The following is a 461,373-nucleotide window of genomic DNA, read 5'->3' as shown; positions in this document are numbered from 1 at the left end:
CTGACCCGGGTCCGGGTTGGCCAGGGTGGCGCTGAAGGTCAGCGCGGGAATCTGCAACGGCCCGCTGCGCTGGGGATAGAGCGCGTAGCGCATCTCGATCACCCCGTGGCGCACGCCATTGATGAGCTTTTCGTAGGTGCGCGGCTCGCCCAGCTGTTCCACCCGGGTGTCGCTCAGCAGCAGCGGGCTCAGGCTGCTGTCGTCGAACAGCGGCACCGAGTGGTAGATGTGCAGGGTCAGCAGGGCCTGGGCCTGGACATAGACGCTGGGCTGGTCGAGCTCGGCTTCGATGAACACCGGTTCCAGGCGGGCGTTCTGGTCCTGGGCCGGGCTGGTGTTGACCTGCAGGCTCAGGGGCTGGCTCTGCAGGCTGCCCAGTTGCAGCGGGGCGATTTCCAGGGTGCCGGTATGGCGCGGCAGCAGGGTGACGATCCAGCGGGTACTGGCGTGGTTGTCCCCCAGGCCGTTGAGCTGGTTGACCTGGCGTGTGCCGCGCACCTCGAACTGGGCCTCCAGGGGCGCCAGGTCCGGCTTGCCGAACTGGGTGACATCGGTGGACTCCAGGGTCAGCTCGACGGTTTCCCCGGAATTGACCTGGCTGCGGTCCAGGCTGGCGAGCAGGCCGGCAGCCTGGGACTGGCCAGTGCAGAACGCGAGGGCAAGCAGTAGGGCGGTGCAGCGGGTCATCGAGTTTTTCCCTGATCCTGATGTTGTTGCTGTTCGTACCAGAATTTGCGCCTGAGCAATTCACCCGGGTCGTCGGGGATCTTGCGCAGCCATTGTTCCAGCGCCTGCTGGTGTTCAGCGTCCAGGCTGTCCTCCACCGGGCGCAGCGGGGTGGTGGTGTGCTGGTCGTCCAGCTCGCTGCCGGGCACTTCACTGTGGCCGGCGGTTTGTGGATCCGGCGGCGGCGTGTCGCCTTCGTTGGCCGGCGCCTGTGCCGGGTCCTGCGGGCCATCGCTGCCCGGTGGTGGCTGGGTGGCCGCGCCGCTGGGGCCCGGGCGGGTGTCGTCGCCTTCGGGGGTGTCCGGCTTCTTCGCCGGTGGCGGTGTTTGCGCCTGGGCCTGTTGCTGTTGCAGCAGGCTTTCCACCAGGGCCTTGTTCTGCAACGCCGGTTGCAGGTCCGGCTGGCGTTCCAGGGCCTGCTCGTAGGCGTCGATGGCGGCTTCCAGCTCGCCGCTGCGGGCCAGGGCGTTACCGCGATTGTAGTGGGCGCGGGCGTCGTTGCCCTCGGCGAAACGCTCGGCGGCGGCAGTGTAGTTGCCGGCTTCGTACAAGGCCACGCCTTGCCATTGCGGGTCCTGGAAATGCCGCGCGGCCTCCGCCGGGCGCTGCTGTTGCAGAAGCCGCTGGCCCTGCTGGTCGGGGCGCAGCCACAGGTCATTGAAGTCGAAGGCGTAGCTCGGTTGCGGCACGGCGAACAGCAGCAGGGGCAGGCAGAACAGCCAGCCCCGGCGCCCGGCGCAGGCGGCCAGCAGCAACAGCGGCAGCAGCAGCCAGTAGCCCTGGTCGGCCCAGGTATCCAGGCGCAGGGTCTGGCCGTCGCTGCGCAGGCCTTGCGGGCCGCCGAGCAGGCCCAGGCCGCGCAGGTCGCTGTCGTCCAGGCGCGCCTGGCGGTAGCGCCCGCCCACGTCGCCGATGAAGTGCTTGAGGTCCGGGCTGTCCAGGCGCGATACCAGGATCGCGCCCTGGTCGTCCTTGAGGTAGCTGCCGTCTTCCAGGGCCACCGGGGCGCCGTCGCGGCTGCCGAAGCCGAGCATCAGCAACTGTGGGGCGTCGCCCTTGAGCGCCTGGCGGATGCCCTGGCGTTCCTCTTCGTTGAGGGAGGAGGCCATCAGTAGCACCCGGCCCTGGCCCAGGGCCCCCTGGTCCAGCAGCTTCAGGGCCTTGAGCAGGGCCAGGTCGGCGCGCTGGCCGGCCTGGGGCATGATCGACGGCTTGAGGGCGTCCAGCAGGTTGCGGCTGGTGGCCAGGTCATCGGACAGCGGCACCAGGGTGTGGGCGCTGCCGGCGTAGACCACGATGGCGGTCTGCGCGTCGCTGCGCAGTTGCAACAGGTCCAGCAGCTTGTGCCGGGCCTGCTCCAGGCGATCGGGCGGCACGTCGTTGGCGAGCATCTGCGGGGTCAGCTCCAGCAGCACCACCAGCGGGTCGGCGGGTTTCTGGCTGGTCTGTTCCACCCGCTGCCAGCTGGGGCCCAGCAGGGCCAGCACCGCCAGCAGCCAGGCCAGGCCCAGGGCCACCCAGGGCAGCTTGCTTTCGCGGCCATTGCCGCCGCTGAGCAGGGCGGCGTGAAAGGCCGGGGGCAGGATCATCTGCCAGCGCCCGGCGCGTTTCTGCCGGTGCCAGAGCTTCCACAGCAGCAGCGCCAGCAGGGGCAGCACCAGCAACCAGCCGGGGCGGAACCAATGGGGCCAGAGGCTGATCATCGACGCCTCCGCAAGCGCAGGCGCTTGAGCCGCTGGCGCCAGTCATGGGCAGGCAGCAGGAAGTTCGACTGGGTGAAGAAGCGTTGCAGCGGGTTCTGCGGCCAGCGCTCGCGCAGCACCAGCAGCACGCTGAGCAGCAACGCCGTGGCCAGGGGCCAGTGGTACAGGGCCTGGGCCGGGCGTGCCTGGGTCGGTTGCTGGGCCACCGGTTCCAGTTGATCGAGGGTTTGCTTGATCGCTTGCAGCTCCTGGCCGTCCCGGGCGCGGAAGTAGCGCCCGCCAGTGACTTGCGCCAGCTCCTTGAGGGCCGGTTCGTCCAGGTCCAGGCTCGGGTTGATGCCCAGCACGCCGAGGGTGGCGCTCTGTTCCGGGTCGGCGCCGATGCCGATGGGGTAGATCTTCACCCCTTCCTCGGCGGCCAGCCGGGCGGCGGTGATGGGGGCGATCTCGCCGCCGTTGTTGGCGCCGTCGGTGACCAGGATCAGCACCCGGCTCTGGGCCGGGCGCTGGCGCAGGCGCTTGAGGGCCAGGCCGATGGCATCGCCGATGGCGGTGTTCTTGCCGGCGATGCCGATCTTCGCTTCATCCAGCCAGACCCGCACCGTGTGCCGGTCGAAGGTCAGGGGCGCCTGCAGGTAGGCCTTGCTGCCGAACAGGATCAGGCCCACCCGGTCGCCTTCGCGGTGTTCGAGAAAGTCCCCCAGCAGGTGCTTGACCAGGTTCAGGCGGCTGACGTCCTCGTCCTGCCATTGCATGTCGGGGAAATCCATGGAGCCGGAAACGTCCACCGCCACCAGCAGGTCGCGGCCGCTGGCGGCCACCGGCAAGGGGTCGCCCAGCCATTGCGGGCGCGCGGCGGCCAACAGCAGCAGGAGCCAGAGCAGGATGAAACGTACCTGCTGGCGCCAGGCCGGGAGGTGGGCGCGGGCCCGGCGCTTGGACAGGCCTTCCAGGTCACTGAGAAAACTGACTTTCAGCGCCGGCTCGCCACTGTCGGCCACCGGCAGCACCAGGCGCAGCAGCCAGGGCAGCGGCAGCAGGACGAAGACCCACGGCCAGGCGAACTCAAACATGCTTGCGAATCCAGGTGTCCACCGCCTGGGTCAGGCCGGCGATGGCTTTGTCGTCGAGCTTGCACTCGGGCTTGTAGGCGCCTTCCACCAGCACCATCCAGCGGGTCAGGCCGGCGGCCGGGCAACGGTTGTCGAGGAACGCCAGCCATTTGCGCCCGTTCAGGGTGTGGCTCTGGCTGTAGGGGTAATGGTTGCGGCACAGGCGCTTGAGCAGGGCATTCAAGGCCTGCAGCCAGGCGCCGGCGGGGGCACCGTCATAGGGCTTGGGCAGCAGCGCCAGTTCTGCCAGGGCGGCCAGGCGCACCGGGTCCAGGGGCTGCTCGCTGCGGGCGCGCACGGCCTTGCGCGGCCACAGGTGGCGCCAGTGCCAGAGGGCCAGGCCCAGCAGCGGCAGCAGGATCGCCAGCAGCCACCAGCCCGGGGCTGGTGGCCACAGGCTGACCGCGGGCGGCGGCAGCAGCGGTTGCAGTTGTTCCAGGCTGCTCATCGGCCGGCTCCGGGGCGCTGCGGGTTGAGGTACTCGCGCAGCTGCTCGACCATCTCGCTCTGGGTGCTCAGGGGCATCAGCAGCACCCGCAGCTTTTGCGCCAGGCGTTCCCAGCGGGCGATGCGCGCTTCGCTCATGGCGCGGTAGGCCTGGCGCAGGTCGTAGTTCAGGGTGTCCAGTTCCAGCTGGGCGCCGCGTTCGGCAAAGCGCAGCAGGCCGGCGGCGGGCAGGGCGTGGTCCAGCGGGTCGGAAAGGGGCATCAACAGCAGGTCGCAATGGCGCGACAGCAGGCTCAGTTGCTGCTCGGCGGCGTCGCTCAGGGCGCGTTCGTCGCAGATCACGATCACCAGGCTGCCGGGACGCAGGACTTCGCGCCCGCGCAGCAGCGCGGTGCCCAGGGCGTCGCGCTGGGGCCGGGCTTCGCTGTGCAGCGACTGGTTGACCCGCACCAGGCGGTTGAGCAACTGCAACAGGCTCTGCTTGCTGCGCCGCGGCTTGATCTCGTAATGCTCGTCGTCGCCGTAGACCAGCCCGCCGACCCGGTCGTTATGGCCCAGGGCGGCCCAGCCGATCAGGCTCGCGGCCTGGGCGGCGAGCACCGACTTGAACATCAGCCCGGAGCCGAAGAACAGCTGGCGGCTCTGTTCCACCATGATGAAGATCGGCCGCTCGCGCTCTTCGTGGAACAGCTTGGTGTGCGGTTCCTGGGTGCGCGCGGTAACCCGCCAGTCGATGGTGCGCACGTCGTCGCCGGCCTGGTAGACCCGCACCTGGTCGAAGTCCACGCCGCGCCCGCGCAGCTTGGAGTGGTGCAGGCCGATCAGCGGGCTGCGCTGGCTGGGGGTGGAGAACAGCTGCACCTCGCGCACGCGATGGCGCATCTCGATCAGCTCGCCGAGGGTGATGCGAATGCCGGGTTCGGCAACGGGCTGGGTCATGGGCTTCAGGCGACGGCAACGACGTCGAGGATGCGCTGTACCACACGGTCCTGGTCGATACCGGCCGCTTCAGCCTCGAAGGACAGGATGATGCGGTGGCGCAGTACGTCGAACAGCACGGCCTGGATGTCTTCGGGGCTGACGAAGTCGCGGCCGGCCAGCCAGGCGTGGGCCCGGGCGCAGCGGTCCAGGGCGATGGAACCGCGGGGGCTGGCGCCGTAGGCGATCCACTCGGCCATCTCCGGGTCGAACTTGGCCGGGGTGCGGGTGGCCATCACCAGTTGCACCAGGTATTCCTCCACCGCATCGGCCATGTACAGGCCGAGGATTTCCTTGCGTGCGGCAAAGATCGCCTGCTGACTGACCCGGCGCTCGGGCTTGGTCTCGCCGTTCAGGGCTTCGCCGCGGGCCTGCTGGAGGATCCGCCGCTCCACCGCGGCGTCCGGGAAGCCGATCTTGACGTGCATCAGGAAGCGGTCGAGCTGGGCTTCGGGCAGCGGGTAGGTGCCTTCCTGCTCGATGGGGTTCTGGGTCGCCATCACCAGGAACAGCGGCGACAGTTCATAGGTGCTGCGCCCGACGCTGACCTGGCGCTCGGCCATGGCTTCGAGCAGGGCCGACTGGACCTTGGCCGGAGCGCGGTTGATTTCGTCCGCCAGCACCAGGTTGTGGAAGATCGGGCCTTGCTGGAACACGAAGCTGCCGGTTTCCGGGCGATAGATCTCGGTGCCGGTGATGTCGGCGGGCAGCAGGTCGGGGGTGAACTGGATCCGATGGAATTGCGCTTCAATGCCTTCGGCCAACTCCTTGATGGCCTTGGTCTTGGCCAGCCCCGGAGCGCCCTCGACCAGCATGTGGCCGTCGGCGAGCAGGGCGATGAGCAAGCGCTCGATGAGTTTTTCCTGGCCGAGAATCTGCGTTGAAAGAAAGGTTCGCAGCGCCAAAAGCGCTTCACGATGTTCCATCGGTGACTGTTCCTGGAGAGGGTGCGCCCCGGGCGTTGAGGGAACGTCGGGGCTGGGGGCGATACTTTAATCCATAGCGGGGGTCGGCGACTAACGGGGAAAACCTGATTTGGCGAATTAGTCGAAAAAAATCCGTGTTTTATTCAGCACCACGCGCACCCCCGGTAGAAGCCGGCTTGCCGGCGAAGAGGCCGGCAGGGTTTGCGGTGCAGCCGAAGACGCCTTCGCTGGCAAGCCAGCTCCTACGCTCGGGCGCGGTGCTGGGGTTCTGGTAGGAGCCGGCTTGCCGGCGAAGAGGCCGGCAAGGTTTGCGGCGGGGCCGAAGACGCCTTCGCTGGCAAGCCAGCTCCTACGCTCGGGCGCGGTGCTGGGGTTCTGGTAGGAGCCGGCTTGCCGGCGAAGAGGCCGGCAGGGTTTGCGGCGGAGCCGAAGACGCCTTCGCTGGCAAGCCAGCTCCTGCGCTCGGGCGCGGTGTTGGGGCTCTGGTAGGAACCGGCTTGCCGGCGAAGAGGCCGGCAAGGTTTGCGGCGGGGCCGAAGACGCCTTCGCTGGCAAGCCAGCTCCTACGCTCGGGCGCGGTGTTGGGGCTCTGGCAGGAGCCGGCTTGCCGGCGAAGAGGCCGGCAAGGTTTGCGGTGGCGCCGAAGACGCCTTCGCTGGCAAGCCAGCTCCTACGGTCGGGCGCGGTGCTGGGGTTCTGGTAGGAGCCGGCTTGCCGGCGAAGAGGCCGGCAGGGTTTGCGGCGGGGCTGAAGACGCCTTCGCTGGCAAGCCAGCTCCTACGCTCGGGCGCGGTGTTGGGGCTCTGGTAGGAGCCGGCTTGCCGGCGAAGAGGCCGGCAAGGTTTGCGGCGGGGCCGAAGACGCCTTCGCTGGCAAGCCAGCTCCTGCAAGGGAGGGCGGCGGGTCAGGACAGCTGGCTGATGTAGGTGCCGGTGCCCTTGAGGATGTTCTGCAGGGTTTCCTCCACTTCGGCCAGGTCCGACGCAGCAGTGCTGTGGCGGATCTCCAGGTGGTCGGCGCCGTTCAGGGCGTCGGCGTCGGCCGCGGCGATTTCGATCAGCAGGGTGGTGGGGCTCAGGGTCACCTTGACGCCATCGAGGGTCGAGGGCTCGCCGTCGAGGGTTATCTCCAGTTCGTCTTCGTCCGGGTAGCGGCTCATCAGGAACATCTCGCCCTGGGTGCTGTGGCAGCAGAGCATGGCCATGTTGTCTTCTTCGTCGTCGCAGGGGTTGGCGATCAGGTGGGCGGTGGTCATGTGCATGGGGGCATTCCTGAGAGAGTGGCCGGGCGGGCAGAAAGGAAACAATTCTGCCAGCCCGATGGAATTTCTGCTGGCTTGTCTGTCAGAGAACAGGTCGTGAACACAATCGCTGCGGCAGTCACTTTTGGTACGCAAGTACCGTGAATCCGGGGAAAAAAACCGGTTTTTCCACCGCGGCTGCTAGTGTTGCTCAAAGCGTGAGCGTTCTGCTGCGTGCCGTTGACCGAATATGTCGCAGCATCGCAAGCAGCTGTCACATCGCACTCGTTAAGCTGCGCAGCGGACAATTTGTTCTTAGTGCAATAGGTTGCGTCTGATTTGTGATGGTCACCTGTAAAGGCATTGCGCTCGGTTTCCCGGCAAGCGTCAGTCGTTTTTGCAGATGCCCATCCCCGGAAGGTGAATGTGACCTGTGCGTCTCGTCCAGCTTCACCCACCTGTCATCCTGCTACCTCTGCCCGAGACCAGGAGCAGGATGCAGCACCGCCCCGCGAGGGGTTTGCACGCGACGCTTCCATCAATAACAAGCCCAAGCGGAGTACCACAGATGGCGTTCTTCACCGCAGCCAGCAAAGCCGACTTCCAGCACCAACTGCAAGCGGCACTGGCGCAGCACATCAGTGAACAGGCACTGCCACAAGTGGCGCTGTTCGCTGAACAATTCTTCGGCATCATTTCCCTGGACGAACTCACCCAGCGTCGCATGTCCGACCTGGCGGGCTGCACCCTTTCTGCCTGGCGCCTGCTTGAGCGCTTCGACCACGGGCAACCGCAGGTCCGCGTCTACAACCCCGATTACGAACGCCATGGCTGGCAGTCGACCCACACTGCTGTGGAAGTCCTGCACCACGACCTGCCGTTTTTGGTGGACTCGGTACGCACCGAGCTCAACCGTCGCGGCTACAGCATCCACACCCTGCAGACCACCGTGCTCAGCGTACGTCGTGGCAGCAAGGGCGAGCTGCTGGAAATCCTGCCCAAGGGCACCCAGGGCGAAGGCATCCAGCAAGAGTCGCTGATGTACCTGGAGATCGACCGTTGCGCCAATGCCGCCGAACTCAGCGTGCTGGGCAAGGAGCTGGAGCAGGTACTGGGCGAAGTGCGGGTCGCCGTGGCCGACTTCGAGCCGATGAAGGCCAAGGTCCAGGAACTGATCCAGAGCATCGACAACAGCCAGTTCCCGATCGCCGCCGAAGAAAAGACCGAGATCAAGAGCTTCCTCGAATGGCTGGTGGGCAACCACTTCACCTTCCTCGGTTATGAAGAATTCGTGGTCGGCGCCGACCAGGACGGCGGGCATATCGAATATGACCCGAACTCCTTCCTCGGCCTGGCCAAGCTGCTGCGCGCCGGCCTGACCAGCGATGACCTGCGCATCGAAGACTACGCCGTCAACTACCTGCGCGAACCGACGCCGCTGTCCTTCGCCAAGGCCGCGCACCCGAGCCGCGTGCACCGTCCGGCCTACCCGGATTTCGTCTCGATCCGCCAGATCGATGCCGACGGCAAGGTCATCAAGGAATGCCGCTTCATGGGCCTGTACACCTCTTCGGTGTACGGCGAAAGCGTGCGGGTGATTCCTTACATCCGCCGCAAGGTCGAAGCCATCGAGCAGCGCTCGGGCTTCCAGGCCAAGGCGCACCTGGGCAAGGAACTGGCCCAGGTCCTGGAAGTGCTGCCCCGCGATGATCTGTTCCAGACCCCGGTGGACGAGCTGTTCAGCACCGTGATGTCCATCGTGCAGATCCAGGAACGCAACAAGATCCGCGTGTTCCTGCGCAAAGACCCCTACGGTCGTTTCTGCTACTGCCTGGCCTACGTGCCGCGCGACATCTATTCCACCGAAGTGCGGCAGAAGATCCAGCAAGTGCTGATGGATCGCCTGCAAGCCACTGACTGCGAGTTCTGGACCTTCTTCTCCGAGTCGGTGCTGGCCCGTGTGCAGTTGATCCTGCGGGTGGACCCCAAACAGCGCATCGACATCGATCCGCTGCTGCTGGAAAAAGAAGTGGTGCAGGCCTGCCGCAGCTGGCAGGACGACTACGCCAGCCTGGTGGTGGAAAGCTTCGGCGAAGCCCACGGCACCAATGTGCTGGCGGACTTCCCCAAAGGCTTCCCGGCCGGCTACCGCGAGCGCTTCGCTGCCCATTCGGCGGTGGTGGACATGCAGCACCTGCTGAGCCTCACCGAAGCCAACCCGCTGGTGATGAGCTTCTACCAGCCCCTGGGCCAGGTCTCCGGCCAGCGCGAGCTGCACTGCAAGCTGTACCACGCCGACACCCCGCTGGCGCTGTCCGACGTGCTGCCGATCCTGGAAAACCTCGGCCTGCGGGTACTGGGTGAGTTCCCGTACCGCCTGCGTCACAACAACGGCCGCGAGTACTGGATCCACGACTTCGCCTTCACCGCCGCCGAAGGCCTGGACCTGGACATCCAGCAGCTCAACGACACGCTGCAGGACGCCTTCGTCCATATCGTGCGCGGCGATGCCGAGAACGATGCCTTCAACCGCCTGGTGCTGACCGCCGGCCTGCCATGGCGCGACGTGGCGCTGCTGCGTGCCTACGCCCGCTACCTGAAGCAGATCCGCCTGGGCTTCGACCTGGGTTACATCGCCAGCACCCTGAACAACCACACCGACATCGCCCGCGAGTTGACCCGGTTGTTCAAGACCCGTTTCTACCTGGCGCGCAAGCTCACCAGCGACGACCTGGAAGACAAGCAGCAGCGTCTGGAGCAGGCGATCCTCACCGCCCTGGACGACGTTCAGGTGCTCAACGAAGACCGCATCCTGCGTCGCTACCTGGACCTGATCAAGGCCACCCTGCGGACCAACTTCTACCAGACCGACGCCAACGGCCAGAACAAGTCGTACTTCAGCTTCAAGTTCAACCCGCACCTGATCCCCGAGCTGCCCAAGCCGGTGCCCAAGTTCGAAATCTTCGTCTACTCGCCGCGTGTCGAAGGCGTGCACCTGCGCTTCGGCAACGTTGCCCGTGGCGGCCTGCGCTGGTCCGACCGTGAAGAAGACTTCCGCACCGAAGTCCTGGGCCTGGTCAAAGCTCAGCAAGTGAAGAACTCGGTAATCGTGCCAGTCGGTGCGAAGGGTGGCTTCCTGCCGCGTCGCCTGCCACTGGGCGGCAGCCGGGACGAGATCGCGGCCGAGGGCATCGCCTGCTACCGCATCTTCATCTCCGGCCTGCTGGACATCACCGACAACCTGAAGGACGGCGCCCTGGTGCCGCCGGCCAACGTCGTGCGCCATGACGACGATGACCCCTACCTGGTGGTCGCGGCGGACAAGGGCACTGCGACCTTCTCCGACATCGCCAACGGCATTGCCATCGACTACGGCTTCTGGCTGGGTGATGCATTCGCCTCCGGTGGTTCGGCCGGTTACGACCACAAGAAGATGGGCATCACCGCCAAGGGCGCGTGGGTTGGCGTACAGCGCCACTTCCGCGAGCGCGGCATCAATGTCCAGGAAGACAGCATCACCGTGGTCGGTGTCGGCGACATGGCCGGCGACGTGTTCGGCAACGGCTTGCTGATGTCCGACAAGCTGCAACTGGTGGCCGCGTTCAACCACCTGCACATCTTCATCGATCCGAACCCGAACCCGGCCACCAGCTTCGTCGAGCGCCAGCGCATGTTCGAGCTGCCGCGTTCGGCCTGGACCGACTACGACACCAGCATCATGTCCGAAGGCGGCGGCATCTTCTCGCGTAGCGCGAAGAGCATCGCCATCTCACCGCAGATGAAAGAGCGCTTCGACATCCAGGCGGACAAGCTGACCCCGACCGAGCTGCTCAACGCCTTGCTCAAGGCGCCGGTGGACCTGCTGTGGAACGGTGGTATCGGCACCTACGTCAAGGCCAGCACCGAGAGCCACGCCGATGTTGGCGACAAGGCCAACGACGCCCTGCGCGTCAACGGCAACGAGCTGCGCTGCAAGGTGGTGGGCGAGGGCGGCAACCTGGGCATGACCCAGCTGGGTCGTGTGGAGTTCGGCCTCAATGGCGGCGGTTCCAACACCGACTTCATCGACAACGCCGGTGGCGTGGACTGCTCCGACCACGAAGTGAACATCAAGATCCTGCTCAACGAAGTGGTGCAGGCCGGTGACATGACCGACAAGCAGCGCAACCAGCTGCTGGCGAGCATGACCGACGAAGTCGGCGGCCTGGTGCTGGGCAACAACTACAAGCAGACCCAGGCCCTGTCCCTGGCTGCGCGCCGTGCCTACGAGCGTGCCGCCGAGTACAAGCGCCTGATGAGCGACCTGGAAGGCCGTGGCAAGCTGGACCGCGCCATCGAGTACCTGCCGACCGAGGAGCAGCTCACCGAGCGCGCCGCCACCGGCAAGGGCCTGACCCGTCCGGAACTGTCGGTGCTGATTTCCTACAGCAAGATCGACCTCAAGGAAGCCCTGCTCAAGTCCCTGGTACCGGATGACGACTACCTGACCCGTGACATGGAGACCGCGTTCCCGCCAAGCCTGGTGGCCAAGTTCTCCGAGGCCATGCGTCGCCATCGTCTCAAGCGCGAGATCGTCAGCACCCAGATCGCCAACGACCTGGTCAACCACATGGGCATCACCTTCGTGCAGCGCCTGAAGGAGTCCACCGGCATGAGCCCGGCGAACGTCGCCGGTGCCTATGTGATCGTGCGGGACATCTTCCACCTCCCGCACTGGTTCCGTCAGATCGAAGCCCTGGACCACCAGGTTTCGGCTGAAGTGCAACTGGCGTTGATGGACGAGCTGATGCGCCTGGGCCGTCGTGCCACCCGCTGGTTCCTGCGCAGCCGGCGCAACGAGCAGGATGCGGCGCGCGACGTTGCGCACTTCGGTCCGCACCTGGCGGCGCTGGGCCTGAAGCTCGACGAGCTGCTCGAAGGCCCGACCCGCGAGGGCTGGCAAGCCCGTTACACCGCCTATGTCGAAGCCGGTGTGCCGGAGTTGCTGGCGCGCATGGTTGCAGGCACTACCCACCTGTACACCCTGCTGCCGATCATCGAGGCCGCTGATGTGACCGGCCACGATGCGGCGGAAGTGGCCAAGGCCTACTTCGCCGTCGGCAGTGCCCTCGACCTGCCGTGGTACCTGCAGCAGATCAGCGATCTGCCGGTGGCCAACAACTGGCAGGCGGCGGCGCGCGAAGCCTTCCGCGATGACGTGGACTGGCAGCAGCGGGCGATCACCATCAAGGTCCTGCAGATGGCCGATGCGCCGGATGACATGGAGGCCCGCGTGGCTCTATGGCTGGAGCAGAACGCGAGCATGGCCGATCGCTGGCGCGCCATGATGGTGGAAATCCGTGCCGCCAGCGGCACCGACTACGCCATGTATGCGGTGGCCAACCGCGAGTTGCTGGACCTGGCCATGAGCGGTCAGTCGGTGCTGTAACGGCCTGACCCCGCCCAGAACCAAAAAAGCCCCGTATCTTGCGATACGGGGCTTTTTTATTGCCTGCCGGTTTGTGTCGGCTGGCGGGTGGCTCGGCTCAGTGGGCCGCCGAGGCGTCCTGCTCGACCACCATGTCCAGCACATAGACGCTGGACGGGGCATCGGCGGGTGCATTCTTCCACTCGTACTGCTTGACCCGCAGCACATTGCGCACGCCGTCCTGGTGCTCGTAGCCCTCGATGGACTGGTACAGCGGGTGCCAGGTGTCCTGGGTCGGCAGTTGCAGGCCGGCGTCGTCGTAGCGGCGCTCACGTACTTGCAGGCACTGGAAGTCGGGGATCAGCGGGTGGCTGCACTTGACGGTCTTGGCCGCCACTTCCAGGAAGCGGGTCTGGCCCTGGCTGCCGTAGCGGGTTTGCGGGGTGGGCTGGCCTTCGAACGTGAGCAGGGTGCCGTCCTGGGTGGCCAGTTGCAGGGTCGGGGTCGACTGGTCGCCGCCGAAGGTGGTGCGCAGGTCGCCCTTGAGCAGGTTGGCGATTTGTGCGTCAAGGGCCATCAGTTTCGGCTCGCAGGCCATCAGGGTGGCGGCCAGTGGCTGTACCTTGAGCACGCCATTTTCATGCTGGAAGCCGCCGAACTGGCGGTTGCAGCCGCCGCTGATGCTCAGGTTCTGCCCGGCGAAGGTCAGGCGCAGCTGGCGCTCGATGCCCTTGTCCAGGGCGGCGACGGGCTTGCCCGCCGCATCGCGGGCCGCAACCAGCTGCCAGTAGTAGGCGGACAGCGCAGGCTGGGCGCTGACGGAGGCAGTACTGGCGGGCATGGGAGAAGATCCTTCAGGGGTGGTGGAAGCCGGGGTGCAGGCCTGGAGCAGGGCGGCACAGACGGATACGAGGAGGATGTTTTGCTTCATGGTTCGCTCTTTCAGCCTTGATGGAGTATGGCCTGCCGCATGGGGGGCAGGCCCAGGCCGGTAACCTGTGGCGGTGAGGTCGTCGGGCCAGTGCTGCGTGGGCCGCAAGCCGCCGCAGGGCGACCTCCGCCGTTACCGATTGCGATGTGACAGCACTGTGCCAGTTCGGTTTCATCGTCGGGGGTGCCCGGGAGTGTTACCAAATCTTGCACGCTGCCGGTGAGCGCCGTTGCCTGCTTCCGGCCGGGCGCTGCGGGCCAGGTGTGGACGCCCGCCTTACCAGAACCAGTAAGGCAGGAATTTGGGAGTGGGTTCTTTGGCCAGTTCCAGATGATAGGTGATGGCGTTGAAGAAGAACCCATCCAGCAAGAGAAAGGCCGCCACGCCGAATGCCAGGACGATGACCTCGTAATGCCGGTGCCCGGTGTACTGCCGGCCGATCCAGTAGCGCACGCCGCTGAGCAGGGCAAAGCTTGAAAACACCCCGGCGAAGTCGGGCTGCAGGGGCCGGGCGGCAAAGCTGTTGTAGCCCAGCACCAGCAGCGCCAGGAACGCGCCGATGGCCGGCAGGTTCAGGCACAGGCGCAGCAGGCGTCTGCGGGTGGCGCTGAACAGGCCGTTGGGGTCGATGAAGATGTAGGCCGCCAGCAGGGAAATGGCCGGGGTGATGGACAGCACGTAACGCGCCTTCTTCGAGTTGGGGATGGTGAAGAACACAATCAGCACCACGAACCAGGCGCCCAGGTGCAGCAGCAGGCGCGGCGCCGACAGCGACGGGGCGCCGAGCCACTGGCGGCCGCTCCTGGCCATCACGCAAAGGGCGTAGAACGCCGTGAAGCTGTAGGTGATCAGCCCGGCGCTGAAGTAGAAGTAGTAGCGCGGCGAGTGATCGCTGGCGATCCGGCCCAGGCCCTGCATCTCCAGCACTTGCTGCATGAAGGCATCGCCGCCCTGCACGTGGGCGGCCCAGGCCAGTAGCGCGACCCCGGCGGCGAACAGCAGGCCGCTCACCAGCGAGAACCCGACCAGGGTTCGCCACTGCCGGCTCAGCAGGTAATAGCTGCCGACCACCAGTGCCGGGCCGATCATGCCGATCGGGCCGCGCAGGGCAAAGCCCAGGATCAGGCCGAGGAACACCAGCGCCAGGCGTCCGCGTTGCTGCTTGAGGTCGGCGGAGTAGGCCAGGTAGAAGCAGCCCGCGGTGATCAGGGCGGGGTAGATGTCCAGGGCCAGGGAGTTGACGCTATCCACGAAGGCCCAGGTGAACAGCGCAAAGAGCACGCCGCACAGGCCCCATTTGCGCTCATGCAGGGCCCCCAGCTTGTAGATGAACACCAGCATCAGCGACGCAGCGATGCAGAAGGGCAGGCCCATCGACAGCACGGACAGCTGGCCGAAGGGCAGCGACGCCAGATAGACCAGCACCGTGTTGGCGATGGTGTAGTCGGGGTAGGGCTGCAGATCGTCGGCAATGGGGAACAGCGTCATGCCGTGCTGCAGCATGTAGTCGGCAAAGTCGACGAAGCGCGTGGTGTAGTTGAGGACTGCCGGTTTGTACTGCAGCGCCATGAACAGCGCGAGGGCAATCAGGAAAATGCTTTGGCAGGGGCGCTGCAGGATCAGCTTTTTATAGTCTTCCATGCGTCCAACACGCAAAAAAACACCAATGATAGGGTGGCGGGCAGGCGAACGCCATCCACGCGCCGTGTTCGGGGCCGTTGCCGGCACCGGGGTTCAAGGCTCGGCAATCTAGCGCGCCCGGGGTTAACGCCCGGTATACGGGCAGGGGCTGATCAAGGGGGCGCGGCGCAGTGCGCGATTGGCCACGGGGCGACCGTCGTCCGCTGCCTTCGCCGCTGTCCAGGCGGGCCCTGGGACGGGCCGGGTGGCGGGTAGCGGCCCGGCAATCGGCCGCCCACGGCGCCGTTCAGGGCCGTTGCGGCTTGACCGAGGTGCCGAAGGTGTTGCCCATGCGCACGCCGGTGGCCGCCGGCGTCGAGAGCCCGACCTGGTTCGGTGGGCGCTTGTTCACCGGGTCCTCCAGGGCCTGCTGGTTGGCCTGGGCCGCCTTCACTGCGTCCGGGTTGTTGCCCATCTGTTTGCTCAGGCAGTTGTAGTCGGGGGCCTTGTAGCCGCCGACGCTGACTTCCACGCAGCCCTCGCTGGCTTCTTCGGCATGCAGCGTCCAGGGCAGGGCGCTGAGCAGCCACAGGGCTGCGCTGTATCGGCTTAATCGTTTCATCCTGGCCTCCTGGCTGGCCCGGGGAATCGGGCTTCGATGCCGGCCGAGTGTAGTGCAAAGCCCGGCCTGAAAAAGTGATGGTTTTTTTGCCGTGGCCGTAACACCAGATTCATAAACTGGCCTCAGGATGACGCTTTTCAGGGATTGGACCGCAGTGCAGCGACGCAGAGCGCAGGTCGGGCGATGGACTTCATTGCACGGGGGCTTGGCGACCTGTGTGGTGGCGCTCGGGCTGCTGCTGTGGATGCCGGCGGGCTGGGCCCAGGGCCCTCCCGGCGGGCCGCCGCGGGTTGATTCACAGGCCCTGCTGGCACTGGAGATACCGGCGCAGAACCTGGCGGATGCCCTGGAGCTGTTCAGCCGCGCCACCGGGATGGCGGTGCTGGTGGACCGGGAGCTGACCCGGGGCCGGCGCTCGGTGGGGATCAACGGTCACTACAGCGCCCGGGAAGGCCTGAGCCGGTTGTTGGCCGGCAGTGGCCTGATGGCCCGCTACGCCCGCAGCGATGCTTTTACCCTGCAGGTGCCGCAGGCCACACAGCCGGCCGTGCAGCCCGGCGCGGCGGGCAGTCGTGCGGCGCGGCTCAACAGCAGCTACGCCAGCGCCCTGCAACGGGCGGTGGAACGCAGCCTGTGCGGCTCGGCGCTGACTCGGCCGGGGAGCTTTCGCGCCTTGCTGCAACTGTGGATCGGGGGCGACGGAGCGGTGCAACACAGCCGCCTGGTGAGTTCCACCGGCGACCTGCAACGGGATGAGGCGCTGGTGCAGCGCCTGGCCCAGACCCGGGTCGAGCGCCAGGCACCGAGCTCGTTGCGCCAGCCGCTGACCTTACTCTTGATACCGGACACGACAGGGAAACGCATGGACTGCAAGGAATGGGAAGGAGCTTCCGGGGTATGAAAAATACCGGACACAGTGCGATGGTCAGGCTGTTTCTGACGTCCTACGAGGATTTTCGGGTGCGCTTGCGCAGGCGCCTGGGGTCCGAGGACCTGGCCAACGACGTCCTGCACGAAACCTACCTGCGGGTCGACCGCATGGAAGAGCCGCCGAACCTGGCGCAACCCAATGCCTACCTGTACCGCATGGCGCTGAACATTGCCGCCGACCGGCGCCAGTCCGATGCCCGCCTGCTCACCGGCGATGAGGTCGAGGAGCTGTTGCAGATCGCCGACGAAGCCCAGGACCCCTCGCGGGTGGTGGGTGGCCAGAAGGAAATCCAGACCTTGCTCAAGGCCCTCTACGAACTCCCGGCGCGGCGCCGCAAGATCTTCATTGCCGCGCGCCTGGAAGAGGCGCCGCACCTGGAAATTTCCCAGCGCTTCGGCATTTCCACACGGATGGTGGAGAAGGAACTCAAGGCGGCCCTCGGCCATTGCGCCCTGCGCCTGGAAAGAAAAGTCATTCAGCGGTTCGGTCCCGGGGCCGGAAAACCGTCCTAGACAAAGAGCCCTGATCAATCCGTGAGTACCTGCGCGCTTGAACATTTTTAGCATCTCCACACCCCAGGCCTCGGCGGACCAGCAGTTGCTGAACGAAGCCCGGGACTGGCTGGTCCTTCTGACGTCGGGGCGGGCCACCGCCGCCGATGCCCGGGCGCTGCGCCAATGGTGCGGGCAAAGCCCGCAGCACGCGGCCGCCTTCGAGCAGACCAAGGCCCTGTGGCATTGCCTGCAACCGGCAGCGGCGCTGCTGGAGCAGCAAGCGCGGCCGCGGCACTTTGGCCGCCGGGCCTTTCTTGGCGGCGCCCTGGCGGCCTCGGCGGCGCTGTTCATGGTGCGGCTCACGGTGCCGGGCGGCTTTGCCGGATTGACCGCCGACTTTGCCACCGAAGTCGGCGAACAGCGCCGGGTGGATCTGGCCGAGGGCGTGAGCCTGGAGCTCAACACCCAGACCCGCATCAGCCGGCGTGACCTGGGCGCGGGCGAGCAGGGCATCGAACTGCTGGAAGGCGAAGTGGAAGTCTTCAGCCAGCGCCTGCAGCCGCTCAAGGTCCAGGCCGGCGAGGGCTGGCTCAGCGCGCGCCAGGCGCGCTTCAACCTGCGCAACACCGACCACCAGGTGTGCGTCACCTGCATCGAAGGCAGCCTGCAAGTGGACGTGGCCGGGCGCAGCATTGGCCTGGACAGCGGCCGCCAGCTGACCTACGACCCGCGCAGCATCGGCGAGCCCCAAGTGGTGGACATCCACAGCGTGATTGCCTGGCGCGAGCAGGTCCTGGTGTTCGACAACGCCAGCCTCAACACGGTGATCAGCGAGATCAATCGCTACCGCCCGGGAATGCTGGTGCTGCTCAATGCCGAACTGGGCAAGCGCAAGGTCCAGGCGCGTTTCAACCTCAACCAGCTGGCTGGCGTGGCCTTGCTGATCCGCGACGCCTACGGTGCCAAGTGCACCGAATTGCCCGGCGGCGTGGTGCTCCTGAGCTGATCCGCGAAACACCAACAGCCCCCTGTAGGAGCTGGCTTGCCAGCGAAGGGGCCGGCGCTATTTGCCGAATTCTCAGGGCCTGGCCGCTACGCGGTTCGCCGGCAAGCCGGCTCCTACGGGAGAGGGTTATTGCAACGGCCCCAGCACTTGCCGGTAGCGCTCTTCGCCCTGGGGCGTCTGGCGCACCAGGCGGATCTCCAGGCCCAGGGGGCTGTCCTGGCGGTTGCCGCTGAGCTGGCGCCAGCCTTTGTCGGCATCCCAGACCCGTACTTGCAGGTCGCTGACCCGGTTCAGCACCGCCACGCCGTCGCGCGGCGCGGGCAAAGGGTAGCGGTCGCGGGGCTCGGCCACGGCGCGGTACAGGGTGTCGCCCTTGAGCCACCAGCGCACCCGTTGCAGGCCATCCCCCGGGGTGGCGGCGCTGCGTATCACCTCCAGGCGAAAGCCCTTGCTGTCGGAGCTGCGCACGCTCAGCGGGGCCGGGCTGTCGGGCTCGGCTTCTTCGCTGTCGCCCAGGGCCGGCTCGCGCAGCTGGGTGCCGGCACGCAGGGCCACGTCACGTTCCAGCTGGTTGAGGGTGCGCAGCAGTTCTTCGGTCTGTTCGGTGCTGGCCTTGAGATGGCTGTCGGCCCGGGTGACGCTGTCCAGGCCGCGCCAGGCAATCAGGCTGACCACCGCCATCAGCATGATCGCCACCATCACTTCGATCAGGGTGAACCCCTGCTGCCGACGCTTCATGGCTGGGTCACCACCCGCAGTTGGCCGGCGGCGCTGCGTTCCAGGCTCAGGCTGTGCTGGCCGTCGGACAACACCAGGCGCAGCGGCGGGTTGATCCATTCGGCGTTCAATACCAGGCGCTGCCTGGGTTCGATGCGCACTTGCAGCGCCGGGGTTTCCCAGGCCCGGGGGCGCAGTTGGGGGTCGCCACGCAAGTCATCGATGCCGCCTCCGGATTCGCTGTGGCGGCTGAAGGCAAAGCCCTTGGCCGTGGCTCGCCAGGTGATCGGCCGACCATCGGCGCGGGCTTCGGCCTGGGCCACTTGCAGCAGTTGCGCCAGGCGCTCGGCGTCCTTGCGCAGCAGTTGCAGCGGGTCGGGCTTGATGCTCAGGCCCACGGCCGCGCTGGCAATGCCGATGATCACCAGCACCACCATCAGCTCGATCAGGGTGAAGCCTTGTTGCTTGCCTGCCTGCATCGGATTGCACTCCTTGGCCCTCGGACCAGCCTGCCAGACGCAGATGATCGTCCGGTGAAATAAAACCGTGAGAATTGAGCGGTAGGCTGGGGGCACGGACAAACAGGAGGTCCCCCCGATGCTACGTGCCATGTCATTCGCCCCGCGCCTTGATGCCCCTCGACTGCTGCAGTACGCGGCCTTGCTGGCGGCCCTGGGTGGGGTCGCCACCTGGTCGTCGCTGCTGCTGACCCCGGCCGAATCCCAGACCCCGGCGGTGGCGCCCCAGGTGCTGGCCGCGCGTTCCGACAACCCGGCCCTGCAGTGGTTTGCCAACCAGCCGGCCCAGGTGCAGATCAAGGTGTCCGGGGTCATGGCCGGGGCCCGTGGCGCAGTGGCGATCCTGCATCTGAACGATGGCCCGCCGCGCAGCTTCCTGGCCGGGGAAACCCTGACCCAGGGTGTGCGCCTGGCTGCGATTGAGGCCGACGGCGTGCTGATCGAGCGCGGCGCCGAGCAGTCGCGGATCAAGGTCAGCAAGCTGCCGGACTCGCCGGAGCTGCCGCGGTTGACCCGCTAGGCCTCACTGGCGTTGTACCTGCGGCCGGCTGACCAGGGTTTCCAGGCGCGCAAGTGGCGGCGCCTCGCGGCTGCGGTCGCTGACTTGCACCTGCACGCGCACCAGCCCCGGCGCACTGCCCGGGGCGATGCGGGTTTCGCAGCGCAGCTTGAGCCGTCCCTGGTCGCAGTCGAGGTTCTTCACGCCGCTGTTCAGGCGGCCTTCCAGGCGCACTTCGGCGACCCGGCTCTGGGCCGCCAGCAAGGCCAGGGATTTGTCCCGCAGCAGGCCATTGCTCTGGGTCATCAGGCCCGCCACGCGTACCGCCGCAGCCATCGCCACGGCAATGATGGCCAGGGCCACCAGCACTTCGATCAGGGTGAAACCAGCTTGTTTGCGCAGGGCTTGCATGGGCCGCTCGAGACCGGGAAACAGCCTCGCAGACTAGCCTGCGGGCTTGACCGAATGGCGACCGAAACTCCCGAGGTTTTTCAATACCACTGACATATCTTCTTGCAACACTGCGCGACGAATCGAACTTACGCCAAGGAATGTCGAGATGGATATCGCGCCTGTAACATCCCCGCCCCGAGGCCTGCGCGGCCAGCGTGGCTTCACCCTGATCGAGATCATGGTCGTGGTGGTGATCCTCGGGATCCTGGCAGCCATGGTGGTGCCCAAGGTCCTGGATCGCCCGGACCAGGCACGGGCCACGGCGGCCAGGCAGGACATCGCCGGGCTCATGCAGGCCCTCAAGCTCTATCGCCTGGACCACGGCAGCTACCCGAACATGAACCAGGGCCTGAAGGTGCTGGTGGAGCGCCCGGCCAATGCCAAGGACAGCAACTGGCGCTCCTACCTGGAACGTCTGCCCAATGACCCCTGGGGCCGCCCGTATCACTACCTCAACCCCGGTGCCAACGGCGAAGTGGATGTGTTTTCCCTCGGCGCCGATGGCCAGCCCGACGGCGACGGCGTGAATGCCGATATCGGCTCCTGGCAACTATAGGGCCGGTCGTGAAAGCCCATTCGCCCAGTGCGGCGAAGCAGCGTGGCATGGCCATCATCAGCGCCTTGCTGATCGCCGCGGTGGTGGCGGTGATCGCCGGGGGCATGCTTACCCGGCAAACCTCTTTCACCCGTGCGGTGGAAGCCGAACAGGCGCGGATCGTCGCTGCCGGGGTGCTTCAGGGCGGCCTGGAATACAGCCGGCAACTGCTCTGGGATGCGCGCCAGCGTGATGTGTTGACACGCCTCGACCAGGCCTGGGCGCGGCCCATCGGCGACCAGGCCCTGGGTGGATTCAACGCCGGGTTCCAGGGCCACCTGCAAGACCTGCAGGGCAAGTTCAACCTGCGCAACCTGGTGTTCAACCAGCAGGTGGATGCGGGGCAACTGCAGAGCTTCCAGCAGTTGTGCCAACTGATCGGCATCGACGGCGCCCTGGGCCGGCGCATCAGCCAGCGGGTGATCGCTTCCTACCCCCAGCGCCTGCAGGCGCCAGCCGCCACCAGCAGCCATGGCAGTTTCAACAGCGGTCGCCAGACCTCGGCAGGCGCTGCGGCGCAGACCCTGGCGCCCAGGCAGCCGATGCTGCGCAGCCTGGACGACTTGCTGGGCCTTGAGGGCGTGACCCCGGAACTGCTGGCGCGCCTGGAGCCGTACGTGAGCATCCTGCCGGGCAATACCTGGATCAACGGCAACACCGCCAGCGCCGAGGTGCTGGTGGCGGCGGTGCCAGGCCTGGATCTGTCCCGGGCCCGGGCCCTGGTGGCCGAGCGTGACGCCGGGCACTGGTTCATCAACCGTGGCGATTTCGTCAATCGCCTGCGCCTGCCGCAGTTGCAGGTGGACCAGATCAAGGTCGGCATCACCAGCGAGTGGTTCCTGCTTCAGGGCCAGGCCCGCCGTGATCAGCGCCGGGTCAGCCTGCAAGCGCTGCTGCACCGTCCCGAGGACCGCATGCCCCAGGTGATCTGGTCGCGGGTGGGCGCATGAGCCGCCTGCGCATCGGCCTGCCGCCCCTGGATTTGTTGCTCGGCACCGAGCAGCCGCAGCAGTGCCGGGTGGATTTTGCAAGGCTCGATCGCGGCGGGCGGGTCACGGATACCGGTTGCTGTGCCCTGGGCCAGCTGGGGTTGCCGGGCAAGGGGGACAAGCCGCCCGCAGTGGAGTGTTTCCTGCACCCACTGGACAGCCTGCTGACCCAGATCCCATTGCCGCAATTGCCCGCTGCGCGGATCAAGGCCGCGGTGGCCTGCGCTGCCCAGGCGCTGATCCTCGGCCCCAGTGAACAGATGCATGTGGCCCACGGCCCCCGCGATGCAGAGGGCCAGGTGGCGCTGAGCTGGCTGCCCCGGGAACGCCTGCAGGCCCTGGGGCGGCTGCTGGAGCAGGCCGGGTTGAAGCTCGCCGGCCTGTACCCGGCGCCCTACGCCTTGCCGGTGCCGCCCCCGGGGCAGGTCAACCTGTGCCTGCTGGACGAGCAGTTGCTGGTGCGCCAGAGCGCCACCCAGGGCAGCGTGCAGCCCCTGGTGGCCGAGACCCTGGAGCAGTTGCGCGCCAGCGCCAGCGAGCTGTGCTGGATCGGCGAAGTGCCAGCGCTGCCGGGGCAACCATTGCCAGCGCCACAACCCCTGCCGGCGCAATTGCGCTGGAGCGGCACGCCGCCTTCCTGGGGCCTGCACAGCGGCGCGCTGGCCGGCACCCGCGCCCCCCAAGGCTGGGGCCGGGCCCTGGGCTGCTGCGCCCTGGCGGTGGCGGTCTGGGTGCTGGGCCTGAACCTGTACGCCGCCCGCGAGGCAGAGCAGGGGCAGCGGCTCAAGGCGCAGATGAGCCAGCGGGTGAAGCAGGTATTCCCCGAATTGCCGGTGGTGCTCAATCCGTTGCAACAGGCTCGCCAGCAACTGGCGGCGCGCCAGAGCGGCGCTGCGGCGGACCCGAGCCAGGGCTTCGCCCACCTGCTGGCCCAGGCGGGGCTGGCCATGCCGTTCATGGTGGGCAGCGTGCAAAGCCTGGAGTTTTCCGGGCAGCGCTTGCAGCTCCAATTGTTGCCAGACACCCCGAAAACCGCCGACAGCGCCTGGCAGGGGGCCCTGATCCAGGCCGGCTACAGCGTCCAGGCCCAGGGCAATGGCTGGAGCCTGGCCCCGGGGCAGGCTCCAGCCGAAGAGAGCACAGCCGAGGCAACGGGAGAAGACAATGAATAAGGCCATGCTGGCGCCGTATCGGGCGCGCTGGTCGCGCCTGCGGGCCCAGGCCCTGGGCCACTGGAACGGCCTGGCCCTGCGGGAAAAGCGCTTGCTGGGGGCCACTGCCCTGGGGTTGCTGGGGCTGTTGCTGTGGTTGCTGCTGATCCAGCCGCCGCTGAAGAAGATCGACTACTGGCAAGCCGAGACACCCAAGCTGCGCTCCCAGGCCGAGGCCCTGGAAGTGCTGCTGCACGAGGTCGCGGCGGGCCCTCGCAATGCCCCGGGCGAAAGCCTGGAACAGGCCCTGCGCCAGGCCCTGGATGCGGCCGGGCTCCAGGGCCGCTACCAGTTGCAACACGCGGATCAAGCCGGCCCCGAGAGCTGGCGGTTGACCTTTGAGCAGGCCCCGGCGGATGCCGTGGTCGGCTGGCTGCTGGGGGCTCCCCGGCAGTTTTCACTGCAGGTGGTGGAGGCTCGTCTGCAACGCGCAGACGCGGCCGCCGCCCAAGACTCGGCAGGCACACTGTCCGGGACCGTTCGCATGGATCAGGCGCAGGGCGCTAAGGAAGCTTCATGAAGTGGTCAGGTTCCAACTACGTGCGCCAGTGTCGCAAGGCCGCACCTTTTCTGCTGCTGGCGCTGGGGGCTTGCAGCAACACCACCTCCACCACGCCGCCGCCCTTGCTGGTGGACAGCGAGCTGGGCCAGCCCTTGGCCGACACCCGGCGCAGCGGCGATCTGCTGGCGGACCGCGAGCGCTTGCAGGCGCAGCAGGCGCAACGGCCGAAAGTCCTGCACCCGGTGACCAGCAGCAGCCGCGCCCAGGGCACGTCGCGCAGCACCAGCGTGCCGCGCAATCCTCTGGGGGATCAGCCGGTGCAACTGAACTTCGTCGACGCCGATATCCAGGCGGTGGTGCGCGCGCTGTCCCGTTCCACCGGCCAGCAGTTCCTGGTGGACCCACGGGTCAAGGGCAACCTGACCCTGGTCAGCGAAGGCCAGGTGCCGGCGCACCAGGCCTACGACATGCTGCTGGCGGCCCTGCGCATGCAGGGTTTCTCCGTGGTGGACGTGGGCGGGGTGGCCCAGGTGGTGCCCGAAGCCGACGCCAAGCTGCTGGGCGGGCCGATCTACAGCGCCGACAAGCCGGCGGGCAACGGCATGCTGACCCGCACCTTCCGCCTGCAATATGAAAATGCGGTGAACCTGATTCCGGTGCTGCGGCCCATCGTCTCGCCGAACAACCCGATCAATGCCTACCCGGGCAACAACACCATCGTGGTCACCGACTACGCGGAGAACCTGCAGCGGGTGGCGCAGATCATCAACGGCATCGACACCCCGAGCGCCATCGACACCGATGTGGTGGCGGTGCAGAACGGCATCGCCGTGGACATCGCCACCATGGTCGCCGAACTGCTGGAAACCCAGGGCGCCGACCAGACCCAGAAGATCAGCGTGATCGGCGACCCGCGTTCCAACTCCATCATCATCCGCGCCGGCAGTCCGGAGCGCACCGAACTGGCGCGCAACCTGATCTACAAACTGGACAACGCCCAGAGCAACCCCAGCAACCTGCACGTGGTGTACCTGCGCAACGCCCAAGCCGGCAAGCTGGCCCAGGCCCTGCGCGGGCTGCTCACCGGGGAAAGCGACAGCGCCGGCAGCGACGGCGCCCGGGCCATGCTCAGCGGCATGGGCGGCAACAGCCAGGGCGCCCAGGGTGCGAGCCAGAACAGCAGCGGCACGCCCACCGCCAGTGGCAACCTCAACAACAGCAGCAGCGGCAGTGGTGCCTACGGCCAGGGCAGCAGCGCCGGCCAGGGCGGCACGGGCCAGCAGAATGACCAGAACACCGCCTTCAGTGCCGGTGGCGTGACCATCCAGGCCGATGCCACCACCAACACCTTGCTGATCTCGGCGCCGGACCCGCTGTACCGCAACCTGCGGGAGGTCATCGACCAGCTCGACCAGCGTCGCGCCCAGGTGGTGATCGAGAGCCTGATCGTCGAAGTCAGCGAAGACGATGCCAGCGAGTTCGGCGTGCAGTGGCAGGCCGGCAATCTCGGCGGGCATGGCGGCTTTGGCGGGGTCAACCTCGGTGGCAGTGGGCTGGTGGGCACGCCGGCGAGCAAGACCAGCATCGACGTGTTGCCCAAGGGCCTGAACGTCGGCGTGGTCGACGGCACGGTGGACATCCCGGGGATCGGCAAGGTGCTGGACCTCAAGGTCCTGGCCCGGGCCCTGAAGAGCAAGGGCGGCACCAACGTGTTGTCGACGCCCAACCTGTTGACCCTGGACAACGAGGCGGCGAGCATCTTCGTCGGCCAGACCATTCCCTTTGTCACCGGCAGCTATGTGACCGGCGGTGGCGGCACCAGCAACAACCCGTTCCAGACCGTGCAGCGTGAAGAGGTGGGCCTGAAGCTCAATGTGCGGCCGCAGATCTCCGAAGGCGGCACGGTGAAGCTGGACATCTACCAGGAGGTCAGCAGCGTCGACCAGCGGGCTTCGGTGGACGCCGGCACCGTGACCAACAAGCGGGCAATCGACACCAGCATCCTGCTGGATGACGGGCAGATCATGGTGCTCGGCGGCCTGCTGCAGGACGGCTACAGCCAGAGCAACGACGCAGTGCCCTGGCTGTCGAACATCCCCGGGCTCGGGGTGCTGTTTCGCAACGACAAGCGCAGCGTGACCAAGACCAACCTGATGGTGTTCCTGCGGCCCTACATCATTCGCGACAGTGGCGCGGGGCGCAGCATTACCCTCAATCGCTATGACTTCATGCGCCGGGTACAGGGCCAGTTGCAGCCGGAGCGCAGTTGGGTGATGCCGGATATCCAGGCGCCGCAACTGCCTGCGGCGAGCAAGGCGATCCCCGGGGCAGTGCCGGTGTCCCTGCAGGGCGTACCGCAGACGCCGCGGGCGCCGATTCGCGCGGTGCCGGTGCAATGAACGGGGCAAAGGGGCCCCAAATCCGGGCTGCCAAGCCCTTCGTAGGCACCGGCTTGCCGGCGAAGAGGCCCGTGGATCGGGCGCTGATCTTGCTGGCGCCTGCGCTGGCAAGCCGGCGCCTTATGGGGGATGCCCCCATTCATTTCCAGGCCGGCGGGCATCGCGGGTTTCACCGTGGCAGCCCACGCAATGGCGCCGCACCCCACAAGGAGCCACAGCCATGACCACCCAGTTGCCCTACGCCTGGGCCAAGTCCCAGCGCATCCTCCTGCGCCACACCGAGCACGGCGCGGTACTGCTGGTGTGCCCCTCGACGCCTGGCTGGTCCATCAGCGAAGCCCGCCGCCAGTTCGGCCCGGCGCGCCTGGAGCGGATTCGCGACGAGGAACTCGACGGCCTGCTGGCCACCGCCTACGCCGACACCGGCAGCGCAGCAGCGGTGGTCGGGGCGGCGGAGAACGAGGTGGACCTGGACCGCCTGATGCAGGACATGCCGGAAATCACCGACCTGCTGGACACCCAGGACGGCGCCCCGGTAATCCGCATGATCAACGCCTTGCTCACCCAGGCCGCGCGGGACGAGGCCAGCGATATCCATATCGAACCCTTCGAGACCCATTCGGTGGTGCGCTACCGGGTCGACGGCACCCTGCGCGACGTGGTGTCGCCACGCAAGGCGCTGCACGGCGCGCTGGTGTCGCGGATCAAGATCATGGCCCAGCTGGACATCGCCGAAAAACGCCTGCCCCAGGACGGGCGCATCGCCCTGCGGGTGGCCGGGCGGCCCATCGATATCCGTGTGTCCACGGTGCCCACCGGGCATGGCGAGCGGGTGGTGATGCGCCTGCTGGACAAGCAGGCCGGGCGCCTGCAACTGGAAACCCTGGGCATGGACCCGGACCTGCTGGCGCGCCTGGATACCCTGATCCGCCAGCCCCACGGCATCGTCCTGGTCACCGGGCCCACTGGCAGCGGCAAGACCACCAGCCTCTACGCGGCCCTGGCCCGGCTGGATGCCAGCACCAGCAATATCCTCACCGTCGAGGACCCGGTGGAATACGACCTGCCGGGCATCAGCCAGATCCAGGTCAACGCCAAGATCGACATGACCTTCGCCCTGGCCCTGCGGGCGATCCTGCGCCAGGACCCGGACATCATCATGATCGGCGAGATCCGCGACCTGGAGACCGCGCAGATCGCGGTCCAGGCCTCGCTCACCGGGCACCTGGTGCTGGCGACCCTGCACACCAACGACGCGGTGTCGGCGGTCAACCGCCTGATCGACATGGGGGTGGAGCCGTTTCTCCTGGCCTCGTCGATGCTCGGGGTGCTGGCCCAGCGCCTGGTGCGGCGCCTGTGCAGCCAGTGCAAGGAGCAGGACCCGGCCAACCCCGGCACCTGGCGCCCGGTGGGCTGCCCGGCCTGCAACCACATCGGCTACAGCGGGCGAACCGGGATCCATGAGCTGTTCTGCATTGATGACGATGTGCGCAGCCTGATCCACCAGGGCGCCGAGGAGCAGGCCCTGCGTGCCGCCGCGCGCCGGGCCGGGATGTTCAGCATGCGCGAGGACGGTGAACGCTGGGTGCGCAGTGGCGCCACCGCGCCGGAAGAAATCCTGCGTGTGACACGGGACGCCTGATGAATCGCTATCGCTATGAAGCCGCCGACGCCCTCGGCAAGATCGAATCCGGGCACCTGGAAGCCGACAGCCAGGGCGCGGCCTTCGCCAGCCTGCGCAGCCGCGGCCTGACCGCCTTGCTGGTGCAGCTCGATGGCAACGGCGGCGACGGCGGAGCAGGGGGGCTGCTGCGCCCCAGGCTCTCGGACAACGACCTGGCCTGGGCCACCCGCCAGCTGGCCAGCCTGCTGGGGGCCAGCCTGCCGCTGGAGGCCGCGCTGAGCGCCACGGTGGAGCAGGCCGAGCGCAAGCACATCGCCCAGACCCTGAGCGCGGTGCGCGCGGATGTGCGCAGCGGCATGCGCCTGGCCGAGGCCCTGGCGGCGCGGCCCAGGGATTTTCCGGAGATCTACCGGGCGCTGATTGCCGCCGGCGAAGAGTCCGGCGACCTGGCCCAGGTCATGGAGCGGCTGGCGGACTACATCGAAGAGCGCAACGGCCTGCGGGGCAAGATCCTCACCGCCTTTATCTACCCGGGGGTGGTAGGGCTGGTGTCCATCGGCATCGTGATCTTCCTGCTCAGCTATGTGGTGCCTCAGGTGGTCAGTGCCTTCTCCCAGGCGCGCCAGGACCTGCCGGGGCTGACCCTGGCCATGCTCAATGCCAGTGATTTCATCCGTGCCTGGGGCGGCCTGTGCTTTGCCGCCATGGTCGCCGGGTTCTGGGGCTGGCGGGTGTACCTGCGCAACCCCCGGGTGCGCTTGAACTGGCACAGCCGGATCCTGCGCCTGCCGCTGATCGGGCGCTTTGTCCTGGGGCTGAACACCGCGCGTTTTGCCTCGACCCTGGCGATCCTCGGCAGCGCCGGGGTGCCTTTGTTGCGGGCCCTGGAAGCGGCGCGCCAGACCCTGTCCAACGACCGCCTGAGCCAGAGCGTGAGCGAGGCCACGGCCAAGGTGCGCGAAGGCGCCAACCTGGCGGCGGCGCTGCGGGTGGAGAAAGTCTTTCCGCCGGTGCTGATCCACCTGATCGCCAGCGGCGAGAAGACCGGCGCCTTGCCGCCGATGCTGGAACGGGCGGCGCAGACCCTGTCGCGGGATATCGAGCGTCGGGCCATGGGCATGACCGCCTTGCTCGAACCCTTGATGATCGTGGTGATGGGCGGTGTGGTGCTGGTGATCGTGATGGCGGTACTGCTGCCGATCATCGAGATCAACCAACTGGTCACCTGAACCGCACAACCCGACCTGACCCGGTCCGGCCCGGTCTGGCCCGGTCCGTAGGCGCTGGCTTGCCAGCGAAGGCGTCGGCAGCGGCGATGCAAGGCTGGCGGGCCTCTTCGCTGGCAAGCCGGCTCCTACGAGAGCGAAGCGGTGGTGCGAAGCACAGGGCAGGGCAGCCATAAAATTTCGCGCCGCGTGCCTCACTCCCGACCGGGCAACGGGCCAACCTCGGGTTCCTCGTTCTGTCATGTTCAGACCCGGTGGCCAGCCCCCTCGGCGCTTGCAGGGCAATGCCGCTTCCAGCCCCGGCAACCTGGCGGTCATTTTCCCGGGAAAGGCGCGAAAACCTCCGACAAACACCCGAGAATCTTTTGCAAAAACAGCCGCTTTCTCCCGAGGTTTTTTCCTTTATCTGTCACCGGAAACTGCGAACTTCTCTCCCCATGGCCTCACCCATCAAGCCGTCTGGATCAAGGCTTCTGGCCCGAGTGCCATGGCGTCATGCAAGAGCTATTCACCCAACGTACGAACACGACGAAAGGAGATTCTTCATGTTTAAGCGCAACGTTCTCGCGGCATCCCTGACCCTGGCTGCCCTGTGCTCGGCACAGGCTGCAATGGCTGATATCAACGGCGGTGGCGCAACCCTGCCACAACCGCTGTACCAGACCGCTGGCGTACTGACCGCCGGCTTCGCTCCCTACATCGGCGTAGGCAGCGGCAACGGCAAGGCTGCCTTCCTGAACAACGACTACACCAAGTTCGTGGCCGGCACCACCGGCAAGAACGTGCACTGGGCCGGTAGCGATTCCAAGCTCAGCGCAGCAGAGCTCAAAGGTTATCAAGACAATCACCAAGCGGCCTGGGGCAAGCTGATCCAGGTGCCTTCGGTAGCCACTTCGGTTGCCGTTCCATTCAACAAGGCCGGCACTGCTGCCGTTAACCTGAGCGTCAACGACCTGTGCGGCGTGTTCTCGGGCCGTGTTTCCGACTGGAGCCAGATTGCAGGTTCGGGCCGTACCGGCGCCATCACCGTGGTTTACCGCAATGAAAGCAGCGGCACCACCGAGCTGTTCACCCGCTTCCTGAACGCCAAGTGCGCCGAGACCGGCACCTTCGCCGTGACCACCAACTTCGCTTCCAGCTACTCCGGCGGCCTGCCTGCCGGTGCGGTTGCCGCTGTTACCAGCCAAGGCGTCATGGACGCGCTGAACGCTGGCGACGGTCGCATCACCTACATGAGCCCGGACTACGCCGCGCCGACCCTGGCCGGCCTGGACGACGCTACCAAGGTGGCCAAGGTGGCTGGCGTTTCCCCGGCGCCTGCCAACGTTTCCTCGGCTATCGCCGCGGTTGCCGTGCCTGATACCACTGTTCGTGGCGACCAGAACCTGTGGGTTCCTGTCTTCACTTCCCAGGCCAACATCGACGCCAACCCAAGCGACAAGAGCCTGCGCCTGTACCCAACCAGCGGTTACCCAATCCTGGGCTTCACCAACCTGATCTTCAGCCAGTGCTACGCCGACGCTAACCAGACTTCGCAAGTACGGGCTTTCTTCAGCCGTCACTACGGTGCCCTGGTGAACAACGACACCGCCATCAACAACAACCGCTTCGTGCCTCTGCCAGCTGCCTGGAAAACCGCAGTACGTGACTCGTTCGTCACTGCCTCCAGCGGCCTGAGCATCGGTAACGCCAGCGTCTGCAATGCCATCGGCCGTCCGCTGTAACTCTCGCGTCCGATACCTGCAGCACCCGGATCAGCAACGGTTTCGACCGTTGCTGATTTTTTTCATGCTCGGCACAACGGTCCGGCACGAGTGCTCGCCCGTCCTGATACGACAGGAGTCATGTCATGTTCAAAATGCATTGGTTAGCCACGTCACTGGTGGGCAGCGCCCTATGTGCCCAGTTGGCCCTGGCGGATATCAACGGTGGCGGGTCGACGCTGCCGCAGTCGTACTACCTGGCGCCCGGCGTACTGACGGCGGGTTTTGCGCCCTACATCGGCTCTGATCTCGGGGACAAGGAAGCCTTTCTGAACAACGACTACAACCGCCTGATTCCGGGCGCCCCTACCCGGAACGTGCACTGGGTGGCCACTGAATCGAAGTTGAGAGGCAGCGAGCTCGACGGCTACTCCATGGCCCATGGCGCGAGCTGGGGGCCGTTGATCCAGGTGCCCGTCGCCGCCACGGCGGTGGCGATCCGCTTCAACAAAGCCGGCATTGGCAACCTGGACCTGAGCGTCAATGACGTGTGCGGGATCTTCTCGGGCCGGCTGGACCGTTGGGAGTACCTGTCGAGCGGTGCAGGCACTTACGGACCGCTGACGGTGGTCTACCCGCAAGGGCCCAGTGGCACCACCGAGCTGTTTACCCGTTTTCTCAATGCCAAGTGCTCTGAACCGGCCGGGCCTTTCGCGGTGACCCGGTTCTTCGCCAACGCTTATCCAGTCTCGGTGCCACAGACCGCCAAGAGCGCGCAGGGCAGCCCCCAGATCATGGAAGTGCTCAATGCAACCCCGGGGAGTGTGACCTTCATCGGTTCCAGCCACGCATCCAGCACCCTTGCCGGGCTGGAAGATGGCAGCAAGGTAGCGCGGGTAGGGGGGATAGCCCCGACACCGGCGAACATCGTCAACGCCATCAGCCTGATCAGCCCGCCGACGGCGAACCTATCGACCGGCCCGTTCAGCGACCCCATCAGGTGGGTACCGGTGTTCGCCGCTTCGTTCGATGGCAATGACCCCTCGGTGGTGCCATTTCCCAGCGTCGGTTATCCGATCCTGGGCTTTAGCACCGCGATTTTCAGCCAGTGCTACGCCGATGCGACGCAAACCGCCCAGGTGCGGGCGTTCTTTGCCCGCCAGTACGGTTCGCTGGTCACTAACGATGCGGCACTGCTCAACAACAACCTGCAACCCTTGCCGGCGATCTGGAAGGCCGCGATACGGAACGCCTTCGTGACGCCCGCCAGCCTGCGCAGTATCGGCAACCCCAATATCTGCAACGCCATTGGCCGACCTTTCTAGCCGGCCAGCGCCGCTTGCCCCTGCCTGCCGCCGTGGCACGCAGGGGCAGGGGCAACACCCTGCACCCCAAAGATGAATTTTCCGTGACATCCGTTCGGTCGCGCCTCGCGCCAACGGCCTATCCCCTAAAGCAGTGACGCGCGCCCTGGGCCCTACAAGCGTCGCGCTCCCGTGGGCGTCATAACAAAGGATGAGTAGTAATGGTTCGCTGCAAACCACCGGTCAAATCCCCCGCGCTGCGCCCTGATGGCGAGTTGCCGATCCTGCGGCTCAAGCCCCTGGCCCAGGCCATCGCCCTGCTGATGGTGGCGGGCAGTGCCCATGGCGCCACGGCCTTCAGTTCCGGCTGGTTCGCCGACAAGGGCGCGTCCCAGGCCGCCACCGCCGCGCGCACCAACGGCCAGGTTCCGGGGATCCCGCCGCTGTCCCAGCAGACCCGCGCCAACCAGCAGTTGCAGCGCTCCCTGAGCAACCTCAATTCCAGCGTTGCCGCCATCGCCGCCCAGCAAGCGGCCCAGGCTGCCGCACGCCAGGCCGCATTCGGCACGGTGAGCACCATTCCCGATGGCCTCGGCGAAGGCGGGCTGAAGGTCGACAACAGCCTGACCCAGGGTTGGCTCAATGCCAAAGGGCCGGTGCAGAGCCAGTCCGGCGGCAAGACCACGGTGACCGTCGAGCAGACCGCCGACAAGGCCATTCTCAACTGGGAGACCTTCAACGTCGGGCGCAACACCACCGTCGACTTCCAGCAGCAGTCCAACTGGGCGCTGTTGAACAAGGTCAACGACCCCAATGGACGGCCCAGCGAAATCCAGGGCCAGATCAAGGGCGCCGGTACGGTGATGATCATGAACCGCAACGGGGTGATCTTCAGCGGCACCAGCCAGGTCAATGTGCGCAACCTGGTGGCGGCCGCAGCCACCATCAGCGACGAGCAGTTCACCCAGCGCGGGCTCTATGTGGACGCCAACGGCACCCAGCCGACCTTCAGCGATGCCCTGGGCAAGGTCCAGGTGCAGCGTGGCGCGCTGATCCAGACCCACCCGGCGGCCACCTCCACCGAATCCGGCGGCTTTGCCTTGCTGCTGGGCTCGGAAGTGGAGAATGCCGGCACCATCGTCACTGCCAAGGGCCAGACCACCCTGGCGGCCGGCGACAGCTTCTACATCCGCCGCGGGGTCGGCACCAGCGGCAACCAGCACTCCACCACCCGGGGCAATGAAGTTGCCACTTCGCTGAAGGCCGGCAGCAGCGCCGGCAAGGTCAGCAACAGCGGCCTGATCATGGCCTCCACGGGCGACATCACCCTCACCGGGCACCAGGTGGCGCAGAACGGCGTGGCCCTGGCCAGCACTTCGGTGGACACCCGCGGCACCATCCATTTGCTCAACTCCGCCAGCGACAGCACCGGCAGCGTGACCCTGGGGCAGGGCAGCACCACCGCAATCCTTCTGGACAGCAGTGGCAGCAGCGCTCTGGACAGCCAGCGCAACAACGGCCTGATCAACCTCGACGGCACCCCGACCAACCTGATCACCGGCCAGTTCAACAACCTCAGCAGCGTGGCCGACCGCAGCGACCAGTCCCGGGTGGAGATCGTCAGCGGCGGCACCGTGGATTTCCAGGACGGCTCCATCACCCTGGCCACCGGTGGCCAGGTGGCGGTCAGTGCCGGGCAGCGCAGCCTGGTGCGCGATGGCGCGGTGATCGATGTGGCCGGCGCCGTCGGGGTCAAGGTGGCGATGGAGTCCAACAACATCAAGATCAACGTCCAGGGCAACGAGCAGCGCGATTCGGCGGGCAACCGCGACAGCGGCCAGTTGATCAACAACGACGTCTGGGTCGACCTGCGCGAGCTGGTGTTCGTCCCGGCGGGCACCAACGGCTACGCCACCGATCGCAGGTACACCGCCGGCGGCCTGCTGGAAGTGGGCGGCTACCTGGGCACCCAGGGCCACAACATCGGCGAGTGGATGGCCCAGGGCGGTACCCTGACCTTCACCGGCAAGGACGTGGTGACCCAGTCCGGCGCCCAGTTGAACCTCTCCGGCGGCACCGTCGATGTGCAGGGCGGCTACATCCAGCAGACCTGGCTCAAAGGCGCCGACGGGCGCTTGTACGAGCTCTCCAGGGCGCCGGGGGACCTGCTCTACACCGGCATCTACAAGGGCTATGTGGACAGCAGCCCGCGCTGGGGCCGCACCGATTACTACTACAACCCGCTGATCGCCCAGCAGCGCCGCTACGAGGCCGGCTACAGCGTGGGCCGCGACGCCGGCAAGCTGGTGATCGGCACCAGCAACGCCGTGCTCGAAGGCCAGCTGGTGAGCGAAGTGTTCAAGGGCGACCGCCAGACCCAGGCGCCGAACATCAACCTGGACGGCTACCAGCAATCGCACAAGGCCGCGGCCCAGCGCGCGCAACTGATCATTGGCAACTACACGCCGATCTACAACAAGGCCAGCGGCACCCTGCGCTACGCCCTGAGCCCCAGCGTGGACAAGGTGCTGATCGAGGCCAACCAGCAGAAGATCGCCGACGGCCTGGACCTCTCCACAGCCCTGCCGGCCAACCGCCAGGGCCAGCTGGTGCTGGACAGCGACCAGCTCAACGGCTTCCAGCTGGGGGCGATCAAGGTCGGCGCCAGGCAGCAGGTCCAGGTCAACGGCGCGCTGAAGGTAGCCGATGGCGGCGACATCACCCTGTTCGGGCCAGAGGTCAAGATCAACGCCAACCTCACCGCCCACGGTGGCAGCATCAACGCCGGCAACGTGCTGAACCAGGTGGATGTGAACCGCAATTTCGTGGTCGGCGATGTGATCCTCGCGCCCACCGGCGGCGCCCAGGCCCGGGTCGATGTGGCCAGCGGGGTCAAGCTGGATGCCAGCGGGCGCTGGAACAACCTGGCCCTGGACCCCTCGGACAGCAGCGGCCTGGCCTTTATCAACGGGGGCAAGGTGTCGCTGCGCAGCAGCGGCGACCTCAACCTGGCCAACGGCACCCTGGTGGATGCCAGCTCCGGCGCCAGCATTGCCTATGACGGCAAGACCAGCGGTGGCAAGGGCGGCGACGTGACCCTGGCGGCCGACGGCAAGCTCGACCTCGATGGCGAGCTGCGCGGGTATGGGGTCAACGGTGGCGGCACCCTGGCCCTGCAGGCCCACAAGGTGCTGATCGGCGCCAAGGACGTCGCCCCGCAAGCCGGAACCCTGCAATTGGCGGGGGACTTCTTCAACAAGGGCTTCGGCGCCTACGACATCACCGGCAACGAAGGGCTGACCGTGGTCGAGGGCGCCCAGGTCGAGGTCAACATGCCGGTCTACCGCTTCGGGGCCCAGGCCAGCAGCAGTGCCACTGGCAGCGACCCGGCCACGGTGCTGGAGCGCTGGTTGCCGCAGCTGTACCAGCAGGATGCAACCAGGGGCGTGCTGACCCAGCGCCGTGGCGCCGGCCTGACCCTGAGCGCCGGCAACCAGTACTCCACGGCCGCCCAGTTGGCCACCACGGCGCTGAGCGTGGGGCAGGGCGCGGTGATCAGTGTCGACCCGGGGCAGGCCATCAACCTGCGCAGCGTCGGCCAGTTGACCCTGAACGGCACGCTCAATGCCTGGGGCGGCAGCGTCAGTCTGGGCGGCCTGACGGTGGCCAGTTCCGAGGCCGCCAATGCCGCCGGTCACGGGCGCTCGATCTGGGTCGGCGAGCAGGCGGTGATTGATGTGGCGGCGCGGGCGGTGAGCGCCGTGGACAACCGTGGCCGCCGTTACGGCCAGGTGCGCAATGGCGGCAAGATCGCCATCGGCGGCGAGATCGACCTGGCCACCGGTATCGCCAAGGCCAGCGACCTGTTTGTGGTGGTGCGCGAGGGTGCGCGTCTCGACGCTTCCGGCGCCCAGGCGGCCCTGGACATTCCCGGCCAGGGCCGGGTGCAGGTGGCCAGCAACGGTGGCAGCATCAGCTTCGCGTCCAACAACGGCCTGTACCTGGACGGCAGCTTCGTCGCCCGGGCCGGAGGCGCTGGCGCTGCAGGGGGCACCTTGTCGCTGGCCCTGGAAAGCCCGTACTACATCAAGAACGCGGTCAGTGACCGGGTGCTCAAGGCCCGGGAACTGGTGCTCAGCCAGACCCACCAGGGCAGTGCGCTGCCCGCGAGCGCCGACGCCGCAGCCGCCAGCCTGGAGTATGGCCACGGCCGCCTCGGGGTGGATCAAGTCACCGCCGGCGGCTTCGACAACCTGGCACTGCTGAGCAACGGCCTGTTGAGCTTCGATGGCGATGTGTCGCTGAACATGGGCCAGAGCCTGCGCCTGTACAGCGGTGCCCTGAACCTCAGCGAAAGCGCCGCGGCCAATAGCCGGGTCGACCTGTCGGCACCCTACCTGCTGCTGGCGGGCATCCTCGCGCCGCTGGAAGCCAAGGACCAGTACGTGCGTCCGGTCTCCACCGGCACGCCGTCGCAACAGGCCACCCAGGCGCAGTTCAATGCCAGCGGCAACCTGATCGATGTGCGTGGCAACGTGGTGTTCGGCAGCAAGGGCACGTTGCGCCAGGCCGACAACAGCCTGCTGAGCGTCGAGCGCCGCGGGTTCGACCATGTGCAACTGACCAGCCAGGGCGACCTGCGCTTTCTCGCCGGGGCCGGGGCCGATGTGATCGCCAAGGGCATCAGCACCCAGTTGCTGACCCAGGGCGACATGACCCTGCGGGCCGCGCAGTTGTACCCGGGTACCGAGGTCGGGGCCCGGGTGATTGCCGGCTACCTCAACGATATTTCCGGCACCAGCATCAACTTCGACCCCACGCGCACCCTGACCATCGGCCGCACCGGCCAGGGCGAGGCGCCTGTGCCGTACTCGGCCTTCGGCCGCTTGCAGCTGGGCGCGGCCAACATCCAGCAGGGCGGGGTAGTCCGTGCGCCCCTGGGGCTGATCGAGATCGGCAACCTGGGCGCGAGCAAGGTCGAGCTGCTGCCCGGCAGCCTGACTTCGGTCAGCGGCAAGGGCCTGGTACTGCCTTACGGCGGCACCGTCGATGGCCAGGTCTACAAGTACAACGGCAAGACCGTGACCTTCCTCGGCCAGGGCGCCCTGGTGAATGAGAACAGCGACCTGAGCGTCGGGGTGATCCTGGGCGGCAAGTCGGTGCAGGTACAGCCCGATGCCACCGTGGACCTGTCCGGTGGTGGCGAACTGCTGGGCGCCGGGTTCATTTCCGGGCGCGGCGGCTCCACCGATGCGCGCTACAGCCCGCTGGTGCAGATCGGCGCCAACGGCAGCTTCATCCTCCCGGGCCTGGGCAGCAACCCGATCTACGCCATAGTGCCCGGGGTGCAGCCGGGCTATGCGCCGGTGGCACCGGAGGGCGGCGCGGTGGACCCGCTGATCGGCCAGCAGATCACCATTGGCGCCGGGGTTCCGGGGCTGGCGGCGGGTACCTACACCCTGATGCCGTCCACCTATGCGCTGATGCCGGGGGCCTTTCGCGTCGAGATCAACGGCCTGGCCGGGCTCGGCACCGAAGGCGCGACCCAGCCGTTGCGCAATGGCTCCTGGTCCACCGCCGGGCGCCTGTCGATTGCCCATACCGGGATCAGCAACAGCGTCGCCAGCCAGTTGATCCTGACCTCGGCCGACACCCTGCGCCGCTATTCCCAGTACAACGAAACCGGCTATGCCCAGTTCGCCCTGGCCGATGCCGCCAAGCTCGGGGTGCCACGGCCGATGCTGCCGGTGGACGCCAAGACCCTGAAGCTGGCCCTGGAGCCGGGGGCCGGTGAGGATGCCTTCTCGTTCAAGGGCATTGGCCGTTTCGATGCCGCTGCGGGGGGCTATGGCGGCACCGTCGCGGTGTTGAACATGGGCAGTGGCAACATCGAAGTGGTGGCGGCCGGCAAGTCGGCCACCCAGGGTTTCAACGGCGTTACCCTGGATGCCGACAGCCTCAACGCCATGGGCGCAGCGCGCCTGATGCTGGGCGGCCTGACGCTGGTCAAGTACGGCCAGGGCGGCAACTACATCACCGTGGCCGAAGGCGTGAACACGCCCAAGGGCTCGATCACCTTGCGCGAGGGCGCCACCCTGGCCGCGCCGGAAGTGTTCCTGGTGAGCAACATCGGCGAGATCGTCCTGGAGCAGGGCGCGTCGATCAATACCCTGGGCCGAGGCAAGGCCAGCTATGACGCCCGTGACGGTTTCACCTACCAGGTGGCCAATATGCTGGCGGTGTCCAACGGCTTGCTCAACGTGATCAGCAAGGCCCAGGCCGGCGGACAGACCAGCGGCGGCATCCGGCTCGGGGTGTGCGCCAGCGCGCCGTGCAGCGGGCAGACCGCACTGTATTCCGATGGCAGCCTCGTTGCCTTGACCGACAACGCCTTCGAGCTGGGCGACCAGGTGCGCTACGGCACCCGCCACCTGAACCTGGGCCTGAACAACATCAACGTCGGCAGCCCGGAGGCGCTGGCGGCAGCGGCGGCGGGCAATCGCCTGCCCAGCGGCATGACCCTGACCCAGCAACTGCTCGACCGCCTGCTGCGCGGCGATACCCAGTTCGGCGCCCCGGCCCTGGAGACCTTGCAGCTCTCGGCCCGGGACGGCTTCAACTTCTACGGCAGCGCCAGCCTGGACACCTACGACCCGGCGACCGGCAAGTCGCTGCTGAGCAACCTGATGCTCTCCACCCCGGCGATCTACGGTGCCGGGGGCGCCAATGATGTGGCCAGCATCCACACCGCCAACCTGATCTGGCAGGGCTCCGAGACCCCGGCAGGCGCGGTGGTGGCCGGCGGTGCCGGAACCGGCAGCGGCCGCCTGCAAATCAATGCCGAACGCATCGAGTTCGGCTACGGGGCCTTTGCCCAGCCCAGCACCACCAAGAGTTTCGACCGCCTGGCCCTGGGTTTTGCCAACGTCGACCTCAATGCCAGCCAGCGCATTACCGCCAACCACAAGGGCAGCCTGTCGGTCTACCAGAGCCAGGGCGCCTTCGATCCGCTCAAGGGGTTTGCCTACAGCGGCGGCAACCTGAATATCCTCACCCCACTGATGACCGGCGAGGCCGGCTCGGTGAACCGCATCACCGCTGGCGGCGCCATGGATATCGGCGCCTCGGCCGGCCCTCGTGGCCAGGCCAATGGCCAGGGCGCGGAACTGTCTCTGCAGGGCGACAGCATCCGCCTGGCCAGTGCCGTGGTGCTGCCCAGCGGCAAGGTGACCCTGGGGGCCCGGGGTGATGTCAGCCTGACCGATGCGGCGCTGATCGATGTGGCTGGCCGCACCATCGCCTTCAATGACCTGAGCAAATACGGCGCCGGCGGCGAAGTGCTGCTGCAGAGCGCTACCGGCAATGTGCTGCAGGCCACGGGCTCGACCATCGACATTTCGGCCACCCACAACCAGGCCGGCAAGCTGCGGGCGGTGGCGCTGGACAGTGCGGCCGGGCGGGTAGACCTGGCGGGCAAGGTCCTTGGCGGCAGCAGCGGCTACTACGATGCCGGCGGCACCTTGGTGCCGTTCCTCGGCGCCACGGTGGAAATCCAGGCCCAGCACCTGGGCAGCAGCGGCACCCTGGACGAGCAGTTCGCCGCCCTCAACCAGCGCCTGAACCAGGGCCAGGTCTTTGGCGCACGCAGCTTCCAGCTCAAGCAGGGCGACCTGACCATCGGCGACGGGGTCAGGGCCAGCACCGTCAACGTCTCGGTGGACAACGGCAGCCTGCGGGTTACCGGGCGAGTGGACGCCAGCGGCGAACGGGTCGGCAGTATCAACCTGGCGGCCGGCAAGGGCCTGACCCTGGACGGCAGCGCGGTGCTCGACGCCCACGGCAGCAAGCTGCGGGTGGACAGCTACGGCAAGATCATCGACTCACCGAACCGCGCCAGCGTGGTGCTCAGCTCGGGCCAGGGCCGCCTGACCTTGGCCGACGGTGCGCGCATCGACCTGCGCCACGGCACCGACGTGGCTGTGGGCAGCGCGGCGGGGCAGAACGACGGTCGCAGCCGCGGCACCCTGGAGCTGAACGCGCCGCGCCTCGTCCAGGCGGACCAGAGCAGCAACGACATCGACATCGATGCCCGCGGCCCGCTGGATATCCAGGGCGCGCGCTCGATTGCGGTCAACGGCATGCTCCGCTACGACGATGCTCCGGAAAAAACCGACGCCACCGCCAGCGGCCGCCCTTACCAGGAAATCACCCAGGCCTACCTGGATGCCAAGCATGCCCAGAGCACGGCCTTTATCAACGCGGCCCTGCAAAACAGCGACCTGCTGCAGAAAAAGCTGGCCGGCCTGAACAACGCCGGCTATGCCGACGCCTTCCATCTGCGGCCCGGGGTCGAGATCGTCAGCAAGAGCGCAGACGGCGACCTGGTGGTGCAGGGCGACCTGGACCTGTCGGGCTATCGCTATGCCAGCCTCAACCCCCACAGCCAGAAGACCTCGGTCTACGGTTCCGGCGAGGTCGGCAGCCTGACCCTGCGCGCCGGGGGCGACCTGAATGTCTATGGCAGCATCAACGACGGCTTCGCGCCGCCGCCTGCCACCGTGGACGACAAGGGCTGGGTGCTGCTGCCGGGCGTGGACTTCACCGGCGGCACTATCATCGTGCCGGGCAACGGCGTGACCATCGCCGACGGCACCGCCTTCCCGGCGGGCAGCACCCTCAACTACGACCTGCCGATCAAGGGGCTGACCGTGGCCGCGGGCACGCGCCTGCCGGTCACGGCGACCCTGGACCAGACCCTGGTACTGCCGGCGGGTACGGTACTGGCGGCGGCGATTCGCGATGCCTCGGGCAACCTGCTGTTCGCCGCCGGCACCCTGCTCGGCGAGCCCCGGACCCTGGTCGCCGGCACCCGTCTGGAGGCCGGGACGCTGTTGACCCAGGGCACCCAGCTGCGGTCCATGACCTGGCCCAAGGGCGTGCCGCTGCCGCAAGTACACCTGGCCAATGTGAACAACAACATCGTCATGCTCGACGGCAGTAAGGCCCTGCCCAAGGGCGGCCTGATCCCGGCCGGCACCAACGTCAAGCTGCCGAGCGGCGTCGACTCGGTGCAGTTGCGGCCCGAAGACGTCGGGCGCCAGGGCAAGCTCTGGGCCATTGCGCCGATGCTTGCCGAAGGCTCGCAATCCTGGTCCCTGCGCCTGGTGGCCGGGGCCGATACCAGCGCAGCCGACAGCCGCATCGTGCAGGCCAACCCACGCAGCGGTGACTTGCATCTGGCGGACAGCCATTACGGGATGTTCGCCAAGGAACTGCCCAGCCAGGTGGTGCGGACCTGGACCCAGGTGGCGGTGGATGACCTGGCCGGCGTAGGGATAGTGGTCAAGGCCGGTGATCCGATCGACGAACAACTGCTGGTGGATCTGGGGCAGACCTCGATCGAGCAGTTCTGTGCCGACAGCCCGGCCTATTGCGCGATCAAGGCCAGCTACGCCTGGACCCAGCTGGCGGTGGACGAGCTGGCGGGCGCCGGGGTGGTGGTCAAGGCCGGCGATCCGATCGATGAGCAACTCCTGCTGGACCTGGGGCAGTCGTCCGTCGCGGCCTTCTGTGAAGAGTCGCCCGCCTTCTGCATGGCTCTGGACAGCAAGACCTATGGCGCAACGCCGTCCAGCAGCCGCTTCAGCGTGATCCGCACCGGCACCGGCGACCTTGAACTGCTCAGCGCCGGCAACCTGAGCATGGACTCGCTGTACGGGGTCTACACCGCCGGTACTTCCTCCACGGCGACGACGGCCGGCGATCCCTACAACCAGCCACGGGCCCTGGGAACGGGAGCCACGGTGCTCAATGACCCGGGCAGTTACTTCGAGCAGTTCGTCAATGGCAGCGGCACCAGCCTGTACCGCGCCTGGTACCCGGAGGCGGGGGGCAACCTGCGGGTCAGTGCCGGTGGCGACCTGACCGGCAATATCAGCAGTACCGCCAACGACAGCCGTGCCTGGCCCAACCCCAAGGACAACGGCCAGGACTCCGCCGAAGTGGGCAACTGGCTGTGGCGCCAGGGCAGCGGCGATGTCGCCACCGGCGGTTCGGCGCAACCCGGTGCCTGGTGGATCAACTTCGGCACCTATGCGGCCAACGGCAGCGCCGACCGGATGCTGGGCTTTACCGGGTTCGGCACCCTGGGCGGCGGCAACCTGGAGCTGAATGTCGGCGGTGACGCGGGCATCCTCCAGCGCCTGACGGACAGCGCCGGCGCCTCCACCGTGGCGCCCCGCAGCCAGGGGCTGGTGCTGGCCGTGGGCAGTACCGGCCGGGTCGCCAGCGATGGCAGCCTGCAACTGACCGGTGGTGGCGACCTGCGGGTGAACATTGCGGGCGCCTTGAACCCGGCCAGCAACCTGGTTATCGAGCATCGCAACGGGGTCGTGGTCAACCTGCGTGGCAGCAGCCATTTGCAGAGTGCCTCCCTGGGCAGCATCGACCTGCACTATGGCGGCACCGCCGTTGACCACAACCCCAGCGAAGCCCGGGCCTTCGACCCGTTGCGCGCCACCCGTGGCCTGGCCCAGGGCGGCCTGACCCTGGTGCCCGGCGATGCCACCTTCAACCTGCAGAGCCGCGGCGACCTGGTGGTGCAGAACGTCGAGGACCCGGGCCGGGTCCGCCAGTTCAACACCGCGCTCTTCAGCCGTGGCAGCCAGCAAGGCAGCGGCCGGAGCTGGTTCACCCTGTGGACCGAGCGTACCGCCATCGACCTGATGTCCCTGGGCGGCAACCTGACCCCGCTCACCAGCCCTGGCAGCACCGATCTGGCGGTGGTCTATCCGTCGATCCTCAGGGCCGTGGCAGCCAGCGGCAGCCTTTACTATGGCAAGGCCGCCAGCGCGCAAGTCGGCGACCTCAACTACCGGGTGCCGCTGTTCCTGGCGCCGGGCGCCGCAGGGCAGTTGCAATTCCTGGCCCAAGACTCGATCTACGCGGGCGGTTTCACCGTCAGCCAGTCGGGCGCCGCGGCCGCTTCGGTGGCCACGCCCTGGCGTCCGGCATTTGTCGGCAGCATCGAGGGTGAGGTGGTGGCCAGCAACCTGTCGGTCAACGGCAACCCGGTCATCGGCTCGATCCTGCCGTTGTTCGCCTTCGGTTCCGGCAGCGTCTCCGGGCTGGTTGCCGGCCCGGCCGATCCGGCGCGTTTCTATGCGGTGAACGGCGACCTGATGGGGGTCAACAGCGGCCGGATCATCACCTTCGGCCAGGCGGCCTCCCAGTTGCACTCGGGGCAGACCTGGTACGAGGGCAGCCGCCCGGTGTGGATGATGGCCGGGCGCGATATCGTCAGCAGTGGCCGGACCTTCGGCGTCGAGGACCCGGTCAATGGCTCGACCTCCCAGGGCAACCTGTTCGTGCACAACAACCCCAGCGACATCTCCGTCGTCAGTGCCGGGCGCGACATCCTCTACAGCAGCTTCAACGTCGCCGGCCCCGGCACCCTGGAACTGACCGCGGGGCGCAACATCCTCATGGAGGACAAGGTCAGCGTCACCAGCATCGGCGCCGTGGCGCCGGGGGACCGCCGGCCTGGGGCGAGCATCGTGATGCAGGCCGGGTTCGGCCCCAACGGCCCGGACTACCGGCGCTTCGTCGAGGCTTACCTGGACCCGGCCAACCTCGCCCAGCCGGGCGAAAGCCTGTCGGGCGCCCGGGTGGCCAAGACCTACGAGGGCGAACTGCTGGACTGGCTGGCCGAGCGCTTCGGCTTTGTCGGCGACAGCGCCCAGGCCCGGGCCTATTACGCGGCCCTGCCCGCGGAACAACAGCGGGTGTTTGCCCGGAATGTGTATTTTGCCGAGCTCAAGGCCGCCGGCCGCGAGTACACCGAGGAAGGCGGCATGCGCCAGGGCAGCTATGCCCGTGGCCGTGCGGCGATTGCCGGGCTGTTCCCGAGCACCGACGTGGCGGGCAACCCGATCACCTACCAGGGCGATATCACCCTGTTCGGCGGTGCCGGGGTGCACACCGACTTTGGCGGCAACATCCAGATGCTGACCCCCGGCGGCAACCAGACCTTCGGCATCGAAGGCACGGCGCCACCGGCCTCGGCGGGGATCATCACCCAGGGCGCGGGGGACATCCAACTGTACTCCCTGGGCAGCATCCTGCTGGGCCAGAGCCGGATCATGACCACCTTCGGCGGCTCGATCATGGGCTGGTCGGCGGCGGGCGACATCAACGCCGGCCGCGGTTCCAAGACCACCGTGGTCTATACACCGCCCAAGCGGGTCTACGACAACTGGGGCAACGTCAGCCTGTCGCCGTCGGTGCCCAGCACCGGGGCGGGGATCGCCACTCTCAACCCGATACCGGAAGTGGCGGCCGGCGACATCGACCTGATCGCGCCCCTGGGCACCATCGATGCCGGCGAGGCGGGGATCCGGGTCTCGGGCAACGTCAACATCGCCGCTTTGCGGGTGGTCAACGCGGCGAACATCCAGACCCAGGGCAAGTCCAGCGGGGTGCCGGTCACGGCGGCGGTCAACACCGGCGCCATGACCTCGGCCAGCGCCGCCGGCTCCGCCGCGTCCCAGGCCGCGGAAGATGCCGCCCGCAACCAGCAGGCGGCGGCCAAGCAGGGCCGGGCGTCCATCGTCACCGTGGAAGTGCTGGGCTTTGGTAGCGAACCGGTGCAACGCCCCCGTGAAGACGCCAGCCGCGCCCCGGGCTACAACCCCGACAGCCCGGTGCAGGTGCTGGGCGCCGGGCCCTTGAGCGACCAGGCCCGGGCGCGCCTGACCGATGAGGAGCGCGGGCAACTGACGCTGTAGGTTCTCTCGTGGTAGCAAGGCTTGGGGGGCGATCGTCGATCGCCCCCTTTTTTTTGGGGAGCAGGGGAGGTGCTATTCCAGGAAGGAATGCAATGAATAAAAACAATGAATTTTAATTATCAAACCGCATGGCCTAGCCTGTCCCGATCCTTTGAATGGAGCCCTGCCATGACCTCATCTTCGGTAAACCCGGCTGAAAAATTCGACCGCTCGCGGGCCGACGAATACGCCCGCCAGAGCCGTATCGCCCTGGCGGGCTACGACGCCTGCCATGACCTTGCCGCCTGCATGTTGGCGGCCAGCCTGGGCGAGGGGCGTGCGGCCCACATCCTGGCCGTGGGGGCCGGTGGCACGGCCCAGGAGATTATCGCCATGGCTTCCCTGGAACCGGGCTGGCGCTTTACCGCTGTAGACCCCTCGGCACCGATGCTGGAGACAGCGCGCCAGCAGTTGCAGGCGCAGGGTTTGCTGGAGAGGACCGAAGTGCGTCTGGCCACGGTGGACGAACTGGCGGCGGACGAACCCTTCGACGGGGCCACGCTGATCGGCGTGCTGCACCATCTGCCCGGTGATGAAGCCAAGCGGCAATTGCTGCGGGCCATCGCCCGGCGCCTCAAACCCGGCGCGCCGCTGATCGTCGCCGGCAATCATTACGCCTACGCCAGCCAGCCCCTGCTGCTGGCGGCCTGGGGGCAACGCTGGCGCCAGCAGGGCGCGACGGCGGATGAGGTACACGCCAAGCTGGGGAAAATCCTTCAGGGCGCCGACCCGCCCCATTCCGAGGCGGCGGTGCAACGGTTGCTCGAAGAGGGCGGTTTCAGCGCGGGAACACGTTTCTTCAGCAGCCTGTTCTGGGGCGCCTGGCTGAGCCGCAAGAGTCGCTGAGGGGCCGCTCGAACAGCGTAGCTCGGAGCCTGGCACGCCTTCAGGCCGGCAAGTTCCACAAGGTCATCACTCATGGAGTGTCGCCGCATGCCGGGCCAGCCCGCGAGGCCGGTATCGCCTTTGAGCATCTGCTGTGCATGAGCAATGTGCCGCCACTGGCGGCCTCGCCCCCCTGTCGGGCAGCCCAGGCGCAGATTGCCGCGCGCCTGGGCATCAATGATCACGCGCCGGTCCTGCTCCTGGCCTGTTCCAGGTTGGCCGCGCCCAGCCAGTAGAACAGCCCGCCGGCGACTATGAACGCTCCCAGCATGTAGAAGATCCAGTGCGCCGGGTGGCTGGCCAGGAGCATGCCGCAGAGTATCGGGCCCAGGGCGCCGCCGAGGTTGGAGAGGTTCTGCGCGCCGTAATACAGGCCTCGCAGGTGTTCGGGGGCGATCAGGTCGATGAACATGTACTCGGCGGGAAACACGATGATTTCCCCCAGGGTGAACACCACCATCGACAGCACCCACAGCGCCAGGCTGGTGGCCAGGCCGAAGCCGCTGACCCCCAGCAGGAACAGGCCCAGCCCCAGTGCCAGCCAGCGGCTCAGGTGGCGCTGGGTAATCCTGCGGCCGATGGCGTATTGCAGGGCGATCACCAGCAGCGCATTGGTCGCCACCAAGGTGCTGATGATGCGGTAGGTGGCCTCGGCCGAGGTGGTGACCACCAGGTACTGCGACAGGTACGCCGAGAACTGGCCAAAGACCACGGCGCTGAGCAGGCCGCCCAGGGTGAAGCACACCAGGCGGTAATCCCGTAGCAGCTGTTTGCCCAGGGCCGCGAAGGATAGCGGCGCTGGTGTCGGGCCGGCGGCGCTCAGCTGTCTGTCGCCCCAGCGCATATGGATCGCCAGGAACCCGGCGCCCAGGGCGGCGGAGATCAGGAACGGCAGGCTGATGTCCAGGCGCGCCAGCCCGGCGCCGAGGAACGGGCCCACGGCGTAGCCGATATTGGTCAGGGTGTATTTGATCGAGAAGGCTTCGCTGCGCTGTTCCACCGACAGGCGCTGGGCAAAGCCGGCCTTGATCGCGATGTCGATCACCGCATAGGCCAGGTTGACCAGCACCAGGCACAGGTAGAACAGCCACAGCTGGCGGGCACTGAAGGCGCCGATGAAGCCCAGGGTGAACAGCGCGCAGCAGGCCAGGATCAGCCGGTAGCTGGGCGTGCGGTCCACCAGGAAACCACCGTAGAGGCTCAGCAGCGAGCCGAGGATCATGCTGCTGCCGATCACCAGCCCGATGTCGCTCACTTGCAGGCCGAAAGCACTGCTCAAGTAGATCACCAGGTAGGGCAGGGTGATTGCCCGGGCCAGGGTCAGCACCAGGGTGCCGGCCAGCAGCAGGTTGATTGCTTTCGGGTAGCTTTTCAGGGTGCGCAGCATCCGTGCCTCATCGGTCTGTAACGGCGTTTTTGAGAATGGCAGCCAGCTTACTGGGGAATCTGGTTCTGTTTTATGATGTTTTTTACCCAGTGAATGGAATCAGATTCATGAATAAGAGGCGCCGATGTTTTCTTCCGAACGCTTGAAGGGGATCGATGTATTTGTCTGCGTGGCCGACTGCGGCAGCTTCAAGGCCGCCGCCGAACGGCTCAACCTTACGGCTTCCGCCGTCAGCAAGGCCATCGCCCGGCTGGAAGGGCGCCTGCAGGCGCGGCTGTTCCAGCGCACCACCCGCAGCCTGGCGCTGACCGACGCGGGCACGGCCTTCTACCGCACCTGCAGCGGGGTGCTGGCAGACCTGGAAGAGGCCGAGCTGGCGCTGAACGCGGAAAATTCCGAGCTGCGGGGGCGGGTGCGCATCGACCTGCCCGGGACCTTCGGCCGCTCCCAGGTGCTGGGCGCCGTCCTGCGCTTTGCCCGGGAGCATCCGGGCTTGCAGCCGCACATCACCTTTTCCGATCCCGGTGTCGAGCCGCTTGAAGCCGGTGCGGACATCGCCGTGCGCCTTGGCGGCTCGGGGCAGTGGCCGGCGGCGCTGGGGCACCGCTGCCTGGGCCGCGAATGGCACCTGTTCTGCGCCTCGCCCGACTACCTGCGCAGCCATGGCGTGCCGCTGACCGACCAGGACCTTGAGCGCCATCAGTGCATTGCCTATGGCTGGGTGGATGGCCGGGTCAGCCCCTGGAGCTTCGCCAGCGGCCGCCCGGGCGAGAGTGAGCGCCGGGTGATGTCCGCCAGTTGCGTGGTGGGCGATGGCGAGGGGCTGTTGATGGCGGTGCAGCAAGGCTACGGCATTGCGCAATTGCCTTCCTGGCTGGTCAAGCGCCAGTTGGAGGACGGAAGTCTGGTGGAGGTGCTGCCGCAATGGGCCAGCGAAGGGCAGGCGATCCATCTGCTGTGGCTGAAAAGCCGGCAGGGGTTGCCCAAGGTCAGTGCATTGCTGGAGATGCTGGAACGGAATCTGCGGGGATAACGATGAGAAAAAATGGCAGGGGCGGCTGGATTCGAACCAACGCATGGCAGGATCAAAACCTGCTGCCTTACCGCTTGGCGACGCCCCTGTAGCTGTTGCGACGTTACTTGCCTGAACTGCCGGCCCGGGGAGGGCCGCTGCAAGAACGGGCGCAAATTTATCAACTTATCGGCGGGCTGGGAAGCCCCCTGGTGAAAAAAATGAGTTTGAAAACAGCTGCTTAGTCTTTTTCAGGGCGATTTTATCCGTCCCGGGGTTCAAGGGACCAGGTAGCCGGGCTGTGAATCCTTCAGCGGCCGGGCCATGTCCAGTGCGCGGCGGATGGCCCGCAACTCCGCCCCTTCAAGGGCGCGCCGGCCAAATTGATAGTCGTCGCCCCCCGGGCCCAGGTGCACCGAAAGCAGCCCGAACAGCTGCTCGCCCACTGCTTCGATGAACATTTCCATATAGCTTTCGTAACGGCCGTAGGCGCACAGGTAGATCAGCCCCTGGACCTCGGCGCGCTCGCACTCGTGAATGTCATCCCAGGTCAGGCAACTGCCCTGTTCGCCACTGATCAGCGGCAGGTGCCAGGCGTTCGGTGCGAGCGGTTGGGCGCGCAGGGCCTCCGGTAGCGGCTGGCAGGACAGCACCTGGAAGCGGTACCTGAGCCTGCCGTGGTGGTTGGCATGCCGTGGCGCGGGCGGCTCGGCGGCCGGGCCGGTGATCCGCACGTGCAGCAGGTGGCTCAGGGCGATTTCCGAGGGTTGCTCGTTCCAGCCATTGAGGTCCGCCAGCGGCGGGCACCAGATCAGTTGCAGGGTTTCACCGAGCACGATGCCGTCCTGGCGTTGGAAGAAGGCCGAGCTTTGCTCGCCCACCACTGGCAGCAGGTCGCGCAGCTGCAAGGTCGGCGCGCCGTAGTCGATGCCAAGGTCGGTGGACCAGAACAGGGGGGTGCAGGTTCTCAGGGGTGCCGGCATGGACGCGAGCCTGTGATGGGGAAGGGGAGGATTCTTCGGTAACTGGCGCCGGATGTCACCTCTGTCTGACTCAATCGGCTACATCCGCTGGCTCAATGTGACCGTGACAGCCCGCTGCCGCGCACTAGTATAGGGAGCCTTGGGCAAGACCTATAAGAACAGCAGAAGGACACACACGCATGCGACGCTGGAACGGCTGGGGGGATGCATCCACGGTGGTCGAATTGCCGGCCCAGGGCGCGGGGTTTCTCGCCGAGCGCCTGGGGCCGGGACACAGGTTGCCGGAGGCGACCCTGGAGCAGGCCCTGGCCCGGGTGCCGGCATCGCGCCTGCAAGCCCATGACTTGTACAGCATCAGTGCCGAGGACCGGCTGCTGCACGCCCGCGGCCAGAGCCTGGCGGACTGGCTGGCGCTGCGCGAGGGCGAGCTGGGGGCCTACCCGGACGCCGTGGCGTTCCCGGAAACCGCCGAACAGATCCGCCAGCTGCTGGCCCTGGCCGAGGACCGCGACCTGTGCCTGATTCCCTACGGCGGGGGCACTTCGGTGGCCGGGCACATCAACCCCGGCGGGTCCCAGCGGCCGGTGCTGACGGTGTCCCTGGCGCGCATGAGCCGCCTGCTGGACCTGGACGAAGACAGCCTGCTGGCGACCTTCGGTCCCGGGGCCAGCGGCCCTCAGGTGGAAAGCCAGCTGCGGGCCCGGGGCTACACCCTGGGGCACTTTCCCCAGTCCTGGGAGCTGTCGACCCTGGGCGGCTGGGTCGCCAGCCGTTCCAGCGGCCAGCAGTCGTTGCGCTACGGGCGCATCGAGCAGCTGTTCGCCGGCGGCACCCTGGAAACCTTTGCCGGGCCAATGCCCATCGCCACCTTTCCGGCGTCCGCCGCCGGGCCGGACCTGCGCGAGGTGGTGCTGGGCAGCGAAGGGCGCTTCGGGATCATTTCCGAGGTCAAGGTGCGGGTCAGCCGCCTGCCCGATGACGAACGTTTCTACGGGGTGTTCCTACCCGACTGGCAGCAGGCCCTGCAAGCGGTGCGCGCCCTGGCCCAGGCCCGGGTGCCGCTGTCGATGCTGCGCCTGTCCAATGCCCTGGAGACCGAAACCCAGCTGGCCCTGGCCGGCCACCCGACGCAGATCGCCTGGCTGGAAAAGTACCTGGCCTTGCGCGGCGCCGGGGCGGGCAAGTGCCTGTTGACCTTCGGCGTGACCGGCAACCGCCGGCAGAATGCCCTGTCCCTGCGCCAGGCGCGCCAGCACCTGAAGGCTTTCGGCGGGGTGTTCACCGGCACCCTGCTGGGCAAGAAATGGGCGCAGAACCGCTTTCGCTTTCCCTACCTGCGCGAAAGCCTGTGGAACGCCGGCTACCTGGTGGACACCCTGGAGACCGCCACTGACTGGAGCAATGTCGACCGCCTGCTGCAACGCATCGAGCAGAGCCTGCGTGACGGCCTGGCCGCTGAGGGCGAGCAGGTGCATGTGTTCACCCACCTGTCCCATGTCTATGGCGAAGGGTCGAGCATCTACACCACCTACGTGTTCCGCCCGGATGCCCAGTACCCGGCGACCCTGGCCCGCTGGCAGGCGCTCAAGCACGCTGCCAGCCAGACCATCGTCAACCACCGCGGCACCATCAGCCACCAGCACGGCGTGGGCAAGGACCATGCGCCGTACTTGCTGCGGGAGAAGGGCCCGCTGGCCATCGATGCGCTGCAGGCCCTGAGCCGCCACTTCGACCCGGCCGGGCGCCTCAACCCCGGCACCCTTTTGGAGCCCCGTGAACCATGAGCCAGGACTGGAATGCCCAGTGGCGCCAACAGGCGCTGCCCGGGCTGGCGGCGCAAGCCTGGGACCTGATCGTGATCGGCGGCGGCATCAGCGGCGCCGGCATCCTGCGCGAAGCGGCGCGGCGCGGCTGGCGCTGCCTGCTGCTGGAACAGCGAGACTTTGCCTGGGGCACCTCCAGCCGCTCCTCGAAGATGGTCCATGGCGGCTTGCGCTATATCGCCAAGGGCCAGTGGCGCCTGACCCGGGATTCGGTGCGCGAGCGCCAGCGCCTGTTGCAGGAGGCCCCGGGGCTGGTGGAGCCCATGAGCTTCCTGATGCCCCATTACCGCGGCAAGTTTCCCGGGCCCAGGGTGTTCGGCGGCCTGCTGGGTGTGTATGACGCCCTGGCCGGGCGGCGCAACCATCGCTTTCACGATGCCCGGCAGCTGGCTTTCCTGGCCCCCGGGGTCAAGGAGCCGGGGCTGTTGGGGGGGACCAGTTTTCTCGACGCCCTGACCGACGATGCGCGGCTGGTGATGCGGGTGCTGGCCGAGGCCCGGGCCGATGGCGCCCAAGTGTTCAACGGCGTTCGGGTCACCCGCCTTTTGCGCGAGAACGGGCGGGTCTGCGGGGTGCAGATCGAGGACAGCGAAGGCGGGCAGCCGCAGCAGGTGCGCTGCGCGGCCCTGGCGGTCGCTACCGGCGCCTGGGCCGAGCGCCTGCGCCCGGCGGACCGCGTGCGCCAGCTGCGGCCCTTGCGCGGCAGCCATCTGCTGCTGCCGGGCTGGCGCTTGCCGGTGGCCCAGGCCTTCAGCTTCATGCATGCCGAGGATGGCCGGCCGGTGTTCGTCTTCCCCTGGGAGGGCGCCACCGTGGTCGGCACCACCGACCTGGATCACCGCGATGACCTGGACCAGAGCGCCAGCATCAGCCAGGAAGAGCTTGAGTACCTGCTGGCCGCCTGTGCCCAGCAGTTTCCCCAGGCTCTGATCACTGCCGGCGACGTGCTGTCGACCTGGGCCGGGGTGCGCCCGGTGGTGGCCAGCAGCGACGGCCAGCAGGGCAAGCCTTCCAATGAAACCCGCGAGCATGTGCTGTGGCAGGAACCCGGCTGCGTGACCCTGGCCGGCGGCAAGCTCACCACCTTCCGGCCCCAGGCCATCGAAGTGCTGCAGGCCTGCGGGGCGATGCTCGGGCGTGAAGTGGTGGACGACGGCGCCCCGGTCTTCACGCCTGTGGCGCCCCTGGAGATCCCCGGCCTGAGCGGCGCCCAGGTGCGGCGCCTGGCTGGCCGCCACGGCCGCCATCTGCCGCGGCTGGCGCAGTGGGTGGCGACCCTGGGCGGCGATTGCGTCGGCGCCAGCGACACCCTGTGGGCCGAGCTGGCGTTTGCCGCCGAGGCGGAAATGGTCCTGCACCTGGACGACCTGCTGCTGCGCCGCACCCGCATCGGCTTGCTGCTGGCCGAGGGCGCCGCCCAGTACCTGCCGGCCATCCGCCGCCTGTGCCAGCCGCAGCAGGGCTGGGACGACGAGCGCTGGCAGGCCGAGGAACAGCGCTACCGGGCCCTGTGGCAACGCCATCACAGCCTGCCGCCACTCGCCTAACGATGCTCAACCAAGAGAGCCCCATGGATAACCACAACAACAATAAGCAGGACTACCTGCTGGCCATCGACAACGGCACCCAGAGCGTTCGTGCGCTGCTGTTCGACCTCAAAGGCAACCTGCTGGGCAAGGGCAAGGTGGAGCTTGAAGCCTATTTTTCCAGCCGGCCCGGCTGGGCCGAACAGCACCCGGACTACTACTGGGCCAAGCTCGGCGAAGCCTGCCAACTGCTCTGGCAGCAGACCGGCATCGACCGTTCGCAGATCCGCGGCGTGTCCCTGACCACCCAGCGCGGCACCCTGATCAACGTCGATGCCCAGGGCCGCGCGCTGCGCCCGGCGATCCTCTGGCTCGACCAGCGCCAGGCCGAGGTCGAAGGCAAGATCAAGGGGCCCTGGGGCTGGTTGTTCAAGTTGATCGGCGCCGAGGCCACGGTGGATTATTTTCGCGCCCAGGCCGAGGCCAACTGGGTGGCTCAGGAGCAGCCCGAAGTGTGGGCCGCCACCGACAAGTTCCTGTTGCTCTCGGGCTTTCTCACCCATCGCCTGACCGGCAATTTCGTCGACTCGGTGGGCTGCTGCGTGGCCTACCTGCCGTTCGACTACAAACGCCTGCGCTGGGCCGCCCCCAGTGACTGGAAGTGGCAGGCCCTGGCGGTGCGCCAGGAGCAGTTGCCGACCCTGCTCAAGCCCGGGGAAACCCTGGGCCGGATCACCGCCGAGGCCAGCCGCCATACCGGCATACCCGAAGGCTTGCCGCTGATTGCCGCGGGTGCCGACAAGGCCTGCGAGGTGCTGGGCTCGGGCGTCCAGGACTCCACCACCGCCTGCCTGTCCTACGGCACCACGGCCACCATCACCACCACCCGTTCGCGCTACCTGGAGGTGGTGCCTTTGATACCGCCGTACCCGGCGGCGGTGCCGGACCACTACAACTGCGAGGTGATGATCTTTCGCGGCTACTGGATGGTCAGCTGGTTCAAGCAGCAGTTCGGCCTGCGCGAAGTGCAGCAGGCGGCGGAGCAGGGGCTGGAGCCGGAGCAGCTGTTCGACGCCCTGGTCCAGGCGGTGCCGCCCGGGTCCATGGGCCTGACCCTGCAACCCTACTGGTCGCCGGGCATCCGCGAGCCGGGCATGGAAGCCAAGGGGGCGATGATCGGCTTTGGCGACGTGCACACCCGGGCGCACATCTACCGGGCCATTCTCGAAGGCCTGGCCTATGCCCTGCGCCAGGGCATGGAGCGCATCGAAAAGCGCTCCAGGCTGAAGATCAGCCGCCTGCGGGTGGCCGGCGGCGGCTCCCAGAGCGACGCGGCCATGCAACTGACGGCGGACATCTTCGGCCTGCCGGTAGAGCGGCCCCATGTCTATGAAGCCTCGGGGCTGGGTGCGGTGATCGCCTGCGCGGTGGGCCTGGGGCTGTACCCGGACTTCGCCACGGCCATCAGTGCCATGACCCGGGTTGGCGCAGTGTTCGAGCCCCAGCCCCAGGCGCAGCAGATGTACCAGCGGCTGTACAGCGAGGTCTACCTGCGCATGTACCGCCAGCTCAAGCCGCTGTACCAGAGCATTCGCGAGATCACCGGCTACCCGGCTTAGCGAAAGCGCCGGCCAGCGGCCGGCAGGGGGGGCGAACCTCTGCGGGGTAAAAAGTTCTTCCAGGCGCCAGGGCTGATCTATCGTGATCAAGGGGCAGGGCCCCTTCGACCCCCACGCCTGCGAGACGAGCATGAACCGCCAGGAAGCGCTGAACATCCTGTGGAAGCGACTGTTCCTCATCTTTGTGTTGCTATTGGCGGCATCCCTGGTATCGGTGGCCATGGCCGATGGCTACACCATTCCCTCGGTGGTGTTCATTGCCGGCAACATCGGCGGCTATGTTGGTTTTCACCGCCAGCTTTCCAGCCTCAGCGAGGAGGAAATCATCGGCCTGTGCAGTTCCTGGTTCAGCCTGGTGCTGCCGTCGTTCATCGGCGGCATCCTCGCGGGGCTGCTGTATATCCTGTTCATTTCCGGGGTGGTGCAAGGGGAGCTGTTTCCAAAGATCGTCGCCGATGAAACCTGTCGCTACAGCGAGAACAGCTTCTATGTGATCTTCTGCCAGCACGCCGGTGGCTATGCCGCCTACGCCAAGCTATTGTTCTGGTCCTTTGTCGCGGGGTTCAACCAGAACTACGTGGTGGACCTGATCGACAACATCAAGGGCAGCCAGAAGACGGAGAATCAGCCATGAGTGAACAGAGCAAAGGGCCGGCGTCGTACTTCCCCTCCATTGAAAGGCACTACGGCCAGCCCATCGGGCACTGGCTGGAGCTGCTGGCAACGGTCGACGGCAAAAAGCATATGGAGCTGGTGGCCTGGCTCAAGACCGAACACGGCATGGGCCATGGCCACGCCAATGCCCTGGTGGCGCACTTCCTGGCGGCCAGCAAGGGCCGCTAGTCCCCGGGGCGCCATTCTTCGCCAGTGAAAGCCTGACTGCCGACATCCGCTTTCCTGGCGAAAAAAGCCAAATTCCCCTGTGTTCTCTTCGTTCTTTCCTACGTCGCACCTTGCATTGCCCTCTTTCTGCCTGTCGGAGTTTTCTCGATGTCTTCGCCAAAATCCTTGCCCACGGCCCTGTTGGGCCTGGCCCTGGCCTGCCCGGCATTTGCCGAAACCCGTGCCGTGGAGCTGGCTCCGGCGCAGGTCCTAGGCCAGGAACAGGGCGGTGAGGGGCAGCCGGCGCAGGAGGCCGCGGCGCGGCTGGCCCAGGTGCCCGGCGGCACCAATGTGGTGGACATGCGCCGCCCGCTGCAGGGCCGGGTGGCCAGCAACCAGGATGTGCTGGCCTACCAGCCCGGGGTCTATGCCCAGTCGGCGGGCAACGAAGGGGTGAAGATCTCGATCCGCGGCTCGGGCATCAACCGCGCGCCGGGTGCCCATGCCTCGGGGCTGTATACGATGCTCGACGGCCTGCCCCTGACCGGCCCTGGCGGCACCCCCTATGAGTTGCTGGAGCCCCTGTGGGTCGACCACGTGGAAGTGCTGCGCGGCGCCAACGGGTTCGACCGTGGCGCCCTGGCCCTGGGCGGGGCCATCGACTACGTCAGCCATACCGGCTATGACGCACCGCTGTTGCAGGTGCGCTACGCCACTGGCAGCCACGGTTATCAGCAGCGTCAGGTCAGTTCCGGGCAAGTGTTGGGGGATTTCGATTATTACGTGTCATTGACCGACTCCAATGCCGACGGCTACCAGGATCACACCCGCAGCCAGAGCAAGGGGCTGATCGGCAACTTCGGCTACCGCTTCAACCCGAACCTGGAAACCCGCTTCTACCTGCGCTACCGCGAGACCGACAACGATCTGGCCGGGCGCGTGACCAAGCGCTCCATCGAACACGACCCGCGGGCGGCCAACCCGGCCTACGTCAGCCGCGACGACCGGCGCAAGCAGCCGGGCAGTACCTTTGTCGGCAACAAGACCACCTATTACCTGGACGACGATTCGAGTATCCAGGCCGGGCTGGTGTACCACGACTACCCCATGGACCTGCGCGAAGGCCCCAACCGTCTGAAGGTGGCCTACAGCGACGTCAGCGGCACCCTGGACTACAAGCGCCGCGACAGCCTCTGGGGCCTGGAAAGCCGCAGCACCCTGGGCCTGCGGGTGACCAAGCACCTGCCCAATGACGGTGCCAGCGAGTTCGTGCGCATTCCCACCGGCAATACCGCGAACTACGCGCCGGGCACGCGGATCCGCAACTTCACTTACCAGGGCTCGGACACCGTCCTGCACGTTGGCAATGACCTGGAGATCGCCGACGACCTGTGGCTGACCACCGGGCTGGCGGCCATCTACACCCGCCGCGAAAGCGCGGTGACCTACCCCGAGGGCGGCGGCAAGACCAGCCTTGGCGACTGGGACTACGCGCCGCGCCTGGGCCTGCGCTACCAACTGAACCCGGATCTGCAACTGTTCGCCAACCTCAGCCGCTCGGTGGAAGCGCCACACCCCTGGTCGCTGATCTACAGCGCCAATCAGCGTTTTCCGGCCGGCAGCGGCGTCGCCACCGGCGCCCAACGCGACCCGGTCAAGCTGCGCAATCAGACCGCTACCACCCTGGAACTGGGCGGGCGCGGCGACAGCAGCCTGGGCCAGTGGAGCCTGGCCTGGTACTACGCCCAGGTGCGCCACGAACTGCTTTCGGTGCTGCCGGATGCCAACGCCACCACGCCTTACGAACTCAACGCCAGCCCCACCGTGCACCAGGGCGTGGAAGCCAGCCTGCAGAGCGAGCTGTGGTCGCGCCCGGGCGTCGGCCGCCTGAGCTTGCGCCAGGCCTATACCTTCAGTGATTTCCACTACCGCGACGATCAGCGTTTCGCCGACAACCGCCTGCCGGGCCTGCCCATGCACTACTACCAGGGCGAGCTGCGCTACGACTGGCCCCTGGGCTTCTTCGCCGCGGTCAATACCCAGCTGGTGTCCAAGGTGGCGGTGGATTACGCCAACAGCTACTACGCCGATCCCTATGCGCTGTTCGGCGCCACCCTGGGCTACAACGCGCCGAAGAACGACTGGCAGACCTGGGTCGATGTGCGCAACCTGACCGACAAGCGCTACGCCGCTACCGTGACCCCGGGCTATGACGACAAGGGGCTGGACGCGGCGCGTTCAACGCCGGGGGAGGGGCTGGGGGTGTACCTGGGGGTGTCCTGGAGCCTGCGCTGAAAGCAGGGCCGCGAGCGAGCCGACACCCGCCAATGAAAGTGCCCGCAGCAGCGGGCACCTGGTTCATGCCGGGCGGTGTCAGCCCGGGCGGCAGTGATTTACCACTGGCCCGAGAACACGCAGGTCAGCGCTTCGATGGCGCTGAACTTCCACAGCGAGTCGCCGCAGTCGCTGGCAAAGGCGTGGGCGTTGGAGGCGGTGAGGGCCAGGGCGATGGCCGAGGCATAGACGATTTTCTTGAGCGACATGGGAAAACTCCTTGTTATGAATCCGCACGTTCTTGTAGGCGCCGTCCTGAAGGGGGGGCTGCTGCGGACTATAGGCCCGTGCTGCCCCCGGCACTATTAGCCCGAATGTGCTAATGGCCCATGCGCATCACCGTGCCGCCCGGCCCAGGCTCAGTTGCGAAAATACAGCTCGTCCAGCTGCCGCCGGCGTATCACCAGGTACTCCTCCCAGACCTTGGGGAAATCCTCGTCCCGGGTCAGGGGGAAGGTCAGGTAGTAAGTCCGACCGCTGACACTGATGTACTCCCGCACCCGCTTGTACGCCGGCTGTTCCAGCAGCGAGATGTATTCGTCATAGGCGTAGTGGTAGTGGGAAATCGTCACCCGATGGGGCGCGATCATGCAGCGGGAGAAGTCGATCACCCAGCCATGGCTCATGTCGCTGCCCAGGTAGCCGTAGACCCCATCCTCGGAGAGGCTGATGGCTTTTCGTGCCTGTACCCCATCCTCATCGTTGACCAGCACGATCTGGCTTTCGAAATAGCGGATGGCCTGTTGCTCGGGGCCGCGCAACTGCAGGTTCCAGCCGACGGCGCCCATGCGGAACTCGCCCTGCTCGGTATATTCGGCAGTCCAGCCGTTGGCAAGGCTAATGCGGTGTGTGGTCATTGTCGTCCTGGTGATGGCTGTCCCTGAAGGCTGGGGATTGTACGTCAGCCGCTGTGCGAAACGGCAGGGCCCGTGGCGCCCGGTCAGTCATGCCAGCATGCGAGCTGTCCTGTGACTGTGACTGTGGCCGTGCCCTGTGGCTAGTTCGCCAGTGCGTGGCGCAGATGCGCCAGGGCCCGGGTTTCGACCTGGCCCTGGTCGCTCCCCGGATTGAAGACCGCGCAGCAGGCGCTGGTGCCGGCGACGTTGGCGCGATAGACCGCCAGCGTGCTGCCGGGGCCGCTGCCGGTGTGGCCGTAGAGCGTCAGCCCAGACTCGACACTGCCCACCATCAGGCCCATGGCATAGCCGGGAGCGACCCAGGGCCGGCCGGCCATCGGCCCGCCCAGAACCTGGGCCTGCTGCATGCCTGCCAGCAGTGCCGGGGGCAATAGCGCGCCGCTCAACAGCCGATCCAGCAGCAGCACCGCCTCCGCCAGGGGCCCCACCAGCAGGCCGTGGTAGACCCAGCCGGGGTGGTAGTCGCCCAACTGGCCCAGGTCCACATCCCGCAGGTCTTCGCGGGTCACGGCGAGGCGCGTGCGGGACAGGCCCAGGGGCGCCAGTACCCGTTGTTGCAGGGCAAGGTGCAGGGGCAGGTCCGTCGCCTGCTGGATCAGCTGCGCCACGAACAGGTAGCCCACATTGGAGTAGCGCCACTGGCTGCCGGGGGCGTAGCGCAGGCGGCTGGCGTCCAGGCGCTGTAGCATCTGTGCACCGGGCCATGCATCCTCGTTGCGCAAAACCGCGTCGTGGTAGTCGCTCAGCTCGCTGTAGTCCGCCAGCCCGGCCTGATGCCGCAGCAACTGGCGCAGGGTGAAGGGGCCCTCGGGCAGCGGCTCATCCAGCCCCAGCAGGCCGTCGCGCACCAGGGTCAGGGCCGCTGCGCAAAGCACGGTCTTGGTGAAGCTCCACCAGGGCACCAGTGGCTGGGGTTGCTGTGGGGCCAGTGGTTGGCCGTTGTGGATCAGGGCATGAAGCACGGAGGGGATGTCCTTGATGGGCTGTGTTGCCGCGCGCTGTTGGGTCAATCAGGCCGTGAGCGGCCCTGCAGGGTACGGCATAATGCGCGGCCGTTTTGGCTAAACCTAGGAATTGATCAGGAGGATCAGGCTGGCTATGTACAGACTTGGGCACATGATAGACAACCAGTGGGTCGAGCACAGTTATCCGCCGGTATTCGTGTTGGCCTCCATTGGCGAGGGGCAGCGCGTGGTGGCGGGCGTTCCAGGCTCGGACCCGCAGGTCCTGCTAAGCCTGCTGGGCTGCCTGGCCGAACCGCTGGTGCTGCTGTTCGTGCTGCACACGCCCCGGGACGAATCGCAAGCCGGACGCTACTGGAGCCCGCAGCTGTCGCGTGAAGACGTTCAGGATTTCATCTACGACTTCAAGCCACTGCTCTGTGGCGACAGCCGTTTCGACCTGTGGGTCCACTCGCCCGAGCAACAGGCCACCGTGGTCTGGGACCGGCACAACCTGATCTATGGCTACGGGCCGCTGGAAGACTACGCCACGGCCCTGCGCGCACTGGGCTTCGGCCATGGCGAGCCGCAGTTGCCCGTGCCCCATACCCACCACTACCACCCGCAGCTGGACGACCTGTGCCGGCAGTTGCTCACCCACTTCGATTGGCAGCACTCGCCATTGCGGCCAGAGGATGAGCAGTGAGGGAGTGAGGTTAAGTCCAGGGTTTGCAGACCCTGGGCCGGAGCCTGCATGAGGGGCGTTTGAAACGCCCGGATCAGGCTTGAATCGGCTGGCCGATGCAGCGCTGGAAGAGCTGTTCCATAGGCTCCAGGTGGCCGTTGAGAGTCAGGTGGTTGTCTGAGCCTGGTGCAGGCAAGTCAAATGGCAAGTGGATTACCCGCGGCGTGAATCGGGGCCGTTGCGGCCCCGGTCCCGGTTTGTCACTGGCCGCTATGCAAGGCCGGCGTGCGCGGTGGAATCAGGCGCTTGCTGCCGGTGGCCTCGAAGGCCGAAGCCAGGCGCAGCAGGCTCGAGTCGTCATAGGCGCGCCCGGCGAAGGTCAGCCCCACCGGCATGCCGATGTCCGCCATCACCCCCATGGGCACGGTAACGGTGGGCACCCCCAGGTGGCGGATGGCGAGGTTGCCGTTGGCCACCCACACGCCGTTGCTCCAGGCGATGTCTGCCGACTCGGGATTGATATCGGCATCGGCCGGGCCAACGTCGGCCACGGTGGGGAACAGCACGGCGTCCAGCCCCAGGCGGTCCATCCAGTCTTCCAGGTCGATGCGCCGGGTCTGTTCCAGGCCGCGCAGGCCGTCGGCCAGGGTGGCGATCTGGTCCCAGGTCTTGAGCCCGCGCTTGGCCATGTTCACGTATTCGTCCATGCCGGCGGCCAGGTCGTCTTCGCGGTTGGGCAGGGTGCCGGGGTCGTGGGGGAAGATCTGCGGCCCGTCGACATTCGCCAGGCGGTTGAGCTTGGGGTCGTCGTTGGCCCGCAGGAAGTCGTCGAAGGCCCAGCCCGAGAGCTCCCACAGCTCGTCGTGGAGGAACTCCTTGCTGACCAGGCCGCGGTTGTACACGGTCGGCGCGCCGGGGCGGTCGCCCTCGCAGTTGGACACCAGGGGGAAGTCCACTTCCAGCACTTGCGCGCCGGCGGCCTCCAGGGCCTGGCGCGCCTGTTCCCAGAGGCTGATCACCGAGGGCCGGGTATGGATGCGCTGGCCGGTGGGGCCGCCGATGCCCGGTTTCTCGCTGGTGCCGGCCTCAGGGTCGGCATTGATGTACATGCGCGGCACGCCAAGGCGCTTGCCCTTGAGCGCCGCGGCGCCGGCCGCCAGTTGCGGGTAGGAGGCCGGGCGCACCGAAGCGACGCTGGGGATCGGCACCCAGGGCTGCAGGCGCCACAGGTCGCCGCGGGTGTCCGGGTCTTCGGCCACCACCACGTCCAGCACTTCCAGGAGGTCGGCCATGGTCCGGGCAAAAGGCACCACCACGTCCATGGTCGGGGTCAGCGGCCAGTTGCCGCGCACCGAGATCACCCCGCGCGACGGGGTGTAGGCGCACAGCCCGTTGTTGGAGGCCGGGCCACGGCCGCTGGACCAGGTTTCCTCGGCCAGGCCGAAGGCGGCGAAGCTGGCGGCGGTGGCGGTGCCGGCGCCATTGGACGAGCCCGAGGCGAAGGGCGCGGTCAGGTAAGCGGCGTTATAGGGGCTTTCGGCGCGGCCATACACGCCACGCTGCATACCGCCGTTGGCCATGGGCGGCATGTTGGTCTTGCCCAGGCAGATGGCCCCGGCAGCCCGCAGGCGCTCAATGGTGAAGGCGTCGCGGTAGGCCACCAGCTCGGCGAAGGCCGGGCTGCCGGAAGCAGCCGTCAGGCCCTTGACCAGGTAGCTGTCCTTGGCGGTGTAGGGAATGCCGTCCAGCGGGCCCAGGGTCTGGCCCTTGGCGCGGCGTTCATCGGCGGCCCGCGCCTCGTTCAGCGCCTCGGGGTTGCGCACCACCACGGCGTTGAGGGCGGTGGCGGTGTTCGGGCCGTCATAGGCCTCGATCCGCGCCAGATAGGCCTGGACCAGTTCCACCGAGGTGGTCTGCCCGGATTCCAGAGCGGCGCGCAGGTGGGCAATGGAGACTTCGGTGACTTCGATCATGCTGCTACCGCCGTTGGCTGGTGGGTGATGAGGTGCAGAGGGCGCAACGGGGCGCGTGTGTTGGGGTATTGGCTGTGCATGGTGATTCTCGTGGTACGGCTGGCACGACAAGGGTGGCATGGGAACGCTGGGGGCCTTTTTAGCATCTAGTGCGGGGCAGAGGAATCGGCTTGATGGATTATTGCTTCAGGCCAGCTGCGCCAGGGCCTACGGGCTAGAGGTAGATCTTTCCCTCGGCGTCCCTTGCGTGAAACTGCTGCAGGAAAGCGTGGTAGTCACGATAGTCATGGAAGTCCATGCCGGCCTTGTCAGCCCGATCGTGGAGATCCCGTGGATTGGGACGAAAGATTTTCTTGATCTGGCGCATTCGCTGCACATCGATGCCGTTGAATTTTTGATCTCGCTCATAGTGGCTGTAGAGATTCTTTCCACCGACCGAGAACCCGCGGCGAGCCAGAATCCAGTCGACTTGAGCCTCTGCCTCCTCGGGATGTATGGGGAACCATTCAGAGTCACGGCCGGTGTCCAAGTGCTTGATCGGCTCTCCAAAGACCGATCTTGAATGGATGTAACGCTCGATGTCGGACAGCTCCCGGCGCGAAGTCCCGTTGGAGCACTTGGACAGTTCATAGACCGTGAACAGGGTAAGGAAAGGATTGTAGGTCTTGCCTTCGGCAATCCGTTGCTGCGGAGTTCGCTTGGTGGTCAGCCCGATCTTTGTCAGGCCCATGTCGCGGATGTCGATGGCGATATAGAGCCAGGCATACAGGGCAGGGGTGCAGTCAGCGTAGTACTCGTTGAACTGCGCTTCTTCATCGTCAAAATCGAGGTCCATCTAGCCACCTTCCTTACGGGCTGCTGAATGCAATCGCTGATTGCAAGGGCCCGCTCATGCGGGCTCCACGTTGAACTCGCCAAGGTAGTCCAGGGTTGCCGTGCTTGCGGGCTGGCGTTGATTGGCGCCGCCGGAGATCGATTTGTGGTCACCGTAAATCGACTCGCAGCCAACGATGATGAAATGGCTGTAGCCGGAGTCGACGCGCGTGCGCAGCTGCTGTTTTCCGGCGTCGCTGCGGATCAGCGATTCCAGGTATTGCGGGCCGTCTTCACTGCCGATCAGCTCGACGAAATCGGAGTCCATGTAGTACCCCAGCTCCTGTTTGAGGCCCCAGCTGGGGTTGCGTGCTTCCCAAGCGCTGAACTCGGCATCGCTGGCGTCGGCCGCGGGTTCGGGCTCCCACTGTTCGAAGGCAAACCGTTCGGCCTCTGCCTGGTTCGGGAAGCGGGCAGCGAACAGGTAGAAAGGGAAGTAGTTCTCGGCTTCTGACATGGACGGCTAGGCTCCTTGGTTCAGATCAGGCTGGCGCGCTGCAAATGGCTGACATGACCATGGCCGGCGGCGCTCAAGCGTGCGGCCAGGTCTTCCCGGGCCTGGGCCCCGCCGCTGCGCACGTACTCCAGCTCCGCGGCGGTGATCAGCACCACCGGCACCAGGGTCACTGGGGACAGCGGCATGTCTTCCAGGCGCGTCGGGAAGTCCGGGGCCGGGCCGCCCACCAGTACCCCGGCGCAGTCGTCGGCGCTGATGAAATGCGCTGGCAGTTGCTCGCTCATGGCGCGGGACTGGCTGACGCCGGGCAGTTCCAGGGACAGCACCCCGTAGCGCTGCAGGCGTGCAGTGAGGCCACCGGCATCGGCCGTGGTGTTGGCCACGCAGCGCAGCAGTTCGAAAGCCCAGCTATCGGCGAACGGGTAGACATCACCCACCGCGCCCTGGGCATGGGGTGGGATGTCCGGGGTTTCGACGAACAGTTCCATCTCGAAACCATTGCCCAGATCATCACCTGTGACCCCATCGAACGGGTCGGACAGGCCCTCGGTGGCGAGAATGATGCCGTTGTTGCGACGCACGATGCGATAGGCCTGGCGCGTGGAGGGCCAGTGCGAGCCGCCCATGAAACTGGGGCTGATGGCGAAGCCCAGGACGTCTTGCTCACAGTGGCCGACCGCTTGCCAGTGGCGATCGAGGCAGGCGGCACCTGCCTCCATCAGGGCAATGCCGGCCAGCTCTGCTTCGGTTGGCTGGTACTGGGCGTAGGGCTCCTCTGCGGCGGCCGGCTCGCCGGCGGGCAGGGTGGGCTCGGCCTTTTGTGGCGCCGGCTTTTTGAACACGCTGAGCAGTTTTTCCAGGAAATTCATCGGGCGATCCTTGCGGGGCAAGTGCGTTGCACAAGGCGCACAGCACAGGGGTAGAAAGAGGGGGGCACATTGTGACGGGTTTGCCGTGCCCATGGAAACCGACGGATGCAAGTTGCACGAAGCCTTGCCTTACCGGTGTGGCTGCCCGAGAATCCGCCCCGGTCCGCTATCAAGGAAAGTGATCTGCATGTCTTACCCGAAGAAGCTAAGTCCGGAGTTTTCCGGGGCACTGAGAACCTTCAGTTTCTGGGTCGCCAACGGCACCTTGGGCTATCCGTTGCTGGAAGGCGTCGACTACCGCAGTGGCCTCGGGGACGAGCCGAGCATGCTGGAGATGGCCTATGCCATTTTTGCCAATGTGCTGGAGCTGGACGAGCAGGGCGTACCGGTGAATGCCAAGTACGCCGAGCACCGGGCGGCGCAGTACATCCGCCAGTATTGCGATCCGGGCTACCAGGCACGGCCGGCGTTCGAGGACTGGGAGCAGGAGCTGTACGGCCCGCCCGACCGGGACGACAGCAAGCCCTGGCCAGCCGGCGTGGCCTAGGTTTTTCGACGGCTGGATACAAGCCTCGGGCACTGTGGTTTCGAAACGACGAACCCGCTCATCAAGGATTATGAATGTCGCTGATTTCGCAACGTGTAGAACTGGCCCGCCAGGGTGCCAACGACAAGGTGATTTGCCGCATGGCTTCGGGCTGGGCGGTGATGGGCGATGTGCAGTTTCTTGAGGGCTATTGCCTGTTGTTGCCGGACCCGGTGGTGGCCAGCTTGAACGACCTGGATGCCCAGGCCCGGGCCACCTACCTGCTGGACATGGCCCGCATCGGCGATGCGCTGCTCGAGGCCACCGGAGCGCTGCGCATCAACTATGAAATCCTCGGCAACTCGGAGCCTGAGTTGCATTGCCATATCTTTCCCCGCTACGCCTCGGAGCCGGAAGGCAAGCGCCGGATGCCGGTGTGGTTCTACGACTGGAAGACCGCGCCGCCCTATGTCGAGGCCGAGCACGGCCCATTGCGCCAGCAGCTTGCCCGGATACTGGCTGGCCAATTGTAGGAGCGAGCTTGCTCGCGATGGTCGTTAACGAAAACGCCGCGTTCACTGGGGGAGCGCGGCGTGCTTGAGTGCTTCGCGAGCAAGCTCGCTCCTACAAGGGGCTGTTGATCAGCGGTTTGCTGCGCTCCACTTGGCTCGCGCTGCGTGCAGCTTCTTGTAGCTGTCGATCAGCCGCAGGTGGCGGTCCAGGCCTTCGAGCTGCAGGTTGGTCGGGGTCAGGCCGTAGAGGCGCACGCTGCCTTGCACCGAGCCGATCACCGCGTCCATCCGTTCGTTGCCGAACATGCGCCGCAAGTTGGCCTCGTAGTCGCCCAGTTCCAGCTCGTCGTCCAGCTCCACCTCCAGCACCGCGTTCAGGGCCTGGTAGAACAGCCCGCGCTCGACGGTGTTGTCGTTGTATTGCAGGAACATCTCCACCAGTTCCTTGGCCGGGTCGAACTGCCCCAGGGCCACGTGGATCAGCAGCTTCAGCTCCAGGATGGTCAACTGGCCCCAGGCGGTGTTGTCGTCGAACTCGATGCCGATCAGGGTGGTGATGTCGGTGTAGTCGTCCAGTTCGCTTTCTTCCAGGCGCTCCACCAGCGAGCGCAGGCCGTCTTCGTCCAGGCTGTGCAGGTTGAGGATGTCTTCACGGAAGAACAGCGCCTTGTTGGTGTTGTCCCAGATCAGGTCGTCCACCGGGTAGATTTCCGAGTAGTCCGGCACCAGGATGCGGCAGGCCGTGGCCCCCAGGTGTTCGTAAACCGCCATGTAGACTTCCTTGCCCAGGCCCTCGAGGATGCCGAACAGGGTCGCGGCCTCCTCGGCGTTGGCCGCCGCTCTTTCACCGCTGCTGCCCTGGCTGGTGAAGTCCCACTCGACGAATTCGAAGTCCGCCTTGGCACTGAAGAAACGCCACGACACCACGCCGCTGGAGTCGATGAAGTGCTCGACGAAGTTGTTCGGCTCCATCAGCGCCTGGCTTTCGAAGGTCGGCTGCGGCAGGTCGTTCAAGCCTTCGAAACTGCGGCCCTGGAGCAGTTCGGTGAGGCTGCGCTCCAGCGCCACCTCGAAGCTCGGGTGGGCGCCGAACGAGGCGAACACGCCGCCGGTGCGCGGGTTCATCAGGGTCACGCACATCACCGGGAACTCACCGCCCAGGGACGCATCCTTGACCAGCACCGGAAAGCCTTGTTCTTCCAGGCCCTGGATGCCGGCCAGAATGCTCGGGTACTTGGCCAGCACTTCCTGAGGTACATCCGGCAGGGCCATCTCGCCTTCGAGAATCTGGCGCTTGACCGCCCGCTCGAAGATCTCCGACAGGCACTGCACCTGGGCTTCGGCCAGGGTGTTGCCGGCGCTCATGCCGTTGCTCAGGTACAGGTTCTCGATCAGGTTGGAGGGGAAATACACCACCTCGCCGTCGGACTGGCGCACATAGGGCAGGCAGCAGATACCGCGCTCGATATTGCCCGAGTTGGTGTCGTACAGATGCGAGCCGCGCAGCTCGCCATCGGGGTTGTAGATGGCCAGGCAGTGCTCGTCGAGGATCTCCTTGGGCAGCTCGTCCTTGCGCCCCGGCTGGAACCAGCGCTCGTCCGGGTAATGCACGAACTCGGCGTTGGCGATCTCTTCGCCCCAGAACTGATCGTTGTAGAAGAAGTTGCAGTTCAGGCGCTCGATGAACTCGCCCAGGGCCGAGGCCAGGGCGCTTTCCTTGGTGGCGCCCTTGCCGTTGGTGAAGCACATCGGCGACTGCGCATCACGGATATGCAGCGACCAGACGTTGGGCACGATATTGCGCCACGAAGCGATTTCGATCTTCATCCCCAGGCCCGCGAGGATCCCGGACATGTTGGCGATGGTCTGCTCCAGGGGCAGGTCCTTGCCGGCAATGTAGGTGCCTTCGCTGGAGCCCGATTGCGGCATCAACAGCGCCTGGGCATCGGCGTCGAGGTTTTCCACTTCCTCGATGATGAATTCGGGGCCGGTCTGCACCACCTTCTTCACCGTGCAACGGTCGATGGAACGCAGGATGCCCTGGCGGTCCTTGTCGCTGATGTCCGCCGGCAGCTCGACCTGGATCTTGAAGATCTGGTTGTAGCGGTTTTCCGGATCGACAATGTTGTTCTGCGACAGGCGGATATTGTCGGTGGGGATATTGCGGGTCTGGCAATACAGCTTGACGAAGTACGCCGCGCACAGCGCCGAAGAAGCCAGGAAATAATCGAACGGACCCGGCGCCGAACCATCGCCCTTGTAGCGGATAGGTTGGTCGGCCACCACCGTGAAGTCGTCGAACTTGGCTTCAAGTCGAAGGTTGTCGAGAAAGTTGACCTTGATTTCCATGGGGGGCACCGGCATCACAAAGCAAAAAATGGCGGGCATTATCCGGGTTTTTGCGCGGGAAGTGTTGTGGTTTTCGGCGGACGGGTGGATCGCCAGGGCTGGCTGCCGGTCACAGACACCGGCACCCGGCCCCGGGCATCACTCAGGCATTCAGACTTTGAGGATGAAACGATTGGATATCCGTGAATAGCCCAGGGGCAACAACTGGGCTTCGTGCTCCTTGATCAGCTCATGCAGCGCGTTGGCGGTTTCGGCCACCGGCCTGGCTTGCTCCCTGGCCTGTTGCATGACCTGGCACGACTGCCTGAACAGGCTTTCGTAGGCGGGCGAGTCCAGGGACAGGCAGCCAGGGAAGCGCACCGCCTCAAGCGCTGCATCGAACTGGCGGGCGTCGCCACTGTGTTCCAGGTCGTGCAGCAGCTTTTGCAGAAAGGCACTGCCCAGGTTGGAGCCGCTGAGCCAGACCCGATGCCACACGTTCCACAGGTGAAAGTCGCTGAAGGCTTCATAGGAGCAGGAGACCAACTGGTCATTGGTCGCCACCGCGTTCAGGCAATGGCGCTCGACTTCGATGAACTGTTCCCGTTGCCAGCGGTTGCTGCGGGCGGCGTCCAGCACCTTGGGGGCCAGCCTGAGGATGGACTCGAAGGTGGTGATCAACCCCCTGGAGAACAGCGGGTCGATAAACCCTGTGGCTTGCGGCAGGAGGCAGAAGCGATCCCCGACATTTTGCACGCTGCGGTAGTTGATCCGCGGCGCGTAGATCCACTCCCGGGCATTGACCGCATCCTTGAAGTGTTCGCCGATGGCCGGGTACTTTTTCAGCAGTTTGCGAAACTCGATCTCCGGCGCCTCGGTGGGACGGTACTTGGCGTTGTTGAACTGGAAGCCGATGCTGCACAACTGATTGGTGCCCTGCGGGTGGTTGTTGAAGGGGATGACCCACAACCAGCCCTCTTCGAAGATGTGGTGCAAGGTGCTCTTGAACAGTTCGATGGGGGAACGAGTGCGGGACAACGGAGCCAGGGCATCTTCGTAGCTCTTCACATTGAGCATGTGGGTGAAGAATGAGCAGGTGTCGGTCGCCAGCCCTTCGGTGGTGCGCAAGCCCAGTTGGCGGGAAAGCGGAGAGCCCTGGGCAGCAGCGTCAATGATGAACGCGGCCTTGACGGGGGCGGCGTTGGACAATGCCACCTCGACCCCGTCGTCGTTGAGGCTGATCGACTCGATCTTGATGTTCTGTCTGGATTCGGCGCCGTGTTTCAGGGCAATCATCAGGGCGAAATAGTCGATGTCCTGCCGGAAAAGATGGGCTTCCGGCACCTTCAGCGGCGGGGCCACAAGGTGGTCGGGGGACGACGGCGCGTTCTCTTGATGCCAGGCAAAACTGAAGCCCAACTTGATCCCGCAGGCGCTCGAACCGACGTGCTGGATGATCTTGTCGGGGTGCGAGAGGTAGGCGATTTCAGGGATGTCGAAGCGCTTTGAGAGCAAACGCAGCAGAAAACCGCTTTCCGGTGTCGCCGCTTCGCCGACGGAGAATCGTGGGTGCTGGGCCGAGTCGAGGATCAGAACGTTCAGCCCGGACTTCGCGAGGACGGCGCCGGTCAGCGCGCCGGCGATACCACTACCGATGATAATGACGTCGTACTGATTCATGATGTCTGGCTCTTGTCTTGCAAGGTGGTCGCTCTGGAAAGCGCTGAATGCATTGCGGTATCGAAATGCAGGGTGGCCAGGGTCTGCGGTATTTCCTTTTCAAACGGCAAGTCCCAGTAAGGCGTGCTGCCGATCGAGCGTTTCAACTCATTGATGAACAGGCGGGTCTTGGCCGGGACAACGCTGCTGCGTGCCCTCAGTGCGTAGATCGCTCCCTGTTGCGGATCGGCCTCGCAATATTCGTCGAGCAGCGACACCAGTTGACCGCTGGCGATCTGTTCATGCACCAGCCAGGTGGGCGCGTGGATGATTCCTATACCCTGAAGGGCGCCGTCCACCAGCAACTCGGAACTGTTGACCGATAGCCGGCTGCTGGGCATGAGCTTCTTGAGCAGGCCATCGACCTTGAATTGCCAGGTCAGTGAGAAGTTGCTGCAGGTGCTGTGGATCAGGCAGGCATGTTGGTACAGGTCTTCAAGAGTTTGCGGACAGCCATGTTGCCGGATGTATTCCGGGCTTGCGCAGAGCACGCGCCGCATATCCGCAAGTTTCGTTGGAATCAGATTACTGTCCGGCAATATGCCCAGCTTGATACAGATATCGACGTTATCGATGCTGGGGTCGAGAGCTTTGTCGTTAAGCGAGAATTCAATTTTCAAACCGGGATGATGGTTCAGTATTCTGCTCAATAAAGGCGCTACATGGCGCCGTCCAAAGGCCACGGGTGCTGAAACCTTGAGAACGCCTAGGGTCGATGCAGTGTGTTCTTTTACTTCTGATCTAGCATGCCCAATGCATCTCGAGATGTTCTTTGCATGTTCGAGAAAGAGCAGGCCTGTTTCGGTAAGTATCAAGCATTTTGTCGATCGATTGAATAGACAGGTTTCAAGTTCTTTTTCGAGGCTATTGATTCTGCGCATCACCGAAGAAGGTGGGATGCCAAGTAGTCTTCCTGTTTCGGAGAAACTACCCGTTTTGGTTACGGATATATAAAGGTCTATGTCATTGACAACGCCTAGCGCCTTCATTCCTAAATCCTTTTAGAATTTTTAGTGTCTTATTTTTGTAAAGGCAAATTACAAATAGATCATGACAGCCTCCTTAGTACGGCTAGGCTTTTTGTTTGTCAAGCAGTGCTGGGGCCATGATTAGTTGGCTTTGGGAAAATTGATTCATAACATTTCAGGCGCCACAGCTCTACCCGGCGCAGAGCGGAACACCGTCCAAGTGCAAGGCTTGGTTTGCACTATCTGGATACAAAAATAGTTCTAGTGGCTAATTGCGCAGAGCGCCAAAACTATGCTTGGGCGCTCGAAGATGACTTTCTGAAGGCTGTCATATAGGCCTGTGGAACATCGTTAAGTTGTGTTGGCTTCGATGTTGTCGGGGCTGTTTTGCCTTTGCGGATATGCAAAGGCCTTTTGCAAAAACGGCTATTCACAAGTGCATTCTTATTGAGGATTGTAGACGGGTTTTCCCAACCCACGATTGTCGAATGCAGGAGCGTACGTCTATGGACGGAGAGGAAGTTAAAGAAAAGATTCGTCGCTACATCATGGAAGATTTGATCGGGCCAAGTGCAAAGGAAGATGAGCTTGATGACCAGACTCCACTACTGGAGTGGGGCATTCTCAACTCGATGAATATCGTCAAGCTCATGGTCTACATCAGGGATGAAATGGGTGTCTCGATTCCAAGTACCCATATCACCGGCAAATATTTTAAAGACCTGAATGCAATATCCAGGACTGTCGAGCAACTAAAGGCCGAGTGCGCCTAACAGGGAGTGGGCAATGAGCGATCATGATTATGATGTAGTGATTATCGGTGGCGGGCCGGCGGGTTCGACCATGGCCTCCTACCTGGCAAAAGCCGGTGTCAAATGCGCGGTGTTCGAAAAAGAACTGTTCGAGCGCGAGCATGTTGGCGAGTCGCTGGTACCGGCCACCACTCCGGTGCTGCTGGAAATCGGGGTGATGGAAAAGATCGAGAAAGCCAACTTCCCGAAGAAGTTCGGCGCTGCCTGGACCTCGGCAGATTCCGGCCCCGAAGACAAGATGGGCTTCCAGGGGCTGGACCACGATTTCCGTTCGGCGGAAATCCTCTTCAACGAGCGCAAGCAGGAAGGGGTCGATCGCGACTTCACGTTCCACGTCGACCGCGGCAAGTTCGACCGCATTCTTCTGGAGCACGCAGGTTCGCTGGGGGCCAAGGTCTTCCAGGGCGTGGAGATCGCTGACGTCGAGTTTCTCAGCCCGGGCAATGTCATTGTCAATGCCAAGCTGGGCAAGCGCAGCGTGGAGATCAAGGCGAAGATGGTGGTGGATGCCAGCGGTCGCAACGTGCTGCTGGGCCGCCGGCTGGGCTTGAGAGAAAAGGACCCGGTCTTCAACCAGTTCGCGATTCACTCCTGGTTCGACAACTTCGACCGCAAGTCGGCGACGCAAAGCCCGGACAAGGTCGACTACATCTTCATTCACTTCCTGCCGATGACCAATACCTGGGTCTGGCAGATCCCGATCACCGAAACCATTACCAGCGTGGGCGTGGTTACGCAGAAGCAGAACTACACCAACTCCGACCTCACCTATGAAGAGTTCTTCTGGGAAGCGGTGAAGACCCGGGAGAACCTGCATGACGCGCTGAAGGCATCGGAGCAGGTCCGCCCGTTCAAGAAAGAGGCGGACTACAGCTACGGCATGAAAGAAGTCTGTGGCGACAGCTTCGTGCTGATCGGCGATGCCGCACGGTTCGTCGACCCGATCTTCTCCAGCGGCGTCAGCGTTGCACTCAACAGTGCGCGCATCGCCAGCGGCGACATCATCGAGGCGGTGAAGAACAACGACTTTAGCAAGTCCAGTTTCACTCACTACGAAGGCATGATCAGGAATGGCATCAAGAACTGGTATGAGTTCATCACGCTCTATTACCGCCTGAACATCCTCTTCACCGCGTTCGTTCAAGACCCACGCTACCGCCTGGACATCCTGCAATTGCTGCAAGGGGACGTCTACAGCGGCAAGCGCCTGGAAGTGCTGGACAAGATGCGCGAAATCATCGCTGCGGTTGAAAGCGACCCGGAACACCTCTGGCACAAGTACCTGGGCGACATGCAGGTTCCTACCGCCAAACCCGCGTTCTAAACACTAAACACCCAGTCGAAGGAGATGACTGAATGGATGCTCGTGCGCCCATGGATTTTGAACCCATTGCAATCATCGGGAGTGGATGCCGCTTTGCCAAAGGTGCATCGACCCCCGAGGCATTCTGGGAGCTCCTTCGTGCTGGGACCGATTTTGTCGGACCGGTTCCCGCAGAGCGCTGGGACACAGCGGCGATCTACGATGAGAGCGCTGCTGAAACCGGTACGACCTACAGCAAGGTGGGGGCGTTCCTCGAGCACATCGACCGCTTCGATGCGCATTACTTTGGCATCTCGGCCTCTGAAGCCAAGGAAATGGACCCCCAGCAGCGCCTGCTGCTGGAGGTCGCCTGTGAAAGCGTGGCCCGTGCCGGCCTGACCCGCGAGCAGCTCAAAGGCAGCAGGACCGCGGTCTATGTCGGCATGCTGGGCATGGATTACCTGGCACTGCACTCCCGCGAGGCCGGCATCGAACAGATCAACCCCTACTATGCCGCCGGCAAGGAATTCAGCTTCGCCGCCGGGCGTATTGCCTACCACCTGGGTGTTCATGGGCCGGCAATGACCGTGACCACTGCATGCTCTTCTTCCCTGGTGGCCATGCACCTGGCCTGTCGCGCCTTGCAGGCAGGGGAGGCGGACATGGCCCTGGCCGGAGGGGTGAACCTGATGCTGGCGCCGGACCTGACGATCTACATGAGCCAGATCAGGGCGATCTCGCCCAGTGGCCGCTGCCGGGTATTCGATGCGGCGGCCGACGGGATCGTCCGGGGCGAGGGCTGCGGGGTCACGGTGCTCAAGCGCCTGGCAGATGCCCTGCTCGATGGCGACCCGATCCAGGCGGTGATCAGGGGCTCGGCGATCAACCAGGATGGCGCCAGTGCCGGCCAGACCGTGCCCAACGCCAATGCCCAGGCTGCGGTGATCAGCCAGGCCCTGAAAGTGGCCGGCTTGAGCGTGGACGACATCGACTATGTCGAGGCCCACGGCACCGGTACGCCCCTGGGCGATCCGATCGAACTCTCTTCGCTGGACAGTGCCTTCCAGGGGCGTGAGCGGCCGCTGTGGGTGGGCTCGGTCAAGGCCAACATGGGCCATCTGGATGCGGCCGCCGGAATGGCCAGCGTGATCAAGACCATGATGGTTCTCAAGCACGCCGAGGTGCCTGCGCAACTGCATCTTGCACAGTTGAACCCACTGGTGGACTGGAAGCGTTCCCGGCTGGCGGTGCCCACGGCGATCGAGTCGTTGCCCGACCGGCCGCGCCTGGCTGGAATCAGTGGTTTCGGGCTCAGTGGCACCAACGTCCACATGATTCTCGAAGATGCCAGCGCCTATCGGCAGGCACAGCCGCAGCAGGAACGATCGGCACAGGGCCGGCCCTGGGTCCTGCCGGTATCGGCCAGGTCCGCGCAGGCCGTGGTGGAGCAGGCCAGGGCCTATGCCGTTCATCTGCCGCAGCAGGACGATGGGCAATTGCAAGCCTTTGTCGCCAGCGCCATTCATCGTCGTGATCACTTTCCCTACCGGTCGGCCGTGGTGGGTGCGAACGCCGCGCAATTGAAGAGCCAGCTGGAGCAGTTGCCGGCCCCGACCTTGGCCTGCACGACGGACGAAGAGGATCGGCGCGGGCCCGTGCTGGTGTTTACCGGGCAGGGCGCCCAGTGGGTGGGAATGGGCCGCGACCTGCTTGAACGGGAGCCGGCCTTCCTGGCGATGATCCGGCGTTGCGACCAGGCGCTGGCCCAGTGGGCAAGCTGGTCGGTGGAGGCCGAGCTGCGCAGCGACGCCAGTGGGTCCCGCCTGCACCTGACCGAATTTGCCCAGCCCTGCATCTTTGCCATCCAGGTGGCGATCAGTGAATGCCTGCGCCAGTGGGGTGTGATCCCGGCGGCGGTGGTCGGCCACTCCATGGGGGAAGTGGCCGCGGCCTATTGCGCCGGAGCACTGGACCTGGAGTCGGCGGTGCGGGTCATCCACCATCGGGCCCAGGCCATGAAGGACACCCTGGGGCAGGGGCGGATGCTGGTGGTGGGCTTGCCCGCGCCGACGCTCCAGTCGCGTCTGGCGAACAACCCGCAACTGGAACTGTCGGTGGTCAACAGTCGAAACAGCTGTGTGGTGTCCGGCAGCCCGCAGGCTGTACAGGCTCTGGATCAGCAACTGCATGACGAAGGCATCTTCACTTACCTGATGCCGGCGGAATATGCCTTCCACTCCTGCCAGATGGATGAGTGCCTGACGCAGATCCGCGCGGGGCTGGAGGATTTGCCGGTGGTTGCCGCGCACACGCCCTGGATTTCCACCAGTGCGATGCCCGAGGAGCCGATCCTGGCAGATGCCGACTACTGGGCGAGGAATGCCCGTGGCATCGTGCGCTTCGATCGCGCCATCGAACAGTTGATCGAGCAGGGGCACCGGCTGTTCGTCGAGATCGGCCCGCACACCGTGCTGGCGGCGTCGATCAACCAGGCCCTGGCCGATAAGGGAACCCAGGGGCTGGTGTGCGGCGCCTTGCATAAGCAGGGCGACGCCGCCCTGGAGCTGGCCAGTATTGTTGCCCGCCTGTACGAGTGGGGCGCAGGTCCCGACTGGCAAGCCTTCCAACCCAGGGAGGCGGCGCTGGAGCTGCCGGCCTATCCCTGGCAGCAGGAGCGTTTCTGGTTTGCCCCGGCGCCGCGGCCGCAGCCGGCAGGGCTCGTGTCCCAGCTGCGGGCGCAGGTACTGGTGTATGACGCCCAGGGCAATCTCTGCGCCCAGGCCAACGATGTGGCGCTGAGCGTGCCGCAGCTGGCACAGGCCGCTGTGCCGGCACCGGCCAAGGTGCCCGCAGCGGCGCAGCCGGTGGGGGATGTGCGGGCGCAGATTGGTGCACTGCTGACGCAGATCATCGGCGTGGCCTGTGCCGACCCGGACCCGGATCGAGGCTTCTTCGAACTGGGCCTGAGCTCGATTTCCCTGGTTGAATTCAAGCGCATGCTGGAGCGCCAGTTCGCCCTCAAGCTGTCGGCGACCGTGGGCTTCGACTATCCCACCATCAACCGGCTGGGCCAGTACCTGGAAGGGCTGCTGTCCCGGGAGCCGGCCAGCACCCCGATAACGGTCGATGCCGGGGCGACCGACGCCGCGGGGAGCGTCGCCGTGGTGGCCATGGCGTGCCGGTTTCCCCAGGCCGACAGCCCCGAGGCACTCTGGAAGCTGATGCTGGAACAGACGGACACCGTGGGGCCGGTACCGCCGTCCCGGCTCGCCGGCGCCAAGCCGGAGGAAACCTTCCCGCGGTTTGCCAGCCTTATCCAGCGCCCCGAAGGGTTCGACGAAGCGTTCTTCCGCATTTCCCCCAAGGAAGCCCGGAGCATGGACCCCCAGCAACGGCTGTTGCTGATGGTGGCCTGGGAGGCTCTGGAACGGGCCGGTATCCCTCAGGAGAAGCTGCTGGAACAGAGGGTCGGGGTATTTGTCGGGGCCAACTCCCACGACTACGAAACCCGGGTCCTGGGTAGCGCGCAAGGCGTGGATGCCCACTACGGCACTGGCAGTTCGTTTTCGGCGATCTGCGGGCGCCTCTCGCATTTTCTCGGCGTGCGTGGGCCGAGCCTGACGGTGGACACCGCATGCTCGTCATCGCTCACGGCCATCCATCTGGCGTGCAACAGCTTGCGTGCCGCGGAGTGCGACATCGCGATTGTGGGTGGGGTGAATGTCATCGCCTCGGCGTCGATCTTTCAATCCATGGGGCAGGCCGGCGCATTGGCCCCGGACGGCATCAGCAAGGCCTTCGACGACAGTGCCGACGGTTACGGTCGAGGGGAGGGCTGCGGCGTGGTCATTCTCAAGCGCCAGGCCCAGGCCGAGCGGGAGCGTGACCCGATTGTCGCGACGATTCTCGGTTCGGCGGTCAATCACGACGGTGCCTGTGCCGGGCTGACAGTGCCCAATGGTCCGGCGCAAGAGGCGCTGATCAGCGAAGCACTGGCCAACGCCGGCGTGCATCCGGGGCAAGTCAGCTACGTCGAGGCCCATGGCACCGGCACGGTGCTGGGTGACCCCATCGAGCTCAACGCCCTGCACAACGCCTATCGCCAGGCCAGCCCCGACAGTCCGCCGCTGACGGTGGCCTCGGTCAAGGCCAATATCGGGCACCTCGAGGCGGCAGCGGGCATCGCTTCGCTGATCAAGGCCTGCCTGGTGGTGGAGCATGGCCGGATTGCCCCGCAAGCCCATCTGCAGCGGGCCAACACCCGTGTCGACTGGGCGGCCATGAACCTCAAGCTGGCGCATCAGGCCATGGACTGGCCGGGCCGGCCGGAGTCGCGGGTGGCCGGGGTGAGTGCCTTTGGTTTCACCGGGACCAACGTGCATGTGCTGCTCAAGGGCTATACGGCGCCCGCGACAGCGCCTTTGCCACCCGCCACAGCGCCAGTGGCCTTGTGCCTGTCCGCGGCCACCCCGGCGGCATTGGCGGAGCTGGCCCAGCGCTATGTGTCCTTCCTGGGCGCTACCGAGCACTGCCCACAGACCATCTGCTACAACGCGCTGATGCGGCGCACGGCGTTCAAGGAACGCCTGGTCGTCCACGGCCAGGATTGCCGCGAGCTGGCTCAGGCACTACAGGCCTGGCTGGCCGGCAGCCCCATCGCCAATGACCGCAAACCCGCGGCCGGCGAACCCTGGGCAACCCTGGCCGAGGCCTTTGGCCGCGGCGCCCAGCCGCCGGGCCCCGAGCGCTTGCCGGACGGCTGTCAGGCCATCGGGTTGCCCACCTATCCCTGGCAGCTCAACGACTACTGGATCGATGCTGGCCAGCCGGCTACGGCGGTGCAGCCCGCCCGGGCAGCCTCGGGCCATCCTTGCCTGCAGAGGCTGGTACGGCCGGCCGGGCAGCTCTGGTACTGGTCGGGGGCTCTCGCTCCCCAGGCCGGGCATTACGACCCGCTGGGCGAGCAGGGGTACAGGGTCAAGACTCACCTGTTGCTGGATGCCGTGCTCCAGGCGGTGCGGGAAACACCACGGGGCGTGCAGCAGATCCGCGACTTGCAGATTGCCCAGCTGCGTCTGCGCGGCGAACAGCACCTCACTTCGCACCTGAGCATCCACCTCACCCAGGCCCCTGACGCCTGCTTCGAACTGGCCTTGCAAGGGGCCGGCGACGAGCGCCGCCAGGTCTGCATGAGCGGAACCCTGGTTGACTGTGCAGCGCAGTTGCAGGAGGAAACCCTGCGCGGGGTGTCGATGCTCGATGAGCCTTCACCGCCGGCGCCGGACGTTGGCCTGTGCCCATGGTCCGGGTGTGCGGCCACGGGCGGGCAGCGGGCCTTGTACCGCTTTGCCCAGTCCCTGACGGCGGCCGAGCGCCAGACCCAGTTGCTGGCCAGTGTGGTCGAGCTGTTTGAAGGCGCCCACGCCGCCGCGCTGGTCGGGTTCTCCGGGCTCCAGGTATGGGCAGACCTGCCGGCGCAGGTATGGATTGTGCTGGCCGGTCATGACGCCGACAAACCCGACAGCCTGCAGGTAGTGGATGCCCGGGGTTGCCAGCTGGCGCTGTTCGAAGGTCCGCAGTTTGGCCATCCTGGTTCGTGGTACTTGCCCGACCTCCAGACCGCACCCCTCGACCTGCCGATGATCGCTCGCCAATGGCAGGACTATCCGATGCCGGGCGAGGGCGCTCGGCAACGCGAGGGCTACTGGATGGTGCTGGCCTGGAGCACTGCCGAGGTCCAGCCACTGGCTGCGGCGTTTGCGGCTGAACAGCGTCCGGTCGAAGTCATCGAGCTGCACGCCGGGCAACAACCTCTGGCCCGCAAACTGTCCTCGGCGTTGCGCGGGGCAGTGGCCGATCCGTCCTGCCTGGGGGTGATCGTTGCCGGCGTTGAGGCTCAGGAGGCCGACGGCCTCGGTATATCCCTGGTGGCCTCTGCGGCGCTGGTACAGGCCTTCGCCGGTGCGATCGGCAGCGTCGGAACACCGGCAAAGCCGGTCTGGTTCGCCCTTCATGCCAGTGATGCTGCATCGCCGGCCATGGCCGCTGTCCAGGCCACCTGGCAGGGCGCCGCGCATATCTTCGCCCTGGAGCATCCTGCCTGGTGGGGCGGTCTGGTGACTTTGCAGGGCAGCGACAGAAGAAGCTACGCCAGCCTCTGCCGGCTGTTGCACGGCCAACCTGGCCATGATCACTTTGCGATCAGCGGCGCCCGGGTCGAGGTGCAATACCTGGTGGAGGATCAAGCCGACCCGCTACAGCGCCTGGAGTCGCCGGCGCTGAACGGAACCGTTGTGCTGCATGCCGTCCCGGGATCTGACCTGGAGCCTGTGCTGACGGCGCTCGGGCAGCGGGGTGTGCAGCGTGTGCTGCTGCTCTGCGAGGCCCCCGGGCAACTGCACATGCCTGAGCGGATGCCCGAAGCGATGGCGATCAGCAGCCTCTCGGACCTGAGCCGGGAAAACCTGGCTGACACCTTCGCGACGCTGCGAGCGCAAGACCGCATCGCCGGCTTTATCCACCTCGATCTTGACTGGCGCACGGTTGCGCTCAAGGAGCCGGAATTTGTCGTGCGAATGCAGGAAGGCGTTCGGCCGCTTGAGATCTTGCAGCAGGTTCACCAGCTGATCGATGACCCTGAAGCGTTCTTCCTGATCCTGGGCAGCGTGTCTTCCCTGCTTGGCGGGGCCGGCTTCGCCCGCTCGGCGATTGCCGATGCATATGCCTTGTGGGTGCATGCACAGCGCCGGCGCCAGGGGTTGAACTGCCAGCTGCTGCAGCTGACGCAGAGCGAACAGGAGCTTGAGCAGGACGCCGCAGCCCGCACGGCCATGCAAGGCAGCGGCCTGCAGCCTTTGCAGCGCTCGCAGATAGTGCAGGCCATAGCCCGCGTGCTGGGTGGCCAGGGCCAGTGCGGGCTGCTCAATGTCGACTGGCAACAACTCAAAGGGCTGTACCTGAGCGTGCTGCCCTGGCCCTTGCTCGAACACCTGGGTGCAGCGGATAGCGCAGCGGATCAGCGTCTGGCCGAGCTGATTGGCCTGCCACCGCTGCAGCAGCGCCGGGCCATGCAGGCGCTGGTCTGCGAGGTAGTGGGGCAGGTGTTCGGCGTTGCCGATGGCCTGGAGCTCGATGTCAGGAAGGGCTTCTTCGACATGGGCATGTCCTCGGTCATGTCGCTGGACCTGCGCTCACGGCTGGGCCGGGCGTTGAGCATCGACCTGCCTTCGACCTTCGGCTTCGAATACACCTCCATCGAACAGGTCACGGACTACCTCATGGGCCAGCTCCTGGCGCCTGAAACCCGGGAGCCGGTGGCGGCGCCCGAACCTGTGTCGCCAGCGTCGCGGCATCAGGACCTGCATGAACTGTCACGGGCCGAGCTGATTGGTGCTCTCGAAGACGAGCTGCGCGATATCGCCAATTACTAGCCCTGGGGCTGGATGACAACTGCCAGAGAATCACTGATCGAGGCCTTTATGGATAACGATGTCCGCGATGTAAGCAAGGAACAGCTGCAAGAGAGTCTTGCTCAGGCAATCACCACCATCCGTGCGCTCAAGGAAAAGGTGGCCGGCAAGAGCTCGGCGCCTGTCGAACCGATCGCCGTAGTGGGCCTGGGGTGCCGGCTGCCGGGCAGTGCCGACACACCGAAGCGGCTGTGGAGCCTGCTGAAAAACGCCACCGATGCGGTGGGCGACATGCCCAGCGACCGTCTGTACGGCACCGACTATTACCATCCTGATCCCCAGGCACCCGGCAAGGCCTACGTCATGCGCGGTGGCTTCATCGAGGGGGTGGATCAGTTCGACCCGGGCTTCTTCGGCATTTCGCCCAAGGAAGCCGAAGGCATGGACCCCCAGCAGCGCCTGGCCCTGGAGGTCGCCTGGGAGGCCCTGGAGAACGCCGCGATCGCCCCCGACAGCCTGCATGGCAAGAAGCTCGGCGTGTTCATGGGGGTCAGTACCAATGATTACGTGCGCCTGCGCCAGCAGTTGGGCGCGGTCGAGGACGTCAACGCCTACCAGTTCTATGGCGAAACCAGTTTCGTGGCCGGGCGCATTGCCTACACCCTGGGCTCCAGGGGCCCGGCGGTGGTGCTCGACACCTCCTGCTCCTCATCCCTGGTGGCCCTGCACCAGGCCTGCAACAGCCTGCGCAGCCGCGAGAGCGAGCTGGCGCTGGCCGGTGGGGTCAACCTGATCCTGTCGCCCTACGGTTTCATCCTGGTCAGCAAGCTGCGGGCCGTGGCCCCCGATGGCCGCTGCAAGACCTTCGACGCGGCGGCCGATGGCTACGGGCGCGCCGAAGGCTGCGTGATCCTTGCGCTCAAGCGGCTGAGCGATGCGGTACGCGACCAGGACCCGGTGCTGGCCGTGATCGAGGGTAGTGCGGTCAACAACGACGGCGCCAGCAGCGGCATCACCGTGCCCAACATCCACGCCCAGGAAGAGGTGATCAGGCTGGCGCTCGGCCAGGCCGGGCTCCAGGGCAGCGAGGTCGACTATGTCGAGGCCCATGGCACCGGCACCGCGCTGGGCGACCCGATCGAACTGCACGCCCTGCATGCGGTACTGGGCAAGCAGCGGCCCGTGGATGCACCGCTGCTGGTGGGCTCGATCAAGGCCAACATGGGGCATCTCGAACCGGTCGCCGGGGTGACCGGGCTGGCCAAGGTCCTGCTGTGCCTGCAACAAGAGGCCCTGGTGCCCCAGGTGCACTTCAACACGCCCAACCCGCGGATCGAATGGGATCGCCTGGCCCTGAAGGTGGTCACCGAATCCACGCCCTGGCCACGCCAGGGCAAGGCGCGGCACGCCGGTGTCAGTTCGTTTGGTGTCACCGGCACCAACGCCCATGTGCTAGTGGGCGACGCGCCGCTGCGCGAACGTGCCCAGGGGCGCGACAACCCCTGGCAGCTGATCACTCTGTCGGCCAAGGGCGAGACGCCCCGGCGCCAGATTGCCGGACGCTATGAACGTTTTATCGCCGACAACAGCCAGCTCGAACTCAAGGACCTGTGCTACACGGCGAACGTCGGGCGGGCACACTTTGGCCATCGTTTCGCGGCCGTGGCCGATAGCCGTGAGGGGCTGCGCGAGCAACTGGCAGCCTATGCGTCACGCAAGGTGGTGGGGCATGTATTCGAAGGGCGCTGCCAGGGAGCGGCGGCGCCGCTGGTGATGCTCTTTCCGGGGCAGGGCTGCCAGTACCGGGCAATGGCCCAGGCACTGTATGACAGCGAACCATTCTTCAAGACGCAGATCGATGAATGCCGCGCCCTGTTGCAGCCGCTGATGGACGTGGACCTGCTGACCCTGGTGCTGGACGCGGGTGCGGCCAGTGACAGCTACCTGCAACAGACCCGCTATGCCCAGCCGGCGATATTCGCGGTCGAATATGCCCTGGCGCGGTTGTGGATGCATTGGGGGGTCGCTGCCGATGCGCTGTTCGGACACAGTTTCGGCGAGATCGGTGCAATCTGTGTGGCCGGGGCGGTATCCCTGGCTGACGCGCTGCGTATGGTGGAGGCGCGTGGGCGCCTGGCCCAGCAACTGATGACGGCCGGCGGTGCGATGTACGCACTGGGCATGAGCGAGGCGCAACTGCAGGAGCTGCTCAAGGACCGGCCCGGCAGCGCGATCGAACTGGCGGCGGTCAACAGCCCGCAGGACGTGGTGGTGGCCGGGCCGCAAGCCGAGGTCCAGGCGCTGGCCGAAGCGGCGCTCGCCAGCGGTTGCAAGGTCAAGAAGCTTGCGGTTTCCCATGCCTTCCATACCGCAGCCACCGAGCCGATGCTTGAAGCGTTCCGCCAGACGGTGGCGCAGATCACCTTCAGCGAGCCGCGCTTGCCGGTCATTAGCAGTGTCACTGGCCGGGTGCATACGCTCTCCAGCCTGAGCTCGCCCGATTACTGGTGTACGCACACCCGCCAGGCCGTGAGGTTCAGCGAAGGGGTCAACACCCTGATCGCAGAGCTGGGGGTGAAAACCTTCCTTGAAGTGGCCTCCGATGCTGTGTTGACGCCGCTGATCGGCCGTCACCCCCTGGCGGACGACAGCCTGGTCCTGGCCAGCCTGCGCCGGGCCGGCGATCCGTCCAGGGACCTGCGCCTGGCCGCCGCGCAGCTCTACGTGGGCGGCCATAACCTCGACTGGGCCCGGCTGCACGAGCATGACGGGGCCTTGCGCCAGGCCTTGCCCGGGTATGCGTTTCAGCGCCAGCGCTACTGGTTCGACAACGCCAGCGGCTCGCCCCTGCAACAGGTCGCTGCGGGAGCGGTCGGCCGGCTGCTGGGGCATTCGGTCAATGCACCCACTCCGGCATTCGAGTCGACGCTCGATAGCGCGCTCCTGCAGGCCGTGGGCGGCGAGATCCGCGATGACCTGGCGCTGCTGCGTCCTGACCGGTTGCTGGCAGCCCTGAGCGATGAGCTGGCCGGCCACTTGCAGCTGGACACCTATGGGGTGAGCCTCGCCAGCATCACCCCGGCCCTGGCGTTCCATGTCGATGACCAGTTGCATCTGTTCACCGAACTCAAGCCGCTGTCCGGGGCGGCCTGGGAGGTCAACTGCTCGGCCCTGAGCGCAGCGGCCAAGGTTGCCGGTGCCGATTGGCAGCCGGTCCTGTCGCTGACCCTGGAAGGCCTGCCGGCGGCTGTCCGGGGCGGCCTGCCGGACCCGGGCCATGCCGCCGCCCAGGACGCAGGCTTTGTCTACCACATGCAGTTGCCGGCAGAACCCGATCCGCACGGCAATCGTCTTGGGCAGGTCCTCGAGTACCTGGGGCAGGCGGTGCCGGGCGATGCGCCGGGCTCGATAAGCGGCATCCGCCGCTGGGTCGCCAGCCGGTCCGCTTCGCCCCGGGCACAAAGCCTGGTGATTGCCACGAGCCAGGCACATCCGCAGCAGTTCGACTGCGCCTTGTACGATGCGCACGGCCAGTGTGTAGGCAGCCTGGAAGGGCTGACCCTGGCTGCCGCCCCGAGTGAGGAGGCGCTGCGTGGCATGCTTTACCAGCCCGACGTGCTCTACAGCCTGGATTGGCTCGAACGCCCTCGCCAGCGCGCCGAAGTGCCGCAGCAGGGCCGCTTGTTCACCCTGGTCAGCCGCTCGCCGGAGACCGCCGCTCCCCTGGTCGAACACCTGCAGCGTGGCGGGCATCGTGCCCGGGTCCTGTGCCCGCAGCAGTTGCTCGATAGCGCGCGGAGGGTGCTGGCCCAGGACCCGAGCCAGGCATTGACCGATGAAGGCGAGGCCTTGGCCGCCGATATCATCGTGCTCGATGGCAAAGACATCGAGGATGCCGGCTCGACCACGCTGCAGAGCCTGTCGAGCCTGCAGGCGACGCTGTTCCACCCGTTGCTGGAGATGGTCCAGGCGCTCATCGAACTGGGCCCGCGCGGTGGCCGGTTGTGGCTGGTGACCCAAGGGGCAAACGCCGTTGGCCTGGATCGCGACCAGCCCTTGCAAGTGGCGACCGGGCCGTTGTGGGGGCTGGGCAAGACGCTCGCCCTGGAGCACCCCGAACACTGGCGCGGGCTGATCGACCTGGCCCCCGACGATCCTCACTGGGCAAGGGCGCTGGCCGAAGAAGTCAGTGACCCCGATGGCGAGGACAAGATCTGCCTGCGCCCGGGCAAGCGTTATGTCCAGCGCCTGAACCATTTCAGCACTGCGCAGTTGCCAGCACAGGCCTATGCACCTTGCCCGCAGGGCAGTTACCTGATTACCGGCGGCATGGGTGGAATTGGCCTGGCCATGGCCCAGTGGCTTCTGGATAAAGGCGCGGGCGCTGTGCTGATCACCGGCCGGCGGCCACTGGAGGATGTCGCCACGGGCCTGGAGCGCTTCGGCGCTGCGGTATCGCGGGTGAGTTACGTCCAGGCCGACATCACCTCGTCCCAGGACATGCAGCGGCTGTTCTGCGGTCTGGAGGCGTCGGGCGCGAGCCTGAAGGGCATCTTTCATGCCGCCGGGATTTCAATTCCGCAGGATCTCAAGGACGTCGACCGTGACAGTTTCGACCAGGTGATGCGGCCCAAGGTCGAGGGCACCTGGTTGTTGCACGAACTGTCCCTGGGGCTGGACCTGGACTTCTTTGTCCTGTGTTCGAGCATCGCCAGTGTCTGGGGTTCGCAGCATGTCGCCAGCTACGCAGCCGCCAATCAGTTCCTCGACAGCCTGGCGTGGCAGCGTCGGGCCATGGGCCTGAGTGCCCTGGTGATCGACTGGGGGCTGTGGGCCGGCGGCAGTCACCTGTTCGACGAGCAGGTGCTGAATTTCCTCACCAGCGTTGGCTTGAAACAGATCGCCCCGGTACAGAACGTCGGCCTGTTGTCGCGGATTCTGGCCAGCGAGCTGCCCCAGATGGTGGTGTCAGGGGTGGACTGGAATCGCTTCAAGCCACTGCTCGAATCCCGCGGCCCGCAACCGCTGCTGCAGTACATCCGCAGCCAGGCTCCGACCGCCAGGGCCGGCGACAGCAGCAACGTGGAGATCCTGCAGCAACTGGCGGGCGCCGACGAAGCTGCTGCCCTGGCATTGCTGGATGACTACGTGTGGGAGCAGTACGCGCAGTTGCTCGGGGTCAAGACCGAACAGGTGCGGGCCAAGCTCGAGGATGGCGGCAGCCTGATGGACTACGGCCTGGACTCGCTGCTGGTGATGGACATGGTCGCCCGCTGCCGGCGCGATCTGAAGCTGGAGATCAAGGCCCGCGAGTTTCTTGAGTGTCCGGGCCTGATGTGGCCGGACTTCCTGGCCCGTTCGATAAAGGAACAGGGCTGCGTGGCCGAGGCCTGACGGGCCGCGGGCAGTGCAACCCAGACCCATGATCTGTGATTGAGGTGGTTATGAACGATGTGCAGTCTGGCAAGGCGCCAGAGCATTACGACATTCTCTTGGCGGGCAACAGCATCAGCGTGATCATGCTCGCCGCCTGCCTGGCCCGGAACAAGGTCCGGGTCGGTTTGTTGCGCAACCGGCAGATGCCCCCCGACCTTACCGGTGAGGCGACGATTCCCTATACCTCGATGATTTTCGAGCTGATTGCCGACCGCTATGGCGTGCCGGAAATAAAGAATATCGCCCGCACCCGGGATATCCAGCAGAAGGTGATGCCGTCTTCCGGGGTCAAGAAGAACCTCGGGTTCATCTATCACCAGCGCAGCCGGGCGGTGGACCTGGGCCAGGCGCTGCAATTCAACGTGCCCTCCGAGCATGGCGAGAACCATCTGTTCAGGCCCGATATCGATGCCTATCTGCTGGCGGCGGCCATCGGTTATGGCGCGCAACTGGTGGAAATCGACAACAGCCCCGAGGTGCTGGTCGAGGACAGCGGGGTCAAGGTAGCTACGGCACTGGGGCGCTGGGTCACTGCCGATTTCATGGTTGATGGCAGCCAGGGCGGCCAGGTGCTGGCGCGGCAGGCGGGCCTGGTCAGCCAGGCTTCGACGCAGAAGACCCGGACCCTGGAATTCTCCACTCATATGCTCGGGGTGGTGCCGTTCGATGAGTGCGTGCAGGGCGATTTTCCCGGCCAGTGGCATGGCGGCACTCTGCATCACGTGTTCGACGGGGGCTGGGTGGGGGTCATCCCGTTCAACAACCATCAGCACTCGCGCAACCCTTTGGTCAGCGTGCTGGTTTCACTGCGTGAGGACCTCTGCCCGAGCATGGACGGCGACCAGGTCCTGGCCGGCCTGATCGAGCTGTACCCCGGCCTGGGGCGGCACCTGTCCGGCGCCCGGCGGGTGCGCGAGTGGGCGCTGCGCCAGCCGCCCCGGCAGGTCTATCGCACGGCACTCGAACGCCGCTGCCTGATGTTCGACGAGGGCGCCGCGAGCAACGATCTGTTGTTCTCGCGCAAGCTGTCCAATGCTGCGGAACTGGTTCTGGCCCTGGCGCACCGGCTGATCAAGGCGGCGCACAGCGGTGACTACCGCAGCCCGGCCCTGAATGATTTTGTCCTGACCCAGGACAGCATCATCAGCTTGAGTGACCGGATCGCCTCAGCGGCCTATGTGTCGTTTCGCGACCCCGAGTTGTGGAATGCCTTCGCCCGTGTCTGGCTGCTGCAGTCGATTGCCGCCACCATCACCGCGCGCAAGATCAACGATGCCTTTGCCAAGGACCTGGACCCGCGGGTGTTCGATGAAATCGACCAGCTCGCAGAGGACGGTTTCTGGATGCCTCTGTATCAGGGGTACAAGGATATTCTCAACACTACGCTGGGCCTTTGTGATGACGTCAAAAGCGCCAAGGTCTCTGCTGCGCACGCGGCGAGCAGCATCTTTGCGGAGCTTGCCAACGCCAGTTTTGTTCCGCCTATTTTTGATTTTGCTAATCCTCACGCTCGTGTCTATCAACTGACCACCTTGAGAAAGCTCAAGGCGCTCTGGTGGGGCCTGATGCAAGTGCCCTCAGAGGTCGGACGGCTGATTTTCTATCGATCCTTCAGAAAACCTTCCCTGCGCAAGGAGAGTTGAAATGGACTTCAACTACGACGATACCCAGAAAAAACATGCGGCCATGATCGCCCAGGTGTGTGCCGAGCAACTGGCGGCCTGTGGCAATGAACACTCGCGGTATTTCACTGCCCGGCAATGGGCGATCTGCGGCGAGGCCGGATTGCTGGGGCTGTCGATTCCCCGGGAATACGGTGGCCAGGGCCTGGGTGCACTGTCGACGGCCATTGCCATGCACGCCTTTGGCCTGGGTTGCACAGACATGGGCCTGGTGTTCGCGGCGGCGGCCCACCAGTTTGCCTGTGCGATGCCGATCGTCGAGTTCGCAACAGCGGAAACCAAACGCGATGTGTTGCCCAAACTCGCCAGCGGTGAATTCATCGGCTCCAACGCGATCACCGAACCCGAGGCCGGCTCCGACTCCAGCAATTTGAAGAGCCGTGCCTGGCCCCAGGCCGATGGCAGTTATCGCCTTGACGGCCACAAGAGCTTTGCCGGCAATGCGCCGATTGCCGACATCTTCGTGACTTATGCCACCACCCAGCCCGAGTACGGTGCCCTGGGGGTCAGCGGTTTTATCGTCCACCGCAGCAGTGCGGGGCTCAGGGTCAGTGAGCCCCTGGACAAGGTATGCCTGAGAAGCTGCCCCGCGGGTGAAGTGTTCTTTGACGATTGCAGGGTTCCTGAGGTCAACCGCCTGGGTGAGGAGGGGCAGGGCCGGCAGGTGTTCCAGAGCTCCATGGGCTGGGAGCGTGCCTGCCTGTTCGCAGCGTTCCTGGGGATGATGGAGCGGCAACTGGAACAGACCATCGAGCATGCGCGCACCCGGCGCCAGTTTGGCAAGCCGATTGGCGACAACCAGGCGGTTTCGCACCGTATCGCGCAAATGAAGCTGCGCCTGGAGTCGGCGCGGTTGCTGCTGTTCCGGGCGTGCTGGGGCATGGACCAGGGCGATCCGGGGCAGCTCAACATTGCCCTGTCGAAACTGGCCATCAGTGAAGGGGCGCTGGCATCTAGCATCGATGCGGTGAGGATTTTCGGCGGCCGGGGCTGCCTGGAGTCTTTCGGGATCGAGGCGATGCTGCGCGATTCCATCGGCACTACGATCTTTTCCGGCACCAGCGACATGCAGCACGAGATCATTGCCCGGGAGCTGAAGCTATGAAGCTGCTCCATGAACGGATGATGCACAGCCTTGCCCGCTACCCGCGGCAGACGGCGGTGGTGGATGAGCAGGATGCCTTGAGCTACGAGGCGCTGGAGCTCAGGACCCGGGAATTCGTGGCAATGCTCTGTGCCCTGGGGGTCGGCCAGGGGCAGCGGATCCTGCTCTGGGCGCACAAGTCGGTGGACCTGGTGGCGGTCATGCAGGCGGCCCTGCGGCTGGGGGTGGTGTATGTGCCGGTGGACCCACTGAGCCCGGTGTCGCGCCTGGAAAAGATCGCCGGGGATTCCCAGGCCGTGCTGGTCCTCTGCACCGCGGCACGCCTGGAAGAACTCGCCGGCTCCGCGCTTGCCCAGGTGCGCAGCGTGGTCCTGGACGACCCGGCCAGCGCCGGCTACTGGCGCAACATCGATACCGGCTCCAGCGTAGTGCCTACGCTGCGCATCCAGCCGGACGATCTGGCCTACATCCTCTACACCTCCGGGTCCACCGGCGTGCCCAAAGGGGTTGCGCTCAGCCACGGCAATGCCCTGGCCTTCGTCGACTGGGCGTGCGAGCGCTATTGCTTCCAGCCTGGCGAGTGTTTCGCCAACCATGCCCCCCTGCATTTCGACCTGTCGGTCCTGGACATCTACTGCGCGCTCAATGTGGGCGCGACGGTGTGCCTGGTTCCCGAGTCGATCGCGTTCTCGCCGCGGCTGCTGACCGACTTCATCCGCCAGCACGAAATCAGCATCTGGTACTCGGTGCCCTCGGTACTCATGATGATGATGCAAGACGGCGACTTGCTCAGCGATATCCAGGACACCCTGCGGGTACTGTTGTTCGCCGGCGAGCCTTTTCCGATCAAGCACCTGCGTGACCTGCGCGCGGCCTATGCCGATGTGCGTCTGGCCAATCTCTTCGGCCCCACGGAAACCAATGTGTGCACCGCATTCGAGGTCGGCGCCATCGATCCCGAGCGCGTGCTCCCGGTGCCCATCGGCACGGCCGCCTCCGGCAACCAGGTGTGGGCGCAAAAGCCTGATGGCAGCCGCTGCGCAGTGGGTGAAGAAGGTGAGCTGGTGGTGCAGGGGCCTACGGTCATGCTGGGCTATTTCGCCAAGCCGGCTCAGGAGGGGCCCTACAAGACCGGCGATATGGTCAGGCAGCGGCCTGACGGCAACTACGAATACCTGGGGCGTCGTGACGACATGCTCAAGGTGCGTGGCAACCGGATCGAGCGCGGGGAAGTCGAAGCCGCGCTGCTGGCCCATCCCCAGGTCAGCGAGGCCGCCGTGCTGGTGGTCGGGGAGGGGATGAACGCGCAGTTGTGGGGCGTGCTTGTCGCTCACACCCGGGACGCTCTTTCGCTGATCGACCTCAAGCGCCACTGCGCCCAGCGCCTGCCTCGCTACATGATCATCGACAAGGTGCTGTGCCTGGACGCACTGCCACGCAACGCCAATGGCAAGGTCGATCGCTTCGCCCTGGCCGGGCAGGTGGAGGGCTGACCCATGGGAACTCCATCACGCGTGGCCAAGGACGCCTGGTTTCCCTATGCCAGCCGGCCTCGGGGCAAGATGCGCCTGTTCACCTTTCCCTATGCCGGGAGCGGGGCCTCGGTCTTTCATCGCTGGTTCCTGCCCCTGTACGACCAGGTCGACCTGTATGCCTTGCAGTTGCCGGGCCGCGAGGGTCGCAGCCAGGAGGCCTGCTACAGCGACATGCAGGCGGCGGCCAATGACGTGGCCGACTGCCTGGAGCAGCTTGGCGATGACATCCCCTGCTGTTTCTTCGGCCACAGCATGGGCGCCTTGCTGGCCTTTGCGGTCGCCGGTGTGCTGCAGGAGCGGCGGTTGCCGATGCCGCAGCAACTGATGCTCTCGGGCATGGTTGCGCCCCATGTGCGGCAACGGGTAGCACCGCTGCACCAGCTGCCGGCAGAGCAGGCCATCGCCGCGCTGCAGGCCATGGGGGGCGTGCCGGCGGTGGTACTGGCCGAGGAGGACCTGATGCAGATGTACCTGCCCATCATTCAGGCCGACATACAGATGGTCTACTCCTACGCCGGTGCCCAGCCGCAGCCGCTGGACACCCGCATGATCTGCCTGAGCGGCGCCCAGGACCTGATTGCGCCGCCTGCGCAGATGCAGCAGTGGCGGCGCTACACCCTGGGCGGCTTCGAGCAGTTCGTGTTTGCCGGCGGCCATTTCTTTCTCGACGCCCAGGTCATGTCGCGGGTCAAAACAGTGCTGGGCAGCGCCCTGCACAATCAGCCTGGCAGTCTGGCGGTGTGAGCCGACTATTGGGCAATGGCCGCGAGGCCGGACCTGGCGAACAGCTTGAAGTGGGCTTTCAGGGCGTTGGCGTCGTGTTGCAGGACGGCTTGCAGCGGGCTGGGCTGCTGGCGATCTATCACCGCCAGCATCAGGCAGGGCGCGATGATGCTGATGGTGCAACGCGCCAGCGCCGGGTCACCGATCGGAAAGCCGGTGATCTCGCTGATGAGCGCTTCCAGCAGACGGAATTTGGGCATCACTTCTTCTTGCACAAGGCTGGTGAAATGGACAGTGGGCGCCAGTATTTCCCGTGCACAGACTTTGCTTTGCCAGCTCTGCTCATCGAGCACCCGGGTGACGATGGCATCGATGAAGCTATCGAGCTTGATCAGCGCCGGCTCTTCGCTTTGCGCCAACTGCGACAGGGCTTCGAAGCTCACCAGCTGCTTGTGTCCCTCGATCAGCACCGCCTTGTACAGGGCTTCCCGGCTACCGAAGTGGTAGTTGATGGCGGCGAGGTCGGCGCCGGCTTCTTCACAGATGAGCTTGCTCGCGGTGTTGGCATAGCCATGCTGGGCAAACAGGCGGGCAGCCACTTCGAGAATGCGGATTTTAGTGTGTTCGCCGTCGCTTCTGCTGGTTCTGCGTCGCGTGTTCATGATGTTCCTCGTGGTCTGAGCGGGGGGTTGCTTCATGGCCAGTATCTGTTATTTTCTAATTTAAATTCAAATTGAATTTTAATTAGGCCTTGGCAAACAAAGGACTCATGGATGAAGAAGCAGTTGATTGTAGGGGTTGCCGTACTGCTGGTGGCCACAGCGGGTGTTTCCTGGTTTCTCCTTCGCCCCGAGAAGCAGAACGACCACCTCAAGCTCCATGGCAACGTCGACATTCGCCAGGTGTCCCTGGCGTTCGACGGCAGTGAGCGAATCGCCGCGCTGTATGCCGAAGAGGGCGACCTGGTGCAGCCAGGCCAGGTCCTGGCGGAACTCGACACACGCACACTGCGCCTGGAAATAAATCGCTCCAAGGCCAGGATCGGCGCCCAGGAACAGGCGCTGCTGCGCTTGAAAAATGGCACACGGCCTCAAGAGGTCGAGCAGTCCAAGGCACGTTTTGATGCCGCCCAGGCGCAAATGCAGCTGGCTCAACTGCACATGCAGCGCCTGCGCAGGATCGCCGACGACACCCAGGGCAAGGGCGTCAGCCAGCAACGCCTGGACCAGGCAGCCGCCCGCTTGCAAGTGGCCAAGGCCCAGTCGCAGGAGCAGCGCGAATCCTGGACCCTGGCCAAGATCGGCCCACGCAATGAAGACATCGCCCAGGCCACGGCCGACCTGCAAGCCTCCAGGGCCGACCTGGACCTGCTGGAACATTACCTGGCGCGCGCTCAGCTCAAGGCGCCGACCCAGGCCCGGATCCGCACGCGCCTGCTGGAGCCGGGGGATATGGCCTCGCCCCAGCGCCCGGTGTTTGCCCTGGCCCTGACCGACCCCAAGTGGGTACGGGCCTATGTCAACGAACGCCAGTTGGGCCACATACGTGCGGACCAGATGGCGCGGGTCTACACCGACAGCTTTCCTGACCAGGCCATCGACGGCAAAGTCGGCTACATCTCCTCGGTTGCCGAATTCACCCCCAAGTCGGTGGAAACGGAAGACCTGCGCACCAGCCTGGTCTACGAGATCCGGGTGCTGGTCAAGGACCCTGACGATCGCCTGCGGCTCGGTATGCCGGCGACCGTCTACCTTGACCAGGCACCGGTGGCCGGGGCCACGCCATGAGTGCGCCAGCGGTAACGGTTCAGGCTGTTGAACTGGTCAAGCGCTTTCGCAGTGGAACGCGAGAACAGTTGGCTCTGGAGCAGGTTTCTCTGGAGGTGCCCAGTGGCAAGTTGAGTGCCCTGGTGGGTCCGGACGGGGCCGGAAAAACCACCCTGTTGCGGATGATTGCCGGCTTGCTCAAGGCCGACGAAGGGCTGTTGAAGGTGCTGGGGCTGGACGTCGCCGCAGATCCGCAGCAGGTGCAGGACCTCATCAGCTACATGCCGCAGAAGTTCGGCCTGTACGAAGACCTGACGATCCAGGAAAACCTCGAACTCTACGCCGACCTGCATGGCGTGCGCGCCCAGCAGCGCGAGGAGCGCTTTTCCCGGTTGCTGCAGATGATGGACCTGACGCGTTTTCGCGACCGGCTGGCCGGACAGCTTTCCGGCGGCATGAAACAGAAACTGGGGCTGGCCTGTACCCTGGTCCGCTCACCGCAGCTGTTGCTGCTGGACGAGCCCACCGTGGGGGTGGATCCGCTGTCGCGGCGGGAACTGTGGAGCATCATCGAACAACTGATCGAGCAGGAAAACCTCACGGTGCTGATCAGCACTGCCTACATGGACGAGGCCCAGCGTTGCGCCCAGGTCTTTGTGCTGTACCAGGGGCGGCTGATCGCCCAGGGGCCACCGGCGCAGTTGTGCCATCTGGCGCAGGGCCTGTGCTATGGCGTCGGCCCCGAGGCCGGCACCCCGGCCAGGCTGTTGCAGGCGCGCTTGCTTGACGACAATGAACACATCATCGATGCCGTGCCCGAAGGCGGCATGGTTCGCTTTATCCGCAGCGCCCAGGTGCCTCTGCAGGCCATTCCATCCCTGGCTGGCCAGGCCTCTCCCCAGGCGCTGGAGGCCCGCCTCGAAGATGGCTTCATGGTGTTGCTCCGGCAACAGGTTGGCAGCGTTGCAAGCCTGGACGAGCCGGCGCAGGCGCCCGCCAGCGACGGCCAGGGCGACGCTGCCTCTGGGCGTGCGGTGGTCATCGAGGTCCGCGACCTGGTGCGCAAGTTCGGGGACTTCACCGCGGTTGCCAGCACCTCGTTCGAGGTGTTGAAGGGCGAGATATTCGGCTTGCTGGGCCCCAACGGAGCCGGCAAGACCACCACGTTTCGCATGCTTTGCGGTTTGCTTCCCGCCTCCAGCGGGCACCTTGAGGTGGCTGGCGTCAACCTGCGCACCGCACGGGCGGCGGCGCGGCGCAAGATCGGCTACGTCTCGCAGAAGTTCGCCCTGTACGCGAACCTGTCGGCCCTGGAGAACCTGCGCTTCTTCGGCGGCGCCTATGGCCTGCACGGCGCGAAGCTGAAAGCGCGGGTGGCGTTGATGCTCGAACAGTTCGACCTCGACGAACACAAGCACCTGCGCAGCGGCGAGCTGCCCGGTGGCTACAAGCAGCGCCTGGCCATGGCGGTCGCGCTGCTGCACGAGCCGCAGATCCTGTTTCTCGACGAACCCACCAGCGGTATCGACCCCTTGGCCCGTCGGGCGTTCTGGCGCCGTATCACCGCCCTGGCGCAAAGCGGCACGACGATCGTGATCACCACCCACTTCATGGAAGAGGCCGAGTACTGCGACCGTATCGTCATCCAGGATGCCGGACGGCTGCTGGCCCTGGGCACTCCGGAACAGGTACGCCACCAGGGCAGCGAGTCGCTTGCCGACATGAACAGCGCCTTCATTGCCGTGGTCGAGCGTGCTCGGGCCCAGGCCAGCGCCCCGGTGCAGTGAGGAATGACCATGACTGACTCCAATCGATCCGCCTCAGGGTTCAGGCGCAGGCTCATTGCGCTCACCCGAAAGGAGTTGCGCCAATTGATGCGTGACAAGAGCAACCTGGCGATAGGCATTGTCCTGCCCATCGTACTGATCCTGATATTTGGCTACGGCCTGTCCCTGGACATTCGCAACACGCCGCTGGCCGTGGTCCTGGAAGACAGCTCCCCCAGCGCCCGCAGCGTGGTGGCGAAGCTTGCGAGTTCGGACTACTTCTCGGTGGTCCAGGTGACCAGCATGGCCGAGGCCCAAGCGCTGATGGACAAGCGTCGGGTCGACGGCATCGTGCGCGTGCCGGCGGATTTTTCCAGGCGCCTCGAACAGCAGGATGCGCGCTTGCAATTGCTCCTGCATGGCGCCGATGCCAACAGCGCGGCGACCCTTGGACGCTATGTCAGGGGCGCGCTGAATGTCTGGCAACAGCAGCAGTTCGACCGCTCCCGGCAGCCCCAGTCGGCCGGTCGGGTGCTGGTCGTTGAACGCATGTGGTTCAACGCCGCCAACAGCAGTACCTGGTACCTGGTGCCGGGGCTCATCGCCCTGATCATGACCCTGGTGGGTGCCTTCCTGACCTCTCTGGTACTGGCCCGGGAGTGGGAGCGGGGCACGCTCGAATCACTGTTCGTCACCCCGGTCAGGTCGATCGAAATACTCCTGGCCAAGATCATTCCCTATTTCCTGGTGGGCCTGCTGGGCCTGGTGATGTGCCTGGTTTCGGCGCGGTTGCTGTTCGAGGTACCGATCCAGGGTTCGCTGGTGCTCCTGCTGCTGAGCTCCATGCTCTACCTGCTGGTCACCCTGGGCATTGGCCTGCTGATTTCGGCGAAGACACGCAACCAGTTCCTGGCCAGCCAGATCGCGATCATCTTCAGCTTCCTGCCGGCGCTGATGCTCTCGGGGTTCCTCTTCGATCTGCGCAATGTGCCGACGTTCATCCGCGTGGTGGGCTCGATCCTGCCGGCGACTTACTTCATGGAACTGGTCAAGACCCTGTTCCTGGCTGGCAACAACTGGCCATTGATCGCCAAGAACCTCGCAATCCTCGCGGCCTACGCCGTGTTCCTGTTGAACGCTGCACGCCTGTGCACCCGCAAGAAGCTGGATTGAAGCCATGGACAAGCTGATGAATTTCCTACGCGAGTTGCTGTTCCTGTTTCAGAAGGAGTTCCTGGCCATCGTCAAGGACCCGGCCAACCGGGTGATCCTGATTGCCCCTGCGATCGTCCAGTCATTGCTGTTCGGCTACGGCGCCACCTACGACCTGAACTACGTGCCTTATGCCGTGCTGGATCAGAGCCAGGGGCGCGCTTCGACAGAGCTTTTGGCACGCTTCGATGCCTCCGGGGTATTTGCCCGAGTGTCGACCCTGACCAGCGTCGATGAGATCGCCCCGGTGATCGACCGGGGCAGTGCCTTGCTGGTGCTGCATATCGCCGCAGACTTCGACGAGCGCCTGAGCCGGCATGAAAACGCCGGCTTGCAGTTGATCCTGGATGGGCGCAACTCGACGACCGCGGGAATGGCGGCCGGGCATATCGCCAACCTGGTGGCTGACTTCAACCAGCAGTTCCTGGCGGTGGACAACGCGCCGGTACGCCTGGAGACCCGTGCCTGGTTCAACCCCAACCTGCAAACCCGCTGGAACATAGTCCCGGGCCTGATCGCCGCGCTGAGCATGATCCAGACCCTGATGCTGGCGGCGTTGTCGGTAGCCAGGGAGCGCGAGCAGGGCACCTTCGACCAACTGCTGGTGACTCCGCTGACGCCTTTCGTGATCCTGCTGGGCAAGGCCCTGCCGTCGGTACTGATCGGTCTTTTGCAGTCCAGCCTGATCCTCCTCATCGGCCTGTTCTGGTTCAAGATCCCCATGATCGGCTCCGTGCTGGACCTGTACCTGGGGCTGTTCGTCTTCACCAGCGCCTGCGTGGGCATCGGGCTGTCGATCTCGGCGCTGTCGGCCAACATGCAGCAGGCCATGGTGTACACCTTCGTGCTGATGATGCCGCTGATCCTGCTCTCCGGCCTGATCACCCCGGTGCACAGCATGCCCGAGGCCCTGCAACTGCTGACCTATCTCGATCCGCTGCGCTTTGCCATCGACCTGGTCAGGAGGATCTACCTGGAGGGGGCAACGCTGGCGGATGTGTCCTGGAACCTGGTGCCCATGTTTGCCGTTGCGCTGGTGACCCTGCCGCTGGCTGCGTGGCTGTTTCGCAATCGATTGGTGTGATAAGGAACGTCATGAAAACTACTCACTCTGGATACCTGCGTAATGGGCTGACGCTGGCCATGCTGCTGGCCATCACCGCCTGCACCGTCGGGCCCGATTTCAAGGCCCCGGCAGTTCCCAGCCCGGAACGCTGGACGGATTGGCACAGTGGTCCGCCAGCGTCTTCGGTGCCGGGCAAAGCCCCGGCGACCACCTCGCAAACCGCAGACGGCAACTGGTGGCAGGTGTTTGGCGACCCGGTGCTGGACCAGCTGCAGGCCCAGGTGCGCGAAGGCAGCCCGGACCTGCACACGGCCTTGCTGCGGTTTGCCCAGGTGCGGTTGCAACGCCAGATAGTCGCTTCCCTGGAAACGCCCGAAGTGTCCTTTTCCGCGGCGGCTTCGCGAAACCGGCAAAGCCGGTATGCGCCGAACAATCGAATGCTTGAAGCCTTGGGCAGCGACAGTGATGCCCTGGAAAAGGTGCTTACCGACCCTTATAGCCTGTACCAGGCCGGGTTCGACGTTTCATGGGAGCTGGATCTCTGGGGGCGGGTGTCACGCCTGGGTGAAGCCGCCCAGGCCGAGGTCGATGGTGCGGCCGCGACCCTGGACGACGTGTTGCTCAGTGTCTCCAGCGAGCTGGCGCGAAACTACTTCGAAGTGCGTACCGCACAGCGCCAGACCCGTCTTCTGGAGCAGGAGGCACAGATCCTGGCCGCGCACCTGCAAGTGGTTGCCGTCCAGGCCCGGGAGGGCGAGGAAGATGGGTTCGCGGTGGAACGCCAAGAGGCACGGCTGGCCTCGCTGCATGCACAGATACCGGGTTGGAAGGCGCTGCACACCCAGGCGGGCAACCGTATTGCGCTGTTGCTGGGGGAGCATCCCGGAGCCCTGGAAACCTTGCTCGCGGAGCGGCCTGATAATGCCTTGAGCCGCCCGCTGCCCAACCTGCAGTTGGGCCTGCCTGGCGACCTGGCCCGGGAGCGTCCGGACATCCGCGCGGCCCAGGCCCGCTTGCACCGGGCGACGGCGGGCATCGGAGTGGCCGAGGCCGAACTGTACCCGAGCGTGATGCTGGGGGCCGACTTCGGCTTCGAATCCTACAAGAGCGGCCAGTTTGCCGACTGGAGCAGCCGCACCTGGTCGGTAGGGCCGCGCCTGGACCTGCCGCTGTTCGACCGTGGGCGGCGCAGCAAGACCGTGGTCCTGCGCACACTCGAACAGCAAGAGGCGGCCGTGGCATTTCACCAGACCGTACTGGCAGCCTGGCAGGAAGTGGACGATGCGATGAGCCGCTACCACAACGAATACCAGCGTGCCGCGCACCTCAAGGACAGCTATGACAGCAAGGCCCGCACCTATGAGTGGACCCGCGTCCGGTACGCGGCCGGGGAGGCCAGCTACCTGGAGGAACTGGAAGCGCAGCGCACCGTGCTGGAGGCGCAGCGCGACCTGGTCAATAGCGACAGTCAACTGCGTACTCACCTGATCAGCATTTACAAATCCATGGGTGGGCATTCCACCTGAGCCCCTGAAACGCTGCCTCTGGCAGCACTCCCCCCAGACCCACTTTCCTAACGGAATAGGAAGCCATGCAAATGGATGACCTCTACAAGATCGCGCTTTTTTCGTCCCTGATACTGGTAGTGCCGGGGCCCTCAAACACCTTGCTGCTGGCCTCGGGCTTCAAGTTCGGCGTGTTGCGCTCGCTGCCACTGGTGTTGATCGAAATGCTCGGCTACACCGTTTCGATCTGCACCTGGGGCTGGGGGCTTGTGCTGCTGTCCCACGACTACCCGTGGCTGATCCACCTGATCAAGCTGCTGTGCGCCTTGTACATAGCGGCGCTGGCCTTGAAGACTTGGAAGACCTCTACCACCGGAGCCCAGCACACCGAGCGCTTTGAGAGCTGGCCACGGCACCTGTTGATTGCGACCTTGCTCAACCCCAAGGGGCTGATCTTCGCCAGTGTGATCTTCCCGGCCAGCTCATTCGCCAGCCTGGGGGATTTCCTGCCGTCATTGAGCGCTTTCTTCCTGGCACTGGCGCCAATAGCCTTGCTCTGGGTCTCGCTGGGGGCGGGCATTCGAGCCCAATACCTGGGGCGGGTTTCTGGACCGCTGTTTTCCCGGGGCACCGCCGTCGTTCTGGCGCTGTTTTCCGCCACCCTCACTTACACCGTGGTTCGTGCGGTGTAGGTGTTTTTGCCGCGGCTTTCAGCGCCCAAGTGAGGCTAGGGCAATGGCGCTGTTGAGAGAGGCCCTTGTACCCCCCGTGTTCCAGCACCGCTCTGTTGTCGCCAACACCCGGGGGGCTCATTCCATGTAGCGCAGGAAAAAATGGGTGCGACCGCGAACAGCCTCGACAACCGTTGAAACCACGGCTTGCCGGTCCTCCTCGGTGGCCTTGATCCGATGAACAGGGCGTTTGGCGGATGTTAATCTGCGCCTCCCGGACAAACGGTGGGCCAGTGGATGCAGAGGATGTTGAGTGAAGCCGAGCTTCACAAGGTGCTGGAAGCGATTCAAAGCGACTCCTGCCATGACCTGAATCGTCTGTATGACGGGATGCAGATAGACCGGTGTGCTCTTTTCAATCAAGTCGCCAAGGCGGTGGCCCGGCTCTTTATCGAGGGGCAGCGCGACTTTCATTACGGTGATGCGGTCATGAATACCTTGTTCAGTGACATTGTTGATGTGTCCTTGAACGCTGACATGCCCGAGCCGGCCTATTCCATCTACCTCGCGTTTGATGCGGGAGAGTATCGTCACCCGGGGGATGGGCAGGATGAGTTGCCTTGGGAAAAGTGGACGCGGCTGGCGCTTGAACGGATTCTGCGCGAAGCCGATGAGGGGGCGTCGGCCGAGGTTTAGCCGGCCTGGGTTGTCGCCAGAAAAGCCGACGGACCTACGGCTCCAGCATCAAGCGGTGCCAAAGGATCTGTGGCGGCGCAACAGCATCCGCCGGCACTTGCGGTGCAGGTTTGTCCGGCGCCTGCGCTGGCGTTGCCTCGTCGGGTTCAGGGGTTGTCGTCGATTCAGTCGGGTCATCGGTAGGCGATGGGGTCATTTGATCCTGACCACCACCTTGCCCTTGGTTCGTCCCTGCTCGACGTACTGCAAGGCCTCTGCCGTCGATTCGAAACTGAAGCTGCGGTCAACCACAGGCTTGATGATTCCGGCCTCGATCAGCGCGGTGATCTGTTGCAGCTGGGCGCCATCGGCCCGCATGAACACAAAGGCGTAGCGGACGTCCCGCTGGCGCGCCTTGCGCCGGATACCGAAGCTCAAGAGGCGCATGACCTGCTGCAACGGCCAGGCCAGCCCTTGCTCCTGGGCGAATTGCACCGTGGGTGGCCCGGAGATGGAAATCAGCTGTCCGCCGGGCTTGAGGACCTTGAGGGACTTTTCCAGTACGTCGCTGCCCAGGCTGTTCAACACCAGGTCGTAGTCATGCAGGACGCTTTCGAAGTTCTGCTGCTTGTAGTCGATCACCTGATCGGCGCCCAGGGCTTTGACCCATTCGACATTCGCCGTGCTGGTGGTGGTCGCGACGAAAGCGCCGAGGTGTTTGGCCAGCTGGATGGCAAGGGTGCCGACACCGCCTGCGCCTGCGTGGATCAGCACTTTCTGGCCCTTTTTCAGTTGGGCGGTTTCCACCAGCACTTGCCAGGCGGTGAGTGCGACCAAGGGGATCGACGCGGCCTCGGTCATGGTGGTGTTGGCAGGTTTCAGGGCGATTGCGTTTTCGTTCACGGCGATCCACTGGGCGAACGTCCCGATCCGTGTTTCAGGCGGGCGCGCGTAGACTTCGTCTCCCGGCTTGAAGCGTTGCACTTGGGGGCCAACCTCAACCACGACGCCCGCCAGGTCGTTGCCCAGTACCAGCGGCAATGCATAGGGCAGGATCAGCTTGAATTCGCCGTTGCGGATCTTCGAGTCCAGCACGTTGACGCTGCTGGCGTGGACCTCGATCAACACGTCGTGGGCACCCAGCGTGGGCGTGGGCGCTTCGCCCATGCGCCCACTGTTCTTGCCATAGCGATCAATTAGAAAGGCTTTCATCGTGGTGCGGCTCTTGTCGGTTGGAATAGGTGTGGGCGGTACTTGGGTGGGGTTGCTGTCATGGGGGCTCAGTCGTCAAGGAACGCCCGGGTCTTGGCCACGAAGTCCGCGTGGTACTGGAAGATGCCGCCGTGCCCGGCGTCCTCATACATCACTAGCTTTGCGTTGGGGACACGCTTGGCCAGGGCATGGGAGTTGGCGCTGGGAACCATGATGTCGTTGTCGCCATTGACGATCAGCGTCGGCGCCCGCAAGCGCCCGAGATCCTGCGGCGCCTGTCTGCCCCACGCGGTGATGGCTTGCAGCTGGCGCAGGAAAGCGCCGGGCGTTGGGCCCTTGTCGCGATGCTTGCTGCGGGCTTTCAGGCGTTGCAGATATTCCGAGGCGGCTCGACGACCATGGGGCGTCGAGGTAAAGAACAGGTAGTACTTGGGATCGCGCAAGGTCAGCAAGCCTTTGAGCATCAAGGGCCAGGTCACCGAGCCGACCTTGTCGATACCGATGCCGCCGGCCGGTCCGGTGCCGGTGAGAATCAAGCGGTGCACCAATTGGGGGGCTTGCAGGGCGATGTCCTGAGCGACGAAGCCGCCGAGTGAGAAGCCCAGGATATCGACGCTCTTGAACCCCAGGGCCTGTATCAGCTCAATGGCGTCTTGCGCCATGTCGCCGACCGTCAGGGGGGCGGTTCCACCCGAGCCGCCGATGCCGCGATAGTCGGTGGTGATGACTCGCCGGGTCTGTGCCAGCCCATCGATTATTGCCGGGTCGAAGTGGTCCAGCACCGCGCCCCAGTGGTTAAACAGCACCAGGGGCACGCCGCCCGCGGGACCGGTATCGCGATAGGCGAAGGGAATGCCCCTGACCATGATCGACTGGTTCGCCGCGTTGATGAACGACGTCTGCAAAGCCGGGGGGAAGGTTGTCTGCGTTGGATTCATTGCTACTCCGAACAGCGGACCGGATTCGTCGCAGTGCCTGCCGCGAATCCGCCGCGAATGCTCGCTACCTGAAGATCACTCTTGGGTCTGGTAACGCTGGGCAACCTCGGATTGACGGATGTGCCCCAGCAGGCCCTGACGTGCACTCTGCAGGTCATCCCAGGGTTCAGCCTGTTGCAGTGGCGGGATGGTCACCGGTTCGCGCCGATCGAAACCGACCAGTGCGGCATCCACCAGATCGCCCACTTCCATGATTTCGTCCAGGGTATTGATGTCGACGCCGGAGCGGTCCCAGATTTCCGTGCGGGTGGCGGCCGGCAGCACGGCCTGCACGTACACGCCCCGGGGCGACAGTTCCAGGCTCAGGCCCTGGGACAGGAACAGCACGAAAGCCTTGGTTGCACCATAGACCGTCATGCCGAACTCCGGCGCCAGGCCCACCACCGAACCGATGTTGATGATCGCGCCGTCACCGGCTTTGGCCAGGCGCGGGGCAATGGCACTGGCCAGCCGCACCAGTGCCGTGGTGTTGAGGGCAACCAGTTGCGCAACGCTGTCGGTGCTTTGCTCGATGAAGTTGCCGGACAGCGCGGCGCCGGCGTTATTGATGAGGATGCCGATACGGGCGTCGTCGCGCAGGCGGCTTTCAACGGTTGTCAGATCGCTGAGTTGGGTCAAATCCGCTTTCATCACCTCGACGGCGACCCCGTGTTCGCCGCGCAGTCGGGCTGCAAGTGCGTCCAGGCGTGCCCGGTCGCGGGCAACCAGGACCAGATCATGGCCACGTTGCGCGAAGCGCTCGGCGTAGATGGCTCCGATGCCAGTGGAGGCGCCAGTGATGAGAACGGTAGGGCGAGTGTTCATGGGGTCATCTCTCTTTCAAAATGGGTGAAAACGGACAGCTCGGTTTCTGCTTGCTCAGCTTGCGCTGGCGCTCGAATCAACCAGCGTCGGGTAGTCGATGTAGCCTGCCGCGCCGCCGCCGTAGAGGGTGGCGGGATTGAATGCGGACAAGGCGGCGCCGGTCTTGAGACGCTCCACCAGATCCGGGTTGCCGATGAACGGGCGACCGAACGCGATCAGATCGGCCTGGTCTTCGGCGAGCCGTGAGGTTGCCAGCTCCAGGTCATAGCCGTTGTTGGCGATGTAGGTGTTTTTGAAGCGCTGGCGCAGGGCGGTGAAATCCAATGGCGCCACGTCACGTGGGCCACCGGTCGCGCCTTCGACCATGTGCAGGTAAACGACGCCGAGGGCGTCGAGTTGATCGACGACGTAATTGAATTGCGCCTGCGGATTGCTGCTGGAGACGCCGTTGGCCGGCGACACCGGCGACAAGCGCACCCCGGTGCGATCCGCGCCGATTTCATTGACCACGGCAGCGGTGACTTCGAGCAACAGACGCGCACGATTTTCAATCGAGCCGCCGTAAGCATCGGTGCGCACGTTGGCGCTGTCCTTGAGGAACTGATCCAGCAAATAGCCGTTCGCGCCGTGAATTTCCACACCGTCGAACCCGGCAGCGATAGCGTTTGCCGCGGCCTGGCGGAAATCGGCGACGATCCCCGGCAGCTCGCTGATGTCCAGTGCGCGGGGCTCGCTGGCGTCTTCAAAGCGGTTGTTGACGAACACCTTGGTGGCCGCACGCAGCGCGGAAGGGGCCACGGGGGCGGCGCCGTTTTCTTGCAGATCAACGTGGGACACGCGGCCGACATGCCACAGTTGCACAAAGATCTTTGCGCCCTTGGCGTGGACGGCGTCGGTCACCGTGCGCCAGCCATCAATCTGCGCCTGGGTGTAGATCCCGGGGGTGTCCTGATAGCCCTGGCCCTGTTGGGAAATCTGCGTGGCTTCGCTGATCAGCAAGCCCGCGCTAGCGCGTTGGCTGTAATAGGTGGCGGCGAATTCACTGGGAACAAAGCCTGCGCCCGCGCGGTTGCGGGTCAGTGGCGCGAGGACGATGCGGTTCGACAGCGTGAGGGCGCCAAGGGTGTAAGGGGTGAACAGATTCTGATCGGTCATCTGGTGTCTCTTCCGTGCCCGTGGGTGGAGGTCGGTGGTGCGTGCAATTAGGATGATGATCGAAATCTAAACTGTCAACGGTTTTGATTATGAACGACATCTATGTATGATTGGGCCCATGATTTCCCAATGAACATGAGGTATTGCACGTGAGAGTGAGCAAGGCCCAGGCGCAGGCCAATCGAGAGCACATCGTTGAAACGGCCTCAGAGTTGTTCCGTGAGCGCGGCTTCGACGGTGTGGGTGTGTCGGATCTGATGGCGGCGGCCGGTTTCACCCACGGCGGCTTCTACAAGCATTTCGGCTCGAAGGCCGACCTCATGGCCGAGGCCTCGGCCTGCAGCCTTGCCAAGTCGCTGGCAGGCGTGCAGGCGCTGGATGTGCCTGGCTTCATCGACGTCTATGTGACCAGAGAACATCGCGACGGACGTGGCAGCGGTTGCACCATGGCCGCGTTGTGTGGCGATGCGGCGCGCCAATCGGAGGATGTGAAAGCGACGTTTGCCGAAGGGGTCGAGCACACCCTGCAAACCCTGGGGGACAAATACCCGACCCGGCCGGATGCCGCTGCGGAGGAGGGCAGACGGAAAATGATCGACCTGCTGTCCCGTGCGGTGGGTGCGATTATGTTGTCGCGTGCCTGTCCGGATGATTCAGCGCTGGCGGATGAGATTCTTGAGGTGTGCCGCGCTGAGATGTTGGCGTCGTTGCCGGTTGATAAAGGCAAGCCGGCATAAAGGGGGCATGCCATGGGTGTGCGCTTGCGGTCGTTGAGCGCGCGTCGGCGTCAATTATGATTTGAAACGTGTCTCGGATCTGCCTGGGCGCACACCCGTGGCAAATTCTTCCTTCACCTTGACTGACGATTCGGCATTTTCAAGATCAGCCTCAATGGGGCCAATGCACCCCCAACAGTCACCGCCACAATCGAGCGAAAGCGGATCGTCTTTGAGGCCCAGTTTTCGACCACATATACCGCACACGTCTTTTCTCCGAGCGTCATTCCACGTAGCGCAGCCACAAATGGGTGCGACCGTGAACAGCCTCGACAACCGTTGAAACCACGGCTTGTCGGTCCTCCTCGGGGGTGTTGTAGAGCGCACAAAAATCGCTCGCCACCGCGCTGGCGACGCAAAGGTCGGCAGGCTCTGCACGCAGGAAGCCGAGGTAGGACGCGCCCACCCCGATCAACTCATAGCCATGGGCCTGGGCGAAATGGCGGGCCACCGCAAAGTTCTGCGCGGGGCCCAGGTCGCAACTGAAGTAGCCGTTGGGAAAAGCGGCGAGCGCCTGATAGGACTGCTCGACGGGCACCAGGAGTGCCGAGAGGGGCTGGTCGAGCAGTGATACAGGGTTTTGCTGATAGTCCACCCATTCGCGCAGGGCTGGCGCATCAAGGGTCAGGCCGTGGGCGCAAGCGTCTTCGAACGAGCTGCCTGCCACCAGGTCAGTGAAGTTGCGCAAGCAGATCGCGAACTCGGCCTTGGTGGTGGGGTAGCCCAGGTATTCACCCTGTTCGAAGCACTCTGCAGGTAGCAGGGCGATCTCCTGCTCCGAGGCATCGTCCAGCCCCAGGTTGTTGCGGGCATGCCCGGAGGTGTAGCGGGCCTGGGGCAGATCATCCAGCGAGAGAAGGGGCTGGAAACCCGGGTGGTCGCCCGCGATCTTGCGGTAGGCGTCGATCAGCTCATCCAGGCTGGAAATGGCGCTCAGGCTGTATTCATCGCAGGTGCCAGCGGCGGGGTTGCCAGGCATTGCGTTACCGCGAAATTGGATATCCATCGAATGGCTACCGGCTCCATGTGGGTGTTCAGGCGAATGAGCAACGCTTGGTCGAACGTACGTGAGCCTGCTGGTGCTCTCGCTGTTCGTGCCAGGCCTGTGAGTTCATTCCAGGCCCGGGGCCTAGCTTAAAGAGAGCACATCCTGCCTGGGCATGAAGAAGCGTGCAAAGAGTTCGGACTGTGACTTGATGTTCAACTTGGCGTAGATGTTGCGGCGGTGCACTTTGATCGTCTCTGTGGAGAGGGAGAGCTTTCCTGCGATTTCCTTGTTGGAAAAGCCACTGAGCAGCAGCCTGAGCACATCACTTTCCCGCGTGGTTATCTGGGTACCAAACTGGGTGATCGTCTCCGGCCATTGCGGCGGTTCGCTGAGGCTTTTTTCCACATCGACTTCGAAGCACATGCGTTGATGCATGAGTGCCGTGACCCACGGCTTGATGATGTCCAGCATGGTGATGTGTTCCTGGCTGAAATGGGCGTTGCTGCCAATGGAAATGCACAGTGTTCTGTCAGCATCGAGCTGGATGTTGTATTGCACTTCATCTACGCAAATATATTGTGCAAAGTACTTGTGGTAGTACTCGGTTTCAACAAAGTACTCCGGCGCTATATCCAGTAGATGAAAGAAGCCGCTCTGCGGGTTTTCTCGATTGGCGATATAGAAGGGGTCCAGCAAATACAGGCCTTTTACATAGAGGTGAATGAACGCATCCACTTCTTCTGCATCTGCCACCTCGGGCAGGCTGACAACTTGCACTTGTTGATTGCTGAAGATCAAAACCACCCAGTTATCAATCTGCACATATTCATTGAGTGTGCGGATAAGTGAGCTCCAGAACTCTGGGCGATTCAACTGCAGAATCAGTTTTCCAATCGAACGGTGCCAGGCCAGGCTATGAAGATCGAGTGGCATTTTCTACCCCTTTAGGGTTAGGGAATGGTCGGCCGGAGCTAAGTAATCGTAGGTATTTACTATTGGCTGATGCCCGGTATATTCGCTGGCACAGGTTTACGACCGCCATGAGGGCACGTCGTCTGGACAAGGATGTTGCATGAGAAAGTCACGTTTGCGAACCATTTTTTCGGCTGCGTTTCTCTATGCCGGAATAAGCACAACGGCGGGTGCCGCAGAGCCTGCCATGTACCTCTACAACTGGTTCGGGCTGCTCGCACCAGAGACTCCAAAGGAGTTCGAACAGGCCACCGGCACCCGTATCCACATGGATGCCTTCGACAGCGCCGATATCATGCAGAGCAAGGTCATGGCCGGGCGCACGGGGTATGACGTGGTGGTGGCGACCTCCAATGTACTGCCCAGCCTGATCCAGGCCGGAGTCCTGCAGCCACTTGATTCAGGTCAACTCAGTAACCTGTCCCATGTCGATCCCGCCATCCTGGCGCAACTGGCGGTCAATGACCCGGGCAATCGCTACGCCGTGCCCTACTTGTGGGGCACCACCGGCATTGGTTATGACGTGGATAAAGTCAAGGCAGCCCTGGGCGACAATGCCCCGGTCAATAGTTGGGACCTGATCTTCAAGGAAGAGAACATCAGCAAGCTGCAGTCTTGTGGTGTGGCCATGCTCGACTCTCCCAGCGAGATCATCTCGATTGCCTTGAATTACCTCGGGCTGCCCAGCAATAGCAAGAACCCGGATGATTACCAGAAAGCTCAAGCGCTGCTGTTGAAGATTCGCCCCTATATCCTTTATTTCGACTCCTCCAGAATCGACACCGACTTGGCGGGCGGCAACATCTGTGTCGTTGTGGGCTGGGCCAATGGCGCCCTGGCTGCGCAGGCCGCCAATGAAAGTGCCAATACCGGGCGCAGGATCAACTACAGCCTTCCTCGTGAAGGTGCGCTGGTCTGGTCGGAAAACCTGGTGCTGTTGAAAGATGCCCCTCACCCCAAGGAAGGGCTGGCCTTCATCAACTATATGTTGCGCCCGGAGGTGATTGCCAAGACCTCGAATCACACGCTTTATCCTAATGGCAATAAAGATGCCACCGAGTTTGTCGAGCAGAAGTTGCGCGATAACCCCTGGATTTATCCAGACAAGCAAACCATCGCCACATTGGTTCCGCTTGAGCCGCTGCCTTTGAAACTGGAAAGAATCCGTACTCGGGTCTGGACCAAGGTGAAGAGCAGTATCTGATCTGAGTTGACTCTTCGCTTGCTGCTTCATGCACATCTTCATTGTGTGTGAGCGCATTGTTCAAACACTCGGAGACATGTACGCGTCTTGTGCAAGATGAACTTTTGCGCAAGGCGCTGCACGACCGTGCCCATTCAACAGGTTATGCAATAAGAGAACAGTGGATGTTCAGCCCAGCCAATGCACCCCGGTTCAGCCTGACAATCGACGGTTTTGCGCACGACTTCAAGGTGCGCGCGTTCACCGGAGAAGAGGCGATCAGCAAGCCCTATTTCTTCAATGTGGAGTGTGTGAGCGAGCGACCGGATCTGGATCTGCAATGCCTCTTCGATGTGTCGGCTTTTCTGGCATTCGACACTTGGGGCAATGGCATTCATGGGCGCATCTATCACATTGCGCGAGGCCCGGACGCTCAAGGCTTGACGCACTACAACCTGGCCCTGGTGCCGCACCTGTCCTACTTGCGTCACCGTATCAACAAGAGGATCTATCAGCAGTTCTCGGTGCCCGCTATCGTCGCCCTGGTCCTGGAGGAGCATGGGATTCTGGGGGATGCCTACCGCTTTGAGCTCGGGGCGAGTTACCCCGAGCGTGACTGCTGCACCCAGTACGATGAAACCGATCTGCATTTTATTCAGCGTCTGTGCGAGGAAGAGGGAATTCACTTCCACTTCCAGCACAGCGCTCAAGGCCACGTGCTGGTCTTTGGCGATCAGCAGGCAGTATTCCCCGCGATCGGGCCGACCACGGCTTTTGCCCCCGGGCACGATGGGCTCACCACCCTGTTACCGATCGGTCACGGCACGCCGACAAGCCTGCGTGCCAGGGAGTCGCGCCAGGTTGAAGGGCAAGGTACGCAGAGCGGGCTGCTCAGTGGTCATGTCCTGGAAACCTCGGGCCAGGGCAGCGACCTCTGGCTACTGACTCAGGTCATTCATGAGGGCAAGCAACCACAGGTTGCGGGTGAGAGCGTCGCCAATGTCAACACTGACAACCAGGTTCAACTGCGCCAGGGTTATCGCAACCGTTTCACCGCGCTTGCGTTGGACCTTTGCTATCGCCCGCCTTTGGCTCATGAGAAGCCTCTGGCGCCAGGCAACCAGACGGCGCTGGTCATCGCCCTGGAAGACCAGGCGAACTCGCGTGGTCAGCGCTTCGAAAGGGTCAAGGTCAAGTTTCCCTGGGACCGCGAAGGTCGGTTCGACGACAAGAGCAGTTGTTGGCTGGCCGGTACTGCCAATTGGCGCTGTGAAGTGACGCCGCTGCGACCCGGTGTGGAGGTCAAAGTCGCATTTCTTGAAAACGACCCCGATCAACCGCTGATCAGCGGTTGCCTGTGTTGCGGCTGATACGCCATTGCCCTGAACGCGCATCAAGCCGCCAGGGAGAAGGCCCGGACCACACTCGATAGTGAATCGTCGGTTGCCATCAGTGGCCTGATCCCAGGCCTCGGTCCTGACGCCAGGGCTTTCTCATGAGTGTCTGGCCGCGTAGGTCTGGCCCGTCAGCAGGATGACGCCTTCTTTTGAGCAGACGCGGGTGATGCTGTTGATCACGACTTCAAGGCCGCTTGAATGCGGGAACAGCGAAAACAGCAACTCGAAATACAGGTAGTCCTGGACCAGGCGCGCCGCCTGATCGGGATGGTCCTTCAACAGCGTCCTGAAGCTTGGGTAGCCCAGCTCTGCAAGTTCCGGGATGTCGACAAAACCCTGGTCGATATCGTCGGTTTTGCATTCGGCGGCAAAGGTGTCCGCGCAGTCAAGAAAGCGTTGCGGCAGATCGCCGTGGTGGATGCGCAGTTCATAGGGCGTTACCGGGATCGTCAGTGCCTCGCCGAAGCCCAGGCTGCGATAGCCGACGGTTCGTGGGTCGATGATTTGGCCGGCTGAGGTGAACTTCATGATGGGCTTCCGGGGTGCTCGGGGGGTGAAGGACTGTCGCTATCTTCGAGCGTGCGCGCTTGGGATCTAACGGTTGCGACGTAATAAAGGATATAGCCCGAATACACCAGCGAGCCTGCTGCCACTTCTTGGTCGAAGCACTGCTTTAGTTCATCCTCATCCGTAAAGCCGTATTCCACGAGTCTATTCTCGGCAAAGCCGGCCAGCCTCGATAGGGTTATTCCGTCGATTTCGCCCTGCTCGCCAAAGTCAAAGCTCACCGTTGCCGTTGGCAGGTGAACGGCGCAGCCATAGCCGTGCTTGAAGTAGCGAATACCGCCAGCCAGTTCTCCTTGATCCGGGATATCGGTTCCCACCGAATCGACGTTGCTGGCAGGGAGGGGAATGGCGGATTGTTGCATCAGTTCGACAGCCATGCGGATGCTGGCTTGGTAGTCGGAAACAAGATGGGCGAGGTGCGGGTTCATGGGCATTGGCATCGTGGGCAAGGGGGCAGAAGATTTCAGAGATTGCGGCGCGATACAAGCGGCGAGTGTGCTGGATGCGCGCCAGTACGTTGATATCGGTATATTCGCCCGGACAAATTTCGGAGCCGAAAACATGGGGTTTTCCACCACTGTCTGGGAATGGTACGGGCAGGATGAGTACAAGCGGGTGCTGGCGGTGGGCGAGGCGCAGTTGCGCCCCTTTCTGGAGGAACTGATGGTGGATTGTGGACGTGCGGTGCGTGGCGTGAAGTCTTGACCCAAGTATTGGCCAGAGGCTGTTAACGAATGCGGCAACCTGTGATGGAGTGGAGAGAAACGGATGTTTGACGAGCTGATATTTACCGGTGAAACGCCTGCAAAAGAGGATGCCTATGTCGGTGGTGGGGCCTGCCTGCCCACAGAGCTGGCTTGGCCCTGTTCGCCTGATGGAGTTCCGCTGACACACCTGATGGCCTTTCCTGGACATTGGTTTTCAGAGGCCCTGATCGACAGGAGTTATTGGGTTTCGGTATTTGTGCCTTACCAGCCGGGTGAAGTGGCTCACTATCGAAAGCTGCGCGCCATTGACGGTCGTTCACAAGCGGTTGTCATGGGCTATGTTCGAGTCGGTTCCGAGCGGAATGAGGCTGTTCAGCCGATTTCAGATCGCGGGGCGGTACGGCTGGGGGTGAACCGCGACGTGGACGATGACGAGAACCTGGCCTCGAAGCTGGATGGCGTGGACGCTTGGCTGCAGGCGCCTGTTTCAGCGGAGGCAGGGCGCAGAAGGGTATCCATTTATGGGGGCGATCTGGATAGAGCGCTGCCTGAGCACAAAGGCGTGCTTTCGGATGGCATGGGGTATCTGTTTCTGGATGAGGATTTTTCAGAGAGGGCAGGCGCGGGGATTGGTCGGTTCTTTTTGCAGTTGGGGTAGGGGAGATGGCGCTATCGAAAGCAACGGCCAGGCCAGCGATTTTCGCTGAAAGGGCGTTTGACTGCGTGAACGGGCGCTGCTCGAACAATGCCAGTTGAGATGCTTCTAGATCGACGGAGAGGGCCAATGCTCTATCCTTTGGTCGGAGCCTGACCTAAGTATCTGTGGCCCTTGGCGGCTAACCGTTTGGACTCACCTGTGTCGATGCTTTGTCGTTTGGGCTGACCGCTTTCGGTCAGAAGTTGCCTGTCGTGCTGACCGCCTGTTGTTGACCGAGGTAAGCATTGACGTAAAATCGCCGCCCCAAAAAATCAGCTTGCATAGCGAGAAGGAGCTTCGATGCAACGGGTGATGATTGTTGGTCAACCTGGATCAGGCAAAAGCACTTTGGCGCGTGAGCTTGGTCAGCGCACGGGCTTGCCGGTCGTTCATATCGACACTATCCACTGGCAGCCAGGGTGGATCGAACGAAGCCCGGACGAGAAGACGCGGCTTTGTCTCGATGTAGAGGCTCGAGATCGCTGGATATTCGAAGGTGGCCATTCAGCCACTTGGGACAACCGGGTGGCCCGTGCCGATCTTTTGATATGGATTGATCGTTCGGCGACGCTTCGATTCTTGCGCGTACTGCGCAGAACGCTGCTCCAACGCGGTCAGTCTCGGCCCGACTTGCCGGAGAACTGCCCCGAACTGCTGGCGAACCTGCCGGAGTTTTTTAGATTCATGTGGCGGACGAAAAAATCAGCGCGAGAAAAAATGCAGCAACTTGTGGCAACAGCGCCATCAGCTTGCCGCGTGGTTTGTCTGCGGTCTAATCGGGATATCGGCATTTTTCTCGCGAGTATGGGAAGTGCGACTGTAGCCCTGCAGGATTGATCGACGGTTGACTGACTGCGGAAACTGCCGCTTACGAGCGGCAGCTCCTGGCCGATTGTTGCCTGTCACGATCGGCCGCAATCGATCCATAGCAGACGTTGTCGCGCGTCGAATGCAGAGGGCTCAGCTTCTATATTTCAACGCCTCCACCAATGCAGAAAAGGCGGGAGACGCTTGTCGCCTGTTCGGGTAATACAAATGGTAACCCTGAAACTCAGGGCACCAGTCGGCCAAGACTTCTTTGAGCCGGCCGTCAGCCAGATAGGGTGCTACCAATTCCTCTGGTACGTAGGCCAAGCCAACGCCATCAACGGCGGCATTGAGTACGTGCATGATGCTGTTGAAAACAAGTTGTCCATCTGCCTTGACGGTAAAAGCCTGGCCATTACTTTCAAATTCCCATGCGTAGATCGCCCCTGATGGTCTGTGTCGGATATTCACGCAGTCATGCCCGGTCAGCTCATGGGGGGTTGTTGGTGCCGGGTTGCGTTCGAAATATTCTGGAGAGCCCACTACAGCCAACCGCCAATCTGGGCCTATGCGAACGGCGATCATGTCTTTGCTGATCGATTCGCCCATGCGAATGCCAGCATCGAATCGTTCCTCGACCACGTTGGTGAATCCATAGTCGACGTAGAACTCCAGTGTGATATCCGGGTAGCTCTTCAGGAAGCTTGCAAGCATCGGCCGAATGCACAACTCAATCTGATCATCAGTACAGGAAATACGAATCGTGCCACTGGGCTTGTCCCGCAGCTCGCCCAGCGCTTCAAGCTCGGCGGTAATCTGGTCAAAAAGCGGAGCGATCGAGCGCATCAATCTTTCTCCCGCCTCTGTGGGCGACACATTGCGTGTCGTGCGGGCCAGCAGTCGTATCCCCAGTCTTTGTTCAAGTGCCCGGATCGTATGACTCAGCGCAGAGGGAGTAATGCCCAGTTTAGCGGCGGCTTTCGTAAAGCTTTGATCTCGCGCCACCGCAAGAAAAGCTTGGAGATCGTTGACTTTAGTACTGGCCATTGCTGAGTTTTTCTCAAAACCACATGAAGATTACGCCTACTAATCAAGATATTTCTAATCCGTCAAGCTCTGTCACATATCTGGAACGGAGTACTGATGATGAGCGAGACACCTGTAACCCTCCTCGAAGCTGCAGAAGCCTTGAACTCTCCAGGGCTTGATCGGCGCGCATTCGTAAAGGCCAGCGGCGTCAGGATTGCGGCCCTGGGCGTCCTTTCAGTCGCAGGCAGTGCTGCCTTAGCAACTGACTCGAAAAGCGCTGTGAGCGTGCCGGAAGGCGCCAACAATTTTTACAAAAGTGACAAGGTCACTGTGCAAAAGGTGACCTTCAAGAGCTCATACAGTCTTCAAATTGTGGGCAATCTTGTAACGCCCAAAAATCTGGATAGAAACGCTAAAACGCCTGCAATTGTTTGATGAGAGGTTTTTGAATGACGGCTCAAGTATTCGACACCCCGGCAGGTGAGGCCCTCGGCACGCCGGGGACTGGTGAACTGCCGGCTTACTGGAGTGGCATCTTTGCGATGACACTGTGCGTATTCGCGTTGATTGCCTCGGAGTTCATGCCTGTCAGTTTGCTCACGCCGATTGCATCGGATCTGCAAATTAGTGAAGGACTGGCCGGGTATGGGATCGCCATCTCCGGCGCCTTCGCGGTGCTGACAAGCCTTGCGATTTCCAGGCTAGTGGGTTCAATGGACCGCAAGACGCTGTTGCTTGTACTGACCGGGATTATGTGTGTGTCGGGACTGGTGGTCGGTCTGGCGCCGAACTATACGGTGTACATGATTGGTCGTGCGCTGATCGGCGTGGTGATCGGTGGATTCTGGTCGATGTCGGCGGCAATGGCCATGCGCCTGGTACCTGCCCATAGCGTGACCAAGGCTCTGGCAATCTTCAACGGCGGCAATGCTTTGGCAACCGTAGTGGCCGCTCCGCTGGGAAGCTATCTGGGGAGTGTCATCGGTTGGCGGGGTGCTTTTTTCTGCCTTATTCCGGTAGCGATTATCGCGTTGATCTGGCAGTGGATCAGCCTGCCAGCCATGGCGCCGGCGCCGCGCAAACCGGGCGCTGGCAATGTCTTCCGATTGTTTAAGAGCCCATTGGTCAGTTTCGGCATGTTGAGTGTGGGCATTTTCTTCATGGGGCAGTTTGTATTGTTCACCTATCTGCGCCCGTTCCTGGAAACCGTCACAGGTGTAGATGTATCCCTGTTGTCGATGGTCCTGCTGGTCATCGGCGTGGCGGGTTTTGTCGGGACCGTTCTGATCGGCACTTTCCTGAAAACCGGAATGTACCGCGTCCTGGTCTGCATTCCACTCTTGATGGCCGCGATTGCACTTTCTTTGATTGTCCTTGGCGGCAAAGTCGTGGCAGCTTTTGTACTGCTTGGGCTGTGGGGCCTGATCGCGACGGCGGCACCTGTGGGGTGGTGGTCGTGGTTGGCCAAGGCGTTGCCCAAGGATGCTGAAGCCGGTGGCGGCTTGATGGTGGCGGTCATTCAGCTATCCATTGCGCTGGGCTCTACCCTCGGTGGGCTGCTGTTCGACGGCAGCGGTTATCGCATGACATTTCTCGCAAGCTCTGTCTTGCTGGTACTTGCGGCAGTGATGGCCTTTTTCACATCGCGAAACCAGGTTTAATAGAAGGCAGACTGAGTAAGGCAGGCAACTGTCCACAATTTGTAAGATCGGATTTGATCCAACGTCCGCTATTGGCCGTTTTCAACCACTTTTAAAAGACTTCTTTCCCCCTAAAAAACAAATCACCGCCCCCATTTGAAGCGCTCCGCGCCGCCCAGCAGTACGGAGCGCAACGCATCAGGCTTGCAGCCGCCGGCCCATCACACCCAACAGGGCGCAACTGTCACGCAGCACGATTGCCGCTACGTTGGAGATCTGTTGCAGATTGGCGTCGTCAGCATTCCCCGGCTCTGCGCGGGAGAGGCTTTCCAGCAGTTGAGTCATGGCCAGTAAAGGTGCCGCACCCTTGGCATGTAGCACGTCCAATGGTGCGGTCATTGCTAATGAAACAGAGCCCCCGTCCGGGCGGCGCATTTTCAAGCCTTCCCCAGCACAACAATTCCCTCTCGTAGGAGTCGGCTTGCCGGCGAAGAGGGCGGTCTGGTCGTGCGCGGAATAACGACAGCCCAGTGCTGCCCTGGCGGCTGTCTTCGCCGGCAAGCCGGCTCCTACAACGTTCGCGCGTTCCTCTTGTGAATGAAGCTTTTATGACAAAAGTTCGGTAGCACATGGCCACGCACGTCTTGGGTATGTAACGCGCTTGAGGGGGCCGCCAGGCCACTTTTTTAAGCCGAGGCGGGACGCCGGGAGTGAGGCTATGGGGACTATGGAACGCTACTCGAAAGTGGGCATGCAGGAGCTGGATCAACGGCTATCGAAGATTGTCGAGGCCGCGCGCAAGAAGCCGGTGTCGGTCTATCGCTACGGCGCGCCGTGGGTCTGGATCGTCTCCCAGGATGACTGGCAGGGCGCCTTGAAGGAGGTGGCCAGCTATATCCCGCCGGGGCATTCGCTGGTGCTGCTGCGCCCGCAGATCGATGAGTTGCTGGATCAGCACCGCGACCTGCTCCAGGGCCTCAACGCCGAGCCGGGGATGCTGATTGCGCCGCGCACGGTGATGCACATTCTGTTGTTGCAGTTGCTGTATTCGGTGCCCAGCGAGCAGCAGCTCTATGAACAGCTCAGTTACAACCTGTTGTTCCGTTGGTTCGTCGGTCTCGATCTGAACCAGAAGGTCTGGAGCTTCAGTGTCCTCAGTCGCGATATCGCCACGCTGTTGAACAACCCGCGGGCGGTGCAGTTGATCCAGAAAATCATCGGTGAAGTGTTCTGCGGTGCCTTGCTGCAAATGCCCGAGTTCTCGTTGAACTTCGCGCTGTTGCATACCTGGCTGGCTCGCCACGAAAACACCTCGATCACCAGCAATTGAATCGGCCAAACGCTGTGCAGACGGCGACGGCAATGCGCGCGTGCGCGCCAATTTTCAGACTTCTAGGGGGCGGTGTGGAGCATCTGGGCAAATCAGGGCGACCGGGCAGTGGCGGGCGCTGGTGGCCGTTGTGCGGTTGGTTGGCACTGGCGGCGCTGGTGCCGGCGGTGCAGGCCGAGGAGGGCCAGCCGGCCCCGGTCGAAGCCTCGGCGGCGGCGCGGTTGGTGGACGTCAATGAGTACTTCGTGCGTGGCAATACGGTGCTCGATGCCCGGGCCATCGAGGAGGCGGTGTATCCCTTCCTTGGCCCGCAGAAGGCCCTGGCCGATATCGAAGGCGCCCGGGATGCGCTGCAGAAGGTCTATCAGGAGCGCGGCTACCAGTCGGTGTTCGTCGAGCTGCCGGAGCAGAAGGTCGAGGACGGTATCGTTTATCTGCAGGTCAGTGAAACCAAGGTCGGTCGGGTGCGGGTGGTGGGGGCCAAGCATTATTCGCCGGTGGAGATCCGCGACCAGGTGCCGGCGCTGAAAGAAGGCGAGGTACCGGACTTTGCCACGGTGCAAAGCCAGCTGGCCGGGCTCAATCGCGGCGCCGGGCGCCAGGTCATGCCGCTGGTGCGTGAAGGCCAGCGCCCGGGGACCATGGACGTGGACCTGCAAGTGGAAGACCAGAATCCCTGGCACGCCAGCGTCGGCCTGAACAACGACTACAGCGCCGACACCGAGAAGCTGCGCACGGTGGTCAATGTCGGCTACGACAACCTCTGGCAGTTGGGCCACAGCATTTCCCTGACCTATTTCACCGCGCCCCAGGACACCGACAACGCCAAGGTCTGGTCCGGTTCCTACACCGCGCCGCTGAGCGATCGCTGGGCCCTGCAGTTCTCCGGTTACCAGTCCGACAGCAACATCGCCACCATCGGCGGCAGCAATGTGCTGGGCAAGGGCCATTCCTACGGGGTGTCGGCGATCTACACCTTGCCCGCCGCGGGCAACTGGGCCAACTCGCTGTCGGTGGGCGTGGACTTCAAGGACTTCGAGGAAGAGATGCGCTTTGGCCGCAGCAGCGACCAGATTCCGCTGAAGTACGCCCCCATGACCTTTGGCTACAACGGCTATCGCTACAGCGAGAAAGCCCAGCTGGGCCTGGGCCTGAACCTGATCGTCGGCACCCGGCGCTTCTTCGGCTACGGCAGTGACGCCGAGGAGTTTCACTACAAGCGCGACGAGGCCAGCGCCAGTTTCTCGGTGCTCAAGGGCGACCTGAATTTCACCTACACCTTCGCCAACGACTGGCAGTCGGCGTCCAAGACCGCCTTCCAGCTCGCCTCGGGGCCGCTGGTGTCCAACGAGCAGTATTCCGCCGGCGGCGCCACCTCGGTGCGCGGCTACCTGGCCGCCGAGCGCACGGGGGACGAGGGCTACCTGTTTTCCCAGGAGCTGCGCACGCCGTCCCTGGCCAAGTTCCTCGGCAGCTACGTGCAGGAGTGGCGCTTCTACGCCTTTGCCGAAGGCGCGCACCTGTCGCTGCACGACCCGCTGCCCGAGCAGGAGGACGAATACAGCCTGGCCAGTGTCGGCCTGGGCACCCGCGCCAGTTTGAGCAAGTGGCTGTCCGGCAGCCTGGACTGGGGCTACCCGCTCAAGGACGGCCCCAACACCCAGAAATACGACCCGCGCCTGCACTTCAGCGTGCAAGCGACGTTCTGACTTTTTACGGAGACCCTTCACATGCAACGCTTATTCCTGAGCCTGTTGATCTGCCTGGGCTTCGTGCTCCCGGCCACGGCCCATGCCTGGTGGCAGGACGACTGGCATTACCGCAAGCAGATCAGCGTGGACACCACCCCGCAAGGCGCGGCCATCAACGAGGCCCTGGGCCGCACCGCGCTGCTGGTGCGCCTGCACACCGGCAACTTCACCTTCGACGGGGTCAAGGAAGACGGCGCCGACCTGCGCTTTGTCGCCGCCGATGACAAGACCGTGCTCAACCATCAGATCGAAAGCTTCGACCCGCTGATGGGCATGGCGCTGATCTGGGTCGATGTGCCCAAGGTCGAGGGCGGCCAGCGCCAGGACATCTGGATGTACTACGGCAACCAGAAGGCCCCGAGCACGGCCAATGGCCAACTGACCTTCGACCCCAGCTACACCGCGATCTACCACTTCGACGGCAGCAACGGCACGCCGGCCAAAGACACCACCGCCTACGGCAACACCGCGCAGAACGCCACCGGCGCGGCGATCGACGGGGTGATCGGCCGGGCCCTGCAGTTCAGCGGCCAGCCGCTGCTGCTGCCGGCCAGCCCGTCGCTGCAGCACAACGCCGGCGGCGCCTTCACCTTCAGTGCCTGGGTGCGCCTGGACCAGGCCAGCGGCGAACAATTGCTGCTGGCTCGCCGCGAAGGTGCCGGCAGCCTGCTGATCGGCATCAACCAGGGCATGCCCTTCGTTGAGGTGGACGGCCAGCGCGCCGCCTCCACCCAGCCGCTGAACCCGGGGCAGTGGCAGCACCTGGCCCTGAGCGGCGAGGGCAGCCGACTGGCGCTGTATGTCAATGGCCGCGAAACCGCGAGCCTGGCCCAAGCCATTCCAACCTTCAATTCACCGTTGGCCATCGGCGCCGACTTGCCGGCGGCCGCCGGGGCCGAGGCCAGTCACTTCCAGCCCTTCACCGGGGCCCTGGACGAGCTGCGCCTGTCCAAGGTGGCGCGTCCGGCGGCGCTGATCCTGGCCGATGCCAGCGCCCAGGGCGCGGAGTCGAAGCTGGTGGCCTATGGCGTCGATGAAGAACAGTCGGGTTTTGGTTTCGGCAGCCTGGGTTTCCTGCTCAAGGCGGTGCCGGTGGATGCCTGGGTGATCATCCTGGTGCTGGTGGGGATGATGATCCAGTCCTGGGTGATCATGCTGCGCAAGAACCGCATGGTCAGTCGGGTCAGCGCTGCCAATGCGCTGTTTCGCGAGCAGTTCGCCAAGGTCGGCACCCGCCTGGAGATGTTTGCCGACGACCAGGTGCTGGCCAGCCGCCTGGAGCATTCCTCGCTGTGGCGCCTGTACCTGGTGGCAGTGAAAGAAATTCGCACCCGGCGCGAGCAGGGCGCCGATACCTCGTCGGTGTCGGCGGCCACCATCGAGGCCATCCGCTGCTCCATGGATGGCGTGCGCACCCGGGAAAACCAGCAGCTGAGTTCCAAGCTCTCGACCCTGTCCAACGCCATTGCCGGCGGCCCCTACATCGGCCTGTTGGGCACGGTGCTGGGGATCATGGTGGTGTTCCTCGGCACCGCCATGGCCGGTGACGTCAACATCAACGCCATCGCCCCGGGCATGGCCGCGGCCCTGCTGGCCACGGCCATGGGCCTGTTCGTCGCGATCCCGGCGCTGTTTGGCTACAACCGCCTGATCACCCGCAACAAGGAAGTCGGCGCCGACATGCGGGTATTCGTCGACGAGTTCATCACCCGGCTGGCGGAGCTGCATGGCGAGAGCCAGCACAGCGAAAACGCCCACTGGCGGGTCAGCCACAGCAACGCGTCGGTTCCGGCCTGAGGAGAACTGCCATGGCTTCCGTGAATGCCTCCCATGACGACGAAGACGATGCCGCCGTCGACAGCATCAACATCACGCCCCTGGTGGACGTGCTGATGGTGGTGCTGGTGATGTTCATCCTCACCGCCACCGCCCAGGTCTCGGGCATCCAGATCCACTTGCCCAAGGCCAGCGCCTCGGTGTCGCTCTCCGAGGCCAAGACCAAGGCCATTTCGGTGAACGATGGCGGCCAGGTGTTCCTCGACGCCTACCCGGTGACCCTGGGCGAGCTGGAAGAGCGCCTGCGCATCGAGAAAGCGCAGAACCCGGACTTCCCCATCATCGTCCGCGGCGATGCCACGGTGCAGTACCAGAAGGTCATCGAAGTCCTCGACCTGCTGCGCCGCCTGGAGTTGTCCCAGGTCGGCCTGGTCACCGGCAAACCGAGCCAGGGCTGAGCCATGAGCGCACATCAACCGTTCGAGCTGCCGCCGGTACAGAACAAGCCGCGCGCCCTGCGCCTGCTCAAGTGGGGCGCGGGGCTGCTGCTGGGTGCCGTGGCGGCCTGGCTGCTGTGGCAGTGGGCCAATGACATGGCCGGGGTGCGCCGGGAAGCGCCGAAGGTGCCGACCATCATCCCGCTGCCGCCTCCGCCGCCTCCACCCCCACCGCCGCCGGAGAAACCCAAGGAGCCGGAGCCGGTGGAAGAAAAGATCCCGGAGCCCGAACCCACGCCCACCCCCGAGGAGGTCAAGCCGGAGGAGGAAGCACCACCATCGCCGGCGGACGATCTGGCCAACCCGATGCAGATCGATGGCGACGCCCAGTCCGGCAACGACGGCTTCAACGTCGGTGCCGGCAAGGGCGGCGGCATGGCCGGCGCCGGTGGTGGCGGGCTGGGCACCGGCACATACAAGCAGTACCTGGCGGCGACCTTCCAGCGCGCGCTGCGCGAAGACCCGGAGTTGCGCAAGAAAGCCTATGCCTTGCAGGTGGACCTGTGGCTGGGCGCCGACGGGCAGGTGACCCGCGCCGAGCTGGCCGGCTCCAGTGGCAACCCCGAGACCGACCAGCAAGTGCTGGCGGCGCTGCGGGCCACGCCGCGCCTGAAAGAGCGCATGCCGGCCTCCCTGACTTTGCCGGTACGCCTGTCCCTCAAGGGCCGGCGACCGGAATGAGCAAACCCCTATTTGCAGTTTCTACAGGAGTTGTGTGCAGATGATTTCCACCGTGAATCGATTGACCCTGGCGCTCGGCATGGTCGCCCTGACCCTGGCCGGACAGGCCACGGCCGCCGCGGCCGCGCCCTCGGAGAACGCCACGATCAACCTGATCCGTCTGTTGGTGCAGCAGGGGGTATTGAAGCAGGAGCAGGCCGACGGGCTGATCGCCCAGGCCGAGAAAGAAGCCCAGCAGGCCCGCGCGGCCACCGCCGTGGCGGCAACCGGCCCGGCTGCGGCGCCCGGTGATGTGCGGGTGCAATACGTGCCGGCCATCGTCCGCGACCAGATCCGCGATCAGGTCAAGGCCGAGGTCATGGCCACCGCCAAGCAGGAAAACTGGGCCCAGCCCAACACCTTCCCGGACTGGATCTCGCGCATCAGCTTCGACGGCGACATCCGCCTGCGCGACGAGTCGCGGTTCTTCGCCGACAACAACAGCAACGAGATCGTCGACTACGCCAAGCTCAACGACAGTGGGCCCTACGACGTCAACAAGGACACCAACAGCAAGCTGCCGCCGCTGCTCAACACCCGCGAGGACCGCGACAACCTGTTCCGCCTGCGCGCGCGCCTGGGGATGAAGGCGGTGATCTCGCCGGAATGGACCGCCGGCATCCGCATCGGCACCGGCTCGGACAACAATCCGGTGTCCACCACCCAGACCCTGGGCGGCGGCTTCGGCAAGAAGGACATCTGGCTCGACCAGGGCTACCTGACCTGGAAGGCCACCCAGGACCTGACCCTGACCGGCGGGCGGATCGCCAACCCGTTCTATGCAACCGACATGCTGTACTCCAACGACCTCAATTTCGACGGCGTGGCGGCGATCTTCAACCACAAGCTGAGCAGCAACTGGGGCCTGTTCGGCACCCTCGGCGCCTTCCCGGTGGAGTACACCAACGACACCGCCACCAGCAACGGTTTCGACAAGAACGAGAGCGACACCAAGTGGCTGTTCGGCGGGCAGGTCGGCGCCAACTGGAAGATCAACCGCAGCAACAGCCTCAAGGGCGCCCTGGCCTACTACCGCTTCGATGACATCGAAGGCCAGCGCTCCAGCCCTTGCGCGCCCTGGGCCGGGGCCCCGGGCTGCGACACCGATGGCTCGCGGGTCGCCTTCATGCAGAAGGGCAACAGCGTGTTCCTGCTGCGCGACATCACCCCCAACCCGGCCACGCCGGGCCTGACCCCGCAGCCGCAGTTCGTGGGCCTGGCCTCGAAGTTCGACGTGCTCGACCTGAACCTGGCCTGGGACACCGAATTGCCGGACGACCTGCGCCTGCGCAGCCAGACCAACTTCATTCGCAACCTGGCCTACGACAAGGGCGAGATGCTCAAGCGCAGCGAAGGCGAGATCGTCAACAACATCAACAGCCAGGGCCAGTTCGAAAGCGGCGGCAACGCGCTGATGGTGCAGTTCACCCTAGGCAATGCCCTGGAGATGAAGAAGTCCGGCGACTGGAACCTGCTGGCCGGCTACAAGTACATCCAGCCCGATGCCTTGCCCGACGGCTTCAACGATTCCTCGTTCCACCTGGGGGGCACCAACGCCAAGGGCTATTTCCTGGGCGGCAACTACGGCATCGACAAGAACATCTACGCCACGGCCCGCTACATGAGCGCCTCGGAAGTCTACGGGCCGCGCTACGAGGTGGACGTGATGCAGCTTGAACTCAACACGCGCTTCTAAGCGTCAGGAGGAAGGTTATGAACAGCCGAGCGAGGGCAGGGGCGGCGAGCCTGTTGCTGGTCTGGGGCGTGCTGGCCAGTGTCGGCGCCAGTGCCGAAGGCATGGAGGAGCGCCTGCGCACCCAGTTGCGCAGCACCACCCAGCAGCTGCAGGCCCTGCAAAGCGAACAGGCCCAGGCCGCGGCGGCGCGGGTCGCCGCCGAGAACGCGGCCAGGGACGCCCAGGCCCAGGTCAAACAACTGACGGCCGAGCTGGCCAAGACCCGCGGTGTGGCAGAGCAGTTGGCCGGCCAGCAGCAGAACCTGCACAACCAGGCCCAGGCCCAGGCGGCCGCCAGCAGCGAGCAACTGGGCAAGTTCAAGAAGGCCTATGAGGACCTGCTGGTGCTGGCCCGGGGCAAGGAAGCCGAACGGGCCAGGTTGCAGGCGCAATTGAGCGAGCGTGACACACAAGTGCAGCAATGTGCGGTCAAGAATCAGCAGATGTACGGCATCGCCAAGCAGATCCTGGCGGCCTACGAAAACATCGACGTGGCCGAGGTGGTGAAAATTCGCCAGCCCTTCGCTGGCAGCGCCCGGGTCAAGTTCGAGGAGCTGGCCCAGGGCTTTGGCGACGAGCTTTACCAGACCCAGTTCGACGCCCCCCGGGCGGCGAGCACCCACTGATCACCAGGGAAGAGATGACCATGACTTTGATTACCAGCGTCACCACCGAAAGCCTCACCGACCTGCTGCAAGGCGCCGGCTACCGGGTCAACCAGACCGAACAGAACGGCATCGTGCAACTGCTCAGCGCCAGCCAGGGCATCGGCTACGCCGTGCGCTTCGGTAACCCGGGCAGCGAAGCCGGGCACTACGTGGACTTCACCTACAGCTGCGCGCTGCGGGTGCAGGGCGAATTGCCGGCCGGGCTGGCGGAACTGTGGAACGCCTCGCGGCGCTTTGCCCGGCTGTCGCTGCAGGGCGAATTCCTGGTGATGGAGATGGACGTGGTGGTGGCCGGCGTCGGTGAGACCCACCTGCGCAGCCAGCTGGAGCTGTGGGATCGGTTGCTGCAGGAGTTCATCGTCTACCTGCGCGAATACAGCCAGCAGGCGGCCCAGTTGCAGGCCCAGGCCGAAGCGCCCCAGGCGGCGCAAAGCCAACCCCGGGAAGAGGCGGCCACCCTGTGAAAAAGCCCACCCTGGTGGTCGGTGCCGGGGCACTGACCTTGCTCGGCCTGGCGTTGGGCCTGGCCCTGCGCCCGGGCAACGACCCGGTGGCGGCGCAGCAGCCGGCCCCGACCCTGCTGCAACAACAAGTGGCGTCTACGCCCGCTGTGGCGCGCCTGGGCAATCAGCAGGTGGCGGCCGAGGAGCTCAAGAGCCTGTTCGCCAGCCTGCCCGAGGAATCCCGGGGGCAATTGCGCGGCAATCGCCCGGCGCTGGAAGCCTGGATTCGTTCACGGCTGGCGGAAAAGGCCGTGCTGGAGCAGGCCGATGCCCAGGGCTGGCGCCAGCGCCCGGAGGTGGAGCAGCAGACCCGCGCCGCCACCGAACAGATCGTGTTTCGCGACTATCTGCAGTCGGTCAGCCAGGTGCCGGCGGACTACCCCAGCCCGGCGGAGTTGCAGCAGGCCTATGACAGCGGCAAGTCGGCGTGGATGACACCGCCGTTGTACCGGGTCAGCCAGATCTTCCTCGGGGTCGCCGAGCCCCAGGCGGCCGAGCAGGTACGCCGCCAGGCGCAGGAGCTGAGCCGCAAGGCCCAGGCCGCGCCGGGGGAGTTTGCCGCCTTGGCGGCGCAGTACTCCCAGGACCGGGACAGCGCCCAGCGCGGTGGCGACTCCGGCCTGCAGCCCTTGCAGCAACTGCTGCCGGAGGTGCGCAGCGCGGTGGCCCGGCTCAAGGTGGGCGGGGTGTCCGAGGTGGTGCAGAGCGCGGCGGGTTTCCACGTGCTCAAGCTCACCGAACAGCAGCCGGCACGGACCGCCAGCCTGGACGAACTGCGTGATCGCCTGACCCAGGCCCTGCGCGCCCAGCGCCAGGAGCAGATCGCCAAGGCCTACCTGGAAGGCATGCTCAACACTGCGACCCTGAGCATCGATGGCGCGGTGTTGAACCAGGTACTGGAGGACAAGCTGTAGGAGCTGGCTTGCCAGCGAAGGCGATCTCACAGGCCCCTTCGCCGGCAAGCTGGCTCCTACGAGGCAATACATAGCACCGGCAACTGTAGGAGCTGGCTTGCCCGCGAAGGCGATCCCACGGCCCCGCCGTCCGCCCGCCAAGGAAGCAACATTCAACAAGACAGGGAGTCACCGATGTCATTTCTCGAACCCGCTCCACTCCAGGGCTTTGCGCCATACACCGCGCCCCAGGAACCCCGGGAAGCCTGGCTGGCCCTGGCCGCCGGCATCGAACCTGCGGTGGCCCAGTATTTTCTGGTCAGCGCCCGTTGCGGCTGCTTCATGCAGGCGGCCCGCAGCCTGAATATCAAGGCCACGCTGCTGCGCAAGCAACTGGCGCAGTTGGAGGAGCACCTGCGTCGTTCGCTGTTCTGCTACCAGGGCAATGCCTTGAGCCTGAGCCGCGAAGGCCTGCAACTGCAGGCCCAGCTGATTGCCCTGGCCCACCAGCGGCGGCTGCCGGTGATCGAGCAACCCCTGATCCGCGTGGCCGTGGCGGAAACCATCCTCCACGACATCCTTGGCCGTGACCTGATCGCCTTGCTGCGGCGCAACGCCAGCGCCCGGCTGGAAATCATCTCCATCGACAGCGACCTGTCCCTGCAGGCCCTGAGCGCCGACCTGGTGCTGTGGCTGGCGGCCGAGGATTCACCCCTGCCGGGCCCCAGCTTCGCCACCCGCGAACCCATGCCCCTGGCGCGCATCGACTACCTGCCGCACATCGCCAAGCGCTACTCCCGGGTCGCGGCCCGCCCCGACAGCCTGGACGACCTGGCGGACTACATGCTGGTGCAGTGGCAGCACGACCGTCATATCGAGCCGTTCCGGCCCTGGAACAACCTAGTGGAACAGCGCCTGGCCGGGGTGGTGCAGGTGCATTCCTATGAACTGATGCTGGAGATGATCCGCTGCAGCGCCTGCATTGGCCTGCTGCCGCAGTACATGAGCCGCTTCGACCGCGGCCTCACCGCCTTGCCGGGCCTGTTCGAGGAAAGCATGCAACGCCGCGCCTGGCTGGCGGTCAATGCCCAGGTGGAGCATGAAGAGCAGGTACAGCAACTGGTGGAACTGATCCTCAACACCTTCAGCGAACGCCAGGACTGGTTCGTCTGAACGGACCCGCCCGCTCTTGCAGAGATTCACCCCCACGCCCACGAGCGGGCACCCAGCGCTATTCCATGCAGGAGCCGGCTTGCCGGCGAAGGGGCCCGCAAGCCCTGCGTCGGCTCCAGAAGCGCCTTCGCTGGCAAGCCAGCTCCTACCAGGGGCACCCACCGCTATTCCATGCAGGAGCCGGCTTGCCGGCGAAGGGGCCCGCAAGCCCTGCGCCGGTTCCGGAAACGCCTTCGCTGGCAAGCCAGTTCCTACCAGGGGCACCCACCGCTATTCCATGTAGGAGCCGGCTTGCCGGCGAAAGGGCCCGCCAGCCCTGCGCCGGTTCCGGAAACGTCTTCGCTGGCAAGCCAGCTCCTACCAGGGGCACCCACCGCTATTCCATGCAGGAGCCGGCTTGCCGGCGAAGGAGCCCGCAAACCCTGCGCCGGCTCCAGAAACGCCTTCGCTGGCAAGCCAGCTCCTACGGGTGTGCCTGCGCGACGGTTCCTTGCCGGCGAACGAGCACCATTGCCCTCGTCATCCAGAGGCGCATGCCCGTACACTCGATGGCCACTTCGACTTCAAGGATGACCTCGCCATGCCCAACGCCCATCCCACCATCGTCATCGAGCGATGCAACGAAGCTCATATCGACGGCCTGACGGCGCTGTACAGCGAACCCAGTGTGGCGGCCCAGACCCTGCAACTGCCTTATCAGTCCCGCGAGTTGTGGCGCAAGCGCGTCGGGCTGGGGCAGGAAAACGAGGGGCTGGTGGCCCTGGTTGCCCTGCACCAGGGTGCGGTGATCGGCAGTTGCAGCCTGCTGCAGGTGGCGCGGGTGCGCCGGGCCCATTGCGCCGATATCGGCATGGGCGTATCCCCGGCCTGGCAACGCCAGGGCATCGGCAGCCGCCTGCTGGCGGCCGTGCTGGAGGTGGCCGACAACTGGATGAACCTGCGCCGTGTGGAGTTGACGGTGTATGCCGACAACCAGGCCGCCATCGGCCTGTACCGCAAGTTCGGCTTCGAAACCGAAGGCCAGCTGCGCGACTACGCCGTACGCGACGGCGGTTATGTCGATGTGCTGAGCATGGCGCGCTTGCGTCGTTGAGGCCGGGTTCGTGTAGCCGCTGCCGCAGGCTCGGGCCGCGTTCGGACGACCGGCTCCGCAGCAGAGGCAGGGATCCAGGCGATCGCCATGCAAGGCCCTGCGGGCCTTGACGTTCACTCCAGCAAAGCGAAATCCACCGCCGCCCGGGCATGCAATTCGGTGGTGTCCAACAGGGGCAGGGCGCTGTGCTCGGGCTTGAGCAGCAGGCCGATTTCCGTGCAGCCGAGGATGATCGCCTCGGCACCACGGGCCTGGAGCCCGTCGATCACGTGTTGGTACAGCCGCCGCGAGCTCTCGCTGACAACGCCCACGCACAGCTCCTCATAGATGATGCGGTGCACCGCCTGGCGCTGCGCTGCATCGGGCACCAGCACCTTCAGGCCCTGGTCTTCCAGGCGGCCTTTGAGGAACGCCTGCTCCATGGTGAAGGCTGTGCCCAGCAGCCCCACGCTCAGGGTGCCGGCTGCCTGGGCGGCCTGCACCACGGGGTCGGCAATATGCACAAAGGGCACTCCAATGGCGGCCTCTATCTGCCCGGCGACCTTGTGCATGGTGTTGGTGCAGAGCACCACGCATTCGGCGCCGCCGGCTTCCAGGCGCCGGGCTGCCTCCACCAGGATCGCCGCCGCGTCGTCCCAGCGCCCGGCATGCTGGGCCTGTTCGACAGGCCCGAAGTCGACGCTGTACATTAACAGCCGCGCTGAACGCAGCGGCCCCAGTCGATCGCGAACCTGCTGATTGATCAGGCGATAGTATTCGGCGCTGGACTCCCAGCTCATGCCGCCGATCAGGCCGATGGTGCGCATGGGCAACTCCTCTGTGGTGCGGTTGGGTAAGCCTCAGTTTCACGCCGCCACGGGTGGCGATCTATCAGGAAATTTCACATGCCCCAGGTGCTCGAACATCGCCTGCTGGACGGCCGCCTGCTGCTGCAACTGCTGCCGGCCGCGGCCTACAGCGCCCGCGATCCGGCCCAGTGGCAGACCTTTGGGGTGACCCTGGAACGCCAGCGCGGGGTGCATGCCATCGACTCCGACCGCCGCGAGGATTTCGATACCTGGCCCGGCACCCTGGCCCTGACGCCCGCAGGCATTGAGGTGTTTTCCGAATCCGCCATGGGCGGCGAATACCTGCTGCTGCGCTGGCAGGGCGCGACGCCGCTGGTTCCTGGCCAGCGCCGGATGCAGAGCCCGGGGCATGCCTGCGCCCTGGCCCTGGGGCGCGAAGCCAGGCGCCTGTTGCTGGCGCCCGAGGCCGATGAGCTGGCCCTGGAGCAATGCGCGCTGGCGTTTCTGGGGCTGGCCCAGCCCGGTCGGGCGGCGCCAGCCCCGGCCCCGGAGCTGGGGCAGGTGCTGCAACAGATGGCTGATGAATACGCCCGGCCCCTGTCACTGGCGCAACTGGCCCTGACCTACGGCCACAACGAACTGCGCCTGCTGCGCGACTTTCGTCGTGCTGTAGGCATCACGCCCCATGCCTGGATCACCGAGGTGCGGCTGCAAGCGGCCCGGCGGCTGCTGGAGCACACGGACCTGCCCCTGGCGGCGGTTGCCCAGGACTGTGGTTTTGCCCATCAGTCCCACCTGGGCAGCGCCTTGCGCCAAGCCACCGGCCTGACGCCGCGTCAGTACCGGCTGCAGTTTCAGCGCCGAGCGACGGATACTGCGCTGTAGATTTTGCCTGGTAATGCCTTGCCAGTGATCGTCGCCAGCGGCCCGCAGGATCATCATCGGTGGGCGCAGCTACAGGGCTCGGCGAGCCGGCGGGCAAACAACTCAACGCCCGACACCGGCATCTGCCATGCTCAGGGCCGGCGACCTGCTGTTCTCAAAGGTCGAAGCCAGGGACACAGCACAATGGACGATATCCAGCAACTGGGCGAGATGCTGCGCCACTACGCGGCCAGTGAAGCCCACAAGAAGCAGCTGTTCGACAGCCAGTCGGTGGTCTGGGCGCGTCGCATTCATCAATTGTTCGGGCAGATCGAAGACTGGCTGGCGCCGGTATTGCTGCCGGACCTGCTGGCGTTGCAGCGCGAGCCCTATGTGGCCTTCAGCCCGGCGGTGCCGCTGGAGGTCTCGACCTTCAAGAGCGAGAAGCTGACCATCCATATCGCCGGCAAACCGGTGGAGTTCGTGCCGGATGTGATGGGCCCCCAAGGGCAGATTTCCCTGGCGGTGATCGGCCTGACTGCGGCGCGGCTGGGCAGCGTGTCCCTGGTCGGCGAGGCTTCGGGCGGCTGGCAATGGCGCAAGACCAACGGCTTGAAGGACCCTGACGTCTTTGCCTTTGACGGCAATTTCCTCGCCGCTCAGTTGCAGAGCCTGATCCCCCGCGAGCGCGCCTGACCCGGCCAATACCCCCACTGTAGGAGCTGGCTTGCCAGCCAAAGCGCTCTACATATCCAGGTTTATCCAACCCGGCTTGGCTTCCTCCGGCGCCACGGCGTTGATTTTCTTGCCCGTGGCCAGCTCCACCCGGCGGGCTACTTCGGGGTCGTCGGCGAAGGGGATCAGGCTGGCGTCGTCCAGGCTCTTGGCACTCTGGTGACGCAGGCAGTACTCGATGCAGAGGTAGAGAAACGCCACCCCCAGCAGGTTGAGCAGTATATCCATGGGTTTTCAGGCTCCCTGAAACGCAACACGCCGGCCACGGGGGCCGGCGTGGGGCAGGTGGGTCAGGCGATCCGGGCGTCGCTCAGCGCCAGGCGCTCATCGGCAACGCGCACGGTGCGCCAGGTGTTGTAGGCCATCAGCAGCATGCCGCTGAGGAAGAACACGCCGCCGGCGAAACGCACCACGAACCCCGGATGGCTGGCCACCAGGGCCTCGACGAAGGAGTAGGTGAGGGTGCCGTCTTCGTTCACCGCGCGCCACATCAGGCCCTGGGTGATGCCATTGACCCACATCGAGGCGATGTACAGCACGGTGCCGATGGTGGCGAGCCAGAAGTGCAGGTTGATCAGCGGCACGCTGTACATCTGCTCGCGGCCGAAGACCTTGGGCACCATGTGGTAGATGGCCCCGAAGGTGATCATCGCCACCCAGCCCAGGGCACCGGCGTGTACGTGGCCGATGGTCCAGTCGGTGTAGTGGGACAGGGCGTTGACGGTCTTGATCGCCATCATCGGGCCCTCGAAGGTGGACATGCCGTAGAACGCCAGGGACAGCACCAGGAAGCGCAGGATCGGGTCGGTGCGCAGCTTATGCCAGGCCCCGGAGAGGGTCATCATGCCGTTGATCATGCCGCCCCAGCTCGGGGCCAGGAGGATCAGCGACATGGCCATGCCCAGGGACTGGGCCCAGTCCGGCAGTGCGGTGTAGTGCAGGTGGTGCGGGCCGGCCCAGATGTACAGGGTGATCAGCGCCCAGAAGTGCACGATGGACAGGCGATAGGAGTACACCGGGCGCCCGACTTGCTTGGGCACGAAGTAGTACATCATCCCGAGAAAGCCCGTGGTCAGGAAAAAGCCTACGGCGTTGTGCCCGTACCACCACTGGACCATGGCGTCGGTGGCCCCGGAATACACCGGGTAGGACTTGAACCAGTCCACCGGGATCGACAGGTGGTTGACCACGTGGAGCATGGCGATCACCAGGATGAAGGCGCCGAAGAACCAGTTGCCGACGTAGATGTGCTGGCTCTTGCGCCGCACCACGGTGGTGAAGAACACAATCGCGTAGGCGACCCAGACCACCGCCATCCACACCGCGCCGGCGAATTCGATCTCGGCGTATTCCTTGGTGGTGGTGTAGCCCAGGGGCAGGGTGATCAGCATGATCACGATCACCGACTGCCAGCCCCAGAAGGTGAAGGCGGCCAGGGTGTCGGAGTACAGCCGCACCTGGCAGGTGCGCTGGACCGCGTAGTAGCTGGCGGCGAACTGCGCGCTGCCGGCGAAACCGAAGATCACCAGGCTGGTGTGCAGCGGCCGCAGCCGGCCGAAGGTGCTCCAGGGCAGGTCGAGGTTCATCTCCGGCCACACCAGCTGCGAGGCAATCCACACCCCCATGGCCATGCCGATCACGCCCCATACCACTGTTGCGACGACGAATTGGCGAACCACCTTGTAGTTGTAGGCCTGTCCGATTGTTGCTGAGTTCATGGTCAATGCTTCCACGGTTGCAAAGTCTTGCCAGGCCACCCGGTCTGGCACGGGGTGCACTGTAGGAATCAGCGGGGAAACAAAACAGGCTCAGAAAAACCACATTAATACGGATCAGATATTCCTCATGCCTACGGTGGTGCAGCCTTGGCTGATATGGTTTTTTAGTTTTTACCTGAATCTGTAACGCTCTGCGCCGTACGCGCATAGTCGCCCCCTCACAACACGCGCCGTTTAGAGCACGATCAGCTTCGATGAGGTAGGGACATGTATCAGTACGACGACTATGACCGGGCCCTGGTGCTTGAGCGGGTGGCGCAGTTTCGCGACCAGATCGAGCGCTTCATGGGCGGCCAACTGAGCGAGGAGGAGTTCCTGCCCCTGCGCCTGCAGAACGGCCTGTATATGCAGAAGCACGCCTACATGCTGCGGGTGGCGATTCCCTACGGCACCCTCAGCGCCCGGCAGATGCGTACCCTGGCCAGCATCGCCCGGGACTTCGACCGCGGCTACGGCCACTTCACCACCCGGCAGAACCTGCAGTTCAACTGGATCGAGCTGGCCCAGGTGCCGGACATCCTGCAGCGCCTGGCCGAAGTGGAGATGCACGCCATCCAGACTTCCGGCAACTGTGTGCGCAACATCACCACCGAAGCCTTTGCCGGGGTGGCCGGCGACGAATACCTGGACCCGCGCCCCCTGGCGGAGATCCTGCGCCAGTGGTCCACCATCAACCCGGAATTCCTGTTCCTGCCGCGCAAGTTCAAGATCGCCATCTGCTCGGCCAAGCAGGACCGCGCGGCGATCATGATGCATGACATCGGCCTCTATCTTTACCGTGCCCGCAACGGCGAGATGCTCCTGCGGGTGATAGTCGGCGGCGGCCTGGGGCGCACGCCGATCCTCGGCCTGCAGATCCGCGACGGGCTGCCCTGGCAGCACTTGCTGTCCTATGTCGAAGCGGTGCTGCGGGTCTACAACCGCTACGGCCGGCGGGACAACAAGTACAAGGCGCGGATCAAGATCCTGGTCAAGGCCCTGGGCATCGAGGCCTTCGCCAGGGAAGTGGAGGAGGAGTGGCAGCACCTCAGGGACGGCCCGGCGCAGCTCACCGAGGACGAATTCCAGCGGGTGGCCAGCGCCTTTGTGCCGCCGCTCTACGAGCGCCTGGCGGACACCGACCTGGAGTACGGCAGCCACCTGGCCGAATCCCCGGCCTTCGCCCGCTGGGTGGCGCGCAACGTGCACCCGCACAAGGTGCCGGGCTACACCTGCGTGGTGCTGTCGACCAAGCCGGGCCCGGCCTCGCCACCCGGTGACGTCACCGGCCAGCAGATGGAAGCGGTGGCCGACTGGTCCGAGGACTACGGCTTTGGCGAGATCCGCATTGCCCACGAACAGAACATCGTCCTGCCGGATGTGCCCAAGTCGCGCCTGTTCGAGCTTTGGCAGCGGGCCTGCGAGCATGGCCTGGGGACCGCCAACGCCGGGTTGCTGACCGATATCATCGCCTGCCCGGGCGGTGACTTCTGCGCCTTGGCCAACGCCCGTTCGATCCCCATTACCCTGGCCATCCAGCAGCGCTTCGACGACCTGGACTACCTCCACGACCTGGGGGACATCAGCCTGAACATTTCCGGCTGCATGAACGCCTGCGGCCATCACCACATCGGCAATATCGGCATCCTCGGCGTCGACAAGAACGGCAGCGAGTGGTTCCAGGTCACCCTGGGCGGGGCCAAGGGCCGTGACAGCGCCCTGGGCAAGGTGATAGGCCCGTCCTTCAGCGCCGAGGAAATCCCCGAGGTGATCGAACGCATCATCGCCACCTTCGTACGCTACCGGGAAAGCGACGAACCCTTCGTCGAGACCCTGCAGCGCATCGGCCTGGAGCCGTTCAAGGAGCGGGTCTATCCCAAGGCCGTGGAGGCGCTGGCATGAACAACCTGCTGCGTTTGCACGAAGGCGAAGCCCAACGGGTGGAAGACGATGCCTGGAGCCTGGTGCGCGGGGTCGACGACGCATTGCCGGACGGGCCGCTGATTCTGCCCCTGGCCCTGTGGCTGATGCGCCGCATCGAGCATCACCCGGCCCGGGACGGCGTATGGATAGGCCCGGATGACGAAGTGGAAAGCCTCAAGCCCTGGCTCAAGCTGATCCCGCTGATCGCCGTGGACTTCCCCAGCTTTCGTGATGGCCGGGGTTACAGCCAGGCCTACCTGCTGCGCACTCGCCTGGGCTGGATGGGCGAATTGCGAGCGATTGGCGATGTGCTGCGCGACCAGTTGAGCCATATGCGCCAATGCGGTTTCGACAGCTTTGCCGTGCGTGAAGACAAGTGCGCGCTGGACGCACTCAAAGGGTTGGCGGGAATGAGCGTGCTGTATGGCCGCTCGGTGATCGAGCCGCGGCCGCTGTTTCGTCGGCGCTGAAGGTGGCGCGCGGTTGCGCTGGTTAATGTAATTTCTAGAATAAATAATCGTTTAAAATCAATAGATTAAGATTGATAATTAATCCTGTTTGATTGGTTTTAGGGGGGCTCGGGTAACCGAGCCCTCCTTGCCACCCTGCCTATTGCAGCGCCGGGTCCCCGGGGTTGAGCTGCTTCCATTGCTGCATCAGTGCCTGGGCCTTGGGTTCCTGGCCGCTCTCCAGGTAGTACTGGATCAGGCTCAGGCGCGCATTGCGCTGGGTCGGCTGGCGCTGCAGCAGGGCTTGCAACTGACGGTTGGCAGCGTCCTGCTGGCCACTGTCGTGCAGGGCCACTGCCAGCACATAGGCGTACTGAGCATTCTGCGGTTCCAGCTCGGCGGCCTTTTTCAAGGCGGCCATGGCCCGGGCAGTGTCGCCCCCACGAATCAGGCTCAGGCCCCGGGTGTGCTGTAGCAGCGCCGACTCCGGGTGCTGTTGCAGGGCCTGGGCCAGCAGTTGCTGCCCCTCCTGGCTGCGGCCATTGGCTTCCAGCCACTGCCCCAGGGTCACCAGGGCCGGGAAGAAGTCGCTGTCGCGGCGCAAGGCTGCGCGCAAGTAGGGTTCGACCTCGGTGCTGCGCCCGCTGGCCTGGTAGAGCATGGCCAGGTTGAGGTTGGCTTCGGCCCGCTCCACCAGGCTCAACTGCACCGCTTCATATTCGCCAAGGGCTTTGTCCCAGGCCCCTTGAGCCGGGCCCAGGCCACTGCGCGCGGCGCCCAGCAGATCGCGAGCTGCGGTGATCCGCACGGCCTTGACCGGGTCTTGCAGCAAGGGCACCAGCAGCGGGCCACGTTCGGCCGGCGGCACCAGGGCGCTGGTGGCTCGCACCGCGCTTTCGCGCACCTGGGGGTCCGCATGCCCGAGGGCCTGGGTAGCCAGTTGCAGTGCCTGGGCACTGGGATAGTTGGCCAGCTCGGCCAGCAGGGTGGCACGCCGGATCGGTGGCAGATCGCTGCGCTGCAGTTGTTCCTGCAACGCCTGGGCTGCTCCTGGGTGGCCGCCGCGGATCAACCACAGGCTGTCGTCGTAGCGCGGTGGCTGGGGTGGGCTGTTGGCGGTCCATAACTGGAACTGCCGGCTGATGCGTTCGCCGGCCTGTTGCCCCTGGTGGCAGCCCAGGCAGGCATCGGCCGTGCCAAGCTTCTGCGCCCGCAGCGGGTTGGGCAGGCTGAAGCTGTGGTCATGGCGATAGTCATTGCCCATGTAGACCTTGCCCGGCATATGGCAGTCCACGCATTGCGCACCGGGCTGGCCGGGGGTGTGCCGGTGATGCTCGGGGGAATCGTAATCCTTGGCTTGCAACCCGCGTCCGTCGATGCCGGCTGCCGCGCTCTTGCCGGCGGGGTTGTGGCATTGCAGGCATACGGCGTTGCCCGGGGCCTTGAGCTGGGTACTGTGGGGGTTGTGGCAATTGCTGCAGCGCACCCCCTTGTCGAACATCTTGCTCTGGGCGAAGGAGCCGTATTCGAACACCTCGTCCTTGATCTTGCCGTCCAGGGCGTACAGCTCCCGGGTCAGGGCGCTGGGTAGGTAGTCATCCATCAGGCGCTGGCCGACGTGGTAGCCGTCGCCCAGGGGCGCGCGCCGCGCGTGGCAGCGGGCGCAGGTCTCAATCTCCTGGGTGGCGCTTGCGGCCTTGAGGTCCACGGCGAAGCCGGCGTTGGCCAGGGTGGCCTTGCTGGCTGTGGCCTGCAGGTGGTTTGAGGCCGGGCCGTGACAGGCCTGGCAGCCAACGCCGAGGCTGTTCCAGCGGCTGTCGAAACGCTCCTGGCTGGCGCTGAAATTGCGCTGGTAGCCGGTGGTGTGGCATTCCACACACATGAAGTTGGCGTTCTGGCTGGGCTTGCTCCAGTGCAGCGGGTTCTTGAAGTTAACGCCCTGGCCCGGATACAGGTGGAACCACTGCTGCTTGCGCGTATCCCAGGCCACGCCCAGGGCTTGCAGGCGCCCCTGGCCGACCTCGATCAGGTATTGCTGCAAGGGCTCGATGCCGAAGGTGTAGGCCACCTTGAAGTCCGCGGGCCTGCCGTCGGCGCCGGGGGTGTTGACCCAGAACTCGGCCCCGCGGCGAAACAACCGGGTGCTTTCGCCTTCGGCCTTGAAACGCTGTTCATTGAAATTGCCCAGCACCGTCTGCGGGTTGGCCTCTTGCATCGCCAGTTGATGGTGCGAGCCTTGCCAGTCCCTGGCCTGGGCCTGGTGGCAGCCCTGGCAGGCCTGTTCATCGACGTACTGGGCGGCCGGTAGCGCCGGCACGGCCTTGGGCTGGTCGGGGGGCGGGGCCGCAGCCACCTGCGGCGCCGCCAGCCGGGGCGGTTCGGCCAGCAGGAACCAGGCGAGCCCGCCGAGCACCAGCAGCAACAGCAGGGCGCCGAAGGGGAACAGGTAGCGGTGGGGCGAAGGTGCAGTTGAAGCAGGGGGTGTCGGGCGTGGGTTATTCTTCTTCGGCTTGGGCATTGCGACGTCCGTATCCAGAATGCGGTGCCTTGATCGGCACTCTCAGGCTCGATGGAGCTTTGACGGCAGCTGCCGGTCTGTCAAATCCGGGCTGTGAATCAGCCCGCAAGCCGTGACAAACAACCCGCGCCGGCGGGGCAAAGCGCCGGCTTTTGGCTATACCTTAATTTCCCCTAGCCAGTCCCTGGCTGCTGCACCTACAGGAGTTACACATGAAGCTTGCTCTGACCCTCAGCACGCTGTGCCTTGCCACCCTCGGGATGGTGGGCTGTTCCAGCAAAGTGCCCCAGCCTGACGAGTACTCCGGGTTTCTCAGCGACTACAGCCAGCTCAAGGAAGCCAAGTCGCCCTCCGGTGTGGAGGTGATGCGCTGGATCGATCCCAAGCTCAAGCTGAGCAACTACAGCAGCGTGTACATCGAACCGACCCAGTTCTACCCGCAGCCGCAGCCGACGGCGAAGATCCCCCAGAGCACCCTGACCGCCATCACCCGTTACTACGACCAGGCACTGCAGCGCGAGGTGAGCAAATCCCTGCCACTGGCCACCGGCCCGGGCCCGGGGGTGATCGTGGTGCGCGCGGCGATTACCGCAGTCACCAGCAAGACCGAGGGCCTGAAGCCCTATGAAATCATTCCCGTGGCCCTGGTGGCGGCGGCGGTGAGCACCGCCAGTGGCATCCGCGACCAGGAAACCACCCTGGCCACCGAGGCGGCGTTCCTGGATGGCAGCACCCACGCGGTGATTGCCGAAGTGGTCCGCAAAGGCACCGGCAAGCCCCTGGAAAACGACACCCAGGTGATGCAGGCCAGCGACGTGAAGAACGTCATCGACGGCTGGGCCTATGACATGCACCAGTCCTACCTGCAACTGAAGAAAAAGTGACCGACCGTTGATGGCCGCGGCATCTTGAAAGGTGCCGCGGCCATCGTTCGGTTTCAGTACTGGCTGCGCGCCAGTTTGTTGTAGTGGTAGAGCATCTGGTCGTAACCCTGGGTCACTGCGTGGTAGTCGTCGCTCAGGCGTTGCGGCTCGGCATGTTGCTGCCAGTCGCGGTGCAGGGTGTCCAGCGCCTTGAGGTACTGTTCGCCGGGCTGGGCGATCAGTTGCCAGAGGTACAGCACCTGCTCGGTGTTCTTGTCCGGCTGGCCTGTTTTCAGGTACTGCTGCCGAGCGTCCCAGGTCTGGCGCAACTGCCGGGTGACCTGCGCCAGTTGGTCCGGGGTCAGGCTTTGCTGGCGTACGCCTGCCTCGACAAATTCCACGGTGCTGCGGGCCTGGATCATGTAATCGAGCAATGCCCAGTGGGCATTGCGCCCCAGGCGTTGCTCCAGGCGCAGCAGTTGCTGGCTGCGCGGTTCGATATCCAGGGCCGGGAGCAACTGGCGCACGGCATTGGAAGCTTCCAGGTAAGCCTCGCGCTGTTGCGCCAGTTGGCGGGCAAACTCATCCAGTTGCGCCTCGGTCAGGGGCCGCCCGATGCCCATTTTGCGCATGAAGGAATCCTTGGTCAGGGCCGCGAAGGGCCCGAGCACTTGCAGATAGCGCACGGTGGCGGGGAGCAAAGGGCTGTCCGGGGCCAGGACCTGCAACTTGTCGGTGATTCTGCCGGGGCAGTTGAGGCGGTACAGCGCGTCGATGTCCTGGTGGCTGTAGGCATACAGGTCGTAGGCTTCGGGCGCCTTGGCCCGGGGCGCACCCTCGGCCATGAAGGCCTGGTGGGCCAGGCGCCAGGGCACATCCACCTGGTTCATGCAATTGACGATCGGTGCCAGGGCATTGGCCTGGGCGGTGCTCGGGCTGTCCTGGTGGTCCAGCCACAGGTCGAGGCGCCCCAGGGGCTTGCTGGCCCCGGCCAGGCCGACCAGCGTCAACCCCAGAACCAGGCCGATGGGCAGCAACCAATTGGGGTTCATGGCTGCCCCTCCTGGCCGTACCACTGGCGGGCGGTGGCCGGGGCCGTGCAGCCCTCGGCATTGGCGGGCATGCGCGCGCACAGGCGTTCGCTCCATTGCTGCAGGCCCTGGTTGGGGTTGAGCGTGCGCTGGCTGGTGAACAGCTGGAGGCTGCCCAGGCCTGCCACCAGCACCATGCAGCCCAGGCCGATCAACAGCCGCCGGCGCCAGGGAGCGGGTTTTTCCCAGGAAGCCTGGGCCTTGAGTTCGCGGCGCCGCAGGCTCGCCACCCCCAGCAGCACGGCCAGGTAAGTGGCGGCGCTGACCGGGCCGCAGAAATATCCCAGGGCACTGCTGATCAGCAGGGCCGGCAGCAGGTCGCGCAGGACCAGCACCTCACGATCCGGGTCGAGCCAGTGCGGCAGGCGTGCGCCGAGTGCCTGGTCGCGTACCCAGAGGCGGTGAGCCAGAGGCTGCCAGAGCCACCCCAGCAGGGCCCCGGCGCCGGCAAAACAGGTGCTCCAGAACAGCGTCACGCCAATGATTTCCCCCAGGCTGCCGGCTTGCGGCGCATAGCGGGCCACGGCCCCCGCCAGGCAGGCGAGGACAATGCCCAGGTACATGGGCCAGGCGTTGAAAGCGAACTCCCAGTCGCGCCAGAAGAACGGCGTGCCGCCGGGCATGCCGGCCGATACCTCGGGGTGATTGGCGTGCAGCCGCGAGCTCAGTTGGCGGCAGCAGGCCCAGTCATCGGGGCGCAGGCGCCGGGCGAAGTTGCGCCGGCGGGTGAAACTGATGGGCGCCAGCAGCAGGTAGGCAGCGCGCTGTTGCGGGCTGGCCGGTGCCTGGGTGGCCAGGGCCTGCTGGCGGGCAATGAATACCGGTGCTTCGTCACGGGCTTTGAGGCGCTCCCATTCCAGCGCCGGACAGGCGTTGTCCGCACCGTTGTGCCAGCCCTGGCCGGCACACACCGCGGCGAACCCCGGGCTGGACCAGTAGGGGCTGTTGAGCAGCAGCTCCACCAGTTGCAGGTTGAACCACTGGCCCTGGTCCAGGCTGTTCAGCCAGGGCTGCTGCTGGCGTTGCGCGTAGGCCTGGAGCAGAGCCTGGTCGTCGCGCTGGACCAGGGCGTCCTGCAGGGGCTGCAAGAGCTTTTCCTGGCACTGTTCCAGCAATGCATCGATCAGGTACTCCGGCAGTTCCAGGCGCTGCCAGGCGCTGAGCCAGTGGAACGTGGCAAAGGCCCAGGCCAGCAGCTGTTGCGATTGGTCCGGGCGTTCCACGCAGTGGCGCAACAGGCCCAGCTCGAACTCCAGCAGGCAGTCGCTCTGGATCGCCTGCTGATAGCGCAGGTCCAGTTGCTCGATGCGGATGCCCTCCAGCAAGGGGGCGACTCGCTGCGCCGGCGACAGCGGCTTTGGGCCCTGCGGCGCCTGCCCGGCCAGCGGCATCGGGTCTTCGTCCGAATGTGGATCCTGCTCCTGCATGCCCAGCCACCGGGCTTGCTCCAGCGCCGATTCATAGGCTTCGCGCAGGCGCTGGAACGCCACCGGGTCTTCATCCGGGCGGGTCTGCTTGAGCAGCCTGGCGTAGTGGCGTTTGATGGTGCGGGTATCGGCGGTGGCCGGCAGGCCGAGCAGGGTCCAGCAACTCATTGGGCGGTACGACTCCATGAAAGACCGCCGCGCCCGGGCAGTGGCGCGCTGAAACTGCGCACCCTACCGGTTTCCTGAAAAAAAGTCCCAGGCCGCATGCAACGGCCCGGGATGGTCGCTTCAGCTCACTGGCCGACGAACCAGCGGTAGTAGGGGTTGCCGCCATCGACCTGGAGCAGTTCGCGGATCTCCCGGGCCCAGGCTTCGCGGTCGCCATCATAGGCGTGCAGGCTGGCGCGGTAGAACTGCATCAGGTTGCGGCTTTCCTGGTTCATGCGCTGGCGAAACTCGGGGCTGACATTCACCAGCACCGGTGGATGGCGCAGGTTCAGCAGCTCCGGCAGAACCTGGTTGATCTCCCGTGGCCGCACCCAGGGTGCGTACTCGATGCGCGGCCGGTCATCGGTGACCGCCGGGGAATCGCCGGCAAAGCGCTGCAGGCCGTCGCGGTCGCTGACCCAGGTGGCCAGCAGCGCCTGGGCGGAATTGACCCCGACTTCCCCCAGGGCGCTGCGCACGCTGTCCTGGGCAAAGCGCCGCTCGATCCTGGCCGCATCCAGCTCGATGGGGTCCGGGGAACCCACCAGCAGCATCTCGTGGAACTCGCTGGTCCACAGGGTGGCGTAGGGGAAGACCTCGAGGAAGCTCTGCACCAGGGCGCGGGAGTCTTCGGTGTTCTGGGTCGGCAGGGGCAGCCACTGGGCCACCAGGCCCTGGGTGTTGAGGCGCCGCGCGGCCAGTTGGTAGAAGTCCCGGGAGTACAGGTTGACCACCCCGGCAGCGGAGGGCGGCGGCGGTTCCAGGGTGATCAGGTCATAGTTCTGCGGGCTGCGCAGCAGTTCCTGGCGCCCGTCCTGCAGGCGGATCTGAATGCCCGGGTCGCTGGCGGCATTGAAGTTGCCCTGGAACAGCGGCGCGGCGTCCAGTACCGCCGGTAGCAATTCCGCCACCACCCGCTGTTCCAGCCCCGGGTAGCGCAGCAGGGCCCCGGCGGTGATCCCGGTGCCGAAGCCGATCACCAGCGCCGAGCGCGGCTCGCCGTTGTGGATCAGCAGCGGCAGCAGGGCCTGGATGCGCATGTAGCGCAGTGACGGCATGGCATCGCCGGTGTTCGACACGCCCTGGATATACAGGCGATGGAAGCGCCGCTCGGGCTGGCCCTGGGTCACCACCGCCACCGTGGCGCCGCGGCCTTCCTGGTAGAAACTCAGTTCGGCGTGGCGGGCCCCGGGCAGGAGTTGCGCCAGGCGCTGGGGCGGGGTCAGCAGGGCCACGGCCAGGGACAGCAGCCCCAGGGCAACCACCCCCTGGCGCCGGCCCTTGTTCACCCCGGGGCCCTGGCGCACGGCAAGCAGGCCCACCAGCGCTGCGATCAGCGCCAGCAGCCCCAGGGTGCGCACCAGCCCCAGCCAGGGGATCAGCACGAAGCCGCACAGGGCCACGCCAATGATCCCGCCCAGGGTGTTGCAGGCCAGCACGGCGCCAACGTCGCGGCCCACTGCGCGGCCGTCACAGCACAGGCGCAGGGCCAGGGGGAAGGCCGCCCCCAGCAGCAGGGTGGGCACGAACACGATGCACAGCGCGGCCACGGCAAAGCGCCCGCTCATGCCCAGCAGCGGGCTGCCCCCCAGGCTGAGGATGAGGGCTTCGACCTGGGTCTGGGCGAGGATCAGCCAGCGCCCCAGCAGCGCCATTTCCAGCAGGGCCAGCAGCCCGGCACCGGCAATCAGCAGGCCGAACAGGCCCCAGGGGTCCCGCACCCGGTCGGCCCGCGGGGCCATCAGGCTACTGCCCAGGAACAGCCCGCCCAGGTAGGTGGCCAGGACTACCGCAAAGGCGTAGGTGCGGGTGCTCATGAACGGCACGATGGACTGCGACCAGACCACCTCGTAGCCCAGGGCCACGCCGCCGGCGAGGCTGTACAGCAGCAGGGCCAGGCGTGCCGGCCGCGGGTTGCGGGCCAGCTTTACCGGCGCGCTGGCGGGCAGGGCCTGCTGTTGTTGCAGGGCCAGGGCACCGAGGGCCGCCAGCAGGTTCAGCAGCGCGGCGGCCAGGGCGCTGCCGCGCACGCCGAGGGTGGCAATCAGCACAAAGGCGCTTAGCAGGGTGCCGGCAATTGCCCCGGCGGTGTTGGCTGCGTACAGCCTGCCACCGGCGCGGCCCAGTTGCCCCGGGTCGGCCGCCAGGGCTCGCACCAGCACCGGCAGGGTGCCGCCCATCAGCACCGCCGGGGCGCCCACCAGCAGCAGTGGCAGGCCCCAGGCCAGCAGGCCCAGGTGCAGGGCCAGTTCAGCGAAGGGCGCGGCGGCGCCGGCCAGGGCCAGGGTCGCGCCCACGGCCGTCAGCGCCACCAGCAATTCCAGCAGCGCGTACAGGCGCCAGGGATTGGCCACCCGGTCGGCCAGGCGGCCGAACAGCCAGCCGCCCAGGGCCAGCCCGGCGAAGAAGGCGCTGATACCAGTGGTGATGGCATAGACCTCGACCCCCACCACCAGGGACAGTTGCTTGATCCACAGCACCTGGAAGATCAGCGCCGCAGCGCCGGAGACAAATAACAGCAGTGCCGGAAACCACTGCATGCGGGTATCGAGGCTGTGGCTGGCAAGGTGTGGCCGCGAGAGGGGAGAACTCATGTTCCATGGCCTTATGCAGAAATCGAAATGCCCTACGGATGGGCAGGTGCCGGAGTCCCGGCGAATGCGGACTCAAGCGTAGTACAAGACTGGCGGACGTCTTCGTCGGCAAGCCGACGCCTGCTGTGTGGGGGGGAGAGGCCGCCCGGTGGGCCGGGCGGCGTCGGGTCATTGGGCCGGTTGAGCCTTCATTTTCTCGGCGATCTTGGCATCCACCGCGGCGCGGATCTGGTCGATGCTGAAGCTCGCCGGTTTCTGGCTCGGTGGGTATTCGATGAAGGTCTCGAGGAACTTCGCCGACTTGGTCACCGCCACCCCGGCCAGGTAGACGTTCTTGGTGTTCCAGTCATAGAACTGGTCGGACACCACGTCCGCCCGCTCGTAGGGGTCCATCCGCAAGTTGAGGATCTTCGGTACCCGCAGGCATACGAACGGCTCGCTCCAGACCCTGAACCCGCCGGGCTGGCGCTGCTCGCAGAACACCACTTTCCAGTTGTCGAAGCGCATCGACACCAGCACCCCGTCATCGTTGAAGTAGTAGAACTCGTGGCGTTCCCCCTTGGGCTGCTGGCCGGTCAGGTAGGGCAGCTGGTTGAAGCCGTCCAGGTGCACCTTGAAGCTGGCGCCACCGGTGGTGGGGGCCCAGCCCTTGAGCAGCTTGTCCTTGACCCCGCTGTCGCCGGCCGCCGCCAGCAGGGTGGGGAACCAGTCGAGCCCCGAGAACATCTCGTTGGAGACTTCCCCGGCCTTGACCTTGCCCGGCCAGCGAACCATCGCCGGCACCCGGTAGGCGCCTTCCCAGTTGGAGTTCTTCTCGTTGCGAAATGGCGTGGTCGCTGCATCCGGCCAGGAGAACTGGTTGGGCCCGTTGTCGGTGGTGTAGACGACGATGGTGTTGTCGGCGATCTTCAGGTCGTCGAGGGTCTTGAGCAGTTTGCCCACATCGTTGTCGTGCTCGACCATGCCGTCGGCGTATTCGTTGCCGGGCATGCCGCTCTGGCCCGCCATGGACTCGCGCACATGGGTGAACACGTGCATGCGCGTGGTGTTCATCCAGACGAAGAACGGCTTGTCGGCCTTGGCCTGCTTCTCGATGAAGGCCTGGGCGGCGGCGGTGGTTTCGTCGTCGATGGTCTCCATGCGTTTCTTGGTCAGGGCGCCGGTGTCCTCGATCTTGCCGTCGGCAAAACTGTGGATCACCCCGCGTGGCGAGTTGGCCTTGACGAAGTCCGGGTCGTCCTTGGGCCAGTAGGGGCGCTCGGGCTCCTCTTCGGCGTTGAGGTGGTAGAGGTTGCCGAAGAACTCGTCGAAACCGTGGGCGGTGGGCAGGTACTCATCCCGGTCGCCCAGGTGGTTCTTGCCGAACTGGCCGGTGGCGTAGCCCTGGGATTTCAGCGCCTGGGCGATGGTGATGTCGCGTTTTTGCAGGCCCACCGGGGCCCCGGGGATGCCCACCTTGGACAGCCCGGTGCGCAGCGGCGTCTGCCCGGTAATAAAGGAAGAGCGCCCGGCGGTGCAGCTGTTCTCCGCGTAGTAGTCGGTGAACAGCATGCCTTCCTTGGCGATGCGGTCGATGTTCGGTGTCTTGTAGCCGACCACGCCCATGGAATAGGCGCTGATATTGGTCTGGCCGATATCGTCGCCGAAGATCACCAGGATATTGGGTTTCTCTGCCGCCCCGGCAGTTGCCGAGAACGCCATCACCGCGGTCGCCACCAGGGCGGCCTTGGGTAGCCACTTGCGTATGCGAGTCATCTGACTTGCTCCTTTTTCGGGTTCGCTCGCCTGGGGCGAGCCACGTTGAGTGCTGTCCTGCCTTGCGTCTGTTGTTGCTTCTCCTGTGGTCATTGCGCTTGCTCGGGTGCCAGGGGCTCGAAGGGGTAGATCCGCCGCCATTCGGCGGCCATGTCCACCAGCGTCCAGCCGTGCTGCTGTGCTTGATCCAGGGCCTGGTCCAGGCGCCCGACCTGGGACTTGCGGTCGTAGGCCCACTCGCGCGCTGCGTCGGTGTGGTGCACCAGGGCCATGAACCGCTTGCCACTGCCGGCGGCGGTCCACTGCAGCATCTGCAGGTCGCCGTCGGAGTTGCCGAAAGCCAGCAGCGGGCGCCGGCCGATGATCCCGTCGATGCTTTCCGGCTTGCCCGGGCCGTCGTCGTTGTGGGCCAGCTTGGCGGTGCGCAGGATCGACGGCTGGCCGTCCTGGAACTGCCACTGGGTGACGAAGTTGCTGCCGATCACCTGTTCCGGCGGGATGCCGTAGGCGCTTTCGGCGAAGGCGCGCATGAAGGCGGTGTCGCCGCCGGAGACGATGTAGGTCTTGAAATCCTGGCTGCGCAGGTAGTCGAGCATTTCCAGCATGGGCTGGTAGATCATCTGGTTGAACGGCCGCCCGGTCTTCGGGTGGCGGGCCTCGGCCAGCCAGCGCCGGGCATTGTCGATAAAGGCCTCGCTGCTGATGCCGGTATGGGTGGCGCCGATGATCTGCAGCAGGCCGTGCATGCCGCTGGCGGCCAGGGCCTGGTGATCACCTTCGAGCACGGCCTGGAACGGCTGGCGGGTCTTCCACTCGGGGTGCTGGGGCGCCAGGCGCTTGATTTCGTCGAAGGCGAACAGCACCTCGAAATAGGCCGGCTGCTCGCTCCACAGGGTGCCGTCGTTGTCGAACACGGCAATGCGCTCGGCGGGTTTCACGTAGTCCGGGCCGCCCTGGGTGGTCACGGCCTGGACGAAGGCGAGAATGCCCTGCTTGCTCGGGCCGTCCTTCCACGAGGGCAAGGGGTCGCTGTTGGCCAGGGCCAGCAGCGGGGCGGCCAGCAACAGCAGAAGGAGGGGCAGGTGGCGCACGCGCCAGGGGGCTGGAAGTGTCATGGGAAATCCTTCTCGTGACGGGGGTTGAGGGGGCGCAGGCCGTGGCCTTGAGGAGGGGCTTGCGGCGTACCTTCGGCGTGCAGCGCCGGCAGCGCCTGGCGCAGTTGCTCCAGCGCCGCACCGGCGTGGGGCGCCGGGCCATAGCAGGCCTGCAGCAGGGCGCGCAGGCGCGGGCCCAGGCTGGCCAGATCGAGGCGGCCGCTGCTGCGCCGACACCACAGGTACAGGGCACCCAGTTGCGGCGGCTGCTGCTTGAGCTGGCCCGGCACCTGTTCCCAGGCCCAGGCGGCGGAGCGCTCCCAGGCGGCCTTGCGGGCGGCCCGCCAGTGTTGCCAGGCCTGCTGCCCGCGTTGCCACCAGGGGCGGCCCAGGTACAGCGCCACAACGCCCAGCGCCAGCAGCAGGGCCAGGCCGACCAGGTACTGGGAAATGCGCCAGGGGTTTTGCCGGCCCAGGGCCTGGAGATCGTCGCGGATGGAAAACACCGGTTGATAGCGGCTGGCGGCCGTGGCCTCGAAACTCAAGGCCGGCAACTCGCTGACCTGGGCCCGATGCGCCTGGCTGTTCCACCATTTGATCCGCAGCGCCGGCAGTTGGTAGTGCCCGGGGCGCTGGATCCTGTAACTCAGGCGATCGATGCGCTGGCCACCGCTGATATGCCCGCGACCGTCATCCAGGTTGCTGATGCGCGGGGCCACCGGGTAGGCCTCCAGGCCGGCCACGGCGGCCGTGTGCGGCGGCGGCAGGGACAACCCCGGCGGGCCGTCGGCCTGCAGAGTCAGTTCGCGGACCAGGGTGTCGCCCACCGCCGCTGGTGTCGCGGACAAGCGCAGGGTCTGGGTCAGGCGCAGATCATCGGCCACCAGCACCGTTTCCCCCGGGGCGAAGCCCGGCGGCTGGCTGGCGCTGAAGGCCAGGGGCGGGGTCTGCGCCGACTGTTCGGCGCTGGCCTGGGCCGGGGTGGCGCGCACCACCAGGGGCGGGATCTGGAACGAGCGGGCCTGTTGCGGGGTGATCCGGTAGCGGTAGCGCATGCCGAAGAACGGCTGCCCGTCGAGGGTCTGGTTCAAGTGCTCGGCTTCGCCGTCGGGTGCCAGCACCAGGGCCCCGGGCAGTTGCAGCTCCGGCAGGGTCACGGCCTGGGTGAACCAGGTATTGGTCAGCACATCGACCTGCAACTGCAGGGTTTGCCCGACCATCACCGAGGTATCGGGCTGCAACTGGGCCTGCACCCGCAACTGCGGCTCTGCCGCCAGCGCCTGCCAGCCCCAGAGCATCAACCCAAGCGCCACTGCCCACAGACCTCTCAACGCTACAGGGTTCATGGCGTCACCTGCGGCGTGGTGTTGTCGAGGTCCTGCAGGCTGAACTTCTGCCGCAGGAACGCCGCCGGGGAGGTGCTGAGGTTCTGCAGCCAAAGCTCGTCGCTGGCGGCCTGCTGGGTCTCGACCTTCTTGCTCTGGCCCTTGCCCGCAGGCTTGTCGAACTTGATGGCATCGGGCTTGACCTCGGGGGCGTTCTGCTGCGCGCTCTCGGTGTCTTTTTTCAGCGCCTGGGCCAGGGCCAGGTTGGCGCGGGCCTCGGCAAACCGGGGCTGCAACTTCAGGGCTTGCTGATAGGCGGCGATGGCCTCGTCGAACTTGAAGCGCCGCACATGGATATTGCCCAGGTAGAAATACGCCGCGGCGCTGTCCAGGCGGGCGAAGCTGGCCAGGGCCAGGTCGAAGTCCGCCGCTTTATAAGCCGCGATGCCTTTCCAGTAGGGGTCGGTGAACAGCGCGGCGGCGGCCGGGTAGTGGCCGTGTTCGAAGGCCCAGCGGCCTTGCTGGTCGGCGCTGAAGAAGGCGTCGGCCAAGGTATTGGCCCGGGCCGTCGGCGCTTGCAGGCTCAAGCCCAGGCCCAGCAGCAGGGCACCCAGCCAGTTCAGGCTCCAGCCGCGGCGCACGCAGCAGAACGCCAACAGCAGCAGTGGCCAGCACAGCCAGTAGCCGGCGTCTTTCCATTGCAGTTGCCGGTCGGGGGCGCTGGCCGCGGTGAAATGCTGCTGGGCATGCAACTGCACCCAGTCCAGGTCGTCGTCATTCAGGGTCAGGCTGCCCAGGGGCGCGTCGCTGGCGGCGGCCAGTTGCTTGAGCGCGGCGCTGTCGAAACGCCCCAGTTGCGGGCGGCCGTCACTGTCGGTGAGCGGCTGGCCGTTGGCGTCGCGGATGATCCCGCCGTCGCTGCTGCCGGCCGCGAGGATCAGTACCTGCAAGGGGCTGTCGGCCAGTTGCTGTTTGATCGCCGCCAATTGCGAGGTGTCGGCGCCGTCGCTGATCAGCAGCAGGCTGCCGGGGCTGTGCTCGGCCTGGAGCAGGCGCTGGGCTTGCCGGATCACCCCCAGCACATCCTTGCCCGGGCGCTGGATCAGATCGCTGCCCAGGGCCTGGATGAAGCTGTCGAGCAAGGCCGGGTCGTCGCTGGCCGGCAGTACCAGGTGGGCGCTGCCGGCGTAGGCGATCAGCCCGGTGCGGGCGCCACGGCGTTGCTGCACCAGTTGCTGCAGCTTGTGCTTGGCGGCCTCCAGGCGGCTGGGCGGCAGGTCGCTGGCGTTCATCGAGGGGGACAGGTCGAGGGCGATGATCAGCGGTGCGCGGTTGTGCAGGAAATCCGGGCGGTCCTGTTCCCAGGTGGGGCCGGCAGCGGCCAGGGCGCCCAGCACCAGCAGCGCGCTGAGCAGATGCACCGGCCGCAGGCGCTGGGAGTCCTGCGGGGTGACCAGCAGGTGCGTCAGCAGGTGTGGGGCAATGGTGCCCCGCAGGCGGGCCTGCAGGTCATGCCGGCGCTGCCAGAGCCAGGGCAGCAAGGCCCCGGGAATGATCAGCAGCAGCCACAGTGGGCGCAGGAGGTGCAGGTCGCTGAGGTTGATCTGCATTTCAGGCCTCCTGCGGCGGGCGAACCCGGTTCGGGCGCAGGCGCGGCGCCAGCCAGGCCAGCAGGTGATACAGCACCAGCAGGCCCAGGGCCGCGCCCAGGGGCCAATGGAACAAATCGCGCTTGGGCTGGTGGCGCAGGGTCTGCACTTGATGGGGGGTGAGGCGGTCGAGGGTGGCGTAGACATGGTCCAGGGCGCTGCGGTCCTCGGCGCGGAAGTAACGGCCACCGGTGGTCCGGGCGATCTGCTCCAGGGCCGACAGGTCGACCTTGGCTTCACCTTCGGCGCTGGGGTCCCCGATGCCGATGGTATGGATCACTACGCCTCTGGCTGCGGCCATGGCGGCGGCGTGTTGTGGGGTGATGGCGCTGCTGGTGTCGTTGCCGTCGGTGAGCAGGATCAGCACTTTTTCTGGTTCATTGGCCTGTTCCAGCAGCTTGAGCGCCAGGCCAATGGCGTCGCCAATCGCGGTGTTGGGCCCGGCCATGCCGATCCCGCTGTCTTCGAGCAGCAGGCTCAGGCTGGCGTGGTCCAGGGTCAGGGGCGCCTGGGCAAAGGCGCCGCTGCCGAACACGATCAGCCCCAGGCGATCGTCCTTGCGCCGCTGGATAAAGCCCTGGACCACTTCTTTCACTGCGCTCAGACGGTCGATCCGCTGGCCGTTGGCGTCGTTGAAATCCTGGGTCTGCATCGATTGCGAGAGGTCGATGGCGAGCATCAGGTCGCGTACCGGCCGCTGCTGTTCGAGGGGAGGCTCGACCCACACCGGCCGTGCCACCGCCAGCACCAGCAGGGCCCAGACCAGCAGGTTGAGCAGCAACTGCCCGCGGTTGCGGCGGCTGCCGGACGGTTGCGGCGCCTGGCCGACCGCGCGGCTCATGGCGGCGAAGAACGGCACCCGGACCGCGCTGCGGGCCTCGCGGTAGGCGGGCAGCCAGCGGTAGCCGAACCAGGGCAGCGGCAGCAGGAGCAACAGCCAGGGAGAGTCAAGCTGCCACATGATGCTGCTCCACCCAGGTGCGGCACTGCTCGAACAGCTGTTGTTGCTGTGCGGGCGACAGGGCCTGCAATTGCGCCTGGGGAGCGTAGGCCAGCAGGGCCAGTTGCTGGCTGAAATCCTCGGGCAGCGGTAGCGGGCAATGCTGTTGCAGAAAGGCCTGCCAATCCGCCCCTCGCAGCCCCGCCACCCCCCGCGGGCCTGCAGGCGCTGGCTTGCCCGTGAAAGCGCGGGTGGCTGTGGCAAGGGCTTCCCCGGCAAGCCGGCGCCCACGGGATGCGTGGGGGGCGGGGGGCATGGACAGGGCCACGCGCTTGAGCAGTTCGGGCAAGGCGCGCAGGGCATGGATGCGCTCGTCGCTGGCTTGCAGCCGGGCCAGTTGTGCCAGCGCTTCGCGCCGATAGGCATCCCGGCGCCAGCGCCAGTAGCGCCGGGCGCCCCAGGCCAGGGCGCCGAGCAGCAGCAGGGCCAGCAGCACGGCCCAGCCCCAGGTCTGCGGCAGGTAGGCGGGCGGTGGTGGCAGGGGCATTTCCTGCAACTGGTCGATGCTGGGGAGGGTCGGGTTCATCGCCGCGGCGTTCCCAGCCTGCCCAGCTCGCTGCGCAGTTGTCCCAGGGCCTCCTGGGCCGTGCTGAACATCATCAGCGGCACCTGGCTGCGGCGCAGCAGGCTGGCCACGTCCTTGAGCCGGCCACTGAGGAAGTCCCCCAGGGGCCGGTGCACCTGGCGCTGCTCCACCGCCAGTTCCACTTGCAGTTGGCCCTGGGTCACCAGCAGCCGGCCGTTGTGCGGCAGTTCCAGGGCCAGGGGGTCATAGACCTGCAGGGCGATCACGTCGTTGTGCCGGGCCAGTTGGCGCAGGTACTGCAGGGTGCGCGGGCTGGTGCCGGCGAAGTCGCTGACGATACAGACCAGATGGTCGTGGGCGGCGAGGTTCAGGCATTGCTGCAGCACCCGGTCCAACTGCGCGTCGCCCTCATGGTCGGGGTTGCCGGCGTGCAGTTGCTGGTTGTGCTGGACGATCCGGCTGCACAGGGCTTCCACCCGCTTGCGGCTACGCAGCGGGGCGAGGCTGTCGATGTCCTGGTCGTTGAACACCAGGCCGCCGACCCGGTCACCGGCCTGGAACACCATCCACGCCGCCAGCGCCGCCAGTTCTGCGGCCAGGGCCGACTTGAAGGCCCGCCGCGAGCCGAAGAACATCGACATGCGCTGGTCCACCAGGATCAGCGCCGGGCGGTCGCGCTCTTCGGTGAAGGTACGCACCACCGCCTTGCCGGTGCGCAAGGTGGCGCGCCAGTCCAGGTGACGCAGATCGTCGCCGGGCTGGTAGCGGCGCAGTTCGTCGAAGTTCAGGCCGCGCCCGCGCAGGCGCGAGGCGTGGTTGCCGGCGAGGATGCTGGCTTGTGGCTGGCGGGCGACAAAACTCAGGGAACGGGCCTGGAACTCCAGGGCCATCAGCTGGCTCAGGGCGACATAGACCTGCCCGTCGGCTTCGTGCAGTGGCGTTGCCATGGCGGTTCTCCTCAGGCCGGGATGGCCACGCTGTCGAGCAGCAGGTCCAGCACCTGGTCGGCGCCGACGCCGTCGGCCACCGCGTCGTAGCTCAGTTGCAGGCGGTGGCGCAGCACCGGGTGCAGCACCCTGCGCACGTTGTCCGGGCTGACGAAATCCTCGCCCTGCAGCCAGGCATCGGCGCGGGCGCAGCGATCCAGGCCGATGCCGCCCCGGGGGCTGGCGCCGATGGCGATCCAGCGCCCCAGGTCCGGGTGATAGTCGGCGGGGTGGCGGGTGGCGTTGACCAGGTCGATCAGGTAGCGGTCGATGGCCGGGGCCACGGCCACCGCGCCGACTTCGCGGCGGGCATCGAAGATCACCTGCTGGGACAAGGCAAAGCCCGGCACCCCGGGCGTGGCGCTGCCCAGGGCCTGTTCCTCGGCGCGCAGCAGGCGCAGCACCTGGCTTTCGTCCTCGGGCTGGGGGTAGTCCAGCAGCACCTTCATCAGGAAGCGGTCCATCTGCGCTTCCGGCAGGGGGTAGGTGCCTTCCTGCTCGATGGGGTTCTGGGTCGCCAGGACGATGAACAACTCGGGCAGGGCATGGCTGGTGCCGGCCACGGTGATCTGCCGTTCCTCCATGGCTTCCAGCAGCGCTGCCTGGACCTTGGCCGGAGCGCGGTTGATCTCGTCCGCCAGGATCAGATTGCCGAACAGCGGCCCGGGCTGGAAGCGGATCTGGTTCTGCCCCTGTTCCTGGTGCAGCACTTCGGCGCCGGTGATGTCCGAGGGCAGCAGGTCGGGGGTGAACTGGATGCGCCGCATGCTGGCCTCCAGGTGCCGGGCCAGGGCCTTGACCGTGCGGGTCTTGGCCAGCCCGGGCAGGCTTTCCAGCAGTAGGTGGCCGTTGCCCAGCAGGCCGATGACGATCTGCCGCATCACCGCTTCCTGGCCCAGCACCGCTTCGCTGATGCTGGCTTGCAGGGCCTGTATATCGTTACGTGCGCTCATGCTCGGTTCCTTGTGCATAGCCATTACCAGGGGGCCGCCACGACCACGTAGCGCAGGCTGCCGCCGATGTATTGCGGCTGGTACCAGGTGTTGCCGCAGTGTTGGTAGGCCACGCCGCTGGCCACCACCGAAACGCAGTCCGGCGGCACGCTGTCGACCTGGGTGCCGATGGCGAATGCCGCGGCGGTGGTGGCGCCGACCACCGCCGCTGCGGCCCAGGGGTGGTACCAGTCGTCGCCGTGATCGGGTGGTGGTGGCGGTGGCCCGGGCGGCCCCGGATAAGGCTGGGGCCCTGGCCCTGGATAGGGGTGTGGCTCAGGGCCCGGGCCGGGATAAGGATGCGGGCCGGGCCCTGGTCCTGGCCCGGGATGGGGCTCGGGATGCGGCCCCGGTTGCGGTGGCTGGGGCATGGGATGCGGCTGGGGCATGGGCCTCGGCGCCGGGCCGCCCCCACCGTGGGGCACGACGAAGGTGCGGGCACCGCCGCCACCGCCGCGCAATTGCCAGGCCTGGGCCGCCGACACTTGCAGCAGGCCAAGGGTCAGGACGCTGCACAGCAACCAGTGATTGCGCTTCATGGCTGTACCTCCCCCTGTGCTGCGCTGCGCTCCAGGCGCCGCAATGGCACCTGCGTGGCGCCGGCCGGGGGCTTGAAGGCGAAGCTTGCGGCACCTGGCGCCGGCTTGAGTTGCCAGCGGTAGTCGACACTGTGGCGCGGCTGCTCGGGGCTGTCGCGGCGGCTGATGACCAGGCGGCAGGGCAAGGGCCGGGGCCCTTCGCGCAGCCACAGCTGCCAGTCGATGTCGCTCTGGCGGAAGGCGTAGTGGGCGCAACGCTGGTCGCCCAGGGTCTCGCTGGCGATGTACAGCGCCGACGTCAGGCCGACCTTCTGCGCGGTGTCGGCGTCCCAGCGGAACAGGTCCGCCAGGGGCAGTTCGATGCCGTAGCTGTCGCTCAGGCGCTGTACCAGAGCGTCGATGCTGGCGGGCGCCGGGGCTCGGGCATAGTAGGGGCCGCGGCTGTCGTAGAGGGTGAAGGCTTCGCCGTCGTAGTACAGGCTGCGCCGCGCGCCCTGGCTTTCGACACTGACCCGCAGCCTGTCGGGCCGCTGAGCCAGCAGTTCGGTGTGGTGGCGAAATTCCACGGCCTGGCCGCTTTCCAGCAACTGGTCGGTGACGCTGTCGGCCTGGATCGCGAACTCGCGCAGGCTGCGCAGGTAGCTGCCCATCTGCTGCAGGGCGCCGAGGGCACGAGGTTCCAGCTCATCGGCGGCGTGCAGCGGGGTACCGGCCCAGAGCAGGCCGAGCAGGGCGACAAGGACCCTTGGATAAGGCGGCATGGCGCACTCCTGTCAGAAAAAGGCCAGGGTCAGGTTGACGCTGACGCCGTTGCCCTCGGGGCGGTTCTTGGTGTCGAACTCGGGGATCCAGCGCGCGCTGATGTTGGCCTGGGCGTCGGCGAACTTGCCGCTCCAGCCCAGGGTCGGCCCGGCGCCCACGGAGCGCCCGCGATAGCCGTTGAGTCTGTCTGCGGTGGGGCCCTGGTCGTCGCTGATCTGCTGGATGTAACCGACCACCAGCCCGGCGTTCCAGCCGCTGCCGAAGCCGTGGGTCCACAAGCCATCGAGGCGCAGGATGTCGCCGTTGCGGTAGTCGGCGGCGTCGTTGCGGGTGTAGAACTCCAGGGCGCCCATCAGGCTGAATTCGCCGCCCTTGCCGTCCAGATGGGTGAAGGCGATGGTCGGCATGAAGGTGTAGTTGTTCTGCCCGGGGTTGGCCAGGCGGTTGTCGTTGTAGGCCCCAGTGGGCACGTAGATCGGCAGCGACAGGGCGATATGGTCGCGCTCGTTGATGTGGTAGCCGGCGGCGATCGGCGTGACCAGCAGGTCGGCGAACTGGGTGCCGCTGTCCTGGGTACCCACCGTGCGCCCGCGGGGGCCGGTGAGGCTGGCCTGGATGTCGGTGTACTGCACCGGCACGCCGATGGCCGAGGCGTAGTTCCAGCGGCCCTTGCCGGTGTCCCAGACCCGGGTGAAGTTGCCCATGGTGTAGGACACCTTCATTTTCAGCCCCGAGCTGAGATCGCCGATGATCGGCACCTGGCCGCTGCCCTTGAGCTCGCCGTCGTAGTAGATGCTGGTCAGGGACATCACCCAGCCCGGTTCCGGGGGGATGATCCCGGCATTGGAGTAGATCTGCTGGCCGGTGATGGGCCGGCCGACCCCGCCTTCGGCGGCATGCAGCAAGGGGCTGGCCGCCAGCAGGCAAAGGGCCAGGGATGAACGCAGGGGCGAAGGGCTGGGCATGACGGGCTCCGCTTATTGTTGTTCAGGGGCGACCGGCGTCAGCGGCGGCATCTTCCACTGGCCGTTGCTGACGTCGGGTTTGGGCAGGTAGATCCGCAGCACCCCGTAGAAGGGGCCGTCGGGGGCCGGCAACCAGTTGCTTTGCAGCTCCTTGGCCGGCGGCTGGTGCTGCACATGGAGGGTCAGGCCGCCGTCGGCGTCGGTTTTCAGCGAGGGCAGCATGCGTGAGTTGATCAGGTAGCGTTGCAGCGGGTTGGCCACCAGCAGCTTGCTCTTGCCGTCGTACATCGTCAGCGACCAGAAGGCATTGGCCGGGGGCAACTGGCCCTTGGCGAAGTGCAGGCGGTAGCGGTGCTGGCCGGCGTTGAGCGGCTGGCCCTGGTCATCGACGAAGTAGCCGATATAGCTGGCCTCTTCGGCGGAGTTGCCGAAGATCCCCATGTTGGCCCCGGCGTAGCGGTACAGGTAATTGTCCTGCAGGTGCTGGCGGCTGCCGAACAGGTCGCCACTGGTGATCTTGTGGGTATCGACCTGTTCTTTCTTGAAGGCGGCGAATTCGGCCTTGCCGTCGCTGATCCCGTCTTCCAGGGCCTGCTTTTGCGCGCTGCCCAGCTCTTTGAGGGGGAAGGGCTGGCCGGGAATGATGCCGATGCTGGCCAGGCGTGCCAGCAGGTCCTTTTCCTCGGGCTGGGGCTGGGCGAAGGCCAGCATGAAGTTCAGGTAGCCGAACAGTTCCGGGCTGTCGCTCATGGTGGCGGTGGGCGGGGGCCAGTGGATCGCTGCCGGCGCCGGGGGCGGCGGCCGGCCGAGGAACTGGCTCAGCGCCTGGACCTGGTAGCTCTGCTGGATCTTCTGCACCTGCTCCAGGTCTTTTTCATGGAACAATTGGGTGCGGTACAGGGCGTAGACGATGTTGCTTTCACTGTGCAGCACCTTGTCGATACCGGCTGGCGTGGGGCCTTGCCAGTCAGGCCCAGCGATCAGGTAGTGGCCGCCCTGGTTGCCGGTGCTGCGGGTGCCCAGGTAGTCGAAGTTCTGGGTGTAGAGGTCGATCAACTGCACCGAGTAGTAACGCTGGGCATCGATGGCCGGCAGGCTCAGTACCTGGGGTTCGGCCCGCAGGTCGAGCCAGGCGAAGGAGTAGGGGGTGTCCGAGTTGGGGGTGACGAAGGCCGTGTCCTTGGGACTGAAGACCTGGGCGGTACCGCCGATGCGGTTGAACGGTGCCTTGAAGTTGGGCCCCCCCTGATCCACGGCCTGGGTGTAGAGGGTCTTGTACATCTCCACCACCGGAAAGCCGTAGAGGTACGCCTGCTTGGCGATACCCCGGGCCTGCTCCGCGGTCGCGCTGAAGGCGCCCAGGGACGGGCCGCTGAGGGCCAGCGTCAAGACCCCGAGCAAGCTGGGCATCACAGCCTTGATGATCATCGTACGAATCCTTGCGCCAAAGTCAGGGGGCAGGCGTTACTGCACCAGGGTGATGTCATCGAGTTTCCAGCGCTTGTCGAAGTAGGCCTCGGTGGGGGCGTAGAGCCGGAAGTAACTGAACCAGTGCTGGCCCGGCAGGGTCTGCACCCAGTTGCTTTCCAGGCCCTTGGGGGCGCTGGGGCCGAAATACAGGTCCAGGGAGCCGTCGGGGTTTTTCTTCAGGTCCTGGCGCGATGACAGATCGGCCTTGCGCTGCGGGTTGTCGATCAGGCAGCGGCTGGCACTGTCGTAGACGGTCAGCGACCAGAACTGCCTGGCCGGCGGGTTGCTGCCCAGGTGCAGGCGATAGTGCTTGCCGCCGTCCAGCCACTGGCCGTTGTGGTCGGTGTAGGCGCCGAGGTAGGTCTGGCCCAGGCCCGGGGTCTTGGACACCATGCCCTTGGTGTTGGTGACCGCTTCGTAGAACCAGGCGCTGCGTTCCCACAACTGGTCGTAATAGGCTACGCGCTGGGACGGGTCGGCGATGTTCAGCACCTTGTCCCATTGCCGGTCTGGCCAGTACTGGGCATCGGCGAAGCGCTTGGCGAAGGTATTGGCCTGGGCGATCAGCTCACCCATGCGCGCGCCCTGTTCCAGGGCCTGGCGCTGGTGCTCGTTGGGGTTGAAGGGCTTGTCCTTCTCGATGCCGAGGCTGGCGAGCATGGCCATGTAGAAGCGGTCGCGCTCGTTGACCGGCTCCTGCTGGATGATCTGGTGCAGGCGCTCCCAGTAGGCCATGCCCCGCGGCTGGGTGCCGGACCAGGGCTTGCCGCCAGGGGACATCAGGCGGGTCGCCGGCGGCGTCGCGCGCTGGGCGTAGGGGTACATCTTGAATTGCTGCACCAGCGCCTTGCCCTTGGCCGGGTCCGGGTCGAGCACGCGAAAGCCCACCAGCACGTTCATGGTTTGCGACTTGGCCAGGTAGTACTGGTCGGCGTCGGAAGGTTCCGGATGGCCCGGCGGCAGCACCAGGTACTTGCCGCCCTTGCCCTGGTCCGGGCCGGTCTGCCCCATGTCGGTGATTGCCCGTTGCCAGAAGTCGCCGACTCCACCGGCGGTGGGGCCGGGGGGCAGCTCGACGACCATCGGCCCGGTCTGGTTGAGGTCGACAAAACCCAGGATGTAGGGCGTGGTGGCGTTGGCGGTGATCACCCCGAGCTTGTCTTCGTAGCTTTCCAGGACCATCAGGTCGCCATTGCCGGCGTGCAGCTTGTCGCGAAATTCCCCCTGCCACTGGGCGTAGGACACCAGCGGCAAGGCCCACAGGTAGCTTTGCGTGGCCTGCTGGAAGTCCAGCTCGGCAAACAGCCCGGCAATGGCGGCCCGGGCCGGCAGTTCGCCATCCATCTTGATCGCCGTCAGGCGGCTGTTTTGCGGCTCGGGCTGGGCGCCGACCCCGCAACTGGCGGCCAGGAGCAACAGGCTGAAACCGGCAGTGCGCAGTAGTGGCTGCATGGCGCGTCCTTATTTTCCGAAAGTGACATTGATCCCGGCGAACAGGGTGAACTGGGGCATGCCGTCGCCTTTGCGCTCCACGGTCCACTGCGGCTCGACGAAGGCGTTGAGAATGTTGTCACCGGCTTTCCAGGCCTTGCCCACCCCCAGGCCGATGGGGATGTAGTGGGTGTTGTTCTTCAGGTCGAAGGTCCAGGTGCCGGTGGAGCGCAGGTACCAGCCCCGGGGCAGGTTGTGGATGATGAAGGGCTGCAGGGTGGCGCTTTCGACATGGGCGCGGTCATGGTCGCCGGCGAATGAACTCTGGTACTGCACCAGGGCCCCCAGCAGGCCCCGGGGCGAGGCATCGATGGCCACTGCGGCCAGCCCGGCCTGCCATTTGCCGGTGCCCAGTTCGTCCTGTTCGGCGGTGGGTGCGGTGATCTGCGGGCCGATGCCCAGCTGCACGCCGTCGGTCTTGAGCAGGAAGATATCGAACAGGTTGAGGTCGCCGATGCCGGTGCTGTAGCCGTGGTGCGGATCGGGGCGGGTACTGACCGGCAGGGTGGCACGCAGCAGCTGGGGGACGCCGATGAAATCCGAGGGAGCGATGGGCAGGGTGCCCCGCAGCAGGGTGTCGTTGGTGTGGGCATTGCTGTCGTACAGGCGCGGGGTGTAGTAATCCTGCAGGTTGAGGCCGGGAGCAAGGTTCAGCGGGTTGTTGCTTTTGTTGGCGGTTTCCGCGTTGTCGGCCAGGGCCGGCAGCGATGAGCTCAGGGCGACTACGGCCCAGACGGCGGGCGCAAAAAATGCTCTGGACATGCAGGTTCAATCCTTTTACGAACGGTCACCGAGCGGCACTTCTTGAGCCGTGGGTCAACTGATAGTGTTTCTCTCTAATACCCGTAGGAATTGTCTGATGACGCTAGCAGCTAACCTTCGCTTAGCCAGTCGAAAGGATTAATTCGTTGGTTTTTGTGCACAGGATCACTGCCGGGCTGTGGACAGGCAGTGCGTGGCGGGCGGCCCTTTGAAGGTGAGCGTCGGCGAATCTCTCTTAAAGTGTTTTGTGATTATTTCAATGTAGTTTGTAGGGTTATAGTGATTAATTTTTTATGTGCATAAAAATCATTAAAAACAATTAGTTATATGTTTTTAATGAAGTGGTTTGTAGGTTTGTGTGGGTGCCTCCTCAACAAAATCAGCAAGGATGAACCAGAATGCCCGTGGTCGAACGCACGACTTTCCTGGCCCGATACAGCCCGCAGCAGGAGCTGGATTTCTGCCTCGAAGGCGCCAACTTTCCGAAGATTTTCCCCGAGCGTGTCACGCCCTTGGGGGGCCTCGATATCAATGACCTGCGCATCAGTGTCGGGCGCCAGTTCAGCTTCCTGCACTGGATGTTCGGTGTCATACCGGCGAAATGGACGGTGGTTATACGTGAGGTCGGCGATCGGCATTTTGTCGACGAGATGCTCAAGGGGCCGCTGCGGGCCTTTCGCCATGAGCACCGGGTCGAGGCCGCCGAAGGGGGCACCCTGTACACCGACAGGGTGACCTACAGGGCCATCGGTGGTGCACCTTTGGAGTGGTTGATGGTCAACGCCTACATGGCGCGGATTTTCGATGCCCGGCACCGCAACATGCTGCGGTTGCTCAGTTGATTGCCGTGCCTTGCCCTGTTTTCCAATGCCAAGGAGCATGCCCATGAGCAAGAAGATACTGGTGGTCCTGACCAGCGTGGCCAAATACCCCAACCTGGCCCGCGCCACTGGCCTGTGGCTGGGTGAGGCGGTGCATTTCGTGAAGAAGGTCGAGGCGGCGGGCTTCGAGGTGGACTACGTCAGCCCCAAGGGGGGCTACGTACCCATCGACCCCCATAGCCTGGCCATGGCAGACGACACCGACTGGCAGTGGTACCAGGACAGCGCCTTCATGAGCCGCCTGGGCTCGACCCTCAAGCCTTCCCAGGTCAGGGCCGGGGACTATGTGGCGATCTATTACGCCGGTGGCCACGGCGTGGTCTGGGATTTTCCCGATAACCAGGAACTGCAGGCCCTGAGCCGGGAGATCTATGAGCAGGGGGGCTATGTCAGCTCGGTGTGCCATGGCGCGGTGGGCTTGCTCAACATCAAGCTGGGCGACGGTAGGCTGCTGATCGCCGGCAAGCAGGTCACCGGTTTCTCCAATGAAGAGGAGAAACTCGCCGAACTGGATCAGTACGTGCCCTACCTGACGGAAACCGAACTGGTCAAGCGCGGTGCCCTTTACCAGAAGGCCGCTGCACCCTGGGCGCCGTTCGCGGTGGAGGATCAGCGGGTGATCACCGGGCAGAACCCGGCGTCCGGCGGACCGGTGGCCGATCTGCTCCTGGCGCACCTCAACAAATAACCGTAGGAGCCGGCTTGCCGGCGAAGAGGCCGTTAAGGCTTGTGCACGGCTAGAAATCGCTTTCGCTGGCAAGCCAGCTCCTACACCGAAACACCCAGATTCACCCCTGTAGGAGCCGGCTTGCCGGCGAAGGCGGCCTTGAGGCTTGCGCAAGTCTCGAAATCGCTTTCGCTGGCAAGCCAGCTCCTACACCGAAACACCCAAATTCGCCCCTGTAGGAGCCGGCTTGCCGGCGAAGGGGCCCTTGAGGCTTGCGCAAGGTTTGAAAGCGCCTTCGCTGGCAAGCCAGCTCCTACAACCGGTAATGCCGGTGTCGGGGTGGGTTGTTGGACAATTTGCCCGTGGGGCATAGGTGCCCGGGCCTTTTCATGCTTAACTTCGGCCTCTCAGGAATTTCTCATTGCTGTTCCATCATCACTGTTCAATAAGGACTCCGTTCATGGCTCAAGTCACTCTCAAAGGCAACCCGGTGCAGGTTAATGGCCAACTGCCGCAAGTCGGTTCCAAAGCCCCAGCGTTCACCCTGGTGGGCGCAGGCCTGGCCGATGTTTCCCTGAGCAGCCTCGCCGGCAAGCGCAAGGTGCTGAACATCTTCCCAAGCGTCGACACCCCGACCTGCGCCACCTCGGTGCGCAAGTTCAACGCCCAGGCCAACGAGCTGGCCAACACCGTGGTGCTGTGCATCTCTGCCGACCTGCCATTCGCCCAGGCACGCTTCTGCGGCGCAGAAGGCCTGGAAAACGTGCAGAACCTGTCGACCCTGCGTGGCCGCGAGTTCATCGAGAACTACGGCGTGGCCATCGCCGACGGCCCGCTGGCCGGCCTGACTGCCCGCGCCGTGGTGGTGCTGGATGAAAACGACAAGGTGCTGCACAGCGAGCTGGTCAAGGAAATCGCCGAAGAGCCGAACTACGACGCGGCCCTGGCCGTGCTCAAGTAACAGGTTTTACAATTATTCACGGCCTGGCTCTGTCCAGGCCGTTTTTATTTGTGCTTCAGTGGCTTAGCACCGCTCCTTGAAACGTCAGTCAAAGGTAAATTGCCGGTAAAGGCGCTTTGCTAAAACGGTTCCAGTGCTTATCTTTCAGCCTTCTCAAAGAAGCCTCCCACGCGCCCAATGGTTGATCACTCCATGCAATCCTCTGTCTCCCGCAACTCCCGTCGCTGGCTGTTCGGCCTGTTCGTCCTGCTGCTGGTCGTTGGCCTGTGCTGGAAATTCTGGCCGGCCAGTACCCACCAGGAGGCCGCCGGGCAGAAAGCCGCGGCCGGGCATACCGGGCGCAGCGGTAGCATGCGCCCCGGTTTCGGCGGCGCCAGCGGGCCGATCCCGGTGCGGGTGTCACCGGTGACCCAGGGGGATTTCGCGGTGTACTACAAGGCCCTGGGCACGGTGACGGCACTGAACACCATCAACGTGCGCAGCCGGGTGGCGGGGGAACTGGTCAAGGTCAATTTCGAGGAAGGGCAGATGGTCAAGGCCGGCGACCTGCTGGCACAGATCGATCCGCGTCCGTACCAGAACGCCTTGCTCCAGGCCGAAGGCACCTTGCTGCAGAACCAGGCCCAGTTGAAGAACGCCCAGGTCGACCTTGAGCGTTACCGCGGCCTGTACGCCCAGGACAGCATCGCCAAACAGACCCTGGATACCGCCGCGGCGCTGGTGGGGCAGTACCAGGGTACGGTCAAGACCAACCAGGCGGCGGTCAACGACGCCAAGCTCAACCTGGAATTCACCAACATCCGCGCGCCGATCGCCGGCCGCCTGGGCCTGCGCCAGCTGGACGTGGGCAACCTGGTGGCGGCCAACGACACCACCGCGCTGGTGATCATCACCCAGACCCAGCCCATCAGCGTGGCCTTCACCCTGCCGGAAAACAGCCTGGAAACCGTGCTCGCCCGCTACCACAGCGGCGCCAGGCTGGCGGTGGAAGCCTGGGACCGCGGTGACGTGAAGCTGCAGGCCACAGGCGTGCTGCAGAGCCTGGACAACCAGATCGACACCACCACCGGCACCCTGAAGTTCAAGGCGCGCTTCGATAACCGCGACCAGGGCCTGTTCCCCAACCAGTTCGTCAATGTGCGGCTGCTGGCCGATACCCTGAAGAACGTGGTGCTGGCGCCCTCGGCGGCGATCCAGTTCGGCACCAACGGCACCTTCGTCTACGCCCTGGATGGCGACAACAAGGTGAAGATCCGCCAGCTCAAGGTGGGCGCCAGCAACGGCGACTCGACGGTGATCCAGGACGGCCTCAAGGCCGGTGACCGGGTGGTGATGGAAGGCACCGACCGCCTCAAGGACGGCAGCGAAGTGGAAGTGGTCAACGACAGCATCGAGGTGCCCACCACCCCCACCGAACACCTGCAAGGGCAGCCCGCCGGGGCACCGGCCGCAGACGGCAAGCCGGTTGATGGCAAGGCGAAAAAGGTCGGCGCATGAATTTCTCGCGGCTGTTCATCCTCCGTCCGGTAGCCACCACCCTGAGCATGCTGGCCATTGTCCTGGCCGGCCTGATCGCCTATCGCCTGCTGCCGGTGTCGGCCTTGCCCCAGGTGGACTACCCGACCATCCGGGTCATGACCCTGTACCCCGGGGCCAGCCCGGAAGTGATGACCAGCGCGGTCACCGCGCCCCTGGAACGCCAGTTCGGGCAGATGCCCGGCCTGACCCAGATGGCCTCCACCAGTTCCGGCGGGGCCTCGGTGCTGACCCTGCGCTTCAGCCTCGATATCAATATGGACGTGGCCGAGCAGCAGGTGCAGGCGGCGATCAACGCTGCCACCAACCTGTTGCCCAAGGACCTGCCGGCGCCGCCGGTGTACAACAAGGTCAACCCGGCGGACACCCCGGTGCTGACCCTGGCCATTACCTCCAAGACCATGCTGCTGCCCAAGCTCAATGACCTGGTGGATACGCGCATGGCGCAGAAGATCGCCCAGATCAGCGGCGTGGGCATGGTCAGCATTGCCGGCGGCCAGCGCCAGGCGGTGCGGATCAAGGTCAACCCCGAGGCCCTGGCGGCCAACGGCCTGAACCTGGCGGACGTGCGCGCCCTGATCGGCGCCTCCAACGTCAACCAGCCCAAGGGCAACTTCGACGGCCCGACCCGGGTCTCGATGCTCGACGCCAACGACCAGTTGACCTCGCCCAAGGACTACGCCGAGCTGATCCTGGCCTACAACAATGGCGCGCCGCTGCGCCTGAAGGATGTGGCCGAGATCGTCGATGGCGCCGAGAACGAGCGCCTGGCGGCCTGGGCCAATGAAAACCAGGCGGTGCTGCTCAATATCCAGCGCCAGCCCGGGGCCAACGTGATCGAGGTGGTGGACCGGATCAAGGCGCTGCTGCCGAGCATCACCGACAACCTGCCGGCGGGCCTGGACGTCACCGTGCTCACCGACCGTACCCAGACCATCCGCGCTTCGGTCAAGGATGTGCAGCACGAGCTGTTGATCGCCATCGCGCTGGTGGTGATGGTGACCTTCCTGTTCCTGCGCCGGGCCAGTGCCACCATCATTCCTTCGATTGCCGTGCCGCTGTCGCTGATCGGCACCTTCGGCGTGATGTACCTGGCCGGCTTCTCGGTGAACAACCTGACCCTGATGGCCTTGACCATCGCCACCGGCTTCGTGGTGGACGATGCCATCGTCATGCTGGAGAACATCTCGCGCTTCATCGAGGAGGGCGACAGCCCGATGCAGGCAGCGCTCAAGGGCGCCAGGCAGATCGGCTTCACCCTGATCTCCCTGACCCTGTCGCTGATCGCGGTGCTGATCCCGCTGCTGTTCATGGCGGATGTGGTGGGGCGGCTGTTCCGCGAGTTCGCCATCACCCTGGCGGTGGCGATCCTGATTTCCCTGGTGGTGTCCCTGACCCTGACCCCGATGATGTGCGCGCGGCTGCTCAAGCGTGAGCCCAAGCCTGAAGAGCAGGGGCGCTTCTACCGCGCCAGCGGGGCCTGGATCGACTGGCTGATCGAAAGCTACGGGCGCAAGTTGCAGTGGGTACTCAAGCACCAGTTCCTGACCCTGATGGTGGCCATCGGCACCCTGGGCCTGACCGTGTTCCTTTATATGGTGGTGCCCAAGGGCTTCTTCCCGGTGCAGGACACCGGGGTCATCCAGGGCATTTCCGAGGCGCCGCAGTCGGTGTCCTTCGCCGCCATGAGCCAGCGCCAGCAGGACCTGGCCAAGATCATCCTGCAGGATCCGGCCGTAGAAAGCCTGTCGTCCTACATCGGGGTGGACGGCGACAACGCCACCCTCAACAGCGGCCGCCTGCTGATCAACCTCAAGCCCCACAGCGAGCGCGACCTGAGCGCAGCCCAGGTGATCGCGCGGATCCAGCCCGAGGTGGACAAGCTGCTGGGCATCCGCCTGTTCATGCAGCCGGTACAGGACCTGACCATCGAGGACCGGGTCAGCCGCACCCAGTACCAGTTCAGCCTGTCGTCGCCGGATGCCGAGCTGCTGAGCCTGTGGAGCAATCGCCTGGTGCAGGCCCTGGCCCAGCGTCCGGAGCTCACCGACGTGGCCAGCGACCTGCAGGACAAGGGCCTGCAGGTGTTCATGGTGATCGACCGTGACGCCGCGTCCCGGGTCGGGGTTTCGGTGTCGAACATCACCGACGCCCTGTACGACGCCTTCGGCCAGCGCCAGATCTCCACCATCTACACCCAGGCCAGCCAGTACCGGGTGGTGCTCCAGGCCCAGGCCGGCGAGCGCATCGGGCCCCAGGCCCTGGAGCAGATCCACGTCAAGACCACCGACGGCGGGCAAGTGCGGCTGTCGAGCCTGGCCCATGTCGAGGAGCGCCAGGCGCAACTGGCCATTGCCCATATCGGCCAGTTCCCGGCGGTGATGATGTCCTTCAATCTGGCGCCCGGTGTGGCCCTGGGGGAGGCGGTGAACGTCATCGAGCAGGTGCAGCAGGAGATCGGCATGCCGGTGGGCGTGCAGACCCGCTTCCAGGGCGCGGCGGAAGCCTTCCAGGCCTCGCTGTCGAGCACCTTGCTGCTGATCCTGGCGGCGGTGGTGACCATGTACATCGTGCTCGGCGTGCTCTATGAGAGCTATATCCACCCGATCACCATCCTCTCCACCTTGCCCTCGGCGGCGGTGGGGGCCTTGCTGGCGCTGATCCTCAGCGGCAACGACCTGGGCATGATCGCCATCATCGGTATCATCCTGCTGATCGGCATCGTCAAGAAGAACGCGATCATGATGATCGACTTCGCCCTCGACGCCGAGCGCCACCAGGGCATGGCCCCGGAACAGGCTATCTACCAGGCGGCGCTGCTGCGTTTCCGGCCGATACTGATGACCACCCTGGCGGCGCTGTTCGGCGCCGTGCCACTGATGCTGGCCACCGGTTCCGGCGCCGAGCTGCGCCAGCCCCTGGGCCTGGTGATGGTGGGCGGCCTGCTGGTGAGCCAGGTGCTGACCCTGTTCACCACGCCGGTGATCTACCTGTACTTCGACCGCCTGGGCCGGCGCTTCGGCAAGCGTGAAGACGCCCAAGAGGTGGAGGCATGAAGGGCCGCAGCCTGCCTCAAGCCTGGAGCGTGTCGGCATGAACCTCTCCGGCCCCTTCATCAAGCGCCCGGTGGCGACCATGCTGTTGTCGCTGGCGATCATGCTGCTGGGCGGCGTCAGCTTCGGCCTGCTGCCGGTGGCGCCGCTGCCGCAGATGGACTTCCCGGTGATCGTGGTCCAGGCCAGCCTGCCCGGGGCCAGTCCCGAGGTCATGGCCTCCACCGTGGCCACGCCCCTGGAGCGTTCCTTCGGCGCCATCGCCGGGGTCAACACCATGAGCAGCCGTTCCAGCCAGGGCTCGACCCGGGTGATCCTGCAGTTCGACCTGGACCGCGACATCAACGGCGCGGCACGGGAGGTGCAGGCAGCCATCAACGCCTCGCGCAACTTGCTGCCCAGCGGCATGCGCAGCATGCCTACCTACAAGAAGGTCAACCCGTCCCAGGCGCCGATCATGGTGCTGTCGCTGACTTCCGATGTGCTGGAGAAAGGCCAGCTCTACGACCTAGCCTCGACCATCCTGTCCCAGAGCCTGTCCCAGGTGCAGGGCGTGGGCGAAGTGCAGGTCGGTGGCAGCTCCTTGCCGGCGGTGCGCATCGAACTGGAGCCGCAACTGCTCAACCAGTACGGCGTGGCCCTGGACGACGTGCGCAATGCCATCGCCAATGCCAACCAGCGCCGGCCCAAGGGCTCGGTGGAGGATGACCAGCGGCTGTGGCAGATCCAGGCCAACGACCAGTTGGAAAAGGCCCGTGACTACGAGCCGCTGATCATCCACTACAACAACGGCGCGGCCCTGCGCCTGAAGGACGTGGCCAAGGTCAGCGACGGCGTCGAGGACCGCTACAACAGCGGCTTCTTCAATGACGACGCGGCGGTGCTGCTGGTGATCAACCGCCAGGCCGGGGCCAACATCATCGAGACGGTGAACGAGATCAAGGCTCAGTTGCCGGCGTTGCAGGCGGTGCTGCCGGCCAGCGTCAAGCTCAACCTGGCCATGGACCGCTCACCGGTGATCAAGGCCACCCTGCACGAGGCCGAGATGACCCTGCTGATCGCCGTGGCCCTGGTGATCCTGGTGGTGTACCTGTTCCTCGGCAACTTCCGCGCCTCGCTGATCCCGACCCTGGCGGTACCGGTATCCCTGGTGGGCACTTTTGCCATCATGTACCTCTACGGTTTTTCCCTGAACAACCTGTCGCTGATGGCGCTGATCCTTGCCACCGGGCTGGTGGTGGACGATGCCATCGTGGTGCTGGAGAACATCTCCCGGCACATCGACGAAGGCATCGCGCCGATGAAAGCGGCGTACCTGGGGGCCAAGGAGGTGGGCTTCACCTTGCTGTCGATGAACGTGTCGCTGGTGGCGGTGTTTCTCTCGATCCTGTTCATGGGCGGGATCATCGAGAGCCTGTTCCGCGAGTTCTCCATCACCCTGGCCGCGGCCATCGTGGTATCGCTGGTGGTGTCCCTGACCCTGACCCCGATGCTCTGCGCGCGCTGGCTCAAGCCCCACACCCCGGGCCAGGAGAACCGCCTGCAACGCTGGAGCCGGCGCAGCAACGACTGGATGATGGGCAAGTACGCCACCAGCCTGGACTGGGTGCTGCGGCACAGGCGCCTGACCCTGCTCAGCCTGCTGCTGACCATTGGCGTCAACGTGGCCCTGTACGTGGTGGTGCCCAAGACCTTCATGCCCCAGCAGGACACCGGCCAGTTGATCGGTTTTGTCCGCGGCGACGACGGCCTGTCCTTCAGCGTGATGCAGCCGAAGATGGAAATATTCCGCCGCGCCGTGCTCAAGGATGCGGCAGTGGAGAGCGTGGCCGGCTTTATCGGTGGCAACAACGGCACCAACAACGCCTTCATGCTGGTACGCCTGAAGCCGATCAAGGAACGCAATATCTCGGCGCAGAAGGTCATCGAGCGCCTGCGCAAGGAAATGCCCAAGGTGCCCGGCGCGCAACTGATGCTGATGGCCGACCAGGACCTGCAGTTCGGCGGCGGCCGCGAGCAGACCACCTCGCAGTATTCCTACATTCTGCAAAGCGGCGACCTGGGCGAGTTGCGCCAGTGGTACCCGAAAGTGGTGACGGCGCTGCGCGCCTTGCCTGAGCTCACCGCCATCGACGCCCGGGAAGGCCACGGTGCCCAGCAAGTGACCCTGATGGTGGACCGCGACCAGGCCAAGCGCCTGGGGGTGGACATGGACATGGTCACCGCGGTGCTCAACAACGCCTACAGCCAGCGGCAGATCTCCACCATCTACGACAGCCTCAACCAGTACCAGGTGGTGATGGAGGTCAACCCGAAATACGCCCAGGACCCGATTACCCTGAATCAAGTGCAGGTGATCACCGCCGACGGCGCGCGGATTCCGCTGTCGGCCATCGCCCACTATGAGAACAGCCTGGAAGACGACCGGGTCAGCCATGAAGGGCAGTTCGCCTCGGAAAGCATTTCCTTCGACATGGCCGAGGGCGTAACGGTGGAGCAGGGCACCGCCGCCATCGAACGGGCGATCGCCAAGCTGGGCATGCCCGAAGACGTGATCGTCAAGATGGCCGGCACCGCCGATGCCTTCGCCGCCACCCAGAAGAGCCAGCCGTTCATGATCCTCGGCGCGCTGCTGGCGGTGTACCTGGTGCTGGGGGTGCTCTATGAAAGCTACATCCACCCGCTGACCATCCTCTCCACCTTGCCCTCGGCCGGGGTTGGCGCCTTGCTCTCGATCTATGTGCTGGGTGGTGAGTTCAGCCTGATCTCGCTGCTGGGGCTGTTCCTGTTGATCGGGGTGGTGAAGAAGAACGCGATCCTGATGATCGACCTGGCGCTGCAACTGGAGCGGCACCAGGGCCTGGACCCGTTGCAGTCGATCCGCAGCGCCTGCCTGCAACGCCTGCGGCCGATCCTGATGACCACCCTGGCGGCGATCCTCGGCGCCTTGCCGTTGCTGCTGGGCGGGGCCGAAGGCTCGGAAATGCGCCAGCCCCTGGGCCTGACCATCATTGGCGGCCTGGTCTTCAGCCAGGTCCTGACCCTCTACACCACCCCGGTGGTCTACCTCTATCTCGATCGCCTGCGCCACAAGTTCAACCACTGGCGTGGGGTCCGTACCGATGCTGCTCTGGAAACGCCGCTATGACCGACCAATCGTCCCGTCCCGTTACTCTGCTGTCCGCCCAGCGCCTGGCCATGGCCCGGGGCTCGCGGGCCTTGAGCCTGGGCCTGTGCGTGCTGCTGCTCAGCGCCTGCGCCATCGGTCCCGACTACCAGCGCCCGCAGGTGGCCGAGCCGGTGCACTACAAGGAAGCCGAAGGCTGGCGCCAGGCCAACCCCAGCGACGCCCTGGCCCGTGGCGCCTGGTGGGAGCTGTACGGCGATGCCCAGCTCAATGGCCTGATCGACAAGCTCAACAGTTCCAACCAGAGCGTGGCCCAGGCCGAGGCGCAGTTCCGTCAGGCCCGGGCCCTGGTGCGCAGCTCCCGGGGTTCGTTCTTTCCCAGTGTCGACCTGAGCGCCGGCAAGACCCGCGCCAGCCAGGGCACCGGCAGCAGCAGTTCGGCCCTGAGCAGTTCCAGCAGCGGCATTCGCGACACCTACAACACCCAGTTGGGGGTGAGCTGGGAAGCGGACGTGTGGGGCAAGTTGCGCCGTGACCTGGAAGCCAACGAGGCCAGCGCCGAGGCCAGCTTCGCCGACCTGGCGGCCATGCGCCTGAGCCAGCAGTCCGAGCTGGCTCAGAACTACCTGCAACTGCGGGTGATCGATGAGCAGAAGCGCCTGCTGGAGGCCACGGTGGCGGCCTATCAGCGCTCCCTGACCATGACCCAGAACCAGTACCAGGCCGGGGTCTCCGGCAAGGATGCGGTGGCCCAGGCCCAGACCCAGCTCAAAAGCACCCAGGCCGACCTGATCGACCTGATCTGGCAGCGGGCGCAGTTCGAGAACGCCATCGCCGTGCTGATCGGCGTGCCGCCGGCAGAGTTCAACCTGGCCGAGAGCAAGACCATCCCCGTGCTGCCCCAGGTGCCATTGGGCGTGCCGTCGCAACTGCTGGAGCGGCGCCCGGACATCGCCTCGGCGGAGCGTTCGGTGATTGCCGCCAACGCCAAGATCGGCGTGGCCAAGGCCGCCTATTACCCGGACCTGACCCTGAGCCTGGCCGGCGGCTACAGCAGCAGCACCTACGCCGACTGGATCAGCCTGCCGAACCGCTTCTGGTCGGTAGGGCCGAAACTGGCCATGACCCTGTTCGACGGCGGCCAGCGTTCGGCGGAAGTGGACCGCACCGAGGCGGTGTACGACCAGACCGTGGCCAAGTACCGGCAGACCGTGCTCGACGGTTTCCGCGAGGTGGAGAACTACATGGTCCAGCTCAAGGTCATGGAGGACGAGGCGGGGGTGCGCCAGCAGGCCCTGGATTCGGCCCGCGAGGCCCTGCGCCTGACCGAGAACCAGTACAAGGCCGGGCTGATCGCCTACCTGGATGTGGTCACCAGCCAGACCACTGCCCTGAGCAACGAGCGTAGCGTGCTCAGCCTGTTGCAGAGCCGGCTGATCGCCAGCGTGCAGCTGATCGCCGCCATGGGCGGTGGCTGGGATGGCCAGCTGCAGGCCAGCGAGCAGAAATAGGCCCTTGAAGGCCTTGCAGCAAGGTGGCTGCAAGGCCTGCTCGACAGCCGCAGGCAGGGCGCATCCGAAGCCGTTTGCAACTGCTCGCGACTTCCCGCAAAGCCCATGCCCACAGGGCTTGTAGGGGTATGAGACAGCCGAAAACGGCGTTCTGTCCGACTAATGGCTTTTTGCTAACTTTGTAGATGCGTTCTTCCACGCAATCAGTACAATCTGCGGTTTTGCCCGCCGCGCAGGGATGTCGGCACAACGGCCAAGAGACGCCTCATGCTCATCGGTAGCTACTCCTCCGCACTGGTCCTGATCTCCATTTTCGTGGCGATCCTCGCTTCCTATACTGCCCTCGACCTGACCGGGCGCATTGCCACCACCACCGGCCGTGCCGCTTATCTATGGATGATGGGCGGAGCCCTGGCCATGGGCGTCGGTGTGTGGTCCATGCACTTTATCGGCATGCTGGCCTTCAGCCTGCCCATCGACCTGGGCTACGACATCCAGCTCACCGCCTTGTCGCTGCTGATCTCGATCCTGTCCTGCGGCTTTGCCCTGTGGCTGGTGAGCCAGCCGCGGCTGCCGCTGTGGCAGTTGCTGTTCGGCGCGCTGATCATGGGCTCGGGCATCAGTGGCATGCACTACACCGGCATGGCGGCCATGCGCATGCAGCCGGGCATCGACTACGACCCGAGCCTGTTCGGCGCCTCGCTGCTGATTGCCTTCGGCGCGTCGCTGGCGGCGCTGTGGATTGCCTTTCGCCTGCGCCAGAACACCCCCTACGTACGTCTGGCCCGGACCGGCGCGGCGATTGTCATGGGCTTTGCCATCGTCGGCATGCATTACACCGGCATGGCCGCGGCGCGTTTCGCCGATGGCAGTTTCTGCGGCGCCCTGGGCAACGGCCTGAGCGGCAAGGGCCTGGACAACCTGGTGCTGATCACCACCCTGGCGGTGCTGATCATTGCCTTGCTGACCTCGGTGCTGGATGCGCGGCTGGAAGCCCGCACCGCGGTGCTGGCGCAATCGTTGACCGAAGCCAACAAGGAACTGACCCAACTGGCGTTGCACGACACCCTGACCGGGCTGCCGAACCGCATTCTGCTGGCCGATCGCATTGACCAGGCGATGCACCGGGTCACTGCCCATGGGGGCTGTTTTGCGCTGATGTTCATCGATCTGGACGGTTTCAAGCCGGTCAACGACGCCTTTGGCCACCACATGGGCGACCAGTTGCTGCGCGAAGTGGCCCAGCGCCTGCGCGAGGATTTGCGCAGCGAAGACACCCTGGCGCGGATCGGCGGCGATGAGTTCGTGCTGCTGGTGCAACTGGCCGAGCCGGACGATGCCCTGCGCCTGGCGGCACGCCAGGTGGGGCTGGTATCGCGCTCGTTCCGGGTGGCCGAGCACGACCTGCAGATTTCCGCCAGCATCGGCATTGCGGTGTACCCGGGCAATGGCCTGAGTGCCCAGGAACTGCTGATGAACGCCGATGCGGCGATGTACCACGCCAAGGGCACCGGCAAGAATGGCTACAGCTTTTTCGATGCCTCGATGAACAGCAATGCCCGGCGCCAGCTGCAATTGCTGCAGGATCTGCGCAATGCCCTGGAGCATCATCAGTTCCGCCTGCACTACCAACCCAAGTTCGACGCTGCCAATGGCCTGCCGGTGGGGGCAGAGGCGCTGCTGCGCTGGGAGCATCCCCAGCATGGCCTGTTGCTGCCGGACAAGTTCATCGAACTGGCGGAGAAGACCGGGCTGATCATTGCCATCGGCGAGTGGGTGCTCAACGAGGCCTGCCGGCAGATGCGCGAGTGGTACGTCCAGGGCTACACCGACTGGCGCATCGCGGTAAACCTCTCGGCCTTGCAGTTCTGCCATACCGGGCTGGTCAGGAGCGTGGCCAATGCCCTGGAACGCTACCACTTGCCGGCCAACAACCTGACCCTGGAAATCACCGAAACCACGGCGATGAACGACGCCGATGTCAGCATGCTTGTCCTGCAACAGCTGGCGGACATGGGGGTGGACCTGTCCATCGACGATTTCGGCACCGGCTATTCCAGCCTGATGTACCTCAAGCGCCTGCCAGCCAACGAGCTGAAGATCGACCGCGGCTTCGTCCGCGACCTGGAGCACGACAGCGACGATGCCGCCATCGTCTCGGCCATTGTCGCCCTGGGCCAGGCACTGGGCCTGCGGATCGTCGCCGAGGGCGTGGAAACCGGGGTGCAGCAGACCTTCCTCACCCAACTGGGCTGTGATTCCCTGCAAGGCTATTTCCTTGGCCATCCGCTGCCGCCCGAAGGTTTCATGCAGGGCATCCACCGGGGCGAAGAAAAAGCCTGAGCCTCTCGCCTTGCCGGTTGCGGTCGCGATCTGGCGGCAGTTCGCAGGGATATGGCCGCCGCCGAGGCTCCAGCCGGTTTGCGCCGTCGGTGCGCGGGGCTACCGTGCACTTCTACTGGCTTGATGTGGCACATTTGCGCAGTTTTCATCGCCGCCCGCGCGGTGTTTAATGGCTCGCGTTGAAATGTTCAGTGAGGGAGTCGGCAGCATGGATAAAGTCATCGTCATCACTGGTGGCGGACGGGGTATAGGCGCCGCCACGGCAGTGTTGGCCGCGCAGCAGGGATTCAAGGTGTGCATCAACTACCAGGCCGATGAGCAGTCCGCCCTGCAGGTGCTCGAACAGGTTCGCGCCCTGGGCGTGCAGGCCATCGCGGTGCGCGCCGACGTCAGTATCGAGGATGAAGTGATCGGTCTGTTCCAGCGGGTCGACAGCGAACTGGGGCGGGTCACGGCCCTGGTCAACAATGCCGGGACCGTGGGCCACAAGTCGCGGCTGGATGAAATGTCCGAATTTCGCATCCAGAAGATCATGAAGACCAATGTCATGGGGCCGATCCTCTGCGCCAAGCATGCGGTGCTGCGCATGTCGCCGCGCCATGGCGGGCAGGGCGGCAGCATCGTCAACGTCTCCTCTGTGGCGGCGCGCCTGGGTTCGCCGGGGGAATACGTCGACTACGCCGCCTCCAAGGGCGCCCTGGACACCTTCACCATCGGCCTGTCCAAGGAAGTGGCGGGCGAGGGCATCCGCGTCAACGCGGTGCGCCCGGGCTATATCTACACCGACTTTCATGCCCTGAGCGGCGATGCCGACCGGGTCAGCAAGCTGGAATCGGCAATCCCCATGGGTCGTGGCGGGCGTCCTGATGAAGTGGCCGAGGCGATTGTCTGGCTGCTGTCGGACAAGGCCTCCTACGCCACCGGCACCTTCGTCGACCTGGGCGGCGGCCGCTGAGCCCCCGCAAGTCCGCGGCCTATCCCGTTGGAGCCGGCTTGCCGGCGAAGAGGCCCTTGAGTCTTGTGCCGCGCTTGCGGACGCCTTCGCTGGCAAGCCAGCTCCTACGGTTTCCTCAACGGGCGCGGCGGCGGCCGGGGCCGATCAGCAGGGCCAGCAACAGCCCCAGTACGCTGATGCCAAAGCTCATCAACTGTGGCATCAGGAACCCCAGGGTTTCCCCCGGGCGGTTGCAGCTGTAGCCATATCCTTCGCCTTGTTCATGGGCCCAGACGCCCGGAGTGGCGCTCACGTCCACAGGCGCCGATGGTGCGGGTTCCTCATTGGAGAACCCCAGGTTCGAATGGCTCGCGCTGCGCCTTTCCAGCTGCTCGATGGCCTGCAACTGGGCGTCGTTGCAGCGGTTCTGCGCCCAATTGCCGACCACCACCAGGACGGACAGCAGAAGCAGCAGCGGCACCGGGTAATAACGCCGGGTCCGCAGCAGGGGCGCCACCACCAGCCCGGCCAGGAAACCCGCCAGCAGCAGATTGACCCAGAACCACGGGCCGCCTTCCCAGCTCGGCGGTATCAACTGCACCAGCAGCGGGGGCAGCACAACGCGGGCGAACAGCAGGCACAGGGCGGCTGCGAGCAGGGTGATCAGCAGGGTCTTGATCCAGGATTTCATGGGCAATGCATAACCTTTAAGAAGGAGCGGTAAACGGGGGCTATCAGTGCTGCGCCAGCTATTGGGGCATCGGCGGCGGGGTAAAGCGCCGGGCGTATTCGAGCATCTCCCGGGGGAAGACCATGTGCTTGACCGCGCTGTCGTCCAGGCCGTAGAGGTAGGCCACTGCCGCGGCTTCAAAGGCCCAGTAGCCGAAGTAGGATTCACCGTCCAGGTGGGAGTCGTGCCATGGGGCCTGCTCGAACGCTTCATACCACTGGTTGCAGTACTCCACCAGCAGCTCCCGAGCCTCGTCCGCTTGATCGGCGTAGATGGCCCTGATCAGCGGCGTATAGACCGGGTGGTACCACTCATCGATGTCTGCGCGGCCCGGCAGGCAGGGCTTGAGCAGGTCCTCGATCAGGGTGTCCTCGGCGTGGTAGCCGGCGCGGTCCTGCAGCGCCACCATGCGCGGCAGCAGGTCGCGGCGTTGCAGCAGGATGCACAGGCTGATGACCTGCACGTACTCCTCGTACTGGTCGAGGTAGTCCTCGATGTTCAGCGGCGCGATATCGGGCACCTCGTTGCACAGGGCCAAGGTGCGCTGATGCTCCTCGTAGCTGGCGATCAGTGCGTCCAGCTCCTGGGCCAGCTCCGGCATGGCCTTGCCGCCGGTGTAGCCCAGGATCAGATGGTCCAGGCGTGCTCGCTTGACCTCCCAGGCCTTGAGCGAGGCTTCCTGCCCGGGGTAGTCCTCTTCCATAGAGTGTGTCTGCCAATGGGCTTCGGTACCCGCCAGGAACTCCAGGAGGATGGGGTACTGCTTCGGGTCGAGAAACACCTGCCTGCGTTGCATGTCAGTACCCGGCCTCAGTGGAAGGGCATCGGCGGCGGGGTAAAGCGCCGGGCGTATTCGAGCATCTCCCGGGGGAAGACCATGTGCGTTACCGCGCTGTCGTCCAGGCCGAACAGGTAGGCCACTGCCGCAGCTTCAAAGGCCCAGTAGCCGAAGTAGGAACCCTCGTCGCCGTCCAGGTGGCTGTCGTGCCATGGGGCCTGTTCGAACGCCTCGTACCACTGGTTGCAGTACTCCACCAGCAGTTCCCGGGGTTCATCCGGATCTTCGGTGTAGATGGCCCGGATCAGGGGCGTGGAGACGTCGTGGAACCACTGATCAACGTCTTCACGATCCGCCAGGTAGGCCTTGAGCAGATCCTCGATCAGGGTGTCCTGGCCGTTAAAGCCGGCGCGGTCCTGCAGCAGTGCCATGCGCGGCAGCAGGTCGCTGCGCTGCAGCAGGATGCACAGGCTGATGACCTGGACATATTCCTCGTACTCGTCGGGGTAGTCTTCGATGTTCAGCGGCGCGATATCCGGTCGTTCTTCATAAACCCCCATCTTGCGCTGGTAATCTTCGTAGCCTTCGATCACCCCATCCAGCTCCCGGGCCAGTTGCTCCATGGGCGCACCGCCGGTGTAGCCCAGGATCAGGTGGTGCAGGCGCGCGCTGCGCACACTGGAAGCCTTGAGGGAGGCTTCCTGCTCGGGGCTGTCGGCCATCATCGAGTGGGTCTGCCAGTGGGCCTCTTCGCCGGCCAGGCTTTCGAGGAAGTCGTGGTACTGCTTGTGGCTGAGAAACACTTGTCTGCGGTTCATGTCGGTGCCTTGTCTCAGTACACGGGAATCAGGGTGAAGGGCGCCTTGCGCTGCGAGGCTTCCAGCAGCAGGGTCGCCAGGTCGACTTCGGCGGGCTCCAGGTCAAGCTGCTCCAGCTCTTCTTCCAGTTGCTGCGCATCGGCGGGCAGGGCAACGATCGGCAGGCGCAGGTAGGGCCGCGGGTCTTCGCCGTAGTAGATCTTCACCGGGCCCTCGGGGATGCCTTCCAGGCGGGCAAAACCCTCTTCGTCGAGGTTGCCCTCGGCTTGCGAGCCATCACTGAACACTGCTCGGTAGGCGGCGCCGGACACTGGCTCCAGGTTGGGGTAGTGCAGGTTCAGCTCCAGCCAGTGGCCCTCACCGGTGAGGTGTTCCAGGCCCTGGTTGATGTCCTGGGCGATGCTCGCGGCGTCGTGGGCGCCGGGTTGTGGCGCGGCGGTGAGGGTCGTTGGGCGCGGTTCCAGGGAGGACTGCGGCTTGGGTGCCAGGGCCGGGCCGCGGCTGTGGGCGGCGGCCGAGTTGTTGCGTTGCTCGGCGATCCAGGGGGCTATGCGTTCTTGCACCGACACCATGAGGAACTCGGTGTGTTCGCAGGCTTCGTTGAGGTTGTGCAGCACCAGGCGCTGCTGCTGGGGCGTCAGGCCGTTGAAGGTGCTGGAGGCGCTCACGCCGCGGATGATCTCGGGCAGTTCTTCGGCCAGGCGCACGGGGTCCAGGCACTTTTCCAGCAGCTGTTCGGGGCTGGTTTTCAGGCGGCAGGCCAGCAGGGTGTAGCGGATCATGTCGAAGAGCTTTTCGGCGTGGCGCTGGGGGGCGCGGTTGATCAGGCGCAGAAGGGTCTTCAGGCCTTGTCCCGGGCCGGGGATCCAGCCGATCAGGGCCAGGGCCAGGTCGAAGAAGGCGTCTTCCTCGTCCTTGGGGTTGTTGATGGCGTCCAGCTCGAAGATCGCCTGGATGCAGTCGTAGGCGTTGAGTTCCTGGGTCAGCAGTGGCAGACGGCCGCGTTCGATCGCCTTGAGCAGTTCGGCCTTGGCCTCTGGGTAGTCGTCGTAATACAGGTCTTCGACCATGACGTGTTCCTTTCCCTGGAAAATTGGAGCGCGGATGCTGAATGAGTTGAGGGGAGGTGGCAAGGGGATTTGGTTCTTTCATGGGGCGCGTGGGATGGGGTACCTATCCATTCCGGCGGGTGCGGCTACTTGCGGTTCCGCTCTTGCATCGACTCACTCGGCCTGGAGATTGGGTGGTGTGCAGCGCTCCGTAGGAGCTGGCTTGCCCGCGAAGGCGTCCGCTCAGGCGCTGCATGGCTCACGGGCCTCTTCGCCGGCAAGCCGGCTCCTACAGGTGTGGATGGGGCGGTTGTGCTTAAAAGGACCGAATGATCCGCCCCAGGGTTTCCATGGCCTTTTCCGCGGCTTCGTTCCACGGGCTGCCGTAGTTCAGGCGGATGCAGTTGCGAAAGCGCTGGGTCGGGGAAAAGATCGGCCCTGGGGCAATGCTGATGCCTTGGGCCAGGGCCATCTGGAACAGTTTCAGCGAGTCCATCTGCGGCGGCAGCTCCAGCCACAGGAAGTAGCCGCCTGCCGGCTGGCTGACCCGGGTCTGGGCCGGGAAGTAGCGGGCGATCGCCGCCAGCATGGCGCTCTGCTGTTCTTCCAGGGCATAGCGCAGCTTGCGCAGGTGGCGGTCGTAGCCACCGTGTTGCAGGTAGTCGGCAATCGCCGCCTGGGCCGGCATCGAGGCACACAACGAGGTCATCAGTTTCAGCCGTTCGATCTTCTGCGCATAGCGCCCGGCCGCGACCCAGCCGATGCGGTAGCCCGGGGCCAGGCTCTTGGCGAAGGAGCCGCAGTGCATCACCAGGCCCTCGGTGTCGAAGGCCTTGGCCGGTTTCGGCGCCTGCTGGCCGTAGTACAGCTCGGCGTAGACGTCGTCTTCGATCAGCGGCACCTGGTGCTGGCGCAACAGTTCCACCAGCTCCTGTTTCTTCGCCTCGGGCATGCTCGCGCCCATGGGGTTCTGGAAGTTGGTCATGCACCAGCAGGCCTTGATCGGGTGCCGCTCCAGGGTCTGGGCCAGCACCCCGAGGTCGATGCCGTCGCGCGGGTGCACGGGGATTTCCACCGCCTTGAGCTTGAGCCGCTCCAGCACTTGCAGGCTGGCGTAGAAGGCCGGAGCCTCGATGGCCACCAGGTCGCCGGGCTCGGTCACCGCTTGCAGGCACAGGTTCAGCGCCTCCAGGGCGCCGTTGGTGATCAGCAACTCCTCCATGGGCAGCATCAGCCCGGCCACCATGTAGCGCAGGGCGATCTGCCGACGCAGCTGCGGATTGCCCGGCGACATGTCGGTGACCACCACCCGCGGGTCCATCTCGCGGCTGGCGCTGGCCAGGGAGCGCGACAGGCGCTGCAGGGGGAACAGGGTCGGGCTGGGGAACGCCGAGCCGAAAGGCACGGTGCTCGGGTCCTTGATCGAATCGAGCACCGAGAACACCAGTTCGCTGACATCGACTTCGGTGGATTCATTGACTTCGCTGCTGATCACCGGCTCCGAGAACGGGCTCGGCGCGTGGGCATTGACGAAGTAGCCGGAGCGCGGGCGGGCGCGGATCAGGCCGCGACGCTCCAGCAGGTAATAGGCCTGGAACACCGTCGACGGGCTGACCCCGTAGGTCTGGCTGGCGTAGCGCACCGAAGGCACACGCTGGCCCGGCCCCAGGACCCCGGAGCGGATCAGTTCGGCGATGTCATCGGCGAATTTTTCGTAGCGTTTCATCTGCGGTTGAGGATCCAGTCTGGTCATCGGGTCGACATATCTGCGGTGGCGAGGGAGTGACGAACGCCGCCAGCGGGCTGGCGGCGGGTGTCCGGTTCATTGGCTCCGGGGCCGGCCCCGGGGGGGAGCCGGCTCCCTCGCCAGGGCATTCTAGAGGCTCAGCGGTTCATCGGCGCGACAAAACGACTCTTGGCCACGGCGTAGACGCCCGGGTCATCGCTGTCGCTGACCTTGAAACTGATGGCCTGGGAGCTGCTCTGCGCCTTGTCCTGGGTCATCGCCACGGACACCGGCAGGTCGGTGATTTCACCGGGGGCCAGGCTCAGCTCGGTCTTGCCCTGCAGCTCGAAGCCTTCGCCATCCACCAGGGCCAGGTGGTACTGCTGGCGTTCCTGGGTCTTGTTGATGATCTTCAGGCTGTAGATGTTCTCGATCTGGCCCAGGGCGTTCTCGCGGAACAGGCCGCGGTCCTTGCTCACGTCCAGGGAGACCATCGGCCGCTGCACCAGGGCCAGGGCCAGGGCGCCGATCATCACCAGCAGCACCAGGCTGTAGCCCACCAGGCGCGGACGCAGCAGGTGGGTCTTGCCGCCTTGCAACTCGTGTTCCGAGGTGTAGGCGATCAGGCCGCGAGCGTAGCCCATCTTGTCCATGATCGAGTCGCAGGCGTCGATGCAGGCAGCGCAGCCGATGCACTCCATCTGCAGGCCGTCGCGGATGTCGATGCCGGTAGGGCAGACCTGTACGCACAGCTGGCAGTCGATGCAGTCGCCCAGGCCGACATCGGCAGGCTTCACATCACGCTTGCGCGGGCCACGGCTTTCGCCGCGCACCGGGTTGTAGGAAATGGTCAGGGTGTCCTTGTCGAACATCACGCTCTGGAAGCGCGCATAAGGGCACATGTGCATGCACACCGCCTCGCGCAGCCAGCCGGCGTTGATGTAGGTGGCCGCGGCGAAGAACAGCACCCAGAACAGGCTCAGGCCGCCGATCTGCAGGGTCAGCAGTTCCTGGGCCAGGGGGCGGATGGGGGTGAAGTAGCCAACGAAGGTCAGGCCGGTGAGCAGGCTGATGCCCAGCCACAGGGTGTGCTTCATGGCTCGGCGGGCCAGCTTGTTCAGGCCCCAGGGCGCGGCCTGCAGCTTGATCCGCTGGTTGCGCTCGCCCTCGGTGACCTTTTCGCACCACATGAACAGCCAGGTCCACGAGCTTTGCGGGCAGGTGTAGCCGCACCAGACGCGGCCGGCGAACACGGTGATGGCGAACAGGCCGAAGGCGCAGATGATCAGCAGTGCCGAGAGGAGGATGAAGTCCTGGGGCCAGAAGGTTGCGCCGAAAATGTGGAACTTGCTTTCGGCCAGGTCCCAGAGCACGGCCTGGCGGCCACCCCAGTTGAGCCACACGGTGCCGAAGAACAGCAGGAACAGGAAACCTGCTCCGCTCATGCGCAGGGTGCGGAACAGGCCGCTGAAACTGCGGGTGTAGACGTGTTTGTCAGTGGTCTTCGTCTTCATCTGTGTAGGGCGTGAAGGTTCGAAGGTTTCTACTAATCGGACGGGGATTCTTTCGCTCATGGTCGTTCGCTCATCAGCCTCCATCAGGCCGGGCAACTATGACCACGGATCTGTTTGCATAACAGACTCAGGTATTTGATAAAAAACCGGATCAGATGGCCCTTTGCAGCGCCCCTGCGACAACTTGCCGTACCCCCTCAGGTGCCACCAGGGAGGGCTGCAGGCCGTGCTGGCACAGGGCCGCGGGGCGGGCCCTGATCCAGGTCAGTCAAATCACCGAATCACCTTCACTGGCTTTCAGATGGCGCCGGCCGTCGGTGGCGCCTGCTACGGTCAATGCGTCGGCTTCTGCTTCGGTGATGTAGACCCGCTCGCCACCGAGGTCCACCGCCGACATCGACTTGGCGCTGTCGGTGATGATGGTCACGGCGCTGGCCGGGAGGTGCTGGTGCAGGGTTTCGGTGTCGAAATAGCAGGTCTGGTTTTCGATGCGCAGGCTCATGGCGGTTACCTCAAGGCAATGGCTGTACAGGTTAGGGCGCAGGGGCCGGCCAGGGTTCGACCACGGCGATCAACGGTGGCTGGGCAGGCGCTGGCGGGTGGGGGCGCAGGCTTGTGCAGGAACTGGCTGGCCAGCGAAGGCGTCCGTGGGGTTGGCAGCCGGCTTGGGGCCTCTTCTCCGGCAAGCCGGTTCCTGCGGTGGTGGTGATGGCGGCACCTTTTGCTGGCGGGCGCGGTCCATCGCTCAGGAACCCGCGAAGGGACGAGGAGCGATCGCATGAACACCTGGTGGCAAGAAGTCTGGCTGACCCTGCAAGACGAATTCGCCGATATCGGCGATGCCCGGCAACTGACCCAGATCACCCTGCGGCTGCTGGTGGCGGCCCTGCTGGGGGGCATTCTGGGCTTCGAACGCGAGCATCAGGGCAAGGCCGCCGGGGTTCGCACCCATATGCTGGTGGCCATGGGCGCGGCCCTGTTCGTGCTGGTGCCGAGCCTGTCCGGGGCCCAGGCCGATGCCATGAGCCGGGTGCTCCAGGGGGTCATCGCCGGGATCGGTTTTCTCGGCGCCGGGACCATCCTCAAGGGCCGTGAAGAAGACCAGGGCCAGCACGTCAAGGGCCTGACCACCGCCGCCGGGCTGTGGATGACCGCCGCCATCGGCGTGGCCGCCGGCATGGGCCGCGAGGCCACGGCGGTGCTCAGTACCTTGCTGGCGCTGATGGTCTTCAGCCTGATGCCGCTGATTGTCCGACGCCTGGAAAAGCGCCAGGACGGCTGATGCTCCGGGCCTCCCCACGTGGCTGTCTATGCTTGCTGGCTGGGCAGGCGCCCGGGCTCAGGCGCTGACCACCACCGGCGGCATGGTAGTGGGCGGGTCGCCCTTGGGTGGCGGGGTGCTTTCCGGCGGTTCCTGCTCCGGGATCGGCTCAGGCTCGCTGGGGGGCAGGGTCGGTTGGTCGATGTTGGGATCGGGGGTTTCTGCCGGGATCGGGATATTCATCGCGCTGGCCTCCTTTGTGCTTGCAGATGCACGGGCTCTTCTGGTGGACCGCAGCGGCGCGGATTTGATTCCCGCCGCTTGGCCGACCAATCGCGGTGAACTTTCGCCGCAGGCTTTGGCTCGGAACCTAAGTGCATTGATTCACCGGGGCCGCGGCCCCGCCACCAGAGCGTCGAAGACGTGAAAAAGGGGTGATGCTCGATGACTGTAGAAAAACCGACCGAACAGCAATACCAGGCGCACCTGCCGTTGTCCCAGGCTCTGCTGCTGCCGCGCATTGCCATCGAGAGCATCCGCCCGGTGCTCGACGGCGGCCAGTTCGCGGTCAAGGCGGTGGCCGGCCAGGAGGTAGAGGTGGCGTGCAAGGTATTCGCCGACGGCCACGACAAACTGGCGGTGTGGGTGCGCTGGCACAACGAGCAGCAGGACAGCTGGGCCAGCCAGGCCCTGGAAGACCAGGGCAACGACGGTTGGCTGGGGCGTTTCACGTTGCCCGAAGTGGGGCGCTACCGCTTCTGCATCGAAGCCTGGATCGATCAGTTCGCCAGCTTCTGCTACGAGCTGGAGAAAAAGCACCTGGCCGGGGTTGCGGTCAGCCTGGAGCTGCAGGAGGGCCGCAGCCATGTGCAACAGGCCGCCGAGCGCAGCGAAGGGCCGCTGCGCGAGCAGTTGCTGGCGTTGCAGCGCGATCTGTCCGGGTTGCTGGAGGCCGAGCAGGTGGCGCTGTTTCTCAGCGAGTCCAGCGCGCGCCTGATGGCCGAGGCCGATCACCGGCCCTACCTGAGCCTGAGCCCCGAGTACCCGCTGGATGTGGAGCGGCTACAGGCCCAGTTCGCCAGTTGGTACGAGCTGTTTCCCCGCTCGATCACCGACAATCCGGCCCGCCACGGCACGTTCAACGACGTTCATTCGCGGCTGCCGATGATTCACGACATGGGCTTTGACGTGCTGTATTTCCCGCCGATCCACCCCATCGGCCGCAGCCACCGCAAGGGGCCCAACAACTCGCTGAGCGCAGGCCCGGACGATCCCGGCAGCCCCTATGCAATCGGCAGCGAGGAGGGCGGCCACGAGGCCATCCACCCGCAACTGGGCAGCCGGGAGGACTTCCGCCGGCTGCTGGCGGCGGCCGCCGACCACGGCCTGGAGATCGCCCTGGACTTCGCCATCCAGTGCTCCCAGGACCACCCCTGGCTCAAGCAGCACCCGGGCTGGTTCAACTGGCGCCCGGACGGCACCATCAAATACGCCGAGAACCCGCCGAAGAAGTACCAGGACATCGTCAATGTCGACTTCTATGCCGCCGAGGCCATTCCCAGCCTGTGGCTGGAACTGCGGGACATCGTCATCGGCTGGGTCGAGGAGGGGGTCAAGACCTTTCGCGTGGACAACCCCCACACCAAGCCGCTGCCGTTCTGGCAGTGGCTGATCGGCGAAGTGCGCCGCCAGTATCCGGAGGTGATCTTCCTCGCCGAAGCCTTCACCACCCCGGCGATGATGGCGCGCCTGGGCAAGGTCGGTTACACCCAGAGCTACACCTACTTCACCTGGCGCAACACCAAGAGCGAGTTGTCCAGCTACCTGGCCGAACTCAACCAGCCGCCGTGGCGCGACTGCTTCCGCCCCAACTTCTTCGTCAACACCCCGGACATCAACCCGCAGTTCCTGCATGACTCGGGGCGCCCTGGGTTTCTGATCCGCGCGGTGCTGGCCACCATGGGATCCGGGCTGTGGGGCATGTATTCCGGGTTCGAGCTGTGCGAATCGGCGCCGGTGCCGGGCAAGGAGGAGTACCTGGATTCGGAGAAATACCAGATCCGCCCCCGGGACTTCTCGGCGCCGGGCAACATCATTGCCGAGATCGCCCAGCTCAACCGCATCCGCCGGCAGAACCCGGCGCTGCACAGCCACCTGGGGCTCAAGCTGTACAACGCCTGGAATGACCACATCCTGTATTTCGGCAAGCGCAGCGGCGACAACTTCGTGCTGGTGGCGGTCAGCCTCGACCCGTTCAACCCCCAGGAGGCGCATTTCGAATTGCCGCTGTGGGAAATGGGCCTGGCCGATGACGCCCAGACCCAGGGCGAGGACCTGATGAACGGCCACCGCTGGACCTGGTACGGCAAGACCCAGTTCATGCGCATCGAACCGGCGCAGCCTTTCGGCATCTGGCGCATCACCGCCACGTAGGAGCCGGCTTGGGCCCATGGGCCTTGTGCAGGCCCGGCCGACGCCTTCGCTGGCAAGCCAGCTCCCACGGTGGGGCGTGGTTTGTGGCAGCTGCGAATTCAATTTTTTCAGGAGCCCGACATGGCCAAGAAACCTCGCCCCACGACCTTTATCAAGGACCCGCTCTGGTACAAGGACGCGGTGATCTACCAGGTGCATGTGAAGTCCTACTTCGATTCCAACAACGACGGAATCGGCGATTTTCCCGGGCTGATCGCCAAACTCGACTACATCAAGGACCTGGGGGTCAACACCATCTGGCTGTTGCCGTTCTACCCCTCGCCGCGGCGTGACGACGGCTACGACATCGCCGAGTACCGCGGGGTCAGCCCCGACTACGGCACCCTGGCTGACGCCCGGCGCTTTATCGCCGAGGCCCACAAGCGCGAGCTGCGGGTGATCACCGAGCTGGTGATCAACCACACCTCCGACCAGCACCCCTGGTTCCAGCGGGCACGCAAGGCCAAGCCGGGTTCGGCGGCGCGCAATTTCTACGTGTGGTCCGACGACGACCAGAAATACGACGGCACGCGGATCATCTTTCTCGACACCGAGAAGTCCAACTGGACCTGGGACCCGGTGGCCGGCCAGTACTTCTGGCACCGCTTCTACTCCCACCAGCCGGACCTCAACTTCGACAACCCCCAGGTGATGAAGGCCGTGCTCTCGGTGATGCGCTACTGGCTCGACATGGGCATCGACGGCCTGCGCCTGGACGCCATTCCCTACCTGATCGAGCGCGATGGCACCAACAACGAGAACCTGCCGGAGACCCACCAGGTGCTCAAGCAGATCCGCGCCGAAATCGACGCCAACTATCCGGACCGCATGCTCCTGGCCGAGGCCAACCAATGGCCGGAAGACACCCAGCTGTACTTTGGCGATGTCACAGGCAGCGACGGCGACGAGTGCCACATGGCCTTCCACTTTCCGCTGATGCCGCGCATGTACATGGCCCTGGCCCAGGAGGATCGCTTCCCCATCACCGACATCCTGCGCCAGACCCCGGAGATCCCGGCCAACTGCCAGTGGGCGATCTTCCTGCGCAACCACGATGAACTGACCCTGGAAATGGTCACCGACCGCGAGCGCGACTACCTGTGGAACTACTACGCCGCCGACCGCCGGGCGCGGATCAACCTGGGGATCCGCCGGCGCCTGGCGCCGCTGATGGAGCGTGACCGGCGGCGCATCGAGCTGCTCAACAGCCTGCTGCTGTCGATGCCCGGTACCCCGACCCTGTACTACGGCGACGAGATCGGCATGGGCGACAACATCTACCTGGGGGACCGGGATGGCGTGCGTACGCCGATGCAATGGTCCATCGATCGCAACGGCGGTTTCTCCCGGGCCGACCCGGCCAGCCTGGTGCTGCCGCCGATCATGGATTCGCTGTACGGCTACCCGTCAGTCAACGTCGAGACCCAGTCCGGCGATCCCCATTCGCTGCTCAACTGGACCCGGCGCATGCTGGCGGTGCGCAAGCAGTCCAAGGCCTTTGGCCGCGGCACGCTGAAGATGCTGTCGCCGAGCAACCGACGGATCCTGGCCTATACCCGGGAATACACCGGGCCTGACGGCAAGCAGGAGATCATCCTGTGCGTGGCCAACGTCTCGCGCAGCGCCCAGGCCGCGGAGCTGGACCTCTCGGCGTTCGCGGGCATGGTGCCGGTGGAGATGCTCGGCGGGAACGCTTTTCCGCCCATTGGCCAGCTGAATTTCCTCCTGACCCTGGCGCCCTACGGTTTCTACTGGTTCGTCCTGGCGGCGGAAAACCAGATGCCCAGCTGGCACGTGGAACCGGCCCAGAGCCTGCCGGATTTCACCACCCTGGTGCTGAAGAAACGCCTCGAAGAATTGCTCGAAGCGCCATCGCGCACCACCCTGGAGCAGGAAGTACTGCCCAACTGGCTGCCCAAGCGGCGCTGGTTCGCCGGCAAGGACAGCGCCATCGACCAGGCGCGGATTGCCTACGGCGTGCGCTTTGGCGACCCGCAGCACCCGGTGCTGCTCAGCGAGATCGAAGTCACCAGCGCCGGGCGCAGCGAGCGCTACCAGTTGCCGTTCGGCCTGTTGGCCGAAGAGCAGATCAACAGCGCTTTGCCCCAGCAACTGGCCATGGCCCGGGTGCGTCGCGGGCGCCAGGTGGGGCTGATCACCGACGCCTTCGCCCTCGACAGTTTCGTGCGCAACGTGCTGCTGGCGCTGCAGGGCGCCACCTGCCTGGACAGCGAACAGGGCCAGATCCGTTTCGAGGCCACCGCGCAGCTGGCGGCGCTGGGCCTGGGGGCCGACGCCGAGGTGCGCTACCTGTCGGCGGAGCAGTCCAACAGCTCGGTGGTGGTGGGCGGCAGCCTGGTGCTCAAGCTGATCCGCAAGGTGGCGGGGGGCATTCACCCGGAACTGGAAATGGGCGCCTTCCTCACCGCTGCCGGCTTTGCCCACATCTCGCCGCTGCTGGGCTCGGTGCTGCGCCGCGATGCCCAGGGCGAAGACCATCTGCTGATGATCGCCCAGGGCTACCTGAACAATCAGGGCGATGCCTGGGAGTGGACCCAGAACAACCTCGAGCGGGCGATCCGCGACGAGCTGGCCGAGGCCATGTCCGAGCAGGAGCAGCACTACAACGCCCTGGGCGAGCTCCAGGATTTCGCCGGCCTGCTGGGCCAGCGCCTGGGGGAAATGCACCTGCTGCTGGCGGCCCCCAGCGACAATCCGGATTTCGCTCCCGAGCACGCCACCGCCAAGGATGCCCAGGCCTGGAACCAGCAGGTTGCCGAGCAACTGGAGCGCGGGTTGCAACTGCTTCAACAGCACCAGGCCGAACTCGCGGCAGGGGAGCAGAAATTGCTCGGCAAATTGTTGCAGCATAAGGCGCTGATCCTGGGTCACATCCAGCAACTGGCCAAACAGTTGGTGGGGGGCGTGCGGATTCGTGTCCACGGCGACCTGCACCTGGGGCAGGTACTGGTGATCAAGGGCGATGCCTACCTGATCGACTTCGAGGGCGAGCCGGCCCGGCCCCTGGCCGAGCGCCGCGGCAAGCACAGCCCGTACAAGGATGTCAGTGGGGTCCTGCGTTCCTTCGACTACGCGGCGGCCATGGCCCTGGAGGCACCGGCGGTGGACGGCGCGCAAGGCGCGGCGGCGGGGCGGCGCAAAGTGGTCACGCGCTACCTGGCCGAGGCGCGCCACGCCTTTGTCCAGGCGTATCGGCTGGCGACGGCTAATCTTGCCCATGGCTGGCAGGACCCGGCGGCCGCGGATGCCGCACTGGCACTGTTCAGCCTGGAGAAGGCCGCCTACGAGCTGGCCTATGAAGCGGAGAACCGTCCCGCCTGGTTGCCTGTGCCATTGCACGGCCTGGTGGGGCTGTTACGTGAACTGAAACCCTTTTCCGATATTGAGAGTGGTGGAGAGCAGTCATGAGTTTCTCGAACAAGGAACAGGGAAAGCAGCAACCGGCATTGCTTCCTTCGGCCAAGGCCATCGACGCCCTGGTACGGGCCGAACACCGCGATCCATTCGCCATTCTCGGGCCCCACGGCGATGGCGCCGGCGGGCAATTCATCCGCGCTTTCCTGCCCGGGGCGCTGAGTGTGCAGGTGCTCGACCGCGACCAGCAGCAGGTGCTCGGCAGCCTGCAAGCCGGTGAGGTGCCGGGGCTGTTTGTCGGGCACTTTCCCGAGGCCCGGCCCTATCTCTTGCGCATTCAATGGGCCGGGGGCGAACAGGTCAGTGAAGACCCCTACAGCTTCGGCCCCCTGCTGGGGGAGATGGACCTGTACCTGTTTGCCGAAGGCAATCACCGCGACCTCAGTTCCTGCCTGGGGGCGCAACTAACCACCGTGGACGGCATCGACGGCGTGCGTTTTGCGGTCTGGGCACCGAATGCCCGGCGGGTCTCGGTGGTGGGCGACTTCAATATCTGGGACGGGCGCCGGCACCCGATGCGCCTGCGCCATCCCTCCGGGGTCTGGGAGCTGTTCATCCCGCGCCTGCAGGCGGGCGAGGCCTATAAATACGAGATCCTCGGGCCCCAGGGCATCCTGCCGCTCAAGGCCGACCCCATGGCCCTGGCCACGCAGTTGCCGCCGGACACCGCCTCCAGAGTCGCGCCGCCCCTGACCATCGAGTGGCAGGACCAGGAGTGGATGCTGGCCCGTGGCGAGCGCCAGCGGGTGGACGCGCCGCTGTCGATCTATGAGCTGCATGCCGGTTCCTGGCAGTGCGAAGTGGACGACCTTGGAGAAGTGGCCCGCCAGTACAGCTGGGCCGAACTGGCCGAACGGCTGATTCCCTACGTCAAGGACCTGGGGTTTACCCATATCGAGCTGATGCCGATCATGGAGCACCCGTTTGGCGGCTCCTGGGGCTACCAGCCGCTGTCGCAGTTCGCCCCCAGCGCCCGCTACGGCAGCCCGCAGGATTTTGCAGCCTTCATCGACGCCTGCCACCAGGCAGGCATCGGGGTGATTCTCGATTGGGTGCCGGCGCACTTTCCCACCGATACCCACGGCCTGGCGCAGTTCGACGGCACTGCACTGTATGAGTACGGCAACCCCCTGGAAGGCTTCCACCAGGACTGGGACACCCTGATCTACAACCTGGGGCGTACCGAAGTGCACGGTTTCATGCTGGCTTCGGCACTGCACTGGCTCAAGCATTTCCACGTCGACGGCCTGCGGGTGGATGCCGTGGCCTCGATGCTCTACCGCGACTATTCGCGCAAGGCCGGGGAATGGGTGCCGAACCGCCACGGCGGCCGGGAAAACCTCGAAGCCATCGATTTTCTGCGCCACCTCAACGACGTCGTGGCCCTGGAGGCCCCGGGCGCCCTGGTGATCGCCGAAGAGTCCACCGCCTGGCCCGGGGTCAGCCAGCGCACCGACCAGGGCGGCCTGGGCTTTGCCTATAAATGGAACATGGGCTGGATGCATGATTCCCTGCATTACATCCAGCAGGACCCGGTGTACCGCGCCCACCATCACAACGAACTGAGCTTTGGCCTGGTGTACGCCTGGTCCGAGCGTTTCATCCTGCCGATCTCCCACGACGAAGTGGTGCACGGCAAGCACTCGCTGATCGACAAGATGCCCGGCGATCGCTGGCAGAAGTTCGCCAACCTGCGGGCCTACCTGAGCTTCATGTGGGCCCATCCGGGCAAGAAGCTGCTGTTCATGGGCTGCGAGTTCGGCCAATGGCGCGAGTGGAACCACGACCAGCAACTGGACTGGTACCTGCTGCAATACCCCGAGCACCGCGGGGTGCAGCAACTGGTGGGGGACCTCAACCGCCTGTATCGCCAGTACCCGGCGCTGCACGACCAGGACGACGTGCCCCAGGGTTTCCAATGGCTGATCGGCGACGATGCGATCAACAGCGTCTATGCCTGGTTGCGCTGGAGCAAGAGCGGCGAACCGCTGCTGGTGGTGGCCAACTTCACCCCGGTGCCACGCCAGGGCTATCGCGTCGGCGTACCGGTGGCGGGGCGCTGGAGCGAGTTGCTCAACAGCGATTCGCAACTGTATGCCGGCTCCAACTACGGCAACGGTGGCGAGGCCTTCAGCGAAGAGCAGAGCAGCCATGGCCAGGCCCTGTCCCTGGTGCTCAACCTGCCGCCGCTGGCCGTACTGATCCTGCGCCCTGACAGTTGACCCAGGCGTCCTGTAGCCGCTGCCGAAGGTTGCGAACGGTCTGGGCGGCGCTCCGTCGCTGGGGCGTGGGGTTTGCGAGGACGCCAACGGCTCGTCTGAAGATCGCCCAGTCAACCGGTTACAGGGAGTCGGCGGCCTCGGCGATCAGCGCGGCTACGGGCCCGGGCTGGGAAGCGAGGGAGGCGTGGCTGGCGTCCAGGTGAATGACCTTGCGGGCGTTGAGCCGGGCGGCCATGCGCTCCTGGTTCGCCGGGGCGATCATGCGGTCGGCACGGGACACCTGGTACCAGGAAGGTTTATCGCGCCATGCCGGGGCCCCGAGGGCGTCGCCGAAGGTGTTGGCCAGCGGCGCCTTCTGGGTCAGGCCCATGACCAGCCCTTCCTGGGGGCTGAGATCCTGGCAGAAGCTCTGCTGGAAACGCTCCGGACGCACCCAGAGGTAGCCGTCGCTGTCGGGCGCCAGATTGGCGGCGGCTTCGGGCGGGAACTCCTGGGTCAGGCCACCGGGGCTTTCACCCTGGTCCGGGGCGAAGGCGGCGATGTACACCAGGCCCGCGACGTTTGGCGCATGCCCGGCCTGGGTGATCACCGCGCCGCCGTAGGAGTGCCCCACCAGCAGCACCGGCCCCGCTTGCTGGGCCACCAGTTTGCGGGTCCGTTCGACGTCCTCGGCGAGGGAGGTCAGGGGCAGTTCCACGGCGCGGATCTTCTCGTAACCGCGGTTCAGCAGTTCGACGATGACCCGGTTCCAGTGGGCGGCACCGCCCCAGAAACCGTGGACCAGGACAATCGTGGGTTGCTCGCTCATCGCTTGATTCCTTCTCTGGGCTCAAGGTTGGCCCGGAGGCGGGCGCCCCCAGGCTCGGGTTCGGGGAAAAGCATGGTCGACTCTGGCGGGAATACGGCTATTTATTCATGAATTCTGATGTGCGGCCCCAGGCGGCAGGTGCACTTCCACCGCCAGCGGCAGGTGATCGGAGAGGTGGGTCCAGGGCTTGTTGCCGAGGATCTGCGGGCGGTGGCTGTGGGCGTTGCGCAGGTAGACCCGATCCAGGCGCAGCAGTGGCCAGCGGGCCGGGTAGGTCTTGGCCGGGCGGCCATGATGGCGTTCGAAGGCTTCGTGCAGGTCGTTGCGCCGGCCCAGGGTGGCGTTGCCGTGCATCTGCCAGTCATTGAAGTCGCCGGCGATGATCACCGGTGCCTCCTCGGGCAGTGATTCGAGCAACTGGCCCAGCAGCGCCAGCTGCAACTGGCGATGGCTTTCCAGCAGGCTCAGGTGCACGCAGATGGCGTGGACCTCGGCGTGGCCGGGCACATCCAGCACGCAGTGCAGCAGGCCCCGGCGCTCGGGGCCGGTGATCGAAACATCGAGGTTGCGGTACTGGCGGATCGGAAACTTCGACAACAGGGCGTTGCCGTGATGGCCGTCGGGGTACACCGCGTTGCGCCCGTAGGCGTAGTCGCTCCACATGCTGTCGGCGAGAAACTCGTACTGTGACTGCTGAGGCCAGTTATCCAGGCGCGAGGCATGGCGCTCGTGCTCGCCCAGCACTTCCTGGAGAAACACCAGGTCGGCCTGGGTACTGCGCACGGCCTCGCGCAGTTCCGGAAGAATGAAGCGGCGGTTCAGGGCGGTGAAGCCCTTGTGGGTATTGACGGTCAGAACGCGTAACCGCTGGACCGCCTCGGGGTTGGGCTGGCGGGTGGAATCGCTGCTCACGCGGGCTCCTTGGAATCAGTGGCGGTTACAGATGGGACTGGCGACCGGTGCGTGCGTTCAGCTTATTTTCCACCCGCGCAGGCCTACATCAGGATGATCTCGTAGGGCAGGCGCAGGCGCTCCAGCAGCACCGGCGACAGCGACGGCTCCAGGCCGATCTCCGGCTCGCCCTGCAACTGGCTGGCATAGGCGTGGGCGGCGTGGCGCTTGCGGGCCACGGTCCAGGTGTCCAGGCGCAGCTTGCGCGCACGCTGCCAGGGGATCTGGTGCTCCTCGCGGGCCGCCCAGTGCCAGGCCCAGATCGGAATCTCATGAAAACGCGCACCCACCAGGCTCGCGGCCTTGGCCGTGGCCCGGCCCACGGCTTCGTGGTCGAGGTTGCCATCGGCGCGCCAGGTGCTGAACACCACGTCGGTGTCGCGCAGGTAGCGGCAGATGAAGGGCACCAGTTGCTGTTCCCGTTCGCTCAAGGCGCTGTCGGCAAAGCCGCCGCGGATCCACTTCAGGCTGTGCAGGGGCAGGCCCAGGCGACGCAGAGCTTCGGCGCTTTCCTGGGGCCGGAACACGCTCAGGCGGCGCTTGGGCCACAGCTCCGACCCGGGATGGCTGGCGCTGCCGTCGCTGATGGAAATCAGTTGCAGAGGGTGGCCGTGGTGGGCCAGCACTTGCAGCAGGCCGCCGCTGGCGACCACTTCGTCACCGGGGTGAGGGGCGACTATCACTGCCCGGGAGCCGGCCGGAACCAGGTTGGCCAGATTGATGGCCGGCACCTCGGCCAGGCTGCGGGCACTGTTCCAGACTTGGCTGGGCCAGTTGCTGTCGATTGCGGGTATGGCTTTCATGGGGTGTCACATCCCTGTTTTCCGGGCCACGGCAAGAGCGGTTGAACCTCCGTTCAGTCGCGACCCTGGGTTTGCACGCACGCTGATTCCTTGGCACCTGCCTCAGCGTGAAGTACCGGTGCCCCATACCTTTGGAGCACCGCGATTCGGGGGTAATCATACACAGCCTGGAGCTTTCCACGCAGTGCCAGCCCAGGCTTATTTGCTGATTACCAAGCCCGTCACAGGGTAGACGGCAATTCTCCCCCCGGGGAGGCGCACCGACCAATGCCATGCCGTACTTCACAGCCCTGCGCAAGGTTCGCTCAGGCGCTTGAGGTAATCGCCGAACCCACCTTTGGCCCGCGAATCCAGGCGCCCGCTGGTAATCACTTGCGGATGCCGGCTCCAGGCGATGCTGGCGCCGCAGCGCTGCAACTGTCGCACCAGCTGCACATCCTCGTGGCAGGCCAGGGCCTCGAAGCCGCCGGCGCGGACATAGGCTGCAGCGCTGATGCCGAGGTTGGCGCCATGGATGTGCCGGTGGCCATCGCTGTCCTGGTAGGCGTCGTGATAGCGGATCCGGGCCTGGGGTTCGAAGCCTTCGCTCCAGCGGTCGACGGTGACGGTGCCGCAGACGGCGTCGGCGCCCAGGGCCAGTTGGGCCACCAGCCAGTCTTCGGGTACGCGGCTGTCGGCATCGGTACAGGACAGCCAGCGGGCGCCGGCCTGCAGCAGCAACTGCGCGCCCGCGGCCCGTGCCCGTCCGACATTGCGCACCTGCAATTGCAGGTGTTGCACGGCGAACTGGCGGGCAATGTCCAAAGAACCGTCGGAGCAGCTGTCGAGCACCACCAGGATCGCCACGTCCTCATTGAGTTCGGGGTGGCTGGCGGCTTTCAGGGCGCAGCGCAGGCACTCGGCCAGCAGTTGCTCCTCGTTATGGGCGGGTATCACCACTCCGATCATCGCAGGCCCTCCAGGGTCGCGACCGAATCCGCTTCGCGGCCCCAGAGGTCGAGGAGAAAGTCCGCTTCCTGGTGCTCCAGCAAGCGTGGCAGTTGCAAATGGCGATGGAGCAGTTCGTGCACTTGTCCGGCATCCAGGGGGCACTCGGCAATGGGCGGGCGCCAGTGGCAGGCCAGTAGCTGGCCATCCGCGGCCAGGGAGCCCAGGGCCCGTGCCACCAGTTGCGCCAGGTCGGCGGCGTCCAGGTAATAGCCGATCTCGCTGATGACGATCAGATCGAAGGGCCCCTTGGGCCAGTCCTGGGGCAGGCGGCCGTGTTCCACCCGGGCGTGGGGGAAGGAGCGCAAGCGCTGCCGGGCCAGGTCCACCGCGTTGCGCGCGGTGTCGTAGGCCAGCAGGCTGTCGCAGCGGCTGGCCAGTTCGGCGCTGAGTTCGCCGTTGGCACAGCCGGGTTCGAAAATGCTCCGGTAGTGGCGGCGCGGCAGGCTGGCCAGGGTGATTGCACGTTTGCGCTGTTCATACCAGCGCTGGCGAAAGGCCCAGGGGTCCTGGTCCCGGGCGAACAGCCCTTCGAAATAGCGACTGTCGACGCTCATAGGAACACCACCTCAAAAGGTTGCAGCAGACGCTCGATGATGTGCGGTGCCAACACGGGCGCCAGGCCGATCTGCGGGTCGCCCTCCAGTTGGCTGGCAAAGGCGTGGATGGCATGGCGCTTGCGGGCCACCTGGGCAGGACTGAGCAGCACCTTGCGGGCCCGCTCCCAGGGCAGCTGCCGGCCCTCGGGATCGGCCCAGTGCCAGGTCCAGATCGGCAGTTCCTTGAGGCTCGCACCCGCGGCCCGGGCGGCCAGGGCGCTGGCCCGGCCCACGGCTTCGTGGTCGCAGTGGCCGTCCTCGCACCAGGTGCTGAACAGCACGTCACCGGCGCGCAGGCAACCCTGGATGAACTGCGTCAGGGCGGCTTCGTCCCGGGCGACGCGGCTGTCCTCGAAGCCCGCGCGCAGCCATGTGAAGCGCTGCAGCGGCAGGCCCAGGCGGCGCAAGCCTTCGGCGGACTCCTGGGGCCGTACCTGGCTCAGGCGCTGTACCGGCCAGCGCAGGGAGCCGGGATGGCTGGCGCAACCATCGGTGACCGAAATCAGCAGCAGCTCGCGCCCTTCGGTCGCCAGCAGTTGCAGGAGGCCGCCACAGCCGAGGATTTCATCGTCCGGGTGCGGGGCCACAATCACCGCCCGCGCTCCTTGCGGGACCAGGGTTCGAATATCCACCGCGGCCATGGCCTGCAGTTGCGAGGAAGCCTGCCAGGCCCGCAGCGAGGTGCCGCGACCGACAATCGGATTGGCTTTCACAGTTGCCATCCTCCCGGGTCCGCTGCAGCGTGGGCGGCGTTGGCCAGCTGTTGCCCGAGAATGGCCAGGTCACGCTCGGCATGGCTCTGGCGGATGAACACCGGCAGGTCCGCCAGCAGCCGGGCGAAGTGCCGGTCCAGGCAATAGGGGCCGGCGCCCAGCGCCCGGCCGACGTGGTGCAGCACGCTGTCGACGCTGGCCTCGGTCACCGCCCGGGCGCGCCGGGCCAGCAACTGGCAGTTGGCCTGGGGCGCCTGATCCAACTGCCGGGCACTGTGGCGCAGCACGCAGGCGGCCTGATGCAGGGCGCTGTCCACTGCCCCCAGGTGGGCCAGGGCATGGGGCTCGTCGCGTTTGGCGCAGTGTTCGCGCAGGGGGTGTGCGATGGCCTGGGCGGCTCCCAGCCAGCAGGCGGCGATGCCGATGGCGCCTTGCCAGAAGCCCGGGCGCTGCAGGTAGTCATCCGGCCCGCCGACCCATTGGCCACGAGCCTCGTGGAAGTCAACCCGCTGGCTGCCGGTACTGGCCATGCCCACCGCTTGCCAACTGCCGCTCTCGACCTGCACCCCGGGCTGGTCCAGGGCCACCGCCACCAGGCGTTGGTGGCCGTCGGCGTCCCAGGCGGTGAGCAGGGCATGGCTGAGCACCTCGGCCCCCGAGCACCAGGCCTTGGTGCCGCTGAGCCGGCAGTGCGGGCCATCGGCAACGGCGTGCACCCGGGCCTGGGGCGGCTCCGCGGCCCAGGTGCCCCAGGTGGTGCCGGGGGGCACGGGGCAGCCCAGTTCCGCCATGATCGCCAGGGCGTCGGTGTGCCCCTCGTAGAGCTTGCACAGGCCCAGGTCATGGCCGGCGACCCTGGCCAGGGCCTGCCAGCGTTGCAGGGTGGCGCCCCCGGCGGGCAGTGGCAGGCGGTCGAGCCCGGCGCCCACCAGGGCGTCCAGGCACAGGCCCAGGGCGCGGGTGTCGGCATGCCCCAGGTCGGGGGAGTGATGCAGGAAGCCTTGCAGGTCCATGTTCAGTCTTCTTCCTCATGTTGCAGTTCGAACAGCAGCAAGGAGCGCCCGGTCACCGAATACTCGTGGCCGAAGGCAAAGCGTTCCTGGCCGCGCACCGCCGGCTGGTTGGTGTCGAGCATGCAGGTCCAGAACTCTCCGGCGGGCACCTCAGGCAGGCGGAAGTTGACGATGTCGTGGTGGGCGTTGACCACCAGCAGCAGCGTGGCATCGGCCCCGGGGCGGCGGATCCCGGTTTCCTGGGCGCGGCCGTCCAGCAGCATGCCCAGGCAGCGACCATGGGGGTCCTGCCAGTGCTCGGTGGTCATCTCGCTGCCGTCGGGAGCCAGCCAGGTGACGTCCTTGACCCCGATGTCCTCGTTGTAGCTGCCCACCAGGAAGCGCCCGCGCCGCAGGATCGGGTAGCTCAGGCGCAGCTTGATCAGGCGCTTGACGAACTTGAGCAGGGACTTGCCGTCGTTATCCAGCTCCCAGTTGACCCAGCCGATCTCGCTGTCCTGGCAGTAGGCGTTGTTGTTGCCGTGCTGGGTGCGGGCGAATTCGTCGCCGGCCACCACCATCGGCGTGCCCTGGGCCAGTAGCAGGGTGGCGAAGAAGTTGCGCATCTGGCGCAGGCGCAGGGCGTTGATCTCGGGGGCGTCGCTGGGGCCTTCGACGCCGTGGTTCCAGGACAGGTTGTTGTTGCTGCCGTCCTGGTTGTTCTCGTCGTTGGCTTCGTTGTGCTTGTCGTTGTAGGACACCAGGTCGTGCAGGGTGAAACCGTCGTGGGCAGTGACGAAGTTGACCGAGGCGTAGGGCCGGCGGCCGCGCTGGTTGAACATCTCGCCGGAGGCGGTCATGCGCCCGGCAAAATCCGCCAGTTGACCGTCGTCGCCTTTCCAGAAGGCCCGTACGGTGTCGCGGAAACGATCGTTCCATTCCACCCAGCCCGGCGGGAAGTTGCCCACCTGATAGCCGCCGGGGCCGCAGTCCCAGGGTTCGGCGATCATCTTCACCTGGCGCAGCACCGGGTCCTGGCGGCAGGCCACGAGGAAGCTGTGGCGCTCGTCGAAACCGTCGTGGTAACGCCCGAGAATGGTCGCCAGGTCGAAGCGGAAGCCGTCCACGTGCATTTCCGTGGCCCAGTAGCGCAGCGAGTCGGTGACCATCTGCAGCACGCAGGGGTGGCTCAGGTCCAGGGTGTTGCCGGTGCCCGAATCGTTGATGTAGAAGCGCTTGTCGTCGGGCATCAGGCGGTAGTAGGAGGCGTTGTCGATGCCGCGCATGGACAGGGTCGGGCCTTGCTCGTTGCCTTCGGCGGTGTGGTTGTAGACCACGTCCAGGATCACCTCCAGCCCGGCTTCGTGCAGGTGGGCGACCATTTCCTTGAATTCGGCGATCTTGCCGCTGGCCAGGTAGCGCGGGTCGGGGGCGAAGAAGGCGATGCTGTTGTAGCCCCAGTAGTTGGTCATGCCCTTGTGCAGCAGGTGCTGGTCGTTGACGAAGGCGTGGATCGGCAGCAGCTCCACCGACGACACCCCGAGCTTGCGGATGTGCTCCAGCACGTCGTCCACCATCAGCCCGGCGAAGCTGCCCCGCAGGTTCTCGGGCACCGAAGGGTGGCGCATGGTGAAGCCGCGCACATGGGTCTCGTAGATGATGGTCTTGTCCCAGGGCACGCTGACCCGCTGGTCGTTGCCCCAGGTGTGGGCCGGGTCGATGACCTTGCACTTGGGCACGAAGGGCGCGCTGTCGCGCTCGTCGAAACTGAGGTCGGCATCCGGGTGGCCGATGGTGTAGCCGAACAGCGCCTCGGACCATTTCAGCTCGCCCACCAGTTGCTTGGCATAGGGGTCGATCAGCAGTTTGTTGGGGTTGAAACGGTGACCGTTGGCCGGGTCGTAGGGGCCGTGCACGCGGTAGCCGTAGATCAGCCCCGGGTGAGCGTCGGGCAGGTAGCCGTGGAAGATTTCGTCGGTGTATTCCGGAAGTTCGATGCGTTCGAGTTCCACTTCGCCGGCATCATCGAACACACAGAGCTCGACCTTGGTGGCATTGGCCGAGAACAGCGCGAAGTTGACCCCCAGGCCGTCCCAGGTGGCGCCGAGGGGGAAGGGCAGGCCTTCACGGATGCGCGAGGGTTCGCTCTCGGGAGTGGCGGCGGGCTGCTTGGATCTGCTCATGGTTGCTCCTGCAGTGAGAGGGTGACGGGTCGGGCTCTTTCTTCAGGGCGAACGCGACCCTTATGGCGCGCGGGCGCGCCACGGGTTGACGAGGACGAGATGGCTGGCGGGTGTCAGTTGGCCGGCGGTTTACGCGGCGCCCGGGGCTTCTTCGCCGCCGCGGGTTTTTCTCCCGGGGGCACTACCACGGCGACGGCCGACTTGGCCTTGGGCTTGGCCGCGCTCTTGGCGGCGGGCTTTCCGGTCGCAGGCTTGGCCTTGCCGGCCTTGGGTGGCGTGCTTGGAGCCAGGGCTTCGGCCTCGGCGAGCTTGCGGGCCATGTCCCAGTGCCGGGCTTCCTGGCCCTCTGGCTTACCTTCCGACTCCCAGATCTGATAAGCGAATTCACGAATGCGTTTGTCGTCGGTACTCATCGCAATGCTCCTGGACTGAATTCAAGGTTGAATCAAAAGGTTGAGCGCAAAGTCTTGCAGTGCGGCGCTAAGCATCAGCTCCCTGTGGGGTGTGACTGCCACCGTGGAAAAAAGTCCATTCAGCTTTTGCCCCGAGGCGTCGAACGGTAGCTGCACCCGGGTATCGCCCCACAGCGGCGCCTCGATCAAGGGCATTGCGCGATCCCCCAGCAGGCCGGCGACCTGCACCGGCACTATCACCACTGCCCGTTGTGCACCGTGCTCGCGCATGAACGCCAGGACCCGCCCGGCATGTTGGCCAAGCACCGGCAGCGGCTGGTAGCGGCCCCGGCGAAACAGCTCCGGGTACTGGCCACGCAGGTTCAGGGTGCGGGCGATCAAGGCTTGCTTGATGCGTCCGTCGTGCCACTGGGCCAGCCACTGGCGTGGTTCGCCGCCGCGCTCCAGGGCCGCCTGCCGGGCCGGGTAATCCACCGGCCGGCGGTTATCCGGGTCCACCAGGCTGAAATCCCAGAACTCGTTGCCCTGGTACAGGTCGGGGACCCCAGGCACGGTCATGCGCAGCAAGGTTTGCGCCAAGCTGTTGAGGGCGCCCGCCGGGGCAATGGCCCGGGCCGCCGCGGCAATCGACTGGCGCAATGCCAGGCCCTGGGGCGCCAGCAGCAGGGCCTGGACAAAGGCCTGCACGGCCTCTTCGTATTCTGCGTTGGGCGCCGCCCAGCTGCTTTGCAGCTTGGCCTCGCGCAGGGCCTTGAGCTGCCATTGCCAGATCCTTTGTCCATAGCCTTGCAGGGCCGCCTGATCCTCGGCAGCCAGTTCCAGGGGCCAACTGCCCAGCAGGGTCTGGTAAAGGATCAGTTCGTCCCCCGCCGAAGGCGCATCCGCCTGCTGGCGCAGGGGCGCGGCCAGGGTGCGCCAGTGCTCCACCTGGGCGGCATACCAGGGGGCCCGTTCGCTGAGCACTGCCAGGCGCGCGCGGCTGTCCTCGCCCCGTTTGTGGTCGTGGGTGGCGCTGGTCAGCAGGTTGTCGGGGAAGCTGGCCAGGCGTTGCTGGCAGGCCGTGTGGAAGGCGGCGATCGGCGCACTGAACTGTTCGCTGTTGAAGCCCACGTCGTTGCGCGACAGCAGTACCGCCGAGCGGTAGAAGGCGGTGTCTTCCACGGCCTTGGCCGCGGCGGGCGAAGTCAGTTGCTGGAAACGCACGCAGGCGTGGCGCAGCAGCTTGCGCCCACGGCCCGGTGGCTGCTGGCGCCAGCCCTGGCCGCCGAGCCAGCGCTCCAGGCAGTCGAGCACCGGCCTGTCGGCCTCGCCCAGGCTCTGTCGCGCGCCGTCCAGGGCCTGCTGGAACAACTGCTGGTCCTGCTGCCCGCGGCCACAGGCGCTGATATAGGTGCGGTACACCGGGAAGTGCACGATCAGTTCCTGCAAGGCGCGGCGGATGGCCCCCAGGGTCAGGTCGCGGCTCATCAGGTCCAGGCGAGCCACCTGCAACAGGGCCTGGGCCACGCTTTCAAAATCGCTGGCCAGGGAGCCGTTGAGAATCTGCTGACGGGCCAGCAGTGCCTCTTCGGCGAACGCCGCGGGGCGCTGGCTGTGCCGGCTCCACAGTTCGGCCAGCACCGGCTGGCCTGCAGGGGCCTGCTGCAGCAGCGACAGTTGGTTCATGAACTCATAGCCGGTGCTGCCATCCACGCCCCAGTCGCGGTGCAGGGTTTCCCCGGCGCCGAGGATCTTCTCGACGTAGATCGGCAGGTGCTGGCCCGGGCGCAGGCGGTCGATCCGGCGCCGCAGCTTGCGGCAATAGCTGCGCGGGTCGGCCAGGCCGTCGATATGGTCGATGCGCAGGCCGTCCACCAGCCCACGCTGGATCAGCTCGAAGATCTTGCCGTGGGTGGCTTCGAACACCGCCGGGCGCTCGACCCGCAGCCCGCCCAGCTCGTTGACGTCGAAGAAGCGTCGCCAGTTGATGTCGTCGGCGGCGGTGCGCCAGCTGGCCAGGCGATAGCTCTGTTGCTCCAGCAGATGGTGCAGGCGCTGGAAACCTTCGTCGTGGCGTGAGTCGTAGCCTTGCAGGTGGGCGGTGACGGCCTGGTGCAGCGCCGGTTGCTGCAACAGTTGGCCCAGGGCCTGCTGCAGCGGTTGTGCCTGGGCGTGGGCGTCGCCGCTGAAACGCAGGGCGGCAAAGCTGTCGGCCAGGGGCTTGAGGGCCTGGGCGGCATCCGGCGGGCCGGCGAGGCGCAGCAGTTCCCCGAAGTCGGCGGGGCAGATGGGGAAACAGTGTTCATAGTGGCGAACATGGAAACCGCAGCGATCGTCGTCCAGCTGCAGTTGCAGGCTGCCTTCCTGCAAGGCCTGCCCATAGTCGCTGCCGAGGAAGGGCAGCAACAACTGGCCTTCCATCAGCGGGTCCGGGGAATGCCACTGGATATCGAAGAACTCACCGTACGGGCTCAGGCGCCCCCATTGCAGCAGGTCCAGCCACCAGGGGTTGTCATTGCCGCCCACCGCCATGTGGTTGGAGACGATATCCAGGATCAGGCCCATGCCGTGCTGGCGCAGGGCATCCACCAGCCGTACTAGGGCCGCCTCGCCCCCCAGCTCGGGGTTGACCCGGGTGGGGTCCACCACGTCGTAGCCGTGCATGGAACCGGCCCGCGCGCAGAGCAGTGGCGAGGCGTAGAGGTGGCTGAGGCCCAGGCCGGCGAAGTAGGGCACCAGGGGCAGCGCATGATCCAGGGTGAAGCCCTGGTGAAATTGCAGGCGCAGGGTGGCCCGTGGCATTGGCGTGGCTGGCGGGCTCATCGGTCACGCTCCAGGGCCTGCTGCCGGGCACAGGCCAGCAGCTCCAGGCGCCGCGCCGCGTCGCTGTCGTCCAGCAGGCGCCGGCTGGCAGTGGCCAGGCGCCGGCGCCAGTTGGGGTGGCTGTCGAGGGTGCCGGGCAGGTTGGCCTGTTCGTCGATGCCCAGGGCGTCCTCCAGGGGCAGCAGCACTAGGGGCGCCCGGGTGTGGCCGAGGAAACGCACGCTGGCGTCTACCACCTGGTCGGCCTCGTGGCTTTCCTCGCGAAAGTTCTGCGGGTCCTGGGCCAGGGCGTGGCGCAGGCCGTTGCGTTCGTGCTGGCGGTGTTCGCGCCAGTGCCGCGCCGCCGCTTCGTCCACCAGGCCCAGGCGCTGGTTCCAGTCGATATCGCGGCCATGCCACCAGCCGTTGAGGGTCGGCAGGTCATGGGTGCTGGTGGTGGCCAGGGAATTGTCCGGCCAGTCGAGGATGGGCTTGAAGTGGCAGCCGTGGTCCTGTTCGAACAAAAGCACACGCATGCCGAGCATGGCCCGGGCGGCAAGTTTTTCCCGCAGCCCGTCGGGCACTGTGCCCAGGTCTTCGCCCAGCACTATGGCCTGGTGGCGATGGGATTCCAGGGTCAGCAGGCGCAGCAGGTCGTCCACCGGGTAATAGAGGTAGGCGCCATCGCTGGGAGGCGCGCCCAGGGGAATCACCCACAGCCGTTGCAGGCCCATCACATGGTCGATGCGCAGGCCCCCGGCATGGGCGAAGTTGGCCCTGAGCATTTCGATGAAGGCGCGGAAACCGTGGCGTTGCAGGCCTTCCGGGGAAAAGGCCGATATCCCCCAGCTCTGGCCCTGGCGGTTGAGGATGTCCGGTGGCGCGCCCACCGTCAGGTTGGCCAGTAACTGCTCCTGGCGGCTCCAGGCCTGGCTGCCGCCGCCGTCGGCGCCAACCGCCAGGTCGGCGATCAGGCCGATGCCCATGCCGCCGCTGCGGGCCGCGCTTTGCGCTCGCTCCAGGCTGCGGGCGATCAGCCACTGGCAAAAGGCATGGAAGCCGATTTCGTGGGCCTGTTCCTCGGCGAAATGAGCCAGGGCCGGGCTGGCCGGATCACGCCACTGCGGCGGCCAGTGACGCCAGTCCAGGTCCTCGCCACGGGCGGCGCGCTGGGCCTGGATGGCTTCGAAGCGGCAGTGGTTTTCCAGGGCCTCGCCGGCTGCCTGGCGGTAGCTGGCGAAGTCCTCGTGCAGCGGGTGCTCGCCCTGGCAGAAGCCTTCATACAGCGCCCGCAGTGCCCGCAACTTGGCCTGGGCCGCCAGGGGCCAGTCGATCAGCGGCAACTGTTCCAGGTCCTGCAGTTGTTCGCCCAGGCCACAGGCTTCGATCGCGGTGTGCCAGGCGCGGTCGCCGAGGATCGCGCCAGGGGCGGCATACAGGCTGTTGAGGAACAGCCGGCTGGAAGGCGAATAGGGGCTGTAGCGCAGCGGGTCGCTGCTGAACATGGCGTGCAGCGGGCTGATGGCCAGGGCATCGGCGCCGCGTTCGGCGGCCTGGCGCGCCAGTTCTTCAAGGGCCTGGGTATCGCCGAAGCCATCATCGCCGGGGCGGCGCAGGGCGTACAGCTGCACGCTGAGGCCCCAGGCCCGCGGGGTGGGCTGGTGCACGGCGTCGGCCACGCTGAAGCAGCGTTCGGGGGCCACTGCCAGGACAAAGTGTTCGTCGTCGATACTCACGGCGTGGTAACCCACCGGAATCGAGCCCGGCAGCCGGCTCTCGGCATCCAGGTCCAGGTGCAGCGGGCTGCCATCCTCCAGCCGCAGGACACAGGCTGTGTGCGGGGGGAAGTAGCGCGCCAGGTCCAGGCTCTGGCCGTGGTCGGCGGTCAGCAGCGGGGGCAGGTGCCGGCTCTGTTGCACCCCTTGCAATTGCAGCAGGCTCTGTTCGACCTGCTGCGGGTCTTCGGCCGGATGCCCCAGGCCGGCCAGGACAGCCCGCAGGACCCGGTCCTCGACCTTCTGGGCACGGCCGTTGGCATCGATCCAGTCCACTGCCAGGCCGGCGCGGCTGGCAAGCAGTTCCAGTTGCGCATCGCTCATAGGCATTCTCCATCTGGGTCGGTCGGGGAAGAGGTGGGGGCCAGCAGCACCAGCACGCTGTAGGCAGGCAGTTGGCCCTGGCACCAGTGCTTGAGGGTGTGCGGCGGGTATTCGAAGCACAACTGCGGTGCGGCCTCGGCGGCCAGTTCGACCTGATGCGGGCCGAGGTTGAGGTCGATGCGCAACAGGCTGCCGTCCCCCAGGCGCCAGCGCGCACTCAGGGCGCCCTCGGCCAGTACCTGGCAGCCCAGGGCCCGGGCGCCGGGCAGGCGCGGAACCAGCTCGCGGCGGCGGATCTGCAACAGGCTGCGGTACAGCTCGCGGGTGGCCTCGGCCTGCCGGGACTGGGCCTGTGGGCGCGAGGCCTGGAAGGTCGAGGCGGCGTTGGGGTCGGGAATGCGCTGGCGCTGCCCGGCGTCGGCGAAGGCACTGAAGGCGGCGAATTCGTTGCGCCGGCCCTCGCGCACCGCTTCGGCCAACTGGCCGTGGTGGCTGGTGAAGAACAGGAATGGTTCCTGGGCGGCCACTTCGTCGCCCATGAACAGCAGCGGAATCATCGGTGACAGCAGCAACAGCACCGTGGCCGCGTGCAGGGCCTGGGTCGGCGCCAGTTGGTTGAGGCGTTCGCCAAAGGCCCGGTTGCCGATCTGGTCATGGTTCTGCAGAAACAGCACAAAGGCGCTGGGCGGCAGGTGCCCGCTGGGTTCGCCGCGGGCCTCGCCATGGCGGTTGGCATGGCCCTGGAAGGCGAAACCCTGGCTCAGGCAGCGGGCCAGTTGCTCAGTGGGCTGCTCGGCGAAGTCGGCGTAGTAGGCGTCGGTTTCGCCGGTCAGCAGCACATGCAGGGCGTTGTGGCCGTCGTCGTTCCACTGTGCGTCGAAGCCTTGTTGCAGCAGGCTGGCCTGATTGAACTCGTTCTCCAGGTTGAGCCACACATGGCGATCGGGTGGCACTGCCTGGCGGACCCGCTGCGCCAGTTGCCGCAGGAAATCTGGATCGTCGATGGCGTGCACCGCGTCCAGGCGCAGGCCGTCGAAACGGTACTCCAGCAGCCACATCAGGGCGTTGTCGATAAAGTACTCGCTGACCTGCGGGCGGCGAAAGTCGATGGCAGCGCCCCAGGGGGTGTGCAGGTCCTGGCGAAAGAAGCCCTGGGCGTACTCCTGCAGGTAGTTGCCGTCGGGGCCGAAGTGGTTGTAGACCACATCGAGGATCACTGCCAGGCCCAGGCCATGGGCGGCATCGATCAGCGCGCGCAGCTCGTCGGGCGAACCATAGGAGGCTTCCGGGGCGTAGGGCAGCACGCCGTCGTAGCCCCAGTTGCGTTCGCCGGGAAACTCCGCCAGGGGCATCAGCTCGATGGCGGTCACCCCCAGTTCCACCAGGGCCGGCAGGGCTTGCTGCACCGCCTGATAGCCGCCCATGACCCCCACGTGGAGTTCGTAGATCACCGCCTCGTGCCAGGGCCGGCCGCGCCACTGCGGGTGCTGCCATTGATAGCGCTCGGGGTCCACCACCAGGCTTGGCCCGTGGACATCACCGAGCTGGGCCCGGGACGCCGGGTCGGGGACCTGGATCCGCTCGTCGATATTGAAACGGTAAGCGCTGCCCGCGGGGCAGCGCGCCTGAGTCATGAACCAGCCTTCGGGCTGGGGCTGCATGGGCAGCGACTGGCCGTCCGCCAGTTCGACGCTGACGCAGCGCGCATCCGGCGCCCACAGGGCGAACCGGGTGTGCTCGGCATCCAGCAGCCGCGCGCCATGAGTCCAGGTGTGCAGCGTGCTTGAGGGCATCGGTCCTTGCCTCTTACTGTCGGGCGGCCTGTCCCAGGGCCTTGGCCACCAGTTGCTCGTAGAGTTCGGCGTAGGGTTCCACCGCCTTGCACCAGTTGAAGGGCGCGGCCATGGCCCGGCAGCGCATGGCATTGAGCAGCGCCGGGTAGGCGAACACCTTGAAGGCCCGGGTCAGGGCTTCCTGGTAGCTGGCCACGGTGGATTCGTCGAAGAGGAAACCGGTGACGCCATTCTCGATGGTGTCTGCCAGGCCGCCGGTGTTGCGCGCCACCGGCAGCGAGCCGAAGCGCTGGGCATACATCTGGCTCAGGCCGCAGGGCTCGTAGCGCGAGGGCATGAGCAGGAAATCGCTGCCGGCGAACATGCGCCGGGCGTCGGTCTCGTTGAAGCCGATGTGCACCCCGATGCGGCCGGGGAAGCGCCGGGCCAGGGCGCGCATGGACTGTTCTTCCTCCGGCTCGCCGCGGCCGATGATGGCGATCTGGCCGCCGGACTGCACGATGAACTCGGCCACCGCTTCGGTCAGGTCCAGGCCTTTCTGGTAGACCAGTCGCGAGACCACGGCAAACAGCGGGCCGCTGGAGGCGTCGAGGCCGAACATCTGCCGCACATGGGCGGCGTTGGCTGCCTTGCCGTCCCAGTCGCCGATGCTGAAAGGCGTGAGCAGGTGCGCGTCGGTGGCGGCGTCCCAGCTTTCATCGATGCCGTTGGGGATGCCACTGAGCAGGCCCTGCTGGGTCTTGCTGGCGAGGAAGCCGTCGAGCCCGCAACCGAAGGCCGGGGTGGTGATTTCCTGGGCATAGGTGGCGCTCACCGTGGTGATGTGGCTGGCGTAGGCCATGCCGGCCTTGAGGAACGACAGCTTGCCGTAGAACTCCATGCCTTCCTGTTGCAGGGCATGCTCGGGGATGCCCAGTTCCGGGCACGAGGCCAGGCTGACCACGCCCTGATAGGCCAGGTTATGAATGGTGAACAGGGTCGGCGTGCGTTGCCCGCGCCAGTGCATGTAGGCCGGCGCCAGCCCGGCGGGCCAGTCATGGGCGTGCACCAGGTCGGGGCACCAGTGGATCTGCGCCAGGTTGGCCGCGATGTCGGCGGCGGCCAGCCCCAGGCGGGCGAAGCGGATATGGTTGTCCGGCCAGTCGCGGCCGTTGTTGGCGCCGTAGGGCGTGCCTTCGCGCTCGTAGAGTTCCGGGCAGATCAGCACGTAGATCACCAGGCCGTCGGGCATGTCCATACGCCCGATCTTGCAGGCCGGCAGTGCCGCGTGGCCACCCAGCTCCCCGATGATGTGGATCGGGTTTTCGCTATGCAGCACCTGGGGGTAGCCGGGGATCAGTACCCGCACATCGTGCAGGTGGGCCATGGCCCTGGGCAGGGCGGCAGAGACGTCGCCCAGGCCGCCGGTCTTCACCAGGTCGGCGATTTCCGAAGTGACGAACAGCACTCGCTTGCGGTTGGGATTGGGCCGCGCCAGCGGCAGCACCGTCTTGTTCCCAGGGACCGGAACCGAGGGGGCGGCGCGGTCGCCGGCCTGCTGTTGAGGGTGATCTCCCTGAGTGTCCAATACGGCGCTGATCATGTGTCTCTCCCGTTTTATTGATCTGTTCTGGTGTCTCGAGCGCCGCGCGTGGCCAATTCCTGTGGCCGGGCGCAAACGCGCCACACGTCGATCAGCCTGCGCTGCTCGAGCGTGGAAGCAGAAAGGGTGGAGGAGCCGTTGCAAGGAATGCACCAGTGGCAGCGACCCTACCTTTAACCTGACCTTGGGCCGAAGCGAAAAGTTTCGACTTTTTCTCGGTGAATGTGACTGCCCGGTCACAGTGCGAAATTCAGTCTAGGACAGAACCTAGAGCGGTGCCGGGGGAGGTGGGTGTTTCCCGGGGTTGGCAGGGCGGGCGGCGAACGCGTCCCGACGAAAGGTCGGCCATGCACTGCCCGGGAGCGGGGCCGTTGCGGCCCGGGGGCGAAAATGGGGAGGGGCTGCCGGGGGCCGGTGCCGTTGTGGTGCGGCGCCGCCCAAAGAACGGGCACAGGCGGGCTCCTGCGCCCAGCGTCCCTGCGAGCCTGGTCGCCGCCGAGCCTGCGAAAAGCTGCGCAGGACCTTGCCTGGCGATCGCCACGGGGGGGCTTTCAGTTGAGCAGGCGGATCGGCTGGCCGGCGTGCCAGGCTTGCAGGTCTTCGATCATCTGGCCGAAGAACTGCTGGTAGTTCTGCCGGCTGACATAGCCGACATGGGGCGTGGCCAGAACATTGGGCAAGCGCCGCAAGGGGTGGTCGGCAGGCAAGGGTTCCTGCTCGAATACATCCAGTGCGGCCCCCGCCAGCCGGCCCTGTTCCAGGGCGGCAATCAGCGCGGCTTCATCGACAATCGGCCCGCGGGCGGTATTGACCAGCAGCGCCCCGGGCTTCATCCACGCCAGGGCCTGGGCGTCCACCAGGCCACGGCTGCGCTCGCTGAGCACCAGGTGCACCGAGAGCACATCGGCCTGTTCGAACAGTTGCTGCTTGTCGACATGGGTCACGCCGGCGGCGGTCGCGCGTTCAGCGGTGAGGTTCTCGCTCCAGGCAATCACCCGCATGCCGAACACCAGGCCGAATTGCGCCACCCGTTGGCCGATGCTGCCCAGGCCGAGAATGCCCAGGGTCTTGCCGTGCAGATCACCCCCCAGGCCCTGTTGCCAATCGCCTGCGCGCAGGGCGCAGGCTTCGCTCAGCAGGTTGCGGCTCAGGGCCATGAGCAGGGCCCAGGTCAGCTCCGGCGCGGCGTGCTTGTAGCTGTCGGTGCCGCACACCTGGATCCCCAGGGCGCTGGCCGCCTTGAGGTCGATGGCGGCGTTGCGCATGCCGCCGGTGAGCAGCAGCTTGAGCTGCGGCAGGCTGCGTAGCAGGGTTTCATCGAACCGGGTGCGCTCGCGCATCACGCAGATCACCTGGAACGGTTGCAGGCGCCGGGCCAGGGTGGCGGGGTCTGCCGGGTAGTCGTGAAGGAAGCTGACCCGGCCGATGCTATCGAGCACCGACCAGTCCACTACCTCGCGCGCTACGTCCTGCCAATCATCGATTACCGCAATCTCTAGTGCCATGTTCGGGCTCCTGGCTCAGGGTTGCTTCAACCAGTCCAGCAGGGCCTGGTGGAAAGGCTCGGGTTGTTCCATTTGCGGTGCGTGGCCCAGCCCCGGGAACTGCACCAGGGTCGAATGGGGGATGCGCTGCGCCACCTGCTTGCCCAGGTCCTGGTAGTGGCCGATGCGCGCCTTGACCTCGGGCGGCGCGATATCGCTGCCGATGGCGGTGGTGTCGGCGGTGCCGATCAGCAGCAGGGTCGGCATCTTCAGGTCCTGGAATTCGTAGTACACCGGCTGGCTGAAGATCATGTCGTAGATCAGCGCCGAGTTCCACGCCACCAGGCGCTTGCCGGGGCCCTGGTTGAGGCCGGCGAGCATGTCCACCCAGCGCTGGTACTCGGCCTTCCAGCGGCCGGCGTAATAGGTCTGCTGCTCGTAGCGGCGGATACCCTCGGCGGTCTGCTTCAGCTCGCGCTGGTACCACTGGTCGACGCTGCGCCAGGGCACGCCCAGGGCTTTCCAGTCTTCCAGGCCGATGGGGTTGACCAGGGCCAGTTGCCGTACCTGATCGGGGTATTGCAGGGCGTAGCGGGTGGCCAGCATGCCACCGGTGGAATGGCCCAGCAGGCTGGCCTGGCTGACGCCAAGTTTGGCCAGCAGTTGATGGGTGTTCTGCGCCAGTTGCTGGAAGCTGTACTGGTAGTGTTCGGGCTTGCTGGAGGTACAGAAGCCGATCTGGTCCGGGACTATCACCCGGTAGCCTGCGGCGCTCAGGGCCTTGATCGAGCCCTCCCAGGTGGCGCCGCAGAAGTTCTTGCCATGCATCAGTACCAGGCTGCGCCCGTTGGCCGGGCTCTGGGGCGGTACATCCATATAGCCCATCTGCAGTGCCTGGCCCTGGGACACAAAGCTGAAATGCTGCAAGGGATAGGGGTAGTCGAAGCCCTGCAGTTCGGGACCGTAGACCGGCCCCTGGGCGGCGAGGGCAGGCAGGGCCAGGGGCAGCAGCAAGGCACTGAGCCAGCGAGGGGTAGCAAGGGGCATAAGGACACTCCGCAAGGTTGCGGGCGATGCTGTAGCCGCCGGATTAGGGCGACGTTAAGCCACAGGCAAACCCTGGGCGTCGGCTTGCCGACAAGGAAGGCCTTGAGGCAGGTGGTTGCGGGGGCGGGCACTTTCGCTGGCAAGCCAGCTCCTGCGCGGTGATGGGGAGCTGCGGGCGCTCAGCCGATCCAGCCCAGGGTCAGCCACGCCAGCACGGCGTAGCGCGCGCCCTTGGCCAGGGTGACCAGCAGCAGGAAGCGCTTGAGGGGTTCGCCCATGACGCCGGCCACCAGGGTCAGCGGATCGCCGATCAGCGGCATCCAGCTCAGCAGGAGCGTCCAGTGGCCATAGCGTTGGTAAGGCCCCCGGGCCCGCTCCAGGTGACGCGAGCTGACCGGAAACCAGCGGCGCTCCTTGTAGTGTTCCAGGCGCTGGCCCAGCCACCAGTTGACCAGCGAGCCCAGGACATTGCCCAGGGTCGCCACCAGCCACAGCCCGAGCACTGCCAGTTGGCTGTTGTGCAGCAACCCCACCAGCAGCGCTTCCGATTGCAGGGGCAGCAGGGTGGCGGCGCCGAACGCCGCCAGGAACAGGCCGAAGTAGGCGCCGAAGATCAACGGGCCGGGTAGTCCGCGACGACCACGTCCTTGCCCTCGCGGGTCAGGCCGATGACCTGGAAGGCATCGGCGCCCATGCCGTCCATTTCCATCCCGGGGGAGCCCATGGGCATGCCCGGGGCGGCGATGCCCAGCAGGTCATCGCGCTTGCGCAGGGCCAGCACCTGTTCGGCCGGCACGTGGCCCTCGACGAACTTGCCGTCGATCACCGCGGTATGGCAGGAGCCCAGGCGCGGGGCGACGCCGAGCCGCTGCTTGACCGCGCTCATGTTGCTTTCCACGTGGTCGGTCACGGCAAAGCCGTTGTCCTGCAGGTGCTCGATCCACTTTTTGCAGCAGCCGCAGTTGGCGTCGCGGTGCACGTCGATGGGAATCAGTTCTCCAGCCTGGGCCAGGGAGCTGATCAGCAGGGCGGACAGGGCCGCCAGACGCAGTGAGGTGTTCATCGAAAGTCTCTTTGTCGCTGATCAATAAGGAAGGGTGGCATGGCCGGCCACCCGCGGTTGCACGCTCGGGGTGGTGCATTTTGCGGTTTTTTTCGCTGGCCGCCGCTGGCTTTTGTTTCAAGGTGATACCAAGGCCGGCCAGCGGTTGTGGCCTTCAGAACCACAGGCGCAGGCCCAGGACCAGGCGCGGGTCGTTGTCCAGCTCGGCCTCGTCCCGGGCGTAGTCGGCGCTGCGGCCGTAGCTGCGGTTCCAGGTCACCCCTATATAGGGAGCGAACTCGCGGCGGATCTCGTAGCGCAGGCGCAGGCCGATCTCGCTGTCCGCCAGGCCTGCGCCCAGGCCCCGTTGCCGGTCATTGCGGCTATAGAGGTTGACCTCGGCGGAGGGCTGGAGGATCAGGCGCTGGGTCAGCAGCAGGTCGTAGTCACCCTTGAGGCGCAAGGCGGCCTGGCCGTCCTCGCCGAGGTAGGCGGTGACCTGGCTTTCAAAGTTGTACAGGGCCATGCCTTGCAGCCCCAGGGCGGCCCAGGTCTGCGGCGTGCCGGGCTTGAAGTCCTGGCGCAGGCCGCCCACCAGGTCCCACCAGGGGCCAATGGCATGGCCCCACAGGGCTTGCAGCTCGGCGTGCTCGGTGACGCCCCGGGTGCGTTCGCCTTCACTGCGCAGCCAGAGCCGGTCGCGGTCGCCACCGACCCAGCCCTCGACCTCCCAGGCGACGCTGCCGCCCGGGTCGGCGTCCTGCCATTCCAACTGGTCCACCAGCAGGAAAGTGTTCAGCGACGGGCCGTGGATGTGGCCGCTGGGGCCCTGGTAGACCGCCGCCCGATCGGCATCGGTCAGCACCGGGATCGGTGTGCGGCTTCGTGTGGGGGCTGGCGCCTGCATGCCGGGCATCTGCGAGTGGTCCATGGCACCCATGGCGTGGCCGGGCATGGTGGAGGGGGCCACGCCGGGCGTCGATTGGCCCTGTGTCGGCGCCTGCATGCCGGGCATCTGCGAGTGGTCCATGGCGCCCACGGCGGTCCCGGGCACGCTGGAATGGTCCATGCCCGGCATCGATTCGCCCTGTGCCGGTGCCCAGGGCCAGGCCAACAGGAGCAGGGCCAGGCCAACGCCGGGCTGCCGGGTGAAGCGGAGGTAATCAAGCTTCATGGTGGCGTTCCTCCTCGACCCGGACTTCGCGGAACATGCCGCTTTCCATGTGGTACAGCAGGTGGCAGTGATAGGCCCAGCGCCCCAGGGCATCGGCGGTGACCCGGTAGCTGCGGCGGGTGCCCGGCGGCATGTCGATGGTGTGCTTGCGCACCTGGAAGCGGCCGTGTTCGTCCTCCAGGTCGCTCCACAGCCCGTGCAGGTGGATGGGGTGGGCCATCATGCTGTCGTTCACCAGTTCGATGCGCAGCCGCTCGCCATACCGCAGGCGCAGGGGTTCGGCTTCGGCAAAGGGAATGCCGTCGAAGGACCAGGCGAACTTTTCCATGTGCCCGGTCAGGTGCAGGGTCAGGGTCCGGCTCGGTTCGCGGCCGTCGGGGTCGGCGAAGGTGCTTTTCAGGTCGGCGTAGCGCAGCACCCGGCGGCCGTTGTCGCGCAGGCCGATGCCCGGATCGTCCAGGCGCGGCATGGGGTTCACCGCCTGCATGTCCACCAGGGGGTTGGCGCTTTCCGAGGTCGGGTGGCTGATCGCGGTATTCATCGCGCCGTGATCCATGGCGCCATGGTCCATGCCCGGCATTGCCCCGTGATCCATGGCACCCATGGCCATGTCCGTCATGCCCAGCAGCGGTCGCGGGTCCATGGCCGGTGCCTCGGCCACGAGCCCGGGGGCACTGGCCAGGGTGCCCAGGGCATAGCCGCTGCGGTCCATGGCCTGGGCGAACAAGGCGTGGGCTCCGGCACCGGGTTGCACCAGCACGTCGAAGGTTTCGGCCACGGCAATGCGCAGTTCATCCACGGTCACGGGCACCACGTGCTGGCCGTCGGCGGCGACCACGGTCATCTGCACCCCGGGAATGCGCAGGTCGAAATAGCTCATGGCCGAGGCATTGATCACTCGCAGGCGCAGGCGTTCGCCGGGGCGGAACAGCCCGCACCATGGCTGGCCCGGGGCCTGGCCGTTGAGCAGGAAGGTATAGGTGGCGCCGCTGACATCGGCGAGGTCGGTGGGGGTCATGTTCATCTGCGCCCACATGCTGCGTTCGGCCAGCGTGGCCGCCCAGCCGTCGCGGCCGACGTCCTCGATGAAGTCGCCCAGGGTGCGCTTGTGCTGGTTGTAGTAGTCGGACTGTTTCTTCAGGGTGCGCAGGATCTGCCCCGGCTCCTCGTCGCTCCAGTCCGAGAGCAGCACCACGTAGTCGCGTTCGTAGCTGAAGGGCTCCGGTTCCCGGGCGTCGATCACCAGCGGGCCATACACCCCCAGTTGCTCCTGCAGCCCGGAATGGCTGTGGTACCAGTAGGTGCCGTGCTGCTTGACCGGGAAGCTGTAGCGGTAGAGCCCGCCGGGCTCGATGCCCTCGAAGCTCAGGCCGGGCACGCCGTCCATGTCGGCCGGCAGGATGATCCCGTGCCAGTGGATGGAACTGGGCTGGTCCAGGCGGTTGTGCACCCGCACAGTCACCCGGTCGCCTTCGCGCCAGCGCAGCAGGGGCCCGGGCAGGTTGCCGTTGATGGCCATGGCCTTGCGTGGCCGGCCGCTGAAGTTCACCGGCAACTGCTGGATGCACAGGTCGAAGTCGCTGCCGGCCAGGACCTCGGGCTGGCCCGGGCTACTGACGGCCCAAACCGGGTTGCGCCACAGGCCGAAGCCGGCTAGTACACCACCGGCAGCCAGGGCCTTGACGAAGGTGCGGCGGGAGGGGCTGTGGAACGAGGAGGGGCGCGGCATCGGAGGCTTCCAGTCAGTCAGCGAATTGGAGCGGACTCTAATCGGCGCTGGCTGTCAGGAAACTGAGGTGGGCATTACAGATTTGTCAGTCGTCGGGCTGTTCCAGACGCTGCTTGAGGTTGCCCAGGGCCTGGCTCGAAAGCTGCTCCATGCGTGCTCGCAGGCCACTGAGCTGCAGGTCGGTGGCGTATTCCAGGGTGCGCCGGAACAGTGTGCCGTCGCCCTGCTTGCTCAACTGGTAGTGGATCGAACCGTCCAGCGCGGCGGAACTGAACAGGGTCTTGAACTCCTTGGGAAACACCGCCACCAGCACCCGGTAGCTGATGGGCAGCTGCACCCCCAGCAAGTCCATGGTTTCACTGAAGCGGTGGCCGGCGGGCAATGAACCGCACAGGCCGGTGTCGGCACGCAGGCTGGAAGGGTGCCACTCCGGCCAGCGGTCCGGCTGCGTCACGTAGTAGTAGACGGTGTCGATACTGGCCTGGATAAACAGTTCGTGGCTGATCTGTTCATGCAACAGATGTGTCTGGCGCTGTCCCATGAGGCACCTCACGTCCTTGTGACCGGAGCCTGAAATATAGCCCCGCCCCGGCGGGCTGCCAGGGGCGGGGGCAGACCGTTCAGCGGACTTTGAAGCGGCTCATCAGGTGGCTGACCTGGGCATTGGCCTGCAACAGGCTCTGGGTGTTGCTTTCCCCGGCCCGGGCGCTGTCCACCAGCTCCTCGACCATGTGTCGGATGCTCACCATGCTGCGGTTGATCTCCTCGGTCACGGCGCTCTGCTGTTCGGCGGCGGTGGCGATCTGGGTGCTCAGGCTGTTGATCTGGCTCACCGAGTCGGCCATTTCGTCGAGCCCGCTGTTGACCCGCGCCGTGGCATCCGCCGCTGACTGGCAACTGGCCTGGGTGTTTTCCATGGCGCTGACCGAGGAACTCACGCCCTGGGTCAGGCGCGCGAGCATTTCGTTGATCTGCGAGGTGCTGTCCTGGGTCCGCGCGGCCAGGGCCCGCACTTCATCGGCGACCACGGCGAAGCCGCGGCCCTGTTCTCCGGCCCGGGCGGCCTCGATCGCGGCGTTCAGGGCCAGCAGGTTGGTCTGCCCGGCGATGGCGCCGATCACCCCGAGGACCTCGGTGATGCGCTGGGCGTCGGCTTGCATGGCCTCGACCTTGTGGGTGGCATCGGCGACTTCGTCGATCAAGGCGATGACGCTGCCGGAAGCTTCGCCCACCACCACCCGGGAACGTTCTGCGTGTTCGTTGGCGCGGCGGGTGAAGTCTGCGGTCTGGGCGGCGTTGGCGGCAACGCTGTCGGCGGTGCTGCTCATTTCGGTAATGGCGGTCACCGTCTGATCGGTTTCCGAGGCATGGCGCAACAGGATCTGCTGGCTGTGGGCCGAGCTCTGCTGCAACTGCCCCAGGCTCCCGGCCATGGCCTCGGTGGCCTGGGTGACCTCGCCGATCATCTGCTGCAGGTACTGGATAAAGCGGTTCACCGAGTGGCCGATGGCCCCCAGTTCGTCCTCGGCGCGGATCACGATGCGCCGGGTCAGGTCGGCGTCGCCAGTGGCCAGGGCGTCGATATTGCCCTTGAGGATCTTCATACGCTGCACCAGCTGGCGGATCGCATAGACCTGCAGCAACACCAGCAGGATCACCATGGGGATCTGCAACAGGCTCAGGGTGCTCAGCACGTCGTCGCGCTGGGCGGTGATCAGCTGGGTCGGCAGGGCACTGGCGAGAAACCAGGGCGTGCCTTCGATGGCGCGCATGAAGAAGGTGCTGGGCACCCCGGCATTGTCGAACTCGACGCGCCGTGCCCCCTGGTCACGCTGCTGCAGGGCGGCCTGGACCTGGGCGGCGAAAGGGGAGCCGGGGCTCAGGTCGCGGATGTTCTTGAGCACGATCGGGCCGTTGATCCGCGAGCTGTTGCTGATGATCTTGCCGTCGGCTTCGACGATCAGCATCTCGGCCTTGAGTGCCTGTTCCTGGCGCGCCACCAGGTCGTTGAAGAAACCCAGGGTCACGTCGATGGTGGCCACGCCCCAGGGCTGGCCGTCGCGGCGGATGGCCATGGCGCAGTTGGTGCGCGGCTCGGCGCTGGCATCGTCCTTGTAGGCCGCAGCCCAGGCGCACTGGCCGGGGGCGGTCTGCATGCCGCCCAGGTACCAGGGCTGCTCGTAGTAGTTGGGCGCCGGGTCGCTGTTCCAGAAGGTGTTGACCACCAGCTTGCCGGAGGCGTCACGGTGCCAGAAGGTGCTGTGTTTGTTGCGCCCCGGGGTGCGCTGGCCGGGCAGGGGCCAGATGCCGCCGCCGAAGACTTTCTGTTCACCGTACTGATCCACCAGGCCCGGCAGGACCTTGTCGATGCTGTCGCTGTCGAGCAGGGGAATGGTCTGGGTGATGCTGCGTTGCTGGGCCTGGACCTTGTTCAGTTCGCCCTGGATGCGCTGCGCCACTTCGGCGATGCGGTTGAGGGCTACCTGTTCTTCGGTATGACGCAGCTTGGGCGCTACCAGTTGGCTGATGCCCACTACCGTGAGTATCAGCATCAAGACAATGAACAGGACCAGAAACAGCGTGTAGCGGGCTTGAATCGTGCGCAAAGCGGGCATGGGACCTGTCCTTACCGAGCGATTTTTATTATTCGGGAATGCGATGCCTTGTCAGGGCATCCACAGGATGTCGGCGCGGTTTTTCCGCTCTTTAGTACGATCGTCCAAAAAAAGGCATGCCCTGGAAAAAAACTGCGCCCAGGGATGGTGGGGTAGGGCAAAGGCGCCCGGTCAAGGGCAAGGCCAGGCATGAAAAGATGACGCCTTGATGTGCGGGAAAACTTCCCGGGCCTTTTAAACAGGGCCTTTGCGGTAATTGTGTCGAGTTTGTACAAAAATTGTAAATTCAGGAAATAAAGCGTTGTTGGTGCTTGCCACGGCGTTGATACTTGCGCCCATTCAGATGTTTCAACACGGCTTACATCCTTGTTCAGGCACCTTGTCAGAAGTTTCATGGTGCTGAAAAAGGTGATTGGAAGGCCGGACTACAGGAGTTACAGCATGGCAATCGGATACGTCGGCGGATGGACCAGCAAGGCTGGGCTGCTGGTGCAGGAAAGCCCGGGCAGCTCGTCCAAACCGGTTTCCCAAAGCGCCAAGGTACGGCAGATGCTCAGCCTGGTAGGCCAGAACCCTACCGTGCTCGACATCCGCAAGATGGATCAGTTGAAGCTGCACAAGCAGATCAAGGGTTTCGATCCGACCAACGTCACCGCCAAGTCCCTGGGCGGCATGAGTACCTTTCTCAAGAACAATGGCCTGATTTCCGATGTCACGGCGCTGAACCTGATCAACGCGGGCGATCAGTTCGACCGTTTCGGGATTCCGAAGAACCCCGATCAGCCGTTCAATGCCCTCGAGTATTTCGCCATGAAGCTCGATGACATCCAGAACAACAACCTCAAGGGCAACAAGTACGCCAACTACCTGATCCCCGAGTACAAGAAAGCCATCTATGTACTTCAGGGGCTGCAGAACTATGGCAAGGGCAACGGCACCACGGTGACCGACAAGAACGTCTCCACCAAGGCCTGATTCCCATGGCGCGCACTGCCTGCCGGTGCGCGCCACAGCTCTGCTTTCAACGCCCCAGCAAGCCCATTACCTCTTCGGCGTACCGGGTTCCGGCGGTGGTCTGCGGGCTGAAGATCTGCTCCAGTGACGCCAGTTCCTCGGCGCTCAGCCTCACCTCCAGCGCCGCCACGTTCTCCTCCAGATACCGCCGTTGCTTGGTTCCGGGAATCGGAATCAGGTAATCGCCCTGGGCCAGCACCCAGGCCAGGGCCAGTTGCCCGCTGCTCACCCCCTTGTCCGCCGCCAACTGCTGCACCTGTTGCACCAGGCGCAGGTTGTGCTGGAAGTTTTCGCCCTGGAAACGTGGGTTGAAACGCCGGTAGTCGTCGGCGGCGAAGTCTTCCGGGCTTTTCAGGGCCCCGGTGAGAAAACCCCGGCCCAGTGGGCTGTAGGGCACGAAGGCGATGCCCAGGCGCTGGCAGGCGGCGAGGCAGCCGTTGTCTTCCTGATCCCGGCTCCATAGCGAATATTCACTTTGCAGGGCGCTGATCGGATGCACCTTGTGCGCCCGCTCCAGGGTTGCCGCCGAGGCTTCGCTCAGGCCCAGGTAGCGCACCTTGCCGGCCTGGACCAGCTCGGCCATGGCGCCGACGGTTTCCTCGATAGCAACGTCCGGGTCGACCCGGTGCTGGTAGTACAGGTCCAGGGTGTCCACCCCCAGGCGCCGCAGGCTGCCGTCGATGGCGGCGCGGATGTATTGCGGCCGGCCGTCGACCCCGCGGGCCGCCGGGTTGGCCGGGTCGCGGACAATGCCGAACTTGCTGGCCAGGAACACCTGTTCGCGCTTGCCGCGAATGGCCCGGCCGATCAGCTCTTCGTTGCTGTGGGGGCCGTAGATGTCGGCGGTATCGAGCAGGTTGATGCCCAGTTCCAGGGCCCGATGCAAGGTGGCGACGGCCTCCCGGGGATCGTTGCCGGTGGTGTAGAAATCGCTCATGCCCATGCAGCCCAGGCCAATGGCGGAAACCTGCGGGCCGTCCTGGCCCAGTTGTCGAGTGCGCATCGATGAATGCTCCGGTAAGGGGAAAGAGCCTGCAGTGTGCTACTCGACAAAAAACCGATAAACAGGCTAAAAGCGCTATCACTATTATTGAATTCTAAATAATCGGCAGGTTTGCTCCATGGATCGTTTCAACGCCATGCGCGTCTTTACCCGTATCGTCGAGCTGGGCGGCTTTGCCAAGGCTGCCGACAGTCTGCAGATGCCGCCGGCTTCGGTGACCATTCTGATCAAGCAACTGGAGGCCCATCTGGGGGTGCAGTTGTTGCACCGCACCACCCGCCAGGTCAGCCCGACCCTGGACGGAGCCGCCTATTACCAGCGTTGCGTACGCTTGCTGGCGGACCTGGAGGAGAGTGAGGCGGCGTTCTCCCTGGCCCGGCACAACCCCCGTGGCCTGTTGCGTGTCGATATGCCGGTGGGCATCGGCCGGTTGCTGGTGATACCGGCGCTGCCGGAGTTTTCCGCGCGCTATCCGCAGATCGAACTGGAGATCGGCCTCAATGACCGCCCGGTGGACCTGATCCGCGAGGGCGTGGACTGTGCGCTGCGCGGCGGCCCCGCCCTGGACGAGAGCCTGGTGGCGCGGCCGCTGGCGCAGTTGCAGCAAGTCACCTGTGCCAGCCCCGGGTACCTGCGCCAGCGGGGGGTTCCCCGTACTCCGCAAGAGCTGCAAGGGCATCAGATGGTGGAGTATTTCTCCAATGTCAGCGGCAAGCGTTATGGCCTGGAATTCTTCTTCGCCGGCCAGTTGCAGCCGGTGCAGTTGCCCAAGCGGGTGGCGGTGAACAGCGCCGATGGCTACCTGGCGGCCTGCGAAGCCGGCTACGGGCTGATCCAGACCCCGTACTACCACGTTGCCCGGCAGTTACAGGACGCGACCCTGCAGCGGGTGCTGGAGGACTACCCGCTGCCTGCATTGCCGCTGACCGCGCTGTACCCGCCCCAGCGGCACCTGTCGACCCGCCTGCGGGTATTCATCGATTGGCTGGTGGAGCTGTTCGCCCGCCCGGGCAATCACATTTCTTGCCCCTGAATGGCCGGGCGCCAGGCAGCAAAACGCCCGCGACAAGGCGGGCGCTGGTGGCGAGATCGGGCGGCTCATGGGGCCGATGGGCTGGCCGGATGACTCAGCGGTGATAGTAGCCCGGGCCGCCGTCGTAGTAGCGGTGGTGCCCGCCATCGTGGGGCATGATGATGCAGCCCGACAGGGTCAGCATGGCCAGCAGGGGAATCAGCAGTGTGATTCGACGAAACATGGATCAATCCTCAAAGGGCTCGGGGAACACGGCAGGACGACAAGGAAGAAAAAACTCCTTCGCGCCTGTACCATGTGACCCCGATTTGCCCGGCTCATCCCCGAATCCGGGTATGTGCTTGGCATCGATCTTGATACACGGCAGATACAATTTCAGCTTCAGGACCCGGCAATGACTCAGAAACAACGCTTGATCTACTCGATTCTGATTTCCCTGGTGGTACTGGGAATCATGCTTGGCCTTTCCTACCTGCAGAACAACGGCATCATCAGCGAGAAGCTGTTCCAGTACATCGCCATTGGCGTGGCGGTGGTCGTGGTGGTGATCAACGGCGTGATGCGCCGCAAGGTCAAGCCCTGAACCCGGGCTCGACGGCCTCAGGAGAGACCGTCGAGCACCGCTGCGGCCTGCTGGTGCAGGCTGTAGCTCTTGTCTGCATTGAGGGTCAGTACACCCTCGCTGCACAGCCGCTTGAGCACCTCCCGCACACTGAGAAAGGACAGGGGAATGTCCAGTTCCAGCAGTTGGCTGTGGATGCCGCGCACCCCCAGGGAGCGGTCGCTCTGGGCCGCGGTGAGCAGGGCGTCGATGACTTTCAGGCGAATCAGGCTGGTACGCAGGCCGAAGCTTTTGAGCAGGTGCTTGATTCGTTCATTACTGTTGCGCTCGGCGTTCTTGCCGAAGACACCGGCGCCGGCATTCAGGGAAGGCGTGCTGTTCACGGTGTTGCCGTCCATTGGCAGTTGCGGGTTGTACATGCAAAAACTCCTTATCAGAGCCTGATCAGGAAAAGAATGATGGATGCTCTAGTAACTAGACGAACGAGCACGGCAAATCATGAAGTCCTGAATGTAGAAAATTTGTCGGTATCAGGTCGCTGACATGTGATGGCGGGGCTTTTGGCCTTTGCGGATTAAATTTTTTTCAAGCATTTCGTCTTTATGGGCAGGCAGGCGTCGGGTGATCCGTGCGCGGCTGGATTCCCAGACTGGCGGCGTTGCCAACCGCTCCTGCACACCAGTCCTGGTTCTGTATTTTTGCATCAGGAGTCGGCGTGATCATTTCCAGGCAGTTACCGAGTTTTTGCCTTGCAGCCCTGTTTCTAAGCTTCAGCGGTGGCGCCCATGCCTTGGCGCAGCCCGAGCAGACCCGCGCCGAGATTCGCCGCACCAGTTTTGGTGTGCCGCACATCCGTGCCGACGACGAGCGCGGCCTGGGCTACGGCATCGGCTACGCCTACGCCCAGGACAACCTGTGCCTGATGGCCAATGAGGTGCTGACGGTCAACGCCCAGCGCTCGCAATACTTCGGCGCCGAGGGCCAGACCCTGGAACAGCGCGACAACCTCAGCAGCGACCTGTTCTTCAGCTGGCTCAACACTCCCCAGGCCGTGGCGGCCTTCTGGCAGGCCCAGACCCCGGCGATGCGCGAGCGCATGCAGGGTTACGTGGAGGGCTACAACCGCCAGCTGGCGGAGCGCCAGGCCCAGGGCCTGCCCGAGCAATGCCGGGGTGACTGGGTGCGGCCGCTGGCCACCTCGGACCTGGTGAAACTGACCCGACGCCTGTTGGTGGAAGGCGGTGCCGGGCAGTTCGCCGAGGCCCTGGCCGGGGCCACGCCACCTGGAGCCACGGCCCAGGCCGGGCTGCCAGCCGAGCACTGGCAACTGGCGGCGGCACGCCAGCAGCGTTTCGCCCTGGACCGTGGCAGCAACGCGGTGGCCATCGGTAGCGAGCGTTCGTTCAACGGCCGTGGGCTGCTGCTGGCCAACCCGCATTTCCCCTGGGTCGGCGGCATGCGCTTCTACCAGATGCACCTGACCATTCCCGGGCAACTGGATGTGATGGGCGCGGCCTTGCCCGGCCTGCCGCTGATCAATATCGGCTTCAACCAGCACCTGGCCTGGACCCACACCGTGGACGCCTCCAAGCACTTCACCCTGTACCGCTTGCAACTGGACCCCAAGGACCCGACCCGCTACCTGCTGGACGGCCGTTCGCTGCCCCTGGAGCGCCAGACCCTGACCGTGCAGAGCAAGGGCCCGGACGGCCAGTTGCAGCCGCGCACGCGCACGCTCTACAGCTCGGTCTTCGGCCCGATCGTGCAGTGGCCGGGGGAACTGGACTGGGATCATCAATATGCCTACAGCCTGCGCGACGCCAACCTGGACAACAGCCGGGTGCTGGCCCAGTGGTACGCGATGAACCAGGCCAGCAGCGTGGCCGGCCTGCAGGACAGCGTGCACCAGTTGCAGGGCATTCCCTGGGTCAACACCCTGACGGTGGACGACCAGGGCCGGGCGCTGTACATGAACCAGTCGGTGGTGCCCAACGTCACCCAGGCCAAGCTGGCGCAGTGCAGTGATCCGCGGGCCGGCACCCGGGTCATCGTTCTGGATGGCTCGCGCAGTGCCTGCGCCTGGGATATCGACCCGGCAGCGGCGCAACCGGGGATCTTCGCCGCCAGCCAGTTGCCGCAACTGGCGCGCAACGACTACCTGCAGCATTCCAACGATTCGGCCTGGATGGTCAACCCGGCGGCGCCGCTGCAAGGCTTTTCGCCGGTGATCAGCGAGCAGGACGTGCCGCTGAAGATGCGCGCGCGCTTTGCTCTGGATCGCCTGAGCCGGATGCACAAGGCCCAGGTCAGCGACCTGCAGCACCTGGTCACGGACGATCAGGTGTACCTGGCCGGCCAGGTGATGCCCGATCTGCTGCAGTTCTGTGAGCAGGACCTGGGGGCGGATGCCCAGCGCCTGGGGCCGGTGTGCGCCAGCCTGAAAGCCTGGGACCGCAGCGCGGGGTTGCAGGCCGGCCTGGGCTTCGTGCACTTCCAGGGCATCATGCAGCCGCTGTTGCAGGACCCCAGCGTGTGGCGCGTGGCCTTTGACCCGAAAGATCCCCAGCACACCCCACGGGGCCTGGCCATTGGCCGGCCAGCGGTGGCCCGGGCACTGCGCGAGTCGATGCTGGCTTCGGCGCAGCAGGTCGCCGAGGCCGGGCTGGGGAGTGACGTTCGTTGGGGCGATATCCAGCAGGTCAGCCAGGGCGGCCAGCCGACCCCGGTGCCCGGCGGCCCTGAAAGCCTGGGGGTGTACAACGCCATCCAGAGCGTGCCGGCGGCCGATGGCAAGCGTGAAGTGGTCAGCGGTACCAGCTACCTGAACGTGGTCAGCTTCGACGAGCAAGGGCCGCGCGCCCTGGGGCTGCTGGCGTTCTCCCTGTCCAGCGACCCGGCCTCAGCGCATTTTCGCGACCAGACCGCTGCATTCGCCCGCAACCAGTGGAGCGTGCTGCCCTTTACCGAAGCGCAGATCCGTGCCGATGGCCAGTATCAGTTGCAGGTGATCGAAGAGCCGCGCAAGGGGGCGGTACTGGCGCGCCAGTAACGGTTGAGCGTGAGCATCAAGAGGAGGCCGCCCCGGCAACGGGGCGGCCTTCAGCTTTTTGGCGGGGACTGGGGCAGTGAGTTGATTACCGGGTTGCCATCGCGATTGCGCGTCAGGTAGACCGGCAGCACCTTGGGCAGCGAGGTCAGCAGGCTCTTGATTTCCCGGGTGTTGTAGATGCCGCCGACGCGGATCTTGCCGGTGTTGGCGTCGGCGACCTGCACCGGAGTGTCCAGGTAGCGGTTGATCAGCGGCAGGGCGTCGGTGAGGGCCAGGTTGTCCAGCACCAGCTTGCCTTCGCGCCAGGCCAGGGAGCTGTCGTTGCTGTAGGTCTGGCTGATCTGCGGCTGGTAGTCGCCGGCCTTGTAGCTGGCCTGCATGCCAGGCTCCAGGCGGAAACCTTCGCCGGGCAGGGCGGTGTTGCTGCTCACCAGGACCGAGCCCTGGAGCAGGGTGACCCGCACCTGGTCCTCGTACATCCACACATTGAACTGGGTGCCGGTGACCTTGACCTGGCCATTGGCGGCCTTGACCACGAACGGGTGGCTGGCGTCGTGGCTGACCTTAAAGAAGGCTTCGCCTTTTTTCAGGGTGACCCGGCGCTGGTCCTTGTAGTTGCTGTAGGTCAGGGTGCTGCCCAAGTTCAGTTGCACCTGGCTGCCATCGGCCAGGGTCACGCTGCGCAGGCTGTCGCCGGCTTCGAATCGCTGGTAGGAGGACGGCACCCAGCCCAGTTCCCAGCCGCTGTAGGCGGCCAGGGGCAGGGCGCACAGGGCGATGGCCGCCGCCACGCCATACTGCTGCCAGGTGCGCCGGGGAACGAGCTTGACCGGTGCGGGGGCTGGTGCGGCAGTGAGGGTGGAGGGGGGCAGTTGATCGGCCACTTCCCATATTTCCCGCATCGCCTCGTATTCGAAGGCGTGCAGGGGGTCGGCATCATGCCATTGCTGAAAGGCCAGACGCTCCGCGTCGCTGCAGTCGGGTTCATGCAGGCGCATGCACCATTGGGCTGCCGCTTGGGTGATGGCGTCGTATTCGGCTTCTGAGAGGATCTGTTCGCTCATTGACTCTTCCTGATTTCCCGCATTCTACCCTCCGCGGCAAGTCTTGGAGAACAACCGTCATGGCTAATGAGCATCAAAGTGAACTTATTTTCATCTGGCACGCCCTAAAACCAGGCTCTGTATCGAAAGTGAATACACAAGGAGATGGACCATGTTGAAGAAGACGCTTGCCGCATTACTTGCCACCGCCAGCCTGCTGGGCGCTGGAGCGGCCCTGGCCGACCGTCCGGGGGCCGGTTGGATCACCATTGAAAAAGCCATTGAAACCGCAAAGACCAAAGCCGGCTACGTGGAGATCTACAAGATCGAAGCGGACAACGATGGCTATTGGGAAGGCGAAGGGCGCAAGTCCGATGGCAGTGTCTATGAGTTTCGCATCGACGGCGCCTCGGGCAATGTGCTGCGCGACCAGAAGGACTGAGCCAGGCGGATACAGCCCCCTGTGCCTTGCCACGGCAGCGCACAGGGGGCTTTTTCTTGCTCCAGGGGGATGGTTGTTCCGGCCATCCTGGCACCTTCCCTGCAAGGCGCCGGCAGTGGTTGACAGGGTTGGAGTGCGGCGTTGTTTAATCGCCAGGTTCACACGCTGTCGCCCCCTCCAATAATTACTCTGGAGCTTCAGATGTCTGCATCGTCCGTGGTTGTTGAAACACCGCCCCAATACCTTTCTTTACCGGCCCTGGTGCAGTTGCTGGAAACGATTTTCCAACGCCACGGCTGCCGCGCCGAAGTGGCCCGCTGCCTGGCCGAGAACTGTGCCGGCGCCGAGCGCGACGGAGCCCACAGCCATGGCGTGTTCCGCATTCCCGGTTATGTCTCGACCCTGGCCAGTGGCTGGGTCGACGGCCAGGCCGTGCCGGTGGTGGAGGATGTGGCGGCGGCCTTTGTCCGGGTCGACGCCGGCAACGGCTTTGCCCAGCCGGCCCTGGCTGCCGCCCGCGAGCTGCTGGTGAGCAAGGCCCGCAGCGCCGGTATCGCCGTGCTGGCTATCCGCAATTCGCACCACTTCGCCGCACTCTGGCCGGATGTCGAACCCTTCGCCGAGGAAGGATTGGTGGCCCTGAGCGTGGTCAACAGCATGACCTGCGTCGTGCCCCACGGCGCCGACAGGCCATTGTTCGGCACCAACCCGATCGCCTTCGCCGCACCCCAGGCCCAGGGCCAGCCGATCGTCTTCGATCTGGCCACCAGCGCCATTGCCCATGGCGACGTGCAGATCGCCGCGCGCAAGGGTGAGCGCCTGCCGCCGGGCATCGGTGTCGACAGCCTGGGCCAGCCGACCCAGGACCCCAGGGCGATTCTTGAAGGTGGCGCCTTGCTGCCGTTTGGCGGGCACAAGGGCTCGGCTCTGTCGATGATGGTGGAGCTGCTGGCGGCAGCCCTGACCGGGGGCAACTTTTCCTTCGAATTCGACTGGTCCGGCCACCCGGGGGCCAAGACGCCCTGGACTGGCCAGTTGCTGATCGTCATCGACCCGAGCAAGGCTGCCGGGCAGAGTTTTGCCGAGCGCAGCCAGGAGCTGGTGCGGCAGATGCATGCGGTGGGGCTCAAGCGCCTGCCGGGGGATCGCCGGCATCAGCAGCGCGAGCGTTCGCAGCACGCGGGCATCGCCATTCCCGCCGAGCAGTTGCAGCAATTGCGGGCGCTGGCCCAGGACTGAAGGCATGAAAAAGGCCAGGCCGCCATTGGCGTACCTGGCCTCAACGTTGCGCGGGGGCTTAGGAACGACGGCCCAGCAACAGGCCTACCACCAGGCCGAAACCGGCGGAGATGGCCACGGTCTGCCACGGGTGGCCACCGATGTACTGCTCGGTGGCATCCACCACCGGCTTGCTGCGCTCGCGCACATTGCTGACCGAATCCAGCGCCTGCTTGAGCTTGAGGCTGACTTGCTGGCGCAGGCTCTCACCTTCTTCGCCGACCAGGCTGGCGCTGCCCTTGAGCAGCTTTTCCGATTCTTCGATCAGCGCCTGCAGTTCGCTGAAGGCCTGGTCCTTGATTTGATCGTTTTCCGCTTGCGCGGCAGATTTACGAGCCATGAAGTTTTTTCCTTGGAAATATCGCCGCTGGTGCACAACACATCCGCCAGCGGCTACAGGTGAATGGGTAGCAAGCAATGGAGTCTGGCGCGGGGGCAAAAGTTGCAGTTGTTTTACGCCCCGTTGGCGACCCCGGGGTAAAACCCGTAGCCCCTACAGTGTAAGATGGCGCCTATTTTACGCAGCAGGAATTTCCCATGAGTTTCAATCTGGCTAACAAGACCCTGGCCGAGCGCGCCGCCATCGAGGACGAGAAGTCCCGTCTGTTCGACCTGTGGCAGAGCAACCTGGGCAAGGCCAAGGGCGAGGCCGCGCGGCTGTTCGGCGAGCGTGGCAAGCGCAAGGGCAAGTGGGCCGAGTGGGTCCGCGCCGAGCTCGACGGCATGTCGCCGCCGGAGTACTCGAACATGGTGCGCAGTGAAGTCAATCGCCTGATGGCGGCGAACAAGTAAGGGCAAAACTCTCGACAATCGCCTCGCGTACCTTCACCAGCAGCGGGTCGGTCTGCGGGCTGGTGCGCCAGCCCAGCTCGATCGGGTAGCGCGGCAGGGCCAGGGGGCAGGGCAGCAACTGCAGCCCGGTGAGTTCGGCGATGCGCCGGGCGGCATGGGCCGGAATGGTCGCCACCGCCTGGCTGCCCTTGAGCAGAAAGGGCAAGGCGGCAAAGTGCGTGGTCGAGGCGCACACCTGGCGGCTTAGCCCCAGGTTGGCCAAGCCTTCATCGGTAATCCCGATAAACCCCTGGGACGACACCAGCAGGTGTTCCCGTGCGACAAACTCCTCAAGACTGATCTGCTGTTGCCCGGGGGCCAGGCTGGCCGGGTCTGCCAGGCACAGGTAATGGCCTTCCCCCAGCACCTGGCGGCTGAGCAGGCGTTCGGCAAAGCCGCCGGCACTGATGGCCAGGTCAACGCTGCGCTGCAACAGCGCCTCGGCGACGATCTGGCTGTGGCTCTGGCGAAAGATCAGCCGCAGCTTCGGCGCCCGCCGGGCCACGGCCTCGATCATCTGCCGGCCATAGGCAATCTCGAAATCATCCGACAGCCCCAGCGTTACCGAGCGGCCCTGATAGTCGGCGGTGTCGGGGGCGACCATGGCCAGGCTCTGGCGGCATTTGTTCAAGGCTTCGCTGACCACGGGCTTCAACTGATTGGCCTTGAGGGTCGGCGCCAGCCCACGCCCGGTACGCACGAACAGCGGGTCGCCATACAGCTCGCGCAGACGGCGCAGGGCAGCGCTCATGGCTGACTGGGTCACCCCCAGGCGCAAGGCGGCGCGGCTGGCGCTGGACTCGTCATGCAGCGCCTCGAAAGCCTTGAGCAGGTTGAGGTCGACACTGGCGATATTCATCTGGTTCATATCATTAAGCACTGGAGTGGGGTTTATCGATGATCAGGGGCGGCAGCAGAATGGGCAACACCTGATTGCTCAAGGAGTCATCCCATGCCCAAGTCCGTTGTCGCTGCCCTGCAGATCGGGGCCTTGCCTGAAGGCAAGGCCGCCACCCTGGAACAGATCCTCTCGTACGAGGCCGCCATCATCGAAGCCGGCGCGCAGTTGGTGGTGATGCCCGAAGCGCTGCTGGGGGGCTACCCCAAGGGCGAAGGCTTCGGCACCCAGCTGGGCTATCGCCTGCCGGAGGGTCGCGAGGCCTTTGCCCGCTACTTCGCCAATGCCATCGAGGTCCCCGGGGTGGAAACCGATGCCCTGGCCGCGCTGTCCGCCCGTACCGGAGCCAACCTGGTGCTGGGTGTCATCGAGCGCAGTGGCAGCACCCTGTACTGCACGGCGCTGTATTTCGACCCGCAGCAGGGGCTTTCGGGCAAGCATCGCAAACTGATGCCCACCGGGACCGAACGCTTGATCTGGGGCAAGGGCGACGGCTCGACCCTGCCGGTGCTGGACACCCAGGTCGGCCGGGTGGGCGCGGTGATCTGCTGGGAAAACATGATGCCGCTGCTGCGTACCGCGATGTACGCCCAGGGCATCGAAGTCTGGTGTGCGCCCACGGTGGACGAGCGGGAAATGTGGCAGGTGAGCATGCGCCATATCGCTCACGAGGGGCGCTGCTTCGTGGTCAGCGCCTGTCAGGTGCAGGCCTCGCCCGAAGAGCTGGGGCTGGAGATTGCCAACTGGCCGGCCCAACGGCCTTTGATTGCCGGCGGCAGCGTGATCGTCGGGCCCATGGGGGACGTACTGGCCGGCCCCCTGGTGGGCCGGGCCGGGCTGATCAGCGCGCAGATCGATACCGCCGACCTGGTGCGGGCGCGCTATGACTACGACGTGGTCGGCCACTACGCTCGCCCGGATGTGTTCGAACTGACGGTGGACCAGCGCCCCCGTCCCGGGGTGCGCTTTACCTGAGCCGGCGCCATTGCTCGCGGGTGATTTCCCAGATGTCCACGGGGAATCGGCCACTGACGAACTCACCGTCCTCGGAGCGGATCAGGCGCATGCCCGCGCGTTCGGAAATCCGCCGCGAGCCCTGGTTCGGCGCGGCCTTGGGCACCCGCATCAAGGGCCGTTGCAGTACCTCGAACCAATAGTGGTCCACCACCTTGCAGGCCTCGCTCATGTAGCCCTGGCCCTGCCACGGCGGGGCCAGCCAGAAGCCGCGGTTGTTGTCGGCTTCGTCCATCAGGCTGATGCTGCCGATCATCTGCCCGGGATTGCTGCGCAGGCGCAGCGTCCAGTGCCATTCCGTGCCCCGGGCCATCGCCGGCAGCGCCATGTCCCGCAGGAAGCTCAGGGCGCCGTCGGCCGGGTAGGGCCAGGGCACCAGGGCGTTGAGGTAGCGCACCACCTCCCACTGGGGGAATAGCTGCTGGATGGCGTCGGCGTCCGCCAGTTCCAGGGGGCGCAGCAGCAAGCGTTCGGTGCACAGCGCGGGCGTGGGGTGTGAGTCCATTGGCAAGCGATCCAAGGTGGCAAGGAGGCGTTGCATAGTCCCTGCAATGTCATCGATCACGCAAGCCGTGATGGATTTGACGCGGCCCGGGCGCTGCCGTTGAATAGCCCCCTGGTTCAGCCCCGCGACTCCTGGAAACCCTCTGTGCTTAGAAACGTCACCGACATGGACCTGCGCCTGCTGCGGATTTTCTCCGTAGTGGTCAAGTGCGGCGGTTTCACCGCGGCCCAGGCCGAACTGAACATGAGCCAGTCCAATATCAGCATGCACATCTCCAGCCTGGAAAAACGCCTCGGCTATCGGCTGTGCGAGCGCGGCAAGGGCGGCTTTCGCCTGACCGAGAAGGGCCAGCGGATCCTGGCGGCGGCCCAGGCGCTGTTCGGCGCGGTGGAGGCGTTCAAGAGCGAGGCCCAGGAATTGTCCGGGCGTTTGGTGGGGGATCTGTACCTGGGGCTGGCGGACAACATCGCCACCTTGCCCGCGGCACGCATCGACGCGGCCATCGCGCGCTTCTATCGCCGCGAGCACGACCTGCACCTGCATGTGTTCATCAATTCGCCCACCGAGCTTGAGCGGGCGGTGATCGACGGCCAGTTGGACCTGGCCATTTCCTATTTCAGCCGCAGCCTGCCGACCCTCGACTATCAGCCACTGTACGCCGAGGAAATCGCCCTGTTCTGCGGCGCCTCGCACCCGCTGTTTCCTGTCCTGGAGCCAGAGCTTGCGCACATCAAGGCCTGTGACTGGATCAAGCACGGTTTCCTGCCCGCCAGCCAGGTGCTGCCGGTAACGCCCCAGCGCGCCTCGGCCACCGCCTACCACATGGAGGCGGTGGTCCACGGGGTACTGGCGGGCACCCACCTGGGCTACCTGCCCAGCCACTATGCCCAGCCCTGGGTCGCGGCCGGGCAGATGCGCGTGCTGCACCCCGAGACGCTGCGCTACGAGGTGCAGCACAGCATGATCACCCACGCCGGGCATGCCCGTGGCGAAGCGCTGAAGGCCTTCATCGCCGACCTGCTGGCAGAGCATGGCGGCTGATCCTGCGCTTCAGCCCAGGCAGCGGGTCAGGTGCTTGATCGACTGATAGGCAGCCAGCCCCCAGGGGCCCAGTTCCCGCCCGATGCCGCTGCCCTTGGTGCCGCCCCAGGAGGTTTCGACGAACACCGCCTGCAGTGAATTGATCCACACGTGGCCCACGTCCAGGGCGGCGGCGACCCGTTCGGCGCGCTGCATATCGGCGCTGATCACAGTGGCCACCAGGCCGAATGCGCTGTCGTTGGCCAGGGCCAGGGCCTGTGCTTCGTCACTGAAACGGCGCATGCACAGCACCGGGCCGAAGATCTCCTCTTGCCACAACCTGCTGCTGGTGGGCACATCGGTGTACACCGTGGGCGCCACGAACCAGCCCGGCCCGGGCAGGGCATGGCCGCCCACCAGGCATTCCAGGCCCTCGTTCCTGGCCTGTTCCAGGTAGGTGCACACCGTGCGCCACTGGGCCTGGCAACTCAGGGGGCCCATGTCCACTTCCTGCTCCAGGGGGTTGCCGACCCGCAGGGCCAGCAGGGCACTGCGCAACCGCTGCAGCAAAGCATCGGCAATCGACTCGTGGACCAGCAGGCGCGAGGTGGCCGAGCACATCTGCCCGGCGTTCCAGCAAAAGCCGCCGATGATCCAGTGCACTGCCTGGTCCAGGTCGGCGTCGGCGAATACCAGGATCGGCGACTTGCCCCCCAGCTCCAGCGTCAGTGGCCGGCAGAAGGCGGCGGAGCTGGCCATCACTCGCTGGCCGGTGGCAGTGCTGCCGGTGAACGACAGCTTGTCCAGCCCCGGATGCTGGCTCAGGGCTGCGCCGGTTTCGCCGGCGCCGGCCACCAGGTTCAACACGCCCGCCGGCAAGCCCAGGGCGTCGGCGATTTCGCCGTAGACCTGCTCGATCAGGGGCGTCACTTCCGAAGGCTTGAGCACCAACGTGCAGCCCGCGGCCAGGGCCGGGGCCAGCTTCCAGGCACTGGTGACCAGGGGGAAGTTCCAGGGCACGATCAGCCCCACAACGCCCAGGGCCTCGAACCTGCAGTGGGCACTGAAGCCCGGAGCCTGCAAGGGCACCGGTTGATCCTGGCGGGCGTCCAGCTGGGCAGCGAGGCCGGCGTAGTAGTCGAAGGTGGCGATGGCGTCGTCCAGGTCCAGTTCGGCTTCGTGCCGCGGCTTGCCGTTATTGCGCATCTGCAGGGCGATCAGCCCTTCGCGGCGTTGCTGCAGGTGCCGGGCGAAGCCTTGCAGGTACTCGGCACGCCGGGCGCCGCTGAGGCTGCGCCACCCGGGCAGGGCCCGGCGCGCGGCCTGCACCGCCAGGTTCACCTGATGGGCGCTGGCCGCCGGTACCTGGGCCATGATTTGGCCCAGGGACGGGTCATGCACCGGCATCGGCGCGCCGTCGCCATCGACCCAGTGGCCGTCGATAAACAGGGCCGGTTTCATGGGCGGGCTCCTGGCAGGACGCCGTGCACGGCGTTGCGGAAGATCTGGCTGTAGTCGGCGGCGCTCAGCGGTCGGGCATTGGTGTCGGAGGACGAAATATCCGCCAGGGCCTGGGCCCCGACCCACTCGGCTTCATGGCTGTCCAGGCCGATATCCGCCAGGCAGTGGGGGATGCCCAGCTCGGCGCGCAGGGCCAGGATCCAGTCCAGGAACCCCTGGAAATCCCCCCGGGGCAAGTCCAGGTAACGGGCCAGGCGCCCGATCTCCTCGGCAATCACCGGCTGGTTGGCCACCAGCACATAGGGCAGGAGGACGGCATTGAGCAGGCCGTGGTGACGGTGATAGCGGGCGCCCAGCGGGTGGGCCAGGGCGTGGACGCCACCCAGGCCCTTCTGGAAGGCCACCGCAGCCATCGCCGAGGCCACCAGCATGCCTTCCCGGGCGTCCAGGTCCTGGCCGTGGCTCACTGCCCGGCGCAGGTGCTGCTGCACCAGGCGCATGCCTTCCACGGCAATCGCGCTGGACATCGGATGGTACAGCGGCGAGCAGAACGCCTCGATATGGTGGGTCAGGGCATCCATGCCGGTGGCGGCGGTCAGCGCGGGCGGCAGGCCGCGGGTCAGCAGCGGGTCGAGGATCACGCAGGCGGGCAGCAGTTCGGGGTGGCTGATGACCCGCTTGACCTGCTGCTGGCTGTCGGTCAGTACCGCTTCGCGGCCCAGTTCGGAGCCGGTGCCGGCAGTGGTGGGCAGGGCGATCAGGGGCGGCAGGCCCAGGCGCGGAAAGTCACTGAGGCTCGGGTAATGCTCGATCACCCGGGACCACTCGAAACGCTGCAGCCCTTGCGGGTCCACGGCGGCCAGGGCGATGCCCTTGGCGGCGTCCATGGCGCTGCCGCCGCCCAGGGCGATCAGCGAGTCGTGGCCGCCGGCCCTGAAGGCTTGGACGCCGCGCTGCACATCGTCCAGGCTCGGGTTGCTGGCCAGTTCGGTAAATACTGCAAAGCCCTGGCGGCTCTGCTCCAGGTGCGCGGTCAACAGGCCAAAGGGTTCCAGTTCGAGCATGCCCGGGTCGGTGACCAGCAAGGGCCTGGCCATGCCCAGCAGGGCGCAGCGCTGGGCCAGGCCGTGCAGGGCCTCGGCGCCGCAGAAGATCTCGGTGGGGTAATTCCAGTAATGGATGGACGGGGGCATCGATGGTCTCCAGAAACATCAGGCGTGAAGCGGCCGGCGCAGCAGGCGCCGGGCCAGTAGCGGGGAGGGAATGCGCTGTCGCTGACAGCGCATGAGGATTCAGCCGCGGTCGGATGCGCTGCTGTCGCGGCGCAGGTAGGGCTTGGCCAGGACCATGTAGATCAGGCCCAGCACGGCCAGGGTCGAGAACACCAGCACCACTGCCCAGACCTGGAACCAGGGCGCTCCGGGCGGCGCCAGGGATTCCCGCGGCCAGGCCACGTTGACGCTCTCGAACAGCAGCCAGACAAAGGCCGCGAGGTTCACCGGCAGGCCCCAGCGGCCGAGGTTGAAGACCCCGGCGTCGGGCCGCCAGCGGCCACGCAGGCGATGGACCAGGGCGCAACCGATCACGATCAGGAACACCATGAAGAAGCCCCCGCTGCCGAAGGCGATCAGGGTGCCCACGGCCGTGGCGTTCAGGCCCAGGGCCAGGCCGAAACTGGCGAACAGGGTGCAAACGAGCATGGCGGCGAAGGGTACCTTGCGCCCATCCACCCGGCGCAGGAACGCCGAGGCGGGCAGGATCGAGTCCCGGGCCATGCCGAATACCGCGCGGCCGATATAGGTCTGTACCGAGACCACGCAGGCAATGAACGCCACCAGCACCACGCCGACGAAGGGCCGCTCGGCCCAGGCGCCAAAGGCATCCACCACCGCCGGGGTGACCGGGTCCACCACCTGGCCGGCCACCAGGCCCGCGGTGTCGGTGAACGACAGGGTCACGGCAAAGGCGGTGAGCATCACCGTCAGCCCCACCAGCAGCATCGAGCGCAGGATGGCCCGCGGCGTGGAGGTGCGGGCATCGGCGGTTTCCTCGGACACCTGGGAGCAGGCATCGAAGCCGAGAAAGGCCCAGCCGCCCACTGCCATGGCGGTGACGAAGCCGCTCAGGTAAGTGCCATCGCCGCTGACGCTGTTGCCCAGGCCTTCCAGCAGCAGCGACCAGGAGTGGTTGCGAAAGAACAGCAGCAACAGCACGCCGATGCCGATGGAGGCGATGGCTTCGGCGATGATCCCGGCGTTGACGAAGTACTTCAGCGGGTTGATCCCCAACAGGTTGACCCCCAGCCCCAACGCCAGCAGCACGGCGCCGCTGGCCACCTGGGCATTGGCCGAAGGCGGCGTGCCGGTGACGAACAGCCACAGCCAGAACCCGCCCAGGTAGGCCACGGTGGTCAGGGAAGCCAGGGCCGAGGCCAGGTACATGAAGCCGGTGAACCAGGCCCAGCGGTCTCCAGCCAGGCGCTTGACCCATTGATAGCAACCGCCGGCCAGGGGGTACTGCGAGGCGAGTTCGGCATAGACCAGCGCCACCAGCATCTGCAGGGCCAGGCACAGGGGCACGATCCAGACCCAGGACGGGCCGGTGCTCATGGCGCCCAGGGCCATCACCGAATAGATCCCCACCACTGGCGAGACCGTGGCAAAGCCCACGGAGAACGACGACCACAGGGACAGGCCGCGGTGCAGCTCCTGGCGATAGCCCTGGTGGTGCAGCAAGTGTTCATCGGTGCCCGGAGCGGGCTGGAAGTCAGTCATGGCGCACCTCGTTCAAGGGGCGGGCGCCACGATGCAGGCCGACGCAAGGGCGGCGTGATGGGGTAGTTGACATAGCGGTTCCTGGAGTCGGCAGATCAGATTGTTATTGGGATGGCCTTTAGCTGTTGTTTTTGGCGTACCGACATTGCCTGGCCTGCAGCAGCAGGCCAGGACGAGCTTACGGCGGGCAAACATCAAGATGAATACATGGATTGGTAAGCTGGCATCTGCATTTGCTGATGTTTTGCAGGGGCCGGCGACTGCCCGGCCAGCGCCAGGCATCGAGGGGATATCAGCGGGAAGCGTGGTGCTTGCCGAGCTCCAGCCGTTCACCGAGAAAGTCGACGAACACCCGCAGCTTGGGCAGCAGGTGACGGCTGCTGGGCCAGAGGATGGAGAACTTGCCGCGCTCTTGCTGGTAGTCGTCCAGCACCGCGACCAGGCTGCCATCGGCCAGGGCCCCGCAGACCACGAACTCGGGCACGTAGGCGATGCCCAGGCCCTGGGTGGCGGCGTGGATCAGCGATTCCAGGTTGTTGCTGGTCAGGGCACTGCCCAGCACCAGCGGCGGGGCTCCGTCGGGCAGGCGCAGGCTCCATTGCTGCAGCAAGCTGCCGCCGGGGAACTTGTAGCGCAGGCAGGCGTGCTGCTCCAGGTCCCGGGGCGTGCGCGGGGTGCCGCGCCGGGCGAAGTAGCCGGGGGCGCCGACCAGCACGAAGCCGAAGGGCCCCAGGTTCCTGGACTTGAGTTGCGAGTCCGGCAGCTCGCCACTGCGGATCACCGCGTCCACGCCTTCGGCGATCACGTCGATCAGCCGGTCGTTGAAGTCCAGGTCCAGCTCGATGTCCGGGTAGCGCGCGGAAAACTCCGGGAGGATCGGCAGCAGCATCCGATAGCCGATGGCCGGCAGGCTGACCCGCAGCCGGCCCCGGGGCTTGTCGCTGATCCGCGCCAGTTCGGCCTCGGCCTCTTGGACTTCGGCGACGATGCGCTGGCCGCGCTCATAGAACAGCGCGCCTTCATCGGTCAGGCTGATGCGCCGGGTGCTGCGGTTCAGCAGGCGCACGCCAAGGCGCTGCTCCAGGCGCGCTAGGGCCTTGCCCACCGCCGAGGCAGACAGCCCCAGGCGCCCGCCGGCGCCCACCAGGCTGCCGCTCTGGACCACGCTGACAAACACCTGCAAGCCGTTTAGGTTGTCCATCGTTCACCTCGATTACAGCGTTTTTGTCCGTAAAGAGCGGAAGAATGCCCTGTTTTTCAGTGATTGCGGCATACCTACCATGGATTTTTCTTAGCCCACCCCTGGTTGCCAGGGCTTGAGAGGTCCGTGTGAATCCCGAACTCGAATTACCCCTGGGGCAGGCCGCCCAAAGTCGCCGGCAGTCCGCCCATGGCGTGCTGGCCGCGGTGTGCCTGGCGGCCCTGATGCTGCCCCTGACCTTTGTCGGGGTAGCGGTGGCGACCCCGGCCATCGGCCATGAACTGGGGGGCAGCCCGCTGGCCCTGAGCTGGACCACCAATGCCTTCATGCTGACTTTTGGCAGCGTGCTGATGGCCGCCGGCACCCTGGCCGACGAATTTGGCCGCAAGCGCCTGTTCAGTCTCGGCGTGGCGCTGTTCGGCCTGAGCTCCCTGGCCCTGGTGTTCGTACCGTCGCTGCTGTGGCTGAACCTCTTGCGCGGGGTCCAGGGGCTGGCCGGTGCCGCCGCCCTGGCCGGTGGTTCGGCGGCCCTGGCCCAGGCCTTCGACGGCCCGGCGCGAACCCGTGCCTTCAGCCTGCTGGGCACCACCTTTGGTGTCGGCCTGGCGTTTGGCCCGATCCTCGCCGGGGTCCTGGTGGAACAGGCCGGCTGGCGCGGGATCTTTGTCTCCGGGGCGCTGATCGGCGGCCTGTCCCTGGCCTTTGGCGTGCCGCGCATGCAAGAGTCCCGCGACCCCGACGCCCAGGGCGTGGACTGGCCCGGCACCCTGAGTTTCACCCTGGCGCTGGTGCTGCTGACCTGGGGCATCCTGCAGGCCCCGCAAAACGGCTGGAGCAGCCCTTGGGTTCTGCTGTTGCTGGCGGGGGCGCTGCTGGCACTGTGGCTGTTCATCGTCGTCGAGCGGCGTGCAGCGCGGCCGATGCTGGATCTGTCGCTGTTTCGCTATCCGCGTTTTGTCGGGGTGCAGGTGCTGCCCATCGCCACCTGCTATTGCTACGTGGTGCTGCTGATCCTGTTGCCGATCCGCTTTATCGGCGTCGAAGGCTACAGCGCCATCGATGCCGGGCTGCTGATGCTTGCCCTGTCGGCGCCGATGCTGGTGGTGCCGTTCGCCGCGGGCTGGCTCAGCCGCTGGTGCAGCGCCGGCAACCTGTCGAGCCTGGGCCTGTTGCTGGCTGCCGCCGGGCTGTGGTGGCTGAGCCGGATCGCTGCGGGCCAGGCGCCGGCCGATCGGATCTGGCCGCTGCTGCTGATCGGCCTCGGTAGTGGGCTGCCCTGGGGGCTGATGGACGGCTTGTCGGTGAGCGTGGTGCCCAAGGAGCGCGCGGGCATGGCCAGCGGCATCTTCAGCACCACCCGGGTGGCCGGCGAGGGCATTGCCCTGGCCCTGGTGGTGGCGCTGCTGGCGGGGCTGCTGCAGCACGCCCTGGCGGATCAGGCGCTGCCCGCCGAGACGTTGATGGGGGCTGCCCGGCAACTGGCCGGGGGGGACCTGCCCGGTACTCTGGCGGCCTTGCCGGTGCTGGGCCGGGAGGGGGTGCTGGCCCTGTACGGGCAGGCTTTCAGCCAGTTGTTGCAGGTGCTGACCCTGATGACCCTGCTGGCGGCGCTGGTGGTCTGGGTGACGCTGCGCGAGCCGCGCCAGCCAGGGCCGCCAGCGGCTTGATCAGCGGAACTCGAAGAATTCGTAGTGCAGGTTGCCTTGGGGAATCCGGCACTCGCTCATCAGTTCCCGGACCTGGCCCAGCAAGCCCTTGGGCCCGCAGAAGCTGACCTGGATCTGCTGCGGATCGGTTTCGGCCGCGGTGCGCTTGAGGGTCTGGGCCAGGGGCTCGGTGCCGCCGCAGTTGGCCACGAAGTTCACTCCCCGGGCCTGGGCCATGCCCTGCAGGGTGTCGACACTGGGGAAGGCCCGGGACGGGTTGTAGCAGTACACCAGGGTGGCCTTGTCGAACTGCCCGGCAGCTTCATCCTGCAGCCAGGAAATAAATGGCGAGATGCCCACGCCACCGCCGATCCAGATTTCCCGGGCAGCCGCCTGCGGCCGCTTGAAACGCCCATAGGGCGCGTAGATGTCCGCACGCATGCCGACCTTGACCTGGCGGCGCAGGCGTTGGGTGTAGTCCCCCAGGGCGCGGATCACGAATTCGATGCGCCCGTCATGGGCCTGGGCGCTGGCGATGGTGAACGGATGGGGTTCGCGCAGGCCTTTTTCCTGCATCGAGAGGAAGGCGAACTGCCCGGCCTTGAAAGGAAAGCCCCGGCCCTGGGGAATCAACTCCAGGTGCAGGGAGTTCTTCTCCACCCGGACCGCCGTCACCTGGTATTCGCCGGCCTTGGCCACCAGGGGGTAGAGCAGCAGCTTGTACAGGGCCCCAAGCACGCCGAGGACGCAGAGCAGAGCCAGCCAGATACCCGAGGGCGAATCCAGGGTGATGGGCGATTTGAAGCTCAGCCAGTGCAGGATGACGATCAGGAACAGCGGGCCGGAGAGCTTGTGCCACCAGCGCCACTGGCTGTAGGGAATGTTGCGGTTCAGTGCCAGCAGCACGATCAGGCCCAGGGCCACGTAGCTCAGCTGGCGGACCAGGCGCGTCCAGTATTTGGACAGTTCGAGGATCGGCACGCTGTTCCATTCATCCAGGTTGGCCTTGAACACCAGGTGGTAGCTGGCGAATGCCAGGGCCCAGATGCCCAGCCACTTGTGCGCCTCGTAGACCCGGTCAAGGCCGCCGAACAGCCGTTCGACCCAGCCCCAGCGGCTGGCCAGCAGGCAGGACATCGCCATGTAGGCCAGGGCTGCGGTGCCCAGGATCATGCTCAGGGTGGCCGAGGTCAGCCAGGTGGCGGAAGGGATCTCCAGCAGCAGGGTGACCGTGGTGATCAGCAGGATGCCGACAAGTGTGTGCCAGGTTTTCAAAGTGCATGACTCCGGTGAGGAAATGCCGTCATGGCGCAGCAAAGGGCGCGATGCATAAAGTGGATATGACAGGTTCAAAGCCAAAGGCTGGGTGGAATGTTAACGCTTTGGCGAGTATTCGTGGTGATCTGGGTCATCGGCCTGGCGTCGATAAAGTGTTGAAAATGATCGACTATCACTCGCATTCCGATTTCCCAGCCGCCGCCTCTGCAGGCGCGGGCAGGCGGCCAAGGGCCCCTGAACCGGGCAGTGTTCTTGCGGGCGCCTTCGCTGGCAAGCCAGCTCCTACAGGGTTGTGGGAAAGGTCAACGCGCTTGTAGGAGCCGGCTTGCCGGCGAAAGGGCCTCCAAGCCGGATGCCAGCCTCGTAAACGCCTTCTACAGGTGTTGCTTGCGGCGGGCGGCGGCTTCGCGGACGGCGGGGATGATCCAGCGCCCATAGTCGATGGTGTCGTAATAAGGGTCGTAGCCACGGTTGAGGAAGGTGGTCACGCCCAGGTCGACGTAGTCCAGCAGGGCCTGGGCCACGGTCTCCGGCGTGCCCACCAGGGCCGTGGTGTCGCCGTAGGCGCCAACGGCGCTGGCGGTGGGCATCCACAGGGCGCGGTCATGGCGGTCGCCGCGGGCTGCGGCCGCCAGCAGGCGTTCGGAGCCGGTGCCCTTGAGGCGCTTCTGCCAGGGGCTGCCGGCGGCGAACTGCGGGTTGGCGCGGATCTGCGCCAGGATCTGTTCGGCCCGTTGCCAGGCCAATTCCTCGGTGGCCCCCAGGATCAGCCGCACCGAGAGGCTGACCCGGGGCGCGGCCACCCCCGCGGCGCTGGCCGCGGCCTTGAGTTTGCCGATCTGTTCGGCTACCCCCTCCAGGGGCTCGCCCCACAGGGCGTAGAGGTCGGCGTGCTTGACCGCGATCTGGTAGGCGATGTCCGAGGAGCCGCCAAAAGAGATGGGGATGTGCGGCTGCTGCAGCGGCTTGACCGGGGAAAACGCGCCCTTGAGGTTGAAGTAGCGGCCTTCGAAGTCGAAGGGTTCTTCGGCGGTCCAGGTGCGGCGCACGATCTCCAGGTACTCGTCGGTGCGTCGATAGCGCTCGGTCTTGTCCAGCAGGGTGTCGCCTTCCTGGGGCTCGGCAGTGATGCCGGTAATGGCATGCAGGCGGATGCGCCCTCCGCCGGTGGTGTGGTCCAGGGTGGCGAAGGCCCGGGCCGCCACGGTGGGGGCGCTGAGGGCCGGGCGGTGGGCAATCATGAAGCCCAGGCGCTCGGTGTGGGCCGCGGCGTAGGCGGCAATCTGCAGGCTGTCGGCGCTGCCCGGGCCGCTGGCGATCAGCACTCGGTCAAAGCCCGCGTGTTCGTGGGCGCGCGCGTGCTCGCGGATGAATGCCAGGTCGAAGTCCGGGCTGCGCACGCCGCGGGTTTCGGACCATTGGCGGGGAAAGATCATGCCGACGAATTCAATGCTCATGGGGAGTGTCCTGAGGTCGCAGAAGAAGGAAAGTGCCTAGAAGCGGTAGTCCACCTGGGCCAGCACGGTGCGTCCGGGCATGGGCTGCAGGAAGGTGTTGGTGGAGCCGGCCAGGCCGCTGACGAAGTTCAGTTCGTTGGTCAGGTTGAGCACCCGCAGGGTGGTGCTCCACTGGGGCTGGCGGTAGTACAGGGCCAGGTCGAGGTTGTATTCGTCGGGGACCTTCACCGTCTTGCTCAGGTTCAGGTACCAGCTGCTGGTCCACCAGCCGGAGAGCTCGGCGCCAAAGCCCGAGTCGAAGCGGTAGTCGAGGTAGCCGCTGGCGGTGTACTCGGGGATCTGCAACGCGTCGAAGCGCCCGGAGGGCCGCTGGTTGAGGCTGTTGTTGTCGCCGAACACGGTGCCGTTGTCGGGGATGAACCCGGCGGAGGCGAAGCCGGCCTGGGAGGTGAATTCGTTGTAGGCGCTGAGCCGGGACAGGTTGAGGCCGCTGCGCAGGTGCGGGTCTGGCTGGTAGCGCAGGGTCGCCTCGGTGCCCTTGATGATCAGCCGGGCGATGTTGTTGCTGTCCGGGGACTGGTCCCGGGCCTGCTTGAAGGTGGCCAGGGTCATGAACAGCTGGTCGGGGATGGCTTCGACCTTCAGCCCCAGTTCATGCAGCACGCTCAGGCTCTGGAACGCCAGGGGGTTGAGCTGGTTGGCGCCACTGCCGCTGCCCCAGCCCAGGCCGTTGGAGAAGAACCCGGTGTTGACCGCCAGGGAGCGGTCGAAGGTGTAGTACAGGGTGCTGTTCTCGGTGGGTTTGACGTAGGGGCTGACCTGGAACGCGAACAGCCGGTAGTTGTGGCTGTCGCGCCGGTCGCTGCCACCTGCAAGGACGAAGGGGTTGTCGATCCGGGCGTCGATCCAGCAGCGGCTGGCACCGATGTTCAGGCCCACCCGCTCGCCCAGGCGCAGGTTGTGCTGGCTGAACAGGGTCTTGGTGGTCCAGGTGCTTTCGGCGGTGTAGGGCGCCACCGACTCGGCATACAGGCCGTGGCCGGCGGGGTACATGGCCGCCAGGTTGAGCCAGCCGTAATAGTTGGAGTATTGGGGCACCCCGGGCTGGCCGATCCAGGCGCCGTTGCCGCCGGCCGGGTTGCTGCCGGTCAACCCCAGCAGGTCGCCGGGGTTTTTGCCCGACGGGTCCAGAGTCAGGTCGTAGGCATTGATGGTGGAGCCGAAGTGGTTGTTGGCGGCGATCGACTGGTTGAACTCGCGGCGGTAGATCAACCCACTGTTGCTGTCGTCCCGCAGGGTCAGGTCGCCGAGCCGGTTTTCATTGCGTGAGCGGAACTCGAAACGGTTGTCCAGCAGGTTGTCCTTGGACTGCACCTGGAAGGCGCCCACGGCGTCGGTCAAGTCCCTGGAGCGCTGGTAGAAGGTGCTGTTGGCCAGGGTGATCGTCGGAGACAGATCGGCCTCGACCCGCAACTGGGTGGTGAAACGCCGCGAGCTGCTCTGGTCTTCGCCGCGCTGACCGGCCTGGGGCGACAGGGAGGTCAGGCCGTTGCCTGCCAGGCTCGGGTCATAGACCCAGCCACGCAGGGTGCCGGGGCTGGCCTGGGTGTTGGGCGAGGCGCCCTGGAAGCTGCCGTCGACCACGCTGTACTGGCCCTGGGCGTTGCGCTGGCGCTGCACCCAGCCCAGGTTCGGGGCATTGGCGGCGCCGGAGGCCAGCACCGGCGACCACAGGGTTTTGCCATTCTGGATGATCGGCGTGGCGCGCCCGGCGTAGTACTGGCCGCTATCCACCAGTTGCTGGGTGGCGCGGTTCCAGCCGTGGGTGATGTTGTAGTCGTAGTAGTTGTCGTAGCTGGCGTTCCAATCCACCCGCAGGTTGTCGTTGCGCCAGGCCAGGGCACCGTAGAAGGCGTCGAAGTTGTTGTCGACATTGTCGTAATAGTCCTGCTGGCGCTGCTGGGTGATGCTGACCCGGTAGGCCAACTGGTCGCTCAGGGGGCCGGTGTTGTCGATGCTGAACTTGCGCGAGTCCCGGGACTGGCCGTCCGGCACCCAGGCACCGAGCTCGCCGCTCAGACGGGTCTTGAATTCGCTGAAGTTGGGTTTCTTGCTCAGGTAGTTGACGTAGCCGCCGCTGCCGGACACCGAGCCATAGGTCACCGAGGAAGGGCCGGCGACGATGTCCGCGCCCTCATAGGCGTTGAAGTTGGCTGGGTGACGCACGCCGTAAGCGCGTTGGCCGTCCTGGAATACCTCCGAGCCCTGGGCGCGGAACTGCGGGGCGATGCCGGCGTTCTGCCCGCCACCGCGGGTGATGCCCGGGGCGTATTTGACCAAATCGTCGGCGCTGCGGATCGGGTCGTTGGCCAGTTGTTCGGCGTTGACCTGGGTGATCGAGCGCGGGGTGTCCAGGACCTTGGTTTCGGTGCCGCCATACACCGAGGTCGGTGGCCGGGTGGGCAGGGCATCGTCATCGGCCTGGCTGCTGGCCTGGACGGTGACGGTTTGCAACTGGGTATCGGCGGCGAAGAGCGGCGGCGCCAGGGAAGAAAACACCGTTACGGCCAGGGCCGGGCCGAATGCGGGGCGAGCGAAGGCGTTGGAGGGCATGGCACATGAGCCTCATATTGAATCGCATGAATGTTCTGTAGGAGCCGGCTTGCCGGCGAAGAGGGCCTGGAGGCTCGCGGTGCTCTTGCGGGCGCCTTCGCTGGCAAGCCAGCTCCTACGGGGTGTGTCGCGGTTGCGGTGGTTCCTTGTAGGAGCCGGCTTGCCGGCGAAGGGGGCCTGGAGGCTCGCGGTGCTCTTGCGGGCGCTTTCGCTGGCAAGCCAGCTCCTACGGTCGGGCGGTGGGTCAGGCGCTGTTGTTGAGCCACAACCTTTCGAAACGCCAGGTGCTGAACAGCGACTGTTCTTCCCGGGCGCCGCCCACGCGGGTGGAGACGCTGTCCAGCAGGTCGGCGTAGCCCCAGATCAGCATGCCGCCCCGTTCGTACTGGATCTGCTGGGCCTGGTGCACCAGGGCCGTGCGTCGTTGCAGGTCGGGTTGGGCCATGGCCGCGAGAAACACCTCGCTGAACTGCGGGTCGTTGAAGTGGGTCTTGTTGGACACGGCAAAGGGCGCGTCGGTGTGGATGGCGCTGGCCAGGAACGGCGCGCCGATGCTGCCGCCGGTGCTCAGGGTCCAGTCGTTGCGTTGCGGGCCCTGGAAGGTCGCCAGGTCCACCTGGCGGACCTTGAGGGTCACGCCGATGCGCTTGGCCTGTTCGGCCAGCACCAGGGCCGAGGTCAGGGCCGGCCCCGGGGTGGTCACCAGTTCCAGCTCGAGGTTTTCCTGGCCGGCCTCCTTGAGCAGTTGCGCCGCACGCTGCGGGTCGTGGGGGCGGGGCCCCAGGCTGTGGTTGAAGGTCGGATCGCTGGGGGCATAGAGGTCGTTGGCCACCCGGCCCTGGCCGTTCAGGGCGCGGCGCACCAGCTCCTCGCGATCCGCCAGCAGGCGGAAGGCCTGGCGCACCCTTGGGTCGTTGAACGGCGGCTTGTCCAGGTTCATGTCGAAGGACAGCCAGTTGCCGGTCACCGATTTCAGCAGCCGCACCCGCGGGTCGCGCTGCAGGACTTGCAACTGTTCGGTGGGCATCACGTTGGCCATGTCGATCTGCCCGGAACGCAGGGCCGCCAGGCGCGCCACCTGATCCTTGAAGTCGATGATCTCCAGTTCGTCGGCGTAGGGCTGGCCGTCCTTGTAGTAGTTGTCGAAGCGGGTGAACAGCGAGCGCTGGCCGGGGGTGAAGCTTTTCAGCTTGTAGGGGCCGGCACCCACCGGGTTGGTCACCGGGTGATAGTCCACCGGGACGATGCCACCGAAGTTGACCCAGGTTTCCGCCAGGGGCATGTAGCTACGGCCCTCGCGAAAGCTCAGGCGCACAGTGCGCTCATCGAGCTTTTGCAGGTTGTCGCGATCGACCCAGTGCAGCAGCGCCGCGTAGGGCGAGGCCAGTTGCGGGTCGGTCAGGCGGCGGATGGAGAAGATCAGGTCATCGGCGTCGATGCTCTTGCCGTGGTGGAATTCCAGGCCCTGGCGCAGGCGCAGGGTCCAGCTGCTGGCATCGGCATTGGGTTCGGCGAACTCCGCCAGGGCCAGGCGCGGTTGCATCTGCTCGTCCCATTCCCAGAGTTTGCTGTACAGCGCGAAGCCTCGGACGATGCCGCTGCCGATGGGCTTGTGGGCGTCCAGGTTGCCGCTCTGGTTGCCGTCGAGAATCCCCAGGCGCAGGCGCCCGCCGTAGCGCGGCTGGTCGCTGGCGACCGTGCCCGGGGTGCTGGAATTGTCCGCGTCGCAGCCGGCCAGCAGGCTGCTGCCCAGCAGCAGGCCGCCGCCGAACAGCGCGCTGTGGCCGAGAAAACGACGGCGGCTCAAGCCCGAGTAGTCCTGGCTCATGGCGTCAGGCTCCTGCCGGGCCGTTGGCGCTGCGCAGCTCCAGCGGCGCTTGCGGCTGACGGCTCAGGGCCGTGCGCTCGCCGCGAAAGTGCGGCAGGATGTGCTCGCCCAGGCGGTAGGCTTCCTCCAGGTGCGGGTAGCCGGCGAGGAAGAACAGGTCGATACCGATGGCGTGGTACTCGCGGATCCGCGCCACCACGTTTTCGTAGCTGCCCACCAGGGCGCAGCCCGGCGGTATGCCGATGTAGCCGAAGCCGGTCCAGACATTGGGGTGGATGAAGAAGTCCTCGAAGCCCTGGGTCTCGTTCTTCTGTGCGAAGCCGTTCTCGTAGCTGAGCTTGCGCGCGGTGCGCAGCCCGGCATGGGCGGCCACGGCCTTGACCGCGCCCTTGGCGATGCCCTCGTCGAAGAAGCGCTTGGCCTCGGTGCGCGCCAGTTCCTCGGTTTCCCGGGTGATGACGTCGATCGACAGGCCGAAGCGGATATCGCTGCGGCCGTACTGCAAGGCGCGCTCACGAATATCGGCGATCAACGCGGCGATCTCGTCCGGGTGCTCGGCGCGCATCAGGTAGAAGTCGGCATGCTTGGCGGCGAATTCCCGAGCGGCGATGGACGATCCCGCGGTGCAGATCAGCGGCAGATCGGCCTTCTTCAAGGGGCCGCGCAGGCCGCCGCCTTCGGCGCGGTAGAACTGGCCCTGGTAGTGGAAGTTCTCGTTGTGCCAGTAGCCCTTGACCACGTCCATGAACTCGGTGGCACGGGCATAGCGCTCATCGTGGTCGCTGAAGTCGCCGACCTGGCGCTGAATGGCGTCCGAGCCGCCGTTGATGATGTTCCACACCAGGCGATTGCCGGTGGCGCGCTGGTAGGTGGCGGCCTGCTGCACCGCAACCCAGGGCGTGTAGTGATAGGGCTGGAAGGCGGTGACGAACTTCAGGGTGCGGGTTTCCCGGGCCAGCAGCGAGCACACGGTCCAGGGCTCTTCGCCGGAGGGCGCGTTGACCATCAGCGCGCCGCCGAAGCCGTTGATTTCCGCGGCCCGGGCGATCTGCCCCAGGTAGTCTATGTAGGTGAAGTGGTCGCCGACGCTGAAGCCTGAGACGGCACCGGTGCTGGGCCCGCCCCGGTGCCAGTCGCCGCGGTTGCGCGGGTCGCCGGGGAGGAACTGGGTTTCGCCGTGCAGGGGCAGGCGAGTGAAGAATTCGATGCTCATGGCTGGGCCTCCTGGCTATTGCACGCTGGGGTTGCAGACGGGGGTAATGGCTTGGCCGTTGATCACCTTGTGGGCGAACGGCACCGAGTCCTTGAGGGAGGCATTGACCGTTTCACTGTGGCCCAGGCCCTTGTACAAGTGGCCCTCGACCACCGAGCCGGCCTTGCAGGCGTCCTGCATCAGGGCCACCTGGGTGGCGGCGGCCGGGGTCTTGTCCTCGGCGCCGGTGCCGATGAACACCGGCTGGGCGGTTTTCAGGGTCGGGTAGGACACTTGTTTCTGCCAGGCCGCCAGTTGGCTGCCCTGATAGTCCTTCTTGGCGTTGGCCGGGGTCAGGCCGACCCCCACCACGTCGCTGACCAGGGACGCCAGGCAACTGGTACGGGCCTGCTCGAACAGCGGCAGGGCCTTGTCGGTGTAGAAGTCCCGGGGGTTGATGCTGGGGTCGTACTGCTGGGCGGCCAGCAAGGTGTAGAAACCGTAGGCCAGGGAGGCATCGACCTTGTTCGGGTCCTGTTCGCCGACATTTTTCGCGCCGATGGTGTAGATCACCCCGGTGCCGATGCTGCCCTTGACCCCCAGGTCCGGTGCGTAGGTGGAGGCGTAGGCGGCCGAGGCGAAGGCGCCGGCGCCGCCCTGGGACTGGCCGACGATCAGTACCTTGTTGGCCAGCCCGGGCACCCCGGCGACCACGGCTTTGGCGGCGTCGAGAATGCCGTAGGCGGCCATGCGGTTGTTCAGCAGCGGATGGCCGCCGGGCACGCCCAGGCCCTGGTAGTCGGTGGCGACAATGGCAAAGCCTTCGTCCAGCCAGCGGCTCAGGTACTGCACATCACGGTAGGAGCGGCCCTGCCAGGACGGCGCGCAGACATCCGCCACGCCCACCGTGCCATGGCCCCAGGAGGCCACCGGCCAGCCGCCGGCCGGGGCCTTGCCCTTGGGCAGGAACAAGGTGCCGGAGACCACCACCGGGGTCTTGCCGTCGATGCCGTCGGTGGAGCTATAGAGAATCCGTTGCGCGCTGGCAGCGTTGGGCAGGCTCAGGGTGGCTTCCAGGGGTTCGCTGCGCAGCAGCTTGCCCGGGGTCGGGGGGATCGCGTCCTGCCAGGTATAGAAGGCCGAGACCCGGCCGTCGCCCTGCAACGGGTCGGGCTTGGGCGCGTAGGTCGGGCCGGCCAGGGCCGACAGGGAGAGCGCCAGGAGGCTCAGGCCAAAGGTGAATTTTGCGGACAGTTTCATCAAGAAGACTCGTGCTCAGGGTTCAGGGATGGGTGGCGACCTGGCCGCGCAGGGCGGGCCAGTAATCACTCAGGTGCAGATCGATCAGCGCCTGGTTGGTGAAACCGGTGGCCAGGGCCGGGGTGATGTCGTAGGGCGTGCGGATCAGCTGGTTGGCCAGGGCGTAGTCGCTCAGCGCCTGATAGTGGGCCTTGAGCTGCTGGTCGCTCTTGGGCGCCCAGCGCTCCTTCCAGGCCACCGGGTCGCCCTGGTCGTCGCGGCGCAGCACGCTCTCGGCGGTGCCGGCGCGGGAGGACAGTTGGTAGTAGGCGTCCTGGTTCTGTTCCTGGGAAATCCACCAGGCGGCCTTGACCCAGGCGGTGGCCAGCAGTTGGGTAACCTCCGGGTGCTGCTCGATGAAACTGTCGGTGCCCCAGAGGTCGGAGACCAGGCGCCAGTCATTGGCCCCTTGCTTGGTGGACCAGATGATCCGGCCCACGCCCTTGTCTTCCAGGGCATAGGCCTCGCTGAGCAGCACCGCGGCGTCGACCTTGCCGGCGGACACCGCCGCCGCACCGACCTGGGGGTTGAGGTTGGCGATCTTGAAGTCGTCGAGCTTCAGGCCCTTGCTGGCCAGGAAGTTGCTGAAGGCGAACTCCCAGGGCCGGCCGCGATGCAGGGCCAGGCGCAGGCCCTTGAGGTCCTCGATGCTCTTGGCCGTGGACTGGGTGGGCACCACCAGGTAGATATTGTTGCCGCTGCCGCCGGGCACGATCAGCTTGCCGGGCACGCCGCCGGCGCCGGCGATCACCGACGGCAGGTCGCCACGCACGGCGAAGTCGATGCTGTTGTTGCTGAAGCCCTCGTTGATCTGCGGCCCGGCGCCGGCGTGGGGCAGGGCGATCCACTGCAGCTTGATGCCGCGCTGGCTCAGTTGCTGTTCCAGCCAGCCATCCTCGATCACCCGCCCGGCGATGCCGCCGAACACCGGCTTGCCGCCCTGGGTGAAGGCGACGATGGCAATCTTCACCGACTCGGGGGCCGGGTTGGCCAGGGCCGTGACACTGATCAGCAGCCCGGCCATAACGGCCAGGGTATTGCGCCATAAACCTTGCATTGCACTCTCCCTCAAAAAATAAGCCCTCAGCCCCGCCAGCCCTGCGCCGGATATCGCGGTGTTCTCCTGTAGGAGCCGGCTTGCCGGCGAAGAGGGCCCTTGAGCCTTGCCTCGCCCTTGCGAGCGCCTTCGCTGGCAAGCCAGCTCCTACGAGGGGCGGTGGTGGGTACTGGTGTCGGAAGGGATAGAGCAGATTGCATGCCAGGGCCGCTACAAAGCGCTGCAGGCCTTGCCCGGCAAGGGCTTCAGGCAGATCGACAGGCCCTGGCCCAAGCCGCCGCTGCTGATCTGCGAACAGGCAGGTGCTGGCCGATTGCTGCTCCAGCAGCAGGTGGGGAGCACCCTCCAGACATATTCACAAAAGGAATATCTAAAGATTAATTAATAATTATTTAGTCTAAATATCTTCGTGCACTATTGAGCCCGCGCTTTTACTGCCAGGAATGCACCATGTCGCTGATCACTCATCCAAACGCCCGTGAATTGACCAAGTCGGTACGGGCCACCGTTCTGGTGTTCAAGGACCCGCGCTCCCAGGAATTGCTCAGTCGCATCGAGCGCCTGGCCCCCAGTGAGGCCAATACCCTGATCATTGGCGAGACCGGCACCGGCAAGGAACTGGTGGCGCGCCACATCCATCACCTGAGCCGCCGCGGGCGCGAGCCCTTTGTCGCGGTGAACTGCGGGGCCTTTGCCGAAACCCTGGTGGAAAGCGAACTCTTCGGCCATGAGAAAGGCGCCTTTACCGGTGCCACCACCCATAAGGCCGGCTGGTTCGAAGCGGCCAACGGCGGCACGCTGTTTCTCGACGAGATCGGCGACTTGCCGCTGAACATGCAGGTCAAGCTGCTGCGGGTGCTGCAGGAGCGAGAGGTGGTGCGCCTGGGCTCGCGCACGCCGATCCCGATCAATGTGCGGCTGGTGGCGGCCACCAACGTCAACCTCGCCGATGCGGTGGTGGCCGGGCATTTTCGTGAAGACCTGTTCTACCGCCTGCACGTGGCCACCATCCGCCTGCCGCCGCTGCGCGAGCGCCCGGGGGACATCCTGCCCCTGGCCGAATTCTTCCTTGAGGAACACTGCCAGCGCCTGGGCTACAACCGTGCCTCGCTGACCGAAGAGGCTGAACGCAAGCTGCTGGAGCACAGCTGGCCGGGCAACATTCGCGAACTGGAAAATGCCATCCACCACGCCTTGCTGGTGTGCCGCCAGCAACGGGTGGCACCGGGGGATCTGCACCTGGTGGACATGCGCTCCTCCGGCATCCGCCAGGAACAGGCGCCCCTGGCCGTCCCGGGGCCTCAGGCGCCGGCAGACCTGGGCCGGGCCTTGCAGGCGCTGTTCGAGCAGAACATTCCCGACCTGTACGAGCACATCGAGGAAACGATCTTTCGCGAGGCCTATCGCTACTGCCATGGCAACCAGTTGCAGACCGGGCGCCTGCTCAACATCAGCCGCAACATCGTGCGCGCCCGGCTGGAAAAGATCGGCGAGTTGAACAAGCCCCTGGCGACTTCCGCTTCCTAGATCCGCTTCCTGGACCCGAGAACCGGCCCGGGGCTTTTTTTGCCCGGGGCGGTTGACGCCTGCCGGCTTGATCTTTAGTCTTCGGAACGATCATTCCAGAAAGGTAATAGCCGTGCGTCCCAAGGAGTTCGACCCCGAGCAGATTGCCGATGCGGCCATGCAGGTATTCTGGCAGCGCGGTTACGCCGCCACGTCCATTCAGGACCTGGTGGAAGGCACCGGCCTGAGCCGCAGCAGCCTGTACAACGCCTTCGACAGCAAGCACGGCCTGTACACCTGTGCCCTCAAGCGCTACCAGCAGATGACCAGCGCCAATATCGAGCTGCTGGGCGCCGACGCACCCGCCAGGGAACTGGTCCGGCGATTGCTGATGCGCATCGTCGACAACGAGCTGGAAGACACCCGGCGCCTGGGCTGCCTGGCGGCCAATGCTTCCCTGGAAATGGCCGGGCAGGACGCGGCGGTGGCTCAGCTCGTGGCGCAGAATTTCCAGCGTATCGAGGCGGCCCTGGAGCAGGTGCTGCGTCGCGGCCAGGAGCAGGGGGAGATCGACCCGCAGAAGAATCCCCGGGCCCTGGCCAGCTTTGTGGTGTGCACCGTGCAGGGCTTGCGGGTGCTGGCCAAGGGCAGCCTGGCGGAGCAACGACGCCAGCGCCTGCTGGATGTGGTCGAGGTGGTCCTGGCCAGCCTGTAGCAGCCGGCGTGCCGGCGAAGGGCCCCTCACAATCTGCATCAGGTTCCAGGGCGTCTTCGCTGGCAAGCCAGCTCCTACAGGGCTGGGCTTTTTTTGCCTTTTATTGGAATGATCATTCCATAATTAATTCAACATGGGAGAGACACAGATGGCCAAGCAACCAGGATCCATTGCGGTATTAGGCATCGGCATCATGGGCGCCGCAGTGGCGCGCAATCTGCGGCGCAAGGGCTTTGCGGTACGGGCCTGGAACCGCACGCTGCAACGGGCCCAGGCGCTGATCGCGGACGATATCCAGGTATTTGCCGAGCCCGCCGAGGCGGTACGCGGGGCGCAAGTGATCATCACCCTGGGCAAGGACGGTGCCGCCGTGCTGCAAGCCATGCAGCAGGCACGGGACGGTTTCGAGCCTGGGGCGCTCTGGCTGCAGATGGCCACCGTGGGGATCGAGGCCAACGACGAACTGCAAGGCTTTGCCCGGGATGGCGGGCTGGTCTTCTACGATGCCCCGGTGCTGGGCACGCGCCAGCCTGCGGAGCAGGGCCAGTTGGTGGTATTGGGCGCGGGCCCCGAGGCTCATCGGCCGGCGTTGCAGTCGCTGCTGGAGGCCATCGCCAAGCGTGTGCTCTGGGTTGCCGAACAGCCGGGAGCCGGCAGCCGCCTGAAGCTGGCCCTCAACAGCTGGGTGCTGGCCCTGACCCACGGCGCCGCGGAAAGCCTGGCCCTGGCCAAGGGGCTGGGGCTGGACCCGGCGCTGGTGGTGGAACTGGTCAGCGGCGGGCCCCTGGACAGCGGCTATTTCCAGGCCAAGACCCGGGCCATGCTCAGTGGCGACTACAGCCCCAGCTTTACCCTGGCCAACGCCCTGAAAGACGCCGAATTGATGGTGGCGGCGGCCGCCAGAGCCGGGGTCCGGCTGGATCTGGCCGAGGCCGGAATCCAGCGTTTCCAGCGCGCCCTGGAGCAGGGCCATGGCGACAAGGACATGGCGGCCTCCTACCTCGGCTGAGCGGTTTCTTCTAGCGCTGATGCAGGCGCTGGCTTGCCAGCGAAGGCGCCCGTGAGTCGGGCGCAGGGGCTGAGGGCCTCTTCGCCGGCAAGCCGGCTCCTGCGGGAGCCTGCGCGGTGTATCTGCCTGTTGTAGGAGCTGGCTTGCCAGCGAAGGCGCCCGTGAGTCGGGCACAGGGGCTGAGGGCCTTTTCGCCGGCAAGCCGGCTCCTACGGGAGCCTGCGCGGTGTATCTGCCTGTTGTAGGAGCTGGCTTGCCAGCGAAGGCGCCCGTGAGTCGGGCGCAGGGTCTGAGGCCCATTCGCCGGCAAGCCGGTTCCTGCGGTGATTTCTGGTCTTCTTGTGTGAGTATTCTTTCATGAACATTTGCGTACCTTTGCCGACCGCCTCCAGCAGGCTGCCGGTCTGGCGCCTGCTGGCCTTTACCCTGGCCGGTTTCATCGCCATCGTCACTGAGACGCTGCCTGCCGGGCTGTTGCCGCAGATCAGCCAGGGCCTGGGCATCAGCGAGGCCATGGCCGGGCAGTTGATCAGCCTGTATGCCCTGGGCTCGGTGGCGGCGGCGATTCCGCTGATCGCCGCCACTCGCAGTTGGCGCCGTAGGCCCTTGCTGTTGCTGGCCATCGGCGGCCTGTTGCTGTTCAACAGCCTGACCGCGTTGTCGACCCACTACCTGCTGACCCTGGCCGCGCGCTTTGCCGCGGGCATGGCGGCGGGGCTGGTCTGGGGCCTGCTGGCCGGCTATGCCCGGCGTCTGGTGGTGCCCGAGTTGCAGGGCCGGGCCCTGGCGGTGGTGGGCGTGGGCCAGCCGATCGCGCTGTGCCTGGGGGTGCCCCTGGGGGCCTGGCTGGGCACCCGAATGGATTGGCCGCAGATCTTCTGGGGGCTGTCGCTACTGGCTCTGCTGCTGTGGTTCTGGGTGCGCCTGGCAGTGCCGGACTACCCCGGCCAGCCGGCCCACCAGCGCCAGCCGATCGCGCGGATCTTTCTCACCCGGGGCCTGCCCCAGGCGCTGCTGGTGATCTTCGTGTGGATCCTGGCCCACAACATTCTCTACACCTATATCGCGCCGTTCCTCGCGTCCCTGGGCTTGGCGGCCTCTCTCGACCGGGCGCTGCTGGTGTTCGGCCTGGCCTCCCTGGTGGGGATCTGGCTCACCGGGCTCGGGGTCGACCGCTGGCTGCGCGGGCTGACCCTGTGCAGCCTCGCCGGTTTCGCCCTGGCGTGCCTGCTGCTGGGGATCGCTGCCAGCCAGCCCTGGCTGGCCTGGCTCGGCATTGGCGCCTGGGGCCTGACCTTCGGTGGCGCCCCGACCTTGCTCCAGACCGCCGTGGCGGATGTGGCCGGGGAGGGGGCGGATGTCGCGCAATCGATGCTGGTGACCATCTTCAACCTGGGCATTGCCTGCGGGGGTATGGTCGGCGGCCTGCTCTTGCAACGCTATGGTGCGGCGTCTTTTCCCTGGGCCATGGCCGCCCTGGCGCTGGTGGGCCTGATGCTGGTCTGGGGCGCGCGCAGCCATGCCTTCAAGCCGGGTCAGCGCTCTGCCTGCTGCGCCTGAGGTTGGGCGTCGCGAGCCTGTTGCAGCAGGCTCGCCCATTCATTGGCGAAGCGGTGGCAGTCCCCGGGCCAGCGTGCGGTCAATAGATTGCGGTCGCGGACCACAAAACCGCGCTCGGGGTGCTCTGCCGAATCCCGGCGGGGCAGCCAGGGCCCGGGCAGAAAATCCGCCGGGCTGGCCAGGGCCGCCTTGATCTCTTCTTCGACGCTGTGGTCGTAGGTGCGGTAGTAGCGCCCCAGCCACGGCGCGGTGACCAGCCAGGCCGCCAGCTCCATGGGGCCGGCCAGCAGGGCGGTGACCTTGCGCCCATGGAGCACCGAGCGCCCGCTGGCCGGATCGATGCAGCGCGCCAGGGCCAGGGGGCCGTGGCACACCGCGGCCACGGGTTTGTCGGCCTGGAAGAAGGCCAGGATGATCCGCCGCACCTCCTCGGATTCCAACAGGCTGCGCATGCCCCGGGCGTGGCCGCCGGGAATCAGCAAGCCCTCGTAGGCCGCCGGGTCGACCCCGGCATAGGGCAGAGGGCTGCAAAAGGCCGGGTCGCGGGTCATGGCGTGGTAGCGGGCCAGGTCGGCCGCCGGGGTCATCAACAACGGGTTGAGCGGGCCGAACCCCAGGCTCACCAGGCGCGAATCGGCGTAGGCCGGCATCCCCAGGGGGGTGGCGAACTGCGCGGCAAAACCGGCGTCCCGGGCAGCCTGCCAGGGCAGGCTGCTTTCGCTGGGGTCGTAGTCGGCGTGGGGCAGCAGAATCAGGATCATCGCGCGGGCTCGCAGCACCTAAGGGTGCGTTGCAGGTTAGCAGCCCGCCAGGGGATGCCGGCACGCCGCTGTTGCGCCGTGCCGGCATTTGTCACTTGGCCGCGGCGGCGCGGGTGCGTTCGATGTCCTGCACCAGGCCGTCGATGCGTTGCAGTTGCTCGCGGTTGTCGTGGTCCCAGGGGTGAAAGCCCGGCTTGAAGAACTGCAGCCAGGGCAGGGCGATCCGCGGGAACACCCCCTTGGGGCCGTAGAGGTACTTGACCACCTGCCACAACCCGCGCCAGTGGCCGCCGCGACGGCGGTCGGCGATCAGCATGCGCACATGGAAGTCGAACACCACCAGCCAGAAGCCCAGGGTGGTGAACAGCATGCTCCCGGTGCGGATCAGGTAACGCTTGGGCCCGGGCTTGATCACGCTGTTCCAGACGTCGTAGGACACGGCCTTGTGCTCGGTTTCCTCGAGGGCGTGCCACAGCCACATCTGCCGGTAGCCCGCCACCGAATTGCCGAAACGGCTGGGGTCGCGCAGCAGCAGGTCGGCGAGGATTGCCGTGTAGTGTTCCAGGGCTACGGTGATCGCGAGGTTGAAGGCCGGCGGGAAGTGCTTCTTCTGGAAATCGAGGAAGAAGCGCAACCGCCGGTCCAGCAGATGGGCCGGCAGCCCGGCGTCCTGCAGCAGGTCGTTGTAGCGCAGGTGCTCGCGGCTGTGCATGGCTTCCTGGCCGATGAAACCCTGGATCTGGCGCTTGAGCTCGGGGTCGTGAATCTGTTCGCGGTAGTGGCGCACGCTGTCCATGAAGAACAGCTCGCCGGAAGGAAACAGCAGGGACAACGCATTGAAGAAGTGGGTCACGTGGCTGCCTTGCTCGTGCCAGTCGCAGGCGCGTTCGGCAGGCAGTTCGACCTTGATGTCGCGGCGGATGGGCAGCATGGCTGTCGCTCCTCTAGACATGAAAAAGGGTGGGCGGCGCTACAGGCCGCGTTCGTCCTGGGGCTCGTAGACCGCCGGCCGCGTCTTGCCCGGCTTGGGCGCCATGCGCCGGCTGGCCCACACCACCAGGGCCTGGTAGGCGCTGGGCAGCAAGCGGATGAACAGGTCGAGCAAGTGCGCGTCGCGGCCGATCAGCACCCGGCGCTTGTTCTTGCGCACCCCCAGCAGGATCACCTTGGCGGCGGTTTCGGCGGAGGTGATGAAGAGTTTTTCGAAGTCGTCCCGTGCCTGCTGCTCGTTGTCGATCAGGAAACCCTTGACGTTGTCGCTGATGCGGCTGGTGCGGGCGATATCCGTGCGGATGCCCCCCGGGTGCACGCAGGTGGCGGAGACCCCGTGGCCTTGCAGGTCCAGCTCCTGGCGCAGGGATTCGGTAAAGCCGCGCACGGCGAACTTGGTGGCGTTGTAGCCGCTCATGCCAGGCTGGGAGAACAGCCCGAAGACGCTGGAGGTGTTGATGATATGGCCGTCGCCGGATTGCCTGAGGTAGGGCAGGAAGGCCTGGGTGCCGTGGACCACGCCCCAGAAGTTGACGTCCACTATCCACTCCAGGTCCGCCAGGCTCGAACCTTCCACGGTGCTCGACAGCGCCACTCCGGCGTTGTTGAAGATCAGGTTGATCTGGCCGTGTTCGGCGGCGCTGGCGGCGGCCCAGGCGAACATCGCTTCGCGGTCGCCGACGTCCAGTTCCTGGCTGCTGATGCGCAGCGGCAACAGGGTCGCGGCCCGGGCCTGGGCCACGGTCTGTGCCAGGCCCTGGGGGTTCTTGTCGGCCAGGGCCAGGTGACAGCCCTCACGGGCCAGGGCGACGGCCAGGGCGCGGCCCATGCCGGAGGCGGCGCCGGTGATGGCGGCGACTTTACCGTTAAAGTTTTTCATTGAGAGCGGCCTCTTCAAGGTGCAGGGGGCGCGCGGCGGCCGGTGCGGCGGCGGGCTGGGTGTGGGGCAGGTGGCTGGCCTGGTAGTCCTGCAGCTCGAAGTGCTGCAAGGTCTTCTTGAAGCTCCAGGTGGAGCCCGGCCAGAGGGTGGTGTTCTGCCCGCTGCGCGGGTCCAGGTACCAGCTGCGGCAGCCCCCGGTGGACCAGATGGCCCCGGCCAGGCGCTGCTGCAGGCGCTGGTTGTACTGGCTTTCGACCTGGGGCCGGACTTCGATGCTGGCGATACGTTCGCGCTGCATCTGGCCCAGGGCCTTGAGGATGTAGTCCACCTGGGCCTCGATCATCAGGATCATCGAGTTGTGCCCCAGGCCGGTGTTGGGGCCGACGATCATGAAGAAATTCGGAAAGCCCGGCAGGCAGGTGCCCAGGTAGGCGTGGGCGCCCCGGGCCCAGCTGTCCATCAGGTCCTGGCCGTGGCGGCCGAACAGCAGGCCCCGGGGGATCGGGTCGGTGGCCTGGAAACCGGTGCCGAAGATGATGCAGTCCACGGGGTGGCGGCTGCCGTCTGCAGTGATCACCGCGTCGCCGTCGATGCGCTGGATGTCATCAGTGATCAGCCGCACGTTGCCCCGGGTCAGGGCCGGGTAGTAGTCGTTGGAGATCAGGATGCGCTTGCAGCCGATGGTGTAGTCCGGGGTCAGGCGCTGGCGCAGCATCGGGTCGGGCACCTGTTTGCGCAGATGGCGCAGGGCCACGCGCTGCACCACTTTCATCAGTCTGGGCCGGCGGGCGAAGGCGATCACCCGGCTTTCCAGGGCCCAGTACAGCGCCGAGCGCACCAGCCGCTGGGTGAAGGGCAGGTGCTTGAAGGCCCAGCGTTCCACCGCGCTGAGCTCGCGGTCGGGCTTGGGCATGATCCACGGCGGGGTGCGCTGGAACAGCTTGAGCTGAGCCACCCGCGGGGCGATTTTCGGCACGAACTGGATGGCGCTGGCGCCGGTGCCGATCACCGCCACCCGCTTGCCTTGCAGGGCGTAGCGGTGATCCCACTGCTGGGAGTGAAACCGCTTGCCGGTGAAGGTGTCGAGCCCGGGGATGTCCGGGATCGCCGGGCGCGACAGGCCACCCATGCCGGAGATCAGTACCCGCGCACTGACTTCCCGACCATTGCTGAAGCGCAGGTGCCAGCGCTCCCGGGCTTCATCGAAGACCGCCTGTTGCAGGCCCATGTTGAAGTGCAGGTAGGGCGCCAGGGCGAAATCCCGGGCGCAGTTTTCCAGGTATTCGCGGATTTCCGGCTGGGGCGCGAACTGCCGGGTCCAGTTCGGGTTGGGCGCAAAAGAGAAGGAATAAACGTGGGATTGCACGTCGCAGGCGCAGCCGGGGTAGTGATTGTCGCGCCAGGTGCCCCCCAGGGACGCGGCGTGTTCGGCGACGAAGAAATCCTCTATCCCCGCTTGCTTGAGCTTGATCGCCATGCACAGCCCGGCGAAGCCGGCGCCGATGATGGCGATGTCAACGACCTCGGGGTCGTTGGGTGGCGAGTACGCATTCATGGTGTGTACCTCGATTGTAATGATGCTGCTGGGTGACTTTCGTCAGTGGGTGAAAACTCAGGATTGCACAATTTAAAATAATGTTTTAAAAATTAATTTAAATAAATTACCTGAAAATGTCACCTGCGCTGGTCGCCTGTGGATTTTGCGGGGCTCATCCAGGCCATGGGTGAGGCGTCACAGGCGGCACCAGGCCAGGGCGACACGCCACACCGCCAGGTCATTCCGATCACGGGCGAACGGCGCAGGGAAGCTGAGGGGGCGGGTTATGGAGTGGCTGGTAGCGGCAGCGGTATTCCTGGCGGTCAGTGCGGTGCTCTGGGTGGTGAGTTTTCGTATCAACCGCCGGATTGAAAGCCAGGTTCCGATCAACGGACGCTTTCTCGAGGTCGGTGGCGAGCGCATTCACTACACCGATGAGGGCAGGGGCCCGGCGCTATTGATGATCCATGGCCTGACCGGCTGCGGGCGCAACCTGACCCACTCCCTGGCCCCGCAACTGCGCGAACGCTTCCGGGTGATCACCATCGATCGTCCCGGTTCGGGCTATTCCACCCGGGCCCGGGGCGCCGCGGCAGACCTGCCGGCCCAGGCCAGCCTGGTGGCCAGGTTCATTCGTACCCTGGACCTGGGCCAGCCGCTGGTGCTGGGGCATTCCCTGGGCGGTGCGGTGGCGCTGTCCCTGGCCCTGGACCATCGGCAATCGGTGTCCGGACTGATCCTGGTGGCCCCCTTGACCCATCCGCAGCGCATGTTGCCGCTGGTGTTCCTGTCCCTGGCAGTGCGCCCGGCTTTCCTGCGGCGCTGGATGTCCCTGACCCTGGCGGCGCCCATGGCCATGCTCGGGCGCCGTGGCCTGGTCAAGTCGGTGTTCGCCCCGGACCCGGTGCCCGAGGATTTCGCCGAGCGTGGCGGCGGGTTGCTGGGGATGCGTTCGGACAGCTTCTACAACGCCTCCAGCGAAATCGCCGTGGTCAACCGTTCGCTGCCGGGCATGGTCAAGCATTACCCCAGCCTGAAGCTGCCGGTAGGGCTGATCTATGGCTCGGCGGACCCGGTGCTCAGTTACCGCCGGCACGGTGAGTCAATGGTCGGCAAGGTGCCGGGGCTGTCCCTGGAGATCGTCCAGGGCCGGGGCCACATGTTGCCCATCAGCGCAGTCGAGCGGGTGGTGGCCATGGTCCAGCACGTCGCTTCCCAGGCTGCGCCACAACGCAGCGCAACCATCCTGCACCCGCCGTTCGCGGCTTCAAGAGCAAGTTGAGGGCGTGGTGGGGGGCGGTTTCGAGCGCCCCTGCCGCGGCGTCGACAGCAGCTGTAAATGCTTCACGGGCGACATTCGAAACAAGCCGAAAAAATAGTTGACGAGCTAACGAACCCGAGCTATTTTTTTAAAAAAATGTTTTGAATGTTTTTTTTGAAAGTGCAATTGAGCGATTAAAAATAATGAAAATAACGCCATTTCACGCTTTTGTTTTTTCATCCCTTCACGCTCGGCACAGCGCAGCCGCGCTGTCCTTTATAGCACCTGTTTCGACTGCCATCCTGCGGAGGCTGCCATGACTGTTTCCGTGGCGGCACCCGGCGTCTGGACCGATAGCAAGCGTCACCTGTGGTGGCTGGGCACCTTGCCCATGATCACCCCTCTGCTGTCGGGGATCTTTGCCCTCACCACCGGGGTGCAAGTGTTCTGGTGGAGCGGGGTCCTGGTGATCTTCGGCCTGATCCCGCTGATTGACGGCCTGATGGGGGAAGATGCCAGCAACCCGCCTGAATCCGCCGTTCCCGATCTGGAAAAACAACCCTACTACCGCTTTATCGTCTACAGCTGTGCCGTGCTATCGGTACTGTCTTTGGTGGTGACCGCCTGGATGGCCATCAGCGGGGTGGACTGGATCATCGCCGGCGGCCTGCTGCAACTGAGTGAACAACTGCACCTGCAAGGCAGCCTGGCGAGCTTCGCCGCCTTCCTCACCGAGCGTGCGCAACTGCACGGCAGTATCGGCTGGTTCACCTACCTGGGCATGGCGATGTCCACTGGCGCGGCCACCGGCATTGCCATCAACATCGCTCATGAGCTGGGGCACAAGAACCGCGGGATGGCCAAGTTCCTGGCCAAGCTGGCCCTGGCTTCGACGTTCTACGGGCACTTCTTCGTCGAGCACAACCGCGGCCACCATGTGCGGGTGGCCACCCCGGAGGACCCGGCCAGTTCGCGCCTGGGCGAATCCTTCTGGAGTTTCCTACCGCGTACCGTGTGGTTCAGCCTGAGTTCGGCCTGGCATCTGGAAAGCCAGCGCCTGGAAAAACTCGGCCTGCCGACCCTGCACTGGAAGAACGGCGTGCTCAGCGCCTGGCTGTACAGCGTGGTGCTGTGGGGCGTGCTGATCGCCTGGCTGGGGGCGGCGGTGATTCCCTTCCTGGTGATCCAGGGGATCTACGGCTTCTCTCTGCTGGAGGTGGTCAACTACGTCGAGCACTACGGTCTGCTGCGCCAGAAACAGCCCAACGGCCGCTATGAACGCTGCTCGCCGCGCCACTCCTGGAACAGCAACCGGATCGTCACCAACATCTTCCTGTTCCAGTTGCAGCGCCACTCCGACCACCACGCCAACCCGACCCGTGCGTATCAGGCCTTGCGTCACTTCGACGAGTCGCCACAGCTGCCCTATGGCTACGCCACCATGATCGTCTGGGCCTATGTGCCGGCCCTCTGGCGGCGCCTGATGGACCACCGGGTGCTGGCGCACTACTCGGGTGATGTACGCCTGGCCAACATGCACCCGGCCAAGCGTGACGAGCTGCTCAAGCGCTACGGCTTCAGCAACACCGATTCAGACACCGCTCTTTAGTTGTACCGCTCACCCCTTCAAGTGCTGGTGAACCGGTCGTGTTCGCCTGTGATGTGCCCGCTTGAAGGGTGAGCAACGCAGTAGGCAGTCCTTAAGCAAGTTGACCGACAACAACAATAAGCAACTGTAAGGAAGTCACGGATGTCTATTTCACCGCTATTCACTGCCCAGTTGTTCGTGGTCCTGGTGGGGATCTCCCTGATGGGCGCCGCCGAAGCCGCGCGCATTGAACCGGCCAATACCGAGTTCACCGCCAAGGGCCCCATCAGCTTTGCCAAGAGCATCATCAATGCCGACTGCACCATCCAGGTCAGCGGCAAGGTCAGCCCCGACGGCAGCTTCGCCAGCGTCGAGAAAGTCGACTTCAGCGGCGGCCTCAAGTGCGGCCAGGTGGAAGCCACGCACCTGCCCTGGAAGCTGATCGCCAAGGACGAAACCAGCGGCGCCATGTCGGGTATCCAGGTCACCGTGCACGCGCCCCTGGTGGGCGGCGACTGCGGGCCGTCCACCGCCGAAGGCAGTTGGAACAACAGCACCGGAAAACTCGAAGCGGCCCAGGTCAGCCTCGACGGTGGCTGCACCATCAAGACCGTATCGATCCAGATGCCACCCACGTTCCGGGTTGCACCCTGACGCGCACGTCACACCTTTATCGAATTGAAGATTTGGCTGGAAAGGGAAGCTCGGTCGCTGTTCTCCGTGTCGTCTCGCTCAAGGCCATTACCCCGGCGAAATGAATCGCCATACATGTGAGGAAAAACAACAATGAAAGGCATCAAAACTCTCGTGTCCGCCACCGCCATCGTTGCCTGCTTGGGAGCTGCTTCCATGGCCAGCGCTGCATCCATCGCCATTGATGGTGCGAACCCGGATGGTCCGTTCACTACCCCTGGCGGCACCATCACCGTGCGCTCGCCGTCCTCGTTCAACCAGCCCGTGACCTGCAACATCAACTTCAGCGGCAACATCGCCGGCGGCGTGGCCAGCATCACCGGCGCCACCGTCAGCGGCAGCAACGCGCTGTGCAACCTGCCGAAGATCACTGGCTTGCCATGGACCCTGAGTGCCTCCAGCACCACCGCAGGTACCGTGACCAACGTGGGTTACACCATTTCCTTCTTCCCTGCCACCAACTGCGGTCCGACCACCATCAACGTGGCCTGGAGCAACGTGACTCACTCGCTGAGCCTGAGCACGCCTCAGACCCTGAGCGGTGGCTGCTCCGTGGATGTGCTGAACGCCAAGCCGTCGCCACAGGTCAGCGTGATTTAAGCGTTATCTGGAACCAAGGGCTGATCACCCGCTGAAGGACACCGCCTCGCAAGAGGCGGTGATCTGCAGATCAGGAGGGCCCTGTAGTGTCGGTTGCTATCGATAATAATAAGGAGTGGGGCATGAATAATAAGAAACAACAGTTGCAGATCGCGGTGGCACTCGCCCTGTTGGGGGGCTTTGGTGCGATCGGCACTGTTCAGGCAGGCGGCTTCACCACGCCTACCTACGGCGCTCCCGGATGGGGCCGGGCCTTCGGTGGTGGTTCGTTGTTCAAGAACGACCCCAGCGCGGCTTACAACAACCCGGCGGCCATGGCGTTTATCGATCAGAACGTGGCACAGATGACGGTCGACTACGCCCGCATCAAGATGAAATACAAAGGCGATGCCTACGATTATCAAGGGAATCCGGCCACCACCTTGCCGGTGGATGCGTCCGGCGTCCCCACCGGTGGCCCGGTGCCCCTGGAGGGCAATGGTGGCCAGGGCGGCTTCACCGCCTGGTTGCCGACCGGCTTCATGGTAATGCCGATCAACGATCAGTTTGCCTTCGGCCTGAGCCAGGTCGTGCCCATGGGCATGCGCAGCACCTGGGACAACGACAATTCCAAGATCCGCGACTTTTCGGTGGATACCAAGATCGAGACCGTGGGCCTGACCGGCTCGCTGTCGTTCAAGGTCAATGACGACTTCTCCCTGGGTGCCGGGGTCATCGTCCAGCACAGCAAGGGCTTCGTCAGCCAGAACCTCAACCTGACCGGTGCCGCGGCGGTATCTCCCGGCCTGGGCGGGATCCCGCTGCCATCCGGCGTCGGGGCGAACCTGATGCGGGTCAAGGTGGACAATACCTCGGTAGGCTGGTTCACCGGCGTGGTCTGGAAACCCACCGACCGCGACACCCTGGGCCTGAACTACCACGCCAAGATCAAGAACAAGATGGACGGCAAGTACAACGTGCGTGCCGACGCGGTAGGCCGCCAGTACATGACCCAACCGGCCGGGCCCAATGGTGAAAGCCTGGTGGAACTGGCCTATCCCGGCCTGAAGCTGAACCCGGATGGCGCCAACGCCAGTGCCCAGCTGGACATTCCAGCCTCCGCCGGGCTGGACTGGGTGCACGTGTTCGATGACCGCTTCACCCTGGGTGCCAGCATGCTGTGGACCCAATGGTCGTCGTTCAAGGACCTGACCCTGAAGTCCGATGGCAATACCCTGGTCTCCATCCCGTACAAGTACAAAGACACCATGATGTATTCCCTGGGTGGCGACTACCGCTTCACCGACCAGCTGACCCTGCGGGCCGGTGTGGCGTACGACCAGACACCAACCCGTAACAGCACACGTGACCCGCGGATTCCCGACAACGATCGCTGGTTCACTTCCTTGGGCTTCGGCTATGACATCAGGGCGATCCCCGGCCTGACCATCGACGGCGCCTATTCCCGGCAATTCGTCAAGGAAGCCAAGATCAAGACCCAGAACGTGGACCGTCTCGGTGCCTCGCGCCTGGATGGCAAGGTCGACGCCAAGGGCGAGGTGGTGAGTCTCTCCGCGACCTATCACTTCTGAGGGTAAAGGCCTTACCCACGCCTCGAGATAACGGCAGTACAAAGGGATTGTGCTACTGCCGTCGGCGGGACGGGTCACCCCAGGACCCGTCTTGACCTGCCATTTCCCCAAGCCCTGGCTGACATCGTTCGGCCGTTGTGCGTTGCTGAAATCACTCAAAACAATATTTAAAAATAAAATTTGAAACGCGGCAGTTTCCTTTGTAGGGTGATCTTCGAGGGGCCGGCACAACGCCCAGGCTCCAAGTGGTCGTCTGCATAGAACAAGAGAGGTATTCCATGATTGTCTGGTTATTGGTGGGACTCGCCGCTGCGTTCGCACTGGCCTATCGGCAGGCCCCGGCATCCTGGTGGCTGGGCTCGGCCCTGGTCTGGCTGGGGGCAGGGCACTGGTTGGGCCTGGTGGGCTCGCTGGGCATCAGCCTCGCGGCGCTGCTGGTGGTGCTGCCGGCTGCGCTGCTGAGCGTCAAGCCGCTGCGTCGGGCCTTGCTCACCCGTCGTGCCCTGGTCATGTTCCGCAAGATCATGCCGGCCATGTCCGACACCGAGCGCGCGGCCATCGAATCCGGCACGGTCTGGTGGGATGCCGAGCTGTTCAGCGGCAAGCCCGACTGGTCGCGCCTGATAGGCGCCGCGCCGGCCAGCCTGAGCGCCGAAGAGCAGGCGTTCATGGACAACGAAGTGGAAACCCTGTGCGACATGGCCAACGACTGGGAAACCACCCAGGTCTGGCAGGACCTGTCGCCCAAGGCCTGGCAATACACCAAGGACGCCGGCTTCCTGGGGATGATCATTCCCAAGCAGTACGGCGGCAAAGGCTTCTCCCATTACGCTCACTCCCAAGTGGTGATGAAACTTTCCACCCGCTGCTCGGCGGCGGCAATCTCGGTGATGGTGCCCAACTCCCTGGGCCCGGCCGAACTGCTGCTGCACTACGGTACCGAGGCCCAGCGCCAGCATTACCTGCCGCGCCTGGCCCGGGGCGAAGACATTCCCTGCTTCGCCCTGACCAGCCCCTATGCCGGCTCCGACGCCGGGGCCATTCCCGATACCGGCGTGGTCTGCAAGGGCCAGTTCGAGGGCCAGGAAGTGCTGGGCTTCCGGGTTACCTGGGACAAGCGCTACATCACCCTGGGCCCGATCGCCACGGTGCTGGGCCTGGCGTTTCGCGCCGAGGACCCGGACGGCCTGCTGGGCACCCAGGGCAGCCTGGGGATCACCTGCGCGCTGATTCCCACCACTCATCCCGGGGTCAATACCGGGCGGCGCCACTGGCCGCTGAACGCGGTGTTCCAGAATGGCCCGACCACCGGCAAGGATGTGTTCATCCCCCTGGAATGGGTGATCGGCGGTGGCGACCAGGTGGGCAACGGCTGGCGCATGCTGATGGAATGCCTGGCCGCCGGGCGCGCCATTTCCCTGCCCTCGGCCAACGTCGGCCTGGGCAAGGTGGCGGTGCGCGGCACCACGGCCTACGCGGCGATGCGCAAGCAGTTCGGCCTGCCCATCGGCAAGTTCGAAGGGGTGCAGGCGCCCCTGGCCCGCATGGCCGGGCACCTGTATGCCTGCGACGCGGTGCGCAAGGTCTCGGTGGCGTCCCTGGATGCCGGCGAGAAGCCCTCGGTGATCTCGGCCATCGCCAAGTACCACGTCACCGAGCGCGCCCGGGCCATGGTCAATGACGGCATGGACATCGTTGCCGGCAAGGGCATCTGCATGGGGCCCAACAACTTCCTGGCCCGGGCCTACCAGCAAAGCCCGATCGCCATCACCGTGGAAGGCGCGAACATCATGACCCGCTGCCTGATCATCTACGGCCAGGGGCTGATCCGTTGCCATCCCTATGTCTTTCGCGAGATGGAAGCGGCCCGGGATACCGGGCGCAAGGGCCTGGAAGCGTTCGACAGCGCGATGTTCGGCCATATCAGCTTCGTCTTCGCCAACACCGTGCGCGCCGCGGTGCATGCGGTCACTGGCGGGCGCCTGATCAAGGCCCCGGGCAACACTGACAAGGCCCTGGCCGCCTATTACCGGCAGATCCAGCGTCTGTCGGTGGTGCTGGCCCTGGCCTCGGACATTTCCATGGGCGTGCTGGGCGGTGCCCTCAAGCGCAAGGAAAGCATCACCGGGCGCCTGGGGGACATTCTGTCCCAGCTGTACATCCTGTCCTGCGTGTTGAAGCGCTTCGAGGACGATGGCCGGCCGCAGGCCGACCTGCCGCTGGTGCACTGGGCCGCCCAGGACTGCCTGCTGCGGGCCCATGAAGCCCTGGCCGAAGTGCTGGACAACTATCCGTCCAAGGCTGCCGCGCGGATCATCCGTGGCCTGAGCTTTCCCCTGGGAATTCCCCAGCGCAAGCCGTCGGACCGCCTGCTGGCGCAAGTCGCCGAACTGGTGCAGACCCCGGGCCCGACCCGCGACCGCCTGCTGGCCGACTCCTACATCCCGCAGCCGGACATCGACAAGCTGGCCTATGGCGAACTGGCGTTCCGCTTGCAGCCACAGGTGGACCTGATCGAGGCGCGGCTCAAGCCGGCGATCAAGCAGGGCAGCCTGGCACCGTTGCCGATCTCCCGCGAGGCCTTCGTGATCTGGCGGGTCAAGGCCCTGGAGCTGCAACTGATCAGCCCGGACGAGGACGAGCTGCTGGGGCGCTATGTGGAATACGGCGACCACGCGATCCAGGTCGACGATTTCCCCCAGGACTTCGGTCTGCTCGAAGCCCTGCAACAGCGTCAGGCTCACTTCGAACAAAGCGCCAAGCCGGCCTCGCGCAAACGCGCGGCCAGCAGCGAAGACGCGGTGGCCGCCAGCGATTCGGCCTATTGACCCTCTACAGGATTGGATCGGGATCTTTTTATGTCTGACGGTTATCTTTCGTTCGTCAATTCCGGCTGGGGCCGCTGGCTGGCCCAGCGCTCCGGCCTGCCGCAACCGGTGCCGCTGCAACGGCACCGCGAGGGGCAGGGCGGCAACCTGCTCAACCCGGTGGTCCTCGCCGCAGCGCCCGAGGGGCGCCTGCTGGGCGAGCTGCAACGGATCTTCGCCGCCACCGACACCGTGGCGGCCCAGGCCGCAAGCATCACCGCGCCTTCCACGGTGAAGGTCCAGGGCCTGGTGTTCGATGCCAGTGGGGTGGCCGACATCGCCCAGCTGGACGAGCTGTACCGCTTCTTCCACGCCAATGTGCGGCGCCTGACTGCCCACGGCCGGGTGCTGGTGCTGGGTACGCCGCCGGAGCACTGCAAGGAACTGGCCCAGGCGGTGGCGCAACGGGCCCTGGAAGGCTTCGTGCGTTCCCTGGGCAAGGAGCTGCGTCGGGCCATCACGGTGCAGTTGCTGTACGTCGAGCCCGGCGCCGAAGCCGAGCTGGACAGCAGCCTGCGGTTCTTCCTGTCGCGCCGCTCGGCCTATGTATCGGGGCAGGTGGTGCGCATCGGCGAACCGGTGGAAGTGCCCCGGCACATCGATTGGCAACAGCCCCTGGGCGGGCGCCGGGCACTGGTCACCGGGGCCTGCCGCGGCATCGGCCTGGCCATTGCCAAGGTCCTGGCCCGGGAGGGCGCCCAGGTGGTGTGCCTGGACATTCCCCAGAGCGAGGCCGAGCTGCAGCAGGCGGCTGCCGGGATCAAGGGCAGCGCCCTGGCCCTGGACATCACCGCGGCCAACGCCGGGCAACGCCTGCTGGAGTTCGTCGGCGAGCACGGCGCCTTCGATATCGTGGTGCACAACGCCGGCATCACCCAGGACAAGACCCTGGCGAAGATGACCGAGGCAGCGTGGCGCAAGGTCATGGCGGTCAACCTGGAAGCGCCGCTGCTGCTCAGCCAGGCGCTGCTGGAAGGCCAGGGCCTGAATCCCGGCGGGCGCATCGTCTGCGTCTCGTCGATTTCCGGGATCGCCGGCAACCTCGGGCAGAGCAACTACGCCACCTCCAAGGCCGGGGTCATCGGCCTGGTGCAGAACCTCGCCCCTTTGGCGGCGCGCCAGCAGATCACCGTCAATGGCGTGGCCCCGGGTTTTATCGAAACCCAGATGACCGCGAAGATCCCGCTGATGATCCGCGAGGCCGGGCGGCGCATGAACTCCATGAACCAGGGCGGGCAGGCCGAGGACGTGGCGCAAACCATCGCCTGGCTGGCCCATCCGGCCTCCGGCGGGATCAATGGACAGGTGGTCCGCGTCTGCGGGCAAAGCCTGCTGGGGGCCTGAGCCATGAATGCTGATACCGCAATTCGCATCATCGAGCCGCCGCCCTCCCGGGGGCAGCTGCTTTACGACGGCATCCGCAGCCTGCGCAAGCCCAAGCCGGACGCCGCGCCCCAACTGCCGACGGAGCGCCTGGTGCGCCCGGCGGTAGAGCTCAAGGCCGACGAAATAGCCCGCTACGCCCAGGCCTGCGGTTTTCGCCGGGAACACGGGGTGCCGCTGGCGTTTCCCCACACCCTGGCGTTCCCGCTGCACCTGTTGCTGCTGACCCGCCCGACGTTTCCCTACCCGGCCAGCGGCATGGTCCACCTGGCCAACCGCATCCGCCAGTACCAACGGCTGGAGGAGGGCCAGGCCCTGCGCCTGGAAGTGTTCGCCGAGCGCTGGCTGGCCCATCCCAAGGGCCAGGCCCTGTCGATTGCCACCCGTGCCCACAGCGGTGGCAGCCTGGTCTGGGAAAGCGACAGCCTGTACCTGCGCCGCGGTGTAGCCGGGCCCATCGGCGAACCCTGGGAGGGCTTGTTGCAATGGGATGAACACGCCCTGGTGCGCACTCAGCGCTGGAGCCTGGGGGGTGACCTGGGCCGCCGCTTTGCCCAGGTCAGCGGCGACTTCAACCCGATCCATACCTCATGGCTGGGCGCCCGGCTGTTCGGCTTCCGCCGGCCCATTGCCCACGGCATGTGGACCCTGGGCCGGGCCCTGGCGGCCCAGCAACCGCCCCATCCTCTGGCGGCAGCCCAGCTGGACTGCGAGTTCAAGCTGCCGATCTTCCTGCCGGCGGCGGTGACCCTGTGGAATCGCCTGCCGGACGGCCCGCGCCATGAGTTCGAAGTGCGCAACAACGCGGGGGACAAGCCCCACATGCGCGGTCTATTTATCTGGGGAGCTCGTTGATGGCTGAGTACAGTTTCAATCCGGCGCCGGTCCGCCGGGTGGCGATCCTGGGCGGTAACCGGATTCCGTTCGCCCGTTCCAACACGGTATATGCCAATGACAGCAACCAGGACCTGCTGGTGGCGGCGTTGCAGGGCCTGGTGGATCGCTACGGCCTGTCGGGCCAGCGCCTGGGGGAGTTCGCCGCGGGGGCGGTGATCAAGCATTCGCGGGATTTCAACCTGGCCCGGGAAAGTCTCTTGTCCACCACCCTGTCGCCGCAGACCCCGGCCTATGACCTGCAGCAGGCCTGCGGCACCGGGCTTGAGGCGGCGCTGCTGGTGGCCAACAAGATCGCCCTGGGGCAGATCGAAGTGGGCATCGCCGGGGGCGCCGACACCACCTCCGACGCGCCCATCGGCATTAACGAAGGCCTGCGCCGCACCTTGCTCCAGGCCAATCGCGCCAAGGGCACCGGCAACAAGCTGCGCAGCCTGCTCAAGGTGCGCCCGGGGATGTTCTTCAAGCCGTTGCTGCCACGCAACGGCGAGCCGCGCACCGGGCTGTCCATGGGCGAGCACTGCGAAGAAATGGCCAAGCGCTGGCAGATCAAGCGCCTGGCCCAGGATGAACTGGCCCTCACCAGCCACCACCAGTTGAATGCGGCCTACCAGCGCGGCTTCTTCGATGACCTGATCACCCCGTACCGCGGCCTGAAACGCGATAACAACCTGCGGGCCGACGCCAGCCTGGAGAAGCTCGCCGGCCTGGGCCCGGCCTACGACCGCCACAACGGCACCCTGACTGCCGGCAACTCGACCCCGCTCACCGATGGCGCCTCGGTGGTGCTGCTGGCCAGCGAAGACTGGGCGGCGGCCAACAACCTGCCGGTACTGGCCTACCTGCGTACCGGGGAAACCGCCGCGGTGAACTTTGTCGACGGCAGTGAAGGGCTGCTCATGGCTCCGGCCTATGCCGTGCCGCGCATGCTCGCCCGGGAGGGCCTGAGCCTGGAGGATTTCGACTTCTACGAGATCCACGAAGCCTTTGCCGCCCAGGTGCTGTGCACCCTCAAGGCCTGGGAGGACGCTGATTACTGCCGGGACAAGCTCGGCCTAGACGGACCGCTGGGCAGCATCGAGCGCAGCAAGCTCAACGTCAACGGCGGCTCCCTGGGCTGCGGGCATCCGTTCGCCGCCACCGGTGGGCGGCAACTGGCGACCCTGGCCAAGGCGATCCATGAGCGCGGCGGCGGCCGCGGGCTGATTTCCATCTGTGCAGCAGGCGGGCTGGGCGTAACCGCCATCGTCGAAAAATAAAATAACAAGGAGACTGCCAATGAGTGTCGTGAGCCTGCAACCCGTCGAGCGTATCTGGCTGAACGCTTACCTGCCGGGAGTGCCCAGCGATATCGAAGCCGAGATCGACCGTTACCCGTCGCTGCGGGAAGTGTTCCTCGAACACGTGGACAAGTATCGCCAACGGGTGGCCTATGTGAGCATCGGCACCGAGATGGGCTACGACCTGTGGGAGAAGCGGGTATTCGCTTTCGCCGCCTGGTTGCAGTCCAAGGGGGTGAAGAAGGGCGACCGGGTGGCGTTGATGATGCCCAACTGCCTGCAGTACCCGATCTGCCTGTTCGGCACCCTGCTGGTGGGGGCCGTGGTGGTCAACGTCAACCCGCTGTACACGGCTCACGAACTGCGGCACCTGCTCAAGGACAGCGGCGCCGAGACCGTGGTGATCTTCGAGAATTTCGCCCACACCCTGGAACAGGCGATGCCGGGCAGCCAATTGAAGAACATCGTGGTAGCCGCCATCGGTGACCTGCTGGGCACCTTCAAGGGCGCAGCCCTGAACTTCGCCTTGCGCCATGTGCAAAAGCAGGTGCCGAAATTCAACCTGCCCGGGGCCATCCGCTTTCCGGCGATGATGAAGCTGGCCAGCGTGCTGGAGCACCGCCCGGTGGAACTCAAGCAGGACGACATCGCCTTCCTGCAATACACCGGCGGCACCACCGGCGATGCCAAGGGCGCCATGCTCACGCACCGCAACATCCTCGCCAACCTGATGCAGGCCAAGGCCTGGGTCGGTGACCAGCTGGACGAGAACCAGCAGGAAACCAACGTCACCCTGTTGCCGCTGTACCACGTGCTGTCGCTGACGGTGAACTGCCTGATGTTCATGTGCCTGGGCGGGCGCAACATCCTGATCGCCAACCCGCGGGACGTGAAGCGGGTGCAGATGATCCTGCGCAAGGAAAAGTTCAGCGGCATCGTCGGGGTCAACACCCTGTTCAACGGCCTGCTGGAGAACGAAGAGTTTCGCGGCAGGGATTTCTCCGACCTGAAGCTGGCGATTGCGGGCGGCATGGCCACCCACACCTCGGTGGCCCGGCGCTGGAAGGAAGTCACCGGGGTGCCGATCATCGAAGGCTACGGCCTGACCGAGTGCTCACCGGTGGTGAGCATCAGCCCGATCGACATTGCGCGCATGCGCGAAGGCGATTTCACCGGAACCATCGGCGTACCGCTGCCTTCGACCTGGGTGCGCTTCGTGCGCGAGGACGGCCAACTGGCCGAGCTGGGCGAGGAGGGCGAGTTGCAGGTACGCGGGCCGCAGGTGATGAAGGGCTACTGGCAGCGCCCGGAGGAAACCGCCAAGGTTCTGGACCGCCACGGCTGGCTGTCCACCGGGGATGTCGGGGTGATGAACGAGCAGGGCTTCATTCGCCTGGTGGACCGCAAGAAGGACATGATCCTGGTCTCCGGTTTCAACGTGTACCCCAACGAGATCGAGGATGTGGTGGCCCTGCACCCCGGGGTGGCGGAAGTGGCGGCGATTGGCGTCGAGGATGATGTGACCGGCGAGAAAGTGAAGATCTTCGTCGTGCGCAAGGACCCGGCGCTGACCCAGGACCAGTTGCTGGCCCACTGCCGGGAATACCTCACCGGCTACAAAGTGCCGCGCTATGTAGAGTTCCGTACCCAAGAGCTGCCCAAGACCACCGTGGGCAAAGTCCTGCGCCGCGCCCTGCGCTGACCCGCAGGAGCCGGCTTGCCGGCGAAGAAACCCCTGGGCCTTGCGCCGTTCCCGAGGGCGCCTTCGCTGGCAGGCCAGCGCCTACAAGGCGTTGGGCAGGCGAACCTGGCCCGGTTGCAGGCCGAACACTTCCACGCCCTCCGGGGTCGATTGGCCCACGGTCACCGGCACCCGCTGGCCTGGTTGATCGGCCGTTGCCCGGTATTCCACGCTCATGCCGTCGGCGTCGCGCTGGATCGCCGCAGGCGGCAGCACGATGGCCTGGTCGTTGCGGTAGGTGACGATGGTCAGCCGCGCGCTCATGCCCAGGCGCACCCGTTGCAGTTGTTCGCGGCTGAGCTTGGGCACCGACAGGGTCACCGGGAATTGCGCTCCGGCACCTGCGGTTTCGTTGGGCAGGGCCAGGCTGCTGACGATATCCACCACGCCTTCCAGGCGTTCACCATCAAAGCCGTCACCGAGAATTTCCACGCGCTGCCCCTGGTGCAGTTGGTTGATGTCCAGCTCCGACACCTTGCTGACGATCTTCAGCTGTTCGATGTTGGCCAGGCCGAACAGCACTTGCCCCGGGCTCAGGCGTGAACCGGTCTGCACCGGACCGTTGGCGGCACCGGCGGTGTTCGGGCCCGCGCCGCCATTGGGTGGCGGCACCACGATGCCGGCAAAGGGGGCGACCACGTTCTTGTGCTCCAGCAGTTTGCGCAGGGCGTCGTACTTGACCGTGGCGTTGGTCAACTCCATTTCGGCAATCTGCCGGTATTCCCCCGTGCCCTGGTTCAGCGCCTGCTGCAATTCACTCTGGGCGGCGGCCAGGTCCAGGCGCTGCATCTGTGCCTGTTGCTCCTGGTCGTTGAGCTCGTTGCGCGGAATGATTCCGCGCTGGAACAGGTTCTGGCTTTCCCGCAGCTTGCGTTCGGTATTGGCCAGGGACATCTGCGAGTTGCGCAGGGTACGGCGGGCCCGGGTGACCACGGCGCCGTTGTTCCAGTCCTGCAGCTCCTGGACGGTGCGGCGGGCCTTGAGCAAGGTGGAAAGGGCTTCGCGCGACTGGATTTCCACCAGCCCCGGGTCCATCTGCAAAAGGACCTGGCCGGCCTCTACGCGCTGGCCCTGTTCCACCAGGCTGGCCTGCACATTGCCTTCGAACGGGGCGGTGAGGACCACGGTCTTTTGGGGTTCGATCTTGCCCACCAGGCCGATCTGGTGAGTCAGTACCGTGCCTTGCACGCTGACCCAGCGGGCCTCGCTGGCCGGAGTGCTGGCGGGGGACTGGAGGGTGACCAGGGCAGCGGCGCCCACGGCGAGGGCGACGGCCAGGGCCAGCGCTTGCAGGGTATGGCGACGGCGCTTGCTCGCCTGCGGCTTGTCAGAAGTCATTGAGCGCAATGTCCCAGCTCTCCAAAGTCATGCCCAGGGTCAGGTCCAGTTGCGTCTGGGCGTTCAGGTAGGCGATCAGCGCATTGAGCCGGGCATTCTCGGCGTTGCGCAGGTCACCCTCGAAACTCAGCACCTGGAAGTTGCTGGAACGGCCGGCACTGAGCTTTTCCCGTTCGATGTCCAGCTTGCGCTTGGACAGTTCGCTGGCGCGCTGGGCAATCTCGTACTGGCGCCAGCGGGTGCCCAGGTCGCGCACCACGTTGTTGACGTCACGCTCCAGCACCTGGCGGGCATCGGCCAGGAGGATTTCCTGGTTCTCCACATTGACCCGGGCGTGGACCTCGGCCTGGCGGGTACTCAGGTCGCCAATGGGAATCTGCACCTGGACCCCGGCGTAGCTGTCCCAGCGCCGGTCCGAACCGTTGCTGGTGTCATTGTCATAGCGGCTGCGGGTCTGGTTGGCCCCGGCCACCAGGGATACGTCCCAGCGTGACTGGTCCTTGGCGATCACCAGGTTCAGATCGGCCTGCTGGCTGCCCAGCAGGGTAGCCAGGTATTCGGGCTGCTGGATCTGCGCAAGGCGCAGGGCCTCGCGCTGGTCGATGCTGATCTTGGCCGCCTGCAGGGCCTCGCTGGCGTGGATCCGGCTGGACATGTCCAGGGCCAGCAGACGCAGCAGCGACAGGCGGTTGACGTCCACCTGGTTGCGCGCTTCCTCCACCCCCAGCTCCTGGCTGGCGATGTCGGCTTCGGTCTGCACGATCTCGAACTCGGCCATGCGCCCGGCGCTGATCAGCGCGCGGTTGACTTCCAGCAGGGCATTGGCGCGCTTGAGGGCTTCCTGGGCGATGGTCAGCTGTTCCTGGGAACGCAGCAGCTCGCGGTAGGTGGTAATGATCGCGGTGATGGTCTGGGCGACCCCGGCCTTGAGGTTGAGGCGGTTGCTTTGTTCGGTGATGCGCGCCAGGCGCAACGGCGCGGTGGTCACGTCCCAGCCGGCGCCGCGCAGCAATGGCTGGATGATCGCCAGGTCCAGGCCGTCGCTGCGCTGGCGGCCGGCCCGATCGGCTTTGTTCAGGTCCTGGATCCAGGCCATGCTCAGGCGCGTGCCGTACTCGCTCAACAGGCTGGTGGCCGGGGCCATGTTGAGGTTCTGCGTGGTGTCGCTGCTGCCCCGGGTGGTGCGGTAGTTGCCGGTGATCAGCAGCTTGGGGTTGAACACATCCTCGGCCACCCGCAGGTCGAACTTCTGCGCCACCCGCTGCAGGTACGAACTGCGGATGCTGCGGTTGTTGCGCAAGCCCAGGTAGACCGCGTCCCCCAGGGTCAGGTCGGTGACCTGCTGGCTGAGCAGGGCGCTGCGCGAGTAGTCGCTGCGCATGGTGGGAGCGGAAGGGCGATCCACCCGCTCATCGGCGCTGAGCGCCGGCAAGTACAAAAGGCACAGGCAGGCGAGTGTTCGCAGGCGCCAGTCATTCATCGCGCAACGCCTCCACCGGTTGCAGTCTGGATGCCGAAATGGCCGGGTACAGGCCGAAAAACAGGCCCACCAGCAGGGTGCTCCCGATCCCCAGCGGCAGTGCGGCTCCCGCGAGGGAGAAGTGCCAGCCGGACATCCGGGCGTAGATAAAGGCCGAGGCGACCCCCAGTATCGCCCCCGACAGGGCGCCGACTGCGGTCAGGCTGACCGCCTCCAGCAGGAACAGGTTGCGGATGTCCTTTTGCCGGGCGCCCAGGGCCATGCGGATGCCGATCTCGCGGCGGCGCTCCGAGACATTCATCAGCATCACGTTCATCACCCCCACGCCACCCCCCACCAGGGAAATGCCGCCCAGGGCCATCAGCAGGTAGCCAAAGGTGCGGCTCTGCCGGGTCATGCCGTCGATGATCTGCTGCGGTACCTGCACTTCCACCTCACGTCCGCGCAGGATCTTTTTCAAGGCCTGGGTCATGGCCGCGGCGACCTGCTCCATGTTCTGGCCACCGGCGACCCGGGTCACCACGTTGTCGATCTGTGGCGAAGGGAAAATCCGCCGCATGCTGCCCTGGGGCAGGAACACCGAGTCATTGGCCTGGATTGGCACCAGCACCGCGCTGGGCTGGTTCTGCAGGATACCGATGACCAGGAACAGGTAGTCGTTGATCCGCACCCGGTCCCCCAGTTGCAGCGGGGCCCCGGCGGCGCCCAGGGTCTGAGCCACCTGATGGCCGATCACCGCATAGATTTCGTTCTGATCGAAGTCCGAGAGAAAGCGCCCCTCACGCAACTGCAGGCGCATGGCCGGCGCCAGCTCGGCGGTCGCGCCCACCACGCTGGCGTTGGCGGAGCGGCCATTGCGAATAAGCGTGGCGCTGAGCAACACCGTCGGGGCAATGTTGACCAGGCTAGGCACCGCCTGGCTCAGCGCCCGGGTGTCCAGGGCCGCGGGCAGCGGCGTGCGGCTGTCGGCGCTGGCGGGAAAGCGGGCCACCAGGGTGTCGGTGCCCATGTTCTGGAAGATCGCCGCGGCGTCCTCGGCGGCGTTGTGGCCGATGTTGATCAGTGCCACCACCGAGGAACTGCCGATGACGATGCCCAGCAGGGCCAGGATCGAACGCTTGCCCAGGGTGCGCAGGCTGACGAAGGCTTCGTGCAGCAACTGGCTGGCGCTTTGCTCGACCTTGAGGCTCATGCCGGGCAGACCTCCTGCACCACGCCATTGGTGACACGGATCTGCCGTTCCAGGCGCTGGGCGATATTGGGGTCGTGGGTGACGATGATCAGGGTCACCCGGCGCTCGCGGTTCAGCGCCAGCAGCAGGTCCATGATGTCCTGGGCGGTGTGGCTGTCGAGGTTGCCGGTGGGTTCGTCGGCGAGGATCACCGAGGGTTCGCCCACCAGTGCCCGGGCGATCGCCACCCGCTGGCGCTGGCCGCCGGAAAGGTCCGCCGGGCGGTGGTCGGCGCGTTGCCCGAGGCCTACCTGGTCGAGCATGTGCATGGCCCGCTCCAGGGAATCACGCCGGGCCACGCCGCGGTAGCTCAGGGGCAGGGCGACGTTGTCCAGGGCGCTGAGACGCGGCAGCAGGTTGAAGCTCTGGAACACGAAGCCGATCTGCTGGTTGCGGATCGCCGCCAACTGGTCGGGGCTGGCGCGGAAGATATCGTGGCCGGCAAAGTGATAGTCGCCGCTGTCGGGCAGATCCAGCAGGCCGAGAATGTTCAGCAGGGTGCTTTTGCCGGAACCGGAGGCACCCAGGATGGCGCAGCTTTCACCGGCCTCGATGCAAAGGGAGACGTTCTTGAGAATGTGGAGCGGTTGCTCCGCCAGCCGATAGCTCTTGCCTATGCCCTGCAGGGAGATAAAACCTTGCTCGATTATCGTCTCTGTCATCGCTTACCGCGCCGGCTGGCTCGACTGGCTGCTTGAACAACCACGGGGCGCAGGGATCACGCAACAGGGGTATTCAGGGGCAGGGCCAAGCTCTGGTTTTATTTATTATTTTAAAAACATTGTTTGAATAGTAACTGCGTTCATCCTGCCACGCCAGCCGTCTGAACCGGGTAATTGAGGGCTTTTTCCAGGTTTTTTTGCGGAGAAACCCGTGGGTCACAAAAAGGCCGGTGGCCACCGTGACGGTCCCTCGGGCGCTTGCTTTTAGGGCTTCTCGCAGGTATAAAAAATCAAATTTTTTTTTAAAACACTGTTCGAACGGTCAGTTTTTCATCCCAGCAAAGGTTAGTCCTCCATGGTCGCCAAGAAACTCAGTGCCCCCAATGTCACCAAGACCCGACTGCTGGAAGCGACCGAGGCATTATTTATCAAGTACGGCTACGACGCGGTGCTGCTGCGCCAGATCACCGAGCGGGCCAAGGTCAACCTGGCGGCGGTGAACTACCACTTCGGCGACAAGGATTCGCTGATGAAGGCCCTGTTGATGCAGCGCCTGGGGCCACTCAATGATCAGCGCCTGGAACTGCTGGCCAAGTGCGAGGAACAGGCCGAGGGCCCGCTGGACTGCGAAACCCTGCTGGGGGTGCTGTTCGCCCCGGCCATGGGCCTCGAGCGCAGCGACGAGAGTGGCGGCGTGGAAGGGCGCTCGTTCATCCGCTTCCTTGGCCGGGTCTACAGCGATACTTCGCCCTTTATCCAGGAATACCTCAAGGAGCATTACCAGCCGGTGTTCGAGCGCTTCTTCAAGGCCTTTGCCCTGGCTTTGCCGGACCTGCCGCGCAACGAGCTGGGGGTGCGCCTGCAATTTGCCCTCAAGGCTATTTCCGGCGTCATGGCCGGCACCGAGCTGCGCCTGCTGATGCAGGCCATGAGCCTTGGACGCCCGGCCACCGATGCTGAAGTCATGGCCAAGCTCATCAGCCTGGTGTCGGCGGCGATTCGCGCCCCCATGCAGGACCCCGATTCCGAGCAGGCCCTGGAGAAAGTCCTCGATACCCAGCGCCTGATCCGTCAGCAATCCCATTCCCTGGCCGGCTGATTCCCGGCTGAGCCGCCCGGCCCCGACAGCGCAGCAGGATCATTCGGAGCGTCAATGATTCTCGGGGCAGGTGCCCACATCTGCTAGGTTCTGCTCCTTGCATCTGCCTTGGAGCATTCGCCATGAGTTCCTCCCAACAGCATGTTCTGGCCGTCAACGGCATCGAGCTCAGTGTGCGGGTCAGCGGCCCGGAACACGGGCAGCCGGTATGGCTGCTGCACGGTTTTCCCGAGTGCTGGCATTCCTGGCGCCATCAAGTGCCGGCCCTGGTGGCAGCGGGGTTCCGGGTGTTCGTCCCGGAAATGCGTGGCTATGGCCGCAGCTCGGCTCCCGAGGCGGTGCAGGCCTACGACCTGCTGACCCTGTGCGCCGATATCCAGCAGGCCATGCACGCCTTCGGCCAGCAGCGGGTGTGCATCGTCGGCCACGACTGGGGCGCCCCCGTGGCCTGGCACCTGGCGCTGCTGGAGCCGCAGCGGGTGGCGGCGCTGGTGACCCTGTCGGTGCCCTTTGCCGGGCGGCCGAAACGCCCGGCCAGCGAGATCATGCGCCAGGTGCACGGCGAGCATTTCAACTACATCCTCTACTTCCAGCAGCCGGGAGTGGCCGAGGCGGAACTGGACGCCGATATAGACGCCAGCCTGCGCCTGTTCATGGGCAATGTCGGTGCATTGCTGCAACCCAAGCCGGCCGATGCCCGGTTGTTCGACGGGGTGACGGTGCCCGCAGGGTTGCCGCAGTGGTGCAGCGGGGAGGATTTCCAGGCCTATCGCCAGACCTTCACCGGGCGCGGCTTTCGCGGTGCCCTGAACTGGTACCGCAATTTCGAGCGGACCTGGAAGCGCACCGAGTTCCTGGCCGATGCCCAGGTCCAGCAACCGACCTTGTTCCTGCTGGGCGACCAGGACCCGGTGGGTGTACTGGAAGCCCATACCCTCAAGCGCATGCCGGGCAAGGTGGCGGACCTTGAGCAGCACCTGCTGGCGGACTGCGGGCACTGGATCCAGAACGAACGGCCGCAGCAGGTCAATGCCCTGTTGCTGGATTTCCTGCAGCGCCGGTTCACCTAGGGAGCCCGCCGCCCCGCAGGAGCTGGCGTGCCAGCGAACACGCCAGCAGGTGCGGCGCAAGGTGTTCGCCGGCAAGCCGGCTGCTACGAGGCCGGGTGGTGCCAGCGAAGGGGGCCGATCAACCGAGCATTTCCCGCATCCGGTGCCAGAGCATGCCCAGGGCCAGCAGTGGTGCCCGCAGGGCCGGGCCGCCGGGGAAGGTCATGTGCGGTACGCCGCTGAACACGTCCAGGCCGCGACTGTGGCCGGCATGGATGGCCTCGGCCAGTAGCCGCGCAGTCCAGTGGGTGACGTTCAGGCCATGCCCGGAATAGCCCTGGGCGTAGTACACATTGGGGTACTGCGACAGGCGCCCGACCTGGGGGAAGCGATTGGCGGTGATGCCGATCTTGCCGCCCCACTGGAAGTCGATCGCCACATCCTGCAACTGCGGGAAGACCTTGAGCATCTTGGGTCGCATGTAGCCGGCAATATCCGCCGGATCACGCCCCGAATAGTGGCAGGCACCGCCGAACAGCAAGCGCCGGTCCGCGGTCAGTCGGTAGTAGTCCAGGCCGACTTTCTGGTCGCACAGCGCCAGGTTGTCCGGGATCAGTTGCCTGGCCCGGGCCTCGGCCAGCGGCTCGGTGGTGATGATGTAGCTGCCCGCCGGCAGCACCTTGCCACTGAGCCGCGGCTCGAGGTCTTCCAGGTGGGCATTGCAGGCCAGCACCAGGTGCCCGGCGGTGACAGTGCCGGTTGCGCAGCGCACCTTCACACTCTCGCCGTGGGTCAGTTCCAGCACCGGGCTCTGCTCGAAGATCCTTACCCCCAGGGACGCTGCCAGCCGCGCTTCGCCCAGCACCAGCTTGAGCGGGTGCAAGTGCCCAGAGCCCATGTCCACCAGCCCCCCGGCATACACCGAGGAGGCCACCACCTGCTGCATGTCCTGGGGCGCCACCAGCCGAGTGGGGTGGCGGTAGCCCAGCCTGACCAGGCTGTCCTGCTCGGCCTGGAAGGCGGCGAACTGGGCCGGGGTGTTGGCCAGCTCACAGAAGCCCCAGCGCAGGTCGCAGTCGATGGCATGTTCGCTGATGCGCTGGCGTACCACCTCCACCGAGTCGATGCCGGCCTGCTCGAGGTATTTCACCCCTTCCTGGCCGACGTAGCGGGCAAAGCCTGTGACCTCGTGGCCAATGCCGCGGATCAGTTGGCCGCCGTTGCGCCCGCTGGCGCCCCAGCCGATGCGCCGGGCTTCTAGGAGGATCACCGAGAGCCCGCGCCGGGCCAGCTCGATGGCGGTGTTGACCCCGGTGAAACCGCCGCCGATCACGCAGACGTCGGCGCTCGGTTGGCCCTCCAGCGATGGGTAGCCGGGCAGGCTGCCGGCCGAGGCGGCGTAGTAGGAGCGGGCATGCCCGTTGGCGCTGCCCGAAAGGTTTGGCTGAATCATTTGTTGGACTTCACTTTGCTCCAGGAGCGGGTCATCAAGCGCATGATGGCCGGCGACTGGGTGGTGGAGATGTACAGCTTGTCGAGCACGGCCTGAGGTGGATAGACCTCGGGGTTGTTCACCAGGTCGGCCTCCATGTACTGCTGGGAAGCCGGGTTGGGGTTGGCGTAGCCGACATAGGCGCTGACCTTGGCGATCACTTGCGGGTCCAGCAGGTAGTTGATGAAGGCGTGGGCTTCCTTGACGTTGCCGGCATCGGCGGGAATCGCCAGCAGGTCGAACCACAGGTTGCTGCCTTCCTTGGGAATCGAATAGGCGATGTTCACCCCGTTCTTGGCTTCCTTGGCCCGGTTGGCGGCCTGGAACACGTCTCCGGAGTAACCGAAGGCGATGCAGATATCACCGTTGGCCAGGTCCGAAACGTACTTGGAGGAGTGGAAGTAGGTGATGTAGGGGCGCAGGGTCAGCAGCTTGGCCTCGGCCTTCTTGTAGTCCTCGGGGTTCTCGCTGCGCGGGTCCAGGCCCAGGTAGTTGAGCACCGCCGGGAACACTTCATCCGGCGAGTCCATCATCGACACCCCGCACTGCTGCAGCTTCTTGAGGTTCTCAGGCTCCAGCAGCACCGCCCACGAGTCGATGTGGTCGATGCCCAGTACCTGCTTGACCTTGTCGACGTTGTAGCCGATGCCGTTGGTGCCCCAGAGGTAGGGCACCGAGTACTGGTTGCCGGGGTCGTTCTGCTCCAGCAGGGCCAGCAGCTTGGGGTCCAGGTTCTTCCAGTTGGGCAACTGCGAGCGGTCGAGCTTGAGGAACGCGCCGGCCTTCACCTGGCGCGCCAGGAAGTGGTTGGAGGGCACTACCACGTCGTAGCCGGTGCGCCCGGCCAGCAGTTTGCCCTCCAGGGTTTCGTTGGAGTCGAAGACGTCGTAGATCACCTTGACCCCGGTCTTGCCCTGGAAGTCGGCGAGGGTGGTCTGGCCGATGTAGTCGGTCCAGTTGTACACGCTGACACTGGGTTGTGCCTGGACGGCGGTGCTGCACAAGACCGCCAATGCTGCCGGGACCACTGCTTTCAAAAGACGCATATCGACACCTCTTCGGGTTGTTTTTGTTGATTGCAGAATGCGGGTTGTCAGACGCTGAGCAGCAGGAACTCGCGTTCCCAGGAGCTGATCACGCGCTTGAAGTTCTCGTGTTCGGCACGCTTGACCGCCACGTAGCCGCGCACGAACTTGCGCCCCAGGTACTGCTCGATGGTCGGGCAGTCCTCCATGTGTGCCAGGGCGTCCTCGATGGTGATCGGCAGGCGCAGGTTGCGCCGCTCGTAGGCCCGGCCTTCCACCGCGGCGCTGGGCTCGATGCCCTCGACCATGCCCAGGTAGCCGCACAGCAGGCTGGCGGCAATGGCCAGGTAGGGGTTGGCGTCGGCGCCGGGCAGGCGGTTTTCCACGCGCATGGCGTCGGGGCTTGCGGTCGGAACCCGCAGGCCCACGGTGCGGTTTTCCTCACCCCATTCGACGTTCACCGGGGCCGAGGTGTCCGGCAGGAAGCGGCGGAACGAGTTGACGTTGGGGGCGAACATCGGCAGCAATTTGGGGATGTACTTCTGCAGGCCGCCGATGTGGTGCAGGAACAGCTTGCTTTTCTCACCGTTGGCATCGACGAAGATCGGCTTGCCGGTGTCGATGTCCACCACGCTCTGGTGCAGGTGCATGGCGCTGCCGGGCTCGTCGGCCACCGGCTTGGCCATGAAGGTGGCGGTGACGTTGTGCTTGAGCGCCGCCTCGCGCAGGGTGCGCTTGAACACGGTGATCTGGTCCGCCAGGTCCAGGGCGTCGCCGTGGCGGAAGTTGATTTCCATCTGCGCCGGGCCGTCTTCGTGGATCAGCGTGTCCAGGTCCAGGCCCTGGGCTTCGCACCAGTCGTAGACATCTTCGAACAGCGGGTCGAATTCGTTGGCGGCATCGATGGAGAACGACTGGCGACCGCTTTCCGCTCGGCCGGAGCGGCCCAGGGGAGCCTTGAGCGGCAGGTCCGGGTCTTCGCAGCGCTGGGTCAGGTAGAACTCCATTTCCGGGGCGACGATCGGCTTCCAGCCCTTGTCGGTGTACAGCTGCAGCACTTTCTTCAACACGTTGCGCGGCGACAGTTCGATGGGGTTGCCGAATTTGTCGAAGGTGTCGTGGATGACGATGGCGGTGGGTTCGATGGCCCAGGGCACCAGGTAGATCGATGACGAGTCGGGGCGGCAGACCATGTCGATATCGGCCGGGTCCAGCAGTTCGTAGTACAGGTCGTCGTCGACAAAATCCCCGGTTACCGTTTGCAGCAGGACACTTTCCGGCAGGCGCATGCCTCGCTCATGCAGGAACTTGTTGGTGGGTGCGATCTTGCCGCGGGCAATGCCGGTCAGGTCGCTGACCACGCACTCTACTTCGGTAATCTTGTGATCTTTCAGCCAGGAGGAAAGCTGATCGAAAGGGGCGTTCATAAAGACCTCGATTATTGGTTTTATCTGCTCCGAGGTGAGCGGGAGTATCCCGGCAAGGCTTCCCCTGCGGCGCATTGGCGACTATCTTGGGCGAGCCTTGTTGTTCCATCTATCCACTTTAAGCAGAACCAAAACGCACCAAACGAGTGCGTAAGGTCCCCCGATGACAGCGTCCAATCCGCTTCAGGTCCAAGCGTTCAACACCTTCGATGTCGCCGATCAGATCCGTGCCACCCCGGGTTGGGTCCAGCATTACCAGCAGATGTCCCCTGGCCATTTCAACGGCCTGGTGCGCTACCTGGACCTGCAGGGCGTGGAGATCTACGAGGAATGCATGAATACCCGGGTCGAGCAGAATTTCAGTGCCCCCCAAGGCGCCCTGGCGTTCTGTTTCGACCGCAGCGACAACGCGCTGTACGTGCTCAATGGCGAGAGCCGCAATATCTGGATCACCCCGGAGAACTACCAGGAAGTGGCGGTGGTGTTCGGCCCCGAGTTCGTCCGCGGCCACGGCCTGGGTGTGGAGCGCCTCGACGGGCTGTTCATGGCGCCCCTCAACAGCCAGCAGAACGCCTTGTTCTGCCGCTGGCTGAGTTCGACCCTGACCCGCCTGTCCCAGACCCTCGACCCGCCCAGCCGCGAAGCCCTGACCCAGCAACTCCTGGAGGACTGCCTGTACATCCTCGACAACGCCTGCGTGCGCCTGGACCGCGGCGGCCTGCAACGGCGCAGCGAGGAGCGGGGGATCATGCAACGGGTAGCGCAGTGGGCCGCCGACGTGCCCGAGGAAACCCTCAACCTGCTGGAGCTGTCCCAGGTAGCCGGAGTGTCCCTGCGCCAGTTGCAGAGTGCGTTCAAGGCCTTTACCGGGATGGCCCCCAGCCAATGGCTGCGCCTGCGTCGGCTCAACAGCGCGCACCGCGAACTGCTCAGCCGAGGGCCGACTGAGACCACGGTGGCCGAGGTGGCGATGCACTGGTCGTTCTGGCACCTGGGGCGGTTTTCCAGCAGTTACCGGGCGCTGTTCAAGGAGCTGCCGAGCCAGACCTTGAAACGCAGTGCCGTGGCGCGTCGCTAGGGCGTGCGCCCGGGCCTTGCGGGCAAGCCCTCAGTACACTTGCAATGACTGGTTGAGGTCGCGCAGGGCCTGATCCAGCCGGGCCACGGCGCTGGACAATTGCTGCTCCTGGGCCGCCTCGGCCACCAGCTCTTCCAGGCTGACGCACAGCTCCAGCAAACCTTGGGCATTGAGCAGGTAGGCCGTGCCCTTGAGCTTGTGGGCGATGGCTTTCAGGGCCTGGCGATTGCCACTGGCCAGGGCCTTGCTCAAGGCCTGCAGTTCCTCGTTGTTGCTGTTGATCACGTGCTCGGCCAGAGCGGCGTGGATGTCGCCGTTCAACGACGGCACCGCGCTCTGCGCCTGGGGGGGCGTCAGGCTCAGCTTGGGGATCAGGCGGTTCAGCCCGGCAAGGCTGATCGGCTTGGCCAGGGCACTGTCCATGCCCGAAGCCAGGCAGCGTTCCAGTTCCTCAAGCTGGGCGCTGGCGGTCAGGCCGATGATGGTGCAGGGGCGCACCCCCATCTGGCCCTCCATGCGCCGGATCGCCTGGCTCATCTCATGGCCGCTCATCTGCGGCATGTTGCAGTCGGTGATGATGATATCCACGTCATGCTCCTGCCACATGGCCAGGCCTTCCAGGCCGTTGTAGGCGATCAGGGCCTCGTGTCCCAGGTAGTTGATCTGCTGGTTGAGCAGGTACTGGCTGGGCAGGTGGTCTTCGACGATCAACACGCACAGGGGCTGGTCGGTGCTGTTGAGCACCGCTTGTTCCGCGCTGTCGGTGGCGCTGCTGCGCTCGTCGGCAACGCGCTGAAAACAGGCCTTGAAGGTCATGCGGGTACCTACGCCAAGTTCGCTCTGGACTTGCAGGCTGCCGTTCATCAGCTGGGTCAGCGAATGACTGATGGACAGGCCCAGCCCCGATCCGGCGTTGGGGTTGCTGACCACGCTGTCGACCTCGAAGAACGGGGTGAAGATCTTCTGGATCTGCGAAGCCGGAATGCCCGGGCCGGTGTCGATCACTTCGACATGGAAGTCGAGAAAGTGTTCATCTTTCACCTGGCCCAGGCAACGGATATGGATCTCGCCCTGTTCGGTGAACTTGATCGCGTTACTCAGCAGGTTGGAGATGATCTGCTTGAACTTCAGGCCATCGATCCACACTTGCGCGGTGGCCCAGGCATCGAACTGCAGGTGGATGTCCAGGTGCTTCTGGCGGGCCAGGCCATCGAAGACATTGGCCACCGATTCGATCAGGTCCTTGAGGCTGGCGGCTTCCGGGCGCAGGGTCAGGCGCCCGGATTCGATCCGCGAGATATCCAGGATATGGCCGATCAGCGCCAGCAGGTTCTGCGCCGACTCGTAGGCGATATGCACGGAGCGGGTATTGAGTTCGCGGTCGTTGTCACGGGTCAGCACCAGCTCCAGCATGCCGACGATGGCGCTCAGGGGGGTACGGATCTCATGGCTCATGGTGGTCAGGAACACGGTCTTGCTGCGGCTGGCATGCTCGGCGGCTTCTTTGGCATCGCGCAACTGGTCGAGGATCAACTGGCGCTGCAGCAGGTCCAGGCGCTTGCGAATGATCCGTCGTCGCTGGCTCAGAATCCACCAGGCCGCCAGCACCAGCATCAGGCCCAGGCTGCCCAGGATTTTCCAGGTGAAGGCCGTCACACCTTTCCAGTAGCTGTCGTCGGTGCTGCCGCTGGCGCGCCAGCGACCCAGGATCTGCAGGTATTCCTGAGGGCTGATCTCGGCCATGGCCTGGTCGATGATGGCGATCAGTTGCTGCTGGCTTTGCGGTGCGGCGAAGGCGATCCGGGCTTCCTGGCCTTGCATCATGCCGTGAATCTTCAGGCTGTTCTGGAGCCTGAAGGACAGGTAGTAGTTGGCCAGGTTGGCTGGTGCCAGGGTGAAGTCCGCCTTGCCTTGGCGCACCCGGTTGAGGGCCTCGGCAACGGTGGATGTCTGCTGGACCCATAGCCGTGGATAGCGCTCGCGCAGGTCCTCGCTCTGCAGGTAGCCGGAGGCGAGCGCCACGGAGCCGATGGAGTCGCGGTTCAGCGGTGTCAGGGGCGGTGCGTCGGTCTTGCGCACAATCACATAGGGCGTAGTGACGATGGGCCGGGTATACAGGTAGGACGCACGCCTGGGGTTGGCGCGGGCCAGTATGCTGAGGTCCGCACGGCCTTCGCGCAGGCGGGTGTCGACCTGCTTGAGCGAGCCGACCCGGGAGACCTCGAAGCGCAGCCCGCTCTTGCGCCGGATGAGGTCCAGAAGGTCCGAAGCGATGCCGTTGAACAGCCCGCGGCTGTTGAAAAACGCATAGGGCGCCAGGTCGTCGCTGATCACCAGCCGCACCGGCGGTGCATGCTCCAGCCAGCGACGCTGATCGGCGTCCAGGCGTTCGCGAAAACTGTTGGAGTCGCAGTTACCCGTACCGCCCCACATCTGCAGCGCCGATATCACCTGGCAGCGCTTGATGCCGCCCAGGGCTCGCTCGAGCAACTGTTGCAGGTGGGTATTGTCACGGGCCACGGCAAACCCGACCCGGATTTCCGGCAACCGTGCACTGTGGCTGATCACCAACTGGTCGCTGAACAATTGGCTGGATAGATAGCCGGTAGACAGCGAGTCCCCCAGGTAGATGTCTGCGTCGCCATCGAGTACCGAGCCCATGGCGGCGCGGGGGGAATCGTACAGCTGGATCAGGCCCCGTCCACCGGTGCGCAGATAGAGCTCCAGGGCCATGCCGCGGGTGGCGGCGATCCGTGTCCTGGAGATGTTCGCGCGGTAGTCCCGCAGATCACCGCTCTCGGCATACAGGGCCAGTTCGGTGACCGCGTAGCTTGGGCTCAGCCGGACCTGGTAATCCTCTGCTTCCACCTGGGTAGCGCTGTCTACCAGATCGACCTCGCCCCTGCGCAAGGCGTGATAGGCGGCATCCGTATTGGGGTAGGTGCGGACTTCCACGGGGATCGCCAGCTCGCGCTGCAAGGCCCCCAGATAGTCCGCTCCTATGCCTTCGAGTTCATGGCGCTGATTGATTTCCCGGTAGGGGGGCAGGTCGCCACTGACGATGCCGACCAACAGGGCCTCTTTGTTACGCAGCCAGGTCTGTTCATCGATGCTGGGGCGAATATCGAGGAAGTCCAGCGGCTGGCGGGCACGGATCTTCACCCTGTCCTGCGCGAATACCGGCAGGGCCAACCACAATATCAGTATGAAAAACAGCGGACGTGGCAGTAACCTCACATCAGGTTACTCAGACCAGTTCGTTCTGCCTGGCGATGTTCACCAGATCCACCACCGAAGTGACCCCAAGCTTGCTCAAGATATTGATCTTGTGGCCGCTGACGGTCTTGTTGCTCAGGTGCAGTTTCTCGGCGATCTCAAGATTGGTCAGACCCTCAGCGAGCAGCTTGAGGACTTCCAGTTCGCGATTGGTCAGCGCCGCCAGGACGTCGCTGCTGTGTTTGCCGCGGCCGCCATCGCTGAACGGCATCGACTTCTTTGGGAAGAAAACATAGCCCTCGACGATAGTGTCCACTGCCTTGAGCAGTTTGGTCAGGGGTTCGTTCTTGCTCACGAAACCACTGGCTCCGGCCTGCAGGCAGCGCATGGCATAGGTGTCGACGGACTGGGCGGTGAACACCAGCACTCGCACATCCAGGTTCGCCTGGGCGATGCGCTTGAGCACCGTAAGGCCGTCCATTTTCTCCAGGCTGACGTCCAGGATCACGATGTCGGGCCTCAGCGACAGGATCATGTTCAGAGCGCTGATACCGTCGGCCGTTTCGCCAACAATGGTGTAGCCCTGGGTCTCCAGGGTTTTGCGAATCGCCTCACAGACGACCGGGTGATCATCGACGATCAGTACACTTTTACTCATGCCAGGTTATCCAGAATCAAAATATCTAGGTAATTAAGTGAGCCAATAACGGTCAGCGCCTTGATGAAATCTGAGGCTGGTTGAGAATTTTCTCTGACCTAGGGCGGATTTGCGGAAAGTTCAAATAAGAAAATGATGCCGAATAAGCCCTTCAGGGTCATCAGAATGTCACTGGCAGGCTAGCAGGAAGCAACCTGAGTACTGCCAAGAAAATTCCTGTTTTCGAATCCATTGCTTCGGGTTGACGGGCTCTTGGCAGCGATCTCGACTAGATGAATGCAATTCAAGACTATTCCTACATCCCACCCACAACGCAGAGCTTATCTTGCCCTGTCATTCAGCCAGGCACAGGGCGAGCCTGAGTGGCGGGCAGCATTCTAGTGCACTGTGCCAGCGGTGTGACGGCCCACTATTTTTCAGAGGTCGAACCAAGCGATGTTGAAGTTAAGGGTAGGGGTACTGGAGCAACATAATATTGTCCGCCACGGTCTGTACAAGCATCTGTCCAGGCAGTCGGTTCTGTGCCTGAGCGAGTTCTTCAATTTCGCCGACATGTTGGAGGCCCTGGAACAAAACCAGCTGGACGTGCTGATGATCGGCCACCTGATGGATAGCGACCCGGTTCATCTGGTACGAAACTTGATCACCCGCTACCCCGGTCTGAAAATACTCGTGCTGCTGAACCGTCCCGATCCTGTAATTGCCTCGCAGCTGCAGGCCGTGGGCGCACATGGGGTGATGTCCAAGACGCAGTCTTTGCCGGACTACGCTGATGCGCTGCGAAGCCTGGCCCGCGGCGAGCGCTATGCCATGCTCAGCGATGGCCGGGCAAGCATGGAAAAGCCACTCTACGACGCCTAGCCGAACAGGCCGCGTCGCCCTCGATTCAAGATTTTCTTTGGAAAACTTCAAGACGTTTCTTGTTATGGCGAGGCGGCCGGCGCTCTAGAGTACCCGGCACTGGTGACCTGAAAGACTGTCGCAAGGCCGTGACGGTCGGTGGGCCAGGACCACTCGGACTAGAGGCTTGAGAGGATGGAATATCCAGTTCTGAAGACCACCATCGAACGTTCTGGAGGCGCTATGTCACTTGTCGTTAACAAGCCCTTGCGCATCGCAGTGCTGGACGATCACGCATTGATTCGCATGGCAATGCAGCTACAGCTGCAGAGCGTGGCGGATTTCCAGCTGGTGGGTTTGTATGCCAGCAGCGGCGAGCTGATCTCGGCTCTGCGTGATACCGAACTGGACCTGCTGGTGCTCGATTACCAGCTGCAGGAATGCGACCTGGATGGCCTGCGCCTGATCCGCCTGTTGCGCAACAAATACCCGCATTTGCTGATCCTGGTGTCCTCGGCCACCGAGACGCCGTTTTTCGTCAAGCAGATCATCGATATCGGAGCCAATGGCTTTCTCGGCAAATCACAATCCCTGGACGACCTGATTCCGGCCATCCGCACGGTAGCCAGCAAGCGGCTCTATCTGTCGCCGTTGCTGGCTTTCGCCGTGCAGCACCCGCCAATCGGCCCCGCCGCCGAGCCGGGCAGCCCGCCATTGACCAGCCTTGAGACCCTGTCCCCCAAGGAGAACGAAGTCTTGCGCTGCTTTCTGGATGGCCTGCGGATCTCCCAGATCGCCAGCAAGTTTTCCCGCAGCATCAAGACCATCAGCGGGCAGAAGCAGGCCGCGTTCAGAAAGCTGGGGATCCGCACCGACGCCGAGCTGTTCAAGGTGCAGCGCAAGCTGGACCTGCATATTGCTTCCCGCGAGCCGGCAGACGAGCGTGCCCAGGACGACGCGACCCAACTGCCCCCTTAATTGGCCCGGAGCACTGTCCAGATCGCCGATGAACGCTCTGGACGCTGACGCAAGTTTCCTGGCTTCTCAGCCATTAACAGCCTCGTACCCCATGCTTAAGCTGAACCTCTCGTCCAGTGCCCCCGGGCAATTGGGTCATTGAACCCCGAAGGGAAAGTTCAAGCATGAAAAAATTGGAAAAGAAAGTTGCCCTGGTGACAGGGGCTTCCAAGGGTATTGGCGCGGACATCGCCAAGCAGTTGGCTCGCAACGGCGCCACGGTGATCGTCAACTACGCTCGCAGCAAGGCCGACGCCGACGCTGTGGTGGCGCAGATCTTGGAGCAGGGCGGTAGGGCCTATGCGATCCAGGCCGATGTGGCCAGGAGCCTTGAGGTCAAGACCCTGTTCAAGACCATAGAGCATCTGTACGGCCGCCTCGATATCCTGGTCAATAACGCCGGGGTCTATTCCACCGGCTCACTGGCGCAGGTCACTGAAGATGAGTTCCACCGGCATTTCGACCTGAACGTATTGGGTCTGATTCTGTGTTGCCAGGCGGCGTTGGACTGCTTCAACCCACAAGGGGCGAGCATCATCAATGTCAGTTCCAGCGTCACCTCCTTCACCCCTGCCAATTCGGCGATCTACACCGCTTCCAAGGGCGCGGTGGATGCGATAACTCGCACCCTGGCCAATGAGCTGGGCCCCAGGAACATCCGGGTCAATTCGGTCAACCCGGGACTTGTGATGACTGAGGGGGTGCTCTCCAGCGGCTTCTTCGCAGATGAGTTCCGCACCAAGATCGAGACACTCACGCCCCTGGGGCGCATTGGCGTACCTCGGGACATTTCGCCGGCGGTGGCCTTCCTGGCCTCGGACGATGCCAGTTGGATCACTGGCGAAACCCTGGTCATCGGCGGTGGTTTGCGCTGAGCGCTACAGGCTCTGCTGGCCGCGCTGATAATGGCGCGGGGCTTCGCTCATCACGCGCTTGAAGGCGGTACTGAAGGCGCTTTCGGACTCATAACCCAGGGAGAAGGCGATGCTGGAGATACTGTCGTCGGAATTGCGCAAGCGGTCGCTGGCCAGCAGCATTCGCCAGCGGGTCAGGTATTCCATGGGAGCAACCCCGACTACGGTCTTGAACCGCTGGGCAAAGGCCGAGCGCGACATGTTGGCCAGGCGTGCCAGTTCTTCCACGCTCCAGCGCCGCGCTGGCTCACCATGCAGTGCACTGATGGCGGCACTCAGGTGTCGGTCGGCCAGGCCGGCGAACCAGCCGGTGCCATCGCTGCCCAGGGTTCCCAGGTGAGCACGCAGCACCTCCACCAGCATGATGTGGGCCAGGTGTTCGGTCATCAATGAACGTCCCGGCTTGTGCTGGTGCAGTTCCGAAGTAAAGCGCTCCAGGGCCCAGCGCAGAATCGAGGCCTGGGCCGAGACACCGGTCAGGTGCACCAGGGACGGTAGGGTGCTGAGCAGGACTTGGGCCGGGACCCCGGTGAACTCGAAGCGTCCGCCCACCAATTGGGTATCGGCGCCGCAGTAGTCAAGGGTGATTTCGTCTTCAGCGATCCGTTGGAAGTAGGAGGCGGAATCCATCGGGACCTGGTTCATATCGCTGTAAAGGGCAAAGGGCACGCCCCGGGTCATGAGGAAACAGTCACCTTGTTGCAAGCGTTGCGGTTGTTGTTCGCCTGCAACTAATAGCCAGCAGCCACCTTGAACTACGGTAGTGAACTTGATTCCGGCATTCTCGGGAAAACTGAACGCCCAATCACCCGCCATTCTTAATGTTGCGGAGTGATAGTTGCGAATTCGCAATAAAGAAAGAACGCCTGAAAGCGGATCCATTGGTTGCCCTTTGGGGATTTTGAAAATGGGAGATGAATGTTAACACCGTGATTATCCTGATGGATATATAAAGTCGCGCATCGACTTGCCCGAAATCGTTATGAAAGTTGTAACTTGAAAAGGAATAAACATGAATATCCAATTAGACGAAGTCTATGGTCCGTTGATTAACGGTGTATTTGAGAGTCGTGACAAACAGCCATTGCCCGCCCTGGATCCGGCCACCGGAAAGTGCCTGGCGACTATTCATTACTGTGACGCTCAAGATGTCGATCGAGCGGTGAATGCGGCGCAGGCGGCCTTTGCCGGATGGAATGCTTTGGGTCAGCAGGAACGGGGTCGATTGCTCAATGCCCTGGCCGACGCGGTGGAGGCGGACAGTGAACGCTTGGCGTGGATCGATGCCCATGACGTGGGGCGTTGCATCAGCGAGGTACGCAAGGATTACCTGACTGCGGTACGTCACTACCGCTACTTTGCCTCGGTGATCATGGCCCATGAAGACCATGGCCGAGAGATCCCCGGTGGCTACGCCCTGGGCAAGCGCGAGCCCCTGGGGGTGTGCGGGCAGATCATCCCCTGGAATGCGCCGGCGATCATGGCATCGTTCAAGCTGGCGCCAGCCCTGGCGGCTGGCAACACCGTGGTGCTCAAGCCGGATGAAAATGCTTCGCTGTCGACCCTGGAACTGGGCAAGCACATCACGCGGATTTTCCCGGCTGGGGTGGTCAATATCGTCACCGGCCTGGGGGAAGTCGTAGGTGCAGCCCTGAGCCAGCACCCCAAGGTGCGCAAGCTGTCCTTTACCGGCAGCACCGAAGTGGGGCGCATCGTTGCGCGAGTAGCGGCCGACCGGCTGGTGCCGGCGACCCTGGAACTGGGTGGCAAGAGCGCCAACATCGTGTTCCCGGATATCGATGACCTGGATGCCGTGGTAGACAACGCCACCTTCGCAGCGATCCACAATAACGGGCAGTCATGCCTGGCTGGCACTCGGCTGTTCGTCCATGACGCTATCTTCGAGACGTTCAAGCAAAAGCTGATCGAGTCATTCCAGCGCGTCAGCGTGGGTTCGCCGCTGGATGAAAATGCGCGGGTCAGTTGCCTGGTATCGGCCAGGCAGGGTGAAAAAGTCCTGGAGTACATTGCCCTCGGAGTGCAGGAGGGGGCTGAGCTGCTGGTGGGCGGAGCCCGGGTCGAGGTGCCGGATTGCCCAGCGGGCTACTTTATCCAGCCCACGGTTTTCGAGGTCCGCAATGACATGCGCATCTGCCGGGAAGAGATCTTCGGCCCCGTACTGTCACTGATCCGCTGGAGCGATTACGAGCAGATGATCGCCCAGGCCAATGACTCCGAATACGGTCTGGCCGCCGGTATCTACACCAGCAACCTGAAGCACGCCATGGATACCGCCAATCGCCTGGAGGCCGGTTCAGTGTGGATCAATCGCTACTCCAACATCAGCGACGGCACGGCGTTCGGTGGTTACAAGAACAGCGGTATTGGCCGCGAGTTCAGCCGCGAAACCCTGAATGCCTACACCCAGATCAAGACCATCACGGTCCAGGCTGAGGTGCCGGCGCCCTGGTTTGCACCGCGCTGAATCGCGAGTGTCATTAAACCGCCTGTTCCCTCCGGGAGCAGGCGGTTTTTCTTTTGTAATCAATTAAACAAGCTATAGGTTTGTAGGATTAGTCCTACATATTTAGATGATTTATCTTTAGATGTAGGGCGATTCCTACGATTGTTGCACTTTCTGTCCTGGGTAAGAATTTGCTCGCTTCCTTTAAGGAACAATTAAAGCCATCAACTTACACAGACCAAGGAAATGACAGTGTTCAATCCCATGAGAGCTATTCTGGCAATTACTGCCTCTGGCCTTGTTGCCAGTTCCGCAATGGCGGCTGACGGGACAATCAACTTCACGGGTGAAATCAGCAGCGTATCGTGCAGCATTACAGCCGGCGGAGGCACAGTCGGAGGTGGTGCTCAAACTATTACCGTGCCTTTGGGGAAAGTCAGTATTGATTCAATAAAAACCCCCGCAGAGGGTACTATCGCCTCAACTGTCCGAATCAATCTAAATCTGGACTGCGGCTCAACCGGATCGGGTCTTAGCACAGTTGATATGAAGTTTGACCCTGCTGCCGGTTCTGGCATTGATCTCAAGGACCCCAGACTCTTGAAAACTCAGGGGGCGGGCAAAGGTGTAGGTATCGCGATCTATAATGAAAATAATAAAATAGTAAATATGTCCGCGAACGAAATCATCAGTGGAACATTGACTCAGTCACCTCCAAGTACTGGCACTTATAAGAGTAGCATCAGCTTGCGTGCCGGTTATGTTGCCAATACTGAAGATTTTGTCGCAGGCCAGGCTAATGGCACCCTGCCGTTTAGCTTGACTTACAGGTAATAGTAAAAAAGAGAGGCTGAACATGCCTCTCTTGCTCACGAGTGGTGCCTATTCAATGAACGCAATTTCCAGATACTTGCTGCTGGGCTTCGCCTTGCTCGGCAGTAGCCTTGCCTGTGCCGGAATTACCCTCGATGGAACTCGAGTGATATACCCGGAAAAAAGCAAGGAAGTTTCAATCCTGATCAGGAACACTGGTTCGCAGGACATCATGATTCAATCCTGGCTGGAATCCAATGAACTGCATAATGAACAGAATATTCCCTTTGCTCTGACCCCTTCCTTGAGTCGCCTTGCCGGGAATAACCAACAGATGTTGAGGATCTTTTATTACGGCAAGGGTTTACCAACTGATAAAGAGTCGATCTTCTGGTTGAACGTACAGGAAATCCCGCAAAAGTCAGCGGAACAAAATACCCTGCAAATTGCCGTGCGTCAGCGCATCAAGGTGTTCTATCGCCCGAAAAACCTGACGGAAAACTCCCAGGAGGCAGTCGGCAACTTGAAGTGGAAAATGCTTCGCGAGAATGGGAAGAGCTATTTGCAAGTTTCTAATGGTTCGCCTTATCACATCTCCTTTAGTTCGGGAGTGTTAAGTGTGGGCGAAAAGAAATACCCCGTTGAGTTGGATATGGTGACGCCCGGAAGTGTCAGCAAGTTTGCTGTGACGGGAGAGCCTACGGCTCAGCCAAGCCAGCGGGCGCTCGTTGAGTTTCATAGCATTAACGACTACGGCACTCCAATCAAGGGTACAGCGACTGTCACTTATTGAAAGTGGCTGCCTCGCTGGTTTATTCGATACTTGCTTTGTAGAGAGCAGGCTGATGTTCAATCACTGGTATAAGGGATTGCGCCTGTGCACGTTTTCAGGAAAAAGCTCAATCTGAAGAATACAGGTTGTTCCTTTTTATTTTTCATGAGCATGGCCACGCCTGTGGCCGCGTTGTCAGTAGAGTTCAATGAGGTTTTCCTGAACAAGGGTGGAGCCCCGGTAGAGTTGAAGTACTTCGAATCGGGTAGTGGTATTTCCCCCGGAAACTACAATCTCGATATCTATCTCAATCAAGCGATGGTAGTTCGGCAGAGTGTCACCTTCATTGCAACAGGCAACTCGCCTGAAGTACGCCCGCAGATCAGTCTGGGCACTCTAAAAGCAATGGGCATCAATACTTCGCGGCTTGCTCAAGAGCGGCTCATCGCTACCGACAGCAGCGATGAATCGATCATCGACGTTGCCAGGCTGGTCAGTGGTGCCAGCGTCGAGTTTGATGTCAGCGCTCTGGCCCTGAAGATCAGCGTGCCCCAGGCCTACATCCAGCGCGGTGCCGGTCATTCGGTGGATCGCTCCCTGTGGGACGATGGTGTTACCGCGCTCTTCACCGACTATCAGTTGAACTTCAACCGCAATATCAGCCAGGGCTACCACAACGACTACCGCTTCCTGGGGTTGCGCAACGGTTTCAACCTGGGTGCCTGGCGGTTACGCAACGAGTCTTCAGTGTCGGGTTACACCGGTGTGCGCGACACCTTCAGCAGCAACCGCAGCTACATCGAGCGGGATGTTGCCTCTCTGAACGGCCGGTTTGCAGCGGGAGAGTTGTACACCCAGGGCGAGGTCTTCGACAGCGTGCGTTTTCGCGGGGTGCAGCTCAGTTCCGAGCTGAGCATGTTGTCGGATGAGGAAATCGGTTACGCACCGGTGGTGCGTGGCATTGCCGAGACCAACGCCACGGTGGAGGTGATCCAGAACAACTACGTCATCTACTCCACCAGCGTCTCGCCGGGCGCCTTCGAGATCCAGGACATCTATCCCAGTGGCTCCAACGGTGACCTGGTGGTGAAGATCATCGAGGCTGACGGTCGCGAACGGCAGTATTCACAGGCCTATTCCTATCTGCCGGTCATGATCCGCAACGGCAGTGCTCGCTACAGTGTTGCCGCTGGCCAATACAAGAACCATGACCAGGCTGCGCCAGGATTCGGCCAAGGCACCCTGGTATATGGCATGAGCGACAACTTCACCGGTTACGGCGGCCTGCTGGCGGCCACGGGGTACAAGGCCCTGAACCTGGGGCTGGGCATCAACTCGCCCTGGGGCGGGGTGTCGTTCGACGTGACCCAATCCAGTTCCGAGAGCCTGCGGGGCCAGGTGAGCCGGGGGCAGAGTGCCCGCGCTCTGTACTCCAAGACCCTGGGCACCACCGATACCAGCTTCACCATGATTGGCTATCGCTACTCCACCGAGAACTACCGGACCTTCAGCCAGCATGTGGAGGAGTCCGGCGACGTCGGTGGGAGCCATTACGGACGGCAGAAAAGCCGCTTTGACCTGAACGTCAACCAACCCCTGGGGCAATCGGGTTCGCTGTTCGCCAGTATGGGGGAAACCAGCTACTGGAATCGTCAGGGCAGTACCCGGCGCTGGCAGTTCGGCTACAACGGTAACTATCTGGACGTCAGCTACAACCTGGCCCTGTCGCGTACAGAAGGCCAGGGCATGGAGCAGGGCGCCGATAACCAGCTCAGCGCATCGCTGAGCGTGCCATTCGGTGGCTCGGGCCGGCACCAGCGGGCCTATAGCAGTGTGACGTCGTCGTCCCAGGGGGATTCGTCGGTCCAGACTGGAGTCTCGGGCAATTTGGATCAGCGAAATGCCTGGAACTACTCGGTCCAGGGCAGCCAGAGCCGGCAGGGTGGACGTTCCGCCAACCTCGACCTGAGCTGGGATGGACCCGCAGCGAAGGTCAGCGGCAATTACGGCCAAGGCTCCGCCAGCAAGCACATGAGCCTCGGCGCTGCGGGTTCGCTGGTGGCCCACGCAAATGGCATCACCTTGGGCCCCTCGGTGGGGGAAACCTTTGCCCTGGTCGAGGTGTCCGGGGTCAAGGGGGTAGGGGTCGATAGCAGCGCTGTCACACGTACCGATGACAAGGGTTATGCCATCGTTCCCTATGTACAACCCTATCGCTACAACTGGATCAGCCTCGACAGCGACACCCTGGGCAGTGATGTAGAAATACAAGAAAGTTCGCGCATGGTGGTGCCCACCCGGGGTGCGGTAGTCAAGAGTCGCTTCGAGTCCACGTCCGGGCGCCGCCTGCAGTTCGACCTGCGCACAGTAGATGGCCAGCAAATCCCATTTGGCGCTCAGGCCTATGACTCCCAGGGAAACTTGCTGGGTGTCGTCGACAACTTGTCCAGGCTGTTGCTGTTTGGTATCGGGGATAAAGGTGAGCTGGATGTTCGCTGGGGTACAAAGCACTGCAAGGTGAATTATGAGTTGCCCGCGGCGAACAAAGAGATGATTTACGAAAAGTTTGAGTTTTCCTGCAGTACTCCGAAGGCCTTGATGGCGAGCACTGAAGTAATTAGTTCAAGTAGCCAATGATGGCTTCGAGGTAAGTGGATGAAGCTGGTTTGTGTTTTTTTTGCAAGAATATGGCTGTGCATGGTTCTGGGGGGTGTCCCGTACGCCATTGCCGGATGTTCTCAGGTGCTCGGCCAGACGCTCCAACCGGCGATACCGGAAGTCTCGCAAGGAGCGACAGGAATGCTCTCCAGTTATTGGGCATCAGCAACGGTCTTGGTGTCCTGTAGCGGTCTGGTGGCATATGGGAAGTACTTTAACAACATCTATGCAACCGCGGGCGACTCGGGGAAGACCCTCTATTTCGAGGGCGCCAACTACAAGCTTTACAAGACTAGTTCCGCTGATGTGATGTTCATCGCCAAGGCTGCTGGTCCGGATAATATAGCTCGCCCTTTGGGCGACCTGAACCGCACGCCCGTATCTGTTAGCAGCACAGGAACTGCCGGCTTCGGGATGATCATTTATGTGCGGTATTATTCCCCGTCGCAGAAGCTGTTTCCGGGCTTGTACAGCATCACCGGGCAAGATCTGTTTGCCGGGCTGCTCAGTTACAACAATGGTGATCCTTCGGTTAATTTCGGTTATTGGGGAACCAAGGCGCTGGACTTTTCATTTCTGGTCATGGCGAGAACTTGCCAGCTTTATAATAATGCTCCAGTGAAACTGAAAAAAATCAGTTTGTCGGCACTGCCAGTTCGAGGCTCAACGGTGGACGCGGGAACAGTCCGCCTGGATATAGGCTGCGAGAGCAGCATGAGCAGCAATAGAATCAGCGTCAATATGATTGATATGGCCACCCCCTGGAATAACTCGTCGAACCTGACATTTACTACTCACGCCACCCAACCTTCGGGAGTCACCTTGCAACTGATGAATGCCGGGAAGCTCCTTAATCTAGGCGTCTCGTCCAGTAATGTTATTGGCTATACGCCGGCCGGCACCACAGACATCAGTAAAGTGCTTGACGTTCGTTATATCCGCACCGAAGACAAGGTAATCCCAGGAGCAGGCAATGCGGCAGTTTCAGTTACCGTCACTAGTGACTAGCCTGTTTTGCATAATCTTTTTCAAGCCATGCATTCACTATTATTCTCAAGTCGCCTACGGCATCATCCACCGAGTCAAGAAATCAGGAACAACCAAATCATGGGCAACATAGTCATAGTCGACGATCATCCACTGATGCGCATGGCCGTGCGTGTCATGCTCGAAAGTGAAGGGCATACCATCATGGCGGAAATCGACAACGGCGTGGATGCCCTGGAAATCATCCGCAAGTTGCTGCCTGACCTGATCGTGCTTGACCTGAGCATCCCCAAGATGGACGGTCTTTCGGTGATTGCGCACCTGACCTCCATCGGTATCTCCACCAAGGTGCTGATCCTCACCTCGGGCGACGCCCGCAACTTTGCCATGCGCTCGCTGCAGGCGGGAGCCGCAGGTTTCGTGTGCAAGGACGACAGCCTCGATGAACTGGCCGGGGCGGTGAAGGCGGTACTGGCCGGATACAGCTATTTTCCGGCGAACACGATTCACATGCTGCGGGACAACTCCCAGGCTGCGTCTCAGGAAAGCCTCAAGCTGGCACAGCTGTCCGATCGCGAGATTACCGTGCTCAAGCTGCTGGCCCGTGGCATGGGTAACCAGGATATAGCCCAGCAGTTGATGATCAGCCACAAGACGGTCAGTACGTACAAGGTGCGCCTGCAGAGGAAACTCAGCGTGGAAAACCTGATCGCCATGGTGGAACTGGCCAAGCGCAACGGCCTGGTGTGACCCCCGGCAGGGCCGGCGCAGGAGAACCTGCGCCGGCCTTTTTTTGCCTGGGCTTCAGTGCGGCAGGGCGAAAGCCTTTTCGATCCGCAGCAGCTCGGCTTCCAGCTCCGCGGTTCTGCCGGGCAAGGTGTCCGGATTGTGTTCCGTGCAAGCCTGCTCCAGGTCCTTGCACAGTTGCGTCAGCCGGGCATTGCGCATGATGGCTGCACTGCCACGGATACGATGCGACAGGCGCACCAGGGCGTTGACATTCATCTCTTCGCACAACCACCGCAGCTCCTCGAGGTCCCGGCGATTGCTCTTGAGCAGTTCAAGGCGGAACTGTTCCTGAAGTGTCGGGTTGCTGCTCAGTTTGTTGAGGGATTGGCTGGCATCGCCATGGGCCTGGAGGATGTCGGCGGGCGGCGGGGATTCCTGGTAGGCCAGTGTCTGGGCCTGGTCCTGGGGCAGCAAGGTCGACAAGCGCTCCTCCAGGGTCGCGAGGCTCACCGGCTTGATCAGGCAGTCGCGCATGCCGGCATTGATGCAGCGCTCTATTTCCTCCTGCTGGGCATCGGCGGTCAGCCCGATAATCAGGGTGCGCGGGCGTTGCTGCTCATGCTCCTCGCGGCGAATGGCCAGGGCCAGTTCAACGCCATTCATCTGTGGCATGTGATAGTCGGTGATCAGCAGGTCGAACGCCTTCTGCTGCCATAGCTGCAAGGCCTGCACGCCGTTTTCGGCTTCCACCGCCTGGCAGCCGAGGAACTCCAACTGGGCCCGCAGCATCTGCCGGTTGGGGGTGTTGTCGTCAGCCACCAGAACCCGGGTCGCCCGCTGTGCTGCGAACCGCAGCTTGTTGATTGTCGGCGCGGGGGCCTCGGGCACCGGCTCCAGCACTTTCAGGCGCAGGGTGACCGTCACTGTGGTTCCCTTGCCTGGGGTGCTGAGCATCTCCAGGGCGCCGCCCATCATTTCGCACAGCGAGCGCGATACCACCAGGCCCAGGCCGCTGCCGCCCTGGCCACCGAGGGAGGGTTGGGCCACTTGGGCAAAAGGCCGGAAGAGCAACTGGCGGTCCTCCACCGAGATGCCTCGGCCGGTGTCCTGTACTTGCAACTTGATGTCGAGCATCTGCTCGCCGTCGAGTGCGCTTTCAAGGCGGATGCTCACCCGGCCCTGATCGGTGAACTTGATCGCATTGCTCACCAGGTTCGTCAGCACCTGCTTGAAACGCATGGGGTCGATCAGCACATCGAGATTGCTGCCCGCGTCCATTTCCAACAGCAGTTCCAGGCTCTTCTGTTGCGCCAGGCCTTCGAAGACCCGGGCCACGGGCTCCAGCAGTTCCTTGAGACGGGTACGCCGGGGAAAGAAGCTCAGGCGCCCGGATTCGATACGCACGATGTCCAGGGTATTGCCCAGCAGTTCTAGCAGGTTCTTCGCCGCGCTGTGGGCGACATCGATGTGGTAGCGGTCGAGCACCCCTTGATCGGCCCGTTTCAGGACCAGCTCCAGTGTGCCGATCACCGCGCTCATGGGGGTGCGTATTTCATGGCTGATGGTGGCCAGGAACTGGGTTTTCGCCTGGTTCGCTTCATCGGCCTGGCCCTTGGCCTGTTGCAGGTCGTGGACCAGGCGCTGGTGTTCGGAAATGTCCTGCCAGCCACAGATCACTCCCTTGATAGTGCCCGAGGAGTCACGAAATGGCTGGATCCAGTGCTCGATGCACAGGCTGTTGCCGGCAATGACGATCTGATACTGGCGTTCGATGGTGATGCCGCTGTCCATGGCTTGCAGGTAGCTGTTGTGCAGGGCCAGGGCCACCTCGAAGTGCTCGATGGGCATCTCCAGGGCGGTCTTGCCCAGTACCTGGTCCTGACGCAGGTTCATCACCTGCATATAGCTGCGGCTGCAGGACAGCAGGCGGCCCTTGCGGTCGCGCACGTAGATGGGAATGGGCATGGAGTCGTCCAGGGTGCGCTGGAACTGCAACTGGTCGCTCAGGGCTTTCTCTGCCAGCAGGCGCCGGCGGATCTGCCGGCGCAGCTGGAAGATGCGGATCATGAACACTGTCATCACCAGTAGAGCGCAGCCGAGAATTTCCAGTATTACCCGCCCGTAGTCGCGCCAGCTCTGGCCACTCATCGCGGCATTGGCCCGCCAGCGAATGGTGATGGCGTTCAATTCATCGGGCGGGATGCTCAGGATCGCCTTGTCGAGGATCGACTGCAGCTGGGTGTCACCGCGGCGCATGGCGAAGCTGGCGGTGGCGGCATCGCCGTCGAGGATGGCGGCGATGCGCAGTTTCTTTTCGTACAGGCGCGCGGTGTAGTAGCGCGCCATGGACAGCGCCATGACGGCGGCGTCTGCCTGCCCGCTGGCCACCATGCTCATTGCCTCCAGGTTGTTGGAAGGGCGTAGCAGATGAATCTGCGGGTAATCGACGCCCAGGCTGGCGCTCAGTACATGTCCCCGGGCGATGGCCAGGCGTTTCCCGGACAGCGCAGCGAGGCTGGCGATGTCCTGCCGGCCCTGGGCAGTGACCAGGACAAAGGAGCTGGTGGCAAAGGGGTGAGTGAAACGGAAGGCTTCCTCACGCTCGATGCTCGGTGTCAGCACCGCGAGGTCGGTTTCGCCGTTGCGCAAGGCTTTCTGGATGCCCTGGAAGCTGGAGGTGCGCTGCACCTCGAAGCGCAGGCCGGTGCGCTGGGTGATGATCTCGAACAGGTCGGAGATCACCCCGTTGAAGCGCCCGTCGGCATCGAAGAATGCGGAGGGGGCCATGTCGTCGTTGATCATCAGCCGGGCTACCGGGTGCCGAGCCAACCAGCGCCGCTCCTGATCGTCGAGGACCACCCGGTCTTCGGGCATGACGATGCCTCCACCGGTCCAGCGCTTGACGATAAAGCTCATGCGCAAGGCGCCCAGCGAGGTCAGGGTGCGGTTGAGGATGTGCATCAGGCGCTGGTCGTCGGCGCGCAGGAGAAAGCCGTAGCCCCCGGATTCCAGGTCGATGAAACGGCTGAATTTCAGGTAGTTGAAGAAGCTGTGGTTGATCAGATAGTGGGCGCTCAGGGAGTCGCCGATGTAACCGTCAACGCCCTGGAAGGCCACCGCGGCCATGGCCTGGGCGGCGCTGCTGTAGCTGAGAATCTGCGCCTCGGGGAAGTGGCTGCGAAACAGCTCCGCGGGCAGGTAGTCCTGGACCACGGCGATGGTCATCCCCCGCAGGTCCTCGGGCAGGTTTCGCTCATCGCCCTGGCGTCGATAGAGCGAAGGCGCGTTCTGCGCATAGGGCAAGCTCAGGGCGGTGGCTGGAGTCTGGCGCTGGTAGTCGCTGGCGCGGCTGAGCAGGTCGACCTTGCCGGCCCGCAGGGCTCTCAGAGCATCTTGGGCGTCATCGAAACCCAGTACCTGGATCTCGATGTTCAACTGCTGTTTCAGCAGGGCCACCACATCGGCGCTGACCCCTTCGTAGTCACCGTTGCTGTAGATGATATCCATGGGCAGGGAGGAAGGCCCGGCGATCCCCAACACCAGCCGTCGCTTCTCCCGCAACCAGGCCCAGTCCTCGGCGTCCAGCTGGAGTTTCTGCGGCTCGCTGGCCAGTTGGCTGGTGAGGTGCAGGTGGTCCGGCACGGGCGCTGCGTGGCTGCGGGTGGCGAGCAGCAGGGTCAGGCAAAACACGCAGGACGTGATCAGTGACTTGGTCATGAACATAGGACGACTACCAGGGATAAAGCGGTCGGTTAGGGGGGCGAGATGAAGGGGCGCGGGCTCCATGGATCGCAAGGCATGGGCAAGCAACTCAGGCAGAGGCTATGGAACGTCGCGAGCGGGCGTTGTGCAGGCAGTAGTTGATCAGGTGCTGCTCCGGCATCGGCCGGCCGATGGCGAAACCTTGGACGACGGGGCAACCCAGGGCCTTGAGCTGCTTCATCTGCCTTGGTGTCTCCACTCCCTCGACCACCAGTGACAGGCCCAGGGTGGCGGCCAGCCGCACAGTGCTTTCCACCACACTGCGGCAGGTGGGATGGGAGTCCAGCTTGCGCACGAACGAGGCGTCCAGCTTGATCTGGTTGAACGGCAGGTCGCACAGCCGCTGCAGCGAAGAGAAGCCGCTACCATAGTCGTCCATCGACAAGCCGCAGCCCAGCACCCGAAGTTGCAGCAGGTTCTTCAGGCTGACGGCGGGCAAGTGGATGGAGCCGGTCTCGGTCAGTTCGAACATGATGCCTTCGGCCGGGCAGCGGTACTCGCGCAACAGATCGCTGACACCCTTGCTGAACCCTGGGTTGCTCAATTGCTGGGGCTCCAGGTTGAACGCCAGCTCCATGGTCACACTCAGTTCGGCGAGGATCTGCTGCAATTGCAGCCCCTGCTCGAAGAGCTGGGCAAACAGCATGTGCACCAGGCCGGCCTGGCACATCACGGGCAGAAAATGCTCCGGTGCCAGTATCCCCGCCTCGGGGTGGTCCCAGCGCGCCAGGACTTCGGCCCCGGCCAGCCTGCCATCGAGCAGTGACAGCTTGGGCTGGTAATAGGCGACGAACTCGTGGCGCCTGAGGCCCTGGAGCACTTCATCGGCACTGGGGGCGGCCAGTGGTACAGGGCTGAAAGATCCGGCGTCGGATCTGGGCGTCCCGTGTTGCGCTCGCCGCGCCGCGGGCACAGGCGCGCGGTCAAGCAAGGCGGTGCGGTTGAGGAAGGAGTTTTTCATGGCGCTCGACGATCCAATACGGTCTACCCACATTGGCGTAGCTCGATCAGACTGTCAGTCGGCGTTTTCGATGACAAATGTAGGACCGCTCCTACAATGGCAACAAGTTCAGGTAGTGTGCGTGACCCTCGCGGGTGCGGGGTGATGTTGATGAAGGACCTTTGGGGAGCATGAGATGCAACAAACAGCAGGTTTCGCCGGTTCACCCTCCCATGGTCTATAGACAATCCAGGGTCAAGCGCCTGGAGCGTGTGTCGCTGCGATTGAACCTCGGCCTGGTGATTTCCTTCCTGCTACTGGTGTTTTTCGTGAGTGCCGGTTACTGGGCGACCTACAAGGTGATGCGAGGTGAACTGGTCAAGGTCAATTACCACTTCCTGCGCCTGGTGGCCCGGGCCAACGACCATGAGACCTTTTTGCTGCGTGCCATCAAGAGCAGCGGTTCCAGCACCTACCGGCCCGAGACCGACTACCGGGGCCATATCTTCACGGAAATGCCCAAGGGTGATGTGCGCATCTACGAGGGCCTGGCGTCGCAGTACCTGACCAAGGTGTCCGTGGTCCTGCCCGAACACACCGACCGCCTGGGCCCCAGGGTCATCAACCGGCAACTGGGGCTGGCCCGGGGCCTTGCCAATGTCTACAGCGACTTCTGGATCGGTTCGTCCTTTACCGCGCCACAGATGTTCCTGTTCGACCTGGACCGTCACTTCGACATCGCCATTCCCTGGATCGAAACCCAGCCGCAGCAGGTTGGCGCTACGCAGCCCGACCTGTTGCCGGTGCTGAGCCGGGTCAAGGCGGCGATCCGCCGCGACCCACCGAAAAACAGCGATCTGATCGTGCGCTGGAGCCCCGCCGAGCCGTTCATGATGAACGGGCGCCAGGCCCTGCTGGCCTATGTCCTCGATCAGACGGCGGACGAGTACCGGGTGGCGGGGCGTGCGCCACGTGAGGTGGTGGCAGCCACCCTGCTGGAGCTGAGTGAGCTCAACGATTTCGGCGAGCGGATCGACAGGCAGTTCTATGAGCGGCCGGACTTCGAGTCCATCGACCTGCTGGCCCCCGACGGGCGCTTGCTGGTGGGCGCTGCCGACAGTGATATCCGGGACTATCAGAACGGCTTGCACCTGAGCGCATCGGGGTTGCTGATCAAGCGCAGCGCCGGTACCCAGGGCACCTGGCAGGCGCTGTACCGGATCAGCTACAAGAGCCTGCTGGAGGACGGATTCTGGCCGCTACTGAGCCTGTTGGGGCTGCTGCTGACGTGCGTCTTCGGTGGCTGGGGAGTGATCGAGTGGTATCGGCGGCGGGTGGTGGAACCGGCCGGCAGCGATTTTCGGCAATTGCTGGTTACCCATGATTTCAACCACTCCATCCTGCAGACCGTACCGCTGGCGTTGTGTGTGGTCAGGGGGCCGACGCTGCAGCCGGTAACGCATAACAGTTTGTATGGGGCCTGGCTGGGAGAAGCCACGGACCTGCGTTTGCTGATGCAGCACTGGGAAATGTTCGACCAGGGCCGGCCGATTTCGGGAGAAGGCTGCCTGGAAGTCGGCCCGCGTTCCTTGTACGTGCGTTTTGCGCCCACCGACTACCAGGGTGAGGATGTGCTGCTGTGCACCTTTACCGACATCACGTCGCACCGCGAAGCCGCGGCCTCGCTGATCATGGCCCGGGACGCGGCGGATGCCGCCAACGAGCAGAAGAGCAACTTCGTCGCCACCGTCAGCCATGAGATCCGAACACCCTTGTATGGTGCCCTGGGGACCCTGGAGCTGTTGGCGATGACTGACCTGAGCGAGCGTCAGCGCGCCTACCTGCGCACCATCGACAGTTCATCGACGGTGCTGCTGCAACTGATCAGCGATGTGCTGGATGTGTCCAAGATCGAGGCCGGGCAAATGGTGCCTGAATCGGTCAGGTTCAACCCACGGGAGCTGCTGGAAGAAACCCTGCGGGGCTTTTCGGCCATGGCCGCGAGCAAGGGCCTGGCGCTGTACGCCTGCATCGACCAGCCGTTGCCGGTGGAGGTCCTGGGGGACAGCCTGCGCATCCGGCAGATCGTCGGTAACCTGATCAGCAACGCCATCAAGTTCACCGCTCACGGGCGGGTGGCGGTGCGCCTGAACCAGGTGCAGTGCGCAACGGGCCGGGCTCGCTTGCAATGGCAGGTGGCCGATAGCGGGCCGGGCATACCCCAGGAGGTGCAGGCGCGCCTGTTCGAACGTTTCTACCAGCGGGACAACCGGCAGCCGAACATACGCGGTACCGGACTGGGCCTGCCGATCTGCGCCAGCCTCAGCCAGATGCTGGGGGGGCACCTGAGTTTCAGCAGCGAAGAGGGCCAGGGCAGCACATTCAGCTTCGCCCTCGACCTTGAACTGGCGGAGTCCGAGGGGGCCGCCCCGGTGGACCTGCGCCTGCAGGGCAAGCGCATACACCTGCGTACCCCGTTCGCCGATCTGAGCGCCAGCCTCGGCGCCTGGTTGCAGCAGCACGGGGCGCGGGTGTCGACCCAGCCCGAGGCTCTGGGCGACATGCCCGATGTCATGCTGGAGGTGATGCCTGAAGCCCTGGCCGGCCTGGATTGGGCCGGAACCAAGGTCTTTGCCCAGCACGATTTCAATCTTCAGCCTCAGGTCATAGGCAAGGACATCCTGGTCAATCAGCACAGCCTGCCGGCCATCCTCCAGGCCTTGAACATGGCGCTGACGGGGGAGGTGTGCGAGCCCGACACCACGCCCGGTGGAGCGAGCAGACAACCGCTGGGCCTGAGCGTGCTGCTGGCCGAGGACAGCCCGGTGAACCAGTTGCTGATGAAGGAACAGCTGGAAACCATCGGCTGCCTGGTGGATGTGGCCAGCAATGGCATCGAAGGCTTGCACCTGCTTGACCAGCAGGCCTACGACCTGATCCTCACCGACGTCAACATGCCGCTCATGGACGGCTATGCCTTCGCCCAGAGCGTGCGCGAACGCAATCTGGACACGCCGATCATCGGTGTCACTGCCAACGCCTTGCGCGAGGAGGGGGAGCACTGCATCCGCGTCGGGATGAACAACTGGCTGACCAAGCCGATTGATATCCAGGGGCTTTACTTGTGTCTCAAGGCGGCCATCGAGATCCCGTTGCAGCCCGTGGTTGCCGACGCGGTCCAGGCAACGGGCCTACCCCAGGACGATCCGTTGCGCGTGCCCGAGCGCATGCTGGAGCTGTTCCAGCTCACCATCGGCCAGGACCTGGAGGCGCTCAAGGCTGCGCTGGCAGGGGGCGACAAGGTGCAGCTGATGGACCAGTTGCACCGCATTCGCGGTGCCCTGGCAGTGGGCAAGGCCAAGAGCCTGATCCTGGTTTGCGCCAGCCTTGAAGCCTCGGTGGGCGGCCATGGTGCCAGGCTGGAGGAGGGCCAGTTGCAGCGATTCATCGAACGGGTCGAGCGGCTGATCAGCCAGCTCTGAGCGGCTAACCCGCCGGGGGTAATGCAACGGGGTAATCGTCAGCGGTTGTGCGGATTCTTACACTTCGACCCCTTGATTGTTCGACAGTGGAGACCGCAACCATGCGTATACGCGACCTTGGCATCACCCTCGGCACCGGTACCCCCGGCATCTACAACGCTATTACCGATGTGCCGGGGGTGCGTGTCGGCCATCACACCCTCAACCTGGAAACCGCCGATGCGTCGATCCATACCGGCGTCACGGTGATCGAGCCGCGGGCCGGTTCGGCCCACCTGGAGCCGTGCTTCGCCGGGGTCCATGTGCTCAATGGCAACGGCGATGCCACGGGCCTGGAGTGGATCCGCGAGGCCGGCTTGCTGGCCACACCCATTGCCTACACCAACACCCATAGCGTTGGCGTGGTGCGTGACGCCCTGGTGGCGGCCGAGCGAGAAATGGCCAGGCAACATACTTACTGGTGCATGCCGGTGGTGCTGGAAACCTACGACGGCGTGCTCAGCGATATCTGGGGCCAGCACGTGACGGCCGAACACCTCCACGCGGCCCTGAGCCAGGCCAGTTCCGGGCCGGTGGCGGAGGGCAACGTCGGAGGAGGCACCGGCATGATCTGCCACGAATTCAAGGGCGGTATCGGCACTTCTTCGCGGGTCCTGAGCCAGGAGCAGGGTGGCTGGACCGTGGGCGTCCTGGTACAGGCCAACTATGGAGTGCGCGAAGCGTTGCGGGTGGCCGGCTACCCGGTGGGCACGGTACTGGGGGACGTGGCGTCACCGTTCAAGGGCCCGACTCCGGTCGGTGAGGCCGGCATGGGTTCGATCGTGATCACCATCGCCACCGACGCGCCCCTGCTGCCACACCAGTGCACGCGCCTGGCGCAGAGGGCCAGCATCGGCCTGGCGCGGGTCGGGGGAGGCACCGAGGATTCCAGCGGAGACATCTTCCTGGCGTTCTCGGTGGGCAATCGCAACCTGCCGGTGGCCAATCACGGCCACCCCGGTGCCCCGACCAGCGCCTTGCAGATGGTCAACAACGATTACATTTCAGCGCTGTTCGTGGCGGCCGCCGATGCGGTGGAAGAGGCCATTCTCAACGCCATGCTGGCCGCTCGCGATCTGTCGGGCTGTGGCAGCCAGGCCCGTGCGCTCACTCCCGAACGCTTGCTGGCTGCCCTGGAACAGGTCGGCTGGCGACCACGGGGCCAGTGACAGGAGCAGGCACACGGGGTTGAGACTGTGCACCGGATGCTCGATTTATCTGCACAGTCTTGACGATTATTCCTTGAGTCGCTGTCTCCCACTCTTATTCCGGGGCCGCAACATCCACTCTTAGACTTCGCCGCAATTGCCCTGACATGCCTCCAACCCTCATCGGACGGGGCTGCATTGTCATCCTGCGGAGAGACCTCAGTTGTCGAGATGGAAAGGCCCCTGGCCCTTGCGCGGCCTGATCGCCCTGGTGCTGCTTGCCCCTCTGGAACAGGGCCTGGGCGCGCCGGCCCTGGGCTCGCTTGGCAATGGCTCGCGGCATCAGGACCAGCAACTGGAAGCCTTGCAGGCCCAGGCCTTGAAACCGGTGGACATGCTTGCCGAACAGGCCCCGGTGGCCGGCAGCTCGCTGCGCCTGCCGGCCGAGTCGCCCTGTGTGCTGATCCGCTCGGTGCAGTGGCAGGGCGCCGAGGCCTTTGCCTGGATGACCGCTACCTCGCCGATCATTGGCCAGTGCGTCGGCGGCAACGGCCTGGGCTTGCTGCGCCATTGGCTGGCGGAGCAACTGATACTGCGTGGCTACCTTACGACTCAAGTCGCCATTCCGGCCCAGGACCTGGCCGGCGGACGCCTGCTGATCCAAGTGATCGCCGGGCGGATCGGCACTATTGAACAGCAACCCCAGGGTATCGGTTGGGCCCGGCCGTTGTTTCCCGCCGGCCAGGGCCAACTGTTGAATGTGCGCGACCTGGACCAGGCCCTGGAAAACCTGCGGCGCCTGCCGGGGCAGGCCCTGAGTGCCTTTGACCTGATTCCGGGGACGGCCCTGGGCAGCACCGATATCGTCATCCGGCAACCCGAGGAGGTACGCCGGGTGATGGGCATGCTGACCCTGGACAACGCCGGCATCGACGCCACCGGGCGCAATCAGTTGGGGGCCATCCTGGCGATCGATTCGCCCCTGGCCCTGTATGACCAATTGCTACTGACCGCCAGTTCGGACAGCGCATTCGCCGACCACAGCCTGGGTTCCTGGTCGAGGAGCCTGGCCTGGAACCTGCCTCTGGGCTACACCGCGCTGTCCTTGGGCGCCAGTGAGTGGGGCAGCCGCCAGCAACTGTTCAAAGACGCCGACCAGCGCCTGGGGTTCATCTCCAGGACCCGACGTCTGGATGCCGGCCTCAGCCTGGTGACTTACCGCTCGGCCCACAGCCGGGGCACCTTGCAGGGGCGGTTGGTGCGTCGCCAGGACCGGGCCTGGGTCGGCAACACCGAGTTGGGCCAGCTTTACCGGGACATCACCGGCTATGAACTGAGCATGGCCCACCGGGAAAAATGGAACGCCAGCACCCTGGATTTCGAACTCGGCCTGCGCGGCAGCCTGCCCGGGATGAGCGCAGCGCCGGGGGCGGTCTACGAGGAGCAGTACTGGAACGGTCGTTACCGGATCTTCACCGGCAAGGCCGCAGTGGCCGGCGCCCTTGGCGTGGGCGCCAGTGTGCTGGGCTACCAGAGCGGTTTGTTCGTGCAGTACGCGCCGGTGCCGGTGCCGCCCACCGAGTACCTGCAGATCGGTGGCCGCTACACGGTGCGCGGCTTCGATGGCAACAGCACCCTGGCCAGCCCGGGTGGCTGGACCTGGCGCAACGAGCTGGCCGTGGCGGCAGGCTGGGGCAGCCAGTTCTACACGGCCCTGGATGCCGGCCAGGTAGTGCCCAGCGCCAGCCTGCGGTCAGGGGAGCGCACCCTGATCGGTAGCGCCGTCGGCCTGCGCGGCAGCTTCAGCGCCCTGAGCTACGACATTGCCCTGGGCCTGCCGTTGAAAAAGCCCGACGACCTCAACAGCCGTACTCCCACCCTGGATTTCTCGTTGCGTAGCCGCTTCTAGGCCATAGCGTTTCGCCAAGCGGCCTGTCTTCCAGCCCTGAACCAGGAGGTGCCACCACCGCCGAACCTGTTACCCGCGTGCCCGCCGATTCAAGCGCACGCCTTATGCCAACAACACCACCGAGATCAATATGAAAACCAAGAATAAATCTACCCCGCACCTGCCACAGCCCGCTTTCGGGGCACAGCGCCTGGCGCTGGCCATCCTGCTGGCACTGCCGCTCCTGGAGCAGAGCGCCCTGGCCCAGCCCGGGCTGGTGGTGGACCCGTCCGCGGCGCTGCGACCGGTGCTCTCGACCAGCAACGGCACGCCGCTGGTGAACATCGTCGCTGCCAATGGTGCGGGCCTGTCCCACAACAAGTTCACCGAGTTCAACGTCGGCCAGGCCGGGCTGATCCTCAACAACAGCACCACGGGTGTGCAGACCAGCCTGGGCGGCGCCATAGCCGGCAACAGCCTGCTCAATGGCCAGTCGGCAAGCGTTATTCTCAACGAGGTAACCGGGAAAATGGCCTCCCAGCTCAACGGCGTGATTGAAGTCGCCGGTGCCAATGCGCGGGTGATCGTGGCCAACCCCAACGGCATTTCCACCCAGGGCGCGGGGTTCATCAATGCCAATCGAGTGACCCTGGTGGCCGGCAACGCTGTGCTGGACGGGCAGGGTGGAGTTGCGCGCCTGCATACCGAGAATGGCCAGATCCGTATCGACGGCGCGGGCCTGGATGGTTCCGGGGCCAATGAAGTGGACCTGGTAGCCCGTACCATTCAGTTGAATGCGGCGCTGCAGGCGCAGAAGCTCAACCTGTCCGCACTCAAGGGCGATGTGAGTGCCAGCAACACCTTGTCCCTGGCCAGCTCCGGCAGCGCTGGACAGTCCGCGGTGGGGGTGATCATCAACGGTAAGGAGCAGGGCTTTACCGGCAACCAGATCATCATCAATGGCCAGGTGCAATCGGGTTCCGACTTTGCCGACAAACCCTTCAACAGCAGCCAGTTCGGCAAGGGCAACACCCAGGTGGTTTCCGGCCCGCCAGTGCCGGTGGCTGGCGTTTCAGTGCCAGAGGTGGTGGCTGAGACGGTTGTTCCCGAGGTCGCCATCGATGTGGCACGCCTGGGCAGCATGCACGCGGACTCGATCCGCATGCTGGGCCGATCCGCCGGTGTCGGGGTCAATGTGGCGGGGCAGGTCAAGGCCCTGACCGGCAACCTCACTGTCACCGCTGATGGCAAGGTGCAGGTGGCCGCTGGTGGGGCCCTGGAAGCCGGGCAGGCACTGTCGATCACCGGCGGCCTGGACAACCAGGGCCAGGTTTCGGGTGCCCGGGTCTCGGTCAACGGCGATACGCTTCAGGGTCGACAGGGGGCGCTCGTGGCGCACGGCAGCCTGTCGCTGCAAGGCGCCCTGGAAAACCATGGCACCCTGCGCAGCGGGCAGGCGATGACTCTCAACGCCAGCAAGGTATTCAACGACAATCTGATCCACAGCGGCGCTTCGCTGACTGCCTACGGCGCCCTGGAGAATCACGGCACCCTGCGCAGCGAGCAGTCCATGACCCTCAACAGCAGCACGCTGTTCAACGACAAGGTGATTCACAGTGGCGCCTCCCTGACGCTCCTGGGCAGCCGCCTGGACAACACTGCCAGCGGCACCATCACCAGTCGCGGCAGGCTCACCAACTGGGTCGGCAGCCAGCGCAATCAAGGGGTACTGGGGGGCGGTCATGCCGAGCCTCCACGCCAGTCCGGCGCAGCGGCGACTCCGGTCTCCAGCGTGGCGCTCAAGCCGGCTCCTGCCGTGCTTTCGGCCTATGGCCATGGCTCCTACGGCTACGCACAGGTCCAGTGGACAGCTCCGAGCTACGTCTGGACCGGGCTCTCGGAAATGGCCTACCAGGCGCCGGGGCGAGGTAACTACCTGCGCTTCTAATGCCTGAAACTGCGGGGGCGGGGCGCTGGCCGCTGCGCCCCCACGGCCTGGCATCAGGCGTCCTGGGCCTGGAGGAACAGGGCAAACAGCTCGGACTGGGACTTGATCCCCAGCTTGCTGTACATGTGCTTGCGGTGAACCTTGACCGTCTCGGCGGAAATCCCCAGCTTGCGCGCAATCTCCTTGTTCGAGCAGCCACTGAGCAACCACTGGCCCACATCCAACTCCCGCGCCGAAAGGGGCGAACTCAACTGGGCAGTGGCCTGTTCCAGGCGGCTCTGCCAGTTGGGCGCGCTGGGCGTCGTGGCTTGGGGCTCGGACTCGAAATGCAGGCGCTGGCGCATCAGCGCCGCGATCCAGGGTTGCACCAGGCTCAGCAGGGCAGTCTGCTCAGGGCTGAAACGCGATTGGCTGCCGAGCGACAGGCTGAGGGTACGCTCGCCGTCCAGCAGGATATTGATGTGCACCTCGTCGGTCAGCACGTTCAGGCAGAAATAGCGCTGGTAGTAATCGGTCTGCTCGAAGCATTCCGGGGCCACGTCCTGCAGGCGAAACAGGCCACTGCGCGGATGTTCCCTGGCGTGGATGTAGAACGGATCCAGCAGGTACAGCCCCTTGAGATAGTCCTGGAACAGGGAGTCGGCTTCGCCGTCCGTTGCCGGGGATTCGGCCAGTAACCGGGGCCGGCCGCCGCTGAAGACCAGCACCACCCAATTGTCCACCGGCACATAGTGCTGCAGCAGGCGCACCAGGGCGCTCCAGAAATTGTCCCGGTCCAGGGTCTCGATAACGCGGCCCACGGCGTCGTGCCAGGCCACGTCCTGCAAGGTCAGGCGCGTTTCACTACCCATTGAGGGGTACCCCATCGAAGTGATTTTTTGCCGCGTCGCGGCGCTCCATACTCGGCCCGTCCCCGGCACCTGCGGTCGCAAGCCCCGGGCGTCGCCAACGAGTGCAAGGATTAGAAATGAACATTGAACTGGTACAACTGGCCGGCCGTGACGGCGACACCGCTTATAACCTGGACCGGGTGCTCGAAGCCATTGCAACCTGCGCTGGCGACACCGATCTGCTGGTGTTCCCCGAAACTTGCCTGACCGGCTTCCTCAGCGCCGTACAGTTGGCCGAGTGCGCTGAAACCCTGGACGGGCCCAGTGTCCAGGCGGTGCTGCAGCAGGTCCGTGAGCGTCAGGTCGCGGTGGTCATCGGCCTGGCCGAGCGGGCCGGGGAGCATTACTACAACAGCTCACTGCTGCTGACCCCCGAGGGCATCGCCTTGCATTACCGCAAGACCCACCTATGGCCCTCGGAGCGCGGTGCGTTCTGCCCCGGCGACCGTTTCACCACGGTGCAGTGGAAGGGGCTGCGGGTCGGCATCCTGATCTGCTACGACATCGAGTTGCCGGAAACGGCCCGGGCCCTGGCACAACTGGGGGCCGAACTGATCATCGTCACCAACGGCAACATGGACCCCTACGGCCCGGTGCACCGCACTGCGATCATGGCTCGAGCCCAGGAAAATCAGCTGTTCGCGGTCATGGTCAACCGGGTGGGCGAGGGCGATGACGGCCTGGTCTTCGCCGGGGGCAGCGCTGCCATCGACCCGTTCGGGCAGGTGCAGTGGGAAGCCGGGCGCGAGGCGTGCCAGCAGCGCGTGAGCCTCGACCTGCACCAGCTCAAGGCCTCGCGCCGCGACTACCACTACCTCAGCGACCGCCGTCTGCCCCTACCCGGTGAACAGGTGGAGCACCCGGACGGGCGCCGCGAGCTGCTGATTCCCTGATTCCTGCCCATTGCTCTGATTCCTGCCACAACAATCCCAAAAACAGCAGGCGCGGCCACCTTCCCCATGGAGCAGGGGCCGACGCTATGGAGCTTGACGATGAAAACCCTTCACTGCGTTCCCCTGGCCCTGGCCTTGAATTTCTGCCTGGCCTTTACCGCCAGCGCCGAACCCAAGGTGCACATCTACAACTGGTACGACTTCATTGCCCCCGAGACCACCAAGGACTTCCAGGCACAGACCTCCGTCGCCGTGACCTACGACGTGTTCGACAACGGTGACGTGATGCAGAGCAAGCTCATGGCCGGCCGCAGCGGCTACGACGTGGTAGTGGCCACCGGCGACCTGCTGCCGAACCTGATCAAGGCAGGGGTGCTCAAGGAACTGGACCGCAGCCAGTTGCCCAACTGGCCCAACCTGGACCCGCAGATCCTGGCCAAGGTGCAGGGCAACGACCCGGGCAATCGCTATGCCGTACCCTACCTGTGGGGCACCACGGGCATTGGCTACGACGCAGACAAGGTCCGGGCGATCCTCGGGCCGGACGCCCCGGTGGATTCCTGGGACCTGATCTTCAAGGAGCAGAACCTCGCCCGGCTCAGCCAGTGCGGTGTGGCCATGCTCGATGCCCCAGGCGAGATCGTCCCCATTGCCCTGCATTACCTGGGGTTGCCCTACAACAGCCAGAACCCCGAGGACTACCGCAAGGCCGAGGCCCTGCTGCTGAAGCTGCGCCCCTATGTGCGCTACTTCGATTCCTCGAAGTTCATCACCGACCTGGCCAATGGCAATATCTGCGTGGTAGTGGGTTGGGCCGGCGGTGTGCTTGACGCCAAGAGCGCATCGGAGGCCGCCGGCAACGGCCGCCAGATCGAGTACCGGATTCCCCGCGAGGGTGCCCCGATCTGGGTGGAGAGCCTGGTGTTGCTCAACGACGCCCCCAACCCGCAGCAGGGCTTGCAGTTCATCGACTACATGCTGCGCCCCCAGGTGATCGCCGCGACCACCCGCTACCTGAAGTACCCCAATGGCAACCTGGCGGCCAAGGCGCTGGTGGAGCAGCAGATCCGTGACAACCCCAGCGTCTACCCGAGCGCTGCGGTGCTCGACACTCTGTTCCCCCTGGAACCGCTGCCGTTGAAACTGGAGCGGGTGCGTACCCGGGTCTGGAGCAAGGTCAAGAGCGGTAGCTAGTCCCGAGTGGCAACAGCGGCGGCGCTGGTTGTCCCTGGCGCTCGCCAGCCGCCCCCCAGCGCCTTGTACAGCGCGACCACATTCACATAGGACGCGGTATCCGCCTGGGCCAGGGCATCCTCGGCCTGCAGTCGGCTGGCCTGGGCCTGCAGCGCCAGCAGGTAGGGCGCCGCACCTGCTGTGTAGCGCACCTGGGCCAGGGTGGCGGCCCGGCTACTTTGCCGGGCGGCTTCCAGCAGATCCCCCAGGCGTTGCTGGGACTGGCTGTAGGTGGTCAGGGCGCTCTCGGCTTCCGCCACCGCCAGCAGCACCACCTGCTCGTAACGAGCCTGGGCACCTTGGCTGCGCGCCTCGGCCTGGCGTTGCCGGGCCTTGACACTAGCCAGGTGCAGGGCCGGCCAGCTGATGCCGGGGGTGAAGCTGAAGGCCCGGCTGCTGCCGGCGCCCAGGTCCGCGCCGCGGATGGCCACGAAGCCGAGGAAGCCCCCCAGGTCCACCCGGGGATACAACTCGGCGGTCACCGCACCGATGTCGGCGCTGGAGGCGGCAAAGTCGCGCTCGGCACTGGCGATGTCCGGGCGCTGACGCAGCAGATCGGCGAGGTTGCCGATCGGCAGGCGGGTCGCAAGCGGTACCAGGGCAGCCTGACGATCCAGGGCTTTCAGCTCGCCGGGCTGGGCGGCCACCAGCACCGCCAGGCGATAGCGGGCCAGTTGGCTGCGGGTGTACAGGGGCGCCAGGGAGGCCTGCTGGCGTGCCCGCTCGGCCCGTGCACTGGCCAACTCGTCTTCGGCGCCACGCCCGGCTGCGACCATGGCGGCCACCACCTGCACCATGTGCGTCTGGTTATCCAGGGCTGCCCGGGCCACCTCCAGCTGGCGTTGCGCACCGCGCATCTCGAAGTAATTGCGCGCTACTTCGGCCGCTACCACTATCCGCGCCTGGGCCAGATCGGCCACGGCGGCTTGATCACGGGCGGCCGCAGCTTGGGACAGGCGCTGCAAGCGGCCGAACAGGTCTATCTCCCATTGGGCGTCAAACCCCGCCCGGTAGCTCTTGGCCAGGTTGCGTTCGCCGGCGGGCCCTGGATTGTCCTGGGCCAGGCTGCGGGAATAACCACCGCCGGCGGTCACGGTCGGCAAGCGGTCGAGCTGGCGCTGGTCCAGCTCGGCGCGTGCTTCCAGCAACCGGGCCTGGGCCTGGTGAATGTCCCGGTTGCGACTCAGGGCCTGGTCCATCAACTGGTCCAGTTGCGGGTCCTGGAATTGCCGCCACCAGTCGCGCTGCAATTGCTCGCTGGAGTACAGCGCCGGGTCCGGTTGCTGGGACAGGTGCAGCGGCGTCGCAACCTGTGGCTGATAATCGGGGCCCAGGGTGCAGCCACCCAGCCCCAGTGACAGCAGCAGCCAGTACAGGGGCTGCCGCGGGTTGATTGCAAAGTGACGCATGAGTTGCTCCTTAGACCCGAGGGGCCATGGCGGGGGCTGCGGCATCCAGGGATGCCAGTTCGCGCGCCCGGGGAGTGTTAGCCGCGCTGCGATGGTCCACGGCAATGATCGAGTACATGGTGGGCAGCACCAGCAGGGTGAACAGCGTGCCCACCAGCATGCCCACCACAATCACCAGCCCCAGGTCATGGCGGCTGTGGGCACCAGCACCGCTGGCGAACAGCAGGGGGACCAGCCCGGCGACCATGGCCGCGGTGGTCATCAGGATCGGCCGCAGGCGCATCTTCGCCGACTTCACTATCGCCTCATGGCGGTCCAGGCCTTCCTTGACCTGCAGCTCATTGGCGAACTCCACCATGAGGATCCCATGCTTGCTGATCAGGCCCACCAAGGTGACCAGCCCGATCTGGGTGTAGATGTTGATGGTGGACAGCCCCAGCGCCAGGGGAATCAGGGCGCCGAAGATCGACAGCGGAACACTGATCAGGATGATCAGCGGGTCCCGCAGGCTTTCGTATTGGGCTGCCAATACCAGGTAGATGACGATGATCGCGAACACGAAGGCCATGATCAGCGCCCCCCCTTCCTGCTGATACTGGCGGGCGTCCGAGAGCCAGTCATAGGTGAAGCCCGGCGGCAGGTTGCGTGCCTGCTGTTCGAGGAAGCCCACGGCATCGCCCATGGCCACTCCCGGTGCGGGAATCGCCTGGAAGACCGCCGAGTTGAGCTGGTCGAACTGAGTCAACTGGTTGGGTTCCACCCCGGTGGACAGGGTTACCAGGTTGCCCAGCGGAACCTGGCCGCCGCTGGCGCTGGTGACGTAGAAACGCGCCAGGGCCTCGGGAGACAGGCGCTCATTGCGCAGGCTCTGGGGGATTACATCGTAGGAGCGGCCCTGCATGCCGAAGCGGTTGACGTAGTTTTCGCCCACCAGCACCGCCAGGGTGTCGCCGATGTCCTTCATGGTGACCCCGAGGCTGTTGGCCTTGGCCCGGTCGATGCGGATCCTGATCACCGAGTTGTTGTAGTCCAGGTCGCTGTCCACCACCATGAACAGGCCGCTTTTGCGCGCGGCGTCCTTCAGCTCCTGCATGGCCTCGTAGACCAGCCGGTAGTCGCCGGCACTCTTGATTACCATCTGCACCGGCAGGCCGCCGGTGGAGCCGGGCAGCGAGGGCAACTGGAAGGCGAAGACATTGCTGCCCTCGATGTCATTGGCGCGATTCTGCATGTCCACCTGGATCTGGTCGGCGTTGCGCTGGCGTTGCTCCCAGTCGACGAAGTTGACCCCGCCAATACTGTTGGAGACACCGTTGATGCCGTTGATCAGCCACAGGTTGCTCTGCTCGGGCAGGGTCACCATCACCTGGTTCCACTTCTCGCCGAATTTCTCTACATAGTCGATGTTGGCGTTCTGCGGCGACTTGATGGCCGTCAGCACCGTGGACTGGTCTTCCACCGGTGCCAGTTCGCGCCGGGCCTGGTTGTACAGCAACGGCACGCTGACCAGGACCAGCAGGGCAATGACGCAGATCACCCGGCGATGTTCCAGGGACATGCTCAGCACCCGGCCATAGGCCGCCCCCAGGCGTGCGAAGCCGCGTTCGGCCTGGCGCGCCATCCAGCCTTCGTTCATCTGGCTATCGAGCAGGAACGAGCTCATGACCGGGGACAGCGTCAAGGCGATGATCCCGGAGACCACCACGGAACCGGCGAGGGTGAAGGCGAACTCCTTGAACAGCGACCCGGTAAGGCCGCCCATCAGGCCGATGGGCGCATAGACCGCGGCCAGGGTCAGGGTCATGGCGATCACCGGCGCGGCGACCTCCCGGGCGCCGATCAGGGCGGCGAGGGCCGGGGACTTGCCTTCTTCGATATGCCGGTGGACGTTCTCCACCACGATGATCGCGTCATCGACCACCAGGCCGATGGCCAGAACCATGGCCAGCAGGGTCAGCAAGTTGATACTGAAGCCAAATAGCGCCATGAAGGCCGCGGCGCCGAGCATCGACAGCGGGATGGTGATGACCGGGATGAGCACCGCCCGCACCGAACCCAGGCTGAGGAAGATGACCAGCACCACGATCACTATCGCTTCGATCAGGGTACCGGAGACTTCATCGATGGAGGCGCTGATGAAGCGGGCCAGCTCGAAGGGCACCGCTACCTTCACGTCCGGTGGCAGGTTGGCGCGGATCCCCGGCAGCAGCTCGTTGAGCTTGTCGACTATCACCAAAGGGTTGGCATTGGGGGCGGCATTCAAACCGAAGTACACCGCATTGACCCCATCCATGAGGGCACTGGTATCCGTCGCGGCCGCGCCCAGTTCCACCGTGGCAACGTCTTCCAGGCGCACCAGGCCGGCAGGGGTGCTCTTGACCACCAACTGGCGAAACTCGGCGACGTTCACCAGGTCGGTATCGACCTGGATGTCGGACACCACATACAGCCCCTTGGCCTGGCCCGGCGCGGCCTGCACGTTGTTGTCGCGCAGGGCCCGGGCCACCTCGCCGGCGGACACACCGTGGGCGGCCAGGCGGCTGGCGTCGAGCCAGATGCGCATGGCCATTTTCTGCCCGCCGTTTAAGTCGATGCTGCCCACACCCTCGATGGACGACAGCTGTGGCTGCACCACCCGGGTCACGTAGTCGGACAGCGCCGCGGTGGACAGGGTCGGGCTGGAAAAGCCGACATAGGCCACGGCCGTGGCTTCCCCGGAGGACTTCACGATCACCGGGTCGTAGGCCTCGGCGGGCAGCCGGTACTTGACCTCGTTGACCTTGGCCATCACCTGGGTCATGGCCTTGTTCGAGTCGGCATTGAGCTTCATGCGCACTGCGATCACGCTGCGGCCTTGGGTCGAGGTGGAGGTCATGTAGTCGACGTCCTCCACCGTGGCCACCGACTGGGCGATGGCCTGGGTGACAAAGCCCTGCATCAATTGCGGCGAGGCGCCGGGATACTGGGTGGTGATGGTCAGGGTCGAGCTTTCGGTCAGCGGGTACTGGCGGATCGGCAGCTTGTTGATGGCCAGCCACCCCATCAGCAGAATCAGGGTGCTGACCACCAGCGCCAGTACCGGGCGCCGGACGAATAAATCAGTGAAGGTCATGATGGGATCCTTGGTATTTCACTGGGCCCGGGCGGCGGTAGCCGGGGCATCGAGGGCCAGGCTGTCCTGGTTGGCTATCTGCACGGGGGCGCCGTTCTGCAGGCGCAACTGGCCCGAGGTCACTACCCGGTCTCCCGGCTGGACGCCTTCTTGCAGGACGACGCGGCCATCCAGGCGCTCGCCGGTCTTGACGTACGCCTGGCGCACGCTGAGGGCGCTGTCATCAGTGCCTTGCACCACGTAGACAAAGTCGCCGTAGGCGCTGTAGCTGACGGCTGTTTCCGGGACACTCATGCGCGGCGGGCCCGGCGGCAGTGCCACCTGGCCATGGACATACATGCCCGGGGTCAGCAGGTGGTCGGGGTTGGCCACTACGGCCTGCACCAGTACGGTCCGGGTGCCAGGATCGATGCGCGGCTCCAGGGTGCCGACCCGGCCCTTGAACGAGCGCTGGGGATAGGCGTCTACCGCCACGGCCATGTCCTGCCCTGTGGCCAGTGCGGCCAGGGAGCGCTCGGGCAGGGTGATGTTGGCGTACAGGGTGCGTGCGTCGGTCAGGGACACCACAGGTTCACCGGCTTTCAGGTATTGGCCGAGGTTGACCTTGCGCACGCCGAGTACGCCGTCGAACGGCGCCTTTATGCGCTTTTGCTCGATCAGGGCCTTGACCCGGCGGATGTCCCCCAGCACCTGCTGATAGGCCCAGTGAGCCTGGTCCAACTGCTCCTGGGTGGCGGCCTGTTGCGGCAGCAGCGTGCGGGTACGCTGCAATTGTGCCTGGGCATTGCTGGCCTGGGCCTGGAGCCGCGCCAGTTCGCCCAGTTGCGGCTCGGCGTTCAATTGCACCAGCACCTGGCCGGCGCGCACCCGGTCTCCGGGGGCGAAGGCGATGGCGCTGATCAGGCCGCTGGTCTCGGCGCTGACCATGACTTGCCGGGTGGCTTCCAGCTCGCCGATACCGCTCAATACGTTGGGCACATTGCCGAGCATTACCTGGGCAACGGCCACTTTGGTGGCCGGGCGCGAGCTATTGCCGGCGTCCGAACCTGAGGGAGCGGGGGCATACAGCACCTTGCAGGCGACCGCGAGCATTGCCAGCGCTACGGCAGCGCCAGCGGAGAATTTGAGTTTTCTATTCATGATCCTGACTACTGATAAGTGAATGACAGGGGGCGACGGACGATGGGCTTGTGCGTCGGTGTTAAAGCCTTGCTGGGGAAAACCTGATTCGGTACGCCATCAGCAACAGACCGGTCCCCAGAAGCAGAAACAGCATCAGGGCACCGTGCACGGCCGGGGCCATGCCCGTTGCGTCCACCAGCAGCCCCAGGGGTACGGGGACGGCGTTGAACAGGTAGACCGTCATGTAGAAGTAGGCGATGAGCTTGCCGTGGCCCTTGCCCTTGGCCAGCTGATTGATCAGCCGCGCGCTGCCGACGAATATCGCGCCATAGGCATAGCCGCCGATGATCAGGGCCGGCACCGCCAGCAGCAGCGACGCCTGGAAAAAGGCCAGTAGCAACACCGCGAAGGCCAGGCATTGGCTCAGCAGACCGCTCAGAAGGGCACGCCGGGCGTCCAGGCGCTGGCAGAACAACTGGCTGGCCCCGGCGATCAGCAGGTAAGCCGAAATGCTGTAGCCGAATACCCCGCGATCACCCAGGCCCAGTAGCTGCTCGGCGGCCCCGGGGCCGATGACGAACACGCAGGCGGCAAACGACCAACTGAAGAACACCGACCAGGCGCAAAGATGGAAGGGCATGCCAATGCCCTTGAGGCTTTGCAGCAATCCCGGGGCCTTGGCCTGCATAGCATCCGGTGTGGCGTTGGCGACCTGTACCGATGTGGGCCAGCCGCCCAGTACGCCGCAGGTGGCGACGAGGGTCAGGCCCATGATCAGCCAGAAGGGCAGTGCCATGGGGTAGAGGTCCAGTTGCAGGGCGGCACCGCTGAGCAACGGGCCCAGAGCCAGGCCCATGACCATCGCCAGGGTGGCCAGCAGCGCCGCCAGCTTGCCGTGGTCGGCGGGGCCGAAGCGCACCAAGGCGACGTTGACTCCGGCGGTCATGGCTCCCGAGCCGATACCGGCAATCAGGCGCCCGGCACCCAGTTGCCAGGGCGCCTCGCCCCGGGAAAACAACCAGGCACCGCAGAACACCAGGGCTGCCGCGGGCACCAGCAACTTGCGCAGATCTTGCAGGCGGCCGGCAAGCCCGCCCAGGGTCAGCAGCGATAGCAGTACGCCGACGCCATAGACGCCGAAGATCAGCGTCAACTGCACCGAGCTCAATTGCAGTTGCTGCTTGTAGAAGGGGTAGAGCGGCGTCGGCACGCTGCTGTTGATCAGGGACACCATCAATGACAGCGCCAGAAACAGCAGGAGCAGCCGCGATGGAGCTTTATTGCAGGCGTGCGGATTCGCGGACATGACTTATCCAGGCCAATGACTGTGGGGGCATGGCAGTTGAGGTTGTTGGAAGGGGCGAAGAGAGCACCGGCGCCCTACAGCGCAGTGACAGGCACGTTGTCGCGCAGGCAGTCACTCAAGGGGGTTGCAGGGGCTCTCGGGCTTTGTGAATCGAGTGGCGCCGGCAGTACCGGCGTCGCTCAAATCCTGAAGCAAATGATAGCGATTGAGCCGATCACTACCATGCTTGAAACCCCAGAGTTCATCTTGCTGCGTCCAATGGGGGGGGACGGCGCAGGGGCCAGGCAGGAGGGCAGACGTGCAGCGCGGTGAGCCGCCCGCTCAGCCCGGCGGCAGCAAGCGCAGCGGATCCACCGGCACGCCGTTGGCGCGGATCTCGAAGTAAAGCTGGGCGCGGTCGGTGTCCTGGGAACCGGCTTCGGCGATCTTCTGGCCCTTGATCACCATCTGCCCTTCCTTGACCAGCAGCCGGCTGTTGTAGGCGTAGGTGCTGGTGTAGGAGGGGCCGTGCTGGAGAATCATCAGGTTGCCGTAACCGCGCATGTAGCCGGCGAACGCCACCTTGCCGCCCAGGGTGGCGTGGATCGGCTGGCCCTGGGTGGTGGCGATGCGGATGCCCTGGTTGAGCTTGCCGGTGGGGGAGAAGCGCCCGATCAGCACTCCGCGCAACGGCCAGCTCCAGCCCTTGAGGGTGACCTTGGGCATGGGGGCAGGGGCCGGGGGCGCTGTTCGGCCCTTGCTGGCGGTGGTTCGCGACTTGCTGCTGACCACCCGGGTGGTCCTGGCCGCGCCGCCTACCCGCAGCACCTGGCCGACCTCCACGGTATAAGGCGCCTTGAGGCCGTTGAGCCGCGCCACCTCCTTCCAGTTGGTGCCGTTGCGGCTGGCAATGGAATACAGCGTGTCGCCGCGCTTGACCCGGTACTCGCCGGCCTTGAGGGGGCCGGAGTTGGAAGGGCTGGAGCTGCAGGCTGACAGGGTCAGGAGCAATGCGATGAAAAGCAATCTTGCGAACACGCGACATCCACTATGTCTTGACGGGGCCAAGGGGCCCGAAACTTCGGCGTTAGCCAGGCCGATAAAGCCGGCAACTATACCTGTTTGCCGATGAAGAGGCGCGTTATAGACCGCTGCCACAGCGGTTAAATTCAATCCGGATGTCACAGGACGCTGATCTTTCCTGCGCCATGAACGCCCACGGCAATCTTTGTGAACCCTCGTCGCCTGCACCGCACTAAGGCAGTACAGACCGGGAGGAATCTTATGCAAGTGCAATACCTGTTGATCGTACTGGCCGTGATCGTGCTGCTGGCCGAGATCTGGGCCATCAGAAGCCTGCTGCGCAGCGGTGCGCGGGCAGAAAACAAGGGGCTGTGGATCGTGGTGATCATCTTCGTGCCGCTGCTGGGGCTGTTGCTATGGCTGATGGTCGGCCCCAAGGCCCTGAACCGGGACGCGCCGGCCGAGCGCGGCAGAAGCTGAAAACGGGGGAGCAAACCCGCGCAAGGGTTGATCACGACATGCCAAGAATTCTTACATCCCATGTGGACGAAGCCGAGCTGACCGAGCACAACGCCAAGATGTTCGGCTCGCCCAAGGAACGGCTGGACTTCTATCGCCGGGAGATCCAATACGAAACCAGCATCCTGGCCAACCGCACCGATGCCTACCTGACGGCCCAGGCATTCCTGGTAATCGCCTTCGCTTCGTGCATGGCCAATCTCAATCCGGAATGGGGCAAGCTGTTTACTCTGTCCGTGCCGCCTTTCCTGGCGTTGCTGGGGATCCTCAGCTCTCTCAATGCCTGGCCAGGCATCAGGGCCGCCTACGAGATCATCGATCATTGGCATTTCAAGCAGAGTCACCTGCTGCACAGCGAACCGGTGATGGGCCTGGCCTATGACGAATCGCCGCTGTTCTGCGAAAGCGAGTCGAGCCACAAGGGCTATCGCAAGTCGTTGCTGTTTTCCATGCGTTCGCCCTGGTTGTTCGCGGCGTTCTGGCTGCTGCTGGGGATTTGGGCGGTGTATATCCAGGTGACCAATCCGGGCTCCTGAGGGCGCAGGCTCGCTGCCTGCGCTGCGGGACGCAACGCTACCGGCCTATGGGCGCCAGCTGGCCGGTGTGCCGCGCACGCGAACGCGGCACCTGGGTGCCACGCTCGCCGGTCACTCAGTGCGGAGCGCGGGGAATGGTCTTGAGCAGGTCTTCGGGGCTGATATGGCCGACCACGGCCTCGGCGGCGCTGCCCGGTAGCGGCAGGTCGAGGATATGACCCTTGATCTTGCCCACCACATGCATTTCGCACGGCTTGCAGTCAAATTTCAGGGTCAGCACTTCATCGCCGTGTACCAGTTGCATCGGTGCCACCTTGGTGCGCACGCCAGTCACGCCCTTGGCCTGCTTGGGGCACAGGTTGAAGGAGAAGCGCAGGCAGTGCTTGGTGATCATCACCGGCACGTCGCCGTGCTCTTCATGGGCCTCGAAGGCCGCGTCGATCAGTTGCACCCCGTGACGGTGGTAGAAATCCCGTGCCTTCTGGTTGTAGACGTTGGCCAGGAATGACAGGTGCGATTCCGGGTAGACCGGCGGCGGGCTGCTTTCGGCCTTGCGCGAGCCCCGTGGGTGGGCAGCGATGCGTGCGGCGTCCAGGGCTTCGATGACTTCCCGGCGCAGGGCCTTGAGCTGGGAGTTGGGGATGAAGTAAGCCTGGGGCGCGTCCAGCTTGATGCTGGTGGCGTGGTAATGGGTGGTGCCCAGCTGGCCCAGCAGATCCTGCAGTTGCCCCAGGGCCTGTTCCGGCTTGTTGGCCACACCGAACGGGCCATCCAGGGCGACGCTGGCGCTGATGCCTTCCTCGCTGGTGGCGGTCAGTTCCAGCCGTGCTTCGCTCAGGCGGGCCAGCCAGGACAGGCCGATGCGCCGCTCGGCGGAAGTGCGGGTCAAGGCTTGCTGCCAGTTGTGGTCGAGGTTGCGGCTCAGCGGGTGGTTGGGCCGCAGACGGCTCAGGGCTTCGGGCATCTCGTTGGGTTCGACCCGATAGCGGTAGCGTTTCTCGCCATCTTCTTCGAACTCGCCACGGGCCTCGGCGATGTTGGCGCGGAAACCCACCACCTCACGCTTGACCAGCAGGTTCAGGCCATCGCCATTGGACAACGGCTCGAAGGTCACCACCTGCAGGTCGCGCTTGCCGACCTTTTCCACGGTGCCTACCGGCAGCCCGGTGAAAGTCGGCGAGTCGAAGGCGCCGATGTCGATCTTGCGCTCGCTGACAAAGTAGTCGGTGCTGCCGCGGTGGAACGTCTTGTCCGGGTCGGGCACGAAGAAATGCGCGGTACGGCCGCTGGAGGCGCGAGCCAGATCTGGGCGATCTTCCAGAACCGCGTCCAGGCGCTGGCGGTAGTAGGCCGTGATGTTCTTCACATAGGCCATGTCCTTGTAGCGCCCCTCGATCTTGAACGAGCGCACGCCGGCTTCCACCAGGGCGCGGATGTTGGCGCTCTGGTTGTTGTCCTTCATCGACAGCAGGTGCTTTTCATAGGCGATCACGCCGCCGTGCTCGTCCTTGAGGGTGTAGGGCAGGCGGCAGGCCTGGGAGCAGTCGCCACGGTTGGCGCTGCGGCCGGTCTGGGCGTGGGAAATGTTGCATTGGCCGGAGAAGGCCACGCACAAAGCGCCGTGAATGAAGAACTCGATGGCGGCATCGGTTTCAGCGGCGATGGCACTGATTTCCTTGAGGTTCAGCTCGCGGGCCAGGACCAGCTGGGAGAAACCGGCCTGGTCGAGGAACTTCGCCCGCTCCAGGGTGCGGATGTCGGTCTGGGTGCTGGCGTGCAGCTCGATGGGCGGAATATCCAGCTCCATCACCCCCAGGTCCTGGACGATCAGCGCATCGACCCCCGCGTCATACAGCTGGTGGATCAGCTTGCGCGCCGGTTCCAGCTCGTTGTCGTGGAGGATGGTGTTGAGGGTGGTGAACACCCGGGCGTGATAGCGGCGGGCGAACTCCACCAACTGGGCGATCTCGCCCACCTCGTTGCTGGCGTTGTGGCGGGCGCCGAAGCTCGGGCCGCCGATGTACACCGCATCGGCGCCATGCAGGATGGCTTCGCGGGCGATGCTCACATCGCGGGCAGGGCTGAGCAGTTCCAGGTGATGTTTGGGCAAGGACATGTTTTTTTAGTCAGGCTTATCAGGGTCAAGGCGCGCATTGTAGCGGCGAAACGCTTGCCCGGCACCCGTGCGCTGCCAGGTGGCGGCCACGCCTTGCGCGTAGCCGCCGATTGACGCGCTGCCTCAGGCCTTTGCGGCCATTGCCGTGACTTCCACGCGCATGCCTTCCACCGCCAGGGCGGCCACGCCCACCGCGGCACGTACCGGCCAGGGCTTGGCGAAGAAACGCTGGTAGACCGCATTGAATGCCGCACGATCGGCCATGTCGGTGAGGTAGATGGTCAGGTGCATGACCCGGTCCATGGAACTGCCGGCGCGCTCCAGGGCCACTTTCAGCGCCTGCAGCGTGCACTCGCTCTGCAGGGTGATGTCCCCCAGTTCCAGGCTGCCGTCGGCGCGGGTGGGGATCTGGGTGGAGACCAGGATGCCGTTGAAACCGACCACGTCGGAGGAGATGGAATCGGCGTCCGGGTCGGGGGTGAAGCTCAGGTCTTGGTTGGCCATGGGGGTCTCTTGATTTGTGTAAGGGCGCAGCGGTCGCACTCGCTACGGTTGGTCGGAAAGATCAGTCAGGCGACAGTTCAATTTAAGACTCATGCCTTTGCGCTATGTCCATGCAGGCTTCATGAGTGAACAGGTCTGTGCAATGAATCATTGAGTACTCATCGAGTTGATGCACAAAGAGGCGAGCATTGTCCATTGGACTTCTCGAGGCCGGGAACATTTCGCTTGTCGAGCCGTCGATGAAGCTCAGGTCTCTTCGCTCAATGATTTCGTCCTTCAAACCTGAATAGCGATAACGCACCGACTCCAGATAAACAACACCGTCGCTATGAGTAAGTTTAATCGAGTGGAAGTCCGGCTTCAGGTAGTCCGGGTACTTCTTCTTCAAGTCAGGGAGTATTTCCACACCACAATTTGTCCCGATCCGAGGCACGAGATATCCGACGGATTCCTCCATTAATCCACGTATCGCTTGCCTGACTGGAATTTCAAAAAACTCGCGATTCGGTTGATAGCGAAAAGAGTCAAAACGCGCGTGCATCCGTTTTTCAACAGTTTTGCAGTCAGTCACAAGCTCGTCGTAAACGGTAATGAAATCAGTCGGCAACCCCGTACTTCGTAGATCTTTGGCCCGGTCATCAGACGTTCTCTCGGTTAATCCGATTTTGACTAATCCAGGCATGGCCGGGTTGATCATGATGTAAACAAATCCACTACTCATAAAGACGAGGCTCCAAATTGAAGTAGAAATGGCAGGGGACCGATAACGCCTGGAGCGACTCGGTAATGGCTGTATTCGCCGATGTCATCCTTGAGTGTCTTTACGTCATTGCGAGTGGTTGAGCCATGTCTCCAGCACCCGCCGGTCCAGCTCTTCCCAGTCGGCCATGCCCAGGACCCGGGTGGTGTTCAGGCCACGCAGGTAGCCACGCAATTGATAGGCGGCGATCCGCAGGCTTTGCGGGTCGGCGCTGCTGTCACCCAGCACCTGTTCGTACTCCACCAGGTAGTCCGCCACCCGCTCACGGAATTCCGGGAGGACGGCGTCGCGAATCAAGTCAAAGGTGCGCATGGGGAAATCCTTTTTTTAGTTGTAGTCGGGCTGCCAGGCAGTCTGCCCGGGGGGCAACTATCGGTTCAAGTAATAGTGACAATCAAGCAACGCAAGTTCTGCTTTGGGCGCCAACCATGGACAATCGCCCCCGACCCACAACCATGACCGCAACGGCAGCGCCCGTGACGCTGAACCGTTGCGCACCGAACCAGGCTGTACATTTTCAGGACTTACCGATGCGCCCTCTATTTGCTCCCGCCATGACCCTGGCCACCTTGCTGCTGGCCGGTTGCGCCACCGCGCCCAACGACCCGACCCTGGTCATGCAGACCCGGAAAACCCCGGCCGAATATGCCGAGTGCGTGGTGCCCAAGCTGCAAGGCAACGCCCAGAGCCCGACGGTTTCCCAGACCCAGCGCGGTTTTCGCATTGTCGTTGCCAGCAAGGTGGCGGCAGACAACGTACTGGAAGCCTACAAGGCGCCCAATGGCGGCAAGGTGTTCCTCTACGAGCGGCACTTGCTGGCCTCCAGCTTCGCTCCGTCGAGCTTCGAACGCGCGGCCCAGGAATGCCTGTAGCCAGCTGCGTTAAACCGCCTCTTTCAGTAACTTCTCGATCTGCGCCAGCTCCCAGGTACTGAGCAGGCTCACCGGGTCGGTGCCGAAGCGTTGCCGCGTATCGAGCTGCCAGACATCGCCTTCGGCGCTGCGGCAGCTCTGGCAGTGATGCAGATGCCGGCCATCGAAATCCAGCAGCAACTGCCAACCCTCGATATCCACCTGCACCTGGCCAGCGCCCGAATGGCTGGCGCCGGGCCGTAGAGGGTAAACGCCAAGGGCGGCATCGCGCAGGCGCTGGCAGACATCTCGGGCATTCAGGCAGGGCATGGGGCTCTCGCGGGCAGTGCAGGGACAAAGGCGCTCAGGATATCCATCGACTGCGTGGGTGCAAGTGCCGATTGGTCGCTGTCCGACGCTGGCCCGGGCCAGTGGCTGGCGAACTCACTGCACGCCTTAAATGGCGCCGCAAAGCCCAGGGCCTTGCGGCAATCCCTCGATCAGAAGCTGTAGTCGGCGGTGACGAACAACGAGCGCGGTTCACCCATCAGCCATTGCTGGCCGCTGTTCTGTTGCGCCGCGGCATAACGCCGGTCCAGCAGGTTGTTCACCTGCAGGCCCAGGCGCACATCTGGCAGGGCCTGCCAGCCGAGGTTGGCATCCAGCACCGTGTAGCCGGGTACATCGACGCTATTGGCGGTGTTGGCATAACGCGCATCGACGTAGCGCAGGCCCATGCCGGCTTCCAGGCTCGGAGCCAGGGCCTTGTTCAGCCACAGGTTGGCGGTGCGTCGCGGCACGTTGGTGGGGCGATTGCCGGCCCGGGACACCGCTTTGCCAGAGACCACCTCATCGAAGTCGTCGTACTCGGCGCGCACCAACGAGGCGTTGGCCGAGACTTGCCAGCCGTGATCCAGGGCCAGCTCCAGCGAGGTTTCCAGGCCGTCGGCGGATTGCTGGCCGACCTGCTGCGCCAGGCGGGTCACCGGATCGGTGGTCAAGAGCTTTTTCTTGACGATGTGGTAGGCCGCCAGGGTCCATTCGCCACGGCCGTTCCAGAACTGCTGCTTGAGCCCGAACTCGGTCTGCTTGGCTTCGGTCAGGTCCATCTGCAACTGGCTCGGGTTGAGGCTGATCAGGTTGCTGACCCCGTCTTCACTGGTGGAGTACTGGCCGTACAGCGACAGTTGATCGGTGACCGCGAACACCAGGCCGGCGCGCCAGTTGCCGCCGGTGAGGCTGCGATCGGTGCGGGTGCCGGCGCGCAGATCACTGCGATCGATATGGTTCTGGTCGCGGCGGATGCCGGTCACCAGCGACCAGCGCTCCGACAGTTGCAGGCGGTTTTCCGCAAACAGGGCGAAAGTGCGGGTGCTGCTGTCGGTCTGGGGCGAGAAGGGCGAGCGGCTCTGGAAGTAGCCCGGTGCCGGGTTCCACGGATCGATATAGTCGCTACCGATATCCTTGTAGGGCGAGTTGTTGGCCACGCCGAAGCGAATCCTGTTGTACTCCAGGCCGATCACGGTCCTGCTGTCCAGGCCGAACAGCGAGTGGTTGAAGGTGAAGCTCTGGCGATCGCCGATCTGCTCCTGATCGTGCTTGATCTCCAGGTAGTCGCCGCGCAGCAACTGCTCCCGGGAGCTGACCCAGTTGTAGGCTTCGGCGTTGCGCCAGTGGCGGCGGCTCTTGATGTAGTAGAGCTGGTTGCTGGCGCTGAGGTTGTCGCTCAGGGTCCAGTCGGTGTTGAGCCGGGTCCATTCGTCGTTGTAGCGCTGCACGGCGTTGCGCAGGTTGTAGTTCTTGTCCCGCAGGCTGTCGCGGTATTGGCCGGCAATCAGCGGCGTGCCGAAATAGCTGGCGGGTTCGCTTTCACCGCGTTCATGGGCCAGGGTGAAACCGAGGTCGTCGGTGGCTTGCCAGCGTAGCGCCGCGCTGAGTGCCAGGCTGCGTGACTGGCCCTGGTCGACCCAGCCATTGCTCTGCTGCTGGTTCAGGGTCAGGCGGTAGCTCAGGGTGTCGGTCAGCGAGCCGCCGCTGTCCAGGCCCAGTTGCTGGCGATCATGGGAGCCATAGCCCAGGCGCAGGCGGTTGTGGATCTCACCGTCGAAGGGCTTCTTGGCAATCACGTTGATCACCGCGCCGGTGGCGCCTTCCCCGTACAGCACCGAGGCCGGGCCGCGGATCACGTCGATGCGCTCGACCATCCACGGGTCCACCGGGAAGGTCTGGCTGCCGGCGCCGGTGTACAGGCGCGCGCCGTCGAACAGGGTCATCACCGAGGAGTGCCCAGTAAAGCCGCGGGCCGACAGTGCGGTATTGCCGTTGCCCGGGGTGGCGATGCTGGTGATGCCGGGGGAGCGGGTGACGGCATCCTGCACCGTGAGGTTGTTGCGGTTGCTGATGGCGTCGTTGCCCAGGCTGCTGGTGCTGGCCGGAGTCTCCAGGGCCGTGAGGTTCAGCCGCGAGCCGGCGGGCAGGGGCGTGTCCAGAGAGGTTTGCGGGGCGCTGGAGACTCCGCTCACTTGGGCCTCGGGCAAGACCAGGAAGGTTTTCTGTTCAGCCTGTGCCAGGGCCGGGTAGGCCATGCAAGGCAGGAGGGTGAAACACAGCGAGGGGCTCGCCAGGTGTTGCAGCAAGGAGGTGCGGGACATGCGATTCCTACTACTTGTAAGGAATGAATGAATCCCGGAGGGAACAACGCATAGGGAATCGCGGGCAGCCGCGCCCACGAAAACCGGACTGCGCCCGCCCACCGCGGGGTTGTCAAACGAAGTTGCAGGCCGGTCTCCGGGCTTGCGAGGGTCATGAGGCATTCACCTTCCCATGCCTTGGCACAGTGGTCTGTCGAATGCTTCGCTCGCTTACCGTTGCGGGGGCAGCGCCGGACTGATCATCGAAATGACGCACCGGCTTCCCGTTTAACCCCATGCACGGCGGCATGGGACACCTGAAACTGGCGCGCATATGAGCACTGCCGAGCCCTTGCGTCAATGGCATGTGGCCAGCTACGGCGGCGGTTTCAGCGCTTTATACCAGGTAAGTCAATATATTGACCTATTTTTCCTGGCGCTTAAATAATCAACAAATATCGACGCATTATTGACGATTTTGCTTTTCTGACCCAGTATGTCGGCGCTGAGCGATTGATTATCTTGAGTTTTTTTTGACGCCAAAGCGCTGAACTCTGCTCCGAAAATAGGCGAAACAGCCTATGGCGCAGAGCAGCCACTAAAAACATGACGGCCAGGATGGCAAGTAGCCAGGGCTGATCCGTTGGCTGTGCTAGCTTCAGACGGCGTAGCCGCGATATTTCTCTTTGGAATGATCTATGTCTGCCGAACGGATACTGGTTACTGGGGGCGCTGGTTTTATCGGTTCTCACCTCGTGGATGCACTGCTGGCCAAAGGTTATGCGGTGCGGGTTCTGGACGACCTTTCCACGGGCAAGGTCGGCAATCTGCCCATGGGCGATGCTGGTCTGGAACTGCTGGTGGGGGATGCCGCCGATGCGGCACTCCTGGCGGATGCCGTTCAGGGCTGCGATGCCGTGGTGCATCTGGCTGCTGTGGCGTCGGTCCAGGCTTCGGTCGAAGACCCGGTGGCCACCCACCAGAGCAATTTCATCGCCACCCTGCGCCTGTGCGAGGCGATGACCGCGGCCGGTATCCGCCGCGTGGTGTTCGCCTCCAGTGCGGCGGTCTATGGCAATAACGGCGAGGGCACGCCGATTGCCGAAGACACCCCCAAATCTCCCCTCACGCCCTACGCGGCGGACAAGCTCGCCAGCGAGTACTACCTGGACTTCTACCGCCGCCAGCATGGGCTGGAACCGGTGATCCTGCGCTTTTTCAATATCTTCGGCCCGCGCCAGGACCCTTCATCGCCGTACTCCGGGGTGATCAGCATTTTCAGCGAGCGGGCCAAGGCCGGGCGGCCCATCACCCTGTTCGGCGATGGCGGGCAGACCCGCGACTTCGTCTATGTCGCGGACCTGGTGAAGATCCTGGTGCAGGGCCTGGAATGCCCCGCGCCAGCAGCCGATGCCACCAATGTCGGGCTCGGCGGGGTGACCACCCTCAACGATCTGATTGGCGCCCTGCAACAGATCAGCGGCAAGCCGCTGCAGGTGAGCCACGGCGCGACCCGCTCCGGGGATATCCGCCATTCCAAGGCCGACAACCGCCGCTTGCGCGAGCGCTTCGACCTGGGCACGCCCAGCAGCCTGGCCGAGGGCCTGGAACGGCTTTACCGCAGCCTTTAGTTCGTTGCCTTAGGGGCGCCCGCCCTGGCGGCTGCCCTAGAGCCTGATGTTGTGCAGATTGATCTACTGAAGAGTGAGTTATGGATATCGAGTTTCGCAGGGGGCATGTCTGCAAAGTGGTTCGACGCCTGTTTACCGCATTGGCCTTGTGTGCCACCAACACCCTGGTGCAGGCCGCACCCGCGGCGCCCGCCAGTGTCGGGTTCTGGTACGCCGAGCAGCCACCCTTGCAGGAGCTGGCGCAGTTCGAATGGGCAGTGGTCGAGCCCGGCCATATGGCCAGCGCCGATGTCGCCACCTTGCGCAAGCTCGGCAGCCAGCCGTTCGCCTACCTGTCGGTAGGGGAGTTCGACGGCAACCGCGCTGCCCTGGCCAAGCAGGCCCTGGCCCAGGGCGCGAGCCCCGTGCGCAACAAGGCCTGGGACAGCCAGGTGATGGACATCGCCACCCCGGCCTGGCGCGAACACCTGTTCAAGCGTGCCAAGGCGCTGCAGGACCAGGGCTACGCCGGCCTGTTCCTGGACACCCTGGACAGTTTCCAGTTGCTCCCCGAGGCCGATCGCGAACCGCAACGCAAGGCCCTGGCCTCGTTCCTGCGGGAACTGCACAGCCGGCTGCCCAACCTCAAGCTGTTCTTCAACCGGGGCTTCGAGGTACTGGGCGAGCTCGATGGCGTCGCCTCGGCCGTGGCGGTGGAATCCATCCACGCCGGCTGGGATGCCTCGGCCAAGCGTTACCGCCCGGTTTCCGAAGCCGACCGCACCTGGCTTGAAGGCGAACTCAAGCCGCTGCGCGCACGCAACATCCCGCTGGTGGCCATCGATTACCTGCCGGCCAACCGTCGGGAAGAGGCACGCAAGCTGGTCCGGCAATTGAGCCAGGAAGGCTTTATACCGGTGGTCACCACCCCGGACCTCAACGCCCTGAGCATGAGCACGGTGGAAGTCCAGCCGCGGCGCATCGCCATGCTCTATGACCCGCGCGAAGGGGAACTCTACGATCACGCCGGGCACCGCATGCTCGGTGGCCTGCTGGAATACCTGGGTTACCGGGTGGACTACTTCCCGGTGGACGATAGCCTGCCTGCCTACAGCTTCGCCGGCCTTTACGCCGGGGTGGTGCTGTGGATGACCAGCGGCCCGCCCGAGGACAGCCGTGCCTTCTATAGCTGGGTCGGCCAGCGCCTGGATGAGCAGGTGCCCCTGGCGATCATGGCCGGCCTGCCGATCGAGGACCGGGCGCTGCTCAAGCGCCTGGGGCTGAACCTGGCGGCGCCGGGGGCTCGCGATGCCCTGCATGTGCTGAGCCAGGACAAGAGCCTGATCGGCGCCTTCGAGGCTCCGGTGGTGGCGCGCAGCCGCGAACTGACCCGCGTGAGCCTGCTGCCCGACGGGCCGAAACCAGCCCTGGTGCTGGGCGATGACAAGGGCGGCAAGTACGTCCCGGTGGCCACCGCCGCCTGGGGCGGCATGGCCCTGGCCCCCTATGTGGTGGAGGCCAATGTGGAGCGCAGCCGCTGGATCCTCGACCCGTTCGCCTTTATCCAGAAGGCCCTGCGCCTGCCGTCCCAGCCACGCCCGGACACCACCACCGAGAACGGTCGGCGGATCGCCACGGTGCATATCGACGGTGACGGTTTCCCGTCCCATGCCGAAGTGCGTGGCACCCCGTATTCCGGGCGCCAGGTGCTGGACGACTACATTCGTCCCAACCCGTTCCTGACCTCGGTCTCGATCATCGAAGGCGAAGTCGGGCCCAAGGGCATGTCGCCGTTCCTGGCGCGGGAGCTTGAGCCCATCGCCCAGGAGATCTTCGCCGACCCCAAGGTCGAAGTGGCCACCCACACCTACAGCCACCCGTTCTACATGCAGCCGGAGAAGGCCAAGAAGGACGAGGATTTCCACGCCGAATACGGCCTGCGCCTGAATATCCCGGGGTACAAGACCCTGGATTACAAGCGCGAGATCCTCGGCTCGCGGGACTACATCAACAGCCGCCTGACCACCGCGCAGAAACCGGTGAAGCTGGTCTTCTGGCCGGGGGATGCGCTGCCCAGCGCCGAGACCATCAAGCTGGCCTACGACGCCGGGCTGAAAAACGTCAACGGCGGGCAGACCATCCTGACCAAGGCCAACTCATCGCTCACCGGCCTATACCCGCTGTTGCGGCCGACCTCGGGCGGCTTGCAGTACTACGCTCCGGTGATCAACGAGAACATGTACACCAATCTCTGGAAAGGCCCGTACTACGGCTTTCGCGATGTGATCGACACCTTCGAGCTGACCGACAGCCCACGGCGCCTGCGCGGCATCCACCTGTACTACCACTTCTATTCGGGCACCAAGCAGGCGTCGATCAAGGCCATGACCGACATCTACCAGTTCATGCGTGGCCAGCAGCCGCTGTCATTGTGGATGAGTGACTACCTGGACCGGGTCCACGGCCTGTACCAGGCAAGCCTGGCGCGGACCGCCAATGGCGACTGGCAGGTACGCGGCATGGACGGCCTGCGCACCTTGCGCCTGGACCCGGCGCTGGGTTGGCCGGACCTCGGCCGCTCGGTGGGGGTGGCCGGGGTGCGCGACTTGCCCCAGGGGCGCTATGTAGCCTTGAGCAGCGATCATGCGCTGTTGGCCCTGCGCCCCGAGCGCGATCCGCGCCCGGCACTGGAGCTGGCCAATATTCCCCTGCGCGACTGGCGCTATGTCAATGACCGGCAGGTGAGCTTCTCCTTTGCCGGCCAGTTCAACCTGGAATTCTCGGTGCGTTCGGCCAGCGCCTGTCGGGTCGAGGTCCAGGGCCAACGCTACGCCGGCAAGTCCGAACAGGGCCTGTGGCATTTCCAACTTCCCATGAAGCAGGTGAGTGATGCCCAACTCCTCTGCAACTAAGGCCAAGGCGCCCAGCGCGCGGCTGCTCAACCCCTGGGCCTTGCTGCTGGTGGCGATCGCCGTCGGCGTGCTGCTGTGGGCAACCTTTCGCAATGAAGAGGCGTTCCGCCCCAAGGGCGGGCAGCCGGACGAAGTGTCGGCCAGCTACGCCGAGGTGCTGCTGGCCGCACACCCGGAAAACAATGAGCTGCGCACCCAGCTGCTCGACCTGCTGATTCAGCTGGGGGACTACCCCAAGGCGGAAAAAAACCTGGCCCAGTGGCAGCGGCCCGATCCGGCGCTCAAGGCCTACTACCGCTTGCAGCTTGATGCCCTGGCGCTGAACAACAGCACCGACAGCTCGGCCCTGCAGGCCCTGGCCGAACGTTTCAAGGCCTTTGACTACAAGCCGCTGCCATCGCCGCAACTGGAGCGCCTGGCCACTTTGGCCCTGAGCGCCCAGGCCCCGGGGCTGGCGGCGGATACCTATGCCGAGCTGGCGCGGCGCGACCCTACACGGCGCGAGCAGTGGCTGCCTGAAGCCGCCAAGTGGTACCAGGCCAGCGAACAGCCGGGGCGCGCGGCCGATCTCTATGTGCAGTTGCTCGATGCCAGCCAGACCCCCGAGGCGCGTCGGCAGTTTCTGCAACAGGCCTTCACCACCCTGGTGGCGGCCGATCGCGGCGATCAGGCAGTGGAGCTGCTGGCCCGAGAGCTGGCCGCACAGCCGGACGTGGAATTCGAGCCGGCGCTGCTGGACCGCGGCGTGGATGTGGCCGTGGCGCACAACCGCGTGGACCTGGCGGAACAGTTCTTCAGTGCCTGGCGCAAGGTGCAGCCCGACAGCCCGGAAATCCTCGCCAAGGAATTCAAGCAGCGCCTGGCCTTCGGTGACCTGGCCGGCGCCCATGCGGTGGGCCTGCAACTGCTCGAACAGCGGCCGGATGACCCGCAGTTGCTGGAGCAGATGGCCCATCTCGCCGAATGGCAGGGCGACTCGGCCGCCGCCCTGGGCTACTGGATCAGCCTGAGCACGCTAAGCAAGGACCCGGCGCAGTTCGAGCACACCTGGCGCCTGGCGATGCAGACCTACGACTTCGACCGGGGCATCCCACTGCTGGCGGGGATCATGGACAGCCGCGCCCTGACCAACGTCGAGCTCGATGCCCTGGTCTACGCGCAAGAGTCCAGGGGGACGCCCGAGGAGGCAGAAAAGTGGCTGCGCCGCTATGTCGCCAAATACCCGAAACAGCGTCTGGCCTGGGTGCGCCTGTTGCAGAACCTGGAAAACACCGAGCAGTACCCGCAGCGCCTGGTGGTCTGGAACCAGTTCGCCAAGCGCTATCCGCTCACCAGCACCGAACGTGTGGACTGGGCCAACAACCACCTCAAGCTGTTCGATAGCCAGGGGGCCTGGAAAGTCATCACCGCGGTGGATGGCAACAAGATCAAGGACTTCGACTACTGGCAGTCCCGCGCCGCCCTGGCCTGGGACCTGGAGCTGGACGACGAGCTGCAGCTGGCGCTGGAGAAGATGCTGGCGATCAAGGGCTCGCTCAATACAGGCGACGAAAGCGAGCTGATTGCCCTGTATCGCACCCGCGATCCGCGCAAGGCCCTGCAATTGACCGTGGACAGCTGGCGCCAGGGCCACAGCCCGCAGCGCCTGGTGGCCGCCCTGCAACTGGCCCAGGAACTCCAGGACTGGCCTCTGGTGGTCGATTTGCTCAAGGAGGCCGAGCAGTACCCGGGTGCCAGCGACCAGTCCCAGGTGCTGGCCGCCCGCGCCGCGCTGGCGGTGCAGCAGGGCCAGACCGATCTGGCCCTGCGCCTGTATCAACAGGGCTTGAGCCGCTTCCCGGACGACAACACCTTCCGTGAGCGGCTGCTGTGGCTGTATGTCGATCTGGGCCGCACGGGCGAGATCAAGCCGCTGTTGCAGCAATGGCGCTCCCTGGCCCGCAGTGACAGCAGCCTGTGGCTGCCGTTCGCCGCCGCCAGCCAGTTGCTCGGGCGCAATACCGAGGCCCTGGCCTGGTATCGCCTGTACTTGCAGGCCAACCCCCGGGACTGGATGGTCCAGGCCGCCTATGCCGATGCCCTGGAGGGCGCCGGTTATGCCGACTCGGCCCAGCGCTTGCGCCTGCGGCTCGATCGCCAGGTCAGCCCGGAGCAGATCCGCGCCACGCCCCAGGGCTATGCCACCTGGCTGCGCCTGCTGGCCAGCAGCTATTCGTCACGCAAGGCGCAGAACAAGGCCATGCAATGGCAGGACGGTTCCAAGCCGATGCTGCAGCTGTGGTTCGATCAGTTCCTCGCGCGCCTGGATGACCTCAATCAGTCGGCGCAAAAGGATGAGTGGCTGGCCTGGGCCCGCAGCCGCGGCCTGAAGGTCAGCCGCTACGAGCAGATCCAGGAAGCCCTGCGCGGCAGCAATCGCCAGGCCCTGGAGCGCCTGGTGGCCAGCGGCGACCTGGACCCGGCGCAGCAGGTCGAGGCCTTGAACAGCCTGGGTCGTAGCGGCGAAGCGCTGGCGGTGGGCCTTTCGGCACTGGGTGACGAGCAACCGGCGGCGCTGCGCGAGCAACTGCGCCGCCAGGCCATCGAGATGACCGAGCGCACGCCCCAGGGTATGCAAATCGCCTGGGAGCGCCAGGACTACGGCGGCCTGGTGTTCAACGGCCCGCGCCTGACCGCCGCGCGCTATCTGAACGACAACTGGTACGCCAAGCTGGTCCTGGAGCAGGGCCGCTACAGCGGCGATGTACTGGATGAGTCGCGCCTGGGCAATGAGACCAATACCGAACTGACCTTGCAGCGCCAGCTGGAGAACGGCAACTACAAGCTGATCTTCGACAGCAGCCTGCGCAAGGACGATGACCGCAACGGCCTGGGTGCCAGCCGCACCTGGCAACTGGACAGCGGCAACGAGCTGGACGTCGGTGCCGACTGGCACCGCAAGAACGAGGACAGCGGATACATGCGCACCTTCGGCCAGCAGGATGATGTCTGGGTGGGCGGCCGGCATCGCTATTCGGCCCGTGACCAGTTGTCCTGGAACCTGGCCCAGCGCTGGTTCTCGACCCGCGGCGGCGATGACCTGGGCAGCGGCCAGGCGTTGAAGGTCGAGTTCGACCACACCTTGCAGTTCGAAGGGCCGAACTGGGAATTGCGCAGCGGTATCGACTACCAGCAGAACAGCCTGAACAACCGTTCGCTGCCCGACCTGGCCAATACCCTGGGCGGAGGCATCGATCTGGCCGGGGCCGATCTCGACAATCCGGAGCAGATCACCAGCCAGACCCTGCTGCAGAAGCGCTACGGCCAGCTGTTCTTCGGCAGTTCCTGGCGGCGCGGTTTCCCGGGGGCGCTGAACCGCACGCGGGGGCAATACACCTGGCTGGTGGATGTCAGCACCGGCTGGCAGTGGACCGACAACACCATCAACTACGCCATCAGTACCGGTGTCGGCACTGAGGTGATAGGGGATGACGAATTGGCAGTGACCCTTGGCTACCAGTCCGCGCCGCAAGGCGGGGCAGGCAAGTCCGGGGGCACTGCAGGTGTCAGCTACAGCGTGCGTTTCGGACGCTGATCATGGAATTCAAAGAGGAGTAAACCTTATGCAATCCATTCGTTGCGTGAGTCTGGCAATGGTCGCCTTGCTGATGGCCGGGTGCAGCAGCTTCACCGGGCAAAGCAGCCCCGAGTTGTCCAAGAGTGCGCGCTGGGGCGTGCTGCCGCTGGTCAACTATTCCCAGACACCCCAGGCCGGCGAGCGCAGTGAGCAGATTCTGCTCAGCGTGCTGAGCAGCCGCGGCCTGCAACCCCAGGTCTACACCGGTACGGCGGGGCAGGGCGAACAGGCCCTGCTCGACGACAACGAGCGTCTGGCCGGGGCCATGGACTGGGCCCGGGAGCAGAAGCTCGACTATGTGGTGTCCGGCAGCGTCGAGGAGTGGCAGTACAAGAACGGCCTGGATGGTGAACCGGCGGTGGGCATCAGCCTGCGGGTGGTCGAGGCCGGTACCGGCAAGGTGCTGTGGAGCAATAGCGGGGCCCGTGCCGGCTGGTCCCGGGAAAGCCTGGCCGGGGCCGCCCAGAAGGTGCTCGACAAACTTGTCGGTGACCTTCGGATCGAGTGACTGCCATGAACTCTCCACACATGGACTATGCGCTGGCGCCCCGCGCCAGCGGTCCGGCGTCCTGGCTGGAAACCTTTCTGGTGACCGCCCTGGTCATCGGCGTCGGCCTGTGGTTGGCCCCCGAGGACCCCTTGCAGGTGCAGGGCGAGTTTCCCTGGTCGGTGCTGGCGCCGCTGCTGCTGGGGGTGCGCTACGGGTTTGTTCGCGGCCTGATCAGTGCCAGCCTGCTGGTAGCGGCGTTCTTTGCCCTGCGTCATTCGGGGCTGGCGAGCTACGCCCAGGTCGCGCCGTCCTACATTGTCGGCGTACTGGTCTGCGGCATGCTGGTGGGCGAGGTGCGCGACCTCTGGGAGCGGCGTTTGCTGCGCTTGCAGATGGCCAACGAGTACCGCCAGTACCGGCTCGATGATTTCACCCGGGCGCACCAGATTCTGCGGGTCTCCCATGACCGCCTGGAGCAGCGCCTGGCGGGCAGCGACCAGAGCTTGCGCAGTTCCCTGCTGGGCTTGCGTGATCGGCTGCGTGCGGCGCCCAATGGCGGCGACCCGCTGAGCCTGCTGGCCGAGCCGGTGCTGACCCTGCTCGGCCAGTACGGCTCGCTGCGGGTGGCCGGGCTGTACCGGGTGGAGCAGGGCGCCAGTGCGGCGCCACAGCTGAGCCTCTTGGCCTCGATCGGCACCATGGGGCCCCTGGACAGCCAGGACCTGCTGGTGCGTATGTGCCTGGAGCGCGAGGAGCTGGTGAGTGTGCGTGAGGAGCTGCTGGATAGCGGCGCCCAGGCCTCGGTGTCGTCCTTGCAGGCCTGTGTTCCGCTGGTGGACACCCAGGGCCAGGTGCTGGCGATTCTGGCGGTGCGGCAGATGCCGTTCTTTGCCTTCCAGGAACGCACCCTCAGCCTGCTGGCCCTGCTGGCCGGACATATCGCCGACCTGTTGCACCCGGACCCGCAGGTTTTGCAACTGCAGAGCGCCGATGCCCAGCACTTCACCCGCCAACTCAAGCGTTCACTGGTGGATGTCGAGCGCCACGGCCTGTCCGGTTGCCTCTATGCCTTCGAGCTGACCCAGCCCAATGATGAACTGGCGCGGCTGTTCGAGCGTAGCCAGCGTGGCCTGGACCTGCACCTGAGCCTGGCCAATGCACGCGGGCACGAACTGTTGCTGGTGCTGTTGCCGCTGACCAGCGCCGAGGGCGCCCAGGGCTACCTGGCACGCCTGGGCAAGCTGGTCCACGAACACTTCGGCATGAGCGTGGAGCTGGCCGGCCTGGGGGTCAAGGTACTGCCCTACGACCTGGAGTCGGCCCGGCAACGCGATGGGCTGCGTAACTTCCTGTACAACGAGTGTGGCCTGAATGATCAGCAAGTGGCTGTTTAGCGGAGCGCTGTTTTTCGAGATCGGCAGCTGGGCCAGCCTGACGGCGCAGTTGCCCGACCTGCAGACCGCGCTGCTGTATGCAATGACCCATGGCATCGCCTGTGGCCTGCTGACCGCGGCGGTCTGGCTGCTGCTGCCGGCGCGTTATCGCCGGCCGTTGCCATGGAGCCCGCTGTTCATCTTCAGCCTGGCGTTCTTTGTGCCGCTGATCGGGGCCGTCGGGGTGATTGCCGCGATCTTTCCGGCGCTGTACCTGCCGCGCAAGCGCGAGGCGCAGACGTGGCAGGCGGTGGGCATTCCCGACCTGCCGTTTCGCGCTCAGACTCAACTGCATTCGCCCACCTTCGGTGACAGCGGGCTGCAGGATGTCTTGCGTCATGCGCCGGACCCCGACCAGCGCCTGGCGGCCTTGCTCGCCACCCGGCGGATGCCGGGCAAGGAAGCGGTGCCGATCCTCAAGCTGGCCCTGGGCGACCCGAGCGACGATGTGCGGCTGTTGGCGTATTCGATGCTCGACAAGCAGGAAACCGACATCAACCAGCGGATCCAGTCCTCCCTGGAACAACTGCCCGGCGCGGCGCCGCAGAAGGCCGGAGCCTTGCACGCGACGCTGGCCCGCTGGTACTGGGAACTGGCCTACCTGGGCCTGGCCCAGGGCAGTGTGCAGCAGCACGTGCTGGGCCAGGCCGGCGAACATGCCGAACAGGCGCTGAAGCTGGGGGAGGGCGGCGAGCTGCTGTTGCTGGCCGGGCGCATCGCCCTTGAACGCGGTGACGTCGGCAAGGCGCGCCTGCACATGCACCAGGCCGAGGAGGCGGGCATGGACTCGGCCAAGGTCCTGCCGTTCCGCGCCGAAATCGCCTTTGAAACCGGCCGCTATGCCGAGATTCCCGGGCTGCTGCGAAGCCTGCCGGCGCAAATGCAGCAACGTCCGCCCTTTGCCGGGCTGGTAAGGACCTGGACATGAAGAAAACCCCCGACTCAACCCCCATCGCCGATGTCTGCCTGCTGCTCGAGGGCACCTGGCCCTATGTGCGTGGTGGCGTGTCCAGCTGGATCCACCAGATGATCCTCGGCCTGCCGCAGCTGCAGTTTTCGGTGCTGTTCATTGGTGGCCAGCGCGAGGCCTATGGTCAGCGCCGCTATGAGATTCCGGCCAACGTCGTGCATATCGAAGAGGTGTACCTGGAAGAGGCCTGGCGCAACCCCAGGCACAAGCGCGAGGCCCACAGCGCGTCCCTGGAGGAACTGAGCAACCTGTACCGCTACCTGCACAACCCGCAGAAGCCCGCCGCCGAGCTGGGCATCGAAGTGCTGGCATCCCTGGCCCAGGGGCGCATCACCCTGGACGACGTGCTCTACAGCCGGCCCAGCTGGGAAGCGCTGACCGAAGGCTACGAGCAGCACTGCGCCGATCCGTCCTTCGTCAACTACTTCTGGACCCTGCGCACCATGCAGTCGCCCTTGCTGATGCTGGCCAATGCTGCCCGGCACATGCCGCGGGCCCGGGTGCTGCACTCGATTTCCACCGGCTACGCCGGGCTGGTGGGCTGCATTCTCAAGCAGTTGTGGGGCTGCCAGTTCCTGCTCAGCGAGCACGGGATCTACACCAAGGAGCGCAAGATCGACCTGGCCCAGGCCAGCTGGATCGCCGAAAGCAGCAACCAGGCGCTGAACGACAGCATGGATTCCGGCTCCGGCTATATCCGCATGCTCTGGGTGCGTTTCTTCGAACGCATCGGGCATCTGGTCTATGAAAGCGCCGACCAGATCATTGCCCTGTACGACGGCAACCGCCAACGCCAGATCAAGGACGGCGCGCCCCCCGAGCGCACCCAGGTGATCCCCAACGGCATCGACCTGCAGCTCTGGACCCAGGCCCTGGAGGCCCGGGCCGAAGGCATTGCGCCGGTGGTCGGGCTGATCGGCCGGGTGGTGCCGATCAAGGACGTCAAGACCTTCCTGCGGGCCATGCGCGGGGTGGTCAGCGTGATGCCCGAGGTCGAAGGCTGGATCGTCGGGCCGGAAGAGGAAGACCCGGAGTACGTCGCCGAGTGCCGCAGCCTGGTGGCGAGCCTGGGGCTGGAGCAGAAGGTACTGTTCCTGGGCTTCCAGAAAATCCAGGACATCCTGCCGCAACTGGGCCTGATGGTGCTGACCTCCATCAGCGAGGCCCAGCCCCTGGTGATTCTCGAAGCCTGGGCCGCCGGCACGCCGGTGGTCAGCAGTGACGTGGGCTCCTGCCGCGAGCTGATCGAGGGCGGCGAGGCGGCCGACCGGGACCTGGGGCGGGCCGGGGAAGTGGTGGCGATCGCCGATCCGCAGGCCACCTCCCAGGCGATCATCGACCTGCTGCGCAGCCCCGCACGCTGGCAATCGGCCCAGGCGGCGGGCCTGTTGCGGGTACATCGCTACTACAGCGAGCGCTTGATGCTCGACCGCTATCGCACGCTCTATCACACGGCCATCGGCACCCCACACAAGGAGGCTGTGTAAATGGCCGGCATCGGTTTCGAACTGCGCAAGATTCTCTCCCGCGACTCCTACACGGCGACCCTGCACGCCTATGTCTATGCCGGCCTGATCAGTTCCGGGCCCTGGGTGCTGTCGATCCTCAGCGTGATGCTGGTGGGGGTGATCAGCCTCGGGCTGGTGGTGCCGGAGGTCCTGATCCGCCAGTTCCTGATCACCGTCACCTACCTGATGGCCACGTCGCTGATCCTGACCGGCGGCCTGCAGCTGTTTTTCACCCGTTTCGTGTCCGACCGCCTGTTCGAGCGCAAGTACGAGCAGATCCTGCCGAACCTGGTGGGCGTACTCTTGCTGGTGACCCTGGGCTCCGGGGCGCTGGGCATCCTGCTGCTGGTGACCCTGTTCGACCAGGCGCTGATCTACCGCCTGCTGACCCTGGCCAACTTCGTGGTGCTGTGCAACCTGTGGCTGGTGATCATCTTCCTCTCGGGGATGAAGGCCTATAACCGCATCCTTCTGGTGATGCTGGTGGGGTATGGCTTGATGGTCGGCAGCGCCTTCTACCTGCGCTACATGGGCATGGAAGGGCTGTTGCTGGCGCTGCTGCTGGGGCACAGCACGCTGCTGTTCCTGTTTCTCTACGACATCCTGCGCGAGTACCGGGCCGAAAAGCTGGTGGCCTTCGACTTTCTCGACCGCCGCCAGGTGTTTGTCAGCCTCCTGCTGACCGGGCTTTGCTACAACCTGGGGATCTGGATCGACAAGTTCATCTTCTGGTTCAACCCGGAAACTTCGAGCCAGGTGATCGGGCCGATGCGCGCGTCAATTCTCTACGACCTGCCGATCTTCCTCGCTTACCTGGCGATCATTCCCGGGATGGCGGTGTTCCTGGTGCGCATCGAAACCGATTTCGCCGAATGGTACGACCGCCTGTTCCGTGCCGTGCGCGATGGCGAGACCTTGCAGCACATCGGTTCGCTGAAGGCCGAGATGACCTTCTCGATCCGCCAGGGCCTGCTGGAAATCTGCAAGGTCCAGGGGCTGACGGTGGTCCTGCTGTTCCTCTTCGGCCCGCGCCTGCTGGAGTGGCTGGGGATGTCCAGCTACTACCTGCCGCTGTTCTACATCGACCTGATCGGGGTGAGCATCCAGGTGGTGTTCATGGCGATTCTCAACGTGTTCTTCTACCTCGACAAACGCGCCATCGTGCTGGAGCTGTGCCTGCTGTTCGTGGCCCTCAATGCCGCCCTGACCCTGCTCAGCCTGCACCTGGGGCCGAGCTTCTTCGGCTATGGCTTTACCCTGTCGCTGCTGATCTGCGTGCTGCTGGGGCTGACGCGGCTGTCGACGGCGCTGGATGACCTGGAGTACGAGACGTTCATGCTGTCGCGTTGAGGAGCATCGGCAAGCGCGTGCTGCGGACCCGCGGCGGTGCTTTGCAGAGGCTTGCAGGATCGGGACGCCGGCTATGCCAACGCGGCCCGGGTTCTGCGCAGCACAGGGGCCGGTCAGGGAGCGTCGAGGTAGGATTTTCGCATTCTCTCCAGCGTGCCGTCCTTGCGCAGCCCCTCGACCGCCGCGCGCAGCTTGTGCACCAGTGTCGCATTGCAGTTTCTGGAGCAGGCCAGGTACAGATCGGTGCTCATAAAGACCGGACTGACCTGCAACGGCTGAGTCGACACCTTGCGCCAGATGCTCTGGGTTTCGGGAATGCCGTTGAACCAGGCGTCGACCCGTCCCATCAGCAGCAGTTGAGCCGGGTTCTCGCCAATTTCAAACGGATAGATCTGGTTGTCGCCAAAGCCTTCAGCCCGAAGCTTCTGCTCTTGGGCACTGCCTCGGCCAACGGCGATCCGAGCGAAGGTTTCCCGTGCCTGCTGCAGGGTTTCGACGCGCGTGTGCAGGCTGAAGAAGGCTCTGTCCATGGTCATGATGGGCGCGATCCAGGTGTAATCGGCCTCTCTTTCCGGCGTGCGCGACAGGGGAATGATCAGCTTGTCGACGCCTTTGCGTACGCTTTGCTGGGCTCGTGCCCAGGGCACTTCTATAAAGTGCAGCGTATATCCGGCTTGGGTCGCTGCTTCCAGCGTCGCGTCGCCGAGGATGCCATGCAGGCCGGACGGGTCCAGCATCGATAAAGGCGGCGCTTCGGCGATGTACAGGTCGAAGCTACGGGACTCGGCGCCAGACACTGAGGGCACCCAGGCCGTCAGAACGAGCAGCGTCGTCAGGATCAGCGCCCCCCGCTGGCGCAACGATTGGATCATATGAGTCATGGCAGTAACTCAACAAACAGTGGCATTTCATGCTCTCGGATTAACGCTGCGTATTCGACACGTAGAGAGACCATCCCGCAACGACCTGCAAAACATGCCGCCAAGATTAGAGGGTTATGTGCAGAGACGGTTGGGTTTGACGGATTATTTTGACCGCTGATTGCCATCACCGTTCAGGGCTGGCGCAACCAGTGAGGGCAGCGACTGGTACGCGCTGACACTCAGGTTGAACAGCCGTGGGCAGCGCTGTATCAGTAGCCTCGCCAGCCTGGGACCAGGTCCCTGTGCATGCGCAGCCTGGACATGCAGGGGATTTAGGGGACAGCCTTAAGTTTTAGTTAAAACGCTTCAATCAAACTGCTGATTATCATTCGTAATTGGCTGACTCAGACTGCGTTCGTGCCTCCATGCTCCCTGGAGCAAGCAACGAGCGGTCTATGCCAGTCAATACTGCAACAACCCGCAGCCTGTCCTCAGCGAATGTTCCGCTATGACAGCGCTGTCTGCCCCATCATCCGCGGCCGATACGGCCGTTCACTCAGCCTTGGCCTGCTGCCATCTGCTGCTGCAACTGACCCAGGAACGCGTACCGCAAGCCGCGGCCCCGCAACCCCTGGACCCTGACCCTTCGCGGGACCTGCGCCAGGCGGTCAGGGACTATGCACGCAACGCCGGTGTCGATCTGCGCCTGGAACGCCTGGCGCTGACCCGACTGACCCCGAAGATGCTGCCCCTTGTCTGGCGCAACCAGAGCGGCGAATTCATGCTGCTGGCGCGGCTCTCGGACACCCAGGCGCTGGTGCAGCGACCTTCAATGCCGACCCCGGACATGCTCGATCGCCAGCAGTTGGCCGAGCAGTGGAGCGGGGAGGTGATTCGCCTGCGCCAGAGCGGTTTGCGCTTCGATCTGTCCTGGTTCGTACCGGAGCTGCTGCGCCATCGGCGGATACTCGGCGAAGTGCTGCTGTGCTCGCTGTTGCTGCAGGTGCTGGCCCTGGCGACGCCGTTGTTCTTCCAGGCGGTGATGGACAAGGTCATGGTGCACCGGGCGCTGTCGACCCTCGACGTGCTGGTGATGACCCTGGTGGTGGTGGGCCTGTTCGAGGTGCTGCTCAAGGGCTTGCGCGAATACCTGGCGGCGCACACCGCCAACCGCATCGACATCGGCCTTGGGGTCAAGCTCTTGCGCCATCTGCTGGGCCTGCCGTTGCTGTACTTCAAGCAACGCCAGGTGGGGGCGATCATCACCCGGGTCCAGGAGCTGGACAGCATCCGCGAGTTCCTCACCGGCTCGCTGCTGACCCTGTGTGTCGACGTGGCCTTCACCCTGGTGTTTTTTGCGGTCATGGCCTGGATTTCCTGGCCGTTGACCCTGCTGGTGCTGCTGACCCTGCCCCTGTATGCGCTGCTGGCCTGGTTCAGCACCGGCCCGCTGGAGAAGCGCATCGAGCGCCAGTTCTACAGTGCGGCGCGCAACACCGCCTTTCTCAATGAAAGCGTCAGCAGCAGCGAAACCATCAAGAGCCTGGCGGTGGAGCCGCGCATGCAGCGTCGCTGGGAGTCGCAGACGGCGCAGATGGTCGAGGCCGGGTTTGCCAGCCAGACCCTGGGCAGCGCCATCAGCCAGACCGTGATGCTGTTGCAGAAAGTCACGGCGGTGGCGGTGATCTGCTGGGGCGCTAGCCGGGTCATCGACCTGCAGATGAGCATCGGCCAGTTGATTGCCTTCAACATGATGCTGTCCCACGTCAGCCAGCCCGTGGCCAAACTGATCGAGGTCTGGCAGCAGTTCGTCCGGGTGCGGGTGTCGGTGGACAAGCTGGGCGACATGCTCAACCTGCCGGTGGAGCAGGCCGAGGGGGATCTGCGCCCGACCCAGGCATTGCGTGGCGAAGTGCGCATCGAACAGTTGGTGTTCCGCTACCGTCCGGAACTTGAGTGGGTGCTGCGCGGCCTGGACTTGCAGATCGCCGCGGGGCAGACCCTGGGCATCGTCGGGCCGTCCGGGTCCGGCAAGAGCACGCTGACCCGCTTGCTGCAGAAACTCTACACCCCCGATGGCGGGCGCATCCTGATCGACGGCTTGCCCCTGGAGCAGTTGCAGCCGGCCTGGTTGCGCAGCCAGATTGGCGTGGTACTCCAGGAAAACTACCTGTTCAACCGCAGCGTGCGCCACAACATTGCCCTGCGCCATCCCACCGCCTCCCTGGAAAGCGTGATCGCCGCAGCGCGCCTGGCCGGTGCCCATGATTTCATCCTGCGCCTGCCCCTGGGCTACGACACGGTGCTGGCCGAAGCCGGCAGCTCCTTGTCCGGCGGCCAGCGGCAACGCATCGCCATAGCCCGGGCACTGATGGGCGACCCGCGCATCCTGATTTTCGACGAAGCCACCAGCGCCCTGGATGACGAATCCCAGGCGCTGATCCAGGACAACATGGCGAGCATCGCCCAGGGACGCACGGTGATCATCATTGCCCATCGCCTGTCTGCGGTACGGCATTGCCAACGCATCATCGCCCTGGAACAGGGGCGCATCAGTGAATCGGGCAGCCACCAGCAACTCTTGGCCAACGGCGGTTGCTACTCGCGCCTGTGGGCGCTGCAACAGGCGCTGTGCAAGGAGGCGTCATGAGGTCCGGTGCACTGTTGTCTCGCTGGCGCCGCGCTTGGCAGCGCCTGGGTGACGCGCGGACGCTGCTCAAGCGCAGCCGCGACGAATACGAGTTCCAACCCGGCTACCTGGAAATTGTCGAGCGGCCACCCGCGCCCTGGGCACGTGGCACGGCACTGCTGCTGATCCTGGCGATCCTGCTGGCCCTGGGCTGGGCGATCCTCGGCTTTCTCGACATTCATGCCAGTGCCGCCGGGCGCCTCATGGTCTCCAGCTACACCAAGGTGATCCAGGCGCACGAGGCGGGTGAAGTTCGCGCCATCCATGTGCGTGACGGGCAGCGGGTCAAGGCCGGCGAGGTGCTGGTGGCGCTGAACCCGATCGGCATCGACGCCGAGTTGAGCGAGTTGCGCACGCAACTGGACTTCAAGCGTCTGGAACTGGCCCGGGCCCGTGCACTGCTGACCCCGGACCCCTTGCACAGCTACCAGACGCCTGCTGGCCTGGATGCACAGCAGGTCGCGGCGGCCCGGGAGCAACTGCTCAGTACCTGGAAGGAAATCAGCGCCAACCTGGACAGCCTCAACGCCGAAATCGCCATCAACCAGGCCAATCAAAGGGCTCGGGGCAGCGAGATCAGCGCCCTGGGCAAGCTGGCCAGCAATGTGCGCAAACGGCTCCATGCACGCCGGGCGATGGCCGCCGAACAACTGATGCCCCTGGTGGAATTGCTTGAGCAGGAAAAGGAGCAACTGGACGTCGAGCGTTCGCTGGCCCAGCAGCAGGCCGAACTGCAGGTGCTCAAGGCCCAGGCGCAGAACCGTCGGGAGCAGCGCGACAGCTTCCTGGCCAGGACCCAGCGCGAACAGCATGAATTGCTCAACCGCAGCCAACAGGAGATCGCCGTGCTCGAGCAGCAACTGATCCGTGGCCGCGACCGGCAGCGCCTGCAAACCCTGCTGGCGCCGGTGGACGGTGTGGTCCAGCAACTGGCGGTGCATACCCTGGGCGGCGCCGTGCAAGCGGCGCAGCAGTTACTGGTGATCGTGCCCGAGGGGGCCGAGCTGGATGCCGAGGTCATGGTGCTGAACAAGGACGTCGGTTTCGTCAGGGCCGGCCAGCCCGTGGAGATCAAGGTGGATGCGTTTCCCTATACCCGCTACGGCACCTTGCGCGGCACCGTGGCCCATGTCTCCGGTGACGCCATCAAGGACGAACAGCTGGGGCTGGTGTTCCCCACGCGGATTCGCCTGGAGCGTGCGGCAATCGCCGCGGGGCAGGGCTGGATGCCCTTGCAGGCGGGGATGAGCGTGACCGGCGAGATTCGCACCGGCGAGCGGCGGGTGATCAATTACCTGCTGAGCCCGATTCGCGAGTATCAGTCCGAAGCGTTGCGGGAGCGTTGAGCATGACCCGCGCTTTCGATGCCGCTTCTGAACCGTCACCGACAATGCTCGACACCGGCCTGCACGCCCTGGCCTGGGCCGCCCGGCGCTTCGATCTGAGCATCAGCGTGGCGCAACTGACTCACCGCCTGGGACGGGTTGAAGGTCCGGCCGACAGCCTTGACCTGCGGCGCTGCGCCGGCTGGATCGGCCTGCGCGCACGGGCAGTGCAGAGCCGGGTGCAGCGTTTGCATCACCTGCCGCTGCCGGCGCTGCTGGACACCACTCGGGGCTGGGCGGTGCTGGACGCGGTGGAGGGCGACCGGGTCCGGGTATTCTGGCCGCTGCAGGGGCAATGCCAGACCCTGTCGCGCCAGGAGCTGGCGACGCTCTGGCAAGGCCATGATCAGGGACAGGGAGAGGTGTTGCTGCTGGCCGAGCGGCATGTGCAGCTGAAGACGGGTGGTTTCGGCGTCTCCTGGTTCCTGCCGTCGATCCTCAAGCATGGGCGCCAGTTTCGCAGCGTGCTGCTGGTGTCGCTGATGCTGCAAGGCGTAGCGCTGGTCACGCCGCTGCTGTTCGAGAACATCATCGACCGGGTCCTGGTCAGTCGCGGCCTGTCGAGCCTGCAAGTGCTGGGGATCGCCATGCTGGCCCTGGCGCTGTTCGAGCCCTTGTTCGGCCTGTTGCGGTCCTGGCTGTTCAGCAATGTGGCGAGCAAGATCAACGCCGAGCTGTCCGCGCGCCTGTACCAGCATCTGATCCAGTTGCCGCTGGGTTATTTCCAGCGGCGCCAGAGCGGCGAGATCATCGCCCGGGTCGGTGAGATGCAACAGATCCGCCAGTTTCTGACCGGCTCGGCCTTGACCCTGGTGCTGGACCTGGCGTTCTGCGGCTTGTTCATCGCCGTGATGTACAGCTACGCACCGCTGCTGACCTGGGTGGTGGTGGGCTCCCTGGCCCTGTATTTCCTCTTCTGGCTGTGCGTGGGCCCCTTGCTGCGCAGCCGGGCCTTGCGCGAATACGAGTTGAATGCGGCCAACACGGCGTTTCTCACCGAGACCGTGACCGGCATCGAGACTATCAAGACCGGGGCCATCGAAAGCGCCTTCCAGCAGCAGTGGCAGCGCCAGCTGGCGGCTTATGTGCGTGCGGCGTTCCACACCCGCATCGTCGGGATCTGGGCCGGGCAGGGCATCGGCCTGATCCAGAAGCTGACCGCAGCGCTGTTGCTGTGGTGGGGCGTGATGCTGGTGCTGGATGGCCAGTTGAGCCCCGGCCAACTGGTGGCCTTCAACATGCTGGCCGGGCATGTGGTGGAGCCGATCCTGCGTCTGGCCCAGGTCTGGCAGGACTTCCAGCACACGCTGATTTCCCTGCGCCGCCTGGGGGACATTCTCGACAGCGACTGTGAAAGCGGCAGCGGCGGCCTGGCCTCGGTGCCGGCGTTGCAGGGCGGGGTGAGCTTCCAGGGGGTGCGTTTTCGCTACGAGGAAGACGGCCAGGAGGTGCTGCGCCAGCTGGATCTGGAGATCCAGCCGGGCGAGTTCGTCGGCATCACCGGGCCTTCCGGTTCCGGCAAATCGACCCTGACCCGCCTGCTGCAGCGCCTCTATGTGCCCCAGCACGGCCGGGTGCTGGTGGACGGCATCGACCTGGCCATCGCCGATCCGGTGGCCCTGCGCCGCAACATGAGCGTGGTGCTCCAGGAAAGCGTGTTGTTCGCCGGCAGCGTTGCCGAGAACATCCGCCTGTGCCGGCCTCAAGCCAGCGACGCCGAGGTGCGGCACGCCGCCGGTCTGGCCGGGGCGGCGTCCTTTATCGAGGCCCTGGCCCAGGGCTACGAGACCGAGGTGGGCGAGCGTGGCGGCCAGCTCTCCGGCGGCCAGCGTCAACGCATTGCCCTGGCCCGGGCCCTGCTGACCAACCCCGGCATCCTGTTGCTGGACGAAGCCACCAGTGCCCTGGACTACGAGTCGGAAGCGGCGGTGATGGCCAACCTGCAGGGCATCGTCCGCGGCCGCACGGTGATCAGCGTCGCCCATCGCCTCAATACCCTGCGCCATGCGGACCGGATTCTGGTCATTGATCAGGGCCGGGTGCTCGAACAAGGCACACACCAACAGCTGCTCGCCCTGGACGGGTTGTATGCCCGGCAGTGGGCGCTGCAGATGAAGGATTGACCCCACCGACGACAGGAGGACTCAGCCACCCGTCATGTCTCCCCACCCCGCATATCCATACCCATAGGCAGCCCTTCGCGAGACGCAGGGCTTGGCTCAAAACAGACAAAGGATCATTGCAATGGCTTTTATGTCCAAGGACTTCACGCGCCTGCTCAATACCCTGATCGACCAACAGATCAAGACGGCAGGGCGGCAAACCGAATGGTTCAACATGAGCGCCGACGAGCGTGCCGCGTACATCGGCCAGGTCGGCGAGCGCCTGCTGGAAATGCAGCAGAGCACCCTGAGCGTGCTGGCCGCCCAGCACTACCAGATGCAGGACAACCCGGTCTCGGTGGGCGATCAGTTGCAGGTGCTGCAACAACGCCGCAAAGAAATGAAGGCCATCGCCGACACGCCGGCCACCATTGCCTACAAGCAGCAACTGGACCGTGACATCCTGTTGTACAGCCGTCAGGACACGGCGATCAGCCACTATGACAGCACCTGGAACAAGGCCCTGCGGCTGCTCAGTCCCGGTGGCGCCAAGGCCGAGGTCCTGCAAGCCGATGCGCCGGCCAAGCAGAAAGAGCTCAAGGGCCGGATCAACCGCCTGGAGAAGCACCTGAGCATGCAGGTGGCCGACTCCACCTTCAGCCTGACCTACGTGACCCTGTTCTCCGAGCTGCAGGCCTACAAGGAGGTGAGTACCCGCTACAACGCCTGGCTCAAGGCCGCCCCGCAGCAGCAGGCCGCGAGCCTGGACGCACTGGCCAAGGCACCCCGGGCCTCCGACGAGCTGCCGGTGAACCTTTCACTGCTGATGATGGAGGAGCGCCCGGGCTACATCCGCATGAACGTGGCGCTGGTCAATGCCAGCACCGATGGCCGCTTCAAGGACTTCTACCTGGAGCACGGCCGGCTGGTGGTGCCCACCGACGGCGTGCTGAATTTCTCCTTTGGCACCGCCGCCCGTTCCCTGGCCTGGCAGCAACAGTACCGGCTCAAGAGCGAGCCACCGTCCATGCGCTCGCCGACCTATGCACCGATTCGCTCGGTGCTGGTCAAGACCGGGTTCGTCGAGCAGTACTTCGCCAACCACCTGGTGTCGGAAAGCTCCCTGCGCGAAGGCTTCAAGGCCCAGGTGTTGAGCAACGGCCGCAAGCTGCTGTTGACCGGCGTCGATCGCAAAGTGCCCAACCAGGTCGGCATCCAGGTCTCGGGCCAGTCGCCCGGCACCAGCGTGACCCGTGTAGTGCCCCTGGCTGGCGCCTTGAGCGAACTGATCAACCAGAACGCGGACATCACCAGCTTCCAGACCCTGGGCGTCGAAGACTATCGGCAGAACAGCTACCACCCGGACCGCGACGGCCTGTTCGTCAATATTCATGAGCTGGAACGCTCAGTCGGCTTTGCCGAGCACCAGTACCTGCTGGAAATGCCCCAGGGCGACGCTTTCCGTTCGGCGACGCCTTTTGCCCTGATGACCGTCGAGGGCGACAAGGTCAGCAGCAGCCACCTGAGCAAGGCCCAGACCGAGACCCTGTATCAATACAACGCGGCGTTTTTCGAGCGCCTGGAACAACTGCGCGGTGAGGGCTTCAAGGCCAGCCGGCTGTTTGAAGGCAGCAGCGAGCGCGCCACCTTCGTGCAACAGCTGACGCGCCTGCTCGAACGCAACCACATCACCCCGGCCGGGGTGCTGCTGACGCAACACAGCCGCCCGAGCCTGCGGGATATCAAGGGCAACAACCTGAACAAGGTGCTGTGGGAACAGGCCTTCGCCGCGTCGGTCTGGCAAAGCCACGACAACGATGATCTGCTGTTCGGCCTGGGGCAGAACCTGGTGAAGAACCAGGCGCTGAGCAAAGTCCTGCAAGGCGGTTATCTGCAGAGCGACATTGCCCAGGCCAAATTGCTGCTGGCACCGCTGTATGAACAGTGGCGTGCCCAGGCGATCGAGATGGAAACACAGCGAGTGGCCAGCGCCAACGCCGGGCAGCATCCAGGCAACCCGAAGGTGCATGTTTTCGATCAGGTGGCGGTGGAGCGCGGCCTGGACAGCAAACTGCTGAACCTGTTGTTGAGCGGCCCCCAGGGCCTGGCGCCGGCCGACGTCGCGTTGCGGCCGACGGTCGAGGCGCTGTTGTCCGGCGACCAGGGCCGCAGCCTGCGCAAGCAGGCGTTGTTCCATGCCCTGCGCCCCGTGGCCGACAGTTTTTCCAAGGCCGCGGTGCCGGTCAATGCCCATGCCGCGCTGACGCCAAAAACCGGCGCCGACAAGGTCATGATCAACAACCGGCTGAACCAGCCCGACCCCTACCTGATCCTCAATACCCACCCGGAGCAGGCCCGGACCGATGCCGCGCTGCTGATCCAGGACGACAAGTACCGCAGCTACAGCCAGTTCCGCCCCGATCCGAACAATGAAGCCACACGCTACATGAGCGACCTGGACACCCCGTTCGTGGGGGGCATTTCCGGGACCACCCAGACCGTCAGCAATGCCTTGCCGGAGTTGTTCGGTAGCGCGCCGAGCATCAAGCAGTACTGGCAGTTCCAGATGGCCAACGCGGCCTTCATGATCCGCAACGGCTACCACTCGTTCTTCGAAACCCTGTATGTCGCCGCCCGTTATGAACCCCAGGGGCCGGACAGCATCGGCAAGGACCTGCTGCAGACCTTCGACCGCTACCGTGCCGAAGGGCGCCGGGAGGCTTTGCATGGGGAGCTGTACGACGCCGTGATGGCCCGGGTCCTGCCCATCGTCAATCAAGGCCTGGCGCCGAGCGAGGAGTTCCATCCACCGCGCTTCACCGACCTGGGGCCGCTGCCCGCGCTGTTGGGGCAGGCCGCCAAGGACCGGCAACTCAAGACGGGCCTGGCGTCGCTCGGAGCCGGCTTCGAACCGCGCCAGGGCAGTGCCGACATTCACCAGTTTGCCGCCGACCCGGTGCAGTTCGCCCAGACCCACACCCTCAGTGCCGAGGCCCTGGTCAAGGCGGGGCGCTTGCCGGCCCAGGGCAACGTGCAGTTGGTGGAAGTCGCGCCCAGGCTGTATGAGCTCGAATACACCGAGCACAGCGCCAACTCCGTGAGCGGGAGCCCGGACAGCGTGCCGGCGTATTTCCTCGGCTACAACGGGCCGAACCAGGCGAACGCCGCGCCGGCCTATGTGGACATTCCCAAGCAGGCGCGCGCGGGCAGCTTCCTTTTTACCGGCACCTTGTCGGGCTGCTCGCTGGTGGTGACCAGCCTGGACGCCGATACCTATCGGGTCTATCACGACGGTCGGGTCAACAGTTCGCTGCTGTACGACAACGTGGTGATGGCGGTCGACTACAAGGACTACCAAGTGGCCGGCACCGCCGAGGGCCTGGCTGCGGCGTACATGCAGGTCGTCGACGGCCAGTGGCAGTTGGTGTTCCAGCGCCAGGAGTACCAGCGCGAAGGGCAGATGGTCTGGCCGAAGTTGCGCGAGGGTGCAGAGCCGCTTGCCATCCAGACCGCCGACAGCCAGGTGCAGGAACGCAACCGGACCCAGTTCGCCGAGTACCGCGAACAGGTGCACCAGAACCTGAAGAAGGTGGCGACCCAGTTCGGCGTGTCCACTGAAGGGGTGGCCGATGGCGTCTACAGCGGCGGCGACTTTTCTCCCGAGCACCCGGCCATTGCCGCCTGGAATCGGCTGCGCGATGCGGTCCAGGCCAAGGTCAGCGCCGACATCGAACAGCTCGGCAACCAGCGTTATCAACTCCAGGAGCAGCGGCGCGGGGCCAGCGACAAGAGCCTGATCGACCAGCAGATCAAGCAGCTCAACCTCACCCAGGATTTCTACCGGGCGCAGTACGAACCGGTGTTGCGTGAGGCCGCTTCGGTGGAAAAGACCTGGCTCTGGCAGCAGATCCAGGCCAAGCAGGGCAGTGCTGCGGTGGTACGCACCGACGACACGGCGATCCAGGGCGGGGGCGATGAGCGCAGCACCAGCGTGGGCGAGCGCTACGCTATTGCCGAGGCCTATCAGCGCGGGGCCCGGGGCACGGCATTCAGTGACGGCGTGCGGGATTTTCGCGAGATCAAGATCCCCGGGCTGGACGACAAGAAGTCGGCCCTGGAGATGAAGCGCCTGTTTCTCGACGGCCAGCTCACGCCTGGGCAGCGTGGCGCCCTGAGTGCCCGCATCAGTGAGACCAGCCAGGCCGAATACATCGACAAAGTGCTGCGCCAGACCGCGACCCTCAGTGAAGACTTCCGGGGCGCCGGCAGTGTCTTCGGCCAGTTGGCGCCCCAGGACTTCTACCTGTCGCTGGTGGGGGACCGCTCCGGAGGCCGCTGCTACCCGCTGGTCAGGGCCATGGCCGTCGCCCTGGCCAGGGGCGGCGAGGCGGGGGTCAACAGCCTGGTGCAGAAGCTGTTCCTGGCCTCGGCCGATCCCCAGGCGGGCAGCTCGACCTTGCTCAAGAACAGCCTGATCCGGCTGCATTCCAATGTCGACGCGGTCCAGGCCTCCAAGGCGCTGGGGCAGTTCCAGTTGTCCGACGTGGTGGCCCGGCTGGCCAACGGCAGCAGCGACTCGATGTTTGCCCTCAACACCCAGAACCACTCGATGATGGTGGGCAGTACCCAGGGCCCCGAAGGCCGTCGCTACTACTTCTATGACCCGAACGTGGGGATCTTCGCTTTCGACTCCAGCAAGGGCTTGGCCAAGGCCATGGAGCAGCACCTGGTGCGCCGCAAACTGGCGGCGCACTACGGCTCGTTCGGCAGCCAGTCGCAGCCGGCCTTCAACCTGATCGAGATCGACACCCACAAGATGGCCGAGGTGCCGGTGGGCAGCGGGCTGAACGTTGCCGATCTGTCCCGTCCCGAGGAGTTGGCCGGTGTCATCGGCCAACGCCGCCAGGTGGAGCAGGCGGTGGGTGCCCAGCAGCGCGTCAGCCAGGACCTGCGCCTGGGCGCGGCGCTGACCACGTTCGACGCCGAGCAATGGGGCGCGCGCTTCGACGCCGCCAGCACCCGGCTGGCCCGGGAGCACCAACTGAGCAGCCAGTGGATACCGATCATCGCCAACACCGAGCCACAGCCGGAGGGCGGCTATCGGGTGCAGTTCATCAACCGTGACCAGCCCGATCAGACCCGCTGGCTGAGCACCGACGATGGCACCTTTGTCGAATTCCGTCGTTTCGTCGATGAGCACATGAGTGTGCTCAACGAGCACTTCACCCTGGAGCATGGGCAGATCCGGCCCCGCGGCGGGGTCGGCGAAGTGGCGCATGTGGACGGCCTGAACGCGGGCTTTGCGGTCCAGACGCTGATCCAGTGGTTTGCCGACAAGAACCGCAAGGATGCGGCCCAGGGCGTGGTTTCACCGGACCTGGCCACCGCCCTGAAGATCCATAGCTACCTGGGCCTGGCGCAGATCGGCCATGGCACGGTGCAAGATGTGGCCAACATCACCCAACTGGTGCAAACCGCGTTGCGTGGCGAAGCCCTGGCCGCCGAGTCCTCGCTCAAGGACTTTGCCTCGACCCTGGGGCACACGGTCAACGAGGGCGCAGGCGTGCTGTTTGGCGGGGCCATGGTCGGCCTGGATGCCTATGAGCTGGCCCATGCCGAGAACGATGTGCAGAAAGCCGTATTCGGCACCCAGCTGGCGTTCGATTCGGCGAGTTTTGTCAGTGGCGCGGCGGGTATCGGTGCCGGGCTGATCGGCGCTTCGACAACGGCGGCGGTGCTGGGCGGCGCGGGGGTGATCCTCGGTGGCCTGGCGGTAGGCTTCACGGCACTGGCCCAGGCCTTTGGCGCGGTGGCCGAAGATGCCAAGGCGGTGGGACGTTACTTCGACACCCTGGACAAGGCCTACCAAGGCAACGGCTACCGTTATGACGAGAAACAGCAGGTGCTGGTGCCCCTGGCCGGGGCGGTGGTCAAGCGCCTCGACCTGCGCTCGAACGAGGTAGGTTTCGACAGCCAGTACATTTACCGCACTCACCACGGCTCCACCGGTTCCGGGGCGATCAACTACTTCTTCTGGGTCGGGGACTTTCCGCGGATGATCCACGACCGCGCCCAGGCGATCGAGGTGCGCAGCGGCATTGGCCACGGCGCCAAGCCGCCCAGACTCGACCACGGCGACAGCAGGACGGTGATCCTGCCGGGCACGCCCAAGTCCTACATCAGCTACGAGTACATGATCCTGCCGGGGGCCACCACCCGGCATGACACGGGTTTCGATGTGATTCGCAAGCTCGAGCAGGATCGGCGCTTCGACTACGACTTCTACATCTTCCCGAGCGAGGAGACGATCCGGCGGATTCACCAGGAGTACGTCGAGACGCCGGTAGAAGTGCTGCTCGATGGGCACAACCGGCAATTGGTGGTGCCGCAACTGCCCAAGGAGCTGTACGGCTACCTGCGCTACGACATCCAGGGCGCAGGCGGCGAATACCTGATCGGCCTCAACGAAGGCACCGAGGTCAGGCTCAGCAACGAGGCCGGCCGTCAGCCGTCACGCTGGATCATCGACAGCAGCCAGCTGGAGAGCGACAGCATCACCGTGGCGAAGGACCACTTGCTGGTGGGTGGGGTCAAGGTCAAGCTCGATCCGGCCCAAAGCGGCCAGGTGCTGCTGGTCAACGCCAAGGGCGAAGTGCGGGCAGCCGATTTTGCCGGCCAGACCACCTACGTGGTGAAGGAAGACGCCAGCCAATGGCAGGTGTCCGGGCAGCGCATCGAACAGCACCTCAAGGAGCTGGCCCAGGCCCATCAGTTGCACGGCCAATACGTGGTGGTGGAGAACTACAAGCACAGTGAGCGCAATGTCGGTCGGGCGTACTACGACGTTGCCAAGGACCGCATGCTATTCACCGACACCGATGTGCAACAGGCGCGCAACGCCCAGTTGGGGGCGGTCATCGGCGAGCATGCCTACTTCGTCGATGCCGAGAACGCCGCCGCGTGGCGGGTCGACATTGCCAGCGGCAAGGTCGATGCGCAGTTCGCCCCTGCGTTCAACCAGAGCGCCGGCCAGATCAGCCGGTTCTGGCAAGAGGGCGATGCGGTGTATCTGGCCCGTCGTTATCAGCTCAAGGAGCGGGAAGCCGAACTGAGCTTCCGTATCCTCGGTGACCGCATGGAGCTGGTGGGGGTGGTCGGCGATGAGTCGTTGCTGCAACTGTCGGCAAGCAACAGCCAGCATGGCAAGGACGCCAAGACCCTGCTCAATACCCTGCTCAAGGGCTACGAGACTCAGGCCACCCAGCGCGATACCCCGGTGTACAGCCTGGGCGCGCCCGTGCTGGAGCCGACTGCGGCGGAGCTGATCACGGTGTTTGGCCTGGACAACGCCAAAGTCGCGCACCGCTACTGGGTGCGCAGCAGCGACGGCATCGTGATCAAGCCGAACCTGGCACCACCGGCCGGGCAGGCGCCGCGCGCCGATGCCCCGGGGCAGGCGCAAAGCGCCTGGCAGATTCCGGCGGACCTGGTGTTGGCGGGCAGCCAGGCGCAGCCCGGTGGCCAGGAAGTGTTTTATTTCTACAGCAAGGCGCAGCAGGTGCTGTTCCGCCAGGAAGGGCCGGGGCAGAAGGTGCTCGATGCCGGCCAGCCAAGCGCCTTGCGGCTGAGCACGCCGCCCCTGGCCAATGTGCTCAATCTCAATGGCCATCTGCTGGCCGTGACCAACGACGGGCGCATGGCCCGGATCGAGGCGACGGGACGGCTGAGCTATGAGGCGGTCAACGAGCATTGGCTCAAGGCCCACAGTAACTGGTGGAAAAACCTCGCCGAGGTCGCCGGCAGCAATGCCACCCTGGCGGTATTCGGGGTCAAGGCCGCCGACGGCAAGAGTGCGCTGCCGGTGTGGTACCACAACGGTCAGGTGGTGGTGGCATCGTCCGCGCTGCAAGGCAAGCCGCTGCAGTTTCTCGGCTTCGACAGTGCCAGCGCCAGTGCCCGGCTGTTCGAGCCCGAGAGCGGCAAGCTCTATCTGCAGCCGCCGCTGACAGCGCAAGCACTGGCCACCGCGTTTGGCAACGACGAGGTGCTTGAGGCCTCGGCGCAATTGCCGGCCGCCATTGACTGGATGCCCAAGCTGCAACTGCGTTCGGCGGTCCAGGTCGATGCCGGGTTGCGCCTGACCACGGTGCAAGGCGAAGTGCTGCTGCGCAGCAACAACGGCGATGTGCAACTGGTGGCCGTGGACAAGGGTTGGCAACAGGCGCGGCTGGGCAATCTGCCCCAGGCCCTGGCAACGGTGGCTGGCCAGTGGGGCGCCAAAGGCGTGTTGACCTTGCCGGACGGCGACACCCGGGGTTGGTTCGATATCGCCAGTGGGCAGATGTTCGCCAGCAGCGACATACCGGGAGGCAGCGACTTGCGCTTTATTGGCGTCGCTGCCGGGACGCCGAACTCGGCCTATGTCTACAGCCCGACGGCGCAGGCGCTGTATCAGGTCAAGGACGGCAAGGCGCTGCAGCTGGGCCATTACGCAAATGTCGAGCGCATCGGCTCCTCGCTGCTGCTTCAGGGAGCCAGCGGCAATGCTCCTCAGGATGACCTGGCGCCGCCGTTGATTGCCGGGGTCGACAGCGTGGTGCTGCACGGCGGCGCCGGGGATGACACCTATCGTTTCAGCCCGGCGATGTGGGCGCATTACCGCTCGGTGGTCATCGACAACGATGATCCGGGCCTGGCCCTGGATCGGGTGATCCTGCCGGTTGCCGATGGCAAGAACATCCTCGTCAGCCGTCGGGGCGAGGACGTGCAGCTGACCGACACGGGCAATGGCACGGCCCTGGTGCTGCGCCAGGTGCTGGGCAGCCAGGCGGCCGCCCATGGGCATTTGCTGATCGAGCTCAAAGGCGACTCGTCGATGATCAGCGTCGAGCAACTGCTCAAGGGCTTTGGTCCGAGCGGATCGGCCGGGGACAGCGTGTTCGAACTGGCCTGGAGCCAGCGCGAGACGCTGCCGGCGGCGAACGCTCTGGGCTCGGCGGCGAATGAGCTGGACTCGGCTGCGGATGGCCGGGGCCCCAGCCTGGCAAAACTCAGCGGGGCCATGGCGGCCTTCGCTGACACCGGCGGTGCTCGCGAACAGCTGCCGAAAAACCATCAGGCCGCGCAGGCGGTGCTGGTGCCTTCACTGACCTGACCTCGCAGGAGAAACACGGGAGGGGCGCAAAGCCCCTCCTGTCTGCGGCGCCCTCTTTTCCCGGTGTTAGATCCAACCATGAGCAAACCCATGAATTCGCGGCAGCGAGCCCTTGCCGGCTGGCTGCTTGTCGTCCCACTGCTGGTGGCGCCCCTGGCGCAGGCGGCCTCACAGCACCTGCAACACCTGTCACAACCCCGACCCGAGGCACTGCCCAGCGACCTGTGGCGGGTGTACCTGGATGCCCGGCAGAACAACAGCGAGCTGGCGGCGGCCCAGGCCGATCAGGCGGCCCGCGCCGAGGCAGTGCCCCAGGCCCGGGCCGGTCTGCTGCCCACGCTGTCCGCCAGTGCCGATCTCAATGCCACCAGCACCTCCCTGCAGCAGCCGCGGCAGGACACCCGTCGCAGTGGCACCAGTTATCAGGCGGTGCTGAACCAGCCGATATTCCGCGCCGATCGCTGGTTCACCCTCAAGGCCGCGCAAGCTGAAGACCAGCAGGCCCAGCTGGAGTTGGCCGCCGCCGAGCAGAAACTCATGTTCGACAGCGCCCAGGCCTACTTCGGCCTGCTCAAGGCCCAGGACGCCCTGGCGGCGGCCAAGGCCGAAGAAGCGGCGCTCAAGCGCCAGCAGCAACTGGCCGAGCGCGGCTTGCAGCTGGGCCTGTCGGACCGCACCGATGTGCTGCAGGCCCAGGCCGGGCATGACACGGCGCGGGCCAACCGCATCGTGGCGCAGAAGCAGACCGACGATGCCTTCGAAGCCCTGGACACCCTGACGCATCAGCAGTACCAGGCAGTCCAGGGGTTGCGCCACGACATGCCGGTGCTGTTGCCCGAACCCAACGACGCCCGGCGCTGGGTGGACACGGCGGTGCGCCAGAACCTGACCCTGCAGGCCAGCCAGTTTGCCCTGGAGGCGACGCAGCAGACCCTGAGCGCGCGCAAGGCCGGGCACGCGCCGACCCTGGACGCGGTGCTGCGCTACCAGACCGGGGACAACGACGCCCTGGGCTACGGCAACAGCGATATCCGTGGCAATGGCTACGGTGGCAATGTCGAGCAGCGCACCGTCGGTCTGCAGTTGAACATTCCGCTGTTCAGTGGCGGCCAGACCCGCTCCCAGGTGCGCGAAGCCCACCAGCGGATGAACCAGCGCGAGTACCTCAACGACGGCTTGCGGCGTCAAGTAGTGGAGCAGACCCGCAACCTGCATCGCGGTCTCAACAGTGGTGTCGATCAGGTGCAGGCGCGGCGCCAGTCGATCATCTCCAACCAGGGCGCCGTGCTGGCCTCGCAGATGGGCTTTCAGGTCGGAACCCGCAATATCGTCGATGTGCTGGAGGCGCAGCGTCAGCTCTATAACGCCGTGCGCCAGTACAACAACAGCCGCTATGACTACATTCTCGACACCCTGCGGCTCAAGCAGGCGGTGGGGACATTGTCGCCCCAGGACCTCAAGGCGCTTTGTGATTACCTCAAGGCCGACTACGATCCGGACCGCGATTTTCTGCCGCCGGAGTTTCCACGCCGGCTGGCAAAACGCTGACAGGGCCAGGCAATGCCTCGGACAAGGGTTGGCGGGCACCGATTTTTTTCAGGTAAAGGGGGACAGGGTTGTACGGGTTATTGGACTTCTTCGACAGTCACAGGCGCTGCTGTTATGCCCTGGGCGTGATGATCGCGGGCGGCGCCGCAGGGGCGCTGGGCAACTACTACCGTGTGCAGGTCGAAGACGTCTACCGGGCCAGCATCCAGATGCAGACCCGGGAGCAGGCCCAGGACCTGGAACAATGGAAATCCAACGGTTTTGCCATTGGCGCACTGTCGATCCTCGGGCGTCACAACCCCTCGCTCAAGCGCATTGTCCTGGAGCCCGAACCCTCTGCGGACCTGATGGAGCGGGCCACCATTCCCCTCAAGACCCTGTCCCTGGTGGTGGAAGCCAACCATGCGTTTGTTCTCAACCGGGAAGGGGTGGTGGTAGCGGCCCATGACCAGCACGGGCAGACGCCCCTGGGGCTGAACGTGGCCTTCCGCCCCTACTTCAAGGTGGCTCTCGATGGCGGCAGCAGTGTCTACGGCGCCATCAGCGCCACCACCGGCACTCGCATGTTCTACATGGCGGCACCGATCTTCGAGTCGCGTACGCGCCAGGACAAGGTGATCGGGGTGCTGGTGGCGCGTTTTGATGCCGACAGGCTCGATGCCAGCCTGAGCAAGCCGTACAGCGACGATCTGAAGATGATCCTGTCCCCCAGCGGCGTGGTGCTGGCCGCCAGTTCCCCGGCCTTTATCCTCAAGTCCGACCGCGCCTGGCCCTGGAACCGGTTTACGGGGGAGATCCGCCGCCAGTTCAGCGACTATCCGTTTGCCAATGGGGTGCCCGAGCGCTTGCCCTTCGATGCCCATCAGTCGGTGATCCAGCTGGACGGCCGGCGCTATAGCCTGTCCCGGGTGGATTTCGACTGGAATGACCCGAGCGGTCCCTGGACCCTGATCACCCTGGGCGACCTGGATACGCTGTTGCCGGGGGAACAGGTGCTGCTGATCGAGGGGCTGAGTGCCCTGGTGTTCTTGCTGTTGCTGTGGGGCGGCCTGCGGCGTCTGGCCGATGCCCGGCGGCACAAGCGCGACGTGGCGCAGATCGAGCAGAGCGAACAGCGCCTGGACATGGCCCTGCAGAGCGGGGCCCTGGGGCTGTGGGACTGGAACCTCAGCCTGGGGACGGTCATCAACAACGATGTCTGGCTGCAGATTCTTGGCTACAGCAAACAACAGATGGAACAGGCTTTCGGCCATGGCCTGGAGCGCTGGACCGCTCTGGTGCACCCGGACGACTACGAGCCAGTCATGGCCCGGCTCAAGGCGCACCTGAACGATGAAGTCGGCGAATACCGCGCTGAGTACCGCATGCGCAACAAAGAGGGGCAATGGCTGTGGGTGCTGGACATCGGCAAGATCATGCAGCGCGACGCCAGTGGAGTACCGACGCGGGTCACCGGGGTGCTGCAAGACATCAGCGAGCGCAAGGCGGTGGAAGCGCAAATCCAACAGTCACGACAGGATGCCGAGCGGGCGACCCAGGCCAAGTCGGAGTTTCTCGACTGCATGTCCCATGAGATCCGCACGCCGCTGAACGCGATCATCGGCATGGCCCACCTGGCACTGGACCTGCCGCTGGAGCCGGTGCAGCGCGACTACATCGAAAAGATCGACCGTGCGGCCAAACACCTCGTGGGCACCATCAACGGCGTGCTCGACCTGTCGAAGATCGAAGCCGGCAAGCTGAGCATGGAGCAAGTGGGCTTCGACCTGCGGGAACTGGTGGACGATGTGTTGCTGCTGGTCCGCCAGCGCGCGGAAGAAAAGGCGCTGCGGCTGCAACTGGATATTCCGGCTTCACTGCCGCGCCGTTATGTGGGTGATCCGCTGCGTCTGGCCCAGGTGCTGACCAACCTGGTGGACAACGCGATCAAGTTCACCGAGGCCGGCCATGTCTGTATCGGTGTGTGCCTGGTGCGCCAGTGGGATCATCAGGCGCTGCTGTGCTTCAGCGTCACCGACACCGGGGTGGGCATCAGCGACGAGCAGCAGGCCCGCTTGTTCAATGTCTTTGTCCAGGCCGACCGGTCCATCAGCCGGCGTTATGGCGGCAGCGGCCTGGGGCTGACCATCTCGAAGAAAATCGTGCAACTGATGCAAGGTGATATCTGGGTGAAAAGCCAGCCAGGGCAGGGCGCAACATTCAAGTTCAGCGTGCAGTTGAACCTGCCGCCGTTACCGCTTGAGGAAAACTGCACCACGCCTGCCGCGCCGGCGACTGGCGCCACAGCGGGGCAGGGCGCGATCAATGACCCGGTACGCTGGCTGGCGGGGACGCGGGTGCTGGTGGTCGAGGACAACCGGCTCAACCAGGAAGTGTTGCAGGGCCTGCTGCAGCGCGTGGGGGTCCAGGTGCTGCTGGCGGCGAACGGTGCGCAGGCCCTGCGTCTGTTGCTTGAGGAGGGGCGCTTTGACGCTGTGCTGATGGATTGTCAGATGCCGGTCATGGACGGCTTCGCCACGACCCGCAAGATTCGCGGGTATCCGCACCTGCGGTGGCTGCCGATCATTGCCGTGACCGCCAGTAGCCAGGCCGATGTGCAGGGCAGGGCGGTGGCGGCCGGCATGAGCGATCTGCTGAGCAAGCCCCTGGAGGTCGCGGCGTTCTATCGGACCCTGGTGCGCTGGATCAAAGCGACGGACATGCCGGTAGCGCAAGTTCCGGCGCCTCCGGGTACAAGCATCTTGAACCCGACTTATGCAGGCATCGACACCGCGCGCGGGCTGGCGGTGGTGAACCAGGACCTGGCCCTGCACCGCAAACTCCTGGCCGACTTTCGTGACAGCCAGCAGCAGGTCATCGAACGCTTGTGGCAAGCCCATGCCGCAGGGGACCTGGCCGCCCTCGGCTTTCTGGCCCACAGCCTGCAGGGCAACGCCGGGAACATCGGTGCCACGGCGGTCAAAGAGGCCGCTGGGCAACTGGAGGAACAGGCGGGCGGGCCGGCAGCGCTGGGGCCGCTGATCGAGCAGCTGGCGCGGTGCCTGGAACCGGTGCTGGCCGGCCTGGCGTCCCTGCCAGGGGCAGCCGACGGGGATCTGGCACCGCACCAGCTGGGGCTGGACCCTGAGCAGGTGTTGGCACTGGAGCGCTTGGCCAAGCTGCTGCGCAGCCATAATGCCCAGGCCCTGGCGCTGATCGATGAACTGTGCGAGCAATATCCCTGTGGCCCTCTGCGGGCCATTCAAGAGCGGATCTACCGGCTGGAGTTCCAGCAGGCCCATGACCTGCTTGTCGACTTCCAGGGCTAGCGGGTGTCCTGGGTCAGGGCCTGATAGCGGGCCATGCGGTCGGTGCAGTGCTCGACCAGGCATTGATGCAAGGCGCGCAACGACGAAGTGATCTGCGAGCGGTGCGAGACCACCAGATTCAGCGGCGCCGCGTCGGACTGCCAACCGGGCAGCAACGGCAGCAGGCGACCGGCGAGCAGGTCCTCCACGACATTGAGCAGCGGCAGGTTGACCACGCCGTGGCCAGCCACGGCCCAGCGCCGTGCGGCATCGCCATCATCACAGCAAAAATGCCCTTGCACCGGCACGTCCTCGACCTTGCCGGCCCCATGGAAACGCCAGCGGCCCTCCGGGCGGCCAATGCTGTGGCAGATGATGCATTCGTGCTCGCTCAGCTGTTTCGGCGACTCGGGCTGGCCATGCTCGGCCAGGTAATCGGGCGCAGCGCAGGCGATGAAGTAATGCTGCTTGAGCACCGGTAGCTCGACCAGATCCAGTGCCAGGTTCTTGCCGTAGCGCAACGCCGCATCGAAGCGGCCCTTGAGCAGGTCCTCTTCCTTGTCGCTCAGCGCCAGCTTGATGTACATGCGCGGCCGTTCCTGCTTGAGCCGGGCGAGCATGTCCAGCAGCAGGTTGCGGCCCAGGTCGGAAGACACCGTGAGTTCCAGCATGCCGTCATCGTGGCGCAACGAGCGCTTGCCGTTGGCCAGGATCTTCAAGGCGTGCTGGGCACTTTCCAGGTAGCGCGCGCCTTCGGGGGTGAGCTTCATGGTGCGGGTGGAGCGGGTGAACAGCCGCACGCCGAGGCGGTTTTCCAGGCGCTTGAGCCCCAGGCTGGCGGCAGCCGGGGTGATCGACATGACGCGAGCGGCGGGGGACAGGCCCTGCAGCTCGGCGATCAGAATGAACAGCTCCAGATCTGCAAAGTTAGGCATTGGCCAGGCTCACCATCCATTCACCGGCCGAAAAAGCTCTGTGACGAACTCAGCAAGGCCGCCGACAGCGGCTCCGGGTCGCCGGCGATGCACTGCTCGAACCCGGGCTGGCGGTACATCTGGCCCATGGCTTGCGCATGCCGACTGTGGAGGTCCTCGGTGCTGGCCTGGAGCAGGCTCAGGTGGTAGTTCAGTGCCAGGGCGAACAGACGGACCGACAGGGACAACTGCTCGCAGGTGTGCAGCTCGCCAGGGTCCTTGAGCAAGGCATCGGCGTGGGTGATTTTCCAGGCAAGGTTGAGGATCGGGTCTTCCGGCTCGGCGTGGGCGAGAATCTCTTCAATCAGCAGCCTGCTGTGACCCAGGGCCTGATCGATACGGCTGCCCGGCTGATTGAGGCCCATCAGCGCCAGGCAGGCAGCGCTGCGCAAGGCCGCGGGGTCGCGCCGGCTCGGGCTGCTGCGCAGCAGAATCGACAGGGTATCGAGCAGGGCCTGGAGGCGAATCTGCGGATTGCCGGCCAGTTGCAGGGTCAATGCACTGACAAAACCGTCGCGCATGTCGCTGCCGGCGCAAGGTCCGGCCACTGCTTGCAGGTCATGCAGGGGTTTGTTGCGGTAGCCCAGTTGCGTTGCCACCCGGGCCAGTACCACAGGGGGCGAAATCGGCTTGGCGATGTAATCGGCGGCGCCCAGCAGCAGCCCCAGGCGTTCGTCTTCGACGCTGCTGCGCGAGGTCAGGAAAATCACCGGAATGGCTGCAGTCGCCGGATGACTCTTGAGCTCGCTGAGCACCTGGAAGCCATCCATCTCCGGCATCAGGATGTCGAGAATGATCAGATCGGGGCTGGCACTGCGAGCCAGGGCCAGGCCACGTTCGCTGTTCTTTGCCAACAGCACTTCATATTCGGCGGTCAGGGTTTTCGACAGCACGATCAACGATTGCGGATCATCGTCGATGGCCAGGAGCGTATAGGGCTTGGGAACATGCTCTGCGGGCATGACGAGGGGGCCTGAACAAAATAGGCCGGCAGTCTAGCGTATTTGGTTTATGGGCACCTAGCGGCCAGCTGCCGCAGTCGAAGAGAATGAATCGCCTGCTCATCCTCCGGACAACAACCGCTTTTGCCGCCAGGCCGGTGCGCTGGTGGGGAAAAGCACTTCAGTCGGCCGGAAGCGGGCGATGCCGTAGGCGGCGGCAATACGCTGGCGTTGCTGGCCCCGGACAAGCGCTTGCTGAAAACTGCTTTCGCGCTGCGCCAGCCCCAGCACATAGCCCACGCCCGCCTGGAAATCACCTCCATGGGCCTGCCACCAGGCTGCGATCAACTGCGGGTCGGGCCAGGGTAGATTCTCATCGGGGTCCATGGCCACATTGGCATCCTCAGGGTCGTCGTTCGGGCCTGCATCGAAATCCGGCAGGTCCTGCAATTCCAGATCGAGTAACGCCAGGTCTGCCCCAGTAATCTGGCTGAAGGCCTCGCCGGCGACGCGGGCATGAGGCAGGTCGCTCATCTGCTGGATCAGCCAGGGCACGCTGACCGGGTCGCCCAGCAGCCCAACGGCCTGGATGCCGACGCGCTGTTGCTCGGGGTTCTGTATCAACTGGCGTATCCAGGCGATGCTGTGCTCACGCCTTTGCCAGGCCAGCAGTACACAGAGCGCGCGGTACTGGAACTGGCCCGGTTGCTCGGCGAACTGCCGCAGCGGCTCCAGTGCTTCCTCGTCGCCCATCTGTGCGGTGGCCCAATTGGCCCAAAAGCGCGTGGCGGTGTCCTGGTGTTGCCGATGGGTGCGAATTGTCGGCATCAGGTCACGACGGCGCAGCTCGCCGGCAGTGCGGGCGGCACGTGCCAGGACGCTTGGGTCGGCGTGGGAAAGTCCGGTAAGCAGGGCTGGGCCGGGGTCGTGGCGGTGCATGCCACAGGCGGCCAGGCCGAGGCGCAGAAACAGGGGGTCGGGGGAGGCGAGCAGGCGATCGATCCAGGGCGATACCCACTTCCAGTCGAGCCAACCCAAGGCCATCAGGTAGCCGCTCTCCGTTTCTACGGCACTTCGCAAATGCTCGCTGAGCCGTGACAACACCTGTGCGTTACCCGCCTCGAAGGCCAGCACCACACTGGCGAACAGCTCGCCAATGGCGTGTGGCCCAAGTTGAGCCAACAGGGTTTCCAGGCCGCAGGTGCCGGCGACGCGAAGGCCGTCAAGGTGGGCGTCGATGCGCTGGTCAAGTTGGCTGAGGTGGTCGAAGTCGTAGTGCGGTGCGCCCAGGGCATAGTCACGCAGGACGGCGAGGAAGCTGGCTTCTTCGACATGTTGATCCAGAATCAGCGAAATCAACTTCGAGTACATTTCAAAGTCTTGAGAAATAGTGAGTTAAGCAAGTTTCCTCCAGCTCTGCCCGTCATGTACCAAGATATCCTTTTGGCCAACAGACCAAAGCGCCCCGTTTTTAGCGGAAAGACAGTAGCAAGTATTGGGCTTTGGCATGTTCCAGTTGACTGGCCGCAAAGAACTTTCATCGAGAACGTATACTTCGAACAAGGTGGCTAAATAGATTTTTCCTTGGTGTTCAGCAATGCTCCAGAAATCATCGGTGAACTCTTCGAGATCGATAATTTCCCATGTGTCTGCTCTGCCACGCAACAAAGTGCCTTGGCGGCCACATAAATAACAATAACCATCAGAGGCGCATATCAATGCAGTTATTTTAAAGTTGGTTGGACTGTCGACTTGCCGCCAGTTGCCTTGCTCCCGCAGCCATATTTCTCCCTTCCAGCCGGCGGCATAGATTTCATCATTGGAGAAACCGCCCAGTGCTTCGAAGCCAAAAACACTGTCTTTACTCGTAGGCTTTGGGGCATGTACAGGCTGCCAGGCAGAAGATCCATGGCGTACATACACTTCTCGGGACACTCCGCACAAGTAGGTATATTCGCCTATCGAGCTTATCCCTCTGAGCATTAGCGGTGGCGGATCCATTTGCGACAAGCTGAGGGTCGAGCCGAGATAGCCTTCCCCGATTTCACCCTCTTCGGATATTGCCAGCATCTGTTGTGACCGGTCGGTGGTCATGGCAACGGTATCCCAAGTCGCCTCGCCAACTTCTCGCCACTTTCCAGAGTTGTACTCCAGGAAAATGGTGTGCGAAACGTCCTGGGCTTCTAGTCCTATTTCCCGAAAAGCGAAAAAAGATTTTTGTGCGTCTACGGCGGCAACATAAGCGTAGTAATAATCTTCCAGCCATTCGTCAGCCATATGAATATCCGTTTATTGGGTGGTGGCTCAAGGGGAGGGTCTTCTCGCAGTACGGTTCAATACCGCTGGCTTACTTCTTCCGCTTGGTGAATGTTTTACTTTAGGGGGCTGCGTATTTGGCGGTAGCATTTTTTTATGCCCGTCGGCCAACTGTGCCGTGAGGCAGCGTTCGCTACAGTTTGACTCGGGAAACGCGCCACGAGTACTTTGGGCCGCCATGGAGGCCTCTTTACTGAATTCGCGCATATCGCCTTTCTTGACCCCAGCGATAACCCCCAGAGCTTTATGCTCGCTGTGTCGGACACCATGACTCCCATGAGTGTTCCCCCAGCCCTCAACGCACATACAAGGCGCTGTATCTTTCGAATATTCTTCCCAGCCGGGCTGGCGCTTGTTGTTACTGAACGCTCCTACAGAAAATGAGCTTTTCGGTATGACATGGTCAGGTGTTTGTGCTGGACAGCATCCGGCTATACCTGCTTCGTCCTTAGGGCGGTAGGGTACTAACTGACAGCGGCGAGCCGACAAGCATTTGTTTGCTTTGGCTCTTGTCGCTGTTTTGCTGGCCCAAGCGCTTTCATTGACCATTGCACCGCTCAGCTCGGCCTCTTTACAAACATTCTTTTCACCGTACGGTTTGTATTCCTGGCAGGATTTTCTTTCTCTTTTTTTCTCCCTTTTGCATTTTCCCTGGGTGCTCGGCGACATCTTGGAAAGGTGAGGCCAGGGAGGGGTATTACCTGGCTGTGAAGCATGGTTATGCGTCGTCATATCAAGGTGCCGTACTACGTTTTGACCTTCGAACTTCACATTCATCGACCAGGAAGTGAAGTACACCTTCCCCTTGATCTTGCTAGTGATGACCCCCTTCTTGGGCGCATTCCCAGCCTCATCCCCATAACTTGTCTTGAAGTAACTCTTGTCCTTGAGCATCACCTCTTTGCGGGTGATCTTGACCGTTCGTGTGCCCCGGGTGGTGTCCTTGGACATACCCGTATTGGGGTAGGGAATGGGTACCCCTATCGGTGTCGGCGGAGCCACGGGCGGGGTGAAGCAGACATCCGGAAAGCAGGCGACGGACTTGCCATCGGCCGCCTTGCAGGAAATCTCCATATTGTTGGCATACACCTCGTTGGCCATCAGGCAGCCCTCACGGTCTGGTAGCTGAGCAGGGCGGCGGCGCGTTGGCCGGCGTCGTTGCCGAGGTGGCAGAGGATATTCGGGCCGTCACCGTAGCCCTTGCGGCTGGCGGCCAAGGCCACGGCCAGCATCGTCGGGCCGATGGCGGCGCCGACTTCGCCAATGCAGTCGGCCGGGTGCCAGAGGTGGAAGAACTCCTTGCGCACCCGCAGGGTACGGCTCAGGGCCAGGGAGGCTTCCTTGAAGTAGTACTGCTCGCCGGAGATGTCGGTGAGCCGATAATCCATTTGCTCCAACCCACAGCCAACCTCGCTCAGGGCAGCGCGTACGGCTTGAGTCAGGCCTTCAGCACGCAGGGGAGTACCTTCGGCCTCCACGGTGGCCTTCTCCACGCCGAACCCCAGGCCGAGGCAGGCCAATTGCGGTTCTTCGCTGGCAACGGGGGCGGCCAGCACCACGGCGGCGGCACCTTCGCCGGGGATAAATCCGTTGGAGTTCTGGCTAGTGAGCAGGCGTTCGCGTGCTTCGAAAGCGGCCAGCGTCGGTCCATTCAAGAAGGAGTCGACGCCGGCAATCAGCACGTGGCGATGGCCGCCCTGGTAGATCAGCGTACGCGCATCAAGCAGGGCCACGGCAGCGCTGACCCGTCCATAGGCGATGACGTTGGAACTGGGATGAAAGCGCAGGCCCAATTCGGCTTCGATGGCGTGCAGCAGCCCCTTATCGAGGCCGTCGAGGCGGCCGGGGCGCTCGACTTCCGCCACCCCCAGCAGCAGCGGGGTCTTTTCCGGGTCGACGTTAGGGGTGCTTTGCAGCGCCTCGGCGATGGCGCAGGCGGCCATCTTGATCAGTTTGCTGCGCCCACGCCAGGGCTGCTCCAGAGGCACGCTGGCAGCGATCAGCCATTCGCCGCCGCAGTCGATGAAGCGGGTTTCCTGGAAGTTATCGATAGCGCAGCGAATCGCCGCGCAGCTCGCGGGTGCGCTGAGGCCAACGGCGCTGACCATGCCGGAACCGATGATGCAAAGTGCAGTCATCAGTCTGTCTCCTCGGGGGCGTGCCTGGCTTTTACCAGGGAGGAGAGCGACGGGTAGTAATCCTTGCCCTGTTCGCGGGCGCGCCACCAGCCTGTGGACATAGTGCCGACCAGCACCTGAGCGATCTCGAACATGTTGTGTCGTAGTACACGGGAGACACGCCAGGTCAGTTGCACCTGGAGCGCGTCTGTGTCGATCAGCAGGGTATCGATCACCGCCTGCACAGTCTCGTGACCGCCTTTTTTCAGAAAGAAGGTCACCGGCACGTCCATTTCGGGGACGCGAAAGCCCGCGCGCTCCTGGCGTGTGAGGTTGAGCAGCAACACATCCTCGCCGCCACGCAGGTAAGGGATCTGCTGATCGTCAGGGGCCGCCTGAAAGTAGCGACGGTCGAAATCTCCCGGCAGAAACGGAAAGCGGTCGGCCAGCCAGGCATCGTCGTAAGTGCCAGCGAAGCGAGCACGTTGCGGCCAGCTGCGGCCGATGGGGCCAAGGGCCATAGGACGGAAGTCGCCAGAGGGACTGTCGATCGCCTTGCCCAATTCCTCGGTGCTCGGCATCGGCATGCCGACGATGGCAGCACTACCCATGCGGCTTGGAAACCAGCCACAACCGGTCGGATTGTCCAGGTAGCTGTAACGCAATTCGGAGTCTTCCGCCATCGGATGGCTGCCGCCAAAGGCCTGGGCATAAGAGATGTCCTGCTCGATGAAGGGCTGCGGCAAGCCGGGAGAAACGCCCAGTAGCCCCAATTGCCATTGTCGGGGGCCGAGCACGGAAAAGGCCTTGCTCATCTGACCGACGCGAATGCCCGCAGCCATCTGGCTCACGGGTCGCCCGCCTGGGGCATAGGCTTTGCCGCGCACCAGCACGTCGCAGAACGGCTTGACCGGTGCGAAGTCCATTTCCTGCAGCGGGGCGCTGAGACCGGGTTCGCCGAGGAAGGTATCGGCCATCAGCAGCGGTTGCTGGGTCTCGGCCAGGGTCGCCGGGCGGCCGTCCAGAGGCAGATTAAACGTGCCTTTGACCACTACCACCAGGGATTCGCGGCCATCGGGCTCCATGCCCTGGGTATAGGCAGCAAGCAGTTTGCTGGCGTTGAGCAATTCCATAGGCGACTACCTGTCTAGTTGATCTGCACCGAACCACCCTTGATGCGGTTGACCCCGCTGGAGCGACTGGACAGGTAGGCGCCCTGGATGATCACTTTGCCCGCGCGGGTCAGGGTGATGCTGGCCTTGCCGCAACGCAGCACGATCTCGCGTTCGGCGCGCAGTTCCAGGCGCTGGTCGTCCAGTTGCACGCTGGCGACCGGTTCGGGCGCCATGGCCTGGCTCAGCAGGCGGCCGATCACTAGCGGGCGGGAAGGGTCGCCATCTTCGAACATCAGCGCCACTTGGCTGCCGATGTCTTCAGGGGAGAGCAGGGTGGTGCTGCGGGCGGCGATGCTCTGTTGCTCGGGGCAGCCGGGGTAGGTCACCCAGGGCGCACTGGCCTGTGGCAGGTCGAGCAGTACACCGACGACTACGCCATCGATGCGGGCCTGCGTGGGCAGTGAGTATTGAACCGTCATACGCGTTACTCCTAGTTTTGCAGGATCTTGCGTCCCTTGATCACCACGTTCTTGTTGGCCTTGATGTTGATCACGCCAGAGCCGTCTATGGTGATGTCCTTGCCGCTGATGCTGATGGTGCCGTCCTTCTTCATGACGATGCTGGCTTTGCCGGTCATGATGGTCACCGAGTCACCGGCATCGATGACAAGGTTCTTGCCCACCGTCAGCTCATCGTCCTTGCCGATATCGGTCGTGCGTCCTGCGCCGACCTGGCGCGATTCGTTGTCTTTTACCGTCGTTGAAAGATTGGCTCCGACGTCCACCGAGCGGTTGGTGCCCACATTGGTCGACTGGTAGAGGCCCACGTTGACGTTTTGGTAGGCCCCGACATTCACCGTTTGAAAGGCGCCGATGACAACTTCCTGCGCGGCGCCGATGGCGATCGTCTCGTTGATACCTACCGCATGGGTGCGTTGCAGCGCCACGGTCGCGGTTTCGCTGGCGCCCACGCTGATGGTGCGGTTGAGGCCTATGCTGATCGTCTCGTTACTGCCGACGCTTTCGGTACGGTTGACGCCAATGCTGATGTCCTCGTTGTTGCCCACGCTTTCGGTGCGGTTGACGCCGATGGTGATGGTCTCGTTGTGATCGACGGTTTCGGTGCGGTCGTGTTTGACATGCACAGTCTCGTCGTTATCGATGGTCTTGCTGCGGTCGTGGCCGACCCAGTGGGTCTCGTCGTTCTCGACCTCGATGTCCTGGTTCTTCTCGGCATGGATAAACAGTTGCTCCGCACCTTTCTTGTCCTCCATGCGGATTTCATTGAAGTTGGCCGGTGAGCCGTCCTTGCTCGAACGGCTTTTCACCCCGCTCTGAGTGGCATTGGCCGGTAGCGTGTAGGGCACGGTCTGTTCGGCGTTGTAGACGCGGCCAGTGATGATCGGCCGATCCGGGTTGCCTTCGATGAAACTGACGATCACTTCCTGACCGATTCGCGGGATCTGCACCGCCCCCCAGTTCTTGCCGGCCCAGGCCTGGGACACGCGCATCCAGCAGGAGCTATTGGCATTGGACTGGTCGTGGCGGTCCCAGTAGAAATGCACTTTGACCCGGCCATACTGGTCGGTCCAGATCTCCTCGCCATCGGGGCCGACCACCACGGCGGTCTGCGGCCCGCGAACAATGGGCATGGGGGTCAGGGGAAGAGGGCGGAAGGCCTGGCTGGCATCCATGCAGTCCAGCTCGCTGGTGAACTGCTCGGACAGGTCCAGCTGCGCATTTTCATAGAGTTCCTGGCGGATCTGATAGCGTGCGAACACCACCAGGTATTCGCGGTTCTGGTCCTCGCGCTCGTAGCCGGTCAGCTTGAACAAATGGCCGCAGCCCAGCCCGCGGGCGCGGCCGCGCAGCTGCACGCGCTCGAACTGGCTGTGAATGGCTTCGATGCGGGTACGCGCGTAGTGCTCGCCGTCGTTGCTCTGAACGTATTCACCGGGGTAGTCGTAGAGCGGGTGGTCGCCGTTGCTGTGACTGCGCGACACGCTGGAGCGCACCTCCAGTCTGGCGCGGGGGCGCTTGAAGTCGTAGTCGTTTAGCTCCAGAGAACCGGGTTGGACTTCCCGCTCCAGTTGCCAATCGTAGAAATGGTCGCGCTCGCGCATTTGCCGATCGGGCGGGTAGAAGGGCACCGAGTCATAGTCGGCCACCGTGGAGTGGGCGCCATAGGCGTCGGCAAACACCAGTACATGACGCGCCTGCTCATGGCGAAAGTAGTAATAGATGCCTTCGTGCTCCATCAACCGGCTGACGAAGTCAAAGCTGGTTTCACGGTACTGCACGCAATATTCCCACTCGCGGTAGTTGCCGCTCAGGCTGTCTTCGAAATCGGAGAAACCGAGGTCGCGGAACACCTGCTTGATGATCTCCGGCACCGTTTTGTTCTGGAAAATCCGGCAGTCCGAAGTGCGCGTGAGCAGCCATAACCAGGGCCGCAGGCTGACGCGGTAGCCGGCGAACTGACCGTGGCCGTTCACTTGCCGGCAGCTGCAGACAACGCCGTGGAAATAGCGTTTGCTGCCGTCGTGCAGCTCCAGGGTCAGGCCCATCGGCTTGCCCAGCAACTGGTCGAATGTGATCGCTCGGTTTTCGGAGGTGAGGTCCAATTCGTAGTGGAACAATCGCCCCAGCTCTTCGTTGCCTTCCATGCTCTGCAGCAACAGGACATCGCCGCCGAGGGGACTGTCGACCTGCACCAAACGGTTGTTTTGCGTTATTGCCATAAACGACTTCCTCTGGCTCGTGTTCGGGCGTCAGTCGTCCGTCTCGCGGGGTCAGGGGAAATCGTGTCCATCCATCGCGGTACATCCACCACAGAGATGATCTCCATATCGGCCTCATAGGCACTCAGTCAAAGCGAACGTACGAGTCAATCCGGCTTCTGCGGATTAACCTTCTGTCCAGAGCCACTTGGGCGTCACCTCTAACAATTTCGGTTAAAGTCTTAGCGCGGTTTAATCCTAGTCAAGAAACTCTCCGACCAATGGAGCGAACACCGAGCCGTTTCAAGGTAGGTGACCGACGGTCATTTGCTGCCTGGCTACGAGCGCGACGACATGCACCGGGAAGTGGCGCGTCATCAAGGCAACTCGCCGTTATAGCTGGCTTGGCGTCCCATGAATGGGAGAGGTTGTTCATCTATAGCGGCCCAAGCTCACCACCACCTGCGCCTCAGCGGGTTGCCCATGGCCAAGCACCTGGGTGAATCGAAGCAAAAGCTGCTCCAGCTCATGGCGCTAAGTTGCCCGATTCGCTTGAATAACGCCCCGCGTCGCCTTGCCAAACAAGCGCGCAGCCAAAGAATAAAACGGAATATTTCGAAAGGACCCGGCATGTCGTTATCCCGCTGTCTATCTGGCCTGTCCAACTTGCTGCACTACCGCCGCGAATGGTTGCGCGCCGACCTGCGGGCCGGCTTGTCCGTGGCGGCTATCCAGATCCCGATTGCCATCGCCTATGCGCAGATTGTCGGCCTGCCACCGCAGTACGGGCTTTACGCCTGTGTGCTGCCGATGATCGTCTATGCCTTGATCGGCAGCTCGCGGCAACTGATGGTCGGCCCCGATGCCGCCACTTGCGCCATGCTCGGCGGGGCCGTGGCGCCTTTGGCCATGGGCGACCTGCAGCGTACCGTCGAATTGTCGATGATCGTCACCGTGCTGGTGGGCCTGATGCTGATTGCCGCCGGGATCGCCCGGGCGGGTTTTATCGCCAGCTTCTTCTCGCGGCCGATCCTCATCGGCTACCTCAACGGCATCGGTCTGAGCCTGATCGCCGGGCAAATGGGCAAGGTGGTGGGTTTCAAGATCGAAGGCGACGGTTTCATTCTGGGGCTGGCGGACTTTCTCCAGCGTCTGGGGGAGATCCATGGCCTGACCCTGGCCGTCGGCCTGGCCAGCCTGGGCCTTTTGATCTGGCTGCCGCGACGCTATCCGCGCGTACCTGCGGCGCTGCTGACGGTGGCGCTGTTCACCTTGCTGGCCGGGCTATTGGGCTTCGACCGCCTCGGAGTGGCGATCCTCGGTCATGTGCCGGCCGGGATGCCGGAGTTGTCCTGGCCCAAGACCACCCTGGAGGAAAGCAAGAGCCTGCTGCGCGACGCACTGGGCATCGCTACCGTGAGTTTCTGCAGCGCCATGCTCACTGCCCGCAGCTTCGCCGCGCGCCATGGCTACGCGATCAACGCCAACCATGAATTCATCGCCCTGGGCCTGAGCAACCTGGCCGCCGGTGCCTCCCAGGGCTTTGCCATCAGCGGTGCGGATTCGCGTACCGCGGTCAATGACATGGCCGGAGGCAAGAGCCAACTGGTGGGCATCATCGCCGCCCTGGCGATTGCGCTGATTCTGCTGTTTTTCACCGCGCCCATGGCGTGGATTCCGCAGCCGGCCCTGGGCGCGGTGCTGTTGATGGCCGGCTGGGGCTTGCTCGACGTCAAGTCCCTGAAGCAAATCTACCGACTCAGCCGCTTCGAGTTCTGGCTGTGCCTGCTGACCACCGTCAGTGTGCTGGGGCTGGGCGTGCTGCCGGGCATCATGTTCGCCGTGACCCTGGCCATCCTGCGCCTGCTGTACAGCATCTACCAACCCACCGACGCGGTGCTGGGCTGGATGCCGGGCATCGAAGGCCAGGTGGACATCCACCAGTACCCGCAAGCTCGCACTGTGCCCGGCCTGGTGGTGTATCGCTTCGACGACGCGATCCTGTTCTTCAACGCCGACTACTTCAAGATGCGCCTGCTGGACACCGTGCAGCGCGAGAGCCAACCCGAGGTGGTGCTGTTCGATGCCGAGGCGGTGACCGATATCGATGTCAGCGGCATCGCGGTGCTGCGGGAAATCCGCGAGACCCTGGCCGCCCAGGGCATCTACTTCGCTATCGCCCGTGCCCGCGGTACTTTCCTGGCGATGCTGGAACGTTCGGGGATGACCCGGGAAATGGACAGCCAGTTGCTGTTCGGTTCGGTGCGTTCGGGCATCAGGACCTACCGCATATGGCGCAACAGCATGCGCGGCAAGCAATGAAGCAGAGGAGGGTGACCGGCAGGGAGCGGCCCTGCCGGCGCTTGATCGAAGCTCAGCCAGGCTGGCCCGGCATCACTGGGTGATGGTCATGCTGCTGGTGGCCTGGACCGAGCCATAGCGGATGCGCGGATACGTCGGGTCGGCGTAGCTGAAATCCATCACCGTGCCGACGGAACCGAAGTACAGGGCCTGGCAATTGAAGTTCACCGCGACCTGGCCGCCGTAAGGAGTGACCCCGATGGCGACCTGGGTCGGCCCGGTCCATTCGATCTTGCAACCCAGCGTACCGCCTGCTGCGCCGGCATTGTATCCACGACAGTTCAAGGTGGCGTTGCCGTTGCTGGTATTGGGAAAGCCCGCCCATTTGGCGATGGCCAGGTTGGCCGAGCATGAAGTGTTGACGCTGCTGGCTCCCGGGGCGAGCTTGTAGACCCCCGACGGTGGCGCAAGCGTTGCCGTGACAGGCGTCAATGGCAGCGCGGCAAGGCTCGATGCCGCCTGGTTTTCCACCACGGTGGTGGGCGAGGGCGGGAGCTTGCACACCACCACGGCGCCGACGTCGTCGGACTTCTTCAACTCACCCAGCGCAGTGATATCGGCGCCGCCCTTCGACTCGCAGAAGAGTTTGCGCAACTGGGCTTTCTCTTCGCTGTCAGCCATGGACGAGGCCTGGGCCAAAGGTGCAAGTGCCAGGCCAATGACTGCAGCCATCAGCACGCTTGAACGTTTCATGATCGATTCCTTATCGGGTTATGACTGGCTGCACCCTATGAGCCCCAGGCGGTTTTTTTCATGACAAAAGCTCGGGTGTTTCGCGCAAGCAGGGGCGCTGGGGTTTTGTCCTCTCGGGGCTTGACCTGATGCCGCTATCTGCTGTTGAATGCGCGCCCTAAAGCCTCTGCAACCTTTTCTCCAAGTGGTGAAGCCAGTGCCCTACGCCAGCCAACACGCCTGATACCGACGACGGTCCATCCTGCCTGATGGCTGCCCGTGCCTATGCACGGCGGCGCTTCATTGCCATGCCTGCCTGATCCTGTCGTTGGTTTTTCTCTTTTTTCGAGGACAAACCCATGCACACGGATATTCGTGCCACCGCGCACAACCTGGAACTGCTCAAATACCCCCGCACGCCCCACCTGCAAGGCTCGCGCCTGCAAGATGGCGACACTGACACTGGCCAAGTGCGCTATGGCGCCCTGGCCGGACAGTGGCTGGTGGTGGAAGAAAAACTCGATGGTGCCAACGCGGGCATCAGCTTTGGCGCAGGCGGCGAGTTGCTCCTGCAATCTCGCGGTCACTACCTCACCGGCGGTGGGCGCGAGCGCCAGTTCAATCTGTTCAAGCAGTGGGCCTCGGCCCATGAGCACTGGTTGCTGGAACGCCTGGAAGATCGCTTCGTGCTGTATGGCGAGTGGCTGCACAAGAAGCACTCGGTGTTCTACGACCACTTGCCACATTACTTCTGCGAGTTCGATGTGTGGGACCGCGCCACAGGGCTGTTCCTCTCCACCGCGGCGCGCCGGCGCCTGCTAGAAGGTGGGCCGGTGCTGTCGGTGCCTGTGCTGTACGAAGGCCCGGCACCGCGGCGGCATGCCGAGCTGCTAGCGCTGGTGGGCGATTCGCTGGCCAAGACCGCGCACTGGCGCCAGGTGTTCGAGCAGGTGGTGCACCGCGAAGGCCTCGACCTGGCCCGTGCCTGGCGTCAATGCGACCGCTCCAGCCGCATGGAGGGCCTGTACCTGAAGCTCGAGGACGAGCAGCAGACCCTCGGCCGGCTCAAGTGGGTACGCCAGGACTTCGTCCAGGCCATCCTCGATGCCGACCAGCACCATGCCAGCCAACCCTTTATCCCCAATCAACTGGCCGCCGGCGTCGACCTCTATGCCCCGCGCCTGTCCATGGACTGGCAGGGCCCACGCCACGGCTACTGAAGGAGCATCTCGAAATGGATATTCAACAACTGCGCCAACTGGTCCCCGAGCCGGGGCGCGATATGGACACCGCCGCCTGCCTGTCGGCCATTCCGGCCCTGGCGCGCCTGGCCGACACACCGCAGGACCCGATCTACCACGCCGAGGGCGATGTATGGATTCATACCCGCCTGGTGGTCGAAGCATTACTGGCCCAACCCGCCTACCAGCAGGCCAGCGCCGAGCAGCGCTTTGTGCTGTTCTTCGCGGCCCTGTTGCACGACATCGCCAAGCCCGACACCACGGTGATCGACAAGGATACCGGGCGTATCGGCCAGCCCGGTCATTCACGCCGGGGGGCGGTGGATGCGCGGCTGCTGTTGTGGCGCGCCGGTGTGCCGTTCGAGCTGCGCGAGCAGATCTGCCGCATCATCGCCGTGCACCAAGTGCCGTTTTTCGCCCTGCAGGGTGATCGCAGCGGCCGCAGCCCTGAGTTCCTGTTGCACAAACTGTCCTGGGAACTGCCGCTGTGGATGCTCTGTGCCGTCGCCGAGGCCGATATGCAGGGCCGCAACTACGCCGGCAAGGCCGATGTACTGGACGCCATCGAACTGTGGCGCGAACTGGCGCAGGAGGAGGGCTGCCTGCACGGACCGCGGGCCTTTGCCGACGACTACACACGCATTCAGTACCTGCGTGGCGCCCGGGTACATCCCGATTACCCGTTGCACGCGCCGCAGGGTTCGTCGGTGGTGATGCTCTCGGGCCTGCCGGCCAGCGGCAAGGACACCTGGACCGCACAGCATCACCCGGAGCTGCCGGTGGTGTCGTTCGACGACGCCCGCCAGGCCCTGGGCCTGCGCCATGGCCAGAATGAAGGCGCCGCTGCGCATTACGCCATCGACCGGGCCAAGGCCTTGCTGCGAGAGCACAAACCCTTTGTGTGGAACTCGACGCACCTGTCGGCGCAGATGCGCAACCGCACCCTGGACTTGCTCTACGGCTACGGCGCGCAGGTGGAAATTCTCTACCTGGAGCGCCCCGAGGGCGAGATCATGCGGCGCAACCAGCAGCGCGACACCTCGCTGCGCAACGATGATATCCGCCGCATGCTGTTCAAGTGGGAAGTGCCACTGCCCACCGAGGCGCATCGGGTTGTTTATCAGGCGGTGACGGGGTGAGTGGTCCAGGGGGACATGGCGACGCGAGGCATGAGGCGTTTCAAACTCTATCCTCTTGAAAAAAACCAACTTGAAAGTCACGGCCAGAAATCACCAGGTAAATGAAAATGTCAGAAACTGCAGAAAAAATAAGTGAGGTATTACAAGCTTTTCACCGTTTTGAAGATGGCTTGCTATTGTCGTTCGAGTTTAATTTTGCGCCAGGCGAACGACTCGCAGCACAGGTGGTATTTCATGCCAGAGATCATCGTATTGATGGGGATGTTTGGAAGAAAGTCAAAGTGGTTGTCCGTGGCGTCGAAGAGCTGAGCGCGAAAGTTAGCGGTCATCAATTCAATTCAATTTGCTCGGGGGTTCGGCTGTTGAAGTTTGACGAGTATTGGTGTGTCGACATTGATGGGAATTACGCTTTGGATGCTGATCCAGCATCCATTGATCAAGTGCGCGAAGAAGGGGATCTATATGTTATTGGTCGTGATATTGAGGTTTATGAGCTTGAGGGCTAGGTGATACCAGTGAAAGTGGTTCTAGCCAGCACGCACCCTCGTTGATTGAACTTCCTGACGTTCCCCCCCGAACATCCTGCGACGGATGGAGTATCCCCTGGTAATGAAGCTTACAGATCTCTATAACAAGGTAATCAGTAAAGAGCCGTACAATGATATGGACGTGTTCTTCGAGAGCTATGAAAGCTTTGAAGAGATTCCGCTTGTATCAAGGTATGGTCGCTTAAAGCACCTGATGGATGAAATGAGCAGCGACGGGGTGTCTGATTTCCTGACAGGGCTCGCTTTGTTTGTTTTAAATACTTTAAGAGTCTTGGAGGTTTCAACAGGTAAAGATGTTTTTTTTGCCGTGACTTTTACAGACTTTGAAGGGCTGGCGCAGCAAGGTGTTCTCATACCCAATATTTTTATTTGCGCAAAGCCAGCTTCAGTCAGTTTTTTGGAAAAAGTACGAGAACATGATAGAGGGCTTGCGTCGAAGGAGATGAAGGAAGTGAAAAAACATTTTTCCAGCTGTGGGGCAGAAACTGCTTTTGATTTTTATGAAAGCAGATCTTATGACGCAGCTTGCGCTGAAGAAATTGTAAGGGTCTTTGCTGTACCCAGGACTTCATGAGAGTACAGGGTTCGTCAGCCAATCCGATTCGATGGTGAAGCACTCCAATGATGGGGTGGGAGCTATGCGATTGCTCGCTGCGTCACGTTCATGGGCTTGGTCGAAGCCTATAGGTGCAGATCGAGCCATCGGTGGATCTGAGCAGTGAGTGGTTTCGAAAACTGGAAATGACCAGCTCGGGTACGCCAATTCAAAGCGTCGAAAGCGCCCGGATGCGTGATCCAAGCCTGATAGCTGATCACAGCTCCTGTGAGCCTTGGAGTTATGATATTTAACATAATATACATTATGCGTAGATACGATGTACTCATGTGGGTCACGTTACCCAAGAATTACCCAGGCTCAACTGCAACGCTGCCTACCCTCAGAAACAGCTTCTGAAGCCAGGCTTCGATCACTTTGCTGTTGCTCGCGTCTGGGCCTTCGCAATGACATCCTGGACAAACGAATCCTGATTCCTTTGCTCCTTGTAGCCAACCCAGGACTTCACCGGCCCTGGGCCGAAAAACTTCCAGTTGCATGACACCCACGAATTCCGACCGCGGATGAACACGTGGTGTGTGTCTTTCGAAATTCGGAATGCCTGTCAAAGTTCGAGCGGGAGAATTTCAAACTCAGGTGGTTGCTGACTGTGGCCCACCTGCATATCAAACTATTGAAGGTGGGCTTTGGGTAATTGCCGAGACGGCCAAGAAATCTACCGACAGAGCTCTCTGTATCGATTCACGTTGGAAACTGCAGAGTCTAGCGTTGTTGTTTTGTATTTGTAGTAGTGGATTATATTCGCCTGGGCCGGCCCGACATTGCCGAAGTATTCTTCCCAGGCATTACTCTTGGTGAGCAAGTCAGAGAGCATGGTTCTCAAGTCGTTTTCCGTCCAGGCTGTCTTGTAGCCTTTAATCTCACCAGGGGCCGGGCTGTTATGTTTTACATAATTAACCAGCAGGTACTTTCCTTCGTAGGCCATAAATACCGTATACACGGTCCCTTGAGGGGCTGACTGCCTGTACCAAGGGATCACGACAAAATGATGAACCACTGGTCCCGTACTAAAGTGCCAAACAGCTGTCTCCGAGTGCAGGCCGCGAAATAAAAGAGCCTGATCGATTTGGTACTTCATGCTTCCGTTATTTGTAATGACATCGTTTCCAGCATCATTTTGCACCTTCCCGTAGACAGCGCAGCTCATTTGAATGGGCACGGAAGGACAATCCTTCAGTTCCATGAGTGTTGCGTTGTTTTCTATTGCCCTGACCAGATCTTCCCCTGTCATGTTTCTTGGCTCCTGCCTAGTTGTTCAATATGCAGTTTAAATAATCGATATTGCTGCCCCTGGTGAGGATAGCTTCGATCTGCCCTTTATCAAATACACCTCGCCGCGGGTCTTGCCGAGTGCTGCCGGGTGTCGAGATATGGCTCGCGGGATGAGCTACCCTGCCCTTACAATATGACGCTTATAAATAACTAAACTAAATGAATATTTAGTTTAGTTATATTGGATATCAGGAGTTACCCATGACCTTTCCCCTTCGAACAATGGTGAGCAGTGTCGCTTTATCGGCCCTGCTGGCCACTTCTCTGGCAACGGCCGAACAAGGTCCTTCATTCAACTGCAGTGAGAAGATGACCGGGTCGATAACCGCACTGATCTGCCAGACCCCTGGTCTCGCGGCACTGGACCGCAAGTTGGCCACTATTTATCGCGACGCCCTGAAGAATGCCGGCAAGCGTGGCAATGTGCTCAAGGCCGAACAGCGTGGCTGGATCAAGGGCCGCGACGAGTGCTGGAAGACCGATGATCAGCAAGCTTGCGTGGCTGATAGCTATCGTCGGCGCATCGTCGAACTGCAGACGGGTTATGGGCTGGTCACCTCCTCCGCTCCGGTCATGTTCGATTGCGCGAGCAATGGCCGTATCAGTGTCACCTTCTTCCAGACCGAACCGCCCTCCCTCACCGCCTTATATAAAGGCCGGCAATCGCTGATGCTGGAGGCCAGCTCTGCCAGCGGCTCACGTTACCTAGGGCAGAACGAGAGCTTCTGGGAGCATCAGGGCGAGGCCGCTGTCACTTGGGGCCATGGGGTTGAAGAGATGATCTGCAAGAAAGCAGGCTGAACCCTGCCGTCTGCACCGCATCGGGTGCTGGCCGCCAAGCCCTGGGGGTTAGTTCCTGACAATACCTGGCGTACCGGGCGACTGCTGGCTGGCCCGATCCGGATGATCGCGCTCGATGAACCGCCGCAACCCTTCCTGGGTTTCCGGTTGATGGATCGAGCGGTTGAAGCACTGCGCTTCGATCTTCAAGCCCTCCGCCAATGGCAAGCCATAGCCACGCACGGCCGCTTCCTTGTCCGAACGCATCGCCGGTTGCGGCAGGCCGGCCAGGACATGGGCCAGCTCCAGTGCCCGTTTCAGGGAGCGCCCACTGGGCACTATTTCGTTGACCAGGCCGATACGGTACGCCTCCTGGGCGTCGATCACCTTGCCCGTGAGAATCAGTTCCATGGCCCGGCCCATGCCGATGATCCGTGGCAGGCGCTGGGTGCCGCCATCCGCCAGGCCGATGTTCCAGCGCCGGCAGGTAACGCCGAACGAGGCGTGTTCTTCAGCGATGCGGATGTCGGCAAAACAGGCCCACTCCAGGCCACCGGCATAGGCCACGCCGTTGACCGCGGCAATGATCGGCTTGTAGATCTCGGTCCAGCGGCTGGGGCCGATGATGCCCGGGCGTTCGCCACGGTCGTGGGCTGCCATTTCCTCGGCGCTGCTGGGCACCAGTTGCGCGGCCGCCTTGAGATCGCCGCCGGCGCAGAAGGCTCGGTCGCCGGTGCCGGTAATGATTGCCACCAGGGCGTTGTCATCCTCGCGAAAGCGTGTCCAGGCCTCGATCAGCTCGCGGTGGGTGACCGGGCCGATGCAGTTGCGCTGCTCGGGACGGTTGAAGCGGATGATCACCACGGGCCCGGACTGCTCATAGGCTATTTCGCTGAAAGTCATAAACGCTCCTGTTTATGTGTGTCCTGCGGTGAAACGGCTGCGCAATCCAGTATAGGCAGTGCTAAAAGTGAGGTTATGGCGATTTTCAGGTCACTCCGGGCTTTCTTGACAAGGAAAAAGACTGGTATGAATTCAGAGACCCGCGCCTTCTCGGCCGAATAAAACAGGAATCAGCACCATGAAGGTAATGACGGTATTGCCACTGCCCAGGAAAGCCGTGCCTAGGGCCTTAGTCCTGGCCCTCAGCAGTATCATCCTGTCCCTGTCCCTGTCCCTGTCCCTGCCCCTCGCCCAGGCCTGCACCCGGCTGACCTACCTGGGGAGCAACCAGAGCGTGATCACCGCCCGTTCCATGGACTGGAAAACCGATGTGGCGACCCATCTGTGGATCTTCCCGCAGGGCATGCAGCGCAATGGTGAGGTGGGAGCCAACTCGATCAAGTGGACCTCGCGCTACGGCAGCGTGATTGCCTCGGGCTATGACATCGCGACTACCGACGGCGTCAACCAGGCAGGCCTGGTGACCAACCTGCTGTGGCTGGTGGAGTCCCAGTACCCGGTGCCCGACAATGGCAAGCCGGGCCTCAGCATCGCCGCCTGGGCCCAGTATGTGCTGGACAACTACGCCACCGTGGCGGAGGCCGTGGACGCGCTGAAGAAAGAGCCCTTTACCCTGGTGACGGCCAATGTCCCCGGGGACACGCGCCTGGCGACCCTGCACCTGTCGATTTCCGACGCCACGGGGGACAGCGCGATCACCGAGTACATCAAGGGCAAGCCGGTGATTCACCATGGCCGGGAATTCCAGGTCATGACCAATTCCCCGACCTTTGATGAACAGCTGGCCCTCAATGCCTACTGGAAATCCATTGGCGGCACCGTCATGTTGCCGGGCACCAACCGCGCCGCGGATCGCTTCGCCCGAGCCTCCTTCTATGTCAACGCTATTCCCAAGGACGAGAGCCCGCAGGTCTCCCTGGCCAGCGTGTTCAGCGTAATCAGAAACGTCTCTGTGCCTTACGGCATCTCCACCCCGGGTGAACCGAATATCTCCTCCACTCGCTGGCGCACTGTAGTGGACCATCAACGCAAGCTGTACTTTTTCGAGTCGGCACTGACCCCCAATACCTTTTGGGTCGACCTGAAGAAGATCGACTTCGCAAGCACTACGGGCCAGGTGAAGAAGCTCGACTTGGGCAAGGACCAGTCCACCATCTATTCCGGCGAAGTCTCCGGCGACTTCAAGGTCACCCCCGCCTTCAAGTTTCAAGGTGCCTGAGCGGGTTCTACGCTGCCGAGGCAATGTGCCCCGAGCGCCCGAGGCCACAAGGCCTGGGAGCTCGGGGTATCGCGAGGGGGCTACGGGACCAGGGTCAGTGGCGGCTGCAGGGTGATATCCAGCGTGGCCAGTGTGCAATTGCCAGTGAGGGCCTGGTTGAAGGCACTCAACTTTTGAAGGGGACCGTTCCAGGTCACGAATATGTCATTGGCCCCGCAATTGCTGGCAGGTACGAAATTGGAGACGACAAAGCTGACGCCCTCCAGCTTCAAGGAAAATACGTTTTCCGGTTTCAAGATCCAGGGCAGATTCTTTGCCTCCAGGGACTTGCAGATTCCGCCACCGCTGATGAACACACTGTGGATCTTGGCTTCATCCTGAGTGTTGATCGAACCGCTCAGGCTGATGCCACAGGTGACCTGTGCCTGAAACGACGACGGCAGTTTTATCGAGAGGGTGCCATTGTTGCCGTAGAACGGGCCCTGGGGTGAAAAGTGTGGTGCAGCGGCCACCAGGGTCGTGGAGCACAACCCTATGACAAGCGCACTTGCGATCATCAGGCTATTCAAGCTTTTCATTGTTGTTCCTCACGCATAGGGCGAAGTGTTTCGCCGGGGTAATGGCCATGATCGAGAGGTCATGAAAACGGCAGGACGTCCCTTTCCAGCCAAGCTTCAGGTCGGTTGCATTTCACGGGAGCGGCCAAGGCGCCAAGGAAAGTCCTCCGCCCTGGGCGAAATTCAAAAACAGCATTGAAATATTTTTTTGAATCAAATAGCTGGCAATCTCCGATCGGTCAAGGCTCCCCATCGGCCTTCAACCCTGTGGCAAGCCTGCCGGGGGGCCTGTTAGGCTAACCCGCCCACCGCGTCGCCGCGGTCTCTACAGCCCTTCGCGGAACCGCACCATGTCCTCCACCGCCCAATTCTGGCGCGACCCGAACCTGCCCTACGTCGAAAGCCGCCGGGCCTGTGACAGCCGCGCCAACTACAAGGCCCACAGCCATCCGACGGTGTCCATCGGTGCCGTGGACCGGGGTGTCAGTGTGTTCAGCGGCGGCGCCCAGGGCCCGACCCGGATCCAGGCTGGCAGCGTGGTATTTGTCCCGGCCGATTGCGCCCATGCCTGCAATCCCCTGCCCGACAGCGCCTGGAGTTACCAGATGCTGCACCTGGACCCGCGCTGGGTGGACGCTGTGCGCGAAGAAGCGCAGCAGCATGGGGCGGCGCTTTCCCAGGTCGTGCTGAGCCACGACAGTGGCCTCTACCAGGCTTTTTGCCGGCTCAACCAGTTGTTGTTTTCCAGCGCCAGCTGGCAGCACAAGGAGGCCGCGCTGATCGAGTTCATCGGTGGCTTGGCCACCCGGGAGCAACCGGTGATTGCCCTGGCGGCCGATCCGGCCCGGGCCAGCGCAGGTGTGCGCCGGGTCGTGGATTTCCTCCAGTGTGATCCGCAGCAGGCCGGGCCTCTGGAGCACTTGGCGGAACTGGCGGGAATCAGCCGCTACCAGTTGATCCGCGCCTTTCGCGCGGCCACCGGGATGACGCCCCATGCCTACCAGTTGAACCAGCGGATCATCCAGGCCCGCGCTTCGCTGCAGGCCGGGGAAGCGTCGGCAGCCCTGGCCCAGCGCCTGGGCTTTGCTGATCAGGCGCATTTTCAGCGAGTGTTCAAGGCTCATGTCGGCGTAACCCCGGGCCTGTACAAGGCCTGAGGCCGCGCAATTTTCTTCAATACCCCGGCTCTCTCGGCGCCGCAGACTTCCAGGCTTTCACGTCACTGGAAGGCTCTACCCATGATTCAACAGTTCCTGCTGGTCGCCGCCGCGCACTTTCTCGCCCTGCTCTCCCCCGGCCCGGATTTCTTCCTGGTAGCACGCATGTCCATGGCCGCGGGGTGGCGATCGGCCACCGGCGCCTGCCTGGGCATCGCCCTGGCCAATGGTGCCTTTATCGTCCTGGCGTTTGCCGGGGTCTCGGTGTTTCGGGCAGGCAGCCCGCTGTTCCTGGCGATCCAGTTGGCCGGGTGCGGCTACCTGCTTTATATGGGCTGGCTGTTTATCCGCCATGCCGGCGCCAGTTCACTGGCCGCGGTGGACGGCAACGACGAAGCCCGGCCGCTGGGCCGGGCCACCTGGTGGCGTGGCCTGGGCATGGGCTTTCTCTCTGGCATCCTCAACCCCAAGAACGCCCTGTTCTATGTCAGCCTGGCGTCCCTGGTGGGGGCCCAGACCAGTGCCGGCTGGAAGCTGGTCTATGGCTTGTGGATGTTCAGCGCCGTGCTGTTGTGGGACGTGCTGGTGGCCCTGGCCATTGGCAACCGCCGGGTGCGCGAGCGCTTTGCCCGGGCCCTGCCCTGGCTGGAACGGGGCACCGGGGTGGTGCTGATCCTGCTGGCGCTGCTAGTGATCGGCGCCACTGTGTGGCGCCACTGTGTGGCGTCACTGTGTGGCGTCACTGATCCACGCCCCGGGCAGTGACTTCCAACTGTCATTACAAATAAACAACAAAGCAATAATCTGCCGAAAGCGCCGCTGCCGATATTGTCGCAACGGTGAACGGGCCTGCCGGGCATTGCCCGGTATCTGCCCCGCCGAAACAGTGCAAGGAGGACCTGCCATGCAACAACAGCCACGCCTGGGGTGCGGTGTCGCGATTGTCCGGGACGGCCAGCTGCTGCTGGTCAAGCGCCTTCGCGACCCGGAAGCCGGTTGCTGGGGCCTCCCCGGAGGCAAGGTCGACTGGCTGGAACCGGTGGAACAGGCCATGCGCCGGGAAATCCACGAAGAACTGGGGCTGACCCTTCAAGGCGTGAGCCTGTTGTGCGTGGTCGACCAGATCGACCCGCTGCGCCAGGAGCACTGGGTATCACCGGTGTACCTGGCCTCGGCCCCGGCCATGCCGGCGCGCAATTGCGAGCCGCACAAGCACAGCGATGTGGCCTGGTTCGAGCTCGACCGCCTGCCCCAACCCCTGACCCAGGCCACCCGCAGCGCCGTGCGCGCCCTGGTGCAGATGGCCGCCCTGGAAAGCTGAGCAGCCACGCCCCGGCCCTTCCCGGCCTGCGACCGATGGCCGCAGGCATTGGTCTAATTAGCCCGCCGCCGCTTTCGTCTGTTTGTTACCATGCGCGGGTTTTTGCCTGTCTGGCTGTTCAAAGGGCGTTATTTCATGAGTGTTCTGCTGACTCGCCGCACCCTGCTCACCAGCGCCGGAGTGCTCGGCCTGGGCCTGCTCGCCGGTTGCGACAACAGTCCCCGACTGTCCTTCAAATACGGCAAGGACCTGAGTAATCAGATTCTTGGCCGCACCTTCAAACTCACCGATTCCCAGGGCGAAACCAAGTCGCTGTCCAGCTACCGCGGCCTGATGCCGATGATTTTCTTCGGCTTCACCCAGTGCCCGGCCGTATGCCCCACCACCCTGGCCCGCGCGGCCCAGGCCAAGAAGCTGATGGGCCGTGATGGCGACCGCCTGCAAGTGGTGTTCATCACCCTGGACCCGGAGCGCGACACCCCCGAAGTGCTGGACGCCTACGTCAAGTCCTTCGACCCCAGCTTCGAGGCGCTGTACGGCACCCTGGAGCAGACCGCTGCCACCGCCAAGGAATTCGGCGTGTTCTACGAAAAGATCCCCAGCGGCTCGACCTACACCCTGTCCCACACCGCCACCAGTTTCGTCTTCGACTCCCGGGGCACCTTGCGCCTGGGGCTTTCCCAGTCCCTTACCGCCCAAGAGTGCGCGGAAGACCTGCTCACCGTCATGGAGGTTTGTTAATGCATTCCCTACAGCGCCCATCCCGTCTCAAAGCTGCCCTGCTGCTGGTTTCCCTGCTGGGCCTGGGCGGCACCGCCAGCGCCGCGACCCAAGTGGACAACGCCTGGGTCCGCGCCACCGTAGCCGGCCAGCACGCCAGCGGCGCCTTCATGGACCTCACCGCCAGCAGCGACAGCAAGCTGGTTGAGGTGCAATCGCCAGTGGCCAAGAACGTGCAGATCCACCAGTCGAGCATGCACAACGACGTGATGAGCATGCAGCAAGTGGACGCCGTGGCCCTGCCGGCCGGGCAGAAAGTCAGCCTGGACACCCACGGCTACCACGTGATGCTCATGGAGCTCACCGGCCAGATCAAGGCCGGCGACAAGGTGCCCCTGACCCTGACCGTGGAAAACGCCAAGGGCGAGAAGGAAACCATCAAGGTCGAAGCCCAAGCCCGAGCGCTGAATGCGCCGGACCACAGCATGATGAAGCACTGACAGCACCGTGAAGAAAAACCGGCCCTTGGGCCGGTTTTTTTTCATCCCCAGTCAATCGCCCGCGCCAGCCAAACGGTGAACCCGCAGCAGTCCGGGTCTTCGCTGATGTGCTGCACCACCTCGAAACCATGGGTGTCGAGCAAGGTGCAGTATTCCCCCGGGGAGAGGCTGGCGTGGTACAGGTCTTGGCCCTCGAATTCGCCGATGGCCTCCCCTGCCTCGGGGCCGCTGGTGAACATCAGGGCACAGCCCGGGCCGGCGTGGCGTTCGAAAACGGCGAACATGGCGCGCTGATCGTCCGGGCTCAGGTGAAACAGGCTGTTCCAGGCGAGGATGCCGGCAAAATCCTGGTCCAGGGCGAGGCTGCGCATGTCAGCGTGGATCCATTGCTGCCCGGCAAAGCGCTGGCGGCACTGGTCCAGCAAGGTGGCAGAGCTGTCGACGCCGGTGACTGCACATTGGTGTTCGATCAGGTTGCGCGCAATCGGCTCGCCACCTCCGCAACCCAGGTCCAGCACCTGGCCGCCCTGCCCCATGACCCGGCGAAAGCGCTCCAGCCATGCCTGCTCTCCCTCGAAGGCCTCGGGGCTGGCCCTGCGACGCTGGTCCCAGGCCCGAGCATGACGCTGGTACAGATCGACGATATGCCGGGCGGACTCGTGCATCCACAGGTTTCCTTGTGCGTGTGTGGCCGCAAATTACAGCACAACGGCGCTTGGGCCGGGCATCAAGCCGTTCAACTGCGCCCTGCCAGCTCCAGCAACTGCCCGCGCAGCCAGCGGTTGGCCGACTCGTTCTGCACTTGCTTGCTCCAGTACAGGTTGAGGCAGACCTCGGGCAGGGTCAGGGGCATGTCGAGAATCCGGTTGCCCAGCCCGGCGTTGATCAACTGCGCATTGTTGCGGGTCAGGGTCAGCAGGCCATCGCCCTGGGCCACCAGTTGCGCGGCGGTGAGAAAGTGCTGGCAGTGCTGGCGGATGCGCCGTACCACCCCCAGGTGCCCCAGGGCCAGGTCTTCGACGCAGATGCCCCGGCGCCTGGAGGTCACCGCCACATGCTCGGCCGCCAGGTAGCGTTCCACCGTCAGTTCGCCGCTGAAGCCGGGGCCGGCCATCACGCAGAAGGAGTCCTGCAGCAGCAGTTGCTGTTGCAGTTGCGGGTCGGTGAGCCGCGACAGTTCGATGGCCAGGTCAATGCGCCCGGCAATCATCTCCAGCTTCAGGTCGGCCCAGTGCACGCTGGTGCTGCGCACTTCCAGGTGCGGGGCAACACGGTTCAGGTGCGCCAGGATCAAGGGCAGAATCACCGGCTCCAGTTGCTCCGGCATGTTCAGGGTGAAACGCCGGCGGTCCCGCAACGGGTCGAAGGCCTGGGCCGGGTTGAGGCTGCGGCGCAGACCGCTGAGGGCGTCCTGGATCCCCGGGGCCAGTTGCTTGGCCAGCGGCGTAGGGGCCACGCCATAGCCCTCGCGGACGAACAGCGGATCGTCCAGCTGGGCGCGCAGGCGCGCCAGGGCGTGGCTGATGGCCGACTGGCTGAGGTGCAGCACCGAGGCTGCGCGGGTCAGGTTGCGCTCCTGGTACACCACCTCGAAGACCCGGAACAGGTTCAGGTCCAGGCGGCTCAGCCCTGACCATTCATGCGGTGAGTTCATGGTTGTGCCCTCGCAGTCTCGACCCGCAGCAGGCTAGCAGCGGGCCGGCGCCGGCAGAACCATGTAGCGCATTCATGAATCTCGATGAATAACCGTCGGTTCTGTGGTGCCCCGGGCGCTGCCTAAGATGGCCGTGCCGATAACAACAATTCAGGAGGCACCATGGACCTTGCGGCCTATCAGCAGCACCTTCACGCCCTGCAGCAGGCCGCCTGGCCCGAAGGCGCGCCGCGTACCCCGCAGTACCCCCTGGGCCAGCAGCCCCTTACCGAATACCTGCGGGCCTGGGCGCAGTCGCAAGCCAGTGCCGTGGCCCTGGACTTCTATGGCTATCAGTTGAGCTTTGCCGAGCTGGACCGGCTGTCCGACCGGTGCGCCGCCTTGCTCGGCGAGCAGGGAATCGGCCCCGGGGACCGGGTGGCGGTGTACCTGCCCAACTGCCCGCAACTGCATATCGGCTTCTGGGGCATTCTCAAGTGCGGCGCCGTGTACGCGCCGGTCAGCCCCCTGGCGCGCACCCTGGAGCTGGAGTATCAGCTCAAGGACAGCGGCGCCCGGGTGATCCTGTGCTTCGACCAACTGCTGGATGTGGTGCAGGCGGTCAGCGACGCCTGCGAGTTGAGCGCGATCCTGGCCACCAGCCTCAGCGAGTTGTGCCCGGCCACCCCGAGCATTCCCCTGCCGGACCTGCTGCGGACGCCCAAGCGCCTGGCACCGGGGGTGACCGACTTTTTCCCCGCCCTGGAGGCCTGTCGCGCCGCCACCCCGGCCCACCGTCCTGCCCTGGGCGATATGGCCGCACTGAACTACACCGGTGGCACCACCGGCATGCCCAAGGGCTGCATTCATAGCCACGGCGACATGCTCTACACCTGCGCCAGCTTCGTGCCGGTGGCCTTGGGCCTGAGGCAGGACAGCGTGCTGCTCAATTTCCTTCCCGAGTTCTGGATCGCCGGGGAAAACGCCGGCCTGCTGTTTCCCATCTACGCCGGCTGCCGCCTGGTGCTGCTGGCGCGCTGGGACGCCCTGGGTTTCATGGCGGCGGTGGCGCACTACCGGGTCAGCCATTGCGGGCTGCTGGTGGACAGCGCCGCCGAAGTGCTGGAGCACCCAAGCGTCGCCGACTACGACCTGAGCTCCCTGAAGGCCACCGGCTGCATCTCCTTCGTCAAGAAGCTCACCCCCGACTATCGCCAGCGCTGGCGCGCTCAAACCGGCTGCACCCTGTTCGAGTTCAGCTTCGGCATGACCGAAACCCACACCTGCGACACCTTTACCGCCGGCCTGCAGACCGACGACTTCGACCTCAAAAGCGCGCCAACCTTCGTCGGCCTGCCGGTGCCGGGCACCGAGTTCAAGGTCTGCGACTTCGACAGCGGCGCCCTGCTGCCCCTGGGCTCCGAGGGCGAGTTGTGCGTGCGCAGCCCTTCCCTGCTGCAGGGTTACTGGCAGCGCCCGGAGGCGTCCGCGGCGGCCCTGCGCGACGGCTGGCTGCACACCGGTGACCTGGGGCAGATCACCGGACAAGGGTTTATCCGCTACCTGGGCCGGCGCAAGGAAATGCTCAAGGTCAATGGCATGAGCGTGTTTCCCAGCGAGCTGGAGGCGCTGTTCGGCCAGCACCCGCAGGTGCTGGCCAGCGCAGTGATCGGCCGCGCCGATGAACGTCGGGGCCAGCAGCCGGTGGCCTTCGTTGTGCTCAAGCCCGATGCGCCCCAGGACCCGCATGCCCTGGCAGCCTGGTGCCAGGAGGTGATGGCCGCCTACAAGGTGCCGCAGATCCGCCTGGTGGCCAGCCTGCCCATGACCGCCACCGGCAAGGTCAAGAAGAACGAGCTGGAACAACAGCTCTGAGCCCTTCCTTTTCAGCATTGCGAGAATTGCCATGTTCCAGAGTCTGTTGATCGCCAATCGCGGCGAGATCGCCATCCGTATTGCCCGGGCCTGCGCCGACCTGGGCGTTCGCAGCGTCGCGGTATTCGCCGAGGACGACGCCGCCAGCCTGCACACGCGCAAGGCCGATCTGGCCCTGCCCCTCAAGGGCCGCGGGGTGGCGGCCTACCTCGACCGCCAGCAACTGATCGCCCTGGCCCTGCAACAGGGCTGCCAGGCTATTCACCCGGGCTACGGCTTTCTCGCGGAAAACCCCGACTTTGCCCGGGGCTGCCTGGAAGCCGGGCTGACCCTGATCGGCCCCGGCCCCGAGGTGCTGCAACTGTTTGGCGACAAGGCCGCGGCCCGTGCCCTGGCCGAAGATTGTGGGGTGCCCTTGCTGGAGGGCATCAACCGAGCAGTCAGCCTGGAACAGGCCGCAGCCTTTCTCGAACGCCATGGCGCGGTGATGCTCAAGGCCCTGGCCGGTGGCGGTGGCCGGGGCATGCGCGCGGTCACCGAGGCCGGGCAACTGCAGCAGGCATTCATCCGTTGCCAGTCCGAAGCCCAGGCGGCCTTCGGCAATGGCGCGCTGTATGTCGAACAACTGCTGCAGCGGGCGCGGCACATTGAGATCCAGGTGCTGGGAGACGGCAGCGGCGCGGTCAGCCACTTGTGGGAGCGCGATTGCAGCCTGCAGCGCCGGCACCAGAAGCTGGTGGAAGTCGCCCCCAGCCCGGACCTTGCCCCGCCGTTGCGCCAGCAGTTGATCGACGCCGCCCTGGCCCTGGCCGCGCGAGTGCGTTACCAGGGCATTGGTACCTTCGAATTCCTTCTCGACCAGGAACACCCGGGGCGCTTCTATTTCATGGAGGCCAACCCAAGGATCCAGGTGGAGCACACGGTGACCGAGGCCATCACCGGCGTCGACCTGCTGCACACCCAACTGCGCCTTGGCGCGGGCGCCTCCCTGGCCAGCCTGGGCCTGAGCCGGCCACCAGAGCCCCAAGGCTTTGCCGTGCAGGCGCGGATCAACCTGGAACAGCCCCTGGCCGATGGCGGCATGGGGCCGGTGGCCGGCACCCTCAGTGCCTATGAAGCCCCCAGCGGGCCCGGGCTGCGGGTCGACGGCTACGGCTATGCCGGTTACCCGGTGAACCCCGGCTATGACTCGCTGCTGGCCAAGCTGATCGCCCAGGGTACGGATTTTCCCGCGGCCCTGGGCCGGGCCTATCGTGGGCTTTGCGAGTTTCGCCTGGAGGGCGTGCCGAGCAACCTGGGGCTGTTGTTGAACCTGTTGCGCCAGCCGGCGGTGCTGGACTATCAGGTGGACACCAGGTTCGTCGAAGCCCATTGGGCCCAGTTGCTGCAAGATTGCGCCGGGCAACACCGGCCGATGTTCTTTGCCCGGCAGGCCGCCACTGCGCAGAGCACTCGCAGCGATGTCCAGGCGCCCCCGGGCACGGCGGCGCTGAACGCCCCGAGCACCGGGGTGCTGGTGAGCCTGGAAGTGGCCGTGGGTGATGAGTTGCGGATTGGCCAGCGGGTTGCGGTGCTGGAAGCGATGAAGATGGAGTTCGAGGTCAAGGCGCAGAGCAGCGGTATCGTCCGGGCCTTGGCCGTCCAGGTTGGCGAAGCACTGGGCGAAGGCCAGCCCCTGCTGTTTCTGGAGCCGGCGGAGTTTGCCGACCAGGGCCAGCACAGCGAAGAGCAACTGGACCTGGCACTGATTCGCGCCGACCTGGCCGAAGTCCGCGAACGCCATGCCTTGCTGGAGGATGCCCAGCGTCCGGAGGCGCTGGCCAAGCGTCGCCGCAACGGCCAGCGCACCGCCCGGGAGAACCTCGAGCACCTGCTGGACCCGGGCAGTTTCATGGAGTACGGCGCCATGGCCCTGGCCGCCCAAAGGCGTCGGCGCAGCGTCGAGGAGTTGCAGGCCCTGAGCCCGGCGGATGGGCTGGTGGGAGGCATAGGTACGGTGAATGCCGGGCTGTTCGACGGCCAGGACGCCCGTTGCCTGGCCCTGGCCTACGACTACACGGTGTTCGCCGGCACCCAGGGGGTGATGAACCACAAGAAGACCGACCGCCTGCTGAGCCTGGCCCAGGAGTGGCGGCTGCCGGTGGTGCTGTTTGCCGAAGGCGGCGGTGGCCGGCCCGGCGACAGCGACTTTGTCGGGGTCGCCGGCCTGGATTGCCATACCTTCGCCGCCATGGCCCGGCTGTCCGGCTGGGTGCCCACGGTGGGCATCGCCTCGGGGCGCTGCTTCGCCGGCAATGCCGCCCTGCTCGGCTGCTGCAACCTGATCATCGCCACCCGGAACGCCAGCATCGGCATGGCAGGCCCGGCGATGATCGAAGGCGGCGGCCTGGGCAGCTTCACCCCGGAACAGGTGGGACCGGTGTCGGTACAAGGCCCCAACGGAGTGATCGACGTGCTGGTGGCCGACGAAGCCGAGGCCGTGCAGGTGGCCAAGCAGTACCTGAGCTATTTCCAGGGGCCGCTCAAGGACTGGCGCTGCGCCGACCAGCGTGAGCTGCGGCATTTGATTCCGGAAAACCGCCTGCGGGTCTACGACATCCGCCGGGTCATCGAGACCCTGGCCGACCGCGACAGCGTGCTGGAGTTGCGCCGGCAATTCGCCCCGGGGCTGATTACCGCGCTGATCCGCGTCGAAGGCCGGGCCTTCGGCCTGCTGGCCAACAACCCGGCGGTGCTGGGCGGCGCCATCGACGCCGCGGCCGGGGACAAGGCCGCACGTTTCATGCGCCTGTGCGAAGCCTTCGGCCTGCCGCTGGTGTCCCTGTGCGACACCCCGGGGTTCATGGTAGGGCCGGAATCGGAGCAGCAGGCCACGGTGCGCCATGTGTCACGGATGTTTGTCAGTGCCGCCAGCCTCACGGTGCCGTTCTTCACCCTGGTGCTGCGCAAGGGCTATGGCCTGGGCGCGCAGGCCATGGCGGCGGGCAGTTTTCACAGCCCGTTGTTCACCGTCGCCTGGCCCAGCGCCGAATTCGGCGCCATGGGCCTGGAAGGTGCGGTGCGCCTGGGCTTCTCCAAGGAACTGGCGGCCCAGCCCGACCCGCAGTCGCAACAGGCGCTGTTCGACAAACTGGTGGCCAAGGCCTACGCCCGGGGCAAGGCGCTGAACATGGCCAGCTACCTGGAGATAGACGCGGTGATCGACCCCCTGGAAAGCCGAGCGTGGCTGCTGCGTGGCCTGCAGGCCGCACCGCGCCCGGTGCCCTGGGCCGAGCGCGCCCAGGGTTTTGTCGATACCTGGTAGCCCTGCCTCTCCATCGTAGGAGCAGGCCGCTGCTCAGGCGTTGGCATCCCAGGCGACAGGGGCTTGTTCGAGGAACTGGCGCAGTTCGGCCAGCAGGGTGCTGCTGGCGTGGCTGCTGGGCCGGCTGGCGACAAACCTCAGGGCCGGCATGATTTCCTGCACGCCGTCGTAGTGCCATTGCCCCGGGGTGCGTTCGGCTTCCTGCAGGGCCCGGGCGAAGATCGCCAGGTCGCGCCGGGGCCGGGCAATGCCGCTGATGCGCTCGACCCAGCTCTCGTAGCGCTGGCGAATCTCCACCCGCCCCTGACGGACCATGGCCAGCACCCCGCAACGGCTGCGGTTGTGCACCGCCACCGGCGACAGGCCGCAATACTCGCCCAAACCGTCCCAGCCCTGCTCGGGCAGGACAAACACCGCCAGATCAATGGCCGGGTACTCCTCGATCACCGTGCCCGGATCGGCCAGCAGCGCCTCGCTGCGTTGCAGCGCGAGCATGGCCGGAGCGTACAGGGGCGCATAGCGCCGGGTGTTGTCGAGTACATCGGCCATCTGCGGCAGCAGCGCGGCGAAGCGTGTCAGCAATTGCCGGTCGTTGCTGGCCTGTGGGTCGACGCGCACCCGGGCCGCCAGGGCATGCAGGGCAAAGGCGCAGTGCAGGGCCTGGGCCGAAGTGCCCCGGGAGAAATCACCGAGGCGGGCAATGTCGATCAGCAACTGGCGGTGCCCCAGGGCATGCTCCGGCGCCAGGAAGGCATACACCGAGGCCAGCCCGTCGAGGTCGAAATGATCGCTGGTGATCACCTGCGCCCGGTCCACCGTCAACCCCTGCTGGAGAAAGCCCAGGGCACTGGTGGTGGAGAGATTGGCCTTGTGCTCGACAGGCGTCTTGTTCGCCGGCCAATGGGACAGGGTCAGCAGGGTCGCCGGGGTATCGATGGAATCCAGGGAAATGTTCTCGCGGTGTGTGCTCTGGCCAAGGGGCAGGAAGCCATAGCGGCTTTGCCGGCCCAGGCGCAGGGCTGGCAAATCCAGCTCCAGGGGCGGGGCCGGCGTTGCCACCGGCCCTGGGGGCGCCGCCGGCGCAGGCGCGGTTGCACGGGTCAATTCGCCCTGCCCGCCCAGGCGATAGCCGAGCTGGCAGATATTCTCCCGGCGCAGGTCCCAGGGGTTGCCGTTGCGCACCGCGCAGCCGGGCCCGCCGACAACGCTGAGCAAGTCAGTGAAGCGGTTGCCGGCAATGCCGATCACCCTTCCTCCCAACTGCCTGAGCTGCAGGTGGTGCAAGTGCGGGGCCAGCCCCGGATCGAGGATCAAGGCCGGTTGCGGCGCATCAGTGGCAAGGCTGTTCATCGTGGTTTCCTTACAGGTCAATGACGCCAGGCGCACGCCCGACAGGGTTCAGGCTTGGGCCAGGTGCGGTGAACCGTTGCGCCGTACCTGGCGCACCGAGACAAACAGCAGCGCCGACAGCCCGGCGTACAGGCCGAACAGCCAGGCCGCAGCCTGGGCCGCGCCAGCAGTCCCGCCCGTGGAGGTCAGGCCTGCCAGGTTGACGATCATTCCCGCCAGCGCCGCCCCCAGGGCAGTGGCCACCAGTTGCACCGTGGTAATCGAGGCGCCGGCCAGTTCCTTCTGATCCTGCGGGGCCTGTTCCAGAACCCGGGACAGCAGGTGCGGCCAGGCCAGGCCGATACCGACGCCCACCAGCAGCATGGCCAGGCACACCGCCCCCAGGCTCAGGGCCGGGGTGGCGGTGGCAGGCATGAACAGGCAGGCCAGGAGCAGCCCGGCCACCACCAGGAACGGTCCGATGGCAATCGCCCGGGCCGCGCCCCGCGGGCCAAGGCCTGAGCTGAAGATCGCCCCCAGGGTCCAGCCGGCGGCCATCAGTGCGGCGATATAGCCTGCCAGCAACGGCGTCTGCTGATGCAGCACCTGCAGGAACAGCGGTACGAAGACCTCACTGGTCATGCCCACCACCAGCAGGGCCATGGAAATGTACAGCGCCAGCAAGGCACTCCCGGCCTTCAGGCTATTGCGCGGCAACAAGCGCGCGCCGTCGCGGTTCTCCAGAGCGAATACCGGCACCAGCAGAACCAGCCCGGCTCCCAGCCCCAGGGCGTTGTACAGCGGCGATGGGGTGATGCTGCCGATGGAAATGGCCAGTACCACGGCGGTCAGCAACAGCAGTTGCAGGGCGGGAATCGGGCTACGGGGCGCGCTTTCCCGACTCTTGCCCGGCAACAGTGCAACGGCCAGCAGCATGAACAGCAAGGTGCAGGGCAGCAGCACCCAGAACGCCGCGCGCCAGGCCCCGTGTTCGGCGAAAATTCCGCCGACCGCCGGGCCGATCAGGGTCGCTGCGCCCCACATGGCGGAAATCAACGCCATCGCCCGGGGCCACAGCGGCTCGTCGAACACCAGGCGGATCATGGCGTAGGGCAAGGCGAACAGCAGGCCGCCCCCCAGCCCCTGGACGCTGCGCCCGAGGATCAGCCCGCCCATGTCCGCCGCCAGGGCGCACAGGCTGCAACCGAGCATGAACACCAGGCCCGCCAGGCCGTACGCGGCTTTGGGGCCCAGGAGCGCCAGGGCCCGGGTGGAGAGCACCGAGCCGATGATCGAGGCCACCACGAACAAGGTGGTGTTCCAGGCGTAGTAGTCCAGGCCGCCAATGTCCTTGACCACCGAAGGCAACAGGGTGGTTACCAGGTAGACGTTGATTGCATGCAGGGCCACGCCACCGGCCAGGGCCGCAGAACGCAGCCCGTTCTTGCCCAGTAACAGTGCCGACCATCCGCTTGTCGATGCCATGCCGTTCTCCATGTGTGTTGTTCGCTGTTGGGTGAATGTAATACACAAGCAAATACTTTGATAATTGTTTTTTCCAGCCGTTCCGGCAATTCCCCCCAGCAGCAGGCAATGGATCGACAAGCTGCGAGCCCCTGCGCCCGAGCCTGTTATGCTTGCGTGGTTGCCGGCGTCATGGACGCTCCTGATACCCCACCTGTGCATTGGTTAATGGCCCAGATGTCTTTGATTTCCCCCTCCACCGAGAAGAAAAGCCCCGGGGCTACCGCCGAGCGGATCCTGTTTCTGCTGAAAACCCGCGGCCCGTTGAAAACCGCCGACCTGGCGCCGCTGCTCAAGGTGTCCCAGGAAGCCGCGCGCCAGCAATTGCAGAAGCTGGTGGACAGCGAACTGATCGTTGGCCAACTGATGCCGGCCCAGGGCGCCGGGCGGCCCTCACAGAAATGGGTGCTCACCGAGCTGGCCCAGGCGCGCTTTCCCGATACCCACGCCAACCTGACCCTGCAGTTGATCGATTCGATCCGCGCGGTGTATGGCGCCGACGGCGTGGAGCGCATCGTCAGCGATATGGAGCGGGCCAACAGCGCCGAGTACCTCAGCGTCTGCGCGCCGTTGCCGACCCTGGAGCAGCGGGTCCGGGCCCTGGCGCAGATCCGTGAAGTGGCCGGCTACATGGCCAGTGTCGAAGCCGACGGCGATGCCTGGCTGCTGATCGAGAGCCATTGCCCGATCTGCGTCGCGGCCCAGCAGTGCCAGGGCTTCTGCCGTTCCGAGTTGCAAGTGTTCCAGGCCGCCATCGGCGAGTTGGGCCAGGTGCAGCGCGTGGAACACCTGATTACCGGCGATCGACGCTGCGTCTATCGCATCCGTGCCACCCCAGTGAGTTGATGCCCGTGCCCCTGCCAGTCCTGTCCCGCCTGCTCAAACAGGGCGCGCTGATCCTCGGCGTCGCCACCCTGACCCTGCTGGCCTGGCGGGCTTACGACAGCGAGCGCGGCCCGGCGCTGCAGCCCTGGCACCTGAAGGTGCCCCATGAACTGAGCGTGGAGCAGTTGGACCACGCCGACTGGGGCGTCTGGCTGCAGGCCGAGGACCGGGTATTCACCGAGGTCCGGCAGCAGGTCAGCGAGCGCCTGGACCCCGGGCAGGTACCGCGCTTCAACCGCTACCGCCAGGACAGCCGGGCCTACCCGCCACGCTTTGCCACGAACTGGAACCGTTCCTACCTGTTGCGCCCGGCGGGTACGCCCCGGGGCGTGGTGGTGCTGCTGCACGGCCTGACCGATTCGCCCTACAGCCTGCGGCATGTCGCCCAGCGCTACGTCGAGCACGGTTACCTGGCCATCGGCTTGCGCCTGCCCGGCCATGGCACGGTGCCGGCGGGGCTGACCGATGCCCAGTGGCAGGACTGGCTGGCCGCCACCCGCCTGGCCCTGCGTACCGCCCGGGCCGAAGTGCCGGCGCCGGCTCCGCTGCACCTGGTGGGCTACTCCAACGGCGCCGCACTGGCGGTCAAGTACACCCTGGATGCCTTGAGCGCCCCGCAGTTGCCCCAGGCCCAGCGCCTGGTACTGATTTCCCCGATGATCGGCGTCGCCTCGTCCGCCCGTTTTGCCGGGCTGGCCGCCTTGCCTGCGGTGTTCCCGGCCTTCAGCAAGGCGGCGTGGCTCAACCTGCGGCCCGAATACAACCCGTTCAAGTACAACTCGTTTCCAGCCAATGCCGCGCGCCAGTCCTGGCTGCTGACCGACACCCTGCAAAAGCAGCTGCTGGCCCTGGTGGGCGATCCACGGCTGGCCCGATTGCCACCTATCCTCAGCTTCCAGTCGTTGACCGACGCCACCGTCAGCACCCCGGCCCTGGTCAGTGGGCTGTACCGGCAACTGCCGGCCAACGGCAGTGAACTGGTGATCTTCGACCTCAACCGCGAGCGCGATTTCGAAGGGCTGCTGGACCCGGCCAGCGTCACCTCCCTGGCCAGCCTGCTACCGCCCGCGCCACGCAACTACACCACCCGCATCCTCAGCAACGAAGGCACGGGCAGCGCGACACTGGAAGAAGTGAGCACCCCCGCCCTGAGCCCGGACAGCAGCCGGCGGCCCCTTGGCCTGGCCTACCCGCCGGGGGTGTTTTCCCTGTCCCATGTGGCATTGCCCTTCCCCGTCGATGACGGCCTGTACGGCACCCAGCCCAGCCCCGATGAGGATTTTGGCGTGCACCTGGGCACCATTGCCGCCCGTGGCGAACGGGGTGTGCTGGTGGTGCCCATGGATGAGCTGATGCGCCTGAGCGCGAACCCGTTCTACCCCTACCTGATCCAGCGCATCGAGGCGCAGATAGATAAAGCAACAGTTCATTGATTGATCCCGTGAATGCCCGAGTGGTAGTTTCGCCGCCCCCTACCCTCCTTGATTTCCGAGGGGGCGCAACTGCCGCCATGGCAGGGAAAGCCCATGATCTACATGCTTCAATTTCCGGCCCTGGGCCTGCCAACGCCCAAGCACCGCACCCTGAAAGCCGCCGCTGTGGCCCTGCTGATGCTGGGCGCGGCCGCCAGTGCCCAGGCCGACCAGCAACAGGACTTCTGGTACGTACAGACCAGCGTGTACACCAACCACTGGAGCAACGACCCCGACCACAACAACCACCAGGACCTGATCGGCCTGGAGCGCAACTACGCCGACGGTGAACTGTGGGGCGTGAGCACCTTTCGCAACTCCTTCTCCCAGCGTTCCTACTACGCCTATGTCGGCAAGGCCTGGGAAAATGCCGACTGGCCGGTTTACGCCAAGCTCAGTGGCGGCCTGATCCAGGGCTACAAGGGCGACTACAAGGACAAGATCCCGCTGAACCACTTTGGCGTGGCGCCGGTGCTGATCCCGGCCATCGGCACCCATTACGGCCCGGTGGGCGCAGAGCTGGTGGTGCTGGGGGCCGCGGCGGTGATGGTCAACGTCGGCTACCGCCTCTGAGCACCCGGCCCTCGCACAATCGTACAAGACGCCTCTGCACTCCCCTTCCTAGACTCCCCGCTGAATGACCACCGCGCCGCGGTGGCCCGGCGTTGCCATCGTTGCCAGTCCCGGCACACTTGGAAAGGGATCTTCCAATGCACGGTTTTCAACCCTGGAACCCGCAGTTCTATATCAACCCGCTGTACCTGCCGGCTTCCGGCGATGCCCCGCACCAGGTGTTCAACCCGGACACCCGCGAGCCCATCGGGCTCAACCCCAGTTGTACCAAGGACGATGTGCACACCGCGGTGGCGGCGGCCAACGTTGCCCACACCCTGTGGCGCCTGCTGGATACGGATCAGCGTCAGGCGCTGTTGCTGCAACTGGCGGACAGCATGGCCGCCGACAGCGAACTGAACCGGCAGATCATCCGGCAGATGACTCGGGAACTGGCGCTTTGCGTGGCCGAAGCCCGGGCCGAGCTGGATCACTGCGCAGCCGTGTTCCGCTATTACGGGGCACTGGCCGACAGCGATGTCCCGGCCCCGAGCCCGAGCGGTGCAGCGCAGTGCCGGCTACGGTACGAGCCCTATGGCGTCAGCGTGCATATCCTGCCGTTCACCCTGGGCATTGCCCTGCTGGGGCGCACGTTGGCCGCGGCCCTGGCGGCCGGTAACAGTTGCCTGGTCAAGCCGGCGCAGAACGCCAGCCTGTCCACCCTGGCCTTCATGCAGCACTTCGCTGGCCTGCCGGCGGGGCTGGTCTCGTGCATTCCCGGGGACGCCGCCACCGGGCAATGGCTGCTGCAGTCCAGCGGCACCCATGCCGTAGCCTTCACCGGCAGTGTCGGCGCTGCCAGCGCGGTGGCGGTGACCTGCGCCGAACTGCTCAAGCCCTGTGCGATCGAGAGCACCGGCCGCGGCGCGATGATCGTTGCCCAGGACGCCGACGTCGCGCTCGCCGCCGCCTACGGAGCTCGCGCCGCCTTCAGCCGCGGTGGCCAGAGTTGCCTGTCGATCCAGCATTTTTTCGTCGAGGCGCAGGTTCATGACCAGTTCGTCCGGCACTTCATCGAGCACACCCGCCACCCGGGCCACGACTCCAGCAGCGCTGTGCGGCCGCTGATCAGCCAGGCCGCACGGCACAAAGTCCGGCGGCTGGTGCGTGACGCCCTGGCCAAGGGCGCCGCACTGCTGGCCGGAGAACAGGCACTCGAAAACCCGCTGCCCGGCAGCCTGCAACCGCCGGTGATCCTCACCGAGATCGACGACGACATGGTCATCACCCAGGAAGAGTGCCTGGGCCCGGTGGCGGTCATCCGACGGGTGAGTGACCTTGGCGCAGCCGCGCAACTGGCCAACGATTGCCCGGCAAGCTTTGAGGTGACCCTGTTCAGTAAAGATCCGGCGCACGCGGTGCAGCTGGCCCAACGCTTACTGAGCTCCCGGGTGCGGATCAACCCGCCGCCCGTGCCGAACCACCCCGACAGCGAGCACCACTGGACCCTGTCGCAATTGGCCGGCGACTTGTCTCCCAGGGCCCTGGATGCTTTCCGGCGGCCCAAGCGCCTATTGCTCGGTGCTGCAGCGGCCCCGGCCACGCAGCAGGCGCCGGTGCAAGCCTTTGCCGCAGGGCTGCCCGAGTGATGAGCCAGAGGTTGGAAGAGCACGCGGCGACGGTGCTCCTAGGCTTATTGTTGGTCTTCGCAGCCCAGGCCCTCGCGCTGGCTTTTTTCATCCGCCAGGCTCTTGCCGGTGCGGGCCATGACCCGCCGCTGCAAGGCTCGCAGCTCGGCGCCATCAAGGCGCTTGCAGCTGTTGATTTCCCAGGTATCGCCCGTGTTCAGGCTGACCGAGAACAGGCCCCAGTACTCGGTGGCCCCGGCCTTGGGATCGTTGTAGCCGAGGCTGAAGTCGTAGTACCCGGGATGGGGCGGCTTGCCGTTTTCGTCCTGCAGGTCGCCGTCGATGAACACCCCGGGGCGCTGCAACTGATAGTCCTGGTGCTTGAGGGCCACCCGCAGGACCTGCTCCGCCTGTTCGCGGGTCAGGCCGCTGTCCTTGATCCGCGCCGGCTGCAGGCTATCGGTGGCGCAGGCCACCAGTGTGGTGCAGGCCAGGGACAGGCCAAGCACCCAGGAAGGACTCTTGAGTTTCAGCACGCCATGCGCCCTCTGACCGCGATGATGATGTCCGCCAGGTAGCGGGCGAAGCCATCCCGGCCGCCGGTCTTGGCGTTGCCGGTGTTGTAGCCGCTGCGTACCAGCGCCTGGGCGAATGCCATGGGGTCACGCTGGCCACGTACTGCCGTGCCAAAGCTCGAAGCAAAGGACTGGGCGGACTTCTGGAAGGAGTCGAACTTGGCCACCTTGATGCTGGCGTTGCCCAGGGGCGCCTCGGCGCCGATCTGCAGGGGGGCCGGTGCGTGCATGGAAAAGTAGTTGTTCAGTTCCCGGGCAATGCGCCCGGTGCCGTACTGGCTTTCCTGGGCGGCCAGGCCCAGCAGGTTTTCCACCGGCAGGTCCAGCTGGTCGGCAATCGGCTGGCACACCGCCTTGTACTTGCTGACAAAGGTCACGGCACTGATGTTGTTGCAGAGTCTGGCGCTCACGTTTGTTCCCTCGGTTGACCGGTCAATTCCATTTACTGCGGTTTTCGCCGCGTGATTATAAAGCAACCCGGGGCCCACGCTGTCGAGTGCGTCACAGCCTCAAGGCAGACGCGTGACCGGCTACCGCGAGAACCTCTGGGCATCACGGGAATTCACCATAAATTTGACGATTTTTTCTTGTTTGCCGCTCTACATTGCGCGCAGTTTTCATTTGCAAATGATTCCTATTGTTCGAGTTGTCCGACGGCTCGATTCTTCCGGCTTGATGCATCCAAAGAAGGATGCTGCCCTTGATCATGGTCACGCGCGGCAATCGCTCCGATACTTCAGCCATGCCGCTGTACAGCGTGGCTACCGGCTCCACCTTGAACAAGGAATGAACCATGACTGATTCTGCCAGCCAAGCAGAGGAATACCTGATGATGCAGGCCGCGCACTGGTGCATGCGCCTGCGCGAGGCCGATTGCAGCCTGGCCGAGCGCCGGGCATTCGAGGACTGGCTGCAGAGCGACCCGAGCCATGCCTTCGAGTACGCGAAGATGCTGGAAGCCTGGGACCTCACCGGGCAGTTGTCGCCCACCCTGCCCTCGCTCTGACCCTGCCACGGCCTACAGATCGAAGCGGTCGATGGCCCGGCGCCGTTCGTTGTCATCGCGCAGGTCATAGCTGGCCGTGGTCTGGATGTTGCTGTGGTGAGCCAGTTTCTGCGCCAGCGACAGGTCGTGTTCCTCGATCACCCGGGTGATGAACGAGCGCCGGAAATCATGGGGCATGATCCGCACGCCCACCTGGGCCCCGCGTTGCCGGGCAATGTAGTAGATGGCGTGCTTGGTGATGCGCTCGCGAGTGATGTGCCCGCCCCGGCGGATGCGGTTGAACAGGAACGGGTCGTCTACCAGGCCCGCGGGCAGATGCCGGCGGCGCAGCTCCAGCCAGGCCTGCAGCTTGTCGAAAGCCCAGGTGGGTGCGTACTTGATCAACTGACGATTGCCCTTGGCCAGCACCTGCAGGCTGCGCTCGCTGAAATCCACCTGGGCCAGGTCCAGGTTGACCGACTCGGACTTGCGCATGCCCGAGCCATAGAGCAGCGCAATCAGCGCTGCATCGCGTACGCCCTGGGGGCGCGGGTCGGAAGCGCACACGGCCATCAGTTCATGGATCAGGCCGCGCTTGAGGTTGCGTCCGCGGGCCAGGCGCGTGCCGCTGATGGCCTTGACCGAACGCATCTTCAGCAGGTGGTCCTGGCTGATCAGGCTGGCCCGCCACGCCTCGTTCATCACCCCGCGCAGGGCATTGACGTACAGCGATGAGGTATTGGGCGCATAGCCGTCTTCGCGCAAGGTGGCCACCAGGGCCGTGACATGCTCGGGTTGCAGCAGGTGCCAGGGGATTTCTTCCAGGTTCTGTTCGGCGTAGCCCAGGCGGTCGGCGGCGTCCTGCAGCACATAACGCAGGGTCGACTGGCTGGAGGGGGCCAGGCGCTTCAGGTACAGGCTCAAGGGGTTGGGCGCGTCAAGGCCGGCGGCGCGGTCATGGCCCGGCGGGTTCATGGATGCTCCGCTGGGCAAGGTTGTACCGGGTAGCACCTTGGCGAGGTGAAAAAAACACTCCCGCAGGCCCCTTCAATACCCATTGAAAACTGGTTACAAAAGCCGCCAGGCCTGCGCACTTCGATAACTTTGGAAACAAACTGAACACTAGCTGTCTGGCTCGCAGAAAAACGGACTTTTACCTTATTTTTCATATTCGTTTCACAATTTTCGGCTTAATCTCAGCCCCCGACAGACAACCATCCGAGTGCAGTTTGTTCTCAGGTTGTAAAGATAACACCTTGATCCACCTTTACTTTTCACAAACCCAGTCTTTACTGATTCGCTGCATGGAATGCCCTGTTGGCTCAATAACTGGATGCGCCTTGATGACTGCAAGACCTCCCCGCTTTCCATGAACTGTCCGTTCACCCGCAGCAACCCGTATTCCAGTAATTCGCATTGTGTAAACCCGAGGTAACCATGAACCAGGCTTTCCTTCCTTTCTCGCGCCCGAGTATTGGCGAAGAAGAGATTGCTGCAGTGGAGCAGGTTCTGCGCTCCGGCTGGATCACCACCGGCCCGAAAAACCAGGAACTGGAACAGCAGTTCGCCGAACGCGTCGGCGCCCGCCACGCCGTGGCACTGTCCTCCGCCACCGGCGCCATGCACATCACCCTGCTGGCCCTGGGCATCGGCCCCGGGGATGAAGTGATCACCCCGTCGCAGACCTGGGTCTCCACCGCCAACATGATCTGCCTGCTGGGCGCCACCCCGGTGTTCGTCGATGTCGACCCCGACACCCTGATGAGCGACGCCGCCACCATCGAAGCCGCCATCACCCCGCGGACCAAGGCGATCATCCCGGTGCACTACGCCGGCGCAGCCTTCGACCTCGACCCGCTCTATGCCCTGGCCGACAAGCACGGCATCGCGGTGATCGAAGACGCCGCCCACGCCGCCGGTACCACCTACCGCGGCCGCGCCATCGGCGCCCGGGGCACGGCGATCTTTTCCTTCCACGCGATCAAGAACATGACGTGCGCCGAAGGCGCGATGTTCGTCAGTGATGACGAAGCCCTGGCCAACCGCGTGCGCATGCTCAAGTTCCACGGCCTGGGAGTGGACGCCTACGACCGCCTGACCCATGGCCGCAAGCCACAGGCCCAGGTCATCGAGCCCGGCTTCAAGTACAACCTGGCGGACATGAACGCGGCCATTGCCCTGGTGCAACTGCAACGCCTGGACGAGATCAACGCCAAGCGTGAAGTACTGGCCAAGGCCTACCTGCAGCGTCTGGAAGGCTTGCCGGTACAGCCCCTGCTCCTGCCCCAGTACCCGCAGCAGCATGCCTGGCACCTGTTCATCCTGCGCATCGACGCCGAACGCTGCGGCCTGGACCGCGAAGCCTTCATGAAAGGCCTGCAGGAACAGAATATCGGCACCGGTATCCACTTCATTGCGACGCACCTGCATACCTATTACCGACAGCGCTTCCCTGAAGTGCAGCTGCCCCATACCGAATGGAATTCGGCGCGGCTATGCTCGATTCCACTGTTTCCGGACATGACCCTCGACGATGTCGAGCGGGTGACCGGTGCCATTGCAAACCTTTTGGACTGAAGCCTTTGAAACCTTATCCGATTCAGTTCGTGTCGATCGTGATCCCGGTCTACAACGAAGAACAGAGCCTCCCCGAGCTGTTGCGGCGCACCGAAGCGGCCTGCCGCCAGCTCAAGCACGAGTTTGAAATCGTCCTGGTGGACGACGGCAGCCGCGACGAGTCGGCGAACATCCTGCAAGCTGCCGCCGAGCGCGAAGACAGCCCGGTAGTGGCGGTGATCCTCAACCGCAACTACGGCCAGCATGCGGCGATCATGGCCGGCTTCGAGCAGTGCCGTGGCGATGTGGTGATCACCCTCGACGCCGACCTGCAGAACCCGCCCGAGGAAATCCCGCGCCTGGTGGCCCAGGCCGAGCTGGGCTACGACGTGGTCGGCACCGTGCGCAACAACCGGCAGGACTCGGCGTTCCGCCGCTGGCCCTCGAAGCTGATCAACCTGGCCGTGCAGCGTTCCACCGGGGTTGCCATGAGCGACTACGGCTGCATGCTGCGGGCCTATCGCCGGACCATCATCGACGCGATGCTGGCCTGCACCGAGCGCAGCACCTTCATCCCGATCCTGGCCAACAGCTTTGCCCGGCACACCACCGAGGTGCTGGTGGAGCACGCCGAGCGCGAGCACGGCGACTCCAAGTACAGCCCGATGCGCCTGATCAACCTGATGTTCGACTTGATCACCTGCATGACCACCACGCCCCTGCGGCTGTTGAGCATCATCGGTTTCGGCATGGCCGGCCTCGGCGCGCTGTTTGCCCTGATGCTGATCGTGCTGCGCCTGATCTTCGGCGCCACCTGGGCCGGCGACGGCACCTTCGTGCTGTTCGCGGTGCTGTTCGTGTTCACCGGTGGCCAGTTCATCGGCATGGGTCTTTTGGGTGAATACCTGGGACGCATGTACAGCGACGTGCGGGCCCGCCCGCGTTTCTTCATCGAAAAAGTCTTGCGCAGCCAGCCTGCGGCCCCGGCCCCTGCTGTGACTGTCGACGGTTTAACTTCCACTCATACTGATCAGGTTTCGCCATGAGCAATAAAGCTGTTGTCTTCGCCTACCACGATATTGGCTGTGCTGGCATCGAAGCCCTGCTCAACGCAGGTTACGAGATCGCCGCCGTGTTCACCCACGCCGATGACCCCAAGGAAAACACCTTCTACGGCTCGGTGGCCCAGCTCTGCGCCCGCAAGGGCATTGCCGTGCATGCCCCGGAAGATGCCAACCACCCGCTGTGGATCGAGCGCATCGCCAAGCTCAACCCCGACTACCTGTTCTCCTTCTATTACCGCAACCTGCTGAGCGAGCCGCTGCTGGCCACTGCCAGCAAGGGCGCGTTCAACCTGCACGGCTCGCTGCTGCCGCGCTACCGTGGCCGCGCACCGGCCAACTGGGTGCTGGTCAAGGGCGAAACCGAAACCGGCGTGACACTGCACCGTATGGTCAAGCGTGCCGATGCCGGCGCCATCATTGCCCAGGAGCGTGTGGCCATCGAGCGCAGCGACACCGCGCTGAGCCTGCACCACAAACTGCGTGACGCCGCCGCCAGCCTGCTGCGCGACACCCTGCCGGCACTGGCCCAGGGCAAGATCACCGAAACCGCCCAGGACGAGTCCAAGGCCAGCTACTTCGGTCGTCGCACCGCGGCGGACGGCAAGATCGACTGGCAGCGTCCGGCCGAAGAGCTGTTCAACCTGGTGCGCGCCGTGACTCAACCCTACCCGGGCGCCTTCTGCGCCGTGGGCGAGCACAAGCTGATCGTCTGGAGCGCCGAAGTCGCCAAGGGCAACGAAGGCCAGGCCCCGGGCCGGGTCATCAGCGTCGACCCGCTGCGCATCGCCTGTGGCCAGGACTCCCTGGTGATCACCTCCGGCCAGCGCAACGCCAACGGCCTGTTCCTGGGTGGCCCGCAACTGGCCAACGAACTGGGCCTGGTGGACGGTTCCCTGCTGCGCGGCGCCGAATCGGGGCGCAAGCCACGTCGCACCCGCGTACTGATCCTGGGCGTCAACGGCTTTATCGGTAACCACCTGTCCGAGCGCCTGTTGCGTGACGACAAGTACGACGTCTATGGCCTGGACATCGGCTCCGACGCCATCGAGCGCCTGCGCAGCCATCCGAACTTCCACTTCGTCGAAGGCGATATCAGCATTCACTCCGAGTGGATCGAATATCACATCAAGAAGTGCGACGTGGTCCTGCCACTGGTGGCCATCGCCACCCCGATCGAGTACACCCGCAACCCGCTGCGCGTGTTCGAGCTGGACTTCGAAGAGAACCTCAAGCTGGTTCGCTACTGCGTCAAGTACAACAAGCGCGTGATCTTCCCGTCGACTTCGGAAGTCTATGGCATGTGCCAGGACAAGAACTTCGACGAAGACACCTCCAACCTGATCGTCGGCCCGATCAACAAGCAGCGCTGGATCTACTCGGTCTCCAAGCAGCTGCTGGACCGGGTGATCTGGGCCTACGGCGCCAAGGGCCTGAACTTCACCCTGTTCCGTCCCTTCAACTGGATGGGCCCGCGCCTGGACCGCCTGGACTCGGCACGCATCGGCAGCTCCCGGGCCATCACCCAGTTGATCCTCAACCTGGTGGAAGGCACCCCGATCCGTCTGTTCGACGGTGGCGAGCAGAAGCGCTGCTTCACCGACATCGCCGACGGCATCGAAGCCCTGGCACGCATCGTCGACAACGAAAACGACTGCTGCAACGGCCAGATCATCAACATCGGCAACCCGGACAACGAAGCCAGCATCCGTCAGCTGGGCGAAGAGCTGCTGCGCCAGTTCGAAGCTCACCCGCTGCGCGGCAACTTCCCGCCGTTCGCCGGTTTCCGCGATGTGGAGAGCAAGGCGTTCTACGGTGCCGGCTACCAGGACGTGGAACACCGCAAGCCAAGCATCGACAACGCCAAGCGCCTGCTGAACTGGGAGCCGACCGTGGAAATGAGCGAAACCATCGGCAATACCCTGGACTTCTTCCTGCGTGAAGCGATGCTGGAAATCGCCGACCGCGCCAAGCAAGAAGCACGCTGATGCAGGCAGGTCTGCGCATTGATGTCGATACCTACCGCGGCACCCGGGAGGGGGTGCCACGGCTGCTCGAATCGCTGGATGAAGCCGGGGTCAAGGCCACCTTCTTCTTCAGCGTCGGGCCGGACAACATGGGGCGCCACCTGTGGCGCCTGATCCGTCCGCAGTTCCTCTGGAAAATGCTGCGGTCCAATGCCGCGGGCCTGTACGGCTGGGACATCCTCCTGGCCGGCACGGCCTGGCCGGGTAAACCCATTGGCCGGGACCTGGGGCACTTGATGCGTCAGACCCTGGCCGCCGGTCATGAAGTCGGCCTGCACGCCTGGGATCACCACGGCTGGCAGGCCAATACCGGGCGCTGGAGCCAGGCACAGCTGATCGAGCAGATCCGCCGTGGCGTCGACAGCCTCAACGATATTCTCGGGCAAGCGGTGAGCTGCTCGGCGTCCGCCGGTTGGCGCGCCGACGAACGCGTCATCGAAGCCAAGCAACAATTCGGCTTTCGCTACAACAGCGATTGCCGCGGCCAGAGCCTGTTCCTGCCACGCCTGGCGGACGGCAGCCTGGGCGCCCCGCAGATTCCGGTGGACCTGCCGACCTTCGACGAAGTGGTCGGGCCGGTGGTGGCCGCCAAGGATTTCAACAGTTACATCCTCGACCGGTTCAGCCCGGACAAACTCAACGTCTATACCGTGCATGCAGAAGTAGAAGGGATTCTCATGGCCAACGATTTCCGCCAGCTGCTGGCCAGCGCCAGGCAGCGCGACATCCACTTCCAACCCCTGGGCGACATGCTCCCGGCGGATCTGGCCAGCCTGCCCGCGGGCAAGGTGGTGCGCGGTGCGCTGGAAGGCCGTGAAGGCTGGCTGGGAGTGCAAGGCGCATGACCAGACGTTGGGCTCTGCCGCTGCTGCTGATCGCGTTCGGCCTGTTCTACCTGCTGCCCCTGGCCACCCACGGCCTGTGGATTCCCGATGAAACCCGCTACGCGCAGATCAGCCAGGAAATGCTCCTGACCGGCAAATGGGCGTCGCCGCACTTCATGGGCATCCGCTATTTTGAGAAACCGGTGGCCGGCTACTGGATGATCGCCATCGGCCAGGCGCTGTTTGGCGACAACCTGTTCGGCGTGCGCGTGGCCTCGGCCCTGAGCACCGGCCTGAGCGTGGTCCTGGCCTACCTGCTGGCCCGGCGCCTGTGGAACGATCCGCGCAAGAGCCTGGCCAGCGCCCTGATCTACATGAGCTTTACCGTGGTCGCGCTGCAGGCCGGCTACGCCAACCTCGATCCGCAATTCACCTTCTGGGTCAACCTGAGCCTGGTGGCGCTGTGGTTCACCTTCGACTGCCGGACAACCCGCGGCCAGGTGCTGGCCTGGGTGGCGCTGGGCCTGGCCTGCGGCATGGGCTTCATGACCAAGGGCTTTCTGGCCTGGCTGCTGCCGGTGCTGGTGGCCCTGCCCTACGCCATCTGGCAGAAGCGCCTGCGCTCGCTGCTGATCTATGGCGGCATCGGTGTGCTGGTGGCCATTCTCATCAGCCTGCCCTGGGCCCTGGCGGTGCACTCCCAGGAACCGGACTACTGGCGTTTCTTCTTCTGGCACGAGCACATCCGCCGTTTTGCCGGTGATGATGCCCAGCACGCCTCGCCCTGGTGGTACTACCTGCCGTTGCTGGTGGGGTTCAGCGTGCCCTGGGTGCTGCTGCTGCCGGCCGGCCTGAAGCAGGCCTGGCAACAGCGGTGCCAGAACAGCAGCGGCTTCCTGCTGCTGTGGCTGGTGCTGCCCCTGGCCTTCTTCAGCCTGAGCAAGGGCAAGCTGCCGGCCTATATCCTGCCGTGCCTGTTGCCCCTGGCGTTGTTGATGGGCAACACCCTGGTGGACCGCCTGGCTGCCGGCAAGACCCGGCTGCTGGCATTCAACGGCGTGCTCAACCTGGTGGCCGGCCTGCTGGGGCTGCTGGCCCTGGTGTACTTCCAGATGAAAAAGCCGGTGTATGTGGACGAGCCGCAGCACCTGGTGCTGGTGTATGTGTTGCTGCTGGGCTGGATCCTCAGCAACCTGCTGCAAGCCATGCGCCCCCTGACCCTGTGGGCGGCGCCGGCCCTGGGCAGCTTCCTGCTGGTGGCCCTGGCCCCGGCAGCGCTGCCCAACTCGGTGGTCTACAACAAGATCCCCGACCAGTTCATCATCGATCACGTGGCCGAGCTGGGCCAGGCCAAGGCCCTGCTGAGCAACGACCTGGGAGCTGCTTCCGCCCTGGCCTGGCGCCTGCGGCGCCCTGACGTGACCCTGTACAACACCGAAGGCGAAGTGAAATACGGCCTGGGCTACGAAGACACTGCCGCGCGCAAGGTCGACCTCAATCAGGTCCAGCCGTGGATCGCCGAGGCCCGCAAGCAGGGCTCGATCGGCGTGGTGATGCGGGTCAAGAGCAGCGACGAGGAACATGAAGTCGAGCTGCTGCCCAAGGATGCCAAGCGCTATGAGCAAGGCAATATCGTGATCTTCATCATTCCCCAGAGCCAGCCATGAGCCTGCTGCTTTTGTTGCTGGCCTGCGGGCTGACCTGCCTGGGCCAGGTGGCGCAGAAGTTCGCCGTGGAAAGCTGGCGCGGCCGGCCTTCCAGCGCCCTGCAGAAACTGCGCTCGGGCTGGCTGTGGCTGGCTCTGTTCAGCCTCGGCCTGGGCCTGCTGGTGTGGCTCCTGGTGCTGCAACGCATGGAGGTGGGCGTGGCCTACCCGATGCTCAGCCTGAACTTCGTCTTCATTACCCTGATTGCCCACTTCGTGTTCCGTGAGCACATCGACCGGCGCCACTGGTTCGGCGTGGCCCTGGTGATCGGCGGCGTGCTGCTGTTGAGTCGCCACGCATGAGCCGGGCCAAGGGGTTTGCCTTCGCCCTGGGTAGCGTGGCCCTGGTCAGCGGCGCCCAGCTGGGCATGCGCTGGAGCATGACCCGCCTGCCCGCTCCGGATCAGTGGTTGCCGGCGTTGAGTGCCGGCAGCGTCGACCTGGCCGCCCTGGCGGTGGTGGCCGCGGCCATCGCCGCCTATGCGCTGTCGATGCTCTGCTGGCTGCTGGCCTTGCGCGACCTGCCGCTGGGCCGGGCCTATTCGCTGCTCAGCATCAGCTACGCCCTGGTCTACCTGCTGGCCGCCAGCCTGCCGTTGTTCAACGAACCTTTCACGCTTTCCAAAACCCTCGGGGTGGCCCTGGTCATCCTCGGGGTCATCACCATCAACTCTCGATCTGCACCCGCGACAAGTCCCAGGAATACCCCATGAAAATCAGTGTATTTGGAAGTGGTTACGTCGGCCTCGTACAGGCTGCCGTGTTGGCTGAAGTCGGCCACGATGTCATCTGCATGGACATCGACGAGCAAAAGGTCAAACAGCTGCAACAGGGACACGTGAGCATCTTCGAGCCGGGGCTGGCCAGCCTGGTCAAGGAAAACCTCGAAGCCAAGCGCCTGCACTTCACCCATGATGAAAAACTCGCGGTGCAGCATGGCCAGGTGCTGTTCATCGCCGTGGGCACGCCTTCCAGCGAAGACGGCTCGGCGGACCTGCGCTACGTGCTGTCAGTGGGCGACGCGGTGGCCCGCCACCGTGAGCAGCCGGTAATCCTGGTGGAAAAATCCACCGTACCGGTGGGCACGGGCGACACCTTGAAGGCCCACATCGAGAAGGTCCTGGATGGCCGTGCGCTGCAATTCGATATCGTCTCCAACCCGGAATTCCTCAAGGAAGGCTCGGCGGTCACCGACTGCCGCCGGCCGGACCGGATCATCATCGGCTGCGAGCGCGAAGAAGTGCGCGATGTGATGCGCGACCTGTACGCACCGTTCAACCGCAACCATGACCGCATCATGTTCATGGACCTGCGCAGCGCCGAGCTGACCAAGTACGCCGCCAACTGCATGCTTGCGACCAAGATCAGCTTCATCAATCAGATCGCCGAACTGGCCGAGCACCTGGGGGCCGACATCGAAGCGGTGCGCCTGGGCATCGGCGCCGACACCCGCATTGGCTACCACTTCATCTACCCGGGCTGCGGCTACGGCGGCTCGTGCTTCCCCAAGGATATGCGTGCGCTGATCCACAGTGCCCAGCAAGCCCACTGCTCCAGCGACCTGTTGCAAGCCGTGGAAGCCATCAACGAGCGGCAGAAGCACAAGCTGTTCGAACGCATCAAGGCGTTCTACAAGGGCGACCTCAAAGGCAAGACCTTTGCCCTGTGGGGCCTGGCATTCAAGCCCAACACCGACGACATGCGCGACGCCCCGAGCCGGGTGCTGCTCGATGCGCTGTTCGCCGCCGGTGCCCAGGTGCGGGCCTTCGACCCGGAAGCCATGCAGGAAACCCAGCGCCTGTACCCGGACGAGTCGCGCCTGATGCTCATGGGCACCCCGGAATCGGTACTGGTGGGCGCCGACGCCCTGGTCATCTGCACCGAGTGGCAGCAGTTCAAGGCACCGGATTTCGACCTGATCCAGCAGCGTCTCAAGGCGCCGGTGATCTTCGACGGGCGCAACCTGTACGACGCCGAGCGCCTGGCGCGCAACGGCTTCACCTACTTTCCGATTGGCCGCGGTGAATCGCGCAACCTGCCGATCCCCCACCAGCAGTGGTCTGCTGAGGCCTGAATGAACACCAGTCACTCCTCCCCTTCGAACACTCTTCTTTGGCAATCGTTGGGGCTGGGGTTGCTGGCCCTGCTGCTGTTCTGCGTCGGCGCCGACCACCAGTCGGCGATCGGTTTCGATTCGCGCTTCGTGCTCTTCGCCAAGGAAATGCTGCGCCACGGGCCGGGGTTCTTCCCCACCACCTACGGCCAGCCCTACGCCGACTACTCCAGCGCCTCGACCCTGCTGGTCTGGCTGTTCTCCCTGCCAGGGGGGCAAGTCACCAGCCTTACCGCCTGGTTGCCCACGGCCATCGCCTCGGCCTTGATCGTCAGCCTGATCTATCGCCTGTTGGCGCCCTATTCCCGCACCTGGGCCCTGCTCAGCGTTGCCCTGCTGTTGCTCAGCAACACCTTTATCAGCGAAACCCGCGCCGTGTCCCTGGACCAGATGCTGGCTGCGGTGTCCCTGGCCGTGTTCTACCTGGGCTACGCCCATGACCATTTCGGTGCCCGCCGGCGCCTGGGCTGGATCTTCCTCCTGCTGGTGCTGGGCTTTGCCATTCGCGGGCCCATCGGCCTGGTGATTCCCACCGGCATGCTGTGCAGCTACTACCTGCACAATGGCCAGTGGCGGCGGCTGTTCAGCGTCGGTTTCAGCGCCCTGGCGCTGCTGGTGGCCTGCGTCGGCCTGCTGCTATGGCTGGCCAAGCTCAGTGGCGGCCAGGCCTTCGTCGACGATGTCATCCGCATGCAGTTCATGGGGCGCATGGACGGCAGCGAAGGCTCCAGCGATGTCTTCTATTACTTCACCAGTTCCCTGGGCAACTACGCCCTGGCCTACCCCCTGGCGATCCTGGCGTGGCTGGCCGTGCTGCTGACCCGCGCCACGGAACAGGGCCCGGGCCTGAAACTGTTGCGCCTGTGTACCGCGGCCGGGTTGATCGTGATGATCGGCCTGTCGATTCCCCAGGCAAAAAAGGCCCGCTACCTGCTGCCGATGCTGCCCATGGCGGCGATCATTGCCGCCTATCCGTTCCAGGCCGGCCGCGGGCGGCTGCTGGTCTGGCTGCGCGGGGCGATCCAGGGCCTGTGGCTGCTGCTGCCGGGGCTGCTGATCATCGGCTTGCTGGTGCTGCGGCGCAAATTCCCCGAGCAGCTCGACCCGTTGACGCCGATGCTGCTGGTGCTCGGCCTGTTGCAGCTGTTGTCCCTGGGGCTGCTGTTCAAGCGCCAGTGGCGCGCCGTGGGCCTGGCCTACAGCGCAGTGCTGGCAGTCTGGGCCTGCTACATCGGAGTCTTCGAACCGGTGGAGCACCGTCTCTATGACACGCGCACCTTCAGCCACAGCGCCATGCAACTGATCGAGGCCGACCCGGCACCGGTGGTCCTGCACCGCATGGGCAAGGACGCCAAGGCCATCAAGTTCATGGTTAACCTGGACCGGGATCTGCAACCGCAGTTCACCGAAAGCCCAGACGCCCTGGCTCAGGTACCCGGCCCGGCCTGGGTCATCCTCGATCAGAGCGACCTGGCCAGCCTGCAGAATACGCCGCTGGCCGACCTGAAGCCGGTGTTGAGCGGGCGTTTCGACAAGAACGACTTCGTCCTCCTGCACCTGCCCGGGCCAACCGCCGCGCAACCCTGAAAGCGTTGCACGGCCCCTGCCCGCTGCCTACACTCGCGCCCATGACTATTGAGATCCGCCGGGCGCGGGTGACCGACGCCGACTTTCTTCCCGCCATTGAAACCTGCGCTGCCGAACTGTTTCGCTCCGATGCGCAACTGGCCTGGCTGGCAGACGCCACAGTGGCCGACGTACCGAGCCACCGCGCCAATATCCAGCGCCACCCGGTCTGGGTGGCGGTGACGGCGGATGACACCCCTTGCGCCTTTCTCAACGCCGAAGCCTGCGACCGGGAACTGCATGTGTGGGAGATTTCCGTCGCCCGCGGCCACCAGGGCCAGGGCATCGGCAAGCGCCTGCTGCAGGCGGCCCGGCAATACGCTCTGGAGCAGCAGCTTGAAGCCCTGACCCTGAGCACCTTTCGCGAACTGCCCTGGAACGAACCCTTCTACCAGCGCCAGGGCTTTGTCACCCTCGAACAGGCGCAACTGGGCCCACGGCTGTGCCAGGTGCTGGCCGATGAAGCCCGGTACGGCCTGCCCGCGGCGCGCCGCTGCGCCATGCGCCTGGCGCTGTAGAAACCGGTGAGAAATTGGCTGCCTTCGCTGGCTTCCCAGCGAAGGCGTCTGCCAGGGCTACACCACACTCAAAGGCCTCTTCGCCGGCAAGCCGGCTCCTACAGGGGCTGTCGTATTTAAGTGCAAAATAAATGCACTGAAGCAGCATTATTATGAATTTGTCAGGCGCAAGATTCCTCGGCACACTGTGCCGGTTCCTCCCCCAAATGTTGGAACGTTCAAGGGCTTTCTGGTCATCCAGGCAAGCCCTTCTTTTTGCCTGTCGTTCTGGATTGGAAAGCGTTTACCGATGTTCGCCCGCTGGAAACCCGCCGCCATCAATACCCGCCCACTGGAATGGAGCCGCGCCGCCATCGGCATGGCCCTGGGCACCCTGTTCAGTGTCTGGCTCTGTGCCCAGGTCTTCGGCATGCCGGTGGCCCTGCACCTGATCGGCCCTCTGGGCGCGTCGGCGGTGCTGCTGTTCGCGGTGTCTTCAGGCGCCCTGGCCCAGCCCTGGTCGATTCTTGGCGGCTACCTCTGTGCCGCCGTCATGGCCTTGGCGGTGGCCCATGTACTGGGCCGTACCTTGGGCAGTGCCTGCCTGGCGGCGGGCATGGCCCTGGTGCTGATGTGCTGGTTGCGCTGCCTGCACCCGCCGGCCGGCGCCCTGGCCCTGACCCTGGTACTGGCGGACCCGGCCAGCGTGGCCCTGGACTGGTACGAGCTGGGGCCGGTGATGCTGGCCGCCGCCAGCCTGTTGCTCAGCGCCCTGGCCTACAACAACCTGACGCGCACCCGTTACCCCAAGGGCCCCAGCGAAGCTCCGGCGCTCCTGCCAGCAACCGCTGCCAGCGACAGCCTGGCGATCACGGCCCAGGACCTGAAACTGGCCCTGGCGGAGATGGAGGAGTTCTTCGACGTCACCCCCGAAGACCTCGAACAGCTGATTCATGCCAGCGAAGCCCACGCCCGGCGCCGCAGCATCGGCCAGGTGCTCGCCTCACGCCGCTGACAGCCAGCGCCAGGCGCCGGCTTGCCCGCCAAGGCGCCCTCAAGGACAACCCATCACTCAAGGGCCTCCTCGCCTGCCAGGTTGCCGGGTTTCAGACCATCGGCGACCAGCGCTGGGACCAGTCGGTGTCGCTTTCTATCACTTCCCGCAGTACCGCGAACGCCTGTTGCAGCTCTGGGGTATCGCGCTCGCGGGCGTACAGCAGGTAGGTGGGGAAGTTGAACTCCGGGGCTTTTTCCACCCGCTCCAGCACACCGCTGTCCAGGTAGCTCTGCACCACCCGTGTGCGGAAATAGCCGCTGCCACCGGCATCGAGGATGAATTGCAGGGCCAGCGGCCCGAGGTTGAAGCCCACTGCCGCCTTGGCCTGCGCAGGTAGCGCGGCGTCGTGCTGGCGGCGAAAGTCCTCGCCCCAATCGATGTACACATAGGGCTCGGGGCGCCCCGCCAAGCGCACCTGGATCAGTTTTTCCTCCAGTAACTGCTCCACCTGCAAGCCCGGCGAGTACAGCGGCTGGAACACCAGCGCGGCGTCCAGCACGCCCAGCTCCAGTTGCCGCTGCAAGCTGGCGCCTTCGCCGATCTGAGTGCGCACGGCGTGATTGGGCAACGCCTGGCGCAGGCGCCGCACCCAGTTGAGCATCAGCGGGTTGCACAGGCTCAGCTCGCCGCCGATGTGCAGCACATTGCGGTAGCCGGCCAGCAGCGGCAGGTCGCGCTGGGCTGCTTCCCAGGTCTGCACCAGTTGGTTGGCGTAGCTGATGAAGGCCTCGCCGTCGGCGGTGGGCCGGGCGCCGGCGCGGTTGCGCACCAGCAGCTTGCAATTGAGCTGGCCTTCCAGGTTCTGCACCCTGGCGCTGATGGCGGTCTGGGTCAGGTGCAGGCGCTCGGCAGCAGCGATCAGGCTGCCGCTGCGGACGATTTCCAGGAAGGTGCGGGCCAGATCGATGTCCATGGTGCCTCGCCGGCAGAAAATTCGAGCGCCATTGTAGCGGCGCTCGCGCCACGACGCTTCTAGGCTGCGGACATTTGCCGCGCCGGCACCGCCAGGCTCACCGCCCGCACCGAGGCCCCGGCCGGCAACCCCAGGGCCCGGGCGCTGTCACGGCTGACAATCAGGGTGCCGGCGGCGACCCGCGCCGCCGCCACGCTGATCCGGCAGTCGGCGAACTGGCGGTTGTGGACCAGGTAGGGCTGGGCCTGCTCCCCCGGGGTGCCGATGCTCAGTTGCAGCACCTGGCTGTCGCGCACTGCGCGGATGTCGCCGGTGGCGCATTCGATCAGGGGCCCGCCGTCGAAGATGTCGATGTAGTCCTTGAAGGCAAAACCTTCGGCCTTGAGCATGCCCAGGGCCGGTTCGGTATTGGGGTGCACCCGTCCGATCACTGCCCGTGCCGGCTCCGGCAGCAGGCAGGTGGGCAAGGGAAACTTGGGCATCAGCTCGGCGATGAAGGTCTTGTTGCCAAGCCCGGTGAGGTAGTCGGCGTCGGCGAAATCCATCTTGAAAAAGTGCCGGCCCAGGCCTTCCCAGAACGGCGACACACCCTGCTCGTCGGAATAGCCACGCATCTCGGCGATCACCTTGTCGCCGAAAAGCTCGCGGAACTCGGCCAGGAACAGGAAGCGCGCCTTGGACAGCAGGCGCCCGTTGAGCCCCTGGCGGTGGTCGGCATGCAGGAACAGCGAGCACAGTTCCGAATGGCCGGTCATGTCGTTGCCCAGGAACAGGGTCGGCAGTTGCTGGTTGATCCCCAGGTTTTTCGAGGCCGCGACAAACAGCCCGACCCGGTAGTTGTACCAGGGCTCGCGCAGGCCCACAGCGCCGGCCAGGGCGCAGATGCCGACCACTTCGCCCTGCGCGCTTTGCAGCACGAACAGGTAGTCGGCATCGGCCCGCGAGGCCTGGCCGGCGAAGGTTTGCTCGGCCCATTGCAGGCGTGACCGCAGGCGCCCGGCGTCGGCGGGCAAGGTGGTCAGGCCGGCACCGGCACTGTGGGCCAGGGCCAGCAGCGCCGGCAAATCGGCCAGGGTGGCGGGACGGACGATCATCGCGAGAGCTCCAGCTGAGGTTGACGTTCGGGCAGGTAGATTTCCGCCAGCATGCAGCGGGCGCTGCCGCCGCCGATGCGTTCAATGGTGTCGATGTTCACCGGCACCGGCTGCACATGGCGCTCGATCAGCCGGCGCTGCTCGGCATCCAGGGAGCGCCAGGCACTGCGGGACATCACCAGCAGCGGCTCGCCGGCACTGTTGTGGACTTCCAGCATATTGCCGGCGAAGGATTCCAGCTGGGCCCAGGTCAAGGGCAGCAGCTGTTTGCCGCTGCTTTCCAGGCGCTGGCGCAGGGCCGCCCGCTCCTGTGCATCGTCCAGGGCCAGCAGGCAGGCCACCGCCAGCTGGCTGCCGACGCTCATCATCACGTTGGTGTGATAGATCGGCTCACCCTGGCGGTCCCGGGCATGAAAGGCACACAGCTCGTAACCCAGGTGCGCCACCAGCTGGTCCAGGGCCCGGGCATGGGTGCGGGTCGAGTAGCCGGCGTAGCAGATGCGCTGCTGGCGATCCAGGACCATGCTGCCGGTGCCTTCGAGGAACAGTTCCTCCTGCTCCAGGGAGGTGAGATCCAGGGTGCGGTTCACCTGGTACTGCTCGTGCAGGTGCGCCAGTACCCCCTTGTAGCGCTCCAGGCGGCGGTTGCGGCCCTGCATCGGGTACAGCACCAGGGTGCCGTCGGGGTGGCTGCTCCAGCAGTTGTTGGGAAAGATCGAATCCGGGGTATGGGGTGCGGCGCCGTCTTCGTGGACCAGCACCCGGACCCCATGCTCGCGCAGCGTCGCGACGTAGCCGTCGAACTCCTGCAGGGCCTTGGCCTGCACGTCTTCGGCGGCACCGGGGGGACGCTGGAAATGGTTGTTGCCGGCAGTGTCCTGGTTGAACGAAAAACGCGTGGGGCGAATCATCAAAACGCTATGGGTAGTCTGCATGGGGCACGCAATCAATGAGGTTTCAGAGGGGCCCATTGTGTTTTTTTGTCGGGACAAAACCCGGCTGAACGGCGGGCCTGCACGGCAGGAAATGGCTGAAAGCACGGGTTGCCCCAGCCGATTTCGCACCTCCTGAAAACATCGATATGCGACCTGCAGGAGCAGGCTTGCCAGCGAAGGCGATCTTGCGAGCGGTGCAAGGCTTGCGGGCCTGTTCGCCGGCAAGCCGGCTCCTGCGGCGAGGGGCGTACAGGGGGTTATTCCATGCCGGTCTTGACCATCGCCAGTTCAGGGTGGCTGACCAGTTTGTCGATGTGCAGATCCGGGTCGTCGAACCAGACTTCGGTCAGCACCCGGTAGTGCTCCATGTCCCGGCAGCGCATGCGCAGGCTGTAGTCGAAGGCGCCGCTGATCAGCCGGCATTCCAGCACCTGGGGGCAGGCGCGGACCTTGGCCTCGAAGGCTTTCTGCGCCGCCCGCCCGCTCTGGTTGGACAAGGCCACCAGCACCAGCAGCGACAGCCCCGGGGTGAGTTTCTTTTCGTCGAGGATGGCCCCGTAGCCACGGATGACCCCGAGCTGCTCCAGCTTGCGCACCCGTTCCAGGCACGGCCTGGGGGTCAGGTGCACGCGCTCGGAGAGTTTCTGGTAGGTGATGCGCCCTTCGTGGCGCAGAACCTCGATGATCGCCTGGTCGATTCGATCAAGCACGATCGACAGGTCGCGGATGTCCGCCATGGATGTCTTCCCTCACTTCAAACGGCCGGATAGAAACTGCTGCAAACGTTCACTCTGCGGCTGGTCGAGAATCGCCGGGCTACCCTGCTCCTCGACCCGCCCTTGATGCAAGAACAACACCTGGCTCGACACTTGTCGGGCAAAGCTCATTTCATGGGTGACCATGAGCATGGTCCGCCCTTCTTCGGCCAGGGCCTGGATCACCTTCAGCACCTCCCCCACCAGTTCCGGGTCCAGCGCCGAGGTCGGCTCGTCGAACAGCAGGATCTGCGGCTCCACCGCCAGGGCCCGGGCGATCGCCACCCGCTGTTGCTGGCCACCGGACAGGAACGCCGGGTACTGCTCGGCCACCCGTTGCGCCAAGCCCACCTTGTCCAGGTAGGCCCGGGCACTGGCTTCGGCCTCCTTGCGGCCAATGCCCAGCACCCGGCACGGCGCCAGCATGATGTTCTCCAGCACGCTGAGGTGGCTCCACAGGTTGAAGTGCTGGAACACCATGGCCAGGCGCGTGCGCAGGCGCTGCAACTGGGCCGAGCTGGCCACCTGCATGCCGCCTGGGGCATCGCGGGTGACAATCGCCTCGCCGTCCAGGGCAATGGCCCCGGCATCGGCCCGCTCCAGGAAGTTGATGCAGCGCAGCATGGTGCTCTTGCCCGAGCCACTGGCGCCGATCATGCTCACCACGTCTCCGGCCCGGGCCTTCAACGAGACGCCCTTGAGCACCTCGTTGTCACCAAAACGCTTGTAGAGATTTTCAACGGTCAATTTGTACATCGCAGACTCCTGGAACCCCGCCGCTGGCAGCAAGGTTCTGGATAGGAAAAAGAGGAAAGGAGCGTCAGTGAGCCGGGCCGAGGAAGCTCAGCCAGCGCCGCTCCGCCAGGCGGAAGGCCGCCACCAGGCCGAAGGACAGCCCCAGGTACAACAGGCCGGCGATGCCGAAGGCCTGGAAGGTCATGAAGGTGGCGGCATTGGCGTCCCGGGCCACCTTGAGGATGTCCGGGATGGTGGCGGTGAAGGCCACCGAGGTGGCGTGCAGCATGAGGATCACCTCGTTGCTGTAGTACGGCAGCGCCCGGCGCAAGGCCGAAGGCAGGATCAGCCGCCAGTACAGGCGCCAGCCGCTCAGACCATAGGCGTGGGCTGCCTCGATCTCGCCATAGGGAATGCTGCGGATGGCCCCGGCGAAGATCTCCACGGTGTAGGCGCAGGTGTTCAGGGTGAAGGCCAGCAAGGTGCAGTTCATGGCATCGCGGAAGAAGGCTTCGAGCAACGGCTGCTGGCGTATCGCGGCGATGCCGTACAGGCCGCTATAGCAGATCAGCAGCTGGATGTACAAAGGCGTGCCGCGAAACACATAGGTGAACAGCTGCACCGGCCAGCGCAGCAGCGCCCAGTGCGAGGTGCGCGCAATGGCCAGGGGCAGCGACAGGACAAACCCCATGGCCAGGCTGGCCACCAGCAGCCACAGGGTCATGGCCAGCCCGGTAAGGCTCTCGCCGTCAGTGAACAGAAACGGCCGCCAGTATTCCTGGATCAGTTCGATCATCGCGACAGCCCTCGCACGCCCTGGTTGTAGTGCCGTTCCAGGCGCCGCAGCAGCTGGTTCGAAGCGCTGGTGATCAGCAGGTACAGGGCCGCCGCCAGGAGCAGGAAATCCAGCATGTTGAAGGTGCTCTTGCCGGCTTCCTGGGCCACCTTGACCAGGTCGGTGAGGCCGATGATCGACACCAGCGCCGTAGCCTTGAGCAGCACCAGCCAGTTATTGCCCAGGCTCGGCAAGGCGAAGCGCATCATCTGCGGGAACACCACGTGGCGAAAGCGCTGCATGCGGCTCAGGCCGAAGGCCGCCGCGGCTTCCTGCTGGCCCCGGGGCACGCTGAGGATTGCCCCGCGAAAGGTCTCGGTGAAATAGGCGCCGTAGATGAAGCCCAGGGTCACGATCCCGGCCACGAAGGGGTCGATCTCCATATAGGGCCAGTCCAGCAGTTCGGTCAGGGCCGTGAGCCAGCCCTGCAGGCTGTAGAAAATCAGCAGCATCAGCACCAGGTCCGGTACGCCGCGGATCAAGGTGGTGTAGCAGGTCGCCGGGATCTGCAGCAGGCGCAGCGGCGAAAGCTTGGCCGCCGCCCCCAGCAACCCCAGGAGCATGCTCACCAGCAGCGCCAGGGCGGAGAGTTTCAGGGTCATCCAGGCGCCGTGCAGCAACAGCGGCCCATAGCCTTGCAGGACCTCGAGGTCCAGGCCTAACAGAGTCAGAAAGGTATTCACGCCAATCACCTTGCTCGGGCCACGGCCGGGCCCGGGATACTGGGTAACAGTCCCGGGGCCCGCCGTGGGCGATCAGTTGTTGTAGAGGTCGAGGTCGCCGAAGTACTTGCGCTGGATCTGGGCGTAGATGCCCTTCTCATGCAGCGCCTGGATGGCGCCATTGAGCATGGCCTTGAGCTCGTCCTGGTCCTTGCGCAGGCCAATGGCGATCTCCGACGGCACCAGAGGGTCGCTGATGCCGACGCTGTTCTCGAAGTCGGCGCCCTGGGGTGATGCGAGGAAGCTCATCTGCGCTTGCAGCTTGTCCTGGATCGAGGCGTCCAGCCGGCCGTAGACCAGGTCGGCATAGACCTGGTCCTGGTTCTGGTAGGCCCGCAGCTTGACCCCCGCCGGGCCCAGCTTGGCCCTGGCGTAGGTTTCCTGGACGGTGCCCTGCATGTAGCCCAGGGTCTTGCCCTTCAGCGATTCGCCGGTGGGTTCGAGGCCCGAGCCCTTGCGCGTGACGATGGCCGTGGGGCCGGCGTACAGCCGGTCGCTGAAGTCGATCTGCTTGCGCCGCGCATCGGTAACGGTCATGGAGGACTCGATGGCGTCGAACTTGCCGGCCTTGAGTGCCGGGATCAGGCCGTCGAAGTCGTTGCTGACCCACACGCACTTGAGCTTGAGCTCGGCGCAGATGGCGTTGCCCAGGTCGACCCCGAAGCCCTGCACGCCGCCGCCTGCCGTGGTGGATTCAAAGGGCGGATAGCTCGGGTTGACGCCAAAGCGCAGTTCTTTCCATTCCTTGGCGCTGGCGCCCATGGAAACGCACGCAATTGCCAGTAACGGCACAGCCAGCCAGTGTTTAGTCATCTTCAGAGTCCCGGATTATTTGGATTTATAGCGGCCCGGCAGCAATGCCAGGCCCCACTTGTGACAGGGGCAGAGAGTGGATGCGGGGTCGCCGCAGTCGGGTTCTTGTTGTTATTGGCCGGGTTTGGCGCGCAGAGCCGAACCCGTTCCTGGTTGCCGCGGTCTACGCTGCAACGGAGCGCCAGAATGCCAACTGCCGAAGTGGCCCAGGTGTCGTAAGGGGCGCCTGAAACAGCCGGGATCGGCTGATAACGGCTATTTCACAGCCGATTCTGTCGTCAAGGCTCTACACCTTGGTCCAGAGCGGTTGCGCAAGGCCAGGGCGTGTTTTTTTGTCATGCAAAAATGCACAGTCGACCTGCAGCTTTCCGGGTTGTAATTGGCAAATTTGCACTGCTACGATCCGCCGATGCTCGCGCGCGAGCCTCATATAAAAAACAATAAAAGCAGGGAGTTAGTGATGACTGCTCAGGTTTCATCCCAGGCGAGCCAGGCCTGCGACGCCACCCCGGACGAAGTGTTGGTCGAGGTGCGCAACCACATCGGCTACCTGACCCTAAACCGCCCCGCCGGCCTCAACGCCATCACCCTGTCGATGGTCCGCACCTTGCAGCAGCACCTGGACCACTGGGCCCAGGATCCGTTGATCCACGCCGTCGTCCTGCGTGGCGCGGGGGACAAGGCTTTCTGCGCCGGCGGCGATATCCGCTCGCTGTACGACAGCTACCACAGCGGCGACAGCCTGCACCAAGACTTCTTCGTCGAGGAATACGCCCTTGACCTGACCATCCACCACTACCGCAAGCCGGTGCTGGCGCTGATGGACGGTTTTGTCCTGGGTGGCGGCATGGGCCTGGTGCAAGGCGCCGACCTGCGGGTAGTCACCGAGCGCAGCCGCCTGGCGATGCCGGAGGTGGCCATCGGTTACTTCCCGGATGTTGGCGGCAGTTACTTCCTGTCGCGCATACCCGGGGAGCTGGGGATCTATCTCGGAGTCAGCGGCGTGCAGATCCGCGCCGCCGATGCCCTGTACTGCGGCCTGGCCGACTGGCACCTGGACAGCAGCAAGCTGGACCTGCTGAACCAGCGCCTGGACCGCCTGCACTGGAGCGACTCGCCCCTCAAGGACCTGCAAGGCCTGCTGGCCAGGCTCGCGGTGCAGACCCTGCCCGATGCGCCCCTGCAAGCTTTGCGCCCGGTCATCGACCACTTCTTCGCCCAGGCGGACGTACCCAGCATCGTCGAGCAACTGCGTACCGTCACCGTTGCCGACAGCCATGAATGGGCGCGCAGCACCGCCGACCTGCTGGAAACCCGCTCTCCCCTGGCCATGGCCGTGACCCTGGAAATGCTGCGCCACGGCCGCCAGTTGAGCCTGGAACAATGCTTCGCCCTGGAACTGCACCTGGACCGGCAGTGGTTCGAGCGTGGCGACCTGATGGAAGGCGTACGCGCCCTGATCATCGACAAAGACAAGACTCCGCACTGGAATCCGCCCACCCTGGCGGCCCTCGACGCCGATCGGGTGGCGAGCTTCTTCAGCGGTTTTGACGGCAGCGGGAGCTGAACTCATGCACGACATTGAACTGACCGAAGAGCAAGTGATGATCCGCGACATGGCCCGGGACTTCGCCCGAGGCGAGATCGCCCCCCATGCCCAGGCCTGGGAAAAGGCCGGCTGGATCGACGATGGCCTGGTGCGCAAGATGGGCGAACTGGGCCTGCTGGGCATGGTGGTTCCCGAGGAATGGGGCGGCAGCTACCTGGACTACGTGGCCTATGCCCTGGCAGTGGAAGAAATCGCCGCCGGCGACGGCGCCACCGGTGCCCTGATGAGCATCCACAACTCGGTGGGCTGCGGGCCGATCCTCAACTACGGCAGCCAGGAACAAAAGCAGCAATGGCTGCCGCGCCTGGCCGCTGGCGAAGCCATCGGCTGCTTCTGCCTGACCGAACCCCAGGCCGGCTCCGAAGCCCACAACCTGCGCACCCGCGCCGAACTGCGGGACGGCCAGTGGGTAATCAACGGCGCCAAGCAGTTCGTCAGCAACGGCAAGCGCGCCCAGCTAGCCATCGTTTTTGCAGTGACCGACCCGGAACTGGGCAAGAAAGGCCTGTCGGCGTTCCTGGTGCCCACCGACACCCCGGGCTTCATCGTCGACCGCACCGAACACAAGATGGGCATCCGCGCCTCCGACACCTGCGCCGTGACCCTCAACCAATGCACCATCCCCGAGGCCAACCTGCTGGGTGAACGGGGCAAGGGCCTGGCCATCGCCCTGTCCAACCTCGAAGGCGGGCGCATCGGCATCGCCGCCCAGGCCCTGGGCATCGCCCGCGCCGCCTTTGAAGCCGCCCTGGCCTACGCCCGGGAGCGGGTGCAGTTCGACAAGCCGATCATCGAACACCAGAGCATCGCCAACCTGCTGGCCGACATGCACACCCGCCTGAATGCCGCCCGCCTGCTGATCCTCCACGCCGCGCGCCTGCGCAGCGCGGGCCAGCCGTGCCTGTCGGAGGCTTCCCAGGCCAAGCTGTTCGCCTCGGAAATGGCCGAGAAGGTCTGCTCCTCGGCCATGCAGATCCATGGCGGCTACGGCTACCTGGAAGACTATCCGGTGGAACGCTACTACCGCGACGCGCGAATTACCCAGATCTACGAAGGCTCCAGCGAGATCCAGCGCCTGCTGATCGCTCGCGAGTTGAAGCATTACCAGCTGTAGGCATTGACGCCGAAAACAAAAAATCGCAGCCGGGGCTGCGATTTTTTTTGGCTGTTCCCTCGTGGGAGCCGGCTTGCCGGCGAGCAGGCCCCTGAGTCATGCGCTGCCCTCGGGGACGCCTTCGCTGGCAAGCCAGCTCCTACGTGGCTAGGACGCTGCGGTTACTGATCCTTGAACTGCGGGTCACGCTTGGCGATGAAGGCGGCCATGCCTTCTTTCTGGTCCTGGGTGGCGAAGGCGGCGTGGAATACCCGGCGCTCGAAGCGCACGCCCTCGGACAGGCTGACTTCAAAGGCGCGGTTCACGCTTTCCTTGATCATCATGCTCACCGGGATCGATTTGCCGGCAATCACCGCCGCCACTTTCAGGGCTTCTTCCACCAGATCATCGGCCGGCACGATGCGTGCGACGATGCCGCAGCGCTCGGCTTCCACGGCGTCGATAAAACGCCCGGTCAGGCACATTTCCATGGCCTTGGCCTTGCCGACCGCGCGGGTCAGGCGCTGGGTGCCGCCCATGCCCGGCAGCACGCCGAGGTTGATTTCCGGTTGGCCGAACTTGGCGTTGTCGCCAGCCAGGATGAAGTCGCACATCAGCGCCAGTTCGCAACCGCCGCCCAGGGCGAAGCCGTTGACCGCGGCGATGATCGGCTTGCGCCGGTTGGCCACGCGGTCACTGTCGCTGAATAGGTCGTCGAGGTAGATCTGCGGGTAGCTCAGCTCGGCCATTTCCTTGATGTCGGCACCGGCGGCGAAGGCTTTCTTGGAACCGGTGATGACGATGCAGCCGATCTGCGGGTCGGCCTCCAGGCGATCCAGGGCCTGGTTCACCTCGCCGACGATCTGTGCATTGAGGGCGTTCAGCGCCTGGGGGCGGTTGAGAGTGATCAGGCCAACCCGGCCCTTGATGTCCAACAGAATGGTTTCGTAGCTCATGAATCAGCTCCTGCTAAAAGTCAGAGATTGCGCGAAATGACCATGCGCTGAATGTCGCTGGTGCCTTCGTAGATCTGGCAGATGCGCACATCGCGGTAGATCCGCTCCACCGGGAAGTCGCTCAAATAGCCATAGCCGCCCAGGGTTTGCAAGGCCGCGGAACAGACCTTCTCGGCCATTTCCGAGGCGAACAGCTTGGCCATCGAGGCCTCCACCAGCGCCGGCTTGCCGCTGTCGCGCAGGGCCGCGGCGTAGTGCACCATCTGCCGCGCCACGGCGATCTGGGTGGCCATGTCCGCCAGGCGGAAGGCCACGGCCTGGTGCTCGATGATCGGCTTGCCGAAGGTTTCGCGCTCACGGGCGTAATCCCGTGCCGCTTCGAATGCGGCCCGGGCCATGCCCACCGATTGCGAGGCAATGCCCACGCGCCCGCCTTCAAGGTTGGCCAGGGCGATCTTGTAGCCCTCGCCCTCCTTGCCCAGGCGGTTGGCCAGCGGCACCTTCACATCCTCGAAGAGGATCTGGCAGGTGTCGGAGGCGTGCTGGCCGAGCTTGTCCTCGACGCGCGCGACCTTATAGCCCGGCGAGTCGGTGGGCACGATAAAGGCACTGATGCCGCGCTTGCCGGCCGCCGGGTCGGTGACCGCGAACACGATCACCACCCCGGCGTTCTGCCCGGAGGTGATGAACTGCTTGCAGCCGTTGAGCACATAGTGGTCGCCGTCGCGGCGGGCCCGGGTCTTCAGGCTGCTGGCATCGGAGCCGGCCTGGGGTTCGGTCAGGGCGAAGGCGCCGAGCATGGCGCCACTGGCCAGGGGCTTGAGGAAGCGTTCCTTCTGGTCATCGTTGCCGAATTTGAGGATCGGCACGCAGCCCACCGAGTTGTGCACGCTCATGATGGTGGAACAGGCGCCATCACCGGCGGCGACTTCCTCCAGGGCCATGACATAGGCCAGGTAGCCGGTGTCGCACCCGCCCCACTGCTCGGGCACCAGCATGCCGAAGAAACCCAGCTCGGCCATCTCGGCAATGGCTTCCTTGGGAAAGCGGTGCTCGCGGTCCCAGTCGGCGGCGAAAGGCTTGAGGCGCTCCTGGGCAAATTGCCGGGCCGCGTCGCTGATCTGCAGTTGTTCGTCATTGGGCAACATCGGGATTCCTCGTTACAGGCATTCAACGGCCATGGCCGTGGCTTCACCACCGCCGATGCAGATCGCGGCCACGCCACGCTTGAGGCCTTTCTGGCGCAGGGCCGACAGCAGGGTCACCAGGATCCGCGCACCGGAAGCGCCGATCGGGTGGCCCAGGGCGCAAGCGCCGCCGTGCACGTTGACCTTGGCGTGGGGGATTTCCAGCTTGCTCATGGTGACCAGGCTGACCACGGCGAAGGCTTCGTTGATCTCGAACAGGTCGACCTCGTTCAACGACCAGCCGGTCTTCTTCATCAGCCGCTCGATGGCACCCACCGGGGCCACCGGGAACAGCCCGGGGGTATCGGCGAAGGCCGCGTGGCCGTGGATCACTGCCAGGGGCTTGAGGCCGCGCTTGTCAGCTTCGGAGCGGCGCATCAGCACCAGGGCCGCGGCGCCGTCGGAGATCGAGCTGGAGTTGGCCGCAGTCACGGTGCCACCGTCGCGGAACGCCGGTTTCAAGGTGGGGATCTTGTCCAGCTTGGCCTTGGGCGGCTGCTCGTCGTCGCTGATCAGCTTCGACTCCTTGCCGACCATCACCTGCAGGGGAACGATCTCGTCCTTGAACAGGCCATCCTTGATCGCCTGCTGGGCACGGGTCAGGGAAGCCACGGCGAAATCGTCCTGGGCCTGGCGGGTGAAGCCGTTGGCCTCGGCGCAATCCTCGGCGAAGGTGCCCATCAGGCGGCCCTTGTCGTAGGCGTCTTCCAGGCCGTCGAGGAACATGTGGTCCAGCACCTTGCCGTGGCCCATGCGGTAGCCGCTGCGAGCGCGGTCCAGCAGGTACGGGGCGTTGGACATGCTTTCCATGCCACCGGCGATCACCACCTCGGCGCTGCCGGCCAACAGCATGTCGTGGGCCAGGATGGTGGCCTCCATGCCGGAACCGCACATCTTGTTCAGGGTGGTGCAGCGGGTGCCCTTGTCCAGGCCGGCGCCCAGGGCGGCCTGACGGGCCGGGGCCTGGCCGAGGCCGGCGGACAGCACGCAGCCGAACAGCACTTCTTCGACCGCCTGCGGTGCAATGCCGGCGCGCTGGACTGCGGCGCGAATGGCTTCGCTCCCCAGTTGCGGCGCGCTGAGGCCTTTGAGGTCTCCCTGGAAACCGCCCATGGGGGTACGGACGGCGCTGACGATGACAATCGGATCTTGGGCAATGGACATGATGAATCCTCCTTATTTGGCGGCCATGCGCAAGGCGCCGTCGAGACGGATCACCTCGCCGTTGAGCATGCTGTTTTCAATGATGTGCCGCACCAGCGCGGCGTACTCGGCGGGCTTGCCCAGGCGTGGCGGGAATGGCACGCCGGCGGCCAGGCCGGCCCGCACTTCGTCGCTCATGCCGGCCATCATCGGGGTTTCGAAAATACCCGGGGCGATGGTCATCACCCGGATGCCGAAGCGTGCCAGCTCCCGGGCCACCGGCAGGGTCAGGCTGGCGATGGCGCCCTTGGAGGCAGCGTAGGCCGCCTGGCCGATCTGCCCGTCGAAGGCGGCGATGGACGCCGTGTTGATGATCACCCCGCGCTCGCCGTCGGCATTGGCCGGGCTTTCGGCAATGGCTGCTGCTGCCAGGCGCAGCAGGTTGAAGCTGCCGATCAGGTTGACGTTGATCACCTGGCTGAAGCTGGCCAGGGTGTGGGGGCCGTTCTTGCCGAGGATTTTCTCGCCACGCACGATGCCGGCGCAGTTGACCAGGCCGTTGAGCCCGCCAAAGGCCTTGACCGTGGCCTGCACCGCCGCTTCGGCCGCGGCTTCCTGGCTGATGTCGGCCACCACGCTCTGGCAGCCCAGCTGCTGGGCCTTGGCCGCCACGGCCTCGGCATTGAGGTCCACCAGCATCACCCTGGCGCCGGCGGCGACCAGCATTTCGGCGCTGGCGGCTCCCAGGCCGGAAGCGCCGCCACTGACGAGAAACACCTGGTTTGCAATGTCCATCATTCAAATCCTGTTCATGCGGTAGCTGTTGACGCCGCGGCCTCTTGAGCCTTGGCGATTTCCTGGTTGCGCAAGATAAAGCGCTGCAATTTGCCGCTTGGGGTCTTCGGCAATTCGCTGACAAATTCGATTTCACGGGGGTAGGAATGAGCCGCCAGGCGCTTGCGCACGTGCTGGCGCAACTCCTCTGCCAGCTCATCGGTGGCGCGGTACTGCTCGCTGAGCACCACGAAGGCCTTGACCAGTTCGGTGCGCTCCGGATCGGGCTTGCCCACCACCGCCGCTTCCACCACGGCCGGGTGTTCGATCAGCGCGCTTTCCACGTCGAACGGGCCGACCCGGTAGCCGGAGGTGGTGATCACATCGTCACTGCGGCCCACGAAGCTGATGCTGCCGTCCTGGTTCAACTCCACGGTATCGCCGCTTAAGTAGTAGTTGCCGACAAAGGCCTTGGTCGGCACCCCGGCGTAACCGGCGAACCAGCACATGGGTGACCGGCTGCGGTCGATGGCCAGAATCCCCGGCTGGCCGACGCCCAGTTCCTGGTAGTGCTCATCCAGCACCACGATGCGGTGGCCCGGCGAGGCGAAACCGGCGGCGCCGACATGCACCGGGTGCTCCAGGCCGTGGTGGTTGCACAGCACCATGCCCAGCTCGGTCTGGCCGTAGTGGTCGTGGATCACCACGCCCAGTTGTTCGGCGAACCAGCGGATGACTTCGGGGTTGAGCGGCTCGCCGGCGCTGCTGACGATACGCAGGCGGCCCTTGATCGAACGGGCGAACTGGTCGCCGCCAGCGATCAGCAGGCGGTAGGCAGTGGGCGAACCGGTGAGGTTGGTGATGCCGTACTTGTTGATCACCCGGCAGGTGCTTTCCAGGGTGAAGGGGCCATCGTAGAAGGTGATCGGGTGGCCCAGGCCCAAGGGCCCGGTGACGCCGAAGTAGATGCCGTAGGCCCAGCCCGGGTCGGCGACGTTCCAGAAGGCGTCTTCCGGGCGCAGGTCCACCGCGTCGCGGGTGTAGGCCTGGAACGCGACAATCGCTTTGAGCGGTACTTCCAGGGCTTTCGAGGGGCCGGTGGTGCCCGAGGTGAACATCAGCAGGAATGGGTCTTCGCCGGTCAGCAGCACGGGCTCGCACTGGGCCGGGTACTGTTCCAGCTCGGCCCAGAAGCTGAAATCGCCACGCACGATGCCCTGGCCCTTGGCGCCTGCGACCGTGACGATGGTCGGGCACTCGGCGACTTCCGCCAGCTTGGGCCGGTTCACCGCGTCGCTGACCACCAGCTTGGCCTTGGAGCTGTTGAGACGGTGCTCGATGGCCTTGGGGCCGAAGGCGGTGAACAGCGGCTGGTACACCGCGCCAATGCGCCAGGTGGCCAGCACCGTGATCAAGAGTTCGACATTGCGTGGCAGCAGCCCGGCGACCTTGTCGCCCTTGCCGACCCCCTGGGCCAGGAAGAAGTTGGCCAGGCGCCCGGCCTTGTCCTGCAGTTCAGTGAAGGTGTAGCTGGCGCTGCTGCCGTCCCGGCCTTCCCAGAACAGCGCGATGCGCCCGGGCAAGGCATGCCGGTCGCAGCACTCGACACAGGCATTGAGGGCTGAGAGCGAGCCCGCCAGGGCCGACTCCATGGTGTGCTGATAATCGAATTCCTTGATAGCAGACAGGTAGTTGCGCATTGCCAGAATCCCTCACTGTTCTTATTAGGATGGGAACCTCATGAAAATCAGGGAAATACTGGCGCCAGAGCCCTCGTGGAACAATGGTCAAAGCTATCAAGTTGCGTGACCGGTTTGGCCAAGAGCACGCCCCGCCACGGTTGGCGGCGGCACCTGAAATTGCCGTAGGCGCTGGCTTGCCAGCGAAGGCGTCAGCCCGAGCGGTGCAAGACTTGCGGGCCCTTTCGCCGGCAAGCCGGCTCCTACGGGGGATGGGGGTTACCGTCTGTGTAGGAGCTGGCTTGCCAGCGAAGGCGTCGGCCCGGGCGGTGCAAGGCTTGCGGGCCCTTTCGCCGGCAAGCCGGCTCCTACGGGGGATGAGGGTTAGCGCCTGTGTAGGAGCTGGCTTGCCAGCGAAGGCGTCGGCGCGAGCGGTGCAAGCTTTGCTGGCCTCTTCGCCGGCAAGCCGGCTCCTACGGGGGATGGGGTTACCGCCTGTGTAGGAGCTGGCTTGCCAGCGAAGGCGTCGTCTCGGGCGGTGCAGGGCTTGCGGGCCCCTTCGCCGGCAAGCCGGCTCCTACGAGAGGTGCGGGTCGTTGAGGATCAGGCTGCGGTAATGCCCGGGGTTGGAACCGGACCATTTGCGAAAGGCCTTGTAGAACGAGCTGGTGTCGGCAAACCCCAGGCGCCCGGCTATCTCGGCAAAGCTGATCTGCGGCTCGGCCAGCCAGACAATCGCCAGTTCCTTGCGCACGCTGTCCTTGAGCGCCTGGTAGCTCTGGCCCTCTTCGGCCAGGCGCCGGCGCAGGGTCGAGGCGGACATGCACAGGCTCTGGGCCAGGCTTTCGCTCTCGGGCCACTGCTCCCCTGGCAGTTGCCGCAACTGCTGCTTGATGCGGCTGGCCAGGCTCTCGGGGTCGCGGTACTTGACCAGGATGTTGGCCGGGGCATGGGCCAGGAAGCGCTTGAGCTCTTCCTCGCTGCGCTTGATCGGCAGGTCCAGGCAGTCGGCGGCGATGATCATCCGCGTGCGCGGCCGCTCGAAACGCAGGTTGTCGGAGAACATCACCCGGTAGTCGTCGCAGAAATCCGGCTGCGGGCCGCGCAGCTCGATGGCCAGGATCGGAATGCGCCGGCCCGCCAACCAGCAGGCCACGCCGTGGACAATCATCCAGTAGGTGAAGTAGGTAAAGGCCCGCCGCGGCTCGTGTTCATCCTCCAGCAGGACGATTTCCGCCAGGCTCTGCTGGTGCACCAGCTGCGCCGGCATGCGCTCGAACATCAGCGTCAGAAAGCCCAGCACCGAGTCCAACCCGCTGGCCAGGGTCGGCTGGGCCATGGCCGAGCGGCAGAGAAAGGCCAGGCTGCCGGACTTCAGGCGGCGCGGGTCCATGCCGAAGAACTCATCGTCCAGGCGCCGCGCCAGCAAGCGCCAGAGCCGTGCATAGGCACTGGCCGGTACCCGCGCCGTGCCCTGCTGCAGGCCCGCCGGGTCGATCCCGACCTTGTGCAGCACTTCATCGGTGGCGGCGCCCGGGGCGCAGCTTTGCAGCAGTGCCTCGCGCACCAGTTGCATGGAGATGGTGTCTTTTTCCGACATCGCGGCCAACGGTTTACTCAATCCTGGGATGGCCATCTTAGGCAGTGACCGGGAAAAAGCCAGTGGGCTTTGGTCCCCCCCTGCATGCCCTTTGCCACTCTCCGCCAGCCAGGGCCCGGTAGCAGCGGACTGCGTCCGATGTTCAGAAGTAAACCCGAGACCACGCTGAAATGGTCGCCACCAGGACAAGATAAATACCCATAAGGAAGTGATTTATCCCAAGAGTTGCTAGGAAAAGACTGAATGTAGCCAGGTCTGCATAAGCATCATTGAATGCGCAGTTACTAGGAATTAGTCTCGTTTGCGACTTGATCTCATCAAGCAAACGAGTGATTCCAATGAATAAAAAATCCCCACCTGCCTTGCCGCCACGCCACTTCCTGGCCTCCACCATCGGCTTCGCGATCGCCTCTGTACCAGGCGTTGGCGGCGCCGCAGAACAGCAGAAACCGCTGCAGCTGGACAGCATCAAGATCGAGACCGAAGAGCATCGCGGCTACAAGGTCGAGCGCTCGTCCTCCGCCAAATACGTCGCGCCTCTTCTGGATACCCCGCAAACCATTACCACGATCCCCTCCCAGGTGATCCAGGAGCAGCAGGCGCTGAACCTGCGCCAAGTGCTATCCAACGTCTCCGGCATTACCTTCAACGCCGGCGAAGGTGGCGGCGGCTCGGGAGACAGCATCAACATCCGCGGCTTTTCGGCCAACAGCAACCTACAGATCGACGGCCTGCGCGACAGCGCGCAAAGCAACCGTTCCGACACGTTCAACGTCGAACAGGTCGAGGTCATCAAGGGCCCCAACTCGGTATTCGGCGGTGCCGGCACCACTGGCGGCAGCATCAACGTGGCCAGCAAGCAGCCCAGGGACCAGGCTTTCACCCGTCTGGGCGGCAGTATTGGCAGCGACAACTACTACCGGTTGACCCTGGACGGCAACCAGCCGCTGGAAGGCGTCGGCACCAACAGTGCGCTGCGCATCAACCTCATGGGGCATCAGAACGATGTGCCCGACCGCGAGAAGATCGACCGCCAGCGCTGGGGCATTGCTCCGTCACTGCGGCTGGGTTTCAACGACACCACCCGCCTGACTCTCAGCGTTTTCCACCAAAGCGACGACAACCTTCCCGACTACAGCGTGCCGGCGCGCGACGGCAAGAGGCTGGCCGGCGTCAAGCGCGATGCCTACTTCGGCTGGAAGAACCTCGACAAGGAACAGATCGAGCAGAGCGCCTTCACCGCCAACTTCGAGCATGAGTTCAACAACTACCTGCGCCTGCAGAACTTGACGCGCTACAGCCACACCGCACGCGACACCATTGTCTCCGCGTCCCATACCAACACCAGCCGTGTCCCGCCGGGCCGCTACCTGCCGGCGGGGCCCCAGGCCTATGGGCGCGACGCTACCACCGAGATGTGGATCAACCAGAGCAACCTCATCGGCGATTTCGAGCTCGCCGGGATGCGCCATGATCTGACGGTGGGCCTGGAGCTGTCTCACGAAACCCTGGACCTGAAGACCTACAGTCACGGCCTGGGCAGCACCCTCTACCCGGCCCTCGGCTATGACCTGGGCCATCCACCCGGACGCTGGAATGGTCCGATCAGCAAGACCACCGGCGGCTACACCGAGACTCGCCTGACGGACCAGGCGCTGTACCTGTTCGACAACATCGCCCTGCATGAACAATGGGACCTCAACCTGGGCCTGCGCTATGACAAGATCCGCGGCAAGGCTGACAGCTACTCCGGGGCCCATGTGAAAACCTCGAAGCGCGCCTCCGATGACGCCAAGGTCAGCGCCCGCACGGGCCTGGTGTTCAAGCCAACCGAGAACGGGCGGATCTATGCCGCCTGGGGCAACTCCTTCAACCCCTCCGCCGAGAACCTCGCCTCGACCGGCAGCGGCCTCAACGCCAATACCGAGGAGCTGGCGCCGGAGAAGAACGAAACCTGGGAGCTGGGCACCAAGTGGGAACTGCTGGACAAGCGCCTGGAGCTGGACGCCGCGCTGTTTCGCGTGGAGAAGAGCAATGCCCGGGAAACCATGTCCGACGGTTCCACCCAACTGGCCGGCAAGAAGCGGGTACAGGGCGTCGAACTGGGCCTCACGGGGCGTGTGACCGAGCATTGGAACCTGTTCGCCAACTACACCTTCCTCAACAGCGAGACCCTGAAGGCCGCGGACACCGCTTCCGGGATCGCCCGCAAGGGCCAAGCCCTGGGCAACACCCCACCGCGCTCGTTCAACCTCTGGACCACCTACGAATGGCCGGCTGGCTGGACCCTGGGTTACGGCACTCGTTATGTCAGCGAACGCAACGTCACCTCCAGCACCCAGGCCAAGCTGGACGCCTACTGGGTACACAACGCCATGCTCAGCTACAAGGTCAACCGCAATCTCGACCTGCAACTGAACGTCAATAACCTGTTCGACAAAGACTACGTGGAACGAGTACGCCAGCAGAGTGGCTCAACCGCCCGCTCCTCGGCCATCGAATACGGCGATGCACGCTCGGCGATCATGACAGCCAGCTATTCGTTCTGACCCACCCCTCCAGGCGAAGCCCTTTTGGCCAGGGCCTCGCCGCCGTTCTGCGCGGTTTTTCGCCCGGCAAGCCCGACTACGCAGCAAACCAATACGCAATTTTCTCGATTTTTCCCGGCAAGGCCGGACAAATCCTTGCCCAATGGCGGCTGGCGCCGGCCGAACGTTTTCAGTGCAGTGCAAAAAAGTATCGGTTTCAGTGTTATGGATGATTTGTCAGAGCGGTCGTTGAGGGCTGTAATCAGCCCACCTTCTTCCTCGGCAGAGGAAGACATAACAACAATAACCGTCCTTCTGCAGCCCTCACCGGCGCAGGACAGGAGTGAACGATGAAACCCTGCAGCAAAGCCCTGCTCCTCACCACCTGCATGACCCTCAGCAGCGTCACCCTTGGCGCCCAGACCCTGACCATCGCCACCGTCAACAACAGCGACATGATCCGCATGCAACGCCTGTCCAAGACCTTCGAGGCCGAGCACCCGGACATCAAGCTGAACTGGGTGGTGCTGGAAGAGAACGTGCTGCGCCAGCGCCTGACCACCGACATCGCCACCCAGGGCGGGCAATTCGACGTGCTCACCATCGGCATGTACGAAGCCGCACTCTGGGGCGCCAAGGGCTGGTTGCAACCGATGCAGGACCTGCCGGCCAGCTATGAGCTGGACGATGTCTTCCCTTCGGTGCGCGAGGGCCTGTCGGTCAAGGGCACTCTCTACGCCCTGCCGTTCTACGCCGAAAGCTCCATGACCTACTACCGCACCGACCTGTTCAAGGAGGCCGGCCTGAGCATGCCCGAGCGGCCGACCTGGGAGCAGATCGGCGAATTCGCCGCCAAGCTCAACAAGCCCGACCAGGAACAGTACGGCCTGTGCCTGCGGGGCAAGGCCGGCTGGGGCGAAAACATGGCGCTGATCGGCACCCTGGCCAACAGCTACGGGGCGCGCTGGTTCGATGAGAAGTGGCAGCCGGAGTTCACCGGGCCGGAATGGAAGAACGCCCTGACCTTCTATGCCGACAACATGAAGAAGTCCGGCCCGCCGGGGGCTTCGAGCAACGGTTTCAACGAAAACCTGGCGCTGTTCAACAGCGGCAAGTGCGCGATCTGGGTCGACGCCAGCGTGGCCGGCTCTTTCGTCACCGACAAGAGCCAGAGCAAGGTCGCCGACCATGTGGGCTTCACCTACGCGCCGCACCAGGTCACTGACAAGGGCAGCGCCTGGCTGTACTCATGGTCCCTGGCGATCCCCGCCAGTTCCAAGGCCAAGGACGCCGCCAAGACCTTCAGTGCCTGGGCCACTTCCAAGCAGTACGCGGCCCTGGTGGCCGAGAAGGATGGCATCGCCAATGTGCCGCCGGGCACCCGCGCCTCCACCTACAGCGAGGCCTACATGCAGGCCGCGCCGTTCGCCAGGGTCACCCTGGAATCGCTGAAGGTCGCCGACCCGAGCAAGCCCACCCTAAAGCCCGTGCCCTACGTCGGCATCCAACTGGTGACCATCCCCGAGTTCCAGGCCATTGGCACCCAGGTCGGCAAGTTGTTTTCCGCCGCCCTGATCGGCCAGACCACGGTGGACCAGGCCCTGGCGGCCGCGCAGCAGAGCACCGAACGGGAAATGAAACGCGCCGGCTACCCGAAATAACCCGGCTCTCCCTGTAGGAGCCGGCTTGCCGGCGAAGAGGCCCTTGAGTCTTGCGCAGTGTTCAAGGGCGCCTTCGCTGGCAAGCCAGCACCTACGGGCAGCCCGGCCGTGCCAGCGCCGTGTCGCGCCCCCCTGTACCCAACTGGTTGTGACCCTTATGAATACCTCGACTGCCAAGCTGCATGTGCAACCGCAGGCGGCGCCTCGCAAAAGCCGCCTGGCCAACCCCGGCTGGTTCCTGGTCAGCCCCTCGGTGGCGCTGTTGCTGCTGTGGATGATCGTGCCCCTGGGCATGACCCTGTACTTTTCAGTGATCCGCTACAACCTGCTGTACCCCGGCGAGAACCAGTTCGTCGGCCTGGAGAACTTCAGCTACTTCCTCAGTGATTCGGGCTTTGTGCCCGGGGCCACCAACACCCTGTTGCTGGTGGGCAGCGTACTGCTGATCAGCGTGGTGTTCGGGGTACTGATCAGCGCCCTGCTGGAGGCCAGCGAGTTCCTCGGCCGGGGCATCGTCCGGGTGCTGCTGATCTCGCCGTTCTTCATCATGCCCACGGTGGGCGCGCTGATCTGGAAGAACCTGATCTTCCACCCGGTGTCGGGGATCCTCGCCGCGCTGTGGAAACTGTTCGGCGCCCAGCCGGTGGACTGGCTGGCGCACTACCCGCTGCTGTCGATCATCGTCATCGTTTCCTGGCAGTGGCTGCCGTTCGCCATCCTGATCCTGATGACCGCCATGCAGTCCCTGGACCAGGAACAAAAGGAAGCCGCGCGCCTCGATGGTGCCGGGCCCATCGCCATCTTCTGGCACCTGACCCTGCCGCACCTGGCCCGGCCGATTGCCGTGGTGGTGATGATCGAGACCATCTTCCTGCTGTCGGTGTTCGCCGAGATCTTCACCACCACCAACGGTGGCCCGGGCTACGCCTCCACCAACCTGGCGTACCTGATCTACAACCAGGCCCTGGTGCAGTTCGACGTCGGCATGGCTTCGGCCGGCGGGCTGATCGCCGTGGTCATCGCCAACATCGCCGCGATCATCCTGGTGCGGATGATCGGCAAAAACCTGACTGACCAGAGCTGAGGTGGCCGCCATGACCCTGCAACAATCCCGACGCCTGCAAAGCCTGCTACTGGGCACCCTGGCCTGGGCCATCGCGATCCTGATCTTCTTCCCGATCTTCTGGATGGTGCTGACCAGCTTCAAGAGCGAGATCGACGCCTTTGCCACGCCGCCGCAATTCATCTTCACGCCAACGCTCGAGAACTACCTGCACATCAACGAGCGCAGCAACTACCTGGCCTTCGCCTGGAACTCGGTGGTGATTTCCTTCAGCGCGACCGCCCTGTGCCTGCTGATCGCGGTGCCGGCGGCCTACTCCATGGCCTTCTTTGAAACCCGCAACACCAAGCGCACCCTGCTGTGGATGCTCTCCACCAAGATGCTGCCGCCGGTGGGCGTGCTGATGCCCATCTACCTGCTGGCCAAGAGTTTCGGCCTGCTGGATACGCGCATCGCGCTGATCGTGATCTACACCCTGATCAACCTGCCGATCGTGGTGTGGATGGTTTACACCTACTTCAAGGACATCCCCCGGGACATCCTCGAAGCCGCCCGCCTGGACGGCGCCACACTGGCCCAGGAAATGCTGCGGGTGCTGATGCCCATCGCCAAGGGTGGCCTGGCCTCCACTGCACTGCTGTCGCTGATCCTGTGCTGGAACGAGGCCTTCTGGTCGCTGAACCTGACCTCTTCCAACGCCGCACCGCTGACCGCGCTGATCGCCTCCTACTCCAGCCCCGAAGGGCTGTTCTGGGCCAAGCTCTCGGCGGTCTCGACCCTGGCCTGCGCGCCGATCCTGATCTTCGGCTGGATCAGCCAGAAGCAGTTGGTGCGCGGCCTGTCCTTTGGCGCGGTGAAGTAACTCTGAAATTGCGGAGACATCCCATGGCTCACCTGAAAATCAACAACCTGCAAAAAGGCTTCGAAGGCTTCGACATCATCAAGGGCATCGACCTTGAGGTGAACGACAAGGAGTTCGTGGTCTTCGTCGGCCCCTCGGGCTGCGGCAAGTCCACCCTGCTGCGGCTGATCGCCGGGCTGGAGGAAGTCAGCGGCGGCAGCATCGAGCTGGACGGTCGCGACATCACCGAAGTCAGCCCGGCCAAGCGCGACCTGGCCATGGTGTTCCAGACCTACGCCCTGTACCCGCACATGAGCGTGCGCAAGAACATGTCCTTCGCCCTGGACCTGGCGGGGGTCGACAAGGCCCTGGTGCAGCAGAAGATCGACGAGGCGGCGCGCATCCTGGAACTGGGGCCGATGCTCGAACGCAAGCCCAAGCAGCTGTCTGGCGGCCAGCGCCAGCGCGTGGCCATTGGCCGGGCCATTGTGCGCAACCCGAAGATCTTCCTGTTCGACGAACCGCTGTCCAACCTCGATGCCGCCCTGCGGGTACAGATGCGCCTGGAACTGGCGCGCCTGCACAAGGAACTGCAGGCCACCATGATCTACGTGACCCACGACCAGGTGGAAGCCATGACCCTGGCAGACAAGGTGGTGGTGCTCAACGGTGGCCGGGTGGAACAGGTGGGCTCGCCCCTGGAGCTCTACCATCGCCCAGCCAACCTGTTTGTCGCAGGCTTTCTCGGCACGCCGAAGATGGGCTTTCTCAAGGGCCGCATCAGCCACGTCGACGGCCAGGGCTGCGAGGTCCAGCTGGATGCCGGGGCACGCCTGCGCCTGGAGCAGAGCGGTGCGCAACTGAGCCCGGGCAGCGAGGTGACCCTGGGCATCCGCCCCGAGCATCTGGAGCTGGGCGAGCCCGGCCCGGGCAGCCTGGCAGTCACCAGCGACGTGGCCGAGCGCCTGGGCAGCGACACCTTCTGCCATGTCCGCAGCAGCTGCGGTGAAGCCCTGACCCTGCGTATCCGCGGTGACCTGGCGAGCCGCTACGGCGAACAGCTGCACCTGCACCTGGCCCCCCAGCACTGCCATCTATTCGATGCCCAGGGGGGCGCCGTGTCCCGCCCCCTGCGCGCCGCCGCCTGATCCCAGAGAGTCCTGCATGAAACTCAAACGCTTGAACCTCAGCCAACTGCCGCCCCAGGTGCGGGTACCCGCCTACACCGTCACCGCCACCCGCCAGGGCATCGCGCACATTGGCGTCGGCGGCTTTCACCGGGCCCACCAGGCCTATTACACCGATGCCCTGATGAACCTGGGCCAGGGCCTGGACTGGAGCATCTGCGGGGTCGGCCTGCGCTCCGAAGACCGCCGAGCGCGGGACGATCTGGCCGGCCAGGACTACCTCTACACCCTGTACGAGCTGGGCGATGGCGACGACCACGAGGTGCGGGTGATCGGCGCCATCAGCCAGATGCTGCTGGCCGAGGACGACGCCCAGGCGCTGATCGACAAGCTGGCCAGCCCGGAGATCCGCATCGTCTCCCTGACCATCACCGAGGGCGGCTACTGCATCGACGACAGCACGGGCGAGTTCATGCTGCACCTGCCGCAGATCCAGCACGACCTGGCCCATCCGCAACAGCCGCGCACGGTATTCGGCTTTCTCTGCGCGGCCCTGGCCCTGCGCCGGGCCGCGGGGATCCCGGCCTTTACCCTGATGTCCTGTGACAACCTGCCCCACAACGGCGCGGTGACCCGCAAGGCGCTGCTGGCCTTCGCCGCCCGCCGCGACGCCGACCTGCATGACTGGATCGAGCGCCACGTGAGCTTTCCCAACGCCATGGTCGACCGCATCACCCCCATGACCAGCACCGCCCACCGCCTGCAACTGCACGATGAGCACGGCATCGACGATGCCTGGCCGGTCGTCTGCGAGCCCTTTGTGCAGTGGGTCCTGGAAGACAAGTTCTGCAATGGCCGGCCGGCCTGGGAACAGGTCGGCGTGCAGTTCACCGACGACGTCACGCCCTATGAGGAGATGAAGATCAAGCTGCTCAACGGCAGCCACCTGGCCCTGACCTACCTGGGCTTTCTCAAGGGCTACCGCTTCGTCCACGAAACCATGAACGACCCGCTGTTCGTCGCCTACATGCGCGCCTACATGGACCTGGACGTAACCCCGCAACTGGCGCCGGTACCGGGCATCGACCTGGCGGCCTACAAGGACACCCTGGTCCAGCGCTTCTCCAACCAGGCGATCGCCGACCAGCTGGAGCGGGTGTGCAGCGACGGTTCGTCGAAGTTTCCCAAGTTCACCGTGCCTACCATCAACCGGCTGATCGCCGATGGCCGTGATACCGAGCGTGCGGCCCTGGTGGTGGCGGCCTGGGCCCTGTACCTCAAGGGCGTGGACGAGAATGGCCTGAGCTACCGGGTTCCCGACCCGCGGGCCGAGTTCTGCCAGGCCCTGGTGGCCGACGATACCTTGCTGACCCAGCGTTTGCTGGCGGTGGAAGAAATCTTCGGCTCGGCGATTCCCCATTCCAGCGCGTTTGTCGATGCTTTCGAGCGCTGCTTCAACAGCTTGCGCGAACATGGCGTGAGCAAGACGCTGGAGCGGTTGTTGGCCAGGCCCGTGTAGCCGCTGCCGCAGGCTGCGAACGGCCTGGGCGGCACTGCGTCGAAGAAGATGCAGCGATTACAAGGACGCTGCAGGTTCGGCTGCAGATCGCCAGGCAAGGACCTGCGGGCCTTAGCGCAGCCTCGCCTCAGGCTCGGCAGCGGCTACAGCTCGACAGTAACCACCCTCACCAGGAGCGACGATGACTCAACCCGCGCTTTTTCTCGGCCTCGACTGCGGCACCCAGGGCACCAAGGCGCTGATCCTCGACAGCCGGAGCGGCACCGTCCTGGGCCGGGGCGCTGCGCCCCACAGCCTGATCAGCGGCGCCAATGGCTGCCGCGAACAGGATCCCGCGCAGTGGCTGCAAGCCTGCACCAGCGCCACTCGGCAGGCCTTGCAGGCGGCCGGGGTGGATGGCCGGCAGGTGCTCGGTGTCGGGGTTTGCGGCCAGCAGCACGGTCTGGTGCTGCTGGATGACCAGGGCCAGGTGCTGCGCCCGGCCAAGCTGTGGTGCGATACCCAAAGCAGCGCCGAAAACCAGCGCCTGCTGGACTGGCTGGGGGGCACCCAGGGCTCCCTGGAGCGCCTGGGGCTGGCCATTGCCCCGGGCTACACGGTGTCGAAACTGCTCTGGACCCGGGAGCAGCACCCGGAACTGTTCCAGCGCATTGCGCATATCCTGCTGCCCCACGACTACCTCAATTTCTGGCTGACCGGGCGCTGCTGCAGCGAGTACGGCGATGCCTCGGGCAGCGGCTATTTCGATGTGCGCAGGCGCGACTGGGACCGCGCCCTGCTGGCCCATATCGACCCCAGCGGGCGCCTGGAGCGGGCCTTGCCGCCGTTGCTCGAAGCGCACCAGCCTGTGGGCCGGATCCTTGCGCCGGTCGCCCGGCAACTGGGGATCAGCGCGGATGCCTGGGTGGCCAGCGGCGGTGGCGACAACATGCTGGGGGCCATCGGCACCGGCAATATCCAGCCCGGAATCATCACCATGAGCCTGGGCTCTTCCGGCACCGTGTATGCCTACGCCGAGCGCCCGCTGATCAGCCCCGAGCCTTCGGTGGCGACCTTCTGTTCGTCCAGCGGTGGCTGGCTGCCGCTGATCTGCACCATGAACCTGACCAACGCCACCACCCTGGTGCGCGAACTGCTGGGCCTGGACCTTGCCGCTTTCAACCAGCGCCTGGAGCAGGCCCCCATCGGGGCCGAGGGGCTGTGCCTGCTGCCGTTCTTCAACGGCGAGCGAGTGCCCGCCCTGCCCCAGGCCCAGGGCAGCCTGCACGGCATGACCCTGGACAACCTGACCCCGGCCAACCTGTGCCGCGCGGTGGTGGAAGGCACCACCTTCGGTTTGCGCTATGGCCTCGACCTGTTGCGCGCAGCAGGCCTGCACAGCCAGAGCATCCGGCTGATCGGCGGCGGTGCGAAAAGTCTGCTGTGGCGGCAGATGGTCGCCGATATCATGCATGCCCCGGTGATCTGCCCCCGCGAGGCCGAAGCCGCCGCATTGGGCGCGGCGATCCAGGCAGCCTGGTGCCATGGCCGGCAGGACGATCCGGACCTGGACCTGCAACAACTCTGCGAGCGCTGCGTGCGCCTCGACCCGGGCAGCGAAACCCAGCCCCGGGCCGAACACGTGGCGGCCTACGAACCGGTGTACCAGCGCTATCGACAGCAACTGGCAAGCCTTTGAAGAGCGAATGACTATGTATCTGGTGTGTGGCGAAGCGCTGTTCGACTTTTTCAGCGCGGATGAGGCCGGGGCCCCGGCCAGTAAAGTGGCGTTCCAGGCGATCGCCGGGGGCTCGCCGTTCAACGTGGCAGTGGGCCTGCGCCGCCTGGGCGTCGATGTCGCCCTGCTGGCCGGGCTGTCCCGGGACTACCTGGGCCAGCGCCTGCGGCGGGTGTTGGAAAACGAAGGCGTGGATACCCGCTACCTGCGGGAATTCGACGCCCCCACCACCCTGGCCATGGTGGCCGTGGGCGCCGATGGCTCGCCCCACTACAGCTTTCGCGGCGAGGGCTGTGCCGATCGCCAGTTGCAAGAAGAGCACCTGCCGCAGCTCGACGCACAGGTGCGCGGGCTGCATATCGGCTCGTTTGCCCTGGTGGTGCAGCCGATTGCCGATACCTTGCTGGCCCTGGTGCGCCGTGAGCGGGGGCAGCGGCTGATCAGCCTGGACCCCAACGTACGGCTCAACCCGCAGCCGGATATCCAGCTGTGGCGCCAGCGCATCGCCGAACTGGCCGGCCATGCCGACCTGATCAAGGTCAGCGACGAAGACCTGACCCAGCTGTACCCCGGGCAGGCGCCCGAGACGCTGATCCGGGGTTGGCTGCAAGGCAATGCCCGGCTGGTGTTCCTGACCCGTGGCAGCCAGGGCGCGACGGTGTTCAGCCGCGGGCATGGCAGCTGGTCGGTGGACGCGCCCCGGGTGGAGGTTGCCGACACCGTGGGCGCCGGAGATACCTTCCAGGCCGCGCTGATCACCTGGCTGACCGAACAGGGCCTGGATTCCCCCCAGGGCCTTGAACAGCTCGATCGCGAACAGACCGACGCCCTGCTGCGTTTCGCCGTCAACGCCGCGGCCCAGACCTGCACCCGCACCGGCCCGGACCTGCCGTACCGGCATCAACTCCCGTAGCCGCCGGCTTGCCGGCGAAGAGGCCCGCAAGCCTTGCGCAATTGCGGCTACCGCCTTCGCTGGCCAGCCAGCTTCTACCAGAGTCGTCGGTCAGAGCAGCGAGAAGTTGTAGCTGACGATCAGGCGGGTTTCGTCCATGTCGCGGGCGATCTTCTGGTAGTTGCTGCGGTAGGTGGCGTTGCGCAGGCGCAGGCTCACGTCCTTGAAGGTGCCGCTCTGCACCACGTACTTGAGCTCGCTGTCGCGCTCCCATTCGCGGCCTTCGCGCAGGCTGCCCGGGACCTTGATGTGGTCGCCGCTGACGTAGCGGGTCAGGAAGCTCAAGCCGTTGAGGCCAATGGCCTTGAAGTCATAGTCATAGCGCAGTTGCCAGGAACGCTCCTGGATCGCAGCGAAGTCGTTGACCTGCACATAGTTCACCAGGTACGGGTTGCTGCCATCCAGGTAAGGCATGGAGTTGTCGCCGTACATGCGCTGCCAGCCGGCACTGAACACGTGCCCGGCCACGCTGTAGCCGAGCAGGGTGCTCAGGGCGCGGTTGTCGATGCCGCCGGCGCGCTCGGCGCCGGTGTCGGCACTCTTGAGCAGGCGCAGGTCGCCTTTGAGCACGCCGGGCCCCAAGGGCTGGTTGGCCAGCAGGCCGACAAAATGCTGACGGTAGATGTCTTCCAGCTCGGCGTAGTGGTACTGGCCGGTCAGGCGATCGTTGAACTTGTAGTCCACCCCATAGGTGTCGAAGTGATCCGCCGTGGTGTTGCAGGCGTAGCGCTTGTTCTTGCAGTGCACGCGGATGTCCTGGGCATCGCTGGAGTCCCGCGCGGTGTAGCGGTTCAAGCGGGCCGCGGTCAGGGTCAGGTCCTTGACCTCCCGGGAAGTCAGCACCGCGCCGTTGAACATGGTGGGCAGCAGGCGCCCGTCGTTGTACTTGAGCAGCGGCAGGTCCGGCAACTGGGCGCCGTACTTGAATACCGTCTGCGAGACCCGGACCTTGGCGGTCAACCCCAGCTTGGCGTACTGGTCCGCCGAGCCCCGCGGGTCGTGACCGCTGGAGGGCAGCAGGCCGCTGTTGCTGCGGTCGGGGCTGGAGTCGAGCTTGATCCCCAGCATGCCCAGGGCGTCCAGGCCGAAACCCACGGTGCCCTCGGTGTAGCCCGATTGCAGGTTGAGAATAAAGCCCTGGGCCGATTCTTCACGCTTGGATGCGCCCTGGTCGGTGCTGGTGTGGCCGTCGCGAAAGTCCCGGTTGAAGTAGATCGTGCGCGATTCCAGCTTGGCGCTGCTGTCTTCGAAAAAACCCGCCGCATTGGCCAGAGGGGCAAAACCCGCGCACAGCACGGCAGCGCCGAGGCCCAGCAATGGGCACGGATTGAGTAAAGGGAAAGGGGGACGCATGAACAGGCTCCAGCAGCAAATCAGTGACGCGAGGTAAAGAAAAAGACCCAGGTGAAATTCATCCAGCGAATCTGTGATCGCCAGCTGAATTGATTGAATCAATGAAGACCGGCAATGATGGCAGATAGCCCCTACCCTCCCAACCCGACTTTAGTCTGACGCCCGCCTGGTCATAACCGGCGCTACCCGTCCCGCCTTGCCAGCCATATCCTTGAAAAAACCGATCAATTTCAACAGTTTTCAAGCTGCAGAAAAGCGTCAAAAAAACTGTCCGACTGCTCAGCTTCACCTTCGGAACCCAGGATGCCGTAGCAGGTAATGTCAAAAAGGCATTAGCTTTTCGTCTCACCTCACTACCGTTCGTCGGGTTTTTCAGTCATTTATTAACAAAAACCAACTATTTGACGCTTTCCATGATGACCATCATGAAGACGCTTAACTAATTGTTTTTAAACATTATTTTATTCATCGAAAAATAAACAAAACACAGCTGTCATTTATGTAACACGGCAAAACGTCAATTAAACGTCTCTACGTTATGGTAGTGTCAAAAAAAGAGCGTGATAGCGGCAATGTGCCATACGCCTTTTCAGAAGGTGAGAACCACCCTCACCCCAACACTCATCATGGACGAGGTCGTTCCCTTGGAAGTCAGCGTTTTTGGTACTGGCTATGTTGGCCTGGTGCAAGCAGTTGCCCTGGCCGATGTCGGGCATAACGTGGTCTGTGTCGATATCGACAGCCACAAGATCGCCCAGCTGCAACGTTCTATTCCGCCGATTCACGAGCCGGGCCTGGCGACCCTGATCGAAGAGAATCAAAAGGCCGGCCGATTGCACTTCACCACCCAGGCCAGCGATGCAGTGGGCCACGGCAAGGTGATTTTCATCGCGGTCGGCACTCCCTCCAACGAAGACGGCTCCGCCGACCTCGACCATGTCCTGGCGGTGGCGCGCAACATTGCCTGCCTGATGTTCAGCGACAAGACCCTGGTGATCAAATCCACGGTGCCGGTGGGCACCGCCGATCTGGTGATCGAGACCGTCGCCGAACAACTGGCAGACCTGGGCAAATCCGAACTGCGGGTGCACGTGGTCTCCAACCCGGAGTTCCTCAAGGAAGGCTCGGCCGTGGCCGACTGCATGCGCCCGGACCGGATCATCGTCGGTTGCGCCGACGACCTGCCCCGCCAGCAGTTGAGCGAGCTATACGCGCCCTTCAACCACAACCATGACCGCTTGATGTTCATGGACAACCGCAGCGCCGAGCTGGTCAAGTACGCGGCCAACGCGATGCTCGCCACCCGCATCAGCTTCATGAACGAGATGGCCAACCTGGCGGAACGCCTGGGGGTGGACATCAATGCCGTGCGCAAGGGCATCGGTGCCGACCCGCGCATCGGCTACCACTTCATCTACCCCGGCGCCGGCTTCGGCGGCTCGTGCTTCCCCAAGGACCTGCGGGCGCTGATCCACACCGCAGAAAGCCACGGGCTGGAACCGCACATGCTCAAGACCGTGCGCGACGTCAATGAGCAGCAGCGCCATGTGCTGTTTCGCAAGCTCAAGGCGCACCTGGGGGACAACCTGCAGGGCAAGGTCATCGCGCTCTGGGGCCTGGCCTTCAAGCCCAACACCGACGACATGCGCGAAGCCACCAGCCGCTACCTGATGCAGGCACTGTGGGAAGCCGGGGCCAAGGTCCAGGCCTACGACCCGGAAGCCATGACCGAATGCCGGCGCCTGTACGGCTACCGCGATGACCTGCAACTGTGCGCCACCCGTGACGACACCCTGCAAGGCGCCGACGCGCTGGTGATCTGCACCGAATGGAAGGCCTTTCGCGTGGTGGACTTCACGCTGCTGCGCGAGACCCTCAGGGATCGCCTGGTGGTCGACGGCCGCAACCTCTACAACCCGCAACAGGCAGCGGATGCCGGCCTGCATTACCTGAGCATCGGCCTGCCCTACCGTGTACCGGAGGCATTGCGCGCATGAATATCCTGATCACCGGGGCCGCCGGATTCATCGGCGCCCATACCGCACTGCGTTTGCTCAAGGATGGGCACCAGGTCACCGGGCTGGATAATTTCAACGACTACTACGACCCCCAGCTCAAGCGCGACCGGGTGCGCTGGGTGGAACGCCAGGTAGGGCACTTTCCCCTGCAGCGCCTGGACCTGGCCGACAGCGAGGGCCTGGAACGGCTGTTCGCCGAAGTACGGCCCCAGGTGGTGATCAACCTCGCCGCCCAGGCCGGGGTGCGCTATTCCCTGGAAAACCCCAAGGCCTACCTGGACAGCAACCTCAGCGGTTTCCTCAACCTGCTGGAGATGTGCCGGCGCTACCCGGTGCAACACCTGATCTACGCCTCGTCCAGTTCGGTGTACGGGGCCAACCAGCAGACCCCGTACAAGGTCAGTGACAACGTCGACCACCCGCTGTCGCTGTATGCGGCCAGCAAGAAAGCCAACGAGCTGATGGCCCACAGCTACAGCCACCTGTTCGGCGTGCCCGCCACCGGCCTGCGCTTCTTCACGGTGTACGGCCCCTGGGGCCGGCCGGACATGTCGCCGATCCTGTTCGCCGACGCCATCAGCCAGGGCCGGCCGCTGAAACTGTTCAACTACGGCATGCACCAGCGCGACTTCACCTACATCGACGACATCGTCGAATCCCTGGTGCGCCTGCTGGGCAAGCCGCCAGTGCGCGATCCGCTGTGGGACCGGGAACAGCCGGACCCGTCCACCAGCATGGCGCCCTGGCGCCTGTTCAACATCGGCGGCCAGCGCCCGGTGGAGCTCAAGGACTACGTGGCGACCCTGGAAAAACTCCTCGGCCACAAGGCCCAGGTGGAATACCTGCCGCTGCAGCCCGGCGATGTGCTCAACACCTGCGCGGATGTCAGCGCCCTGGAAAACCTCACCGGTTTCGGCCCCCAGGTGCCCCTGGAGGAAGGCCTGCGCGAGTTCGTCCAGTGGTACCTGAGCTACTACCCGGGCGCGGCGTCCTGAGCCGCGACAGCCGAACGTTTTTACCCAACCCCTGCAATGGAAGTATTCCCGGTGGATATGGATAGACCTCTCTCATCGCCCGCAACCGAGGTGCCCGCCCCGCTGCACATCGACCGGCGCAACGACCCGTTCCGGCGCAAGGTCCAGGCCGCCATCGACCTGCAACAGCACGGCTGGATCACCGGCCGCGACGGCGGGCGGCCCTGGACCCTGTCGCGCAGCAAGCGCCTGACCTCGGCGCTTTTGGCCGCGGTGCTGCTGGTGCTGCTGTCGCCGGTGCTGCTGGTCGTGGCCTTGCTGATCAAGCTCACCAGCCCCGGCCCGGTGTTCTTCGTGCAGTTGCGCACCGGTTTTCGCGGCCGGCGCTTCGGCATGTACAAGTTCCGCACCATGGTGGTCAACGCCGAGGCCCTGAAGGATTCGGTGCGCCACCTGAACAAGCACGGCGCCGACTCGGTGGATTTCAAGATCGACCGCGACCCGCGGATCACTGGAATCGGCGGTTTCCTGCGCCGTACCAGCCTCGACGAGCTGCCCAACCTGATCAACGTGGTGCTCGGCCAGATGCGCATCGTCGGCCCGCGCCCCACCTCGTTCCATGCCCAGACCTACAAGGAACACCACCTCGGCCGCCTGAGCATCTACCCGGGGATCACCGGCCTGTGGCAGGTATCCGGGCGCAGCGACGTGGATTTCGACGGCCGCGTGACCCTCGACATGACCTACATCTTCCAGCAGAGCCCCTGGCTCGACCTGAAGATCCTGATCAAAACCCCTTTCAAGGTCCTCAATGGCCACGGAGCAAGTTGAAATGGCGGCAGCAACCTTTGCCAGTCTGAAGATCCAGAGCCCCAGCGAAAGCAACCTGGCGGTGACCGTACTCGACCAGGAACTGCGGGTCATCCTGCTGACCGCGGCCAACCGCAACAGCGGCGTCACCAGCAGCAGCCTGAGCATGGCCAACGAACTGGCGCGCACCAGCCGCGGCCGGGTGCTGGTGGTGGACACCAGCCTCTCGGACAGCAGCCTGACCCGGCGCCTGGCCCTGGATGAGCGGCCCGGCTTCCTCGACCTGGCACTGGCCGAAACCCCGCCGCCCCTGGCCTCGTGCATCGAGAGCAGCGACGCGGTGAATTTCGACTTCCTGCCCCTGGGCCGCCGCCAGCAGTACAGCGAGCGCCTGACCCCGGAACTGCTGCGCGAACTGCTGCAGGCCCTGGCCGAGGAATACCGCTTCGTGATCATCGACGGCGACCCGGTCTACAGCAGCGGCGACATCCTCACCCTGGCCACCCAGGTCGACGGCGTGGTGCTGGTGGTGCGCAGCGAGGAAACCCGCTGGGAAGTGGCCCAGGCCGCCGCCCAGCGCCTGATCCAGGCCGAGGCCAAGTTGATCGGCAGCGTGTTCAACGCCCGCAAGTACTACATGCCCAAGTGGGTTTATGACCGTCTCTGACCGGCACAAGGACCGTGTAACCATGAACAAGCCAAGACTTTCCCTGCTGAGCCTGTCACTGCTGCTGGCCCTGGGCGGCTGCGTCAATCGCGAGCCGCAGCAGATGCCGGTGCAGATCCTCAGCGCCCCGGCCGACCAGGCCCAGCTCACCGAGGTGGTGCCCATCGAGCAGGTGCTGCGGCCCCAGGACGTGCTGGACGTGATCTTCCATATCGGCACCACCAGCCAGCAGCGCTACCTCGTGCAGCCTGGCGACCAGGTGGATGTGACCTTCCTCACCGCTCCGGAACTGGGCGGCAGCAAACTGGTGCTGCCCGACGGCAGCATCGACATGCCCTACGTGGGCAACATCCAGGTCGCCGGGCTCTCCGCCGAACAGGCGCGCCAGGTCCTGGAAACCCAATACGCCAAGGTGCTGAAGAAGCCGCAGATCAACTTTTCGATCTCCCACGCCATGGCCCAGCTGGACAACCTGCGCACCAGCCTGACCAACCCGGCCACCGGGCTTAGCCGCGAGATCGTCGTGGGCTCCGACGGCCGCGCCAGTTTCCCGCTGCTGGGCAGCCTGTCGTTGCAGGGCAAGAGCCTCAGCGAGCTGCAGACCCTGGTCAACCAGCGCTATGCCAAGGAGGTGGGCTCGGTGAGCGTCGATGTGCTGCTCAAGACCACCGCCTCCAACGAGGTGTTCGTCATGGGCGAAGTCGGCCAGCCCGGAGCCTACCCGATCCGCCGGCCGATCTCGGTGCTTGAGGCCCTGACCCTGGCCAAGGGGGCCGGCCCCACTGCACGCCTGGATTCGGTGGTGATCATGCGGCGCAAGGGCAACCAGGTCGAAGCCCGGGTCTACGACGCCGACGCGGCGCTGGACGGCAAGGCCCTGCAATTCGCCTACCTGCAGCCCGACGACATGCTCTACGTGCCCAAGACCCGCCTGGCCAAGGCCGGCGCCCTGAGCAAGCAGCTGGCGGACGTGATCATGTTCCAGGGTGTCGGGTTCAGCTTCGGCTACCGCGTCGACAACAAAGAAACGAACAACAACTGAGTTCCCTCTTGATGACCAAGATCGAAAACTACCTGCACGAGTTCCTGCTCGTGTTCTTTGTCAATCGGCGCCTGATCAAACGGGTGTTCCTGGGTTTCGCGGTGATCGCCCTGCTGCTGCCCCTGGTGCTCAAGCAGAGCTTCGAGATCACTGCCGAAGTCATCGTGCAGTCCAAGAAACTCTCGCAGACCGACGCCAACACCGTGCTCGCCCCGGACTCCGACAAGTTCATCCCGCCGTCGCTGGCGGACATGGAGACCGAGAGCAACATCCTGCGTTCACCCACGCTGATCCGCGACACCATCGACCAGTTGCGCCGCGAGGGCCAGTTCGGCGGCAGCGAGGGCCTGTTGACCCGGCTGATCGTCAAGCCGATCCGCAATGGCCTGATCGACCCCCTGCGCAACCATGTGATCAACCCGGTGCGCGGTTTCTTCGGCCTGGCCGTGGACCCGGTGCGCGATACCAGCCTGGATGCCTTCACCGACCAGGCGGTCAAGGACCTGAAGATCGGCACCCTGCCCGGCTCCAACGTGATCTCCATCGTCTACGCCAGCCCCAATGCCGCCGAAGGCACGCGCTTTGTCGAGCGCCTGCTGGCCAACTACCTGAAGAACCGCCAGGACCTGCAATCCAACGAACTGCCCGAAGCCTTCTACGAACAGAAGAAGGCCCAGTACCAGTCGCGCCTGGATGACCTGGAAGGCAAGCGCCAGGCCCTGCTGGAAGCGGCCCACGCCTCCGACCCCAAGGAAGAGATCACCTTCCGCCTGAACGCCATCAACACCGAAGAGCAATCGCTCAACGGCTACCGCGACCAGGCCCTGGAGAACCAGCGCCGCCTGGATTACCTGCAGAAGAACCTGGCTGCCGCGCGCAAGGCCGGCCTCACCGACTACACCTTCCCCTTCGCCTTCGCCAACACCGTGGACAACGTTGCCTACGAAGACCGCGAGATCAAGCAACTGGGCGAACAGCTGACCAACCTGGTGAGCCAGTACGGCACCACCGCCGACACCTACCGCGCCGACAGCGTGCCCATGCAGCAGCAGCGCGAGCAGATCGTGCGGGCCCGGGCGCAGTTCCTCAAGGTGGTGGAAAACCGCGTGCGCGAGCGCAGCAGTGACTTGCAGATCACCCAGTCGGTGATCGCCCAGAAGACCGCGCGGATCAACGACTACAAGGCGCGGGTGCGCGACCTGCAAGAGGTCCTGAGCAAACTGCGCCAGCTGGACACTGAAATCGATGCCTTGCACAAAGCCTTCTTCACCTACACCCAGCGCTACGAAGAGAGCCGTGGCGAGCGCCTGATCAGTGGCGAGCTGTCCAACGCGCGGGTCCTGAGCCAGCCTTACGAACCCAGCGAAGCGGCGTTCCCCAAGCCGATGCTGATCATTCCCCTGGGCCTGCTCACCGGCCTGCTGTTGGCCATTGCCCTGGGCTATGTCTACGAGTTCTTCGACCATCGCTTCAAGCACCCGGCCCAGGTCAGTGATCACCTCGGCCTGCCGGTGCTGATGGTGCTCAACGCGGTCGAGCAGCCCCAGGTCAACCCGTACCCGCGCTGGACCTGGCGCTGGGCCTGGCATTGGGCCAAACAGTGAGCGACCTGAGCATGGCCGCGCAGCCTATCGTGCACCTGATCCACAGCGGCGGTTTCTACGGTGCCGAGCGCATGCTGCTGGATCATTGCCTGGGCACCCCGGGGCAGCATCGGGTGGTGTTCATCAATGCCCCCGATGCGCTGCTGCAGCGTTTCGCCGAGGCCGGCGTGGCGAGCCACAACTGCCACTGCCTGCAGGAACTGCTGGCGCACCTGCGACAACAGCCGGGGCTGCTCAACGCGCACAACTTCAAGGCCCAGGTGTTTGCCTGGGTCTGCGCCCGGCGCCTGCGCCTGCCCCTGGTCATGACCCAGCACGGCTTCACCCCGCGCAGCCTGAAACAGAAGTTCTACACCTGGCTCAGCCTGCGCCTGTGCCGCAGCCGCCGGGTGCGCCGGGTCGCCTGCGTGGCCCAGAGCATTGCCCTGCTGCACCTGGAGGCGGGGGTCGCCGAGGGCAAGCTGCGGGTGATCCCCAACGGCCTGCCGGAGCCGGCCCTGGAACTGCCGGCGAGCCTGGACGGGCCGCCGCTGCGCGAGCCCGAAGTACGCCGCGACGAAATGGAACCCTTGGTGGGTTTCGTCGGGCGCCTGAGCGCGGAAAAAGGCCCGGACCTGTTTCTCGATGCGCTGATCGACCTGTGCCAGCAGCGCCCTGCGCTCAAGGCCGTGCTGCTGGGCGATGGTGAACAGAACCAGGCCCTGCGCGAGCGCATCAACGAAGCCGGGCTGGCCACGCGCATCCTGCTGCCGGGCTATCAGAACGACATGCAGCCCTGGCTCAAGCGCCTGAATGTGCTGGTACTGAGTTCACGCACCGAAGGCACACCGATGATCCTGCTCGAAGCCATGCAGGCCGGCACCCCGGTGGTGGCCTTTGCCGTGGGCGGGATTCCCGATGTGCTGCAGCACCGGCACAACGGCCTGCTGGCCAAGCCCCTGGACAGTGCCGGGCTGGGGCGCTGCATCGGCCAGTTGCTGGACGACCCGGTACTGGCCGGGGAGCTGGCCAAGGCCGCCCAGGTCACCCAGCGCAAGCACTATCACTTGCCCACCCTGGCTCGCCGCTGGGATGAGCTGTACCGCGTCGCCAGAGAGAGCTCCCGAGTATGATCGCCGCTCCGTTCCTGGGTTTGCTGCTGGGCCTGGCCGCACTGTTGCTGCTGGCCAGCCCCTGGCCGTTTCTTGCGCCGCTGGTGGTGGTCGGGCTGTTCGGCCTGGCGCTGCTGTACCGGCGCCCGGGCTGGGGCCTGCTGGGGATCTGCGCCCTGGTGCCCTTCGAAGGCCTGTTCAAGGACAGCGCGTTCTCCGGGGCCAAGCTGCTGGGCGCCTCGCTGATCCTGATCATGCTGTTCAAGCTGCTGCTGCGGCAGATCCCCGACAGCCGCCTGCGCAGCAACCTGTGGCGGGCCCTGGGGCCATTCCTGCTGTGCCTGCTGCTGAGCATGCTGTACAGCGAGAACCTGCTGGTGTCGCTGGATAGCCTGCGGGAGCTGGCAGTGGGCCTGGTGCTGTTCTTCGTCACCCTGCTGATTGCCCGGGAAGTCAACCTGCTGATGCTCTGCCGCCTGCTGGCGGTGAGCGTGGCCATCACCTGTGTGATCGCCCTGGTATCGGCCAAGTACCAGGTGGGCGGCCGGGCCATCGGCCTGTTGCAGGATGCCAACTACTTCGCCCTGCTGATCGCCATGGCGGTGCCGCCGGCGATCTTCCTCGCCCTGCGTTCGCCCCATTGGCCGGTGCGGCTGTTCTGGGTCGGCATCAGCCTGACCCTGATGGCCGGGATGACCAAGACCGACTCGCGCTCGGGCCTGCTGGTGGTGCTGTTCACCATTGCCATCGGCGTCTGGCACTACCGCGACCGGCTCAAGGGCCTGCGGCCCAAGCACCTGGGCTTCGCCATGTTCGCCGTGGCCATCGTCATTCCCCTGGGCATTGCCGTGCTGCCGGCGGAGTACGTGGCGCGGATCCAGTCCCTGAGCATGCTCAAGTCCGGCGCGCACTCGGCGGACACCTCCCTGGGCCGGCGCACCTCCTACCTGGTGGTGGGCGGCCAGATGATCCGCCAGAACCCGCTGCTGGGCTCGGGCCTGGGGACCTTCCCGATCCACTACGCGCAGACCGGCTTTGCCAGCAGCTTCTCGGAAAACATGAACGAGCCGGACCTGTTCCGCCGGGCCCACAACACCTACCTGGAGCTGTTCAGCGAGCTGGGCATTCCCGGCGGCCTGAGCTTCGTGGCGCTGATGCTGATGGGCCTGCGCAACTTCGAACGGGCGCGCCAGGGCTTTCTTGCCCGGGGCCAGCGCGAACAGGCCGATATCGCCACCCACCTGGGCCTGAGCCTGTTGGCCATGGCGGTGTTCCTGCTGTTTCTCAGCGCGCCGAACCACAAGTACCTGTGGATCTTCCTGGCCCTGTCCAGCGTCCTGCGCCTGCAGGCCGAAGACGCTCCCGTGCCGCGCCCGGCCCCGGCCTGACAACGCCGCGTGTAGCCACTGCCCCAGGCTGCGACAAGGCCCGAAGGGCCTTCTGGCCCCCAGGAGCAGCACCGACAGAACAGCAACACCGCGCCCTCACCCGGCGCCCACGACAACAACGCAATCTGGCCAAGGGAGGCAAAGATGCAAAGGATCAGCGTGATCGTGCCCATGTACAACGAGGCGCGTCACATCACCCGCACCCTGGACAGCGTGCTGCGCGCCGCCCGGGCGGCGACCCTGGACTGCGAACTGATAGTGGTGGACAACGGCTCCACCGATCAGGGGCCGCAACGGGCCCGGGAGCTGGGCGCGCGGGTGCTGCTGTGCCCGGGCATCGGCATCGGCGCCCTGCGTAACCGCGGTGCGGCGGTGGCCACCGGCGATAGCCTGGCGTTCCTCGACGCCGACATCGAAGTGCCCGGCAATTGGCTGCAGCTCTGGCAGCAGGCCCAGGCCGAGCGGCGTGCCGAGGTCTTCGCCCTGGACTGCGCGGCACCCGCCAGCGCCCCCTGGTTCGCCCGGGCCTGGCAGCGCCGCAGCCTGGCCGGCGATCCGCAACCCCGGCTACTGCCGTGGATGCCCACCCCCAACCTGTGCCTGCAGCGGGCCTGGTTCGAACGGGTCGGCGGCTTCAACGAGCAGTTGCGCACCGGCGAGGACAAGGATTTCGGCCTGCGCCTGCACGCTGCCGGCGCCCGCCAGTTGAGCCTGCCCCAGCCCCAGGTGCTGCATTGGGGCTACGAGGCCAGCTGGGCCGAATGGGCCGGCAAGGAACGCTGGCGCCAGGGCAGCCACGTGCAATTGCTCAAAGGCAGCGGCTTCAGCCTGCGCCTGTTGCGCTTTCCCCTGTTGTGCCTGGCCTGCGCCCTGCTCAGCCTCGTGGCGTTGCTGTGCCTGCTCGCGGGCCTGCCCGGCGCCGCGGGCCTGTGCCTGCTGCTGGGGGCGCTGGCGCCCCTGGCCCTGGCCGTGCGCCAGGGCCTGCGCCAACGCGACCCGCTGTTCGTCCTGCAACTCTGGCTGCTGCACTGGGTGCGCCTGCACCTGGGCGCCCTGGCCCTGGTGCAGGCCCTGTTCAACCGTTCTGCCGAGAGACCTGACCGTGGCTAAAATACTTTTCTGGCTGTGCCTGCTACTGCCTTTCTATGCCTGGGTCGGCTACCCCCTGCTGCTGGCCCTGCTCAGCCTGTTCGTCAGGCCGCGGCCGGTGCAGGAAGGCGCGCCGCTGTCGGTCAGCGTGATCATCGCCGCGCACAACGAAGGCCCGCACATCGAGCACAAGCTGCGCACCCTGTTGCAGCAGGACTACCCGGCCACCGACTTGCAGATCATCCTCGCCAGCGACGGTTCCAGCGACGACACCGTGGCCACGGCCCTGGGCGTGCGCGACTCACGGATCGTGGTCCTGGACCTGCCCCGGGTGGGCAAGGCCGGGGCGCTGAACGCCGCGGTGGAACTGGCGCGCAACGATATCCTGGTGTTCACCGACGCCGATAACCAGTGGTCCCACGACACCCTGGGCAAGCTGCTGGCGCCCTTGGCCGACCCGCAGGTGGGGGCCTGTGGCGGGCACATGATCATCCCCGACCCCGGGCACAACCTGAGCCTGGGAGACAGCCTGTACCGGCACTACGAGGCCTGGTTGCGCCAGGCGGAAAACCGCACCGGCTGCATGGTCTCCGCCGACGGCGCGCTGCTGGCCCTGCGCCGCGAACTGTTCCAGCGGGTTCCGGCCGAGGTCAACGATGACTTCTTCATCAGCACCTGCGCCCCGGTGGCCGGCAAGCGGATCGTCTATGTCGAGGAGGCCCAGGTGCTGGACCAGGGCGTGGACGAAGCCGGCAAGCAGTACCGGCGGCGCCTGCGGGTCACCGTCGGCGGCCTGCAGAGCCTGGCCCAGCGCCGCGAGCTGATGAACCCACTGCGCCACGGCGCCTACGCCATCGCCCTGATCAGCCACAAGCTGATCCGCCGCCTGGCCCCGGTGCTGTTGCTGCCACTGCTGGTCAGCAGCCTGCTGCTGTGGAATGCCGGCGCCTTCTACAGCCTGGCCCTGCTGGCCCAGGTGCTGGGTTACGGCGCCGGGATCATGGGCCTGCTGGACCGCCGCGGGCGCCTGCCCAAGGTGTTTCGCCTGGCCGGTTTCGTGCTGGTGACAATGGCCGGCATGAGCATGGGCCTCTGGCAATTTCTCCGCGGGCAGCGCTATGCCCTGTGGAACCCACAACAGAACCGCTGACATGAACCTCAAACTCAACCTCAAGCGCCTGCTGGGCAGCGCCTACTTGCACAGCGTTGGCCGCGTCCGCCTCAGCGAAGCCGGGGTGGTGCTGATGCTGCACCGGGTGCTGGCCGACGAGCAGGCCGCCCGCCGGCCGCACCGGGCGCCACTGTGCGTCGGCCAGCGCCAGTTCGAGCACCTGCTGCGCTGGCTGCGGCGGCATTTCGACTGTGTGCCGCTCAATCACCTGCTGCAATACCCCGGCGGTGACCGGCCGCGCCTGGCCCTGACCTTCGATGACGGATGGCGCGACAACGCCGAGGTGGCCTACCCACTGTTGGAGCGCTACGAGGTGCCGGCGAGCATCTTCCTCTCCACCGACTTCATCGGCAGCGCCCAGGGCTTCTGGTGGGAGTCCATCGGCGAAACGCTCTGGCTGCGGCCCGCAAGCGCCGCGGCCCGGCCGCTGCTGGAACAGTTGCAGGTGCTGCAACTGGCACCTGCGGCCGAACTGTTGCAGCCGGGTGACAGCGACGCCCGCAGCCGGCTCCTGGGGCGCTACCTGCAACGCTTGAAGACCCTGCCCGGGCCCACCCTCCAGACCCTGGCCGACAGTTGCCCCAACGAGCACGGCCCCCACAGCCTGGACTGGGCCCAGGTGCAGCGCCTGGAGCGTTCGGCGCTGGTGCGCTTTGGGCCCCACGGCGCCAGCCATGCCATTCTCACCGGCCTTGACGAGGCCGCGCTGAAAGCGGATCTGCAACGCTCCCATCAGGCGTTGCAGAACCATTGCCAGGCGCCGCTGGGGGTCTATTGCTACCCCAATGGCGACCACAATGCCCAGGTGCGCGCCGCCGTCGCCGGGCTGGGTTATCGCTACGCCCTGGGCACCCGCCCCGGGCTGATCGAGGCCAGTGGCAACCCGCTCCTGGCCTTGCCACGCATCGACGTCAGTCACGCCAGCGCCGCCCGCCCCGGCTTGCTGGCCTGGCGCCTGCTGCAGGGAGCCCGGGCATGAAGCGCGGCGGCTACCTCTGGCACCTGGCCCTGAGCATGGGCACGCGCCTGGCGATGATCGGCCTGCGGCTGCTGCGCAACGTGCTGCTGGCTCGCTTGCTGGGCCCGGCGGATCGCGGCCTGTTCGCCCTGCTCAGCACCCTGCCGGACCTGATTGCCGCCCTGACCAGCGGCGGGCTGAACACCGCGGTCGGCTATGAAGCCGCGCGCCAGCGGCCCATGGGCCTGCTACTGACCCAGGTGCTGGTCTACGGCTGCCTGCTGGCCAGCCTGCTGACCCTGGCCGGGCTGGCATTGATGAACACCCTGGGCAGCCAGTGGGAACTGAGCCTGCAACTGGGGGACCTGGCCTGGCTGTTGTTGCTGGCGGTGCCCATCACCGTGCTCAAGAGCGGCCTGCTGACCCTGCACAACGCCGATGGCCGGGTCGAAGCCTTCAATGCCCTGCGCCTGCTGGAATCCCTGGTGCCGCTGCTGCTGTTCGTCGGCCTGTGGTGGATCTGGCGCAACCAGCCGCTGTCGGCGGCCCTGGTCAGCTGGCTGGGGGGCACCTTGCTGGTGGTGGTGGTTGGCTGGTGCTGGTTGCGACGCTTCCACGACCTGGGCCTGCGCTGGCAGGCCGGGGAACAGGGCAAGCTGCTGCGCTACAGCGCCCAGAGCCACCCCGGGGTGCTGTCGCAACAATTGATGCTGCGTTCGGACTACCTGTTCATCGGTGCCCTGCTCGACCCCGCGGCCCTGGGCTGGTACGCCATGGCCAGCGCCGCCGCCGAGCTGCTGCTGATCATTCCCGAGGCGGTGACCACGCCACTGATGAAGCGCCTGCTGCAACAGGGGTCGGGCATCGAGCAACTGACCGCCCTGGCCCTGCGCCTGACCGCCACGGTGATGCTCGGCGCCTGCCTGTGCATGGCGCTGATCGGCCAGTGGTTGATTGTCACCCTGTTCGGCACCGACTACGCCCCGGCCTACGGTGCCCTGCTGGCCTTGCTGCCCGGGCTGTTCGGCCTGTGCTACGCGAGCATCCTGCGCCTGGACCTCTTGGGCAAGCAGCGCCCCGGCACGCTGTCGCTGCTGCTGGCCGGTGGCGCCCTGCTGAACCTGGCGCTCAATGCGCTGCTGATCCCGTCGCTGGGCATCGTCGGCGCCGGCCTGGCCTCGTCCATCGCCTACCTCGCGGTGAGCCTGGCCATGCTCGGCCTGTATTGCCACCTCAGCGGTGTGGCCTGGTACCGCACCCTGATCCTGTTACCTGGAGACATCGTCTACGTGCGCCAGTTATTGCGCCCTAAGGAAAGGCTTCAATGAAACCCTGTTCCCTGCTCGCCCTGATGCTGATCTCGGCGGCCACTGCCCTGCACGCCGCGCCCCTGCAATGGGGCGATATCCGCGACGGCAGCCTGTACCTGCAAGCCGAGGCCGGCGACACCCTGCACCTGCGCTGGAGCCCGGCCTGGCAGAGCGACGCCAACCAGGAGCAGCTGTACCTGCTGCGCCCGGACGGCCAGTTGCTGCAACAGCTGGAGATTCGCGCCGACCAACCCTACGGCCAGCGGGAAGTCCAACTGCCCGCGGCCCAGGGCGACTACCGGCTGCAGGTACCGGGCTACAGCTTTCGCAACTTCAAGGTCAGCCACGACAGCGCCACCCTGGCCCAGTTCGAACCGGCCAAGGTGCATTTCAGCGCCGACGTGCCCAGTGGCGTGGAGCTGTATTTTCGCGTGGCCGCCGGAGAGCAGGCGGTACTGGCGGGCAAGTATTACGGTGGGGTCAGCGTGCTCCAGGCCACGCGCCTGAGTGACCACCAGTTGCTGCGCCTGAAGCTGGTGGAGCACCCGCAGTACGGTCAGTTCGACCAGATCCCGCTGCCGGTGGCCCAGCAGGACGAGGTCTGGCGCCTGTCCCTGGGCGGCTCGGGCAAGGTGGCCTTCTGGCTCGACGGCACCGCCAACCTGTTCGCCCAGGACCTGCGCCAGTTGCACCCGCTGCAATGGACACCGGGCCGGGTCGAGCTGAGCCTCAAGCCGCAGATGCGCGGCCCGAGCCCGCACCTGGGGATCGCCCTGCCCTATGCCCAGCCGCCGCAGTCGACCTTTGAACTGCTGCGGGCCCTGGGGCCGCGGGCGGCCAACTTCTACAGCTTCGTCGATGTGATCCAGCAGGAACCCCAGCGCGAGCTGGGCTTTCGCCGGCTGTACCGCGAAACGTTCAAGATCGACCGCGACATCACCCTGCTGGCGGGCACCGGGCGCCGGGCGGTGCTGGCAGCCGACAGCCAGAGCTTCGCCGGCCTCGACGCCTGGCTGGCGGACAGCGTGCGCCTGGGCAACCAGGGCCTGCACTACCTGGCGTTCGCCGACGAACCCAACCTCAACTACCCCAGCTACGCCGTGTTCGCCAGCTACTTCGGGCGCATGCTGGAGCACGTCAAGGCCAACCCCGAGGCCCGGGCCGCAGGTGTGCGCATTGCCATGCCGGTCAGTTCGCGGCTGCTGGACGGGCCGTTTCGCATCGGTGCCGGGCAGCGCCGCGGCATCGACTGGGCGCGCCAGTTGCTGGAGGCCCACGGCGCCGATATCGACGCCATGGCCTGGCACGAGTGGATGGTCCGCGACCTGCTGGCCACCCGCCGCTACCGCGCCAGCGTGCGCGCCGCCGCCGACCTGGTGGGCCTGGATGACCTGGGCCGGCCGCGCAAGGCGCTGTTGCTGAGCCAGACCAATATCTCCAGCGGCCCGGACCTGAGCCCCTATCAGCAGGACACTCACTACGCCGCCCTGTGGTGGATGTCGGTGGTGGCCAATGCCTCCCAGGACGGCCTGCTGGACATGCTCAACTGGTTCCAGGCCGCCGATGAGCCCGAGTACCCCAAGGGCATGCTGGCCCAGCACGACGCCCAGCGCTTCAGCCTGAAGCCGGTGGCCGTGGCCCAGCAATTCATCCAGCGGCACTGGCTGGGGCAGGTCCAGGCGCTGGACAACCCGGCCTTCGAGGTGGATGCCCTGGCACTGCGCGATGGCCCGCGCCACAGCCTGCTGGGCGTGACCAAGACCCCGCGCGCACAAACCATCGACCTGGACGGCGCCGAGCAGATCTGCCAGGCCGGCCCGAGCCTGGAACTGCTCGGCGCCGACGGGCACAGCCGCTCCGCCGCCGTGCAGTGCAGCAATGGCCGGGCCCAGTTGCAGGTGCCCGGTGAAACCCTGTTTGCCTTGACCTGGAA

Annotated in this window: 360 protein-coding genes, 1 tRNA gene, 2 pseudogenes and 1 riboswitch (2 of these 364 cut by a window edge); of the genes and pseudogenes, 191 read left to right on the top strand and 172 right to left on the bottom strand. The window is 64.9% G+C overall.

Annotated features, from left to right (window positions below):
• The 7 genes from M2395_RS07250 to M2395_RS07220 form a co-directional block, all read right to left on the bottom strand.
• A protein-coding gene (locus tag M2395_RS07250) for a BatD family protein (RefSeq protein ID WP_093402919.1) crosses the window boundary here: on the bottom strand, nt 1-687 show its beginning. Its footprint begins 948 nt before the window's first position; only the first 687 of its 1,635 coding nucleotides appear in the window; it begins with the start codon at nt 685-687; its stop codon lies off the left edge, out of view.
• Complete coding sequence (locus M2395_RS07245; protein ID WP_053151240.1) at nt 684-2,429, bottom strand: tetratricopeptide repeat protein; 1,746 nt, start codon at nt 2,427-2,429, stop codon at nt 684-686. Before M2395_RS07245 ends, M2395_RS07250 begins: the two co-directional genes overlap by 4 nt.
• Complete coding sequence (locus M2395_RS07240; protein WP_011061030.1) at nt 2,426-3,502, bottom strand: VWA domain-containing protein; 1,077 nt, start codon at nt 3,500-3,502, stop codon at nt 2,426-2,428. Before M2395_RS07240 ends, M2395_RS07245 begins: the two co-directional genes overlap by 4 nt.
• Nucleotides 3,495-3,989 (bottom strand): DUF4381 domain-containing protein, encoded by a 495-nt coding sequence (locus M2395_RS07235; RefSeq protein WP_011061031.1) that lies wholly within the window; start codon nt 3,987-3,989, stop codon nt 3,495-3,497. The genes M2395_RS07240 and M2395_RS07235 overlap by 8 nt, the downstream gene beginning before the upstream one ends.
• Complete coding sequence (locus tag M2395_RS07230) at nt 3,986-4,927, bottom strand: DUF58 domain-containing protein (protein WP_011061032.1); 942 nt, start codon at nt 4,925-4,927, stop codon at nt 3,986-3,988. Before M2395_RS07230 ends, M2395_RS07235 begins: the two co-directional genes overlap by 4 nt.
• A 5-nt stretch (nt 4,928-4,932) precedes the next feature.
• Nucleotides 4,933-5,892: a MoxR family ATPase gene (locus M2395_RS07225; protein WP_003218556.1), complete on the bottom strand. Its 960-nt coding sequence runs from the start codon at nt 5,890-5,892 to the stop codon at nt 4,933-4,935.
• Nucleotides 5,893-6,796: 904 nt separating this feature from the next.
• Nucleotides 6,797-7,153, bottom strand: a complete 357-nt coding sequence (locus M2395_RS07220; RefSeq protein WP_019094865.1) for a hypothetical protein — start codon at nt 7,151-7,153, stop codon at nt 6,797-6,799.
• Between the two features lie 547 nt (nt 7,154-7,700).
• On the opposite strand from M2395_RS07220, the gene M2395_RS07215 reads away from it, so the two are divergent.
• Nucleotides 7,701-12,560, top strand: a complete 4,860-nt coding sequence (locus M2395_RS07215; RefSeq protein ID WP_123430876.1) for an NAD-glutamate dehydrogenase — start codon at nt 7,701-7,703, stop codon at nt 12,558-12,560.
• 97 nt (nt 12,561-12,657) lie between these two features.
• Here M2395_RS07215 and M2395_RS07210 read toward each other — a convergent pair whose 3' ends face one another.
• The 3 genes from M2395_RS07210 to M2395_RS07200 form a co-directional block, all read right to left on the bottom strand.
• Complete coding sequence (locus M2395_RS07210; protein ID WP_232512109.1) at nt 12,658-13,380, bottom strand: META and DUF4377 domain-containing protein; 723 nt, start codon at nt 13,378-13,380, stop codon at nt 12,658-12,660.
• A 366-nt stretch (nt 13,381-13,746) separates the two neighbouring features.
• Nucleotides 13,747-15,111, bottom strand: a complete 1,365-nt coding sequence (locus M2395_RS07205; RefSeq protein WP_015635426.1) for a glycosyltransferase family 39 protein — start codon at nt 15,109-15,111, stop codon at nt 13,747-13,749.
• Nucleotides 15,112-15,397: 286 nt separating this feature from the next.
• Nucleotides 15,398-15,712 (bottom strand): hypothetical protein, encoded by a 315-nt coding sequence (locus M2395_RS07200; protein ID WP_011061037.1) that lies wholly within the window; start codon nt 15,710-15,712, stop codon nt 15,398-15,400.
• 244 nt (nt 15,713-15,956) lie between these two features.
• Here M2395_RS07200 and M2395_RS07195 point away from each other — a divergent pair, with 244 nt between their 5' ends.
• Genes M2395_RS07195 through M2395_RS07185 form a run of 3 tightly spaced genes read left to right on the top strand, consistent with a single transcriptional unit; the run spans nt 15,957 to nt 18,143 of the window.
• Complete coding sequence (locus M2395_RS07195; RefSeq protein WP_050783811.1) at nt 15,957-16,613, top strand: STN domain-containing protein; 657 nt, start codon at nt 15,957-15,959, stop codon at nt 16,611-16,613.
• On the top strand, nt 16,610-17,155 hold the full coding sequence (locus tag M2395_RS07190; protein WP_011061039.1) for an RNA polymerase sigma factor: 546 nt from the start codon (nt 16,610-16,612) through the stop codon (nt 17,153-17,155). The genes M2395_RS07195 and M2395_RS07190 overlap by 4 nt, the downstream gene beginning before the upstream one ends.
• A 37-nt stretch (nt 17,156-17,192) precedes the next feature.
• The gene (locus tag M2395_RS07185; RefSeq protein WP_053158187.1) at nt 17,193-18,143 is read left to right on the top strand and encodes a FecR domain-containing protein; all 951 of its coding nucleotides are present in this window, start codon (nt 17,193-17,195) and stop codon (nt 18,141-18,143) included.
• Nucleotides 18,144-18,269: 126 nt separating this feature from the next.
• Here M2395_RS07185 and gspJ read toward each other — a convergent pair whose 3' ends face one another.
• Together gspJ and M2395_RS07175 are read right to left on the bottom strand one after the other, a co-directional pair.
• Nucleotides 18,270-18,881 carry a type II secretion system minor pseudopilin GspJ gene (gspJ, locus tag M2395_RS07180; protein WP_015635429.1) on the bottom strand — a complete coding sequence of 204 codons (612 nt, stop codon included), beginning with the start codon at nt 18,879-18,881 and terminating at the stop codon, nt 18,270-18,272.
• Nucleotides 18,878-19,339 (bottom strand): GspH/FimT family pseudopilin, encoded by a 462-nt coding sequence (locus M2395_RS07175; RefSeq protein ID WP_011061042.1) that lies wholly within the window; start codon nt 19,337-19,339, stop codon nt 18,878-18,880. Before M2395_RS07175 ends, gspJ begins: the two co-directional genes overlap by 4 nt.
• Before the next feature lie 130 nt (nt 19,340-19,469).
• On the opposite strand from M2395_RS07175, the gene M2395_RS07170 reads away from it, so the two are divergent.
• Nucleotides 19,470-19,898: a type II secretion system protein N gene (locus M2395_RS07170; RefSeq protein ID WP_011061043.1), complete on the top strand. Its 429-nt coding sequence runs from the start codon at nt 19,470-19,472 to the stop codon at nt 19,896-19,898.
• 3 nt (nt 19,899-19,901) lie between these two features.
• On the opposite strand, the gene gspI is transcribed toward M2395_RS07170, so the two are convergent.
• Nucleotides 19,902-20,288, bottom strand: a complete 387-nt coding sequence (gene gspI / locus M2395_RS07165; RefSeq protein WP_011061044.1) for a type II secretion system minor pseudopilin GspI — start codon at nt 20,286-20,288, stop codon at nt 19,902-19,904.
• Nucleotides 20,289-20,436: 148 nt separating this feature from the next.
• On the opposite strand from gspI, the gene gspG reads away from it, so the two are divergent.
• From gspG to M2395_RS07110, 11 genes are all read left to right on the top strand, one after another.
• Nucleotides 20,437-20,886 carry a type II secretion system major pseudopilin GspG gene (gene gspG / locus M2395_RS07160; protein ID WP_011061045.1) on the top strand — a complete coding sequence of 150 codons (450 nt, stop codon included), beginning with the start codon at nt 20,437-20,439 and terminating at the stop codon, nt 20,884-20,886.
• Nucleotides 20,887-20,894: 8 nt separating this feature from the next.
• Nucleotides 20,895-21,875, top strand: coding sequence for a type II secretion system minor pseudopilin GspK (gene gspK, locus M2395_RS07155; protein WP_019094873.1), 981 nt, complete (start codon nt 20,895-20,897; stop codon nt 21,873-21,875).
• Nucleotides 21,872-23,086 carry a type II secretion system protein GspL gene (gene gspL, locus M2395_RS07150; RefSeq protein ID WP_077934020.1) on the top strand — a complete coding sequence of 405 codons (1,215 nt, stop codon included), beginning with the start codon at nt 21,872-21,874 and terminating at the stop codon, nt 23,084-23,086. Before gspK ends, gspL begins: the two co-directional genes overlap by 4 nt.
• Nucleotides 23,079-23,645, top strand: a complete 567-nt coding sequence (gene gspM, locus M2395_RS07145; RefSeq protein WP_015635434.1) for a type II secretion system protein GspM — start codon at nt 23,079-23,081, stop codon at nt 23,643-23,645. Before gspL ends, gspM begins: the two co-directional genes overlap by 8 nt.
• Nucleotides 23,642-26,026 (top strand): type II secretion system secretin GspD, encoded by a 2,385-nt coding sequence (gene gspD / locus M2395_RS07140; RefSeq protein ID WP_123430873.1) that lies wholly within the window; start codon nt 23,642-23,644, stop codon nt 26,024-26,026. Before gspM ends, gspD begins: the two co-directional genes overlap by 4 nt.
• Before the next feature lie 220 nt (nt 26,027-26,246).
• Nucleotides 26,247-27,668 carry a type II secretion system ATPase GspE gene (gene gspE / locus M2395_RS07135; protein WP_053158204.1) on the top strand — a complete coding sequence of 474 codons (1,422 nt, stop codon included), beginning with the start codon at nt 26,247-26,249 and terminating at the stop codon, nt 27,666-27,668.
• Nucleotides 27,668-28,879: a type II secretion system inner membrane protein GspF gene (gspF, locus tag M2395_RS07130; protein WP_123430872.1), complete on the top strand. Its 1,212-nt coding sequence runs from the start codon at nt 27,668-27,670 to the stop codon at nt 28,877-28,879. Before gspE ends, gspF begins: the two co-directional genes overlap by 1 nt.
• A gap of 542 nt (nt 28,880-29,421) precedes the next feature.
• Complete coding sequence (locus M2395_RS07125) at nt 29,422-30,600, top strand: substrate-binding domain-containing protein (protein WP_015635437.1); 1,179 nt, start codon at nt 29,422-29,424, stop codon at nt 30,598-30,600.
• 125 nt (nt 30,601-30,725) lie between these two features.
• Entirely contained in the window at nt 30,726-31,904 is a 1,179-nt protein-coding gene (locus M2395_RS07120) for a substrate-binding domain-containing protein (protein WP_123430870.1), read from the top strand.
• Nucleotides 31,905-32,104: 200 nt separating this feature from the next.
• The gene (locus M2395_RS07115; protein ID WP_123430869.1) at nt 32,105-44,668 is read left to right on the top strand and encodes a filamentous haemagglutinin family protein; all 12,564 of its coding nucleotides are present in this window, start codon (nt 32,105-32,107) and stop codon (nt 44,666-44,668) included.
• Nucleotides 44,669-44,836: 168 nt separating this feature from the next.
• The gene (locus M2395_RS07110) at nt 44,837-45,553 is read left to right on the top strand and encodes a class I SAM-dependent methyltransferase (protein ID WP_123430868.1); all 717 of its coding nucleotides are present in this window, start codon (nt 44,837-44,839) and stop codon (nt 45,551-45,553) included.
• Between the two features lie 220 nt (nt 45,554-45,773).
• On the opposite strand, the gene M2395_RS07105 is transcribed toward M2395_RS07110, so the two are convergent.
• Nucleotides 45,774-46,979, bottom strand: a complete 1,206-nt coding sequence (locus M2395_RS07105; RefSeq protein WP_072442043.1) for an MFS transporter — start codon at nt 46,977-46,979, stop codon at nt 45,774-45,776.
• A 124-nt stretch (nt 46,980-47,103) separates the two neighbouring features.
• Between M2395_RS07105 and M2395_RS07100 the strand changes: the two genes are divergently transcribed.
• On the top strand, nt 47,104-48,012 hold the full coding sequence (locus M2395_RS07100; RefSeq protein ID WP_123430867.1) for a LysR family transcriptional regulator: 909 nt from the start codon (nt 47,104-47,106) through the stop codon (nt 48,010-48,012).
• Nucleotides 48,013-48,025: 13 nt separating this feature from the next.
• On the opposite strand, the gene M2395_RS07095 is transcribed toward M2395_RS07100, so the two are convergent.
• Together M2395_RS07095 and M2395_RS07090 are read right to left on the bottom strand one after the other, a co-directional pair.
• Nucleotides 48,026-48,100: transfer RNA gene (locus tag M2395_RS07095), tRNA-Gln, on the bottom strand.
• A gap of 169 nt (nt 48,101-48,269) precedes the next feature.
• A complete protein-coding gene (locus tag M2395_RS07090) occupies nt 48,270-48,974 on the bottom strand; it encodes a hypothetical protein (RefSeq protein WP_123430866.1) in 705 nt (234 codons plus the stop codon).
• Nucleotides 48,975-49,153: 179 nt separating this feature from the next.
• Between M2395_RS07090 and M2395_RS07085 the strand changes: the two genes are divergently transcribed.
• The 6 genes from M2395_RS07085 (at nt 49,154) to M2395_RS07060 (ending at nt 57,059) form a co-directional block, all read left to right on the top strand.
• Complete coding sequence (locus tag M2395_RS07085) at nt 49,154-50,758, top strand: FAD-binding oxidoreductase (RefSeq protein ID WP_123430865.1); 1,605 nt, start codon at nt 49,154-49,156, stop codon at nt 50,756-50,758.
• Nucleotides 50,755-52,344, top strand: coding sequence for a glycerol-3-phosphate dehydrogenase/oxidase (locus M2395_RS07080; RefSeq protein ID WP_123430864.1), 1,590 nt, complete (start codon nt 50,755-50,757; stop codon nt 52,342-52,344). Before M2395_RS07085 ends, M2395_RS07080 begins: the two co-directional genes overlap by 4 nt.
• A gap of 23 nt (nt 52,345-52,367) precedes the next feature.
• Nucleotides 52,368-53,942: an FGGY-family carbohydrate kinase gene (locus M2395_RS07075; protein ID WP_011061061.1), complete on the top strand. Its 1,575-nt coding sequence runs from the start codon at nt 52,368-52,370 to the stop codon at nt 53,940-53,942.
• Between the two features lie 130 nt (nt 53,943-54,072).
• The gene (locus M2395_RS07070; protein WP_011061062.1) at nt 54,073-54,576 is read left to right on the top strand and encodes a hypothetical protein; all 504 of its coding nucleotides are present in this window, start codon (nt 54,073-54,075) and stop codon (nt 54,574-54,576) included.
• Nucleotides 54,573-54,785: a DUF4287 domain-containing protein gene (locus M2395_RS07065; RefSeq protein ID WP_053151294.1), complete on the top strand. Its 213-nt coding sequence runs from the start codon at nt 54,573-54,575 to the stop codon at nt 54,783-54,785. Before M2395_RS07070 ends, M2395_RS07065 begins: the two co-directional genes overlap by 4 nt.
• 147 nt (nt 54,786-54,932) lie before the next feature.
• Entirely contained in the window at nt 54,933-57,059 is a 2,127-nt protein-coding gene (locus tag M2395_RS07060; protein ID WP_123430863.1) for a TonB-dependent receptor domain-containing protein, read from the top strand.
• Between the two features lie 98 nt (nt 57,060-57,157).
• Here the strand turns inward: M2395_RS07060 and M2395_RS07055 are convergent, their stop codons facing one another.
• From M2395_RS07055 to M2395_RS07045, 3 genes are all read right to left on the bottom strand, one after another.
• Nucleotides 57,158-57,307, bottom strand: coding sequence for a hypothetical protein (locus M2395_RS07055; RefSeq protein ID WP_015635448.1), 150 nt, complete (start codon nt 57,305-57,307; stop codon nt 57,158-57,160).
• Between the two features lie 150 nt (nt 57,308-57,457).
• A complete protein-coding gene (locus tag M2395_RS07050) occupies nt 57,458-57,955 on the bottom strand; it encodes a hypothetical protein (RefSeq protein WP_041774225.1) in 498 nt (165 codons plus the stop codon).
• 140 nt (nt 57,956-58,095) lie between these two features.
• Nucleotides 58,096-58,995 carry a serine hydrolase gene (locus M2395_RS07045; protein ID WP_267899451.1) on the bottom strand — a complete coding sequence of 300 codons (900 nt, stop codon included), beginning with the start codon at nt 58,993-58,995 and terminating at the stop codon, nt 58,096-58,098.
• A 136-nt stretch (nt 58,996-59,131) separates the two neighbouring features.
• Here M2395_RS07045 and M2395_RS07040 point away from each other — a divergent pair, with 136 nt between their 5' ends.
• Nucleotides 59,132-59,662, top strand: coding sequence for a hypothetical protein (locus M2395_RS07040; protein ID WP_123430862.1), 531 nt, complete (start codon nt 59,132-59,134; stop codon nt 59,660-59,662).
• Nucleotides 59,663-59,901: 239 nt separating this feature from the next.
• Here the strand turns inward: M2395_RS07040 and M2395_RS07035 are convergent, their stop codons facing one another.
• The 4 genes from M2395_RS07035 to M2395_RS07020 form a co-directional block, all read right to left on the bottom strand.
• A complete protein-coding gene (locus M2395_RS07035) occupies nt 59,902-61,614 on the bottom strand; it encodes an amidase (protein WP_053158227.1) in 1,713 nt (570 codons plus the stop codon).
• A gap of 214 nt (nt 61,615-61,828) precedes the next feature.
• On the bottom strand, nt 61,829-62,449 hold the full coding sequence (locus tag M2395_RS07030) for a GIY-YIG nuclease family protein (RefSeq protein ID WP_015635452.1): 621 nt from the start codon (nt 62,447-62,449) through the stop codon (nt 61,829-61,831).
• Nucleotides 62,450-62,503: 54 nt separating this feature from the next.
• Nucleotides 62,504-62,944, bottom strand: a complete 441-nt coding sequence (locus M2395_RS07025) for a hypothetical protein (RefSeq protein WP_077934027.1) — start codon at nt 62,942-62,944, stop codon at nt 62,504-62,506.
• 20 nt (nt 62,945-62,964) lie between these two features.
• Entirely contained in the window at nt 62,965-63,813 is an 849-nt protein-coding gene (locus M2395_RS07020; RefSeq protein ID WP_169891740.1) for a suppressor of fused domain protein, read from the bottom strand.
• Between the two features lie 187 nt (nt 63,814-64,000).
• On the opposite strand from M2395_RS07020, the gene M2395_RS07015 reads away from it, so the two are divergent.
• Together M2395_RS07015 and M2395_RS07010 are read left to right on the top strand one after the other, a co-directional pair.
• Nucleotides 64,001-64,360, top strand: a complete 360-nt coding sequence (locus M2395_RS07015) for a hypothetical protein (protein WP_053151316.1) — start codon at nt 64,001-64,003, stop codon at nt 64,358-64,360.
• Nucleotides 64,361-64,434: 74 nt separating this feature from the next.
• Complete coding sequence (locus M2395_RS07010) at nt 64,435-64,872, top strand: HIT family protein (protein ID WP_011061074.1); 438 nt, start codon at nt 64,435-64,437, stop codon at nt 64,870-64,872.
• A 108-nt stretch (nt 64,873-64,980) separates the two neighbouring features.
• Here the strand turns inward: M2395_RS07010 and M2395_RS07005 are convergent, their stop codons facing one another.
• The 3 genes from M2395_RS07005 to M2395_RS06995 all read right to left on the bottom strand — a co-directional run bounded on the left by M2395_RS07005 (nt 64,981) and on the right by M2395_RS06995 (nt 69,887).
• Nucleotides 64,981-67,200 (bottom strand): OsmC domain/YcaO domain-containing protein, encoded by a 2,220-nt coding sequence (locus M2395_RS07005; RefSeq protein ID WP_077935014.1) that lies wholly within the window; start codon nt 67,198-67,200, stop codon nt 64,981-64,983.
• Nucleotides 67,201-67,350: 150 nt separating this feature from the next.
• On the bottom strand, nt 67,351-68,859 hold the full coding sequence (locus M2395_RS07000) for an NAD(P)/FAD-dependent oxidoreductase (RefSeq protein ID WP_077934029.1): 1,509 nt from the start codon (nt 68,857-68,859) through the stop codon (nt 67,351-67,353).
• Nucleotides 68,856-69,887, bottom strand: a complete 1,032-nt coding sequence (locus M2395_RS06995) for a LysR family transcriptional regulator (RefSeq protein ID WP_011061077.1) — start codon at nt 69,885-69,887, stop codon at nt 68,856-68,858. The genes M2395_RS07000 and M2395_RS06995 overlap by 4 nt, the downstream gene beginning before the upstream one ends.
• Nucleotides 69,888-70,372: 485 nt before the next feature.
• Here M2395_RS06995 and M2395_RS06990 point away from each other — a divergent pair, with 485 nt between their 5' ends.
• Genes M2395_RS06990 through M2395_RS06955 form a run of 8 tightly spaced genes read left to right on the top strand, consistent with a single transcriptional unit; the run spans nt 70,373 to nt 89,892 of the window.
• On the top strand, nt 70,373-70,639 hold the full coding sequence (locus M2395_RS06990) for a phosphopantetheine-binding protein (RefSeq protein ID WP_011061078.1): 267 nt from the start codon (nt 70,373-70,375) through the stop codon (nt 70,637-70,639).
• Nucleotides 70,640-70,652: 13 nt separating this feature from the next.
• Nucleotides 70,653-72,002, top strand: a complete 1,350-nt coding sequence (locus M2395_RS06985) for an NAD(P)/FAD-dependent oxidoreductase (protein ID WP_011061079.1) — start codon at nt 70,653-70,655, stop codon at nt 72,000-72,002.
• Nucleotides 72,003-72,034: 32 nt separating this feature from the next.
• On the top strand, nt 72,035-79,411 hold the full coding sequence (locus tag M2395_RS06980; RefSeq protein ID WP_123430861.1) for a type I polyketide synthase: 7,377 nt from the start codon (nt 72,035-72,037) through the stop codon (nt 79,409-79,411).
• A 48-nt stretch (nt 79,412-79,459) separates the two neighbouring features.
• Nucleotides 79,460-84,784 (top strand): type I polyketide synthase, encoded by a 5,325-nt coding sequence (locus M2395_RS06975; RefSeq protein WP_123430860.1) that lies wholly within the window; start codon nt 79,460-79,462, stop codon nt 84,782-84,784.
• A 50-nt stretch (nt 84,785-84,834) separates the two neighbouring features.
• Entirely contained in the window at nt 84,835-86,469 is a 1,635-nt protein-coding gene (locus tag M2395_RS06970) for an NAD(P)/FAD-dependent oxidoreductase (RefSeq protein ID WP_015635459.1), read from the top strand.
• Nucleotide 86,470: 1 nt separating this feature from the next.
• On the top strand, nt 86,471-87,613 hold the full coding sequence (pltE, locus tag M2395_RS06965; RefSeq protein WP_011061083.1) for an L-prolyl-[peptidyl-carrier protein] dehydrogenase: 1,143 nt from the start codon (nt 86,471-86,473) through the stop codon (nt 87,611-87,613).
• Nucleotides 87,610-89,106: an L-proline--[L-prolyl-carrier protein] ligase gene (gene pltF / locus M2395_RS06960; protein WP_123430859.1), complete on the top strand. Its 1,497-nt coding sequence runs from the start codon at nt 87,610-87,612 to the stop codon at nt 89,104-89,106. The genes pltE and pltF overlap by 4 nt, the downstream gene beginning before the upstream one ends.
• Before the next feature lie 3 nt (nt 89,107-89,109).
• A complete protein-coding gene (locus tag M2395_RS06955) occupies nt 89,110-89,892 on the top strand; it encodes a thioesterase II family protein (protein WP_053158250.1) in 783 nt (260 codons plus the stop codon).
• Nucleotides 89,893-89,897: 5 nt separating this feature from the next.
• Here the strand turns inward: M2395_RS06955 and M2395_RS06950 are convergent, their stop codons facing one another.
• On the bottom strand, nt 89,898-90,533 hold the full coding sequence (locus M2395_RS06950; RefSeq protein WP_026020031.1) for a TetR/AcrR family transcriptional regulator: 636 nt from the start codon (nt 90,531-90,533) through the stop codon (nt 89,898-89,900).
• Between the two features lie 111 nt (nt 90,534-90,644).
• Here M2395_RS06950 and M2395_RS06945 point away from each other — a divergent pair, with 111 nt between their 5' ends.
• The 7 genes from M2395_RS06945 (at nt 90,645) to M2395_RS06915 (ending at nt 98,553) form a co-directional block, all read left to right on the top strand.
• Nucleotides 90,645-91,658, top strand: coding sequence for an HlyD family efflux transporter periplasmic adaptor subunit (locus tag M2395_RS06945; RefSeq protein WP_011061087.1), 1,014 nt, complete (start codon nt 90,645-90,647; stop codon nt 91,656-91,658).
• Entirely contained in the window at nt 91,655-93,424 is a 1,770-nt protein-coding gene (locus M2395_RS06940; RefSeq protein ID WP_041117996.1) for an ATP-binding cassette domain-containing protein, read from the top strand. Before M2395_RS06945 ends, M2395_RS06940 begins: the two co-directional genes overlap by 4 nt.
• A gap of 3 nt (nt 93,425-93,427) precedes the next feature.
• Complete coding sequence (locus M2395_RS06935) at nt 93,428-94,576, top strand: ABC transporter permease (protein ID WP_019093651.1); 1,149 nt, start codon at nt 93,428-93,430, stop codon at nt 94,574-94,576.
• Between the two features lie 4 nt (nt 94,577-94,580).
• On the top strand, nt 94,581-95,699 hold the full coding sequence (locus M2395_RS06930; RefSeq protein ID WP_015635464.1) for an ABC transporter permease: 1,119 nt from the start codon (nt 94,581-94,583) through the stop codon (nt 95,697-95,699).
• Nucleotides 95,700-95,710: 11 nt separating this feature from the next.
• Complete coding sequence (locus tag M2395_RS06925; RefSeq protein ID WP_123430858.1) at nt 95,711-97,207, top strand: efflux transporter outer membrane subunit; 1,497 nt, start codon at nt 95,711-95,713, stop codon at nt 97,205-97,207.
• Between the two features lie 71 nt (nt 97,208-97,278).
• Nucleotides 97,279-97,878 (top strand): LysE family translocator, encoded by a 600-nt coding sequence (locus M2395_RS06920; RefSeq protein ID WP_169891728.1) that lies wholly within the window; start codon nt 97,279-97,281, stop codon nt 97,876-97,878.
• A gap of 285 nt (nt 97,879-98,163) precedes the next feature.
• Entirely contained in the window at nt 98,164-98,553 is a 390-nt protein-coding gene (locus M2395_RS06915; protein ID WP_233447075.1) for a hypothetical protein, read from the top strand.
• A gap of 192 nt (nt 98,554-98,745) precedes the next feature.
• On the opposite strand, the gene M2395_RS06910 is transcribed toward M2395_RS06915, so the two are convergent.
• The 4 genes from M2395_RS06910 to M2395_RS06895 form a co-directional block, all read right to left on the bottom strand.
• Nucleotides 98,746-99,744: an NADP-dependent oxidoreductase gene (locus tag M2395_RS06910; RefSeq protein WP_077934037.1), complete on the bottom strand. Its 999-nt coding sequence runs from the start codon at nt 99,742-99,744 to the stop codon at nt 98,746-98,748.
• A 68-nt stretch (nt 99,745-99,812) separates the two neighbouring features.
• Nucleotides 99,813-100,682, bottom strand: coding sequence for an alpha/beta fold hydrolase (locus M2395_RS06905; protein ID WP_077934038.1), 870 nt, complete (start codon nt 100,680-100,682; stop codon nt 99,813-99,815).
• 75 nt (nt 100,683-100,757) lie between these two features.
• Nucleotides 100,758-101,546, bottom strand: a complete 789-nt coding sequence (locus M2395_RS06900) for an SDR family oxidoreductase (RefSeq protein ID WP_011061097.1) — start codon at nt 101,544-101,546, stop codon at nt 100,758-100,760.
• A gap of 54 nt (nt 101,547-101,600) precedes the next feature.
• On the bottom strand, nt 101,601-102,701 hold the full coding sequence (locus M2395_RS06895) for an alkene reductase (RefSeq protein ID WP_015635470.1): 1,101 nt from the start codon (nt 102,699-102,701) through the stop codon (nt 101,601-101,603).
• A 149-nt stretch (nt 102,702-102,850) separates the two neighbouring features.
• On the opposite strand from M2395_RS06895, the gene M2395_RS06890 reads away from it, so the two are divergent.
• The gene (locus M2395_RS06890) at nt 102,851-103,438 is read left to right on the top strand and encodes a TetR/AcrR family transcriptional regulator (RefSeq protein ID WP_015635471.1); all 588 of its coding nucleotides are present in this window, start codon (nt 102,851-102,853) and stop codon (nt 103,436-103,438) included.
• A 262-nt stretch (nt 103,439-103,700) separates the two neighbouring features.
• Here M2395_RS06890 and M2395_RS06885 read toward each other — a convergent pair whose 3' ends face one another.
• The gene (locus M2395_RS06885) at nt 103,701-104,483 is read right to left on the bottom strand and encodes a hypothetical protein (RefSeq protein WP_015635472.1); all 783 of its coding nucleotides are present in this window, start codon (nt 104,481-104,483) and stop codon (nt 103,701-103,703) included.
• A gap of 123 nt (nt 104,484-104,606) precedes the next feature.
• Nucleotides 104,607-105,398: a response regulator transcription factor gene (locus tag M2395_RS06880; protein WP_011061102.1), complete on the bottom strand. Its 792-nt coding sequence runs from the start codon at nt 105,396-105,398 to the stop codon at nt 104,607-104,609.
• A 139-nt stretch (nt 105,399-105,537) separates the two neighbouring features.
• Between M2395_RS06880 and M2395_RS06875 the strand changes: the two genes are divergently transcribed.
• Both M2395_RS06875 and M2395_RS06870 read left to right on the top strand, forming a co-directional pair.
• A complete protein-coding gene (locus M2395_RS06875) occupies nt 105,538-106,641 on the top strand; it encodes an extracellular solute-binding protein (protein WP_015635473.1) in 1,104 nt (367 codons plus the stop codon).
• Between the two features lie 164 nt (nt 106,642-106,805).
• Entirely contained in the window at nt 106,806-107,990 is a 1,185-nt protein-coding gene (locus M2395_RS06870) for a contractile injection system protein, VgrG/Pvc8 family (protein ID WP_077934043.1), read from the top strand.
• 123 nt (nt 107,991-108,113) lie between these two features.
• On the opposite strand, the gene M2395_RS06865 is transcribed toward M2395_RS06870, so the two are convergent.
• Together M2395_RS06865 and M2395_RS06860 are read right to left on the bottom strand one after the other, a co-directional pair.
• The gene (locus M2395_RS06865) at nt 108,114-108,545 is read right to left on the bottom strand and encodes a hypothetical protein (RefSeq protein WP_123430856.1); all 432 of its coding nucleotides are present in this window, start codon (nt 108,543-108,545) and stop codon (nt 108,114-108,116) included.
• On the bottom strand, nt 108,542-109,012 hold the full coding sequence (locus M2395_RS06860; RefSeq protein WP_123430855.1) for a DUF6896 domain-containing protein: 471 nt from the start codon (nt 109,010-109,012) through the stop codon (nt 108,542-108,544). The genes M2395_RS06865 and M2395_RS06860 overlap by 4 nt, the downstream gene beginning before the upstream one ends.
• Between M2395_RS06860 and M2395_RS06855 the strand changes: the two genes are divergently transcribed.
• The 3 genes from M2395_RS06855 (at nt 109,011) to M2395_RS06845 (ending at nt 110,825) form a co-directional block, all read left to right on the top strand.
• The gene (locus M2395_RS06855) at nt 109,011-109,289 is read left to right on the top strand and encodes a hypothetical protein (RefSeq protein WP_011061106.1); all 279 of its coding nucleotides are present in this window, start codon (nt 109,011-109,013) and stop codon (nt 109,287-109,289) included. The two genes, M2395_RS06860 and M2395_RS06855, sit on opposite strands and share 2 nt — an antisense overlap.
• A gap of 63 nt (nt 109,290-109,352) precedes the next feature.
• Nucleotides 109,353-109,949, top strand: coding sequence for a hypothetical protein (locus M2395_RS06850; RefSeq protein WP_123430854.1), 597 nt, complete (start codon nt 109,353-109,355; stop codon nt 109,947-109,949).
• Nucleotides 109,950-110,288: 339 nt separating this feature from the next.
• The gene (locus M2395_RS06845; protein ID WP_103291163.1) at nt 110,289-110,825 is read left to right on the top strand and encodes an AAA family ATPase; all 537 of its coding nucleotides are present in this window, start codon (nt 110,289-110,291) and stop codon (nt 110,823-110,825) included.
• A gap of 123 nt (nt 110,826-110,948) precedes the next feature.
• On the opposite strand, the gene M2395_RS06840 is transcribed toward M2395_RS06845, so the two are convergent.
• Entirely contained in the window at nt 110,949-111,842 is an 894-nt protein-coding gene (locus M2395_RS06840) for a LysR family transcriptional regulator (RefSeq protein ID WP_065363950.1), read from the bottom strand.
• A 99-nt stretch (nt 111,843-111,941) separates the two neighbouring features.
• Here M2395_RS06840 and M2395_RS06835 point away from each other — a divergent pair, with 99 nt between their 5' ends.
• Both M2395_RS06835 and M2395_RS06830 read left to right on the top strand, forming a co-directional pair.
• Nucleotides 111,942-112,259, top strand: coding sequence for a hypothetical protein (locus tag M2395_RS06835; RefSeq protein ID WP_233447074.1), 318 nt, complete (start codon nt 111,942-111,944; stop codon nt 112,257-112,259).
• 14 nt (nt 112,260-112,273) lie between these two features.
• Nucleotides 112,274-113,485 (top strand): MFS transporter, encoded by a 1,212-nt coding sequence (locus tag M2395_RS06830; protein ID WP_053151371.1) that lies wholly within the window; start codon nt 112,274-112,276, stop codon nt 113,483-113,485.
• Nucleotides 113,486-113,662: 177 nt separating this feature from the next.
• Here the strand turns inward: M2395_RS06830 and M2395_RS06825 are convergent, their stop codons facing one another.
• Nucleotides 113,663-113,851, bottom strand: a complete 189-nt coding sequence (locus tag M2395_RS06825) for a short-chain dehydrogenase (protein ID WP_401260007.1) — start codon at nt 113,849-113,851, stop codon at nt 113,663-113,665.
• Between the two features lie 340 nt (nt 113,852-114,191).
• On the opposite strand from M2395_RS06825, the gene M2395_RS06820 reads away from it, so the two are divergent.
• The 11 genes from M2395_RS06820 (at nt 114,192) to M2395_RS06770 (ending at nt 125,603) form a co-directional block, all read left to right on the top strand.
• Complete coding sequence (locus tag M2395_RS06820) at nt 114,192-114,794, top strand: transposase (RefSeq protein WP_011061110.1); 603 nt, start codon at nt 114,192-114,194, stop codon at nt 114,792-114,794.
• 74 nt (nt 114,795-114,868) lie between these two features.
• A complete protein-coding gene (locus M2395_RS06815) occupies nt 114,869-116,503 on the top strand; it encodes a ShlB/FhaC/HecB family hemolysin secretion/activation protein (protein WP_405046072.1) in 1,635 nt (544 codons plus the stop codon).
• A 21-nt stretch (nt 116,504-116,524) separates the two neighbouring features.
• Nucleotides 116,525-118,342 (top strand): DUF2341 domain-containing protein, encoded by a 1,818-nt coding sequence (locus M2395_RS06810; RefSeq protein ID WP_072441975.1) that lies wholly within the window; start codon nt 116,525-116,527, stop codon nt 118,340-118,342.
• Between the two features lie 11 nt (nt 118,343-118,353).
• On the top strand, nt 118,354-118,779 hold the full coding sequence (locus M2395_RS06805) for a biopolymer transporter ExbD (RefSeq protein WP_011061113.1): 426 nt from the start codon (nt 118,354-118,356) through the stop codon (nt 118,777-118,779).
• Between the two features lie 3 nt (nt 118,780-118,782).
• A complete protein-coding gene (locus tag M2395_RS06800) occupies nt 118,783-119,499 on the top strand; it encodes an energy transducer TonB (RefSeq protein ID WP_011061114.1) in 717 nt (238 codons plus the stop codon).
• Nucleotides 119,500-119,539: 40 nt separating this feature from the next.
• A complete protein-coding gene (locus M2395_RS06795) occupies nt 119,540-121,234 on the top strand; it encodes a putative porin (protein ID WP_123430851.1) in 1,695 nt (564 codons plus the stop codon).
• Between the two features lie 17 nt (nt 121,235-121,251).
• Nucleotides 121,252-121,899, top strand: coding sequence for a hypothetical protein (locus tag M2395_RS06790; protein WP_011061116.1), 648 nt, complete (start codon nt 121,252-121,254; stop codon nt 121,897-121,899).
• A gap of 20 nt (nt 121,900-121,919) precedes the next feature.
• On the top strand, nt 121,920-122,405 hold the full coding sequence (locus M2395_RS06785; RefSeq protein ID WP_123430850.1) for a YbjN domain-containing protein: 486 nt from the start codon (nt 121,920-121,922) through the stop codon (nt 122,403-122,405).
• On the top strand, nt 122,402-123,358 hold the full coding sequence (locus M2395_RS06780; protein WP_123430849.1) for a peptidylprolyl isomerase: 957 nt from the start codon (nt 122,402-122,404) through the stop codon (nt 123,356-123,358). The genes M2395_RS06785 and M2395_RS06780 overlap by 4 nt, the downstream gene beginning before the upstream one ends.
• A 174-nt stretch (nt 123,359-123,532) precedes the next feature.
• On the top strand, nt 123,533-124,510 hold the full coding sequence (locus M2395_RS06775; protein ID WP_041118052.1) for a LysR family transcriptional regulator: 978 nt from the start codon (nt 123,533-123,535) through the stop codon (nt 124,508-124,510).
• A gap of 580 nt (nt 124,511-125,090) precedes the next feature.
• Complete coding sequence (locus tag M2395_RS06770) at nt 125,091-125,603, top strand: GNAT family N-acetyltransferase (protein ID WP_011061120.1); 513 nt, start codon at nt 125,091-125,093, stop codon at nt 125,601-125,603.
• Between the two features lie 113 nt (nt 125,604-125,716).
• On the opposite strand, the gene M2395_RS06765 is transcribed toward M2395_RS06770, so the two are convergent.
• On the bottom strand, nt 125,717-126,409 hold the full coding sequence (locus M2395_RS06765) for an aspartate/glutamate racemase family protein (RefSeq protein WP_011061121.1): 693 nt from the start codon (nt 126,407-126,409) through the stop codon (nt 125,717-125,719).
• 78 nt (nt 126,410-126,487) lie between these two features.
• Between M2395_RS06765 and M2395_RS06760 the strand changes: the two genes are divergently transcribed.
• Entirely contained in the window at nt 126,488-127,276 is a 789-nt protein-coding gene (locus M2395_RS06760) for a helix-turn-helix domain-containing protein (protein WP_123430848.1), read from the top strand.
• 183 nt (nt 127,277-127,459) lie between these two features.
• The gene (locus tag M2395_RS06755; protein WP_015635490.1) at nt 127,460-127,951 is read left to right on the top strand and encodes a hypothetical protein; all 492 of its coding nucleotides are present in this window, start codon (nt 127,460-127,462) and stop codon (nt 127,949-127,951) included.
• A 48-nt stretch (nt 127,952-127,999) separates the two neighbouring features.
• Here M2395_RS06755 and M2395_RS06750 read toward each other — a convergent pair whose 3' ends face one another.
• Nucleotides 128,000-128,218, bottom strand: coding sequence for a cbb3-type cytochrome c oxidase subunit 3 (locus M2395_RS06750; protein WP_123430847.1), 219 nt, complete (start codon nt 128,216-128,218; stop codon nt 128,000-128,002).
• A 62-nt stretch (nt 128,219-128,280) separates the two neighbouring features.
• Nucleotides 128,281-129,708 (bottom strand): cytochrome-c oxidase, cbb3-type subunit I, encoded by a 1,428-nt coding sequence (gene ccoN, locus M2395_RS06745; protein ID WP_011061125.1) that lies wholly within the window; start codon nt 129,706-129,708, stop codon nt 128,281-128,283.
• 267 nt (nt 129,709-129,975) lie between these two features.
• On the opposite strand from ccoN, the gene M2395_RS06740 reads away from it, so the two are divergent.
• Together M2395_RS06740 and M2395_RS06735 are read left to right on the top strand one after the other, a co-directional pair.
• Entirely contained in the window at nt 129,976-131,649 is a 1,674-nt protein-coding gene (locus M2395_RS06740) for a nitrite/sulfite reductase (protein ID WP_123430846.1), read from the top strand.
• Nucleotides 131,646-132,140 carry a DUF934 domain-containing protein gene (locus tag M2395_RS06735; RefSeq protein ID WP_011061127.1) on the top strand — a complete coding sequence of 165 codons (495 nt, stop codon included), beginning with the start codon at nt 131,646-131,648 and terminating at the stop codon, nt 132,138-132,140. The genes M2395_RS06740 and M2395_RS06735 overlap by 4 nt, the downstream gene beginning before the upstream one ends.
• Before the next feature lie 139 nt (nt 132,141-132,279).
• Here M2395_RS06735 and M2395_RS06730 read toward each other — a convergent pair whose 3' ends face one another.
• Complete coding sequence (locus M2395_RS06730; RefSeq protein WP_123430845.1) at nt 132,280-134,637, bottom strand: multiheme c-type cytochrome; 2,358 nt, start codon at nt 134,635-134,637, stop codon at nt 132,280-132,282.
• 212 nt (nt 134,638-134,849) lie between these two features.
• Between M2395_RS06730 and M2395_RS06725 the strand changes: the two genes are divergently transcribed.
• Entirely contained in the window at nt 134,850-135,521 is a 672-nt protein-coding gene (locus M2395_RS06725) for a DUF3313 domain-containing protein (RefSeq protein WP_011061129.1), read from the top strand.
• Nucleotides 135,522-135,574: 53 nt separating this feature from the next.
• Here the strand turns inward: M2395_RS06725 and M2395_RS06720 are convergent, their stop codons facing one another.
• From M2395_RS06720 to M2395_RS06640, 17 genes are all read right to left on the bottom strand, one after another.
• Nucleotides 135,575-136,552 carry a DUF3829 domain-containing protein gene (locus M2395_RS06720; RefSeq protein WP_077934057.1) on the bottom strand — a complete coding sequence of 326 codons (978 nt, stop codon included), beginning with the start codon at nt 136,550-136,552 and terminating at the stop codon, nt 135,575-135,577.
• Nucleotides 136,549-138,186 (bottom strand): molecular chaperone DnaJ, encoded by a 1,638-nt coding sequence (locus tag M2395_RS06715; RefSeq protein ID WP_123430844.1) that lies wholly within the window; start codon nt 138,184-138,186, stop codon nt 136,549-136,551. Before M2395_RS06715 ends, M2395_RS06720 begins: the two co-directional genes overlap by 4 nt.
• A gap of 125 nt (nt 138,187-138,311) precedes the next feature.
• The gene (locus tag M2395_RS06710; RefSeq protein ID WP_123430843.1) at nt 138,312-140,819 is read right to left on the bottom strand and encodes a fused MFS/spermidine synthase; all 2,508 of its coding nucleotides are present in this window, start codon (nt 140,817-140,819) and stop codon (nt 138,312-138,314) included.
• A 168-nt stretch (nt 140,820-140,987) separates the two neighbouring features.
• Nucleotides 140,988-142,574: an arylsulfatase gene (locus M2395_RS06705; RefSeq protein WP_011061132.1), complete on the bottom strand. Its 1,587-nt coding sequence runs from the start codon at nt 142,572-142,574 to the stop codon at nt 140,988-140,990.
• Between the two features lie 89 nt (nt 142,575-142,663).
• Nucleotides 142,664-143,689 (bottom strand): HAD family phosphatase, encoded by a 1,026-nt coding sequence (locus M2395_RS06700; RefSeq protein ID WP_123430842.1) that lies wholly within the window; start codon nt 143,687-143,689, stop codon nt 142,664-142,666.
• Nucleotides 143,686-145,014 carry a BatD family protein gene (locus M2395_RS06695; protein WP_123430841.1) on the bottom strand — a complete coding sequence of 443 codons (1,329 nt, stop codon included), beginning with the start codon at nt 145,012-145,014 and terminating at the stop codon, nt 143,686-143,688. Before M2395_RS06695 ends, M2395_RS06700 begins: the two co-directional genes overlap by 4 nt.
• Nucleotides 145,011-146,603 (bottom strand): VWA domain-containing protein, encoded by a 1,593-nt coding sequence (locus tag M2395_RS06690; RefSeq protein WP_123430840.1) that lies wholly within the window; start codon nt 146,601-146,603, stop codon nt 145,011-145,013. Before M2395_RS06690 ends, M2395_RS06695 begins: the two co-directional genes overlap by 4 nt.
• Nucleotide 146,604: 1 nt before the next feature.
• Nucleotides 146,605-147,603 carry a VWA domain-containing protein gene (locus tag M2395_RS06685; protein WP_123430839.1) on the bottom strand — a complete coding sequence of 333 codons (999 nt, stop codon included), beginning with the start codon at nt 147,601-147,603 and terminating at the stop codon, nt 146,605-146,607.
• Nucleotides 147,590-148,168, bottom strand: a complete 579-nt coding sequence (locus M2395_RS06680) for a DUF4381 domain-containing protein (RefSeq protein ID WP_123430838.1) — start codon at nt 148,166-148,168, stop codon at nt 147,590-147,592. The genes M2395_RS06685 and M2395_RS06680 overlap by 14 nt, the downstream gene beginning before the upstream one ends.
• Nucleotides 148,165-149,115, bottom strand: a complete 951-nt coding sequence (locus M2395_RS06675) for a DUF58 domain-containing protein (RefSeq protein ID WP_123430837.1) — start codon at nt 149,113-149,115, stop codon at nt 148,165-148,167. Before M2395_RS06675 ends, M2395_RS06680 begins: the two co-directional genes overlap by 4 nt.
• An 11-nt stretch (nt 149,116-149,126) precedes the next feature.
• Complete coding sequence (locus M2395_RS06670) at nt 149,127-150,107, bottom strand: MoxR family ATPase (RefSeq protein ID WP_077934067.1); 981 nt, start codon at nt 150,105-150,107, stop codon at nt 149,127-149,129.
• Between the two features lie 23 nt (nt 150,108-150,130).
• Nucleotides 150,131-150,685 carry a hypothetical protein gene (locus M2395_RS06665; RefSeq protein ID WP_202602894.1) on the bottom strand — a complete coding sequence of 185 codons (555 nt, stop codon included), beginning with the start codon at nt 150,683-150,685 and terminating at the stop codon, nt 150,131-150,133.
• Nucleotides 150,682-151,446: a DUF2092 domain-containing protein gene (locus M2395_RS06660; protein WP_123430836.1), complete on the bottom strand. Its 765-nt coding sequence runs from the start codon at nt 151,444-151,446 to the stop codon at nt 150,682-150,684. Before M2395_RS06660 ends, M2395_RS06665 begins: the two co-directional genes overlap by 4 nt.
• A 12-nt stretch (nt 151,447-151,458) precedes the next feature.
• Nucleotides 151,459-152,412 carry a transporter gene (locus tag M2395_RS06655; RefSeq protein WP_019095220.1) on the bottom strand — a complete coding sequence of 318 codons (954 nt, stop codon included), beginning with the start codon at nt 152,410-152,412 and terminating at the stop codon, nt 151,459-151,461.
• A gap of 12 nt (nt 152,413-152,424) precedes the next feature.
• Complete coding sequence (locus tag M2395_RS06650) at nt 152,425-153,822, bottom strand: DUF1254 domain-containing protein (RefSeq protein ID WP_233447084.1); 1,398 nt, start codon at nt 153,820-153,822, stop codon at nt 152,425-152,427.
• Between the two features lie 54 nt (nt 153,823-153,876).
• The gene (locus tag M2395_RS06645) at nt 153,877-155,334 is read right to left on the bottom strand and encodes a DUF1254 domain-containing protein (RefSeq protein WP_123430834.1); all 1,458 of its coding nucleotides are present in this window, start codon (nt 155,332-155,334) and stop codon (nt 153,877-153,879) included.
• Nucleotides 155,335-155,343: 9 nt separating this feature from the next.
• On the bottom strand, nt 155,344-156,135 hold the full coding sequence (locus tag M2395_RS06640) for a hypothetical protein (protein ID WP_072441943.1): 792 nt from the start codon (nt 156,133-156,135) through the stop codon (nt 155,344-155,346).
• Nucleotides 156,136-156,533: 398 nt separating this feature from the next.
• Between M2395_RS06640 and M2395_RS06635 the strand changes: the two genes are divergently transcribed.
• The 9 genes from M2395_RS06635 (at nt 156,534) to M2395_RS06595 (ending at nt 171,169) form a co-directional block, all read left to right on the top strand.
• On the top strand, nt 156,534-156,977 hold the full coding sequence (locus tag M2395_RS06635; protein WP_123430833.1) for a polyketide cyclase: 444 nt from the start codon (nt 156,534-156,536) through the stop codon (nt 156,975-156,977).
• Nucleotides 156,978-157,020: 43 nt separating this feature from the next.
• Nucleotides 157,021-157,704 (top strand): type 1 glutamine amidotransferase domain-containing protein, encoded by a 684-nt coding sequence (locus M2395_RS06630; RefSeq protein ID WP_072450485.1) that lies wholly within the window; start codon nt 157,021-157,023, stop codon nt 157,702-157,704.
• 439 nt (nt 157,705-158,143) lie between these two features.
• The gene (gene tpx / locus M2395_RS06625) at nt 158,144-158,644 is read left to right on the top strand and encodes a thiol peroxidase (RefSeq protein ID WP_011061148.1); all 501 of its coding nucleotides are present in this window, start codon (nt 158,144-158,146) and stop codon (nt 158,642-158,644) included.
• A gap of 177 nt (nt 158,645-158,821) precedes the next feature.
• A complete protein-coding gene (locus M2395_RS06620) occupies nt 158,822-160,141 on the top strand; it encodes an MdtA/MuxA family multidrug efflux RND transporter periplasmic adaptor subunit (protein ID WP_123430832.1) in 1,320 nt (439 codons plus the stop codon).
• Nucleotides 160,138-163,236 (top strand): MdtB/MuxB family multidrug efflux RND transporter permease subunit, encoded by a 3,099-nt coding sequence (locus M2395_RS06615; protein WP_123430831.1) that lies wholly within the window; start codon nt 160,138-160,140, stop codon nt 163,234-163,236. The genes M2395_RS06620 and M2395_RS06615 overlap by 4 nt, the downstream gene beginning before the upstream one ends.
• A gap of 37 nt (nt 163,237-163,273) precedes the next feature.
• On the top strand, nt 163,274-166,381 hold the full coding sequence (locus M2395_RS06610) for an efflux RND transporter permease subunit (RefSeq protein WP_015635503.1): 3,108 nt from the start codon (nt 163,274-163,276) through the stop codon (nt 166,379-166,381).
• Complete coding sequence (locus M2395_RS06605) at nt 166,378-167,871, top strand: efflux transporter outer membrane subunit (protein ID WP_019095227.1); 1,494 nt, start codon at nt 166,378-166,380, stop codon at nt 167,869-167,871. The genes M2395_RS06610 and M2395_RS06605 overlap by 4 nt, the downstream gene beginning before the upstream one ends.
• Nucleotides 167,872-168,138: 267 nt before the next feature.
• Nucleotides 168,139-170,214 carry a bifunctional diguanylate cyclase/phosphodiesterase gene (locus tag M2395_RS06600; RefSeq protein ID WP_123430830.1) on the top strand — a complete coding sequence of 692 codons (2,076 nt, stop codon included), beginning with the start codon at nt 168,139-168,141 and terminating at the stop codon, nt 170,212-170,214.
• 208 nt (nt 170,215-170,422) lie between these two features.
• Nucleotides 170,423-171,169, top strand: coding sequence for an SDR family oxidoreductase (locus M2395_RS06595; RefSeq protein WP_015635506.1), 747 nt, complete (start codon nt 170,423-170,425; stop codon nt 171,167-171,169).
• 115 nt (nt 171,170-171,284) lie between these two features.
• Here M2395_RS06595 and M2395_RS06590 read toward each other — a convergent pair whose 3' ends face one another.
• The 7 genes from M2395_RS06590 to M2395_RS06560 all read right to left on the bottom strand — a co-directional run bounded on the left by M2395_RS06590 (nt 171,285) and on the right by M2395_RS06560 (nt 178,265).
• The gene (locus tag M2395_RS06590) at nt 171,285-171,839 is read right to left on the bottom strand and encodes a hypothetical protein (protein WP_123430829.1); all 555 of its coding nucleotides are present in this window, start codon (nt 171,837-171,839) and stop codon (nt 171,285-171,287) included.
• Nucleotides 171,840-171,897: 58 nt separating this feature from the next.
• Nucleotides 171,898-172,674, bottom strand: a complete 777-nt coding sequence (locus M2395_RS06585; RefSeq protein ID WP_123430828.1) for a PoNe immunity protein domain-containing protein — start codon at nt 172,672-172,674, stop codon at nt 171,898-171,900.
• A gap of 14 nt (nt 172,675-172,688) precedes the next feature.
• Nucleotides 172,689-173,474, bottom strand: a complete 786-nt coding sequence (locus M2395_RS06580) for a PoNe immunity protein domain-containing protein (RefSeq protein ID WP_123430827.1) — start codon at nt 173,472-173,474, stop codon at nt 172,689-172,691.
• 14 nt (nt 173,475-173,488) lie between these two features.
• Nucleotides 173,489-174,544: a hypothetical protein gene (locus tag M2395_RS06575; protein WP_015635510.1), complete on the bottom strand. Its 1,056-nt coding sequence runs from the start codon at nt 174,542-174,544 to the stop codon at nt 173,489-173,491.
• A gap of 295 nt (nt 174,545-174,839) precedes the next feature.
• Nucleotides 174,840-176,249, bottom strand: coding sequence for a GntR family transcriptional regulator MpaR (gene mapR, locus M2395_RS06570; protein WP_011061157.1), 1,410 nt, complete (start codon nt 176,247-176,249; stop codon nt 174,840-174,842).
• A 158-nt stretch (nt 176,250-176,407) separates the two neighbouring features.
• Nucleotides 176,408-177,823 carry a cytochrome c oxidase accessory protein CcoG gene (ccoG, locus tag M2395_RS06565; protein WP_011061158.1) on the bottom strand — a complete coding sequence of 472 codons (1,416 nt, stop codon included), beginning with the start codon at nt 177,821-177,823 and terminating at the stop codon, nt 176,408-176,410.
• 208 nt (nt 177,824-178,031) lie between these two features.
• Nucleotides 178,032-178,265 carry a DUF3203 family protein gene (locus tag M2395_RS06560; RefSeq protein WP_011061159.1) on the bottom strand — a complete coding sequence of 78 codons (234 nt, stop codon included), beginning with the start codon at nt 178,263-178,265 and terminating at the stop codon, nt 178,032-178,034.
• A 276-nt stretch (nt 178,266-178,541) separates the two neighbouring features.
• On the opposite strand from M2395_RS06560, the gene M2395_RS06555 reads away from it, so the two are divergent.
• Nucleotides 178,542-179,045: an MgtC/SapB family protein gene (locus M2395_RS06555; RefSeq protein ID WP_011061160.1), complete on the top strand. Its 504-nt coding sequence runs from the start codon at nt 178,542-178,544 to the stop codon at nt 179,043-179,045.
• A 57-nt stretch (nt 179,046-179,102) separates the two neighbouring features.
• Here the strand turns inward: M2395_RS06555 and M2395_RS06550 are convergent, their stop codons facing one another.
• Nucleotides 179,103-179,267 carry a hypothetical protein gene (locus M2395_RS06550; protein ID WP_019095231.1) on the bottom strand — a complete coding sequence of 55 codons (165 nt, stop codon included), beginning with the start codon at nt 179,265-179,267 and terminating at the stop codon, nt 179,103-179,105.
• Between the two features lie 201 nt (nt 179,268-179,468).
• Between M2395_RS06550 and M2395_RS06545 the strand changes: the two genes are divergently transcribed.
• The 3 genes from M2395_RS06545 (at nt 179,469) to glgB (ending at nt 187,153) form a co-directional block, all read left to right on the top strand.
• Nucleotides 179,469-181,457 (top strand): alpha-1,4-glucan--maltose-1-phosphate maltosyltransferase, encoded by a 1,989-nt coding sequence (locus M2395_RS06545; protein ID WP_123430826.1) that lies wholly within the window; start codon nt 179,469-179,471, stop codon nt 181,455-181,457.
• 120 nt (nt 181,458-181,577) lie between these two features.
• Nucleotides 181,578-184,925, top strand: a complete 3,348-nt coding sequence (gene treS, locus M2395_RS06540) for a maltose alpha-D-glucosyltransferase (protein ID WP_015635517.1) — start codon at nt 181,578-181,580, stop codon at nt 184,923-184,925.
• The gene (gene glgB / locus M2395_RS06535; RefSeq protein ID WP_123430825.1) at nt 184,922-187,153 is read left to right on the top strand and encodes a 1,4-alpha-glucan branching protein GlgB; all 2,232 of its coding nucleotides are present in this window, start codon (nt 184,922-184,924) and stop codon (nt 187,151-187,153) included. The genes treS and glgB overlap by 4 nt, the downstream gene beginning before the upstream one ends.
• Before the next feature lie 118 nt (nt 187,154-187,271).
• On the opposite strand, the gene M2395_RS06530 is transcribed toward glgB, so the two are convergent.
• The 22 genes and pseudogenes from M2395_RS06530 to M2395_RS31745 form a co-directional block, all read right to left on the bottom strand.
• The gene (locus tag M2395_RS06530; protein WP_123430824.1) at nt 187,272-187,961 is read right to left on the bottom strand and encodes an alpha/beta hydrolase; all 690 of its coding nucleotides are present in this window, start codon (nt 187,959-187,961) and stop codon (nt 187,272-187,274) included.
• A 105-nt stretch (nt 187,962-188,066) separates the two neighbouring features.
• The gene (locus M2395_RS06525) at nt 188,067-188,873 is read right to left on the bottom strand and encodes an endonuclease/exonuclease/phosphatase family protein (protein WP_011061165.1); all 807 of its coding nucleotides are present in this window, start codon (nt 188,871-188,873) and stop codon (nt 188,067-188,069) included.
• An 83-nt stretch (nt 188,874-188,956) separates the two neighbouring features.
• The gene (locus M2395_RS06520) at nt 188,957-189,715 is read right to left on the bottom strand and encodes a PIG-L deacetylase family protein (RefSeq protein ID WP_011061166.1); all 759 of its coding nucleotides are present in this window, start codon (nt 189,713-189,715) and stop codon (nt 188,957-188,959) included.
• 282 nt (nt 189,716-189,997) lie between these two features.
• The gene (locus tag M2395_RS06515) at nt 189,998-190,663 is read right to left on the bottom strand and encodes a glycosyltransferase family 2 protein (RefSeq protein WP_123430823.1); all 666 of its coding nucleotides are present in this window, start codon (nt 190,661-190,663) and stop codon (nt 189,998-190,000) included.
• Nucleotides 190,660-191,259: a trans-aconitate 2-methyltransferase gene (locus M2395_RS06510; RefSeq protein ID WP_011061168.1), complete on the bottom strand. Its 600-nt coding sequence runs from the start codon at nt 191,257-191,259 to the stop codon at nt 190,660-190,662. The genes M2395_RS06515 and M2395_RS06510 overlap by 4 nt, the downstream gene beginning before the upstream one ends.
• Nucleotides 191,256-192,014, bottom strand: coding sequence for a PIG-L deacetylase family protein (locus M2395_RS06505; protein ID WP_123430822.1), 759 nt, complete (start codon nt 192,012-192,014; stop codon nt 191,256-191,258). Before M2395_RS06505 ends, M2395_RS06510 begins: the two co-directional genes overlap by 4 nt.
• On the bottom strand, nt 192,011-193,027 hold the full coding sequence (locus tag M2395_RS06500; protein WP_011061170.1) for an acyl-CoA dehydrogenase: 1,017 nt from the start codon (nt 193,025-193,027) through the stop codon (nt 192,011-192,013). Before M2395_RS06500 ends, M2395_RS06505 begins: the two co-directional genes overlap by 4 nt.
• Nucleotides 193,028-193,029: 2 nt before the next feature.
• Complete coding sequence (glgX, locus tag M2395_RS06495; RefSeq protein WP_123430821.1) at nt 193,030-195,189, bottom strand: glycogen debranching protein GlgX; 2,160 nt, start codon at nt 195,187-195,189, stop codon at nt 193,030-193,032.
• Between the two features lie 113 nt (nt 195,190-195,302).
• Nucleotides 195,303-195,602 carry a DUF2934 domain-containing protein gene (locus tag M2395_RS06490; RefSeq protein ID WP_053151456.1) on the bottom strand — a complete coding sequence of 100 codons (300 nt, stop codon included), beginning with the start codon at nt 195,600-195,602 and terminating at the stop codon, nt 195,303-195,305.
• A 21-nt stretch (nt 195,603-195,623) separates the two neighbouring features.
• Nucleotides 195,624-198,404, bottom strand: a complete 2,781-nt coding sequence (locus M2395_RS06485; protein WP_041118086.1) for a malto-oligosyltrehalose synthase — start codon at nt 198,402-198,404, stop codon at nt 195,624-195,626.
• Nucleotides 198,401-200,482 (bottom strand): 4-alpha-glucanotransferase, encoded by a 2,082-nt coding sequence (malQ, locus tag M2395_RS06480; protein ID WP_123430820.1) that lies wholly within the window; start codon nt 200,480-200,482, stop codon nt 198,401-198,403. Before malQ ends, M2395_RS06485 begins: the two co-directional genes overlap by 4 nt.
• A complete protein-coding gene (treZ, locus tag M2395_RS06475; RefSeq protein WP_123430819.1) occupies nt 200,479-202,275 on the bottom strand; it encodes a malto-oligosyltrehalose trehalohydrolase in 1,797 nt (598 codons plus the stop codon). Before treZ ends, malQ begins: the two co-directional genes overlap by 4 nt.
• A 13-nt stretch (nt 202,276-202,288) precedes the next feature.
• Nucleotides 202,289-203,857 (bottom strand): glycogen synthase GlgA, encoded by a 1,569-nt coding sequence (gene glgA / locus M2395_RS06470; protein ID WP_011061176.1) that lies wholly within the window; start codon nt 203,855-203,857, stop codon nt 202,289-202,291.
• Nucleotides 203,858-204,408: 551 nt separating this feature from the next.
• Nucleotides 204,409-205,362, bottom strand: coding sequence for a D-2-hydroxyacid dehydrogenase family protein (locus tag M2395_RS06465; RefSeq protein WP_123430818.1), 954 nt, complete (start codon nt 205,360-205,362; stop codon nt 204,409-204,411).
• A 15-nt stretch (nt 205,363-205,377) separates the two neighbouring features.
• Nucleotides 205,378-206,388 carry an alpha/beta fold hydrolase gene (locus tag M2395_RS06460; RefSeq protein ID WP_123430817.1) on the bottom strand — a complete coding sequence of 337 codons (1,011 nt, stop codon included), beginning with the start codon at nt 206,386-206,388 and terminating at the stop codon, nt 205,378-205,380.
• Between the two features lie 179 nt (nt 206,389-206,567).
• A complete protein-coding gene (locus M2395_RS06455; protein ID WP_015635529.1) occupies nt 206,568-207,005 on the bottom strand; it encodes a YqaA family protein in 438 nt (145 codons plus the stop codon).
• The gene (locus M2395_RS06450) at nt 207,002-207,451 is read right to left on the bottom strand and encodes a DUF411 domain-containing protein (protein WP_015635530.1); all 450 of its coding nucleotides are present in this window, start codon (nt 207,449-207,451) and stop codon (nt 207,002-207,004) included. The genes M2395_RS06455 and M2395_RS06450 overlap by 4 nt, the downstream gene beginning before the upstream one ends.
• A 154-nt stretch (nt 207,452-207,605) precedes the next feature.
• Nucleotides 207,606-208,604 (bottom strand): copper resistance protein B, encoded by a 999-nt coding sequence (locus M2395_RS06445; RefSeq protein ID WP_123430816.1) that lies wholly within the window; start codon nt 208,602-208,604, stop codon nt 207,606-207,608.
• Nucleotides 208,594-210,333, bottom strand: a complete 1,740-nt coding sequence (locus M2395_RS06440; protein ID WP_123430815.1) for a copper resistance system multicopper oxidase — start codon at nt 210,331-210,333, stop codon at nt 208,594-208,596. The genes M2395_RS06445 and M2395_RS06440 overlap by 11 nt, the downstream gene beginning before the upstream one ends.
• An 85-nt stretch (nt 210,334-210,418) precedes the next feature.
• Complete coding sequence (locus M2395_RS06435) at nt 210,419-210,874, bottom strand: SRPBCC family protein (RefSeq protein ID WP_072441919.1); 456 nt, start codon at nt 210,872-210,874, stop codon at nt 210,419-210,421.
• Nucleotides 210,875-210,953: 79 nt separating this feature from the next.
• A pseudogene (locus tag M2395_RS31750) lies at nt 210,954-211,484 on the bottom strand (methyl-accepting chemotaxis protein); the annotation flags it as partial.
• A 327-nt stretch (nt 211,485-211,811) separates the two neighbouring features.
• Nucleotides 211,812-212,885: pseudogene (locus M2395_RS31745) on the bottom strand (cache domain-containing protein); the annotation flags it as partial.
• A gap of 504 nt (nt 212,886-213,389) precedes the next feature.
• Between M2395_RS31745 and M2395_RS06425 the strand changes: the two are divergent.
• Complete coding sequence (locus M2395_RS06425) at nt 213,390-213,923, top strand: hypothetical protein (RefSeq protein WP_015635535.1); 534 nt, start codon at nt 213,390-213,392, stop codon at nt 213,921-213,923.
• Between the two features lie 46 nt (nt 213,924-213,969).
• On the opposite strand, the gene M2395_RS06420 is transcribed toward M2395_RS06425, so the two are convergent.
• A complete protein-coding gene (locus M2395_RS06420; protein ID WP_123430814.1) occupies nt 213,970-214,965 on the bottom strand; it encodes an aldo/keto reductase in 996 nt (331 codons plus the stop codon).
• 118 nt (nt 214,966-215,083) lie between these two features.
• Here M2395_RS06420 and M2395_RS06415 point away from each other — a divergent pair, with 118 nt between their 5' ends.
• Nucleotides 215,084-215,998, top strand: coding sequence for a LysR family transcriptional regulator (locus tag M2395_RS06415; protein ID WP_041118100.1), 915 nt, complete (start codon nt 215,084-215,086; stop codon nt 215,996-215,998).
• Between the two features lie 94 nt (nt 215,999-216,092).
• Here M2395_RS06415 and M2395_RS06410 read toward each other — a convergent pair whose 3' ends face one another.
• The gene (locus M2395_RS06410) at nt 216,093-216,221 is read right to left on the bottom strand and encodes a hypothetical protein (protein WP_011061188.1); all 129 of its coding nucleotides are present in this window, start codon (nt 216,219-216,221) and stop codon (nt 216,093-216,095) included.
• A 171-nt stretch (nt 216,222-216,392) separates the two neighbouring features.
• On the opposite strand from M2395_RS06410, the gene M2395_RS06405 reads away from it, so the two are divergent.
• On the top strand, nt 216,393-216,581 hold the full coding sequence (locus tag M2395_RS06405) for a hypothetical protein (protein WP_015635538.1): 189 nt from the start codon (nt 216,393-216,395) through the stop codon (nt 216,579-216,581).
• Between the two features lie 17 nt (nt 216,582-216,598).
• Here the strand turns inward: M2395_RS06405 and M2395_RS06400 are convergent, their stop codons facing one another.
• A complete protein-coding gene (locus M2395_RS06400; RefSeq protein ID WP_011061190.1) occupies nt 216,599-216,979 on the bottom strand; it encodes a hypothetical protein in 381 nt (126 codons plus the stop codon).
• Nucleotides 216,980-217,275: 296 nt separating this feature from the next.
• Here M2395_RS06400 and M2395_RS06395 point away from each other — a divergent pair, with 296 nt between their 5' ends.
• A complete protein-coding gene (locus tag M2395_RS06395) occupies nt 217,276-219,609 on the top strand; it encodes an acylase (RefSeq protein ID WP_123430813.1) in 2,334 nt (777 codons plus the stop codon).
• A 50-nt stretch (nt 219,610-219,659) separates the two neighbouring features.
• Here the strand turns inward: M2395_RS06395 and M2395_RS06390 are convergent, their stop codons facing one another.
• Nucleotides 219,660-220,673 carry a FecR family protein gene (locus tag M2395_RS06390; RefSeq protein WP_011061192.1) on the bottom strand — a complete coding sequence of 338 codons (1,014 nt, stop codon included), beginning with the start codon at nt 220,671-220,673 and terminating at the stop codon, nt 219,660-219,662.
• A gap of 151 nt (nt 220,674-220,824) precedes the next feature.
• Between M2395_RS06390 and M2395_RS06385 the strand changes: the two genes are divergently transcribed.
• On the top strand, nt 220,825-221,094 hold the full coding sequence (locus M2395_RS06385) for a PepSY domain-containing protein (RefSeq protein WP_011061193.1): 270 nt from the start codon (nt 220,825-220,827) through the stop codon (nt 221,092-221,094).
• A 201-nt stretch (nt 221,095-221,295) separates the two neighbouring features.
• The gene (locus M2395_RS06380) at nt 221,296-222,333 is read left to right on the top strand and encodes an Ldh family oxidoreductase (RefSeq protein WP_011061194.1); all 1,038 of its coding nucleotides are present in this window, start codon (nt 221,296-221,298) and stop codon (nt 222,331-222,333) included.
• A 58-nt stretch (nt 222,334-222,391) separates the two neighbouring features.
• Here the strand turns inward: M2395_RS06380 and M2395_RS06375 are convergent, their stop codons facing one another.
• Entirely contained in the window at nt 222,392-222,712 is a 321-nt protein-coding gene (locus M2395_RS06375; protein WP_011061195.1) for a YqjD family protein, read from the bottom strand.
• A gap of 197 nt (nt 222,713-222,909) precedes the next feature.
• On the opposite strand from M2395_RS06375, the gene M2395_RS06370 reads away from it, so the two are divergent.
• On the top strand, nt 222,910-223,164 hold the full coding sequence (locus M2395_RS06370; protein ID WP_011061196.1) for a hypothetical protein: 255 nt from the start codon (nt 222,910-222,912) through the stop codon (nt 223,162-223,164).
• Here the strand turns inward: M2395_RS06370 and M2395_RS06365 are convergent.
• The gene (locus tag M2395_RS06365) at nt 223,136-224,071 is read right to left on the bottom strand and encodes a LysR family transcriptional regulator (protein WP_015635541.1); all 936 of its coding nucleotides are present in this window, start codon (nt 224,069-224,071) and stop codon (nt 223,136-223,138) included. The genes M2395_RS06370 and M2395_RS06365 overlap by 29 nt on opposite strands.
• Nucleotides 224,072-224,155: 84 nt before the next feature.
• On the opposite strand from M2395_RS06365, the gene M2395_RS06360 reads away from it, so the two are divergent.
• The gene (locus M2395_RS06360) at nt 224,156-225,076 is read left to right on the top strand and encodes a carbon-nitrogen hydrolase family protein (RefSeq protein WP_011061198.1); all 921 of its coding nucleotides are present in this window, start codon (nt 224,156-224,158) and stop codon (nt 225,074-225,076) included.
• On the opposite strand, the gene M2395_RS06355 is transcribed toward M2395_RS06360, so the two are convergent.
• Entirely contained in the window at nt 225,069-225,620 is a 552-nt protein-coding gene (locus tag M2395_RS06355; RefSeq protein ID WP_011061199.1) for a GNAT family N-acetyltransferase, read from the bottom strand. The genes M2395_RS06360 and M2395_RS06355 overlap by 8 nt on opposite strands.
• Nucleotides 225,621-225,764: 144 nt before the next feature.
• Between M2395_RS06355 and M2395_RS06350 the strand changes: the two genes are divergently transcribed.
• Nucleotides 225,765-226,661, top strand: coding sequence for a LysR family transcriptional regulator (locus tag M2395_RS06350; protein WP_011061200.1), 897 nt, complete (start codon nt 225,765-225,767; stop codon nt 226,659-226,661).
• A gap of 9 nt (nt 226,662-226,670) precedes the next feature.
• Here the strand turns inward: M2395_RS06350 and M2395_RS06345 are convergent, their stop codons facing one another.
• The 4 genes from M2395_RS06345 to M2395_RS06330 all read right to left on the bottom strand — a co-directional run bounded on the left by M2395_RS06345 (nt 226,671) and on the right by M2395_RS06330 (nt 232,076).
• Complete coding sequence (locus M2395_RS06345) at nt 226,671-228,101, bottom strand: aldehyde dehydrogenase family protein (protein ID WP_123430812.1); 1,431 nt, start codon at nt 228,099-228,101, stop codon at nt 226,671-226,673.
• Complete coding sequence (locus M2395_RS06340) at nt 228,098-229,294, bottom strand: iron-containing alcohol dehydrogenase (RefSeq protein ID WP_123430811.1); 1,197 nt, start codon at nt 229,292-229,294, stop codon at nt 228,098-228,100. Before M2395_RS06340 ends, M2395_RS06345 begins: the two co-directional genes overlap by 4 nt.
• A gap of 99 nt (nt 229,295-229,393) precedes the next feature.
• Nucleotides 229,394-230,875, bottom strand: coding sequence for an APC family permease (locus M2395_RS06335; protein WP_123430810.1), 1,482 nt, complete (start codon nt 230,873-230,875; stop codon nt 229,394-229,396).
• A 292-nt stretch (nt 230,876-231,167) separates the two neighbouring features.
• Nucleotides 231,168-232,076, bottom strand: coding sequence for a LysR family transcriptional regulator (locus M2395_RS06330; RefSeq protein ID WP_053158391.1), 909 nt, complete (start codon nt 232,074-232,076; stop codon nt 231,168-231,170).
• Nucleotides 232,077-232,204: 128 nt separating this feature from the next.
• Between M2395_RS06330 and M2395_RS06325 the strand changes: the two genes are divergently transcribed.
• Nucleotides 232,205-233,743 carry an MFS transporter gene (locus M2395_RS06325; RefSeq protein ID WP_123430809.1) on the top strand — a complete coding sequence of 513 codons (1,539 nt, stop codon included), beginning with the start codon at nt 232,205-232,207 and terminating at the stop codon, nt 233,741-233,743.
• On the opposite strand, the gene M2395_RS06320 is transcribed toward M2395_RS06325, so the two are convergent.
• From M2395_RS06320 to M2395_RS06290, 7 genes are all read right to left on the bottom strand, one after another.
• On the bottom strand, nt 233,744-234,997 hold the full coding sequence (locus M2395_RS06320) for a ferric reductase-like transmembrane domain-containing protein (protein ID WP_015635548.1): 1,254 nt from the start codon (nt 234,995-234,997) through the stop codon (nt 233,744-233,746).
• Nucleotides 234,998-235,374: 377 nt separating this feature from the next.
• Complete coding sequence (locus M2395_RS06315) at nt 235,375-236,457, bottom strand: LLM class flavin-dependent oxidoreductase (protein ID WP_041118117.1); 1,083 nt, start codon at nt 236,455-236,457, stop codon at nt 235,375-235,377.
• Nucleotides 236,458-236,493: 36 nt separating this feature from the next.
• Entirely contained in the window at nt 236,494-239,070 is a 2,577-nt protein-coding gene (locus M2395_RS06310) for a TonB-dependent receptor plug domain-containing protein (protein ID WP_123430808.1), read from the bottom strand.
• Nucleotides 239,071-239,314: 244 nt separating this feature from the next.
• A complete protein-coding gene (locus M2395_RS06305) occupies nt 239,315-240,898 on the bottom strand; it encodes an ABC transporter substrate-binding protein (RefSeq protein WP_123397392.1) in 1,584 nt (527 codons plus the stop codon).
• 4 nt (nt 240,899-240,902) lie between these two features.
• Complete coding sequence (locus M2395_RS06300; protein WP_123430807.1) at nt 240,903-242,111, bottom strand: LLM class flavin-dependent oxidoreductase; 1,209 nt, start codon at nt 242,109-242,111, stop codon at nt 240,903-240,905.
• Between the two features lie 15 nt (nt 242,112-242,126).
• Nucleotides 242,127-243,350 (bottom strand): lipase family protein, encoded by a 1,224-nt coding sequence (locus M2395_RS06295; protein ID WP_011061212.1) that lies wholly within the window; start codon nt 243,348-243,350, stop codon nt 242,127-242,129.
• A gap of 22 nt (nt 243,351-243,372) precedes the next feature.
• Nucleotides 243,373-244,446 carry an ABC transporter substrate-binding protein gene (locus M2395_RS06290; RefSeq protein ID WP_123430806.1) on the bottom strand — a complete coding sequence of 358 codons (1,074 nt, stop codon included), beginning with the start codon at nt 244,444-244,446 and terminating at the stop codon, nt 243,373-243,375.
• 172 nt (nt 244,447-244,618) lie between these two features.
• On the opposite strand from M2395_RS06290, the gene M2395_RS06285 reads away from it, so the two are divergent.
• The 5 genes from M2395_RS06285 to M2395_RS06265 all read left to right on the top strand — a co-directional run bounded on the left by M2395_RS06285 (nt 244,619) and on the right by M2395_RS06265 (nt 249,236).
• Nucleotides 244,619-244,831 carry a hypothetical protein gene (locus tag M2395_RS06285; RefSeq protein ID WP_172681997.1) on the top strand — a complete coding sequence of 71 codons (213 nt, stop codon included), beginning with the start codon at nt 244,619-244,621 and terminating at the stop codon, nt 244,829-244,831.
• 65 nt (nt 244,832-244,896) lie between these two features.
• On the top strand, nt 244,897-245,973 hold the full coding sequence (locus M2395_RS06280) for a sigma-54-dependent Fis family transcriptional regulator (protein WP_011061215.1): 1,077 nt from the start codon (nt 244,897-244,899) through the stop codon (nt 245,971-245,973).
• Nucleotides 245,974-246,085: 112 nt separating this feature from the next.
• Nucleotides 246,086-246,667, top strand: a complete 582-nt coding sequence (locus tag M2395_RS06275) for a TetR/AcrR family transcriptional regulator (protein ID WP_011061216.1) — start codon at nt 246,086-246,088, stop codon at nt 246,665-246,667.
• 148 nt (nt 246,668-246,815) lie between these two features.
• Nucleotides 246,816-247,676, top strand: coding sequence for an NAD(P)-dependent oxidoreductase (locus tag M2395_RS06270; protein ID WP_015635555.1), 861 nt, complete (start codon nt 246,816-246,818; stop codon nt 247,674-247,676).
• 357 nt (nt 247,677-248,033) lie between these two features.
• Nucleotides 248,034-249,236, top strand: a complete 1,203-nt coding sequence (locus M2395_RS06265; RefSeq protein ID WP_123430804.1) for an MFS transporter — start codon at nt 248,034-248,036, stop codon at nt 249,234-249,236.
• Here the strand turns inward: M2395_RS06265 and M2395_RS06260 are convergent.
• The 4 genes from M2395_RS06260 to M2395_RS06245 form a co-directional block, all read right to left on the bottom strand.
• The gene (locus M2395_RS06260) at nt 249,212-249,997 is read right to left on the bottom strand and encodes a type 1 glutamine amidotransferase domain-containing protein (RefSeq protein ID WP_041118136.1); all 786 of its coding nucleotides are present in this window, start codon (nt 249,995-249,997) and stop codon (nt 249,212-249,214) included. The genes M2395_RS06265 and M2395_RS06260 overlap by 25 nt on opposite strands.
• A 91-nt stretch (nt 249,998-250,088) precedes the next feature.
• Nucleotides 250,089-250,928, bottom strand: coding sequence for a metal-dependent hydrolase (locus tag M2395_RS06255; RefSeq protein ID WP_011061220.1), 840 nt, complete (start codon nt 250,926-250,928; stop codon nt 250,089-250,091).
• Nucleotides 250,929-250,967: 39 nt separating this feature from the next.
• The gene (locus tag M2395_RS06250) at nt 250,968-251,867 is read right to left on the bottom strand and encodes an SDR family oxidoreductase (RefSeq protein WP_011061221.1); all 900 of its coding nucleotides are present in this window, start codon (nt 251,865-251,867) and stop codon (nt 250,968-250,970) included.
• Nucleotides 251,854-253,422, bottom strand: coding sequence for an NAD(P)/FAD-dependent oxidoreductase (locus tag M2395_RS06245; RefSeq protein ID WP_123430803.1), 1,569 nt, complete (start codon nt 253,420-253,422; stop codon nt 251,854-251,856). Before M2395_RS06245 ends, M2395_RS06250 begins: the two co-directional genes overlap by 14 nt.
• A 268-nt stretch (nt 253,423-253,690) precedes the next feature.
• Between M2395_RS06245 and M2395_RS06240 the strand changes: the two genes are divergently transcribed.
• The 10 genes from M2395_RS06240 to M2395_RS06195 all read left to right on the top strand — a co-directional run bounded on the left by M2395_RS06240 (nt 253,691) and on the right by M2395_RS06195 (nt 267,243).
• Nucleotides 253,691-254,686: an alpha/beta fold hydrolase gene (locus M2395_RS06240; RefSeq protein WP_015635560.1), complete on the top strand. Its 996-nt coding sequence runs from the start codon at nt 253,691-253,693 to the stop codon at nt 254,684-254,686.
• A 295-nt stretch (nt 254,687-254,981) separates the two neighbouring features.
• Nucleotides 254,982-256,274 carry an alkane 1-monooxygenase gene (locus tag M2395_RS06235; protein ID WP_011061224.1) on the top strand — a complete coding sequence of 431 codons (1,293 nt, stop codon included), beginning with the start codon at nt 254,982-254,984 and terminating at the stop codon, nt 256,272-256,274.
• Between the two features lie 141 nt (nt 256,275-256,415).
• Nucleotides 256,416-256,907 carry an alkane oxidation protein activator PraA gene (praA, locus tag M2395_RS06230; RefSeq protein WP_015635562.1) on the top strand — a complete coding sequence of 164 codons (492 nt, stop codon included), beginning with the start codon at nt 256,416-256,418 and terminating at the stop codon, nt 256,905-256,907.
• Between the two features lie 132 nt (nt 256,908-257,039).
• The gene (gene praB, locus M2395_RS06225; RefSeq protein ID WP_011061226.1) at nt 257,040-257,546 is read left to right on the top strand and encodes an alkane oxidation protein activator PraB; all 507 of its coding nucleotides are present in this window, start codon (nt 257,040-257,042) and stop codon (nt 257,544-257,546) included.
• 122 nt (nt 257,547-257,668) lie between these two features.
• A complete protein-coding gene (locus tag M2395_RS06220; protein WP_015635564.1) occupies nt 257,669-259,117 on the top strand; it encodes an outer membrane protein transport protein in 1,449 nt (482 codons plus the stop codon).
• Between the two features lie 278 nt (nt 259,118-259,395).
• Complete coding sequence (locus M2395_RS06215; protein ID WP_123430802.1) at nt 259,396-261,945, top strand: acyl-CoA dehydrogenase; 2,550 nt, start codon at nt 259,396-259,398, stop codon at nt 261,943-261,945.
• Nucleotides 261,946-261,975: 30 nt separating this feature from the next.
• Nucleotides 261,976-263,328: a 3-oxoacyl-ACP reductase gene (locus M2395_RS06210; RefSeq protein WP_123430801.1), complete on the top strand. Its 1,353-nt coding sequence runs from the start codon at nt 261,976-261,978 to the stop codon at nt 263,326-263,328.
• Between the two features lie 3 nt (nt 263,329-263,331).
• Entirely contained in the window at nt 263,332-264,222 is an 891-nt protein-coding gene (locus M2395_RS06205) for a MaoC/PaaZ C-terminal domain-containing protein (protein WP_123430800.1), read from the top strand.
• Nucleotides 264,222-265,520 (top strand): acetyl-CoA C-acetyltransferase, encoded by a 1,299-nt coding sequence (locus M2395_RS06200; RefSeq protein ID WP_011061231.1) that lies wholly within the window; start codon nt 264,222-264,224, stop codon nt 265,518-265,520. The genes M2395_RS06205 and M2395_RS06200 overlap by 1 nt, the downstream gene beginning before the upstream one ends.
• Nucleotides 265,521-265,539: 19 nt before the next feature.
• Entirely contained in the window at nt 265,540-267,243 is a 1,704-nt protein-coding gene (locus M2395_RS06195) for a long-chain-fatty-acid--CoA ligase (RefSeq protein ID WP_015635569.1), read from the top strand.
• A gap of 81 nt (nt 267,244-267,324) precedes the next feature.
• Here M2395_RS06195 and M2395_RS06190 read toward each other — a convergent pair whose 3' ends face one another.
• The 4 genes from M2395_RS06190 to M2395_RS06175 are packed head-to-tail and all read right to left on the bottom strand — an operon-like array spanning nt 267,325 to nt 271,993.
• Nucleotides 267,325-268,620 carry an efflux RND transporter periplasmic adaptor subunit gene (locus M2395_RS06190; RefSeq protein ID WP_015635570.1) on the bottom strand — a complete coding sequence of 432 codons (1,296 nt, stop codon included), beginning with the start codon at nt 268,618-268,620 and terminating at the stop codon, nt 267,325-267,327.
• Nucleotides 268,610-270,100, bottom strand: a complete 1,491-nt coding sequence (locus M2395_RS06185; protein ID WP_011061234.1) for a TolC family protein — start codon at nt 270,098-270,100, stop codon at nt 268,610-268,612. The genes M2395_RS06190 and M2395_RS06185 overlap by 11 nt, the downstream gene beginning before the upstream one ends.
• Nucleotides 270,093-271,292, bottom strand: coding sequence for an ABC transporter permease (locus tag M2395_RS06180; protein ID WP_015635571.1), 1,200 nt, complete (start codon nt 271,290-271,292; stop codon nt 270,093-270,095). Before M2395_RS06180 ends, M2395_RS06185 begins: the two co-directional genes overlap by 8 nt.
• Nucleotides 271,289-271,993 (bottom strand): ABC transporter ATP-binding protein, encoded by a 705-nt coding sequence (locus M2395_RS06175; protein ID WP_015635572.1) that lies wholly within the window; start codon nt 271,991-271,993, stop codon nt 271,289-271,291. Before M2395_RS06175 ends, M2395_RS06180 begins: the two co-directional genes overlap by 4 nt.
• A 355-nt stretch (nt 271,994-272,348) precedes the next feature.
• On the opposite strand from M2395_RS06175, the gene M2395_RS06170 reads away from it, so the two are divergent.
• Together M2395_RS06170 and M2395_RS06165 are read left to right on the top strand one after the other, a co-directional pair.
• Nucleotides 272,349-273,092, top strand: coding sequence for a TetR/AcrR family transcriptional regulator (locus tag M2395_RS06170; protein ID WP_011061237.1), 744 nt, complete (start codon nt 272,349-272,351; stop codon nt 273,090-273,092).
• Between the two features lie 122 nt (nt 273,093-273,214).
• Nucleotides 273,215-274,162, top strand: a complete 948-nt coding sequence (locus M2395_RS06165) for an alpha/beta fold hydrolase (RefSeq protein WP_123430799.1) — start codon at nt 273,215-273,217, stop codon at nt 274,160-274,162.
• Between the two features lie 118 nt (nt 274,163-274,280).
• Here M2395_RS06165 and M2395_RS06160 read toward each other — a convergent pair whose 3' ends face one another.
• Genes M2395_RS06160 through M2395_RS06150 form a run of 3 tightly spaced genes read right to left on the bottom strand, consistent with a single transcriptional unit; the run spans nt 274,281 to nt 278,085 of the window.
• Nucleotides 274,281-275,594 (bottom strand): FAD-binding oxidoreductase, encoded by a 1,314-nt coding sequence (locus tag M2395_RS06160; RefSeq protein WP_123430798.1) that lies wholly within the window; start codon nt 275,592-275,594, stop codon nt 274,281-274,283.
• Nucleotides 275,591-276,679: a polyamine ABC transporter substrate-binding protein gene (locus M2395_RS06155; protein ID WP_015635574.1), complete on the bottom strand. Its 1,089-nt coding sequence runs from the start codon at nt 276,677-276,679 to the stop codon at nt 275,591-275,593. The genes M2395_RS06160 and M2395_RS06155 overlap by 4 nt, the downstream gene beginning before the upstream one ends.
• A gap of 47 nt (nt 276,680-276,726) precedes the next feature.
• Nucleotides 276,727-278,085 (bottom strand): glutamine synthetase family protein, encoded by a 1,359-nt coding sequence (locus M2395_RS06150; protein ID WP_011061241.1) that lies wholly within the window; start codon nt 278,083-278,085, stop codon nt 276,727-276,729.
• Between the two features lie 163 nt (nt 278,086-278,248).
• Here M2395_RS06150 and M2395_RS06145 point away from each other — a divergent pair, with 163 nt between their 5' ends.
• Nucleotides 278,249-279,163: a helix-turn-helix domain-containing protein gene (locus M2395_RS06145; RefSeq protein WP_011061242.1), complete on the top strand. Its 915-nt coding sequence runs from the start codon at nt 278,249-278,251 to the stop codon at nt 279,161-279,163.
• A 30-nt stretch (nt 279,164-279,193) separates the two neighbouring features.
• On the opposite strand, the gene M2395_RS06140 is transcribed toward M2395_RS06145, so the two are convergent.
• Nucleotides 279,194-282,400 (bottom strand): ATP-binding protein, encoded by a 3,207-nt coding sequence (locus M2395_RS06140; protein WP_123430797.1) that lies wholly within the window; start codon nt 282,398-282,400, stop codon nt 279,194-279,196.
• A 10-nt stretch (nt 282,401-282,410) separates the two neighbouring features.
• Nucleotides 282,411-283,037, bottom strand: coding sequence for a response regulator transcription factor (locus M2395_RS06135; protein WP_015635577.1), 627 nt, complete (start codon nt 283,035-283,037; stop codon nt 282,411-282,413).
• A gap of 435 nt (nt 283,038-283,472) precedes the next feature.
• On the opposite strand from M2395_RS06135, the gene M2395_RS06130 reads away from it, so the two are divergent.
• The 3 genes from M2395_RS06130 to M2395_RS06120 all read left to right on the top strand — a co-directional run bounded on the left by M2395_RS06130 (nt 283,473) and on the right by M2395_RS06120 (nt 285,769).
• Nucleotides 283,473-283,898 carry a response regulator transcription factor gene (locus M2395_RS06130; protein ID WP_123430796.1) on the top strand — a complete coding sequence of 142 codons (426 nt, stop codon included), beginning with the start codon at nt 283,473-283,475 and terminating at the stop codon, nt 283,896-283,898.
• A gap of 222 nt (nt 283,899-284,120) precedes the next feature.
• The gene (locus M2395_RS06125; protein ID WP_077934099.1) at nt 284,121-284,855 is read left to right on the top strand and encodes a response regulator transcription factor; all 735 of its coding nucleotides are present in this window, start codon (nt 284,121-284,123) and stop codon (nt 284,853-284,855) included.
• Between the two features lie 164 nt (nt 284,856-285,019).
• The gene (locus M2395_RS06120) at nt 285,020-285,769 is read left to right on the top strand and encodes an SDR family NAD(P)-dependent oxidoreductase (protein WP_065364023.1); all 750 of its coding nucleotides are present in this window, start codon (nt 285,020-285,022) and stop codon (nt 285,767-285,769) included.
• Nucleotides 285,770-285,772: 3 nt separating this feature from the next.
• Here the strand turns inward: M2395_RS06120 and M2395_RS06115 are convergent, their stop codons facing one another.
• Entirely contained in the window at nt 285,773-286,690 is a 918-nt protein-coding gene (locus tag M2395_RS06115) for an AraC family transcriptional regulator (RefSeq protein ID WP_065364024.1), read from the bottom strand.
• A 130-nt stretch (nt 286,691-286,820) separates the two neighbouring features.
• Between M2395_RS06115 and M2395_RS06110 the strand changes: the two genes are divergently transcribed.
• From M2395_RS06110 to M2395_RS06085, 6 genes are all read left to right on the top strand, one after another.
• The gene (locus M2395_RS06110) at nt 286,821-288,293 is read left to right on the top strand and encodes an aldehyde dehydrogenase (protein ID WP_077934100.1); all 1,473 of its coding nucleotides are present in this window, start codon (nt 286,821-286,823) and stop codon (nt 288,291-288,293) included.
• Between the two features lie 243 nt (nt 288,294-288,536).
• Complete coding sequence (locus M2395_RS06105) at nt 288,537-289,106, top strand: fimbrial protein (protein ID WP_405046089.1); 570 nt, start codon at nt 288,537-288,539, stop codon at nt 289,104-289,106.
• Between the two features lie 22 nt (nt 289,107-289,128).
• Nucleotides 289,129-289,878, top strand: a complete 750-nt coding sequence (locus M2395_RS06100) for a molecular chaperone (RefSeq protein ID WP_309295698.1) — start codon at nt 289,129-289,131, stop codon at nt 289,876-289,878.
• A gap of 84 nt (nt 289,879-289,962) precedes the next feature.
• Nucleotides 289,963-292,494 (top strand): fimbria/pilus outer membrane usher protein, encoded by a 2,532-nt coding sequence (locus M2395_RS06095; protein WP_123430794.1) that lies wholly within the window; start codon nt 289,963-289,965, stop codon nt 292,492-292,494.
• 162 nt (nt 292,495-292,656) lie between these two features.
• Nucleotides 292,657-293,523 (top strand): fimbrial protein, encoded by an 867-nt coding sequence (locus M2395_RS06090; RefSeq protein ID WP_077934102.1) that lies wholly within the window; start codon nt 292,657-292,659, stop codon nt 293,521-293,523.
• Nucleotides 293,524-293,622: 99 nt separating this feature from the next.
• Nucleotides 293,623-294,252, top strand: a complete 630-nt coding sequence (locus M2395_RS06085) for a response regulator transcription factor (RefSeq protein ID WP_065364027.1) — start codon at nt 293,623-293,625, stop codon at nt 294,250-294,252.
• A gap of 54 nt (nt 294,253-294,306) precedes the next feature.
• On the opposite strand, the gene M2395_RS06080 is transcribed toward M2395_RS06085, so the two are convergent.
• Nucleotides 294,307-297,948 (bottom strand): transporter substrate-binding domain-containing protein, encoded by a 3,642-nt coding sequence (locus tag M2395_RS06080; protein ID WP_185057787.1) that lies wholly within the window; start codon nt 297,946-297,948, stop codon nt 294,307-294,309.
• 94 nt (nt 297,949-298,042) lie between these two features.
• Entirely contained in the window at nt 298,043-298,954 is a 912-nt protein-coding gene (locus M2395_RS06075; protein WP_185057786.1) for an EAL domain-containing protein, read from the bottom strand.
• A gap of 170 nt (nt 298,955-299,124) precedes the next feature.
• Between M2395_RS06075 and M2395_RS06070 the strand changes: the two genes are divergently transcribed.
• The 4 genes from M2395_RS06070 (at nt 299,125) to M2395_RS06055 (ending at nt 307,438) form a co-directional block, all read left to right on the top strand.
• Nucleotides 299,125-302,415, top strand: coding sequence for an ATP-binding protein (locus M2395_RS06070; protein WP_123430791.1), 3,291 nt, complete (start codon nt 299,125-299,127; stop codon nt 302,413-302,415).
• A gap of 101 nt (nt 302,416-302,516) precedes the next feature.
• Nucleotides 302,517-303,623: a P1 family peptidase gene (locus tag M2395_RS06065; protein WP_065364031.1), complete on the top strand. Its 1,107-nt coding sequence runs from the start codon at nt 302,517-302,519 to the stop codon at nt 303,621-303,623.
• Nucleotides 303,624-303,825: 202 nt separating this feature from the next.
• Nucleotides 303,826-305,511: a ShlB/FhaC/HecB family hemolysin secretion/activation protein gene (locus M2395_RS06060; protein WP_125063106.1), complete on the top strand. Its 1,686-nt coding sequence runs from the start codon at nt 303,826-303,828 to the stop codon at nt 305,509-305,511.
• A 130-nt stretch (nt 305,512-305,641) separates the two neighbouring features.
• Nucleotides 305,642-307,438, top strand: a complete 1,797-nt coding sequence (locus M2395_RS06055; RefSeq protein ID WP_123430789.1) for a filamentous hemagglutinin N-terminal domain-containing protein — start codon at nt 305,642-305,644, stop codon at nt 307,436-307,438.
• 53 nt (nt 307,439-307,491) lie between these two features.
• On the opposite strand, the gene M2395_RS06050 is transcribed toward M2395_RS06055, so the two are convergent.
• The gene (locus tag M2395_RS06050; RefSeq protein ID WP_065364034.1) at nt 307,492-308,289 is read right to left on the bottom strand and encodes a LuxR C-terminal-related transcriptional regulator; all 798 of its coding nucleotides are present in this window, start codon (nt 308,287-308,289) and stop codon (nt 307,492-307,494) included.
• A gap of 116 nt (nt 308,290-308,405) precedes the next feature.
• Here M2395_RS06050 and M2395_RS06045 point away from each other — a divergent pair, with 116 nt between their 5' ends.
• Both M2395_RS06045 and M2395_RS06040 read left to right on the top strand, forming a co-directional pair.
• Nucleotides 308,406-309,221 (top strand): carbon-nitrogen hydrolase family protein, encoded by an 816-nt coding sequence (locus M2395_RS06045; RefSeq protein WP_123430788.1) that lies wholly within the window; start codon nt 308,406-308,408, stop codon nt 309,219-309,221.
• 99 nt (nt 309,222-309,320) lie between these two features.
• Nucleotides 309,321-310,415 (top strand): polyamine ABC transporter substrate-binding protein, encoded by a 1,095-nt coding sequence (locus M2395_RS06040; protein WP_077934109.1) that lies wholly within the window; start codon nt 309,321-309,323, stop codon nt 310,413-310,415.
• Here M2395_RS06040 and M2395_RS06035 read toward each other — a convergent pair.
• The 5 genes from M2395_RS06035 to M2395_RS06015 form a co-directional block, all read right to left on the bottom strand.
• Nucleotides 310,412-311,863 (bottom strand): efflux transporter outer membrane subunit, encoded by a 1,452-nt coding sequence (locus tag M2395_RS06035; protein ID WP_123430787.1) that lies wholly within the window; start codon nt 311,861-311,863, stop codon nt 310,412-310,414. The genes M2395_RS06040 and M2395_RS06035 overlap by 4 nt on opposite strands.
• A 10-nt stretch (nt 311,864-311,873) precedes the next feature.
• Nucleotides 311,874-314,975, bottom strand: a complete 3,102-nt coding sequence (locus tag M2395_RS06030; protein ID WP_123430786.1) for a MexW/MexI family multidrug efflux RND transporter permease subunit — start codon at nt 314,973-314,975, stop codon at nt 311,874-311,876.
• Nucleotides 314,976-314,993: 18 nt separating this feature from the next.
• Nucleotides 314,994-316,115, bottom strand: coding sequence for an efflux RND transporter periplasmic adaptor subunit (locus M2395_RS06025; RefSeq protein WP_123430785.1), 1,122 nt, complete (start codon nt 316,113-316,115; stop codon nt 314,994-314,996).
• Between the two features lie 61 nt (nt 316,116-316,176).
• Nucleotides 316,177-317,403 carry an MFS transporter gene (locus M2395_RS06020; RefSeq protein ID WP_065364040.1) on the bottom strand — a complete coding sequence of 409 codons (1,227 nt, stop codon included), beginning with the start codon at nt 317,401-317,403 and terminating at the stop codon, nt 316,177-316,179.
• A 321-nt stretch (nt 317,404-317,724) separates the two neighbouring features.
• Nucleotides 317,725-318,420, bottom strand: a complete 696-nt coding sequence (locus M2395_RS06015; protein ID WP_026020258.1) for a peptidoglycan DD-metalloendopeptidase family protein — start codon at nt 318,418-318,420, stop codon at nt 317,725-317,727.
• A gap of 246 nt (nt 318,421-318,666) precedes the next feature.
• Here M2395_RS06015 and M2395_RS06010 point away from each other — a divergent pair, with 246 nt between their 5' ends.
• Nucleotides 318,667-318,885: a PLDc N-terminal domain-containing protein gene (locus M2395_RS06010; protein WP_015635581.1), complete on the top strand. Its 219-nt coding sequence runs from the start codon at nt 318,667-318,669 to the stop codon at nt 318,883-318,885.
• Nucleotides 318,886-318,923: 38 nt separating this feature from the next.
• Nucleotides 318,924-319,460 (top strand): hypothetical protein, encoded by a 537-nt coding sequence (locus M2395_RS06005; protein ID WP_011061248.1) that lies wholly within the window; start codon nt 318,924-318,926, stop codon nt 319,458-319,460.
• Between the two features lie 115 nt (nt 319,461-319,575).
• On the opposite strand, the gene M2395_RS06000 is transcribed toward M2395_RS06005, so the two are convergent.
• The 4 genes from M2395_RS06000 to M2395_RS05985 form a co-directional block, all read right to left on the bottom strand.
• On the bottom strand, nt 319,576-321,576 hold the full coding sequence (locus M2395_RS06000; RefSeq protein WP_011061249.1) for a U32 family peptidase: 2,001 nt from the start codon (nt 321,574-321,576) through the stop codon (nt 319,576-319,578).
• Between the two features lie 123 nt (nt 321,577-321,699).
• Nucleotides 321,700-322,080, bottom strand: a complete 381-nt coding sequence (locus M2395_RS05995) for a RidA family protein (protein WP_015635583.1) — start codon at nt 322,078-322,080, stop codon at nt 321,700-321,702.
• A gap of 82 nt (nt 322,081-322,162) precedes the next feature.
• Nucleotides 322,163-322,801 (bottom strand): GIY-YIG nuclease family protein, encoded by a 639-nt coding sequence (locus tag M2395_RS05990; protein WP_123430783.1) that lies wholly within the window; start codon nt 322,799-322,801, stop codon nt 322,163-322,165.
• 105 nt (nt 322,802-322,906) lie between these two features.
• On the bottom strand, nt 322,907-323,152 hold the full coding sequence (locus tag M2395_RS05985) for a hypothetical protein (RefSeq protein ID WP_015635585.1): 246 nt from the start codon (nt 323,150-323,152) through the stop codon (nt 322,907-322,909).
• Between the two features lie 218 nt (nt 323,153-323,370).
• Between M2395_RS05985 and M2395_RS05980 the strand changes: the two genes are divergently transcribed.
• Nucleotides 323,371-323,712, top strand: a complete 342-nt coding sequence (locus M2395_RS05980) for a lipoprotein (RefSeq protein ID WP_015635586.1) — start codon at nt 323,371-323,373, stop codon at nt 323,710-323,712.
• A gap of 9 nt (nt 323,713-323,721) precedes the next feature.
• Here the strand turns inward: M2395_RS05980 and M2395_RS05975 are convergent, their stop codons facing one another.
• Both M2395_RS05975 and M2395_RS05970 read right to left on the bottom strand, forming a co-directional pair.
• The gene (locus M2395_RS05975) at nt 323,722-324,021 is read right to left on the bottom strand and encodes a hypothetical protein (RefSeq protein WP_015635587.1); all 300 of its coding nucleotides are present in this window, start codon (nt 324,019-324,021) and stop codon (nt 323,722-323,724) included.
• Between the two features lie 170 nt (nt 324,022-324,191).
• Nucleotides 324,192-326,342, bottom strand: coding sequence for a TonB-dependent siderophore receptor (locus M2395_RS05970; RefSeq protein ID WP_123430782.1), 2,151 nt, complete (start codon nt 326,340-326,342; stop codon nt 324,192-324,194).
• Between the two features lie 109 nt (nt 326,343-326,451).
• Nucleotides 326,452-326,657, bottom strand: a riboswitch (cobalamin riboswitch).
• A gap of 362 nt (nt 326,658-327,019) precedes the next feature.
• Here M2395_RS05970 and M2395_RS05965 point away from each other — a divergent pair.
• The 8 genes from M2395_RS05965 to pelG all read left to right on the top strand — a co-directional run bounded on the left by M2395_RS05965 (nt 327,020) and on the right by pelG (nt 340,210).
• Nucleotides 327,020-327,952 carry an NAD-dependent epimerase/dehydratase family protein gene (locus M2395_RS05965; protein ID WP_011061259.1) on the top strand — a complete coding sequence of 311 codons (933 nt, stop codon included), beginning with the start codon at nt 327,020-327,022 and terminating at the stop codon, nt 327,950-327,952.
• An 80-nt stretch (nt 327,953-328,032) separates the two neighbouring features.
• Entirely contained in the window at nt 328,033-330,843 is a 2,811-nt protein-coding gene (locus M2395_RS05960; RefSeq protein ID WP_015635589.1) for a bifunctional glycoside hydrolase 114/ polysaccharide deacetylase family protein, read from the top strand.
• On the top strand, nt 330,821-334,417 hold the full coding sequence (locus M2395_RS05955) for a tetratricopeptide repeat protein (protein ID WP_123430781.1): 3,597 nt from the start codon (nt 330,821-330,823) through the stop codon (nt 334,415-334,417). The genes M2395_RS05960 and M2395_RS05955 overlap by 23 nt, the downstream gene beginning before the upstream one ends.
• A 28-nt stretch (nt 334,418-334,445) precedes the next feature.
• Nucleotides 334,446-334,967 carry a transporter gene (locus M2395_RS05950; RefSeq protein ID WP_053151645.1) on the top strand — a complete coding sequence of 174 codons (522 nt, stop codon included), beginning with the start codon at nt 334,446-334,448 and terminating at the stop codon, nt 334,965-334,967.
• A gap of 5 nt (nt 334,968-334,972) precedes the next feature.
• On the top strand, nt 334,973-336,343 hold the full coding sequence (locus M2395_RS05945) for a PelD GGDEF domain-containing protein (RefSeq protein WP_015635591.1): 1,371 nt from the start codon (nt 334,973-334,975) through the stop codon (nt 336,341-336,343).
• Nucleotides 336,321-337,310 carry a HEAT repeat domain-containing protein gene (locus M2395_RS05940; protein WP_041752244.1) on the top strand — a complete coding sequence of 330 codons (990 nt, stop codon included), beginning with the start codon at nt 336,321-336,323 and terminating at the stop codon, nt 337,308-337,310. Before M2395_RS05945 ends, M2395_RS05940 begins: the two co-directional genes overlap by 23 nt.
• A complete protein-coding gene (pelF, locus tag M2395_RS05935) occupies nt 337,307-338,839 on the top strand; it encodes a GT4 family glycosyltransferase PelF (RefSeq protein WP_015635593.1) in 1,533 nt (510 codons plus the stop codon). Before M2395_RS05940 ends, pelF begins: the two co-directional genes overlap by 4 nt.
• Complete coding sequence (pelG, locus tag M2395_RS05930) at nt 338,840-340,210, top strand: exopolysaccharide Pel transporter PelG (RefSeq protein ID WP_011061266.1); 1,371 nt, start codon at nt 338,840-338,842, stop codon at nt 340,208-340,210.
• 113 nt (nt 340,211-340,323) lie between these two features.
• On the opposite strand, the gene M2395_RS05925 is transcribed toward pelG, so the two are convergent.
• Nucleotides 340,324-341,091, bottom strand: coding sequence for an ABC transporter substrate-binding protein (locus M2395_RS05925; RefSeq protein ID WP_123430780.1), 768 nt, complete (start codon nt 341,089-341,091; stop codon nt 340,324-340,326).
• A gap of 490 nt (nt 341,092-341,581) precedes the next feature.
• Here M2395_RS05925 and M2395_RS05920 point away from each other — a divergent pair, with 490 nt between their 5' ends.
• From M2395_RS05920 to M2395_RS05895, 6 genes are all read left to right on the top strand, one after another.
• Nucleotides 341,582-343,723, top strand: a complete 2,142-nt coding sequence (locus tag M2395_RS05920; protein WP_123430779.1) for a type I secretion system permease/ATPase — start codon at nt 341,582-341,584, stop codon at nt 343,721-343,723.
• A complete protein-coding gene (locus tag M2395_RS05915; protein WP_053151654.1) occupies nt 343,720-345,108 on the top strand; it encodes an HlyD family type I secretion periplasmic adaptor subunit in 1,389 nt (462 codons plus the stop codon). Before M2395_RS05920 ends, M2395_RS05915 begins: the two co-directional genes overlap by 4 nt.
• Nucleotides 345,109-345,110: 2 nt before the next feature.
• Nucleotides 345,111-347,270, top strand: coding sequence for a type I secretion system permease/ATPase (locus M2395_RS05910; RefSeq protein WP_123430778.1), 2,160 nt, complete (start codon nt 345,111-345,113; stop codon nt 347,268-347,270).
• Nucleotides 347,271-347,391: 121 nt separating this feature from the next.
• Nucleotides 347,392-356,403, top strand: a complete 9,012-nt coding sequence (locus M2395_RS05905; protein WP_123430777.1) for a TcdA/TcdB pore-forming domain-containing protein — start codon at nt 347,392-347,394, stop codon at nt 356,401-356,403.
• Nucleotides 356,404-356,493: 90 nt separating this feature from the next.
• On the top strand, nt 356,494-357,951 hold the full coding sequence (locus M2395_RS05900; RefSeq protein WP_405046068.1) for a TolC family outer membrane protein: 1,458 nt from the start codon (nt 356,494-356,496) through the stop codon (nt 357,949-357,951).
• Between the two features lie 128 nt (nt 357,952-358,079).
• Nucleotides 358,080-361,259: an ATP-binding protein gene (locus M2395_RS05895; protein WP_185057794.1), complete on the top strand. Its 3,180-nt coding sequence runs from the start codon at nt 358,080-358,082 to the stop codon at nt 361,257-361,259.
• Here M2395_RS05895 and M2395_RS05890 read toward each other — a convergent pair.
• From M2395_RS05890 to M2395_RS05850, 9 genes are all read right to left on the bottom strand, one after another.
• A complete protein-coding gene (locus tag M2395_RS05890; protein ID WP_123430775.1) occupies nt 361,256-362,173 on the bottom strand; it encodes a LysR family transcriptional regulator in 918 nt (305 codons plus the stop codon). The genes M2395_RS05895 and M2395_RS05890 overlap by 4 nt on opposite strands.
• A 20-nt stretch (nt 362,174-362,193) precedes the next feature.
• Nucleotides 362,194-363,174 carry a two-component system response regulator gene (locus M2395_RS05885; RefSeq protein WP_123430774.1) on the bottom strand — a complete coding sequence of 327 codons (981 nt, stop codon included), beginning with the start codon at nt 363,172-363,174 and terminating at the stop codon, nt 362,194-362,196.
• Nucleotides 363,175-363,273: 99 nt separating this feature from the next.
• Nucleotides 363,274-364,524 carry a TIGR02270 family protein gene (locus M2395_RS05880; protein ID WP_123430773.1) on the bottom strand — a complete coding sequence of 417 codons (1,251 nt, stop codon included), beginning with the start codon at nt 364,522-364,524 and terminating at the stop codon, nt 363,274-363,276.
• 24 nt (nt 364,525-364,548) lie between these two features.
• Nucleotides 364,549-365,430 carry a hypothetical protein gene (locus tag M2395_RS05875; RefSeq protein WP_053158506.1) on the bottom strand — a complete coding sequence of 294 codons (882 nt, stop codon included), beginning with the start codon at nt 365,428-365,430 and terminating at the stop codon, nt 364,549-364,551.
• A gap of 27 nt (nt 365,431-365,457) precedes the next feature.
• Nucleotides 365,458-366,570, bottom strand: a complete 1,113-nt coding sequence (locus tag M2395_RS05870) for a PAAR-like domain-containing protein (RefSeq protein ID WP_072450337.1) — start codon at nt 366,568-366,570, stop codon at nt 365,458-365,460.
• A complete protein-coding gene (locus M2395_RS05865; RefSeq protein WP_092214881.1) occupies nt 366,570-367,610 on the bottom strand; it encodes a 3-oxoacyl-ACP synthase in 1,041 nt (346 codons plus the stop codon). The genes M2395_RS05870 and M2395_RS05865 overlap by 1 nt, the downstream gene beginning before the upstream one ends.
• Nucleotides 367,607-368,719 (bottom strand): DUF2169 domain-containing protein, encoded by a 1,113-nt coding sequence (locus M2395_RS05860; protein WP_123430772.1) that lies wholly within the window; start codon nt 368,717-368,719, stop codon nt 367,607-367,609. The genes M2395_RS05865 and M2395_RS05860 overlap by 4 nt, the downstream gene beginning before the upstream one ends.
• 14 nt (nt 368,720-368,733) lie before the next feature.
• A complete protein-coding gene (locus M2395_RS05855; protein ID WP_019095552.1) occupies nt 368,734-369,180 on the bottom strand; it encodes a DUF6484 domain-containing protein in 447 nt (148 codons plus the stop codon).
• A gap of 11 nt (nt 369,181-369,191) precedes the next feature.
• Nucleotides 369,192-371,441 carry a type VI secretion system Vgr family protein gene (locus tag M2395_RS05850; protein WP_015635608.1) on the bottom strand — a complete coding sequence of 750 codons (2,250 nt, stop codon included), beginning with the start codon at nt 371,439-371,441 and terminating at the stop codon, nt 369,192-369,194.
• Between the two features lie 609 nt (nt 371,442-372,050).
• On the opposite strand from M2395_RS05850, the gene M2395_RS05845 reads away from it, so the two are divergent.
• The gene (locus M2395_RS05845; RefSeq protein WP_041752252.1) at nt 372,051-373,742 is read left to right on the top strand and encodes a SulP family inorganic anion transporter; all 1,692 of its coding nucleotides are present in this window, start codon (nt 372,051-372,053) and stop codon (nt 373,740-373,742) included.
• 72 nt (nt 373,743-373,814) lie between these two features.
• Here M2395_RS05845 and M2395_RS05840 read toward each other — a convergent pair whose 3' ends face one another.
• Nucleotides 373,815-374,474 (bottom strand): hypothetical protein, encoded by a 660-nt coding sequence (locus M2395_RS05840; protein ID WP_011061294.1) that lies wholly within the window; start codon nt 374,472-374,474, stop codon nt 373,815-373,817.
• Nucleotides 374,475-374,812: 338 nt separating this feature from the next.
• Between M2395_RS05840 and M2395_RS05835 the strand changes: the two genes are divergently transcribed.
• The 4 genes from M2395_RS05835 to M2395_RS05820 all read left to right on the top strand — a co-directional run bounded on the left by M2395_RS05835 (nt 374,813) and on the right by M2395_RS05820 (nt 377,955).
• Nucleotides 374,813-375,673 carry an RNA ligase family protein gene (locus M2395_RS05835; RefSeq protein WP_015635611.1) on the top strand — a complete coding sequence of 287 codons (861 nt, stop codon included), beginning with the start codon at nt 374,813-374,815 and terminating at the stop codon, nt 375,671-375,673.
• 14 nt (nt 375,674-375,687) lie between these two features.
• Entirely contained in the window at nt 375,688-376,833 is a 1,146-nt protein-coding gene (locus tag M2395_RS05830) for an AAA family ATPase (RefSeq protein WP_053151674.1), read from the top strand.
• Nucleotides 376,834-376,940: 107 nt separating this feature from the next.
• Nucleotides 376,941-377,339: a hypothetical protein gene (locus M2395_RS05825; protein WP_174394713.1), complete on the top strand. Its 399-nt coding sequence runs from the start codon at nt 376,941-376,943 to the stop codon at nt 377,337-377,339.
• Between the two features lie 103 nt (nt 377,340-377,442).
• Nucleotides 377,443-377,955 carry an Imm15 family immunity protein gene (locus M2395_RS05820; protein ID WP_227454050.1) on the top strand — a complete coding sequence of 171 codons (513 nt, stop codon included), beginning with the start codon at nt 377,443-377,445 and terminating at the stop codon, nt 377,953-377,955.
• Between the two features lie 697 nt (nt 377,956-378,652).
• Here M2395_RS05820 and M2395_RS05815 read toward each other — a convergent pair.
• Entirely contained in the window at nt 378,653-379,228 is a 576-nt protein-coding gene (locus tag M2395_RS05815) for a hypothetical protein (RefSeq protein WP_123430771.1), read from the bottom strand.
• Between the two features lie 242 nt (nt 379,229-379,470).
• Here M2395_RS05815 and M2395_RS05810 point away from each other — a divergent pair, with 242 nt between their 5' ends.
• Complete coding sequence (locus M2395_RS05810; protein ID WP_123430770.1) at nt 379,471-380,070, top strand: MliC family protein; 600 nt, start codon at nt 379,471-379,473, stop codon at nt 380,068-380,070.
• A gap of 48 nt (nt 380,071-380,118) precedes the next feature.
• Here the strand turns inward: M2395_RS05810 and M2395_RS05805 are convergent, their stop codons facing one another.
• Complete coding sequence (locus tag M2395_RS05805) at nt 380,119-380,952, bottom strand: enoyl-CoA hydratase/isomerase family protein (RefSeq protein ID WP_015635615.1); 834 nt, start codon at nt 380,950-380,952, stop codon at nt 380,119-380,121.
• A 178-nt stretch (nt 380,953-381,130) separates the two neighbouring features.
• On the opposite strand from M2395_RS05805, the gene M2395_RS05800 reads away from it, so the two are divergent.
• The gene (locus M2395_RS05800; protein WP_185057785.1) at nt 381,131-382,231 is read left to right on the top strand and encodes a linear amide C-N hydrolase; all 1,101 of its coding nucleotides are present in this window, start codon (nt 381,131-381,133) and stop codon (nt 382,229-382,231) included.
• Nucleotides 382,232-382,311: 80 nt separating this feature from the next.
• On the opposite strand, the gene praB (M2395_RS05795) is transcribed toward M2395_RS05800, so the two are convergent.
• Complete coding sequence (praB, locus tag M2395_RS05795; RefSeq protein ID WP_077934133.1) at nt 382,312-382,809, bottom strand: alkane oxidation protein activator PraB; 498 nt, start codon at nt 382,807-382,809, stop codon at nt 382,312-382,314.
• A 329-nt stretch (nt 382,810-383,138) separates the two neighbouring features.
• Between praB (M2395_RS05795) and M2395_RS05790 the strand changes: the two genes are divergently transcribed.
• From M2395_RS05790 to M2395_RS05770, 5 genes are all read left to right on the top strand, one after another.
• Entirely contained in the window at nt 383,139-383,945 is an 807-nt protein-coding gene (locus tag M2395_RS05790) for an AraC family transcriptional regulator (protein ID WP_011061309.1), read from the top strand.
• Between the two features lie 84 nt (nt 383,946-384,029).
• The gene (locus M2395_RS05785; RefSeq protein ID WP_233447083.1) at nt 384,030-384,710 is read left to right on the top strand and encodes a LysE family translocator; all 681 of its coding nucleotides are present in this window, start codon (nt 384,030-384,032) and stop codon (nt 384,708-384,710) included.
• Nucleotides 384,711-384,849: 139 nt separating this feature from the next.
• Nucleotides 384,850-385,266 carry an NUDIX domain-containing protein gene (locus tag M2395_RS05780; RefSeq protein ID WP_015635620.1) on the top strand — a complete coding sequence of 139 codons (417 nt, stop codon included), beginning with the start codon at nt 384,850-384,852 and terminating at the stop codon, nt 385,264-385,266.
• A gap of 135 nt (nt 385,267-385,401) precedes the next feature.
• The gene (locus M2395_RS05775; protein ID WP_011061312.1) at nt 385,402-386,007 is read left to right on the top strand and encodes an SCO family protein; all 606 of its coding nucleotides are present in this window, start codon (nt 385,402-385,404) and stop codon (nt 386,005-386,007) included.
• Nucleotides 386,007-386,486, top strand: a complete 480-nt coding sequence (locus M2395_RS05770; RefSeq protein ID WP_011061313.1) for a copper chaperone PCu(A)C — start codon at nt 386,007-386,009, stop codon at nt 386,484-386,486. Before M2395_RS05775 ends, M2395_RS05770 begins: the two co-directional genes overlap by 1 nt.
• Before the next feature lie 41 nt (nt 386,487-386,527).
• Here the strand turns inward: M2395_RS05770 and M2395_RS05765 are convergent, their stop codons facing one another.
• A complete protein-coding gene (locus M2395_RS05765) occupies nt 386,528-387,151 on the bottom strand; it encodes a trans-aconitate 2-methyltransferase (RefSeq protein WP_123430768.1) in 624 nt (207 codons plus the stop codon).
• Nucleotides 387,152-387,222: 71 nt separating this feature from the next.
• Nucleotides 387,223-388,140, bottom strand: a complete 918-nt coding sequence (locus M2395_RS05760) for a LysR family transcriptional regulator (RefSeq protein ID WP_011061315.1) — start codon at nt 388,138-388,140, stop codon at nt 387,223-387,225.
• 162 nt (nt 388,141-388,302) lie between these two features.
• Between M2395_RS05760 and M2395_RS05755 the strand changes: the two genes are divergently transcribed.
• Complete coding sequence (locus M2395_RS05755; RefSeq protein ID WP_123430767.1) at nt 388,303-389,994, top strand: AMP-binding protein; 1,692 nt, start codon at nt 388,303-388,305, stop codon at nt 389,992-389,994.
• A gap of 31 nt (nt 389,995-390,025) precedes the next feature.
• Complete coding sequence (locus M2395_RS05750) at nt 390,026-393,298, top strand: carboxyl transferase domain-containing protein (protein ID WP_123430766.1); 3,273 nt, start codon at nt 390,026-390,028, stop codon at nt 393,296-393,298.
• Between the two features lie 33 nt (nt 393,299-393,331).
• On the opposite strand, the gene M2395_RS05745 is transcribed toward M2395_RS05750, so the two are convergent.
• Both M2395_RS05745 and M2395_RS05740 read right to left on the bottom strand, forming a co-directional pair.
• The gene (locus M2395_RS05745) at nt 393,332-394,648 is read right to left on the bottom strand and encodes a DUF6687 family protein (protein ID WP_123430765.1); all 1,317 of its coding nucleotides are present in this window, start codon (nt 394,646-394,648) and stop codon (nt 393,332-393,334) included.
• 48 nt (nt 394,649-394,696) lie between these two features.
• Complete coding sequence (locus tag M2395_RS05740) at nt 394,697-396,112, bottom strand: MFS transporter (protein WP_011061319.1); 1,416 nt, start codon at nt 396,110-396,112, stop codon at nt 394,697-394,699.
• A gap of 108 nt (nt 396,113-396,220) precedes the next feature.
• Here M2395_RS05740 and M2395_RS05735 point away from each other — a divergent pair, with 108 nt between their 5' ends.
• From M2395_RS05735 to M2395_RS05720, 4 genes are all read left to right on the top strand, one after another.
• A complete protein-coding gene (locus M2395_RS05735; RefSeq protein ID WP_041118219.1) occupies nt 396,221-396,997 on the top strand; it encodes a metalloregulator ArsR/SmtB family transcription factor in 777 nt (258 codons plus the stop codon).
• Nucleotides 396,997-398,469 (top strand): carboxylesterase, encoded by a 1,473-nt coding sequence (locus tag M2395_RS05730; protein ID WP_233447072.1) that lies wholly within the window; start codon nt 396,997-396,999, stop codon nt 398,467-398,469. The genes M2395_RS05735 and M2395_RS05730 overlap by 1 nt, the downstream gene beginning before the upstream one ends.
• Before the next feature lie 177 nt (nt 398,470-398,646).
• Nucleotides 398,647-399,081 carry a hypothetical protein gene (locus M2395_RS05725; RefSeq protein WP_041752756.1) on the top strand — a complete coding sequence of 145 codons (435 nt, stop codon included), beginning with the start codon at nt 398,647-398,649 and terminating at the stop codon, nt 399,079-399,081.
• A 137-nt stretch (nt 399,082-399,218) separates the two neighbouring features.
• Entirely contained in the window at nt 399,219-400,709 is a 1,491-nt protein-coding gene (locus tag M2395_RS05720; RefSeq protein WP_123430763.1) for an aldehyde dehydrogenase, read from the top strand.
• 44 nt (nt 400,710-400,753) lie between these two features.
• On the opposite strand, the gene M2395_RS05715 is transcribed toward M2395_RS05720, so the two are convergent.
• From M2395_RS05715 to M2395_RS05705, 3 genes are all read right to left on the bottom strand, one after another.
• Nucleotides 400,754-401,224, bottom strand: a complete 471-nt coding sequence (locus tag M2395_RS05715; RefSeq protein WP_011061324.1) for a hypothetical protein — start codon at nt 401,222-401,224, stop codon at nt 400,754-400,756.
• Entirely contained in the window at nt 401,218-401,673 is a 456-nt protein-coding gene (locus tag M2395_RS05710) for a glucosaminidase domain-containing protein (RefSeq protein ID WP_015635634.1), read from the bottom strand. Before M2395_RS05710 ends, M2395_RS05715 begins: the two co-directional genes overlap by 7 nt.
• 142 nt (nt 401,674-401,815) lie before the next feature.
• Nucleotides 401,816-402,058, bottom strand: coding sequence for a hypothetical protein (locus M2395_RS05705; RefSeq protein WP_185057783.1), 243 nt, complete (start codon nt 402,056-402,058; stop codon nt 401,816-401,818).
• On the opposite strand from M2395_RS05705, the gene M2395_RS05700 reads away from it, so the two are divergent.
• On the top strand, nt 402,057-402,269 hold the full coding sequence (locus M2395_RS05700) for a DUF4880 domain-containing protein (protein WP_011061329.1): 213 nt from the start codon (nt 402,057-402,059) through the stop codon (nt 402,267-402,269). The two genes, M2395_RS05705 and M2395_RS05700, sit on opposite strands and share 2 nt — an antisense overlap.
• Nucleotides 402,270-402,281: 12 nt before the next feature.
• On the opposite strand, the gene xerC is transcribed toward M2395_RS05700, so the two are convergent.
• Entirely contained in the window at nt 402,282-403,223 is a 942-nt protein-coding gene (xerC, locus tag M2395_RS05695; RefSeq protein WP_011061330.1) for a tyrosine recombinase XerC, read from the bottom strand.
• Nucleotides 403,224-403,685: 462 nt separating this feature from the next.
• Here xerC and arnB point away from each other — a divergent pair, with 462 nt between their 5' ends.
• From arnB to M2395_RS05640, 11 genes are all read left to right on the top strand, one after another.
• Nucleotides 403,686-404,825, top strand: coding sequence for a UDP-4-amino-4-deoxy-L-arabinose aminotransferase (arnB, locus tag M2395_RS05690; protein WP_011061331.1), 1,140 nt, complete (start codon nt 403,686-403,688; stop codon nt 404,823-404,825).
• A gap of 5 nt (nt 404,826-404,830) precedes the next feature.
• On the top strand, nt 404,831-405,850 hold the full coding sequence (arnC, locus tag M2395_RS05685; protein WP_011061332.1) for an undecaprenyl-phosphate 4-deoxy-4-formamido-L-arabinose transferase: 1,020 nt from the start codon (nt 404,831-404,833) through the stop codon (nt 405,848-405,850).
• A complete protein-coding gene (gene arnA / locus M2395_RS05680; protein WP_011061333.1) occupies nt 405,847-407,853 on the top strand; it encodes a bifunctional UDP-4-amino-4-deoxy-L-arabinose formyltransferase/UDP-glucuronic acid oxidase ArnA in 2,007 nt (668 codons plus the stop codon). The genes arnC and arnA overlap by 4 nt, the downstream gene beginning before the upstream one ends.
• Complete coding sequence (arnD, locus tag M2395_RS05675; protein ID WP_123430762.1) at nt 407,853-408,737, top strand: 4-deoxy-4-formamido-L-arabinose-phosphoundecaprenol deformylase; 885 nt, start codon at nt 407,853-407,855, stop codon at nt 408,735-408,737. The genes arnA and arnD overlap by 1 nt, the downstream gene beginning before the upstream one ends.
• Nucleotides 408,734-410,383 carry a lipid IV(A) 4-amino-4-deoxy-L-arabinosyltransferase gene (arnT, locus tag M2395_RS05670; RefSeq protein WP_123430761.1) on the top strand — a complete coding sequence of 550 codons (1,650 nt, stop codon included), beginning with the start codon at nt 408,734-408,736 and terminating at the stop codon, nt 410,381-410,383. The genes arnD and arnT overlap by 4 nt, the downstream gene beginning before the upstream one ends.
• Nucleotides 410,380-410,724 carry a 4-amino-4-deoxy-L-arabinose-phosphoundecaprenol flippase subunit ArnE gene (gene arnE / locus M2395_RS05665; protein ID WP_015635643.1) on the top strand — a complete coding sequence of 115 codons (345 nt, stop codon included), beginning with the start codon at nt 410,380-410,382 and terminating at the stop codon, nt 410,722-410,724. Before arnT ends, arnE begins: the two co-directional genes overlap by 4 nt.
• Entirely contained in the window at nt 410,721-411,134 is a 414-nt protein-coding gene (arnF, locus tag M2395_RS05660) for a 4-amino-4-deoxy-L-arabinose-phosphoundecaprenol flippase subunit ArnF (RefSeq protein ID WP_015635644.1), read from the top strand. Before arnE ends, arnF begins: the two co-directional genes overlap by 4 nt.
• Nucleotides 411,131-412,495, top strand: a complete 1,365-nt coding sequence (locus M2395_RS05655) for a UDP-glucose/GDP-mannose dehydrogenase family protein (RefSeq protein WP_011061338.1) — start codon at nt 411,131-411,133, stop codon at nt 412,493-412,495. The genes arnF and M2395_RS05655 overlap by 4 nt, the downstream gene beginning before the upstream one ends.
• Complete coding sequence (locus tag M2395_RS05650; RefSeq protein WP_123430760.1) at nt 412,496-414,121, top strand: glycosyltransferase family 39 protein; 1,626 nt, start codon at nt 412,496-412,498, stop codon at nt 414,119-414,121. It abuts the gene before it with no gap.
• 41 nt (nt 414,122-414,162) lie between these two features.
• Complete coding sequence (locus tag M2395_RS05645) at nt 414,163-414,678, top strand: GNAT family N-acetyltransferase (RefSeq protein ID WP_123430759.1); 516 nt, start codon at nt 414,163-414,165, stop codon at nt 414,676-414,678.
• 289 nt (nt 414,679-414,967) lie between these two features.
• A complete protein-coding gene (locus tag M2395_RS05640; protein WP_015635647.1) occupies nt 414,968-415,672 on the top strand; it encodes an HPP family protein in 705 nt (234 codons plus the stop codon).
• Nucleotides 415,673-415,763: 91 nt separating this feature from the next.
• Here the strand turns inward: M2395_RS05640 and M2395_RS05635 are convergent, their stop codons facing one another.
• From M2395_RS05635 to M2395_RS05600, 8 genes are all read right to left on the bottom strand, one after another.
• On the bottom strand, nt 415,764-416,627 hold the full coding sequence (locus M2395_RS05635) for a LysR family transcriptional regulator (RefSeq protein ID WP_015635648.1): 864 nt from the start codon (nt 416,625-416,627) through the stop codon (nt 415,764-415,766).
• A gap of 59 nt (nt 416,628-416,686) precedes the next feature.
• Nucleotides 416,687-417,721 (bottom strand): arginine N-succinyltransferase, encoded by a 1,035-nt coding sequence (gene astA, locus M2395_RS05630; RefSeq protein ID WP_015635649.1) that lies wholly within the window; start codon nt 417,719-417,721, stop codon nt 416,687-416,689.
• The gene (ctlX, locus tag M2395_RS05625; protein WP_011061343.1) at nt 417,718-418,656 is read right to left on the bottom strand and encodes a citrulline utilization hydrolase CtlX; all 939 of its coding nucleotides are present in this window, start codon (nt 418,654-418,656) and stop codon (nt 417,718-417,720) included. Before ctlX ends, astA begins: the two co-directional genes overlap by 4 nt.
• A 257-nt stretch (nt 418,657-418,913) precedes the next feature.
• Nucleotides 418,914-419,393 (bottom strand): Lrp/AsnC family transcriptional regulator, encoded by a 480-nt coding sequence (locus M2395_RS05620; RefSeq protein WP_011061344.1) that lies wholly within the window; start codon nt 419,391-419,393, stop codon nt 418,914-418,916.
• Nucleotides 419,394-419,405: 12 nt separating this feature from the next.
• Complete coding sequence (locus M2395_RS05615; RefSeq protein WP_123430758.1) at nt 419,406-420,167, bottom strand: ABC transporter ATP-binding protein; 762 nt, start codon at nt 420,165-420,167, stop codon at nt 419,406-419,408.
• Nucleotides 420,168-420,231: 64 nt separating this feature from the next.
• A complete protein-coding gene (locus M2395_RS05610) occupies nt 420,232-420,942 on the bottom strand; it encodes an ABC transporter permease (RefSeq protein WP_015635652.1) in 711 nt (236 codons plus the stop codon).
• On the bottom strand, nt 420,939-421,664 hold the full coding sequence (locus tag M2395_RS05605; RefSeq protein ID WP_011061347.1) for an ABC transporter permease: 726 nt from the start codon (nt 421,662-421,664) through the stop codon (nt 420,939-420,941). The genes M2395_RS05610 and M2395_RS05605 overlap by 4 nt, the downstream gene beginning before the upstream one ends.
• Nucleotides 421,665-421,736: 72 nt before the next feature.
• Nucleotides 421,737-422,516 (bottom strand): transporter substrate-binding domain-containing protein, encoded by a 780-nt coding sequence (locus M2395_RS05600; protein WP_011061348.1) that lies wholly within the window; start codon nt 422,514-422,516, stop codon nt 421,737-421,739.
• A 460-nt stretch (nt 422,517-422,976) separates the two neighbouring features.
• Between M2395_RS05600 and M2395_RS05595 the strand changes: the two genes are divergently transcribed.
• Nucleotides 422,977-424,083, top strand: a complete 1,107-nt coding sequence (locus M2395_RS05595) for an enoyl-CoA hydratase/isomerase family protein (protein WP_123430757.1) — start codon at nt 422,977-422,979, stop codon at nt 424,081-424,083.
• Between the two features lie 4 nt (nt 424,084-424,087).
• Entirely contained in the window at nt 424,088-425,239 is a 1,152-nt protein-coding gene (locus M2395_RS05590; RefSeq protein WP_011061350.1) for an acyl-CoA dehydrogenase family protein, read from the top strand.
• Nucleotides 425,240-425,400: 161 nt separating this feature from the next.
• On the opposite strand, the gene M2395_RS05585 is transcribed toward M2395_RS05590, so the two are convergent.
• The 6 genes from M2395_RS05585 to M2395_RS05560 form a co-directional block, all read right to left on the bottom strand.
• Complete coding sequence (locus M2395_RS05585) at nt 425,401-426,174, bottom strand: enoyl-CoA hydratase (RefSeq protein ID WP_015635655.1); 774 nt, start codon at nt 426,172-426,174, stop codon at nt 425,401-425,403.
• 20 nt (nt 426,175-426,194) lie between these two features.
• Nucleotides 426,195-427,322, bottom strand: coding sequence for an acyl-CoA dehydrogenase (locus tag M2395_RS05580; RefSeq protein WP_123430746.1), 1,128 nt, complete (start codon nt 427,320-427,322; stop codon nt 426,195-426,197).
• A gap of 12 nt (nt 427,323-427,334) precedes the next feature.
• On the bottom strand, nt 427,335-428,525 hold the full coding sequence (locus tag M2395_RS05575) for an acetyl-CoA C-acyltransferase (protein WP_011061353.1): 1,191 nt from the start codon (nt 428,523-428,525) through the stop codon (nt 427,335-427,337).
• Nucleotides 428,526-428,537: 12 nt separating this feature from the next.
• Nucleotides 428,538-429,299 (bottom strand): SDR family NAD(P)-dependent oxidoreductase, encoded by a 762-nt coding sequence (locus M2395_RS05570; protein WP_041752261.1) that lies wholly within the window; start codon nt 429,297-429,299, stop codon nt 428,538-428,540.
• A 14-nt stretch (nt 429,300-429,313) separates the two neighbouring features.
• Nucleotides 429,314-430,978: an AMP-binding protein gene (locus M2395_RS05565; RefSeq protein WP_015635658.1), complete on the bottom strand. Its 1,665-nt coding sequence runs from the start codon at nt 430,976-430,978 to the stop codon at nt 429,314-429,316.
• A gap of 556 nt (nt 430,979-431,534) precedes the next feature.
• Nucleotides 431,535-432,557, bottom strand: coding sequence for an AraC family transcriptional regulator (locus M2395_RS05560; protein ID WP_041120647.1), 1,023 nt, complete (start codon nt 432,555-432,557; stop codon nt 431,535-431,537).
• A 338-nt stretch (nt 432,558-432,895) separates the two neighbouring features.
• On the opposite strand from M2395_RS05560, the gene M2395_RS05555 reads away from it, so the two are divergent.
• A complete protein-coding gene (locus tag M2395_RS05555; RefSeq protein ID WP_123430745.1) occupies nt 432,896-435,106 on the top strand; it encodes a TonB-dependent siderophore receptor in 2,211 nt (736 codons plus the stop codon).
• On the opposite strand, the gene M2395_RS05550 is transcribed toward M2395_RS05555, so the two are convergent.
• A complete protein-coding gene (locus M2395_RS05550; RefSeq protein WP_015635661.1) occupies nt 435,094-435,381 on the bottom strand; it encodes a hypothetical protein in 288 nt (95 codons plus the stop codon). The genes M2395_RS05555 and M2395_RS05550 overlap by 13 nt on opposite strands.
• Nucleotides 435,382-435,474: 93 nt before the next feature.
• Between M2395_RS05550 and M2395_RS05545 the strand changes: the two genes are divergently transcribed.
• The 7 genes from M2395_RS05545 (at nt 435,475) to M2395_RS05515 (ending at nt 443,926) form a co-directional block, all read left to right on the top strand.
• Nucleotides 435,475-436,746 (top strand): sugar ABC transporter substrate-binding protein, encoded by a 1,272-nt coding sequence (locus tag M2395_RS05545; protein ID WP_233447071.1) that lies wholly within the window; start codon nt 435,475-435,477, stop codon nt 436,744-436,746.
• A gap of 157 nt (nt 436,747-436,903) precedes the next feature.
• The gene (locus M2395_RS05540) at nt 436,904-437,830 is read left to right on the top strand and encodes a carbohydrate ABC transporter permease (RefSeq protein ID WP_011061358.1); all 927 of its coding nucleotides are present in this window, start codon (nt 436,904-436,906) and stop codon (nt 437,828-437,830) included.
• Between the two features lie 10 nt (nt 437,831-437,840).
• Nucleotides 437,841-438,671: a carbohydrate ABC transporter permease gene (locus M2395_RS05535; RefSeq protein ID WP_011061359.1), complete on the top strand. Its 831-nt coding sequence runs from the start codon at nt 437,841-437,843 to the stop codon at nt 438,669-438,671.
• Nucleotides 438,672-438,694: 23 nt separating this feature from the next.
• Nucleotides 438,695-439,798: an ABC transporter ATP-binding protein gene (locus M2395_RS05530; RefSeq protein WP_053151714.1), complete on the top strand. Its 1,104-nt coding sequence runs from the start codon at nt 438,695-438,697 to the stop codon at nt 439,796-439,798.
• Between the two features lie 16 nt (nt 439,799-439,814).
• Entirely contained in the window at nt 439,815-441,296 is a 1,482-nt protein-coding gene (locus M2395_RS05525) for a mannitol dehydrogenase family protein (RefSeq protein ID WP_019093973.1), read from the top strand.
• A 181-nt stretch (nt 441,297-441,477) separates the two neighbouring features.
• Complete coding sequence (gene xylB, locus M2395_RS05520; protein WP_065364091.1) at nt 441,478-442,974, top strand: xylulokinase; 1,497 nt, start codon at nt 441,478-441,480, stop codon at nt 442,972-442,974.
• A 13-nt stretch (nt 442,975-442,987) separates the two neighbouring features.
• Nucleotides 442,988-443,926, top strand: coding sequence for a carbohydrate kinase (locus tag M2395_RS05515; protein WP_041118255.1), 939 nt, complete (start codon nt 442,988-442,990; stop codon nt 443,924-443,926).
• A 90-nt stretch (nt 443,927-444,016) separates the two neighbouring features.
• Here the strand turns inward: M2395_RS05515 and M2395_RS05510 are convergent, their stop codons facing one another.
• Nucleotides 444,017-445,318, bottom strand: a complete 1,302-nt coding sequence (locus M2395_RS05510; protein ID WP_053151719.1) for an OprD family porin — start codon at nt 445,316-445,318, stop codon at nt 444,017-444,019.
• Between the two features lie 644 nt (nt 445,319-445,962).
• On the opposite strand from M2395_RS05510, the gene M2395_RS05505 reads away from it, so the two are divergent.
• The 13 genes from M2395_RS05505 to M2395_RS05445 all read left to right on the top strand — a co-directional run.
• On the top strand, nt 445,963-447,315 hold the full coding sequence (locus tag M2395_RS05505; protein WP_011061365.1) for a UDP-glucose/GDP-mannose dehydrogenase family protein: 1,353 nt from the start codon (nt 445,963-445,965) through the stop codon (nt 447,313-447,315).
• A complete protein-coding gene (locus tag M2395_RS05500; RefSeq protein WP_011061366.1) occupies nt 447,312-448,331 on the top strand; it encodes an NAD-dependent epimerase in 1,020 nt (339 codons plus the stop codon). Before M2395_RS05505 ends, M2395_RS05500 begins: the two co-directional genes overlap by 4 nt.
• A gap of 57 nt (nt 448,332-448,388) precedes the next feature.
• Nucleotides 448,389-449,141 carry a sugar transferase gene (locus M2395_RS05495; protein WP_019093969.1) on the top strand — a complete coding sequence of 251 codons (753 nt, stop codon included), beginning with the start codon at nt 448,389-448,391 and terminating at the stop codon, nt 449,139-449,141.
• 1 nt (nt 449,142) lies between these two features.
• Nucleotides 449,143-449,787: a CpsD/CapB family tyrosine-protein kinase gene (locus M2395_RS05490; protein WP_011061368.1), complete on the top strand. Its 645-nt coding sequence runs from the start codon at nt 449,143-449,145 to the stop codon at nt 449,785-449,787.
• 22 nt (nt 449,788-449,809) lie between these two features.
• Entirely contained in the window at nt 449,810-450,829 is a 1,020-nt protein-coding gene (locus tag M2395_RS05485; protein WP_011061369.1) for a polysaccharide biosynthesis/export family protein, read from the top strand.
• Between the two features lie 11 nt (nt 450,830-450,840).
• Nucleotides 450,841-452,433: an LPS biosynthesis protein gene (locus tag M2395_RS05480; protein ID WP_041118261.1), complete on the top strand. Its 1,593-nt coding sequence runs from the start codon at nt 450,841-450,843 to the stop codon at nt 452,431-452,433.
• An 11-nt stretch (nt 452,434-452,444) separates the two neighbouring features.
• A complete protein-coding gene (locus M2395_RS05475; protein ID WP_015635671.1) occupies nt 452,445-453,545 on the top strand; it encodes a glycosyltransferase family 4 protein in 1,101 nt (366 codons plus the stop codon).
• Entirely contained in the window at nt 453,542-454,912 is a 1,371-nt protein-coding gene (locus M2395_RS05470; protein ID WP_011061372.1) for an O-antigen ligase, read from the top strand. The genes M2395_RS05475 and M2395_RS05470 overlap by 4 nt, the downstream gene beginning before the upstream one ends.
• Nucleotides 454,913-455,056: 144 nt before the next feature.
• The gene (locus M2395_RS05465) at nt 455,057-456,022 is read left to right on the top strand and encodes a glycosyltransferase family 2 protein (protein WP_123430743.1); all 966 of its coding nucleotides are present in this window, start codon (nt 455,057-455,059) and stop codon (nt 456,020-456,022) included.
• Nucleotides 456,015-457,151 (top strand): glycosyltransferase, encoded by a 1,137-nt coding sequence (locus tag M2395_RS05460; protein WP_123430742.1) that lies wholly within the window; start codon nt 456,015-456,017, stop codon nt 457,149-457,151. The genes M2395_RS05465 and M2395_RS05460 overlap by 8 nt, the downstream gene beginning before the upstream one ends.
• Nucleotide 457,152: 1 nt before the next feature.
• Entirely contained in the window at nt 457,153-458,151 is a 999-nt protein-coding gene (locus M2395_RS05455; RefSeq protein WP_123430741.1) for a polysaccharide deacetylase family protein, read from the top strand.
• Entirely contained in the window at nt 458,148-459,458 is a 1,311-nt protein-coding gene (locus M2395_RS05450; RefSeq protein ID WP_123430740.1) for a lipopolysaccharide biosynthesis protein, read from the top strand. The genes M2395_RS05455 and M2395_RS05450 overlap by 4 nt, the downstream gene beginning before the upstream one ends.
• Nucleotides 459,455-461,373 carry the 5' portion of a hypothetical protein gene (locus M2395_RS05445; protein WP_019093963.1) on the top strand. Its footprint extends 10 nt past the window's final position, so the window shows 1,919 of its 1,929 coding nt (coding positions 1-1,919); the start codon lies at nt 459,455-459,457; the stop codon falls past the right edge of the window. Before M2395_RS05450 ends, M2395_RS05445 begins: the two co-directional genes overlap by 4 nt.

The sequence above is a fragment of the Pseudomonas sp. BIGb0176 genome (genome assembly GCF_024810175.1).
Classification (GTDB): Bacteria; Pseudomonadota; Gammaproteobacteria; order Pseudomonadales; family Pseudomonadaceae; genus Aquipseudomonas; species Aquipseudomonas protegens.
The sequence above is the reverse complement of the archived record's forward strand: the minus strand, read 5'-3'. Positions and strand labels throughout refer to the sequence as shown.

Coding starts and splice junctions, on each gene's coding strand:
- M2395_RS07245 (WP_053151240.1), bottom strand. CDS start 2,429: ATGATCAGCCTCTGGCCCCATTGGTTCCGCCCCGGCTGGTTGCTGGTG.
- M2395_RS07240 (WP_011061030.1), bottom strand. CDS start 3,502: ATGTTTGAGTTCGCCTGGCCGTGGGTCTTCGTCCTGCTGCCGCTGCCC.
- M2395_RS07235 (WP_011061031.1), bottom strand. CDS start 3,989: ATGAGCAGCCTGGAACAACTGCAACCGCTGCTGCCGCCGCCCGCGGTC.
- M2395_RS07230 (WP_011061032.1), bottom strand. CDS start 4,927: ATGACCCAGCCCGTTGCCGAACCCGGCATTCGCATCACCCTCGGCGAG.
- M2395_RS07225 (WP_003218556.1), bottom strand. CDS start 5,892: ATGGAACATCGTGAAGCGCTTTTGGCGCTGCGAACCTTTCTTTCAACG.
- M2395_RS07220 (WP_019094865.1), bottom strand. CDS start 7,153: ATGCACATGACCACCGCCCACCTGATCGCCAACCCCTGCGACGACGAA.
- M2395_RS07215 (WP_123430876.1), top strand. CDS start 7,701: ATGGCGTTCTTCACCGCAGCCAGCAAAGCCGACTTCCAGCACCAACTG.
- M2395_RS07210 (WP_232512109.1), bottom strand. CDS start 13,380: ATGCCCGCCAGTACTGCCTCCGTCAGCGCCCAGCCTGCGCTGTCCGCC.
- M2395_RS07205 (WP_015635426.1), bottom strand. CDS start 15,111: ATGGAAGACTATAAAAAGCTGATCCTGCAGCGCCCCTGCCAAAGCATT.
- M2395_RS07200 (WP_011061037.1), bottom strand. CDS start 15,712: ATGAAACGATTAAGCCGATACAGCGCAGCCCTGTGGCTGCTCAGCGCC.
- M2395_RS07195 (WP_050783811.1), top strand. CDS start 15,957: ATGCCGGCGGGCTGGGCCCAGGGCCCTCCCGGCGGGCCGCCGCGGGTT.
- M2395_RS07190 (WP_011061039.1), top strand. CDS start 16,610: ATGAAAAATACCGGACACAGTGCGATGGTCAGGCTGTTTCTGACGTCC.
- gspJ (WP_015635429.1), bottom strand. CDS start 18,881: ATGAAGCGTCGGCAGCAGGGGTTCACCCTGATCGAAGTGATGGTGGCG.
- M2395_RS07175 (WP_011061042.1), bottom strand. CDS start 19,339: ATGCAGGCAGGCAAGCAACAAGGCTTCACCCTGATCGAGCTGATGGTG.
- M2395_RS07170 (WP_011061043.1), top strand. CDS start 19,470: ATGTCATTCGCCCCGCGCCTTGATGCCCCTCGACTGCTGCAGTACGCG.
- gspI (WP_011061044.1), bottom strand. CDS start 20,288: ATGCAAGCCCTGCGCAAACAAGCTGGTTTCACCCTGATCGAAGTGCTG.
- gspG (WP_011061045.1), top strand. CDS start 20,437: ATGGATATCGCGCCTGTAACATCCCCGCCCCGAGGCCTGCGCGGCCAG.
- gspL (WP_077934020.1), top strand. CDS start 21,872: ATGAGCCGCCTGCGCATCGGCCTGCCGCCCCTGGATTTGTTGCTCGGC.
- gspM (WP_015635434.1), top strand. CDS start 23,079: ATGAATAAGGCCATGCTGGCGCCGTATCGGGCGCGCTGGTCGCGCCTG.
- gspD (WP_123430873.1), top strand. CDS start 23,642: ATGAAGTGGTCAGGTTCCAACTACGTGCGCCAGTGTCGCAAGGCCGCA.
- gspE (WP_053158204.1), top strand. CDS start 26,247: ATGACCACCCAGTTGCCCTACGCCTGGGCCAAGTCCCAGCGCATCCTC.
- gspF (WP_123430872.1), top strand. CDS start 27,668: ATGAATCGCTATCGCTATGAAGCCGCCGACGCCCTCGGCAAGATCGAA.
- M2395_RS07125 (WP_015635437.1), top strand. CDS start 29,422: ATGTTTAAGCGCAACGTTCTCGCGGCATCCCTGACCCTGGCTGCCCTG.
- M2395_RS07120 (WP_123430870.1), top strand. CDS start 30,726: ATGTTCAAAATGCATTGGTTAGCCACGTCACTGGTGGGCAGCGCCCTA.
- M2395_RS07115 (WP_123430869.1), top strand. CDS start 32,105: ATGGTTCGCTGCAAACCACCGGTCAAATCCCCCGCGCTGCGCCCTGAT.
- M2395_RS07110 (WP_123430868.1), top strand. CDS start 44,837: ATGACCTCATCTTCGGTAAACCCGGCTGAAAAATTCGACCGCTCGCGG.
- M2395_RS07105 (WP_072442043.1), bottom strand. CDS start 46,979: ATGCTGCGCACCCTGAAAAGCTACCCGAAAGCAATCAACCTGCTGCTG.
- M2395_RS07100 (WP_123430867.1), top strand. CDS start 47,104: ATGTTTTCTTCCGAACGCTTGAAGGGGATCGATGTATTTGTCTGCGTG.
- M2395_RS07090 (WP_123430866.1), bottom strand. CDS start 48,974: ATGCCGGCACCCCTGAGAACCTGCACCCCCCTGTTCTGGTCCACCGAC.
- M2395_RS07085 (WP_123430865.1), top strand. CDS start 49,154: ATGCGACGCTGGAACGGCTGGGGGGATGCATCCACGGTGGTCGAATTG.
- M2395_RS07080 (WP_123430864.1), top strand. CDS start 50,755: ATGAGCCAGGACTGGAATGCCCAGTGGCGCCAACAGGCGCTGCCCGGG.
- M2395_RS07075 (WP_011061061.1), top strand. CDS start 52,368: ATGGATAACCACAACAACAATAAGCAGGACTACCTGCTGGCCATCGAC.
- M2395_RS07070 (WP_011061062.1), top strand. CDS start 54,073: ATGAACCGCCAGGAAGCGCTGAACATCCTGTGGAAGCGACTGTTCCTC.
- M2395_RS07065 (WP_053151294.1), top strand. CDS start 54,573: ATGAGTGAACAGAGCAAAGGGCCGGCGTCGTACTTCCCCTCCATTGAA.
- M2395_RS07060 (WP_123430863.1), top strand. CDS start 54,933: ATGTCTTCGCCAAAATCCTTGCCCACGGCCCTGTTGGGCCTGGCCCTG.
- M2395_RS07055 (WP_015635448.1), bottom strand. CDS start 57,307: ATGTCGCTCAAGAAAATCGTCTATGCCTCGGCCATCGCCCTGGCCCTC.
- M2395_RS07050 (WP_041774225.1), bottom strand. CDS start 57,955: ATGACCACACACCGCATTAGCCTTGCCAACGGCTGGACTGCCGAATAT.
- M2395_RS07040 (WP_123430862.1), top strand. CDS start 59,132: ATGATAGACAACCAGTGGGTCGAGCACAGTTATCCGCCGGTATTCGTG.
- M2395_RS07035 (WP_053158227.1), bottom strand. CDS start 61,614: ATGATCGAAGTCACCGAAGTCTCCATTGCCCACCTGCGCGCCGCTCTG.
- M2395_RS07030 (WP_015635452.1), bottom strand. CDS start 62,449: ATGGACCTCGATTTTGACGATGAAGAAGCGCAGTTCAACGAGTACTAC.
- M2395_RS07025 (WP_077934027.1), bottom strand. CDS start 62,944: ATGTCAGAAGCCGAGAACTACTTCCCTTTCTACCTGTTCGCTGCCCGC.
- M2395_RS07020 (WP_169891740.1), bottom strand. CDS start 63,813: ATGAATTTCCTGGAAAAACTGCTCAGCGTGTTCAAAAAGCCGGCGCCA.
- M2395_RS07015 (WP_053151316.1), top strand. CDS start 64,001: ATGTCTTACCCGAAGAAGCTAAGTCCGGAGTTTTCCGGGGCACTGAGA.
- M2395_RS07010 (WP_011061074.1), top strand. CDS start 64,435: ATGTCGCTGATTTCGCAACGTGTAGAACTGGCCCGCCAGGGTGCCAAC.
- M2395_RS07005 (WP_077935014.1), bottom strand. CDS start 67,200: ATGGAAATCAAGGTCAACTTTCTCGACAACCTTCGACTTGAAGCCAAG.
- M2395_RS07000 (WP_077934029.1), bottom strand. CDS start 68,859: ATGAATCAGTACGACGTCATTATCATCGGTAGTGGTATCGCCGGCGCG.
- M2395_RS06995 (WP_011061077.1), bottom strand. CDS start 69,887: ATGAAGGCGCTAGGCGTTGTCAATGACATAGACCTTTATATATCCGTA.
- M2395_RS06990 (WP_011061078.1), top strand. CDS start 70,373: ATGGACGGAGAGGAAGTTAAAGAAAAGATTCGTCGCTACATCATGGAA.
- M2395_RS06985 (WP_011061079.1), top strand. CDS start 70,653: ATGAGCGATCATGATTATGATGTAGTGATTATCGGTGGCGGGCCGGCG.
- M2395_RS06980 (WP_123430861.1), top strand. CDS start 72,035: ATGGATGCTCGTGCGCCCATGGATTTTGAACCCATTGCAATCATCGGG.
- M2395_RS06975 (WP_123430860.1), top strand. CDS start 79,460: ATGGATAACGATGTCCGCGATGTAAGCAAGGAACAGCTGCAAGAGAGT.
- M2395_RS06970 (WP_015635459.1), top strand. CDS start 84,835: ATGAACGATGTGCAGTCTGGCAAGGCGCCAGAGCATTACGACATTCTC.
- pltE (WP_011061083.1), top strand. CDS start 86,471: ATGGACTTCAACTACGACGATACCCAGAAAAAACATGCGGCCATGATC.
- pltF (WP_123430859.1), top strand. CDS start 87,610: ATGAAGCTGCTCCATGAACGGATGATGCACAGCCTTGCCCGCTACCCG.
- M2395_RS06955 (WP_053158250.1), top strand. CDS start 89,110: ATGGGAACTCCATCACGCGTGGCCAAGGACGCCTGGTTTCCCTATGCC.
- M2395_RS06950 (WP_026020031.1), bottom strand. CDS start 90,533: ATGAACACGCGACGCAGAACCAGCAGAAGCGACGGCGAACACACTAAA.
- M2395_RS06945 (WP_011061087.1), top strand. CDS start 90,645: ATGAAGAAGCAGTTGATTGTAGGGGTTGCCGTACTGCTGGTGGCCACA.
- M2395_RS06940 (WP_041117996.1), top strand. CDS start 91,655: ATGAGTGCGCCAGCGGTAACGGTTCAGGCTGTTGAACTGGTCAAGCGC.
- M2395_RS06935 (WP_019093651.1), top strand. CDS start 93,428: ATGACCATGACTGACTCCAATCGATCCGCCTCAGGGTTCAGGCGCAGG.
- M2395_RS06930 (WP_015635464.1), top strand. CDS start 94,581: ATGGACAAGCTGATGAATTTCCTACGCGAGTTGCTGTTCCTGTTTCAG.
- M2395_RS06925 (WP_123430858.1), top strand. CDS start 95,711: ATGAAAACTACTCACTCTGGATACCTGCGTAATGGGCTGACGCTGGCC.
- M2395_RS06920 (WP_169891728.1), top strand. CDS start 97,279: ATGGATGACCTCTACAAGATCGCGCTTTTTTCGTCCCTGATACTGGTA.
- M2395_RS06915 (WP_233447075.1), top strand. CDS start 98,164: ATGTTGAGTGAAGCCGAGCTTCACAAGGTGCTGGAAGCGATTCAAAGC.
- M2395_RS06910 (WP_077934037.1), bottom strand. CDS start 99,744: ATGAAAGCCTTTCTAATTGATCGCTATGGCAAGAACAGTGGGCGCATG.
- M2395_RS06905 (WP_077934038.1), bottom strand. CDS start 100,682: ATGAATCCAACGCAGACAACCTTCCCCCCGGCTTTGCAGACGTCGTTC.
- M2395_RS06900 (WP_011061097.1), bottom strand. CDS start 101,546: ATGAACACTCGCCCTACCGTTCTCATCACTGGCGCCTCCACTGGCATC.
- M2395_RS06895 (WP_015635470.1), bottom strand. CDS start 102,701: ATGACCGATCAGAATCTGTTCACCCCTTACACCCTTGGCGCCCTCACG.
- M2395_RS06885 (WP_015635472.1), bottom strand. CDS start 104,483: ATGGATATCCAATTTCGCGGTAACGCAATGCCTGGCAACCCCGCCGCT.
- M2395_RS06880 (WP_011061102.1), bottom strand. CDS start 105,398: ATGCCACTCGATCTTCATAGCCTGGCCTGGCACCGTTCGATTGGAAAA.
- M2395_RS06875 (WP_015635473.1), top strand. CDS start 105,538: ATGAGAAAGTCACGTTTGCGAACCATTTTTTCGGCTGCGTTTCTCTAT.
- M2395_RS06870 (WP_077934043.1), top strand. CDS start 106,806: ATGTTCAGCCCAGCCAATGCACCCCGGTTCAGCCTGACAATCGACGGT.
- M2395_RS06865 (WP_123430856.1), bottom strand. CDS start 108,545: ATGAAGTTCACCTCAGCCGGCCAAATCATCGACCCACGAACCGTCGGC.
- M2395_RS06855 (WP_011061106.1), top strand. CDS start 109,011: ATGGGCATTGGCATCGTGGGCAAGGGGGCAGAAGATTTCAGAGATTGC.
- M2395_RS06860 (WP_123430855.1), bottom strand. CDS start 109,012: ATGAACCCGCACCTCGCCCATCTTGTTTCCGACTACCAAGCCAGCATC.
- M2395_RS06850 (WP_123430854.1), top strand. CDS start 109,353: ATGTTTGACGAGCTGATATTTACCGGTGAAACGCCTGCAAAAGAGGAT.
- M2395_RS06845 (WP_103291163.1), top strand. CDS start 110,289: ATGCAACGGGTGATGATTGTTGGTCAACCTGGATCAGGCAAAAGCACT.
- M2395_RS06840 (WP_065363950.1), bottom strand. CDS start 111,842: ATGGCCAGTACTAAAGTCAACGATCTCCAAGCTTTTCTTGCGGTGGCG.
- M2395_RS06835 (WP_233447074.1), top strand. CDS start 111,942: ATGAGCGAGACACCTGTAACCCTCCTCGAAGCTGCAGAAGCCTTGAAC.
- M2395_RS06830 (WP_053151371.1), top strand. CDS start 112,274: ATGACGGCTCAAGTATTCGACACCCCGGCAGGTGAGGCCCTCGGCACG.
- M2395_RS06820 (WP_011061110.1), top strand. CDS start 114,192: ATGGAACGCTACTCGAAAGTGGGCATGCAGGAGCTGGATCAACGGCTA.
- M2395_RS06810 (WP_072441975.1), top strand. CDS start 116,525: ATGCAACGCTTATTCCTGAGCCTGTTGATCTGCCTGGGCTTCGTGCTC.
- M2395_RS06805 (WP_011061113.1), top strand. CDS start 118,354: ATGGCTTCCGTGAATGCCTCCCATGACGACGAAGACGATGCCGCCGTC.
- M2395_RS06800 (WP_011061114.1), top strand. CDS start 118,783: ATGAGCGCACATCAACCGTTCGAGCTGCCGCCGGTACAGAACAAGCCG.
- M2395_RS06795 (WP_123430851.1), top strand. CDS start 119,540: ATGATTTCCACCGTGAATCGATTGACCCTGGCGCTCGGCATGGTCGCC.
- M2395_RS06790 (WP_011061116.1), top strand. CDS start 121,252: ATGAACAGCCGAGCGAGGGCAGGGGCGGCGAGCCTGTTGCTGGTCTGG.
- M2395_RS06785 (WP_123430850.1), top strand. CDS start 121,920: ATGACTTTGATTACCAGCGTCACCACCGAAAGCCTCACCGACCTGCTG.
- M2395_RS06775 (WP_041118052.1), top strand. CDS start 123,533: ATGTCATTTCTCGAACCCGCTCCACTCCAGGGCTTTGCGCCATACACC.
- M2395_RS06770 (WP_011061120.1), top strand. CDS start 125,091: ATGCCCAACGCCCATCCCACCATCGTCATCGAGCGATGCAACGAAGCT.
- M2395_RS06765 (WP_011061121.1), bottom strand. CDS start 126,409: ATGCGCACCATCGGCCTGATCGGCGGCATGAGCTGGGAGTCCAGCGCC.
- M2395_RS06760 (WP_123430848.1), top strand. CDS start 126,488: ATGCCCCAGGTGCTCGAACATCGCCTGCTGGACGGCCGCCTGCTGCTG.
- M2395_RS06755 (WP_015635490.1), top strand. CDS start 127,460: ATGGACGATATCCAGCAACTGGGCGAGATGCTGCGCCACTACGCGGCC.
- M2395_RS06750 (WP_123430847.1), bottom strand. CDS start 128,218: ATGGATATACTGCTCAACCTGCTGGGGGTGGCGTTTCTCTACCTCTGC.
- ccoN (WP_011061125.1), bottom strand. CDS start 129,708: ATGAACTCAGCAACAATCGGACAGGCCTACAACTACAAGGTGGTTCGC.
- M2395_RS06740 (WP_123430846.1), top strand. CDS start 129,976: ATGTATCAGTACGACGACTATGACCGGGCCCTGGTGCTTGAGCGGGTG.
- M2395_RS06735 (WP_011061127.1), top strand. CDS start 131,646: ATGAACAACCTGCTGCGTTTGCACGAAGGCGAAGCCCAACGGGTGGAA.
- M2395_RS06730 (WP_123430845.1), bottom strand. CDS start 134,637: ATGCCCAAGCCGAAGAAGAATAACCCACGCCCGACACCCCCTGCTTCA.
- M2395_RS06725 (WP_011061129.1), top strand. CDS start 134,850: ATGAAGCTTGCTCTGACCCTCAGCACGCTGTGCCTTGCCACCCTCGGG.
- M2395_RS06720 (WP_077934057.1), bottom strand. CDS start 136,552: ATGAACCCCAATTGGTTGCTGCCCATCGGCCTGGTTCTGGGGTTGACG.
- M2395_RS06715 (WP_123430844.1), bottom strand. CDS start 138,186: ATGAGTTGCTGGACCCTGCTCGGCCTGCCGGCCACCGCCGATACCCGC.
- M2395_RS06710 (WP_123430843.1), bottom strand. CDS start 140,819: ATGAGTTCTCCCCTCTCGCGGCCACACCTTGCCAGCCACAGCCTCGAT.
- M2395_RS06705 (WP_011061132.1), bottom strand. CDS start 142,574: ATGACTCGCATACGCAAGTGGCTACCCAAGGCCGCCCTGGTGGCGACC.
- M2395_RS06700 (WP_123430842.1), bottom strand. CDS start 143,689: ATGACACTTCCAGCCCCCTGGCGCGTGCGCCACCTGCCCCTCCTTCTG.
- M2395_RS06695 (WP_123430841.1), bottom strand. CDS start 145,014: ATGAACCCTGTAGCGTTGAGAGGTCTGTGGGCAGTGGCGCTTGGGTTG.
- M2395_RS06690 (WP_123430840.1), bottom strand. CDS start 146,603: ATGCAGATCAACCTCAGCGACCTGCACCTCCTGCGCCCACTGTGGCTG.
- M2395_RS06685 (WP_123430839.1), bottom strand. CDS start 147,603: ATGTGGCAGCTTGACTCTCCCTGGCTGTTGCTCCTGCTGCCGCTGCCC.
- M2395_RS06680 (WP_123430838.1), bottom strand. CDS start 148,168: ATGAACCCGACCCTCCCCAGCATCGACCAGTTGCAGGAAATGCCCCTG.
- M2395_RS06675 (WP_123430837.1), bottom strand. CDS start 149,115: ATGGCAACGCCACTGCACGAAGCCGACGGGCAGGTCTATGTCGCCCTG.
- M2395_RS06670 (WP_077934067.1), bottom strand. CDS start 150,107: ATGAGCGCACGTAACGATATACAGGCCCTGCAAGCCAGCATCAGCGAA.
- M2395_RS06665 (WP_202602894.1), bottom strand. CDS start 150,685: ATGAAGCGCAATCACTGGTTGCTGTGCAGCGTCCTGACCCTTGGCCTG.
- M2395_RS06660 (WP_123430836.1), bottom strand. CDS start 151,446: ATGCCGCCTTATCCAAGGGTCCTTGTCGCCCTGCTCGGCCTGCTCTGG.
- M2395_RS06655 (WP_019095220.1), bottom strand. CDS start 152,412: ATGCCCAGCCCTTCGCCCCTGCGTTCATCCCTGGCCCTTTGCCTGCTG.
- M2395_RS06650 (WP_233447084.1), bottom strand. CDS start 153,822: ATGCCCAGCTTGCTCGGGGTCTTGACGCTGGCCCTCAGCGGCCCGTCC.
- M2395_RS06645 (WP_123430834.1), bottom strand. CDS start 155,334: ATGCAGCCACTACTGCGCACTGCCGGTTTCAGCCTGTTGCTCCTGGCC.
- M2395_RS06640 (WP_072441943.1), bottom strand. CDS start 156,135: ATGTCCAGAGCATTTTTTGCGCCCGCCGTCTGGGCCGTAGTCGCCCTG.
- M2395_RS06635 (WP_123430833.1), top strand. CDS start 156,534: ATGCCCGTGGTCGAACGCACGACTTTCCTGGCCCGATACAGCCCGCAG.
- M2395_RS06630 (WP_072450485.1), top strand. CDS start 157,021: ATGAGCAAGAAGATACTGGTGGTCCTGACCAGCGTGGCCAAATACCCC.
- tpx (WP_011061148.1), top strand. CDS start 158,144: ATGGCTCAAGTCACTCTCAAAGGCAACCCGGTGCAGGTTAATGGCCAA.
- M2395_RS06620 (WP_123430832.1), top strand. CDS start 158,822: ATGGTTGATCACTCCATGCAATCCTCTGTCTCCCGCAACTCCCGTCGC.
- M2395_RS06615 (WP_123430831.1), top strand. CDS start 160,138: ATGAATTTCTCGCGGCTGTTCATCCTCCGTCCGGTAGCCACCACCCTG.
- M2395_RS06610 (WP_015635503.1), top strand. CDS start 163,274: ATGAACCTCTCCGGCCCCTTCATCAAGCGCCCGGTGGCGACCATGCTG.
- M2395_RS06605 (WP_019095227.1), top strand. CDS start 166,378: ATGACCGACCAATCGTCCCGTCCCGTTACTCTGCTGTCCGCCCAGCGC.
- M2395_RS06600 (WP_123430830.1), top strand. CDS start 168,139: ATGCTCATCGGTAGCTACTCCTCCGCACTGGTCCTGATCTCCATTTTC.
- M2395_RS06595 (WP_015635506.1), top strand. CDS start 170,423: ATGGATAAAGTCATCGTCATCACTGGTGGCGGACGGGGTATAGGCGCC.
- M2395_RS06590 (WP_123430829.1), bottom strand. CDS start 171,839: ATGAAATCCTGGATCAAGACCCTGCTGATCACCCTGCTCGCAGCCGCC.
- M2395_RS06585 (WP_123430828.1), bottom strand. CDS start 172,674: ATGCAACGCAGGCAGGTGTTTCTCGACCCGAAGCAGTACCCCATCCTC.
- M2395_RS06580 (WP_123430827.1), bottom strand. CDS start 173,474: ATGAACCGCAGACAAGTGTTTCTCAGCCACAAGCAGTACCACGACTTC.
- M2395_RS06575 (WP_015635510.1), bottom strand. CDS start 174,544: ATGGTCGAAGACCTGTATTACGACGACTACCCAGAGGCCAAGGCCGAA.
- mapR (WP_011061157.1), bottom strand. CDS start 176,249: ATGAAACGCTACGAAAAATTCGCCGATGACATCGCCGAACTGATCCGC.
- ccoG (WP_011061158.1), bottom strand. CDS start 177,823: ATGAGCGAAAGAATCCCCGTCCGATTAGTAGAAACCTTCGAACCTTCA.
- M2395_RS06560 (WP_011061159.1), bottom strand. CDS start 178,265: ATGAGCCTGCGCATCGAAAACCAGACCTGCTATTTCGACACCGAAACC.
- M2395_RS06555 (WP_011061160.1), top strand. CDS start 178,542: ATGAACACCTGGTGGCAAGAAGTCTGGCTGACCCTGCAAGACGAATTC.
- M2395_RS06550 (WP_019095231.1), bottom strand. CDS start 179,267: ATGAATATCCCGATCCCGGCAGAAACCCCCGATCCCAACATCGACCAA.
- M2395_RS06545 (WP_123430826.1), top strand. CDS start 179,469: ATGACTGTAGAAAAACCGACCGAACAGCAATACCAGGCGCACCTGCCG.
- treS (WP_015635517.1), top strand. CDS start 181,578: ATGGCCAAGAAACCTCGCCCCACGACCTTTATCAAGGACCCGCTCTGG.
- glgB (WP_123430825.1), top strand. CDS start 184,922: ATGAGTTTCTCGAACAAGGAACAGGGAAAGCAGCAACCGGCATTGCTT.
- M2395_RS06530 (WP_123430824.1), bottom strand. CDS start 187,961: ATGAGCGAGCAACCCACGATTGTCCTGGTCCACGGTTTCTGGGGCGGT.
- M2395_RS06520 (WP_011061166.1), bottom strand. CDS start 189,715: ATGAAAGCCATACCCGCAATCGACAGCAACTGGCCCAGCCAAGTCTGG.
- M2395_RS06515 (WP_123430823.1), bottom strand. CDS start 190,663: ATGATCGGAGTGGTGATACCCGCCCATAACGAGGAGCAACTGCTGGCC.
- M2395_RS06510 (WP_011061168.1), bottom strand. CDS start 191,259: ATGAGCGTCGACAGTCGCTATTTCGAAGGGCTGTTCGCCCGGGACCAG.
- M2395_RS06500 (WP_011061170.1), bottom strand. CDS start 193,027: ATGGACCTGCAAGGCTTCCTGCATCACTCCCCCGACCTGGGGCATGCC.
- glgX (WP_123430821.1), bottom strand. CDS start 195,189: ATGAGCAGATCCAAGCAGCCCGCCGCCACTCCCGAGAGCGAACCCTCG.
- M2395_RS06490 (WP_053151456.1), bottom strand. CDS start 195,602: ATGAGTACCGACGACAAACGCATTCGTGAATTCGCTTATCAGATCTGG.
- M2395_RS06485 (WP_041118086.1), bottom strand. CDS start 198,404: ATGAGCCCGCCAGCCACGCCAATGCCACGGGCCACCCTGCGCCTGCAA.
- malQ (WP_123430820.1), bottom strand. CDS start 200,482: ATGAGCGATGCGCAACTGGAACTGCTTGCCAGCCGCGCCGGCCTGGCA.
- treZ (WP_123430819.1), bottom strand. CDS start 202,275: ATGCCCTCAAGCACGCTGCACACCTGGACTCATGGCGCGCGGCTGCTG.
- glgA (WP_011061176.1), bottom strand. CDS start 203,857: ATGATCAGCGCCGTATTGGACACTCAGGGAGATCACCCTCAACAGCAG.
- M2395_RS06465 (WP_123430818.1), bottom strand. CDS start 205,362: ATGGCACTAGAGATTGCGGTAATCGATGATTGGCAGGACGTAGCGCGC.
- M2395_RS06460 (WP_123430817.1), bottom strand. CDS start 206,388: ATGCCCCTTGCTACCCCTCGCTGGCTCAGTGCCTTGCTGCTGCCCCTG.
- M2395_RS06450 (WP_015635530.1), bottom strand. CDS start 207,451: ATGAACACCTCACTGCGTCTGGCGGCCCTGTCCGCCCTGCTGATCAGC.
- M2395_RS06445 (WP_123430816.1), bottom strand. CDS start 208,604: ATGAAGCTTGATTACCTCCGCTTCACCCGGCAGCCCGGCGTTGGCCTG.
- M2395_RS06440 (WP_123430815.1), bottom strand. CDS start 210,333: ATGCCGCGCCCCTCCTCGTTCCACAGCCCCTCCCGCCGCACCTTCGTC.
- M2395_RS06435 (WP_072441919.1), bottom strand. CDS start 210,874: ATGGGACAGCGCCAGACACATCTGTTGCATGAACAGATCAGCCACGAA.
- M2395_RS06425 (WP_015635535.1), top strand. CDS start 213,390: ATGGCAATCGGATACGTCGGCGGATGGACCAGCAAGGCTGGGCTGCTG.
- M2395_RS06420 (WP_123430814.1), bottom strand. CDS start 214,965: ATGCGCACTCGACAACTGGGCCAGGACGGCCCGCAGGTTTCCGCCATT.
- M2395_RS06415 (WP_041118100.1), top strand. CDS start 215,084: ATGGATCGTTTCAACGCCATGCGCGTCTTTACCCGTATCGTCGAGCTG.
- M2395_RS06410 (WP_011061188.1), bottom strand. CDS start 216,221: ATGTTTCGTCGAATCACACTGCTGATTCCCCTGCTGGCCATGCTGACC.
- M2395_RS06405 (WP_015635538.1), top strand. CDS start 216,393: ATGACTCAGAAACAACGCTTGATCTACTCGATTCTGATTTCCCTGGTG.
- M2395_RS06400 (WP_011061190.1), bottom strand. CDS start 216,979: ATGTACAACCCGCAACTGCCAATGGACGGCAACACCGTGAACAGCACG.
- M2395_RS06390 (WP_011061192.1), bottom strand. CDS start 220,673: ATGAGCGAACAGATCCTCTCAGAAGCCGAATACGACGCCATCACCCAA.
- M2395_RS06385 (WP_011061193.1), top strand. CDS start 220,825: ATGTTGAAGAAGACGCTTGCCGCATTACTTGCCACCGCCAGCCTGCTG.
- M2395_RS06380 (WP_011061194.1), top strand. CDS start 221,296: ATGTCTGCATCGTCCGTGGTTGTTGAAACACCGCCCCAATACCTTTCT.
- M2395_RS06375 (WP_011061195.1), bottom strand. CDS start 222,712: ATGGCTCGTAAATCTGCCGCGCAAGCGGAAAACGATCAAATCAAGGAC.
- M2395_RS06370 (WP_011061196.1), top strand. CDS start 222,910: ATGAGTTTCAATCTGGCTAACAAGACCCTGGCCGAGCGCGCCGCCATC.
- M2395_RS06365 (WP_015635541.1), bottom strand. CDS start 224,071: ATGAACCAGATGAATATCGCCAGTGTCGACCTCAACCTGCTCAAGGCT.
- M2395_RS06360 (WP_011061198.1), top strand. CDS start 224,156: ATGCCCAAGTCCGTTGTCGCTGCCCTGCAGATCGGGGCCTTGCCTGAA.
- M2395_RS06355 (WP_011061199.1), bottom strand. CDS start 225,620: ATGGACTCACACCCCACGCCCGCGCTGTGCACCGAACGCTTGCTGCTG.
- M2395_RS06345 (WP_123430812.1), bottom strand. CDS start 228,101: ATGAAACCGGCCCTGTTTATCGACGGCCACTGGGTCGATGGCGACGGC.
- M2395_RS06340 (WP_123430811.1), bottom strand. CDS start 229,294: ATGCCCCCGTCCATCCATTACTGGAATTACCCCACCGAGATCTTCTGC.
- M2395_RS06335 (WP_123430810.1), bottom strand. CDS start 230,875: ATGACTGACTTCCAGCCCGCTCCGGGCACCGATGAACACTTGCTGCAC.
- M2395_RS06330 (WP_053158391.1), bottom strand. CDS start 232,076: ATGGACAACCTAAACGGCTTGCAGGTGTTTGTCAGCGTGGTCCAGAGC.
- M2395_RS06315 (WP_041118117.1), bottom strand. CDS start 236,457: ATGAGCATTGAATTCGTCGGCATGATCTTTCCCCGCCAATGGTCCGAA.
- M2395_RS06310 (WP_123430808.1), bottom strand. CDS start 239,070: ATGCCCTCCAACGCCTTCGCTCGCCCCGCATTCGGCCCGGCCCTGGCC.
- M2395_RS06305 (WP_123397392.1), bottom strand. CDS start 240,898: ATGAGCCAGGACTACTCGGGCTTGAGCCGCCGTCGTTTTCTCGGCCAC.
- M2395_RS06300 (WP_123430807.1), bottom strand. CDS start 242,111: ATGAGCATCGAATTCTTCACTCGCCTGCCCCTGCACGGCGAAACCCAG.
- M2395_RS06295 (WP_011061212.1), bottom strand. CDS start 243,350: ATGAAACTGTCCGCAAAATTCACCTTTGGCCTGAGCCTCCTGGCGCTC.
- M2395_RS06290 (WP_123430806.1), bottom strand. CDS start 244,446: ATGCAAGGTTTATGGCGCAATACCCTGGCCGTTATGGCCGGGCTGCTG.
- M2395_RS06280 (WP_011061215.1), top strand. CDS start 244,897: ATGTCGCTGATCACTCATCCAAACGCCCGTGAATTGACCAAGTCGGTA.
- M2395_RS06270 (WP_015635555.1), top strand. CDS start 246,816: ATGGCCAAGCAACCAGGATCCATTGCGGTATTAGGCATCGGCATCATG.
- M2395_RS06265 (WP_123430804.1), top strand. CDS start 248,034: ATGAACATTTGCGTACCTTTGCCGACCGCCTCCAGCAGGCTGCCGGTC.
- M2395_RS06260 (WP_041118136.1), bottom strand. CDS start 249,997: ATGATCCTGATTCTGCTGCCCCACGCCGACTACGACCCCAGCGAAAGC.
- M2395_RS06255 (WP_011061220.1), bottom strand. CDS start 250,928: ATGCTGCCCATCCGCCGCGACATCAAGGTCGAACTGCCTGCCGAACGC.
- M2395_RS06250 (WP_011061221.1), bottom strand. CDS start 251,867: ATGAAAAACTTTAACGGTAAAGTCGCCGCCATCACCGGCGCCGCCTCC.
- M2395_RS06245 (WP_123430803.1), bottom strand. CDS start 253,422: ATGAATGCGTACTCGCCACCCAACGACCCCGAGGTCGTTGACATCGCC.
- M2395_RS06240 (WP_015635560.1), top strand. CDS start 253,691: ATGGAGTGGCTGGTAGCGGCAGCGGTATTCCTGGCGGTCAGTGCGGTG.
- M2395_RS06235 (WP_011061224.1), top strand. CDS start 254,982: ATGACTGTTTCCGTGGCGGCACCCGGCGTCTGGACCGATAGCAAGCGT.
- praA (WP_015635562.1), top strand. CDS start 256,416: ATGTCTATTTCACCGCTATTCACTGCCCAGTTGTTCGTGGTCCTGGTG.
- praB (WP_011061226.1), top strand. CDS start 257,040: ATGAAAGGCATCAAAACTCTCGTGTCCGCCACCGCCATCGTTGCCTGC.
- M2395_RS06220 (WP_015635564.1), top strand. CDS start 257,669: ATGAATAATAAGAAACAACAGTTGCAGATCGCGGTGGCACTCGCCCTG.
- M2395_RS06215 (WP_123430802.1), top strand. CDS start 259,396: ATGATTGTCTGGTTATTGGTGGGACTCGCCGCTGCGTTCGCACTGGCC.
- M2395_RS06210 (WP_123430801.1), top strand. CDS start 261,976: ATGTCTGACGGTTATCTTTCGTTCGTCAATTCCGGCTGGGGCCGCTGG.
- M2395_RS06205 (WP_123430800.1), top strand. CDS start 263,332: ATGAATGCTGATACCGCAATTCGCATCATCGAGCCGCCGCCCTCCCGG.
- M2395_RS06200 (WP_011061231.1), top strand. CDS start 264,222: ATGGCTGAGTACAGTTTCAATCCGGCGCCGGTCCGCCGGGTGGCGATC.
- M2395_RS06195 (WP_015635569.1), top strand. CDS start 265,540: ATGAGTGTCGTGAGCCTGCAACCCGTCGAGCGTATCTGGCTGAACGCT.
- M2395_RS06190 (WP_015635570.1), bottom strand. CDS start 268,620: ATGACTTCTGACAAGCCGCAGGCGAGCAAGCGCCGTCGCCATACCCTG.
- M2395_RS06185 (WP_011061234.1), bottom strand. CDS start 270,100: ATGAATGACTGGCGCCTGCGAACACTCGCCTGCCTGTGCCTTTTGTAC.
- M2395_RS06180 (WP_015635571.1), bottom strand. CDS start 271,292: ATGAGCCTCAAGGTCGAGCAAAGCGCCAGCCAGTTGCTGCACGAAGCC.
- M2395_RS06175 (WP_015635572.1), bottom strand. CDS start 271,993: ATGACAGAGACGATAATCGAGCAAGGTTTTATCTCCCTGCAGGGCATA.
- M2395_RS06170 (WP_011061237.1), top strand. CDS start 272,349: ATGGTCGCCAAGAAACTCAGTGCCCCCAATGTCACCAAGACCCGACTG.
- M2395_RS06165 (WP_123430799.1), top strand. CDS start 273,215: ATGAGTTCCTCCCAACAGCATGTTCTGGCCGTCAACGGCATCGAGCTC.
- M2395_RS06160 (WP_123430798.1), bottom strand. CDS start 275,594: ATGATTCAGCCAAACCTTTCGGGCAGCGCCAACGGGCATGCCCGCTCC.
- M2395_RS06155 (WP_015635574.1), bottom strand. CDS start 276,679: ATGCGTCTTTTGAAAGCAGTGGTCCCGGCAGCATTGGCGGTCTTGTGC.
- M2395_RS06150 (WP_011061241.1), bottom strand. CDS start 278,085: ATGAACGCCCCTTTCGATCAGCTTTCCTCCTGGCTGAAAGATCACAAG.
- M2395_RS06145 (WP_011061242.1), top strand. CDS start 278,249: ATGACAGCGTCCAATCCGCTTCAGGTCCAAGCGTTCAACACCTTCGAT.
- M2395_RS06135 (WP_015635577.1), bottom strand. CDS start 283,037: ATGAGTAAAAGTGTACTGATCGTCGATGATCACCCGGTCGTCTGTGAG.
- M2395_RS06130 (WP_123430796.1), top strand. CDS start 283,473: ATGTTGAAGTTAAGGGTAGGGGTACTGGAGCAACATAATATTGTCCGC.
- M2395_RS06125 (WP_077934099.1), top strand. CDS start 284,121: ATGTCACTTGTCGTTAACAAGCCCTTGCGCATCGCAGTGCTGGACGAT.
- M2395_RS06120 (WP_065364023.1), top strand. CDS start 285,020: ATGAAAAAATTGGAAAAGAAAGTTGCCCTGGTGACAGGGGCTTCCAAG.
- M2395_RS06115 (WP_065364024.1), bottom strand. CDS start 286,690: ATGGATCCGCTTTCAGGCGTTCTTTCTTTATTGCGAATTCGCAACTAT.
- M2395_RS06110 (WP_077934100.1), top strand. CDS start 286,821: ATGAATATCCAATTAGACGAAGTCTATGGTCCGTTGATTAACGGTGTA.
- M2395_RS06105 (WP_405046089.1), top strand. CDS start 288,537: ATGAGAGCTATTCTGGCAATTACTGCCTCTGGCCTTGTTGCCAGTTCC.
- M2395_RS06100 (WP_309295698.1), top strand. CDS start 289,129: ATGCCTCTCTTGCTCACGAGTGGTGCCTATTCAATGAACGCAATTTCC.
- M2395_RS06090 (WP_077934102.1), top strand. CDS start 292,657: ATGCTCTCCAGTTATTGGGCATCAGCAACGGTCTTGGTGTCCTGTAGC.
- M2395_RS06085 (WP_065364027.1), top strand. CDS start 293,623: ATGGGCAACATAGTCATAGTCGACGATCATCCACTGATGCGCATGGCC.
- M2395_RS06080 (WP_185057787.1), bottom strand. CDS start 297,948: ATGACCAAGTCACTGATCACGTCCTGCGTGTTTTGCCTGACCCTGCTG.
- M2395_RS06075 (WP_185057786.1), bottom strand. CDS start 298,954: ATGAAAAACTCCTTCCTCAACCGCACCGCCTTGCTTGACCGCGCGCCT.
- M2395_RS06070 (WP_123430791.1), top strand. CDS start 299,125: ATGAGATGCAACAAACAGCAGGTTTCGCCGGTTCACCCTCCCATGGTC.
- M2395_RS06065 (WP_065364031.1), top strand. CDS start 302,517: ATGCGTATACGCGACCTTGGCATCACCCTCGGCACCGGTACCCCCGGC.
- M2395_RS06055 (WP_123430789.1), top strand. CDS start 305,642: ATGAAAACCAAGAATAAATCTACCCCGCACCTGCCACAGCCCGCTTTC.
- M2395_RS06050 (WP_065364034.1), bottom strand. CDS start 308,289: ATGGGTAGTGAAACGCGCCTGACCTTGCAGGACGTGGCCTGGCACGAC.
- M2395_RS06045 (WP_123430788.1), top strand. CDS start 308,406: ATGAACATTGAACTGGTACAACTGGCCGGCCGTGACGGCGACACCGCT.
- M2395_RS06040 (WP_077934109.1), top strand. CDS start 309,321: ATGAAAACCCTTCACTGCGTTCCCCTGGCCCTGGCCTTGAATTTCTGC.
- M2395_RS06035 (WP_123430787.1), bottom strand. CDS start 311,863: ATGCGTCACTTTGCAATCAACCCGCGGCAGCCCCTGTACTGGCTGCTG.
- M2395_RS06030 (WP_123430786.1), bottom strand. CDS start 314,975: ATGACCTTCACTGATTTATTCGTCCGGCGCCCGGTACTGGCGCTGGTG.
- M2395_RS06025 (WP_123430785.1), bottom strand. CDS start 316,115: ATGAATAGAAAACTCAAATTCTCCGCTGGCGCTGCCGTAGCGCTGGCA.
- M2395_RS06020 (WP_065364040.1), bottom strand. CDS start 317,403: ATGTCCGCGAATCCGCACGCCTGCAATAAAGCTCCATCGCGGCTGCTC.
- M2395_RS06010 (WP_015635581.1), top strand. CDS start 318,667: ATGCAAGTGCAATACCTGTTGATCGTACTGGCCGTGATCGTGCTGCTG.
- M2395_RS06005 (WP_011061248.1), top strand. CDS start 318,924: ATGCCAAGAATTCTTACATCCCATGTGGACGAAGCCGAGCTGACCGAG.
- M2395_RS06000 (WP_011061249.1), bottom strand. CDS start 321,576: ATGTCCTTGCCCAAACATCACCTGGAACTGCTCAGCCCTGCCCGCGAT.
- M2395_RS05995 (WP_015635583.1), bottom strand. CDS start 322,080: ATGGCCAACCAAGACCTGAGCTTCACCCCCGACCCGGACGCCGATTCC.
- M2395_RS05990 (WP_123430783.1), bottom strand. CDS start 322,801: ATGAGTAGTGGATTTGTTTACATCATGATCAACCCGGCCATGCCTGGA.
- M2395_RS05985 (WP_015635585.1), bottom strand. CDS start 323,152: ATGCGCACCTTTGACTTGATTCGCGACGCCGTCCTCCCGGAATTCCGT.
- M2395_RS05980 (WP_015635586.1), top strand. CDS start 323,371: ATGCGCCCTCTATTTGCTCCCGCCATGACCCTGGCCACCTTGCTGCTG.
- M2395_RS05975 (WP_015635587.1), bottom strand. CDS start 324,021: ATGCCCTGCCTGAATGCCCGAGATGTCTGCCAGCGCCTGCGCGATGCC.
- M2395_RS05970 (WP_123430782.1), bottom strand. CDS start 326,342: ATGTCCCGCACCTCCTTGCTGCAACACCTGGCGAGCCCCTCGCTGTGT.
- M2395_RS05965 (WP_011061259.1), top strand. CDS start 327,020: ATGTCTGCCGAACGGATACTGGTTACTGGGGGCGCTGGTTTTATCGGT.
- M2395_RS05960 (WP_015635589.1), top strand. CDS start 328,033: ATGGATATCGAGTTTCGCAGGGGGCATGTCTGCAAAGTGGTTCGACGC.
- M2395_RS05955 (WP_123430781.1), top strand. CDS start 330,821: ATGCCCAACTCCTCTGCAACTAAGGCCAAGGCGCCCAGCGCGCGGCTG.
- M2395_RS05950 (WP_053151645.1), top strand. CDS start 334,446: ATGCAATCCATTCGTTGCGTGAGTCTGGCAATGGTCGCCTTGCTGATG.
- M2395_RS05945 (WP_015635591.1), top strand. CDS start 334,973: ATGAACTCTCCACACATGGACTATGCGCTGGCGCCCCGCGCCAGCGGT.
- M2395_RS05940 (WP_041752244.1), top strand. CDS start 336,321: ATGATCAGCAAGTGGCTGTTTAGCGGAGCGCTGTTTTTCGAGATCGGC.
- pelF (WP_015635593.1), top strand. CDS start 337,307: ATGAAGAAAACCCCCGACTCAACCCCCATCGCCGATGTCTGCCTGCTG.
- pelG (WP_011061266.1), top strand. CDS start 338,840: ATGGCCGGCATCGGTTTCGAACTGCGCAAGATTCTCTCCCGCGACTCC.
- M2395_RS05925 (WP_123430780.1), bottom strand. CDS start 341,091: ATGACTCATATGATCCAATCGTTGCGCCAGCGGGGGGCGCTGATCCTG.
- M2395_RS05920 (WP_123430779.1), top strand. CDS start 341,582: ATGACAGCGCTGTCTGCCCCATCATCCGCGGCCGATACGGCCGTTCAC.
- M2395_RS05915 (WP_053151654.1), top strand. CDS start 343,720: ATGAGGTCCGGTGCACTGTTGTCTCGCTGGCGCCGCGCTTGGCAGCGC.
- M2395_RS05910 (WP_123430778.1), top strand. CDS start 345,111: ATGACCCGCGCTTTCGATGCCGCTTCTGAACCGTCACCGACAATGCTC.
- M2395_RS05905 (WP_123430777.1), top strand. CDS start 347,392: ATGGCTTTTATGTCCAAGGACTTCACGCGCCTGCTCAATACCCTGATC.
- M2395_RS05900 (WP_405046068.1), top strand. CDS start 356,494: ATGAATTCGCGGCAGCGAGCCCTTGCCGGCTGGCTGCTTGTCGTCCCA.
- M2395_RS05895 (WP_185057794.1), top strand. CDS start 358,080: ATGATCGCGGGCGGCGCCGCAGGGGCGCTGGGCAACTACTACCGTGTG.
- M2395_RS05890 (WP_123430775.1), bottom strand. CDS start 362,173: ATGCCTAACTTTGCAGATCTGGAGCTGTTCATTCTGATCGCCGAGCTG.
- M2395_RS05885 (WP_123430774.1), bottom strand. CDS start 363,174: ATGCCCGCAGAGCATGTTCCCAAGCCCTATACGCTCCTGGCCATCGAC.
- M2395_RS05880 (WP_123430773.1), bottom strand. CDS start 364,524: ATGTACTCGAAGTTGATTTCGCTGATTCTGGATCAACATGTCGAAGAA.
- M2395_RS05875 (WP_053158506.1), bottom strand. CDS start 365,430: ATGGCTGACGAATGGCTGGAAGATTATTACTACGCTTATGTTGCCGCC.
- M2395_RS05870 (WP_072450337.1), bottom strand. CDS start 366,570: ATGGCCAACGAGGTGTATGCCAACAATATGGAGATTTCCTGCAAGGCG.
- M2395_RS05860 (WP_123430772.1), bottom strand. CDS start 368,719: ATGGAATTGCTCAACGCCAGCAAACTGCTTGCTGCCTATACCCAGGGC.
- M2395_RS05855 (WP_019095552.1), bottom strand. CDS start 369,180: ATGACGGTTCAATACTCACTGCCCACGCAGGCCCGCATCGATGGCGTA.
- M2395_RS05850 (WP_015635608.1), bottom strand. CDS start 371,441: ATGGCAATAACGCAAAACAACCGTTTGGTGCAGGTCGACAGTCCCCTC.
- M2395_RS05845 (WP_041752252.1), top strand. CDS start 372,051: ATGTCGTTATCCCGCTGTCTATCTGGCCTGTCCAACTTGCTGCACTAC.
- M2395_RS05840 (WP_011061294.1), bottom strand. CDS start 374,474: ATGAAACGTTCAAGCGTGCTGATGGCTGCAGTCATTGGCCTGGCACTT.
- M2395_RS05835 (WP_015635611.1), top strand. CDS start 374,813: ATGCACACGGATATTCGTGCCACCGCGCACAACCTGGAACTGCTCAAA.
- M2395_RS05830 (WP_053151674.1), top strand. CDS start 375,688: ATGGATATTCAACAACTGCGCCAACTGGTCCCCGAGCCGGGGCGCGAT.
- M2395_RS05825 (WP_174394713.1), top strand. CDS start 376,941: ATGTCAGAAACTGCAGAAAAAATAAGTGAGGTATTACAAGCTTTTCAC.
- M2395_RS05820 (WP_227454050.1), top strand. CDS start 377,443: ATGAAGCTTACAGATCTCTATAACAAGGTAATCAGTAAAGAGCCGTAC.
- M2395_RS05815 (WP_123430771.1), bottom strand. CDS start 379,228: ATGACAGGGGAAGATCTGGTCAGGGCAATAGAAAACAACGCAACACTC.
- M2395_RS05810 (WP_123430770.1), top strand. CDS start 379,471: ATGACCTTTCCCCTTCGAACAATGGTGAGCAGTGTCGCTTTATCGGCC.
- M2395_RS05805 (WP_015635615.1), bottom strand. CDS start 380,952: ATGACTTTCAGCGAAATAGCCTATGAGCAGTCCGGGCCCGTGGTGATC.
- M2395_RS05800 (WP_185057785.1), top strand. CDS start 381,131: ATGAAGGTAATGACGGTATTGCCACTGCCCAGGAAAGCCGTGCCTAGG.
- praB (WP_077934133.1), bottom strand. CDS start 382,809: ATGAAAAGCTTGAATAGCCTGATGATCGCAAGTGCGCTTGTCATAGGG.
- M2395_RS05790 (WP_011061309.1), top strand. CDS start 383,139: ATGTCCTCCACCGCCCAATTCTGGCGCGACCCGAACCTGCCCTACGTC.
- M2395_RS05780 (WP_015635620.1), top strand. CDS start 384,850: ATGCAACAACAGCCACGCCTGGGGTGCGGTGTCGCGATTGTCCGGGAC.
- M2395_RS05775 (WP_011061312.1), top strand. CDS start 385,402: ATGAGTGTTCTGCTGACTCGCCGCACCCTGCTCACCAGCGCCGGAGTG.
- M2395_RS05770 (WP_011061313.1), top strand. CDS start 386,007: ATGCATTCCCTACAGCGCCCATCCCGTCTCAAAGCTGCCCTGCTGCTG.
- M2395_RS05765 (WP_123430768.1), bottom strand. CDS start 387,151: ATGCACGAGTCCGCCCGGCATATCGTCGATCTGTACCAGCGTCATGCT.
- M2395_RS05760 (WP_011061315.1), bottom strand. CDS start 388,140: ATGAACTCACCGCATGAATGGTCAGGGCTGAGCCGCCTGGACCTGAAC.
- M2395_RS05755 (WP_123430767.1), top strand. CDS start 388,303: ATGGACCTTGCGGCCTATCAGCAGCACCTTCACGCCCTGCAGCAGGCC.
- M2395_RS05750 (WP_123430766.1), top strand. CDS start 390,026: ATGTTCCAGAGTCTGTTGATCGCCAATCGCGGCGAGATCGCCATCCGT.
- M2395_RS05745 (WP_123430765.1), bottom strand. CDS start 394,648: ATGAACAGCCTTGCCACTGATGCGCCGCAACCGGCCTTGATCCTCGAT.
- M2395_RS05740 (WP_011061319.1), bottom strand. CDS start 396,112: ATGGCATCGACAAGCGGATGGTCGGCACTGTTACTGGGCAAGAACGGG.
- M2395_RS05735 (WP_041118219.1), top strand. CDS start 396,221: ATGGATCGACAAGCTGCGAGCCCCTGCGCCCGAGCCTGTTATGCTTGC.
- M2395_RS05730 (WP_233447072.1), top strand. CDS start 396,997: ATGCCCGTGCCCCTGCCAGTCCTGTCCCGCCTGCTCAAACAGGGCGCG.
- M2395_RS05725 (WP_041752756.1), top strand. CDS start 398,647: ATGCTGGGCGCGGCCGCCAGTGCCCAGGCCGACCAGCAACAGGACTTC.
- M2395_RS05720 (WP_123430763.1), top strand. CDS start 399,219: ATGCACGGTTTTCAACCCTGGAACCCGCAGTTCTATATCAACCCGCTG.
- M2395_RS05700 (WP_011061329.1), top strand. CDS start 402,057: ATGACTGATTCTGCCAGCCAAGCAGAGGAATACCTGATGATGCAGGCC.
- M2395_RS05705 (WP_185057783.1), bottom strand. CDS start 402,058: ATGGTTCATTCCTTGTTCAAGGTGGAGCCGGTAGCCACGCTGTACAGC.
- xerC (WP_011061330.1), bottom strand. CDS start 403,223: ATGAACCCGCCGGGCCATGACCGCGCCGCCGGCCTTGACGCGCCCAAC.
- arnB (WP_011061331.1), top strand. CDS start 403,686: ATGAACCAGGCTTTCCTTCCTTTCTCGCGCCCGAGTATTGGCGAAGAA.
- arnA (WP_011061333.1), top strand. CDS start 405,847: ATGAGCAATAAAGCTGTTGTCTTCGCCTACCACGATATTGGCTGTGCT.
- arnD (WP_123430762.1), top strand. CDS start 407,853: ATGCAGGCAGGTCTGCGCATTGATGTCGATACCTACCGCGGCACCCGG.
- arnT (WP_123430761.1), top strand. CDS start 408,734: ATGACCAGACGTTGGGCTCTGCCGCTGCTGCTGATCGCGTTCGGCCTG.
- arnE (WP_015635643.1), top strand. CDS start 410,380: ATGAGCCTGCTGCTTTTGTTGCTGGCCTGCGGGCTGACCTGCCTGGGC.
- arnF (WP_015635644.1), top strand. CDS start 410,721: ATGAGCCGGGCCAAGGGGTTTGCCTTCGCCCTGGGTAGCGTGGCCCTG.
- M2395_RS05655 (WP_011061338.1), top strand. CDS start 411,131: ATGAAAATCAGTGTATTTGGAAGTGGTTACGTCGGCCTCGTACAGGCT.
- M2395_RS05650 (WP_123430760.1), top strand. CDS start 412,496: ATGAACACCAGTCACTCCTCCCCTTCGAACACTCTTCTTTGGCAATCG.
- M2395_RS05645 (WP_123430759.1), top strand. CDS start 414,163: ATGACTATTGAGATCCGCCGGGCGCGGGTGACCGACGCCGACTTTCTT.
- M2395_RS05640 (WP_015635647.1), top strand. CDS start 414,968: ATGTTCGCCCGCTGGAAACCCGCCGCCATCAATACCCGCCCACTGGAA.
- M2395_RS05635 (WP_015635648.1), bottom strand. CDS start 416,627: ATGGACATCGATCTGGCCCGCACCTTCCTGGAAATCGTCCGCAGCGGC.
- astA (WP_015635649.1), bottom strand. CDS start 417,721: ATGATCGTCCGTCCCGCCACCCTGGCCGATTTGCCGGCGCTGCTGGCC.
- ctlX (WP_011061343.1), bottom strand. CDS start 418,656: ATGCAGACTACCCATAGCGTTTTGATGATTCGCCCCACGCGTTTTTCG.
- M2395_RS05620 (WP_011061344.1), bottom strand. CDS start 419,393: ATGGCGGACATCCGCGACCTGTCGATCGTGCTTGATCGAATCGACCAG.
- M2395_RS05615 (WP_123430758.1), bottom strand. CDS start 420,167: ATGTACAAATTGACCGTTGAAAATCTCTACAAGCGTTTTGGTGACAAC.
- M2395_RS05610 (WP_015635652.1), bottom strand. CDS start 420,942: ATGATCGAACTGATCCAGGAATACTGGCGGCCGTTTCTGTTCACTGAC.
- M2395_RS05600 (WP_011061348.1), bottom strand. CDS start 422,516: ATGACTAAACACTGGCTGGCTGTGCCGTTACTGGCAATTGCGTGCGTT.
- M2395_RS05595 (WP_123430757.1), top strand. CDS start 422,977: ATGACTGCTCAGGTTTCATCCCAGGCGAGCCAGGCCTGCGACGCCACC.
- M2395_RS05590 (WP_011061350.1), top strand. CDS start 424,088: ATGCACGACATTGAACTGACCGAAGAGCAAGTGATGATCCGCGACATG.
- M2395_RS05585 (WP_015635655.1), bottom strand. CDS start 426,174: ATGAGCTACGAAACCATTCTGTTGGACATCAAGGGCCGGGTTGGCCTG.
- M2395_RS05580 (WP_123430746.1), bottom strand. CDS start 427,322: ATGTTGCCCAATGACGAACAACTGCAGATCAGCGACGCGGCCCGGCAA.
- M2395_RS05575 (WP_011061353.1), bottom strand. CDS start 428,525: ATGTCCATTGCCCAAGATCCGATTGTCATCGTCAGCGCCGTCCGTACC.
- M2395_RS05570 (WP_041752261.1), bottom strand. CDS start 429,299: ATGGACATTGCAAACCAGGTGTTTCTCGTCAGTGGCGGCGCTTCCGGC.
- M2395_RS05565 (WP_015635658.1), bottom strand. CDS start 430,978: ATGCGCAACTACCTGTCTGCTATCAAGGAATTCGATTATCAGCACACC.
- M2395_RS05560 (WP_041120647.1), bottom strand. CDS start 432,557: ATGTCGGAAAAAGACACCATCTCCATGCAACTGGTGCGCGAGGCACTG.
- M2395_RS05555 (WP_123430745.1), top strand. CDS start 432,896: ATGAATAAAAAATCCCCACCTGCCTTGCCGCCACGCCACTTCCTGGCC.
- M2395_RS05550 (WP_015635661.1), bottom strand. CDS start 435,381: ATGTCTTCCTCTGCCGAGGAAGAAGGTGGGCTGATTACAGCCCTCAAC.
- M2395_RS05545 (WP_233447071.1), top strand. CDS start 435,475: ATGACCCTCAGCAGCGTCACCCTTGGCGCCCAGACCCTGACCATCGCC.
- M2395_RS05540 (WP_011061358.1), top strand. CDS start 436,904: ATGAATACCTCGACTGCCAAGCTGCATGTGCAACCGCAGGCGGCGCCT.
- M2395_RS05535 (WP_011061359.1), top strand. CDS start 437,841: ATGACCCTGCAACAATCCCGACGCCTGCAAAGCCTGCTACTGGGCACC.
- M2395_RS05530 (WP_053151714.1), top strand. CDS start 438,695: ATGGCTCACCTGAAAATCAACAACCTGCAAAAAGGCTTCGAAGGCTTC.
- M2395_RS05525 (WP_019093973.1), top strand. CDS start 439,815: ATGAAACTCAAACGCTTGAACCTCAGCCAACTGCCGCCCCAGGTGCGG.
- xylB (WP_065364091.1), top strand. CDS start 441,478: ATGACTCAACCCGCGCTTTTTCTCGGCCTCGACTGCGGCACCCAGGGC.
- M2395_RS05515 (WP_041118255.1), top strand. CDS start 442,988: ATGTATCTGGTGTGTGGCGAAGCGCTGTTCGACTTTTTCAGCGCGGAT.
- M2395_RS05510 (WP_053151719.1), bottom strand. CDS start 445,318: ATGCGTCCCCCTTTCCCTTTACTCAATCCGTGCCCATTGCTGGGCCTC.
- M2395_RS05500 (WP_011061366.1), top strand. CDS start 447,312: ATGAATATCCTGATCACCGGGGCCGCCGGATTCATCGGCGCCCATACC.
- M2395_RS05495 (WP_019093969.1), top strand. CDS start 448,389: ATGGATAGACCTCTCTCATCGCCCGCAACCGAGGTGCCCGCCCCGCTG.
- M2395_RS05490 (WP_011061368.1), top strand. CDS start 449,143: ATGGCGGCAGCAACCTTTGCCAGTCTGAAGATCCAGAGCCCCAGCGAA.
- M2395_RS05485 (WP_011061369.1), top strand. CDS start 449,810: ATGAACAAGCCAAGACTTTCCCTGCTGAGCCTGTCACTGCTGCTGGCC.
- M2395_RS05480 (WP_041118261.1), top strand. CDS start 450,841: ATGACCAAGATCGAAAACTACCTGCACGAGTTCCTGCTCGTGTTCTTT.
- M2395_RS05475 (WP_015635671.1), top strand. CDS start 452,445: ATGGCCGCGCAGCCTATCGTGCACCTGATCCACAGCGGCGGTTTCTAC.
- M2395_RS05470 (WP_011061372.1), top strand. CDS start 453,542: ATGATCGCCGCTCCGTTCCTGGGTTTGCTGCTGGGCCTGGCCGCACTG.
- M2395_RS05465 (WP_123430743.1), top strand. CDS start 455,057: ATGCAAAGGATCAGCGTGATCGTGCCCATGTACAACGAGGCGCGTCAC.
- M2395_RS05455 (WP_123430741.1), top strand. CDS start 457,153: ATGAACCTCAAACTCAACCTCAAGCGCCTGCTGGGCAGCGCCTACTTG.
- M2395_RS05450 (WP_123430740.1), top strand. CDS start 458,148: ATGAAGCGCGGCGGCTACCTCTGGCACCTGGCCCTGAGCATGGGCACG.